400 protein-coding genes, 8 tRNA genes, 3 rRNA genes, 5 pseudogenes and 1 riboswitch (2 of these 417 cut by a window edge) are annotated in these 457,229 nt (G+C 73.1%); of the genes and pseudogenes, 276 read left to right on the plus strand and 140 right to left on the minus strand.

The genetic code is table 11. The features are described 5' to 3' along the window. Window positions 1-249, plus strand: the end of a protein-coding gene (locus AC6I72_RS24420; protein ID WP_498003324.1) for an HAD family acid phosphatase. It extends 552 nt beyond the left edge of the window; only the last 249 of its 801 coding nucleotides appear in the window; its start codon lies beyond the left edge, outside the window; its stop codon occupies window positions 247-249. 102 nt (window positions 250-351) lie between these two features. Here the strand turns inward: AC6I72_RS24420 and AC6I72_RS24425 are convergent, their stop codons facing one another. The 5 genes from AC6I72_RS24425 to AC6I72_RS24445 all read right to left on the minus strand — a co-directional run bounded on the left by AC6I72_RS24425 (window position 352) and on the right by AC6I72_RS24445 (window position 6,098). Then, the gene (locus AC6I72_RS24425; protein ID WP_498003325.1) at window positions 352-1,803 is read right to left on the minus strand and encodes a peptidoglycan D,D-transpeptidase FtsI family protein; all 1,452 of its coding nucleotides are present in this window, start codon (window positions 1,801-1,803) and stop codon (window positions 352-354) included. Between the two features lie 71 nt (window positions 1,804-1,874). Beyond that, entirely contained in the window at window positions 1,875-2,771 is an 897-nt protein-coding gene (locus AC6I72_RS24430; RefSeq protein WP_498003326.1) for a response regulator transcription factor, read from the minus strand. After that, window positions 2,768-4,036, minus strand: coding sequence for a sensor histidine kinase (locus tag AC6I72_RS24435; protein WP_498004808.1), 1,269 nt, complete (start codon window positions 4,034-4,036; stop codon window positions 2,768-2,770). Before AC6I72_RS24435 ends, AC6I72_RS24430 begins: the two co-directional genes overlap by 4 nt. A gap of 814 nt (window positions 4,037-4,850) precedes the next feature. Further along, window positions 4,851-5,321 carry a GNAT family N-acetyltransferase gene (locus AC6I72_RS24440; RefSeq protein ID WP_498003327.1) on the minus strand — a complete coding sequence of 157 codons (471 nt, stop codon included), beginning with the start codon at window positions 5,319-5,321 and terminating at the stop codon, window positions 4,851-4,853. Between the two features lie 3 nt (window positions 5,322-5,324). Continuing rightward, window positions 5,325-6,098 (minus strand): IclR family transcriptional regulator, encoded by a 774-nt coding sequence (locus tag AC6I72_RS24445; protein ID WP_037860863.1) that lies wholly within the window; start codon window positions 6,096-6,098, stop codon window positions 5,325-5,327. A gap of 207 nt (window positions 6,099-6,305) precedes the next feature. Between AC6I72_RS24445 and AC6I72_RS24450 the strand changes: the two genes are divergently transcribed. From AC6I72_RS24450 to AC6I72_RS24475, 6 genes are all read left to right on the plus strand, one after another. Next, a complete protein-coding gene (locus AC6I72_RS24450; RefSeq protein WP_498003328.1) occupies window positions 6,306-7,835 on the plus strand; it encodes an aldehyde dehydrogenase (NADP(+)) in 1,530 nt (509 codons plus the stop codon). A 159-nt stretch (window positions 7,836-7,994) separates the two neighbouring features. Beyond that, entirely contained in the window at window positions 7,995-8,615 is a 621-nt protein-coding gene (locus tag AC6I72_RS24455) for a DUF1349 domain-containing protein (RefSeq protein WP_498003329.1), read from the plus strand. Window positions 8,616-8,716: 101 nt separating this feature from the next. Beyond that, window positions 8,717-9,673 carry an IS481 family transposase gene (locus AC6I72_RS24460; protein WP_498000915.1) on the plus strand — a complete coding sequence of 319 codons (957 nt, stop codon included), beginning with the start codon at window positions 8,717-8,719 and terminating at the stop codon, window positions 9,671-9,673. A gap of 402 nt (window positions 9,674-10,075) precedes the next feature. Continuing rightward, a complete protein-coding gene (locus AC6I72_RS24465) occupies window positions 10,076-10,549 on the plus strand; it encodes a GNAT family N-acetyltransferase (RefSeq protein WP_498004809.1) in 474 nt (157 codons plus the stop codon). Between the two features lie 78 nt (window positions 10,550-10,627). Beyond that, window positions 10,628-11,350, plus strand: a complete 723-nt coding sequence (locus AC6I72_RS24470) for a DsbA family oxidoreductase (protein ID WP_498003330.1) — start codon at window positions 10,628-10,630, stop codon at window positions 11,348-11,350. A gap of 89 nt (window positions 11,351-11,439) precedes the next feature. After that, window positions 11,440-12,525, plus strand: a complete 1,086-nt coding sequence (locus AC6I72_RS24475) for an aminotransferase class V-fold PLP-dependent enzyme (RefSeq protein WP_498003331.1) — start codon at window positions 11,440-11,442, stop codon at window positions 12,523-12,525. Between the two features lie 227 nt (window positions 12,526-12,752). On the opposite strand, the gene thpD is transcribed toward AC6I72_RS24475, so the two are convergent. The 5 genes from thpD to AC6I72_RS24500 all read right to left on the minus strand — a co-directional run bounded on the left by thpD (window position 12,753) and on the right by AC6I72_RS24500 (window position 17,705). Continuing rightward, window positions 12,753-13,646 (minus strand): ectoine hydroxylase, encoded by an 894-nt coding sequence (gene thpD / locus AC6I72_RS24480; RefSeq protein ID WP_498003332.1) that lies wholly within the window; start codon window positions 13,644-13,646, stop codon window positions 12,753-12,755. Between the two features lie 7 nt (window positions 13,647-13,653). Continuing rightward, on the minus strand, window positions 13,654-14,058 hold the full coding sequence (locus tag AC6I72_RS24485) for an ectoine synthase (protein ID WP_037860869.1): 405 nt from the start codon (window positions 14,056-14,058) through the stop codon (window positions 13,654-13,656). A gap of 91 nt (window positions 14,059-14,149) precedes the next feature. Then, a complete protein-coding gene (ectB, locus tag AC6I72_RS24490; RefSeq protein ID WP_498003333.1) occupies window positions 14,150-15,421 on the minus strand; it encodes a diaminobutyrate--2-oxoglutarate transaminase in 1,272 nt (423 codons plus the stop codon). 187 nt (window positions 15,422-15,608) lie between these two features. After that, window positions 15,609-16,148 (minus strand): diaminobutyrate acetyltransferase, encoded by a 540-nt coding sequence (ectA, locus tag AC6I72_RS24495; protein ID WP_498003334.1) that lies wholly within the window; start codon window positions 16,146-16,148, stop codon window positions 15,609-15,611. 453 nt (window positions 16,149-16,601) lie between these two features. Then, complete coding sequence (locus tag AC6I72_RS24500) at window positions 16,602-17,705, minus strand: pyridoxal-phosphate-dependent aminotransferase family protein (protein WP_498003335.1); 1,104 nt, start codon at window positions 17,703-17,705, stop codon at window positions 16,602-16,604. A 135-nt stretch (window positions 17,706-17,840) separates the two neighbouring features. Here AC6I72_RS24500 and AC6I72_RS24505 point away from each other — a divergent pair, with 135 nt between their 5' ends. Beyond that, window positions 17,841-18,938, plus strand: a complete 1,098-nt coding sequence (locus tag AC6I72_RS24505) for an amidohydrolase family protein (RefSeq protein ID WP_498003336.1) — start codon at window positions 17,841-17,843, stop codon at window positions 18,936-18,938. 286 nt (window positions 18,939-19,224) lie between these two features. Continuing rightward, entirely contained in the window at window positions 19,225-20,184 is a 960-nt protein-coding gene (locus AC6I72_RS24510) for an SCO1860 family LAETG-anchored protein (RefSeq protein WP_498003337.1), read from the plus strand. Window positions 20,185-20,275: 91 nt separating this feature from the next. Here the strand turns inward: AC6I72_RS24510 and cobC are convergent, their stop codons facing one another. From cobC to cbiE (AC6I72_RS24525), 3 genes and pseudogenes are all read right to left on the minus strand, one after another. Then, window positions 20,276-21,397: an Rv2231c family histidinol phosphate aminotransferase CobC gene (gene cobC / locus AC6I72_RS24515; protein ID WP_498004810.1), complete on the minus strand. Its 1,122-nt coding sequence runs from the start codon at window positions 21,395-21,397 to the stop codon at window positions 20,276-20,278. Between the two features lie 104 nt (window positions 21,398-21,501). Further along, window positions 21,502-22,146, minus strand: a pseudogene (locus AC6I72_RS24520) (cobalamin biosynthesis protein); the annotation flags it as partial. After that, window positions 22,134-23,417, minus strand: a complete 1,284-nt coding sequence (gene cbiE, locus AC6I72_RS24525; RefSeq protein ID WP_498003338.1) for a precorrin-6y C5,15-methyltransferase (decarboxylating) subunit CbiE — start codon at window positions 23,415-23,417, stop codon at window positions 22,134-22,136. The pseudogene AC6I72_RS24520 and the gene cbiE (AC6I72_RS24525), both read right to left, overlap by 13 nt. 451 nt (window positions 23,418-23,868) lie before the next feature. Here cbiE (AC6I72_RS24525) and AC6I72_RS24530 point away from each other — a divergent pair, with 451 nt between their 5' ends. Further along, window positions 23,869-24,600, plus strand: coding sequence for a ZIP family metal transporter (locus AC6I72_RS24530; RefSeq protein ID WP_498003339.1), 732 nt, complete (start codon window positions 23,869-23,871; stop codon window positions 24,598-24,600). 293 nt (window positions 24,601-24,893) lie between these two features. Here the strand turns inward: AC6I72_RS24530 and AC6I72_RS24535 are convergent, their stop codons facing one another. The 7 genes from AC6I72_RS24535 to AC6I72_RS24565 all read right to left on the minus strand — a co-directional run bounded on the left by AC6I72_RS24535 (window position 24,894) and on the right by AC6I72_RS24565 (window position 33,539). Continuing rightward, window positions 24,894-26,288 carry a cobyrinic acid a,c-diamide synthase CobB gene (locus AC6I72_RS24535; protein WP_498004811.1) on the minus strand — a complete coding sequence of 465 codons (1,395 nt, stop codon included), beginning with the start codon at window positions 26,286-26,288 and terminating at the stop codon, window positions 24,894-24,896. 88 nt (window positions 26,289-26,376) lie between these two features. Next, the gene (gene cobO / locus AC6I72_RS24540) at window positions 26,377-26,976 is read right to left on the minus strand and encodes a cob(I)yrinic acid a,c-diamide adenosyltransferase (protein ID WP_498003340.1); all 600 of its coding nucleotides are present in this window, start codon (window positions 26,974-26,976) and stop codon (window positions 26,377-26,379) included. Next, a complete protein-coding gene (locus tag AC6I72_RS24545) occupies window positions 26,976-29,045 on the minus strand; it encodes a putative cobaltochelatase (RefSeq protein WP_498003341.1) in 2,070 nt (689 codons plus the stop codon). Before AC6I72_RS24545 ends, cobO begins: the two co-directional genes overlap by 1 nt. 49 nt (window positions 29,046-29,094) lie before the next feature. Beyond that, complete coding sequence (locus AC6I72_RS24550; RefSeq protein WP_498003342.1) at window positions 29,095-30,618, minus strand: cobyric acid synthase; 1,524 nt, start codon at window positions 30,616-30,618, stop codon at window positions 29,095-29,097. Next, window positions 30,615-31,568 carry a cobalamin biosynthesis protein gene (locus tag AC6I72_RS24555; RefSeq protein WP_498003343.1) on the minus strand — a complete coding sequence of 318 codons (954 nt, stop codon included), beginning with the start codon at window positions 31,566-31,568 and terminating at the stop codon, window positions 30,615-30,617. Before AC6I72_RS24555 ends, AC6I72_RS24550 begins: the two co-directional genes overlap by 4 nt. Before the next feature lie 99 nt (window positions 31,569-31,667). After that, window positions 31,668-31,809, minus strand: a riboswitch (cobalamin riboswitch). Window positions 31,810-32,003: 194 nt separating this feature from the next. Next, on the minus strand, window positions 32,004-32,225 hold the full coding sequence (locus AC6I72_RS24560) for a hypothetical protein (protein ID WP_037862117.1): 222 nt from the start codon (window positions 32,223-32,225) through the stop codon (window positions 32,004-32,006). Between the two features lie 42 nt (window positions 32,226-32,267). Beyond that, a complete protein-coding gene (locus tag AC6I72_RS24565) occupies window positions 32,268-33,539 on the minus strand; it encodes an inorganic phosphate transporter (RefSeq protein ID WP_498003344.1) in 1,272 nt (423 codons plus the stop codon). Window positions 33,540-33,797: 258 nt separating this feature from the next. On the opposite strand from AC6I72_RS24565, the gene AC6I72_RS24570 reads away from it, so the two are divergent. The 3 genes from AC6I72_RS24570 (at window position 33,798) to AC6I72_RS24580 (ending at window position 37,815) form a co-directional block, all read left to right on the plus strand. Further along, entirely contained in the window at window positions 33,798-34,556 is a 759-nt protein-coding gene (locus tag AC6I72_RS24570) for a class II aldolase/adducin family protein (RefSeq protein WP_498003345.1), read from the plus strand. Between the two features lie 133 nt (window positions 34,557-34,689). Continuing rightward, on the plus strand, window positions 34,690-35,817 hold the full coding sequence (locus AC6I72_RS24575) for an alpha/beta hydrolase (RefSeq protein WP_498003346.1): 1,128 nt from the start codon (window positions 34,690-34,692) through the stop codon (window positions 35,815-35,817). 552 nt (window positions 35,818-36,369) lie between these two features. Further along, a complete protein-coding gene (locus tag AC6I72_RS24580) occupies window positions 36,370-37,815 on the plus strand; it encodes a hypothetical protein (protein WP_498003347.1) in 1,446 nt (481 codons plus the stop codon). Window positions 37,816-38,021: 206 nt separating this feature from the next. Here the strand turns inward: AC6I72_RS24580 and AC6I72_RS24585 are convergent, their stop codons facing one another. Next, entirely contained in the window at window positions 38,022-38,435 is a 414-nt protein-coding gene (locus AC6I72_RS24585; protein ID WP_037862111.1) for a VOC family protein, read from the minus strand. 231 nt (window positions 38,436-38,666) lie between these two features. Between AC6I72_RS24585 and abc-f the strand changes: the two genes are divergently transcribed. From abc-f to AC6I72_RS24600, 3 genes are all read left to right on the plus strand, one after another. Beyond that, complete coding sequence (abc-f, locus tag AC6I72_RS24590) at window positions 38,667-40,265, plus strand: ribosomal protection-like ABC-F family protein (protein ID WP_037862108.1); 1,599 nt, start codon at window positions 38,667-38,669, stop codon at window positions 40,263-40,265. A 377-nt stretch (window positions 40,266-40,642) separates the two neighbouring features. Then, the gene (locus AC6I72_RS24595) at window positions 40,643-40,864 is read left to right on the plus strand and encodes a helix-turn-helix domain-containing protein (protein ID WP_037862106.1); all 222 of its coding nucleotides are present in this window, start codon (window positions 40,643-40,645) and stop codon (window positions 40,862-40,864) included. A 160-nt stretch (window positions 40,865-41,024) separates the two neighbouring features. Further along, entirely contained in the window at window positions 41,025-41,858 is an 834-nt protein-coding gene (locus AC6I72_RS24600) for an enoyl-CoA hydratase/isomerase family protein (RefSeq protein ID WP_498003348.1), read from the plus strand. 250 nt (window positions 41,859-42,108) lie between these two features. On the opposite strand, the gene AC6I72_RS24605 is transcribed toward AC6I72_RS24600, so the two are convergent. From AC6I72_RS24605 to AC6I72_RS24620, 4 genes and pseudogenes are all read right to left on the minus strand, one after another. After that, entirely contained in the window at window positions 42,109-42,864 is a 756-nt protein-coding gene (locus tag AC6I72_RS24605) for an SDR family oxidoreductase (protein ID WP_037862103.1), read from the minus strand. 4 nt (window positions 42,865-42,868) lie between these two features. Continuing rightward, window positions 42,869-43,117 (minus strand): annotated as a pseudogene (locus AC6I72_RS24610) (glycoside hydrolase family 15 protein); the annotation flags it as partial. A gap of 92 nt (window positions 43,118-43,209) precedes the next feature. After that, a complete protein-coding gene (locus tag AC6I72_RS24615; RefSeq protein WP_498003349.1) occupies window positions 43,210-44,037 on the minus strand; it encodes an SURF1 family cytochrome oxidase biogenesis protein in 828 nt (275 codons plus the stop codon). A 49-nt stretch (window positions 44,038-44,086) separates the two neighbouring features. Beyond that, complete coding sequence (locus AC6I72_RS24620) at window positions 44,087-44,320, minus strand: metallothionein (RefSeq protein ID WP_078884318.1); 234 nt, start codon at window positions 44,318-44,320, stop codon at window positions 44,087-44,089. Here AC6I72_RS24620 and AC6I72_RS24625 point away from each other — a divergent pair. Next, a complete protein-coding gene (locus tag AC6I72_RS24625) occupies window positions 44,319-44,510 on the plus strand; it encodes a hypothetical protein (RefSeq protein WP_498003350.1) in 192 nt (63 codons plus the stop codon). The genes AC6I72_RS24620 and AC6I72_RS24625 overlap by 2 nt on opposite strands. Window positions 44,511-44,670: 160 nt before the next feature. Here the strand turns inward: AC6I72_RS24625 and AC6I72_RS24630 are convergent, their stop codons facing one another. Next, window positions 44,671-45,660: a DEDDh family exonuclease gene (locus AC6I72_RS24630; protein ID WP_498003351.1), complete on the minus strand. Its 990-nt coding sequence runs from the start codon at window positions 45,658-45,660 to the stop codon at window positions 44,671-44,673. A gap of 361 nt (window positions 45,661-46,021) precedes the next feature. On the opposite strand from AC6I72_RS24630, the gene AC6I72_RS24635 reads away from it, so the two are divergent. Further along, window positions 46,022-46,732 (plus strand): VIT1/CCC1 transporter family protein, encoded by a 711-nt coding sequence (locus tag AC6I72_RS24635; RefSeq protein ID WP_498003352.1) that lies wholly within the window; start codon window positions 46,022-46,024, stop codon window positions 46,730-46,732. A gap of 168 nt (window positions 46,733-46,900) precedes the next feature. Here AC6I72_RS24635 and AC6I72_RS24640 read toward each other — a convergent pair whose 3' ends face one another. Both AC6I72_RS24640 and AC6I72_RS24645 read right to left on the minus strand, forming a co-directional pair. Then, on the minus strand, window positions 46,901-48,307 hold the full coding sequence (locus AC6I72_RS24640) for a CoA transferase (protein WP_498003353.1): 1,407 nt from the start codon (window positions 48,305-48,307) through the stop codon (window positions 46,901-46,903). A gap of 43 nt (window positions 48,308-48,350) precedes the next feature. Further along, window positions 48,351-49,883 (minus strand): S8 family peptidase, encoded by a 1,533-nt coding sequence (locus AC6I72_RS24645; RefSeq protein WP_498003354.1) that lies wholly within the window; start codon window positions 49,881-49,883, stop codon window positions 48,351-48,353. Between the two features lie 660 nt (window positions 49,884-50,543). Between AC6I72_RS24645 and AC6I72_RS24650 the strand changes: the two genes are divergently transcribed. The 3 genes from AC6I72_RS24650 to moaA all read left to right on the plus strand — a co-directional run bounded on the left by AC6I72_RS24650 (window position 50,544) and on the right by moaA (window position 53,774). Further along, entirely contained in the window at window positions 50,544-50,900 is a 357-nt protein-coding gene (locus tag AC6I72_RS24650) for a DUF485 domain-containing protein (protein WP_037862093.1), read from the plus strand. Beyond that, window positions 50,897-52,546 (plus strand): monocarboxylic acid transporter, encoded by a 1,650-nt coding sequence (locus AC6I72_RS24655; RefSeq protein WP_498003355.1) that lies wholly within the window; start codon window positions 50,897-50,899, stop codon window positions 52,544-52,546. The genes AC6I72_RS24650 and AC6I72_RS24655 overlap by 4 nt, the downstream gene beginning before the upstream one ends. A gap of 238 nt (window positions 52,547-52,784) precedes the next feature. After that, complete coding sequence (gene moaA, locus AC6I72_RS24660) at window positions 52,785-53,774, plus strand: GTP 3',8-cyclase MoaA (protein ID WP_498003356.1); 990 nt, start codon at window positions 52,785-52,787, stop codon at window positions 53,772-53,774. 38 nt (window positions 53,775-53,812) lie between these two features. Here the strand turns inward: moaA and AC6I72_RS24665 are convergent, their stop codons facing one another. Both AC6I72_RS24665 and AC6I72_RS24670 read right to left on the minus strand, forming a co-directional pair. After that, window positions 53,813-54,034: a hypothetical protein gene (locus tag AC6I72_RS24665; RefSeq protein ID WP_498003357.1), complete on the minus strand. Its 222-nt coding sequence runs from the start codon at window positions 54,032-54,034 to the stop codon at window positions 53,813-53,815. Window positions 54,035-54,257: 223 nt separating this feature from the next. Then, window positions 54,258-54,737, minus strand: coding sequence for a DUF3099 domain-containing protein (locus tag AC6I72_RS24670; RefSeq protein WP_498003358.1), 480 nt, complete (start codon window positions 54,735-54,737; stop codon window positions 54,258-54,260). Between the two features lie 303 nt (window positions 54,738-55,040). Between AC6I72_RS24670 and AC6I72_RS24675 the strand changes: the two genes are divergently transcribed. Further along, window positions 55,041-55,328, plus strand: a complete 288-nt coding sequence (locus AC6I72_RS24675) for a GlsB/YeaQ/YmgE family stress response membrane protein (RefSeq protein WP_498003359.1) — start codon at window positions 55,041-55,043, stop codon at window positions 55,326-55,328. A gap of 142 nt (window positions 55,329-55,470) precedes the next feature. Here the strand turns inward: AC6I72_RS24675 and tyrS are convergent, their stop codons facing one another. From tyrS to AC6I72_RS24690, 3 genes are all read right to left on the minus strand, one after another. Beyond that, window positions 55,471-56,739 carry a tyrosine--tRNA ligase gene (gene tyrS / locus AC6I72_RS24680; protein ID WP_498003360.1) on the minus strand — a complete coding sequence of 423 codons (1,269 nt, stop codon included), beginning with the start codon at window positions 56,737-56,739 and terminating at the stop codon, window positions 55,471-55,473. A gap of 76 nt (window positions 56,740-56,815) precedes the next feature. Next, complete coding sequence (locus AC6I72_RS24685; RefSeq protein ID WP_498003361.1) at window positions 56,816-58,210, minus strand: metallopeptidase TldD-related protein; 1,395 nt, start codon at window positions 58,208-58,210, stop codon at window positions 56,816-56,818. Then, window positions 58,207-59,703: a TldD/PmbA family protein gene (locus AC6I72_RS24690; protein ID WP_498004812.1), complete on the minus strand. Its 1,497-nt coding sequence runs from the start codon at window positions 59,701-59,703 to the stop codon at window positions 58,207-58,209. Before AC6I72_RS24690 ends, AC6I72_RS24685 begins: the two co-directional genes overlap by 4 nt. Window positions 59,704-59,965: 262 nt before the next feature. On the opposite strand from AC6I72_RS24690, the gene AC6I72_RS24695 reads away from it, so the two are divergent. Genes AC6I72_RS24695 through AC6I72_RS24705 form a run of 3 tightly spaced genes read left to right on the plus strand, consistent with a single transcriptional unit; the run spans window position 59,966 to window position 72,698 of the window. Then, window positions 59,966-65,224, plus strand: a complete 5,259-nt coding sequence (locus AC6I72_RS24695; RefSeq protein ID WP_498003362.1) for a DEAD/DEAH box helicase — start codon at window positions 59,966-59,968, stop codon at window positions 65,222-65,224. Beyond that, on the plus strand, window positions 65,221-68,244 hold the full coding sequence (locus AC6I72_RS24700; RefSeq protein WP_498003363.1) for a DUF8741 domain-containing protein: 3,024 nt from the start codon (window positions 65,221-65,223) through the stop codon (window positions 68,242-68,244). The genes AC6I72_RS24695 and AC6I72_RS24700 overlap by 4 nt, the downstream gene beginning before the upstream one ends. Continuing rightward, complete coding sequence (locus tag AC6I72_RS24705; protein WP_498003364.1) at window positions 68,241-72,698, plus strand: Eco57I restriction-modification methylase domain-containing protein; 4,458 nt, start codon at window positions 68,241-68,243, stop codon at window positions 72,696-72,698. The genes AC6I72_RS24700 and AC6I72_RS24705 overlap by 4 nt, the downstream gene beginning before the upstream one ends. Before the next feature lie 78 nt (window positions 72,699-72,776). On the opposite strand, the gene AC6I72_RS24710 is transcribed toward AC6I72_RS24705, so the two are convergent. From AC6I72_RS24710 to AC6I72_RS24725, 4 genes and pseudogenes are all read right to left on the minus strand, one after another. Beyond that, a complete protein-coding gene (locus AC6I72_RS24710) occupies window positions 72,777-72,977 on the minus strand; it encodes a DUF397 domain-containing protein (RefSeq protein WP_498003365.1) in 201 nt (66 codons plus the stop codon). Further along, window positions 72,974-73,201: a Scr1 family TA system antitoxin-like transcriptional regulator gene (locus tag AC6I72_RS24715; RefSeq protein WP_498004813.1), complete on the minus strand. Its 228-nt coding sequence runs from the start codon at window positions 73,199-73,201 to the stop codon at window positions 72,974-72,976. The genes AC6I72_RS24710 and AC6I72_RS24715 overlap by 4 nt, the downstream gene beginning before the upstream one ends. A gap of 58 nt (window positions 73,202-73,259) precedes the next feature. Continuing rightward, a protein-coding gene (locus AC6I72_RS24720; protein ID WP_498003366.1) for an IS630 family transposase occupies window positions 73,260-74,344 on the minus strand; the annotation gives its coding sequence in 2 pieces (ribosomal slippage) (window positions 73,260-73,898 and window positions 73,901-74,344; 1,083 coding nt in all). Between the two features lie 54 nt (window positions 74,345-74,398). Next, window positions 74,399-74,977 (minus strand): annotated as a pseudogene (locus AC6I72_RS24725) (Scr1 family TA system antitoxin-like transcriptional regulator); the annotation flags it as partial. Window positions 74,978-75,147: 170 nt separating this feature from the next. Here AC6I72_RS24725 and AC6I72_RS24730 point away from each other — a divergent pair. From AC6I72_RS24730 to fabI, 8 genes are all read left to right on the plus strand, one after another. Continuing rightward, on the plus strand, window positions 75,148-75,624 hold the full coding sequence (locus AC6I72_RS24730; RefSeq protein WP_498003367.1) for an ATP-binding protein: 477 nt from the start codon (window positions 75,148-75,150) through the stop codon (window positions 75,622-75,624). Window positions 75,625-75,763: 139 nt separating this feature from the next. Then, on the plus strand, window positions 75,764-76,036 hold the full coding sequence (locus AC6I72_RS24735) for a hypothetical protein (RefSeq protein ID WP_498003368.1): 273 nt from the start codon (window positions 75,764-75,766) through the stop codon (window positions 76,034-76,036). A gap of 113 nt (window positions 76,037-76,149) precedes the next feature. Next, entirely contained in the window at window positions 76,150-77,064 is a 915-nt protein-coding gene (locus tag AC6I72_RS24740) for a helix-turn-helix transcriptional regulator (protein ID WP_498003369.1), read from the plus strand. 37 nt (window positions 77,065-77,101) lie between these two features. After that, the gene (locus AC6I72_RS24745; protein ID WP_498003370.1) at window positions 77,102-79,327 is read left to right on the plus strand and encodes an McrB family protein; all 2,226 of its coding nucleotides are present in this window, start codon (window positions 77,102-77,104) and stop codon (window positions 79,325-79,327) included. Beyond that, the gene (locus tag AC6I72_RS24750; protein ID WP_498003371.1) at window positions 79,324-80,574 is read left to right on the plus strand and encodes an McrC family protein; all 1,251 of its coding nucleotides are present in this window, start codon (window positions 79,324-79,326) and stop codon (window positions 80,572-80,574) included. The genes AC6I72_RS24745 and AC6I72_RS24750 overlap by 4 nt, the downstream gene beginning before the upstream one ends. Before the next feature lie 410 nt (window positions 80,575-80,984). Beyond that, window positions 80,985-81,338 (plus strand): PIN domain-containing protein, encoded by a 354-nt coding sequence (locus AC6I72_RS24755; protein WP_498003372.1) that lies wholly within the window; start codon window positions 80,985-80,987, stop codon window positions 81,336-81,338. A 150-nt stretch (window positions 81,339-81,488) separates the two neighbouring features. After that, on the plus strand, window positions 81,489-82,193 hold the full coding sequence (gene fabG, locus AC6I72_RS24760) for a 3-oxoacyl-[acyl-carrier-protein] reductase (protein ID WP_037862077.1): 705 nt from the start codon (window positions 81,489-81,491) through the stop codon (window positions 82,191-82,193). Window positions 82,194-82,198: 5 nt separating this feature from the next. After that, window positions 82,199-82,966 (plus strand): enoyl-ACP reductase FabI, encoded by a 768-nt coding sequence (gene fabI, locus AC6I72_RS24765; RefSeq protein ID WP_037862076.1) that lies wholly within the window; start codon window positions 82,199-82,201, stop codon window positions 82,964-82,966. 314 nt (window positions 82,967-83,280) lie between these two features. On the opposite strand, the gene AC6I72_RS24770 is transcribed toward fabI, so the two are convergent. Then, window positions 83,281-83,973, minus strand: a complete 693-nt coding sequence (locus AC6I72_RS24770; protein ID WP_498003373.1) for a FadR/GntR family transcriptional regulator — start codon at window positions 83,971-83,973, stop codon at window positions 83,281-83,283. A 79-nt stretch (window positions 83,974-84,052) separates the two neighbouring features. Between AC6I72_RS24770 and AC6I72_RS24775 the strand changes: the two genes are divergently transcribed. From AC6I72_RS24775 to AC6I72_RS24790, 4 genes are all read left to right on the plus strand, one after another. After that, window positions 84,053-85,387, plus strand: coding sequence for a CynX/NimT family MFS transporter (locus tag AC6I72_RS24775; protein ID WP_498003374.1), 1,335 nt, complete (start codon window positions 84,053-84,055; stop codon window positions 85,385-85,387). A gap of 47 nt (window positions 85,388-85,434) precedes the next feature. After that, a complete protein-coding gene (locus AC6I72_RS24780) occupies window positions 85,435-85,554 on the plus strand; it encodes an SGM_5486 family transporter-associated protein (RefSeq protein ID WP_366728124.1) in 120 nt (39 codons plus the stop codon). A gap of 210 nt (window positions 85,555-85,764) precedes the next feature. Beyond that, on the plus strand, window positions 85,765-85,971 hold the full coding sequence (locus AC6I72_RS24785) for a hypothetical protein (RefSeq protein ID WP_498003375.1): 207 nt from the start codon (window positions 85,765-85,767) through the stop codon (window positions 85,969-85,971). 114 nt (window positions 85,972-86,085) lie between these two features. Continuing rightward, window positions 86,086-86,604, plus strand: a complete 519-nt coding sequence (locus tag AC6I72_RS24790) for a SixA phosphatase family protein (RefSeq protein ID WP_037862070.1) — start codon at window positions 86,086-86,088, stop codon at window positions 86,602-86,604. Between the two features lie 290 nt (window positions 86,605-86,894). On the opposite strand, the gene serB is transcribed toward AC6I72_RS24790, so the two are convergent. Continuing rightward, window positions 86,895-88,103, minus strand: coding sequence for a phosphoserine phosphatase SerB (gene serB, locus AC6I72_RS24795; RefSeq protein ID WP_498003376.1), 1,209 nt, complete (start codon window positions 88,101-88,103; stop codon window positions 86,895-86,897). Between the two features lie 496 nt (window positions 88,104-88,599). Between serB and AC6I72_RS24800 the strand changes: the two genes are divergently transcribed. Beyond that, window positions 88,600-91,128, plus strand: a complete 2,529-nt coding sequence (locus AC6I72_RS24800; RefSeq protein WP_498003377.1) for an ABC transporter ATP-binding protein/permease — start codon at window positions 88,600-88,602, stop codon at window positions 91,126-91,128. 145 nt (window positions 91,129-91,273) lie between these two features. On the opposite strand, the gene AC6I72_RS24805 is transcribed toward AC6I72_RS24800, so the two are convergent. Next, window positions 91,274-92,011: a transglycosylase SLT domain-containing protein gene (locus AC6I72_RS24805; RefSeq protein ID WP_498003378.1), complete on the minus strand. Its 738-nt coding sequence runs from the start codon at window positions 92,009-92,011 to the stop codon at window positions 91,274-91,276. A gap of 758 nt (window positions 92,012-92,769) precedes the next feature. Between AC6I72_RS24805 and AC6I72_RS24810 the strand changes: the two genes are divergently transcribed. From AC6I72_RS24810 to chpE, 3 genes are all read left to right on the plus strand, one after another. Next, on the plus strand, window positions 92,770-93,915 hold the full coding sequence (locus AC6I72_RS24810) for a GAF domain-containing sensor histidine kinase (protein ID WP_498003379.1): 1,146 nt from the start codon (window positions 92,770-92,772) through the stop codon (window positions 93,913-93,915). Continuing rightward, window positions 93,908-94,549 carry a response regulator gene (locus AC6I72_RS24815; protein WP_498003380.1) on the plus strand — a complete coding sequence of 214 codons (642 nt, stop codon included), beginning with the start codon at window positions 93,908-93,910 and terminating at the stop codon, window positions 94,547-94,549. Before AC6I72_RS24810 ends, AC6I72_RS24815 begins: the two co-directional genes overlap by 8 nt. Before the next feature lie 178 nt (window positions 94,550-94,727). Continuing rightward, window positions 94,728-94,973, plus strand: coding sequence for a chaplin ChpE (gene chpE / locus AC6I72_RS24820; protein ID WP_037862057.1), 246 nt, complete (start codon window positions 94,728-94,730; stop codon window positions 94,971-94,973). Between the two features lie 251 nt (window positions 94,974-95,224). Here chpE and AC6I72_RS24825 read toward each other — a convergent pair whose 3' ends face one another. Beyond that, complete coding sequence (locus tag AC6I72_RS24825; RefSeq protein ID WP_498003381.1) at window positions 95,225-96,013, minus strand: Rv1486c family protein; 789 nt, start codon at window positions 96,011-96,013, stop codon at window positions 95,225-95,227. 150 nt (window positions 96,014-96,163) lie between these two features. Between AC6I72_RS24825 and AC6I72_RS24830 the strand changes: the two genes are divergently transcribed. From AC6I72_RS24830 to AC6I72_RS24840, 3 genes are all read left to right on the plus strand, one after another. Next, complete coding sequence (locus tag AC6I72_RS24830) at window positions 96,164-96,961, plus strand: ABC transporter ATP-binding protein (RefSeq protein WP_037862054.1); 798 nt, start codon at window positions 96,164-96,166, stop codon at window positions 96,959-96,961. A gap of 165 nt (window positions 96,962-97,126) precedes the next feature. Beyond that, the gene (locus AC6I72_RS24835; protein WP_498003382.1) at window positions 97,127-97,558 is read left to right on the plus strand and encodes an NfeD family protein; all 432 of its coding nucleotides are present in this window, start codon (window positions 97,127-97,129) and stop codon (window positions 97,556-97,558) included. Window positions 97,559-97,687: 129 nt separating this feature from the next. After that, window positions 97,688-98,680 (plus strand): SPFH domain-containing protein, encoded by a 993-nt coding sequence (locus AC6I72_RS24840; protein WP_037862052.1) that lies wholly within the window; start codon window positions 97,688-97,690, stop codon window positions 98,678-98,680. A gap of 113 nt (window positions 98,681-98,793) precedes the next feature. Here AC6I72_RS24840 and AC6I72_RS24845 read toward each other — a convergent pair whose 3' ends face one another. The 3 genes from AC6I72_RS24845 to AC6I72_RS24855 all read right to left on the minus strand — a co-directional run bounded on the left by AC6I72_RS24845 (window position 98,794) and on the right by AC6I72_RS24855 (window position 100,838). Beyond that, complete coding sequence (locus AC6I72_RS24845; protein ID WP_366728112.1) at window positions 98,794-99,300, minus strand: HNH endonuclease; 507 nt, start codon at window positions 99,298-99,300, stop codon at window positions 98,794-98,796. A 164-nt stretch (window positions 99,301-99,464) separates the two neighbouring features. Continuing rightward, window positions 99,465-100,004: a YbhB/YbcL family Raf kinase inhibitor-like protein gene (locus tag AC6I72_RS24850; protein WP_498003383.1), complete on the minus strand. Its 540-nt coding sequence runs from the start codon at window positions 100,002-100,004 to the stop codon at window positions 99,465-99,467. A gap of 51 nt (window positions 100,005-100,055) precedes the next feature. Next, window positions 100,056-100,838 carry a sporulation protein gene (locus AC6I72_RS24855; RefSeq protein ID WP_037862047.1) on the minus strand — a complete coding sequence of 261 codons (783 nt, stop codon included), beginning with the start codon at window positions 100,836-100,838 and terminating at the stop codon, window positions 100,056-100,058. Between the two features lie 139 nt (window positions 100,839-100,977). Here AC6I72_RS24855 and AC6I72_RS24860 point away from each other — a divergent pair, with 139 nt between their 5' ends. The 6 genes from AC6I72_RS24860 to AC6I72_RS24885 all read left to right on the plus strand — a co-directional run bounded on the left by AC6I72_RS24860 (window position 100,978) and on the right by AC6I72_RS24885 (window position 109,556). Further along, window positions 100,978-101,628 (plus strand): DNA-3-methyladenine glycosylase, encoded by a 651-nt coding sequence (locus tag AC6I72_RS24860; protein WP_498003384.1) that lies wholly within the window; start codon window positions 100,978-100,980, stop codon window positions 101,626-101,628. Window positions 101,629-102,244: 616 nt separating this feature from the next. Further along, a 16S ribosomal RNA gene (locus AC6I72_RS24865) occupies window positions 102,245-103,769 on the plus strand. Between the two features lie 312 nt (window positions 103,770-104,081). Next, window positions 104,082-107,201 (plus strand): 23S ribosomal RNA (locus AC6I72_RS24870). A gap of 105 nt (window positions 107,202-107,306) precedes the next feature. Then, window positions 107,307-107,423, plus strand: a 5S ribosomal RNA gene (rrf, locus tag AC6I72_RS24875). The 16S, 23S and 5S rRNA genes sit together here, the layout of an rRNA operon. A 175-nt stretch (window positions 107,424-107,598) precedes the next feature. Next, on the plus strand, window positions 107,599-108,864 hold the full coding sequence (locus AC6I72_RS24880) for a hypothetical protein (RefSeq protein ID WP_498004880.1): 1,266 nt from the start codon (window positions 107,599-107,601) through the stop codon (window positions 108,862-108,864). Continuing rightward, window positions 108,756-109,556: a tetratricopeptide repeat protein gene (locus tag AC6I72_RS24885; protein WP_498004814.1), complete on the plus strand. Its 801-nt coding sequence runs from the start codon at window positions 108,756-108,758 to the stop codon at window positions 109,554-109,556. Before AC6I72_RS24880 ends, AC6I72_RS24885 begins: the two co-directional genes overlap by 109 nt. A 75-nt stretch (window positions 109,557-109,631) precedes the next feature. On the opposite strand, the gene AC6I72_RS24890 is transcribed toward AC6I72_RS24885, so the two are convergent. Beyond that, window positions 109,632-110,927 carry a DUF1015 domain-containing protein gene (locus AC6I72_RS24890; protein WP_498003385.1) on the minus strand — a complete coding sequence of 432 codons (1,296 nt, stop codon included), beginning with the start codon at window positions 110,925-110,927 and terminating at the stop codon, window positions 109,632-109,634. Between the two features lie 73 nt (window positions 110,928-111,000). Between AC6I72_RS24890 and AC6I72_RS24895 the strand changes: the two genes are divergently transcribed. The 4 genes from AC6I72_RS24895 to AC6I72_RS24910 all read left to right on the plus strand — a co-directional run bounded on the left by AC6I72_RS24895 (window position 111,001) and on the right by AC6I72_RS24910 (window position 115,098). Further along, window positions 111,001-112,029 (plus strand): HAD hydrolase-like protein, encoded by a 1,029-nt coding sequence (locus AC6I72_RS24895; protein ID WP_498003386.1) that lies wholly within the window; start codon window positions 111,001-111,003, stop codon window positions 112,027-112,029. Window positions 112,030-112,094: 65 nt separating this feature from the next. Then, a complete protein-coding gene (locus AC6I72_RS24900; protein ID WP_498003387.1) occupies window positions 112,095-113,138 on the plus strand; it encodes a FecCD family ABC transporter permease in 1,044 nt (347 codons plus the stop codon). Window positions 113,139-113,224: 86 nt separating this feature from the next. Next, a complete protein-coding gene (locus AC6I72_RS24905) occupies window positions 113,225-114,253 on the plus strand; it encodes a FecCD family ABC transporter permease (RefSeq protein ID WP_498004815.1) in 1,029 nt (342 codons plus the stop codon). After that, entirely contained in the window at window positions 114,250-115,098 is an 849-nt protein-coding gene (locus tag AC6I72_RS24910) for an ABC transporter ATP-binding protein (protein WP_498003388.1), read from the plus strand. Before AC6I72_RS24905 ends, AC6I72_RS24910 begins: the two co-directional genes overlap by 4 nt. Before the next feature lie 18 nt (window positions 115,099-115,116). Here AC6I72_RS24910 and AC6I72_RS24915 read toward each other — a convergent pair whose 3' ends face one another. Continuing rightward, window positions 115,117-115,464, minus strand: coding sequence for an SCP2 sterol-binding domain-containing protein (locus tag AC6I72_RS24915; RefSeq protein WP_498003389.1), 348 nt, complete (start codon window positions 115,462-115,464; stop codon window positions 115,117-115,119). Between the two features lie 42 nt (window positions 115,465-115,506). Here AC6I72_RS24915 and AC6I72_RS24920 point away from each other — a divergent pair, with 42 nt between their 5' ends. From AC6I72_RS24920 to AC6I72_RS24945, 6 genes are all read left to right on the plus strand, one after another. Beyond that, entirely contained in the window at window positions 115,507-115,851 is a 345-nt protein-coding gene (locus AC6I72_RS24920; RefSeq protein ID WP_498003390.1) for a hypothetical protein, read from the plus strand. Window positions 115,852-115,858: 7 nt separating this feature from the next. After that, on the plus strand, window positions 115,859-116,674 hold the full coding sequence (locus AC6I72_RS24925; protein WP_498003391.1) for a TlyA family RNA methyltransferase: 816 nt from the start codon (window positions 115,859-115,861) through the stop codon (window positions 116,672-116,674). Then, the gene (locus tag AC6I72_RS24930) at window positions 116,671-117,576 is read left to right on the plus strand and encodes an NAD kinase (RefSeq protein WP_498003392.1); all 906 of its coding nucleotides are present in this window, start codon (window positions 116,671-116,673) and stop codon (window positions 117,574-117,576) included. Before AC6I72_RS24925 ends, AC6I72_RS24930 begins: the two co-directional genes overlap by 4 nt. 384 nt (window positions 117,577-117,960) lie before the next feature. Then, window positions 117,961-119,688 (plus strand): DNA repair protein RecN, encoded by a 1,728-nt coding sequence (recN, locus tag AC6I72_RS24935; RefSeq protein WP_498004816.1) that lies wholly within the window; start codon window positions 117,961-117,963, stop codon window positions 119,686-119,688. A gap of 262 nt (window positions 119,689-119,950) precedes the next feature. Continuing rightward, window positions 119,951-120,709, plus strand: a complete 759-nt coding sequence (locus tag AC6I72_RS24940) for a hypothetical protein (protein ID WP_498003393.1) — start codon at window positions 119,951-119,953, stop codon at window positions 120,707-120,709. Window positions 120,710-121,627: 918 nt separating this feature from the next. Continuing rightward, complete coding sequence (locus AC6I72_RS24945; protein ID WP_498003394.1) at window positions 121,628-122,773, plus strand: glycosyltransferase family 4 protein; 1,146 nt, start codon at window positions 121,628-121,630, stop codon at window positions 122,771-122,773. Window positions 122,774-122,948: 175 nt separating this feature from the next. Here the strand turns inward: AC6I72_RS24945 and AC6I72_RS24950 are convergent, their stop codons facing one another. Beyond that, window positions 122,949-124,616: a PucR family transcriptional regulator gene (locus AC6I72_RS24950; RefSeq protein ID WP_498003395.1), complete on the minus strand. Its 1,668-nt coding sequence runs from the start codon at window positions 124,614-124,616 to the stop codon at window positions 122,949-122,951. Window positions 124,617-124,817: 201 nt separating this feature from the next. Further along, window positions 124,818-126,620 (minus strand): glycoside hydrolase family 15 protein, encoded by a 1,803-nt coding sequence (locus tag AC6I72_RS24955; RefSeq protein WP_498004817.1) that lies wholly within the window; start codon window positions 126,618-126,620, stop codon window positions 124,818-124,820. 514 nt (window positions 126,621-127,134) lie between these two features. On the opposite strand from AC6I72_RS24955, the gene pyrG reads away from it, so the two are divergent. From pyrG to AC6I72_RS25000, 9 genes are all read left to right on the plus strand, one after another. Next, window positions 127,135-128,784: a CTP synthase gene (gene pyrG / locus AC6I72_RS24960; RefSeq protein ID WP_498003396.1), complete on the plus strand. Its 1,650-nt coding sequence runs from the start codon at window positions 127,135-127,137 to the stop codon at window positions 128,782-128,784. A gap of 89 nt (window positions 128,785-128,873) precedes the next feature. Next, complete coding sequence (locus tag AC6I72_RS24965; RefSeq protein ID WP_498003397.1) at window positions 128,874-129,503, plus strand: NUDIX domain-containing protein; 630 nt, start codon at window positions 128,874-128,876, stop codon at window positions 129,501-129,503. A gap of 417 nt (window positions 129,504-129,920) precedes the next feature. After that, window positions 129,921-132,029: a tetratricopeptide repeat protein gene (locus AC6I72_RS24970; protein WP_498003398.1), complete on the plus strand. Its 2,109-nt coding sequence runs from the start codon at window positions 129,921-129,923 to the stop codon at window positions 132,027-132,029. Window positions 132,030-132,163: 134 nt separating this feature from the next. Continuing rightward, on the plus strand, window positions 132,164-133,288 hold the full coding sequence (gene ald, locus AC6I72_RS24975) for an alanine dehydrogenase (protein WP_498003399.1): 1,125 nt from the start codon (window positions 132,164-132,166) through the stop codon (window positions 133,286-133,288). 413 nt (window positions 133,289-133,701) lie between these two features. Further along, complete coding sequence (locus tag AC6I72_RS24980; RefSeq protein ID WP_498003400.1) at window positions 133,702-134,838, plus strand: ParA family protein; 1,137 nt, start codon at window positions 133,702-133,704, stop codon at window positions 134,836-134,838. Further along, a complete protein-coding gene (locus tag AC6I72_RS24985) occupies window positions 134,823-135,410 on the plus strand; it encodes a hypothetical protein (RefSeq protein ID WP_498003401.1) in 588 nt (195 codons plus the stop codon). Before AC6I72_RS24980 ends, AC6I72_RS24985 begins: the two co-directional genes overlap by 16 nt. A gap of 258 nt (window positions 135,411-135,668) precedes the next feature. Beyond that, window positions 135,669-136,922 (plus strand): segregation and condensation protein A, encoded by a 1,254-nt coding sequence (locus tag AC6I72_RS24990; protein ID WP_498003402.1) that lies wholly within the window; start codon window positions 135,669-135,671, stop codon window positions 136,920-136,922. Beyond that, entirely contained in the window at window positions 136,919-137,572 is a 654-nt protein-coding gene (gene scpB, locus AC6I72_RS24995; RefSeq protein WP_498003403.1) for an SMC-Scp complex subunit ScpB, read from the plus strand. The genes AC6I72_RS24990 and scpB overlap by 4 nt, the downstream gene beginning before the upstream one ends. Next, window positions 137,572-138,693 carry a pseudouridine synthase gene (locus tag AC6I72_RS25000; protein ID WP_498003404.1) on the plus strand — a complete coding sequence of 374 codons (1,122 nt, stop codon included), beginning with the start codon at window positions 137,572-137,574 and terminating at the stop codon, window positions 138,691-138,693. Before scpB ends, AC6I72_RS25000 begins: the two co-directional genes overlap by 1 nt. On the opposite strand, the gene AC6I72_RS25005 is transcribed toward AC6I72_RS25000, so the two are convergent. Next, window positions 138,608-139,429: a nucleotidyltransferase domain-containing protein gene (locus tag AC6I72_RS25005; protein ID WP_498003405.1), complete on the minus strand. Its 822-nt coding sequence runs from the start codon at window positions 139,427-139,429 to the stop codon at window positions 138,608-138,610. The genes AC6I72_RS25000 and AC6I72_RS25005 overlap by 86 nt on opposite strands. A gap of 22 nt (window positions 139,430-139,451) precedes the next feature. Further along, window positions 139,452-139,937: a Rieske (2Fe-2S) protein gene (locus AC6I72_RS25010; protein WP_498003406.1), complete on the minus strand. Its 486-nt coding sequence runs from the start codon at window positions 139,935-139,937 to the stop codon at window positions 139,452-139,454. Window positions 139,938-140,393: 456 nt separating this feature from the next. Between AC6I72_RS25010 and aroH the strand changes: the two genes are divergently transcribed. The 5 genes from aroH to der all read left to right on the plus strand — a co-directional run bounded on the left by aroH (window position 140,394) and on the right by der (window position 144,952). Then, window positions 140,394-140,756 (plus strand): chorismate mutase, encoded by a 363-nt coding sequence (gene aroH, locus AC6I72_RS25015; RefSeq protein ID WP_037860616.1) that lies wholly within the window; start codon window positions 140,394-140,396, stop codon window positions 140,754-140,756. Continuing rightward, entirely contained in the window at window positions 140,753-141,838 is a 1,086-nt protein-coding gene (locus tag AC6I72_RS25020) for a prephenate dehydrogenase (RefSeq protein WP_498003407.1), read from the plus strand. The genes aroH and AC6I72_RS25020 overlap by 4 nt, the downstream gene beginning before the upstream one ends. 155 nt (window positions 141,839-141,993) lie before the next feature. Continuing rightward, window positions 141,994-142,725, plus strand: coding sequence for a (d)CMP kinase (gene cmk, locus AC6I72_RS25025; RefSeq protein ID WP_366725750.1), 732 nt, complete (start codon window positions 141,994-141,996; stop codon window positions 142,723-142,725). Then, window positions 142,647-143,390 carry a lysophospholipid acyltransferase family protein gene (locus tag AC6I72_RS25030; protein ID WP_498003408.1) on the plus strand — a complete coding sequence of 248 codons (744 nt, stop codon included), beginning with the start codon at window positions 142,647-142,649 and terminating at the stop codon, window positions 143,388-143,390. Before cmk ends, AC6I72_RS25030 begins: the two co-directional genes overlap by 79 nt. Window positions 143,391-143,467: 77 nt before the next feature. Further along, complete coding sequence (gene der, locus AC6I72_RS25035) at window positions 143,468-144,952, plus strand: ribosome biogenesis GTPase Der (protein ID WP_498003409.1); 1,485 nt, start codon at window positions 143,468-143,470, stop codon at window positions 144,950-144,952. A gap of 284 nt (window positions 144,953-145,236) precedes the next feature. Here the strand turns inward: der and AC6I72_RS25040 are convergent, their stop codons facing one another. Both AC6I72_RS25040 and AC6I72_RS25045 read right to left on the minus strand, forming a co-directional pair. After that, window positions 145,237-145,608 carry a hypothetical protein gene (locus AC6I72_RS25040; RefSeq protein ID WP_498003410.1) on the minus strand — a complete coding sequence of 124 codons (372 nt, stop codon included), beginning with the start codon at window positions 145,606-145,608 and terminating at the stop codon, window positions 145,237-145,239. A gap of 46 nt (window positions 145,609-145,654) precedes the next feature. Then, window positions 145,655-146,491, minus strand: coding sequence for a DUF8842 C-terminal domain-containing protein (locus AC6I72_RS25045; protein WP_498003411.1), 837 nt, complete (start codon window positions 146,489-146,491; stop codon window positions 145,655-145,657). 658 nt (window positions 146,492-147,149) lie between these two features. On the opposite strand from AC6I72_RS25045, the gene AC6I72_RS25050 reads away from it, so the two are divergent. After that, window positions 147,150-147,365: an I78 family peptidase inhibitor gene (locus AC6I72_RS25050; protein ID WP_498003412.1), complete on the plus strand. Its 216-nt coding sequence runs from the start codon at window positions 147,150-147,152 to the stop codon at window positions 147,363-147,365. A 66-nt stretch (window positions 147,366-147,431) separates the two neighbouring features. Here the strand turns inward: AC6I72_RS25050 and AC6I72_RS25055 are convergent, their stop codons facing one another. Further along, window positions 147,432-148,466: a phosphatase PAP2 family protein gene (locus AC6I72_RS25055; protein WP_498003413.1), complete on the minus strand. Its 1,035-nt coding sequence runs from the start codon at window positions 148,464-148,466 to the stop codon at window positions 147,432-147,434. Window positions 148,467-148,756: 290 nt separating this feature from the next. After that, window positions 148,757-149,983: a putative hexosyltransferase gene (locus AC6I72_RS25060; protein WP_498003414.1), complete on the minus strand. Its 1,227-nt coding sequence runs from the start codon at window positions 149,981-149,983 to the stop codon at window positions 148,757-148,759. Window positions 149,984-150,257: 274 nt separating this feature from the next. On the opposite strand from AC6I72_RS25060, the gene AC6I72_RS25065 reads away from it, so the two are divergent. Next, window positions 150,258-151,856, plus strand: a complete 1,599-nt coding sequence (locus AC6I72_RS25065) for an MFS transporter (protein ID WP_498003415.1) — start codon at window positions 150,258-150,260, stop codon at window positions 151,854-151,856. 84 nt (window positions 151,857-151,940) lie between these two features. Continuing rightward, window positions 151,941-153,140 carry an acyl-CoA dehydrogenase family protein gene (locus AC6I72_RS25070; protein WP_498003416.1) on the plus strand — a complete coding sequence of 400 codons (1,200 nt, stop codon included), beginning with the start codon at window positions 151,941-151,943 and terminating at the stop codon, window positions 153,138-153,140. A 56-nt stretch (window positions 153,141-153,196) separates the two neighbouring features. Here the strand turns inward: AC6I72_RS25070 and AC6I72_RS25075 are convergent, their stop codons facing one another. Then, window positions 153,197-153,634, minus strand: coding sequence for a cell division protein SepF (locus AC6I72_RS25075; RefSeq protein WP_037860600.1), 438 nt, complete (start codon window positions 153,632-153,634; stop codon window positions 153,197-153,199). Window positions 153,635-153,922: 288 nt separating this feature from the next. On the opposite strand from AC6I72_RS25075, the gene AC6I72_RS25080 reads away from it, so the two are divergent. Beyond that, window positions 153,923-155,203: a DUF5685 family protein gene (locus AC6I72_RS25080; protein ID WP_498003417.1), complete on the plus strand. Its 1,281-nt coding sequence runs from the start codon at window positions 153,923-153,925 to the stop codon at window positions 155,201-155,203. A 217-nt stretch (window positions 155,204-155,420) separates the two neighbouring features. On the opposite strand, the gene AC6I72_RS25085 is transcribed toward AC6I72_RS25080, so the two are convergent. After that, a complete protein-coding gene (locus tag AC6I72_RS25085; protein WP_498003418.1) occupies window positions 155,421-156,380 on the minus strand; it encodes an ABC transporter substrate-binding protein in 960 nt (319 codons plus the stop codon). A gap of 541 nt (window positions 156,381-156,921) precedes the next feature. Here AC6I72_RS25085 and AC6I72_RS25090 point away from each other — a divergent pair. The 7 genes from AC6I72_RS25090 to AC6I72_RS25120 all read left to right on the plus strand — a co-directional run bounded on the left by AC6I72_RS25090 (window position 156,922) and on the right by AC6I72_RS25120 (window position 165,698). Beyond that, complete coding sequence (locus tag AC6I72_RS25090; protein ID WP_498003419.1) at window positions 156,922-157,788, plus strand: amino acid ABC transporter permease; 867 nt, start codon at window positions 156,922-156,924, stop codon at window positions 157,786-157,788. Then, window positions 157,785-159,704 carry an FAD/NAD(P)-binding protein gene (locus tag AC6I72_RS25095; RefSeq protein ID WP_498003420.1) on the plus strand — a complete coding sequence of 640 codons (1,920 nt, stop codon included), beginning with the start codon at window positions 157,785-157,787 and terminating at the stop codon, window positions 159,702-159,704. The genes AC6I72_RS25090 and AC6I72_RS25095 overlap by 4 nt, the downstream gene beginning before the upstream one ends. 119 nt (window positions 159,705-159,823) lie before the next feature. Next, a complete protein-coding gene (locus AC6I72_RS25100; protein ID WP_498003421.1) occupies window positions 159,824-160,585 on the plus strand; it encodes an amino acid ABC transporter ATP-binding protein in 762 nt (253 codons plus the stop codon). 73 nt (window positions 160,586-160,658) lie between these two features. After that, a complete protein-coding gene (locus AC6I72_RS25105) occupies window positions 160,659-161,720 on the plus strand; it encodes an LLM class flavin-dependent oxidoreductase (RefSeq protein ID WP_498003422.1) in 1,062 nt (353 codons plus the stop codon). A 547-nt stretch (window positions 161,721-162,267) separates the two neighbouring features. After that, window positions 162,268-163,047: a DUF1684 domain-containing protein gene (locus tag AC6I72_RS25110; RefSeq protein ID WP_498003423.1), complete on the plus strand. Its 780-nt coding sequence runs from the start codon at window positions 162,268-162,270 to the stop codon at window positions 163,045-163,047. Between the two features lie 249 nt (window positions 163,048-163,296). Then, window positions 163,297-164,199, plus strand: coding sequence for a S1 family peptidase (locus AC6I72_RS25115; protein WP_498003424.1), 903 nt, complete (start codon window positions 163,297-163,299; stop codon window positions 164,197-164,199). A 416-nt stretch (window positions 164,200-164,615) separates the two neighbouring features. Beyond that, window positions 164,616-165,698, plus strand: coding sequence for a S1 family peptidase (locus tag AC6I72_RS25120; RefSeq protein ID WP_498003425.1), 1,083 nt, complete (start codon window positions 164,616-164,618; stop codon window positions 165,696-165,698). Between the two features lie 408 nt (window positions 165,699-166,106). On the opposite strand, the pseudogene AC6I72_RS25125 reads toward AC6I72_RS25120, so the two are convergent. Beyond that, a pseudogene (locus tag AC6I72_RS25125) lies at window positions 166,107-167,138 on the minus strand (DUF3533 domain-containing protein); the annotation flags it as partial. A gap of 155 nt (window positions 167,139-167,293) precedes the next feature. Here AC6I72_RS25125 and AC6I72_RS25130 point away from each other — a divergent pair. The 3 genes from AC6I72_RS25130 to AC6I72_RS25140 all read left to right on the plus strand — a co-directional run bounded on the left by AC6I72_RS25130 (window position 167,294) and on the right by AC6I72_RS25140 (window position 173,356). Further along, complete coding sequence (locus AC6I72_RS25130; protein WP_498003426.1) at window positions 167,294-170,995, plus strand: DNA polymerase III subunit alpha; 3,702 nt, start codon at window positions 167,294-167,296, stop codon at window positions 170,993-170,995. Continuing rightward, entirely contained in the window at window positions 170,992-171,966 is a 975-nt protein-coding gene (locus AC6I72_RS25135; protein WP_498003427.1) for a DNA polymerase Y family protein, read from the plus strand. The genes AC6I72_RS25130 and AC6I72_RS25135 overlap by 4 nt, the downstream gene beginning before the upstream one ends. Window positions 171,967-172,483: 517 nt before the next feature. Next, complete coding sequence (locus tag AC6I72_RS25140; RefSeq protein ID WP_498003428.1) at window positions 172,484-173,356, plus strand: esterase/lipase family protein; 873 nt, start codon at window positions 172,484-172,486, stop codon at window positions 173,354-173,356. Between the two features lie 68 nt (window positions 173,357-173,424). On the opposite strand, the gene AC6I72_RS25145 is transcribed toward AC6I72_RS25140, so the two are convergent. Both AC6I72_RS25145 and AC6I72_RS25150 read right to left on the minus strand, forming a co-directional pair. Next, window positions 173,425-174,480, minus strand: coding sequence for a lytic polysaccharide monooxygenase auxiliary activity family 9 protein (locus tag AC6I72_RS25145; protein ID WP_498003429.1), 1,056 nt, complete (start codon window positions 174,478-174,480; stop codon window positions 173,425-173,427). Window positions 174,481-174,728: 248 nt separating this feature from the next. After that, window positions 174,729-174,866 (minus strand): hypothetical protein, encoded by a 138-nt coding sequence (locus tag AC6I72_RS25150; protein ID WP_498003430.1) that lies wholly within the window; start codon window positions 174,864-174,866, stop codon window positions 174,729-174,731. Between the two features lie 139 nt (window positions 174,867-175,005). Here AC6I72_RS25150 and AC6I72_RS25155 point away from each other — a divergent pair, with 139 nt between their 5' ends. Then, on the plus strand, window positions 175,006-175,647 hold the full coding sequence (locus tag AC6I72_RS25155; protein ID WP_498003431.1) for a class I SAM-dependent methyltransferase: 642 nt from the start codon (window positions 175,006-175,008) through the stop codon (window positions 175,645-175,647). 5 nt (window positions 175,648-175,652) lie between these two features. Here AC6I72_RS25155 and AC6I72_RS25160 read toward each other — a convergent pair whose 3' ends face one another. Both AC6I72_RS25160 and AC6I72_RS25165 read right to left on the minus strand, forming a co-directional pair. Beyond that, window positions 175,653-176,159 (minus strand): ribonuclease FAU-1 family protein, encoded by a 507-nt coding sequence (locus tag AC6I72_RS25160; protein ID WP_498003432.1) that lies wholly within the window; start codon window positions 176,157-176,159, stop codon window positions 175,653-175,655. Beyond that, window positions 176,140-177,069 carry a GNAT family N-acetyltransferase gene (locus AC6I72_RS25165; RefSeq protein WP_498003433.1) on the minus strand — a complete coding sequence of 310 codons (930 nt, stop codon included), beginning with the start codon at window positions 177,067-177,069 and terminating at the stop codon, window positions 176,140-176,142. The genes AC6I72_RS25160 and AC6I72_RS25165 overlap by 20 nt, the downstream gene beginning before the upstream one ends. 110 nt (window positions 177,070-177,179) lie before the next feature. Between AC6I72_RS25165 and AC6I72_RS25170 the strand changes: the two genes are divergently transcribed. Continuing rightward, a complete protein-coding gene (locus AC6I72_RS25170) occupies window positions 177,180-177,548 on the plus strand; it encodes a GntR family transcriptional regulator (protein WP_498003434.1) in 369 nt (122 codons plus the stop codon). Between the two features lie 197 nt (window positions 177,549-177,745). On the opposite strand, the gene AC6I72_RS25175 is transcribed toward AC6I72_RS25170, so the two are convergent. Further along, window positions 177,746-178,528, minus strand: a complete 783-nt coding sequence (locus tag AC6I72_RS25175) for a DUF72 domain-containing protein (protein WP_498003435.1) — start codon at window positions 178,526-178,528, stop codon at window positions 177,746-177,748. A gap of 65 nt (window positions 178,529-178,593) precedes the next feature. Further along, the gene (locus AC6I72_RS25180) at window positions 178,594-179,688 is read right to left on the minus strand and encodes a DUF5925 domain-containing protein (RefSeq protein WP_498003436.1); all 1,095 of its coding nucleotides are present in this window, start codon (window positions 179,686-179,688) and stop codon (window positions 178,594-178,596) included. Between the two features lie 786 nt (window positions 179,689-180,474). On the opposite strand from AC6I72_RS25180, the gene AC6I72_RS25185 reads away from it, so the two are divergent. Together AC6I72_RS25185 and AC6I72_RS25190 are read left to right on the plus strand one after the other, a co-directional pair. After that, complete coding sequence (locus AC6I72_RS25185) at window positions 180,475-181,281, plus strand: SGNH/GDSL hydrolase family protein (protein WP_498003437.1); 807 nt, start codon at window positions 180,475-180,477, stop codon at window positions 181,279-181,281. Window positions 181,282-181,675: 394 nt separating this feature from the next. Further along, window positions 181,676-181,942: a hypothetical protein gene (locus AC6I72_RS25190; RefSeq protein WP_037860555.1), complete on the plus strand. Its 267-nt coding sequence runs from the start codon at window positions 181,676-181,678 to the stop codon at window positions 181,940-181,942. Window positions 181,943-182,201: 259 nt separating this feature from the next. On the opposite strand, the gene AC6I72_RS25195 is transcribed toward AC6I72_RS25190, so the two are convergent. After that, window positions 182,202-182,984, minus strand: coding sequence for an ABC transporter permease (locus AC6I72_RS25195; RefSeq protein ID WP_498003438.1), 783 nt, complete (start codon window positions 182,982-182,984; stop codon window positions 182,202-182,204). Next, window positions 182,981-183,937, minus strand: coding sequence for an ATP-binding cassette domain-containing protein (locus AC6I72_RS25200; RefSeq protein ID WP_498003439.1), 957 nt, complete (start codon window positions 183,935-183,937; stop codon window positions 182,981-182,983). Before AC6I72_RS25200 ends, AC6I72_RS25195 begins: the two co-directional genes overlap by 4 nt. A gap of 64 nt (window positions 183,938-184,001) precedes the next feature. Here AC6I72_RS25200 and AC6I72_RS25205 point away from each other — a divergent pair, with 64 nt between their 5' ends. Further along, window positions 184,002-184,715, plus strand: a complete 714-nt coding sequence (locus AC6I72_RS25205) for a TetR/AcrR family transcriptional regulator (RefSeq protein WP_498003440.1) — start codon at window positions 184,002-184,004, stop codon at window positions 184,713-184,715. Window positions 184,716-184,919: 204 nt separating this feature from the next. Here AC6I72_RS25205 and AC6I72_RS25210 read toward each other — a convergent pair whose 3' ends face one another. From AC6I72_RS25210 to hmgA, 3 genes are read right to left on the minus strand one after another with little or no spacing between them, the layout of a single operon-like run. Further along, window positions 184,920-186,101 (minus strand): type ISP restriction/modification enzyme, encoded by a 1,182-nt coding sequence (locus tag AC6I72_RS25210; protein WP_498003441.1) that lies wholly within the window; start codon window positions 186,099-186,101, stop codon window positions 184,920-184,922. 26 nt (window positions 186,102-186,127) lie between these two features. Next, window positions 186,128-186,877: a GntR family transcriptional regulator gene (locus AC6I72_RS25215; RefSeq protein WP_366725719.1), complete on the minus strand. Its 750-nt coding sequence runs from the start codon at window positions 186,875-186,877 to the stop codon at window positions 186,128-186,130. Between the two features lie 26 nt (window positions 186,878-186,903). Then, window positions 186,904-188,220, minus strand: a complete 1,317-nt coding sequence (gene hmgA / locus AC6I72_RS25220; RefSeq protein WP_498003442.1) for a homogentisate 1,2-dioxygenase — start codon at window positions 188,218-188,220, stop codon at window positions 186,904-186,906. A gap of 150 nt (window positions 188,221-188,370) precedes the next feature. On the opposite strand from hmgA, the gene AC6I72_RS25225 reads away from it, so the two are divergent. From AC6I72_RS25225 to AC6I72_RS25255, 7 genes are all read left to right on the plus strand, one after another. Further along, the gene (locus tag AC6I72_RS25225) at window positions 188,371-189,066 is read left to right on the plus strand and encodes a hypothetical protein (protein ID WP_498003443.1); all 696 of its coding nucleotides are present in this window, start codon (window positions 188,371-188,373) and stop codon (window positions 189,064-189,066) included. Between the two features lie 271 nt (window positions 189,067-189,337). After that, window positions 189,338-189,955, plus strand: coding sequence for a TetR/AcrR family transcriptional regulator (locus tag AC6I72_RS25230; protein ID WP_498004818.1), 618 nt, complete (start codon window positions 189,338-189,340; stop codon window positions 189,953-189,955). Between the two features lie 343 nt (window positions 189,956-190,298). Continuing rightward, window positions 190,299-190,973, plus strand: coding sequence for a hypothetical protein (locus AC6I72_RS25235; RefSeq protein WP_498003444.1), 675 nt, complete (start codon window positions 190,299-190,301; stop codon window positions 190,971-190,973). Continuing rightward, window positions 190,960-191,724, plus strand: a complete 765-nt coding sequence (locus tag AC6I72_RS25240; protein WP_498003445.1) for a class F sortase — start codon at window positions 190,960-190,962, stop codon at window positions 191,722-191,724. The genes AC6I72_RS25235 and AC6I72_RS25240 overlap by 14 nt, the downstream gene beginning before the upstream one ends. A gap of 590 nt (window positions 191,725-192,314) precedes the next feature. After that, window positions 192,315-193,664, plus strand: coding sequence for an ABC transporter ATP-binding protein (locus tag AC6I72_RS25245; RefSeq protein WP_498003446.1), 1,350 nt, complete (start codon window positions 192,315-192,317; stop codon window positions 193,662-193,664). Between the two features lie 332 nt (window positions 193,665-193,996). Next, a complete protein-coding gene (locus AC6I72_RS25250) occupies window positions 193,997-195,385 on the plus strand; it encodes an aldehyde dehydrogenase family protein (protein ID WP_498003447.1) in 1,389 nt (462 codons plus the stop codon). Between the two features lie 14 nt (window positions 195,386-195,399). Further along, window positions 195,400-196,482, plus strand: a complete 1,083-nt coding sequence (locus tag AC6I72_RS25255; protein ID WP_498003448.1) for a Zn-dependent alcohol dehydrogenase — start codon at window positions 195,400-195,402, stop codon at window positions 196,480-196,482. A 79-nt stretch (window positions 196,483-196,561) separates the two neighbouring features. On the opposite strand, the gene AC6I72_RS25260 is transcribed toward AC6I72_RS25255, so the two are convergent. After that, window positions 196,562-197,269, minus strand: a complete 708-nt coding sequence (locus AC6I72_RS25260) for an ArsR/SmtB family transcription factor (RefSeq protein WP_498003449.1) — start codon at window positions 197,267-197,269, stop codon at window positions 196,562-196,564. Between the two features lie 224 nt (window positions 197,270-197,493). Beyond that, window positions 197,494-198,147 carry a TetR/AcrR family transcriptional regulator gene (locus AC6I72_RS25265; RefSeq protein WP_498003450.1) on the minus strand — a complete coding sequence of 218 codons (654 nt, stop codon included), beginning with the start codon at window positions 198,145-198,147 and terminating at the stop codon, window positions 197,494-197,496. 89 nt (window positions 198,148-198,236) lie between these two features. Between AC6I72_RS25265 and AC6I72_RS25270 the strand changes: the two genes are divergently transcribed. From AC6I72_RS25270 to AC6I72_RS25280, 3 genes are all read left to right on the plus strand, one after another. After that, window positions 198,237-199,388 (plus strand): acyl-CoA dehydrogenase family protein, encoded by a 1,152-nt coding sequence (locus tag AC6I72_RS25270; protein WP_498003451.1) that lies wholly within the window; start codon window positions 198,237-198,239, stop codon window positions 199,386-199,388. Between the two features lie 189 nt (window positions 199,389-199,577). After that, window positions 199,578-199,865: a YiaA/YiaB family inner membrane protein gene (locus tag AC6I72_RS25275; protein ID WP_366725710.1), complete on the plus strand. Its 288-nt coding sequence runs from the start codon at window positions 199,578-199,580 to the stop codon at window positions 199,863-199,865. A 157-nt stretch (window positions 199,866-200,022) separates the two neighbouring features. Beyond that, window positions 200,023-200,682 (plus strand): TetR/AcrR family transcriptional regulator, encoded by a 660-nt coding sequence (locus AC6I72_RS25280; RefSeq protein WP_498003452.1) that lies wholly within the window; start codon window positions 200,023-200,025, stop codon window positions 200,680-200,682. On the opposite strand, the gene AC6I72_RS25285 is transcribed toward AC6I72_RS25280, so the two are convergent. After that, window positions 200,673-201,134, minus strand: a complete 462-nt coding sequence (locus tag AC6I72_RS25285) for a MaoC family dehydratase (RefSeq protein WP_498004819.1) — start codon at window positions 201,132-201,134, stop codon at window positions 200,673-200,675. The two genes, AC6I72_RS25280 and AC6I72_RS25285, sit on opposite strands and share 10 nt — an antisense overlap. Before the next feature lie 116 nt (window positions 201,135-201,250). Between AC6I72_RS25285 and soxR the strand changes: the two genes are divergently transcribed. Next, window positions 201,251-201,754 (plus strand): redox-sensitive transcriptional activator SoxR, encoded by a 504-nt coding sequence (gene soxR, locus AC6I72_RS25290; RefSeq protein WP_498003453.1) that lies wholly within the window; start codon window positions 201,251-201,253, stop codon window positions 201,752-201,754. Window positions 201,755-201,855: 101 nt separating this feature from the next. Here soxR and AC6I72_RS25295 read toward each other — a convergent pair whose 3' ends face one another. From AC6I72_RS25295 to AC6I72_RS25305, 3 genes are all read right to left on the minus strand, one after another. Beyond that, on the minus strand, window positions 201,856-202,593 hold the full coding sequence (locus AC6I72_RS25295; protein ID WP_498003454.1) for a 3-keto-5-aminohexanoate cleavage protein: 738 nt from the start codon (window positions 202,591-202,593) through the stop codon (window positions 201,856-201,858). A 219-nt stretch (window positions 202,594-202,812) separates the two neighbouring features. After that, complete coding sequence (locus tag AC6I72_RS25300; protein ID WP_037859499.1) at window positions 202,813-203,418, minus strand: hypothetical protein; 606 nt, start codon at window positions 203,416-203,418, stop codon at window positions 202,813-202,815. 15 nt (window positions 203,419-203,433) lie between these two features. After that, complete coding sequence (locus AC6I72_RS25305) at window positions 203,434-203,589, minus strand: hypothetical protein (protein ID WP_498003455.1); 156 nt, start codon at window positions 203,587-203,589, stop codon at window positions 203,434-203,436. 98 nt (window positions 203,590-203,687) lie between these two features. On the opposite strand from AC6I72_RS25305, the gene AC6I72_RS25310 reads away from it, so the two are divergent. Beyond that, the gene (locus AC6I72_RS25310) at window positions 203,688-206,483 is read left to right on the plus strand and encodes a penicillin acylase family protein (RefSeq protein WP_498003456.1); all 2,796 of its coding nucleotides are present in this window, start codon (window positions 203,688-203,690) and stop codon (window positions 206,481-206,483) included. A 21-nt stretch (window positions 206,484-206,504) separates the two neighbouring features. On the opposite strand, the gene AC6I72_RS25315 is transcribed toward AC6I72_RS25310, so the two are convergent. Further along, window positions 206,505-207,809, minus strand: coding sequence for a serine-threonine protein kinase (locus AC6I72_RS25315; RefSeq protein ID WP_498003457.1), 1,305 nt, complete (start codon window positions 207,807-207,809; stop codon window positions 206,505-206,507). 161 nt (window positions 207,810-207,970) lie between these two features. Beyond that, window positions 207,971-209,218: an exo-beta-N-acetylmuramidase NamZ family protein gene (locus tag AC6I72_RS25320; protein WP_498003458.1), complete on the minus strand. Its 1,248-nt coding sequence runs from the start codon at window positions 209,216-209,218 to the stop codon at window positions 207,971-207,973. A gap of 206 nt (window positions 209,219-209,424) precedes the next feature. Between AC6I72_RS25320 and AC6I72_RS25325 the strand changes: the two genes are divergently transcribed. From AC6I72_RS25325 to AC6I72_RS25340, 4 genes are read left to right on the plus strand one after another with little or no spacing between them, the layout of a single operon-like run. After that, window positions 209,425-210,189, plus strand: coding sequence for an SDR family oxidoreductase (locus AC6I72_RS25325; protein WP_498003459.1), 765 nt, complete (start codon window positions 209,425-209,427; stop codon window positions 210,187-210,189). Beyond that, entirely contained in the window at window positions 210,186-211,859 is a 1,674-nt protein-coding gene (locus tag AC6I72_RS25330; RefSeq protein WP_498003460.1) for a class I adenylate-forming enzyme family protein, read from the plus strand. The genes AC6I72_RS25325 and AC6I72_RS25330 overlap by 4 nt, the downstream gene beginning before the upstream one ends. Before the next feature lie 25 nt (window positions 211,860-211,884). Beyond that, window positions 211,885-212,478 carry a TetR/AcrR family transcriptional regulator gene (locus tag AC6I72_RS25335; protein WP_037859671.1) on the plus strand — a complete coding sequence of 198 codons (594 nt, stop codon included), beginning with the start codon at window positions 211,885-211,887 and terminating at the stop codon, window positions 212,476-212,478. Window positions 212,479-212,524: 46 nt separating this feature from the next. Beyond that, window positions 212,525-213,454 (plus strand): NADP-dependent oxidoreductase, encoded by a 930-nt coding sequence (locus AC6I72_RS25340; RefSeq protein ID WP_498003461.1) that lies wholly within the window; start codon window positions 212,525-212,527, stop codon window positions 213,452-213,454. 92 nt (window positions 213,455-213,546) lie between these two features. Here the strand turns inward: AC6I72_RS25340 and AC6I72_RS25345 are convergent, their stop codons facing one another. The 4 genes from AC6I72_RS25345 to AC6I72_RS25360 all read right to left on the minus strand — a co-directional run bounded on the left by AC6I72_RS25345 (window position 213,547) and on the right by AC6I72_RS25360 (window position 215,837). Beyond that, window positions 213,547-213,879, minus strand: a complete 333-nt coding sequence (locus tag AC6I72_RS25345) for a DUF202 domain-containing protein (protein ID WP_498003462.1) — start codon at window positions 213,877-213,879, stop codon at window positions 213,547-213,549. Next, entirely contained in the window at window positions 213,876-214,268 is a 393-nt protein-coding gene (locus AC6I72_RS25350) for a YidH family protein (protein ID WP_498003463.1), read from the minus strand. The genes AC6I72_RS25345 and AC6I72_RS25350 overlap by 4 nt, the downstream gene beginning before the upstream one ends. 53 nt (window positions 214,269-214,321) lie before the next feature. Further along, window positions 214,322-214,837, minus strand: coding sequence for an NUDIX hydrolase (locus tag AC6I72_RS25355; RefSeq protein WP_498003464.1), 516 nt, complete (start codon window positions 214,835-214,837; stop codon window positions 214,322-214,324). 88 nt (window positions 214,838-214,925) lie between these two features. Next, window positions 214,926-215,837, minus strand: coding sequence for a DMT family transporter (locus AC6I72_RS25360; RefSeq protein ID WP_498003465.1), 912 nt, complete (start codon window positions 215,835-215,837; stop codon window positions 214,926-214,928). Window positions 215,838-216,552: 715 nt separating this feature from the next. On the opposite strand from AC6I72_RS25360, the gene AC6I72_RS25365 reads away from it, so the two are divergent. Both AC6I72_RS25365 and AC6I72_RS25370 read left to right on the plus strand, forming a co-directional pair. After that, the gene (locus AC6I72_RS25365) at window positions 216,553-217,341 is read left to right on the plus strand and encodes a molybdopterin-dependent oxidoreductase (protein ID WP_498003466.1); all 789 of its coding nucleotides are present in this window, start codon (window positions 216,553-216,555) and stop codon (window positions 217,339-217,341) included. Then, entirely contained in the window at window positions 217,325-217,951 is a 627-nt protein-coding gene (locus tag AC6I72_RS25370; RefSeq protein ID WP_498003467.1) for a cytochrome b/b6 domain-containing protein, read from the plus strand. Before AC6I72_RS25365 ends, AC6I72_RS25370 begins: the two co-directional genes overlap by 17 nt. A 107-nt stretch (window positions 217,952-218,058) precedes the next feature. Here the strand turns inward: AC6I72_RS25370 and AC6I72_RS25375 are convergent, their stop codons facing one another. From AC6I72_RS25375 to AC6I72_RS25390, 4 genes are all read right to left on the minus strand, one after another. Then, window positions 218,059-219,129 carry an L-idonate 5-dehydrogenase gene (locus AC6I72_RS25375; RefSeq protein WP_498004820.1) on the minus strand — a complete coding sequence of 357 codons (1,071 nt, stop codon included), beginning with the start codon at window positions 219,127-219,129 and terminating at the stop codon, window positions 218,059-218,061. 38 nt (window positions 219,130-219,167) lie between these two features. Further along, window positions 219,168-219,932, minus strand: coding sequence for a glucose 1-dehydrogenase (locus AC6I72_RS25380; RefSeq protein ID WP_498003468.1), 765 nt, complete (start codon window positions 219,930-219,932; stop codon window positions 219,168-219,170). A gap of 10 nt (window positions 219,933-219,942) precedes the next feature. Continuing rightward, entirely contained in the window at window positions 219,943-221,340 is a 1,398-nt protein-coding gene (locus AC6I72_RS25385) for a GntP family permease (protein ID WP_037859540.1), read from the minus strand. 75 nt (window positions 221,341-221,415) lie between these two features. Then, on the minus strand, window positions 221,416-221,961 hold the full coding sequence (locus AC6I72_RS25390; protein WP_366725766.1) for a gluconokinase: 546 nt from the start codon (window positions 221,959-221,961) through the stop codon (window positions 221,416-221,418). 143 nt (window positions 221,962-222,104) lie between these two features. Here AC6I72_RS25390 and AC6I72_RS25395 point away from each other — a divergent pair, with 143 nt between their 5' ends. Then, window positions 222,105-222,806 carry a FadR/GntR family transcriptional regulator gene (locus AC6I72_RS25395; RefSeq protein WP_366725691.1) on the plus strand — a complete coding sequence of 234 codons (702 nt, stop codon included), beginning with the start codon at window positions 222,105-222,107 and terminating at the stop codon, window positions 222,804-222,806. A 24-nt stretch (window positions 222,807-222,830) separates the two neighbouring features. On the opposite strand, the gene AC6I72_RS25400 is transcribed toward AC6I72_RS25395, so the two are convergent. After that, the gene (locus AC6I72_RS25400; protein ID WP_498003469.1) at window positions 222,831-223,202 is read right to left on the minus strand and encodes a YchJ family protein; all 372 of its coding nucleotides are present in this window, start codon (window positions 223,200-223,202) and stop codon (window positions 222,831-222,833) included. 259 nt (window positions 223,203-223,461) lie between these two features. Between AC6I72_RS25400 and AC6I72_RS25405 the strand changes: the two genes are divergently transcribed. Both AC6I72_RS25405 and AC6I72_RS25410 read left to right on the plus strand, forming a co-directional pair. Continuing rightward, window positions 223,462-223,776 (plus strand): dsRBD fold-containing protein, encoded by a 315-nt coding sequence (locus AC6I72_RS25405; protein WP_366725689.1) that lies wholly within the window; start codon window positions 223,462-223,464, stop codon window positions 223,774-223,776. 12 nt (window positions 223,777-223,788) lie between these two features. Further along, entirely contained in the window at window positions 223,789-225,081 is a 1,293-nt protein-coding gene (locus AC6I72_RS25410) for a phosphoribosyltransferase family protein (protein WP_498003470.1), read from the plus strand. Window positions 225,082-225,132: 51 nt separating this feature from the next. Here the strand turns inward: AC6I72_RS25410 and AC6I72_RS25415 are convergent. After that, a tRNA-Leu gene (locus tag AC6I72_RS25415) sits at window positions 225,133-225,217 on the minus strand. Window positions 225,218-225,433: 216 nt separating this feature from the next. On the opposite strand from AC6I72_RS25415, the gene AC6I72_RS25420 reads away from it, so the two are divergent. From AC6I72_RS25420 to AC6I72_RS25430, 3 genes are all read left to right on the plus strand, one after another. Beyond that, window positions 225,434-226,759 carry a M20/M25/M40 family metallo-hydrolase gene (locus AC6I72_RS25420; RefSeq protein ID WP_366725687.1) on the plus strand — a complete coding sequence of 442 codons (1,326 nt, stop codon included), beginning with the start codon at window positions 225,434-225,436 and terminating at the stop codon, window positions 226,757-226,759. Window positions 226,760-226,917: 158 nt separating this feature from the next. Next, the gene (gene chpH / locus AC6I72_RS25425) at window positions 226,918-227,151 is read left to right on the plus strand and encodes a chaplin ChpH (protein ID WP_018570377.1); all 234 of its coding nucleotides are present in this window, start codon (window positions 226,918-226,920) and stop codon (window positions 227,149-227,151) included. A 200-nt stretch (window positions 227,152-227,351) separates the two neighbouring features. Beyond that, a complete protein-coding gene (locus AC6I72_RS25430; protein WP_498003471.1) occupies window positions 227,352-228,221 on the plus strand; it encodes a chaplin in 870 nt (289 codons plus the stop codon). A gap of 88 nt (window positions 228,222-228,309) precedes the next feature. Here AC6I72_RS25430 and AC6I72_RS25435 read toward each other — a convergent pair whose 3' ends face one another. Beyond that, a complete protein-coding gene (locus AC6I72_RS25435) occupies window positions 228,310-228,498 on the minus strand; it encodes a DUF5703 family protein (protein ID WP_037859559.1) in 189 nt (62 codons plus the stop codon). 47 nt (window positions 228,499-228,545) lie between these two features. Here AC6I72_RS25435 and AC6I72_RS25440 point away from each other — a divergent pair, with 47 nt between their 5' ends. Further along, window positions 228,546-229,301 (plus strand): hypothetical protein, encoded by a 756-nt coding sequence (locus tag AC6I72_RS25440; protein WP_498003472.1) that lies wholly within the window; start codon window positions 228,546-228,548, stop codon window positions 229,299-229,301. 222 nt (window positions 229,302-229,523) lie between these two features. Here the strand turns inward: AC6I72_RS25440 and AC6I72_RS25445 are convergent, their stop codons facing one another. Together AC6I72_RS25445 and AC6I72_RS25450 are read right to left on the minus strand one after the other, a co-directional pair. Next, window positions 229,524-231,956, minus strand: coding sequence for a helix-hairpin-helix domain-containing protein (locus tag AC6I72_RS25445; protein ID WP_498003473.1), 2,433 nt, complete (start codon window positions 231,954-231,956; stop codon window positions 229,524-229,526). Continuing rightward, on the minus strand, window positions 231,953-232,936 hold the full coding sequence (locus tag AC6I72_RS25450; protein WP_498003474.1) for an aldo/keto reductase: 984 nt from the start codon (window positions 232,934-232,936) through the stop codon (window positions 231,953-231,955). The genes AC6I72_RS25445 and AC6I72_RS25450 overlap by 4 nt, the downstream gene beginning before the upstream one ends. Before the next feature lie 175 nt (window positions 232,937-233,111). Here AC6I72_RS25450 and AC6I72_RS25455 point away from each other — a divergent pair, with 175 nt between their 5' ends. Continuing rightward, the gene (locus AC6I72_RS25455) at window positions 233,112-234,167 is read left to right on the plus strand and encodes an LLM class F420-dependent oxidoreductase (RefSeq protein WP_498003475.1); all 1,056 of its coding nucleotides are present in this window, start codon (window positions 233,112-233,114) and stop codon (window positions 234,165-234,167) included. A 596-nt stretch (window positions 234,168-234,763) separates the two neighbouring features. Here the strand turns inward: AC6I72_RS25455 and corA are convergent. Continuing rightward, entirely contained in the window at window positions 234,764-235,765 is a 1,002-nt protein-coding gene (gene corA, locus AC6I72_RS25460; RefSeq protein WP_498003476.1) for a magnesium/cobalt transporter CorA, read from the minus strand. Window positions 235,766-235,826: 61 nt separating this feature from the next. Here corA and AC6I72_RS25465 point away from each other — a divergent pair, with 61 nt between their 5' ends. From AC6I72_RS25465 to mshC, 4 genes are all read left to right on the plus strand, one after another. Then, the gene (locus AC6I72_RS25465; protein ID WP_037859568.1) at window positions 235,827-236,513 is read left to right on the plus strand and encodes a histidine phosphatase family protein; all 687 of its coding nucleotides are present in this window, start codon (window positions 235,827-235,829) and stop codon (window positions 236,511-236,513) included. A 79-nt stretch (window positions 236,514-236,592) separates the two neighbouring features. Continuing rightward, on the plus strand, window positions 236,593-237,183 hold the full coding sequence (locus AC6I72_RS25470) for a DUF3090 domain-containing protein (RefSeq protein WP_498003477.1): 591 nt from the start codon (window positions 236,593-236,595) through the stop codon (window positions 237,181-237,183). Next, the gene (locus AC6I72_RS25475) at window positions 237,147-237,986 is read left to right on the plus strand and encodes an SCO1664 family protein (protein WP_498003478.1); all 840 of its coding nucleotides are present in this window, start codon (window positions 237,147-237,149) and stop codon (window positions 237,984-237,986) included. The genes AC6I72_RS25470 and AC6I72_RS25475 overlap by 37 nt, the downstream gene beginning before the upstream one ends. Before the next feature lie 94 nt (window positions 237,987-238,080). Beyond that, window positions 238,081-239,310 carry a cysteine--1-D-myo-inosityl 2-amino-2-deoxy-alpha-D-glucopyranoside ligase gene (gene mshC, locus AC6I72_RS25480; RefSeq protein ID WP_498003479.1) on the plus strand — a complete coding sequence of 410 codons (1,230 nt, stop codon included), beginning with the start codon at window positions 238,081-238,083 and terminating at the stop codon, window positions 239,308-239,310. Between the two features lie 120 nt (window positions 239,311-239,430). Here mshC and AC6I72_RS25485 read toward each other — a convergent pair whose 3' ends face one another. The 6 genes from AC6I72_RS25485 to AC6I72_RS25510 form a co-directional block, all read right to left on the minus strand. Beyond that, on the minus strand, window positions 239,431-240,585 hold the full coding sequence (locus AC6I72_RS25485; protein ID WP_498003480.1) for a PAC2 family protein: 1,155 nt from the start codon (window positions 240,583-240,585) through the stop codon (window positions 239,431-239,433). A 187-nt stretch (window positions 240,586-240,772) separates the two neighbouring features. Then, the gene (locus AC6I72_RS25490; RefSeq protein ID WP_498003481.1) at window positions 240,773-241,444 is read right to left on the minus strand and encodes a FadR/GntR family transcriptional regulator; all 672 of its coding nucleotides are present in this window, start codon (window positions 241,442-241,444) and stop codon (window positions 240,773-240,775) included. Window positions 241,445-241,665: 221 nt separating this feature from the next. Further along, the gene (locus AC6I72_RS25495) at window positions 241,666-243,282 is read right to left on the minus strand and encodes a glycerol-3-phosphate dehydrogenase/oxidase (RefSeq protein ID WP_498003482.1); all 1,617 of its coding nucleotides are present in this window, start codon (window positions 243,280-243,282) and stop codon (window positions 241,666-241,668) included. An 8-nt stretch (window positions 243,283-243,290) separates the two neighbouring features. Beyond that, window positions 243,291-244,829, minus strand: coding sequence for a glycerol kinase GlpK (gene glpK / locus AC6I72_RS25500; RefSeq protein WP_498003483.1), 1,539 nt, complete (start codon window positions 244,827-244,829; stop codon window positions 243,291-243,293). Window positions 244,830-244,923: 94 nt separating this feature from the next. Next, window positions 244,924-245,718 (minus strand): MIP/aquaporin family protein, encoded by a 795-nt coding sequence (locus AC6I72_RS25505; protein ID WP_498003484.1) that lies wholly within the window; start codon window positions 245,716-245,718, stop codon window positions 244,924-244,926. A gap of 588 nt (window positions 245,719-246,306) precedes the next feature. Next, on the minus strand, window positions 246,307-247,071 hold the full coding sequence (locus AC6I72_RS25510) for an IclR family transcriptional regulator (protein ID WP_498003485.1): 765 nt from the start codon (window positions 247,069-247,071) through the stop codon (window positions 246,307-246,309). Window positions 247,072-247,388: 317 nt separating this feature from the next. On the opposite strand from AC6I72_RS25510, the gene metH reads away from it, so the two are divergent. The 3 genes from metH (at window position 247,389) to AC6I72_RS25525 (ending at window position 253,840) form a co-directional block, all read left to right on the plus strand. Next, a complete protein-coding gene (gene metH, locus AC6I72_RS25515) occupies window positions 247,389-250,901 on the plus strand; it encodes a methionine synthase (RefSeq protein ID WP_498003486.1) in 3,513 nt (1,170 codons plus the stop codon). A gap of 156 nt (window positions 250,902-251,057) precedes the next feature. Continuing rightward, on the plus strand, window positions 251,058-251,774 hold the full coding sequence (locus AC6I72_RS25520; protein WP_498003487.1) for an HAD family hydrolase: 717 nt from the start codon (window positions 251,058-251,060) through the stop codon (window positions 251,772-251,774). A gap of 458 nt (window positions 251,775-252,232) precedes the next feature. After that, window positions 252,233-253,840, plus strand: a complete 1,608-nt coding sequence (locus AC6I72_RS25525) for an ABC transporter substrate-binding protein (protein WP_498003488.1) — start codon at window positions 252,233-252,235, stop codon at window positions 253,838-253,840. A 186-nt stretch (window positions 253,841-254,026) separates the two neighbouring features. On the opposite strand, the gene AC6I72_RS25530 is transcribed toward AC6I72_RS25525, so the two are convergent. After that, window positions 254,027-254,698, minus strand: a complete 672-nt coding sequence (locus AC6I72_RS25530; RefSeq protein WP_004990257.1) for a response regulator — start codon at window positions 254,696-254,698, stop codon at window positions 254,027-254,029. 22 nt (window positions 254,699-254,720) lie between these two features. Continuing rightward, window positions 254,721-255,791 (minus strand): RecB family exonuclease, encoded by a 1,071-nt coding sequence (locus AC6I72_RS25535; RefSeq protein ID WP_498003489.1) that lies wholly within the window; start codon window positions 255,789-255,791, stop codon window positions 254,721-254,723. A 175-nt stretch (window positions 255,792-255,966) separates the two neighbouring features. Here AC6I72_RS25535 and AC6I72_RS25540 point away from each other — a divergent pair, with 175 nt between their 5' ends. The 3 genes from AC6I72_RS25540 to AC6I72_RS25550 all read left to right on the plus strand — a co-directional run bounded on the left by AC6I72_RS25540 (window position 255,967) and on the right by AC6I72_RS25550 (window position 259,201). Further along, on the plus strand, window positions 255,967-257,445 hold the full coding sequence (locus tag AC6I72_RS25540; RefSeq protein ID WP_498003490.1) for a site-2 protease family protein: 1,479 nt from the start codon (window positions 255,967-255,969) through the stop codon (window positions 257,443-257,445). Between the two features lie 58 nt (window positions 257,446-257,503). Next, entirely contained in the window at window positions 257,504-258,406 is a 903-nt protein-coding gene (locus AC6I72_RS25545) for a tRNA (adenine-N1)-methyltransferase (protein ID WP_030179604.1), read from the plus strand. Between the two features lie 213 nt (window positions 258,407-258,619). Next, complete coding sequence (locus tag AC6I72_RS25550; RefSeq protein ID WP_498003491.1) at window positions 258,620-259,201, plus strand: hypothetical protein; 582 nt, start codon at window positions 258,620-258,622, stop codon at window positions 259,199-259,201. 162 nt (window positions 259,202-259,363) lie between these two features. Here the strand turns inward: AC6I72_RS25550 and AC6I72_RS25555 are convergent, their stop codons facing one another. Beyond that, window positions 259,364-259,669 (minus strand): ferredoxin, encoded by a 306-nt coding sequence (locus AC6I72_RS25555; protein WP_366725668.1) that lies wholly within the window; start codon window positions 259,667-259,669, stop codon window positions 259,364-259,366. Window positions 259,670-259,912: 243 nt separating this feature from the next. Between AC6I72_RS25555 and arc the strand changes: the two genes are divergently transcribed. From arc to prcA, 6 genes are all read left to right on the plus strand, one after another. Further along, complete coding sequence (gene arc, locus AC6I72_RS25560) at window positions 259,913-261,679, plus strand: proteasome ATPase (RefSeq protein ID WP_037859600.1); 1,767 nt, start codon at window positions 259,913-259,915, stop codon at window positions 261,677-261,679. A 234-nt stretch (window positions 261,680-261,913) separates the two neighbouring features. After that, window positions 261,914-263,425 carry a depupylase/deamidase Dop gene (gene dop / locus AC6I72_RS25565; RefSeq protein WP_498003492.1) on the plus strand — a complete coding sequence of 504 codons (1,512 nt, stop codon included), beginning with the start codon at window positions 261,914-261,916 and terminating at the stop codon, window positions 263,423-263,425. A 181-nt stretch (window positions 263,426-263,606) separates the two neighbouring features. Next, complete coding sequence (locus AC6I72_RS25570; RefSeq protein WP_498003493.1) at window positions 263,607-263,825, plus strand: ubiquitin-like protein Pup; 219 nt, start codon at window positions 263,607-263,609, stop codon at window positions 263,823-263,825. 275 nt (window positions 263,826-264,100) lie between these two features. Next, window positions 264,101-264,277, plus strand: coding sequence for an endonuclease domain-containing protein (locus tag AC6I72_RS25575; protein WP_498003494.1), 177 nt, complete (start codon window positions 264,101-264,103; stop codon window positions 264,275-264,277). After that, entirely contained in the window at window positions 264,229-265,074 is an 846-nt protein-coding gene (gene prcB / locus AC6I72_RS25580; protein WP_498003495.1) for a proteasome subunit beta, read from the plus strand. The genes AC6I72_RS25575 and prcB overlap by 49 nt, the downstream gene beginning before the upstream one ends. Window positions 265,075-265,134: 60 nt before the next feature. After that, window positions 265,135-265,902, plus strand: a complete 768-nt coding sequence (gene prcA, locus AC6I72_RS25585; RefSeq protein ID WP_498003496.1) for a proteasome subunit alpha — start codon at window positions 265,135-265,137, stop codon at window positions 265,900-265,902. Window positions 265,903-265,969: 67 nt separating this feature from the next. On the opposite strand, the gene AC6I72_RS25590 is transcribed toward prcA, so the two are convergent. Next, complete coding sequence (locus tag AC6I72_RS25590; protein WP_498003497.1) at window positions 265,970-266,986, minus strand: LacI family DNA-binding transcriptional regulator; 1,017 nt, start codon at window positions 266,984-266,986, stop codon at window positions 265,970-265,972. 144 nt (window positions 266,987-267,130) lie between these two features. On the opposite strand from AC6I72_RS25590, the gene AC6I72_RS25595 reads away from it, so the two are divergent. From AC6I72_RS25595 to AC6I72_RS25670, 16 genes are all read left to right on the plus strand, one after another. Beyond that, window positions 267,131-268,399: an MFS transporter gene (locus AC6I72_RS25595; RefSeq protein WP_498004822.1), complete on the plus strand. Its 1,269-nt coding sequence runs from the start codon at window positions 267,131-267,133 to the stop codon at window positions 268,397-268,399. Between the two features lie 9 nt (window positions 268,400-268,408). Next, a complete protein-coding gene (gene pafA / locus AC6I72_RS25600; protein WP_037859616.1) occupies window positions 268,409-269,770 on the plus strand; it encodes a Pup--protein ligase in 1,362 nt (453 codons plus the stop codon). A gap of 175 nt (window positions 269,771-269,945) precedes the next feature. Further along, window positions 269,946-270,959, plus strand: coding sequence for an FKBP-type peptidyl-prolyl cis-trans isomerase (locus AC6I72_RS25605; protein ID WP_498003498.1), 1,014 nt, complete (start codon window positions 269,946-269,948; stop codon window positions 270,957-270,959). A 60-nt stretch (window positions 270,960-271,019) separates the two neighbouring features. Next, window positions 271,020-271,391, plus strand: coding sequence for an FKBP-type peptidyl-prolyl cis-trans isomerase (locus AC6I72_RS25610; protein WP_498003499.1), 372 nt, complete (start codon window positions 271,020-271,022; stop codon window positions 271,389-271,391). Window positions 271,392-271,550: 159 nt separating this feature from the next. Continuing rightward, window positions 271,551-272,552 (plus strand): helix-turn-helix transcriptional regulator, encoded by a 1,002-nt coding sequence (locus AC6I72_RS25615; RefSeq protein WP_366725661.1) that lies wholly within the window; start codon window positions 271,551-271,553, stop codon window positions 272,550-272,552. An 18-nt stretch (window positions 272,553-272,570) separates the two neighbouring features. Beyond that, window positions 272,571-273,692, plus strand: a complete 1,122-nt coding sequence (locus AC6I72_RS25620; protein ID WP_498003500.1) for a helix-turn-helix transcriptional regulator — start codon at window positions 272,571-272,573, stop codon at window positions 273,690-273,692. Between the two features lie 29 nt (window positions 273,693-273,721). Further along, a complete protein-coding gene (locus tag AC6I72_RS25625) occupies window positions 273,722-273,982 on the plus strand; it encodes a hypothetical protein (protein ID WP_051813287.1) in 261 nt (86 codons plus the stop codon). Between the two features lie 317 nt (window positions 273,983-274,299). Continuing rightward, a complete protein-coding gene (locus AC6I72_RS25630; protein WP_498003501.1) occupies window positions 274,300-274,494 on the plus strand; it encodes a hypothetical protein in 195 nt (64 codons plus the stop codon). A 278-nt stretch (window positions 274,495-274,772) separates the two neighbouring features. Then, window positions 274,773-275,066: a Sec-independent protein translocase subunit TatA gene (gene tatA, locus AC6I72_RS25635; RefSeq protein WP_037859629.1), complete on the plus strand. Its 294-nt coding sequence runs from the start codon at window positions 274,773-274,775 to the stop codon at window positions 275,064-275,066. Window positions 275,067-275,115: 49 nt separating this feature from the next. Beyond that, window positions 275,116-276,060: a twin-arginine translocase subunit TatC gene (tatC, locus tag AC6I72_RS25640; protein ID WP_498003502.1), complete on the plus strand. Its 945-nt coding sequence runs from the start codon at window positions 275,116-275,118 to the stop codon at window positions 276,058-276,060. Between the two features lie 207 nt (window positions 276,061-276,267). Further along, window positions 276,268-279,120, plus strand: a complete 2,853-nt coding sequence (locus AC6I72_RS25645; RefSeq protein WP_498003503.1) for a DEAD/DEAH box helicase — start codon at window positions 276,268-276,270, stop codon at window positions 279,118-279,120. A 365-nt stretch (window positions 279,121-279,485) separates the two neighbouring features. Continuing rightward, on the plus strand, window positions 279,486-281,102 hold the full coding sequence (locus AC6I72_RS25650) for an ATP-binding protein (protein WP_498003504.1): 1,617 nt from the start codon (window positions 279,486-279,488) through the stop codon (window positions 281,100-281,102). Further along, window positions 281,099-281,506 carry a roadblock/LC7 domain-containing protein gene (locus AC6I72_RS25655; RefSeq protein ID WP_498003505.1) on the plus strand — a complete coding sequence of 136 codons (408 nt, stop codon included), beginning with the start codon at window positions 281,099-281,101 and terminating at the stop codon, window positions 281,504-281,506. The genes AC6I72_RS25650 and AC6I72_RS25655 overlap by 4 nt, the downstream gene beginning before the upstream one ends. Continuing rightward, window positions 281,503-281,907, plus strand: a complete 405-nt coding sequence (locus tag AC6I72_RS25660) for a DUF742 domain-containing protein (RefSeq protein ID WP_366725655.1) — start codon at window positions 281,503-281,505, stop codon at window positions 281,905-281,907. The genes AC6I72_RS25655 and AC6I72_RS25660 overlap by 4 nt, the downstream gene beginning before the upstream one ends. Next, window positions 281,888-282,508, plus strand: a complete 621-nt coding sequence (locus AC6I72_RS25665) for a GTP-binding protein (protein ID WP_498003506.1) — start codon at window positions 281,888-281,890, stop codon at window positions 282,506-282,508. The genes AC6I72_RS25660 and AC6I72_RS25665 overlap by 20 nt, the downstream gene beginning before the upstream one ends. Window positions 282,509-282,644: 136 nt before the next feature. After that, on the plus strand, window positions 282,645-284,246 hold the full coding sequence (locus AC6I72_RS25670; protein ID WP_498003507.1) for a cytochrome P450: 1,602 nt from the start codon (window positions 282,645-282,647) through the stop codon (window positions 284,244-284,246). Here AC6I72_RS25670 and AC6I72_RS25675 read toward each other — a convergent pair. Continuing rightward, window positions 284,240-285,193, minus strand: coding sequence for a pseudouridine synthase (locus tag AC6I72_RS25675; protein WP_498003508.1), 954 nt, complete (start codon window positions 285,191-285,193; stop codon window positions 284,240-284,242). The two genes, AC6I72_RS25670 and AC6I72_RS25675, sit on opposite strands and share 7 nt — an antisense overlap. Window positions 285,194-285,270: 77 nt before the next feature. Here AC6I72_RS25675 and AC6I72_RS25680 point away from each other — a divergent pair, with 77 nt between their 5' ends. Next, a complete protein-coding gene (locus AC6I72_RS25680) occupies window positions 285,271-285,855 on the plus strand; it encodes a GNAT family N-acetyltransferase (RefSeq protein WP_498003509.1) in 585 nt (194 codons plus the stop codon). A gap of 79 nt (window positions 285,856-285,934) precedes the next feature. On the opposite strand, the gene AC6I72_RS25685 is transcribed toward AC6I72_RS25680, so the two are convergent. Continuing rightward, entirely contained in the window at window positions 285,935-286,780 is an 846-nt protein-coding gene (locus tag AC6I72_RS25685; protein WP_498003510.1) for a siderophore-interacting protein, read from the minus strand. Window positions 286,781-286,857: 77 nt separating this feature from the next. Beyond that, a complete protein-coding gene (locus AC6I72_RS25690) occupies window positions 286,858-287,763 on the minus strand; it encodes a 5'-3' exonuclease (RefSeq protein ID WP_498004823.1) in 906 nt (301 codons plus the stop codon). A 190-nt stretch (window positions 287,764-287,953) separates the two neighbouring features. Between AC6I72_RS25690 and AC6I72_RS25695 the strand changes: the two genes are divergently transcribed. The 5 genes from AC6I72_RS25695 to AC6I72_RS25715 all read left to right on the plus strand — a co-directional run bounded on the left by AC6I72_RS25695 (window position 287,954) and on the right by AC6I72_RS25715 (window position 294,563). Continuing rightward, the gene (locus AC6I72_RS25695) at window positions 287,954-289,045 is read left to right on the plus strand and encodes a quaternary amine ABC transporter ATP-binding protein (protein WP_498003511.1); all 1,092 of its coding nucleotides are present in this window, start codon (window positions 287,954-287,956) and stop codon (window positions 289,043-289,045) included. Continuing rightward, window positions 289,038-291,656 carry an ABC transporter permease/substrate binding protein gene (locus tag AC6I72_RS25700; protein WP_498003512.1) on the plus strand — a complete coding sequence of 873 codons (2,619 nt, stop codon included), beginning with the start codon at window positions 289,038-289,040 and terminating at the stop codon, window positions 291,654-291,656. Before AC6I72_RS25695 ends, AC6I72_RS25700 begins: the two co-directional genes overlap by 8 nt. Window positions 291,657-292,057: 401 nt before the next feature. Then, complete coding sequence (locus tag AC6I72_RS25705; protein WP_498003513.1) at window positions 292,058-292,633, plus strand: helix-turn-helix domain-containing protein; 576 nt, start codon at window positions 292,058-292,060, stop codon at window positions 292,631-292,633. Then, window positions 292,633-293,355, plus strand: a complete 723-nt coding sequence (locus AC6I72_RS25710; protein ID WP_498003514.1) for a helical backbone metal receptor — start codon at window positions 292,633-292,635, stop codon at window positions 293,353-293,355. The genes AC6I72_RS25705 and AC6I72_RS25710 overlap by 1 nt, the downstream gene beginning before the upstream one ends. A 254-nt stretch (window positions 293,356-293,609) precedes the next feature. Beyond that, window positions 293,610-294,563, plus strand: a complete 954-nt coding sequence (locus AC6I72_RS25715; protein WP_498003515.1) for a LysR family transcriptional regulator — start codon at window positions 293,610-293,612, stop codon at window positions 294,561-294,563. A 231-nt stretch (window positions 294,564-294,794) separates the two neighbouring features. Here the strand turns inward: AC6I72_RS25715 and AC6I72_RS25720 are convergent, their stop codons facing one another. Next, window positions 294,795-295,640 carry a gamma-glutamyl-gamma-aminobutyrate hydrolase family protein gene (locus tag AC6I72_RS25720; protein WP_498003516.1) on the minus strand — a complete coding sequence of 282 codons (846 nt, stop codon included), beginning with the start codon at window positions 295,638-295,640 and terminating at the stop codon, window positions 294,795-294,797. 142 nt (window positions 295,641-295,782) lie between these two features. Continuing rightward, the gene (locus AC6I72_RS25725) at window positions 295,783-296,523 is read right to left on the minus strand and encodes a FadR/GntR family transcriptional regulator (RefSeq protein WP_498003517.1); all 741 of its coding nucleotides are present in this window, start codon (window positions 296,521-296,523) and stop codon (window positions 295,783-295,785) included. Window positions 296,524-296,675: 152 nt separating this feature from the next. On the opposite strand from AC6I72_RS25725, the gene AC6I72_RS25730 reads away from it, so the two are divergent. The 3 genes from AC6I72_RS25730 to AC6I72_RS25740 all read left to right on the plus strand — a co-directional run bounded on the left by AC6I72_RS25730 (window position 296,676) and on the right by AC6I72_RS25740 (window position 300,339). After that, entirely contained in the window at window positions 296,676-298,040 is a 1,365-nt protein-coding gene (locus AC6I72_RS25730; RefSeq protein ID WP_498003518.1) for a glutamine synthetase family protein, read from the plus strand. An 11-nt stretch (window positions 298,041-298,051) separates the two neighbouring features. After that, window positions 298,052-299,443, plus strand: coding sequence for an aldehyde dehydrogenase family protein (locus AC6I72_RS25735; RefSeq protein ID WP_498003519.1), 1,392 nt, complete (start codon window positions 298,052-298,054; stop codon window positions 299,441-299,443). A gap of 83 nt (window positions 299,444-299,526) precedes the next feature. Further along, complete coding sequence (locus AC6I72_RS25740; protein ID WP_498003520.1) at window positions 299,527-300,339, plus strand: 3-oxoacyl-ACP reductase; 813 nt, start codon at window positions 299,527-299,529, stop codon at window positions 300,337-300,339. Window positions 300,340-300,504: 165 nt separating this feature from the next. On the opposite strand, the gene AC6I72_RS25745 is transcribed toward AC6I72_RS25740, so the two are convergent. Continuing rightward, window positions 300,505-301,707 carry an amino acid deaminase/aldolase gene (locus tag AC6I72_RS25745; RefSeq protein ID WP_498003521.1) on the minus strand — a complete coding sequence of 401 codons (1,203 nt, stop codon included), beginning with the start codon at window positions 301,705-301,707 and terminating at the stop codon, window positions 300,505-300,507. A 908-nt stretch (window positions 301,708-302,615) separates the two neighbouring features. On the opposite strand from AC6I72_RS25745, the gene AC6I72_RS25750 reads away from it, so the two are divergent. Next, window positions 302,616-303,635, plus strand: a complete 1,020-nt coding sequence (locus tag AC6I72_RS25750; RefSeq protein ID WP_498003522.1) for a hypothetical protein — start codon at window positions 302,616-302,618, stop codon at window positions 303,633-303,635. Then, complete coding sequence (gene mycP, locus AC6I72_RS25755) at window positions 303,632-304,831, plus strand: type VII secretion-associated serine protease mycosin (protein ID WP_498003523.1); 1,200 nt, start codon at window positions 303,632-303,634, stop codon at window positions 304,829-304,831. Before AC6I72_RS25750 ends, mycP begins: the two co-directional genes overlap by 4 nt. Window positions 304,832-304,896: 65 nt before the next feature. On the opposite strand, the gene AC6I72_RS25760 is transcribed toward mycP, so the two are convergent. After that, window positions 304,897-305,970, minus strand: a complete 1,074-nt coding sequence (locus AC6I72_RS25760; protein ID WP_498003524.1) for a serine hydrolase — start codon at window positions 305,968-305,970, stop codon at window positions 304,897-304,899. A 106-nt stretch (window positions 305,971-306,076) separates the two neighbouring features. On the opposite strand from AC6I72_RS25760, the gene AC6I72_RS25765 reads away from it, so the two are divergent. Further along, window positions 306,077-306,814: an SseB family protein gene (locus AC6I72_RS25765; protein ID WP_498003525.1), complete on the plus strand. Its 738-nt coding sequence runs from the start codon at window positions 306,077-306,079 to the stop codon at window positions 306,812-306,814. 31 nt (window positions 306,815-306,845) lie between these two features. Here AC6I72_RS25765 and AC6I72_RS25770 read toward each other — a convergent pair whose 3' ends face one another. Then, the gene (locus tag AC6I72_RS25770) at window positions 306,846-307,202 is read right to left on the minus strand and encodes a DUF1844 domain-containing protein (RefSeq protein WP_037860203.1); all 357 of its coding nucleotides are present in this window, start codon (window positions 307,200-307,202) and stop codon (window positions 306,846-306,848) included. 349 nt (window positions 307,203-307,551) lie between these two features. Between AC6I72_RS25770 and infC the strand changes: the two genes are divergently transcribed. The 10 genes from infC (at window position 307,552) to AC6I72_RS25820 (ending at window position 318,709) form a co-directional block, all read left to right on the plus strand. Continuing rightward, the gene (gene infC, locus AC6I72_RS25775; protein ID WP_365528466.1) at window positions 307,552-308,226 is read left to right on the plus strand and encodes a translation initiation factor IF-3; all 675 of its coding nucleotides are present in this window, start codon (window positions 307,552-307,554) and stop codon (window positions 308,224-308,226) included. Between the two features lie 111 nt (window positions 308,227-308,337). Beyond that, window positions 308,338-308,532, plus strand: a complete 195-nt coding sequence (gene rpmI, locus AC6I72_RS25780) for a 50S ribosomal protein L35 (protein WP_004933563.1) — start codon at window positions 308,338-308,340, stop codon at window positions 308,530-308,532. Window positions 308,533-308,657: 125 nt separating this feature from the next. After that, window positions 308,658-309,041 carry a 50S ribosomal protein L20 gene (gene rplT, locus AC6I72_RS25785; RefSeq protein WP_006141703.1) on the plus strand — a complete coding sequence of 128 codons (384 nt, stop codon included), beginning with the start codon at window positions 308,658-308,660 and terminating at the stop codon, window positions 309,039-309,041. Window positions 309,042-309,244: 203 nt separating this feature from the next. Continuing rightward, entirely contained in the window at window positions 309,245-310,108 is an 864-nt protein-coding gene (locus AC6I72_RS25790; RefSeq protein WP_498003526.1) for a TrmH family RNA methyltransferase, read from the plus strand. A gap of 201 nt (window positions 310,109-310,309) precedes the next feature. Further along, on the plus strand, window positions 310,310-311,452 hold the full coding sequence (locus AC6I72_RS25795) for a sensor histidine kinase (protein ID WP_498003527.1): 1,143 nt from the start codon (window positions 310,310-310,312) through the stop codon (window positions 311,450-311,452). A gap of 167 nt (window positions 311,453-311,619) precedes the next feature. Beyond that, window positions 311,620-312,738, plus strand: a complete 1,119-nt coding sequence (pheS, locus tag AC6I72_RS25800; protein WP_051813318.1) for a phenylalanine--tRNA ligase subunit alpha — start codon at window positions 311,620-311,622, stop codon at window positions 312,736-312,738. Next, a complete protein-coding gene (gene pheT, locus AC6I72_RS25805; protein WP_498003528.1) occupies window positions 312,738-315,242 on the plus strand; it encodes a phenylalanine--tRNA ligase subunit beta in 2,505 nt (834 codons plus the stop codon). Before pheS ends, pheT begins: the two co-directional genes overlap by 1 nt. 152 nt (window positions 315,243-315,394) lie before the next feature. Then, a complete protein-coding gene (locus tag AC6I72_RS25810; RefSeq protein ID WP_498003529.1) occupies window positions 315,395-316,270 on the plus strand; it encodes a PP2C family protein-serine/threonine phosphatase in 876 nt (291 codons plus the stop codon). A gap of 270 nt (window positions 316,271-316,540) precedes the next feature. Further along, entirely contained in the window at window positions 316,541-317,893 is a 1,353-nt protein-coding gene (locus AC6I72_RS25815) for an NsdA family TPR-like regulatory protein (RefSeq protein ID WP_498003530.1), read from the plus strand. Between the two features lie 234 nt (window positions 317,894-318,127). Continuing rightward, window positions 318,128-318,709 carry an NUDIX hydrolase gene (locus AC6I72_RS25820; protein ID WP_498003532.1) on the plus strand — a complete coding sequence of 194 codons (582 nt, stop codon included), beginning with the start codon at window positions 318,128-318,130 and terminating at the stop codon, window positions 318,707-318,709. On the opposite strand, the gene AC6I72_RS25825 is transcribed toward AC6I72_RS25820, so the two are convergent. Both AC6I72_RS25825 and AC6I72_RS25830 read right to left on the minus strand, forming a co-directional pair. Continuing rightward, window positions 318,710-318,967: a hypothetical protein gene (locus AC6I72_RS25825; protein ID WP_498003533.1), complete on the minus strand. Its 258-nt coding sequence runs from the start codon at window positions 318,965-318,967 to the stop codon at window positions 318,710-318,712. A 183-nt stretch (window positions 318,968-319,150) separates the two neighbouring features. Continuing rightward, window positions 319,151-320,011, minus strand: a complete 861-nt coding sequence (locus tag AC6I72_RS25830) for a 3-hydroxybutyryl-CoA dehydrogenase (RefSeq protein WP_037860187.1) — start codon at window positions 320,009-320,011, stop codon at window positions 319,151-319,153. A 174-nt stretch (window positions 320,012-320,185) separates the two neighbouring features. Here AC6I72_RS25830 and AC6I72_RS25835 point away from each other — a divergent pair, with 174 nt between their 5' ends. After that, window positions 320,186-321,526, plus strand: coding sequence for a glycoside hydrolase family 10-like protein (locus tag AC6I72_RS25835; RefSeq protein ID WP_498003534.1), 1,341 nt, complete (start codon window positions 320,186-320,188; stop codon window positions 321,524-321,526). 55 nt (window positions 321,527-321,581) lie between these two features. Here the strand turns inward: AC6I72_RS25835 and AC6I72_RS25840 are convergent, their stop codons facing one another. Together AC6I72_RS25840 and AC6I72_RS25845 are read right to left on the minus strand one after the other, a co-directional pair. Beyond that, a complete protein-coding gene (locus AC6I72_RS25840) occupies window positions 321,582-321,788 on the minus strand; it encodes a DUF1918 domain-containing protein (protein ID WP_037860183.1) in 207 nt (68 codons plus the stop codon). Window positions 321,789-321,911: 123 nt separating this feature from the next. After that, entirely contained in the window at window positions 321,912-322,946 is a 1,035-nt protein-coding gene (locus tag AC6I72_RS25845) for a DMT family transporter (protein ID WP_498003535.1), read from the minus strand. Here AC6I72_RS25845 and AC6I72_RS25850 point away from each other — a divergent pair. Next, window positions 322,945-324,390 carry an aminotransferase-like domain-containing protein gene (locus AC6I72_RS25850; RefSeq protein WP_498003536.1) on the plus strand — a complete coding sequence of 482 codons (1,446 nt, stop codon included), beginning with the start codon at window positions 322,945-322,947 and terminating at the stop codon, window positions 324,388-324,390. The two genes, AC6I72_RS25845 and AC6I72_RS25850, sit on opposite strands and share 2 nt — an antisense overlap. A gap of 269 nt (window positions 324,391-324,659) precedes the next feature. After that, window positions 324,660-325,097 carry a GNAT family N-acetyltransferase gene (locus AC6I72_RS25855; protein WP_498003537.1) on the plus strand — a complete coding sequence of 146 codons (438 nt, stop codon included), beginning with the start codon at window positions 324,660-324,662 and terminating at the stop codon, window positions 325,095-325,097. A 43-nt stretch (window positions 325,098-325,140) separates the two neighbouring features. On the opposite strand, the gene AC6I72_RS25860 is transcribed toward AC6I72_RS25855, so the two are convergent. Beyond that, on the minus strand, window positions 325,141-325,593 hold the full coding sequence (locus AC6I72_RS25860) for a DUF6314 family protein (RefSeq protein ID WP_498003538.1): 453 nt from the start codon (window positions 325,591-325,593) through the stop codon (window positions 325,141-325,143). Between the two features lie 160 nt (window positions 325,594-325,753). On the opposite strand from AC6I72_RS25860, the pseudogene AC6I72_RS25865 reads away from it, so the two are divergent. Next, window positions 325,754-326,109 (plus strand): annotated as a pseudogene (locus tag AC6I72_RS25865) (alpha-L-arabinofuranosidase C-terminal domain-containing protein); the annotation flags it as partial. 20 nt (window positions 326,110-326,129) lie between these two features. On the opposite strand, the gene AC6I72_RS25870 reads toward AC6I72_RS25865, so the two are convergent. Together AC6I72_RS25870 and AC6I72_RS25875 are read right to left on the minus strand one after the other, a co-directional pair. Then, the gene (locus AC6I72_RS25870; RefSeq protein WP_366726850.1) at window positions 326,130-326,549 is read right to left on the minus strand and encodes a carboxymuconolactone decarboxylase family protein; all 420 of its coding nucleotides are present in this window, start codon (window positions 326,547-326,549) and stop codon (window positions 326,130-326,132) included. Then, window positions 326,546-326,971: a MerR family transcriptional regulator gene (locus tag AC6I72_RS25875; protein WP_498003539.1), complete on the minus strand. Its 426-nt coding sequence runs from the start codon at window positions 326,969-326,971 to the stop codon at window positions 326,546-326,548. Before AC6I72_RS25875 ends, AC6I72_RS25870 begins: the two co-directional genes overlap by 4 nt. 405 nt (window positions 326,972-327,376) lie before the next feature. Here AC6I72_RS25875 and AC6I72_RS25880 point away from each other — a divergent pair, with 405 nt between their 5' ends. Genes AC6I72_RS25880 through AC6I72_RS25915 form a run of 8 tightly spaced genes read left to right on the plus strand, consistent with a single transcriptional unit; the run spans window position 327,377 to window position 336,568 of the window. Next, on the plus strand, window positions 327,377-330,328 hold the full coding sequence (locus tag AC6I72_RS25880; protein WP_498003540.1) for a YfhO family protein: 2,952 nt from the start codon (window positions 327,377-327,379) through the stop codon (window positions 330,326-330,328). A 20-nt stretch (window positions 330,329-330,348) separates the two neighbouring features. Then, complete coding sequence (locus AC6I72_RS25885; protein WP_498003541.1) at window positions 330,349-331,299, plus strand: glycosyltransferase family 2 protein; 951 nt, start codon at window positions 330,349-330,351, stop codon at window positions 331,297-331,299. Further along, on the plus strand, window positions 331,299-331,685 hold the full coding sequence (locus AC6I72_RS25890; RefSeq protein WP_037860163.1) for a GtrA family protein: 387 nt from the start codon (window positions 331,299-331,301) through the stop codon (window positions 331,683-331,685). The genes AC6I72_RS25885 and AC6I72_RS25890 overlap by 1 nt, the downstream gene beginning before the upstream one ends. 54 nt (window positions 331,686-331,739) lie before the next feature. Next, the gene (argC, locus tag AC6I72_RS25895; protein WP_498003542.1) at window positions 331,740-332,768 is read left to right on the plus strand and encodes an N-acetyl-gamma-glutamyl-phosphate reductase; all 1,029 of its coding nucleotides are present in this window, start codon (window positions 331,740-331,742) and stop codon (window positions 332,766-332,768) included. Then, window positions 332,765-333,916 (plus strand): bifunctional glutamate N-acetyltransferase/amino-acid acetyltransferase ArgJ, encoded by a 1,152-nt coding sequence (argJ, locus tag AC6I72_RS25900; protein ID WP_498003543.1) that lies wholly within the window; start codon window positions 332,765-332,767, stop codon window positions 333,914-333,916. The genes argC and argJ overlap by 4 nt, the downstream gene beginning before the upstream one ends. Next, window positions 333,913-334,815, plus strand: coding sequence for an acetylglutamate kinase (gene argB, locus AC6I72_RS25905; protein WP_498003544.1), 903 nt, complete (start codon window positions 333,913-333,915; stop codon window positions 334,813-334,815). Before argJ ends, argB begins: the two co-directional genes overlap by 4 nt. Beyond that, window positions 334,812-335,996 carry an acetylornithine transaminase gene (locus AC6I72_RS25910; protein ID WP_498003545.1) on the plus strand — a complete coding sequence of 395 codons (1,185 nt, stop codon included), beginning with the start codon at window positions 334,812-334,814 and terminating at the stop codon, window positions 335,994-335,996. Before argB ends, AC6I72_RS25910 begins: the two co-directional genes overlap by 4 nt. A gap of 20 nt (window positions 335,997-336,016) precedes the next feature. Beyond that, window positions 336,017-336,568: an arginine repressor gene (locus AC6I72_RS25915; RefSeq protein ID WP_037860155.1), complete on the plus strand. Its 552-nt coding sequence runs from the start codon at window positions 336,017-336,019 to the stop codon at window positions 336,566-336,568. Between the two features lie 236 nt (window positions 336,569-336,804). On the opposite strand, the gene AC6I72_RS25920 is transcribed toward AC6I72_RS25915, so the two are convergent. The 3 genes from AC6I72_RS25920 to AC6I72_RS25930 are packed head-to-tail and all read right to left on the minus strand — an operon-like array spanning window position 336,805 to window position 339,410. Next, window positions 336,805-337,542, minus strand: coding sequence for an FAD:protein FMN transferase (locus tag AC6I72_RS25920; RefSeq protein WP_498004824.1), 738 nt, complete (start codon window positions 337,540-337,542; stop codon window positions 336,805-336,807). Window positions 337,543-337,582: 40 nt separating this feature from the next. Continuing rightward, complete coding sequence (locus AC6I72_RS25925; protein WP_498003546.1) at window positions 337,583-338,050, minus strand: FMN-binding protein; 468 nt, start codon at window positions 338,048-338,050, stop codon at window positions 337,583-337,585. A 7-nt stretch (window positions 338,051-338,057) separates the two neighbouring features. Then, window positions 338,058-339,410, minus strand: a complete 1,353-nt coding sequence (locus AC6I72_RS25930; RefSeq protein WP_498003547.1) for a ferredoxin reductase family protein — start codon at window positions 339,408-339,410, stop codon at window positions 338,058-338,060. Between the two features lie 151 nt (window positions 339,411-339,561). Between AC6I72_RS25930 and AC6I72_RS25935 the strand changes: the two genes are divergently transcribed. Both AC6I72_RS25935 and AC6I72_RS25940 read left to right on the plus strand, forming a co-directional pair. After that, a complete protein-coding gene (locus tag AC6I72_RS25935; RefSeq protein WP_498003548.1) occupies window positions 339,562-340,308 on the plus strand; it encodes a response regulator transcription factor in 747 nt (248 codons plus the stop codon). Next, window positions 340,305-341,948 carry a sensor histidine kinase gene (locus tag AC6I72_RS25940; protein WP_498003549.1) on the plus strand — a complete coding sequence of 548 codons (1,644 nt, stop codon included), beginning with the start codon at window positions 340,305-340,307 and terminating at the stop codon, window positions 341,946-341,948. The genes AC6I72_RS25935 and AC6I72_RS25940 overlap by 4 nt, the downstream gene beginning before the upstream one ends. 21 nt (window positions 341,949-341,969) lie before the next feature. On the opposite strand, the gene AC6I72_RS25945 is transcribed toward AC6I72_RS25940, so the two are convergent. Then, entirely contained in the window at window positions 341,970-342,557 is a 588-nt protein-coding gene (locus AC6I72_RS25945) for a pyridoxamine 5'-phosphate oxidase family protein (protein ID WP_498003550.1), read from the minus strand. A 288-nt stretch (window positions 342,558-342,845) separates the two neighbouring features. Here AC6I72_RS25945 and argH point away from each other — a divergent pair, with 288 nt between their 5' ends. The 4 genes from argH (at window position 342,846) to AC6I72_RS25965 (ending at window position 347,513) form a co-directional block, all read left to right on the plus strand. Next, on the plus strand, window positions 342,846-344,273 hold the full coding sequence (gene argH, locus AC6I72_RS25950) for an argininosuccinate lyase (RefSeq protein WP_498003551.1): 1,428 nt from the start codon (window positions 342,846-342,848) through the stop codon (window positions 344,271-344,273). 71 nt (window positions 344,274-344,344) lie between these two features. Beyond that, window positions 344,345-345,316: an aldo/keto reductase gene (locus tag AC6I72_RS25955; protein ID WP_498003552.1), complete on the plus strand. Its 972-nt coding sequence runs from the start codon at window positions 344,345-344,347 to the stop codon at window positions 345,314-345,316. A gap of 122 nt (window positions 345,317-345,438) precedes the next feature. Further along, a complete protein-coding gene (locus tag AC6I72_RS25960) occupies window positions 345,439-346,005 on the plus strand; it encodes a TetR/AcrR family transcriptional regulator (RefSeq protein WP_498003553.1) in 567 nt (188 codons plus the stop codon). Further along, window positions 346,002-347,513: an MFS transporter gene (locus AC6I72_RS25965; RefSeq protein ID WP_498003554.1), complete on the plus strand. Its 1,512-nt coding sequence runs from the start codon at window positions 346,002-346,004 to the stop codon at window positions 347,511-347,513. The genes AC6I72_RS25960 and AC6I72_RS25965 overlap by 4 nt, the downstream gene beginning before the upstream one ends. Before the next feature lie 195 nt (window positions 347,514-347,708). Here the strand turns inward: AC6I72_RS25965 and AC6I72_RS25970 are convergent, their stop codons facing one another. Further along, window positions 347,709-348,461, minus strand: coding sequence for a lysophospholipid acyltransferase family protein (locus tag AC6I72_RS25970; RefSeq protein WP_078884201.1), 753 nt, complete (start codon window positions 348,459-348,461; stop codon window positions 347,709-347,711). Between the two features lie 272 nt (window positions 348,462-348,733). Between AC6I72_RS25970 and AC6I72_RS25975 the strand changes: the two genes are divergently transcribed. The 3 genes from AC6I72_RS25975 to AC6I72_RS25985 all read left to right on the plus strand — a co-directional run bounded on the left by AC6I72_RS25975 (window position 348,734) and on the right by AC6I72_RS25985 (window position 351,118). Beyond that, on the plus strand, window positions 348,734-349,990 hold the full coding sequence (locus AC6I72_RS25975) for a glycerophosphodiester phosphodiesterase (protein WP_498003555.1): 1,257 nt from the start codon (window positions 348,734-348,736) through the stop codon (window positions 349,988-349,990). Between the two features lie 78 nt (window positions 349,991-350,068). Next, entirely contained in the window at window positions 350,069-350,575 is a 507-nt protein-coding gene (locus tag AC6I72_RS25980) for an RNA polymerase sigma factor (RefSeq protein ID WP_498003556.1), read from the plus strand. A gap of 45 nt (window positions 350,576-350,620) precedes the next feature. Next, window positions 350,621-351,118 carry a GNAT family N-acetyltransferase gene (locus AC6I72_RS25985; RefSeq protein ID WP_498004825.1) on the plus strand — a complete coding sequence of 166 codons (498 nt, stop codon included), beginning with the start codon at window positions 350,621-350,623 and terminating at the stop codon, window positions 351,116-351,118. Window positions 351,119-351,161: 43 nt separating this feature from the next. On the opposite strand, the gene AC6I72_RS25990 is transcribed toward AC6I72_RS25985, so the two are convergent. Together AC6I72_RS25990 and AC6I72_RS25995 are read right to left on the minus strand one after the other, a co-directional pair. After that, on the minus strand, window positions 351,162-351,602 hold the full coding sequence (locus AC6I72_RS25990; protein ID WP_498003558.1) for a hypothetical protein: 441 nt from the start codon (window positions 351,600-351,602) through the stop codon (window positions 351,162-351,164). Between the two features lies 1 nt (window position 351,603). Continuing rightward, on the minus strand, window positions 351,604-351,963 hold the full coding sequence (locus tag AC6I72_RS25995; protein ID WP_037860126.1) for a hypothetical protein: 360 nt from the start codon (window positions 351,961-351,963) through the stop codon (window positions 351,604-351,606). A gap of 582 nt (window positions 351,964-352,545) precedes the next feature. On the opposite strand from AC6I72_RS25995, the gene AC6I72_RS26000 reads away from it, so the two are divergent. From AC6I72_RS26000 to AC6I72_RS26035, 8 genes are all read left to right on the plus strand, one after another. Next, window positions 352,546-353,580 (plus strand): methionine ABC transporter ATP-binding protein, encoded by a 1,035-nt coding sequence (locus tag AC6I72_RS26000; protein WP_498003559.1) that lies wholly within the window; start codon window positions 352,546-352,548, stop codon window positions 353,578-353,580. Then, the gene (locus AC6I72_RS26005; protein WP_498003560.1) at window positions 353,577-354,341 is read left to right on the plus strand and encodes a methionine ABC transporter permease; all 765 of its coding nucleotides are present in this window, start codon (window positions 353,577-353,579) and stop codon (window positions 354,339-354,341) included. Before AC6I72_RS26000 ends, AC6I72_RS26005 begins: the two co-directional genes overlap by 4 nt. Window positions 354,342-354,424: 83 nt before the next feature. After that, on the plus strand, window positions 354,425-355,264 hold the full coding sequence (locus tag AC6I72_RS26010) for a MetQ/NlpA family ABC transporter substrate-binding protein (protein WP_498003561.1): 840 nt from the start codon (window positions 354,425-354,427) through the stop codon (window positions 355,262-355,264). Between the two features lie 137 nt (window positions 355,265-355,401). Next, window positions 355,402-356,040 (plus strand): GNAT family N-acetyltransferase, encoded by a 639-nt coding sequence (locus AC6I72_RS26015; protein ID WP_498003562.1) that lies wholly within the window; start codon window positions 355,402-355,404, stop codon window positions 356,038-356,040. 126 nt (window positions 356,041-356,166) lie between these two features. Beyond that, a complete protein-coding gene (gene cbiE, locus AC6I72_RS26020; protein ID WP_498003563.1) occupies window positions 356,167-357,411 on the plus strand; it encodes a precorrin-6y C5,15-methyltransferase (decarboxylating) subunit CbiE in 1,245 nt (414 codons plus the stop codon). 383 nt (window positions 357,412-357,794) lie between these two features. After that, window positions 357,795-362,033: a nicotinate-nucleotide--dimethylbenzimidazole phosphoribosyltransferase gene (gene cobT, locus AC6I72_RS26025; RefSeq protein WP_498003564.1), complete on the plus strand. Its 4,239-nt coding sequence runs from the start codon at window positions 357,795-357,797 to the stop codon at window positions 362,031-362,033. Window positions 362,034-362,227: 194 nt separating this feature from the next. Further along, window positions 362,228-363,457, plus strand: coding sequence for a uroporphyrinogen-III C-methyltransferase (gene cobA / locus AC6I72_RS26030; RefSeq protein WP_498003565.1), 1,230 nt, complete (start codon window positions 362,228-362,230; stop codon window positions 363,455-363,457). A 156-nt stretch (window positions 363,458-363,613) separates the two neighbouring features. Further along, a complete protein-coding gene (locus AC6I72_RS26035; RefSeq protein ID WP_498003566.1) occupies window positions 363,614-364,432 on the plus strand; it encodes a TrmH family RNA methyltransferase in 819 nt (272 codons plus the stop codon). Window positions 364,433-364,474: 42 nt separating this feature from the next. On the opposite strand, the gene AC6I72_RS26040 is transcribed toward AC6I72_RS26035, so the two are convergent. Next, window positions 364,475-365,977, minus strand: coding sequence for a serine/threonine-protein kinase (locus AC6I72_RS26040; RefSeq protein ID WP_498003567.1), 1,503 nt, complete (start codon window positions 365,975-365,977; stop codon window positions 364,475-364,477). A 589-nt stretch (window positions 365,978-366,566) separates the two neighbouring features. On the opposite strand from AC6I72_RS26040, the gene AC6I72_RS26045 reads away from it, so the two are divergent. The 3 genes from AC6I72_RS26045 (at window position 366,567) to AC6I72_RS26055 (ending at window position 368,346) form a co-directional block, all read left to right on the plus strand. Then, window positions 366,567-366,761, plus strand: coding sequence for a hypothetical protein (locus tag AC6I72_RS26045; protein ID WP_498003568.1), 195 nt, complete (start codon window positions 366,567-366,569; stop codon window positions 366,759-366,761). A 275-nt stretch (window positions 366,762-367,036) separates the two neighbouring features. Continuing rightward, on the plus strand, window positions 367,037-367,981 hold the full coding sequence (locus AC6I72_RS26050) for a phosphotransferase family protein (protein ID WP_498003569.1): 945 nt from the start codon (window positions 367,037-367,039) through the stop codon (window positions 367,979-367,981). Window positions 367,982-368,061: 80 nt separating this feature from the next. Beyond that, window positions 368,062-368,346, plus strand: coding sequence for a TFIIB-type zinc ribbon-containing protein (locus AC6I72_RS26055; protein ID WP_037860090.1), 285 nt, complete (start codon window positions 368,062-368,064; stop codon window positions 368,344-368,346). Window positions 368,347-368,487: 141 nt separating this feature from the next. On the opposite strand, the gene AC6I72_RS26060 is transcribed toward AC6I72_RS26055, so the two are convergent. From AC6I72_RS26060 to AC6I72_RS26080, 5 genes are all read right to left on the minus strand, one after another. Continuing rightward, a tRNA-Val gene (locus AC6I72_RS26060) sits at window positions 368,488-368,559 on the minus strand. A gap of 34 nt (window positions 368,560-368,593) precedes the next feature. Beyond that, a tRNA-Val gene (locus AC6I72_RS26065) sits at window positions 368,594-368,665 on the minus strand. Window positions 368,666-368,701: 36 nt separating this feature from the next. Continuing rightward, a tRNA-Val gene (locus AC6I72_RS26070) sits at window positions 368,702-368,773 on the minus strand. A 1-nt stretch (window position 368,774) separates the two neighbouring features. After that, a tRNA-Cys gene (locus AC6I72_RS26075) sits at window positions 368,775-368,848 on the minus strand. Window positions 368,849-368,886: 38 nt separating this feature from the next. After that, a tRNA-Gly gene (locus tag AC6I72_RS26080) sits at window positions 368,887-368,959 on the minus strand. A 177-nt stretch (window positions 368,960-369,136) separates the two neighbouring features. Between AC6I72_RS26080 and AC6I72_RS26085 the strand changes: the two genes are divergently transcribed. The 3 genes from AC6I72_RS26085 to AC6I72_RS26095 all read left to right on the plus strand — a co-directional run bounded on the left by AC6I72_RS26085 (window position 369,137) and on the right by AC6I72_RS26095 (window position 371,984). Beyond that, on the plus strand, window positions 369,137-370,201 hold the full coding sequence (locus AC6I72_RS26085) for a chorismate-binding protein (protein ID WP_498003570.1): 1,065 nt from the start codon (window positions 369,137-369,139) through the stop codon (window positions 370,199-370,201). Then, window positions 370,198-371,019: an aminotransferase class IV gene (locus AC6I72_RS26090; RefSeq protein WP_498003571.1), complete on the plus strand. Its 822-nt coding sequence runs from the start codon at window positions 370,198-370,200 to the stop codon at window positions 371,017-371,019. The genes AC6I72_RS26085 and AC6I72_RS26090 overlap by 4 nt, the downstream gene beginning before the upstream one ends. 137 nt (window positions 371,020-371,156) lie before the next feature. Beyond that, window positions 371,157-371,984, plus strand: coding sequence for a GNAT family N-acetyltransferase (locus AC6I72_RS26095; protein WP_498003572.1), 828 nt, complete (start codon window positions 371,157-371,159; stop codon window positions 371,982-371,984). A gap of 45 nt (window positions 371,985-372,029) precedes the next feature. On the opposite strand, the gene AC6I72_RS26100 is transcribed toward AC6I72_RS26095, so the two are convergent. Continuing rightward, window positions 372,030-372,560 (minus strand): DsbA family protein, encoded by a 531-nt coding sequence (locus AC6I72_RS26100; protein WP_498003573.1) that lies wholly within the window; start codon window positions 372,558-372,560, stop codon window positions 372,030-372,032. A gap of 180 nt (window positions 372,561-372,740) precedes the next feature. Between AC6I72_RS26100 and AC6I72_RS26105 the strand changes: the two genes are divergently transcribed. Both AC6I72_RS26105 and AC6I72_RS26110 read left to right on the plus strand, forming a co-directional pair. Beyond that, window positions 372,741-373,223, plus strand: coding sequence for a hypothetical protein (locus tag AC6I72_RS26105; protein WP_498003574.1), 483 nt, complete (start codon window positions 372,741-372,743; stop codon window positions 373,221-373,223). Between the two features lie 198 nt (window positions 373,224-373,421). Next, window positions 373,422-373,574: a hypothetical protein gene (locus AC6I72_RS26110; RefSeq protein ID WP_199811652.1), complete on the plus strand. Its 153-nt coding sequence runs from the start codon at window positions 373,422-373,424 to the stop codon at window positions 373,572-373,574. 67 nt (window positions 373,575-373,641) lie between these two features. On the opposite strand, the gene AC6I72_RS26115 is transcribed toward AC6I72_RS26110, so the two are convergent. Next, window positions 373,642-374,202: a CGNR zinc finger domain-containing protein gene (locus AC6I72_RS26115; protein WP_366726813.1), complete on the minus strand. Its 561-nt coding sequence runs from the start codon at window positions 374,200-374,202 to the stop codon at window positions 373,642-373,644. Window positions 374,203-374,421: 219 nt separating this feature from the next. Next, on the minus strand, window positions 374,422-374,835 hold the full coding sequence (locus tag AC6I72_RS26120; protein ID WP_004002642.1) for an SsgA family sporulation/cell division regulator: 414 nt from the start codon (window positions 374,833-374,835) through the stop codon (window positions 374,422-374,424). A 191-nt stretch (window positions 374,836-375,026) separates the two neighbouring features. Between AC6I72_RS26120 and AC6I72_RS26125 the strand changes: the two genes are divergently transcribed. The 4 genes from AC6I72_RS26125 (at window position 375,027) to AC6I72_RS26140 (ending at window position 376,822) form a co-directional block, all read left to right on the plus strand. Next, complete coding sequence (locus AC6I72_RS26125) at window positions 375,027-375,491, plus strand: TIGR02611 family protein (RefSeq protein WP_498003575.1); 465 nt, start codon at window positions 375,027-375,029, stop codon at window positions 375,489-375,491. A 145-nt stretch (window positions 375,492-375,636) separates the two neighbouring features. Further along, window positions 375,637-375,708, plus strand: a tRNA-Val gene (locus AC6I72_RS26130). 556 nt (window positions 375,709-376,264) lie between these two features. Continuing rightward, window positions 376,265-376,711 (plus strand): SRPBCC family protein, encoded by a 447-nt coding sequence (locus tag AC6I72_RS26135; RefSeq protein WP_498003576.1) that lies wholly within the window; start codon window positions 376,265-376,267, stop codon window positions 376,709-376,711. A gap of 39 nt (window positions 376,712-376,750) precedes the next feature. Next, window positions 376,751-376,822: transfer RNA gene (locus tag AC6I72_RS26140), tRNA-Val, on the plus strand. A gap of 75 nt (window positions 376,823-376,897) precedes the next feature. Here the strand turns inward: AC6I72_RS26140 and AC6I72_RS26145 are convergent. After that, complete coding sequence (locus AC6I72_RS26145; protein ID WP_037860251.1) at window positions 376,898-377,626, minus strand: 3'-5' exonuclease; 729 nt, start codon at window positions 377,624-377,626, stop codon at window positions 376,898-376,900. A gap of 258 nt (window positions 377,627-377,884) precedes the next feature. Here AC6I72_RS26145 and AC6I72_RS26150 point away from each other — a divergent pair, with 258 nt between their 5' ends. From AC6I72_RS26150 to thrS, 3 genes are all read left to right on the plus strand, one after another. Further along, window positions 377,885-378,451, plus strand: coding sequence for a DUF4365 domain-containing protein (locus AC6I72_RS26150; protein WP_498003577.1), 567 nt, complete (start codon window positions 377,885-377,887; stop codon window positions 378,449-378,451). Further along, the gene (locus AC6I72_RS26155; RefSeq protein WP_498003578.1) at window positions 378,448-379,689 is read left to right on the plus strand and encodes a hypothetical protein; all 1,242 of its coding nucleotides are present in this window, start codon (window positions 378,448-378,450) and stop codon (window positions 379,687-379,689) included. Before AC6I72_RS26150 ends, AC6I72_RS26155 begins: the two co-directional genes overlap by 4 nt. Before the next feature lie 99 nt (window positions 379,690-379,788). Next, a complete protein-coding gene (thrS, locus tag AC6I72_RS26160) occupies window positions 379,789-381,765 on the plus strand; it encodes a threonine--tRNA ligase (protein ID WP_498003579.1) in 1,977 nt (658 codons plus the stop codon). 89 nt (window positions 381,766-381,854) lie between these two features. Here the strand turns inward: thrS and AC6I72_RS26165 are convergent, their stop codons facing one another. Further along, on the minus strand, window positions 381,855-382,514 hold the full coding sequence (locus tag AC6I72_RS26165; RefSeq protein WP_498003580.1) for a potassium channel family protein: 660 nt from the start codon (window positions 382,512-382,514) through the stop codon (window positions 381,855-381,857). A 67-nt stretch (window positions 382,515-382,581) separates the two neighbouring features. Between AC6I72_RS26165 and AC6I72_RS26170 the strand changes: the two genes are divergently transcribed. Then, window positions 382,582-383,139 (plus strand): HIT family protein, encoded by a 558-nt coding sequence (locus tag AC6I72_RS26170; RefSeq protein WP_498003581.1) that lies wholly within the window; start codon window positions 382,582-382,584, stop codon window positions 383,137-383,139. A 35-nt stretch (window positions 383,140-383,174) separates the two neighbouring features. On the opposite strand, the gene AC6I72_RS26175 is transcribed toward AC6I72_RS26170, so the two are convergent. Beyond that, window positions 383,175-384,830 carry an AbeC-like domain-containing protein gene (locus AC6I72_RS26175; protein WP_498003583.1) on the minus strand — a complete coding sequence of 552 codons (1,656 nt, stop codon included), beginning with the start codon at window positions 384,828-384,830 and terminating at the stop codon, window positions 383,175-383,177. Between the two features lie 195 nt (window positions 384,831-385,025). Further along, window positions 385,026-387,224, minus strand: coding sequence for an elongation factor G-like protein EF-G2 (locus tag AC6I72_RS26180; RefSeq protein ID WP_498003584.1), 2,199 nt, complete (start codon window positions 387,222-387,224; stop codon window positions 385,026-385,028). A 227-nt stretch (window positions 387,225-387,451) separates the two neighbouring features. Here AC6I72_RS26180 and pgsA point away from each other — a divergent pair, with 227 nt between their 5' ends. The 15 genes from pgsA to relA all read left to right on the plus strand — a co-directional run bounded on the left by pgsA (window position 387,452) and on the right by relA (window position 402,901). Next, complete coding sequence (pgsA, locus tag AC6I72_RS26185; protein ID WP_037860059.1) at window positions 387,452-388,183, plus strand: phosphatidylinositol phosphate synthase; 732 nt, start codon at window positions 387,452-387,454, stop codon at window positions 388,181-388,183. After that, complete coding sequence (locus tag AC6I72_RS26190) at window positions 388,180-389,103, plus strand: phosphatidylinositol mannoside acyltransferase (RefSeq protein WP_498003585.1); 924 nt, start codon at window positions 388,180-388,182, stop codon at window positions 389,101-389,103. The genes pgsA and AC6I72_RS26190 overlap by 4 nt, the downstream gene beginning before the upstream one ends. Further along, complete coding sequence (locus AC6I72_RS26195; protein ID WP_498003586.1) at window positions 389,100-390,263, plus strand: glycosyltransferase family 4 protein; 1,164 nt, start codon at window positions 389,100-389,102, stop codon at window positions 390,261-390,263. The genes AC6I72_RS26190 and AC6I72_RS26195 overlap by 4 nt, the downstream gene beginning before the upstream one ends. A gap of 130 nt (window positions 390,264-390,393) precedes the next feature. Next, window positions 390,394-390,936, plus strand: coding sequence for a LemA family protein (locus tag AC6I72_RS26200; RefSeq protein WP_498003588.1), 543 nt, complete (start codon window positions 390,394-390,396; stop codon window positions 390,934-390,936). 198 nt (window positions 390,937-391,134) lie between these two features. Next, window positions 391,135-392,049, plus strand: a complete 915-nt coding sequence (pdxS, locus tag AC6I72_RS26205) for a pyridoxal 5'-phosphate synthase lyase subunit PdxS (protein WP_498003589.1) — start codon at window positions 391,135-391,137, stop codon at window positions 392,047-392,049. A 7-nt stretch (window positions 392,050-392,056) separates the two neighbouring features. Beyond that, window positions 392,057-392,668 (plus strand): pyridoxal 5'-phosphate synthase glutaminase subunit PdxT, encoded by a 612-nt coding sequence (gene pdxT, locus AC6I72_RS26210; RefSeq protein WP_366726799.1) that lies wholly within the window; start codon window positions 392,057-392,059, stop codon window positions 392,666-392,668. 79 nt (window positions 392,669-392,747) lie between these two features. After that, complete coding sequence (locus AC6I72_RS26215; protein WP_037860046.1) at window positions 392,748-393,500, plus strand: YebC/PmpR family DNA-binding transcriptional regulator; 753 nt, start codon at window positions 392,748-392,750, stop codon at window positions 393,498-393,500. A gap of 114 nt (window positions 393,501-393,614) precedes the next feature. Then, window positions 393,615-394,214: a crossover junction endodeoxyribonuclease RuvC gene (gene ruvC, locus AC6I72_RS26220; RefSeq protein WP_498003590.1), complete on the plus strand. Its 600-nt coding sequence runs from the start codon at window positions 393,615-393,617 to the stop codon at window positions 394,212-394,214. Further along, window positions 394,211-394,816 carry a Holliday junction branch migration protein RuvA gene (ruvA, locus tag AC6I72_RS26225; RefSeq protein ID WP_498003591.1) on the plus strand — a complete coding sequence of 202 codons (606 nt, stop codon included), beginning with the start codon at window positions 394,211-394,213 and terminating at the stop codon, window positions 394,814-394,816. Before ruvC ends, ruvA begins: the two co-directional genes overlap by 4 nt. A 24-nt stretch (window positions 394,817-394,840) precedes the next feature. Further along, window positions 394,841-395,911 (plus strand): Holliday junction branch migration DNA helicase RuvB, encoded by a 1,071-nt coding sequence (gene ruvB / locus AC6I72_RS26230; protein ID WP_498003592.1) that lies wholly within the window; start codon window positions 394,841-394,843, stop codon window positions 395,909-395,911. A 163-nt stretch (window positions 395,912-396,074) separates the two neighbouring features. Next, window positions 396,075-396,578 (plus strand): preprotein translocase subunit YajC, encoded by a 504-nt coding sequence (gene yajC, locus AC6I72_RS26235; protein ID WP_498003593.1) that lies wholly within the window; start codon window positions 396,075-396,077, stop codon window positions 396,576-396,578. 132 nt (window positions 396,579-396,710) lie between these two features. Further along, window positions 396,711-398,519, plus strand: a complete 1,809-nt coding sequence (gene secD, locus AC6I72_RS26240) for a protein translocase subunit SecD (RefSeq protein WP_498003594.1) — start codon at window positions 396,711-396,713, stop codon at window positions 398,517-398,519. 1 nt (window position 398,520) lies between these two features. After that, a complete protein-coding gene (gene secF, locus AC6I72_RS26245; protein ID WP_498003595.1) occupies window positions 398,521-399,642 on the plus strand; it encodes a protein translocase subunit SecF in 1,122 nt (373 codons plus the stop codon). After that, the gene (locus AC6I72_RS26250; RefSeq protein WP_498003596.1) at window positions 399,639-400,178 is read left to right on the plus strand and encodes an adenine phosphoribosyltransferase; all 540 of its coding nucleotides are present in this window, start codon (window positions 399,639-399,641) and stop codon (window positions 400,176-400,178) included. The genes secF and AC6I72_RS26250 overlap by 4 nt, the downstream gene beginning before the upstream one ends. A gap of 206 nt (window positions 400,179-400,384) precedes the next feature. Further along, complete coding sequence (gene relA / locus AC6I72_RS26255) at window positions 400,385-402,901, plus strand: GTP pyrophosphokinase (RefSeq protein ID WP_498003597.1); 2,517 nt, start codon at window positions 400,385-400,387, stop codon at window positions 402,899-402,901. 119 nt (window positions 402,902-403,020) lie between these two features. On the opposite strand, the gene AC6I72_RS26260 is transcribed toward relA, so the two are convergent. After that, window positions 403,021-404,250: a DUF349 domain-containing protein gene (locus AC6I72_RS26260; RefSeq protein WP_498003599.1), complete on the minus strand. Its 1,230-nt coding sequence runs from the start codon at window positions 404,248-404,250 to the stop codon at window positions 403,021-403,023. A 138-nt stretch (window positions 404,251-404,388) separates the two neighbouring features. Further along, the gene (locus AC6I72_RS26265; RefSeq protein ID WP_498003600.1) at window positions 404,389-405,216 is read right to left on the minus strand and encodes a peptidylprolyl isomerase; all 828 of its coding nucleotides are present in this window, start codon (window positions 405,214-405,216) and stop codon (window positions 404,389-404,391) included. A 179-nt stretch (window positions 405,217-405,395) separates the two neighbouring features. Between AC6I72_RS26265 and AC6I72_RS26270 the strand changes: the two genes are divergently transcribed. The 5 genes from AC6I72_RS26270 (at window position 405,396) to rpsD (ending at window position 410,971) form a co-directional block, all read left to right on the plus strand. After that, window positions 405,396-406,112 carry an MBL fold metallo-hydrolase gene (locus AC6I72_RS26270; RefSeq protein ID WP_498003601.1) on the plus strand — a complete coding sequence of 239 codons (717 nt, stop codon included), beginning with the start codon at window positions 405,396-405,398 and terminating at the stop codon, window positions 406,110-406,112. 11 nt (window positions 406,113-406,123) lie between these two features. After that, window positions 406,124-407,386 (plus strand): histidine--tRNA ligase, encoded by a 1,263-nt coding sequence (gene hisS / locus AC6I72_RS26275; protein ID WP_498003602.1) that lies wholly within the window; start codon window positions 406,124-406,126, stop codon window positions 407,384-407,386. Window positions 407,387-407,932: 546 nt separating this feature from the next. Beyond that, window positions 407,933-408,589: a vitamin K epoxide reductase family protein gene (locus tag AC6I72_RS26280; RefSeq protein ID WP_498003603.1), complete on the plus strand. Its 657-nt coding sequence runs from the start codon at window positions 407,933-407,935 to the stop codon at window positions 408,587-408,589. Between the two features lie 59 nt (window positions 408,590-408,648). Beyond that, window positions 408,649-410,058 carry a replication-associated recombination protein A gene (locus tag AC6I72_RS26285; RefSeq protein WP_498003604.1) on the plus strand — a complete coding sequence of 470 codons (1,410 nt, stop codon included), beginning with the start codon at window positions 408,649-408,651 and terminating at the stop codon, window positions 410,056-410,058. A gap of 298 nt (window positions 410,059-410,356) precedes the next feature. Further along, window positions 410,357-410,971 carry a 30S ribosomal protein S4 gene (rpsD, locus tag AC6I72_RS26290; protein ID WP_009187613.1) on the plus strand — a complete coding sequence of 205 codons (615 nt, stop codon included), beginning with the start codon at window positions 410,357-410,359 and terminating at the stop codon, window positions 410,969-410,971. A 21-nt stretch (window positions 410,972-410,992) separates the two neighbouring features. Here the strand turns inward: rpsD and AC6I72_RS26295 are convergent, their stop codons facing one another. Then, window positions 410,993-413,257 (minus strand): ATP-binding protein, encoded by a 2,265-nt coding sequence (locus tag AC6I72_RS26295; protein ID WP_498003605.1) that lies wholly within the window; start codon window positions 413,255-413,257, stop codon window positions 410,993-410,995. Between the two features lie 165 nt (window positions 413,258-413,422). On the opposite strand from AC6I72_RS26295, the gene AC6I72_RS26300 reads away from it, so the two are divergent. The 13 genes from AC6I72_RS26300 (at window position 413,423) to nusB (ending at window position 426,533) form a co-directional block, all read left to right on the plus strand. Beyond that, the gene (locus AC6I72_RS26300) at window positions 413,423-413,872 is read left to right on the plus strand and encodes a DUF948 domain-containing protein (protein WP_360965310.1); all 450 of its coding nucleotides are present in this window, start codon (window positions 413,423-413,425) and stop codon (window positions 413,870-413,872) included. Between the two features lie 9 nt (window positions 413,873-413,881). Further along, a complete protein-coding gene (locus tag AC6I72_RS26305; protein WP_498003606.1) occupies window positions 413,882-414,241 on the plus strand; it encodes a hypothetical protein in 360 nt (119 codons plus the stop codon). Continuing rightward, window positions 414,241-416,913 carry an alanine--tRNA ligase gene (gene alaS, locus AC6I72_RS26310; protein WP_498003607.1) on the plus strand — a complete coding sequence of 891 codons (2,673 nt, stop codon included), beginning with the start codon at window positions 414,241-414,243 and terminating at the stop codon, window positions 416,911-416,913. Before AC6I72_RS26305 ends, alaS begins: the two co-directional genes overlap by 1 nt. Next, the gene (gene ruvX / locus AC6I72_RS26315; protein ID WP_498003608.1) at window positions 416,913-417,377 is read left to right on the plus strand and encodes a Holliday junction resolvase RuvX; all 465 of its coding nucleotides are present in this window, start codon (window positions 416,913-416,915) and stop codon (window positions 417,375-417,377) included. The genes alaS and ruvX overlap by 1 nt, the downstream gene beginning before the upstream one ends. A gap of 120 nt (window positions 417,378-417,497) precedes the next feature. Next, entirely contained in the window at window positions 417,498-419,258 is a 1,761-nt protein-coding gene (mltG, locus tag AC6I72_RS26320; protein ID WP_498003609.1) for an endolytic transglycosylase MltG, read from the plus strand. After that, a complete protein-coding gene (locus AC6I72_RS26325; RefSeq protein ID WP_498003610.1) occupies window positions 419,258-420,085 on the plus strand; it encodes a shikimate dehydrogenase in 828 nt (275 codons plus the stop codon). Before mltG ends, AC6I72_RS26325 begins: the two co-directional genes overlap by 1 nt. A 257-nt stretch (window positions 420,086-420,342) precedes the next feature. Further along, entirely contained in the window at window positions 420,343-421,527 is a 1,185-nt protein-coding gene (aroC, locus tag AC6I72_RS26330) for a chorismate synthase (RefSeq protein ID WP_498003611.1), read from the plus strand. Continuing rightward, entirely contained in the window at window positions 421,524-422,042 is a 519-nt protein-coding gene (locus AC6I72_RS26335) for a shikimate kinase (RefSeq protein ID WP_498003612.1), read from the plus strand. The genes aroC and AC6I72_RS26335 overlap by 4 nt, the downstream gene beginning before the upstream one ends. Continuing rightward, the gene (gene aroB, locus AC6I72_RS26340) at window positions 422,039-423,130 is read left to right on the plus strand and encodes a 3-dehydroquinate synthase (protein ID WP_498003613.1); all 1,092 of its coding nucleotides are present in this window, start codon (window positions 422,039-422,041) and stop codon (window positions 423,128-423,130) included. Before AC6I72_RS26335 ends, aroB begins: the two co-directional genes overlap by 4 nt. 215 nt (window positions 423,131-423,345) lie before the next feature. Continuing rightward, window positions 423,346-424,206 (plus strand): Pro-rich N-terminal domain-containing protein, encoded by an 861-nt coding sequence (locus tag AC6I72_RS26345; RefSeq protein ID WP_498003614.1) that lies wholly within the window; start codon window positions 423,346-423,348, stop codon window positions 424,204-424,206. 158 nt (window positions 424,207-424,364) lie between these two features. Next, window positions 424,365-425,471 carry an aminopeptidase P family protein gene (locus AC6I72_RS26350; protein ID WP_498003615.1) on the plus strand — a complete coding sequence of 369 codons (1,107 nt, stop codon included), beginning with the start codon at window positions 424,365-424,367 and terminating at the stop codon, window positions 425,469-425,471. A gap of 49 nt (window positions 425,472-425,520) precedes the next feature. Then, entirely contained in the window at window positions 425,521-426,087 is a 567-nt protein-coding gene (gene efp / locus AC6I72_RS26355; protein ID WP_009187601.1) for an elongation factor P, read from the plus strand. Between the two features lie 2 nt (window positions 426,088-426,089). Further along, window positions 426,090-426,533, plus strand: coding sequence for a transcription antitermination factor NusB (gene nusB / locus AC6I72_RS26360; protein ID WP_498003617.1), 444 nt, complete (start codon window positions 426,090-426,092; stop codon window positions 426,531-426,533). Window positions 426,534-426,732: 199 nt separating this feature from the next. Here nusB and bldD read toward each other — a convergent pair whose 3' ends face one another. After that, window positions 426,733-427,236, minus strand: a complete 504-nt coding sequence (gene bldD / locus AC6I72_RS26365; protein ID WP_018570201.1) for a transcriptional regulator BldD — start codon at window positions 427,234-427,236, stop codon at window positions 426,733-426,735. A 276-nt stretch (window positions 427,237-427,512) separates the two neighbouring features. On the opposite strand from bldD, the gene pyrR reads away from it, so the two are divergent. From pyrR to AC6I72_RS26435, 14 genes are all read left to right on the plus strand, one after another. Beyond that, window positions 427,513-428,109 carry a bifunctional pyr operon transcriptional regulator/uracil phosphoribosyltransferase PyrR gene (gene pyrR, locus AC6I72_RS26370; RefSeq protein ID WP_498003618.1) on the plus strand — a complete coding sequence of 199 codons (597 nt, stop codon included), beginning with the start codon at window positions 427,513-427,515 and terminating at the stop codon, window positions 428,107-428,109. Window positions 428,110-428,209: 100 nt separating this feature from the next. After that, complete coding sequence (locus AC6I72_RS26375) at window positions 428,210-429,190, plus strand: aspartate carbamoyltransferase catalytic subunit (protein WP_037859993.1); 981 nt, start codon at window positions 428,210-428,212, stop codon at window positions 429,188-429,190. 6 nt (window positions 429,191-429,196) lie between these two features. Next, complete coding sequence (locus AC6I72_RS26380) at window positions 429,197-430,483, plus strand: dihydroorotase (protein WP_498003619.1); 1,287 nt, start codon at window positions 429,197-429,199, stop codon at window positions 430,481-430,483. Then, window positions 430,480-431,085 carry a PH-like domain-containing protein gene (locus AC6I72_RS26385; protein WP_498003620.1) on the plus strand — a complete coding sequence of 202 codons (606 nt, stop codon included), beginning with the start codon at window positions 430,480-430,482 and terminating at the stop codon, window positions 431,083-431,085. Before AC6I72_RS26380 ends, AC6I72_RS26385 begins: the two co-directional genes overlap by 4 nt. Beyond that, window positions 431,082-432,239 carry a glutamine-hydrolyzing carbamoyl-phosphate synthase small subunit gene (gene carA / locus AC6I72_RS26390; protein WP_037859987.1) on the plus strand — a complete coding sequence of 386 codons (1,158 nt, stop codon included), beginning with the start codon at window positions 431,082-431,084 and terminating at the stop codon, window positions 432,237-432,239. The genes AC6I72_RS26385 and carA overlap by 4 nt, the downstream gene beginning before the upstream one ends. Then, complete coding sequence (gene carB, locus AC6I72_RS26395; RefSeq protein WP_498003621.1) at window positions 432,232-435,540, plus strand: carbamoyl-phosphate synthase large subunit; 3,309 nt, start codon at window positions 432,232-432,234, stop codon at window positions 435,538-435,540. The genes carA and carB overlap by 8 nt, the downstream gene beginning before the upstream one ends. A gap of 150 nt (window positions 435,541-435,690) precedes the next feature. Beyond that, complete coding sequence (locus AC6I72_RS26400; protein WP_498003622.1) at window positions 435,691-436,797, plus strand: quinone-dependent dihydroorotate dehydrogenase; 1,107 nt, start codon at window positions 435,691-435,693, stop codon at window positions 436,795-436,797. Then, a complete protein-coding gene (gene pyrF / locus AC6I72_RS26405) occupies window positions 436,794-437,639 on the plus strand; it encodes an orotidine-5'-phosphate decarboxylase (protein WP_498003623.1) in 846 nt (281 codons plus the stop codon). Before AC6I72_RS26400 ends, pyrF begins: the two co-directional genes overlap by 4 nt. A gap of 266 nt (window positions 437,640-437,905) precedes the next feature. Next, on the plus strand, window positions 437,906-438,229 hold the full coding sequence (locus AC6I72_RS26410; protein WP_003977346.1) for an integration host factor: 324 nt from the start codon (window positions 437,906-437,908) through the stop codon (window positions 438,227-438,229). Between the two features lie 59 nt (window positions 438,230-438,288). Continuing rightward, a complete protein-coding gene (gmk, locus tag AC6I72_RS26415) occupies window positions 438,289-438,882 on the plus strand; it encodes a guanylate kinase (RefSeq protein WP_366728289.1) in 594 nt (197 codons plus the stop codon). A gap of 51 nt (window positions 438,883-438,933) precedes the next feature. Continuing rightward, the gene (gene rpoZ, locus AC6I72_RS26420) at window positions 438,934-439,206 is read left to right on the plus strand and encodes a DNA-directed RNA polymerase subunit omega (RefSeq protein WP_003977348.1); all 273 of its coding nucleotides are present in this window, start codon (window positions 438,934-438,936) and stop codon (window positions 439,204-439,206) included. Between the two features lie 167 nt (window positions 439,207-439,373). Beyond that, window positions 439,374-440,576, plus strand: coding sequence for a bifunctional phosphopantothenoylcysteine decarboxylase/phosphopantothenate--cysteine ligase CoaBC (gene coaBC, locus AC6I72_RS26425; protein WP_498003625.1), 1,203 nt, complete (start codon window positions 439,374-439,376; stop codon window positions 440,574-440,576). A gap of 240 nt (window positions 440,577-440,816) precedes the next feature. Then, window positions 440,817-442,025, plus strand: coding sequence for a methionine adenosyltransferase (gene metK / locus AC6I72_RS26430; protein ID WP_498003627.1), 1,209 nt, complete (start codon window positions 440,817-440,819; stop codon window positions 442,023-442,025). A gap of 146 nt (window positions 442,026-442,171) precedes the next feature. Beyond that, window positions 442,172-444,319 (plus strand): primosomal protein N', encoded by a 2,148-nt coding sequence (locus AC6I72_RS26435; protein WP_498003628.1) that lies wholly within the window; start codon window positions 442,172-442,174, stop codon window positions 444,317-444,319. A gap of 365 nt (window positions 444,320-444,684) precedes the next feature. Here the strand turns inward: AC6I72_RS26435 and AC6I72_RS26440 are convergent, their stop codons facing one another. Further along, window positions 444,685-445,239, minus strand: a complete 555-nt coding sequence (locus AC6I72_RS26440) for a hypothetical protein (protein WP_498003630.1) — start codon at window positions 445,237-445,239, stop codon at window positions 444,685-444,687. A gap of 259 nt (window positions 445,240-445,498) precedes the next feature. On the opposite strand from AC6I72_RS26440, the gene fmt reads away from it, so the two are divergent. From fmt to AC6I72_RS26495, 11 genes are all read left to right on the plus strand, one after another. Further along, window positions 445,499-446,431, plus strand: a complete 933-nt coding sequence (fmt, locus tag AC6I72_RS26445) for a methionyl-tRNA formyltransferase (protein WP_498003631.1) — start codon at window positions 445,499-445,501, stop codon at window positions 446,429-446,431. A gap of 326 nt (window positions 446,432-446,757) precedes the next feature. Further along, entirely contained in the window at window positions 446,758-448,176 is a 1,419-nt protein-coding gene (locus AC6I72_RS26450) for an RsmB/NOP family class I SAM-dependent RNA methyltransferase (RefSeq protein ID WP_498003632.1), read from the plus strand. 354 nt (window positions 448,177-448,530) lie between these two features. After that, window positions 448,531-449,217, plus strand: coding sequence for a ribulose-phosphate 3-epimerase (gene rpe / locus AC6I72_RS26455; protein ID WP_498003633.1), 687 nt, complete (start codon window positions 448,531-448,533; stop codon window positions 449,215-449,217). Window positions 449,218-449,358: 141 nt separating this feature from the next. Next, window positions 449,359-450,402, plus strand: a complete 1,044-nt coding sequence (locus AC6I72_RS26460) for a sugar-binding transcriptional regulator (RefSeq protein ID WP_498003634.1) — start codon at window positions 449,359-449,361, stop codon at window positions 450,400-450,402. A gap of 40 nt (window positions 450,403-450,442) precedes the next feature. Continuing rightward, window positions 450,443-450,898, plus strand: a complete 456-nt coding sequence (locus tag AC6I72_RS26465) for a guanyl-specific ribonuclease (protein ID WP_498003635.1) — start codon at window positions 450,443-450,445, stop codon at window positions 450,896-450,898. Further along, complete coding sequence (locus tag AC6I72_RS26470; protein WP_498003636.1) at window positions 450,895-451,224, plus strand: barstar family protein; 330 nt, start codon at window positions 450,895-450,897, stop codon at window positions 451,222-451,224. Before AC6I72_RS26465 ends, AC6I72_RS26470 begins: the two co-directional genes overlap by 4 nt. Window positions 451,225-451,356: 132 nt before the next feature. Then, window positions 451,357-452,799: a GuaB1 family IMP dehydrogenase-related protein gene (locus AC6I72_RS26475; protein WP_498004826.1), complete on the plus strand. Its 1,443-nt coding sequence runs from the start codon at window positions 451,357-451,359 to the stop codon at window positions 452,797-452,799. Between the two features lie 372 nt (window positions 452,800-453,171). Continuing rightward, window positions 453,172-454,647 (plus strand): amino acid permease, encoded by a 1,476-nt coding sequence (locus AC6I72_RS26480; RefSeq protein WP_498003637.1) that lies wholly within the window; start codon window positions 453,172-453,174, stop codon window positions 454,645-454,647. Window positions 454,648-454,683: 36 nt separating this feature from the next. Beyond that, the gene (locus tag AC6I72_RS26485) at window positions 454,684-455,136 is read left to right on the plus strand and encodes an Lrp/AsnC family transcriptional regulator (protein WP_037859947.1); all 453 of its coding nucleotides are present in this window, start codon (window positions 454,684-454,686) and stop codon (window positions 455,134-455,136) included. A 332-nt stretch (window positions 455,137-455,468) separates the two neighbouring features. Further along, complete coding sequence (locus tag AC6I72_RS26490; RefSeq protein ID WP_498003638.1) at window positions 455,469-456,257, plus strand: carbon-nitrogen hydrolase family protein; 789 nt, start codon at window positions 455,469-455,471, stop codon at window positions 456,255-456,257. A gap of 59 nt (window positions 456,258-456,316) precedes the next feature. Beyond that, window positions 456,317-457,229, plus strand: the 5' portion of a protein-coding gene (locus AC6I72_RS26495) for a flavin monoamine oxidase family protein (RefSeq protein ID WP_498003639.1). The gene runs 785 nt beyond the window's last position; the window shows 913 of its 1,698 coding nt (coding positions 1-913); the start codon lies at window positions 456,317-456,319; the stop codon falls past the right edge of the window.

Genomic DNA, 457,229 nt, shown 5'->3' on the forward strand with positions numbered 1-457,229 from the left:
GACGTCAACCTCGACGCCGGCCACATGTTCCTCAAGGACGCGGCCAACCCGCCCGCGTACCTGAGCGGCTGCGCCGCGCCGGGCGCCTGGAAGTGCACCACCGTGCAGTTCAAGTCCGGCACCCGCAAGCACATCGAGAGCCTCGGGTACGACATCGTCGCCAACTTCGGCGACCAGTACTCCGACCTCGAGGGCGGGTACGCCGACCGGACCTACAAGCTGCCCAACCCGACGTACTTCGTCGGCTAGTACTGCAACGTCACGGAGTGTCCTTGCAGTACTAGGGCGGCCCACGGGGGCGCCGCCGGGGCGCCCCCGTACGGGACCGGAGCCCCGTACGGGGCCGGAGCGTCAGTTCTCCAGCGCCGCCCGCATCATGGCGCGGGCCACCGGAGCCGCCAGACCGTTGCCGCTGACCTCCGAGCGGGCCGCGTCCGACTGCTCGACGACCACCGCGACCGCCACCTGCTTGCCGGTGGTGTCCGACGTGCCGTACGAGGTGAACCAGGCGTACGGCACCTGGCTGTTGTTCTCGCCGTGCTGCGCGGTGCCGGTCTTGCCGCCCACCGTGACGCCGTCGATCCGCGCGTTCGTGCCGGTGCCCTGCTCGACCACCGTGCGCATCGCCGACTGGAGCTGGGCGGCGGTGGCAGCACTCACGACCCGCTTGCTCTCCGGGTCGTGGTCGTAGTTCTGCACCACGTCGCCGCCCCCGTCCGTGGTGCGCGACACCATGTGCGGGGAGACGAGCGTGCCGCCGTGGGCGATGGCCGCCGACACCATGGCCATCTGGAGCGGGGTGGCGGTCACGTCGAACTGGCCGATGCCGCTCAGCGCGGTCTGCGCCTTGTCCATCCCCGACGGGTACACGCTCGGGTAGGCCCGCACGGGCACGTCCTGCGAGGTGTCGTCGAACCCGAACCTGTCCGCCATCGCCCGCACCTTGTCCTGGCCGAGGTCGACGGCCATCTTCGCGAAGACGTTGTTGCAGGAGTACTGCAGGGCGGTGCGGATCGTGGCGTTCTCGCAGGGCGCGGAGGGGTTCTCGTTCGCCAGGTCGCGGGTGGTGCCCGGCAGCCGGTACGGGTCCGGGCTGTCGGTCCGCACGTCCACCGACCGGTACAGCCCGTCCTCCAGCGCCGCCGCCGCGACCACCAGCTTGAACGTCGAGCCCGGCGGCAGCGGCTGGCGCAGCGCCCGGTTCGTCATCGGCTTGTCGGGGTCCCCGGTCAGCTTCTTCCAGGCGGCACCGTCACCGGTGCTCAGCATGGTCGGGTCGTACGACGGCGTGGAGACCACCGCGAGGATCCTCCCGGTGGCCGGGTCGATCGCCACGGCGGCGCCCTTCTTGTCGCCGAGCGCCTTGTAGGCGGCCTTCTGGACGTCCGGGTCGATCGTCGTGATCACGTCCCCGGGCGTGGCCCGCTCGCCGGTGAGGGCGTCCAGCGGGTTCTTCAGTCTGCTGTCCGAGCCGTTCAGCAGGTCCTGGTAGACGCCTTCCAGCTGGGTCGCGCCGTAGACCTGCGAGCTGTAGCCCGTGACCGCCGCGTACAGCTTGCCGTCCTCGTACGTCCGTCTGTACTGGAGGTCACCGCCCGTGGTCCGCGCGGATCCGGTGACCGCGCTGCCGCCCACGACGATGTTCCCCAGCGGCCCGCTGTACGTCTTGATCACCCCGCGCCGGTTGCCCTTGTCGTCCGCGAGGGCCGTGGCGTCGTAGAACTGCACCCAGGTCGCCCTGAGCAGCAGCGCGAACACGAGCAGCAGCGTGAAGACGGACACCCGCCTGATCGTCTTGTTCATCCGTTCATCCCAGTCATCGCGCCCAGGACGACGAACGGAACGGGGCGAATCGTTCCTGTTCCGCTGTTTTCTCATCGCATGTTCATGAACCCCGCCTCGTACGCGGCGATGACCGCCTGCGTGCGGTCCCGGGCACCGGTCTTGGCCAGGACCGCCGCCACGTGCGACTTCACGGTGGCCGGGCCGACGCCCATCCGCCGGGCGATCTCCGCGTTGGTCAGCCCCGCCGCCACCAGCCGCAGCACCTCGCCCTCCCGGCCGGTCAGCCGCGCCACCCAGGGCGCGGGTGCGCTCCGCGCGTGCTCCACGGCCAGCGCCCGCACCGCCGCGGGGAACAGCAGGGTGTCGCTGTGCGCGACCAGCCGCACCGCCCGCACCAGCGTGTCGGCGTCGGCCCGCTTGAGCAGGAAGCCGCTGGCCCCGGCGCGCAGGGCGTCGTACACGTAGGAGTCGTTCTCGAAGGTGGTGACGACGATGACGCGGGGGCGCGGGCCGGCCGGCCGGTCTGCGGGTCCCGTGCTCTCCGTGCTCTCCGTGCTCTCCGGGATCTGTGCGCTCTCCGCGGTCTGTGCGGGGCCCGCCGGTCCGGCTGTCCCCGCGGGTCCGGCTGCCTCGGCCAGGATCCGTTCGGTGGCCCGGATGCCGTCGACACCGGGCATGCGGACGTCCATCAGCACCACGTCCGGCCGCGTCTGCCGCACCACGGACACCGCCTCCGCGCCGGTCGCCGCCTCGCCGACGACCGTCAGGTCCGGCTCGGCGGCGAGGATGGCGCGCAGGGCGGTGCGGACCATGCGCTCGTCGTCGGCGACCACGATCCGCAGGGGCGGCGCGGCGGCCGGGGCGCCGGAGCCGGCGGATCCGGTGGGCGCGGCCGAGCGAGGCCAGGTGGTGGACGCGGCCGGTCCGGGGGACGCGGTGGGCCGGGCGGGGCCGACGGGGTCGGCGGGGCCGGGGGGCTTGGTCATGCGGTTCCTTCCGGTGCGTGCAGCGGCAGGCGGGCGGACAGGCGCCACAGCCCGTCGGACGGACCCGCGTGCGCGGTCCCGCCCAGCAGCGCGGCCCGGTCGGCGATGCCGCGCAGGCCGTGGCCGCCACCGGGGCGTGCCGCGCTCTCCCGCGCCGGCCCGGTGACGGGGTTCTCGACGGTGATCTCCAGGTGCCCGGCCGCGACACCGACCCGGAGCGCGACCGTGACGTTCCCGCCCGCGTGCCTGAGCGCGTTGCCCAGGCCCTCCTGGACGATGCGGTACGCCTCCCGGGAGACGACCGGCGCCAGCGCCCCGGTGTCCGCCGCCACCTGGGCCGTGACCCGCAGGCCGCCCGCCCGGGTGCGGCGCAGCAGGCCGTCGAGGTCGGCGGCGAGCGTGGGCGCCGGTGCCCTCCCCGCCGCCTCGCCGCCGCGCAGCACGCCCAGCACGGCGTCGAGTTCACCGACCGTGCGCCGCGTGGTCTCCTCGATCGCGGCCAACGCCTCGCGCACGAACTCCGGATCGGTGCCGAGCACCCGGCGGGCCGCGCTCGCCTGGAGGGTGACGGCGCTCAGCGCGTGCCCCACCGAGTCGTGCAGCTCGCGGGCGAGCCGGTTGCGGACGGCGAGGTCGGCCGCGCGCGCCTCCGCCGCCGCCAGCCGGTCCTCGGGCCCCGGCCCCAGCAGGACGGGCGCCCAGCGGGCCAGCAGGGCGCCGCAGCCCGCGGCGCAGGCGGCGAGCGCGGCCAGCGTCACGACACCGGTGACCGGCGCGAGCAGCGGCGCCCATGACCGGCCGAAGCCGCCGAGCACGGGCACCGGAGTGTCGCGCAGCCCCGGCACGAGCGGCAGCACGATCAGCACCGCACCGAACGGCGGGACCGCCAGGGACATGCCGGAGACGACCCCGCCGAGCGCCAGGTGCAGCGTGAACCAGACCGCCGTACGGCCCTTCGCCGCCCGGCTCCGGGCAGGCCCCTCGGCCAGGCGGCCGGGGTCCACCCCGCACAGCGCGCGCACCGCCGCCACCGACATGGGCCGGGTCGGCGGGAACAGCGAGGTGACCGCCGCCAGCGGCAACCCGACCGCGAACGAGGCGAGTTGCAGGGGGAGGGAGGTGAGCACCTCGGAGGAGCCGGTGACGGGGCCGACGACGACCGCGCCGACCAGGACGTACGGCATGGCGAGGGCGCCGCCCAGGATCAGGTGGACCCAGCGGCGCCGCGCCCGGCGGCCGAGCAGCGGCCGGAGGGCCTTGTTCATGTCACCTGCCCGCGTCTCGTCCAGGCCGCCCGCACCCCTGCTCCCGCGAGCGGCGCCGCTGCTCCGCCGGGCGCCCGGTGAGGAGACGGCCCCCAGGGCGGCCACCAGCGGGCCGGCGACCACCTGGCCAGCGTAGGTGAGGTTCACCAACGGCGTGGGCCGGTCGGCGAGTTCTCCCACCGAGGTCAGGGACCCGGGGGCGAACCGGCCGCCCCGGCGGACCGGCACGCCCGAACCGGTCCGGGCCGACTCTAGGTCCTGTCGTCGAATTCCCGCCTGCCTCGCGACGCCATGCACGCACTCTCGCCGCACCGGGCCCAGACCCGAGTACGTCCGGTACGAGGGTCAGGGCCCGGCACGCCGAGAGCACGCACCTGACGCCGCGAGGCCCGCCCTCCGGGCGGACGACGGGAATGTGACGACAGGACTTAGGCACAGGTACGGCGGGCGAGCCGTCACCGTGGCAGCGCACAGCGCGCGGCGGCGCCGGCCGGGGCGATGGCCCGGGGGCGTCCGGGCCCCGGTGCGTCCAGGTGTTCGGGGAGCGGGACCGCGTCATACGGCCACGCTCCCGCGCCCCGCACCCCCGGCGCCTCCCGCTGGACGACGATCCGTCTCCGCCGCACGGGGGAGACGGCCCTCCTCCCGGCCCGGGCTGACCGGGCCTGAGCTGACCGGGCCTGAGCCGGCTGGAGCTGAGCCGGCCTGGAGTGTTCCGACCTGACCGGTCCCGACCCAGCTTGCCCCGTCGGACGAAGTGCCCGGTCAGGCGCTGCACCCGGTCAGGCAGGGGCCCGGTCAGGCGAGGGTCCGGTCAGCCCTGCAAGGTCAGGACCACCTCGTCGATCTCCTCCCCGCGGGCCGGCGCGTACCCGCGGGCCGTCGCGGTCTGCCGGAAACCGCACTTCGCGAGGACCCGGCGCGAACCCGTGTTGTCCGCCGCCGCCCGTGCGTACAGCGGCCGTTCGGGGACCTCGGCCAGCAGGGCCCGCAGGGCCGCCGTGGCGATGCCCTGACCCCAGTAGGCGCGGTCCACCCAGTACGTGACCTCGCGCTCGCCCGGCTCGCCGTACACCGCCGCGCTGCCGACGACGTCCCCGTCGGCCAGGATCGTGCGCAGCACGTCCCCGCCGGCGCGTACTTTCGCCCAGTGAGCGTCGAAGGCGTCGCGGTCGGCCGGGTCCTTCGGCGTGAAGGCGGCCATCCGCAGCGACTCAGGGTCGTTCAGCTGGCGGAAGAACACGGGCAGGTCGCTGTCGTGGACCTCGCGGAGTGCGACGTGCATGGGTCAGAGCCTCCGGGTGGCGAGCGTCAGACGGTCACGGGCGTCGAAAAGCGCATCCTTCACCGTCTGTTCGTGCGCGGGCGTCAGGCGCGCCACCGGGATGGAGCAGCTGATCGCGTCCCGCGCCGGCGTCCGGTACGGGATCGCCACGCCGAAGCAGCGCAGGCCCAGCGTGTTCTCCTCGCGGTCCACGGCGAAGCCCTGTTCGCGGATCTGGTGCAGTTCCTCGATGAGCTTCTCGCGGTCGGTGATGGTGTGCTCGGTCAGCGCGGGCAGCGTCTCGGGGAGCATCTTGCGGACCTGCTCGTCCGTGTACGTGCTCAGCAGCGCCTTGCCGAGCGAGGTGGAGTGGGCGGGCAGCCGGCGCCCGACGCGGGTGAACGGGCGCAGGTAGTGCTGCGACTGGCGGGTGGCGAGGTAGACGACGTTGGTGCCGTCCAGCCGGGCGAGGTGGATCGTCTCGGTGGTGTCGTCGGAGAGCCGGTCCAGCGTGGGCCGGGCCGCCGCGACCACCTCGTCGCCGTCGATGTAGGAGGTGCCGACGAGCAGCGCGCGCACGCCGATGCCGTACCGCGTGCCGGTCGCGTCGGTCTCCACCCAGCCCAGTTCGACGAGGGTGCGCAGCAGCATGTACAGGCTGGACTTGGGGTAGCCGACGGCCTCCTGGACCGCGGCCAGGGAGTGCATCCCGGGCCGGCCGGCGAAGTACTCGAGCAATTCCACGGTCCGCACGGCGGACTTGACCTGTGCCCCGCCGCCTGTCTCGCCTGCCGACATCGCCCTTGACCCCTTCGTTCGACGAGAAATAGTCTCCTGGTGCATTCATCATCAGAGACAGCGTTCAGTATATCGAACACCTCTGGTGGGTGAGCCGAGGATGACCCACGTGGCGGCGACCGATGGCCCACGTGGTGGCAGACACGGCAAGCACGGCAGACCCGGCAAGTACAGCAAGAGCGGCAGGACGTTGTGGAGGGACCCGCGGTGGCAGCAGCACCAGTCTGGAGTGTCGATCCCCGTACCGGGAAGCAGCGCGAACAGGTTGCGGTGGAGGCCACGGCCCAGGACGTGGACGCCGCCGTCCGCGCCGCGCACGACGCGCGCGGCGCGCTCGCGGACCGCGCCGTCCGGGCGGCCTTCCTGCGCACGGCCGCCGACCGCCTGGAGGCGGCCCGGGACGGGCTCGTGGAGACGGCCGACGCGGAGTCCGCGCTGGGCCCGGCCCGGCTCACCGGGGAACTGGCCCGCACCTGCTACCAGCTGCGGGCCTTCGCGGACATCGTCGAGGAGGGCGCCTTCCTGGACGTCGTCATCGACCACCCCGACGACACGGCCACCCCGCCGATCCCCGACCTGCGCCGCTACAAGGTGCCCCTGGGGGTCGTCGCGGTCTACTCCGCCTCCAACTTCCCCTTCGCCTTCTCCGTCGCCGGCGGTGACACCGCCAGCGCGCTCGGCGCCGGGTGCCCGGTGGTCGTCAAGGCCCACCCCGACCACCCGGCCCTGTCCGAGCAGGTCGCCGAGGTGCTGCGCGGCGCCGCCGCCGAGCACGGCATCCCCGCGGGTGTGCTGGGCCTCGTGCACGGCTTCCGGGCCGGTGTCGAACTGATCGGGCACCCGCTGGTCGCCGCCGCGGGCTTCACCGGTTCCGTACGCGGCGGCCGGGCCCTGTTCGACGCGGCGGCGGCCCGCCCGGTGCCGATCCCCTTCCACGGCGAGCTGGGCTCCCTCAACCCCGTCCTCGTCACCGAGGCGGCGGCCGCGGAGCGGGCGGAGGCCATCGGAGCCGGTCTCGCCGGGTCGATGACCCTGGGCGTCGGGCAGTTCTGCGTCAAGCCGGGCCTGGTGCTCGCCCCGGCGGGGGAGGCCGGCGACCGTCTGGTGAAGTCCCTGACGGACGTCGTCGGCAGCACTGGAGAGGGTGTCCTGCTCGACCACCGCATGCGCGACAACTTCCTCGCCGGTGTGGCCGAGCGTGCCGCGCTCCCCGAGGTGGAGTCCCCCCTCGCTCCCGGCGCGGGCGGCGAGCACACGGTGAGCGCCGGCTTCCTGACGGTCCCGGCCGGGAAGCTGACCGGCGAGGGCGCCCACGACCTGCTCCTGGAGGAGTGCTTCGGGCCGGTCACCGTGGTGGCCCGCTACACCGACGAGGGCGAGGCCACGGCCGTCCTGTCCCGGCTCCCCGGCAACCTCACCGCCACGGTCCACCTCTCCGCCGAGGAGGCGGCCGGTGAGGGGCGCGGCCCGGAACTCCTCGCCGAACTGACCCCGCTCGCCGGCCGCGTCCTCGTCAACGGCTGGCCGACCGGCGTCGCCGTGGCCCCCGCCCAGCACCACGGCGGCCCCTACCCGGCGACGACCTCCACGTCCACCTCCGTGGGCGGCACCGCCATCGAGCGGTGGATGCGGCCCGTGGCCTACCAGAACGCCCCGGAGGCCCTGCTGCCGCCGGAACTGCGCGACGACAACCCGCTGGGCCTGCCGCGCCGTTACGACGGCCGCCTGGAACGCTGACGGCGGGGCCGCCGGGGACGGCACGGCTCGGGCGGACCGCCCGGGCGGCGCCGCTCCCGGCCGCCCCGGCGCCCTCGGGGCGGACCGGCGGGGCGGTGCGGGACGGTCTCGGAGCGGGCCGCCGGGAGGCGGGCCGCACGGCACTGGGAGACTGCGCCGATGGACGCCGAACTTCTCGACCTGCCCGCCCTTCCCTTCAGCCTGAGCCCCTACGGGCCCGACGGCCGGTGGACCGTCGCGGACGGGGCCCTCACCGGCCGGGCGGGCCCCCGCCAGGACCGCTTCGTGCCGCCCGCCGGTGACGCCCTGGACCCCGCCTCGGACGCGCCCCGCCTGCTCGGCGCGGCGCCCGCGGGGGACTTCCAGCTGGTCGCCCGCGTCACGGTCGGCTTCCACGCCGCCTTCGACGCGGGCGTGCTCTACGTGCACACCGGTGAACGGGCCTGGGCCAAGCTCTGCCTGGAGAACTCCCCGGACGTGCCCACCATCTGCACGGTGGTCACCCGCGGGCACTCCGACGACGCCAACTCCTTCACCGTGGACGGCGACTCGGTGTGGCTGCGGGTGAGCCGCACCGGCCGGGCGTTCGCCTTCCACGCCTCCCGCGACGGCGCGCACTGGACCTTCGTCCGCGTCTTCACCCTGGACGGCGCCGAGGCGGCGGGCGGCACCCTGGTCGGTTTCATGGCGCAGTCGCCGGTGGGGGAGGGGTGCACGGTGACCTGGGACCGCATCGAGTTCCGGCCGCGGGGCCTCACGGACCTGCGGGACGGGAGCTAGGTGTATTGATCACGAGCGTTGTTGACGCCTGTCGGGCTTGATCATGGCGAAGACCTCCGGTGTGGTGGAGCTGTCTAGGACCGCACCACACGGAGGTCTTCGTGTCCCACCGTAATGCCCGGCTGACCGTTCACGGCAGGCGGCTCCTGGTCGAGCGTGTCCTTTCCGGCCGCCCGGTAGCGCACGTCGCGGCCGAGATGGGCATCTCGCGGCCCACGGCACACAAGTGGCTGCGTCGCTGGCGGACAGAGGGCGAAGCCGGCCTGCACGACCGTTCCAGCCGACCCCACCGCACGCCGCACCGGACTCCGGCAGAGACGGAAGACCAGGTCTGCCGCCTGCGGCAAGAGCGCAAACTGGGCCCGGCCCGCATCGGCCCGATCCTGGGCCTGCCCCCCTCGACCGTCCACCGGGTCCTGTCCCGGCACGGCCTGAACCGCCTGGCCTTCCTCGACCGGCCCACCGGCCAGGTCATCCGCCGCTACGAACGCGACCGGCCGGGCGAGCTGGTCCACGTGGACGTCAAGAAACTCGGCCGCATCCCCGACGGCGGAGGCTGGCGCGTCCACGGCCGTGCCGCCTGCCCCGACCGCCGCCGCACCACCGGCTTCGACTACATCCATTCCGCAGTCGACGACCACAGCCGCCTGGCCTACAGCGAGGTCCACCCGGACGAGAAGGCCACCACCTGCGCGGCCTTCCTGACCCGGGCCGCAGCCTTCTTCGCCACCTGCGGCATCCTCCGCATCGAGCGCGTCCTGACGGACAACGCGTGGCCCTACCGCAAGAGCTTCGCCTGGCGGCAGGCGCTCGCCGACCTCGGCGCGGCCGGCAAGCTCACCCGCATCTACCGGCCGCAGACCAACGGCAAGGTCGAGCGCTTCAACCGGACCCTGCTCGACGAATGGGCCTACCTGCGGCCCTACACCAACAACGACGAACGCACCGCGGCCCTGGCAGACTTTCTGCACACCTACAACCACCACCGCTGCCACACCGCACTCGGCGGCCAGCCACCGATCAGCCGTGTGAACAACCCTGCAGGTCAATACACCTAGGTCCTGTCGTCACATTCCCGTCGTCCGCCCGGAGGGCGGGCCTCGCGGCGTCAGGTGCGTGCTCTCGGCGTGCCGGGCCCTGACCCTCGTACTGGACGTACTCGGGTCTGGGCCCGGTGCGGCGAGAGTGCGTGCATGGCGTCGCGAGGCAGGCGGGAATTCGACGACAGGGCCTAGAGCCGCCCGGTGCCGGGCCGGAGCCGCCCGCCCGGCACCGGCCCCGGCCGCGCCGGAACCGCCCCGGCCGCCGGTGCCGTCCTCCCCCTCATGATCGAAGAACACGAGACCGGGGAAAGCCGGGCCGGGGAACGCGCGGACGGGCAGCACGGGAGCGGCGGACGCGAGACCGGCGAACACGCGGACGGCGCACGCGTGAGCGGCGGGCGCGCGGACGGCGCCCTGGTGGTCCGCCCCGCCCTGCCCGCCGAGACCGAGGTCATCGCCGACCTCCACCTCCGGGCCCGTTCGACGTACTACCCGGACGGTGTCCCGCAGGCGGACTTCGACTGGCGCGAGGCCTGGCGCGCTTCCATCGAGCGCCCCGACGCGCGGGTGCTGTGTGCCGTCGAAGGGGACCGGATCGTCGGCGTCGCCTCCTTCCGCACCCCGGACGGCGCGGCCCCGGACACCGTCAAGCTGTTCCAGTTCCACGTCGACCCCGGCCGCTGGCGCTCCGGCATCGGCACGGCCCTGCACCGGGCCTGTGTGGAACGGTGGCGGGCCGAGGGCAGGCGCACGGCCGTCCTCGACGTCCACACGGACAACGCCCGCGCCCGGGCCTTCTACGCCCGCCAGGGCTGGTTCCCCGACCCCGGGAACCCGCCCGCCCCGGGGGACCACCACCTGGACCTGCGGTTCACCGTGACCGGGGAATGAACACGGCTGCTTGAACGTTCACGCACCGGCGGGGAGACCCCCCTCCGCCCCCGTACGACCTGGAGAAGAGCCGAGAGCATGCGCGTCGAGATCTGGACGGACATCGCCTGTCCCTGGTGCTATGTCGGAAAAGCCCGTTTCGACAAGGCGCTGGCCGCCTTCCCGCACCGCGACCAGGTCGAGGTGGTGCACCGGTCCTTCGAGCTGGACCCGCACCGGGCCAAGGGCGACGTCACGCCCGTGCTCACCATGCTCACCCGGAAGTACGGCATGAGCCGGGCACAGGCGCAGGCCGGTGAGGACAACCTCGGCGCCCAGGCCGCCGCCGAGGGACTGGAGTACCGCACCCGGGACCGCGACCACGGCAACACCTTCGACATGCACCGCCTGCTGCACCTGGCCAAGGAGCACGGCAGGCAGGGCGAGCTGCTGGACGCGCTGTACCGGGCGAACTTCGCCGAGGAACGGTCCGTGTTCTCCGAGGGCGACGAACGGCTCGTCGAGCTGGCCGTCACCGCCGGGCTCGACGCGGCCGCCGTCCGGGCGGTGCTCGCCGACCCGGCCGCCTACGCCGACGAGGTCCGCGCCGACGAGCAGGAGGCCGCACAGCTCGGCGCCACCGGGGTGCCCTTCTTCGTCCTCGACCGCGCCTACGGCGTCTCCGGCGCCCAGCCCGCCGAGGTGTTCGCCCAGGCCCTCACCCGGGCGTGGGGCGACCGCGCGCCGCTGACCCTGCTCCAGGAAGCGGACGGCGGCGCCGAGGCGTGCGGGCCGGACGGCTGCGCGGTCCCGAGGGACTGAGCGCGGCCGGGCCTGGACGGAAGCGCGCATCCGCCCAGGCCGGCGCCCGTGCATAAGCGTTCCTTGGGGGAACCGGGCAGGAATTCGCGATGGACTTCGACTTCGCCGGGCCGCACAGTGGTCCCATGGAGACCTTCGAGACCCTCGTCCGTGCCGAGTTCGCCCCGAAGAACACCTACCTGAACACCGCGAGCCTCGGGCTGCTGCCGGCCCGGACGGTGACGGCGCTGCGCACCGCCGTGGAGGCGGCGGCCGCCGGGCGGCCGACCGACATGTTCGCCGACGTCGAGGCGGCCCGCGCGAGTTTCGCCCGGCTGACCGGGGTCCCCGACCGCCGGGTGGCCGCCGGTGCCTCGGTCGCCGTCTACAGCGGGCTCATCGCCGCCTCGCTCCCCGAGGGCGCCGAAGTCCTCACCGCCGAGGGCGACTTCAGCTCCGTGGTGAACCCGTTCCATCTGCGCGGTGACCTGAAGGTGCGCACTGTGCCGCTGGAGGGGCTGGCCGAGGCCGTACGGCCCGGGACGGCGCTGGTCGCGGTGAGCGCCGCGCAGTCGGCGGACGGCCGGATCGCGGACCTGTCCGCCCTGCGCGCGGCGGCGCGCGAGCACGGGGCCCGCACCTACGTCGACGCCTCCCAGGCCGCCGGCTGGCTGGACCTCGACGCGGACGCCCACGACTACGTCGCCGCCGTCGCCTTCAAATGGCTGCTGTGCCCCCGGGGCGTGGCCTTCCTCGTCGTCCCCGGCGACCTCGGCGGTCTGCACCCGCTGTTCGCGGGCTGGGTGGCGGGGGAGCGGCCCTGGGACAGCTGCTACGGCCCGGTCGGTGAACTCGCCCACTCGGCACGCCGGTTCGACGAGAGCCCGGCGCTCTTCTCCTACGCGGGCGGCCGCCGCTCCCTGGAACTCGTGGAGGAGCTGGGCGTGGCCGCCGTACGGGCCCACGACCTCGCGCTGGCCGACCGGTTCCGTGCCGGGCTGCGCCGGCTGGGCCACGAGCCGGTCCCCGCGCCCGCGTCCCCGATCGTGTCCGTGCCCGGACTCGGCGACCGGCAGGGCGAGCTGAGCGCCGCGGGCATCGAACTGTCCGCCCGCGCGGGCAACCTGCGGGCCGCCTTCCACCTGTACAACACGGAAGCGGACGTGGACCGCCTGCTGGACGTCCTGGCGGGCTGAACACGGCTCGTCCCGGCCGCCCAGGTTCCGGCCGCCCAGGGACCCGCGCGCACCCGGACACCGCCGCCCAGGGACCCGCGCGTGCCCGGACACCGCCGCGCACGGGCCCGGCCGCCCACGGACACCGCCGCGCGCGGACCCAGGGTGCGCGCGGGCGCGGGAAAGGGGCCTCCCGTCCCACACGAGAAGGCCCCTTCCCGGCTCGTGGCCGGTTCACCGCCCGGCGGTCACCGCACCGGAGTGAAGTCCCGGGCCCCGATGAAGTCGGGGCGCCGGACCGGTGCCGCGAACGGCTCCACCGCCGTGTTCTCCACGCTGTTGAACACGATGAAGACGTTGCTGCGCGGGTACGGCGTGATGTTGTCGCCCGAACCGTGCATGCAGTTGCAGTCGAACCAGGTCGCCGACCCGGCCCTGCCGGTGAACAGTTTGATGCCGTGCTCGCCCGCGAGCGCGGTCAGCGCCTCGTCCGACGGCGTGCCCGCGTCCTGCATCTGCAGCGACTTCTTGTAGTTGTCCTTCGGCGTCTCCCCGGCGCAGCCCAGGAACGTCCGGTGCGAGCCGGGCATGATCATGAGCCCGCCGTTGGTGTCGAGGTTCTCGGTCAGCGCGATCGAGACGGACACCGTCCGCATGTTCGGCAGGCCGTCCTCGGCGTGCCAGGTCTCGAAGTCCGAGTGCCAGTAGAAGCCGCTGGCGCCGAAGCCCGGCTTGACGTTGATCCGGGACTGGTGGACGTACACGTCCGAGCCGAGGATCTGCCGCGCCCGGCCCACCACGCGCGGGTCGCGCACCAGGTTCGCGAACACCTCGCTGATCCGGTGCACCTCGAAGACCGAGCGGATCTCCTGGGACTTCGGCTCGACGATCGAGCGCTCGTCGGCCCGGATCGCCGGGTCGGCCACCAGCCGGTCCAGCTCCTGCCGGTAGACGGCGACCTCGTCCGCGCCGAGCAGCTCCTCGACGGCGAGGAACCCGTCGCGCTCGAACGACTCCAGGTCGGCGCGCGCGATGGGCCCCGGCGTGTCGGGGGAGCCCCAGACGACCGGGTCCTGGCGGGGGACGCTCACCTCGGTGGCGCCGCGGGTCGGGTACAGGTCCTTCACGGTGACGGTGGTCATGGGGTCCTCACACCTCCTCGGGCTCGGTGAGCAGCGGGTAGACGCCGTTCTCGTCGTGGTCCTCCCGTCCGGTCACGGGCGGGTTGAAGACACAGATGCAGTGGAAGTCCTCCTTGACCTTGAGCGTGTGCCGCTCGTGGCCGTCGAGGAGGTACATGGTGCCGGGCGTGATGTGGTACGTCTTCCCGGTCTCGCGGTCGGTCAGCTCGGCGTCGCCCCGGGTGCAGACGACGGCCTCGATGTGGTTCGCGTACCACATCGACGTCTCCGTGCCGGCGTAGAGGATCGTCTCGTGCACGGAGAAGCCGACCTTCTCCTTGGCGAGGACGATGCGCTTGCTCTCCCAGGTGCCGGACGCCGCCTTCACGTGCCGGTCGGTGCCTTCGATCTCCTTGAACGAACGGACGATCACGGTGGTACGTGCCTCCTTGCGGGGTTTCTCGGTGGTCAGGGCCTTCCGGCGCTCCGCCCCGGGGACCGTGGGGCGGAGCGCCGGAAGCCGTTCAGGCGGTCTCGCGGACCGCGCGGGCGAGGGTGCTCATGCCCTCGTCCAGTTCCTCGGGGGTGGTGGTCAGGGCCGGCAGCAGCTTGACGACCTCGCTCTCGGGACCCGAGGTCTCGATGAGCAGGCCGAGGTCGAAGGCGCGCCGGGCGACCCGTCCGGCACGGTCCTTGTCGTGGAACTCCAGGCCCCACACCAGGCCGCGGCCCCGGTACTCCTTGACGTCGGCGAGGTTCTCCTCGGTGAGGGAGACCAGCCACTGCTCGACGAGTTCGCCGCGGGCGCGGGTCTGCTTCTCCATCGCCGCGCCGTCCGTCCAGTACGCCTCCAGGGCGGCGGTGGCGGTGACGAAGGCGGGGTTGTTGCCGCGGAAGGTGCCGTTGTGCTCGCCCGGCTCCCACACGTCCAGTTCGGGCCCGAACAGGCACAGCGACATCGGCAGGCCGTAGCCGCTGATGGACTTGGAGACGGTGACGATGTCGGGGACGATCCCGGACTCCTCGAAGGAGAAGAAGGCGCCGGTGCGCCCGCAGCCCATCTGGATGTCGTCGACGATCAGCAGCATGTCCTGCCGCTCGCACAGCTCCTTGAGCGCGCGCAGCCACTCGGGCCGGGCCACGTTGATGCCGCCCTCGCCCTGCACGGTCTCCACGATCACCGCGGCGGGCTTGTTCAGGCCGGAGCCCTGGTCCTCCAGGAGCCGCTCGAACCACAGGAAGTCGGGGACCGTGCCGTCGAAGTAGTTGTCGAACGGCATGGGCGTGCCGTGCACCAGCGGGACGCCCGCGCCGGCCCGCTTGAACGCGTTGCCGGTCACCGCCAGCGAGCCCAGCGACATCCCGTGGAAGGCGTTGGTGAACGACACGATGGCCTCGCGCCCCTTCACCTTCCGCGCCAGCTTCAGCGCGGACTCCACGGCGTTGGTGCCGGTCGGGCCCGGGAACATCACCTTGTAGGGCAGGTCGCGCGGGCGCAGCACCAGGTTCTGGAAGGTCTCCAGGAAGCGGCGCTTGGCGGTGGTGGACATGTCGAGCCCGTGCGTGACGCCGTCACGCTCCAGGTAGTCGATCAACGCCCGTTTCAGCACCGGGTTGTTGTGCCCGTAGTTGAGGGAGCCGGCGCCCGCGAAGAAGTCGAGGTACTCGTGGCCGTCCTCGTCGTACATGCGGCTGCCGCGCGCCCGGTCGAAGACGGTGGGCCAGCCGCGGCAGTAGCTGCGCACCTCGGACTCCAGGGTCTCGAAGACGCTCAGGTCGGGCTGGGTGATGGTCACGACGAATCGCTCCTCGGGTGGGGGAGTGGGAGATCGGTCGGGTCGGCGGATCGGGAGTGGGGTCCGCGGGGCCCGGTGGCCCGGGGCCGGCGGGGGCTCGGACGGGAGGGGGCCCGCACGAGCGGGTGGGCTCGGAGGGTGAGCCGGGCTCGTCGGGTGATCGGGGGGCTCGGGGAGCGAGCGGCGCTCAGAGGGCGAGCGGGCCGATGCGGTGCAGGACCTCGGGGTCGTGCGGCCCGTCGGGGAAGCGGTCCGTCCCGAACAGGACCTCCCGCTCGACCCGGGCGCCGTGCCGGTCGGCGAAGGAGGCGAAGAGCCGTTCGGAGGCGGTGTTGCCCGGGGTGATGGTGGTCTCCAGGGCCGTCAGTCCGCGCTCGGCGGCGACGCGGGCGGCGAGCGCGTCCAGCAGGCGGCCGGCGAGGCCGCGGCCGCGGTGGCGGGCGTCGACCGCGACCTGCCACACGAGGAGCGTGCCGGGACGGTCGGGCCGCACGTAGCCGGTGACGAAACCGACGGCCTCGCCGTCGGCGTCGCGCGCCACGGCGGACGTGGCGGCGAAGTCGCGGCACCACAGCAGATAGCTGTAGGAGGAGTTCACGTCCAGGGTCCCGGAGTCCTTGGCGAGCCTCCACAGCGCGGCGCCGTCGGCGACGGCGGGGGGCTCGATGGACACGTCGTCCGCTCTTTCCACGCGGTCGGTTCGCAGGTCTGCTTGTGCGGCAGTCATGCGAATTGAACTTACCGAGCTGAATTGAAAAATGCATCGGCCGGTGCCCTTACGTGCAACGGCCGTATGTGTTATCGCGCGGGCGCGCAGCCGCGCGAGACGGGTGCGAGATGCCTGTTTGGCCCTGATATTACCTGTACAAAAAGGGCAGCTTTGTGGAGTGCGTCACACTGGAGTAACTCTCCGGCCGCGCTCGTGACAGCCTTGGAATTACGCCGCCGAAGGCTCGGAAAATCGCTGCGTTTAGGAATATGGAAACGGGGCAGAAGAAGACGGGAAACTACCCCTAGTGAATTCCGGGAATTACCTGTTTTGTATTCGAGTTCCGGTGAGCCCGTCGATCCGTTCCCGCGGAATGCCCGAGCGCCCGCCGCGCCGGGCGCAGCCCGCACCGCCCCCGCACGCGCCCTGCCCGCCCCCGGGGGCGCCGGGGTCCCCCTGCGCCCTCCTGGGTCACCGCCAGGCCCGGGCGGCGGCCGTGCGGGCGGCCGGGAGGTCGACGTCCGTGCCGGACGCGGTGGTCAGGGCGGAGGCCAGGGCCGTCAGGGCCGCCTCCACGGTCTCCGGGGTCGCGGCCGGCCCGTAGTGGTTGACGCGGATCATCTCCTTGGCCAGCGCGCCGCCGCCCGCGGCCAGCGGGAGGGCGGGGTCCGACTCCAGGGCGCGGGCCACCAGGTCCGAGGCCGCGACACCGGCGGGAGCGCGCAGCGTCGTCGCCACCGGCGCCGCCTCGGACGCCTTGTGCACGTACGGCTCCAGGCCCCCGCCGAGGGCCTGGACACCGGCCCGGGTCGCCGCCGCGGCGCCGCGGTGACGGGCCGTCACCGCGTCCAGGCCGGCCTCCTCGATGCGCTCCAGGCACGCCTCCAGGGCGAGCATCTCCAGCTGGGCCGGGGCGTGCAGCAGCGTGGTGCGCCCGCCGTCGATCCAGCGCTCCTTCCAGTCCAGCAGGGACAGGTAGGAGCGGCGCGGCGCCCGCGGGTTCGCCGCCATCCGGGCCCAGGCCCGCTCGCTGACGGACACCGCCGACACCCCGGCGGGACCGCCCATCGCCTTCTGCGCCCCGATCACGCACAGGTCGACGCCCCACGCGTCCGGCAGCACCGGCTCCGCACCGATGGAGGCCACCGCGTCCAGGTAGAAGAGGGCGCCCTGCTCCCGTACGGCCTCGCCGATCTCGGCGACCGGGTTGGTGTTGCCGGTCGCGGCCTCCGCGTGCACCAGCGACACGAAGTCGATCTCCGGGTGCTCGGCGAACGCCGCGCGGACCTGCTCGGCGGTCACCGCCGTGTGGAACGGCACCGACAGGTCGTACACCGTCGCGCCGCAGTCACGCAGCCAGTCGCCGAAGGTCTGCCCGTAGGGCCCGGTGATCACGTTCAGGGCCGTCGTGCCCGGACCGGCCGTCGCCCGGATCGCGCCCTCCAGCGGCAGCAGCGCCTCGCCCTGGGTGATCACGACGTCCTGCCGGGTGCCGAGCAGCCGCGCCACCCGGTCCTCGATCGAGGCGAAGCGGGCGGCGCTCAGCGGGGCGAGGTCCAGGAGGGGGTGGGTCACGGCAGTGCTCTCTTCTCGGTCACGAGGTCGGCGGAGTCGACGGAGTCGAGAGTAACCGGCGGCCCCGGCCCGGCTCCCACCGGTGACCGCCCTGCCCGGGCCGGGCCCGGCGGGCGGCCCTACTAGGGTGCGTACATGAGCGATGGCGCGGTGCTGCACGTGAAGGGACGGGTCCTCGTCGGCCCCGACGACGACCAGGTCCGTGACGGACTGTGGGTGGTGGGCGGCCGGATCTCCTACGAGCGCCCGCCCGGCGCCCGGGACGTGCGGACCGTCGAGGGCTGGGTCCTGCCCGGCCTGGTCGACGCGCACTGCCACGTCGGGCTCGACGCGCACGGCCCGGTGCCCGAGGACGTCTCCGAGAAGCAGGCGCTCACCGAGCGGGAGGCCGGGGCGCTGCTGCTGCGGGACGCGGGCTCACCGTCCGACACCCGCTGGACCGACGACCGCGAGGACCTGCCGAAGATCATCCGGGCCGGCCGCCACATCGCCCGCACCCGCCGCTACATCCGCAACTACGCCCACGAGATCGAACCCGGGGACCTGGTCCGCTACGTCGCCCGGGAGGCCCGGCGCGGCGACGGCTGGGTGAAGCTGGTCGGCGACTGGATCGACCGCGGCCTCGGCGACCTCTCCGCCTGCTGGCCCCGCGAGGCGGCCGAGGCCGCCATCGCCGAGGCGCACCGGCTGGGCGCCCGGGTGACCGCGCACTGCTTCGCGGAGGACTCCCTGCGCGACCTGGTGGAGGCGGGCATCGACTGCGTCGAGCACGCCACGGGCCTCACCGAGGACCTGATCCCGCTGTTCGCGGAGCGCGGCGTCGCCATCGTGCCCACCCTGGTCAACATCGCCACGTTCCCCGGCCTCGCGGCCGGCGGCGAGGCCAGGTTCCCGCGCTGGGCGGCCCACATGCGCCGGCTCCACGAACGCCGCTACGACACCGTCCGCGCCGCCCACGACGCCGGGATCCCGGTGTACGTCGGCACGGACGCGGGCGGCGCGCTGCCGCACGGCCTGGTGGCGGCCGAGGTCGCGGAACTGGTCACCGCGGGCATCCCGCCGCTCGAAGCCCTGTCGGCGACGGCCTGGGGCGCCCGGTCCTGGCTCGGCCGCCCCGGCCTGGAGGAGGGCGCGCCCGCCGACCTCGTGGTGTACGAGGCGGATCCGCGGGCGGACGTACGGGTGCTGGCGCAGCCGCGGCGGGTGGTGCTGAACGGCCGGATCGTCGGCTGACCGGGCCCCCGCGGAGCGGACGGGCGGCGGGTTGACGGGAGGTGACCGACACCCCGGCCGGCTCGTTGTGCACCTCGTGGCGTGCACCGGTGCGTCGAGCGGGGTGTCAATACCGGGGGCAGGAGGGGGACATGAGGGTGAAGGAAGCGAACACCCGTACCGGGTAAATCGAAAACGAGGACGGAAACCCCTCGAAGGAGTGAAGTCACCCAGGATCGCTGACCGTTCACTCTCGGTGCGTAATTCTTTCCGGGTCCCAAGCATTCCTCTCTGGGGGTCCCACACCGTGAACGGCCACACCTTCCGCATGCCCGCACGCCGCCTCGTCACCGCCGCCGCGGCCACCGCCCTGGCCGCCGGCCCGGTGACACTGGCCGGAGCGGGCTCCGCCCACGCCACCACCGGCCACGGCCGCGCCGGCGCCTCCGTCCTGCGCACCGCCCTCGACGTGTCCCTGCTCGACAAGACGGTGAACCTCCCGCTCACCCTCTCCCTCAACGAGGTCCAGGCACCGGCGAGCGCCCGGCAGACCGCGCTCAGCGCCCGCCTCGACGGCGTCGAGGGCGGCAAGCCGTTCAGCGTGCTGCGCGCGGACGTGGCCACGGCGGACGCGACGGTCTCGGCGAGCGGCGCCGAGGGCATCGTCGACCTCGCCCACGCCCGCCTCCACGTGCCCGGCCTGCCCCTGCTCTCCCTCATCGAGGTCGACCAGGTCACCGCCAGGGCGACCTGCCGGACGGGCAAGGCGCCGACGGCGACGAGCAACGTCCTGGGCGGCGTGACCGTCCTCGGCAGGAAGGTGACGCTCACCGCGGGCGGCACGACCGACGTCCGGGTCCCCGGCGTCGGAGAGGTCCGCCTCGACCTGTCCCGCCACGAGACCACGTCCCGCACGGCCGCGGCGACCGCCCTCGAACTCAGGGTCTCCGTCAACCCGTTGAAGCTCAACGTGGCCGAGGTCGAGGGCACCCTCACGCTCGCCCGGGCGACCTGCGAGTCCCCCGCGGCACCGGAGGAGTCACCGCGGCCCGCCACCACGCCCGCGACGGACCCGAAGCCCCAGGGCGCCTCCGCCACCGAGCCCGTCCATCCGGCACCGTCCGCCGCGAAGCCCACGAAGGCCGCGGACGCCGGCCTCGCGGAGACCGGAGGCAGCTCCATGACCCCGTACCTCGCGGCAGGTTCGGCGGTCCTGCTGGCCGCGGGCGGGGCGACGGTGGCGCTGACCCGGCGGCGGAAGGGCTGACCGGACGGAGGAGGGGGTGGCCTCGCGGGCCCGGTGGCGGAGGGGCTGAGGCAGTGGGGCCGAGGAGGAGGCGGACGCGCGGTGGCGGCGCTCACGGCCCCTCCGTGGCCTCCCTCTCCTCCGCGTCCCCCGTGTCCAGTGCGGCCCCCAGGGCGTCCAGGAACCCCTCCACCACCCCCCGCCCCCGTACGGCCACCCGCACCCAGTCCTCCCCGAGCCCCGGGAACGTGTCGCCGCGCCGCACCGCGTAACCCCGTTCGCGCAGCCGCCGCCGTACCCGCGCCGCTCCTTCCATCCGTACCAGGACGAACGGGCCCTCGGCAGGCCCGGCCACCCGCACCCCGCGCCCGGCGAAGGCCGCCAGGCCCGTCACCAGGTGGGCCCGGTCGGCCGCGATCCGGTGGGCCGCGTGCGCCGCCTCCGCCAGCGCGCGCGGCTCCACGCACGCCACGGCCGCCGCCAGCGCCGGCGTGGACACCGGCCACAACGGCTGGGCGCGCTCCAGCGCGGCGATGATCTCCGGGGAGGACAGCACGTACCCGATCCGCAGGCCGGCCAGCCCCCAGGTCTTGGTCAGGCTGCGCAGGACCACGAGGCCGGGCACGTCGGTCCGCCCGGCCAGCGCCTCCCGCTCGCCCGGCACCGCGTCCATGAACGCCTCGTCGACCACCAGCGTCCGGCCGGGCCGGGCCAGCGCCGCGAGCGCCGCCGCCGGGTGCAGCACCGACGTCGGGTTGGTCGGGTTGCCGACCACCACGAGGTCGGCGTCCTCGGGAACGTCCGCCGGGTCGAGCCGGAAGCCGTCCTCAGCGCGCAGCAGCACCCGGTCCACGCGGTGCCCGGCGTCGCGCAGCGCGGCCTCCGGCTCCGTGAACTGCGGGTGCACGACCACCGGCCGGCGGACCTCGAGGGCGCGTGCCAGCAGCACGAACGCCTCCGCCGCACCCGCCGTCAGCAGCACGCGGTCCACCGGCAGTCCGTGCCGGGCGGCCACCGCGGCCCGCGCGGCCCGCCCGTCCGGATAGGCGGCGAGGGAGGTGAGCGAGCCGGCGATCCGCTCCCGCAGCCAGGGGGGCGGGGCGCCGGTGCGTACGTTCACGGCGAGGTCGACCAGCGCCGAACCGTCGTCCCGTACCTCCGCGTCCCCGTGGTGCCGCAGGTCGTGCCCGCCGCCCTGCCACGGCACCCCGTGGTCCTCGATGTGCGTGCGCATGCGTGTGCCCGTCGTGAAGGGGGTGTCCGGAACGGTGTTCATGGCGGTGTCCCTGGGGGAGTTCCTGCGGGGAGTTCCTGCTGGGGGGAGGACGGCAGGGCGGCGGGGAGCCGTACGACCGCGCACGTCGCCCTCGCCGGACCCCCGCCGGCCGGGGCGGACTTCGTCTTGGGGACGAGGAGTTCACCGCCGCCGGCGAGAGCGGCGGCCTCCGCGACCGACGGGGTGCCCACGGCGGCGCGCGAGGCGTCCGACGGGTTCGGCACGGTCACGGCGGCCAGTTCCCCGGCGGAGTACGTCACCAGGGGCACTCCTAGCCGCGCGGCCGCCGCGACGACGCCGGGCTCCGCGGCCTTGGTGTCGACGGTGGCCAGCAGGGCGACGCCGCGCACGGACAGTCCCGCCTCCCGCAGCGCGCCCTCGACCACCCCCAGCACCTCCTCGGCCGCCGCTCCGGCGCAGGCGCCCACACCGACGGCGAGGGACGGCGGCCGGAGCACCACCTCCCGCTCGCCCGGCACGACCGCCCGGTCCGTCACCCGGACGGCGCAGGCCGCCTCCGTCCCTCCGGGCACGTCCGGCCGCGCGGCGAGCGCGGCCGGCGGGGCCTGGACGGGCAGCGGCCGCGGCACCTCGGCGCCGACGACGACCGGCTCACCCTCCGGCAGCGCCCGCGACCCGGCGGCCCCGTCCCCCTCCACCGGCGCCCCGAGGGCGCCGGGCCCGAGGAGACCGGTCACCGGGCACGCCCTTGCCCGGAGGCGGACGCGGACCCGGGCGGAGACGGGGGCAGGGGCGCCGGGGGCCGTACGCCCCACAGGAGGAACACCGGGCCGGCGGCCGCCGCTGCGGTCGCCTGCCCCGGCGGGGGTGCCAGCGGTGACGCCTGGAGCAGGACGCCGTCGCAGGTCAGTCCGGCGGCGGTGAGCGCCTCGCGGGCGGCCGGCACCCGGTCGGGGGAGGCGAGGGCGACGACGACGGTCCGCCGGGCCCGGCGCGCGCAGGCGCCGACGACCGCGGCCAGGTCGCCGCCCGCATCGCCGACGAACACCGCGTCCGGATCGTCGGCGAGTCCGGCCAGCGCGCCGGGCGCCACCCCGTGCACGACAGCCACGTCGACACCCTGGGCGGCGGCGTCGGCCCGCACCCGCTCCGCACCGTCCGCCGTCCGCTCGACCGCGACGGCCGCCGCGCCGAGCCGGGCGCACTCCACGGCCACCGGCCCCGACCCGGCGCCGACACCCCAGACCAGGTCGCCCAGGCGCGGCCCGAGCCGGGCCAGGGCCAGCGCCCGCACCTCGGGCCCGGCGCCGACCGGGTCGCGCGGCGCGAAGGCGTCGTCCGCCAGCGCCCAGCCCGCTCCGGACACCTCGGGCCCCGCCAGCGTCCGTACGGCACCCAGCGCACGGGCCTCGTCCAGGCACAGCACCACGCTCACCGCTGTGCCCCAGTCCCGGGCGGCGGCCTCGGCGGGCGTGACCCGTTCGACGCGCTCGTGGTCCGGGTCGCCCAGCGCCGAGGCGACGACCAGCACCCGGTCTCCGGACGGCGTCCGGGCCAGCGCGGCCCCCAGCTCGGCGGGCCCGGTGCCGGGACCGGTCAGCACGGCGACCTTCGGCCGGGCCCGGCACACGTTGACGGCCGTCCGCAGCTCCCGCCCGTGCGCGCTGACCACCACGGCGTCGTCCCAGGGCAGCCCGGCGCGCGCGAAGGCGGCGGCGACGGAGGAGACGCCCGGCCGCACGTCCAGCAGCGCGGAGCCGAACCGTTCCGCCAGCGCCCGCACGATCCCGAAGAACCCGGGGTCGCCCGAGGCGAGCACGACCACGCGCCGCCCCTGCCCGGCGTACTGCGCGATCACGTCGAGGGCGGGCGGCAGGGGCCCCAGCACGATCCGCCGGGCGCCTTCCGGCAGCCGTACGGTCTCCAGGTGCCGGCGTCCGCCCACGACCAGCTCGGCGCCGTCGAGCACCCCGCTCTCCGGCGGCGCCCCCGTACCCGTACCGACGACCGTGATCACGCGCCCGCCCCCTGCCCGTACGGGGCCCGGGGAGCGCCGCAGGCCCCGGAAGTCCCGGGAGCCTCGGGACGGACCCGGGGGCGGCCCTCCGGGGCGGTCCTGCGGGCTCCCGTGCCGGCCTCGGGGCAACCGTGGGGGCGCGCGGGGCGGCGGGCCCGGCGCGAGCGGGCGCCGGCGTGCCCGTCTTGCCCTTCGTAGGCGCCGTGCGCGCCCTGCGTCATGTACCCGTCGTGCGTCATGTACCCGTCGTGCGCCGTGTGCGCGCCGTGCGCGGCGCACGCGACGCGCGTCAGGGGGCTGGCGGCGCCTGGACCGGCACCGACGAAGGTCACCTCAGCGGTGGGGGCGTCGGCCATGGGGTCGAGTCCTCTCGTACGGAATGTCACGGTCTGTGGGGGTCGGCCAGTGGCCGGATGTGCGCGATCGGGGGTTGATCGGATAGCAAGGGCACATGGCGGTCTTCGTCGCGCTCGGCGCGTTCCTGATGACGCTGGCCGGCGGCTGGACGGCACAGCGGGTCACCGACCGCCGCCATCTGGTCCTCGGACTGGCCGGCGGCCTGATGCTCGGTGTGGTCGGTCTCGACCTCCTGCCCGAGGCACTGCACGCGGTGGACCGCGAGGTGTTCGGCGTACCGGCGGCTCTGCTGCTGTTCGTGGCCGGCTTCCTGCTGGCCCACCTGGTGGAGCGCCTGCTGGCCGCCCGGCAGGCCGCGCACGGCGGTGACGAGCACTCCCACCAGCGCGCGCCCGAGGTGGGCCTCACGGCGGCGGCCGCCATGGTGGGGCACAGCGCCATGGACGGCGTGGCGATAGGCGCCGCGTTCCAGGTCGGCGGCGGCATGGGCGCCGCCGTCGCGCTCGCGGTCATCGCCCACGACTTCGCGGACGGCTTCAACACCTTCACCCTCACCAGCCTGTACGGCAACGCCCGGCGCCGGGCGATAGCGATGCTGGTCGCGGACGCCCTGGCGCCGGTGGTGGGCGCCGCCTCGACCGCGTTCATCAGCATCCCCGAATGGTTCCTCGGTGGGTATCTCGGCCTGTTCGGCGGTGTCCTGCTCTACCTCGCCGCCGCCGAGATCCTGCCCGAGGCCCACCACGAGCACCCCGCCCGCTCGACCCTGCTGTGCACGGTCGCGGGCGCCGCGTTCATCTGGCTGGTGGTGGGCCTGGCGGCCTGAGCGCAGCCGCCCCCGGGCCCGGCACGCGGGCCCCCCGGCCCGCCGCCCGGCCCGGCCCGGCAGCGTCCCCCACCCGCCCGATGAGCGCGGCGCCCCGCCGGCACCCGCCCGCCCCCCGAACGCGGACCCCGCGGCGGCCACGGCCACGGACACGGGCCCGCCCACGGACACGGACATGGGCCCGCCCTCGGAGACGGGCCTGCTCACGGCCGGCCCGCTCATGGCCAAGGAGTCGGGCCCGCACACGGTCACGGAGGCGGGCACCGGAGTGGACGCGGCTGCCGGCCTGCCGTTCACGACGTCCGGCACCTCTCCACGAACCGGCGGGCGGCGCCGGGTGCGGCGGCCCAGTGCGTGTGCACGTAACTCGCGTGCACGTTGCCCTGCACGAACCCTTCGAGCCGCCGCTCGGGTCCGCGCAGCCCCCAGGCGGGGGCGGCCCCGGCGCCCGGTTCCACGACCGTCCGGTGGAACTCGTGCCCCCGCATCCGCTCCCCGGCGCCCGCCAGCACACTGTCGGTGACGGCCACGGCGTCCCGGTAGCCCAGCGTCAGCCGCCCGCTCATCCGCGCGGACGCCTCCAGCACCCCGCACATCGGCTTCCCGTCCAGCTCCCGGCACAGATAGAGCAGCCCGGCGCACTCGGCCGCGACCGGGCCCCCGCCGCGCGCGAGGTCGCCGACGGCCTTGCGCAGGGGTTCGTTCGCGGACAGCTCGGCGGCGTAGACCTCCGGGAAGCCGCCCCCGACGACCAGGCCGCGCGTCCCCTCGGGCAGCTCCTCGTCGCGCAGCGGATCGAACGGGACGACCTCGGCACCGGCGGCCGTCAGCAGCTCGGCGTGCTCCGCGTAGGAGAACGTGAAGGCGGACCCGCCGGCGACGGCGACGCGCACGGGCGAGCCGTGGCCGGGGCCGGCGGCTTCCGGGGCCGGGGCGGGAACGGACGGCGGGGGCGCGGCCGCCACCGCCCCGGCCGCGTCCCAGGCCGCACACGACAGCGGTCCCGCACTGCGCGCCAGCGCGACCAGTGCCTCCAGGTCGCACCCCGCCTCCACCTGCGCCCCCATCGCCGCGACCGCCTCGACCGCGGCACCGCGCCGCTCGGCGACCGGCACCAGCCCGAGGTGGCGCGAGGGGGTGTCGACCTGCGGCGCCCGGCGCAGCACCCCCAGCACCGGCACGCCCACCGTCTCCAGCGCCTGGCGCAGCAGCGCCTCGTGCCGGTCCGAGGCGACCTTGTTCAGGATCACGCCCCCGACCCGTACTTCCGGGTCCCACGAGACGAACCCGTGCACCAGCGCCGCCACCGACCGCGACTGGGACGAGGCGTCGACCACGAGCACCACCGGCGCGCGCAGCAGCTTCGCCACCTGCGCGGTGGACGCCAGCTCGCCCTGCCCCGCCGCCCCGTCGTACAGGCCCATGACCCCTTCGACGACGGCGATGTCGCACCCGCGCGCCCCGTGCAGGAACAGCGGCCCGACCAGGTCGGGACCGCACATGTACGCGTCCAGGTTGCGCCCCGCCCGCCCGGTGGCGAGCGCGTGGTACCCGGGATCGATGTAGTCCGGCCCGACCTTGTGCGGGGACACGGCGAACCCCCGGCGCGCCAGCGCGGCCATCAGCCCCGTGGCGACCGTGGTCTTGCCGCTCCCCGAGGCGGGCGCGGCGACGACGAGCCGGGGCACGCGCCCGGGGACGGAGCCCGCCCGGGCCGCGGCTGCCGGCGCGGGCGTCGCTCCGGTCGCGGGGTCCGGGGCCGGGGTCAGCACGGCGTCACCACTCGATGCCCCTCTGGCCCTTCTGGCCCGCGTCCATCGGGTGCTTGACCTTGGACATGTCGGTGACGAGGTCGGCGAAGTCGACCAGCTTCCCGGGGGCGTTGCGCCCGGTGATCACGACGTGCTGGGTGCCCGGCCGGCCGCGCAGCACCTCCACCACCTCGTCGGTGTCGATCCAGCCCCAGTGCAGCGGGTACGCGAACTCGTCGAGCACGTACAGCCGGTACGTCTCGGCGGCCAGGTCCCGCTTGACCTGCTCCCAGCCCTCCCGCGCCTTGGCCTCGTTGTCCGTCTGGTCGTCCCGCTGGACCCACGACCAGCCCTCGCCCATCTTGTTCCAGACGACGCTGCCGCCCTCGCCCGAGTCGCCGAGCACCCGCAGCGCCCGCTCCTCGCCGACCCGCCACTTCGCCGACTTGACGAACTGGAACACCCCGATCGGCCAGCCCTGGTTCCAGGCGCGCAGCGCCAGTCCGAACGCGGCGGTCGACTTGCCCTTGCCGGTGCCCGTGTGCACGACGACCAGCGCGCGGTTGCGCCGCTGACGCGTCGTCAGTCCGTCGTCCGGTACGACACTCGGCTGTCCCTGCGGCATTACGCGGCCCTCCTCGAAGTTCCCTGCACATCCCGGACGAGCCCGGCGATGCTGTCCGCGCGCAGCCCGTCCAGTGTCACCGCCGCGGCGCCCAGTTCACCGGCGAGCCGTCCGGCGAGCCCCAGCCGCACCGGTCCCGTCTCGCAGTCCACGACCACCGAGGCCGTCCCCTCGGCGGCGAACAGCCGCGCAGCGCGCTCCGCGAGGGCGACCGGTTCCGGGCCGCCGGTGGCCCGCCCGTCGGTCACCACGACCACCAGCGCCCGCCGCGCCGGGTCCCGCAGCCGCTCCACGCGCAGCACCTCGTGCGCCCGCAGCAGCCCGGCCGCCAGCGGTGTACGACCGCCCGTGGGCAGCGACTCCAGCCGGACGGCCGCCGCCTCCACGGACGACGTCGGGGGCAGCGCGACCTCCGCGGACGTCCCCCGGAACGTCACCAGACCCACCTTGTCCCGCCGCTGGTAGGCGTCCAGCAGCAGGGACAGCACGGCACCCTTCACGGCGCTCATCCGCTGCCGCGCCGCCATCGACCCGGAGGCGTCCACCACGAACAGCACGAGGTTCCCCTCGCGCCCCTCCCGGGTCGCCTGCCGCAGATCGTCCCGCCGCACCACCAGCCCTGGACCGGAGCGTCCGCGCGCCCGCTGGTGCGGGGCGGCGGCGTGCACGGTGGCCGCCAGGTGCAGCTTGGTCAGCGCGCCCCGCGGGCGCCGCGCGCCGGTGGTACGGCCGTGCTCGGTACGCGCCCGCGAGCGCCGCCCCGCGGCCCCCTCGCCGATGCCGGGCACGCTGAGCACCTTGGTACGGAACGGCTCCGCGGCCCCCACGGCGGACTGTTCGCCGGCCGCGGCCCCGGCCGGCCGCGGCCGGCCCGCGCTCTCACCCTCCCCGGGCGGCACGGCCCCATCCTCCCCGGCCTGCGCGTCGTCGCTTTGCGCGCTCCCGTCGTCGCCCTGCGGGGCGCCGCCGTCGTGGTCGGGGCCGGGCTGTCCGCCGCCCCCGCCGCCACCGTCCGGCCCGTCCGGGCCGGGGCCGGGATCGTCGTCGTCCTCGGGCTCGCCGCCGAACTGCTCCAGCGTCTCGTCGAGTCTGTCCTCGTCCAGGCCCGGCGCGTCGAACGGATTGCGCCGCCGCCGGTGCGGCAGCGCGAGCAGCGCCGCCTGCCGCACGTCCTCGGCGAGCACGTCGGTGCGCCCGGCCCACGCGGCCAGCGCGGTCGCCGTCCGCGCCATCACGATGTCGGCCCGCATGCCGTCCACCTCGAAGGCGGCGCAGGTCGCCGCGATCTGCCGCAGCGCCCCGTCCCCGAGCCGCACCCGCGGCAGCAGTTCCCGCGCGGCCGCGATCCGGGCCCGTACAGCGGCCTCCTCGTCGGCCCAGCGCGCGGCGAAGGCGGCCGGATCGTCGTCGTACGCCAGCCGCCTGCGCACCACCTCCACCCGCTGGTCCGGCTCCCGCGAGGCGGCCACCTCGACGGTCAGCCCGAACCGGTCGAGCAGCTGCGGGCGCAGCTCCCCCTCCTCGGGGTTCATCGTTCCCACCAGCAGGAACCGCGCTGCGTGCCGTACGGAGACGCCCTCGCGCTCGACGTAGGAGGCACCCATGGCCGCGGCGTCCAGCAACAGGTCGACGAGGTGGTCGTGGAGCAGGTTGACCTCGTCGACGTAGAGGATGCCCCGGTGGGCGTCGGCGAGCAGGCCCGGCTCGAACGCCTTCACGCCCTCCGCCAGCGCCCGCTCGATGTCCAGCGCACCGACCAGCCGGTCCTCCGAGGCCCCGACGGGCAGTTCGACCATCCGCGCCGGCCGGGTCTCGAACGCCCCCGGCTCGTGCGGCCCGTCCGGGCAGGCGGGGTCGGGGGAGTCAGGGTCGCACGAGAAACGGCACCCGGCGACGACGTCCACCGCGGGCAGCAGCGCCGACAGGGCCCGCACCGCCGTGGACTTCGCGGTGCCCTTCTCACCGCGTACCAGCACCCCGCCGACCGCCGGGGAGACGGCGTTCAGCAGCAGCGCCAGCCGCAGGTCGTCCTGACCCACGACGGCTGTGAACGGAAACGGGGTACTCACTTCTCCTCGCCCTCCAAGTCGCCCTCGACCTCCAGATGTGCGGCGGTGTTCACGCGGGCGCCCCCGGCGGGACGAACGGCAGGCCCTGCGGCGCGCCCGACTCGATGAGCCGCCACAACGCGTCCGTGTCCGCGTGTTCTTCGATCAGGTCGCCGAGCCGGTCGAGCTGCTCCTCGCGCAGCGCGGCGAACGACGTGCCGGGCGCGGGCACGAAACGGCGGCCCGCGGCCGAGGCCACCTCGCGCAGGAAGGCCCGCCGGAAACCGTCCGACTCCAGCGAGCCGTGCCAGTGCGTGCCCCAGACGGACCCGACCCGGCAGCCGTCCAGGAACGCCTCACCGCCGGTGACCTCGGCGACCCCGTGGTGGATCTCGTACCCCTCGACCCGCTCGCCCAGGGCCTCGCCCACGGGCCGGGCGAGGGTCTTGCCGGCGGCGAAGCGGACCCGCACCGGCAGCAGCCCCAGCCCGTCCACGTCCCCGCGGCGGCTCTCCACCTCGTCCTCGATGTGCTCGCCGAGCAGCTGGAAGCCGCCGCAGATCCCGAGCACCGGCCGTCCCTCGGCCGCCCTGCGCGCCAGCGCGCCGGCGAGGCCGCGCTCGCGCAGCCAGTCCAGCGCCCGCACCGTGCCCCGGGTGCCGGGCACCACCACCAGGTCGGCGTCGGCCAGTTCCTCGGGCCGGTCCACGAACCGCACGACGACGCCGGGTTCGGCGGCCAGCGCGTCCACGTCGGTGAAGTTGGACATCAGGGGCACCGCGCAGACGGCGACCCGGAGCACGTCCTCACCGACCGGCGGCGCGACGGCGGACTCCCGCACGGCGCCCCGCAGGGACACTCGCAGGCCGTCCTCCTCGTCGATGCCCAGCCCGTGCCGGAAGGACAGCACGCCGTAGGTGCGCCGGCCCGTGAGCCCGTGCAGCATGTCGATGCCGGGTTCCAGCAGGGAGACGTCGCCGCGGAACTTGTTGACGAGGAACCCGGCGACCAGTTCCTGGTCCTCGGGGGAGAGCAGGGCCACGGTGCCGAAGAAGGAGGCGAAGACACCGCCGCGGTCGATGTCGCCGACGACGACCACCGGCAGCCCCGCGCCGCGCGCGATCCCCATGTTGACGATGTCGGTGCGGCGCAGGTTGATCTCGGCCGGGCTGCCCGCCCCCTCGCAGATCACCGCGTCGTACGTGCTCCGCAGTTCGGTCAGGCAGTCCAGCACCGTACCGAGCAACTGCCGCTGGCGTCCGCCGTGGTAGCCGCGGGCGCTCATCTCGCCCACCGGCCTGCCCAGCAGCACGATCTGGCTGCTCTGCTCACCGCCCGGCTTGAGCAGCACCGGGTTCATCAGCGCGGTCGGCTCGATCCGGCAGGCCTGCGCCTGCATGGCCTGCGCCCGCCCGATCTCGGCGCCCTCACGGGTGACGAACGAGTTGAGGGACATGTTCTGCGCCTTGAACGGCGCGACCTTGACGCCGCGCCGCACCAGCCACCGGCAGATCCCGGCGGTGACGACGCTCTTCCCGGCGTCGGAGGTGGTTCCGGCGACGAGCAGACCGCCGCCGCGTCGAGCGCCGCTCATGACGCACGTCCCTTCGTCAGACGGTCGCACAGCAGCTTCGCGGCGGCGCAGGTGCCGAGCGCGAGCCAGCTCACGCGCCGTGAGAGCCGTACGGCCCGGTCGATGTCCCCCGCCTGGACGGCGCGCCCCCGGTCATTGAGCACCGGCCGGTGCTCCACCCGCCCCCCGTACGACAGTGTGCCGCCCAGCCGCACCCCGAGCGCCCCCGCGAACGAGGCCTCCACCGGCCCGGCGTTGGGACTCGGGTGCCGTCCGGCGTCGGCGCGCCAGGCCCGTACGGCCCCGCGCGGATCGCCGCCCGCCACGGTGGCCAGTACGGCCGTCAGCCGGGCCCCCGGCCAGCCCGCCAGGTCGTCGAGCCGGGCGGACGCCCAGCCGTAGCGCCGGTAGCGGGGCGACTTGTGCCCGACCATGGCGTCCAGGGTGTTGACGGCCCGGAAGCCGATCAGGCCCGGCACGCCCGCCAGGGCACCCCAGGCGAGCGCGCCCACCACCGCGTCGGAGGTGTTCTCGGCGACCGACTCGACGACGGCGCGGGCGATCCCGTCGGCGTCCAGGGCTTGCGGATCGCGTCCGCACAGGTGCGGCAGGAGCGCCCGGGCCGCCTCGACGTCGCCCGCCTCCAGCGCCCGCCCGATGGCGCCCGCCTCGCGGGCGAGCGAGGTGCCGCCGACCACGGCCCAGGTGGCGGCGCCGGTCAACAGGACCGAGCCGGCGGGGGAGTGGCGGACGGCGCGGGCGGCGACGGCACCCAGCGCGGCGGCGCCACCGGCGCACACGACGGTGTGCAGCGCGCCCCACCCGCGGTGGTCCCGCCACAGCACCCGCTCCACGGCGCCCGCGGCCCGCCCGAACACGGCGACCGGATGTCCGCGGCGCGGATCGCCGAGGAGCAGGTCACCGAGGAGGCCGGCGGCGGCGCCGTACGCGAAGACGCGATCGGCACCCATGGGTTCAGCCGGCCGCGGGGTCGGTCGGGCGGTCGGTGGTGGGCCTCGGTCGGCAGCCGCGCATGGCGATAGGTCCTCACTCAGGGTGTCCGCGCCCTGGTTCGACGAGACCGGCGGAGAGAGTTCCTGGCTCCCGGGGATCGTCCTCCCCGGTGACAGTGGCGGGACCGCGCCGGATTCGCACCGGCTTCCTCTGCTGCCGCCGTACATGGCCCAGGAAGTCCACCACGGTCCCGGAACACCCGTCAACTTGCCGTTGACCTGCACCGCGCCGGTGTGCCGAGGCTCATATCCCTGACGCGAGGCTGCCGCAGGGGCGCCGGAGGCGGGCCGGCGCGGCAAGAACCCCCGTGAGCGCCACGGAAGGGCTCACGGGGGTCGATGCCGAAGTCGCGGGACGCGGCCCCCGACGGGGCAGGGGCGCGTCCCTGTGCCTCAGCCCAGGATCAGGGAGATTCCGTAGGCGACGGCTGCCGCGCACAGCGCGAAGCACGCGTAGGCACCGGCGGTCGCGGCGAGGGCCGACTCGCCGCGGGTCGACGCGGCCTCCCGGCGGGACAGGCCCGCGATGCCCAGGGTGAACAGGGCCACGAGGCCGACGGTGACCACGAGGCTGACGCCGAAGACGGAGCCGATGGCTGCCCAGTCGATCTTCATCTCGATGCTGCTTTCTCGATTGCCGGGGGACGGGCGGGGGCGTCAGACCGCCGCGGCGGGCGGGGTCGCCGCGGCCGGGCTCGCGGCAGGTGCCGTCCCGAGCGCGGACGCCGGGGCCGGGATGGTGGCCGTGAGGCCGTCGGCCACCGGGGCCGCCGGCGGCGGGGCCACGGCGGCGATGGCCTGGGTCACCACACCGGCCGGCTCCTCGGCGTCGGCCCCGTTGACGTTCGTGTGGTCGACGACCTGGCGGCGGGAGATCTTCCAGATCGCGGCGCTCGCGGCCACCAGGAACACGGCGACCAGCGCGGTGCCCCAGTCGCCGAGACCGGTGACGGCCTCCGCGCCCGCGCCGACCACCGCGGCGGCCGGCAGCGTGAGCACCCAGGCGACGGCCATCCGGCCCGCCGTGGACCAGCGGACCGTGCCGCCCTTGCGGCCCAGACCCGCGCCCATCACCGAACCCGAGACGACGTGGGTGGTGGAGAGCGAGAAGCCCAGGTGGGAGGAGGCCAGGATGGCCGCGGCCGCGCTGGTCTGGGCGGCGAAGCCCTGCTGCGGCTGGAGGTCGGTCAGGCCCGTGCCCATGGTGCGGATGATGCGCCAGCCGCCGATGTAGGTGCCGAGCGCGATGGCGAGACCGGCGGAGAGGATGACCCAGGTGGGAGGGTTGGAGCCCGGTGCGACGGCGCCGCCGGCGATCAGGGCGAGGGTGATGATGCCCATCGTCTTCTGCGCGTCGTTGGTGCCGTGCGCCAGCGAGACCAGGCCCGCCGAGGCGATCTGCCCGACCCGGTGGCCCTTCTCCGCCGCCTTGCCGTCCGTCTTCCGGCCGATCGTGTACGACAGCCGGGTCGCGGCGACCGCGGCGACGCCCGCGACGACCGGCGCGGCGACCGCCGGGAGCATGACCTTGGTGACCAGGACGTCGCCGTGCACGGCGCCGACGCCGGCCGAGGCGATGGTGGCGCCGATCAGACCGCCCAGGAGGGCGTGGGAGGAGCTGGACGGGAGCCCGACCAGCCAGGTCAGCAGGTTCCAGAGGATCGCGCCGACCAGGGCGGCGAAGATGACCTCGGGACGGATGCCGGTCTCGTCGACGAGACCCTTGGAGATCGTGTTGGCGACCTCGACGGAGAGGAACGCGCCCACCAGGTTGAGCACGGCGGACATGGCCACCGCGACCTTGGGCTTGAGTGCGCCGGTGGAGATGGTGGTGGCCATCGCGTTGGCGGTGTCGTGGAAACCGTTCGTGAAATCGAACGCGAGTGCGGTAACGACCACAATCGCGAGGATCAGCGAGAAGCTTTCCATTTACCCAGGCAATCGTTCGAGCGTCATTGGCTCGTCGAACGTAGGTAACCCGGGTGAACGGAAGATGAACTGGGGCGGTCGCAGTGGTGTCCGATTCTGTGTCTTCCGCTTCCTGTGTCATCCGCGTCCTGGGTCTTCCGCCCTTCTCCGTCTTCGCCCCTTCGCCGGGGCCGACCCTCCCCTCTGCCTTCTCTCTTCCCGGGTGCCGGGTGCCGGGTGTCCGGCCCGGGGACCGCGGGAGGCTGGCAGGATCACCGCATGGCCGAACAGCAGCAGGACGCGGAGCGCGCGAGCGGCGCACGGCAGGAGCCGGCGGGGCCGGAGGGGCCGGCTGCGCGTGGGGTGCGGGAGGTGCGGGACGAGGAGGCCCGCGCGTGGCGCGAACTGGTGACCACCGCCCGCCGTACCGTCACCGACGGACTCGTCGTCGGCACCTCCGGCAACGTGTCCGTCCGGGTCGGGGACACCGTCCTGGTCACCCCCTCGGGCGTCCCGTACGACCGGCTCACACCGCGGGACGTCACCGGCGTCGGCCTCGACGGCCGGCAGGTGCTCGGCACCCTGGTCCCCACCAGCGAGCTGCCCATGCACCTCGCGGTCTACCGCACCACCGGCGCGCGTGCCGTCGTCCACACCCACGCCGTGCACGCCACGGCCGTCTCCACGCTCGTCCCCGAGCTCCCGCTGATCCACTACATGGCCGGCGCCCTCGGCGGCCCGGTGCGCGTCGCGCCCTACGCGGCCTACGGCACCGGGGAACTGGCCGCGCACGTGCTGCGCGCCCTGGACGGCCGCTCCGGCTGCCTGCTGCAGAACCACGGCACCCTCACCCACGGCGCCACCCTCGACCAGGCGTACGACCGCACCGCCCAACTGGAGTGGATGTGCCGCCTGTGGCTGACCGCGTCCTCGGTTCCCGGCCTGACCCCCTCCCTGCTCTCCCCGCAACAGCTCGCGGAGGCCGGCGAACGGCTGCGCGGCTACGGTCAGCGGCACCCGCGGACGCCGGAGGCCTGACGGCGGCCGCCCCCGGCACGGGGTCCGGCGGTCCGCAGGGGTGAAGAGCGCTGTTCCTGGAACTCGCAGGAGCATGTCACCCCGACCGTTCCTTCCGCTGGCCGGTGAACCGGCACGCCATGACACTGGACCCGTGCGCACAGTCAAAGCGACGGCCGCGGCCGTCACCGCGGCCCTCGCGGCCGGCGCGGCGAGCGTCGCCGCCGGCCGGCTCGCCAGCGACGCCGCGCTCAAGTCACCCCCGGGCCGCCCCCTGCCCACCGAGCCCCGGCTCACCGTGCACGGCACGGCCGCCGGCCAGATCACCCTCACCCGGGACCTGGCCTCGCTGCGTCCCGGCACCTACGGCCTGGCGGGGGACGGCTCCCACGCGGTCGTGGGTCCCGTGCTGCAGGGCGCCCCGCACCTGCCCGACACCGTCGTACGCCGTCTGGAACGCGTCACCCACGGCCTGCTCCACCCCCGCGACCGGGTCTGGCTCACGCCCAACCTGTACGTCGGCGACCCGCGCTCCGCCCTCGGGCTGGACCACGCCGACATCGACGTACCCGGCGAACTCGGCCCGCTGCCCGCCTGGTTCGTGCCCGCCGTCCGCGAGACCTGGGTGATCACCGTGCACGGTCTCGGCACCACCCGCGAGCACCCCCTGAACATCATGCAGTTCCTGCACCGCAGACACTTCCCGGTGCTGGACGTCGCCTATCGCGGGGACCTCGGCGCACCCCGCTCCCCGGACGGCCTGAACCACCTCGGCGAGAGCGAGTGGCGCGACCTCGACGCGGCGATCCGCTACGCCGTGGACCACGGCGCCGAGCGCGTCGTCCTGCACGGCTGGTCCACCGGCGCCACGATGGCGCTGCGCGCCGCCGTCCACTCGAAGCTGCGCGACCGGATCTCCGGACTGGTCCTCGACTCGCCCGTGCTCGACTGGGAGGCGACGCTGCGCGCCCTCGCCCGGGCCCGGCACACGCCGGGGCCCCTGCTGCCGCTCGCGGTGCGCGCCGCGCAGGGACGCACGGGCCTGTACGCCGACCGGGCCGCCGACTCCGCCGGGCCCGCGCGGCTCACGGCACCGACGCTGATCTTCCACGGCCCCGGCGACGAGGTGGCCCCCTGGCGCTTCTCCCGCCGCCTGGCCGAGCACCACCCCAACCTGGTGGCCCTCCACACGGTCCGCGACGCCCCCCACGGCGCCATGTGGAACGCCGACCCCCAAGGCTACGAAGAGGCCCTGCGCCGCTTCCTGACCCCCTTGATGTGACCTACCCGGCCGACGCACCCCCGGCCCATGCGCCGTGTCCGGCCGACGCGCGGTGCCCGGCGGAGGCGTCCTGCCCGGCTCACGCGCGGTGCCCGGGCCGACGCGCCGTGTCCGGCCGGCCCGCGGGGCCCGGTCGGGCGCCCTGCCCGACCGCCCCGCTGGACCCCGCCCACTCGCCGCGCCCTGCCCACTCGCCCTGCCGGACGGACCCGCCGCGTCCGTCCGGCCCGCACCGCCCGGAACCCGCGGCTGCCGCCCGGAACCGGCGGCCGTCGCCAGGAACCCGCGGCCGTCGCCAGGAACCCGCGACTGCCGCCCGGAACCGTTGGCTGCCGCCCGGAACCCGCGGCCGCCGACCGCAAGCGGTCCCGACCCCGCCGGGCCCGTCCCGCGCCCCTCCCGCGGCGCGGGCCCGCCGGTTCCGTTTGGTGCCGCGCAGGCCGCCTGTTTCCGGCCGGTCGGCGCCCTCCCAGGCGGCCTGCCTCGATCTTCTCCGGCGCCCCCGTGGCATTCCGTTTGGGTTTTCGGACCGTCAACCGGAAGACTGCACCCGTGACGTCCCGTATCCCGCGCGACTCCAGGCTTCGACTCGTCCGCCCACGACCCCTGGCCGCCGCCCCCCGAGCCGTGAACCAGCGGCGCTCGCAGCGCCCCGCCCCGCGCCCCCCGGAGGGCACCCCGGCACCCGCGGAACTGGCCAGAATGGCGCGCTCCGGCCTCGCCGGGGCGGCCCGCGTCGCCCGCTGGGCCGACGCCGCCCTCGGACCGGGCCGGGCCGGGGCGACCGCCGACGGCAAGGCCACCCTCTCCGCGGCCAGCGCCCGGCGGGCGGCGGACGAGCTGGGCCTGACCACCGCTCAGGTCCGGGCCGAGTGGGACACCGCCCGCCTCGCCGGACTCATCGAGGTGCACGGTGACAGCGCCCGCCCCGGCTGGCGGCTGCGCGCCTGGGACCGCGACGACAGCGCGGTGCTGCGCGGCTGGGTCGCCCTGTTCGACGCCTGGTCGCTCGCCTGCCCGGAGCCCGACGGCCAGGAGGCCGCCGCGGTCGCCGAGGTCGTCTCGGCCATGCCGCAGGTGCTCTCCTTCCTCCAGCTCTCCGCCGGCCCGGTACCCGTCGAACAGCTCCTCGACCTCCTCGGGCAGCGCGTCACCGAACTGCGCACCGAACGCTGCGAGGTGCCCTACGACCCGCAGCTCGAACCCGCCGGACCCCCGGCCCACGCCACGGGCCCGGGCGCCGCGGGGACCGAGGACGTCCCGCGGGCCTCGCCGGCCGCCCTCGCCCCGCTTCTCGACTGGGCGCTGCGCGCCCTCGCGTCCGTCGGCGCGCTCACCTACGGTGACGGGCAGGCCACCCTCACCCCGCTCGGGAGCTGGGCGGTCTGGGTCAAGCTGGAGCAGATCTGCGTCGCCGCGCAGAGCCCGGCGGGCAACATCGAGCAGGCGGCCGAGGACATGCTGCGCGGCTGCGCCCAGCTGCGCCCCAACGCCGCCCGCGCCGAGTACCGGGCCTGGCTCGCCGCACGTCCCGTGGGCAGCGCGATCACCGAGCTGCTGGGCGCGGCCCGCGGCGAGGACGCCCTGCTGCGCGGCCTCGCCTTCGAGGCGCTGCGGGTGGTCGGCGCCCCCGCCGAACCCGAGGTGCGGGCCGTGCTCGACGAGCCCGCGCTGCGCCCGTACGCCCTGCTGTGGCTGGCCGAGCACGACGGTGTCGACCCGGAGGACGCGCACGAGGTCCTCACCCGCGAGGAGGCCACGTGGCTGTGGGTGGACACCGCCGCCGCCGTCGCCGATCACGGGGAGTCCCCGATGCTCGTACGGCACCTGGAGTCGGCGCTGCAGCCCACCGTCCCCGCCCTGCTCGACGAGGTGCGGGCCGTCGGCCACCCCCGCACCGTGCAGGTGCTGGTCGCGCTCGCCGCCGCACACCCCGACCCCGCGCTGGCCAAGGCCGTCCGCAGAGCCGCCTTCCAGGTGCACAGGGGCGGCAGCTAGCCCCCTGACCCACCGCGGCACCGGCGGCCGGAGCCCCCGCCCGCCGGTCCTCGGCTCCCAGGGTCCCTGAGCCGCGGGCCCCCTGCCCCCCGGCGCCTTCGGCCCCGGGCTCTCGGCCCCTGAGCCCCCGACCCCTGAGCCCCCGACCCCTGAGCCCCCGGCCCTCGCGGGGCCTTCAGCTCTCCACGGGCCCCGGCGAGGGGTGTTCAGCCCTCCATGCGCGGCGCGTACGTGCCGAAGCTCCAGATGTTGCCCTCGGTGTCCCGGGCCATGTAGTCCCGGGAGCCGTAGTCCTGGTCCGTCGGGGGCATCAGGATTTCCGCGCCGTGGTCCACCGCCCGCTGGTGATGGCCGTCCACGTCGTCCACCACCACGTAGACCCCCACCGGCCCGGCGCCGCGCATCGCCTCGTCGAAGCGGCCGCCGTGCCCCTTGGAGCCCAGCATCACCGCGCCGTTGCCCTGCACCAGCTCGGCGTGCCGGATCAGGCCGTCCTCGCCCTCGTACACGGACAGCTCGGTGAAACCGAAGGCCTCGGTGAGCTGCCGCAGGGCCGCCTTCGCGTCCGCGTACAGCAGCGTCGGGTAGATGCTGGGGCGTCCGCCGGCCGGGTACGCCATGCCGACCACTCCTTCGTGAGCGTCCTCGCCCGGGGAACCCGGTCCGCCGCCCAGTCTGGCAGCGGGCGACGGCGACGCCCCGGTATGAGCGCCGCGCCCCTCGCAAACACCCGGGAAAACCGCTTGCGCGCCCCCGTTAGACTGTTCCGCATGGCCTTTCTCCTCGCGCATTAGACGGCGGGAACGTCCTCAGCCGCCCAACCCGCCAACGACCCGCCCTGGAGTCTGTCCGTGATCTCCGCTTCCGGCATCGAGCTGCGCGCCGGTGCCCGCATCCTCATCGAGAACGCCACCTTCCGTGTCGCCAAGGGCGACCGCATCGGCCTCGTCGGCCGCAACGGCGCGGGCAAGACGACCCTCACCAAGTGCCTCGCCGGCGAGGGCATCCCGGCCGGCGGCACCATCACCCGTTCCGGTGAGGTCGGCTACCTCCCGCAGGACCCCCGCACCGGCGACCTCGACGTGCTGGCCCGCGACCGGATCCTCTCCGCGCGCGGCCTGGACGTCCTGATCCGCAAGATGCGCGAGAACGAGCAGCGCATCGCCACCGGCAAGGGCTCCACCCGCGACAAGGCGATGAAGCAGTACGAGCGCCAGGAGACGGAGTTCCTCACCAAGGGCGGGTACGCCGCGGAGGCCGAGGCCGCCACCATCGCCGCCGCGCTCAACCTGCCCGACCGGGTGCTCGGGCAGCCCCTGCACACCCTCTCCGGCGGTCAGCGCCGCCGTATCGAGCTGGCCCGCATCCTGTTCTCCGACGCGGACACCCTGCTCCTCGACGAGCCGACCAACCACCTCGACGCGGACTCGATCATCTGGCTGCGCGACTACCTGAAGACCTACCGCGGCGGCTTCATCGTGATCTCCCACGACGTCGACCTGGTCGAGACGGTCGTCAACAAGGTGTTCTACCTGGACGCCAACCGCTCCCAGATCGACATCTACAACATGGGCTGGAAGCTCTACCAGCAGCAGCGCGAGGCCGACGAGAAGCGCCGCAAGCGGGAGCGCGCCAACGCCGAGAAGAAGGCCGCCGCCCTGCACTCGCAGGCCGACAAGATGCGCGCCAAGGCCACCAAGACCGTCGCCGCGCAGAACATGGCCCGCCGCGCCGACAAGCTGCTCTCCGGCCTGGAGGCGGTCCGCCAGTCCGACAAGGTCGCCAAGCTGCGCTTCCCCGAGCCCTCGCCCTGCGGCAAGACCCCGCTGATGGCCGAGGGCCTGTCGAAGTCGTACGGCTCGCTGGAGATCTTCACCGACGTCGACCTGGCCATCGACAAGGGGTCCCGGGTCGTCATCCTCGGCCTCAACGGCGCCGGCAAGACCACCCTGCTGCGCCTGCTCGGCGGTGTGGAGAAGCCCGACACCGGTCAGGTCGTCCCCGGCCACGGCCTCAAGCTCGGCTACTACGCGCAGGAGCACGAGACCCTGGACCCGGAGCGCACCGTCCTGGAGAACATGCGTTCGGCCGCGCCCGACATGGACCTCGTCGAGGTCCGCAAGGTGCTCGGCTCCTTCCTCTTCTCCGGCGACGACGTCGACAAGCCGGCCGGGGTCCTCTCCGGCGGTGAGAAGACCCGCCTGGCGCTGGCCACCCTGGTCGTGTCCTCGGCCAACGTCCTGCTGCTCGACGAGCCGACCAACAACCTCGACCCGGCCAGCCGCGAGGAGATCCTCGGCGCGCTGCGCACCTACAAGGGCGCCGTCGTCCTCGTCACCCACGACGAGGGCGCGGTCGAGGCGCTGCAGCCGGAGCGCATCATCCTGCTGCCCGACGGTGTCGAGGACCTGTGGGGCGCGGGCTACGCGGACCTCGTCGCCCTCGCCTGATCCCGCCGGCCGCCCCTGCTCCCGCCCTCGGCTCCGTCCCTGGCCGGGGGCTGATCAACGGCGTATGGATCATTCGGCCCATCGGTGATCCGTCATCTGCGTGAGATCTCCTCGTACCGGGGTGTGTCGTCCACGTATTTTCCGGCCGAGCCCTTATGTGCCAAGGGCTCGGCCGTCGTGCGTCTCTGACCTGGCACTTCGCGGAACAACCCGTTCGGCGGTACGGACGGCGACGTGCGGAATTCGAGATTCCGCATGTGGGGACGCACTCCTGTCGTCACAAGCCTGTCTCACGGACCTTGCCGAATGGGTGGCCATGAGGCCCCGGAGGGGTGATCATGAGGGGACCAGAGCGCACTTCCCATGAGGAGGCACGGGTGGCCGAGACTCTGAAGAAGGGCAGCCGGGTGACCGGCGCCGCGCGCGACAAGCTCGCGGCAGACCTGAAGAAGAAGTACGACGCCGGTGCGAGCATTCGGGCGTTGGCCGAGGAGACCGGCCGCTCGTATGGCTTCGTGCACCGGATGCTCAGCGAGTCGGGCGTCACGCTCCGTGGGCGTGGCGGGGCGACGCGGGGCAAGAAGACCGCGTCCGCCTGACCGACCGCGGGCGGTCCATCGGGCTTCGACGGTGGCCACCCGGTCGGTCGACCGGCCGGCTGGGTGGTTACTGTGCAGTCACTTACGGATTCCCGTACGTCCTCGTACAGCGGTACGACCGTACGGCGTCCAGGCTGACCGCACCCACCGGAGGCGCACCATGGCTTCGCCCGACACCGAGCACGACCTGGAACCAGTACGCGAACCAGTACTCGACACAGTTCTCGACAAGGACGGCGTACGGCTCACCGTGGACGACGCGGTCGCCACGGTGACGCTGACCAACCCGGCCAAGCGCAACGCGCAGAGCCCCGCCCTGTGGCGCGCGCTCGCCGAGGCCGGCCGGCTGCTGCCGGGCTCCGTCCGCGTCGTGCTGCTGCGCGCCGAGGGGAAGTCCTTCTCCGCCGGGCTGGACCGGCAGGCGTTCACGCCCGAAGGCTTCGACGGCGAACCCTCGTTCCTCGACCTCGCGCGCGGCGACGACGCCGCACTGGACGCGACCATCGCCGAGTACCAGGAGGCGTTCACCTGGTGGCGGCGCAGCGACGTCGTGTCCGTGGCCGTGGTCCAGGGCCACGCCATCGGCGCCGGCTTCCAGCTGGCGCTCGCCTGTGACCTGCGCGTCGTCGCCGACGACGTGCAGTTCGCCATGCGCGAGACCAGCCTCGGACTGGTCCCGGACCTCACCGGCACCCATCCGCTGGTGGGCCTGGTCGGCTACGCCCGCGCGCTGGAGATCTGCGTGACGGGCCGCTTCGTCACCGCCGAGGAGGCGGTCGCCTCCGGCCTGGCCAGCCTCGCCGTGCCCCGCGACCAGCTGGACGCCGCCGCGGCCGACCTGGCCTCGGCGGTCCTCGCCGCGCCCCGCAGCGCGGTCATCGAGACCAAGGCCCTGCTCCAGGGTGCGCGGGAACGTTCGTACGAGGAGCAGCGCGCCGCCGAGCGGCAGGCGCAGGCCCGCCGCCTGCGCGACCTGGCCGGCCTCGGCGAGTAGCCCCCCGGCGCCCCCGCGCCCCGCGTCCGCCGACGGAAGCCTCGCCTCCGCCGCCCGCCGCGGTCCTTGCGGACGACCACGGGAGGCAGCGGCGCACCGGGACGACGACGGCGGCCGTGATCCTCCGGGACGACGGCAGGCGGCCGGCGCACCGCGCGGGGCCGGACGGCGGCGGCCAGACGGCGGCGGACGGACGTCGGCGGGCGGTCGGGGCGGGGGCGAGGCTCCCGCCCCGGCAGCGCGTGCCCGCTCAGAAACCGTGCCGGAACCCGCCGTCCACGGGCAGCATGACGCCCGTGAGGTAGGACGCGGCGGGGGAGAGCAGGAACGCCGCGGTGCGCCCGAACTCCTCCGGCGTGCCGTACCTGCGCAGCGGGATGCGCGACTCGTTCGCGGTCCGTGTCGCCCCCGGGTCCGCCGACAGACCGTCCAGCTCGCGCACCCGGTCCGTGTCGATGCGGGCCGGCAGCAGGCCGACGACCCGGATGCCGCGCGGCCCCAGCTCGTCCGCGAGGGACTTGGCGAACCCGGCGAGCCCGGGCCGCAGACCGTTGGAGATGGTCAGCCCGGCGATCGGCTCGTGCACCGAACCGGACAGCACGAAGCCGATGACACCGCCCGCCTCCAGCTCCGCCGCCGCTGCCCGCGCCAGCCGCACCGCGCCCAGGAACACCGACTCGAACGCCGCCTGCCACTGCTCGTCCGTGTTGTCCGCGACGAAACCGGGGGGCGGCCCGCCGACGCTGACGAGCACACCGTGGAAGCCGCCGAAACGCTCGCGCGCGGCGGCGATCAGGCGCGCCGCGGCCTCGGGGTCCGCGTTGTCCACGGCCACCCCGACGGCGTTCGGGCCCAGCTCGGCCGCCGCGTCCGCCGTCCGCTGCTCGTCCCGTCCGGTGACGACCACCTTCGCCCCGTCCGCGACCAGCTCGCGGGCGGTGGCACGGCCCAGCCCGCGGGTGGCTCCGGTGACGACGTACACCCGGTCCTTCAGTCCAAGATCCATGGCCCTATCCTGCCCGGTCGCTCCCGTCCGGGGCGAGGGCGGTGTTCACCAGGCCGATGTGGCCGAACGCCTGCGGGAAGCTGCCGAGCTGCCGCCCGGTACTCCTCCGCAGGCAGCCCCACGTCGTCGATGAGGCCGGCCAGCCGGGCGACCAGCTCCCGGGCCTCCTGGACCCGGCCGGTCATGTGCAGCGCGTCGGCGAACCAGAAGGAGACACCAGGAAGCTGCCCTGACCACCCGGAAGCCCGTCGACATGAGCAGCAGGGCGGCGTCCAGCTCCCGGGACCCGTCCCGTACGACCGGTGCGGGGCCCCTGTGCCCCGGCCGCCGCGTGACGGGGGACCGCTACACCGCGGCGGGCTCCGACTCCTCGCGGGCGGCTTCCTCCGTGGCGCCGGTCCGGTCCCGCAGCTCGCGGCGGGCCAGGATCAGCCAGCCCACGGGGACGCAGGCGGCGAACAGCCACCACTGGACCGCGTACGGCAGGTTGATGTCGTCGACACCGATCCAGCTCGTGTCCTCCTTGGGCGACGGGATCAGCTCGGGGCTGCCGCCCTTCGGAGCGGGCGCGGTCAGCTCGATGTAGCCGTTGAGCACCGCCTTGGCCGTGCTGTCGCCCGAGTCCCGCAGGAGCGCGCCGACCTGCTCGCTGTTGATCAGCATGATCTGGCGGTCCGGCAGACCCTTGACGTTCTTGATGCCGCTGGCGGCCGTCGTCTGGTCCTGCATCAGGCGGCCGGTGATCGTGACGTCGCCCGCCGCCGGTGCCGGGATCTTCGGGAAGGCCGACTGCGAGGCGGGTGACGCGACCCAGCCCCGGTTGACGAGGAGGACCTTGCCGTTGTCCAGCACGAAGGGGGTCAGGACGTGGTAGCCGACCTGGTCGTCCGCGTTGGTGCGCCGGCGCACCACGAGTTCGTGCGCCGTGTCGTAGTGCCCCTTGGCGGTGACCCGGCGGTAGATGTCGTCGTGCGCGACCGATCCGCCGACCGAGGTCAGCGACTCGACGGGCACGGGCGGCGCCGCCAGCGAAGCGGCGATCACCTGGTTCAGTGCCTGCCGGTGGTCGTGGCGGTGCAACTGCCAGAAGCCCAGCCAGACCATCGTCGGGATCAGTGCGATCGCGAAGAGGGTGAGGATCACCCACTGGCGGGTCAACAGGAAGCGGTACACCCCACGACGGTACATCCCGGGCCGTGGGGCGTTTTCGGCAGGGGTGTCCTCACACACTGTCGACGATGCCGACCCTCCCCTCCGCGCGGGCGCAGTGACCGCCGCAGTACCAGTGGCCGTCGACCTCCACGCCCTGGCCGATGATCTGCACCCGGCAGTGCTCACAGATCGGTGCCATGCGGTGGATCGCGCAGGAGAAGCAGTCGAAGACGTGCACCGCGCCCTGGGCGTGCACCTCGAAGGTCATACCGTAGTCATTGCCGCACACTTCACATCTCGCCATGCGCCACAGGGTGAGCCGTGGCCGTCACGCGGGCGAGCGGGCGGCGGGCGAGTCGCCCGCCAATCACCCGTACGCCCCCTCGCACGGGCACACCCCCGGGCTGGCGGTACGCGCCTGGGGGGTGCGCGCCTGTGCGGGCGGCGCGGCCTGGGCGGGCGGTCCCGCCCGCGCGCACGCGATACGCGCCTGAACGAGCGGTACGCCTTTTCGTCTGCTCTCACCTCGCGCGCCCCGCACGCTCCCGGCGCGTCTCGGCTCCCCCGCGCGCCCCGCCGGCGCCACGCGCTCCCGCGCCTCGGGCCCACCACAGGTCTCGCGGGCGCCGTGCGCTCCCGCCCGCGCGCCGGCGCTCAGGCGCCGTCCGCGGGCTCCACGTCCCTCAGAAGCTGTCCGAACGCCGCCTCGTCCACCACCGGCGTGCCGTACTGGCGGGCCTTGGCGGCCTTGGACGTCCCCGAGTCCGGGTCGTTGGTGACGAGCAGGCTGGTCAGCCGGGACAGGCTGGTGGCGACGTGCAGGCCGGCCTCGGTCGCCCGGTCCTCCAGCAGTTCACGCTCGACGGAGGTGTCACCCGAGAAGGCGACCCGCATACCCTGTTTGAGCCGTTTGCCCGCTTCATAGCGCCCCGGGTTGGGATAGGGGCACGCGGGCCTTTTGCGGGACGGGCGCCAACTGCCCGCCCGGTAGCCGCCGTAGCCGCCGCCCGACTGCTGCCGGGGCACCGGCCGGTCCGACCACTCCGTCAGCGGACGGCACTCCAGCAGCGGCAGCCGGACGCCGCCCGCCGCCGCGGCCCGCAGGCTCGGCCGGAACGCCTCCGCCAGGACCCGCGCGTCGTCCAGCGCGTGGTGCGCCCGCTGCTGCACCACGCCGAAGTGCGCCGCCAGCGACTCCAGCTTGTGGTTGGGCAGCGGCAGGCCCAGCTCCTTGGAGAGCGCGATGGTGCACAGCCGCTGCCGCACCGGCGCCTCGCTCTTCGCGCGCGCGTACTCGCGGGCGATCATCTGCCAGTCGAAGACCGCGTTGTGCGCCACGAGCACCCGGCCGTCCAGCCGGGCCGCGAACTCGTCGGCGACCTCCGCGAACAGCGGCGCGCCTTCGAGCACCTCGCTGGTCAGTCCGTGGATCCAGACCGGCCCCGGGTCCCGCTCCGGGTTGACCAGCGTGTACCAGTGGTCCTCGACCTCGCCGCGCGCGTCCAGCCGGTAGACCGCCGCGGAGATGATGCGGTCGTCCCGGGCCAGGCCGGTGGTCTCCACGTCAACGACCGCGTATCCCTGCGGATACGCGGTCGGCCACGGTGTGGGGGAGGGCCCTGCGAGGGTTCGGTCTTCCAGCATGGTCACTGAGGATACGGGCCGTGACTGACAGCCCGGCCCCGCAGGTGTCTTCCGCCGCCCTCCGCCGTCCCCGCCCGCCGTCCGCGAGCCGGTGAGCCCGTGCCCGCCGCCGGCGGCGCCGCCTCCTCGCGCCCGGGTGCAAGCCCGCGCGCGCGAGCGGGAGTTCGCGCCGGTGACAGTGTGGAGCGGGTACGGGTGCGGCGGCGCGACGCGCGTACGGGCGTCGCGGTGCGCAGCACGTCCGGGCGTGGCGGAGCAGGAGCGGCGGACGGGGACCCGCGGCCGGCCGGGGTGGCTTCACCCGCACGGGCGCGGGGGGCGTGGCAGCCCCCGTGGCCGCGGCCGTGCGATCCTCCCTGCTGTGACCGAACCCACGCACGACGAGGCACACGGCGGGGCCCTCGGCTCCCGCCTCAACTGGCTGCGGGCCGCCGTCCTCGGGGCGAACGACGGGATCGTCTCCACCGCCGGCCTCGTCGTCGGTGTGGCCGGGGCGACGGACTCCCGGGCGGCGCTGCTCACCGCCGGGCTGGCCGGTCTGCTGGCCGGATCGATGTCGATGGCCGCGGGGGAGTACGTGTCGGTGTCCACCCAGCGGGACTCGGAGAGGGCCGCGCTGGCGCTGGAGAGGCGCGAGTTGCACGAGCAGCCGGAGGCCGAGCTGCGCGAGCTGACCGAACTGCTCCAGGAGCGCGGGCTCTCGCGCGAGGTGGCCCGGGAGGCGGCCGAACAGCTCACCGCGCGGGACGCGCTGCGGGCCCACGCGCGCGTGGAGCTGGGCATCGATCCCGACGAGCTGACCAATCCCTGGCACGCGGCCTGGGCCAGCTTCCTGGCCTTCACGGCGGGCGCGTTGCTGCCGCTGCTGGCCATCGTGCTGCCGCCCGCCCACTGGCGGCTGGCGGTCACCGTGCTGTCCGTGCTGGCCGCCCTCGCCCTCACGGGCTTCAGCAGCGCGCGGCTCGGGGCGGCGCGGCCCGGCCCGGCCGTGCTGCGCACCATGACCGGCGGGGCGCTGGCCATGGCGGTGACCTACGCGGCGGGCGCACTGCTGGGCGAGGTGGGAGCGTGACGCCCGCCCCGCCCCCCGCTCTCCGCGCGCGGGGGTGCGGGTGGGGAGCGGGGCGGGCGTCGGCACCGTGAGCAGCCCGCCCGGGCAGGCGCGCCCGCTCGGCACCCGCTCAGGCGCCGGTTCGGCACCTGGGCAGGCGCCCGCTCGCGCGCCCGCTCGCGCGCCCGCTCAGGACCAGCGCGCCTCGTCCGTCCCCCAGGGCCCCGGCGGCCGGGCCCAGTCGGTGGGGCCACCGGTGAAGGCGACGGGCGACCCGGCGTGGCGCAGTCTTCCGATCCGGCTGTCCGTTTCGCCGAGCCAGGGCCCGGGACCCTCGTAGGGCGCACCCTGCTCGCTCCGCACTCCGCCGCCCGGCCCGGCGGAGCCCGTCAGCCATGCCGCCGTGCGGGCCAGAGCCAGCCGTACGAGCCTGCTGCCGCCCTCCTGGGACTGCTCGGTCAGTGCCCGCAGCACGGCCGCCGCCAGCAGGTAGCCCGTGCCGTGGTCCAGGGCCTGCGCGGGCAGCGCGCCCGGCCGCCCGTCCGTCCCCTCGGCCGCCGCGATACCGGTGGCGACCTGGACGAGGCTGTCGAAGCCGCGCCGCCCGCCCCACGGCCCGTACCCGCCCCACGCGGACACCTGGGCCACGACCAGACCGGGCCGCCGCTCGGCCAGCGCCTCGGGGGAGAGGCCGAACCGGTCCAGGGTCCCGGGCCGGTACCCGGTGACGACCACGTCCGCATCGGCGAGCAGGCTCTCCAGGACCGCCCGGCCGGTGGTGAGGTCCAGCACGGCCGACCGCTTCCCGAAGTCCGTGTCCGCGTGCTGGTCGGCGAGTTCGGGCAGGTGCGGCGGGTCCAGCCGCAGGACGTCCGCGCCGAGCAGCGCGAGGGTGCGGGTGGCGACGGGACCGGCCAGGACCCGGGTCAGGTCCAGCACCCGCAGCCCGGCGGCCGGCAGCGTCACCGGGCCGTCGAGGGGGGCGAGCACGCGCGCGCGTGCCGTGTCGAGGCGGGTGCGCTCGACCAGCGGCCGGGCGGCCACCTCGGCCGCCTGCGGGTGCGCCGCCCACTCCTCGGGGGTGCGCAGCGCCACGGCCAGCCCGCCGGCCGCGTACACCCTCTCCTCGACGTCGAGGGCGGACCGTCCAGCGAGCGCGGACTCCACCGCGGCCACCGCCGCCGTGCCGTCCTCGCCCTCGGCCGCCCCGGGCGGCAGACCGAGGGCGGTGAGCAGCCGCGCGCGGTGGTGCGGGTAGTTGGCGTGCGTGCGCACCCAGCCGTCGGCCGTCCGCCAGAACCGCGACAGCGGCGCGAAGGAGACCGGCGCGCGCCCGTCGACGAGCAGGTGCCGTTCACTGGCGAACGCGGCCGCCAGGGCCCCGTCGTCGACGCGCACGGCGGGCGCCTGGGCCGTATCGGTCCGCCGCGCCGCCAGTTCGGCGGCGGCCAGCGAGCACGCGCCGACGCACGCGCGTGCCAGATCGCGCACGGGAAGGCGCGCGGTGAGCGCGCCTTCCCGTTCCACGAGGGTGATGCGTTCCACGAGGCCGGGGTCACCGCCCAGCGCGGACCATGCGAACGGGATGTCAGTCATGACCGCACTATGCAGCAAGGACCGCGTCCCCCGGCAGGCCGGGCTACCTGGTCACCGCGGCCAGCGCGTCCGCGGTGCCCCAGCCGTAGAAGCCGTTGCGGTTCTTCGTGCCCTCGCACACCGCGTCAACCTTGCCGTCCCCGTCGATGTCGTAGGGGTCCGTGCACGGCGTGGCGGAGGCCTCCGCGTACAGCAGCGCCTTCACCAGCGCGGCGGGGGCGTGCGGGTGCGTGGACTTGATGAGGGCGGCGACACCGGCGACGTGCGGGCTCGCCATGGACGTACCCGCCATGTAGCCCCACTTGCCGCCCGGCAGCGGACCGAGGATCAGTCCGCTCTGCGCGGGGGCGTCCGGCTTCTGGTACGCCGTCGAGTCGCCGCCCGGCGCGGCGATGTCGATGACACCGAGCCCGTAGTTGGAGAACGACGACTTGATGCCCTTGGCGCCGGTCGCCGCGACGGTGACCACGCCCGGCAGCTGGGTGGGGATGTCGTAGCACTTGCGCGGGTCGATCACCCGGTCGCCCGGAGTGGTGTCGTTCGGGGAGGACGGGTCCGTGATCGAACGGGCCGCCAGGTCGTAGTTCTCGTTGCCGGCCGCCGCGACGTTGACGGTGCCCTTGCGCTCGGCGTACTGCGAGGCCCGCCGGACGGCGTCCACCAGCGCCTTCTGGTCCGGGTCGTCGGTGCAGTTGAAGTACCACGGGTCGGTGTAGTAGCTGTTGTTGGTCACGTCGACGCCGTGGTCGGCCGCCCACACGAACCCGCACACCACGGCCTCGGCGTAGAAGAAGCCGTCCGGGTTGCCGACCTTGATGCCGGAGACCTTCACGCCCGGTGCCACACCGGTGATGCCGACGCCGTTCTTGGCGCCCGCGATCTCCCCGGCCACGTGCGTGCCGTGCGGGCTCTCGGAGGCGCTCGGCCGCCAGGCGCCGTCCGTGGTGTCCGGCTTGCCGGAGACGCAGTTGACGGAGGCCCGGCGGTCGAAGTTCGGGGCGATGTCGGGGTGCGTGTCGTCCACGCCGGTGTCGATGACGCCGACCGTGACGTTCGGGCTGCCGAGTGTCTTGAGGTGCGCCTTGTCCGCCTTGATGGCGGGCAGGTCCCACTGCAGGGGCTCCAGCGGGTCCTGCCCGGCGGCGGCCCTGGTGCCCGCGCCGGCCACCTGGGCGGCGGTGAGCGGCTGCGGGGTGCCGACGTCGGTGGTCGACTGGGCGGGCAGCGGCGCGGTGCGCGTGGCGCCGGCGGAGTCGACGCCGTGGACCTTGCGGATGGCTGTGGCGAAGCCGGGCTCGGCGGAGTGGACGACGATGACGCCGATGCGGTCGTACGAGGTCACGATGGTGCCGCCGGCCTTCCCGATCGCCTGCTTCACCTGCGCCGATATCCCGTGCCCGGGGCGGACGTTGACGACGTAGCTGAGCTGGGCGGCGTCCGCCTGTGCGGTGTGGGCGGCGGGCGCGGCCGGGGTCGCCGACGCGGTCGCGCCGGGCAGGAACGCCACGGCGGTGGCCATGGCCATTCCGAGCGGGAGGGCGAGGACGCGGCGAGCGCGCGGCTGGGACGCTGTCATGTGTCTGTGTCTCCAGAGTGTTTCGCGGTGGCATGGGTACAGCGGTTCGCGAGTGGTGCTCGAAACGGAGGATGTGGCAGGAGCCGCACGCGCGCGGACGAAGGCGCGGGCGGGCGGCGGGCCGTGTGCGCGGCCCCTCGCCGTCGCCGGCGCCGTCAGGGCCGCCGGCCGGGGCACGCCCCGCGCGCGTGCGCGCCGGTGTGACGGCCGGGTCCGGCGTTGACGGCGTGCGCGGCGGCGGACGGGCCCGCGGTACGGACCGCACGGCCGGTGCCGGGCGCCGCGGGAACCGTGCCCGCGCCGTCGCGGGACGCGCCGGCCGGCGACGGCGCGACCGGGACGTGCGGCGCGGTCCGGTGTGCGGAACGCAGACGGGCCATGGGGTCTCCACATCATCCGGGTGCGGCACCGCCCGAGCCACGGGTACGGCTCGGGCAGGTACATGACGGGTGGTGCAGGGCGAAGCTATCCCGCCGTCTCACCGGCCAGCAATGACTTGGCAATGACTTGTCCAGGCCACTTGCCGAAAGAACTCATAGGACTTGAACCGGTCCTCGCGTGGCGCCGTGGACCTTGGACAGGGAGCCCGAGCACCATCGAGCCCCCTGTCGCATCCGCATCCGTATCCGCTCACCGAGATCCGCACCCGAGGAGACAGACGTGGCCACCGAGACACCGCCACCCTCGAAGACCCAGTCCCCCCTCCCCTCCGCGCAGGAGTACTCCACGGTGGCCCAGAGCGCCGAGTTCGGTGAACTGCGCCGCTCCTACCGCTCGTTCGCCTTCCCGCTGACCCTCGCCTTCATCGCCTGGTACCTGCTCTACGTCCTGCTGTCCAACTACGCGGGCGGCTTCATGGGCACCAAGCTCTTCGGCAACATCAACGTCGCCCTCGCCCTGGGCCTCGCCCAGTTCCTCACCACGTTCCTCATCGCCTGGTGGTACGCGCGGCACGCCGCCACGAAGCTCGACCCCAAGGCCGAGGCCATCAAGTCCCGGATGGAGGGCGGAGCATGACCGCCGCGACCCACCCCGCCGCGCACACCGCGCACACCCTGCTCGCCGCGGGCGGCGCCGCGAGCGAGCACCGGACGCTGATCATCACGCTCTTCTCGGTCTTCGTCGCCGCGACCCTCGTCATCACCGTCTGGGCGGGCCGGCAGACCAAGGACGCCGCCGACTTCTACGCGGGCGGACGGCAGTTCACCGGATTCCAGAACGGCCTCGCCGTCTCCGGCGACTACATGTCCGCCGCGTCCTTCCTCGGCATCGCCGGCGCCATCGCCCTGTTCGGCTACGACGGCTTCCTGTACTCCATCGGCTTCCTGGTCGCCTGGCTGGTCGCCCTGCTCCTGGTCGCCGAACCGCTGCGCAACTCCGGCCGCTACACCATGGGCGACGTCCTGGCGTACCGCATGCGCCAGCGCCCGGTGCGCACCGCCGCCGGCGCCTCCACGATCGTCGTGTCGATCTTCTACCTGCTGGCCCAGATGGCGGGCGCGGGCGTCCTCGTCTCGCTGCTGCTCGGCATCACCAGCGACGGCGGCAAGATCGGCATCGTCGCGCTGGTCGGCGTACTCATGATCGTCTACGTCACCATCGGCGGCATGAAGGGCACCACCTGGGTGCAGATGGTCAAGGCCGTACTGCTCATGGTGGGCGCGATCCTGCTGACCTTCCTGGTGCTGCTGAAGTTCGACTTCAACGTCTCCGACCTGCTCGGCCGCGCCGCCGACAACAGCGGCAAGGGTGCCGCCTTCCTGGAGCCCGGCCTGAAGTACGGCGCGACCGGGACCACCAAGCTGGACTTCCTCTCGCTCGGCGTCGCCCTGGTGCTCGGCACCGCGGGACTGCCGCACATCCTGATCCGCTTCTACACGGTCCCGACCGCCAAGGCCGCCCGCAAGTCCGTGATCTGGGCGATCGGCCTGATCGGCGTCTTCTACCTGATGACGCTCGCGCTCGGGTTCGGCGCCGCCGCGCTCATCAAGCCGGACGAGATCGTCGCCTCCAACAAGGCGGGCAACACGGCCGCCCCGCTGCTCGCCCTGCACCTGGGCGGAGTGGACTCCAACTGGGGCGCCGTCCTGCTGGCCTCCATCTCCGCGGTCGCCTTCGCCACCATCCTCGCCGTCGTCGCGGGCCTCACCCTCGCCTCGTCGTCCTCCTTCGCCCACGACATCTACGCCAACGTGATCAAGAAGGGGCAGGCCACCGAGAAGCAGGAGATCAGGGCGGCCCGCTGGGCGACCGTCGGCATCGGCGCGGTCTCCATCGTCCTGGGCGCCCTCGCCCGCGACCTGAACGTCGCCGGACTGGTGGCGCTCGCCTTCGCGGTCGCCGCCTCCGCGAACCTGCCCACGATCCTCTACAGCCTGTTCTGGAAGCGGTTCACCACCACGGGCGCCCTCTGGTCGATCTACGGCGGCCTGGTCACCGCCGTCGGCCTGGTGCTGTTCTCGCCCGTGGTGTCGGGCAAGCCCACGTCGATGTTCCCGGACGCCGACTTCCACTGGTTCCCGCTGGAGAACCCCGGCCTCATCTCCATCCCGGTCGGCTTCCTGCTGGGCGTCGTGGGCACCCTGCTGTCCAAGGAGACACCGGACCCGGCGAAGTACGCGGAACTGGAGGTGCGGTCCCTGACCGGAACCGGGGCGCACTGACCGGCCGGAGCCCGCCGGCCCGCAGCGCACCCGCACCCGCGTGCAGCAGCGCGCACCGGGGACGCGTCCCGGGCGGCGGCCGTGCCGTGGGGATCGTAGAGACCTACGACACGGCCGCCGCCCACGTCGTGGGATCGGGACCGGTGTAGCTGTCGGTTCCGTCACGTAGGCTCGCAGGAGAAGGAACACGAGGCCGAGGACGAGTGTTCCGCTGTCAGGCGAAGAGGGAGGGGGCCACGTGCTCATCGACACCTACGGCCGGGTGGCCACCGACCTGCGGGTCTCACTGACCGACCGGTGCAACCTGCGCTGCACCTACTGCATGCCCGAGGAGGGCCTGCAGTGGCTCGCCAAGCCCGATCTGCTCACCGACGACGAGATCGTCCGGCTGATCGGCATCGCGGTCACCTCCCTCGGCATCGAGGAGGTCCGCTTCACCGGCGGGGAGCCCCTGCTGCGTCCCGGCCTGGTCGGCATCGTGGAGCGCGTCGCGGCCCTCGACCCGCGCCCCCGGATGTCCCTCACCACCAACGGCATCGGGCTCAGGCGCACGGCGGCGGCCCTCAAGGCGGCCGGCCTCGACCGGGTCAACGTCTCCCTGGACACCCTGCGCCCCGACGTCTTCAAGGCCCTCACCCGCCGGGACCGCCACAAGGACGTCCTCGACGGACTCCTGGCCGCCCGCGACGCCGGACTGACCCCGGTGAAGGTGAACACCGTCCTGATGCCCGGGCTGAACGCGGACGAGGCCCCCGACCTGCTCGCCTGGGCCGTGGAGCACGACTACGAACTGCGCTTCATCGAGCAGATGCCGCTGGACGCCCAGCACGGCTGGAAGCGCGAGGGCATGGTCACCGCGGGGGACATCCTCGCCGCGCTGCGCACCCGCTTCACGCTGACCCCCGAGGGCGTAGACGAGCGGGGCTCGGCCCCCGCCGAGCGGTGGATCGTCGACGGCGGCCCGCACCGCGTCGGCGTCATCGCCTCCGTCACCCGCCCGTTCTGCGCCGCCTGCGACCGCACCCGCCTCACCGCCGACGGCCAGATCCGCACCTGCCTGTTCGCCACCGAGGAGACCGACCTGCGGACGGCCCTGCGCTCGGGCGCACCCGACGAGGAGATCGCCCGCCTGTGGCGGCTGGCGATGTGGGGCAAGAAGGCCGGTGCGGGCCTGGACGACCCGTCGTTCGTCCAGCCCGACCGCCCGATGTCCGCGATCGGCGGCTGACGGCGGCCGGATCCGCCGGGCGCCCGGCGCGCCGGGGCTCAGGCCTCTTCGGACGCCTGCCACTCGGTCAGCAGGACCACGTCCTTGAGGAAGCCGCGCACCCCGAGGAACTGCGACAGGTGCTCCCGGTGCTCGTCGCACGCCAGCCACGTCTTGCGCCGCTCGGGCGTGTGGATCTTGGGGTTGTTCCAGGCCAGCACCCACACGGCGGCCGCACGGCAGCCCTTGGCGGAGCAGATCGGGGCGGTCTCGTCACTCACAGTTCGTCTCACAGCCACTGCACACAAGGCGACGCCGAGCAGCCACGGGGGGAGCTGCCCGGCGTCGGTCCGTCGCTCCGACGGGGGATGCGGAGCGCGTAGGAAGTATGTCACGGGTGACCCGTCGCCCGGGACCGGAACAACATGATTGATCTGAGCATTTCTTGAGGTTCGCCCCCGGCGTGCAGCGCTGCGCACCGGGCGGCCGGGCGGACACCGCCGGTCACACCCCGTCGCGGCGCTCCCGCGCGGCGCCCGCCGTACCCGTCGCCCGGTCGCCCGCCGCCTCCTCGGCGGCGGATCGCGCGAAGCCGTTCCCGGAGCCGCCGGTGCCGGTGTCCTCGCCGGCCCCCGCACCCTCGCCCGGGCCGTCACCGGTGGCGTCGTCCGTCGTCCGCGGCGCCGTGATCATCGGCTTCGTGGGCACGGTGACGAAGGTCGACGGCAGCTTCGGCGCGTTCTCCCGGCCGGCGTTGGCGATCACCACGGCGATGTACGGCAGCGCCGCGCCGAGCACCAGGGCCACGATCGCCACGTACCGCTCGACGTTCCACAGCGTCACCGCGAGGAGCACCGCCACCGTACGGATCGCCATGGAGATGACGTAACGGCGCTGACGGCCCCGGACGTCCTCCTGGAGGCCCGTGCGGGCACCGGTGATCCGGAACACCTCGACGCCGCCACCGCCATGCTGCTTCCGCATCACACTTCCACCATCCGCCCGCATCGGACACCGCCCCGGTCCGTCTCCGGCTCCCGGCCGAGGACACCGGCCCGGCCCGCACTCGCTCACCCTCCACGGTACGCCGCGCCCACCCCGCCCACGAGACCGGGTCGCCCCCACTGCCTGCGTGTCTGCCTGCGCGAACGGCGCACGCACCCCCCGTCGGGCGCGGTGCGCACGCGCTCCGCGCCCGGCGTCCGCGGCGGCGCCCGACATGCGCCGCAGGGTCGGCCCCCCGACACTGGCGGTAATGCTCACGTCGAGCCGGACGAGGAGGCAGCCATGGGCTGGTTGTGGGCGATCATCGTGGGTTTCATTCTCGGCCTGATCGCCAAGGCGGTCATTCCCGGCAAACAGCACAGCCCGCTCTGGCTGACCACCATCTTCGGCATGCTCGGCGCCATCGCGGGCAACGCCGTCGCCCGGGCGGTCGGTGTGGAGTCCACACGCGGCATCGACTGGAGCCGGCACATCTTCCAGCTCGTCGCCGCGATCATCATCGTCGCCATCGGCGACATGGCGTACATGGCGTTGTGGGGCAACCAGCACCGGCGACGCGAACGGGCGTGATTGCAGCGGCACCGGCCGCCGCGACGGCACGGACCACGCCGAGGGAACGGCACGGACCACGGCGAAGGAACGGCACGGACCACGACGAGGGGCGGCCCCGGGACCAGCGTCCCGCGACCGCCCCTCGGGTCACCGCGTCCGGTCAGCCGGCCGTGACCTCGACCGCCGCCAGGTTCTTCTTGCCCCGGCGCAGCACCAGCCACCGTCCGTGCAGCAGGTCCTCCCGGGCGGGCACGGCGTCCTCGGCGGTGACCTTGACGTTGTTCACGTAGGCACCGCCCTCCTTCACCGTGCGGCGCGCGGCCGACTTGCTGGGCGCCAGCCCGACCTCGGCGAACAGGTCGACGACCTGACCCGGCTCCGCGACCCGGACGTGCGGCACCTCGGCCAGCGCCGCGGCCAGCGTCCGCTCGTCCAGCTCCGCCAGCTCGCCCTGCCCGAACAGCGCGCGGGAGGCGGCGACCACGGCGGCGGTCTGGTCGGCGCCGTGCACCAGCGTCGTCAGCTCCTCCGCCAGTGCGCGCTGCGCGGCCCGCGCCTGCGGACGCTGCAGCGTCTGCTCCTCCAGCTCCTCCAGCTCCTCGCGGGAGCGGAAGGACAGGATGCGCAGGTACTTGGAGATGTCCCGGTCGTCCACGTTCAGCCAGAACTGGTAGAACGCGTACGGCGTCGTCATCTCCGGGTCGAGCCAGACGGCGCCGCCCTCGGTCTTGCCGAACTTGGTGCCGTCCGCCTTGGTCATCAGCGGCGTCGCCAGCGCGTGCACGCTCGCGTCCGGCTCCAGCCGGTGGATCAGGTCCAGCCCGGCGGTGAGGTTGCCCCACTGGTCGCTGCCGCCCTGCTGCAGCGTGCAGCCGTGGCGCCGGTAGAGCTGGAGGAAGTCCATGCCCTGCAGGATCTGGTAGCTGAACTCGGTGTAGCTGATGCCCTGGTCGGACTCCAGGCGCCGGGCCACGGAGTCCTTCGTCAGCATCTTGTTGACGCGGAAGTGCTTGCCGATGTCCCGCAGGAACTCGATCGCCGACAGGTTCTGCGTCCAGTCCAGGTTGTTCACCATGACCGCGGCGTTCTCGCCCTCGAAGGACAGGAACGGCTCGATCTGCCGACGCAGCTTCTCCACCCAGCCGGCCACCGTCTCCGGCGCGTTCAGCGTGCGCTCGGCCGTCGGGCGGGGGTCGCCGATCAGGCCCGTGGCACCGCCGACCAGCGCCAGCGGCCGGTGACCGGCCTGCTGGAGCCGGCGCACGGTGAGCACCTGCACCAGGTGCCCCACGTGCAACGACGGCGCGGTCGGGTCGAAGCCGCAATAGAACGTGACGGGACCGTCCGCGAGCGCCTTGCGCAAAGCGTCCTCGTCGGTGGACAGGGCGAACAGCCCACGCCACTTCAGCTCGTCGACGATGTCCGTCACGGTTCTCGTGTCTCCTAGGTGATGCAGGGATGGTGCTCAGGGGCCTCGGGCAGTCGGGTGACGGCCGACTACGAGGTTATACGCCCTGACTGACAGAGCTCATGTTGAAATCCGGGACGCGCAGCGCGGGCATCGCGGCCCGCGTGAACCAGTCGTTCCACTCCCGCGGCAGCGTCCGCTCGGTGCGCCCGGCCTCCGTCGCCCGGCCCAGCAGGTCCACCGGCGACTCGTTGAACCGGAAGTTGTTGACCTCGCCCGTCACCTCGCCGTTCTCGACCAGGTACACCCCGTCGCGGGTCAGACCCGTCAGCAGCAGCGTCGCCGGATCCACCTCACGGATGTACCACAGGCAGGTCAGCAGCAGCCCGCGCTCCGTCCCGGCGACCATCTCCTCCAGTGAGCGCTCCCCGCCGCCGTCCAGGATCAGGTTCCCGGCCGAGGGGGCCACGGGCAGCCCGGTCAGGGCCGCGCTGTGCCGGGTGGTCAGCAGGTGCGCCAGGCGCCCGCCGCCGATCCACTCGGTGGCGCGCACCGGCAGCCCGTTGTCGAACACCGACTGGTCGCCGCCGGAGGAGTGCGCGACGACGAACGGCGCGCACTGCAGGCCCGGCTCCTGCGGGTCGCTGCGCAGCGTCAGCGGCAGCTCGCTGAGCCGGTCACCGACCCGCGTGCCGCCGCCCGGCCGGGAGAACACGGTCCGCCCCTCGGCCGCGTCCCGGCCCGAGGAGGACCAGAGCTGGTAGATGAGCAGGTCCGCGACCGCGGCCGGCGGCAGCAGCGTCTCGTAGCGCCCGGCGGGCAGATCCACCCGCCGCCCGGCCCAGCCCAGCCGTACGGCCAGCTCCGCGTCCAGCGCCGTCGGGTCGACGTCCTTGAAGTCCCGCGTGGCCCGCCCCGCCCAGGCCGAGCGGGTGCGGTCCGGGCTCTTGGCGTTCAGCTCCAGGGTGCCGCTGGGCTGGTCGTGGCGCAGGCGCAGCCCGGTCGACGTGCCCACGTAGGTGGACACCAGCTCATGGCTGGCGAAGCCGTACAGCTCCCGGCCGCCGGCCCGCGCGCGGGCGAACGACTCGCCGAGGGCGGGCGCGAAGTCCGCGAACACCGCGGAGGAGGTCTCGGCGGGCGCGTCGGTGAAGTCCGGGGACGCGGGCACGCCCGTGACCAGCGGCTGCGCGTCCTCGGCGGGACCGGCCGACCGCGCGGCGGCCTCGGCGGCCCGCACCAGCGGCTCCAGCTCGTCCGCGCCCACCGCCGACCTGGACACCACACCCGAGGCGGTGCCCTCCTGGCCGTCGACGGTCGCGACGACGGTGAGCGTGCGCCCGCGCGTGACGCCGTTGGTGGTGAGCGCGTTGCCCGCCCAGCGCAGGTTCGCGGTCGAGACCTCGTCCGCGATGACGACGCACCCGTCGGCCCGGGACAGGGCGAGGGCGCGCTCGACGACCTCGTGCGGCTTGCTCGTACGCGGACTCATCGACCGGCCTCCTGGGTGGTGTTCAGGATGTTGACGCCCTTGAAGAGGGCCGAGGGGCAGCCGTGGGAGACGGCCGCGATCTGACCCGGCTGGGCCTTGCCGCAGTTGAAGGCGCCGCCGAGGACGTACGTCTGCGGCCCGCCCACGGCCGCCATCGAACCCCAGAAGTCGGTCGTGGTCGCCTGGTAGGCGACGTCCCGCAGCTGGCCGGCCAGCCGTCCGTTCTCGATCCGGAAGAACCGCTGTCCGGTAAATTGAAAATTGTACCTTTGCATATCAATGGACCATGACCGGTCCCCGACCACGTAGATGCCCCGCTCGACCCCGCCGATCAGGTCCTCCGTCGACATCCCCGCGGGATCCGGCAGCAGCGACACGTTCGCCATGCGCTGCACCGGCACGTGCCCGGGGGAGTCGGCGTAGGCGCACCCGTTGGACCGCTCGAACCCGGTCAACCGCGCGATCCTGCGGTCCAGCTGGTAGCCCACCAGCGTCCCGTCCTTCACCAGGTCCCAGGACTGCGCCTGGACCCCCTCGTCGTCGTAGCCGACGGTCGCCAGGCCGTGCTCGGCGGTGCGGTCGCCGGTGACGTTCATCAGCTCCGAGCCGTACCGCAGCTTGCCGAGCCGGTCGAAGGTGGCGAAGGACGTACCGGCGTAGGCGGCCTCGTAGCCGAGCGCCCGGTCCAGTTCGGTGGCGTGCCCGATGGACTCGTGGATGGTCAGCCACAGGTTGGACGGGTCGACGACCAGGTCGTAGACGCCCGCCTCGACGCTCGGCGCGCGCATCTTCTCCGCGAGCAGCGCGGGGATCCGCTCCAGCTCGCCGTCCCAGTCCCAGCCGGTCCCGGTCAGGTACTCCCAGCCGCGCCCCGCCGGCGGGGCCAGCGTCCGCATCGAGTCGAACTCCCCGCTGGCGCCGTCCACCGACACGGCCGTCAGCTGCGGGTGCAGCCGCACCCGCTGCTGCGTGGTCACGGTGCCCGCGGTGTCGGCGTAGAACTTGTTCTCGTGCACGGTCAGCAGCGAGGCGTCCACGTGGTCCACGCCGTCAGCCGCCAGCAGCCGCGCGCTGAAGTCGGCGAGCAGCGCCGACTTCTCCTCGCCGGGCACCGCGAAGGGGTCGATCTCGTACGACGACACCCAGGTCTTCTCGGCGTGCACGGGCTCGTCGGCCAGTTCCACCCTCTCCTCGGACCCGGCCGCGGCGATCACCTGCGCGGACAGCTTCGCCATCGCCACCGCCTGCGAGGCGACCCGGGCGGCGGCGTCCATGGTCAGATCCACCCCGGACGCGAACCCCCACGTACCGCCGTGCACGACCCGCACCGCGTACCCCAGGTCGGTGGTGTCCGAGGACCCGGCCGGCCGCGCGTCCCGCAGCCGCCAGGACGCGCTGCGCACCCGCTCGAACCGGAAGTCGGCGTGCTCGGCGCCGAGCGCCCGCGCGCGGGCCAGCGCGGCGTCGGCCAGGGCGCGCAGGGGGAGTGCCATGAAGGCTTCGTCGATGCTGTGGGGCACGGGGGAGATCCCTTCGGGCGTTTGCCTGCGGTGACCGTCGAAGGCAGTGAACCATGCCCCGCTCCTCGGGCTCACTGGAAAAGGTGGCGCCTGTGGAGGGAAACCACCGGCGGAAGGGGGGGTGGTGGGGCAGTAGGCTGTCTCAGTTGCGTGATTCCGTCCTGCAGCGGGGGCTGCTTTTGAGACGTGGCATGCGATCAAGCGGACGTATGTGATCAAGGGGGCCGACCGAGCCATGGACGTCTTCGGTGTCCATCACGACCTCATCGCCGAGTACGAGGCGTTCACCAGCTCCCTCGTCGCCGTGCGGGACCCGGACATCGACAGGCACCTTGCCGGCGAGCGCGAGCGCAAGACCCGCTGGCCCGACCCCAAGCTCGCGCTGAATCCCACCTTCCGCAGCGGGGGGACGGTCGCCTCGCTCTGCGACGACGGCCTGTTGCACTCGATGTGCCGGGAGTACTTCCGGCACAAGAAGCACCCGAACGACCCCGGCAGCCGTACCCTCTCCCTCCACCAGCATCAGCGCGAGGCCATCATCGTGGCCGACCGCGGAGACTCGTACGTACTGACCACGGGCACCGGCTCAGGCAAGAGCCTGACCTACATCGTGCCGATCGTCGACAAGGTACTGCGGAACCCGAACCCCGACGGGATCTCGGCGATCGTCGTCTATCCCATGAACGCGCTGGCCAACAGCCAGCTCCACGAGCTGGAGAAGTACCTCACGTGGGGTGTGCCCGAAAGCCGCCGCAAGGTGACCTTCGCGCGGTACACCGGCCAGGAGGATTCGGAGCAGAAACTCCAGGTCCTGCGGAACAAGCCGGACATCCTGCTCACCAACTACGTGATGCTGGAATACCTCCTCACTCGCCCCGACGAGCGCCAGGAGCTGATCGGCGCCGCCCGCGGCCTGCGTTTCCTCGCCCTCGACGAGCTGCACACCTACCGGGGCCGCCAGGGAGCCGACGTCGCCCTGCTCGTGCGCCGGCTGCGGGACGCGTGTGAAGCGCCCGGCCTCCAGTGCATCGGGACGTCGGCCACCATGGCGACCGGAGTCACCTTCGCCGAGGCCCGCGAGGACATCGCCAAGGTCGCCACACGTCTGTTCGGCACGAAGATCGAGCCGGAGCGGGTGATCGGCGAGACACTCGAGCGTTCGACCGACCCGGGCCGGGACGCGGTACCCGGAGTACACCCGCGCGCCCCCCTCGCCGACGCCGTCCGACGCGCCGCCGCAACGCCACACGAACTTCCGACCGACTTCGACAACCTGAGCCGCGACTCCCTCGCAATCTGGGTCGAGGACACCGTGGGACTGGCCGTCGAGCAGCCCAGTGGGCGGCTCGTCCGCCGCCCTCCGCTGACGATTCCCCAGGCATCCGGACTGCTGGCCGACGCGAGCGGGGAGCCCGCCGAGACGTGCCACCGTGCCATCGAGACCGTGCTGCGGGTCGGTGCGAAGGCCAGGCACCGCACGCTGGACAGGCCCCTGTTCGCGTTCCGGCTGCACCAGTTCCTGTCCAAGGGCGACACCGTCTACGTCAGCCTCGAACCACCAGGCCGCCGTCACCTCACCAGCCAGTACCAGACCCGCGTCCCCGACCACCGGGACAAGCCGCTCGTCCCCCTGCACTTCTGCCGTGACTGCGGCAAGGAGTACCTGGTGGTCACCCGCCCCGCCGAGCACGAGGGCGCGGTCTTCGAGGCACGGGAGGATCCGGATGCCCCGGCCTCCGACGGTGACGGTTTCCTCTACGTCAGCGACGACCGGCCCTGGCCCGACGCGCTCGACGAGGACGCCGTCTTCCGGCGCCTTCCGGCGAGCTGGGTCGAGACGGACGACGACGGCCGCTCCACGGTCCTCAAAGCCCGGTCCGGAGACCTTCCGCAAGAGGTGTGGGTCGGCCCGGACGGCCGGGCGACCGAGCCCGGCACGGGGCTGCGCGCCTGGTGGATCTCCGCGCCTTTCCGCTTCTGCCTGCACTGCCGCACCTCGTACGAGCAGCTGCGCCTCAAGGACCTCGCCAAGCTGGGCACCTTCTCAGCGGAGGGCCGCAGCTCCGCCGTCTCCCTGATCAGCTCCCGCGTCGTACGCTCCCTGCGAGACCAGGAAGACCTCACGAAGAGGGCACAGAAACTTCTCACGTTCGTCGACAACCGGCAGGACGCCAGTCTCCAGGCCGGCCACTTCAACGACTTCGCACTGGTCAGCCAGGTGCGGGGTGCCCTCTACCGTGCTCTCGCGGCGGCGGGGGAGCAGGGCCTGACCTACGACCGGCTTCCCCAGGCCGTGTTCGACACCCTCGCCCTCCCCATGGAGACGTACGCCAGGGTGCCGACCGCCAAGTTCCACCAGCGCGACCTTGCCCACTCGGCCCTGCGCGAGGTCCTCGCCTACCGCGTCTACGCCGACCTGGAGCGCGGCTGGCGCGTCACCATGCCCAACCTCTCCCAGACCGGCCTGCTGCGCTTCGACTACACGTCCCTCACCGAGATCGCGCACGACTCCGGCTCCTGGGAGGGCTGCCACCCCCTCCTCACCGGCGACACCGCCGCCCACCGGGAGCAGCTGGCCCGCGATCTCCTCGACGAACTCCGGCGCTCCCTCGCGGTGGAAGTGGAGTGCCTCACCCAGGAGGGCTTCGACCGGCTCGGCAGCATCAGCGAAACCCACCTCGTGGCCCCCTGGGCCCTGGCCGGACGTGAGCCGCGCGTCCGAGCCCGTCTGGCCTACGCGGGCCCGGGGCGGACGGGCGCGGCGGCCGACACCGTGCACCTCAGCGGGCTCGGCGGATACGGTCGCTACCTGCGCCGTATCGGTCAGTTCGCCGCCCTCCCCGGCCAGGCGGGCAAACGCATCCCGGTCGCCGACGCCGACGCGGTCATCCGCGACCTGATGCGGGTGCTGCGCGAATGCGGGCTCCTCGCCGTCGTCCAGGAGGAGCGTGACGGCTCCTACGGCCACCAGCTGCGCGCCTCCGCCCTGCGCTGGCTTCCCGGTGACGGCACGCGACCCGAACCGGACCCGGTGCGCAAGGTGACCGACGCGGAGGCCCACGTCCGCGTCAACCCGTACTTCCGCGACCTGTACCGCGAAGGGGCCGCCGGACTAACCGGCATAAAGGCGCACGAGCACACAGCACAGGTGGACTCCACGACCCGCCGTGCCCGTGAGGACGCCTTCCGCGAAGGTGACCTGGAGATCCTCTACTGCTCGCCGACGATGGAACTCGGCGTGGACATCGCCGAGTTGAACGCGGTTGGCATGCGCAACGTCCCCCCGACCCCCGCGAACTACGCGCAGCGCTCCGGGCGCGCCGGCCGCAGCGGCCAGCCCGCCCTCGTCACGACCTACTGCTCGACCGGCTCCCCTCATGATCAGTACTACTTCCGCCGCCCCGGCCTCATGGTGTCCGGCAGCGTCACCCCGCCCCGGCTCGACCTGGCGAACGAGGAGCTGATCCGTTCCCACGTCCACTCGATCTGGCTCGCCGAGACGGGCGTCCACCTCGGTAGCCGCCTCACCGACGTGCTCGACGCGGAGACCGCGGGAGGCGCGGGGAGCGGAGAAGCCGAGGATCGGTGGCCACTAGAACTGCTGGCGCGGGTACGTGCCGACCTGGACAGCGAAACGGCCCGGCTGCGTGCCATCGGCCGGGCCACCGAGGTCCTGGCTCCGCTCCACGACGAGCTGTCGGGCTCCTCCTGGTGGCACGAGGGCTGGGTCGAGCGCACCGTCCGCCAGGCCCTCGGCAGTCTCGACGAGGCGTGCGAGCGCTGGCGCCGCCTCTACCGCACCGCGCGCGGCGAGGTGGAACAGCAGCACCGCCGGGCCAACGACCTCTCCCTCAGCCGCCGGGACCGCGACCGCGCGGCGGGACGCCGGGCCGAGGCCGAGAACCAGCTGAAGCTGCTGCGCAACGAGGCCAACAGCGAGTCGTACAGCGACTTCTACACCTACCGCTACTTCGCCTCCGAGGGTTTCCTGCCTGGCTACTCCTTCCCCCGTCTGCCCCTGGCCGCCTACGTGCCCGGAGAGCGTTCTGCCGGGGTGTACGGACAGCGCAACGGCGCCTACATCCAGCGGCCGCGCTTCATCGCGATCGGCGAGTTCGGCCCGGGCGCGCTGATCTACCACGAGGGCAACCGCTACACCATCGACCGCGTGACCGTCCCGATGGGTGACCGCCCCGGCCAGGTGGCGACCAGTGACATCAGGCTCTGCGAGGCCTGCGGCTACTGGCACGACCGGCTCGAGGGGGCCGACCGCTGCGAGAACTGCGCCGTCCCGCTCCACCGCACCCTGCCGAAACTGATGCAGCTGACGCAGGTGCACGCGGAACCCCGCCGCCGCATCTCCTCCGACGAGGAGGAGCGCCTCAAGCGGGGCTTCCACCTGCGGACCGTGTACCGGTACGCGCCAGGTGGGGCTTACCAGGCACAGGTTCGCGGGGCGGACGGGGAGCCCCTCGCGGAGGTCGCCTACGGGGACTCGGCGAGCGTCCGCGTCCTCAACCTCGGCTACCGCAAACGCGCCGCCCAGGACCGCTCGGGGCAGGGCTTCTGGCTCGACCCGGTCAGCGGCAGATGGCTTTCGGAGAGCAAGGCCGCCCGACTGGCCCAGGAGGAGTCCGCGGAAGAGGAGTCGCTGGCGTCCTTCGACCGTGCCCAGCGCACCCTCCAGGTCATCCCCTACGCACAGGACACCAAGAACATCGCGGTGGTGCGGCTCGCCGAGCCGGTCGACGACCTCACTGCGATCTCCCTACGCTACGCGCTGGAGCGCGGCATCGAGGCGCACTTCCAACTGGAGGACTCCGAGCTGGAGAGTGAGGACCTCCCCGACGCGGAGCGGCACGGCCGGACCCTCTTCGTCGAGAGCGCCGAGGGTGGAGCGGGCGTGCTGCGCCGCTTGTACGACGATGAGAACGCCCTCGCCCTGGTGGCGAAGGAGGCCCTGCGGATCATCCACTACGACGAGGATGGCAAGGACCTGGACCGCGCCGACGGCGCGGCCGAGCGCTGCGAACTCGGCTGCTACGACTGCCTGCTGTCCTACTCCAACCAGGGCTTCCATCGGCGCATCGACCGGCACCGCGCCGCACCCTGGCTGGTGGCCCTGGCCCACTCGCGCACGAAGGACGAGTCGCGTCCGGTACGCCCCTCGCTCTCGACCGCCCCACTCGCAGGACAGGCACCGGACAGCCCCGTCGAGGCGTTCGTACGCCTGCTCGCCGACGGCGGTCACCGGCTTCCCGACGAGACGGCCACCGACGTCGCGGACGTGGTCTTCCACCTCCCCGGCGCCGAGGTCGCCGTGTTCCTGGAGTACGACGGGGCACGGCCGCTCGGAGAGCAGGACGTGTACCGCATGATGGACGACGGCTGGCTGGTGATCAGGGCCGGCGCCCGACCCGACTGGAAGGACACCGTGCGCGCATATCCGGACGTCTTCGGCATCGGCCGCGACCACAGGGGAGGCGACCGATGAGCGCCCCGGCCGGTCACGCACCCGGCACTCTCGTGAGCGCCCGGGACCGCGACTGGGTCGTCCTGCCGGGCAGCACCGAGGACCTGGTCCTCGCCCAGCCGCTGGACGGCGACCGGGAGTTCGTCGCCGCCCTCTTCCCCGACGAGGTCCACGAGCCGGGCTTCGGCCGTCCCCGGGCCCTGCCCGGCGAAGCCGGCGACTTCGCCTCTGCCTCCCTCCTGCGCACCGCCCTGCGCATCGCCTCGACGGCGGGTGCCGGACCCTTCCGGTCCCTCAACGCGGTCGCCGTCGAACCTCGCCGTTACCAGCTGGTGCCCCTGATGATGGCGCTGCGCATGGACCCCGTACGCCTCCTGATCGGCGACGACGTCGGTATCGGCAAGACCGTCGAGTCCGCACTGATCGCGAAGGAGCTCATGGAGCAGGGCTCCGCCCGCAACATGACCGTGCTCTGCTCACCCTCGCTCGCCGAGCAGTGGCAGCGGGAACTGCGCGACAAGTTCGGCATGGACCCCGAGCTGGTCCTGCCGTCCACGGCCGCACGGCTGCAGAAGGCGATCGACGACCCCGGCCGCTCGATCTTCGACCACTACCCGGTCACGGTCGTCTCCACCGACTTCATCAAGCAGGAGGAGCGCCGTGACGCCTTCCGCCGCCGCTGCCCGGACGTGCTGATCGTCGACGAGGCGCACACCTGCGTGGGCACCGGAGGCAACGAACAGCAGAAACGGTACGAACTGCTGTCCGCGCTCGCCGACCGCACCGAGCGTGACCGCCACCTCATCCTGGTCACCGCCACCCCGCACAGCGGTGACCCGCAGGCGTTCGCGAAACTCACCGGGCTCCTCGATCCGTCCCTGCGCTCCCTGGACACCACCCGGTCCGCCGACCGCGACAAGCTGGCCCGCCACTTCGTGCAGCGCCGCCGCCACGACATCAAGCGGTACGTCGGCCAGGACACGCCTTTCCCCGACGACCGGGACACCCAGGACGCCCTCTACCGGCTCGACACCGACTACGCCCGCTTCGTCGCCGACATCCTCGCCCACACCCGCCAGCAGGTGCGCGGCCCCGGCGGCGACCACCACCAGCGCATGTCCTGGTGGACCGCGCTGACCCTGCTGCGCTGCGTCCTGTCCTCGCCCGCCGCCGCAGCAGCGACCCTGCGCGCCCGCTCCCTGATCGCCGCCACCCGCACCCCGGCCGAGGCCGACCGGCTGGGACGGGCCGCCGCCTTCGAACTCACCGACGACGAGAGCGCCGAGGGCATGGACGTGGTGCCCGGTTCACTCCCGTCACTCCCGGACGAGGAAGCAGCCGCCCCCGAGCGGCCCCGCACGGGGGGCACGAGCGAGGCCAAGCTCCTCGCCGACTTCGCCGACCGTGCGGACGCCCTCGCCGGCCCCGAAACGGACGCCAAGCTTCGCATCCTCGTCGACCGGGTCAAACGGCAACTGGTCGACGGCTACGACCCGATCGTCTTCTGCCACTACATCCCGACCGCGGAGTACGTCGCCCAGCACCTCAAGGAGGAACTCGGCCGCAGCGCGAGCGTCGAGGCGGTCACCGGCACCCTGCACCCCGACGCCAGGCAGGCCCGCGTCGACGAGCTGACCGCCCGGCGCGGCCGGCACGTCCTGGTCGCCACCGACTGCCTCTCCGAGGGCGTCAATCTCCAGGAGCACTTCGGCGCCGTCATCCACTACGACCTCTCCTGGAACCCGACCCGTCACCTCCAGCGCGCGGGCCGCGTCGACCGGTTCGGGCAGCCCCGCCGCCGCGTCCGCGAGATCACCGTCTACGACACGGACACCGGCATCGACGGCCTCGTCCTGAAGGTCCTCATCCAGAAGCACAAGGACATCGCCGACCAGACCGGAGTGGCCGTCCTCGTCCCCGACCAGGGCCGGGGCGTCCTGGAGGCCCTCGCCAGCGCGCTGCTGCTACGGGGCGAACAGGCCGAGGGCCAGCTCACCCTCGACTTCGAGGACGACCCCGACTTCGGCCGGGCCCGCGAGGCCCTCCACAAGGAGTGGGAGTCGGCCGCCGAGCGCGAGTCGAAGGTCCTCACCAAGTTCGCCCACGTCGGTCTGCGCCCCGAGGAGGTGGAGGCCGAACTGGAGGCGCTGCGCCAGGCCCTGGGCGATCCAGGCGACATCGCCACGTTCACCCGCGAGTCCCTCGCCCAGCTGGGCGCCCAGCCGATCGGCGACGCCCGCGACCGGGGTTTCAAGGCCCCCGTGGACCCGCTGCCCACCGGCCTCAAGCACGCCCTCGGCTTCTACGAGGACGCCGACCAGACCACCGCGCCGGGCTCAGCGGCCAGAGCCAAGGCCAAGGGCCGTGCCAAGACTGCCGCCCGCGACCTCGTCTTCCGCGAGGACCTCCCCGTCGCCCGCGGCGAACACGCCCTCTCCCGCACCGACCCGGCCGTGCGTGCCCTCGCCCGCTACCTCCTCGACGCGGCCGTCGACACCAGCCTGCCCCCCGAGGAACGCCCGGCCCGCCGACTCGGCGTGATCCGCACCAGTGCCGTCGACCGCCGCACGGTCCTGCTGCTCGCCCGTTACCGCTTCCGCCTCACCCTGCCCGGCCGCACGGCGACCGACGAGCAGCGCGTCCTGGTCGCCGACGACGCCCAGGTCCTCGCCTGGCGCACCGGCGACGACGGCACCCGCACCTGGCTGTCCGACGAGGACACCGCCGCCCTGCTCACCGCGACCCCCGACCTCAACACCCTGCCCGCCCTGCGCGACCAGCAGGCCGCCCGGGCAGCGGCGGAACTGGACGACGAGGAGATCGAGGAGCACCTCAAGGCCCGCGGCCTGCTCCTCGCGGACCGGCTCCGCGACGCCCACCAGCGGGTCCGCGAGGCCGCCGGCCAACGCGGCCGTGAACGTGGCGCCGCCGCCGTACGCCGCATCGACGTCGAGCCGTCCGGCAAGCCGGACCTCCTCGGCGTGTACGTATACCTCAACGTCCCGGCCGCACCGCAGCCCGCCCCCGGAGGAGACCGGTGACCACCCTCGCCCCCGACCGCCTCCCCGCCTCCGCCGCCGTACGCGTCGAGGGGGGCCTGCTCTCCGCCGACCTCCTCGGCAAGATCCGCGCTGGCGACCCGGAACTGCCCGGCAGCGCCCCCGCCGACTACGGGCTCGGGCGCGGTGTGCGTATCGAGGACGCCGCCAGCCGCAAGTGGAACGCGCTGCGCGCCGCGTACACCTCCCTCCAGGAGGAGCTGAAGGAACTCGACGGCAAGGCCGACCCCACCAAGGCGACCCGCGTCTGGCTCCTCACCCTCCTTGAGGAGCTGGGCTACGGCCGCCTCGCCCCTCGGCGCGGCGGCATCAGGCTGCCCGGCCGTGAGCCATACCAGGTCAGCCACCAGTGGATGGGCCACCTTCCCGTCCACCTCCTCGGCTGGACCACCCCCCTCGACCGCTGGTCGGCGGGCAGTGCCCGCGTCCCCCAGTCGATGATGCAGGAGCTGCTCAACGCCTCCCCGGATCACCTGTGGGGCATCCTGTCCAACGGCAGGGTTCTGCGCCTCCTGCGCGACTCCACGGCCCTGGTCGGCTCCGCGTACGTCGAGTTCGACCTCGAAGCGATCTTCGGCGGCGGGGACTTCTCCGACTTCCTCCTGATGTACGCGCTGCTGCACGCCTCCCGCCTGGAACTGGTGCCCAAGCCCGAGAAGAAGCGCCGGGGCCCGGCGGCAGCGGCGACGGAGGACGAGGCGGACGCCGAAGAGGAGGAGGACGCGGACGAGGCGGGGGCCGACACTCTCGCCGGCCCCGACGAGCTTCCGCTGACCCCCGCGGACTGCCGCCTGGAGTGGTGGCGGGACTTCGCCGTCGAGACCGGCATCCGCTCCCGCAACCTCCTGCGCGACCAGGTCGCCAAGGCGCTGAACGTCCTCGGCACGGGCTTCCTCCAGAACAACCCCGCCCTGGCGGAGGCGATCACGGCCGGAGGCCGCCGCGCCCTCGACGACTTTCACCACGAACTGCTGCGCCTCGCCTACCAGCTGATCTTCCTCTTCGTCGCCGAGGACCGCGACGCCCTGCTCGCTCACCCGGGCCGCCCCGGCCGCAAGCCCACCAAGGCGGAGATCAAGGCGAACCAGGCGGCACGCGAGCGCTACACCCTGTACTTCTCCACCGCCCGCCTGCGCCGGATCGCCGCTCGCAGGAAGGGCGACCACCACACCGACCTGTGGCAGGGACTCGTCCGCGTCCTCAACGCCCTCGGCACCATCGGCGGCGAACCCACGCTGGCGCTGCCCGAACTCGGCGGCCTCTACTACCTTCCCGGGCCCGACGAGATCGACCAGGAGACCCGGTCCGCCCGCCTCCCGGGCAGCCCGGAGCCACTGCGCGCCGCGAAGCTCCCCAACGAGCGCCTGCTGGAGGCCGTACGCCTGCTCTCCCGCATCAAGGACAAGGGCCGCACCACCCGCGTCGACTACCGGCACCTGGGTGCGGAGGAGCTGGGCAGTGTCTACGAGTCCCTACTGGAACTCGTCCCGGCCCGCGAGCCGGAGAACGAGCTGTTCGAGCTCAAGGACCTCGTCGCGGGCAACAAGCGCAAGCTGACGGGTTCCTACTACACCCCGTCGTCCCTCATCGAGAAGCTCCTCGACACGGCTCTGGACCCGGTCATAGAGCGGTACGCCGCATCGGGCGTCCCGGACCACCTGCTGCGGATCAACTTCGTCGACCCCTCCTGTGGCTCCGGCCACTTCCTCGTCGCGGCGGCCCGGCGCATCGCCGTGCGGTACGCGCGGATGCAGCACGGCGAGAGCCAGCCGGCCCCCGAACTGGTCCGCGAGGCGATGGCCAAGGTCGTACGCCACTGCGTCCACGGCGTCGACATCAACCCGCTCGCCGCCGAACTGGCGAAGGTCTCGCTGTGGCTGGAGTCGCTGACCCCGGGTGAGCCCCTGGCCTACCTGGACGACCGGATCAAGACGGGCAACGCGCTGCTGGGAGCGACTCCGGCCGTCCTTGAGCGGGGCATCCCCGACGGTGCCTTCGAGAAGCTGGAGGGCGACCAGCAGCCGGTCGTCACCAGGCTGCGCCAGCAGAACGACCAGGAGCGCAAGGGTACGGAGCAGCTTCCGTTCGCCGAGCGGATCATGCGGACGAGTACGGCCGTGGTGCGGGCGGAGGCGGAGAACGTCGCGAAGATCGGCGACCACAGCCTCGCCGAGGTGCGGCAGCACGCCCGCGCGCACCGGGAGTTCGAGAAGCAGCCCGAACTGCGGCATCTGAAGCGCGTCGCGGACGTGTGGTGCGCGTCTTTCCTGTGGCCCAAGCACAAGGGCGCGCCCACGGCCATCACCACGAACGTCCTGCGCGCCGTGGAGAAGGACGTGGAGGACGGACCGCTGGCGGACGAGGGCGCGGAGGCGATGCTGCGGGACATCGTCCGCCGCAACCAGTTCTTCCACTGGCACCTGGAGTTCCCGCGCGTCTTCCGGGTGGAGGAGTCCGAAGGCGACGACGTCAACCCGGAGACCGGCTGGCAGGGCGGCTTCGACGCGGTGCTGGGCAACCCGCCGTGGGAGCGCGTCAAGATCCAGAAGAAGGAGTGGTTCGCGGCTCGCGACGAGAAGATCGCCGCGGCGGCCACGGCCAGCATCCGCGACCGCATGATCGAGAAGCTGTCGACCAGCGTGGACGAGGAGGGCCGCCCGAACGAGGGGGACCGCCAGCTGTACGCGGAGTACCAGTCCGACCAGCGGGAGTCCAAGGGCCAGGTCACCATGTACCGGAAGTCGGGCCTATTCCCGAAGACCGGCTTCGGTGACGTGAACACGTACGCCGTCTTCGCGGAGAAGGCACGCCAGCTGATCGGCCCGGAGGGGATGGCGGGGCTGGTCCTGCCTACGGGGATCGCGACGGACAAGACGACGGCGCCCTTCTTCTCGGATCTGGTGGAGAAGCGGCAGATGGTGGCCGTGCTGGACATGGAGAACGAGGAGAAGCTGTTTCCGGCGGTTCACAACCAGTACCGGTTCAGCCTCTTCACGGTGGCGGGACGTGATCTCGCCGAGCGCTATCCGGCGGTGCGGCTTGCGTTCCGGGCTCGACGGCCCGATCAGCTGGATGCGCGGGAGTTCACGCTGGATGAGGCGGGGTTCAAGCGGATCAACCCGAATACGCGGACCGCGCCGGTTTGTGAGAGTCGGAGCCATCTCCTCGCCCTGGAGGGGGTGCATGATCGAGTACCACTGTTGCGGCGGCACGTCAGTGGGGGCCCGGCAGATCCGTGGAAGCTGGGCAACGGGCCGTTCCTCCGTATGTTCGACATGGCCACAGCCTCCAAGCGGTTCCAGTCTGCCGACACACTTGTTGGCCAGGGTGGAATCTGCGACGGCACGGTCTTGGTGAGTGACGATGTGCGCTATCTGCCCCTCTACGAAGGCAAGTTTCTCCACCAGTTCGACAGCCGTTTTGCGACCTACGAGAACGCAACTCAGGCCCAAATCAACAAAGGCACCCTTCCGAGGCTCGACGGCGACGCTCATCGCGATCCCTCCGCTGTACCCCTGCCGCGTCATTGGGTTGCTGAAGGGGACGTCGAGGAACGACTGGCAGAGGACCGATCTGTTCCACGGAAGGCTTGGCGGCACGGGTGGCTGATGGGCTGGCGGGACGTGTGCCGGGCATCGGACGAACGCACAGTGATCGCAACGGTGCTGCCGAGGACGGCTGTGGGACACACCCAACCACTGCTGTTGCCGCTGTCTGTGGATGAACCGATGTATGCGTTGCTGGCCAACTTCTCTGCCTTCGTGCTGGACTTCGCCGCCCGCCAAAAGGTGCAAGGCGCGCACCTGACGTACACCTACCTGGAGCAGCTCCCAGTCCTGCCACCCGCCGCCTACGACCTCTCCACCCCTTGGACCCGAGGCGCCCCCCTCGCCGACTGGATTCGCCCCCGAGTTCTCGAACTCACTTACACCTCCTATGAAATGGCCCCCTGGGCCAAGTACCTCGGCGACGACGGCCCACCCTTCGTCTGGGACGAGAGGCGCCGATTCCTGATGCGTGCGGAGCTGGACGCCGCGTACTTCCACCTGTACGGAATCGAGCGCGCGGACGTTGACCTCGTCCTGGACAGCTTCCGGGCGTTCAAGAACAAGCAGCCCGCCGTCTTCCAGGACACGAAGGACGAGATCGTCCGCGTCTACGAGGCGATGGCCGAGGGGCGGCCCTTCACCCACCCGTCGCTCACCCCGCCACCTGCTCAGGGCCCGCGCCACCCTCCGGGCACCAGCCCGCTGACCCGAGTCATCCCGGCCGGAGGCCCGCCGAAGAGCCCGACCGCACCGGCGGCCAAGAAGAAGCGGCGGGGCAAGACGGCCCCCGACCAGCTCAGCGGGGGCCTGTTCGGCCTGGACGAGGTCGAGGGCGGCGACATCCAGCTCGACCTCCTCAACCTCTTCGGTGAGGACGAGGAGAAGTAGGACAGGCTGGCCCAGATGAACGGGCGGGCACGGAATCTGCTTCCGTGCCCGCCCGCCAGCGTCTTGTAGAACGCGAAGTCAGCCGCCCAGGGACGAGCCTGCCGCGAGTGCCGTGAGCGCCGCCCAAGCGGTCGGCGTGACGACGAGCGGACGGATGCGCTTGTCCTTCGAGTCGCGGATGTGGACCGCTTCGGGGCGCACGGCGACCTCGACGCAGTTGTCACCCTCGCCCCCGCTGTAGCTGCTCTTGAACCAGCGCAGCTGATCAGTGGTGCTCATAGCGCTCCTCGCATCTGTTTCAACAGGCTCACGGTAGCCCGGCAATCCAGGGCCTGAGCACGCAGTTTGCCATAGCGCTGGAGGAGGACACTCAAGTCGTTCGGGGCAGTGAGCAGATTGCTTGATCGCTGCCCTTCGGTATAGCCGATCCACTGGTGTGTCGGTGTCTCGGCTAGGTACATCTGCCCTTCGACACCACAGTGATCTTCTTGCCGAAGCGGCATGACCTGGATCTCCACGTTGTGCCGCTGCCCAACGTGGAGCAGATGGTCGATGACTTCGTTACTGAGCTTGTTGGCGTGGTGTCGTCAGGGTGAGGCCGGTTTCGGCGAGGCATCCGTCGATGAGGTTGCTGCGGTACTGGATCTGGCGGAGGCCAAGCCGGAGGGTGCGTATCAGGTGGTCTGGGTCGGTGAAGGCGGTGTTGGCCTGGCTGGTGCGTCGTAGCAGTGACCAGAGGCCCTCGACCGGGTTGAGGTCGGGGGCGTAGGCCGGCAGGAAGTAGCAGGTGATCCAGTCGTGAGCGTCGATGAACGCTCTCAGCCGGGCGTCCTTGTGGACGTTCAGGTTGTCCCAGACGAGCACGATGGGGGCACCGAGCTGCTGGTGGGCGGCGATGAGCAGGTCGCGGTAATCGGTCCAGGTGAAACTGCGTCTGCCGCCCCGCTTGTGATCGACGTGCCGCTTGGGCCGGTAGATCAGGCGTGAGCGTTCGCCCGGCTTGTAGCAGGCCAGGGCCGCGATGGAGAAGCGGCGCTGGGAGCGTCCCCGCACGCGGATGAGGGGTGTGTGACCGCGCTGGGCCCAGGTTCGCGTGGTGGGCGGCGTCATCGAGAAGCCGGCTTCGTCTTCGAAGCACAGCCAGGCCCCGAGCGCCGCCGCGGTGTTTCCACGTGGGGCCAGGTCTCCTTCACCCAGCCTGTGACGGCTTCTTCGTTGCGCTCCACAGCGCGGCGGGCGGGGACCTGGTGGCTGAAGCCGTGCCGGTGCAGCATCTTCGCGATGGCCGAGAGGGACATGCTCTTGTGGAACCGGCGCCCGATCAGCGTCTTGATCCGCGTCAGCGTCCAGATCTGGTCCGGCCAGCCGTGTGCGACCGGGCCCCTGGCCAGCTCCTGCTCCAGTACCGCGAACAGCTGCTCGCTCAGTTTGGGCAGCGACACCGGACCCATCGAGCGAAGACCGCCCGCGCCTGCGTCCTGCCAGGCCAGGCGCCACCGCTGAACGGAGCGCACGCTCACCCGTAAGTCCTTGGCGACCTCGGCGTTGGAGGCGCCGGCGCCGAACCGTTCGGCGGCCTCCATCCGGATCCGCTCACGAAACGCCTGCCGTTCAGGCGTCAGCCCACCACCCTGCGGATACCTCATACAACCGGCATACCGCGACGATCACACCCCGTCAGCCCCCAACGACAACACGCCAACAAACTCAGTAGCGACCGAGCTCCCTCCAACGCACCGCTCCAGGATGCCTTGCTCGATGACGAAGCTGAAGGCGGTGTTCGGCCGCGACGTCAGGAGTTCCTGCCTCTCCAGCCTCGCACATACCTGCCGCTCGATCTGCTCCTGCGAGAGTGGCGGCAGGTTGCGCTCGAACACTGCCCGCGCGTATCCCTCCGGCTGCAACAACCCCGGAATCGCCCGACACTCATACGCGTACAAGGAGATCGCCTCCTCCTCGATCCCCGCCCACTGCCGGAACCAAGACGCCAGTCCCGCCCTCCGCGTCAGACTCCGCGCCGCCGCCATAAGAACCTTCACCGCGACCGCCCCTAGCACCTCCTCCGCCCTCCCGGGCAGATCCGCCGGCGGGAACCGCTTCCCCTGCTCGATCTTGGCCACGTACGCGGCCGAGTACCGTACCCGCAGCGCGAACTCCTCCTGCGTCAGGCCGGATTCCTCGCGCAGGGCCTTGAGGACCGCGCCGAACGTCTTGAGACTGTCGGAGAGCTCCGCCTCCGTACCGTTCGCGCTGCCGCCTCCGCCGTGATCCGTCCTCATCGCCTCGTGCCTCCGTGTCCGCGTGTCCACGCCTCACCCGCTCAAGCCCGCCCGGCCCCCCCAGGGTCACGGGGAGTTACCCGCCCAGTCCAGAGTGTGCACCGATACAGCCGGGCCTGTATGGGTGTCGTCCCTGTTGGACACCGGGAAGGGGTCGGAACGCTGGCCGCATGCCAGCACCACGCGCCCAAGAGGCCGTAACCGTAAGTGTGTTCGTCCAGCGGTTCTCCGCTACCCGCCGGGGCGCCCGCCTCGCCCGCAGACTCGCCACGCACCAGCTCGACCTCTGGGACCTGCCCTACGGCAGCCCCGTCTCCGACACCGTCACCCTCGTCGTGGCCGAACTCGCCGCCAACGCGACGTTCCACGGCCGCGTCCCCGGGCGCGACTTCGAGCTGCGGCTCACGTACGACCGGTACCGGGAGCTCATCCGCGTCGAGGTGTCCGACGCCCACCCGGGGCGACCGGAGCTCTCCGCGTCGGCGGCGCAGCCCTCCGTGGACAGCGACGGCGGGAGGGGGCTGCTTCTCGTGGAGGCCGTCGCCGACCGCTGGGGCGTGGCCGGGCGGCCCGGGCCGGGGAAGACGGTGTGGGCCGAGTGCGCGGTCCGCGTCGCCCCGGACGGGCCGTGTCCCGTTCGGCCGTAGTTGACGATCATCTTCCGCAACGTCCCTTCCGGTCAGTCGAGTTGTGGTTTCGGCCAGTGTCGGTGGGGGCGGGTAGGGTTGTCGCTCCGCTCGAGTTGACGGTCAACTCTGCGACGGGTGACGGCTTGTGGAGGCGTGCGTGGTCGGACGTGAGATCGCTGCGGCGGACCATCCGAGCAAGGAGGTCCGGGCGGTTCTCAAGCGACTCGTCGGCGACGGGTGGAAGCTGGCGTCGGAGGCGCACTGGGGCACGCTGTACTGCCCGTGCCCCGAGCACTGCACGGTGATCCGCGTCGGCGGCACGCCGAAGAACCCCGGGCAGGAGGCCCGTCGAATAGCCCGCAAGGCGAAGTGGTGCCCGCTGCCTCCGGACGACCCGCGCGCGGCTCTCCGAGGTGGTGTTGTCAATTGACAACACAGTCGAGGTCGGCGAAGCTTGCGCCCGGGGGCGTTCCCTGGAGTGAGAGGCGTACGGACGGATACCAGGAAGCGCAGACCGGCATACACATGGGGGGCTGGGGCGTCATGGAGTATGAATTCAACTTCGTGGTGGACGGGATCGGGCTCGACGACGACAAGGTCGTCGGGATCGTCCACGACACGTTCGACGGAGTGCTGACCCGCCACCGGGGCCGGCATTTCCTGGACGTCTCCGAGAGCGGGGTGAACGCGATCGACGCGGCCCACCGCATCGTCGTACGGCTGCGCAGCTCCCTGCCCGATCTGCGACTGGTGCGTGTCGACCCCGATCTCGTCGGCGTCTCGGACATCGCCGAGCGCGTCGAGCGGTCGCGGCAGAACGTCCAGCAGTGGGTGAGCGGTGAGCGACGGCAGGACAAGCGGCCTTTCCCGGACCCCGAGGGGATCGCTGGACGTTCGCCGGTGTGGCGCTGGGGAGACGTGAACGCCTGGCTCGCCCAGTTCGGCGAGGGCGACGACGTGTGCCCGCCCACCCGGGAAGAGGCACTGACCATCGACTTCCTGCTGCCCAAGTGGCAGCGCACCCTGGACGACGGCCTCCCCCTGGTCCGGTTCGCCGCCGCCGACACCGGTGACGGCCGCGAAGAGGAACGCGAGACCGTCCAGCGGCTGCTGGAGGGCACGCTTACGCTGCCCGGCGCGCTGGAGTGGTTCGCGGCGTTTCCCGTGCCCAGGACGGAGCGGCGACGACTCACCGTTGTGTGCGCGGTCCTCTCCGACCGGCTGAGCAGTGTGGTGTCCCGCATCGGCCACGACGAGGTGTGGGCGGTCCTCGCCTACCGCGGCGCGGAGGACGAGCTGCGCCTGCAGCCGGTCGGCACGGCGCAGGCCCCGGGCGCGATTCCGGTCTCCGCCCTCGGCCTCGGCCGGGACGCCACGGTCGGTGACCTCCTGCTCGTCCAGACGAACGGCCCCGACGACAGCCCCGTCCCGCCGCTCACGCCGGTCGGTCTGGACTGAGTCCCGACGGCGCCGTCACCCCCGTACCCTCCGAAGAATGGACGCCGTGCCCAGCATCACGACCGTCGTCGCCCAGGCCCTGCACACCGCCGCGACCGTCCTGCGGGACACCGCGCTCCAGGACGGCATGGTCTTCGGAGAGCTGTGGGAACGGGTCCTCGCCGAGAACCCGGGGCTGAGGGACGACTGGGCTCAGGCCGTGCTCGACTCCCCGCCCGAGTCCGACTCGCGCTTCAAGAACTACGTGAACCGGAACGCGAGCAGTCTCGTCAGAGCGGGCTGGCTGTACCGGGCCCAGCGCCGCTGGCAGCTGACCGGGATCGGCGCGGACGCCCTCGACCGCTTTCCCGATCCCGTCGACTTCTCCTTGGAGGCGGGCCGGCGGTACCGGAAATGGGAGAAGCAGCAGCACGAGGTCTCCTTGGCGGTGACCGCGCTCGAACAGCTCCCCGACAGCGGGTCCTGGGTCGCGCTGGAAGAGGTTGCCGAGGAGTTCGGAGTGGACCCCGAGGTTCTGGGCGCGGTGCTGCGTGGCACGCGTCCTCCGGGCTGGTACCTGGTCATGGGACAGGACGGGCAGGCCGGACCGGGGCTGCCTCTGCTGCCCCACGAGTGCGACCAGTGGCTGACCCTGCTCCACGAGGAAGGCGTCCTCGACGTCGGCCGCAGCAGCGTGGACACCGTCCGCGCCCTGCCCGAGCGGAGGAAGCCCGTCCAAGAGGCACTGGTGGCCGCCAAGCAACCACTCGGCCTCGAAGAGAGCGCGGACGACGAGGAGACCCCCCGCCAGCTCTGGATCATCCGCGGCGTGGACGCCGCCACCGGTGTTTCCCTCATCCGGGGGCCGTGGCGCGACGACTCGATGATCACCCTCGACCCGGGCTTCTCGCCCTCGACCGCAGCTACCCGCGACCTGGAAAGCATCCGCAGAGCAGCTGAAACGGCCCTCCCGGCCACCGCCCCGGTCCGTCGCGAGGCCGTCGCCCGGGAGCTGGACGCCTTCCTCAACCGCATGCGCAAGGGGGACATCGTGCTGTCCACCGACGGCTTCGAGACCTACGTCGGCGTGGTCGGCGGTCCGGCGGCACACAGCGCTGAGCGGCTGGAACGCCCCGTCGACTGGCGCAACCTGAACAAACCCCTGGACTTCCTCAAGGACCTGCCTTCCGGGCTCTCCAGCGTGGTCCAGGACGCGAACTCCCAGATCCTTGAGGCCACCGAGTACGCCGAGACCGTCCTCGCCCTCATCGGCGACATGCCGCGCACCGCCCCGCTGCCCGCCGGCCCAGCGGTACTGCCCGACGCCACCGAAGAACTGGCCGCAGCGCTCCACATGCCCGACACGGCCTGGCTCCAGGACTGCGTCGAGCTCCTCCGCGCCACCCCGCAACTGATCTTCCACGGGCCGCCAGGCACCGGGAAGACGTACACGGCGCTCGCCCTCGCCCGTCATCTGGCCGGCGTCTCCAGCGCCACGAACGTACGCCTCGTCCAGTTCCACCCCGCCTACGCTTACGAGGACTTCTTCGAGGGCATCCGCCCGCGCCTGAACGCGGGCCAGGACGGTGACACCGGCGGCGCTCTCGCCTACGACCTCGTCCGAGGGCCGCTGCGCAAACTCGCCGACGAGGCGGAGAGGCGTCCGGCCGAGGTGTTCGTCCTGGTCATCGACGAGATCAACCGCGGCCACCTGGCCAAGATCTTCGGCGAGCTGTACTTCCTCCTGGAGTACCGCAACGAGCGCGTCCACCTGCTGTACGGCTCCGACGACGGCCGAGGCTTCCGTCTGCCGCCCAACCTCTACATCCTCGGCACCATGAACACCGTCGACCGCTCGGTGGCGTACATGGACGCCGCCATGCGCCGCCGCTTCTCCTTCATGGAACTGCACCCCGACACCCCGCCGGTGGCCGGAGCGCTGGACTCCTGGCTCCGCAGACGGGCGGAGGAGCAGGGCGAGGACCCGGACTCGTACGACGACTCCCACGCCCGCCTCCTCGACGAGATCAACCGACTCCTCGCCGACGGCAGCCCCGGTGACCGTTCCTTCCGCGTCGGCCCCTCGTACTTCATGCAGGACCTCGCCCACGCAGGTGACGGCGCCCTCGAACGGCTGTGGAGGACGCAGATCATTCCGCTCCTCACCGAGCACCATTGGGGCGACGGCACCGACGTGGAGTTTACCTACGGGCTGGACAAGCTCCGGGAGCAGATCGGCATCCTGCCGTCCACAGACGAAACCGCTGACTCCGAGGACGCGTGAACCCCCGTCGCACCCAACCACGGGACTGCCGTGACACCGCAGCGCGCATCCGGCTGGCGGAGGGCGGTGGCTGGACCGCCTGGGACCTCGTCCCCGCCCAGGTCACCACGCTCGCCGCCCACGATGGTCTCGTCCACCTGCGTCCCGAGACCGCCACACGGTGGCGCCTGAAGGCCAAAGACCGTGTGGGCTCCGTACGTCTCGGTGCCGGTGACGGGGCCCTTCAACTGACGATCACACCGAAGGTCCCGGTCGACCGCCTCCTCCACCTCGTCTCCTACGCCCCCGAACGCGTCGACTTCGATCCGCGTCCGGTCACCGCCGACGCCCGACCGGATCTGCTGCCGGCCCTCGCGCACGCCTTCGTCTCCGCCGCCGAACGCGCCCTGCTGCATGGCGTCCTGCACGACTACCGCGAGACGCACGACACGCTGCCCGTCGTCCGGGGCCGCATCCGCCACGCCGACCAGCTCCGCCGCAGACCGGGCGTTCCCGTGCCCCTGGAGGTTGCCTACGACGACCACACGCCCGACATACCGGAGAACCGTCTCCTTCTCGCAGCCGCCCGCCGCCTCCTCCGTGTGCCCGGCCTCGATCCGGCCCCGCGCTCCGCCCTCCAGCGCCTCACCGCCAGACTCGACGGAGTCCGGTTCCTGCCCGCCGGGGCACCGGCGCCCCGGTGGACACCCGGCCGACACAACGCCCGCTACGCCCACGCCCTCGTCCTCGCCGAACTTGTTCTGCGCGGCGCCTCCTACGAACTCGGCGACGGCCGCGAGATCGCCGTCGACGGAATGCTCGTGACCATGTGGCGCCTCTTCGAGGCCTACCTGGCCCGTGCGGTGGGCGAAGCCCTGCGTTTGCGTATCGGCGGCAGACCCGAGCCACAGGACCGGAACTTCTCCCTGGACGTCGCAGGCAGACACGTCCTCAAGCCCGACCTCGTGCACTACCTGCCGTCGCCGCGCGACGGGGCGATGCGCCAGGCCGTCGTCCTCGACGCCAAGTTCAAGACCAGACCACAGCGGGGGGACCTGTACCAGATGACGGCGTACTGCGTACGCCTCGGCCTCGCCGAGGGGCACCTCGTCTACGCCTCCGGCAGACCCGGCGTCGTAGTGGTGCCGGTGGGGGAGGGGCGGCTGAAGATCTGGCGGCACGTCGTCGATCTCTCCCGCCCCTGGCGGAGCCTGGCCTCGGACATCGACGCCCTCGCCGAGGCGGTCGACACCGCGCGCAGCGGCTGAGGGGGCATCGGAATGTAGGTGCCCCTGAGACGTGTACGCACAACCTGGCTGCTGTGAGGGGAGCGAGGCATGAGCACCATTTCCGTCCGAGAGTTCTCGTACAACCCCAGCGCCGTCTTCGCGCGAGTCGAGAAGGGCGAGGCCATCGGGTCACCCGGCACGGCAAGGTGATCGCCATACTGCCGCCGGCCGGCGGCCCCATGGAGCGGTACGCGCACCTGGTCGCTTAAGAAAAGATCAAGCTGACGCAGGTCGCCGCCGCCGACCGGCGCAGCATGCCTCACTACGCGGTACCGGAGGACGTCGATCCCGTGGCGCTGGTCCTGGCCGAGCGTGAAGAGGACGGCCGTTGATCTACATGGTAAGTCGGCGCTGGTCACGTGGATGGCCCGCCGTTTCATTGAGTCGAGTTGGACGCCTTCCTCCAGCAGCGGCTCACGGAGCCGCTCGCCACCAGCACGCTCGGCTTCGTGGAGTCCGCACGGCCCCTGGACCTCGTGGGGCACTTCCACAAGGCCGCGGAGAACCTGGACGCCGGGATCACCGAGATTCTGCTCACCCGGGAGGTGCGTGACGGGGCCGCCCTGCTGGTCGGGCGTTTGAGGACGTTGGACGCGACCCACGTGGCCAGCGCGCCGTCGCTTCGGGAGGACCTGACCGCGCTGGTGACGTACGACCGCGGGATGCTCGATACGGGTCGCGCCGAGGGGTTGTCCGCGCCACGCCCCCGAGCTGGCGGACTGATCATCCCGTACCGACTGTAGGAACCCGACAGGAGCCGCGATGTGCCACTGTCGGTGCCCGATTGTCACCCGTGGCGGACGGACCGATAGGTTTCCAGGTGAAGCGCCTGCCGTCCATGTGATCGGGCGGGTTTCTGGAACTGCTTGAGTCCGCTATGAAAGGGTGATCCGTTGAGCCGCTCGGTTCTCGTCACCGGAGGCAACCGGGGCATCGGCCTCGCCATCGCCCGCGCGTTCGCCGAGGCCGGCGACAAGGTCGCGATCACGTACCGGTCGGGGGAGCCGCCGGAGGGCTTCCTCGCCGTCCGCTGCGACATCACCGACCCCGAGCAGGTGGAGCAGGCCTACAAGGAGATCGAGGCCCAGCACGGCACGGTCGAGGTCCTGGTCGCCAACGCCGGCGTCACCAGGGACCAGCTCCTGATGCGCATGTCCGAGGAGGACTTCGCCTCGGTCATCGACACCAACCTCACCGGCACCTTCCGTGTCGTCAAGCGGGCCAACCGCGGCATGCTGCGCGCCAAGAAGGGCCGCGTGGTCCTGATCTCGTCGGTCGTCGGACTGCTCGGCTCCGCGGGGCAGGCCAACTACGCCGCCTCCAAGGCCGGGCTGGTCGGCTTCGCGCGCTCCCTCGCCCGTGAGCTGGGCTCGCGCAACATCACCTTCAACGTCGTCGCCCCCGGTTTCGTCGACACCGACATGACGCGGGCGCTCAATGACGAGCAGCGCGAGAACATCCTGACGCAGGTGCCGCTCGGCCGGTACGCGCAGCCGGAGGAGATCGCCGCCGCGGTGCGCTTCCTCGCCTCCGACGACGCCTCGTACATCACTGGAGCCGTCATTCCCGTTGACGGCGGACTGGGAATGGGTCACTGATCACCATGAGCGGAATCCTCGAGGGCAAGCGCGTCCTGATCACCGGTGTGCTGACGGAGGCGTCCATCGCCTTCCACGCCGCCAAGCTGGCCCAGGAGCAGGGCGCCGAGGTCATCCTGACCGCGTTCCCGCGGCCCACGCTGACCGAGCGCATCGCCAGGAAGCTGCCCAAGCCCGCCAAGGTCATCGAGCTGGACGTCACCAACGACGAGCACCTCGCCCGGCTCGCGGACCTCGTGGGCGAGGAGCTGGGCGGCCTCGACGGCGTCGTGCACTCCATCGGTTTCGCGCCGCAGGACGCGCTCGGCGGCAACTTCCTCAACACGCCGTTCGAGTCCGTGGCCACCGCCATGCACGTCTCGGCGTTCTCCCTGAAGTCGCTGACCATGGCCTGCCTGCCGCTGATGCAGAACGGCGGCTCGGTCGTCGGCCTCACCTTCGACGCGCAGTACGCCTGGCCGCAGTACGACTGGATGGGCCCGGCCAAGGCCGCCCTGGAGGCCACCAGCCGCTACATGGCGCGCGACCTGGGCAAGCAGAACATCCGCTGCAACCTCGTCTCCGCGGGCCCGCTCGGCTCCATGGCCGCCAAGTCCATCCCGGGCTTCAGCGACCTGGCCTCCGTGTGGGACAGCCGCTCCCCGCTGGAGTGGGACCTCAAGGACCCCGAGCCGGCCGGCCGCGGCATCGTCGCGCTGCTCAGCGACTGGTTCCCCAAGACCACCGGCGAGATCATCCACGTGGACGGCGGTCTGCACGCCATCGGCGCGTGAGCACCACCGCCGCCCTGGCATGAGCCCGCGGGGCCCGCATCCTCCGGGGTGCGGGCCCCGCGGGGTTCACCCGGCCGGTGCTCCGGCCCGGCCGACCGGTGCGTCCGGTGGCTTCACCCGGTACGGGGGCTCCGGGGCGCACGGCACCACCGGGCCGTCACCGCACGGAGTCGTACGCGGGCGTAATTCCTACGCGCGCGAGGGCGGTCAGCCGGCTCGTCCTGGCCGGGCGGGTGCGTCTCCACGCGCGCGGGCGGCGCCGCGGTGCCCGCGCCGTCCGGTGCCGCCCGCCGCGGCAGGGTCGCGGGCCCGGCTCACGCACGCCCGGGCGGGCTGAGCCGGGCCGGACGGCACTGGAACGGATAGCTCGCCGCCTCCGCGGCGGCGGCCTCCGCGTCGCCCACCCGGATCGCGTCGACCAGCCGGGTGTGGTCCATGTGCGCCCGGTCGGTCAGCTCCGCGCCCACGTCCGCGCGCAGCCAGTCCCGCATGACCTCGCCCAGGTCCGCGTACATCGCCGTCATGACGTCGTTGTGCGAGGCGGCCACCACCGCCAGGTGGAAGGTGGCGTCCGCCGTGACGAACGCCTCCGCGTCCCCGCTCTCCCAAGCCTCCTCCCGCCGCACGAGCAGCGCGTCGAGCTGCTTGAGGTCCTTCTCGCCGCGCCGCGTCGCCGCCAGCTTCGCCGCGGCCGACTCCAGCGTGGAACGCAGCTCGGCGACGTGCCGCGGGTCCGCGTCGGCGAACCGGCGCTGCATCACACCCGCCAGCTCACTGGTGGCCACCACGTAGGTGCCGGACCCCTGGCGGATGTCCAGCAGGCCGTTGTGGGCGAGGGCGCGGACCGCCTCGCGGACCGTGTTGCGGGCGACGCCGAGCTGCTCCACCAGTTCGGGTTCGGTCGGGATGCGGGAGCCGACCGGCCACTCGCCCGAGGAGATCTGGCTCCGCAGCGCGGCGATGACCTGCTCGGACAGGGCCGAGCGGCGCTGATGGCTCAAAGGCATGGCACACCTTCGCGAGCGGGACCGGGGAGCGGGATCCCGGGCCCTGGACGGACTGGACAGTTAATCATCCCATCATTCTATGATGGGCCTCATGGCACGTGAGGAAACAACCCGGACGACGACGTCACCGACCGAGCACCAGACCCCGGCCGCGACCGCCGCCCCCCGGGCCCCCGGGGCGGACCCCGCGCCCGGGAAACCCGCCACGCGCGCGTGGGCGACCCGCCTGGTGGTCATCGGCATCGTGCTGTCCGCGCTGAACCTCCGGCCCGCCATCACCAGCCTCGGCGCCCTCCTCGAAGAGGTCCGCGACGGGCTCGGGATGAGCGGCAGCGTGGCCGGAGTGCTCACGTCCGTGCCCCCGCTCTGCTTCGCCGTCTTCGGTGTCATGGCGCCCCGGCTCGCCCGCCGCTTCGGCCCCGCCGCCGTGGTCTGCGCGGGCATGGCCGCCATCGGCGCCGGACTGCTCGTCCGGCCCTACGCCGGTGGCACGGCCGGGTTCCTGGCCGCCAGCGCGCTCGCCCTCATGGGCATCGCCGTCAGCAACGTCCTGATGCCGGTCATCGTCAAGCGCTGGTTCCCCGACCGGGTCGGTTCCATGACCGGCCTGTACTCGATGGCGCTCGCCCTCGGCACCTCGTCCGCCGCCGCCGCGACCGTGCCGCTGACCGACGCCCTGGGCGGCGACTGGCAGCCCGGCCTGGCCGTGTGGGCGGTGCTCGCCCTGGCCGCCGTCCTCCCGTGGCTGCCGCTGGTCCGCGACCGCGACCGGGGTGCGGCCGCCGCCCCCGGCGCCGCACGGCAGGCACCGCAGGAGCAGGCGCCGGCCCTGCGGATCACCCGCAGCCGTACCGCCTGGGCGCTGGCCGTCTTCTTCGGCCTCCAGGCCACCGCCGCCTACATCACCATGGGCTGGATGGCGCAGATCTTCCGCGACGCGGGAGTCTCCGCCGGCACCGCCGGACTGCTGCTCGCCGTCACCATGGTGATGGGCGTACCGCTGGCCTTCGTCATCCCGCGCCTGGCCACCCGGCTGCCCCACCAGGGCCCCATCGTCCTCGCGCTCGGCGTCTGCGGTCTCGCCGGGTACGCCGGCCTGTACCTGGCACCGGCCGGCGGGGCCTGGGCCTGGGCGGTGCTGCTCGGCGTCTCCAACTGCGCCTTCCCGCTGGCCCTGACCATGGTCGGCATGCGGGCCCGGACCGGCGCGGGCGTGGCCCAGCTGTCGGCCTTCGCGCAGAGCACCGGTTACCTGATCTCCATCCCGGGGCCGCTCCTGGTCGGCGTCCTGAACCAGAGCAGCGGCGGCTGGGGTCTGCCCATCGCGCTCATGTGCGCGCTCATGGTCCCGCAGATGGTGGTGGGCTGGGTGGCGGGCCGCGACCGCACCGTGGAGGAGGAGGCGGCGCGCTGAGACGCCCCCGGCGCCCGCGCGCGGGGACCGGGTGCGAAACTGGGGCCATGCAGCCTGTGCTCGACCCGAACCCGAAGAACAGCCAGAAGAAGATGCTGCTGATCTTCGGCTCCTTCTTCGCCATCTTCTTGATCATCGCCATCGTCGCGACCGTGGTCTCGCCCTGACCCGCCCCCTGCGGGACCCCGGCACCCCGCCTGCCCCGCGCGCCTCCACAGGGGCCGCGGGGTAGGGCTGTCCCCCCGTCCCCTAGGGGGTACAGGTCAGGGTCGAGTGGGTGGATCACCGGATAGGCCCCGGCCCGCCGGTTCCGTACCTTCGAGATGTGACCGCGGACAGGCGGTCCGTGAAGCTCTCGGAGACCAGCGGAGGCGAGCATGCCGGTCCGTACGCACACCCGGACCCGCCCGGCGACCACGGGCGGCGTGGACATCCGGCTGCCGTGGTGGGCCCTGGCCCTGCCGGCCCTCGCCTTCGTCGCCCTGCTCGCGCTCATACTCAACCCGTCGGACGCCCACGCGGCCACCGGCGACCCCGCGGTCACCCAGCTCGTGCAGCGCGCCCAGGAACTGCTCGCCCGCTGAGCCGGCGGCCCTCCCCGTGGCCGCCGGTCCCGCTCCGTGCCGGACCCGCCACGCATGGGTCACGCCTGTCAACTCCCTGCGCCCCGTGGCCTGTTTCATGCGAAGCTGGATTCCATGAGCGTCGCAGAACCCCGCAGGATTGTCCTCTTCCGGCATGCGAAAGCCGACTGGCCACAAGTGACCGATCACGAGCGACCGCTGGCCGAGCGGGGCCGCAAGGACGCGGCGGTGGCCGGCCGCAAGTTCGCCGACGCCGGTGTCGTGTTCGACCTGGCCCTGTGCTCGACCGCCGTGCGCACCCGTGAGACCTGGAAGCTCGCCGTCCACGAGCTGCCGGAGCGGCCGAAAACCGTCTATGAGGAGCGGATCTACGACGCCTCGCCGGGCGAACTGATCGCCGTGCTCAACGAGACGCCGGACGACGTGCGCAACGCCGTCCTGATCGGCCACAACCCGGGCATCCAGGGACTGACCGAGGTGCTGTCCGGCGCGGCCGAGGGCGACGCCCGCGAGCGGCTGAGCCGCCGCGGCTTCCCGGCCGCGGCGTTCGCCGTCCTCTCCTTCGACGGCCCCTGGAAGACCCTGGAGCCGGGCGTGGCCACGCTGGTCGACTACTGGGCACCCTCGGAGTGAGCGACCGCCCCGGACCCGGGCTCAGGCCCGGACCCGGGCCGGGGGCTCGGCGGCAGGGGGGCTTGAGCAGGCCCTCGGCACAGGCCCGGCGGACGCGCGCAGGGCCTCACCGCACGGCGGAGGTGTGCAGGCCGTCGGCGGACGGCTGAGGTGCTCAGTCCCTCGGTGCACGGCGGGGCGCTCAGGCCCTCGGCGGACGGCGGAGTGCTCAGGCCCCTCGCACACACGGCGTAGGTGCGAGGGCCGTCAGCACACGGTGCAGGTGTCACACGGCGTGGGTGCGCAGACCCTCAGCGCTCCTCGTGGGCGTCCGCCGCCTCGACCTCTTCGCGGGTGACACCGAGCAGGTAGAGGACGGTGTCGAGGAAGGGCACGTTCACCGCCGTGTGCGCGGCCTCGCGGACCACCGGCTTGGCGTTGAAGGCGACGCCGAGACCCGCCGCGTTCAGCATGTCCAGATCGTTCGCACCGTCACCGATCGCCACGGTCTGCGCCAGCGGTACGCCCGCCTCGGCGGCGAACCGGCGCAGCAGCCGTGCCTTGCCGGCCCGGTCGACGATCTCGCCCGTGACCCGGCCCGTCAGCTTCCCGTCGACTATCTCCAGCGTGTTGGCCTGCGCGAAGTCCAGTCCGAGCCGGTCCTTCAGATCGTCCGTGACCTGGGTGAACCCACCCGAGACCACACCGACCTGGTAACCGAGCCGCTTCAGCGTACGGATCAGGGTCCGCGCGCCCGGCGTGAGCCGCACCTCGCTGCGCACCTTGTCCACCACCGAGGCGTCCAGCCCCGCCAGGAGCGCCACCCGGGCGTGCAGCGACTGCTCGAAGTCCAGCTCCCCGCGCATCGCGGCCGCCGTCACCTCGGCGACCTCGTCCTCGCACCCCGCGTGCGCGGCGAACAGCTCGATCACCTCGTCCTGGATGAGCGTCGAGTCCACGTCCATGACGACCAGGCGCTGCGCCCGGCGGTGCAGCCCCGCCGCGACGACCGCCACGTCGACCCCGAGGGCCGCCGCGTCGGTCGCCAGCGCGGTGCGCAGCGGTTCGGTCTCCACCCCGGACACGGCGAACTCCACGGCCGTGACCGGGTACTTGGCGAGCCGGAAGATCCGGTCGATGTTCCCGCCGGTCTTGGTGATCCGCGCCGCGATCTGGGCGGTGGCCTCGGCGGTGAGCGGATGGCCGAGCACGGTGACCAGGGAGCGCCCGAGGCCGCGCGGCCGGTTGTCGCCCCGGCCCGAGATGATCTCCGCCTGCATCCTCATCGACTCGGCCCAGCTGTGCACCGTGGCGCGCAGGTCGCCCTCCAGACCGGGGGACGGCTGGGTGACGAGCGCGCACAGCACCATCCGGCCACGGGTGACGACCTGCTCGATGTCGACCACGTCGACGGAGTAGGCCGCGAGGGTGTCGAAGAGACCGGCCGTGATGCCCGGCCTGTCCTTCCCGAAGATCTTGACGAGAAGGGTGAGGTCATCGGAACTCTGCGAAGCGCTCATGGTGATTCCACCGTATCCGGCACCCAGTGCCTTGCGCCCCCCAGGTCCGCCTGGCGGACAGCGAACAGCCGGTGACGTCCAGGTGGCCGGCGGGTACCGGACCGACCACCCCCGCGCCGGGCTCCGCCGCATCCGACCGGGCCGGTCGCCCCCCGGTCGCGCCCGGCCGCACTGGCGCGATCTCGACGGCGGGGCGCGCCTCGGCGTCCCTTCCGGCGGGCCGCGCATGCGGCGTGGGACGCGGTGACCGCGCCTACGGCACCGCGTGCCGTCGCCGCGAGGGTCCGCCATGTGTCCTCCTCGGGGCGGAATACCACTCTCCGGCCGGGTTTCGACCCCCCGGGTACCGTCCGCCGGGGGTGCGCGTTACGCACTCATGACAAGGCCCGGCTTTCGGTCAGAGGGCGGAGCCTGGAATAGTTCCCCACGATGTTCGACATCCCTAGACTCCCCGCACTACGGGGGCAATTCGGGGGACAACTCAGTGGGGCTTGGAGTGCCGGAACTCGTACTGGAAACCAATGGACGGACCTGGACGCTCGATCCGTCCAGGGCCTACACCCTCGGCCGTGATCCGCAGGGTGACATCGCATTCGACGACGCCAGGGTCTCCTGGCGCCACGCCACGGTCAGCCACAACGGCCGCAGTTGGGTGATCGAGGACCACGGCAGCACCAACGGCACGTTCGTGCGGGGGCAGCGGATCCAGCAGGTGGAGATCGGCCCCGGCTCGGCCGTTCACCTCGGCAACGCCACGGACGGCCCGTGCCTGAACCTCGCGGCCGCCGCCGCGGCCGTCGCGACACCGCAGGCCCAGCCGCAGCAGCCCTACGCCGCCCAGGGCGCGGGGGCCGGCTGGGGCGATCAGCGGGCGCCGCAGCCGGCCGTGCCGGGCGACCCGCAGGCCGGCTGGCAGCAGCAGCCGCAGGCCCAGCAGGCGCCCTCGATCCCGCAGCAGCAGGGCCCCGGTGGTGGCGCGGGGGCGCCGCCGGTGCACGGCGACCGCAGCCCGACCACGTTCCACCAGTTCTCCCTGGGCCGCGTGATGCGCATCGGCCGCGCCCTGGAGAACGACCTGGTCGTCTCCGACCTCCAGGTCTCCCGCAACCACGCCGAGTTCCACTCCATGCCCGACGGCCGCATGGAGATCCGTGACCTGGGCTCGCACAACGGCACCTACGTCAACGGTCAGCCGATCACCAAGGGCGGCTCGGCCACGCTCGGTCCCGCCGACATCGTCGGCGTCGGCCACTCGACGTTCCGGATCGTCGGCGACCGCCTGGAGGAGTTCGTCGACACCGGTGAGGTGTCCTTCTCCGCCCGGCACCTGACCGTCACGGTCGACGGCGGCAAGCAGATCCTCAAGGACGTCTCCTTCGGCGTCCCGGAGAAGTCGCTGATCGCGGTCATCGGTCCGTCCGGTTCCGGCAAGTCCACCCTGCTCAAGGCGCTCACGGGCTACCGCCCGGCCGACCAGGGCGAGGTCCTCTACGACAACCGGAACCTGTACAAGCAGTTCGCCGAGCTGCGTCAGCGCATCGGTCTGGTCCCGCAGGACGACATCCTGCACAAGGAGCTGACCGTCAAGAAGGCCCTGAAGTACGCGGCCAAGCTGCGCTTCCCCTCCGACACCACGGGCGCCGAGCGCGACGCCCGCATCGACGAGGTGCTGCGCGAGCTGAAGCTCGACATCCACAAGGACAAGAAGGTCACCTCGCTCTCCGGCGGCCAGCGCAAGCGCGTCTCGGTCGCCCTTGAGCTGCTCACCAAGCCGTCGCTGATCTTCCTGGACGAGCCGACCTCCGGCCTCGACCCGGGCATGGACCGCGATGTGATGACGCTGCTGCGCGGCCTCGCCGACGACGGCCGCACCGTCCTGGTGGTCACCCACTCGGTGGCCGAGCTGGGGATCTGCGACAAGCTCCTGGTGATGGCGCCGGGCGGCAGCGTCGCCTACTTCGGCCCGCCCGAGGAGGCGCTGAACTTCTTCGGCTACGAGAGCTGGGCCGACGTCTTCTCCGCCTTCGAGAACTACCGCGACTACGACTGGGCGGGCCGCTGGAAGGGCTCGCAGCACTACCAGATGTACGCCGCGGACATCGACGCGGTCGCCCCGCAGTCGGTGAGCATGCCGCCGCCGCAGGCCATCAAGCCGCCCAAGCCGCAGGGCTGGGGCTCGCAGCTGCTGACCCTGATCCGGCGGTACGTGTCCGTCATCGCCTCCGACAGGGGTTTCCTCGCGCTGACGGTGATCCTCCCGGCGGTGCTCGGCGCGGTCAGCCTGCTCATCGACCACGACAAGGGGCTGCTGGTCAACCCGGTCAACTCCAGGACGCACCTGCCGACCCCGAACGGCACGGCGACCACCGTCCTGCTGATCCTGGCGGTCGGCGCCTGCTTCGCGGGCGCGGCGAACTCCGTCCGCGAGCTGATCAAGGAACGGGTGATCTACGAGCGGGAGCGCGCCACCGGCCTGTCCCGGTCGGCGTACCTGATGTCCAAGGTCGTGGTGCTCGGTGTGGTCACCGTGCTGCAGGGCCTGCTGGTGGGCCTGATCGGCTTCTCCAGCCGCGAGATCCCCGGCAAGGGCCTGATCCTCGGCAACGCGACGCTGTTCGAGCTGTGCCTGCCGATCATGGCGCTGGGCTTCACCTCGATGATGTTCGGCCTGGTGATCTCCTCGCTGGTGAAGACCGCCGAGAAGACCATGCCGCTGCTGGTGATGTTCGCGATCATCCAGGTCGTCTTCACCGGATGCCTCTTCACGCTGCACGGCACGCTCGGCGTCAACGAGTTCTCGTACCTGATGCCGTCGCGCTGGGCGGTGGCCGGGGCAGGAGCCACGCTGGACTTCAACAACATCGCCCCGAACAAGGACGACCCGACCAGCACCGACCCGCTGTGGGACCACACGGTCTCGGCCTGGAGCCTCGACATGGCCGCGCTGATCGCCCTCGGTGTCGTCTGCGGCTTCCTGGTGGCGCGCTTCCTGCGCCGCCACGAGCCCGAGGTCATGCGCAAGTGACGCGCTCCGCGTGACGCGCGCCGCGGCGCGCGGGCGGTGGACACGGACCGCGCGGCGAGCGGCGGAGAGCGGCGAAGGGCGGCACCCCACACCGGGTGCCGCCCTTCCGCGTCCGCCGTCAGAGGTCCGCGCCGACCCCTCGGGGTCAGTACGCGCTGTTGACGTTGTCGATCGAGCCGTAGCGGTGGGCCGCGTAGTTGGCCGCGGCGGTGATGTTGGCGACCGGGTCGTAGATGTTCGCCGAGGTGCCGGGCACGTGGTACGTGTTGAAGGTCGGCTGGATGACCTGCAGCAGGCCCTTGGAGGGGATGCCGTTGCGGGCGTTGATGTCCCAGCCGTTCATGGCCATCGGGTTGCCCGAGGACTCCCGCATGATGTTGCGGTGCAGGCCGCTGTAGGAGCCGGGGATGTTGTGCTGCCTCATGATCGCCAGCGACTGCCGGATCCAGCCGTCGAGGTTGTTGCCGTAGCTGGTGGCGGCGGCGACCGTCTGCATCTGCGGGCGCGCGGTGGAGCGCGAGGCGGCCTTCCCGGCCTGGCGGGCGGCCTCGGCCTTGTGCCGGGCGGCGGCTTCCGCCTTGTGCTCGGCGGCGGCCTGGGCCTTGTGCTTGGCCGCGGCCTGCTTCTTGGCCTCGATGGCCTGGATCTTGACGCTGCTGCCGGCGAGCTGGTCGGTGACGCCGGCCTTGACGTCCTTGACCGGCTGCGACCCGAACTGCACCGGGGCCGCGACGGCGTCGGCGGACGTCGTGGTGTGGGCACCGCCGGGGGCGGCGGTGAAGGCGAGGGCGGCGGCACCGAGGGTGGCGGCACCGGCGACGGCGGCCTTGTGGGTGCGGGTCAGGGCACGACTATGGCGGAGCAGACGGAAGTTTGCGGGCATGGCGAAATGGACCTCTTCGAGTAGCGCGGAGGTCGCTCTCCGGACTGCGGGAGGGGGTCCTTCCCACACGAACGCCGTGGGCGGAAACCCGCGGCGTTGAGCGACGAGAGCAATTCTTAGCGGCCGCAAAATCCGAGGGCAAAGGTGTGACGTACGAAGCCAGGTAGTGGATCAGGAACCGACAAAACGGGACAGACGGGGATGTCTGTCCCGTTCACCAGGGGATCGGTCTCTCCTATGCCCCTTCGTACGTGATGTGCGCCCTATGCGCGTCCTCACACCGGCGGAACGGCTTCCTCACGTTTGGTTGCCATCGCAACGCACTGTGTGAGGGCTCTCCTCCGGAAGGACGAGGTACGCGTCGCCGCACTCCTGCCCAAGGGGGTGCCCGCCCTGCACCTCCTCATGACTGCGGGGGTCCGCCGCCCGCCCCCCTCCTCAGCACCCGCGAGGCCGGCGCCCTCGGGCGGACCGGCCGGCAGCCCGCCCACGCCCCGCACGGCGCACCCCGCACCTCCTCCTCCGGCGCCCCCCGCTCCGACGCGCCGGCCCCTTCCTCTGCCCCGCCTCGGCCCGTCCGGGACCGTCCTCCTGGTCCTGCCGCTGCGCGCGACCCGGCCGGGGCTGTCCTCCTGCCCCTTCCGCCGCCCCCGCCCCCGGCCCGGCCGGGCCCCGTCCCCAGACCTACGACCCGCGGCCCAGGAAGGGCCTCCACAGGTCCGATCCCGCTGTCGCACCCCGCCGGTACCGTGAGCAGCATGAGTCAAGGCCCCCGGTCCGGCCTCGCCGCGGTGAGTTCCGCGCTGCTGGCCATGAGCAGGCACCTGGAGGTGCGCGACGTCCTCAAGACGATCGTCGCCTCCGCCCGTGAGCTGCTCGACGCGCAGTACGCCGCGCTCGGCGTCCCCGACGACCACGGCGGCTTCGCCCAGTTCGTGGTCGACGGTGTCAGCGAGGAACAGTGGCGTGCCATCGGCCCGCTCCCGCGCCAGCACGGCATCCTCGCCGCGATGCTCCACGAGGCGCGCGCCGAGCGCCTGGCCGACGTGCGCAAGGACCCCCGCTTCGAGGGCTGGCCGGCCGCCCACCCGGAGATGTCCGACTTCCTCGGGCTGCCCATCCGTGACGGCGACGAGGTCATCGGAGCCCTCTTCCTGGCCAACAAACGCTGCGACAAACCCGAGGGCGGCTACGGCTTCACCGAGGAGGACGAGGAACTGCTCGCCATCCTCGCCCAGCACGCCGCCATCGCCCTGACCAACGCCCGCCTCTACGAGCGCAGCCGCGAACTGACCATCGCCGAGGAGCGCTCCCGTCTCGCCCACGAACTGCACGACGCGGTCAGCCAGAAGCTGTTCTCGCTGCGCCTGACCGCCCAGGCCGCCGCCGCCCTGGTCGACCGCGACCCGGTCCGCGCCAAGGGCGAGCTGCAGCAGGTGGCCGTGCTCGCCGCCGAGGCCGCCGACGAACTGCGGGCCGCCGTCGTCGAGCTGCGCCCGGCCGCCCTCGACGAGGACGGACTGGTCGCCACCCTGCGAACCCAGGTCCAGGTACTGGACCGCGCCCACAGCGCGCGCGTCACCTTCACCGCCCGCGGCTTCCGCGCGCTGCCCGCCGCCCAGGAGGAGGCCATGCTGCGCGTCGCCCAGGAGGCCTTGCACAACGCGCTGCGGCACTCCGGCGCCGGACACGTCGACGTCACCCTCGACCGCCGCGGCAAGGGCGCGGTCCTGCGCGTCGCGGACGACGGCAGGGGCTTCGACCCGAGGACGGTGCGCCGCGCGGGCCGCCACCTCGGGCTGGTCTCCATGCGGGACCGGGCCGACGGCGCCGGCGGCACGCTGACCGTGGAATCGGCGCCCGGCAAGGGCACCACGATCGAGATGGAGGCCCCTGGTGGCTGACGCAATCAAGGTGCTGGTCGTCGACGACCACCAGGTGGTCCGCCGGGGCCTGCGCACCTTCCTGGAGGTGCAGGACGACATCGAGGTCGTCGGCGAGGCGGCGGACGGCGCCGAGGGCGTCGACCGGGCCGAGGAACTGAGACCCGACGTCGTCCTCATGGACGTCAAGATGCCCGTGATGGACGGCGTCGACGCGCTGCGCCGGCTGCGCGAACTCGGCAACCGTGCGCGCGTGCTCATCGTCACCAGCTTCACCGAGCAGCGCACGGTGGTACCGGCCCTGCGCGCGGGCGCCGCCGGGTACGTCTACAAGGACGTGGACCCCGACGCGCTCGCCGGTGCCATCCGCTCGGTGCACGCCGGCCACATCCTGCTCCAGCCGGAGGTCGCCGGTGCCCTGCTGTCCCAGGAGGAGACCCACTCCGGCCAGGGCCGCGGGACCTCCCTCACCGACCGGGAGCGGGAGGTGCTGGGCCTGATAGCGGACGGCCGGTCCAACCGGGAGATCGCCCGCGCCCTCGTCCTGTCCGAGAAGACCGTCAAGACCCACGTGTCGAACATCCTGATGAAGCTCGACCTGGCGGACCGCACCCAGGCCGCGCTGTGGGCCGTACGCCATGGCGTGACCGGCTGAGACGCCCCCTCGGCACACCTGCGAGTCACCCCGCCCGGCAATACGGAGCGTTCCCTTCCGGACTGAGATTCATACCGTCGTGGGAATGTCCCCCGGATGGCGCAACCTCCGCGGCCCCCGGCCGTTCTCCAGTGCGTGCTGCGGCGACTGCCGTGGCGATCACCAGGAGGACTCAAGCGTGAAGAACCTGAAGAAGGCAGCGGCTGTGACGATGGTGGCCGGCGGGCTCGTGGCCGCCGGTGCCGGAATGGCCTCCGCCCATGACGGCGCCGCGGCCGCCGGTGCGGCCAAGGCCTCCCCGGGCGTCGTCTCGGGCAACGTCATCCAGGCCCCGATCCACATCCCGGTCAACGCCGTCGGCAACAGTGTCAACGTCATCGGCGTGCTGAACCCGGCCTTCGGCAACCTCGGCCTCAACCACTGAGACCGGCGCGTCACCACTGATGCCCACGGCCTCCCGGGTCCGCCCCGGGAGGCCGGTCGCCGTTGCGGGACCCCTGCGGCAGGGCCGCAGAGCCGGAAGGGCCGAAGGGGCCGGTGAAGGCCACACGGGCCGGCGCAGTCAGTCCGTCCCGCGTTCGAGGACGTGACCGCTCAGCCCGACAGCGGGGCGTGGGGGGAGTACAGCACACCCCCGAAGCCCGCACCCGCGCGGGAACGGACCGCCGTCCCCCCTCACCGCATCCCCTTCTCCCGCTCCTCCACCACGGAGTTGTACGCAGCCACCTGCGCCCGCCGGGCCGTCCGCTCCACCGGCCGCAGCGCGGACCCCCGCGCGGCCATCTCGGAGGCGCTCACCGCACCCCCGTGCCCGTTCCCGTACGCCAGCGACACCAGCAGTCCGACCCGCTGCGCCAGCTCGAGCACCCGCACCGCCCGCGGCGGATACCCCGGCGCCAGCACCTCCCTGCCGCGCTCGGCCCGTGCCCGGTACGCGTCGATCGCCGCCTCCGCCACCGGCCCCGACGCGGCCACGTCCAGCCGCGACAGCACCTCCGTCGCCTCCCGCAGCGCCTCGGCCAGCTCCCGCTCGGCCTCGCCCAGCGACGGCACGTCCGCGGGCGGCGCCTCCCGCACCGGCAGCACGTGCCACACCACCTCGGCGTGCACATCACCCGCGGGCCCGGCCTCGTGCACCTCGGGCACCAGCCCGAACGCGGCCCCGTGACAGATGACCGCCTCCCCGGCCTCCAGCGCCCGCGCGTTGAACTCCGGCGGACCGCTCAGCCCCAGCGGATGCCCCGGCGCCGGCAGCGCCACCCGGAGGGCACCCACCCCCAGGGAGCGCAGCCGCCCCAGCGCGAGCGTGAGCCCGACCGGCCCCGCCTCGCCGGGCAGTCCCGCCACCCGGTGGACGGCGTCCTCGCCCACCACGGCGAGCACGGCGTCATCCGGAGAGACAAGTCCGGCAAGAAGGGCATTTCCCCAAGCTGCGAGGCGTCCAGAACGCGGTTCCGAGAGCATGCGTCCACCCTAAGGACCGGACCGATGGAACAGCCCGCCCGGCCGGTGGCGTAGATTCGGTGGGGGCTGCGCCCACCAGCGCGGCGGACCGAGCCACAGGCGTACGCCAGCCGAGACCGGCGGCACACTGCAAGGGGAGACAACGCGCTCATGAGCGATGTTCTGGAGCTTCAGGACGTATCCGTGGTCCGCGAGGACCGGGCTCTGGTGGACCAGGTCTCCTGGTCGGTCAAGGAGGGCGAGCGCTGGGTCATCCTCGGCCCGAACGGCGCCGGCAAGACCACCCTCCTCAACGTCGCCTCCAGCTACCTCTACCCCAGCAAGGGCACCGCCACCATCCTCGGCGAGACCCTCGGCAAGCCCGGCACCGACGTCTTCGAACTGCGCCCCCGCATCGGCATGGCGGGCATCGCCATGGCTGAGAAGCTCCCCAAGCGCCAGACCGTCCTGCAGACCGTGCTGACCGCCGCGTACGGCATGACCGCCGGCTGGCAGGAGGAGTACGAGGACGTCGACGAGCAGCGCGCCCGCGCCTTCCTCGACCGCCTCGGCATGACCGAGTACCTCGACCGCCGCTTCGGCACCCTCTCCGAAGGCGAGCGCAAGCGCACCCTCATCGCCCGCGCCCTCATGACCGACCCCGAACTGCTGCTCCTGGACGAGCCCGCCGCCGGCCTCGACCTCGGCGGCCGCGAGGACCTCGTCCGCCGCCTCGGCCGGCTGGCCCGCGACCCGATCGCCCCCTCCATGATCATGGTGACCCACCATGTCGAGGAGATCGCGCCCGGCTTCACCCACGTCCTGATGATCAACCAGGGCAAGGTGCTCGCAGCGGGCCCCCTGGAGCTGGAGCTGACCTCCCGCAACCTCTCCCGCTGCTTCGGACTCCCGCTCGTCGTCGAGCAGGTCGGCGACCGCTGGACCGCCCAGGGCCTCCCGCTGACCTGACGTCCGCCCGCCCCGGCCCTCCGCCCGCGCCCACGCGTCACGCGCCCCCTTCCCCCAACGGCCGCCGCCCCGGCGCCGGTTGCCGACCGTCTCCCGGGACCCCCGCTCTGAGCCGCCCCCCGTGCGCCCTGTCCGCCGGCCGACCCGCGGACCTACCATGACCATGTGAACGACATCGACGCATGGGTGTGGTGGCTCGTCGGCGCGGCTGCGCTCGGAATCCCGCTCGTGGTGACCGCGATGCCGGAGTTCGGCATGCTCGCGGTCGGCGCCGTCGCCGCCGCGGTCACCGCCGGCTTCGGCCTGGGAACCGTCGTCCAGGTCATCGTCTTCCTCGCCGTCTCCGTCGCCCTCATCGCCGTCGTACGCCCCATCGCGGCCCGGCACAGCAGGCAGAGCCCGCGCCTGGCCACCGGCATCGAGGCGCTGAAAGGCCGGCAAGCCGTCGTCCTCGAACGCGTCGACGGCTCCGGCGGCCGCATCAAGCTCGCCGGGGAGATCTGGTCCGCCCGGGCACTGGACACCGACCGCGTCTACGAGGCGGGTGCCGCAGTCGACGTGGTCGACATCGAAGGAGCCACCGCCGTCGTCATGTGACCTGCACCGAACACCCCACGAGGCGGACGACGGTCTGTCAGACTCGACCAGCAAGATCTTCAACAGCCGCAAGAGCCCAATAAGATCTTCCGAAAGCGCCGAGGCGGAGAAGGGGACAGGGAGCCGTCGATGGAACCGGTCATCATCGTCCTGATCATTCTGGTGGTGTTGGTCTTCATCGCCCTGATCAAGACCATCCAGGTCATCCCGCAGGCCAGTGCGGCCATCGTGGAGCGCTTCGGGCGCTACACGCGCACGCTCAACGCGGGCCTCAACATCGTCGTCCCGTTCATCGACACCATCCGCAACCGCATCGACCTGCGCGAACAGGTCGTGCCGTTCCCCCCGCAGCCGGTGATCACCCAGGACAACCTGGTCGTCAACATCGACACCGTCATCTACTACCAGGTGACCGACGCCCGGGCCGCCACCTACGAGGTCGCCAGCTACATCCAGGCCATCGAGCAGCTCACCGTCACCACCCTGCGCAACATCATCGGCGGCATGGACCTGGAGCGCACCCTCACCTCCCGCGAGGAGATCAACGCGGCCCTGCGCGGCGTCCTCGACGAGGCCACCGGCAAGTGGGGCATCCGCGTCAACCGCGTGGAACTGAAGGCCATCGAGCCGCCCACCTCCATCCAGGACTCGATGGAGAAGCAGATGCGCGCCGACCGTGACAAGCGCGCCGCCATCCTCCAGGCCGAAGGTGTCCGCCAGTCCGAGATCCTGCGCGCCGAGGGCGAGAAGCAGTCCCAGATCCTGCGCGCCGAAGGTGAGGCCAAGGCCGCCGCGCTGCGCGCCGAGGGCGAGGCCCAGGCCGTCCGCACGGTCTTCGAGGCCATCCACGCCGGCGACCCGGACCAGAAGCTGCTCTCCTACCAGTACCTCCAGATGCTCCCCAAGATCGCCGAAGGCGACGCCAACAAGCTCTGGATCGTCCCCAGCGAGATCGGCGACGCCCTCAAGGGCCTGTCCGGAGCCATGGGCAACTTCGGCTCCCTGGGCGGCAATTCGGGCGGCGGCAACGGAGGCGGCAACGGCGGAGGCAACACCGTGCCCGCCCAGAACGACGGCAGGAACAGCCCCTCGGAACGCCGCGAGAAGCCCTTCATCGACTGACCGGGGCACCAGGGAAGCGACGTTCCCCGCCCCCCCCAGGGGGCGGGGAACCGGGCGGCCGGCCACGGACACCCCACGAGGCCGGCGCACGGCGACACTCCCGCGGCGAGGCGTCAGGCGGCCTCCCGGCCCAACCACTCGGGCAGCGCCGCGAGTTCGTCCGCACCCAGCGCGAACAGCATCGCGTCCGCCGGTGTCGGCTCGAACGGCGCCCGCAGCAACGGCATCCCCGCCTCCTCCGGAGTCCGGTCGGCCTTGCGGTGGTTGTCCTCCGCGCACGAGGCCACCGTGTTCAGCCAGGTGTCCTGCCCGCCGTGCGAGCGCGGCACCACGTGGTCCACGGTCGTCGCCCGCCGCCCGCAGTACGCGCACCGGTGCCGGTCCCGTACCAGCACGCCCCGCCTCGACCACGGCGCTTGTCTTCGGAACGGCACCCGCACGTACCGGCACAGCCGGATCACCCGGGGCGCCGGGATGTCCACCTCGGCTCCCCGCATACGCAGTTCGGGGTGGGCCTGCTCGACGACGGCCTTGTCCTGCAGCACCAGCACGACGGCTCGGTTCAGCGTCACCGTCGACAGCGGCTCGAAGCTCGCGTTCAGCACCAGCGTGTCCCGCATCCGGCCCACCTCCCGTGTGCACCTGCCCACCCCCCGGCGGGCCCGGACCAACTCTGGACGGGCGCGCCGGGATGGACAACGCAATAAAAATGCCCGCCTCCGATCACTTCCAAGACCAGAGGCGGGCAAACGTTCGGTGAACGTGGAAACGCGCGGCGGGCGGCTCAGCCCTGGGCCGGCACCTCGTACTCACCGATCAGCTGGGCCCGGCCCAGCGTGTGGAACCGCAGGTTGAAGCCGACCACGGCCGGGGAGGCGTCCGCGTCCGGCCCGAGCTTCTCCTGATCGACGGCGTACACCGTGAAGACGTACCGGTGCGGCCCGTCACCCGGCGGCGGCGCCGCGCCCCCGAAGTCCTTCGTGCCGTAGTCGTTGCGCGCGTGCACGGCACCCTCGGGCAGGCCCTCGAACTTCCCGCCGCCGGCACCCGCCGGCAGTTCCGTCACCGAGGCCGGGATGTCGAACAGCACCCAGTGCCAGAACCCGCTGCCCGTAGGGGCGTCCGGGTCGTAGCAGGTCACGGCGAAGCTCTTGGTCCCGGGCGGGAATCCCTCCCAGCGCAGCTGCGGAGAGGTGTTCCCCGCCGCCTGGACCTGGGCGTCCTTGAGCGTCGCCCCCTCCCGGACGTCGTCGCTCGTGACCGTGAACGACGGCACGGGCGGGTGGAAGTCGTGGGGGAGCGGCCGCCGCTTGAGCTCGGTCACCTCGGTACCTCCTGATCGTTCCTGTTGTCGCCCCCGAGCCTAGGACAGGTCCTAGAACCAGCTGCGCTTGCTGCCGACCTCGGCGATCCACTGGTGGAGGTACGCCGCCCAGTCGGTCTGCTGGTAGTCGTGCAGACCGACCTGGAACGAGCGGTAGGTGTCGCTGCCCTCGCTGAACAGACCGGGCTTCTTGTCCATCTCCAGCACCACGTCCATCGCGTGCTCGTCGGCCACGAAACTCAGCTCGACCTCGTTCAGACCCCGGTACTCCGAGGGCGGGTAGAACTCGATCTCCTGGTAGAACGGCAGCCGCTGCCGCGTCCCGCGGATGTGACCGCGCTCCATGTCCGCGTGCTTGAAGCGGAAGCCCAGCTGGATGAACGCGTCCAGGATCGCCTTCTGCGCCGGCATCGGGTGCACGTTGATCGGGTCGAGGTCACCGGAGTCCACCGCGCGGGCGATCGCCAGCTCCGTGGTCACCCCGATGTGCATGCCCCGCAGGGACTGCCCGTCGATCATCGTGACCGGCGTCTCCCACGGGATCTCCAGCCCGAACGGCACCGCGTGCACCGCGCCGGCCTGCAGCTCGAAGGCCCCGCCGAGCCGCACCTTGGTGAACTCGATGTCCTGCTTGTACTCCTCGTCGCCGCTCTCCACCTCGACCTTGGCCTGGAGCCCGACCGACAGCCCCTCGATCGCCTGGTTCACGGATCCGCCCTGGATCCGCACCTCGCCCTGCACGACCCCGCCCGGCACGACGTTGACCTCGTGCAGTTCGGTCTCGACGGACGCCCCGCCCGCTCCAAGGCTCGCGAGCAGCTTCCTGAACGCCATGTCTCTCCCTCTACGGTGTGGATCCCTGATCCCTACTTACGCGATCCGGCCCGGACCGGTTCCGCGTCCACACCCTGGCAAGCGGAGGGATCCTTGACCAGCCCTTGACATCCACCCGTCTGGACTACGCTCGGAAGCCATGATCGCGCCCTCGGACCGTACGCCACTGCCCAGAGACTTCTTCGACCGTCCCGTCCTCGACGTCGCCCCGGACCTCCTGGGGCGGATCCTCGTCCGGACGACCCCCGACGGTCCGATCGCGCTGCGCCTCACCGAGGTCGAGGCCTACGACGGCCCGAACGACCCGGGATCCCACGCCTACCGCGGCCGCACGGCCCGCAACGCGGTGATGTTCGGTCCTCCCGGACACGTGTACGTCTACTTCACCTACGGCATGTGGCACTGCATGAACCTGGTCTGCGGACCGGAGGGCCGGGCCAGCGGGGTCCTGCTCCGGGCCGGCGAGATCGTCGAAGGAGCCGAGTTGGCGCGCACCCGCAGGCCGGCGGCGCGCAACGACAAGGAACTGGCCAAGGGCCCGGCCCGGCTGGCCACGGCCCTGGGCGTCGACCGCGCCCTGGACGGCACCGACGCCTGCGCCGCGGGCGACACCCCGATCCGCATCCTGACCGGGGCCCCGGTCTCCTCCGGCCAGCTGCGCAACGGCCCGCGCACCGGCGTCGCCGGTGAGGGCGGCAACGGCGACGTCCACCCCTGGCGTTACTGGGTCGCCGACGACCCGACGGTCAGCCCGTACCGCGCCCACGTGCCCAAGAAGCGCCGAAGTTGACTCGTCCCCGCAAGGTGCGTAATGTATCCCGAGCCGCTGAACCGGGTACGGCGATCGCCTGCAGCCGGAGCGGCCAACCCACTCTCTAGCTACCACCCCTTCGTCGGGGTCGATTGTGGCGTGCTCGCACGTCCGAATTCGAACCCGCGGAGCCCGATTATGAATCGGACTGGGAATCGGCTAGCGTAGTGAATGTCGAAAGGCCGACGAGCGAAAGCCCGAAAGCCTGAGACGAGCCCCCCGACCGGGAATCGGATCGAAAAAGGATCTGATAGAGTCGGAACTGCCGGAAAGAGAAACGCGAAGCGAAAGCGGAGCGGGACCTGGAAAGCACCGAGGAAATCGGATCGGAAAGATCTGATAGAGTCGGAAACGCAAGACCGAAGGGAAGCGCCCGGAGGAAAGCCCGAGAGGGTGAGTACAAAGGAAGCGTCCGTTCCTTGAGAACTCAACAGCGTGCCAAAAGTCAACGCCAGATATGTTGATACCCCGTCCGTCGGAATCATCCGATGGTCGAGGTTCCTTTGAAAAAACACAGCGAGGACGCTGTGAACCGGGAGAACATTCCTTCTCCTGGTTCCGCTCTCGTGGTGTTGCACCGGATTACCGGTAAACATTCACGGAGAGTTTGATCCTGGCTCAGGACGAACGCTGGCGGCGTGCTTAACACATGCAAGTCGAACGATGAACCACTTCGGTGGGGATTAGTGGCGAACGGGTGAGTAACACGTGGGCAATCTGCCCTGCACTCTGGGACAAGCCCTGGAAACGGGGTCTAATACCGGATATGAGTCTCCAAGGCATCTTGGAGGCTGTAAAGCTCCGGCGGTGCAGGATGAGCCCGCGGCCTATCAGCTTGTTGGTGAGGTAACGGCTCACCAAGGCGACGACGGGTAGCCGGCCTGAGAGGGCGACCGGCCACACTGGGACTGAGACACGGCCCAGACTCCTACGGGAGGCAGCAGTGGGGAATATTGCACAATGGGCGAAAGCCTGATGCAGCGACGCCGCGTGAGGGATGACGGCCTTCGGGTTGTAAACCTCTTTCAGCAGGGAAGAAGCGAAAGTGACGGTACCTGCAGAAGAAGCGCCGGCTAACTACGTGCCAGCAGCCGCGGTAATACGTAGGGCGCAAGCGTTGTCCGGAATTATTGGGCGTAAAGAGCTCGTAGGCGGCTTGTCACGTCGGTTGTGAAAGCCCGGGGCTTAACCCCGGGTCTGCAGTCGATACGGGCAGGCTAGAGTTCGGTAGGGGAGATCGGAATTCCTGGTGTAGCGGTGAAATGCGCAGATATCAGGAGGAACACCGGTGGCGAAGGCGGATCTCTGGGCCGATACTGACGCTGAGGAGCGAAAGCGTGGGGAGCGAACAGGATTAGATACCCTGGTAGTCCACGCCGTAAACGGTGGGCACTAGGTGTGGGCGACATTCCACGTCGTCCGTGCCGCAGCTAACGCATTAAGTGCCCCGCCTGGGGAGTACGGCCGCAAGGCTAAAACTCAAAGGAATTGACGGGGGCCCGCACAAGCGGCGGAGCATGTGGCTTAATTCGACGCAACGCGAAGAACCTTACCAAGGCTTGACATACACCGGAAAACCCTGGAGACAGGGTCCCCCTTGTGGTCGGTGTACAGGTGGTGCATGGCTGTCGTCAGCTCGTGTCGTGAGATGTTGGGTTAAGTCCCGCAACGAGCGCAACCCTTGTCCCGTGTTGCCAGCAGGCCCTTGTGGTGCTGGGGACTCACGGGAGACCGCCGGGGTCAACTCGGAGGAAGGTGGGGACGACGTCAAGTCATCATGCCCCTTATGTCTTGGGCTGCACACGTGCTACAATGGCCGGTACAATGAGCTGCGATACCGTGAGGTGGAGCGAATCTCAAAAAGCCGGTCTCAGTTCGGATTGGGGTCTGCAACTCGACCCCATGAAGTCGGAGTCGCTAGTAATCGCAGATCAGCATTGCTGCGGTGAATACGTTCCCGGGCCTTGTACACACCGCCCGTCACGTCACGAAAGTCGGTAACACCCGAAGCCGGTGGCCCAACCCCTTGTGGGAGGGAGCTGTCGAAGGTGGGACTGGCGATTGGGACGAAGTCGTAACAAGGTAGCCGTACCGGAAGGTGCGGCTGGATCACCTCCTTTCTAAGGAGCACTTCTAGGCCGCTTCGGCGGTCCAGGGGCCAGTACATCAGCGAATGTCTGATGCTGGTTGCTCATGGGTGGAACGTTGACTACTCGGCACGGTCCAGGATGGGCCAGGCGCTAGTACTGCTCTTCGGAGTGTGGAACGCTGATCTGGACGGCTGGTCGTGTCGGGCACGCTGTTGGGTGTCTGAGGGTGCGAGCGTTGCTCGTCCTTCGGGATGCCGGCCCCAGTGCACTCGGGATGTTGTTCCCGGGGTGATGGGTGGTTGGTCGTTGTTTGAGAACTGCACAGTGGACGCGAGCATCTGTGGCCAAGTTTTTAAGGGCGCACGGTGGATGCCTTGGCACCAGGAACCGATGAAGGACGTGGGAGGCCACGATAGTCCCCGGGGAGTCGTCAACCAGGCTTTGATCCGGGGGTTTCCGAATGGGGAAACCCGGCAGTCGTCATGGGCTGTCACCCGCTGCTGAACACATAGGCAGTGTGGAGGGAACGCGGGGAAGTGAAACATCTCAGTACCCGCAGGAAGAGAAAACAACCGTGATTCCGGGAGTAGTGGCGAGCGAAACCGGATGAGGCCAAACCGTATGCGTGTGAGACCCGGCAGGGGTTGCGTATACGGGGTTGTGGGATCTCTCTTCTGTCGTCTGCCGGCGACAGGACGAGTCAGAAACCGTTGATGTAGGCGAAGGACATGCGAAAGGTCCGGCGTAGAGGGTAAGACCCCCGTAGTCGAAACGTCAGCGGCTCGTTTGAGAGACACCCAAGTAGCACGGGGCCCGAGAAATCCCGTGTGAATCTGGCGGGACCACCCGCTAAGCCTAAATATTCCCTGGTGACCGATAGCGGATAGTACCGTGAGGGAATGGTGAAAAGTACCCCGGGAGGGGAGTGAAATAGTACCTGAAACCGTGTGCCTACAAGCCGTGGGAGCGTCGGAATGTGCTTGCACATTCTCGTGACTGCGTGCCTTTTGAAGAATGAGCCTGCGAGTTTGCGGTGTGTTGCGAGGTTAACCCGGGTGGGGTAGCCGTAGCGAAAGCGAGTCCGAACAGGGCGTTTCAGTAGCACGCTCAAGACCCGAAGCGGAGTGATCTAGCCATGGGCAGGTTGAAGCGGAGGTAAGACTTCGTGGAGGACCGAACCCACCAGGGTTGAAAACCTGGGGGATGACCTGTGGTTAGGGGTGAAAGGCCAATCAAACTCCGTGATAGCTGGTTCTCCCCGAAATGCATTTAGGTGCAGCGTCGTGTGTTTCTTGCCGGAGGTAGAGCACTGGATAGGCGATGGGCCCTACCGGGTTACTGACCTTAGCCAAACTCCGAATGCCGGTAAGTGAGAGCGCGGCAGTGAGACTGTGGGGGATAAGCTCCATGGTCGAGAGGGAAACAGCCCAGAGCATCGACTAAGGCCCCTAAGCGTACGCTAAGTGGGAAAGGATGTGGAGTCGCAGAGACAACCAGGAGGTTGGCTTAGAAGCAGCCACCCTTGAAAGAGTGCGTAATAGCTCACTGGTCTAGTGATTCCGCGCCGACAATGTAGCGGGGCTCAAGCGTACCGCCGAAGTCGTGTCATTGCAGCATATACGCCCAACGGCGGCTGTGATGGGTAGGGGAGCGTCGTCTGCCGGGTGAAGCAGCACCGGAAGGTAGTTGTGGACGGTTGACGAGTGAGAATGCAGGCATGAGTAGCGATTCACACGTGAGAAACGTGTGCGCCGATTGACTAAGGGTTCCTGGGTCAAGCTGATCTGCCCAGGGTAAGTCGGGACCTAAGGCGAGGCCGACAGGCGTAGTCGATGGATAACCGGTTGATATTCCGGTACCCGCTGTGAAGCGTCAAACATCGAGCATCGTGATGCTAAGGCCGTGAAGCCGCCCTGATCTCTTCGGAGTTGAGGGGAGTGGTGGAGCCGCCGGCCCAAGCGGTTAGTAGGTGAGTGATGGGGTGACGCAGGAAGGTAGTCCATCCCGGGCGGTGGTTGTCCCGGGGTAAGGGTGTAGGCCGTGCGATAGGTAAATCCGTCGCACTTGTGGCTGAGACCTGATGCCGAGCCGATTGTGGTGAAGTGGATGATCCTATGCTGTCGAGAAAAGCCTCTAGCGAGTTTCATGGCGGCCCGTACCCTAAACCGACTCAGGTGGTCAGGTAGAGAATACCGAGGCGTTCGGGTGAACTATGGTTAAGGAACTCGGCAAAATGCCCCCGTAACTTCGGGAGAAGGGGGGCCACGCTCGGTGATCGGATTTACTCCGTGAGCTGGGGGTGGCCGCAGAGACCAGCGAGAAGCGACTGTTTACTAAAAACACAGGTCCGTGCGAAGCCGTAAGGCGATGTATACGGACTGACGCCTGCCCGGTGCTGGAACGTTAAGGGGACCGGTTAGCTCCATTTCGGTGGGGCGAAGCTGAGAACTTAAGCGCCAGTAAACGGCGGTGGTAACTATAACCATCCTAAGGTAGCGAAATTCCTTGTCGGGTAAGTTCCGACCTGCACGAATGGCGTAACGACTTCTCGACTGTCTCAACCATAGGCCCGGTGAAATTGCACTACGAGTAAAGATGCTCGTTTCGCGCAGCAGGACGGAAAGACCCCGGGACCTTTACTACAGTTTGATATTGGTGTTCGGTTCGGCTTGTGTAGGATAGCTGGGAGACTTTGAAGCATGCACGCCAGTGTGTGTGGAGTCGTCGTTGAAATACCAGTCTGGTCGTGCTGGATGTCTAACCTGGGTCCGTGATCCGGATCAGGGACAGTGTCTGATGGGTAGTTTAACTGGGGCGGTTGCCTCCTAAAGGGTAACGGAGGCGCCCAAAGGTTCCCTCAGCCTGGTTGGCAATCAGGTGTTGAGTGTAAGTGCACAAGGGAGCTTGACTGTGAGACCGACGGGTCGAGCAGGGACGAAAGTCGGGACTAGTGATCCGGCGGTGGCTTGTGGAAGCGCCGTCGCTCAACGGATAAAAGGTACCCCGGGGATAACAGGCTGATCTTCCCCAAGAGTCCATATCGACGGGATGGTTTGGCACCTCGATGTCGGCTCGTCGCATCCTGGGGCTGGAGTCGGTCCCAAGGGTTGGGCTGTTCGCCCATTAAAGCGGTACGCGAGCTGGGTTTAGAACGTCGTGAGACAGTTCGGTCCCTATCCGCTGTGCGCGTAGGAGTCTTGAGAAGGGCTGTCCCTAGTACGAGAGGACCGGGACGGACGAACCTCTGGTGTGCCAGTTGTTCTGCCAAGGGCATGGCTGGTTGGCTACGTTCGGGAGGGATAACCGCTGAAAGCATCTAAGCGGGAAGCCTGCTTCGAGATGAGGACTCCCACCCACTTGATGGGGTAAGGCTCCCAGTAGACGACTGGGTTGATAGGCCGGATCTGGAAGCACGGTAACGTGTGGAGGTGACCGGTACTAATAGGCCGAGGGCTTGTCCTCAGTTGCTCGCGTCCACTGTGTTAGTTCTGAGGCAACGAACAGTTGCCGGCTTTGAGCTGAACTCACAATTAAAGAGTGTGCTTGTTCGCTCGAAACCATGAGGGTTTCGGTGGTCATAGCGTGAGGGAAACGCCCGGTTACATTCCGAACCCGGAAGCTAAGCCTTACAGCGCCGATGGTACTGCAGGGGGGACCCTGTGGGAGAGTAGGACACCGCCGAACAATATTTGGAGGACCCCTGGTCCCAGCGTTCAGCTGGGACCAGGGGTCCTTTCGTTTTTTCACCGAACACAGCTTGCAGCGCGCCGGGTACCCGGCTGCGCGAGAATGACTTTGCGGTACAGCAGACAGGAGTCCCCGATGTCCACCAACTCTCCCGACGAGCGTCCGGAGCGCGATGAGCGCCGCCGGGACGTTGGTGACCGCGGCGAACGCGGTGACCGAGGCGGCTACCGCGGCGGCCCGCGCCGCGGCAACGACCGTGCGGGATACGGCCGTCGCGACGACGAGCGCGGCGGAGGCTACGGCGGTCGCCGCGACGACCGCCGTGGTCCCGAGCGCAGCGACCGGAACGACCGCGGTGACCGTGGTGGTTTCCGCCGGGACGATCGTCGTGATGACCGTCGTGACGATCGCAGGGACGACCGGCGCGAGGGTGACCGCGGTGGCTACGGCGCTCGCCGTGACGACCGTCGTGACGGTGACCGTGGTGGCTTCCGCCGCGAGGGCGACCGCCCCACCTATCGCCGTGACGACCGCCGTGACGACCGCCGTGACGACCGGCGTGACGACCGGCGTGACGCCCCGCGCGAGGGCCGCCGTGACGACCGTCGGGATGACCGGCGGGACGTTCGGCGGGAGGGTGACCGCGGTGGCTACGGCGCTCGCCGCGACGACCGTCGCGACGGCGATCGTGGCGGCTACGGCCGGCGCGACGACGACCGTGGTGGTTACGGCGGTCGCCGTGACGACCGCGGCGGGTACGGCGGGTACGGGCGCCGCGACGACCGCTCCGAGCGTCCCGACCGTGGTGGTTTCCGCCGGGACGATCGTCGTGATGACCGTCGTGACGATCGCAGGGACGACCGGCGCGAGGGTGACCGCGGTGGTTACGGCGCTCGCCGCGACGACCGTCGTGACGGTGACCGTGGCGGCTTCCGCCGCGAGGGCGACCGCCCCACCTATCGCCGCGACGACCGGCGCGATGACCGGCGTGACGACCGTCGCGATGACCGTAGTGGCTTCCGCCGTGACGGCGACCGCCCGTCCTACCGCCGCGACGACCGCAGGGACGACCGTCGCGACGACAGCCGCGGCGAGCGCGGGGACCGCGGTGGCTTCCGTGGACGCGACGACCGTGGTGGTCGTGGCCCCCGCCGTGACGACCGAGGCGACCGTGGTGGCCGGCCCGGCGGTTTCCGCCGTGACGGCGACCGCCCGTCCTACCGCCGTGACGACCGTCGCGACGACCGCAGGGACGACCGGCGTGACGACCGCCGGGGCGGCGGCCGGTTCCGCGACGAGCGTGACCGGGACCGCGAGCCGATCAAGCGGCTGCCGATCCCGCAGGAGGTCACCGGCGAGGAGATCGACAAGGACGTACGGCAGGAACTCCAGAGCCTGCCCAAGACGCTCGCCGAGGACGTCGCCCGCAACCTGGTGATGGTGGCCCGGCTCATCGACGAGGACCCCGAGGCCGCGTACGGCTACTCCAGGGTCGCCCTTCGGCTGGCGTCCCGCGTCGCCGCCGTACGGGAGGCGGCCGGGTTCGCCGCGTACGCCAGCCAGAAGTACAGCGAGGCGCTCGCGGAGTTCCGTGCCGCCCGCCGGATGACCGGCAACGTGGAGCTGTGGCCCGTCATGGCCGACTGCGAGCGCGGGCTCGGCCGGCCGGAGAAGGCGCTGGACATGGCCGGTGCTCCCGAGGTGCACAAGCTCGACAAGGCGGGGCAGGTGGAGATGCGCCTCGTCGCGGCCGGCGCCCGGCGCGACATGGGGCAGCTGGACGCGGCCATCGTGACGCTGCAGAGCCCCGAGCTGGCCTCCCACTCCGTCCAGCCGTGGACCGCCCGCCTGCGGTACGCCTACGCCGACGCGCTGCTCGCCGCCGGCCGTGAGGCCGAGGCGCGGGAATGGTTCGCCAAGGCCGTCGAGGCCGACCGGGACGGCAGCACCGACGCGTCGGACCGCCTGGCCGAGCTGGACGGTGTGGAGTTCACCGACGCACTCGACGAGAGCGGTGCGGACGCCGAGTCCGCGGGCGCCTCGCGGGAGAGCGGTGCGGCCGAGGACGAGGCCCCGGGCGAAGCCAAGGCCCCGGCAACGGACGAGGACGAGGGCAAGGACGAGGACTGAGTCCAGTCGCGGGAGACTAGGGGCGGGCCCCGATCGGAAGCGATCGGGGCCCGCCCCTCGTCGTATCCCCGTGTCTCACAGGTCCAGCGCCCGCAGCACCAGTCCGGACGCGGGCTTGGGCCCGAACGACGTCGACTTGCGGGGCATCGTGACGCCCTGACGTGCCAGCTCGCGCACCACGTCCTCGCGCACCGGGTGCAGCAGGACGGCGGTCCCGCCGTCGCGCTCCGCCTTGGCCACGGTGGCGGCGGTGTCGTGGATGTAGGCGATCCGGGTGGGGTCGTCCTCCGGGATGTGCCAGACGTGCTCCAGGAGCGCGGCGTGCAGGACCGTCGCGTCGAGCGTGCGCCAGGCCGCCGGCCGGTCGGCGGGGACCGTACGGGCCAGGAGGCCGGGGGCGGGGCGGTCCACGAGGTGGAAGGAGCCGTCGCCGGCCAGCAGGAAGGCGTTGCCCGCACAGGCGGCGTCCGCCAGGGTCTCCAGCGCGTCGGGCAGCCGCAGACCGTCCAGGCAGCGTACCCGGAACAGGCCGTCCAGCGCCGACAGCGCGTCCGCGACCGGGAACCCGTGCAGCAGCCGGTGGATGGCGCGGACCCGCAGGGGGTAGCGGGCGGTGTCGACGAGGAGGACGAGACCGTAGTCCCAGGCGCTGGGGGAGGGGTGTTCGGCGCGCAGGCGCCGGTAGGTCGCCCAGCGGTGGTGGCCGTCGGCGATCAGGGCCTGGTGCTGGGACAGGTCCTCCCGGATCCCGGCCAGGTCGGCGGGGTCGGTGACGGCCCACAGACGGTGGCTGAAGCCGTCCTCGGTGGTCGTGCACAGCAGCGGCGGCTGTTCGGCGGTGCGTTCGACGGCCACGGTCGTCGCGGCCGTCGAGCCGTTGCCGCGGTAGGTGAGCAGCAGCGGTTCGAGGTTGGCGCTGGTCGCGCGCATCAGGGCGGCGCGGTCGGCGACGACGTGCGGCATCACGTCCTCGTGCGGCAGCACCACGCCCTCGGCCGGGTCCGACACCCGCAGCGCGCCGATCAGGCCGCGTTGCAGCATGCCGTCGCCGTCCCGCTGCTCGTACACGTACAGGCCCGGCTCCGGGTCGGCGGTCAGGACGCCCTCCGCGAGCCAGCGGCGCAGGGTGTCGGCCGCCTGGTCGTTGCGGGCGGTGGGCGTGCCGGCCTGGGGCAGGATCAGGCGGACGATGTTGTGGGGGTCGGCGGACTGGAGGTGGTGCAGGCCGTCGGGGCGGACGACGACGTCGTACGGAGGGGATGTCACCGCGGCCAGACTGCCGACCCGGTCGGGGTCGTAGCGAAGGCCTCGGAACGGGGTGAGGTCGAGGCCGCGGCGCGGAGTTGCCGACGAGTGACCTGCTGTGTTCATCCCGGCATCGTACGTGTGTCAGTGGCATGGGGGATGATCGAGGGAAAACCGGTACCACGAGGAGCGATGCGGAATGAGCCAGGGCGTCAGGACGGGGCCCGAGGGCAGTGGGCGGCCCCTGAGCGAGGCGTACGACACGGCCCTGCTCGACCTGGACGGGGTGGTGTACGCGGGAGGTGACGCGATCGCGCACGCCGTCGACTCGCTCGCCGCCGCCCGCGCGGGCGGCATGCGGCTGGCGTACGTCACCAACAACGCCCTGCGCACCCCGGACGCGGTCGCCGGGCACCTCACCGACCTGGGGATACGGGCCGAGGCGTCGGACGTCGTCACCTCCGCGCAGGCGGTGGCCCGGCTGATCGCCGATCAGGTGCCGCCCGGGGCGCGCGTGCTGGTGATCGGCGGTGAGGGGCTGCGGGTGGCGCTGCGCGAGCGCGGCCTGGAGCCCGTGGAGTCGGCCGAGGACGCCCCGGTGGCCGTGGCCCAGGGGTACGGCGGCCCCGACATGCCGTGGGGCCGGTTCGCGGAGGCCTGCTACGCCCTGCACCGCGGGGTGCCCTGGTTCGCCTCCAACACGGATCTGACGATCCCGAGCGCCCGGGGGATCGCTCCGGGCAACGGCGCTGCCGTGGAGGTCGTCCGGATCGCGACGGGTGCTGAGCCGCAGGTGGCGGGCAAGCCGCTGCCGCCCATGCACCGCGAGACGATCCTGCGTACCGGCGCGCGGCGGCCCCTGGTGGTCGGGGACCGGCTGGACACGGACATCGAGGGCGCGTTCAACGGCGGGGTGGACTCGCTGCTCGTCCTGACCGGGGTGACCGACGGACCGCGGCTGCTGGCCGCACCGCCCGAGCACCGGCCGACGTACGTCGACGCCGATCTGCGGGGCCTGCTCACCGGGCAGCCGGAAATCACCCGGGAGGGTGACGGTTTCCGGTGCGGCGGGTGGACGGCGACGGCGGGCGGCGACGCGCTGGCGCTGAGCGGTGACGGGCGGCCGATGGACGGGCTGCGCGCGCTGTGCGCGGCGGCGTGGACGGCGGGCGGGGAGAGCGGGTGCGCGCTGGACGGCGGGAAGGCGCTGGCGAAGCTGGGACTGTGAGGCGTCCACCGGCGGGACGGTGACGCCCTGTCGAACGCTAGGCGAGGGTAGGCTAACCTAACTGCGTGTTGGTCGACAGTCCTCCCGAACAGCGCGCGGCGGCAGCCGCGGCGCCCCCGGCCCGGCGCGGCGTGCGAGCCGCCGGACTGCTCCTGTCCGCCGCGGTCCTGCTGCTCGTCGCCCTGGCGAGCATCGCGATCGGCGCGAAGGAGCTGTCCCTGGCCCAGGTCTGGCACGGCCTCTTCCAGGACTCGGGCAGCTACGGCGACGTCGTGGTAGGCGAGCGGCTCTCCCGCACCGTCCTCGGTCTGCTCGCCGGGGCCGCGCTCGGACTGGCCGGAGCCGTACTGCAGGCGCTGACCCGCAATCCGCTGGCCGACCCGGGGATCCTCGGCATCAACGCGGGGGCGTCGGCGGCCGTGGTCACCGCGATCACCTTCCTCGGCGTGACCAGCCTGCGCGGCTACGTGTGGTTCGCCTTCCTGGGCGCCGCCGCCGTGGGCGCGCTGGTGTGGTTCCTCGGCGGCAGCCGGGGCGCCACGCCCGTACGGCTCGCACTGGCCGGCACCGCGATCGGCGCCGCGCTCTACGGCTACGTCCAGGCCGTGATGATCACGGACGACGCGGCGCTGGGCCGGATGCGTTTCTGGACCGTGGGGTCCCTGGCCTCCGCCACGAACGAGACCATCGTCCAGGTGCTGCCGTTCTGCGTCGTGGGCACCGTCCTCGCGCTGCTCCTCGCCCGGCCGCTCAACGCGATGTCGATGGGCGACGACACCGCACGCGCCCTGGGCGCCCACCTCAACCGCACCCGGGCGCTGGCCATGCTCGCCGCGACCGTGCTGTGCGGGGCGGCGACGGCCGCCTGCGGGCCGATCGTCTTCGTCGGGCTCATGGTCCCGCACGTGGTGCGCTCCTTCACCGGACCCGACCTGCGCTGGATCCTGCCCTACTCCACGGTCCTGTCGCCCGTGCTGCTGCTCGGCTCCGACGTGATCGGCCGGATCGTCGCCCGGCCCGGCGAGGTCCAGGTCGGGGTCGTCACCGCGCTCATCGGCGGCCCGGTGTTCATCCTGCTCGTTCGGCGGCGGAGGACGGCCCAGCTGTGAAGACCACCCCCACCACCGGCTCCGGGCGCGTCCCCGGCCGCCCACGGACCCCCGGCACCACCGGCACTCCCGGCGGCACCCGCGCCCTGCGCGCCGTCCGTACCCCGGGCGGGCTCTCCTTCCGCCTGGAGACGCGGGCGTTCGCCGTCGTCGTCCTGCTGGTGCTCGCCGCGCTCGCCGCGAGCGTCGTGCTGATCGGCACCGGCGACTTCCCGATCCCCGCCTCCGACGTGCTCAAGACGCTGGCCGGACAGGGCGACGCGGGCCAGGAGTTCATCGTCCGGGAACTGCGGCTGCCCCGCGTCCTGGTCGGTCTGCTGGTCGGCGCCTGCCTCGGCCTGGGCGGTGCGCTCTTCCAGTCCGTCGCCCGCAACCCGCTCGGCAGCCCGGACGTGCTCGGCCTCTCCCAGGGATCGACGGCCGGTGCGCTCGTCGTGATCGTGCTCCTGTCGGGCAACGCGACCGCCGTCACCGTCGGCGCGCTCGTCGGCGGCCTGGCGACCGGGCTCGCCATCTACCTCCTCGCCTGGAAACAGGGCGTCCACGGCTACCGGCTCGTCCTGGTCGGCATCGGCGTCAACGCCGTCGCCACCGCCGTCAACGGCTACCTCATCACCAAGGCCGACTTCGTGGACGCGGCCCGCGCGGTGAACTGGCTGACCGGCTCGCTCAACGGCCGCGACTGGGCCCAGGTGTGGCCGCTGCTCGTCCTGTGCGCCGTCCTGCTCCCGCTCGTCCTCGCCAACGCCCGCGGGCTGCGGATGCTGGAGATGGGCGACGACGTCTCCTACGCCCTGGGGGTTCGCGTCGAGCGCGTCCGGCTGCTGCTGATGGGCTCGGCCGTGCTGCTCACCGCCGCCGCGACCGCCGCCGCCGGTCCTGTCGCCTTCGTGGCGCTGACCGCACCGCAGCTCGCCCGTCGCCTGACCCGCTCGCCCGGCCCGAACCTGGTCCCGTCGCTGTGCATGGGCGCCGCCCTGCTGGTCACCGCCGACTGGGCCTCGCAGCGGGCCTTCGGCGCCGACCAGCTGCCCGTGGGCGTGGTCACCGGCGTCCTCGGCGGGGCCTACCTGCTGTGGCTGCTGGTCGCCGAGCGCAGGAAGGGCCGGATATGAGCATCCGAAGCACCACCGTGAACGACCCGAGGAGCACCGTGAGCCGCCTGTCCGCCGACAACGTCACCCTGGCCTACGACCAGCGGGTCATCGCCGAGCAGTTGTCGGTGGAGATCCCCGACAACTCCTTCACCGTGATCGTCGGTCCGAACGCCTGTGGCAAGTCCACGCTGTTGCGCGCCCTGTCGAGGATGCTCAAGCCCAGCCACGGCCGGGTGCTGCTGGACGGGCAGGTCATCCAGTCGATGCCCGCCAAGCAGGTCGCCCGGACGCTCGGCCTGCTGCCCCAGTCCTCGATCGCGCCCGACGGCATCACCGTCGGCGACCTGGTGGGCCGCGGCCGCTACCCGCACCAGGGCATCCTGCGGCAGTGGTCCGCCGAGGACGAGCGGGTCGTCCAGGAGTCCATGGAGCGCACCGGCGTCACCGCGCTCGCCGAACGCTACGTCGACGAGCTGTCGGGCGGCCAGCGCCAGCGCGTGTGGATCGCCATGGCCCTCGCCCAGCAGACGCCGCTGCTGCTGCTGGACGAGCCGACGACGTACCTGGACATCCAGCACCAGATCGACGTCCTCGACCTCTGCGCCGACCTGCACGAGGAGCAGGGGCGCACCCTCGTCGCCGTGCTGCACGACCTGAACCACGCGGCCCGCTACGCCACCCACCTCGTCGCCCTGCGCGGCGGGGAGGTCATCGCGCAGGGCGCGCCGAACGAGATCGTCACCGCCGAGCTGGTGGAGGAGGTCTTCGGGCTGCGCTGCCAGGTCATCGACGACCCCGAGACGGGCACGCCGCTGGTGGTGCCGGCCGCGCGCACGGCACGCGCGCGCGTCACCGCCCGGTAGGGGACCGGCGAGGCAGGGTCACAGCAGCTTCCTGAGCCGGAACAGGTCCAGCAGGCTCGCCTCCAGCTTCACCCGGCCCGAAGCCCAGGCCGCCGCGAAGTTCAGTCCGCCGCCGACCAGCGCGACCAGGTCGTCGCCCGCCATGGCGAGCCGGATCTGGGCCTTCTCGGGCGGCGGCCCCGGCACGGTGTCCCGCACGTCGATCCGGCCGCCGGTGAGGCGGCCGGCGAAGGTGATGTCGAGATCCGTGATGTGGCAGCTCACCGAGCGGTCCAGCGCAGCCGCCTCGCGGACCTTCCCGTCCGCGTCCGCCATGCTGTCCGAGAGCTTCTCGAGTGCCGCACGGCACTCCTCGATCGTGGCCATCGCGACCGACGGTACCGCAGGGCCTCGCGGTAGCGTCGGGGCATGAGCGACTCCGTGTCCGGGGCGAAGGCCCCGGTGCAGGCGGCGGCGGTGCGGGAGCCCGCCGCGGACCCCGCCCCCGATCTCCCCGCCCGCGCCCCCGCCGCCGGCCCTTCCGGGCCCGCCCCCCTCGGCGTGCCCCGCACCCCCACCGGTGACGCCGATGTCGACGCGGCCCTGGAGCGGCTCGGTGACGCCGACCACCTCGGCACCGACGGACACCTGGAGGTGTACGAGGATGTACACCGGGGGCTGCGGGACGCGCTCAGCGCGCTCGACGGCCGCCCGGGACCTCCCGGACCCACGGCGCCGCCGGCGCCTTCACCGTCGTACCGACACAGGAGCTGAACCGAACGTGGCAGGAGTCGCACGCCGCCGTCTCGACGCGGAACTGGTCCGCCGCAAGCTGGCGCGCTCGCGCGAGCACGCCGGCCAGTTGATCGCCGCCGGACGGGTCACCGTCGGCAAGACCGTCGCGACCAAGCCCGCCACGCAGGTGGAGACCGCCGCCGCGATCGTGGTCACGGCCGACGACAGCGATCCCGACTACGTCTCGCGGGGCGGTCACAAGCTCGCCGGGGCGCTGGACGCCTTCGTCCCGCAGGGGCTGGTCGTGCGGGGGCGGCGGGCGCTGGACGCGGGCGCGTCCACCGGGGGCTTCACCGACGTGCTGCTGCGGGCGGGCGCCGCGCACGTCGTCGCCGTCGACGTCGGCTACGGCCAACTCGCCTGGACGCTCCGGCAGGACGAACGCGTCACCGTCAAGGACCGTACGAACGTACGGGAGTTGACGCTGGAGGCGATCGACGGCGAACCTGTGGACCTCGTCGTGGGAGACCTGTCCTTCATCCCGCTCGGCCTGGTGCTGCCCGCCCTGACCCGGTGCGTGACACCGGACGCCGACCTGGTGATGATGGTCAAGCCGCAGTTCGAGGTGGGGAAGGAGCGGCTCGGCAGCGGGGGTGTCGTACGGAGTCCGCAACTGCGGGCGGAGGCCGTGCGGGGCGTCGCCGGGAAGGCGTGGGAGCTGGGGCTCGGGGTGCGGGGCGTCACCGCCAGTCCGCTGCCCGGCCCGTCCGGCAACGTCGAGTACTTTCTGTGGCTGCGTGCCGGGGCGCCCGCCCTGGAACCGGCCGACGTCGACCGTGCAGTGGCGGAGGGGCCGCGTTGACAAAGAGCCATGCTCGTACCGTTTTCCTGCTGGCCCACACCGGGCGGCCGGCCGCAGTCCGCAGCGCCGAGCTGGTGGTCAAGGGGCTGCTGCACTCCGGGATCGGCGTGCGCGTCCTGGAGGCGGAGGCGTGTGACCTGCCGCTGCCGGACGAGGTGCAGCTGGTCGCCGAGGCCACGCCGCAGTCCCTGGACGGGTGCGAGCTGCTGATCGTCCTCGGCGGTGACGGCACCCTGCTGCGCGGCGCCGAGTTCGCCCGCGCCTCGGGGGTGCCGATGCTCGGCGTGAACCTCGGCCGGGTCGGGTTCCTCGCCGAGGCCGAGCGGGACGACCTGGACAAGGTGGTGGACCGGGTGGTGTCCCGGGCCTACGAGGTCGAGGAACGGATGACCGTCGACGTGGTCGTGCACCGCAACGGCGACATCGTGCACACCGACTGGGCGCTGAACGAGGCGGCCGTGCAGAAGGTGTCCGCCGAGCGGATGCTGGAGGTCGTGCTGGAGATCGACGGCCGGCCGGTGACCGGGTTCGGCTGCGACGGCATCGTGTGCGCCACGCCCACCGGGTCGACGGCGTACGCCTTCTCCGCGGGAGGTCCCGTGGTGTGGCCCGAGGTCGAGGCGCTGCTGATGGTGCCGATCAGCGCGCACGCGCTGTTCGCCAAGCCGCTGGTGACCTCACCGGACTCCGTGCTCGCGGTGGAGGTGCTGCCGCACGTGCCGCCGGGGGTCCTGTGGTGCGACGGGCGCCGCACGGTCGAGCTGCCGCCGGGGGCGCGGGTGGAGGTGCGGCGCGGCGCCGTCCCCGTACGGCTGGCCCGGCTGCACCACGCGTCGTTCACGGACCGGCTGGTGGCCAAGTTCGCGCTGCCGGTCTCGGGGTGGCGGGGGGCGCCGCACTAGGCCCGGTCGTCGCATCCCCGTCGTCGCCCGGAGGGCGGGCCTGCGGCGTCCGGTGCGGCGAGAGGGCGAGCCGGGCGTCGCGGGGCAGGCGGAATGTGACGGCAGGGCATGCCCAGCCCCTCCGGGGCTGTCGCGGGATTCTCCTGGGGTGACGGCCGGCGCAGGGGCACCCTCCGGAGGTGTGCCGGCGGCGTACCTTCCGGGCGGCCGCCGGGGCACCTCCCGGGCGGCCGCACGGGGGCGCCGTGCGCGGGTCGCGGGGCCCGAGCAGCTCCTCGCGCAGTACCCCGCGCCCTGGTGCCGGACCACTCGCGCGGGTGACAAGGGCGGGGCGGTCGCACGCGCCGCCCCGGACCTCGTAAGGTCGTGTGCGTGTTGGAGGAGATGCGGATACGGTCGCTCGGCGTGATCGACGACGCGGTCGTCGAGCTGTCACCCGGCTTCACCGCGGTCACGGGTGAGACGGGTGCGGGCAAGACCATGGTGGTCACCAGCCTGGGGCTGCTGCTGGGCGGGCGCGCGGACCCGGCGCTCGTACGGATCGGGGCCGGCAAGGCGGTCGTGGAGGGGCGCGTCGCCGTGCCGTCCGGCGCCGCGGCGGTCCTGCGGGCCGAGGAGGCGGGCGCCGAGCTGGACGACGGGGCGCTGCTGATCAGCCGTACCGTCTCCGCCGAAGGCCGCTCACGGGCCCACCTGGGCGGACGCAGCGTGCCCGTCGGGCTGCTCGCCGAGCTGGCCGACGACCTGGTGGCCGTGCACGGTCAGACGGACCAGCAGGGGCTCCTGAAACTGTCCCGGCAGCGGCAGGCCCTGGACCGGTACGCGGGCGACGCGGTCGCCGTACCGCTCACCAAGTACACGGAGGCGTACCGGCGGCTGCGGGCGGTCTCCGCGGAGCTGGAGGAGATCACCACGCGTGCGCGGGAGCGGGCCCAGGAGGCCGCCATGCTCCGCTTCGGCCTGGACGAGGTCGCCGCCGTCGAGCCGCGTGCGGGTGAGGACGCCGAGCTGGCCGAGGAGGCCGAGCGGCTCGGGCACGCCGAGGCCCTGGCGTCCGCCGCGACGGCCGCGCACGCCGCTCTCGCGGGTGACCCGGAGGACCCGGAGGGGATCGACGCCGCCACCCTCGTCGCGGGCGCCCAGCGCGCCCTGGAGGCCGTACGCGCGCACGACCCGGCGCTGGCCGCGCTCGCCGACCGGATCGGTGAGATCGGGATCCTGCTGGGCGACGTCGCCGGAGAGCTGGCCGGGTACGCCGACGACCTGGACGCCGACCCGCTGCGGCTGGCCGCCGTGGAGGAGCGGCGGGCGGCGCTGACGGCGCTGACCCGCAAGTACGGGGAGTACGACAAGGGCGTGGACGCCGTCCTCGACTGGGCCGAGCGCGGTGCCGTCCGGCTGACCGAGCTGGACGGCGACGACGAACGGATCGGCGAGCTGACCGCGGAGCGCGACGCGCTGCGCGCCGAACTGGGCGGTCTCGCCCAGGCGTTGACGGACGCCCGGACGGAGGCCGCGCAGCGGTTCGCCGCCGCCGTCACCGCCGAGCTGGCCTCGCTCGCCATGCCGCACGCGCGCGTGTCGTTCGACCTGCGGCAGACCGAGGACCCGGACGGCGTGGAGGTCGACGGGCGTACGGTCGCCTACGGCCCCTCCGGCGTCGACGAGGTCGAGCTGCTGCTCGCCCCGCACCCGGGCGCGCCGCCGCGGCCGATCGCCAAGGGCGCCTCCGGCGGTGAGCTGTCCCGCGTGATGCTCGCCGTCGAGGTCGTCTTCGCGGGCACGGACCCGGTGCCGACGTACCTCTTCGACGAGGTCGACGCCGGTGTCGGCGGCAAGGCGGCCGTGGAGATCGGGCGGCGGCTCGCGAAGCTGGCGAAGACGGCGCAGGTCGTCGTCGTCACGCACCTGCCGCAGGTGGCCGCCTTCGCCGACCGGCAGCTGCTGGTGGAGAAGACGAACGACGGGTCGGTGACCCGTTCGGGCGTGAAGGTCCTGGAGGGCGAGGACCGGGTCAGGGAACTGTCCCGGATGCTGGCGGGCCAGGAGGACTCCGAGACCGCCCGCGCCCACGCCGAGGAACTGCTGGAGACGGCCCGGGCGGACAGGTAGGCGATGGGTCGGGGGACCAGCGAACGACGGTCCGGGCGGGCAGGTGGGCGACGGGTCGAGCGGCAGGTAGGCGACGATCCGGACGGACAGGCAAACGACGGTCCGGGTGGGCGGGCAGGGGGGTCGTGGACCGGTCCGGCCGGGGGCCCGTCTCCGGTCGGTGGCGCCTTCGGCGGGACGCGAGGGGCGGGCGCAGGCCGGGGCGGACGGGCCGGTGCCGCCGTCCGTTCGCCGCGCGCCGGGCGGCGCCTGGAGTGACGGCATGATCGCACGAGCGGGCCGCACCACCGCCCTCCTCACCACGGCAGCACTCACCCGGGCGACGGTGTGGGCGCTGGGCACGCGGGCGCCCGGGGGGCGTGCGCGCTGGGAGCGGAAGAACCACGCGGGCCGGTCCGTCGGGCTGTACGCCGCCCCGGCCACCGCCCTGGCCGCCGCGGCGGGTGCGGCGCGGGTACGTCCGGCGGCCGGGTTCGCCGTGGCCGCCGCCGGTCTCTGCGGGGCGTACGACGACATCGCGGGCGCCGGTGACGAGCGGCGCGGCTTCCGCGCCCATCTGTCGGCCCTGTGCGAGGGCGAAGTCACCAGCGGCGCCGTCAAGCTGCTCGGCATCTCGGCTGCCGCGCTCGTCGCCGGGGCGCGGCTGAAGGAGCGGCCGGTGGACCGGGTGCTGGCCGGGGTGGTCATCGCCGGGGCCGCGCACTTCGTCAACCTCGTGGACGTGCGCCCCGGGCGGGCGGCCGGTGCGGTACTGGCGTTCGGCGCGCCGGGGCTGCTGCGGCGGGGCCAGGGGGCCGAGCTGGCGGCGACGGCGATGGGCGCCGCGGCGGCCGTGCTCCCCGACGACCTCGCCGAGCGCGTGATGATCGGCGACACGGGGGCGCACGCCCTGGGCGCGGCCCTGGGCACCGCGATCGTGACGGGTACCGGGCGGGTGGGGCTCACGGCGCACGCCGCCGCCGTCGTGGCCGCCGCGGTCTGGGGCGACCGGGTGACCGCGATGGCCCGCGCCGCCCGATGACGCCCGGCCCCGCCGCCCGGGACCACCACGACGGCCGGCAGCCCGACCCGGCGGACGGTCCGGCGCGGGGGCACCGTCGGACGCCGGCCCTCGGCCGGCTGACGGCGCCCGAGCGCCCGTGGCCCGGCCACTCGGGCGGCCGGGGCACGTAACCGGCTGACGATGCCCGGGCGACCGGCGGCACGGAACCGGCGGGCCGCGCCCAGACGATCGGCGGCGTCCGCTCGGCCGGCCGCGCCCAGGCGATCAGCGGCGCTCCCACACCTGACCGAGCCCCTCCCTCCCGGACCACCGCGCCGATCTCGACGGCAGGGCGCCGCGTGGCGGGAGTGTCCCCGGCAGCGTGCGCCCGCAGTGGCGCTCCCTCACCGGGCCGCGCTCCTCCCTCCCGGATCACCGCGCCGATCTCGACGGCAGCGTGCCGCGTGGCGGGAGTGTCCCCGGCAGCGTGCGCCCGCAGTGGCGCTCCTTCACTGGGCCGCACCCCTCCCACCTGGACCAACGTGCCGTTCTCGACCGCAGCGCGCCGCGTGGCGGGACGTCTCCCCGGCAGCGCGCGCCGCGGCAGCGTGCAGGCGGAGACGGCGCGTGGGCGGGGGTGCGGGGCGCCCCTCGGTGCGCCTGTACGCCCTCCCCGGGGGGCGGGCGCTCGGATGCACTCCGTCGTCCGGGCAAGTGCTCCGCCGCGCGCCGCCGTTCCCGCCGTTTCCTCACTCGTGCGGATGACGCGCGCGGGCGCGCCCGCCGCGGGCGCCGCCCGGCGCGACCGCCCGCCGGGTCCGTAACCCCCGTACGTGCTGGCATCCTTGGCGAAGAACGCGGTACGCCCGACAGGCGCGCACGGGCCGCGTCGCGCCCCCGATACCTTCTGTACGTTTCTTCGTGACCGCACCACGCCGAACCAGGAGCCCCGCCCGCGTGAGCCCCGTCAGCAGCAACGCACCGCACGGTCAGTCGCCGTTGCGCACCGTGCAGGTGGTCGGCGGCGGCAACGCGGGCAGCAGTGCGCACGTGCGTTCGCTGGCCGCGGGACTCGTGGCGCGGGGCGTGCGGGTCACGGTGTGCGCCCCCGAGGAGGCCGACCGCGCCTACGACTTCACCGGCGTCGGCGCCGACCACGTGCACGTGCCGCGCAGCAGCGATCCCGCGTCGGTGGCGGCGCTGCGGGCGGCCTGCTCACAGGCCCATCTCGTGCACGCGCACGGACTGCACGCCTCCTTCCGCGCGGTGCTGGCGCTGCGCGGGCGCCGTACGCCCCTCGTCGTCACCTGGCACAACCGCGCCCTGGAGCAGGGGGCGCGGGCCCATTTCCTGCGGCTGCTGGAGCGGCGGGTGGTGAAGGCGGCCACCGTGGTGCTGGGCACCACCTCGGACCTCGTGGACCGGGCCCGCCGCGCCGGTGCCCGTGACGCCCGCCTGGCCGCCACCGCGCTGCCCGGCCCGCCCCGCGGCGACAGCTGCCCCGACCACGACGACCCGGAAGGGCGACGCGCCAAGCTGCGGGCCGAACTCGGCGCCACCGGACGCCCGTTGCTCCTCGCCGTCGGCTCCCTCGACCGGCACCGCGGCTACGAGTACCTGCTGGACGCGGCAGGTTCCTGGCGCCGTCTCGACCCGGTGCCGCTGATCGTCGTCGCGGGGGAGGGGCCGCTGCGCGCGACGCTGCAGCGGCGGATCGAGGACGAGGAGCTGCCGGTCCGGCTCCTCGGGGTCCGCGACGACGTGCACCGGCTCCTCACGGCCGCCGATCTCGCGCTGGTGACCAGCAGTTGGGAGCCGCGCTCCGTGTTCGCCCAGGAGGCGCTGCTCGCCCGGGTGCCGCTCGTCGCCACCGCCGTCGGAGGGGTCCCCGACCTGGTGGGCGACGCGGCCGAACTCGTCCCGTACGGCGATCCGCACGCCCTCGCCGCCGCCGTCGTCCGGCTGCTCGCCGACCCCGGGCGCCGTGAACTGCTGCGGGCCAAGGGAGCGGCGCAGGCCGCGGGCTGGCCCACCGAGGACGAGACCGTCGCCCAGGTCCTCAGTGTCTACGACGAGCTGACCGAGCCGGCGAGCCCGCTCTGAAGCCGTTGGCCCGACCCGCCCTTCGGGGTGCCGACGCCCCGGCCGCCCTTCGAGGCGCGCCGCCCGCCGTTCGCCGTGCCATGCCCGCCGTCCGTGACGCCCCGGCCGTCCTTCGCGGCGCCCCGCCCGCCGTCCGCGACGCCCCGGCCGTCCTTCGCGGCGCCCCGCCCGCCGTTCACGACGCCACGTGCCGCCGGGCCCGCAGCGCCAGGCTCAACGCCAGCACCGTCTGCGGGTCGTCCAGGTCGGTGCCCAGCAACTCCCCGATCCGGGCGAGCCGGTTGTAGAGGGTCTGACGGTTCAGGTGCAGCTCGCGGGCCGTCTCCGCCTTGCGGCCCGCGTGCGCCAGATACGTCTGGAGGGTGGGGAGCAGCGGCGGCTTGGAGCGGCGGTCGTGGTCCTGCAGCGGACCGATGGCACGCTCCACGAAGGCCGCCAGGTCCGGATGGCCGCGCAGCCGCCACAGCAGCAGGTCGATGTCGAGGCGGCGCGCGTCGTACCAGGGCCGCTCCGGCAGCCCCTGCGCCGCCGTCGCCGTCTCGGCGGCGTGCCGCAGGCCCGCCGAGGCCGCCGCCCAGCCGCCCGCGACACCGACGACCACCACGGGCTGCGGGTAGCCCCGGCCCGCGGAGGCCGGGGGAGGAGCGGGGCGCCGCAGGCCGGCCCGTTCCCCGCCCGCCCGCAGCGCCGCAGCGACCCGGTCCGCGACCGCCGACCGCTCCGCCTCGGCGCGCAGCCCGACCAGCAGCAGCACCCGGCCCTCGACCGGCCGTACGCCCAGCAGGGCCGGCACACCGACCGCGGCCAGTTCCTCGGCGACCGCCCGCGCCAGCACCGCCCAGCCGCCCCCGCCGCCCGGTGCCAGGGCGTCCCCGAGCCGCATGACCACGGGCAGCAGGGGGCTGCCGCCCGGTTTGAAGCCGAGCACCCGGGCCTGCGCGGGGGCGTCCTCCGCGGCGATACGGCCCTCGGCGAGGTCGGTGAGGAAGTCGCCGCGTCCGCGCGCGGCCAGCTCCTCCTCCTGGCGGGCCTGCATCAGCACCACGGCGAGGATCCCGGCCGCCCGTTCGGCGGCCATGCGGTGCACGGGGGCGAGCGGGGCGCGCACGGGCAGCAGGACGAGCCGGGCGCGGACCGAGCCGGGACCGACGCCGCCGCCGGGCACATCCACCAGGACGGAACCGGCGGGCGGCGGGGTCTCCTTGTGCTGGCCGCGCAGTCCTTCCCAGACCTGGAGCGCGTCGGCGCCCTCCGGCCCGGCGCCCGCCGCGTACAGCAGCCGTCCCTCCGCGGTCTCCAGGAAGACCGGGTTGGAGCCGAAGTCGGCGAGGATGCCGAGCACCTGCGGCACCCCGCCGCCGCCGAGCAGCGCCTCGGTGCAGCGCCGGTGCACTTCCTCGGCGCGCTGGAGCAGGGCGTAGTGACCGTTGACGATCTCCGTGTGGATCTCTTCGGTGACCGTCACGAACGGCACCTCGCGGTGCAGCTGGACGAGCGGGAGACCGGCCGAGCGGGCGGTCTCGACGAGGGCGGCGGGCAGCCGGCTGAAGCGGGGGCCCAGCTCCACGACGAGGGCCGCGATACCGCGCTCGGCCAGGGTGCGGACGAAGGCGCGCTGGTCGGCGGGGCGGGTGCCCAGGCCGTAGCCGGTGGTCAGCAGGAGTTCACCGCCCTTGAGCAGGGAGGCGATGTTGGGGACCTCCCCGGCGTGCACCCAGCGCACGGTGCGGCCCAGCCGGTCGCCGCCGGCCACGATCTCGGGCAGGCCGCTGCGGAGGCCGGGCAGTTCGAGGGCGCGCTGCACGGTGATCCCGGCGCCCTCGGTGTCGAGTCTGCGGTCCATGAAACCGGACGCTACCTGGGGAAACGCCACCGGGACAGTGCGGGGTGGAGGCCACCGGGGACGGGGCCGGGCGAAGGCCGCCGGAACAGGGCCGGGCGGACGTCACCCGGGACAGGGCCGCGCCGACGTCACGGGGACAGGGCCGGGTGCACGGCGTCCCGGCGGCCGGGGTGGGCCGCCGGGACGCCGCCCCGGTGCGTCTCAGCCCCCGTACGCCCCGCTGGCCGTCAGACGCAGCGCCGTGTCGATCAGCGGGACGTGGCTGAAGGCCTGCGGGAAGTTGCCGACCTGGCGCTGCAGGCGGGGGTCCCACTCCTCCGCCAGCAGGCCGAGGTCGTTGCGCAGGGACAGGAGCTTCTCGAAGAGCTTGCGCGCCTCGTCGACGCGGCCGATCATCGCCAGGTCGTCGGCCATCCAGAACGAGCACGCGAGGAAGGCGCCCTCGTCGCCGGGGAGGCCGTCGACGCCCGCGTGGTCGCCGTCGGTGGGGTAGCGCAGGATGAACCCGTCCGAGGTGGACAGCTCCCGCTGGATGGCCTCGATGGTGCCGATGACCCGCTTGTCGTCCGGCGGCAGGAAGCCCATCTGCGGGATGAGCAGCAGGGAGGCGTCCAGCTCGCGCGAGCCGTAGGACTGGGTGAAGGTGTTGCGCTCCTTGTCGTAGCCCTTCTCGCAGACGTCCCGGTGGATCTCGTCGCGCAGGTCCTTCCAGCGGTCCAGCGGGCCGTCGACGTCACCGGACTCCATCAGCTTGATCGTGCGGTCCACGGCGACCCAGGCCATGACCTTGGAGTGCACGAAGTGCCGGCGCGGCCCGCGCACCTCCCAGATGCCCTCGTCCGGCTCCTGCCAGTGCTTCTCCAGGTAGCGGATCAGCTTGAGCTGGAGCAGCGAGGCGTAGTCGTTGCGGGCCAGGCCCGTCATGTGGGCCAGGTGCAGGGCCTCGGTGACCTCGCCGTAGACGTCGAGCTGGAGCTGGTGCGCGGCGCCGTTGCCGACCCGGACCGGGGCGGAGTTCTCGTAGCCGGGCAGCCAGTCCAGCTCCGCCTCGCCGAGTTCGCGCTCGCCGGCGATGCCGTACATGATCTGGAGGTTCTCCGGGTCGCCGGCGACGGCGCGCAGCAGCCACTCGCGCCAGGCGCGGGCCTCCTCGCGGTAGCCGGTGCGCAGCAGCGAGGACAGGGTGATCGCCGCGTCCCGCAGCCAGGTGTAGCGGTAGTCCCAGTTGCGTACGCCGCCGATGTCCTCCGGCAGGGAGGTGGTGGGCGCGGCGACGATGCCGCCGGTGGGGGCGTAGGTCAGGGCCTTCAGCGTGATCAGGGAGCGGATCACGGCCTCACGGTAGGGGCCGTGGTACGTGCAGTGCCCGACCCACTCGCGCCAGAAGTCCTCGGTCGCCTCCAGCGACTGCTCGGGCTCCGGCTCCGGCGGCGCCTCCTTGTGCGAGGGCTGCCAGGAGATGGTGAACGCGATCCGGTCACCGGGAGCGACCGTGAAGTCCGCGTACGTGGTCAGCGACTCGCCGTAGGTCTCCACGGATGTGTCGAACCACACGGAGTCCGGGCCCGCGACCGCCACGGTGCGGGCCTCGTTGCGGTGCACCCAGGGCACGACCCGGCCGTAGGAGAAGCGCATGCGCAGGGCGGAGCGCATCGGCACCCGGCCGGTGACGCCCTCCACGATGCGGATCAGCTGCGGGGCGCCGTCCCGCGGGGGCATGAAATCGGTCACGCGGACGGTGCCGTGCGGGGTGTCCCACTCCGATTCCAGGATCAGCGAGTCGCCGCGGTAGCCGCGCCGGTCGGCCGTGGGCGGCTCGGCACCCTCCGGGAACGCGGGGCCGAGCCGCCAGAAGCCGTGCTCCTCGGTGCCCAGCAGGCCGGCGAAGATGGCATGCGAGTCGAAGCGGGGCAGGCACAGCCAGTCGACCGTCCCGTCCCGGCAGACCAGGGCAGCGGTCTGCATGTCTCCGATGAGTGCGTAGTCTTCGATGCGCCCGGCCACGTGCAACTCCAGTCGAACGGCCACGTCACCCCGCATTCGGGGCGGTCGCTAGTGCGGTCAAGGGGGGTGTGATGCGTCGTTGAGCGGTGCAGCAGACCGCCGGTCGGCCGTGAGGCAGAACGACAACCTTTGCTCAACGAACTGACGAGCTCTCGTTGTTCCGGTGTGTACGGGCGGGGGTGGTGCCGTTTTTTCCGGCCGGGCTCGGCAGCGAGTGTCCGAGCAGGATACGACGCACGCAGATGATCCGCGTGCCGCTCCGGGCAACCAGCATGCGCCGAACGGGTGAGCCAGGGGTGAGGGATCCGTGACCGTCGCGCACCCGTGCCGACCTGTGCGCGGAGCGTGGCCGGAAGCCATCACCGTCCGGCGCTGATACCCTGGTAGCCCGTGGACCGGTGGGCTCGAAACCCCCGAACCGCAGCGACGGCACCCCAGCCGGACAACCCGGGTTCCCCGGGCCGGACCGCCGTACCGCACGACAATCCGCGACCACGGGAGCCCCCTCTTGGCCATGCCGCCCAAATCAACGACGACCAAGCACATCTTCGTCACCGGGGGTGTCGCCTCCTCGCTCGGAAAGGGCCTCACCGCCTCGAGCCTCGGCATGCTCCTCAAGGCCCGGGGCCTGCGCGTCGTGATGCAGAAGCTCGACCCGTACCTGAACGTCGACCCCGGCACGATGAACCCCTTCCAGCACGGTGAGGTCTTCGTCACCAACGACGGCGCCGAGACCGACCTGGACATCGGCCACTACGAGCGCTTCCTCGACCGCGACCTGGACGGCTCGGCCAACGTCACGACCGGCCAGGTGTACTCGACGGTGATCGCCAAGGAGCGGCGCGGCGAGTACCTCGGCGACACGGTGCAGGTCATCCCGCACATCACCAACGAGATCAAGCACCGCATCCGGCGCATGGCCACCGACGAGGTGGACGTCGTCATCACCGAGGTCGGCGGCACGGTCGGCGACATCGAGTCGCTGCCGTTCCTGGAGACCGTCCGCCAGGTCCGCCACGAGGTCGGCCGGGACAACGTCTTCGTGGTGCACATCTCGCTGCTGCCCTACATCGGTCCCTCCGGTGAGCTGAAGACCAAGCCGACCCAGCACTCGGTGGCCGCGCTGCGCAACATCGGCATCCAGCCGGACGCGATCGTGCTGCGCTGCGACCGCGAGGTCCCGACCGCGATCAAGCGGAAGATCTCGCTGATGTGCGACGTCGACGAGGACGCCGTGGTGGCCTGCCCCGACGCCCGCTCGATCTACGACATCCCGAAGGTCGTGCACACCGAGGGCCTGGACGCCTACGTCGTGCGCAAGCTCGACCTGCCCTTCCGCGACGTGGACTGGACGACCTGGGACGACCTGCTCGACCGCGTCCACAACCCCGACCACGAGATCACCCTCGCCCTGGTCGGCAAGTACATCGACCTGCCCGACGCCTACCTGTCGGTCACCGAGGCGCTGCGCGCGGGCGGCTTCGCCAACAAGGCCCGGGTGAAGATCAAGTGGGTCACCTCCGACGACTGCAAGACCCCGGCCGGCGCCAAGGCCCAGCTCTCCGACGTCGACGGCATCTGCATCCCCGGCGGCTTCGGCGACCGGGGCGTGCTCGGCAAGGTCGGCGCGATCCGCTACGCCCGCGAGAACAAGATCCCGCTGCTCGGCCTCTGCCTGGGCCTGCAGTGCATCGTGATCGAGGCCGCGCGCGGCCTCGCCGACATCTCGGACGCCAACTCCACCGAGTTCGACCCGGCCACCGCGCACCCGGTGATCTCCACCATGGCCGAGCAGATGGACATCGTCGCCGGTGAGGGCGACATGGGCGGAACCATGCGGCTGGGCATGTACCCGGCCAAGCTGGCCGAGGGTTCCATCGTGCGCGAGGTCTACGACGGCAAGGAGTACGTCGAGGAGCGCCACCGCCACCGCTACGAGGTGAACAATGCCTACCGCGCCGAACTGGAGAAGAAGGCCGGCATCGTCTTCTCCGGCACCTCCCCGGACGGCAAGCTCGTCGAGTACGTCGAGTACCCGCGCGAGGTCCACCCCTACCTGGTCGCCACCCAGGCCCACCCGGAGCTGCGCTCGCGCCCGACCCGCCCGCACCCGCTGTTCGCCGGGCTGGTGAAGGCCGCCGTGGAGCGGAAGACCGGCAAGTAACGCACCGGTTGTACGGTTGCCGGGGTGCCCGCCGCGATGGTGGGCACCCCGGTTGCGTACAGCTACGGCAAGGTGCGGGAGGACAGGGCATGACGATCAAGGACACCCCCGAGGAGTGGGAGGTCCGGGGGACCCGGACGCCGTTCACCGGGGCCAAGACCTCGATGCGGACCGACGAGGTGGTCATGCCCGACGGCTCGGTGTCCTCCCGCGACTACCAGGTCCACCCCGGCTCCGTGGCCGTCCTCGCCCTGGACGAGCAGGACCGCGTCCTGGTCATCCGGCAGTACCGCCACCCGGTGCGGCAGCGGCTGTGGGAGATCCCGGCCGGACTGCTCGACGTGCCCGGCGAGAACCCGCTGCACGCCGCCCGGCGCGAGCTGTACGAGGAGGCGCACGTCAAGGCGGAGGACTGGCGGGTGCTGACCGACGTCTACACCACGCCCGGCGGCTGCGACGAAGCCGTGCGGATCTTCCTCGCCCGTGACCTGTCCGAGGCGGAGGGCGAGCGCTTCGAGGCCGAGCACGAGGAGACGGACATGGAACTCGACCGGGTGCCGGTCGGGGACCTGGTGCGCGGTGTGCTCGCCGGCGAGCTGCACAACAACTGCCTCGTGGTGGGTGTCCTCGCGCTGGTGGCGGCACGGCAGGGCGGTGCGGGCCTGGACGCGCTGCGTCCGGCACAGGCCCCGTGGCCGGCCCGCCCCTTCGCGTCCTGAACCGGCCGCCGGCCTCCTGGACGGGCGGTCCGCTCCCTGAGCCCGCGCGCCCCGCGCCCCGCTCTGCGAGTCGGCCGCTCGCTCCCTGAGCGGGCCGTCGCCCCCCCCGAGCGGGCCGCCTGCCTCCTCGGCCGGCCGCCCGTTCTCCGAGCCGGCGCCTCGCTCCCCGGACCGGCCGCTCGCTCTCCCGGCCCGCTCGTCCCCTGAGCAGTCGCCTGGCCCCTTGCGTGGGCCACTCGGCCCCTACAGCGGGCGCGGCGGGCCGTGCTCCCGTCCGGTGTGACCATCGGCTGATCCGATTGGGCGACCTCGCGCCGCGCTCGTCCCGGAACGTCGCAGAGCGTCAACTAGGCTCTTCAAACGCCCGTACCGGAGTCCCGGCGGGTATGCGCGTGCGGTGGGACGGGAGTGTGGCCCGTGACGGATCAGGCGGTGGACGCAGGTGGCGCGAACCCGTCCGGTGACGACCGGTCGCCGGCGGCCCCCGAGCGCCACTTCCTCGGCCGTGCACGGGAGTTGAAGGAACTGCGCGCCGACATCGCGCGCGCCGGGCTCGACACCATCTCCGGCCGCAAGGCCCCCCGCGCCCGCGTCCTGCTGGTCGCCGGCAGGCCCGGATCCGGCCGCACCGCGCTCGCCGAGGAACTGGTACGGCAGGTCGCGGACCGTTACCCCGACGGCGTGCTGCGGGCCCGGCTCACCGAGCCCGACGGCACCCCCGTCCCGGTCGGCCGCACCGCGGGCGAGCTGCTCACCGCCCTCGGCCTGCCCGCCGCGCCGGGCGCCGCCGAGGACGACCTGACCGACGCCCTGCGCACCGCGCTGGCCGAGCGCCGCGTCCTGCTCCTGCTCGACGACGCGGCCGGCGCCGAGCAGGTCGACGCGCTGCTGCCGGACAACGCCGACTGCCTGCTCGTCGCCGTCGCCCAGGGCCCGCTCACCGGCATCGCCGACGTCCGCCCCTGCACCCTGGGCGGGCTCGACACCAAGTCCGCCCTCGACCTGCTCACCCAGCACATCGACCCGGTGCGCATCACCGTCGACCCGCGCGCCGCCGAGAACCTGGTCGAGGTCTGCCAGGGCCAGCCCGCCGCCCTCACCCTGGCCGGCGGCCTGCTCGCCGCCCACCCCGAGGAGACCGTCTCCGACCTCGCCAAACGGCTGCACGCCGACACCGGGGAGAGCGCCCCCCTCGCCCGCGTCCTGCACCTCGTCCACGCGGACCTGCCGAAGTCCGCCGCCCGGATGCTGCGCCTGCTCGCCCTCGCCCCGGCCGGCGACGTGGACCCGCACACCGCCTCCGCGCTCGCCGGCACCTCCCTGGACGGCGCCCGGCCCCTGCTCGACCGCTTCGCCGCCCTGGGCCTGCTGCGCCCCCTCCCCTCCCCGCTGCCCCGCTACGAGGTGCCCGGCTGCCTGCACCCGCTGCTGCTGGCCCTCGCCGAGCGCGAGGAGCGCCCCGCCGAGCTGCAACTGGCCCGGGCCCGGATGCTGGAACGGACCGTACGGCTGCTCCAGTCCTGCCGGGCGGTCACCGAGACCGACAGCCCGGAGACCCGGGAGAAGCTGAAGAACCTGCCGCCCGCCCTGCGCTTCGCCGACCCGGGGGCCGCCGGACAGTGGCTGCGGGCCCGCAGGCCCGCGCTGCTGGCCGCGGCCCGGCTCGCGGTCGCCGACGGCGAGCTGGACACCCTGGCCCGCCGCCTGATGTCCCAGCTGGTGCGGGCGATGGTCGCCCACCTGGGCACCCAGGCCGCGGCCGGTGACCTCTACGGCATCCACCGCCTGGTCCTCGACGTCGCCGAGCGGCAGCGTCTGCCCCGGGAGCAGGCCGCCGCCCTGCTGAACCTGGCCGACCTGGACGCCCGCACCGGCCGGACGGCGAAGGCGCTCGCCCGCTACCGGGCCGCGCTGGACGCCGGACGCGTGGCGAACGACCCGTACGCGACCGGCCGCGCGATGGAATCCGTAGGCGCCGCGCACCAGGAACTGGGCGACCACGACCGGGCCGCCGACTGGTTCGGCCGCGCCCTGGCCCAGCGGCTGGCGCGCGGCGAGCACGCCGACGCCGCCCGGCTCTACGGCCGGATCGCCGCCGCCCACACCTACGCCGGCCACTACGGCGAGGCGCTGCGCAACTGGCGGGCCGCCGTCGCCGCGCACCGCAGGACGGGCGATGTCGCCGCCCACGCGCGGGCGTTGAGCGAGCTGGCCCGGGTCCAGGAGTACGCGGGACGGCCCGAGGAGTGCCTGCGCACCTGCCAGGAGGCGGTCGAGTGGGCCCGCCGCGCCGAGGACGTACGACTGCAGGCCGCGCTCCAGCTGCGGCTCGGCGACACCCTGGAACGGCTGGGCGATCCGGCGGCGGCGCAGCTGCACCGGGGGGCCGCCGAACGCCTGCTCGCGGGCGGGATCCGGCCGGGCCGGACCCCCGCCACGGCCGGAGCGGAGGCCCCCGGAGCCGACACATCACAGGAACAGGACGGAAAGGCCTGCGAAATCCGCAGCACATCCGCAGAAGATTGATGCAATGAAAGGCTAGACAGCGCGAACGCCTTCATTAAACTGGCTCTGCCGCTCGTTCTCCTGCGGTGTCTCCTGGTATGCCCCCGCATGCCGGGGTACGTCTTTATTGCCCCACATTCCCTGAGTCAAGGACCGTGATCGACGTGAAGGTCGGCATCCCCCGCGAGGTCAAGAACAACGAGTTCCGGGTGGCCATCACCCCGGCCGGCGTGCACGAGCTGGTGCGAAACGGCCACCAGGTCGTCGTCGAGCGGAACGCGGGCGTCGGCTCCGCGATCCCGGACGAGGAGTACGTGACGGCCGGCGCCGAGATCCTCGGGACCGCCGACGAGGTCTGGGCCGCCGCCGACCTGCTGCTCAAGGTCAAGGAGCCGATCGCGGAGGAGTACCACCGCCTCCGCAAGGACCAGATCCTCTTCACCTACCTGCACCTGGCCGCCTCCAAGGAGTGCACGGACGCCCTCCTGGAGTCCGGCACCACGGCGATCGCCTACGAGACCGTCGAGCTGCCCAGCCGCGCGCTGCCGCTGCTCGCCCCGATGTCCGAGGTCGCGGGCCGCCTCGCCCCGCAGGTCGGCGCCTACCACCTGATGCGCGCGGCCGGCGGCCGCGGCGTGCTGCCGGGCGGCGTCCCGGGCGTGCCGGCCGGCAAGGCCGTCATCATCGGCGGCGGCGTCTCCGGCTGGAACGCCGCGCAGATCGCCATCGGCCTGGGCTTCCACGTGACCCTGCTCGACAAGGACATCAACAAGCTCAAGGAAGCCGACAAGATCTTCGGCACGAAGATCCAGACCGTCGTCTCCAACGCCTTCGAGCTGGAGAAGGCCTGCCTGGAGGCCGACCTCGTGGTCGGTGCCGTCCTCATCCCGGGCGCCAAGGCCCCGAAGCTGGTCACCAACGAGCTGGTGTCGCGGATGAAGGCCGGAAGTGTCCTTGTCGACATCGCGATCGACCAGGGCGGCTGCTTCGAAGACTCCCACCCGACCACGCACGCCGAGCCGACCTTCAAGGTCCACGAGTCGGTGTTCTACTGCGTCGCCAACATGCCCGGCGCGGTCCCCAACACCTCGACCTACGCGCTGACCAACGCGACGCTCCCGTACATCGTCGAACTCGCCAACCGCGGCTGGGTGGAGGCGCTGCGCCGCGACGCCGCGCTCGCCAAGGGTCTCAACACCCATGACGGCAAGGTGGTCTACAAGGAGGTCGCCGAGGCGCACGGCCTGGACCACGTCGAGCTGGAGACCCTGCTCGGCTGAGCCCCGGCGTCGAGGAGTCGACCAAGTCACCCGACGGAAAAAGGCGATACGTCAACTCGTGTCGTCAACGCCACGCACCCGGCCGGACCTTGCCCCACAAGGTCCGGCCGGATGTGTGTATGGTCACTTCGCCGCACACGGCCAACTCGCCTCGAACGCAACCATTCGACCGATTCACGCACCGGTGAAACCTGCTGTGCGACGGTCGTACGCCCTTGACAGAGGGATGTTTCATTGCCGACACATCGGGCCGGGTCCGGCGGATTGTGTTGCTGCGGACGCCCGACACGCCATAGAGTCGCCAACCGTCGGCATGGTGCCACGCTGACCTGTCTAGAAGTTCCCTGGTCACCAAGGAGGTAAGACGACTTGTGAATGAGTCGACATTTTCTCCCGGGGGTGGTCAACCAGGAATGCCTGCGCGGGGCCAGAGCCCCACGGGGCTCGAGGCTGTCGGCTCCGTCGCTGTGCGCACCTTCGCAGCCCACCAGGGTCACCGGTTCCCGCTGGTGACCCAGCCAGGACACCAGAGCATGGATGGCCATCACGTGAACGCCATGGCCGGCGACGGAAGTGGCGCGCCCCACAACCACTTCGCCGACTACGACGAACTGCCCGAGGGGCACTTCTACGACCCCGACGCCGAGTACGAGCCCGATCCCGAGTACGCGGCCACACTCGCGCCCGACGCTGCCCGCCAGCGCCGTGAGCGCATCGGTCCGACCGGACGCCCGCTGCCGTACTTCCCGATCCCCGGTCCGCTGACCGACCACGGTCCCGCGAAGATCATCGCGATGTGCAACCAGAAGGGCGGCGTCGGCAAGACGACGTCGACCATCAACCTGGGTGCCGCGCTCGCGGAGTACGGACGCCGGGTGCTGCTCGTGGACTTCGACCCGCAGGGCGCGCTGTCGGTGGGTCTCGGCGTCAACCCCATGGAGCTGGACCTCACCGTCTACAACCTGCTCATGGAGCGGGGCATGTCCGCGGACGAGGTCCTGCTGAAGACCGCGGTCCCCAACATGGACCTGCTGCCCAGCAACATCGACCTGTCGGCCGCCGAGGTGCAGCTCGTCTCCGAGGTCGCGCGCGAGTCCACGCTCCAGCGGGCGCTCAAGCCGCTGATGGACGACTACGACTACATCGTCATCGACTGCCAGCCCTCGCTCGGCCTGCTCACCGTGAACGCCCTGACGGCCGCACACAAGGTGATCGTGCCGCTGGAGTGCGAGTTCTTCGCGCTGCGCGGTGTCGCGCTGCTGACCGAGACGATCGAGAAGGTCCAGGAGCGCCTCAACCCCGACCTGGAGCTGGACGGCATCCTCGCCACGATGTACGACTCGCGCACCGTGCACAGCCGTGAGGTGCTGGCGCGTGTCGTCGAGGCGTTCGACGACCACGTCTACCACACGGTCATCGGGCGCACGGTCCGCTTCCCGGAGACCACGGTCGCCGGTGAGCCGATCACCACGTACGCCTCCAACTCCGTCGGTGCCGCCGCCTACCGCCAGCTCGCCAGGGAGGTGCTCGCCCGGTGTCACGCCGAGTGAGTCTGCCGGGGGCCGACGAACTGTTCCGTACGACAGGGGGGACCGCGCTCCAGGCGTCCACTCCCCGGCGCCAGCCGGGCGGCGAGGCCCGGGTGCCGGCTCCGGCGGGGGAGAGCGACGCCACGGCCGTCCCGGCGGAGGACGCGCCGCAGGCGGTGCCCGCGCAGGGCGGTGACGGCGAGGGCGCCGAACACGCGGCGGCCGACGCCGAACCGGCGGAGGCGGGCGAGTCCCGCAGCCGTGGCGCCGCGGGCGCCGGGGCGGAGCGCGGCGGGCGGCGCCAGGCGGCGCCGGAAGGTTCCGCGGCGGGCGCCGCGGGGGCGGCCCGCAAGCGCGGGAGGTCGGCGGCGCGCCGCCCCAGCGGGCGGGAACGGCATGACGAGAAGATCACGGTGTACGTCTCCGCCGAGGAACTCATGGACCTGGAGCACGCGCGCCTGGTCCTCAGAGGCGAGCACGGCCTGGCCGTGGACCGGGGCCGCATCGTGCGCGAGGCGGTCGCCGTGGTCCTGGCCGATCTGGAGTCCCGCGGGGACGCGAGCATCCTCGTCCGCCGACTGCGCGGACGGTAACGGTAGCCTGCGGAGGCTATGACCTCGAACGACGTTCCGCCCGCAGGCCCGGGCCCCGCCGCCCGCAGGCGTGCGCTGGGGAGGGGACCGGGGACGAGCGCTCCGCCGCCGGAGCCCGCCCCGCCCGCGGTGCCTGCCCCGCCGACGGCGCCCGACGCACCGCCGGCGCCCGTGGTGGATCCCGCCGGCCCGGTTCCGCCGACGCGGCGGCCTGCGCCCGAGGCGCGCCCGGAGCCCGAGGTGCGCCCGGAGCCCGAGGTGCCTGCGGAGCCGGTCGCCCCGGCCGGAGCGGGCGTCGCCCCGGCGGAACCGACCCAGCCGGCCGGTCCGCGCGGCGAGCCGGCTCCCCGCCCCGGCGGTCCCGGCAGCTCGGTGAGCGCGGACGGCGCTGCGGGCGCGGACGGGACCGGTGGCGGGCCCGGCACCGGTGGTGCCGAGAGCGCGCCCGGTACCGGAGTTGCGGAGGGAACGGACGGCACCGGTGGCACCGAAGGCACCGGCGGCGCGGACGGTGCCGGTGGTGCCGAGGGCGTGCCCGGTGCTGGTGGTACGGAGGGCGCGGACGGGGGCGCGAGCGCCGGGACGGCAGCGAGCGACGACGGTGTCTTCAAGGTCCGGCTCGCCAACTTCGAGGGGCCCTTCGACCTGCTGCTCCAGCTGATCTCCCGGCACAAGCTCGACGTCACCGAGATCGCCCTGTCGAAGGTGACCGACGAGTTCATGGCGCACCTGCGCGCCATGGGACCCGAGGGCGACCTGGACCGGACGACCGAGTTCCTGGTGGTGGCGGCCACGCTGCTCGACCTGAAGGCGGCCCGGCTGCTGCCCGCCGCCGAGGTGGAGGACGAGGCCGACCTCGCCCTCCTGGAGGCCCGGGACCTGCTCTTCGCCCGCCTGCTCCAGTACCGCGCGTACAAGCAGATCGCCGACATCTTCAACGAGCGGCTCGACGAGGAGGCCCTGCGCCACCCCCGTACCGTCGGGCTCGAACCGCACCACGCGGAGCTGCTGCCCGAGGTCGTCATCAGCATCGGCCCGGAGGGGTTCGCGCGGCTCGCGGTCAAGGCGATGCAGCCCAAGCCGAAACCGCAGGTGTACGTGGACCACATCCACGCACCGCTGGTCAGCGTGCAGGAACAGGCGGGGATCGTCGTCGCCCGGCTGCGGGAGCTGGGGGAGGCCAGCTTCCGCGCACTGGTGGAGGACACCGACGACACCCTGACCGTCGTGGCGCGGTTCCTCGCGCTGCTGGAGCTGTACCGCGAGAAGGCCGTGGCGCTTGACCAGGAGACGGCGCTCGGCGACCTGCTCGTGCGCTGGACCGGCGGGGACGGCGATGCGCGGGCCATGGTGACCGACGAGTTCGACCGGCCGCGTGAAACGCCCGCGGAACCAGGGGCGGACGACCCCGCAGCGGGCGACCCCGCGGCGGGCGGGCCGGGATCGGCCGAGCCCGGAGAAGACGAGCCCGGCGTGGGTGAGCCCCGGGGAGACGAGGAGGAGAAGGCGTGAGCGAGGAGACCACCGAACTGCCCGCGGGCCTGCGCGGCGTCGCCGGCCTCGACCTCAAGCCCGCCCTGGAGGCCGTCCTGATGGTCGTGGACGAACCCGCCACCGAGGAACTGCTGGCGAAGACGCTCCAGCGGCCCCGGCGGCAGGTCGCGGACGCGCTGCGGGAGCTGGCCGACGAGTACACCGTGCAGGGGCGCGGCTTCGAACTGCGGCGGGTCGCCGGCGGCTGGCGCTTCTACACCCGCCCCGAGTACGCCGCCGCCGTCGAGGGCTTCGTCCTGGACGGGCAGCAGGCCCGGCTCACCCAGGCCGCGCTGGAGACCCTGGCGGTGGTCGCCTACCGCCAGCCGGTCAGCCGCAGCCGGGTCTCCGCCGTCCGCGGAGTCAACTGCGACGGCGTGATGCGCACCCTCCTCCAGCGCGGACTGGTCGAGGAGGCGGGCGCGGAACCCGAAACAGGTGCGATCCTGTACAGGACGACGAACTACTTCCTGGAGCGGATGGGCCTGCGCGGTCTGGACGAGCTCCCGGAGCTGGCGCCCTTCCTCCCGGAGGCGGAGGCGATCGAGGCCGAGACCCAGGAAGCCGTACCGTCGTTCGATCCGGACGCCCCGGATTCCGAGGACGCAGACGACAAGACGGAACTTTGATGCGAAGCAGCAGCGGCAGGAACAGCAGCGGAAACAACGGCGGGAGCCGTGGTGGCAACAGCGGCGGCCGCGGCGGGAGCGGTGGCGGTCGCGGTAACCACCGCGGCGCCGGCAACTCCCGTGACGACAACCAGGGCGGCCGGCCGAAGAAGCCGCGTCCGGAGGAGCGGCGCTACGACGTCGGTCCCGGCGCCACCCAGTCCGGCCCGAAGTCCGGGCGGGGCGCCTCGGCGCGCGGCGGCGCCAAGGGCGGCCCCCGGCAGGGCCAGGGCACCGGGCGGGACCGCTCGGCGCCCGCCCGCTCCCGTGAGTACGAGACGCGCGCCGAGGAGCGCAACCGCGAGCGGTACGCGGGCAAGAAGGAGATCAAGCTGCCCAAGACCTTCCCGGGCGCCGAGCAGGAGGGCGAGCGGCTGCAGAAGGTGCTCGCCCGCGCCGGGTACGGTTCGCGGCGCGCCTGCGAGGAGCTGATCGAGCAGGCCAGGGTCGAGATCAACGGCGAGATCGTCCTGGAGCAGGGCCGCCGGGTCGACCCGGAGAAGGACGAGGTCAAGGTCGACGGCCTGACCGTGGCCACGCAGTCGTACCAGTTCTTCTCGCTGAACAAGCCCGCCGGCGTCGTCTCCACCATGGAGGACCCCGAGGGCCGGCAGTGCCTCGGCGACTACGTCACCAACCGCGAGACGCGGCTGTTCCACGTCGGCCGGCTCGACACCGAGACCGAGGGCGTCATCCTGCTCACCAACCACGGTGAGCTGGCGCACCGCCTGACCCACCCCAAGTACGGCGTGCGCAAGACCTACCTCGCGCACATCGTCGGCCCGATCCCGCGCGACCTCGGCAAGCGCCTCAAGGACGGCATCCAGCTCGAGGACGGCTACGCGCGCGCCGACCACTTTCGGGTCGTCGAGCAGACCGGCAAGAACTACCTCGTCGAGGTCACCCTGCACGAGGGCCGCAAGCACATCGTGCGGCGCATGCTCGCCGAGGCAGGCTTCCCGGTCGACAAGCTGGTCCGCACCGCGTTCGGCCCCATCACCCTGGGCGACCAGAAGTCGGGCTGGCTGCGCCGTCTGTCCAACACCGAGGTCGGCATGCTGATGAAGGAAGTCGACCTGTAGGCGGCACACCTCCGCCCGGGGCCGGGACCGTCCAGGCGGGACCGGCCGGGTGGTGGGCGAGGGCCGAGGCGTGGCGGACCCGGATCAGGAAGTCCTCCACGCGCCGCTGGTCGGGTTCCGCGGGGAGCGGGGTGCGCAGGCACGCCCGCTCGGCCTCGTCGGCCAGGCGGCCCGCCCAGGACTCCACCTCGGACCAGGAGACCTCGCCGCGCTTGACGGCCAGCAGACGGGGCCGCGCGTCGCCTACGTCGAGGGCCGGACGCCCCGTGCGCAGCAGGTCCCGGGCGCCCGCCAGCAGCCGCAGCAGGTGCATCGCGTGCTTCCAGCGCGGGGCGCCGTGCGCGCGTACGTCGGCGTCGAGCCTGCGGCGCTGGTCGCGGGCGTAACCGATGAAGGTGGCGTACACCCTGCGGGACAGGAACGCCTCGCGCAGGGCGAGCAGTTCGCGGCCGGTGCCGTCGGCGTGCTCCACGAGCGGGGAGTGCAGACACTCCAGGATGTTCGGATTGCCGCGCAGCGCCAGTGCGCAGAAGCGCTCCAGTTCCCAGCTGAACTGTTCGGGCCGGGGCCCGTCGACGTGCGTCGGAGGCTTCTCGAAGCGCCAGAAGAGCGGGGCGGGGGCGACGAAGACGCCACGGCGGTCCGTGTCGCTGCTCTCCGTCGCCAGCCCGAAAGCCCGCGAGCCCATCACACAGGCGTAGATCGTGTGGTCGCGTACCAGGTCCTCGGGCTGCATGCCCGGGAGCGTACGCGGACCGTCAGGCCAGGCGGATGGAATTTCCCTCCACCTTGATCTCCTTGGGGGCCAGCGGCCGGGCCGCCGGGCCGTGGGCCACCGAGCCGTCGGCGGCATGGAACATGCTGCCGTGGCAGGGGCAGGCGATGGTGCCGTTCTCCACCGAGGCGACGGTGCAGCCCTGGTGGGTGCAGATCGCGGAGAAGGCCTTGAACTGGCCCTTCACCGGCTGGGTGACGACGACCCCGTGCTCCTTGATGATCTTTCCGCCGCCGACCGGGACGTCACCGGTCCGCGTCAGTTCCGCGCCGGCGGCGGCCGTGCTGTGCGACGGGGACGCGGCGGCGGCCGTGGTCGGCGGGGCCGTGGACGGGGTCTGCGGTGCCGCCGAGGAGGCGTCCGCGGCGGACGAGCTGCCGCCGCCCGAATTCGAGTCGCTGCAGCCGGCGGCGAGTGCCGCGGCGGCGCCCGTTGCGAGAACCGTGCGCCGGGTCGATCCCTGAGTCATGCCGTCACTCCGAGGGGTGCCGAGGTGGGGGGAGCCGCTCCGAGCGGAGCGGAAGCATCTTCGCACCGAAGACTCCCAAGTCGAAGTAAATCGGCGTCGAGTGGTGCAAATGGTGCAGCGCTGTGCGTCTGCTCGCGGCCGGGCGCGTACCCGCCCCTTGCGCCGGCGCGTACCCGCTCCCGGGCGCCGGGGCGTACCTGCCCCCGTCCCGCGCGTACTCGCCCCCGGCCCGACGCGTTACCCGCCCCCGGCCCCGGCGCGTTACCCGCCGCGCCCCGCCTGGCCCGCCCCCGCCCCGGCCCCGGCGGGGAGCCGCCCCCGCCCCGGTGGCTTCGCCTCCCGTCTCAGCGGGCGGGCGCCGCGCGGGACCCGCCCGCCGCCTGACTAGGCTGGTCGGCCACGAGCCGGTACGCCGGCGCGCGACAACCGGTACACACGTCAGCGAGGAGCAGCGCCGTGGCGGTACGAGCGGTCCGGGGGGCCGTCCAGCTGGAACAGGACGACGCCGGTCACATGAGCGAGCAGGTCGGAGCCCTGCTGAGGGCCGTCCTGGAACGCAACGGCCTGACCCCCGACGACCTGATCAGCATCTGGTTCACGGCCACCCCCGACCTGCACAGCGACTTCCCCGCCGTCGCCGCCCGCCGGCTCGGCATCGTCGACGTACCGTTGATCTGCGCGCAGGAGCTGGACATCGAGGGCGCGATGCCCCGCGTGGTCCGTGTCCTCGCGCACATCGAGACCGACCGGCCGCGCGCCGAGATCGCCCACGTCTACCTCGGGGCGGCGGCCGCCCTGCGCAAGGACATCGCCCAGTGAGGAACGCACTCGTCATCGGCACCGGCCTGATCGGCACCTCGGCCGCCCTGGCGCTCGTCCGGCGCGGGGTGGGCGTGCACCTGGCCGACCGGGACCCCGAGCAGGTCCGTACCGCCGTCGCGCTCGGCGCCGGCACGGGCGAGGCGCCCGAAGGAGCCGTCGACCTGGCGATCGTGGCCGCCCCGCCCGCGCACGTCGCCGGGGTGCTCGCGGACGCCATGCGCCGGGGCCTGGCCCGCGGCTACCTGGACGTGGCCAGCGTCAAGGGCGGCCCGCGCCGCGAGCTGGAGGCGCTGGGCCTGGACCTCAGCGGTTACATCGGCACCCACCCCATGTCGGGCCGGGAGAAGTCCGGCCCGCTGGCCGCGACCGCCGACCTCTTCGAGGGCCGCCCCTGGGTGCTCACCCCCACCCGCGACACCGACACCGAGGTCCTCAACCTCGCCCTGGAGCTGGTCTCCCACTGCCACGCGGTCCCGGTCGTCATGGACGCCGACGCCCACGACCGCGCGGTGGCCCTCGTCTCCCACATGCCCCAGCTGGTCTCCAGCACGGTCGCCGCGCGTCTGGAGCACGCCGAGGAGGCGGCCGTGCGGCTGTGCGGGCAGGGCATCCGGGACGTCACGCGGATCGCCGCCTCCGAGCCGCAGATGTGGATCGACATCCTCTCGGCGAACCCGGGCCCGGTCGCCGACCTGCTCGCCGACGTCGCCGCCGACCTGGACGAGACGGTGCGGGCCCTGCGGGCACTGCAGTCCTCCGACGAGGCCAAGCGCATCGAGGGCGGTGCCGGTGTCGAGGACGTGCTGCGGCGGGGCAACGCCGGACGGGTCCGGGTGCCCGGCAAGCACGGCTCCGCGCCCAGGGCGTACGAGGTCGTCGCCGTGCTCATCGACGACCAGCCGGGACAGCTGGCCCGCATCTTCGCCGACGCCGGGACGGCCGGGGTCAACATCGAGGACGTCCGCATCGAGCACGCCACCGGGCAGCAGGCCGGTCTGGTGCAGCTGATGGTCGAACCGAAGGCGGTCCCCGTGCTGACGGCGGCCCTGCGGGAACGGGGCTGGGCGCTGCGGCAGTGAGGGCCGCGGGCCGCGGAGGCGGGGGCCCGGACACCGCTGCGCGGAGGCCGCACCCTCCGGCAGTCGGAGGGTGCCCGGGCAGCCAGTAACCTTGTGCGGGGGCCCCTGGGTCCCGTACACCCGCCCGCCACCCTTCACCAGGAAGGTGCCCCGCTGTGGAACACGGCGCCGCCCGGACCGCCCAGCCCGTGATTGTCGCCATCGACGGCCCCTCCGGCACGGGCAAGTCGAGCACGTCGAAGGCCGTGGCCGCGCAGCTCGGCCTGAGCTACCTGGACACCGGCGCCCAGTACCGGGCGATCACCTGGTGGATGGTGACCAACGGGATCGACATAGAAGACCCGACCGCCGTCGCCGCCGTGGCCGGCAAGCCCGTGATCGTCTCCGGCACCGACCCGGCGCACCCGACGATCACCGTCGACGGCGTGGACGTGGCCGGTCCGATCCGCACCCAGGAGGTCACCTCCAAGGTCAGCGCCGTCAGCGCCGTGCCGGAGGTGCGGACCGTCATCACCGAGCTGCAGCGCTCCCTGGCCGGCGGCGCCGAGCACGGCATCGTCGTCGAGGGCCGCGACATCGGCACGACCGTGCTGCCGGACGCCGACCTGAAGATCTTCCTCACCGCCTCGCCCGAGGCCCGTGCCGCCCGCCGCAGCGGCGAGCTGAAGAACACCGACGTGCACGCCACCCGCGAGGCCCTGATCAAGCGGGACGCGGCCGACTCCAGCCGCAGCACCTCCCCGCTGGCCAAGGCGGACGACGCGGTCGAGGTCGACACCACCGACCTCACGCTGGCCCAGGTCATCGAGTGCGTCGTCACCCTCGTCGAGGAGAAGCGGGGCGCCGGGCAGGCGCGGGCCGCCGAGGAGAAGCGGGCGGCGCTGTGAGTCTTCCGTCGGAGCGTGCGGCGGCCGTGCCGTCGGAGCGCGGTGCGGACGTCGGCCGCCGTATCGGCGTCGGGCTGATGTACGGGCTGTGGCGCCCGCGGGTGCTGGGCGCCTGGAAGGTGCCGGCGAGCGGCCCGCTGATCTTCGCCGTCAACCACTCGCACAACGTCGACGGCCCGATGGTCATGGGCGTGGCGCCCCGGCCGGTGCACTTCCTGATCAAGAAGGAAGCGTTCGTCGGCCCCCTCGGCTCCTTCCTGACCGGCATCGGCCAGCTCCAGGTGGACCGGCACAGCGCCGACCGCACGGCGATCACGCGGGCACTGGGCGTCCTGGAGCAGGGCGGCGTCCTCGGCATCTTCCCCGAGGGCACCCGCGGCGAGGGCGACTTCGCCTCGCTGCGCGCGGGCCTGGCCTACTTCGCCGTCCGCAGCGGGGCGCCGATCGTCCCGGTCGCCGTCCTGGGAAGTTCCGAGCGGCGGGGACGGTTGATGAAGGGGCTGCCTCCGCTGCGCTCGCGCGTGGACGTGGTCTTCGGCGAGCCCTTCGAGGCCGGCGACAGCAGCGGCAGGCGCACCCGGCGGGCGCTGGACACGGCCACCGAGCACATCCAGAAGCAGCTCGCCGACCACCTGGAAAACGCCAGGCGCCGCACCGGGCGCTGAGCAACACTTGAGTAGTGGATCACCGCGAACGGCTGTGTTCCACCGACCACCACGATGAACTACGAGGTACGGACTTCATGAACGACGACATCCAGCCCGACGGCTCGGCCGAGCACGAGTACGAGCACGGGGCGCTCGGTGACGCCGAGTACGCGGAGTTCATGGAGCTGGCCGCCGAAGAGGGCTTCGACCTGGAGGACGTGGAGGGCGCCATCGAGGCCGCCGGACACGGTCCGCTGCCCGTGCTCGCCGTCGTCGGCCGCCCCAATGTCGGCAAGTCGACCCTGGTGAACCGCATCATCGGCCGCCGTGAGGCGGTCGTCGAGGACAAGCCCGGCGTCACCCGCGACCGCGTCACCTACGAGGCCGAGTGGGCGGGCCGCCGCTTCAAGGTCGTCGACACCGGCGGCTGGGAGCAGGACGTCCTCGGCATCGACGCCTCCGTCGCCGCCCAGGCCGAGTACGCCATCGAGGCCGCCGACGCGGTCGTCTTCGTCGTCGACGCCAAGGTCGGCGCCACCGACACCGACGAGGCCGTCGTCCGGCTGCTGCGCAAGGCCGGCAAGCCCGTGGTGCTGTGCGCCAACAAGGTCGACGGCCCCAGCGGTGAGGCCGACGCCTCCTACCTGTGGTCCCTCGGCCTCGGTGAGCCGCACCCGGTCTCCGCGCTGCACGGCCGGGGCACCGGCGACATGCTGGACCGGGTCCTGGAGGCGCTGCCCGAGGCGCCGCGCCAGAGCTTCGGCGCCGCCGGCGTCGGCGGCCCGCGCCGCATCGCCCTGATCGGCCGCCCCAACGTGGGCAAGTCCTCCCTGCTGAACAAGGTGGCCGGCGAGGAGCGCGTCGTCGTCAACGAGCTGGCGGGCACCACCCGCGACCCGGTCGACGAGCTGATCGAACTGGGCGGCGTCACCTGGAAGTTCGTCGACACCGCCGGTATCCGCAAGCGGGTCCACCTCCAGCAGGGCGCCGACTACTACGCCTCCCTGCGCACCGCCGCCGCCGTCGAGAAGGCCGAGGTGGCCGTCATCCTGATCGACGCCTCCGAGTCCATCTCCGTGCAGGACCAGCGCATCGTCACCATGGCCGTCGAGGCGGGCCGTGCGGTCGTCCTCGCCTTCAACAAGTGGGACACCCTCGACGAGGAGCGCCGCTACTACCTGGAGCGGGAGATCGAGACCGAGCTGGGCCAGGTCGCCTGGGCCCCGCGCGTGAACGTCTCGGCCCGCACCGGACGGCACATGGAGAAGCTGGTCCCGGCGATCGAGACCGCGCTGGCCGGCTGGGAGACCCGGGTGCCCACCGGCCGCCTCAACGCCTTCCTCGGCGAGCTGGTCTCCGCCCACCCGCACCCCATCCGGGGCGGCAAGCAGCCGCGCATCCTCTTCGGCACCCAGGCGGGCACCAAGCCGCCCCGGTTCGTCCTGTTCGCCTCTGGCTTCATCGAGGCGGGCTACCGGCGCTTCATCGAGCGCCGGCTGCGCGAGGAGTTCGGTTTCGAGGGCACGCCGATCCACATCTCGGTGCGGGTGCGCGAGAAGCGCGGCGCGAAGAAGAAGTGACGCGGGCGCGCGGGTGACGCGCGCGACGTGAAAGGGCGGTCCCCGCACCGGGGACCGCCCTTTTCCTGTCCGTACGCCGTCCGGACACCGCTGGTACGCCGGCCCCGCACCTTCCGCGCGCCGCCCGCAACCGCTGCCGGGGCGCTGTCCGCGGTCGTCCGCGCGGTCCCGCAGGCGTCCGCAGGCCGCCGTTGCGCGGCCTGTACGCCTCCGTGGCCGTCCCGCGGGCGTCCGCGCGGACGTCACGCGGTCGGCAGGCCGCCCCCACGCCGGTGCCGGGGCCGTCAGGTGGCGCGGCGCGGGGCGGGCGGCAGCGCCGCCGGGACGTGCTGCATCCCGGTGCCGCTCTCCTGCCGCCCCCGCGTCCCGACGCGCTGCCACTGCGTCTGCTGCTGCCCCGTGCTGTGCCGGGTGCTGTAGGCCCCCGCGCCGTAGGCGATGTACGCGTTCGCCCCCGCGCCGAGGTTCCCGAACGCGACGAAGCCCAGGTCCTCCTCACCGCTCCGGTCGCCCGGCAGCGTCCGGTAGGACTTGACGTACTCGGCGTAGAGCGCGTCGTAGATCGGCGTGGTGGACGGGCCGGCCGGATCCTGGGCCGGCCGTGCGGACCGGATCGGCTGGTACGGCTGGCGGCGGGGAACGTCATATGCGTGCACGTATGTCCAAACGACCCCGAACCGGAAGAGATGCGGCTGTAACGGCTCAGGTCCCCGCGAGCGGCAGCGTCGCCGCGACCAGCTTCCCCTGCGCCGCCGCCTTGTCCAGCGCGTTGCGCAGCAGGTCCTCGCGCGGCTGGCGGCCGATGGACCCGACCGGCGCCGCGAACATCAGCACCTGCTGGTGCTTGTTGGCCGCCGCCCGCCAGCCCTCGGTGACCTGGAGGGGCTGGTGCGCCTGCCACCAGGCCGCCGGCCGGCCGCCCTCTGCGCCCGGCTGGAGAACGGCGTGCAGCTGCCCCATCGCCAGCAGCACCGACCAGCCGTGCAGGACGGGCGGGACGGATTCGAGGCCGGCCACGGGCGTGTAGCCCTGCTCGGTCAGGAGCGTCAGGAAGTCGTCGCCGGGGCCGGTCGTGCCAGGCCGCACGATGGGCGCGGTCGGTTCGACGACCAGCGCGGGATGCAGCTCTCCGGCGACCAGAACGAGACCGCTGGTCACGCCGAGCACGGCCGGCTCCTGGGCCCCCTGCCGGGCAGCGGCCTCCGGAGCGGCCTGCTGCGGCACGCCCTGGGCGGGCACCCCGGCGGCGCTCTGGCCGCCCGTGTCCGCGTTGATGGAGCGGACCGCGCCGCGCAGCTGCTCCTCGGTGACCTGGACCACCTGGGAGGGCAGGCAGGTGGCGTGGGCGAAGGCGAGGACGGCGGTCTCGTCCCCGACGAAGAGGACGGTGCTGGTGCGCTCCTGTTCGGAGTCGCCGGGGGTGCGGCAGGACGTGCAGTCGTAACTGCCCGGGGCGTTCTCTCCGGCGAGCAGCCGGTCGGCTTCTTCGTCGCCGATCTCGGCGCGTACGGCGTCGCTGACGTCGAGCATGCGCGGCACGGGTGGCTCCTCGGGATGCGGTGCGTGGCGGGACCGGGTGGCTCCCGGCCCATGAGCCGGGAGGGCCCCCGGCTCATGAAGAAGACAACGGACGATCTGCGGGGGAGTCACGCCCTGCGGGGCACGGAATCGTGCCTCCACCACACCCGGTCACACTGGGTCTATGTATCATCACGCACCGTCAACTCGCCGGGTGGCAGTGGATCTTGGCCGGGCAGGGGGCGGGGGGATCCGGACGCGCGGCGGGGGAGCGGAAGGCCCCTCCCGAACCAGTGGAATTCCTGTGCGGAGCCGCGCCCGCGGAGGCCCGCGCCGACGGGAAGCGGAATGCGGATCCGGGCGTGCCCCGAACCGGGTCCGGCGGCGATTTCCCCGCTCCCCGCTCCCCCTCTCCCTTCTTCCCCCCAGCTTTCCGCCGGGCATTTCCGGGGCGCGTCCCCGGCGTCGGGGAATTGCGTTCGAATGGGCGCGGAAGGGGGACGGAAGCGCTCGCGGGGGTGCCGGAGTTCGGTGTCTCCCGCCGTGGTGATCTTGTGATGCAAACGTGACAGGAGAGGCGCATATCAGCTGATGCGACTACGGAGGGAGGGGTGCGCTTCCCTCCGCGGGGGCGGCCGGGACCGCCGGCGAGGGGGTGACAGGGCCTACCGTGGGGAGCATGGCACCGATCCCCACTCCGCCCGCGGAGCCCCAGGACAGTCCCGAACGGTACGTCGGTCTGGAGGCCGGGCAGGCCGAGCGGCTGGCGCGCGAGCAGGGCTGGTCCACGGTCCGTTCGCTGCCGCCGGGCGCGATCATCACCATGGAGTACCGGGTCGGCCGGCTCAACTTCGAGGTCAGGGACGACCGGGTGGTCCGGGCCTGGAAGGGCTGAGGGCCCGGAGGGGCACAGCGGCGGGCCGGCAGCGGCAGCGCCTGCCGGGTGCGGCGTGAGCGCCGGTCAGGAGCGGGCCGCCGGGGCCGGTGTCGTGCCGTGCGGTGCCCGCTCCGAGCGCTCCGGGTGCGGCGGCCTGCGGCTGCCGGCCGGAGTGACCGGGGTGCGCTCGGCGCGGGCCGGGTGCGGCCCCGGGGCGAGGGGGGCGGGCGGGCGGGCCGCGAGGGCCGCGCCGAGCGTGCCGTGGGTCGCCGGAGCCTCCTGCGGGGCGGGGGTGCGCTGCTTGTGCACCACGGGCGTGCCCACGGGCAGGGCCGGCCCGGGCACGGGGACGGGCAGGCCGCGGCGGGAGCGCCAGCGGTCGCGCAGGTCGAAGAGGGCGTTCTCGGTGCGGGCGATCAGCGGCTCGCACCACGGCAGCGCGAGCAGGATCAGCAGTCCGGCGGCCCAGCCGAGCACCACGTCGCTGAGCCAGTGCGTCCCCAGGTAGACGGTGGTGAGGCCGACGCCGAGCGAGGTGACCGCCGACAGCGCCGACAGCCAGCGCCGCGCGGTCGGGGTGGAGGCCAGGTAGGCCAGGATGCCCCAGGTCACCACGGCGTTGGCGGTGTGGCCGCTGGGAAATATATCGCCGCCCAGGCCCATCTCGTTGGAGCCGATGACGGTCGCGTAGTGCGGGCCGAGCCGCCCCATGCCGTACTTCGCGGCGCCGACGGTGATGTTCAGCAGCAGCAGCGAGGCGGCCAGGGTGAGCAGCGGGCGCAGCGTGTGCTGCCGCCAGGAACGCCAGCCCAGCCAGGAGGCGACCATCACGGCGGTGGGGCCGCGCTGGCCCAGGACCACGTAGTAGTCGAGGAACGCGTGGATCTGCGGCCACTGCTGGTACGGCCGGAAGAACATGACCTGCCAGTCCAGCCGGACCAGCCAGGAGGTGGTCACCACGGCCCAGACGATCGCCAGGTAGAAGGCCAGGGTCGCCGAGAACAGCACCACCCGGTGCCTGCTCATTCTCGGCATGTCGATGTGCGCCGGCCGCTGTGGCTCACGGTCCAGCCTGGCGAACACCCGGTCCAGGCGGGTGAGGGTTCCTTCGGTACGCACCTAATCGACGTTACAGCGAGTGAGCGCAGTTCCCGGACGAATCACGTGGTTTGTGATGACGATGTGATGTGGGATTGCTCTCAACGGGGCCTGATTTCCCCGGATTTCGCAAATGAGGACGGCCACCGGCCTGCATTTCCTTTGATCATTCCGGCTGCCCTTATCGGCTGCTTATGAATACGTTGACGGAACGCTCCGGGGGAATTCACCGTTCGTACACGGCGCGCTCCGGGCGGGGGTGCGGGGCCGGATGAGGAATGATCTTGAGCGGCCTGCGGCCGCCCTTCCGGTCAGGGCGGTCCGGAGCCGTTGAGCCAGAACGCCCCGTAGACGGCCGAGACCAGGGCGACGGCGCCGGTCACCAGCGCCGCCCGGGAGGGGCGGAGCCGGGCGAGCGCCAGGGCGAGCGGCAGCAGCAGCGGGAAGGCGGGCAGCAGCAGGCGCGGCTTGGAGCCGAAGTAGCTCGACGCGCACAGGGCGAGCGCCGTGACGACGCCCGAGTACACCAGCAGCGCGGGCGGCTGGCCCTGCCGTACGCCGACGACGTAGAGCCGGACCACCAGCGCCACCCCGATGATCAGCCCCGCCCCGGCCAGGGCCGAGGGGAAGGAGGTCAGTTTGTCGCCGACGAAGCGCGCGAACGCGTACCCGCCGTCGAAGCCGTTGCGCCAGCCCGCCTGGACGTCGAGGTAGCCGAGGAGGCCGCCGCCGGTGCGGTGGCCGACCCACAGGACGTAGCCCGCGGCGCCGAGCGGGGCCAGCAGCATGCCGAGGAGGCGGCGGCCCGGCCCGGCGGCGGGGAGCACGGGGCGGCCGGGCGCGGCGGCGGGTGCGGTCGTCGCGGGCCGGTCGGGGGCCGGCCCCGCCGTCGCGCGCCGCTCGCGGACGAGGGAGACGACGGCCGCCGTCCACACGGCGGCGGCCACGGCGAGACCGACCGGCCGGGTCAGCCCGGCCGCCAGCGCCAGCGCGCCGGCGCTCGCCCAGCGGCCGGTCAGCACGCAGTACAGCGCCCAGGCGGCCAGCGCTGTGAACAGCGACTCGCTGTACGCCATCGACTGCACGATCCCGACCGGCAGCACCGCCCACAGCAGCACCGCGCAGACCCCGGCGCGGCGGCCGTACACGTGGTCGGCCACCGCGAAGATCCCCCAGGCCGCCGCGAGCGAGGCGAACAGGCTGACCGCGAAGCCCGCGTCGGCGTACGACAGCGGGCCCACCGCGGCCCCCAGCCGCTCCAGCCAGGGCAGCAGCGGGAAGAACGCCAGGTCGGAGTGGACGTCCCCGTTCGGCAGGCGCACCTGGTAGCCGTAGCCGCCGGCGGCGACCCTGGCGTACCAGAGGGAGTCCCAGCGCGCGGTCAGCAGCGTGTAGGCGCTCTTGCCGCGCGCCGCGCTCCACCCGGCCAGGAGCAGCAGGCCCAGGGCGCGCACGGCCGCGTACCCGTACAGGGCCGGGGCGGCCCGGCGCAGGGCTGTCCGGCGGGCTGCCACCACGCACGTCGTAAGATCGGTCACGGGCTCGATTATCGACCGGGCGGGGGAGCGGACGGACAGCCGGGCGGCCCGGCCGGACAGACGAGTGGCGTACGCCACACGGGTTCCGTCCGGAGTGTGAGAGATGGGCCACGCTTCCCGGCGGAGGACTCGCGTAGGCTGCCGTGTCACTCGCACCTCGTTGCGCGGGCCGGGGACCACCGCTCCTTCCCGGCCCAGGCCCTGTCGCGGAACGTCCCCACTCCGCGGGCCCGCCGAGGCGAGGGTTCATCTGGGAGGTACGTACATGTCCGGCATGTCCGGTACGACCGCGGCGGCCCTCGGGCAGCGCCGCCGGGCGGCCGGGGACGGTGCGGGCCGCTGGGTCGTCCTGGTCGTGCTCTGCGTCAGCCTGCTGCTGGTGGCGGTCGACGCCACCGTGCTGCACGTGGCGGTGCCCGCCGTCACCGAGGACCTCCGGCCCGGCGCGATCGAACTGCTCTGGATCGTCGACGCCTATCCCCTCGTCTGCGCCTCGCTGCTGATCCTCTTCGGCACCCTGGGCGACCGGGTGGGCCGCAGACGGATCCTGCTGCTCGGCTACGCGCTCTTCGGGGTCGCCTCGGCCGTCGCGGCCTTCGCCCACCACCCCCAGACGCTGATCCTCGCCCGCGCGCTGCTCGGCGTCGGCGGGGCGATGATCATGCCGGCCACGCTGTCGATCCTGCGCCAGGTCTTCCCCGACCGGCGCGAGCGCGCGCTGGCCATCGGCATCTGGAGCGCGGTCGCGGCGGTGGGCGCCGCGGTCGGACCGCTGATCGGCGGCTTCCTCCTCGAACACTTCTGGTGGGGGTCGGTCTTCCTCGTCAACATTCCGCTGATGCTCGTCAGCCTGCCGGTGGGGCGGCTGCTGCTGCCCGAGTCCAGGGGCGGCCGCGAGGGGCCGTGGGACGTGGCCGGGGCGCTGATGGCGGCGGCCGGCCTGTTCGGCGCCGTGTTCGGCGTGAAGCGGCTCGGCGGCGGTGAGCCGGTGCTCAGCGCGGTGACCCTGGGACCGCTGGTGCTGGGCGTGGTGCTGCTGGTGGCCTTCGTACGGCGGCAGCGGCGCCGCACGCACCCGCTGGTCGACCTCGGGATGTTCGCGCGCCCCGCCTTCAGCACGGCCGTGGGCTGCATCGTGCTGGCGATGCTGGCGCTGGTCGGCCTGGAGCTGATCGCGGCCCAGTACCTGCAACTGGTGCTCGGGCTGTCACCGCTGGGCACCGGGCTGCGGCTGCTGCCGCTGACCTTCGCGGCGATGGCGGCGGGGCTGGTGGGCGCCCGCGTCCTGCGCCGGTTCGGTCCGCGGCGCATGGTGTGCGCGGGCTTCTGCGTGACGGCGGCCGCGGTGGTGCTGCTGACCGCGATGGGCGGCGCGGACGACGCCGGGCTGCTGCTGGCCGGGTTCGTCCTGCTCGGCCTCGGCCTGGAGACGACGCTCTTCGGCGCGTACGAGTCGATGCTCAGCGAGGCCCCGGCGGACCGGGCGGGCGGGGCCGCGGCGATCGGCGAGACCTCGTACCAGCTGGGGGCGGGCATGGGCATCGCCCTGCTCGGCACGGTGATGAACGCGGCGTACGCGCCCGGGGTCGCCCGGGTGCCGGGGGTGCCGGCCGGGGCGTCGGGGCGGGCGTCGCACTCGCTGGGCGAGGCCTACGAGGTCGCCGGCCGGCTCGGCGGTCCGGCCGGCGCGGCCCTGCGGAGGGCGGCCCGGGACTCCTTCGTGCACGGGCTGCACGTGACCCTGCTGGTGAGCGCGGGGCTGCTGCTGCTCGGCGCGGCGGCCGCGCTGCGCCTGCCCCGGGTGATGCAGTGCGACGAGGCGGTGGAGCTGCCCGCGCAGCGCGAGGTCGAGCGGTCCCGCGTCTCCGCGTGATGCTGGACGCGGACCACGGCGCGTCGTAACGTCGGGCCGGAGCCATGTAACTAGCGCTGCTAGTTTACTGAGTCGGAGGTGCCCATGCCGGCGTCGTCGCCGAAACCGTCGCTGCCCCCGTTCGACCCCGTCGACCCCCTGGGGATCGACGACCTGCTGGAACCGGAGGACCTCGCCGTCCGCGCCACCGTGCGCGACTGGGCCGCCGACCGCGTACTGCCGCACATCGCCGAGTGGTACGAGACCGGGGAACTGCCCGTCGTCCGGGAACTCGCCCGGGAGCTGGGCTCCCTCGGCGCGCTCGGCATGTCCCTGACGGGCTACGGATGCGCGGGCGCCAGCGCCGTCCAGTACGGGCTCGCCTGCCTGGAGCTGGAGGCCGCCGACTCGGGCATCCGCTCCCTGGTCAGTGTGCAGGGCTCCCTCGCCATGTACGCGATCCACCGGTTCGGCAGCGAGGAGCAGAAGCGGCAGTGGCTGCCCCGCATGGCGGCGGGCGAGGCGATCGGGTGTTTCGGGCTCACCGAGCCCGACCACGGCTCCGACCCGGCCTCGATGCGCACCCACGCCAAGCGTGACGGCGGTGACTGGGTGCTCAGCGGGCGCAAGATGTGGATCACCAACGGCTCCGTCGCCGCCGTCGCCGTCGTGTGGGCACAGACCGAGGACGGCATCCGCGGCTTCGTCGTCCCCACCGACGCACCCGGCTTCTCCGCCCCCGAGATCAAGCACAAGTGGTCGCTGCGCGCCTCGGTCACCAGCGAACTCGTCCTGGACGGCGTACGGCTGCCCGCGGACGCCGTGCTGCCCGAGGTCACCGGGCTGCGCGGCCCGCTCAGCTGTCTGTCCCACGCCCGCTACGGCATCGTCTGGGGTGCCATGGGCGCGGCCCGCTCCTGTTTCCAGAGCGCCGTGGACTACGCCAAGTCGCGTGAACAGTTCGGCCGGCCCCTCGGCGGCTTCCAGCTCACCCAGGCCAAGCTCGCCGACATGGCGCTCGAACTGCACAAGGGGATCCTGCTCGCCCACCACCTGGGGCGGCGCATGGACGCCGGCCGCCTGCGTCCCGAGCAGGTCAGCTTCGGCAAGCTCAACAACGTGCGGGAGGCGATCGAGATCTGCCGCACGGCGCGCACGATCCTGGGCGCCAACGGGATCTCGCTCGAATACCCCGTGATGCGGCACGCGACCAACCTCGAGTCGGTGCTCACCTACGAGGGCACCGTCGAGATGCACCAGCTCGTGCTGGGCAAGGCGCTCACCGGGATCGACGCCTTCCGGTGAGCCGTCGGGCCTTGCGGTGAGGCCCGGGCGGGGCAGGGCCGGCGTGCGGCCCTGCCTCAGCTCTGGTTGAAGAACCCGTCCGAGCGGTGGCCGCCCGGGTCGCCGCTGACGATCTCCGTGTCGGCGGGGGAGAGCAGGAACACCCGCGTGGACACCCGGTCGATGGAGCCGCGCAGGCCGAAGACGAGCCCGGCCGCGAAGTCGACCACGCGCTTGGCGTCGGCCGCCTCCATCGCGGTGAGGTTGACGATGACGGGCACGCCCTCACGGAACAGCTCGCCGATGGCGCGGGCGTCCCGGAAGCTGTCCGGTGTCACCGTGCCGATCCGACGCCCCTTGTCCTCGGCCGTGTCCGCGGCGACCTTCACCCGGGGGTCGGTGACCCAGGCGTCGCCGGACTCGGTCCCCTCGGAATAGTCGTCGTCGTAATAGCGCTCGTCTTCGTTGTCGTCGACGAGGCCGAGCCACGCACTCGCCTTGCGTACCGATCCCATGGACGCCTCCTCTCACAGCGGTCTTTCTGCTTCTCGCATCCCTATGGTCATCCATGATGCTGACAGCGCGCCAAGTGGATAGACGCCGCACGGGGGGTTTGTGACGGTACTGGTGCACAGCGGATCCGTCGAGGGCCTTGTGCCCCAAGGGTCATGCCGTACACCGATGCTGACCGGAAGTGAAATATGATGGTCGACGGCACTCGGGTGAGCGGTGGTGCGTACGGGTGAACAGGCCCGTCGGTACGATGCGGCAGCTCAACGTCGCAGACACCACGGGGGATCGTCGTGTTCGGAATCGTCAGACCCTGCAGCCACCGGCTCGGTGAACATCTCAAGGCCCAGTGGATGGCCCACTTGTGCGGGCTCTGTCTGGCCCTGCGCGGCGACCACGGCCAGTTCGCCCGGGTCGTGACGAACTACGACGGGCTGCTCATATCGGTTCTGACGGAGGCTCAGGCCGAACAGGGCCGCAGGGGCGGCAAGGCGGGGACGGGGCGGCGCACGGCCGGACCGTGCCCGCTGCGCGGGATGCGCACCGCCTCCGTCGCCCAGGGCGAGGGCGCACGGCTCGCCGCGGCCGTCTCGCTGGTCCTCGCCTCGGCCAAGGTGCGCGACCACGTCACCGACGGCGACGGGCTGCTGGCCCGCAGGCCGGTGGCGCTCGCCGCGCGCAAGGTCGCCGACAGCTGGGGGCGCGCGGGCGCCCGCACCGGGGCCGACGTCGGCTTCGACACCGCCGTCCTCGTCGACGCGGTGGACCGGCAGGCCGGCATCGAGTCGCTGGCCGGGCCCGGCACACCGGTCCTGACCGTCACCGAACCGACCGAGACCGCGACCGCCGCGGCCTTCGCGCACACCGCGGTCCTCGCCGGCCGGCCGGGCAACGCCGGACCCCTCGCCGAGGCGGGGCGCCTGTTCGGGCGGCTCGCACACCTCCTGGACGCCGTCGAGGACCGCGACGCCGACGCCGCGTCGGGCGCCTGGAACCCGCTGACCGCGACCGGCACGCCGCTCGCCGAGGCCCGCCGGCTCGCGGACGACGCGGTGCACGGCATCCGGCTCGCCCTGAAGGAGGCCGAGTTCACGGACGGACGGCTCGCGCACCTGCTGCTCGTCCATGAACTCCCGCGATCGGTGGACCGCGCCTTCGGCACCGCCGCCTGCGGACACGCGCCGGATTCCGCGCACCCCGGACAGAGCGCCCGATCCGCTGCGCCGCACGGCGCCTTCGGGCCGCCGCAGGGGCCGTACGCCCCGCAGCACCCGCGGGCCCCGCACGACCCGGACCACCCGCACCACGGCGGCGGCAACCCCTTCGGCGGTGAGCCGCCGCGCCCCGGCAAGCGGGGCTTCCTCACGGGCTGCGCGGTCGCCGTCGGCCTGTGCTGCACCTGCAAGGCGTGCTGCGCCGACGAGTTCGAGGGCCCGTGGTCACGGCAGCGGCGCGAAGGCTGGTGCAGCAACTGCGACTGCGACTGCCCCGATTGCAGCGGCTGCGGCGACTGCTGCGACTGCTGCGGGAACTGCTGCAGTTGCGACGGCTGCGACTGCGGCTGCGACTGCTAGGGCGTGTTTCGAAAGTGGCGCTGTCCGCCCGAAGGGCGGGCTCCGCGGCGTCTGGTGCGTGTGATCGCAAGGCGGAGGGTCGTCCTCGTACTGGGCGTACGTGGACGATCCCGACAACGCGGCGAGCGCGCGTGCCAGGCGTCGCGGGGCAGGCGGGACTTTCGAAACACGCCCCAGGAAGCAGATACCGGCCCGCGGGACGGCCGCTGCCGGCGTGTCAGGACCTCAGTTCCGGCGGTGAGATGCGCGAGGTGCTGATCGCCGACGCCGTCGTGCCCCACTTGGCGAGGATCTTCGCGTACGTCCCGTCGGAGATCAGCCGGTTCACCGCGGCCCGGAAGGCCGGCGCCAGCTTCGTGCCCTTCTTGAAGGCGAAGCCGACGTCGAGGCGGTGGAACTCGTCGAGGAACTTCAGGCCCGGCTGCTGGGCGACCGCGTACCTCAGACCGTTGATCGTGGACATCACCACATCGCTGCGGCCCTGCTGGAGCGAGGACCACAGCGCGCCGGACTCGCTGTAGGTCTGCACCTTGTACGGCTTCCCGCCCGCGTCCGCGCAGCGGTGCGCGTTCTGCTCCAGCGTCGCCTCGAAGGTGGTCCCGGCGCCGGTCGCGATGTTCAGGCCGCACAGCTGGGTGAGGTCGGTGACCTTGCCCAGCTTGCTGTCCTTGCGGGCGGCGAAGCCCTGGCCGTCGTTGATGTAGGTGACGAAGTCGATGGTCCGGCGGCGCTCGTCGGTCACCCCGAAGTTGCCCGCGCCGAGGTCGTACTTGCCGCTGTCCAGGGCGGGCAGGATCGCCTCGAACGAGGCCTGCCGCGTCTTCAGCCCGATGCCCAGCACCTTGGCGACGGCCTGCGCGAAGTCGACGTCCTGGCCGGCGAGGGTCTTGCCGTCACCGAGGTAGGAGGTGCCCGGCGGCGCGCCGCCGACGGCGTAGGCGAGCGTCAGGCTCCGCACGCCCGGGGGCAGCAGGCGGGCGGCGGCCGGGTCCTCGCGGACTCCGGAGACGACGTCAGCGGTCGGGATCTCGGCGGCGGCCCTGGCGGCGCCCGCGACGGACCCGCCGGAACCGGTGCCGCCGGCACCGGAGCCGCACGCGGAGAGCAGCAGCGCCGCCGAACTGATCAGGGCGAAGGGGATGAAATGCCGTTTACGGGTGTGCGGGGACGTGCGCATGGCGTGCGGTCTCCTGGAAGGAAAGGGGTGTCAGGCGGCGCGAGGGGAGGGGCGCGTGTGAAGGCGATGACCAGGACGCGAGGACGCGAGGACGCGAACGGCGCGAAGGGGTGACGGACGTGAGGGGCACGACGGACGGGGAAGGCGCGACCGAGACGAAAGGCGCTGTGGGCGCGAAAGGTGCGACGGGCGCGAAGTACCCGAAAGGGGGAACGGGAGAACACCGCGAGCGCCCGGAAGCGTGAGGGCGCGCAGGGGGTCGGCTCAGCTCAACAAGAACAGGACCACACTCGACCGAAGTCGATGTGGGAGCGCGTGACCAGCCACTGCTGCGGATGCATGGGCCAAGTGGAACAGGCATCCGGTTTCCCGTCAACCACCTTGAGACGACCGGCTCATATGCTGGACGCCCTTGACAGCGAGGGGAAACCCGCCCGTACTCTCGGGGGAACGGCCCTGCTGAGGGGCTCGGCCGCCAGCGCCCCCGGCGCTCCCGTGTGAAGGCATCACCCGTGTTCGACCTACGTCACGGAGTCTTCGCATGTCTTCCGGCACCCTCGCCACCGCACCCGCCGAACCCGGCAGCCCCGGCACACCCGAACCGGCCGACGCCCTGCGCGTCGTGCCGCGCCGCCGGCCCGGCCAGTGGACGGCCGCCGTCGTCGTCCTCGCCCTGCTCGGACTCGCCCTGACCTCCGTCGTGCGCAACAAGGCGTTCCAATGGGACGTCGTCGCCGACTACTTCACCTCCGACTCGGTCCTGCGCGGACTCTGGCTCACCCTGTGGCTGACCGCCGTCGTCATGGCGCTCGGCTTCGCCCTCGGCACCCTGCTCGCCGTCCTGCGGCTCTCCGGCAACCCGGTGCTGCGCGCCGTCAGCCGGGGCTACGTCTGGCTGTTCCGGTCGATCCCGATCCTCGTGCAGCTGCTGCTGTGGTTCAACATCGGGGCGCTGTACCCGCACGTCCTCGGCGTGAAGACGGTCGACCTGCTCGGGCCGGTCACCGTCGCCGTCGTCGGCCTCACCCTGCACGAGGCCGCCTACGCCGCCGAGGTGGTGCGCGGCGGCATCCTCTCCGTCGACCGCGGCCAGAGCGAGGCCGCCCAGGCGCTCGGCCTGAGCCAGTGGCGGCGCCTGCGGCGGATCGTCCTCCCGCAGGCGATGCGCTCCATCGTGCCGCCCGCCGGGAACATGCTGATCGGCACCCTCAAGGGCACCTCCATCGTCAGCGTCATCGCCGTCCAGGACCTGCTGTACTCGGCCCAGCTCGTCTACCACCAGACCTACCAGGTCATCCCGCTGCTGATGGTCGCCACCCTCTGGTACACCGTCGTCACCTCGGTGCTGAGCATCGGCCAGCACTACGTGGAGAAGCACTACGCACGCGGCACGGAGCGCACCCGATGAGGTCCTCGCTCGTCATCGTCGGCGCCGGACCGCGGGCGACCGGTCTGCTCGAACGCATCGCCGCCAACGCACCCGGGCTGTACGCCGGCCAAGGCCTCGACATCCACCTCGTCGACCCGTACCCGCCCGGCGCCGGACGCGTCTGGCGCGCCGCGCAGTCACCGCTGCTGTGGATGAACTCGCACGCCGAGGACGTCACCATGTTCACCGACGAGACGGCCGACATGGCGGGGCCGGTGCGAACCGGCCCCACCCTGCACCAGTGGGCGGCCCTGCCCGGCCGCACCTTCACCGACCGCCGCGTCCAGGGCTCCTACCTGCGCTGGGTGTACGACGAGGCGGTGGCCGCGCTGCCGCCGGGCGTCACCGTCCACCACCACCGGCGGCGCGCGCTCCGGCTCGGCGGGCCGCGCGAGGGCCGCCAGCAGGTGTGGCTGGAGGGCCGCCCGCGGCCCCTGCCCGCCGACCTGGTGGTGCTCGCCCTCGGCCACCTGGACGCCGAACCCGACGTCGAACAGACCCGCCTGGCCGCCTACGCCCGCGACCACGGCCTGGTCCACCTGGCACCGGACTTCACCGCCGACAGCGACCTGTCCGCACTGCCGGCGGGCGCCCCGGTCATCGTCCGCGGCTTCGGACTCGCCTTCGTCGACCTGATGGTGCTGCTCACCGAGGGCCGCGGCGGCCGCCACGAGCAGGACACCTACCTGCCGTCGGGACGGGAACCCGTGCTGTACGTCGGATCACGGCGCGGGGTGCCGTACCACTCGAAGATCGGCTACGACCTCACCGGGGAGCGCCCGCCGCTGCCCCGCTTCCTCGGACCGGCCGAGATCCAGGCGCTGTCGGCCCGCCCCGGCGGGTTCGACTTCCGGCGCGATCTGTGGCCGCTGGCCGAGAAGGAACTCGGATTCGCCCACTACCACCGGCTGTTCGCGGCCCACCCCGAGCGGACCGCCATGGCCTGGGCGGACTTCGAGCGGGCGTACGCGGCCGCGGACCCCGCCGGGCACCGTGCCCTGGTCGCCGCCGCCGTGCCCGACCCCGCCGACCGGCTCGACCTCGCCGCCCTCGACCGCCCGCTGCACGGCGTGCGGCACGAGACGCCCGAGGACTTCCAGGAGGCGCTGCGCGGACACATCGAGGCCGACCTGCGCCGGCGCCACGACCCCGCCCACAGCGCCGACCTCGGTCTCTTCCTCGGACTGCTGTCGGTCTACGGCCAGTTGGTGCGGCTCGGCGACACCGGACCCTGGTGGCACGGCTTCTTCAGCTCCCTCGCCTCCGGGCCGCCCGGGCCCCGGCTGCGGCAGATGCTCGCCCTGTCCCGGGCGGGCGTCCTGCGGTTCGTCGGCGCCGGCATGACCGTCACCGCCGAGGACGGCGTGTTCCGGGCGTCGAGCCCGACCGTGCCCGGCGCGGTGGTCGAGGCACGGGCGCTGGTGGAGGCGCGGCTGCCCGAACCCACCGTCCGGCGCACCCGCGACGGGCTGCTGCGCGCCCTGCACGCCGAGGGAGCCGCCGAGACCCCCGACGGGCTGCTGCGGGTCGACCGCGGCGACGGCAGGATCCTGGACCGCGACGGCCGCCCGCACCCCCGGCGCTTCGCGCTCGGCCCGTTCACCGACGGCCGCACGCCCGGCGCCTTCACACGGCCGCGCACCGGCGGCCCCGCGTTCCGGCAGAACGACGCGACCGCCCGCGCGGTGCTGGGCTTCCTGAGCGGGACGGCTCCTGAACCGGGGCCCGCGGAGGTTTCCGCCCCGGCTCCTCCGGCAGCGGCTTCCGTTCCGGCTTCGGCGGCGGCTTCCGGTCCGGGCCGGGCGGAGGTTTCCGTTCCGGCTTCCGCAGCGGTTCCGGTTCCGGCGAAGACGTCCGTGCCGGCTCCGGCGCCGGTCCCGCACGCCACCGGGTGAGCCCGGCCGTCCCGCACACCACCGGGGGAGCACGGCCGCCCCGTACGCCGTCGGGTGAGCCCCGGCAACGGCCGGCCGTGCGTCCTCTTCCCGTCCCACCGCACCGAAGGAACCCCACCATGAGCGTCATGGTCGACATCAGGTCCGTCCACAAGAGCTTCGGTTCACAGGAGGTCCTCAAGGGCATCGACCTCCAGGTGAACACCGGCCAGGTCACCGTGGTCCTCGGCCCGTCCGGCTCGGGCAAGTCGACGCTGCTGCGCACCATCAACCACCTGGAGAAGGTGGACCGGGGTGCGATCAGCGTGGACGGCACCCTCGTCGGCTACCGCCGTTCCGGCGACACCCTGCACGAACTGCCCGAGCGCGAGGTCCGCGGCCAGCGCACCCGGATCGGCTTCGTCTTCCAGGACTTCCGCCTCTTCCCGCATCTGACCGTGCTGGAGAACCTCGTCGAGGCGCCCGTCGCCGTGCTGAAGCGGCCCCGCGCGAAGGCCGTGGAGTCCGCGCGGCTGCTGCTGGAACGGGTCGGTCTCGCCGGCAAGGCCGACGAGTACCCCGGCCGGCTCTCCGGCGGCCAGCAGCAGCGGGTCGCCATCGCCCGCGCGCTCGCCCTGGAGCCCCGCCTGCTGCTCTTCGACGAACCCACCTCGGCGCTCGACCCGGAACTGGTCGGCGAAGTCCTCGACGTCATCAAGGACCTGGCCCGGCAGGGCACGACCATGATCGTCGTGACCCACGAGATCGCCTTCGCGCGGGAGGTCGCCGACACGGTGGTGTTCATGGACGCCGGCCGGATCGTCGAGCAGGGGCCGCCGGGCGAGGTGCTCGACCGGCCGCGGCACGAACGGACCCGCGCCTTCCTCTCCAAGGTCCTGTGACCGGCGCCCCGCCGGGACGGCGACCGCCACCGGCCTTCCCCCGCCCGGCCCGTGACGGAGAGGAGTCCGCGCGATGACCGCACCGCCGCCCGGTCCGAGGCTGTACCTGGCCGCCGCACTCGACCGGCAGCCGGCGCACGACGCCGCGTCCCGCGGGGAGCCCTGCGGGGAAGCCTTCTCGGAACCCTTCGTGGAGTCCGCACGCCTCGCCGAGAGCGGGGGCCTGGACTTCGTGACGCTCGACGACGGCTCGGCGCGCCCCGGACCGGACGCGTTCGCCGTGCTGTCCCGGGTGGCGGCCGCCACCCGCCGCGTGGGCCTGGTGCCCGCCGTCCCGAGCACGCACGCCGGACCGCGCGCCGTCCCCGCCGCCGTGGCGGCCCTCGACCGGATCAGCCAGGGCCGGGCCGGGTGGCGGATCACGTCCCCGGCCGGCCCGGCCGCGGACGGGGGCAGCGACGGGGCGGCCGACGGGGCCGCGTGCCTGGGGGGCCGTCCGGACCGCGGTTCCCCGGCCGCGCCGCGGTCCCCGCAGGGGCACCCCGTCCGGGTGGCCGCCGCCACCGAGGACGCCGCGCGCGGCACGGCCGCACACCGCGCCGACGTGGTGCTGGTGAGCGCGACGCACCCGGAACAGGCCGCGGCCGTACGGGACCGGCTGCACGAGGAGGCCGCCCGGTGCGGCCGCGACCCGGGCACCCTGCGGGTCCTGGCGGACCTCGCCGTCGACCTCGGCGACGGCGAGTACGCGGCGGAACGGGCCTGGGAGTTCCCCCGCTCAGGGCACGGCCGGGGAGCCGGGAGAGGCGGAGGCGTCCGGCGGACCGCCCGGGGCCCGCTGTACCGGGGCGGCCCCGTCGACCTCGCCGAACTGATCGCCTCCTGGCACCGCGAGGGCGCCGTCGACGGCTTCCACCTCGTGCCGTCCGACCCGCGCCGCGACCTGGAGCGGCTGGTCAACGGCACCGTGACGCTGCTTCAGCACCGCGGGCTGTTCCGCACCTTCTACCCGGGCACCACGCTGCGCGAGCACCTGGACCTGACCTGGCCCGCCGCCGGCCGCCCCGGCCGGTCCTCCGGTCGCAGGGCCGAACGGCCGGCCGGCCGGCGGGCCGGGGCGGGAGGTGCGGCGTGACCGCCTCGTCGCCGGCGTCCGTCGCGCGGGGCCGCCGGCACCCCGTCTCCCCTGGGCCCTGTCGTCACATTCCCGGCTGCATCGCGACGCCATGCACGCACTCTCGCCGCACCGGGCCCGGACCCGAGTACGTCCAGTACGAGGGTCAGGGCCCGGCACGCCGAGAGCACGCACCTGACGCCGCGAGGCCCGCCCTCCGGGCGGACGACGGGAATGTGACGACAGGACCTAGCCCGGCGGCGGCCGGCCGTGTCCGCCCCGGGGCCATCCGGTCGTCGTCCGGGCGGGGGATTCGGCCGGGCGCCGGGGCCGCGGGCCCTTTCCCGCGGCGGCCGCCGCGCCCGTCCAGGGGCTGGCTCTCGCCCCTGTCGCCCGGGCCGGGGGCTCCTGCGGCCCGCCGCCCCCCCAGCTCCCCCCGGCGCCCCGCGCCCCCGTGTCCGTACGCCAGGACGCCGGCGCCGGCCTCGTTCTCCCGTATCCGCTCCAGGGCGCCACGCCGCGCCCCCCTCGGTTTGGCCGCACGGCCGCACATGGAAGGGTTGATCACATGACGGACGCATCCGACCGGTGGAAGCAGTGGCACGAGGACCGCACCGCGACGGTGTCGGCACCCTACGGGCCGCTCGCGCTGACCGGCACCCACTGGCTGGAGGACCACCCGGAGGGTCTGCTGCCGGGCGTTCCCGGCAGGTGGGCGGCCGACGGCGACGCGGTCGTGCTCACCGCCGCCGAGGCGGACGGACTGACCGTCGACGGCCGGCCCCTCGCCGGAGAGGTGCGGCTCGGCGCCGACACGGCGTCGGCGGCGGACGCGCGGGTCGCGCTGGGCGAACGCCGGCTGGTCGTGCTGCTGCGCGAAGGGGCCTGGGGCGTACGGGACTTCGACCCGGCGTCCGAGGCCCGCCGGGCGTTCCGTGGTATCGCGGCCGGCGCGTACGACCCGCGCTGGTCGGTACCGGGGCGCTTCACCCCGTACGGGGAGAGCCGCACCGTGCGCGTGCCGAACGCGGACGGACGCGAGCGCGGTCTGGCTCTCGCCGGGGAACTGGCGTTCACGCTCCAGGGCCGGGACCTGACACTCCAGGCGGCCCGGCAGCCGGACGGCGGCCTGTGGGCGGTGTTCGCCGACACCACCAGCGGGGACAGCAGCTTCCGCTTCCGTTTCCTGCACCCGGAGGCTCCGGACGCCGAGGGCCGCACCACAGTCGACTTCAACCGTGCCGTGCTGCCGCCGTGCGCGTTCGCCGACCACTTCATCTGCCCGTTCCCGCCGCCGGGCAACACCCTGGACCTCGCGATACCCGCGGGGGAGCGCACCCTGCGCTGAGCCCCCGGCGCCCGGCCGCCGACCCCTGACCCACCGTCAAATCACCCGGACCGCACACAGTCCACTCGAACCGCACACAGTCGCACGGCCGAAAGGCACTCTTGCGCCGACCGGCCGTTCGGCCGAATACTCCCCCACAGCGCTTGTCAGGGGCACAACGTGTCTGGAACCCGGACTCCCCCCTGGCTCTGCGCCTCACGGGCCCCGACCCCACGCGGGCCCCCGACTTCCTTTGTGGAGGAACGAAAAGTGAGGATCAAGCGCACTTCCCCCCGCACCGCCATCACGAGACAGACCCGGCTGGTCGCCCTTGCCGCCGGGCTCGTGGCCACTGCGGCGTTCGCGGTCCCCAGCGCGCACGCGGCCGACACCAGCACCTTCAGCGCCGCCCAGCTCACCAAGGCGAGCGACTCGGTGCTCAAGGCGGACGTCCCGGGCACCGCGTGGGCCGTCGACAGCAAGACCAACCGGGTCGTCGTCACCGTGGACAGCACGGTCTCGCAGGCCGACATCAACAGGATCAAACAGCAGGCCGGGACCGACTCCGGGGCCCTGACGATCAAGCACACCCCGGGCAGGTTCAACAAGCTGATCTCCGGCGGCGACGCCATCTACGCGAGCAGCTGGCGCTGCTCGCTGGGCTTCAACGTCCAGGACTCCAGCGGCAACTACTACTTCCTGACCGCCGGTCACTGCACCGACGGCGCGGGCACCTGGTGGTCGAACTCCTCGCACAGCACCACGCTCGGCACCACCGCCGGCTCCTCCTTCCCCGGCAACGACTACGGCATCGTGCGCTACACCAACAGCTCGGTGACCAAGTCGGGTGCCGTGGGCAGCCAGGACATCACCAGCGCCGCGACGCCGTCCGTGGGCACGACCGTCTACCGCCGCGGCTCCACGACCGGCACGCACAGCGGCCGTGTCACCGCCCTCAACGCGACGGTCAACTACGGCAGCGGCGACATCGTCTCCGGTCTGATCCAGACCACCGTCTGCGCCGAGCCCGGCGACTCCGGCGGTCCGCTGTACGGCGGCAGCACGGCCTACGGCCTGACCTCCGGCGGCAGCGGCGACTGCACCTCCGGCGGCACGACGTTCTTCCAGCCGGTCACCGAGGCCCTGAGCGCGTACGGGGTCCACGTCTACTGACCCGGCCCTCCTCCGGCGCGGTCCCGGTCCGGCCGCGTCCGCGGTGGGCGAGCCCCCGCACACGACCCGTGTGCGGGGGCTCGTGCTTGCGCAGGGCGGGGGCAACTGCCCGGACCGGCCAGGGGGTCGAAAACCGGACAGGAGTAGACCTCACGGAGTGCCGACGGATTACCCGCTCGTAGTATTTGCTGAGCGAACGGGAGCGGTGCGACCTCGGGCGCCCAAGCAGGAGGGGGCGCACACCCGTTGCCGTACGCGCGTCCAGAACTCGACCTTGTGTGCTCCCTGCGGGCCTCGGAATAGTAGGCGCCGGTTCCCCTTCAGCTCTCGGCTTCGCGCGAGCAGGGGACACCCATCCTTCGGCCCTGCGAGGTCCCCACAACCTCCTGGGCCGTCCCCCCACAGGAGGACGTCAGTTGAAGCACCGACGCGCACCCCGGCGCCGGACGACCGTGGCGGCCGCGGGCATCGCCGCACTCGTCGTCACGGGAGTCACTTTCCAGAATGCGAACGCCGGCGAGCCCGGCTCGGCCCCCACGGCCCGCACGCTGTCCGCCCCGGCGGCCGGAAAACTCGCCTCGGCCCTGCTCGGGGACCTCGGCACCGGCAGCACGGCCGGCGCGTACTACGACGCCGGGTCGGGCCACCTCGTCGTCAACGTGCTCGACCGGGCCGCCGCGCGCACGGTCGAGCGGGCGGGAGCGAGGGCCAGAGTCGTCGGGAACTCCCTCGCCGAACTGGACGGCGCCCGTGCCCGGCTCGCGAAGGACGCGGCCATACCCGGGACCTCGTGGGCGACCGACCCGGTCACCGACAAGGTCGTGGTCACCGCCGACAGAACGGTCTCCGGGGCCGCGTGGGTCAAGCTCTCCGAGGTCGTCCGGGGTCTGGGAGGCAAGGCCGAACTCAAGCGTTCCAAGGGGGAGTTCAAGCCCTTCGTCGCGGGCGGTGACGCCATCACCGGCTCGGGCGGGCGCTGCTCGCTCGGCTTCAACGTGGTCAAGGACGGGCAGCCGTACTTCCTGACCGCGGGCCACTGCACCGAGGCCATCTCCACCTGGTCGGACGCCGACGGCACCGTGATCGGCAGCAACGAGCGCTCCAGCTTCCCCGGGGACGACTTCGGTCTGGTGAAGTACACCGCGTCCGTCGGCCACCCGAGCGCGGTCGATCTCTACGACGGATCCACGCAGCCGATCACCGGGGCGGGCGAGGCGACCGTCGGCGAGAAGGTGACCCGCAGCGGCTCGACGACCCACGTGCACACCGGCACGGTCACCGCTCTGAACGCCACCGTGAACTACTCCGAGGGCACCGTCGAAGGGCTCGTCCAGACCGATGTGTGCGCCGAGCCCGGCGACAGCGGCGGCTCGCTGTTCGACGGCGGCACCGCGCTCGGCCTGACCTCCGGCGGCAGCGGCGACTGCACCTCCGGCGGCGAGACCTTCTTCCAGCCGGTCACCGAGGCGCTGTCGGCGACCGGCACCACGATCGGCTGACCGGCAGGCCCCACGGCCCCCCACGGGACCGGTCCCCGGCACCCCCGCGGGACCGGCGGGAGCCCCGTCCTCGCCCACGCGCGGGCGGGGCTCTCACGTGTGGGTGCCGGTGTTCGTCCCCGGACCCGGACCGGGACCGGTGCCGCTGCCGGGGTCCGGGCCTGTGGAGGTGCCGGTGCCGGGGGCCGGGTCGGTGAAGGTGTCGTCGGGGGGTGGCGCGGGCGCGGTGCGGGCGGTGCCGCCCGCCTGCGCGGCGGTGCCGTGCGTGCCCGCCTGCGCGGCGGTGCCATGTGCGCCCGTCTGCGCGGCGGTGCCGGGCCCGGCCGTCCCGGCGGCGTCCGCCGTGTGCGGGTCGTCCTTCCACTCCGTTCCCACGGCACGCTCCGCCGCGTCTCCCGCACCCTGCGCCGCACCCGCGCGCCTGCGCCGCTGCCCGGAGGCCAGCAGGGTGATCACCACCCCCGCGGCCGCCCACGCCGCCAGTACCAGCAGCGCGGACGTCAGGGCGTTGCCGTGGAAGTACGCGATCGAGCGGGCCGACCAGGTTCCCGCGCCCGGCGGCAGAGCGGGCCCGATCGCCTTCCAGAACGGCGGCAGCAGCGGCAGCGGGAAGGCACCGCCCGCGCTCGGGTTGCCCGCGATCACCACCAGCAGGATCGCCAGGCCGATGCCGACGATGCCGAAGATCCCCTGGAGGGCGAGGGTGGCGGCGCCCACGGCGAAGGTCACCAGCGCCCCCAGTCCCCACAGGGCCGTGACGCCGCCCGGCAGTGCGCCCAGGACCGGCCCCACGACGACCGCGCCGCCGAGTCCGCCGACGGCCGCGACGAGCGCCATGGCACCCAGCCGGATCGCCGCACGCCGCGGGTCGGCGGGCCGGGCCCCCGCGCTGACGGCGAGGATCGAGGCGCACAGGTAGCCGCCGACGGACCAGCCCACGACCAGGTAGAAGGACGACAGGCCGTTGAAGTCGCCGGCGGAGGCCGGGGCCACGTCCACCGTCCGCACGGTCCGCTGCCGGCTCTGCTCCGCGGAACCGACGATCCGCTCCAGGGAGGTGGCGAGGACGGTGCCGCCGCCGGAGGCGACCAGGAGGGTGTCGGCGGTGCCGGCCGGGGAGACGACCAGGGCGCCGTCGACGTCCCGGTTCAGGATCTGCCGGCGGGCCGCCGCCTCGTCCGCCACCGCGTGCGGGTCCAGGGGGGAGCCGGGCAGCCGCCGCAGCCTGGCCACCGTCTGCCCGGCCGCTGCCGGGGGTGCCGCGACGGCGAAGGGCACGTCCTTGGGTTCCGGGTGGTGCAGCGCGCCCACGTAGGAGGCGATGAACAGCAGCTGCAGCGCCACCACGCCGATGACGAGCAGCGTGGCCCGAGGGGTGACGGCGTCCTTGACCTCCTGGAGGAAGGGGTGCGGGTGCCGGCGGGCGTGCGGGTGGGTCATGTCCTCACGCTGCGTGGCGGCGGGCGTTTGCGCAGGTGGGACGCGCCCGAACGGATGTCGCACACACGTTCGGAAATTGGTTTATGGTGGGGGGAGAGTAGTGAACTGATGTTCGAGAGCCTGTTCGTGCGGGCTCACGAGTGCGGGAGGTGCGTGTGCCGGGCTTCACGCATCTGCACACCGTCTCCGGGTTCTCCCTGCGCTACGGCGCCTCGCACCCGGAGCGGCTGGCCGAGCGCGCCGCCGAGCGGGGCATGGACGCGCTCGCCCTCACCGACCGCGACACCCTCGCCGGTACCGTCCGCTTCGCCAAGGCCTGCGCGGCGGCGGGCATCCGCCCGCTGTTCGGCACGGAACTGGCGGTGGCCGAACCCGAGCGCGTCCGCCCGGCCCGCCCCCGCGCGCACCCCGGCGCCTTCACGGCGCGGGGCGCTGGCGCCGAGCGGGGCGGCGGTCTTGTACGGGGTGACGGGTCCGTACGGGACGGAGGGCTCGTACGCGACGGCGGCCCCGGGCTGCCGCAGCGGCGCCGTACGCCGGTGCGCGGCGGTGCCTTCATCGACGAGTCGACCCCGCGCGTCACCTTCCTCGCCCGGGACGGCGCCCGCGGCTGGGCCGGCCTGTGCCGCCTGGTCACCGCCGCCCACACCCGTCCCGGCACCCCGGTCCTGCCCTGGCCCGACAACCACGCCGAGGGCCTGACCGTGCTGCTCGGCCCCGACTCCGACGTCGGCCGGGCGCTGGCCGCGGGCCGCCCCGACCGGGCCGCGCGCCTCCTCGTCCCCTGGCGCGAGGTCTACGGCGACGCCCTGCGCCTGGAGGCCGTCTGGCACGGCCGCACGGGCACCGGCCCCGGCTCCCTGCGGCTGGCCGCCCGCACCGTCGGCTTCGCCGCCGAGCAGCGGATCCGGCCCGTGCTCAGCAACGCCGTCCGCTACGCGGACCCCGGGCAGGGCCCGGTCGCCGACGTCCTGGACGCGGCCCGCCGGCTGGTCCCCGTCGGTGCCACCAGGGAACTGGACTCGGGTGAGGCCTGGCTGAAGGACCCCGGCGCGATGCTGCACGCGGCCGAGCGGATCGTCGAGGCCGCGGGCTTCCGGCGCGACACGGCCCACCGGCTGCTGGAGCAGACGCGGGCCACGGCAGCCGAGTGCCTGGTCGACCCGGAGGACGACCTCGGCATGGGCACCGTCCACTTCCCCGAGCCGCACCTGGTCGGAGCCGACCGCCGCACCGCCCAGCGCACGCTGGCCTCCCGGGCGGCGGCCGCCATGGTGCTGCGCGGCTACGCCGGCCGGCGCGCGTACTGGGAGCGGATGCACGAAGAGCTGGACGTCATCGCCCACCACGGCTTCGCCTCCTACTTCCTCACCGTCGCCCAAGTGGTCGACGACGTACGGAAGACGGGCATCAGGGTCGCCGCGCGCGGCTCCGGCGCGGGCTCCCTCGTCAACCACCTGCTCGGCATCGCCCACGCCGACCCGGTCGAGCACGGGCTGCTGATGGAGCGCTTCCTGTCCAGGCGGCGGTTCGTCCTGCCCGACATCGACATCGACGTGGAGTCCGCGCGCCGGCTGGAGGTCTACCGGCAGATCATCGGCCGGTTCGGCACCGAGCGGGTGGCGACCGTCGCCATGCCGGAGACGTACCGCGTCCGGCATGCGATCCGGGACGTGGGCGCGGCCCTGTCCATGGACCCCGCCGAGATCGACCGCGTCGCCAAGTCCTTCCCGCACATCCGCGCCCGCGACGCCCGCGCGGCCCTGGCGGAACTGCCCGAGCTGAGGGCGCTGGCGGGGGAGAAGGAGAAGTACGGCAGGCTGTGGGAGCTGGTCGAGGCCCTGGACGCCCTGCCGCGCGGGGTCGCCATGCACCCGTGCGGTGTGCTGCTGTCGGACGCCTCCCTGCTCGCCCGTACGCCGGTCGTGCCGACCAGCGGCGAGGGCCTGCCCATGTCCCAGTTCGACAAGGACGACGTGGAGGACCTCGGGCTGCTCAAACTGGACGTGCTGGGTGTGCGGATGCAGTCGGCGATGGCGCACGCGGTCGCGGAGGTGGAGCGGGCGACGGGGGAGCGGGTCGACCTGGACGCCGTGCCGCAGGGCGACCCGGCGACGTACCGGCTCATCCGATCCGCCGAGACGCTGGGCTGCTTCCAGATCGAGTCCCCGGGCCAGCGCGACCTGGTGGGGCGGCTCCAGCCGGCCACCTTCCACGATCTCGTGGTCGACATCTCGCTCTTCCGGCCCGGTCCGGTCGCCGCCGACATGGTGCGGCCGTTCATCGAGGCGCGGCACGGGCGGGCGCCCGCCCGCTACCCGCACCCCGACCTGGCGGAGCCGTTGCGGGAGACGTACGGGGTCGTCGTCTTCCACGAGCAGATCATCCACATCGTGCACCTCATGACCGGCTGCGGGCGCGACGAGGCGGACCGGGTGCGGCGCGGGCTGTCCGACCCGGAGTCGCAGGGCCGGATCAGGGTGTGGTTCGCGCAGCACGCGGCGGCGAAGGGGTACGACGCAGAAACGATTCAGCGAACCTGGGAGATCGTCGAGGCGTTCGGGTCGTACGGCTTCTGCAAGGCGCACGCGGTGGCCTTCGCGGTGCCGACGTACCAGTCGGCGTGGCTGAAGGCCCATCACCCGGCCGCCTTCTACGCCGGGTTGCTCACCCACGACCCCGGGATGTACCCGAAGCGGCTGCTGCTGGCGGACGCGCGGCGGCGCGGGGTGCCGATCCTGCCGCTGGACGTGAACCGGTCGGGAGTCGCCCACCGTATCGAACTGGTGTCTGAGTCGAAGGGACCCGGGAGACCCCCGGGGCCCGGGACGTGGGGGCTGCGGCTGGCGCTGTCCGACGTGCACGGCATCAGCGAGGCCGAGGCGGCGCGGATCGCGGACGGGCAGCCGTACGCCTCCCTGCTCGACTTCTGGGAACGGGCCCGGCCGAGCCGTCCGGTCGCCGCCCGGCTCGCCCAGGTGGGCGCGCTCGACGCGTTCGGTGCCAACCGCCGCGACCTGCAACTGCACCTGACCGAGCTGCACCGCGGCGCCCGGCGCGCGGGCGGGGGCCAACTGCCCCTGTCCGGCGGCCGGCAGACCGCCGCGGCCGGGCTGCCCGACCTGTCCGAGGCCGAGAAGCTCAGCGCCGAACTGGGCGTGCTGTCCATGGACGCCTCGCGCAACCTCATGGACGACCACCGGACGTTCCTCGACGAACTGGGCGTGGTCTCCGCGCGCCGGCTGCGCACGGCACGGCACGGCGAGACGGTGCTGGTCGCGGGCGCCAAGGCCGCCACCCAGACTCCGCCGGTCCGGTCCGGCAAGCGGGTCATCTTCACCACGCTGGACGACGGCACCGGCCTGGTCGACCTCGCCTTCTTCGACGACTCCCACGACGCCTGCGCGCACACCGTCTTCCACTCCTGGCTGCTGCTGGTGCGCGGAGTGGTGCAGCGGCGCGGCCCGCACAGCCTCAGCGTGGTGGGCGCCGCCGCCTGGAACCTCGCCGAACTGGCCGGACTGCGCGCCGAGGGCGGCCTGGACCAGGTGGCGGCCCGGCTGGCCGGCCCCGGCGGCCCGGCGGAGGGCGGCCCGGCGGGCGGCGCCCCGGAAGACGGTGACGGCAGAGCGCCAGGCGGCGGTGACGGTACGCGGCGGGCCCGGCTCGCCGGCTCGGACGGGCGGCCCGCGCCCGCCGGGTCCGCGGCGCCGGACCCGCTGGAGGCCGCCCGCGACCGCCGTATCCGGATGTCCACCGGTTACGAGATGAACCCATGGGCGGATCTGCGCCCGGCGGGCGAAGGGCCCGCGAGCGGAAGGAAGTTGTGGCACCAGAGTCCAGGGAGCGCGGGATGACCATTCTCTGCGTACGTTTCCAGCTGCCTCCGATGTACGAGGCGGCCCTGCCCGGGCTGCTCGGGCTGCTGGAGGAGTTCACCCCGGTGGTCGAGGCGCTGCCGCCCGACGGGGCGCTGGCCGATCTGCGGGGCGCCGAACGCTACTTCGGGCGCGACGCGGTCGAGCTGGCGTCGGTGATCCGGGTCCGCGCGCTGGCGCGGTTCGGCGTGGACTGCGTGATCGGCGCCGGGCCGGGCCCGATGCTGGCCCGCGTGGCCCTGCGTGCCGCACGGCCGGGACTGACCTGCGCGGTCCCCGCCGAACCGGCCGCCGTCGCGGAGTTCCTCGCCGGTCTGCCCGTCACCGCGCTGCCTGGCGTCGGCGCGGCGACCGCCCGCACCCTGGGCGAGTACGGCCTGGACACCCTGGGTCTGGTCGCCGCCGCACCCCTGTCGACGCTCCAGCGGCTGATCGGCGCGAAGGCGGGCCGCGACCTGCGCGAGAGGGCGAGCGGCGTGGACCGCGGCCGGGTCGTCCCCAACGCCGTCTCCAGGTCCCTGGCCGCGGAACGCCTCTTCGACCGCGACGAACTCGACCCCGGCCGGCACCGCGCCGCGCTGCTGTCGGCCGCCGGGGACCTGGGCGCCCGGCTGCGCGCCCTCGACAAGGTGTGCCGCACCCTGACCCTCACCGTGCGCCACGCCGACCGCTCCGCGATCGTCCGCACGCGCACGCTGGCGGAACCCACCGCCCACTCGGCGACGCTGACCGGGGCCGCCTACGGCCTCTACGAGACCCTGGGGCTCCAGCGCGCCCGGGTCCGCGCGCTCGCCCTGCGCGCCGAGGGCCTGGCCCCCGCCGAACAGGCCTCCCACCAGCTCACCTTCGACCCCGCCGACGAGAAGCTCCGCCGTATCGAGGAGGTCGCGGACCGCGCGCGGGCCAGGTTCGGGCCCCGGGCGGTGATCCCGGGGACGCTGGCCGCGTGAGGGGCGGGGGGCGGTCACGCCGGCCCACGGCGGGGTGAGCACGGTGCCGTCCGCCAGGTGGCTCGCGTCCCCCGCGCAAGGGGTACGCCGTGCGCCGCCCCCGCTCCGGGGACGCGCGCCCGGCCGGTCGTGCTGACCGCTGGGGGCCGGGCCCGCACCCCCGCCGCCGAGGGCCGGCCGCGGAGGCCGTGCCGCCGAGGGCCGGCCGCGGAGGAGCCGGCCCGGAGGCCGTGCGGGGGCGGTCCGGGGCGCCGGTGAGGACGTTGGTGCGCGCCCTGGGGAGCGGCCGTCGCGCATCGCGCCGCACGGCCCCGTTCGCCCCGCTTGGTGACAGGGAGTCAGGTCCCGTGCGATGCGCGGACATTGGCCGTTCGCACGCCCACGAGAATTCTTTACTGACGCGTAACTTCCCCCTTGGCCTACTCGTCCGTAACTTGACGAGTGAACAGCATCCCGTGATCCGGATCACAGCGCTCAGTGCCGTCGCACTCCCCTCGAGCCGCAAGGAGATCACACGATGCTGCCCTTCAGGCGCGCCCTGAGACACCTCGCCGCCCTGCTGCTGGCCGCGGCCGTCGCCACCGTCCCCGCCGCCACGGCCCACGCCGCGTCCGGCACCGCCGCCGCCCCGAGCACCGGCTGGAACGACTACGCCTGCAAGCCCTCGGCCGCCCACCCCCGCCCCGTCGTCCTGGTCCACGGCACCTTCGGCAACTCCGTCGACAACTGGCTCACCCTCGCCCCGTACCTGGAGAGCCGCGGGTACTGCGTCTTCTCCCTCGGCTACGGGCAGCTGCCCGGCGTCCCGGTCTTCAACGGCCTGGGGCCCATCGACAAGTCGGCCGGGCAGCTGTCCGCCTTCGTCGACAAGGTGCTCGCCGCCACCGGCGCCGCCAAGGCCGACCTCGTCGGCCACTCGCAGGGCGGCATGATGCCCCGCTACTACCTGAAGTTCCTCGGCGGCGCGGCCAAGGTGAACGCCCTCGTCGGTGTCGCGCCCGACAGCCACGGCACCACCCTCAGCGGCCTCACCCACCTGCTGCCGTACTTCCCCGGCGCGAGCGACCTGCTCTCCGAGGCCACCCCCGGCCTCGCCGACCAGATCGCCGGGTCCGCCTTCCTCACCCGGCTCAACGCGGGCGGCGACACCGTGCCCGGCGTGCACTACACGGTGATCGCCACCCAGTACGACGAGGTGGCCACCCCCTGGCGGACCCAGTACCTCACCGGCTCCGACGTCCGCAACGTCCTGCTGCAGGACCTCTGCCCGCTCGACCTGTCCGAGCACGTGGCCATCGGCACGATCGACCGCATCGCCTTCCACGAGGTGGCCAACGCGCTCGACCCCGCCCACGCCACCGCCACCACCTGCGCGTCCGCGGTCAGCTGACACGTCGCGCACGCCGGGGCCCGTCCGGCGGAGGCCGCCGGACGGGCCCCGGTACGCGCGCCCGCGCCTCAGCGGCCGTGCCGGCCGGCGGCGCGCCGCCGCACGGAGAGGAACAGCGCCGCGGAGCCGGCCGCCAGCGCGGCCGCGCCGCCGGCCACCGCGTACAGGGCGGTGCTCCCGCCGCCGGTCTCGGCGAGGCTGCGGCCCCCGCCCGCGATCTGGCTGCGGGGACCCGCGTCCGCCCCGGCGGCCGTACCGGACCGCGGGGTGGCCCCCGGGGCGCCCTGGGCGGTGCCCCCGGTGGCGGGCGCGGCGTTCGGCGTGGCCTCGGCGCCGGTACCGGTGTTCCCGTGGTCGTGGTGGTCGTGCCGGACCGTCGATCTGCCGGCGCCGTCCTCGATCTGCCGTTCGGTCGGCGCGGAGGCCGACGGCGCCGGGGCGGAGCCACCCGGCGCCGCCGCGCCGCTCCCGCCCCCGGGGAAGGTGACGTCCGAGCAGGAGTAGAACGCCTCGGGGCTGTCCGAGCGCTGCCACACCGCGTACAGCAACTGCTTGCCGGTGCGCTGGGGCAGCGTGCCGGAGAAGGTGTAGAAGCCGCCCGAGGCCACCGGGTCGGTGACCGTGGCCACCGGGTGCGCGAGGTCCAGGTCCGCCCAGGCGGGCGGCTTCGCCGGGTCGTGGCCGGGCTTGGTGATGTACACGGTGAACGTGCCCTTGTGCTGGGCGGTCACGCGGTACTTGAAGGTGTACGCCCCGCTGCGCACGGCGGTCGCGGGCCAGTCGGCGCGGGGCAGGTCGAGGCCCTTGAACGCGGGGTCGTTCGCGCTGCACAGCTTGCCGTCCGGGATCCGGGCCTGGTGCCGGCCGTTCACGTCGCCGATCCGGACGCCGTTCCAGTCGTACAGGGCCTGGGTGCCGCCGGCGGCGACCGCCGCCCTGCAGGCCGCCGACCTCGGGCTCTCCGGGCCCTCGGCGTAGCACTGGAACACCCGGCTGACCGGCCCGCCCATCGTGCCGTGCGCGGACGCGGGCGCGGCGGCGAGCGCGGTCAGGGCGAGCGGCGCCAGAGCGAGGGCGGCGAGCGGGGCGGACTTGCGGCCGGGGCGTGCGGGGCGTGCGGGCATGGAGGAACTCCTCGCGACGGTCGTTTCTGACGGTGCCGACACCGGGACGGATCCCGTGGGGTGGGTCAGAAACTAGCCCCGGAGAACGGGGCGGCCGCCCGTCGAGGACGGTGCGGGGAGAACCTTATGGCCGCGTTAAGGGAGCGCTGAGGCTGCGCTCAGACAGGGGGTGCGGCAGGGGTGCGCGCGGGCTGCCGCGGGGGCGGGCGCAAGGGGGGTTCCGGCGCGTCCGGGACCTCTGCGGGCGGTCATCCCTCCGGCCACCAGGTGCGCGCGATGTCCTTGCGGACCTCGGGCCGGCCGGCGGGACGCTCATCGGGCTCCTCGTGGATCCGGCGGGATTCCGTCTTCCTCGTCAGGGGCTTCTGCACTGTCACACGGCGCATCGGGGCCTCCTTCGACGTCTACCGGGTTCCGTGTTCTCACGGAGGTAGACCTTTCGGGCGAGACTTGCTCATCGGTGCTGGTCTGTCTGTGGCGGCTGTCACGATCCGGGTGTCAGTGGTGGGTGTCACTCTTGGGGCCATGAGTGCACACACGACGACCGATGGTGACGCGGCCGGCCGGAGCCCGGCTCCAGCGGCGGTGGACTGGGACGCGCAGGCGCCCGTCTTCGACGACGAACCCGATCACGGGCTGCGCGATCCGCAGGTGCGTGCCGCCTGGGCGCGGCGGCTGCGCGACTGGCTGCCGGAGCACCCCGCCGACCTCCTCGACCTCGGCTGCGGCACCGGCAGCCTCTCGCTCCTCGCGGCCGAACAGGGACACCGGGTCACCGGCGTCGACAGCTCCCCGGCCATGGTGGCCCTGGCCCGCGCGAAGCTCGCAGGCCGGGACGCCGCCTTCCTCGTCGGTGACGCGGCGAGCCCGCCGGTGGACCGGGGGCGCTTCGACACCGTCCTGGTCCGCCACGTGCTGTGGGCGCTGCCGGATCCCGCCGGTGCCCTGCGGCACTGGCGGGAGCTGCTGCGGCCCGCCGGGCGGCTGGTCCTCGTCGAGGGCGTCTGGGGCACGGTCACGCCCGTCGGCATACCCACCGAGCGGCTTCTCACTCTCCTCACGCCCCTCGTGGACCACACTCGTGTCGAACACCTGTCGGATGACGCCCGGCTCTGGGGCAAGGCGGTGACCGACGAGCGGTACGCCGTGGTGGCGACGGTGGCGTGACCGGCTCAGGCCAGCAGCGCGGTGAAGCCGGAGCCGCCCTCGCGGGCCAGCGACTCCAGTTCGCCGAGGGCCGCCACAGCCGCGCCGGCCGCCGCCGGATCGCGCTGCGCCAGGCCGCTCGCCGCGAACTCGTCCTCGTCCAGGCGGCGTACGTCCGTGCCGTCGGCGGAGCGCCACAGGTCCAGGTCCAGGTCCTCCACGACCAGGTCCGTGCCCGTGAGCACGGCGGGGCGGGTGATGTCGCAGTACCAGCCCTTCAGCCGCCCGCCGCCGTCGCGAACCTCCTTCACCGCGTACCACCGGTCCCGCCAGTAGTACTCGGTGAAGACGTCGCCCGGCTCGAAGCGCACGAAGCCGAAGTCGCGTACGCCCGCGCCCGCCCAGGGCGCGCGCACCACGATCCGCACCCCGTCGTCCGCGACGGGCACGGCCGGGTAACGGATCTTCGTCCGGCCGCCCTTGACGAGGACGACGTCCACCGTGCCGGGCGGCTCAGGCGAGTTCACGGACATACCGCACCTCCGCCGCGCAGACCTCGTACCCGAACCACCTGTTGATCGCGATCATCGGCCCGTTGCCGGTGTCGTTCCCGGTGAACGCCTCCGTGATGCCGGCCGCGCGGGCGCGGTGCAGCGAGTCGTTCTTGGCGAGCTTGGCCAGGCCCCGGCCGCGGAAGGCGCGGGCGGTGCCGGTCATGCCGGTGCTGTAGCGGGTCCCGCCGTCCGTGTAGGCCAGGGTGAACGCCGCCGGACGGCCCTCGACCACGGCGACGGACGTCAGCTCGCGGTTCAGCAGCGGGTTCCGCCAGGTCTCCTCCAGCCAGGCCTCGTAGTCCGTCAACTCCGCGGCCACGTCGCTCGGTTCGTCGCCCACCGTCTCCGCGTCCAGGTCGAACAGCGGACGCGGGTCATCCGCGTAGTCCGACCCCCGGCGCAGCTCCACCCCGGGCGGCGGGTCCTGGAGCGGCGGGAGGTGGCCCGCCGCCAGGTCGAGGCGGAGGAAGTGGGCGGAGCGGCTGCTGCGGTAGCCGTGCCGCTCGGCGAAGGCGCGGTTGCCGGGCGCGTCCAGCACCCAGGAGTGCAGCCGCACCGCGCCGTGGGCGGCCAGGTACTCCTCGGCGGTGCGCACGAGCAGGGAGCCCGCACCGCGTCCGGTGTGCTCGGGGTGCACGTACACGTTGATGTTGCCCTGGCCGGGTTCCGGGCTCTCGTGGGCGAAGTGCACCTGGGCCGTGCCGATCACCTCGCCGTCCGCCACGGCTATCAGCGGACGGTAACGGGCGTCGGGGTGCATGCGGGTGAGGGTGTGGGTGAGGGACTCGGGGGTGAACAGGACGAAGGGCAGCGCCAGCCGGCGCACGCGGGCGAAGCCCTCCAGGTCGGCGGGCGCGTCGGGGCGCAGGTCACGGACGATCACGGTCATGGGCGCGCACGCTACGGGGCGGCCCCGGCCGCCCGCCTCCCATTTTCCGCCGGCCGCCCCGGCACCCGGCCGGTCCGCCGCTCAGTGCGCCGGTGCGCGACAATCACCCCGTGACCTTGAGGATCCATGTCGACGACGGCGCACCGCCCTACGAGCAGGTGCGGGCCCAGATCTCCGAACAGGCGCGGTCGGGGGCGCTGCCGGTGGGATACCGGCTGCCGACGGTGCGCGGGCTCGCCGAGACGCTCGGACTGGCGGCGAACACGGTCGCCAAGGCGTACCGCGCGCTGGAGGCGGACGGGGTGATCGAGACGCGGGGGCGCAACGGCACGTTCGTGGCCGCCGCGGACTCGGCCTCGGCCCGCGAGGCGGCCGCCGCCGCCCAGGCCTACGCGGAGCGGGTGCGGCGGCTGGGCCTGGACGAGGACACGGCGCACGCGGCCGTACGGGACGCCCTGCGGGCGGCGTACGGGAACTAGGGCACGCCCGCCGGAGTCCGGGAGGCAGGAAGCAGTAGGCCCCGCCCGGCCGGCGTCTGGGAAGCAGGCCCCCCGACGGGGTACGGGAAGCAGGAAGTGGGACGCCTCGCCCGGCCGGAGTCTGGTAACTAGGCCCCGCCTGCCGGCCGGGGCGTGCGCCGCCGGACGTGCGCGCTCCCGCCGACGTGCGCGCCCCGTCAGGGGTGCCGCGCGGGCGCCCGCTCCGGCGTGCGTGTCACCGTCAGGCCCGCGCGCCGGGCCACGTGCGCGAACACCACCGCGTCCCGCACCGCCGCCCCCGTCGGGTCGTTGTTGAAGTACGCGTACACGTCGGTGTCCCGGCCGGCCGGCCAGCCCGTGGCGACGCGGTCCGCCCAGCTCTCCAGGGACCTGCGGCCGTAGTGCGGCCACGCCCGGGCGCGGCCCTGGTGGAAACGGACGTAGCCCCACCCGGCCGTCACCCACAGCGGGGTGACCGGGCGGCCGAGGACGTCGGCCCAGCACAGGGCGGCGCCCCGCAGCTCCAGCACCGTCCGCACCGGCGGCGTCCACCACGACTCGTGCCGCGGCTCCACCGCCACCCGGGTGCCCGGCGGGAAGCACGCGAGGCAGGCGTCCAGCAGGCCGGGATCGGCGCGCAGCGTGGGCGGCAGCTGGAGCAGCACCGGGCCGAGCCGGTCGCCGAGGCCCGAGGCGTGGGCCATCAGCCGGTGCACCGGCTCCTCGGGGTCCTTGAGGCGCTTGACGTGGGACAGGAAGCGGCTCGCCTTGACCGCGACGACGAAGCCGGGCGGCAGCCGCTCCCGCCACGCCTCGAAGGTCTCCCGCGACGGCAGCCGGTAGAAGGCGTTGTTGACCTCCACCGTGGCGAACGCGGCGGCGTACTCCTCCAGCCACCGGCGCACCGGGCACCCCTGCGGGTACAGCACGCCCCGCCAGTCCTTGTACTGCCACCCCGACGTCCCGACGAACAGGGTCATACGCCCATGAAAACACCCCGGCCCACGCGGCACAGGCCGAGGGCTGCCGGCCGGGCACCGGCGTCCTACAGGTACAGCCCCGCGTCGGCGCCCTCCCGCGGCTCCGGGAGCGCCGTCGGGGAGGTGCCCCGGCGCAGCGCGTACAGCTCGGCCAGGGTCGCCCCCTCGCGGCCCACGCCCTCCTCCGTGCCCAGCCAGTCCACCGCCTCCCGGCGGGTCAGCCGGCCCACCTCGATGCGGGCCAGGCAGCGGCCCGGCCGGACCACGGCGGGGTGCAGCCGCTCCAGGTCCTCGTTGGTCGTCACCCCGACCAGCACGTTGCGGCCCTGGCCGAGCAGGCCGTCCGTGAGGTTCAGCAGGCGCGAGAGGGCCTGGCCCGCCGTGTGCTTGGCCTCGCCGCGGATCAGTTCGTCGCAGTCCTCCAGCAGGAGCAGCCGCCAGCGGCCCCTGCCCGCCGAGTCCTCCTCACCGATGGCGATGTCCATCAGGTAGCCGACGTCCGAGAACAGCCGCTCGGGGTCGAGGACGCAGTCCACCTGGCACCAGTCCCGCCAGGAGCGGGCCAGCGTCCGCAGCGCGGAGGTCTTGCCGGTGCCCGGCGGCCCGTGCAGCAGCAGGAGGCGGCCCGCGATGTCCTGGGGGCCGGTCTTCATCAGGCGGTCCATCGCGTCCGCGACCGGCGCCGTGTAGTTGGCCCGGATCTCGTCCCAGGTGCCCGCGGCGATCTGCCGGGTGGTGCGGTGCGGGCCGCGCCGCGGGGAGACGTACCAGAAGCCCATCGTCACGTTCTCCGGCTGCGGCTCGGGTTCGTCCGCCGCGCCGTCCGTGGCCTGGTCCAGGATCCGCTGGGCCAGGCCGGCGTCGGTCGCGGTGACCGTGACGTCCGCCCCGCGGTTCCAGCGGGAGACCAGCAGGGTCCAGCCGTCGCCCTCCGCGAGGGTGGCGCTGCGGTCGTCGTCGCGGGCCACCCGCAGCACCCGGGCGCCGTCCGGGAGCAGCGTGGCGCCGGACCGGACCCGTTCGATGTTGACCGCGTGCGAGAACGGCTGCTCGCCCGTCGCGAAGCGGCCGAGGAACAGCGCGTCGACGACGTCGGACGGCGAGTCGGAGTCGTCGACGTTGAGCCGGATCGGCAGAGCGTCGTGTGGGTTCGCAGACATGCCGCCATGATCTGTCACCGGACCGCCCCGCGCACCCCGTTTCCCGGCCGTACGTCGCGTGTCGGCCGCTTCGCCCGGCCGGACGCGCCCGGACCCCGCTCCGGCCGCATGCGCCCGGCGCGCTCCGCCTCGGGCACTGCACCGCATCGCGCCGTGCCCGTACAGGAGCGCGCCGGGCCCGGCGCCCCGCCCCCGACCGTTGACGCGTACTCACTCACCCCTGCGGCACGGCCGGTTCCCGCGACGGCAGCAGTTGTCGCACTCCTTCCGGCCCCGGCCCCGGCCCCGCCCGGCCCCGGCCCGGGACCGAGGAGGGGGATGCCGTCCGCGGCGGCCTGCCTCGGCCGATGGGCAGGGCCCCGCGAACGGGTCGGAGCGGGTGCCGGACAGACGGGTCGCCAGCTGGACGGGCCACGCGTGCGGCAAGCGGTAGCCAGCGCCCGGTCCGCCGGTTCGGCACCGGCTTGCGGACCGTCAGGGAGGGCTCCGGCAGGGTCGGGGCGCGCACGGCGGGGACGTACCTCACCCCCGTCCGCGTCGCGTCCCGGCCCCCGCTCCTCCCCGGCGCCCAGCCGTGCGGGGTCCGTCAACGCGACGAAGCCGCCCGTACGGGTTCTTGTCATCCTCTGACGGAGTGTTCGAGGAGGGCGTCGGCCGTACGCCGGGTGCGCCCCTGCGCCCCCTGATTTCCCGGGAGTTCATGAACTTTCTTGGCATGGACACTTCCAGTTGACGCGCGTAGCTGCTACCACGGATGCGGCAGAGAAGCTGCTAAAGGGAGGTTCCATGAGACGTTCCCGAATTGCCGCACGCGTCGGCTCACTTCTGCTCACCGTCGGTCTCGTCCTCACCGGGACGGCCGCGGCGCAGGCAGCGCAGCCGGCCGCCACCGGGGGCTATGTGGCCCTCGGCGACTCCTACTCCTCCGGGGTGGGCGCCGGCAGTTACATCAGCTCCAGCGGCGACTGCGACCGCAGCACCAAGGCGTACCCCTACCTCTGGAACGCCGCCCACGCCCCCTCGTCGTTCGCCTTCACCGCCTGCTCGGGCGCCAGGACCGACGACGTCCTCGCCAACCAGCTCGGCCCGCTCAATTCCGGCACGTCCCTCGTCTCCATCACCATCGGCGGCAACGACGCCGGGTTCTCCGACGTCATGACGACCTGTGTGCTCCAGTCCGACAGCACCTGCCTCTCCCGCATCGCCACCGCCAAGGCCTACGTCGACTCGACGCTGCCCGGCAAGCTCGACAACCTGTACTCGGTGATCCGCGGCAAGGCGCCCTCCGCTCACGTCGTCGTGATCGGCTACCCCCGCTTCTACCTGCTCGGCCAGACCTGCCTCGGCCTGTCGGAGGCCAAGCGGTCGGCCATCAACGGCGCGGCCGACTACATCGACGCGGCCATCGCCAAGGTCGCCGCGAACCACGGCTTCACCTTCGGCGACGTCCGCACCACCTTCGGCGGTCACGAGATCTGCTCCGGCAGCTCCTGGCTGCACAGCGTCAACTGGCTCGACATCGGCGAGTCCTACCACCCGACGGCGACCGGCCACTCGAGCGGTTACCTGCCGGTGCTCAACAGCGCCGCCTGACACCGGCTGCCCGACCGGCCGTCCCACCGCCCGACGCCGCACCGGCACCGCGACGTGAGATCGCCCACGTTCCGGCGGCGGTGAGGAGAACGGCGCGACGCCCGCCTCCCCGTCCGGGGGCGGGCGTTCGTGCCGCCGGGGACACGCCCTCGGCGGACCGTGCTGCCGCCCCGGTGCCGCATCACTCGCCGTGACCGCGCGGCGGTGCCCGCGGGCGCCGCGACCCGTCTGCCAGCCGTTGTCCAACTCGCCGCGGAATCGGGCGCATTCGGAGAGTAGTCGTCAACCCCCTTGCGCAGAAGGTGAATCCTGCGACCGTGATACACGCATGCCCGTGGGGGGCGATAGGGTTACCCTGCCCGGGCCGGGTGGACTCGTACGGGTGGGGAGTGACATGGAGCAGATAACAGTGCGCAGCAGGGCGAGGGTCCCTGCGATCACCTGCGGAAGCAGCGCGACCAGCTCGCGCCTCGACCGCCATCTCGCGGTGCTGGGCGGTCCTGCCGTCCCGCAGCGAGAGGCAGCCGAGGCGACGTTGCTGATGCGTGAACTCACCGCGCGTGGCGCGCACGACCGCACGGGCAGGGGTGCGCGGATGCGCCGGGTGTCGCTGTTCGCGCCCCTGCGCCGGCTGCGCCGCTCGCTGTTCGGCGGGCACTAGCGGCACCGCCGTCCCCGGCCTCTCCGGCACCTCCGGAGGGCGCCGTGGACGTTCCTGGACCTGCGTCCGCTCGGGGCACGGGTCCGGGACCGGATCACCACACCGTCCCGTACCGCGCCGCGGTCCCGCCGTCCGCCATCCCCACGGCCCGCGGCGCCCGTTGGGCGTGCCACCGCCGGCGTCCGGACCGGCCTTCGGGCCGGCGCCCGGACCCGCCCCCGCGCACCGGCCCGCCGGGGTCCGCACTCCACCCCCTCCGTCAGCCCCCGGCGCGCGCGTACCGCCGTACCGCCAGGGGCGCGCACACGGCGAGCAGCACCGCGCACCAGGCCAGCGTCCCGGCGACCGGGTGGGCCGTCGGCCAGGCGGCGTGCTGGGGCACCGCGGCATTCCCGAAGAGGTCGCGCAAGGCCGTGGTCACCGCGCTGATCGGGTTCCACTCGGCCAGGGTGCGCAGCCAGGGGGTCAGGTCGCCGGTGGGGATGTAGGCGTTGGACAGCAGCGGCAGGACGAAGGTCGAGGCGCCGAGCTGACCGGCCGCCTCCTCGCTCCGCGTGAGCAGCCCCAGCAGGATCCCGGCCCAGGTGCACGCGAACCGGAAGAGCAGCAGCAGTCCCACGGCGCCCGCCGCCCCCGCCGCGCCGCCCTCGATCCGCCAGCCGACGGCCAGCCCGACCAGCAGCAGCGGCACCGTGCCCGCCGCGGTGACGACGAGGTCGGCCACCGCCTGCCCGAGCGGCACGGCCGCCCGGCTCACCGGCATGGCGCGGAACCGGTCCATCACCCCCCGGTGGGTGTCCTGCGCGGCCTGGAACATCCCCGTCATGATCCCGCCGGCCGCCGTCGCCGCCAGGAGCCCCGGCACGAGGAAGGCACGGTACTCCCGGCCGGGCATCGCCAGCGCACTGCCGAAGACGTAGCCGAAGAACAGCAGCATGTTGATGGGCATGATCTGGGTGAGGACCGCCAGGCCCGGGTTGTTGCGGACCCGGCGCAGCTGCCGGCCCACCATCGCCGTGCCGTCGTACGTGAGCGTGCTCATGCCGCGATCTCCTCGCTGTCGGGGGCGGCTCCGGTCAGCCGGAGGAAGACGTCGTCCAGGGTGGGCGGCCGCAGGCTCGCGTCGAGCAGCGGCACTCCCGCCGCGTCCAGTTCGCGCACCAGGCGGGGCAGGGTGAGGGTCGGGTCGGTGGCGACCGCGCCGACGGCGCCCCGCTCGTGGTCGAACACCGGCTCGGTGCCGGTGAGCCGGTCCAGGACGGCCGCCGCCCGCGTCATCTCGTCCGGGTGGGCGACGACGACCTCGGCGTGCGTGCCGATCAGGGCCTTGAGCTGGGCCGGTGATCCGGTCTGCGTGATGCGGCCCCGGTCCACCAGGGCGATGTCGTCGGCCAGCCGGTCGGCCTCCTCCAGGTACTGGGTGGTCAGCACCACCGTCGTGCCCTGCTGCTTCAGCTCGCGCACGGCGTCCCAGATGCGGTTGCGGCTGGCCGGGTCGAGGCCGGTGGTCGGCTCGTCCAGGAACAGGACGGCGGGCGGACGCAGCAGGCTGGCCGCGAGGTCGAGGCGGCGGCGCATCCCGCCCGAGTAGGTCGACGCGGTCCGGTCGGCGGCCTCCGTGAGACCGAACCGCTCCAGCAGTTCGTCCGTGCGCGCCGCCGCGCCGGCGACGCGGTGCAGCCGGGCGAACAGCCGCAGGTTCTGCCGCCCGGTGAGGTCCGCGTCCACGGACGTGTCCTGCCCGGTCACCCCGATCCGGCGGCGCACGGCGGCCGGGTCGCGCACCAGGTCGCACCCGGCCACGAGGGCCGAGCCGGCGTCCGGTCGCAGCAGCGTGGTCAGCAGCCGCACGGCCGTCGTCTTGCCGGCGCCGTTCGGCCCGAGCACGCCGCAGACCGTGCCCTCCGCCACCGCCAGGTCCAGGCCGCGCACGGCACGGACGTCCCCGAAACGCTTCTGAAGACCTTCACTAAGTACGGCGTACGTAGTTGTCATGCGTCGACCATAGCGCACTACGTACGGTGTACGTAACTAGGATGAGGGGGCGAGGTGATGATCCATGGCTGGCCGACCGGCCCGACCCGAAGTGATCTGGTCCCGTCCCGAACGGGCGGGACGGGGACCGCGGCCCGCCTACACACGCGCCGACATCGCGGCGGCGGCCGTACGGCTGGCCGACGAGGGCGGTCTGGAGGCGGTCTCGATGCGGCACGTCGCGGCCGAACTGGGCTGCGGCACCATGTCGCTGTACAACTACGTCCCCCGCAAGGAGGACCTGTACGAGCTGATGGTGGACGCCGTCAGCGGCGAGCACGAGGTGTGGGAGCCCAGCGGCGACTGGCGCGCCGACATGCTCCGCGTGGGCCACCAGTCCCGGGACCTCATGCGCCGCCACACCTGGCTGCCGCGCCTGATGTCGGGCGTCTACGGCTTCAGCCCCAACGTCCTGCGCTACCTGGAGCACTGCCTGGGCTGCCTGGACCCCCTGGAGGCGTCCTACGGCACCAAGATGGAGCTGGTCGCCATGGTCAACGCCGTGGTGACCATGTACGTCTCCAACGAACTGGCCGTCGCCGAACGCGCCCGCTCCCTGCCCTGGTCCGAGGAGCAGGAGACGGCGGTGCGGATCGCCTACCTGGGCGGCCAGATCGCCACCGGCGCCTATCCGAGGCTGGCGGCCTCCTTCGCGGAGGACGCCGGGCCCATCGACCTGGAGGCGGTGTTCGAACGGGCCCTGGGGCGCGTCCTGGACGGCTTCGCGCCGCGCGGCTGAGGCACGCGCCGCCGGCGCGCCGCACGGGTGGGGCAGGACGCACGTACGGCTCGGGCACACCCGGCGGACGCGCACGGCGTGAACGCACGGAAGGTGTGAAGGCGCGGGAGGCGTAGAGGCGCGGGAGGCACCGGGGGACCGGCAGGCCCGGTCCGGAGGCGGTCCGTGAGGCGGTCCGTGTCGCCGGCCCCGCGGGGCCTGCCGTCAGATCAGGGTGAACTGGCCCCCGGGGCCCTCTTCCGCGAGGCCGAGGACCGAGGCCGGCCGGCGGGCCGCCTCCGGGACCGGCAGCACCCCCGCAGCCCGCAGATCGGCGGCCGTGACGGCGTCCCCCACCTCCGGCGCCGCCGTCTCCCCGCCGGCCCGCACTTCGCCCAGCAGCGCCAGCACGGTGATGAGTTCCAGCAGCTCCGAGGTCCACGTCTGCGGCCAGGCGGCCGGGCGGAGCGCCGACAGGGTGCCCGGTTCGCCCTGCGCCGTGCGGGCCGTGAACCACTGCTCCAGGACCCGTACCGAGCCGACCGTGAAGTCCCAGGCCGCCGCGGGCACGGGCGAGATGCGGCCCCCGTCGAGGTGGAGGGTCTCCTCGTCCCGGTCGTAGTGGAGGGCGAGCGGGCGGGCCGGCAGGGGCGCGCGGACGTACGGGCGGCGGCCGCCGGGCAGCCTGGGCCGCTCACCGTCGCGGCGCATCAGCCACAGCGCCCTGCGCCCCGCCTCGACGCCCCGCGCCCACCGCCCGGGGTCCGCGGTGAGCGGGACGGCGAGGCCGCCCGGGCCCGGCCGGGCGGCCGCCAGCGCCCAGGCGAGCACGTCGACCGGGTCGGGCCGGTGCCCGAGACGGGCCGCCAGGTACTCCGGCAGACCGGGCGCCAGGTTCGGCTCCCGCGCCCCCGGGCGGCGGTACAGCGGGCGGATCCGGCCCGGCCGCGGGAACGGCGGCAGCGACGTCGCCAGCAGCGCCGGCTCCCCGGCGCCCGCGGCCGCGCCCGTCTCCACCGCGAAGATCTGCCGGTCGTCCGCCACCCGCCACAGCTCGGGCCGGGCCGCGTCGATCAGCCGGTTGTCCGGCAGGAGCCACTGCTCGTCGAAGGGGGCCATCAGCACCCGGACCGGCTCCGGACACGGCCCCGAGGCCCGTACCAGCGGCTCGGTGCCGCCGGACCGGCCGGGCAGCTGCCCCACCGCGGTGTACGGCGTGCGCGAGCGGGTCGGCTCGAACAGGGCCTCCCGGCCGGGCCCCGCCGCCTTCAGCAGGGCGTCCCAGCGGGCCTTGAGACTCGCCGGGTCCGGGGCCGCGGGCCATGCCCGGCCCAGCCGCGGCGGTGCGACGGACCACGGCATGAGGTCCGCCAGCAGCGGGGCGTCGTCGTGCGTCACGCCGGGCATCGTACGACGCGGCGACGGCGGGCAGGTCACGTTGCGTCGAGCGTCACCGTGAAGGAGAAACGGTCCCCGCGGTAGTGGATGACCACCACGTCCAGCGGCCTGCCCGCACCGTCGTAGGTGATCCCCGTGTAGTGCAGGATCGGGCTGAGCAGCGGCACTTCCAGCAGCCGCGCCGTCTCCGGGTCGGCCAGCCGCGCCTGCACGGTGTCCGTGATCCGGCTGATGTCGGCGCCCACCACGTCCCGCAGCACCTTGGTCATCGGCCAGCGCACCAGGTCCTGCGGCGCTATCCGCTCGGCCAGCTCCGGACGGACGTAGTTGCGGGCGTGGTTGGTGGGCTCGCCCGTCTTCTCGTCGCTGCGCAGCCGGTGGTAGGCCGCCACCTCCTCCAGGTCCGGGAAGAACTCGGCGAGTTCGCCGGTCACCGGTGCCGGGCCGTGGTCCAGCAGCTCGGTCGTCATGCCGGACTGCTGGGCCACGATCGCGTCCACCGAGCCGAGCAGCCGCACCGGGGCGCCCCGGTGGGCGGCCGGCGCGATGAACGTGCCGCGCCGCCGGTGCCGGGTGATCAGCCCCTCGTCCTCCAGCTCCTTCAGCGCCTGCCGCATGGTCAGCACGCTCACGCCGTAGTGCCCGGCCAGCTGTTCCTCGGTGGGCAGGCGCAGCGGGTCCCGGGGTGAGCGGCCGAGGATGGAGGCGCGCAGCGACTGGGACACCTGGTACCACAGCGGCAGCTTGCGGTTCAGGACGATCGAATCCGGAGCAAAGGAGGTCACGGCCTATCCGTACCGGTCGGACCCGCTCAGTGCAACGGCCTGAAGTGCTTCTCCAGACCCTGCCAGACGTCGTCGTAGCGCTGCTGGAGGTGGTCCGCCCGGGCCGCGTGCGGGGTGAGCGTGACCGGCCAGCGCGTCTCGAACATGAACGCCAGCCCGTCGTCGATCTTCTGCGGCGCCAGCTCGGCCGTGCTCGCCCGCTCGAAGGTCTCCCGGTCCGGCCCGTGCGCCGACATCATGTTGTGCAGCGAGCCGCCGCCCGGCACGAAACCCTCCGCCTTGGCGTCGTAGGCGCCCTCGATCAGGCCCATGTACTCGCTCATCACGTTCCGGTGGAAGTACGGCGGCCGGAAGGTGTCCTCGCCCACCAGCCAGCGCGGCGCGAAGACGACGAAGTCCACGCCGGCCAGGCCCGGGGTGTCGCTCGGCGAGGTCAGCACCGTGAAGACCGACGGGTCCGGGTGGTCGTAGGAGATCGTCCCGATGACGTTGAAGCGGCGCAGGTCGTAGACGTACGGCACATGGTTGCCGTGCCAGGCGACGACGTCGAGCGGGGAGTGGCCGTAGGTGGCCGACCAGAGGTTGCCGCAGAACTTGTTCACCACCTCCACCGGCCCCTCCACGTCCTCGTAGGCGGCGACCGGCGCGCGGAAGTCCCGGGCGTTGGCGAGGCCGTTGGCGCCGATCGGTCCGAGGTCGGGGAGGCGGAAGGGGGCGCCGTAGTTCTCGCAGACGTAGCCGCGGGCGCTCGCGTCCAGCAGCTCGACGCGGAAGCGCACCCCGCGCGGGATCAGCGCCACATGGCCCGGCTCGGCCTGCAGCAGGCCGAACTCGGTGCGCAGCAGCAGGCCGCCGCGCTCCGGCACGATCAGCAGCTCGCCGTCCGCGTCGCTGAAGACGCGCTCCATCGAGGAGTTGGCGTGATACAGATGCACCGCCATGCCGGTGCGCTGGGCGACGTCGCCGTTGCCGCCGAGGGTCCACAGGCCCGCGAGGAAGTCCGTGCCCCGCCCCGGCTCCGGCAGCGGGTTCCAGCGCAGCCGGTTCGGGTCGGGCACCGTCTGCGTGAAGGGCGCCGTGCGCAGCGTGCCGTTGCCGGTGCGGGCGAACGCCGGGTGGGCCGCCGAGGGGCGGATGCGGTACAGCCACGAGCGGCGGTTGTGCGCCCTGGGCTCGGTGAACGCCGTACCGCTGAGCTGTTCCGCGTACAGCCCGAGGGGGGCGCGCTGGGGCGAGTTGCGGCCTTCGGGCAGGGCGCCCGCAATGGCCTGCGAGCTGTGCTCGTTGCCGAATCCGGAGAGGTACTCCAGTGCCTCGGCGGTCTTGCGTGCGTCCCCGCTCATGATCGCTCCCTTGCAACCCGATTCCTATGGATCACCGTAGGATTGCGTTTTCGCGCGCGCAAGAGGGCCACGGGCCCTCCTTGCGGCGGACGGCCGGAACCCGACCTGAGAGGGATCCGGCCATCGGACCGCTGTTCTACTCTCCGGTGCATGACGTCGTGGACGCGCCGGCCTCTCGCCGCGCTCGCGGTCTGTGCCCTGCTGCTCGCCGGATCGGCGGGGTGCGGCGCGGGCGGCGCGCGGGGGAGCGGGGAAGGGAAATCGGCAGGCCCGGTGGGCAGGATCACCGGCCACACCGACGAGGAGGGGCGGGCCTTCCGTGAGGTGGACAGGAAGGACGCACCGGAGATCGGCGTCGAGGTGCGGCCGGACGCCGCCGGCAGCTGGGACGTGCGGCTGACCGTCCGCCGCTTCCGCTTCTCCCCGGCCGGCGCCGCGGCACGCCCCGCCGCCGGGCGCGGGCTCGCCCGGCTGCTGGTCGACGGCCGTCCCGTGGGCCGTCTGCGCGCCCCCGAGTACCGCCTCTCCGCCCGCCTGGTCCCGCGCGGCACCCACCACGTCACGGCCCGGCTGTACGCCGACGACGACACGGTGTGGGCGGTGTCCGGCAAACCGGTGCAGAGCACGGCGGACATCACGGCGTCCGACCCGCACGCCACGGAGGGCGCCACGCCGGGGGACGGCGCCACGCCGGGGAAGGGCGCGACGCGGGGGACGGCGCTACGGGGGAGGACGGCGCTGCGGGGCAGGGCGCTACGGCGGGGGACAGGGCTGCGGCGGGGGGTGGTGCGGCGCCCGGGAGCGGCGCTGTGTCGCGGGATGGTGCTTCGTTCGGGGGCGGGGTGACGCGGGCAGGGGGTGCGGCGCCCGCAGGGGGTGAGGCGGCGGGTGGGGCGACGCCCGCAGCGGGTGAGGCGGCAGTGGCCGGCGGGACGACGCGGGCGGGTGGTACGACGCGCGCAAGGGGTGAGGCGGCAGCGGCGGGTGGAGCGTCCCCGGCGGGCGGCGGTGCGGTGGCGGAGGTGGGCGTGGCGTGTGCCGTTCGTGCGCCGGGGGCACCGGCGGTCCTGGCGCGTGCATCCGGGCGCGCTTCACCCGGCTGCCGCGGACAGGCATGATGAGGCCCGTGCCCCATGCGACCCCGCTCCGCCGCGCGCCCGTGCAGCGGCGCAGCGCCGAACGGCTGACCAGGATCCTCGACGCCTGCGCCGATCTCCTCGACGAGGTCGGTTACGACGCGCTGAGCACGCGCGCCGTCGCCCTGCGCGCAGGCGTGCCCATCGGCTCGGTCTACCGGTTCTTCGGCAACAAGCGCGCGATGGCCGACGCGCTGGCCCACCGCAACCTGGAGCGCTACACCGAACGCGTACGGGAACGCCTGAAGGAGACGGCGGACGGCGGCTGGCGCTCCGCCCTGGACGCCGTGCTCGACGAGTACCTGGCGATGAAGCGCACCGCCCCCGGCTTCTCGCTCGTCGACTTCGGCAACCAGATACCGCTCGGCGCCCGTCACGCCGAGCCCAACCACCGCCTCGCCGACCTCCTCACCCAGCTGCTGGCCGGTCACCTGCGCCAGGAACCCGGCGACGATCTGCGCCGCACGTTCCTGATAGCCGTGGAGACCGCCGACACCCTCGTCCAGCTCGCCTTCCGGGTCGATCCCGGCGGCGACGAGAAGATCATCGGCGAGATGCGGGAGCTGCTGCGGGCGTACCTGGGCCGGGTGCTGGACTGAGCGGACCCCGCGTGCCGGAGCCGGGCGCGTGCCGTGCACGGTGCCTGCGCCGTACGCCGGGCGCGTGCCCCGCACCCGGCATGTGCCGTGCGCCGGACCTGCGCCGCACGCCGGGCGTGCGCTCCTGCGCTGTACGCCGGCCGTGTGCCGCGCACGGTGGCCGCGCGCCGTGAACGCCGGGCGTGTGCCACGTACGGCGGACGTGTCCGGCGCTCCGTTGCGCCGGACGGATGACAGTGGGCGGCGCGTCGGGGCGAGGTGCGGTGAACCCGGTGGGTGATGTGAAAGAGAGTCAGGTGAAAGAGCGATTTGTATGAAAATCGTCTGACTCGGAGGAACGCGCATGCCCACCCTGACACTCCCACGCACCCTCGGCTCCCGCGTCCGTGCCGCCGCGGCCCTGACGGCCCTGACCGCGGCGGGTGCCACGTGGCTGGCAGCGCCCGTCGCCGTGGCCCAGGGGGAGGCCGGCGACATCAAGATCCACCGGGTGGGCGTGCCCTTCGGCGTCTCCAAGGACGACCCGGTCACCTGCCGGTTCTACCTGGACGCCGTCAACTTCGACGTCCTGCCGACCATCGGCTACACCATCCAGGCCATGCCCCCGCTGCCCACCAGCGCCACCGTGACCGGCACCATCGCGCTGGCCGCCGGTGCCGGACACACCGACCCGCTCGGGCTGGCCGACGGGCAGTACAAGCTCATGTGGACCGTCGCGGGCGTCCCCAAGGAGAAGATCTTCCACGTCAACTGCCGTGAGGACAGCGGGCGCAAGGAAGGCGCGCAGGGGCCCGGAGACCAGATCGAGGACCACGAGCGTGACGGCAACGACCAGCACGGCGGACCTGCGGCCAAGGACCCGCAGGGCCCCAAGGGCGGCGTGCACGCGGGCGGCGGCGGCCTGGCCTCGGCCGCCGCGTTCACCCCGGTGGCCGGGGCCGCGGCCGTCGGTCTCGTCGTCGTCGGCGGGGTCGCGTACCTCCGGCTGAACCGCCGGCGCACCGATGGTGCCGCGTAGGCGCGGACGCAGGCCCTGGCGGCGCAGGCGCGCCTACCGCCTCGCCAGGACGGCCGTGCTGACGGCCGTCCTGGTGACGGTGGGGATGCGGTGCGAGGGGCACCGCGACCACGGCGCGCCGCAGCGGGCGGCCGGACCGCGCACCGCCGCCACGGCCACCGCGGGGACGGACGCGGCGCAGGAGGCGGAGGGCGACGGTCCGGACGGCGGCGGTTCCGGCGGCGCGGGCGCGGAGGGCGAGCGGTCCGGCCCCCGGGACGGTACGGCCCCCGCCGCACCCCCGCCCCGGCCGCTGCCCCGCTCCCCGGCGGCCTCCCTGCGCATCCCGTCCCTCGGTATCGACGCGCCCGTCACCGGGATCGGCCTCGACGCCGGCCGGCAGCTCCAGACGCCGCCGGTCGACAAGCCCAAGCTGGTCGGCTGGTACCGGGGCGGTCCCACGCCGGGGGAGTCCGGCACCGCCCTCGCGGTCGGGCACCGCGACACCAGGACCGGCCCCGCCGTCTTCGCCGCGCTCGGCCAGCTCCCGCCGGGCCGCCGCATCGAGGTGCGGCGCGCGGACGGCCGTACCGCCGTCTACACCGTGGACAAGGTGCGGGTCTTCGACAAGGCCCGCTTCCCGGACAAGGAGGTGTACGGACCCGCCCGCAGACCCGAACTGCACGTCATCACCTGCGGCGGCCTCTACACCCGCCGGACCGGCTACTCCAGCAACGTGGTCGTCTTCGCCCACCTGACGTCGACGAAGTGAACCGCACCCCGGGCGGGGCGCCGGCCCCAGCGGCCCGCCCCGCGCGGGCACCGGCCCGAGAGCCGGACCCCTGGCCGTCCGGTCCGATCCCGGACCCGGCCACCGGGCCGGGCCCCTGGCTGTCCGTTCCGTGCCCCGGCCTCCGGGCGGGTGCCCGTCCGTTCCGTGCCCCGGCTCCCGGGCGGCTTCACGCTTGTCCGGGGTCCCAGCTTCCGGGCCGGTTCCCGCTCGTCCGGGATCCCCGCTACCGGCCCGAGCCGCCCGCCCAGCCCCGCCCGCGCCCCGGCCGCCCTGTCCCGCCCCGCGCACCGGCCGCCGGCCCCACCCCCAGCGGCCCGTCCCGGACCCCGTCGCCGCCCTCCGCCTCTGGACACCGACCCGCCCCTTCCTCCCCGGCCGCCCTGAATCCGAGCGTCCGCTTTCGTCCCTGTTCTCACCTGATGGACGAAAGCGTGCGAGATCGTGCCCGGTGTCTTCCCCGGGCCCGTGCATTCCGTTAACTTCCGTGACTCACACGCCCCGTACGACCCGCACGCGGCGTCCGACGCGCCGGGCCCCGGCGCCCCGGTGAGTCCCCGAAGGCATGCCTCATGACACGCGCCATCTCCCTGCACGACGTGAGCAAGACCTACACCAGCAAGGCCGCCCGGGTGGTGGACCGGCTGTCGCTGGACATCGCGCCCGGCGAGTTCCTCGTCCTGCTCGGCCCCTCCGGCTGCGGCAAGTCCACCCTGCTGAGGATGATCGCCGGCCTGGAGGACATCACCGAGGGGCTGCTGCTGCTCGACGGCGAGTACGCCAACGACCTGCCGCCCGCCGGACGGGACATGGCGATGGTCTTCCAGAACTTCGCGCTCTACCCGAACATGACCAGCCGCGACAACATCGGCTTCCCGCTGCGCATGGAGTCGCCCGGCGCCGACCACGGCCCCCGCATCGGCAGCACCGCCCGGATGCTGGGCATCGAGGACCTCCTCGACCGCTTCCCCGGCCAGCTCTCCGGCGGCGAGCGCCAGCGCGTCGCCATGGGCCGTGCCATCGCCCGCCACCCCACCGCCTTCCTGATGGACGAGCCGCTGTCCAACCTCGACGCCAAGCTCCGCAACCACCTGCGAGCCGAGATCGCCCAGCTCACCAGGGAACTGGGCGTCACCACCGTCTACGTCACCCACGACCAGTCGGAGGCCATGTCGCTCGGCGACCGGGTCGCCGTGCTGCGCGGGGGAGTGCTGCAACAGGCCGACACGCCGCGCGCCGTCTACGCCCTGCCCCGCAACGTGTTCGTCGCCGCCTTCGTCGGCACCCCGCGCATCAACCTGCTGCGCGGCCTGGTCCGCGCCCCGCTCGGCGGCGCCATGACCATCAGCCTGGGCAAGCAGTTCCTGCGGCTGCCCGAACCCCTCTCCCGCGACCACCAGTTGCTGCGCGTGCAGCAGGGGCGCGAGGTGATCGTGGGACTGCGCTCGGAGGCCGTGCGCATCGCGAACCCGGCCGCCGCCCGGCCCGGTGAGGTACCGCTGACCGGGCTGGTGGAACACTTCGAGTTCCAGGGACACGAGGTGCTCGTCCACTTCGACACCGGCTCCCGCCCGGCCGTCGTACCGGAGCTGGAGGCGCCGCGCCCCACCGGCCGGCCGGACCGGCGCCGCCGCCGCGACGGCACCGTGCTGGAACGCCTGCGCGGGCGGGCCGGGGCGCTGCGCGCGGGACCCGTGGTGGTGCTCGACCGCCCCGAGGAGGCCGGTGCCGCACCCGAACCCGCCCCCGCCGCCGAGCCCCGCCTCCCCGGTGACCTGGTCGTGCGCACCACCCCGGACATCCGGCTCCGCCACGGCATGCAGGTGCCGCTCCTCGTCGACCTCGCCCACCTCTTCGTCTTCGACCAGCACGGCGAACGGGTCTGCCCGGCCCCGGAGCACCTCCCGGACCTGGAGGAGTGAACCGCCGGACCAGGAGGCTGGGCGGACGGCCGGGCCCCGGGGGACGTCCGGGCGGACGCGAGGGCGTACGGGCGGACCGGGAGGAGGGGAAACGGCCGGTTCCAGGGGACGTCCGGGCGGTCCGGGGGGAGCGGACGGCCGGATCCAGGGGGGCGTACGGCCGGACGCGGAGGGGGCGGACGGGTGGACGCCGGGCCCGGGTGAACGGGCGGACACCGGGCGGGGCGCGAGCGCGTCCCTGGCGCCGCAAAACTATCGGCGCTAGTTTATGGGGCTGTCGAGGTCGTGACGCGCGACGGAGCGCGACGACGCCCCCGCCCCGGAGGAACACGATGAAGGCACACGACGGCATGTACATCGACGGCGCCTGGCGCCCCGCCCCGGACCGGGACGTCATCGAGGTGGTGAACCCCGCCGACGAACAGGTGTTCGCCACCGTGCCCGCCGGCACCGCCGAGGACGTCGACGCCGCCGTGCGCGCCGCCCGCGCCGCCTTCCCCGGCTGGGCGGCGACACCGCCCGCCGAGCGGGCCGCGCGCCTGGCCGCCCTGCGGGACGTACTGGCGGCCCGCAAGGACGAGATCGCCGAGACCGTCACCGCGGAACTGGGCTCACCCCTGCCGTTCTCCCAGGCCGTCCACGCGGGCCTGCCGATCGCGGTCGCCGCGTCCTACGCCGACCTCGCGGCGACGTACGCCTTCGAGGAGCGGGTCGGCAACTCCACCGTCCTGCACGAGCCGGCCGGCGTGGTCGGCGCCATCACGCCCTGGAACTACCCGCTGCACCAGATCGTCGCCAAGGCGGCCCCCGCGCTCGCCGCCGGCTGCACCGTGGTGCTGAAGCCGGCCGAGGACACCCCGCTCACCGCCCAGCTCTTCGCCGAGGCCGTCGACGAGGCCGGGATCCCGGCCGGGGTCTTCAACCTGGTCACCGGCCTCGGCCCGGTCGCCGGGCAGGCGCTCGCCGAGCACCCCGGCGTCGACCTGGTCTCCTTCACCGGCTCCACGGCGGTGGGCCGGCGGATCGGCGCGACGGCCGGCGCCGCCGTCAAGCGGGTCGCCCTGGAACTGGGCGGCAAGTCCGCCAACGTCATCCTGCCCAGCGCCGACCTGGCCAAGGCGGTGAACGTCGGCGTCGCCAACGTCATGTCCAACTCCGGTCAGACGTGCAGCGCCTGGACCCGCATGCTGGTCCACCGCGACCACTACGACGAGGCGGTCGAACTGGCCGCCACGGCCGCCGCCAAGTACGGCGACCGCATCGGCCCCCTCGTCAGCGCCGAGCAGCTCGCCCGGGTGCGCGGATACATCGAGCAGGGCGTCGCCGAGGGCGCGCGCCTGGTCGCCGGCGGGCCCGGATCCCCGCGCGAGCGGGGCTACTACGTCAGCCCGACCGTCTTCGCCGACGTCACCCCGGACATGACCATCGCCCAGGAGGAGATCTTCGGGCCGGTCCTGACGGTCCTGCGCTACGACGACGAGGACGACGCGCTGCGCATCGCCAACGGCACGGTCTACGGCCTCGCCGGCGCCGTCTGGGCGGGCGAGGAGGCCGAGGCGGTCGCCTTCGCCCGCCGGATGGACACCGGCCAGGTCGACATCAACGGCGGCCGGTTCAACCCGCTGGCCCCCTTCGGCGGCTACAAGTCCTCCGGCGTCGGCCGCGAACTCGGCGCGCACGGACTCACCGAATACCTCCAGACCAAGTCCCTCCAGTTCTAAGGGAGTCACGCGTCATGGCCGTACGTGCCGCCGTCCTGCCCGCCATCGGCTCACCGCTGGAGATCACCCGGATCGAACTGCCCGAACCAGGCCCCGGCCAGGTGCGCCTGCGGCTGGCCGCCGCCGGGGTCTGCCACTCCGACCTCTCCCTGACCGACGGCACCATGCGGGTCCCCGTCCCCGCCGTCCTCGGCCACGAGGGCGCGGGCACCGTGCTCGCCGTCGGCGACGGCGTCACCCACGTCGCCCCGGGCGATGCCGTGGTCCTCAACTGGGCACCCTCCTGCGGCACCTGCCACGCCTGCTCGCTCGGCGAGGTCTGGCTGTGCGCCGACGCGCTGACCGGCGCCGCCGGCGTCCACGCCCGCACCGCCGACGGCACCGACCTGCACCCCGGCCTGAACGTCGCCGCGTTCGCCGAGGAGACGGTCGTCGCCGCCTCCTGCGTCCTGCCCCTGCCCGACGGCGTCCCGCTCACCGACGCCGCCCTCCTCGGCTGCGCCGTCCTCACCGGCTACGGCGCCGTCCACCACTCGGCCCGGGTGCGGGCCGGGGAGACGGTGGCCGTCTTCGGCGCGGGCGGCGTCGGACTCGCCACCCTCCAGGCCGCCCGGATCGCGGGTGCCGCGCAGATCATCGCCGTTGACGTGAGCCCCGGGAAGGAGGAACTGGCGCGCCGCGCGGGCGCCACCGACTACGTCGTCGCCTCGGAGAACACCCCGCGCGAGATCCGCGCCCTCACCGGCAGGCAGGGCGTCGACGTCTCCGTGGAGTGCGTGGGCCGCGCCGTCTCCATCCGCGCCGCCTGGGAGTCCACCCGCCGCGGCGGCCGGACCACCGTCGTCGGCATCGGCGGCAAGGACCAGCAGGTCACCTTCAACGCCCTGGAGATCTTCCACTGGGGCCGCACCCTGAGCGGCTGTGTCTACGGCAACTGCGACCCGGCCGAGGACCTGCCCGTGCTCGCCGGACACGTCCGCGCCGGGCGCCTGGACCTGGACGCGCTGGTGACCGAGCGGATCGCCCTGGACGGCATCCCGGCCGCCTTCGAGAACATGCGGGCCGGCAAGGGCGGCCGGGCGCTGGTGGTGTTCTGAGCCCGGCCGGGGTGGCCGCGCCCGCGACACCGCCGCCCTGCCCGGGCACGGCACGCCGCCTGTCGCCGCGGCCGGGAACTCAGCACAGCGCGGCCCGTCCGATGCCGAGCAGCTCGGCCAGCGCGTGTTCGCCGGCCGGGGTGACCTTCACCGCCCGCTCCGAGCCGATGCGCACGCACCAGCCGTTGTCCAGGGCGTGCCGGCACAGGGCGGCCCCGGCGATCCCGGCCAGGTGGGGGCGCCGTTCCGTCCAGTCGAGGCAGGCCCGCGCGAGCGGACGCCGGCCCCGGCGGTCCAGGGCGATGCCCGCCGCGCCGAACCAGTCCAGCCCCGCGTCCGTGAGCGCGAACCCGGTGTCCTGGCGCAGCAGTCCGCGCCCGGTCAGCGCGTCCGTGACCGCGATGCCGAGCCGCCCGGCGAGATGGTCGTAGCAGGTGCGGCCCCGGGCCATCGCGGAGCCGGCACCGGCCTCCCGCAGGGTGCGCGGCCGGCGCGCCGCCGGGGCGACCTGCGCGGCCAGGTCCTCGATCAGTTGCGCCACCCGCGCGTCGGCGAGCCGGACATAGCGGTGACGGCCCTGCCGCTCCTCGGCGAGCAGACCGCCCGCGACGAGCTTGCCCAGGTGTTCGCTGAGCGTCGAGGCGGCCACGCCCGCGTGCCGGGCCAGCTCACCGGCCGTCCACGCCCGTCCGTCGAGCAGCGCCAGCAGACAGGCGGCCCGGGTCTCGTCGGCGATCAGCCCGGCGAGCGCGGCCAGACCGGGCGCCTGGGGGTCCTTCGAGGTCATGTGTCCCAGCATGCGGCACGGACGGTTCGGCAGCCGCCGAACGGTGGGCGCGCACGCCTGTTCCCGGCCGGTCCACGGCCCCTGCCCGTCCTCTGCGCGTCCTCCGGGCCCTGCGCGTCCTCCGGGCCCTGCGCGTCCTCCGGGCCCTGCGCGTCCTGCCCGGTCCACGCCTCCCGCCCGGCCTTCGCGTGGTGCCCGCCCCGCGCGGCCTTCGCGTCCTGCTCCTACTGTCCGGCCTCGGCGTCCGCCGCGTCCCGCGCGTACTGCTGCGCCAGCCCGTCCAGGAGCGCCGCGAGGCCCGTCTCGAAGGCCCGCTCGTCGATCTTCTCCTGCTGCTCGGCGAGCAGGTGGGCCTGGCCCAGGTGCGGGTAGTCGGCGGGGTCGTAGGCACCGGCGTCGTCCACGAAGCCGCCGGCGAAGGAGCCGAGCGCGGAGCCCATGACGAAGTACCGCATGAGCGCGCCGATGGAGGTGGCCTGCGCGGGCGGCCAGCCCGCGTCGACCATCGCGCCGTACACGGCGTCCGCCAGGTGCAGCGCGGCCGGCCGGCGGCCGGGGCCGCGGGCCAGGACCGGGACGATGTTCGGGTGGGCGCGCAGCGCGGCCCGGTAGGAGACGGCCCAGTCGTGCAGCGCGGTCCGCCAGTCGCGGCCGTCCTCGAACATCGACAGGTCGACCTGGGCGCTCACCGAGTCCGCGACCGCCTCCAGGATCTCGTCCTTGGTGCGGAAGTGGTTGTAGAGGGAGGGACCGCTGACGCCCAGTTCGGCCGCGAGCCGGCGGGTGGAGACGGCCGCCAGGCCCTCCGCGTCCACGAGGTCCCGCGCCGTCGTGACAATGCGGTCGGTGCTCAGGAGGGGCTTGCGCGGTCGGGCCATGGCGCACATAGTAGGGCTGCGCCGTAAAACTAGCAGTGGTAATTTAAATGTACGGCTTTCAAGATCCGTCATCTGTGGGGTGATCCGTCATGAACCTCGGCCTCAGCGAGGAGCAGACCGCGGTGCGGCAGCTCGCCCGGGACTTCGTCGAGCGGGAGATCACCCCCCACGTCGTGGCCTGGGACCGCGCCGAGGAAGTGGACCGGTCCATCGTGAAGAAGCTCGGCGAGGTCGGCTTCCTCGGGCTGACCGTCGACGAGGAGTACGGGGGCAGCGGCGGCGACCACCTCTCCTACTGCCTGGTGACCGAGGAACTGGGCCGCGGCGACTCCTCCGTGCGCGGGATCGTCTCCGTCTCGCTCGGCCTGGTCGCCAAGACCGTCGCCGCCTGGGGCGACGAGGAGCAGAAGCGGCGCTGGCTGCCGGGCCTGACCTCCGGCGCGTACGTCGGCTGCTTCGGCCTGACCGAGCCCGGCACCGGGTCCGACGCGGGCAGCCTCACGACCCGGGCGGTGCGCGACGGCGACGACTTCGTCGTCAACGGCAGCAAGATGTTCATCACCAACGGCACCTGGGCCGACGTCGTCCTGCTCTTCGCCCGCTCCACCGACGCCCCCGGCCACAAGGGCGTGACCGCCTTCCTGGTGCCCACCGACACCCCGGGCCTGACCCGCCGCACCATCCACGGCAAGCTGGGACTGCGCGGCCAGGCCACCGCCGAACTGGTCCTCCAGGACGTGCGCGTGCCGGCCTCCGCGATGCTGGGCCCGGAGGGCAAGGGTTTCTCCGTCGCCATGTCGGCGCTGGCCAAGGGCCGGATGTCGGTGGCGGCGGGCTGCGTCGGCATAGCCCAGGCCGCCCTGGACGCGGCCGTCCGGCACGCCGGCGAGCGCGAGCAGTTCGGCAGGTCCATCGCACATCACCAGCTCGTCCAGGAGCTGATCAGCGACATCGCCGTCGACGTGGACGCCGCCCGGCTGCTGACCTGGCGGGTCGCGGACCTGGTCGACCGCGGGCAGCCGTTCGCCGTCGAGTCCTCCAAGGCCAAGCTCTTCGCCTCGGAGGCCGCCGTGCGCGCCGCCAACAACGCCCTCCAGGTCTTCGGCGGCTACGGCTACATCGACGAGTACCCGGTGGGCAAACTGCTGCGCGACGCCCGCGTGATGACCCTCTACGAGGGCACGAGCCAGATCCAGAAGCTCGTCATCGGACGGGCGCTGACGGGCGTCTCGGCCTTCTGAGGCCGGTCGGGGGCGGGTAGCGGGCGAGTGGGCCGGCCGGGCCGGTCGGCCCGGGGGGCCGGTGGACGCGGGAGCGCGGCGGTGGGCCGGGCGGACCGGGGCGGGCGGCGCGTGTCTGAGTACGTGGTGTACGTGGACTGAGTATCCCGGCGGATGTGGCGGGGGCCACACCCGCCGATGCTGAACCGCATGAGTGACACACCGGTCAAGCAGCAGAGCACGGCCGCCTTCTACGGGCAGGCCGTCGCCTCGTTCGCCGTCGCCATGACGGCCACCGCCATCGGCATCTTCCGGCTGGACGCCGATGCCTGGGTCCGGTCCTTCCTCGGCATCGCCGTCCTCTACCTCGTCACCTCCGCGTTCACGCTCGCCAAGGTGATCCGCGACCGCCAGGAGGCCGGGCAGATCGTCAGCCGGGTCGACCAGGCCCGCCTGGAGAAGCTGCTCGCCGAGCACGACCCCTTCGAGAAGATCTGACCCCGCACCCCGCAGCCTGCCCGCCCCTTCGCTCGGACCGCGCGCCTCGCCCGTCCCGCGCCCCGGGCGTACGACCCCGCCGACCGGGGATGCTAAGCGCCCGCTCAGCTTCGGCGGTATGGTGGACCCCCGGACGCAGAGAGGGGTCGAACGAGCGATGAGTACGGCGGAGGAGACGGCCGGCCAGGACGCGCAGCCGTGGGCCGAGGTCACCCCTGACGCGGCCCGGCGGCTGCTCGTGGCGGCCGTGGAGGCCTTCGCCGAGCGCGGCTACCACGCGACGACGACCCGCGACATCGCAGGCCGCGCCGGCATGAGCCCCGCCGCGCTCTACATCCACTACAAGACCAAGGAAGAGCTGCTCCATCGCATCAGCCGGATCGGCCACGAGAAGGCGCTGGAGATCCTGCGCACCGCGGCCCGGCGCGAGGGCAGCGCGACCGAGCGGCTCGCCGACGCCGTCAGCTCCTTCGTCCGCTGGCACGCGCGCGGGCGCACCACCGCGCGCGTCGTCCAGTACGAACTCGACTCCCTCGGCCCGGACGCCCGCGCCGAGATCGTCGCGCTGCGCCGCCTGGTCGACGCCGAGGTGCGCGCGGTCATCGAGGAGGGCGTGGCCGCGGGCGAGTTCGACGTCCCCGACGTGCGCGGCACGACGCTGGCCGTGCTCTCCCTGTGCATCGACGTCGCCCGCTGGTTCAACGTGGAGGGCCCCCGCACCCCGGAAGAGGTCGGCGCGCTCTACGCCGGCCTCGTCCTGCGCATGGTCGGGGCCCGGACGGACACCGCGCGCGGGCAGGATGCCGCTCAGAGGTAGTAGCGGGACACCGACTCCGCCACGCACACGGGCTTGTCGCCGCCCTCGCGCTCCACGGTGAAGGCGACGGTCACCTGCACCCCGCCGCTGACGTCGTCCACGCCCGTGATCGTGGCGGTGGACCGCAGCCGCGAGCCGACCGGGACGGGGGCGGGGAAGCGGACCTTGTTCGTGCCGTAGTTGACGCCCATCTTCACGCCCTCCACGCGGATCAGCTGCGGCCCGAACAGCGGGAGCAGCGACAGCGTCAGATAGCCGTGCGCGATCGTCGTGCCGAACGGGCCCGCGGCGGCCTTCTCCGGATCCACGTGGATCCACTGGTGGTCGCCGGTCGCCTCCGCGAACAGGTCGATCCGCTTCTGGTCGATCTCCAGCCAGTCGGTGTACCCCAGCTGCTCGCCCACCGCCGCCTTCAGCTCGTCGGCGGAGGTGAAGATCCTCGGCTCTGCCATGTGCCCGGCCTCCCGCATCGCGCGTACGTCCATGTCTAAGCAACTGCTTAGCATGCTCGGTGCCCCGGGTCCCTGTCAACGCGGCCGGGCCCGGCGGGGTCGGTAGGCTCTGGGGAGTGCCCCAGATTCCCGAGAAGATCCACGAGCTGACCGTGGGCCAGATGTCCGCCCGCAGCGGAGCGGCCGTCTCCGCCCTCCACTTCTACGAGGCCAAGGGCTTGATCAGCAGCCGGCGCACCACCGGCAACCAGCGCCGGTACAGCCGGGACGCGCTGCGGCGGGTCGCCTTCGTACGGGCCGCGCAGCGCGTCGGCATCCCGCTGGCCACGATCCGTGAGGCACTCGCCGAACTCCCCGAGGAGCGCACCCCCACCCGCGAGGACTGGGCCCGTCTCTCCGCGGCCTGGCGCGCGGAACTGGACGAGCGCATCAAGCAGCTCAACCGGCTGCGCGACCACCTGACCGACTGCATCGGCTGCGGCTGTCTCTCCCTGGACACCTGCGTCCTGTCCAACCCGGACGACGTCTTCGGTGAACAGCGCGCCGGCTCGCGTCTGATGGTGGAGCGCGGCGGCGGGCGCGGCGGCGACACCGCGTCCGCCCGGAGCACCCGGGCCTGACCGCCGCCGTCCGAGCCCGAGCGGCGGATGCGCCGGGCGGAGGCGGGCGCCGGCCGCCCTTCCCGCACCGTCCCGCGGGCGTGGCGAGAAGGACCGCCAGCCTACGGCTGTTGCCTACGGCTCCGGCCGCCGTGTCCGTGCAGGCGCAGGCCTTCCGCGACCAACTCGGCGTTCGAGCAGGCCCGTCGCCCGTCCGGCAGGACCAGCGTGTCCGCCAGACCGGCCCGGGCCGCCAGGCCCAGCCGGCCGGCCAGGCGCAGGACCGGCCAGGCACCGCCCTCCCTGCCGTGCAGCAGGACCGGGCGGCCGTGCGCCGCGCCGACGGCCGTCAGCAGAGCGCGGGCCGACGCCTCGGCGGTCGCGGCGGACGGGTCCGCCACCTCCGCCAGGACGCGCCGCACCCGGGGACCGAGCGGCGAGACGGCGAACCGGTCCGGGCCGTCCGTGCCCGACCGCAGACCGGCCTCCACGCCGACGCCCAGGGCGAGCAGGACGACGGCCAGTTCCTCCGCGTCCGGTGCGTGCCAGTCGACGCGGGCGAAGTCGGGCAGCACCGCCCACTCCCGCACGCGCGCCGCGCGGGTCGGCGCCCCAGGCTCCGTCCGGGCCCCGGTGGCCACTCCGACCGGCACGGACACCCGGGCCCGGACCGCCTCGACCGCGGGCGCCACCACGCGCGGCGACAGGCTCTCCCGCCCGCAGGGCGTGCGCGGCCGGACGACGACCTCGGTGGCGCCGGCCGCGACGGCCCGCGCCGCGGACTCGGCGAGCGCCCGCGGGGTGAGCGGCACCGCCGTGCCGTCCGCGGCCGTCCGGGCTCCGTTGAGACATGCCTGCATGGCGGGACAGTGCCCCGCCCCGCACCGGGACACTCCTCGGCCGCGGACGGGCCGCGTGCCCCTGGCCTCGCAGGGGCCGCCCGCCCCGGTCCAGAGGATGAGGCATCCCCGGTGCAGCCCGGCACGCCCCGCCACATCTCGGACCGACGCGGCACGCGCCCGGCGCGCCCCCGCCCCTGCTCGGGCCGAGTGCTCAGGCCGCGTGGGCGAGCCGTCCGCTCAGGCCGACACCAGCAGCCGCTGCCCGCGCCGGGCGGACGCCAGTGCCTCGGGGGTGAGGACGGGGCGCGGGACCAGGATGCCGCAGTCCGCGCAGACCGGGCCGGCGGACGGCTCGTGGTCCAGGCCGTAGCGCCACACCAGCCGCTCGCCGCCGCACACCGGGCACTCCGCGCCGGGCGCGCGCTCCAGCGCGGCGATCAGCCGGCGCAGTACCTCGGCCAGGGGCCGGCGCGGGTGGACCCGCGGGTCGTCGCACCACGCGACCCCGAAGCCGCCCCAGGTGAGCCGGTGCCAGTCGTCCACGCTGCCCGGGCGGCGCAGCCCGTCGTGCTTCTCCTTCCTGCGGCGCCCGGCGAACTCCGACTCGTAGTCGAGCCACACCGAGCGCGCCTCCTCCAGCTCCTCCAGCGCGGCCACGAGCCGCACCGGGTCGGGAGACCTGTCCTCGGGGCCGAACCCGGCCCGGGAGCACAGGTGGTCCCAGGTCGCCCGGTGCCCGTAAGGGGCGAACCGCTCAAGGCACTTGCGCAGTGAGTAGCGCCGCAGCGCCAGATCGCACCGCGGATCCCTCACCTGTCTCGCCAGACTCCGGAAACCGGCCATCGCCCTGCACCTCCGTCACACCTGCACCTGCACCTGTAGCTGTACGTGGGGAACTCCGGCGTCGTCCTGCACCAGCGCACTGCCGACGTCGTCAGATAGACGTGCCGGCCCGCGATTCGGCTCCATCCGGTTTCCGGTATCCGTCATGGATTCGCCCCGCGCGACCGTCATGTCCCTCCCTCGGACTCCAAAAAGTGACGCGTGCTCATCTTCCAACTCGGGGATACCGCCGGTAACGTCCCGCTCCACCCCCGTCGGGAGGAGCAGTCATGCCACGGCGCACCCCACACAGCGCGCTCGACAGAGTGAGAACTCCCCACAGATTCCCCGGGTTCCTGAAGACCGCATCCGTATGCGTCCTCGTTGCCGGTCTTTTGTCACCCTTTTCCCAAGCGGTCGCGGCGGACGCGGCGCCGAAGGCCGCGGCGGCCGACGACTACTGCGGCGGCCGGTGCTCGGACATCCTGCCGCCGGGCGAGAACGGCAACGCCACCCTCGCCCAGATCCTCCTCAACCAGGGCTTCGGCACCCAGCCCGCCCACGCCGAGGACCAGCTCGGCCCCTACGCGAACCTGGCCAAGGGCTACCCCGCCCTGACCGACGACACGATCAACACCTTCTTCAACGACGCCTCGTTCGGCGTCCGGGCCGACCAGGTCGCCTCCACCGAGAAGCCCGCGGGCCGCGGCGACGTCACGATCGTCCGGGACAAGAAGACCGGCGTGCCGCACATCACGGGCACCACCCGCTACGGCACCGAGTTCGGCGCCGGGTACGCCGCAGCCGAGGACCGGCTGTGGCTCATGGACGTCTTCCGGCACGTCGGCCGCGGCCAGTTGACCTCCTTCGCGGGCGGCGCACCCGCCAACCAGGGCCTGGAGCAGCAGTTCTACCGCAACGCGCCCTACACCGAGGCCGACCTCCAGGCCCAGATCGACAGCGCCGTGGCGAAGAACGGCGCGCGCGGGCAGCAGGCCCTCGCGGACGTGAACGCCTACCTCGCGGGCATCAACGCCTACATCGACGCCGCCGACCCCGGACGCTACTTCCCCGGCGAGTACGTCCTGACCGGCCACAAGGACGCGATCACCAACGCCGGCACCATCGACCACTTCAAGGTCACCGACCTGGTCGCGCTGGCCTCGGTGGTCGGCTCGCTGTTCGGCGCCGGCGGGGGCGGCGAGGTGAACAACGCCCTCTCCCTGATGGCCGCCCAGGCCAAGTACGGCGTCGAGGAGGGCACCCGGGTCTGGGAGTCCTTCCGCGAGCGCAACGACCCCGAGGCCGTCCTCACCCTCCACGACGGCCAGAGCTTCCCGTACGCCACCAGGCCCGGGTCCCCGAAGGGCGAGGCCCTGCCCGACGCGGGCTCGGTCACCGAGGAACCCCTCCTGTACGACCGCACGGGCAGCGCCACCGCCCGCTCGGCGGCCACCGCGGCCGCCACGGCCGCGAAGACCGCCCTCTCCTCGGCCCGGCGGGGCATGTCCAACGCCCTCGTCGTCGGCGGCGAGCACACCGCCGGCGGCCATCCCGTCGCCGTCTTCGGCCCGCAGACCGGCTACTTCGCGCCCCAGCTCCTGCTGCTCCAGGAGATCCAGGGCCCCGGCATCAGCGCCCGCGGCGCCTCCTTCGCGGGCCTGAGCATGTACGTCGAACTCGGGCGCGGCCAGGACTACTCGTGGAGCGCCACGACCTCCGGCCAGGACATCATCGACACCTACGCCGTCGAGCTGTGCCAGGACGACCACCACTACCTCTACCACGGCACCTGCACGGCCATGGACCAGGTCCAGCAGGCCAACGCCTGGAAGCCGACCGTGGCCGACGGCACCAAGGCCGGCTCCTACACGATGCGGGTGTGGCGCACCAAGTACGGCCCGGTCCAGTACCGCGCCACCGTCGGCGGCAAGAAGGTCGCCTACACCACCCTGCGCTCCTCCTACCTGCACGAGGCCGACTCGATCATCGGCTTCCAGATGCTCAACGACCCCGGCTTCGTCCAGGGCCCGCAGGACTTCCAGAAGGCCGCGCAGCACATCAACTTCACCTTCAACTGGTTCTACGCCGACTCCGCGCACACCGCCTACTACAACAGCGGTGACAACCCGGTGCGGGCCGACGGCGTCGACGCCGAGTTCCCGGTCTGGGCACGGCAGCCGTACGAGTGGCGCGGCTGGGACCCGGCGGCCAACACCGCCGACTACACCGCGCCCGCCGCGCACCCCAACTCGGTCGACCAGGACTACTACATCTCCTGGAACAACAAGCAGGCCGAGGACTACGCTGCGGCGCCCTGGGGCGAGGGCTCGGTGCACCGCGGCAACCTGCTGGAGGACCGGGTGAAGAAGCTCGTCGCCTCCGGCGGGGTGACCAGGGCCTCGCTCACCCGGGCGATGGCGGACGCGGCCGTCGCCGACCTGCGCGCCGAGGACGTGCTGCCGAAACTGCTCAAGGTGCTCGACAGCTCACCGGTCACCGACCCCGCGACAGCGGCGGCCGTGGACAAGCTGCGGGCCTGGGTGGCCGCGGGCGCCCACCGCACCGAGACCTCGGCCGGTTCCAAGAAGTACGCCGACGCCGACGCGATCCGCATCCTGGACGCCTGGTGGCCGCTGCTGGTCAAGGCCGAGTTCGAACCGGGCCTCGGCAGCGACCTGTTCACCGCCTTCGGCGCGAACCTGCCCGTCGACGAGTCCCCGTCGGCCGGACACGGCCCGACCGGCTCGCACGCCGGCAGCGCCTTCCAGTACGGCTGGTGGAGCTATGTCGACAAGGACATCCGGGCGGTGCTCGGTGAGCAGGTGCGGGGGCCGCTGGCGGACAAGTACTGCGGCGCCGGCAGCCTCACCGCCTGCCACGACACCCTGGCCGCCACGCTCAAACAGGCCGCGGGCCTGACCGCGGCCCAGGTCTACCCCGGCGACGACCAGTGCTCGGCTGGCGACCAGTGGTGCGCCGACTCGATCGTCCAGCGCCCGCTGGGCGGCATCAAGCACGGCAGCATCAGCTGGCAGAACCGGCCCACCTTCCAGCAGGTGGTGGAGTACACCTCCCACCGGTGACGTCCGGGTGCCGGCGGCGGGTCACACGATGCGGCCCGCCGCCAGCACCAGCCGCGCCAGCTCCGGGTGCACGATGTCGCTGTGCGCACCGGCGGGCGGCCCGCCGCGCCGGACCACCGCGGCCGCGTCCACGTTCACGCAGCCGGACGCCGGCAGCGGCCCCCTCAGCGCCTCGGCGAGGGTGCACGCGCGCGTGCCCGGCACGGCCTGCACCCCGTCGTGCCCCATCGCACCCCAGCGGGGGCCGAGCAGTGCGCCGATGTCCACGCCCAGCACCGACCGGTCGTCGTCGGCCATCCGCGAGGCCAGCGGATAGAACGTGCCGAGCGCCGTGTCGAAGCGCGAGGCGCAGCACACCAGAGGGCCGTCCACCCGGTGCTCCTGCCCTTGCAGGACGCCTCCCGCGCGCGGGTCGCCGGGCAGCCGGGCGGCGAACGCGTAGTGCGAGAAGGCCCCCTGGAGCAGGGTCACGGACTTCACCGTCCGCACCCCCGCGGGCAGCCCGCGCAGCGCGAACGACACCAGCCGCCCGCCGAAGCTGTGCCCGACCAGATGGACCCGCAGACCGGGAGCCGCGTCGGCGAGCCGGCCGACCGCCGGTCCCAGCCCGCGCTCGCCGACGGTGCCCGCGCGCCGCTTCATCGTGTAGTACGTCGCCTGCCGCAGCAGTTCCTTGGCGCCCTTCCACGGGTTCGGCAGCGAGAACGACTCCTGCCCCGCCCCGGCCGCCGCCTGCGCGAACTCGGCGCAGACGTCCGCCGCCGGGCGCGTGAGGATGCCGGGCTCGCGCTCCGGCACGCCCTCCGCCACCGTGTCCGCCGTGAAGTGCGCCTGCGGCCCCGGCGGCACCACCTCCACCAGCAGCCGCACCAGCCGCCCGAACTCCTCCAGGGCGGCGGCCTCGCGCGGCTGCTGGTCCAGCATCCGCGTGAGCCGGTCCACCACGGTGGCCCGCCCCGGGAAGGTCTCCACGAGGGCGTGCCGGGTGTCCTTGTCGAGCGCGGGACCGGGCACCAGAGCGGCGGCGGTGGAGCGCGGGAAGTCGGGGATCGGCTCGTCGCAGAACCGCATCGACGGCCAGATCACGCCCACGTACCCGATCCGCGCGGCCGGCGCGAGCCCCGGGACCGGGGCGAAGAACCGGTGGTACAGACGCGTGGCGCCGGAACGGTCGTCGTTCCAGCCGTGCGCGAAGACGATCAGGTCGCGCACGCCGCCGGCGCGGACCCCGGCGAGCAGCCGGTCCCGTTCCGGGACGTCCACGTCCCCGTCGGCGTCGAAGGTCAGCTCCCAGTACGGAGCGACACCCGTGTCCGTGTCCGCCATGGCCGGACCCCCTCGTCCCCCGAAACGGTGCGATGTGTGGTGCATCGTCCTGCGATCGGGGGACGTTGGCCATACGTCAGGACACTCCCGTAAGGAGTAATTCCGGACGTCCTGTGGTGACGGCGCGAGCGTGCCTCACCGGGACCCGGGGCGGGCGTGGCTCACCGGTACAGGAGGTAGTGCCGGCGGGTCCTGCGGAACGCGGCCAGCTCCTCGCGCCAGCCGCCCGCCACCTCGTCGGTGTCCGCGCCCGCGTCGATCATGGTGCGCACCCGCGTGGAACCGGTGAGCTTGTCGATCCAGTCGTCCGGCCGCCAGGCGAAGCCGCTCCAGACCCGCTTGGCGGTCACCAGCAGTGCGATCCCGGTCCGTACCGGGTCGTAGGCGGCCCGGTCGTGGACGTGGATCTGCACCCCGCCGGCCGTCCTGCCCTGGAACTTGGAGAAGGTGGGCGCGAAGTACGCCTCCCGGAAGCGCACCCCCGGCAGCCCGAGGGCGTTCGCCGCGTCCGCCCAGCGTCCGTCGATCCCCTCCGCGCCCAGCAGTTCGAAGGGGCGGGTGGTGCCACGGCCCTCGGAGAGGTTCGTGCCCTCGAACATGCAGGTGCCGGAGTAGACGAGGGCCGTGTCGGGGGTCGGCATGTTCGGGCTCGGCGGCACCCAGGGCAGCCCGGAGGCGTCGTAGAAGTCCGACCGCTGCCAGCCGGTCATCAGGACGGTCTCCAGCGGCACCGGCCGGCTCAGGAACTCCCCGTTGAACAGCCGCGCCAGCTCGGCGACCGTCATGCCGTGCGCCTGCGCGACCGGCCGCCGCCCGACGAAGGTCGCGAACTCCTCGTGCAGCACCGGGCCCAGCGCCTCCCGGCCGGTCACCGGGTTGGGACGGTCGAGCACCACGAACCGCTTCCCGGCGAGCGCGGCGGCCTCCATGCAGTCGTACAGGGTCCAGATGTACGTGTAGAAGCGGGCGCCGGCGTCCTGGATGTCGAAGACGACGGTGTCCACGCCGGAGGCGGTGAAGACGTCGGCGAGGGGCTGCCCGCTCTTGAGGTACGTGTCGTACACCGGCAGTCCGGTGGCCGGGTCGTCGTAGCGGCCCTCGGAGCCGCCCGCCTGCGCGGTGCCGCGGAAACCGTGCTCCGGGCCGAAGACGGCGACCAGGTCCACCCGGCGGTCGGCGTGCATCACGTCCACGATGTGCCGCACGTCGCGGGTGATGCCGGTCGGGTTGGTGACGATGCCGGCCCGCTGTCCGTCGAGCACCGCGTAGCCGTCGGCCGCCAGCCGCTCGAACCCGGTCCGCAGCGGCCGGGCGCGGACCTGCGGGGCCGCCTCGGCCTGAGCGGCCGGCCCGGCCGACGCCGCGACCGCGGCCGTGCCGGCGAGCAGACTCCGTCTGGACAGCTTCATGCGGCGACCTCCGTGATCAGGGCGGGTGTCATGGTCACGCACGCTAGCGCGCGCCCTCGGCCGCTGGGAACGAACCTGCGGGAGTGCCCGAGGTCTACACCACTGGTGCCGCCCCCGCGCGGTGCCGTGCCACCTCTTCCCGCATCACATACCGACCGGTTAGTGTGGCGCGGCAGAGCAGGAGCGTGCCGCGTCGAAGGAGACCGATGGTGCAAGCCGTTCAGGGTGCGGGAGTGGTCGTCACCGGAGCCGGGAGCGGCATCGGGGCCGCGCTGGCCCGCCGGTTCGCCGCCGAGGGGGCCAGAGTCGTCGTCAACGACCTCGACGCCGCCCGGGCCGCGGCCGTCGCCGAGGAGACCGGCGGCATCGCCCTTCCGGGAGACGCCTCGGCGGTCGTCGACGACGCCCGTGACGCGCTCGGCGGCACCGTCGACGTCTACTGCGCCAACGCGGGGGTCGGATCACCCGGCTCGGAGGCGGCGGGCGAGGAGGTCTGGGCACGCGCCTGGGACGTCAACGTCATGGCCCACGTCCGCGCCGCCGAGGCCCTGCTCCCGGCCTGGCTGGAACGCGGCCGGGGCCGGTTCGTCTCCACCGTCTCCGCCGCCGGCCTGCTCACCATGATCGGCGCCGCCCCCTACAGCGTCACCAAGCACGGCGCGTACGCCTTCGCCGAGTGGCTGTCGCTCACCTACGGCCACCGCGGGATCAAGGTGCACGCCATCTGCCCGCAGGGCGTGCGCACCGACATGCTGGCCGCCACCGGCAGCGCGGGCGACCTGATGCTCAAGCCCACCGCCATCGAACCGCGGGACGTCGCCGACGCCCTGTTCAAGGGCATCGCCGAGGACCGCTTCCTGATCCTGCCGCACCCCGAGGTCGCCGGCTTCTACCGCAACCGCGCGGACGACCCCGACCGGTGGGTGGCCCACATGAACCGCATCCAGCGCACCTGGGAGGAGAACCGGTGACCGCCACCCCCGCCTCCCGGTACGCGGCCAAGCCCTGGCTGCCCCTCCTCGACGAGGCCCAGCGCGCCCCCGTCGACCCCGCCGATTCCCTGGTGCACGCCCTGCGCCGGTCCGCCGCCGAGGCCCCCGACCGCACCTTCCTCGCCTACTTCGACGCCCGCCTCACCTACCGCGAGACCGACGCGCTGAGCGACTCGGTGGCCGGTCACCTCGCCGCGCGCGGCCTGCGCCCCGGCGACCGGGTGGCCGTCGTCCTGCAGAACTCCCCGCACTTCGTGCTCGCCGTCCTCGGCGCCTGGAAGGCGGGCGCGACCGTCGTCCCGGTCAACCCCATGTACAAGTCCGCCGAACTGGCGCACGTCCTGGAGGACGGCGAGGTGAGCGCGCTCGTCTGCTCCGACCGGGCCTGGGAGTCCTACCTGCGCGCCACGGCCGCCGGCTCGCCCGTACGGATCGTGCTCACCGCCTGCGAACGGGACCTCCAGAGCCGCGACGACCCCCGCGTGCTCGCCTTCGAACGGCTGCCGCGGGCCGCGGACGCCGACGACCTGACGGCCGTGGCCCGCGCCGGCCACCCGGCCCCCGCCGTGCCCGGCCCGGCACCCGCCGACACCGCGCTGATCAGCTACACCTCCGGCACCAGCGGCACCCCCAAGGGCGCCACCAACACGCACGGCAACATCATGTACAACGCCGAGCGGCAGCGCACCGGCCTGGGCCTGCCCGAGGGACCTGTCTACTTTGCGCTGGCGCCGCTGTTCCACATCACCGGCATGGTCTGCCAGTTCGGCGCCTGCCTGAACAGCGCGGGCACCCTGGTGCTGGCGTACCGCTTCGAGCCCTCCGTCGTCCTGGAGGCGTTCGCCGAGCACCGCCCGCACTACACCGTCGGCCCGTCCACCGCCTTCATGGCGCTGGCCGCCCACCCGGCCGTCACCCCGGACCACTTCTCCTCCTTCCACGTCATCTCCTCGGGCGGCGCGCCCCTGCCGCCCGCGCTGGTGGAGAAGTTCCGCTCCCGCTTCGGCCCCTACATCCGCAACGGCTACGGACTCACCGAGTGCACCGCGCCCTGCGCCTCCGTGCCCCCGGGCCGCGAAGCCCCCGTCGACCCGGTCTCCGGGACGCTCGCGGTGGGCGTGCCCGGCCCCGACACGGTCGTACGGATCCTCGACGACAGCGGCGCCGAGGTGCCCTTCGGCGAGCAGGGCGAGATCGTCGTACAGGGCCCGCAGGTCGTGCCCGGCTACTGGCGCCGCCCCGACGCCACCACCGAGACCTTCCCCGGCGGGGAGCTGCGCACCGGCGACATCGGGTTCATGGACGAACAGGGCTGGCTGTACGTCGTCGACCGCAAGAAGGACATGATCAACGCGTCCGGCTTCAAGGTGTGGCCGCGGGAGGTCGAGGACGTCCTCTACACCCATCCGGCGGTGCGCGAGGCGGCCGTCGTCGGCGTCCCCGACGGCTACCGCGGGGAGACCGTGAAGGCCTACATCAGCCTGCGCCCCGACGCCGAGGCGGACCCGGACGCGCTCGCCGCGTACTGCAAGGAGAGACTGGCCGCCTACAAGTATCCGCGGCAGGTGGAGATCCTGCCGGAGCTGCCGAAGACGGCGAGTGGGAAGATCCTCCGGCGGGAACTGCGTTCCCGCGACGACACCCGGTAGGACCCAGGAAAGGCAGGTGGCGGCAGTGCCCAGGACGACGGAATCAGCCGGGACCCCCGTGCCCCAGCGGCTGCTGGCCGCCGCCACCCGGCTCTTCGCCGACCAGGGCTACGACCGCACCTCGGTCCAGGAGATCGTCGAGGCGGCCGGGGTCACCAAGGGCGCGCTGTACCACTACTTCGGCTCCAAGGACGACCTCCTGCACGAGGTGTACGCACGCATGCTGCGCCTCCAGCAGGAGCGGCTGGAGGCCTTCGCCGACGCCGACGAACCCGTCGAGAAGCGGGTGCGGGACGCCGCCGCCGACGTCGTCGTCACCACGATCGACAACCTCGACGACGCGATGATCTTCTTCCGGTCCATGCACCACCTCAGCCCGGAGAAGAACAAGCAGGTGCGCGCCGAGCGCCGGCGCTATCACGAACGCTTCCGCGCGCTCATCGAAGAGGGCCAGGACAAGGGCGTCTTCACCAGGGCCACCCCCGCCGACCTGGTCGTCGACTACCACTTCGGCTCCGTCCACCACCTGTCCACCTGGTACCGCCCCGACGGCCCCCTCACCCCTCAGCAGGTCGCCGACCACCTGGCCGACCTGCTGCTGAGGGCACTGCGCCCCTGAGCGCGCCGGGTTGCGCGAGCGGCGCGCAGCCCGGAGGGTCGGTGCCATGAAGGCCATCAGCTACAGCCGGTACGGCGGACCCGAGGTGCTCGAGCACGGGGAGGTCCGCGATCCCAAGGTCGGCCCGGACTCGGTGCTGGTGAAGGTGCGGGCGGCCGCCGTGAACCCGGTCGACTGGAAGTGCCGCGAGGGCCACCTGGACGCCCTGCTCGACCCGGTCTTCCCGGTGGTCCCGGGCTGGGACCTCGCCGGGACGGTGGTGCGCCCCGGTGCCGCGGTCACCGAGTTCGCGGCCGGCGACGAGGTCATCGGCTACGTTCGCGAGGACTTCCTCTCCCGCGGCACCCTGGCCGAGTACGTCGCCGCCCCGGTGCGCACCCTGGCCCGCAAGCCGCGCGCCCTCTCCTTCGAGGAGGCCGCCGGTCTGCCGCTGGCCGGACTCACCGCCTACCAGGTGCTCGTCAAGACCCTCCGGGTCGCCCGCGGCGAGACCGTCCTCGTGCACGCCGCCGCGGGCGGGGTCGGCTCGTTCGCCGTCCAGCTCGCCCGCCACCTGGGCGCCCGAGTGATCGGCACCGCGAGTGAACGCAACCACGACTACGTGCGCTCCCTGGGCGGCGAGCCGGTCACCTACGGCGACGGACTGGCCGAGCGGGTGCGCGGGCTCGCGCCCGAGGGCGTCACCGCCGTGTTCGACACGGTCGGCGGCGAGACCACCAGGACCTCCGCCCACCTGCTCGCGCCCGAGGGCCGGCTGGCCTCCATCGCCGACCCCGAGGTGGTCTCCTACGGCGGCCGCTACTGCTTCGTCCGTCCCGACGCCGAGGACCTGGCCCGCCTGTCCGAGCTGGCCGACCAGGGCGTGCTGCGCGTGCACGTGGCGGAGACGTTCCCGCTGGAGCGGGCGGCACAGGCGCAGCGGCGCAGCCAGGAGGGCCGCACCCGCGGGAAGATCGTCGTGACCGTGGGGTCCTGAGAGGACAGGGCGCAGGAGGCCGGGGCGTCAGGAGGCCGCAGCGCGGAGGCGGGCTGCCCGGGGCCGCCTGGGCGGGAATTTGACGACAGGGCCTAGAAGACCAGCACCGCCGCGCACAGGGCCAGGGCCACCGTGCACAGCACCGCGGTCGTGGCGAGCCGGGCGGTGAGGGCCGGCGGGGCCGCGGTGCGCGCCAGGCGGCGGATGCGGAACTGGGCCAGCAGCAGGAACGCCAGCCAGAGCAGGCAGCACAGGGCGCAGACGAGGACGCCGGCGGGGGAGACGCCGCCGTGCAGGGCCGTCTTCACCGCGAGCACCGCCGCCACCGTGCTCGACAGCGTCGTACGCCGCCACGCGAGCCGCGTGCGCTCCGGCTGGAGCCCGGGATCGCGCACCGGACCGGCCGCCCCGCCCTGCGTGCTCACCCCGCCCGTCCCGCCAGGACCACCACGAGCATCGCCACGGCCACGACCGCCACGACGATGCCCAGCAGCGCCGGGAAACGGGAGGCGGGCAGGTCCTCGCCGCGGCGCATCGCCCGCTCGCAGCGCACCCAGTGGTTGACCGCGCGCAGCGAGCACAGCACGCCCGCCGCGAGCAGGGCGAGCGCCAGCCCGACGCGCCAGGCCCGCCCCAGGTGCGGCAGGAACTGGTCCACCGCGAACCCCCCGCCGATCAGCGCGAGCGCCGTGCGCAGCCAGGCCAGGAACGTCCGCTCGTTGGCCAGCGAGAAGCGGTAGTCCGGAGTGGAGCCCTCCTCCCTGACCTCCTCGGGCGCGAACCACAGGCGGACGTTCCGTACGAAGTCGATCACGAGGGGACCCTATCCGGGCGCGGGCCGGCCGGCCCCGGAGAGCCGCGTCACCCTCACCGGCCCGACCGGTGAGCCATGAGCCGCTCGTGGGCGGCGAGCCCGTCGGGCACCCACTCCCACTCGCGCAGCCGCCGCCGGACCTCGTCCTCGGTCAGGAAGCCGTGCCAGGCGACCTCCTCGGCCTGCGGGCGCACCGGCAGCTCGCAGCGGACCTGGTACACGGCCGACCACCAGCTGTGTCCCGCGCCGTCCTCGTACAGGAACTTGAACAGGTACTCGGGGCGGGGAAGCCCTGTCACGCCCAGCTCCTCCTCGGCCTCGCGCAGCGCCGCGTCGTCGTAGCTCTCCCCGGCTCCGACGACCCCGCCCACGAACAGGTCGTACAGGGAGGGGAAGACCAGCTTGGTCGCCGTACGCCGGTGCACGAAGAGCCGCCCCTGGGCGTCCCGGGCCTCGACGAAGACACAGCGGTGCCGCAGCCCGCCGGCGTACACCTCCCCGCGGGGAGCCCGGCCGACGACACGGTCGTCGGCGTCGACGATGTCGAGGATCTCGTCCGCAGCGCTCATGCCCCCATCCAAGCAGGCGGGCAACGGTGCGGGGCAGCCGGCCGCGAGGAGGCGGGCCAGCGGGTTCCGGTGCGGCGGCCGGCGCGGGTCAGCGAGGCTGCAGTTTCCGTTTCTGCTCGGGCACCGAGACGCCGCAGGGCATCGCCGGGTGCAGGCCGAGCAGGACGATGCCCGCCACGATCGCGGCCAGGCCCGTGGCCTCCCAGGTCAGCGCGCCGACGTCGGTGCGCAGCCGGTCGCCGAGGAAGCCGACGCCGCAGGCGATCCCGGCCAGCGGCTCGGCCGCGGTGAGCGCGGGCAGCGACATGCGCAGCGGGGCCGTCTCGAAGGCGCTCTGCACCAGGATCAGCCCGGTCACCCCGATCACCAGCAGACTGTACGGCTGCCAGCTGGTGAACAGCTCCGCCCAGCCGCCCGCCGAGAACCGCTGCCCGCTCACCCGGGTCAGCGCGTCCTGCACCCCGTACAGCAGCCCGGCGGCCACCGCGAGCAGCACCGGCCCCCAGCTGAGCCGGGACCGCTTGGCGTAGGTGGTCAGCAGCAGCGCCACGCCGACCATGGTCCCGATGATCAGCCAGTGCCGCAGCGGGTCGGTGACCGCGCTGCCCGCCCGCGGCTGGCCCGCCAGGATGAATGCCGTCACGCCCCCGGCCAGCAGCGCGAGACCCAGCCAGCCCTGGCGGCCCAGCGGCTGCCGGGTCTGTCTGCGCGACAGCGCCAGCGCGAACAGCAGGTTCGTGGCGAGCAGCGGCTCCACCAGGGAGATCTCGCCCCGGCCCAGGGCCATCGCGCCCAGCACCATGCCGACGACCATCAGCCCGATCCCGCCCAGCCAGCGCGGCACCCTGACCAGGTCGAGCAGCAGCCGCGGTGAGAGGAAGTCGCTGAGCGGAGCCCGCTGGGCCGCGTTCTGCTGGAGTACGAAACCGAAGCCCAGGCAGCAGGCGGCACTCACGGCGAGAATCAGAACCAGAACCGACACGCTGCGTACCTCGATCATCCGGCCGGGCCACGGGGTGCGTAATGGCCGACTGTAGCGTCCTGGAGCGCTGCTCGCTGGGGCCAGTACCCGGATCCGCGCAGTCGACTCGGCCACGACGCCCTGCGCGTCAGGGCGATGGCACGGCAGTACGCCCATGGTGGGCCGCCCCGCAGAACCCCGCCATGGCGTACGCCACACGGGTGAACCGCCCGCCTCCGTCCGCCTGCTACCGGGCCGCCCGCGCCATGCTCCACAACTGCCGCAAGGGACACGGCGGTTGACGCGTATGACACGACGGCGGCCCTTGAGGCCGTGTGCCGGCTGAGGGTTCGCTGTCCGTGAGCCGTGAGCCGTGAGCCGTGAGCCGTGAGCCGTGAGCCGTGAGCCGTGAGCCGTGAGCCGTGAGCCGTGAGCCGTGAGCCGTGAGCCGTGAGCCGTGAGCCGTGAGCCGCGGGCCGGTCGCTGCGCGCCCGCACCGGTGACGGCGGGGGCCGCCGCGGGCACCGTGTCACCGTCCTCGCCCGGCTGGGCCCATCGCGCCTCCAGACGGTCGCCGTGCACACGGCAGGCCGTCGGCGTCCCGGCCGGCGACGGCCCCGGGCCGGCCCAGAAGAAGCCGGCCGTGGGCAGAAGCCCGCCGGAGGCAGCACCGGCCGGAGGCAGAAGATGACGGAAGTCTGACGTGCACCCGCGAACCCTGGCCCGCGAGGGCCCCGGGTGCTCGAATGAAGACGTGAACCCCGAACCGTCCGAGGAGCGGAGCCGCCGCCCCGCAGGCCCGCCCGAGGAACAGAGCCGCACCGCCGCTGCGGCGGAGGAACACGGCCGTCCCGTCGGCCGCCGCGTCTTCCTCGCCACCCTGGGCCTGGGCGCCCTCGGCGTGGCCGCCGCGCCCACCCTGCAACGCGGTCTGGAGGGTGTCCTCGGCGCCGCCTCCGGCAAGGACCCCACCGGCCTGACCGGTCTGCTGCCCAACGGCGGCGGCTTCCGCTACTACTCGGTCGCCGCCTCCGTCCCGCGCGAGGACGCCACCGACTACCGGCTGAGGGTCGACGGCCTGGTCGACCACCCGGCGACGTACACCCTCGCCGATCTCCGCGCCCTGCCGCAGACCCGCATGGTCCGCGACGTCCAGTGCGTCACCGGCTGGCGGGTGCCCGGCACGCCCTTCGAAGGCGTACGGCTCTCCCGGCTCCTGGCGGCCGCCGGGGTCCGCCGCACGGCGCGGGCCGTCCGGTTCACCTGCTTCGACGGCACCTACACCGAGAGCCTGACCCTCGGCCAGGCCCGCCGTCCCGACGTGCTGGTGGCCCTGCGCATGCAGGACAAGGACCTCGGCCACGACCACGGCGGCCCGGTGCGCCTCTACGTCGCCCCGATGTACTTCTACAAGTCCGCCAAGTGGCTCTCCGGCATCACCGTCACCGACGAGGTGCGTCCCGGCTACTGGGAGGACCGGGGGTACGACGTCGACGCCTGGGTCGGCCGTTCGAACGGACGCAGTGATGACCCCACGAGCTGAGACCGCGGCACCGCCCGTCCGGGACGTCCGCCGCTTCGGCCCCGTCCAGCGGTGGGTGCACCGCACCACGGCCGCGCTGATGGGCGTGTGCGTGCTGACGGCCGCCTTCCTGTACATCCCGCAGCTCGCGGTGCTCGTCGGCCGCCGCGAACTGGTCGTCCGCGTCCACGAGTGCGCGGGCCTCGCGCTGCCGGTGCCGGTCCTGCTGGGGCTGGCCTCCCGCGCCCTCCGCACCGACCTGCGCTTCCTCAACCGCTTCGGCCCGCACGACAAGGTGTGGCTGCGTGCCGCCCTGCGCCGCGACCGGCGGCCCGCCGCGCGCCCCGCGGGCAAGTTCAACGCCGGTCAGAAGGTCTACGCGGCCTGGATCGCGGGGGCCGCCGTGGTCATGCTCGGTACCGGTCTGATGATGTGGTTCACCCACCTCACCCCGCTGAGGTGGCGCACCGGAGCCACCTTCGTCCACGACTGGCTGGCCCTGACCGTCGGCGTGGTGCTGGCCGGCCACATCGGCATGGCCCTCGGCGACCCGGAGGCCCGCCGCGGTCTGCGCACCGGCATGGTCAGCCGCACCTGGGCGGACCACGAACACCCGCTGTGGAAACCGTGAGGGAGGCGGGGCCGCCGGAATCACCGGGCCGCCCGGGCACTGCGGCCGCCGAGGTCACCGTGACCGACGAGGTCCCGTGACCGCCGAGGACACCTTGGCCGACGACGTCACCGCGAGCTGACGTCCCTTTCGCGGCCCCCCGGGTCCGCTCGAGGGTCCCCGAAGTCCAGCAGCACCTTGCACGACCGCGCGCGGTCCGCCGCCAGCGCGAACGCCGCCTCGGCGTCGGCCACCGGAACCACCGCGCTGACCAGCTCGTCGAAGACGGGACCGGCGGCCAGCAGCCGCAGCGCCCCGTCGAACTCCGTATCGAAGCGGAACGCCCCGCGCAGCTCGATCTCCCGGCTGACGACGAGGTTCCCGGCGAACGGCGACCGCCCGGCCGGCAGCATCCCCAGCTGGACGACCACCCCGCCGCGCCGCACCAGGCGCAGGCACGTGTCGAGCCCGGCCGCCACGCCGGAGGCCTCCACGGCCACGTCGGCTTCGGACGGCCACCCGGGGTCCGCCGGGTCGTCGGCCCGTACGACCGTGTCGGCGCCGGCGGCCGAGGCGTACCGCAGGGCGCGCGGCAGCAGGTCGGTGACGGTCACGCGGGCCGCGCCCGCCGCCCGCGCCGCCGCGACGACCAGGCAGCCGATCGGTCCCGCTCCGGCCACCAGCAGGTGCCGGCCCGTCACGTCCCCGGCCCGGCGCAGCGCGTGCAGCGCCACCGAGAGCGGTTCGGCGAGGGCGGCCCGGCGCAGGCCGAGACCCGCCGGGAGCGGCCGCACCTGCGCGGCCGGGACGGCCACGCGTGCCGCGAAGCCGCCCTGGACGTGCGGGAACCGGGCCGCACTGCCCAGGTAGCGGGTGTCCCGGCAGACGTTGCGCCGCCCGTCCGCGCACTCCGGACAGGTTCCGCACGGGGTCGCCGGGTGCACCGCGACCGCCGTGCCCGGGGCCGGGCCGCCGGCTCCGGGACCGTAGGAGACGACCGTGCCGGCCACCTCGTGCCCGAGCACCATCGGCTCCCTCAGCCGGAAGTCGCCCACGGCGCCGTGGCGCCAGTAGTGCAGGTCGGAGCCGCACACCCCGCCGTAGCGGACGGCGACCAGTGCCTGCCCGGGACCGGGCTCGGGCACCGGCAGCTCCTCTACCCGCAGGTCACCCTGACCGTGGATCACACAGCCGAGCATCCGGGACCGCCCTTCCGGCTGCACGCTCGTCATGCCGCCTACAGCACACTCGTCATGCCGCCGTCGACGTACAGCACCTGCCCGGAGACGAAGTCCGCGGCCGGGGAGGCGAGGAACAGCACCCCGCCCACCAGGTCCTCGGTACGGCCCCAGCGGCCGGCCGGGGTGCGGCGGCGCACCCACGCGCTGAACTCCTCGTCTCGGACGAGGGGTTCGGTCAGCTCGGTCTCGATGTAGCCGGGCCCGACTGCGTTGACCTGCACGCCGTACGGCCCCCAGTCTGCGCACATGCCCTTGGTGAGCATCTTCAGCGCGCCCTTGGTGGCCGCGTAGGGCGCGATGCCGGGGCGGACCACCTCGCTCTGCAGCGAGCAGATGTTGATGATCTTGCCGTGGCCGCGCCCGGTCATCCGCCGGGCGGCCTCCCGCCCGACGAGGAAGGCGCTGGTGAGGTTGGTGTCCAGGATCCGGTGCCAGTCCGCGTCCGTGAACTCCAGGAGCGGGGCGCGCAGTTGCATGCCCGCGTTGTTGACCAGGATGTCGAGCGGGCCCACCCGCTCCTCGACGTCCGCGATCCCGGCGGCCACCGAGGCGCCGTCGGTCACGTCGAACGCCGCCGTGTGCACCCGGTCGCCGGGCAGGGCGGCGGCCGCCTTCGCGAGCGTGCCGCCGTCCCGGCCGTTGAGCACGACCGTGCAGCCGGCCTCGGCCAGGCCGCGGGCCAGGGCCAGTCCGATGCCCCGCGAGGAGCCGGTGACCAGGGCGGTGCGGCCGGCGATGTCGAAGAGGGGGTGAGCCGTCATCGCCGTGCCCCTACAGGATCAGGGAGAGGACGAGGACCAGGGCGCCCGCCACCACGGAGAGGATCGTCTCCATCAGCGACCAGGTCTTGACCGTCTGGCCGACGTCCAGCCCGAAGTACTCCTTCACCAGCCAGAAGCCGGCGTCGTTGACGTGGCTGAAGAAGAGCGAACCGGCGCCGATCGCCAGCACCAGCAGGGCGGCGTGGGTGGTCGACATGTCGGCCGCCAGCGGCGCGACCAGACCGGCCGCCGAGACGGTCGCCACGGTCGCCGAACCGGTCGCGAGCCGGATCACCACCGCGATCAGCCAGGCCAGCAGCACCGCCGGGATCGACCAGCTCTTGGAGATGTCCAGGATCATCTGGCCCACCCCGCAGTCGATCAGCGTCTGCTTGAAGCCGCCGCCCGCGCCGACGATGAGCATGACGCCCGCGATGGGCATCAGGCCCTTCTCGACGGTGGAGTTGACGCGCTCCTTGGTGAACCCGGCCGGCCGGCCCAGCGTGAAGATGCCGACGATCACGGCGGCGAGCAGCGCGATCAGCGGCGAGCCGATCACGTCGAAGACCCGCTGGGTCATGTTCGCCGGGTCGTCCACGACGATGTCGACCAGGGCCTTGACCAGCATCAGCACGACTGGCAGCAGCACCGTGGCCAGCGTGGCGCCGAAGCCCGGCCGCCGCTCCAGCTGCTCCGAGGCGCGCTCCGGGAGCATGCGGTCCGGGGCGGGGACGTCCACCCAGCGGGCCGCGACCTTGGAGAACAGCGGACCGGCGATGATCACGGTCGGGATCGCGACGACTATGCCCAGCGCCAGCGTCACGCCCAGGTTGGCCTTGACCGCGTCGATCGCGACCAGCGGGCCGGGGTGCGGCGGGATCAGACCGTGCATCACGGACAGACCGGCCAGTGCCGGGATGCCGATCCGCATCAGGGAGTAGTTGCCGCGCTTGGCCACCATCAGGACCACCGGGATCAGCAGCACGATGCCGACCTCGAAGAACAGCGGCAGACCGATCACGGAGGCGATCAGCACCATCGCCCACGGCATCGCCCGGCCCCCGGCCTTCGCCAGGATCGTGTCGACGACCTGGTCCGCGCCGCCCGAGTCGGCGAGCAGTTTGCCGAGGATCGCACCCAGCGCGATCAGCACGCCCACGCCGGCGACCGTCGAACCGAGGCCGCTGGTGAAGCTGGTGATCGCCTTGTCCAGCGGCGCGCCGGCGACCGCGCCGAGCACGAGGGACCCGATGGTCAGCGACAGGAAGGCGTGCAGCTTGAACTTGGTGATGAGCAGGACGATGACGGCGATGCCCGCCAGGACGGCGATTCCCAGCTGGGCGTGTCCGGCCGAGGTGATCGGCGGGGGCGCGTCCGCTGCCAGCATCTCGACGCTGAGTCTGGTCACGGGGAGTTCCCTTGGTGGTGAAGAGGGACGGTGGGTTTCAGAGGTGGCGCGGCCGGCGGCCGTGGGGGAGCGGCGTCACCGGGGGGACGGCTCGGCCGGGGCGGACCGCGCGGTGCTGTCGAGGTCGTCCAGCGCGGCCACGGCGCGCGCGGTGATCTCCTCCGGCGAGCCGGAGACGTCCACCGCGACGCCCCGCTCGTCCGCCTGGAGCGGCTGGAGCGTGGCGAACTGGGAGTCCAGCAGCGCGGTCGGCATGAAGTGACCCTGACGGTGCGTCATCCGGTCCTCGATGAGCTGCCGGGAGCCCGTCAGATGGACGAAGACGATCCCGGGGGCCGCCGCCCTGAGCCGGTCGCGGTACGACCGCTTCAGCGCCGAGCTGCTCACCACCCCGCCGAGCCCCGCCCGCCCGTGCGCCCAGCCGCCGATGGCATCGAGCCAGGGCCACCGGTCGTCGTCGTCGAGCGGGATTCCGGCCGACATCTTGTCGATGTTGGCCTGCGGGTGGAAGTCGTCGCCCTCGGCGTACGGGACGCCGAGCCGGGCCGCGAGCAGGGGACCGATCGTGGTCTTGCCCGTGCCGGCGACGCCCATCACCACGACGACGTGGGGGGTGCGCATCACTGCCTCGCTGTCTTCCTCGACATGGGACGCCGACATCCGGCGTCCGCCACACTGAAACCCATTAGGTACGACGAATTCAAGAGACTGTGACGTATAAGTCTGACTTTTTGATTCCGTGACCCGCCCCGTACGCTGAGTGCATGAGCACACCGGGCCGGGGGCTGCACGGCCGCGTACTGGACACCCTCGGCCCCGCCATCACCGCGGGCGAGTACCCGCCGGGCAGCGTCCTGCGCACCGACGAACTGGCACAGCGTTTCGACGTCTCACGCTCCGTGATGCGCGAGGCGGTCCGCGTCCTGGAATCCATGCACCTGGTCGAGTCGCGCCGCCGCGTGGGCGTGACCGTCCTGCCCCAGAACCAGTGGAACGTCTACGACCCCCAGGTCATCCGCTGGCGTCTGGCGGGCGCCGACCGGCCGCGTCAGCTGCGCTCGCTGACCGTGCTGCGCTCGGCGGTCGAACCCGTGGCGGCCGGGCTGGCCGCCCGGCACGCGGGCCCCGAGCAGTGCGCCGAACTCACCGAGTGCGCCCTCGGCATGGTCGCCAACTCACGCGGCCACCGCCTGGAGCAGTACCTCTTCCACGACATGGCCTTCCACCGCGTGATCCTCACCGCGTCGGGCAACGAGATGTTCGCGCGCCTGGGCGACGTGGTCGCCGAGGTACTGGCGGGCCGCACCCACCACGAGGTCATGTTCGAGGACCCCGACCCGGCCGCCGTCACCCTCCACGTCCAGGTCGCCGAGGCCGTCCGCGAGCGCGACGCCGAACGCGCCGAACGGCTGACCCGCGAGATCACCGTCGGCGCGCTGCAGGAACTGGACATCCTGGCGCCGTAGAGCGGCGGGCCCCGCGGTGAGGCCCTACGACAGGAAGTCGCCGTCCACGTACACCCACGCCCCGTCCACCCGCTCGAAACGGCTGCGCTCGTGCAGCGAGCCGCCCCGGTAGGACGCCCGGAACGTCACGGTGCCGGTGGTGTGGAAGGCGGAACCGTCCGTCGTCCCCAGGATCTCCAGCCCCGTCCAGCGCATCGCCGGGTCCAGGTCCAGCCGCGCCGGCCGCGTCCGCGGGTGCCACGTGCGCAGCAGGTACCCCGTGTCCTGCCGGACGAAGGCGCTGTACCGCGACCGCATCAGCGCCTCGGCGCTCGGGGCGGCGGCGCCGGCGTGGTAGCGGCCGCAGCACTTCTCGTACGGCCCGGTCAGCCCGCACGGGCAGGAACGCGTGGTCATGGCGCCCATTGTGCCCGCGCCCGCCGGCCCGGGCGCACACCGCCCACCGCGCACAGAGCCCGCCGGCCCCCGGCGCACACCGGCCCCCGGCCCACACCCCGGCGGCCGCCCGTCCGCCCCGGCGCACACCGGCGTGCGCTGCGGCGGGCCGCCCGCCGGGACGACCGCGCGGCACGCCCGTGTCCGAGGCACAGTGGAAGGGGTGCGGAGAGGCGGAGAGTCCACCGTCCCGGCGAGCGGAGCTGAGGAGGGACCGACGATGACGCGACCCGTCGACATCAGCCGGCCTGCGTCCGTCAAGGAGTGGCGGCTGAACCTGTACCTGTCCGAACACGACCCGGACACCACGGCCCGGATCGTCCTGGACACCGGTGACAACGTCGTGGAGACCTGCGCGGAGGCCCGCCGCAGTCCCTACGACTCGGCCGTGCCCGACATAGGCGACGAACTGGCCGCGGGCCGTGCCCTGATCGCGCTCGGCCGCGAACTGCTGCGCGCCGCCGCGGGCGACATCGAGGCGGTCGGAGCGCCGGAGGCGACCTCGTCCGCCCCGCTCTGGTCCGCCGGGGAGTGAAGGAGCCGCACGGTGCTCTTCACGGACCGTGACGAAGCGGGCAGGCGGCTCGGCGCCCGCCTGGCGCACCTCGCCGGCCCGGACGTCGTCGTGCTCGGACTGCCCCGCGGGGGCGTGCCGGTCGCGGCCGCCGTCGCGGCGGCGCTCGGCGCGCCGCTGGACCTGTGCCTGGTACGGAAACTCGGCGTGCCCTCCCAGCCGGAGCTGGCCATGGGCGCGATCGGCGAGGACGGCGTGCGGGTCGTCGACGACGCGGTCGTGCGCGGGGCGCACGTGCGGCCCGGCGCCCTGGAGCGCGTCGAGGAACGCGAGCGGCGGGAACTGGCCCGGCGCGCCGCGCGCTACCGGGGCGACCGCCCGCCGGTCGTCGTCGCCGGACGGACCGTCGTGCTCGTCGACGACGGCGTGGCCACGGGTTCCACCGCGCGCGCCGCCTGCCGGACGGTACGGGCCAGGGGAGCGGCGCGCACCGTGCTCGCGGTGCCGGTCGCACCGCCGGACTGGACCCGGCGGCTGGCGGGTGAGGCGGACGAACTGGTCAGCCTGGCGACCCCCGTCGGATTCTTCGCCGTCGGCCAGTTCTACGCCGACTTCGGGCAGCTCGACGACGAGGACGTGGTCGCCTGCCTGCGGCGCGCGCCCTCGGCCGGACGCCGCGGACCCGCCGACCGCGAGGTGGAGGTGACGGCAGGCCCGGTCCGGCTGGGCGGGCGGCTGACCGTCCCCGCGGACGCCGCCGGGATCGTCGTCTTCGCGCACGGCAGCGGCAGCGGGCGGCACAGCCCGCGCAACCTGTACGTCGCCACCGGACTGAACCGGGCCGGCCTCGCCACCCTGCTGTTCGACCTGCTCACCGAGGAGGAGGCGGGAGACCGGGCCAACGTGTTCGACACCCGCCTGCTGGCCGCGCGCCTGGCCGACGCCACCGGCTGGCTGCGGGCCCGGCCCGAGGCCCGCGACCTCGCCGTCGGCTACTTCGGCGCCAGCACCGGCGCCGCCGCGGCGCTGCGGGCCGCCGCGGAACCGGGCGCCCGTGTCGCCGCCGTCGTCTCCCGCGGCGGGCGGCTCGACCTGGCGGGGCCCGCCCTGGCCGCGGTGACCGCGCCCACGCTGCTCGTCGTCGGCGGCGCCGACCCCACCGTCCTGGACCTCAACCGCCAGGCTCAGTCCATGCTGACCTGCGAGAACCGGCTCTCCGTCGTGCCAGGCGCGACCCACCTCTTCGGCGAGCCCGGCGCCCTGGAGGCGGTGACGGACCTGGCCCGCGACTGGTTCACGGACCACATGGCGGCCACGCACGTGTGACGAGCACGACGAGAGAACGGCGCCGACCGTGGTCGACGCCGTTCTCCGAAGTGTCCGAGGGGGGACTTGAACCCCCACGCCCGATAAAGGGCACTAGCACCTCAAGCTAGCGCGTCTGCCATTCCGCCACCCGGACAAGGTGTCTGTCGTGCGGGGTTTCCCTCGCGGCGACCACGTAAACATTACCAGGCTTTCCGGCGTGCCCGATCACCCCCGGCCCGCCCCCGGACCCCGCGTGAACGGAGTGTGACGGGCCGGGACCACTCTTGGGGCGGAGCCGGGGAGAGAGGGAGGATGAGCGGACCACCGGCACACGAGGTGGCCCACCAGCACATCAGCGGGAGGAAGCAGCGTGAGCGAGACGGACACGGCCAGGGGCGTCACCGGCGAGGACGAGGTCGTGGACCTCTGCCGTGAGCTGATCCAGATCGACACCAGCAACTACGGCGACCACTCGGGTCCGGGCGAGCGCAAGGCCGCCGAGTACGTCGCCGAGAAGCTCGCCGAGGTGGGCCTGGAACCGAAGATCTTCGAGTCGCACCCGGGCCGCGCCTCCACCGTGGCCCGCATCGAGGGCGAGGACCCGTCACGGCCCGCGCTGCTGATCCACGGCCACACCGACGTCGTACCGGCCAACGCCGACGACTGGACCCACCACCCCTTCTCGGGCGAGGTCGCCGACGGCTGCGTGTGGGGCCGCGGGGCCGTCGACATGAAGGACATGGACGCGATGACGCTGGCCGTCGTGCGCGACCGGCTGCGCAGCGGGCGCAGGCCCCCGCGGGACATCGTGCTCGCCTTCCTCGCCGACGAGGAGGCGGGCGGCACCTACGGGGCCCGGCACCTCGTCGACCACCACCCCGACCTGTTCGAGGGTGTCACCGAGGCGATCAGCGAGGTCGGCGGTTTCTCCTTCACGGTCAGCGAGCAGCGGCGGCTCTACCTGATCCAGACGGCCGAGAAGGGCATGCACTGGATGAAGCTGACCGTGGCCGGCACGGCGGGCCACGGTTCGATGGTCCACCGGGACAACGCGATCACCGAGCTGTCGGAGGCCGTCGCGCGCCTCGGGCGCCACAAGTTCCCGGTGCGGGTGACCAAGACCACCCGGGCCTTCCTCGACGAACTCGGCGACGCGCTCGGCACCGAGCTGGACCCGGAGGACATGGAGGGCACGATCGCCAGGCTCGGCGGCATCGCCAAGCTGATCGGCGCGACCCTGAGCAACACCGCCAACCCCACCCAGCTGGGCGCCGGTTACAAGGTGAACGTCATCCCGGGCGAGGCCACGGCGCACGTGGACGGCCGCTTCCTGCCCGGTTTCGAGGAGGAGTTCCTCGCCGACCTGGACCGGATCCTCGGCCCCAAGGTCAGGCGCGAGGACGTGCACGCCGACAAGGCCGTCGAGACGACGTTCGACGGGAACCTGGTCGCCGCCATGCAGTCGGCGCTGCTGGCGGAGGACCCGGCCGCGAAGGCGATCCCGTACATGCTCTCCGGCGGCACCGACGCCAAGTCCTTCGACGACCTGGGCATCCGGGGCTTCGGCTTCGCGCCGCTGAAGCTGCCGCCGGAGCTGGACTTCGCCGGCATGTTCCACGGCGTCGACGAGCGGGTGCCGGTGGACGGCCTGAAGTTCGGGGTGCGGGTGCTGGACCGCTTCATCGACGCCTCCTGACCCCGGTCAGCTCCGGCTTGACCGCGGTAATCGGCAGCGTGTGCGGAAACAACTGAGAAGGGTGAATGCGACGATAAGCTCGTAGCTCCATTACTCCCTCCTCGTTACAGGTAATGCGATCAGCAACACGGGATCGCTTTTGCCAACTAGGAGGAATAATGATCAAGAAGGTCGTCGCTGCCGCGGTTGCCACCGGTGGGCTGGTCCTCGCGGGCGCGGGCCTGGCCGCCGCCGACTCCGGAGCCCAGGGTGCCGCCGTGCAGTCCCCGGGCGTCGTCTCCGGCAACGTCATCCAGGTGCCCGTGCACGTGCCGGTGAACGTCTGCGGCAACACGATCTCGGTGATCGGGCTGCTGAACCCCGCCTTCGGCAACACCTGCGTCAACAAGTGACGTTGTGCCCCGCCCCGTGAGGGTCTGACTTCATCAACTCCGTGGGGGGTCTGAACCCGTCGGCCCCGGAGCGCGCGCCATGCGCTCCGGGGCCGGCCGGTTTTTCGCGCGCGGCCGTGCAGGCGACGGTGCAATTCCCGCCGTTCTCGGGACGCGCGTTCCGGAAGGTTCGAAAAGGTCGAAGGCAGGGATTCAGCAAGATGCGACAGGTCACCCGCAAGGGCCTGATGACCGTGGCGGCAGCCACCGGCGTGATCGCCGCGGCGAGCGGTGCCGCGTACGCCGACGCGGGCGCCGTGGGCGCCGCGGCCGGCTCGCCGGGCGTGCTGTCCGGCAACACCGTCCAGGTGCCGGTGCACGTGCCCGTGAACGTCTGCGGCAACACCGTCGACGTGGTCGGGGTGCTCAACCCGGCGATGGGCAACAAGTGCGGCAACGCCGGTGCCTCCGAGGGACACGGTCACGGGGGGAAGGGCCACGGCGGGAAGGGGCACGGCGGGAAGGGGCACGGTGGCTCCGGCGGCGGCGCGCAGGCCGGCGGGCACACCGGGGGATCGCCGGGCGTCGGTTCGGGCAACACCGTGCAGGTGCCGGTGGACGTGCCCGTGAACGTCTGCGGCAACACCGTCGACGTGGTCGGGGTGCTCAACCCGGCGATGGGCAACGAGTGCGGCAACACGGGCGGGCACCACACGCCTCCGGGCGGCGGCCACGGCAACCCGCCCGGTCACCCGGGCCACCCCGGTACGCCCGGTCACCCGGGCCACCCCGGTCATCCGGGTCACCCCGGCAACCCGGGCCACCCCGGCAACCCGGGTACGCCCGGCCACCCGGGCGCTCCGGGCACTCCCGGGCATCCCGGGACGCCCGCCACGCCGCCCTCGACCCGGACACCCGGCGGAGCGGTGCACGTCAACCACCCCGGTACGCAGACCGTCACCGCTCCCCGCGGCAGCGGGCAGCTCGCCCACACCGGCAGCGAGCTGCCCATGGGCCTCGTCCTGCCCGTCGGTGCGGGCGCGCTGCTGGCGGGCGCGGTGCTGTACCGCAGGGCGCGTGCCTCGGCCTGATCGGCACCCGCCGCACGGAGGCATGACGAAGCGGGCCCCGCCGACGCGGGGCCCGCTGGGTCCGGTGGCCGCCGGGCCCGGGCTCAGCTCACCATGTGGCACGCACCTGGCGGATGATCCGCCGGCGCAACCGCACCCTGCGGCTGCCGTCCCGCAGCAGGCTCAGGCGGTACAACTCCCAGTGTCCGTACTCGGCATGGTCCGTCAGCAGACGCGTCGTCTCCTTGCGGGACACCCCGCGCGGGACGAACACGTCGACAAATTCGTATTCCGGCATCGCATCTATTGTGCGGGCTGGGGCCCGGTACGGATAGCGTCTGCACTATGTCTGATGCTGCGCAGCCCACCGCTGCCGAGGTACGCGCCGCCGCCGAGGCGGTCAAGACCGCGCTCGACCGTCACCTGGCGGCGGTCGAACGCAGGTCGGGGGACGACGACCCGGCCGTCTACGAGGCGTTCAACCAGCTGGCCGCGGCCGCGGAGGCGTACGACGAGCTGCTCTACGACCACTACGACGAGGTCACGCCCTTCGAGATCCCCGGCGACGACGCGCTGCCGCCGTACACGGGCCCCGAGGAGCCGAACGCGATCAGTGTGCTGATCCGCCGCGACTACGCCGTGGCCGAGCCGCAGCGGCTGCTGGCCCAGGCCGAGCGCGTGGAGGCCGCGGACGCCGGGACCGGCACGGGCATCGGCGCGGGCACCTCCGACACGGTGCACGGGGCGCTCGGCGTGCTGTTCGGCGAGTTCGAACCCGACGAGATCGCCTCCCGGCACAAGGAGTTCGGCCTGGAGGAGGGCGACTCGACCCTGTGGGTCACGGCCGCGGACGAGCCCGCCGATCCGGGCGACTGGCTGGAAGCGCCGTTCGAACAGGTCGACCCGGAGCGCGTGGTCTGCCGCTTCGACGTCAGTGCGGTCTTCGACGACGAGGACGAAGAGCTGGACGAGGACCTGGCGGACGACGAGGACGCCGACGCCGAGGACCTCGAGTCCGACCTCGACGACGACGATCTCGGCTCCGGCCTCGACGAGCAGGACGACGAGGACCTCGAACCCCTGGACACGACGGACCGCTGAGCCCGGCCGGCCCCTGCGCCGGCGGTGGCGCCGGTGGCCGTGCCGGTGCCTGGGGCGGGTCCGGTGCGGGCTGTTGAGCCCGGCCGCCTCTGCGCCGGCGCCGGCGGTACCGGGACTGTTGCGGCCCCACCCGGATCGCTGAGCCCGCCGCCACACCCCCCTGCCCCGGCACCGGATCCGTTCCGGTGCCGGTCCTGCTCGGTGCCGGCGCCGGGTGCGGGCCTACGCCTCGGCCCGCGTCTGCGGGGCCAGCAGGACGGGCAGCCGGGTGGTGCGCGGCCGGGCCGGGACCTCGGCCACGGCCCTGGGGAGCGCCTGCTCGGCACCGTGCACCACGGAGAGGTGACGGCTCGCCCGGCCGAACGCGGTGTAGACCCACGGCCTGCTGAGCGCCTGCGCGGCGTCCCCGGGAAGGACCACGACCGCCGCGGGCCACCGGCCGCCCACGGACTGGTGCGCGGTCAGCGCCCACCCGTGCCGTACGCAGCCCTCCACCCGCTCCCTGGGCACGATCACGGGCTCGCCCGCGCACGACAGGTGCAGCCCGTCGGCGTCGGCCTTCACCACCTGACCGGGCAGCGTCCGGCCGGGTGCGGGGGAGTAGGCCACCCGGTCTCCCGGGTCGAAGCCGCCGAAGCGGCCGGGGCCCGGATTCAGCCTTTCCTTGAGCGCCGCGTTGAGTGCGCGGGTGCCCGCCGCGCCGCCGTGTCCCGGCGTGATCACCACGGTCTGCTCCGCCGGGACACCGATCGCCCGCGGCACCGAGTCCGCGACGAGCTGCACCGTGCGGTGCACCGCCTCGCCGGCGTCCCGTACCGGAACGATCACGACTTCCTTGCCGGGCGCCTCCACCTGGTTCAGCTCACCGACGCCGATCCCGGAGACCAGCTCGCCCAGCGGACCGGGGTCCGGCACCCGGGAGGCGACGCGCGGGCAGACCCCTGCCGCCAGCAGGTCCGCGAAGACCCGCCCGGGGCCCACGGACCACAGCACCGCGGGATCCCCGGCGAGCACCAGCCGGGCACCGTCCGGCAGCGACTCCACGACCAGGGCCGCCGTCTCGACGTCGAGCTGGGGGGCGTCGAGGACGACGAGGAGATCCAGGTCTAGGGCGCCGTCCGCGTCCCGGCCCGGCCCCTCGGCGCCGGACAGCAGCCCGGCCACCGTGGCGACGGCGTGACCGTCCTCCCCGGCCTGTTCGAAGGCGGTGAAGGCGTCCCGGCCGAGCGGGCTGTGCGTGGCGGCCCAGGCGCGCAGCCCGAGGCCGTGGGCCGCCCGGAGCAGCAGGGCCGCCTCGGACCGGGATGCCTCCCCGCCCGTGTGCAGCACCAGGCCGTGGCCCGCGACCGCGCGGATCAGCTCGGCCGTGGAACCCCGGGCCTGAGCGGCCGCCTGCTCCCAGCTCTGCGCAGGGGCGTCCTCCTTCGGCACGGAGTTGACGAGCCGGGCCAGGCCGTCGGCCAGGCTTTCCTCGGCGAGCGCGTACCGCTCCAGGCCGACCAGGATCCGCACCGGGCGTTCCTCGCCGGTCTCGCCGTCCTCCGTGACGCCCTCCTCGCCGACGGCCGGGGCAGCCGGTGCCCCCGGCTCCTCCAGGGCGTCCTGGAACACCAGTGCCTCGCCTTCCGCGAGCGCGTCCTGCAGGGCACCGTCCGGATCGGGGACGCCGCGCTGGGCGAGGGCGGCGGTGAGCGCCGGCGCGTCGAGGGCGGTGTGCCCGGCGAGCGCCGCCTGCTCCAGGAGCCAGACGGTGAAGGCCCGGCCGCGCCGCTCGTCGGCGGGCCCGCACTCCGCCCCGAGCAGCGCCCGAGCGAAGCCGTCCGCCTGCTCCGGACGTACGCCCGGGACGCGGAGCAGCTGCCAGGGGTCGGCCCGCAGCCGGTCCTCCGCACTCTCACCGAGGGCCGACGCGACCGCGAGGGCCAGTGTCCGCGGGGCGCCGCCCTCGGCCAGTACCCGGCCCACGGCCTCGACGGCCCCGGCGGCGGGAGCCGGCGACGCGGGGGCCGCTTCGGCCGGCCCGGGGACCGGCCGTCGTGCCGGTTCGGGAGCGGGCCTGCGCCGCACGGTTTCCGGCTCGGGCTCGGCGAAGACCGCGGCCGTGGGTTTCTCACCGCTCTCCACGGCCCGCACCGCGGCGAGCAGGTCGGCCGCCCGGCCGCTGAGCTTGGTCCCGCTCTCGATCGGCGCCGTCTTCTCCGCCTTCCGCCGCGCGATGCGCTCCCGCTCGACCCGCTGCGCGGCGAGTTCCGCCTCGGCCTCGGACAGCCGGCCTTCGCCGTCGGAGCCGCCCTGCTCCCCGGCCCCCGGCCCGTCCTCGTCACCGCCCGCGCCGGCTCCGTCGCCGCCTTCGGCACTTTCAGTTCCGCCCGCACCCGAGTCCGTGCCCGCGTCCGCCGGATCGGCGCCACCGTCACCCGTGCCGGCCGCGTCCGCCCCACCGTCGCCGGAGTCGGCCCCGGACCCCGCGTCCCCTGATCCCTCGGTGCCGGGCTCCTCGGTGCCGGCCCCGTCGGCGTCGGCCCCCGCCGTGCCGGGCCCGTCCGCGCCGGACGCCTCGGTACCGGCCGGGTCCGGGCCGGTGCCCCGCGGGTCCGGGACGGCTTCCGGGGTCCCCGGCCCGGTGTTCTCCGTGGTCTCCGGCTCCGTGCTCACAGCGTGCTCCAGTCGTGATCGGGATAGCGGTGCACGGGCGCCGACACGTCGTCGAGCGCCCGGCAGATCTCGTCAGGAAGACTAAGGGTCTCCACTGACAACGCCGCCGTGAGCTGCTGTGCCGTGCGCGCGCCGATGACCGGGGCGGTCACGCCGGGCCGGTCCCGGACCCAGGCGAGCGCGACCTGGAGCGGGGTCACCGCCAGCCCGTCCGCCGCCGTGGTCACCGCGTCGACGATGCGGCTGGCGGTGTCGTCGAGGTACGGCTCGACGAACGGCGCCAGATGGTCCGAGGCGCCCCGTGAGTCCGTCGGCAGCCCGTCGCGGTACTTGCCGGTCAGGACTCCTCTGCCCAGGGGAGAGGAGGGGAGTATGCCGATGCCCAGGTCGAGGGCGGCGGGCAGCACCTCGCGCTCGACGCCCCGCTGCAGCAGCGAGTACTCCATCTGCGTGCAGGCCAGCCGGGTCCGGGTGCCCGGCGCCGCCAGCTGCCAGGTGGCCGCCTTGGCCAGCTGCCAGCCGCAGAAGTTGGAGACCCCGGCATAGCGGACCCGGCCGCTGCTCACGGCCAGGTCGAGGGCCTGGAGGGTCTCCTCCAGCGGCGTGCACGGGTCGTACGCGTGCACGTGCCACACGTCGATGTAGTCCGTGCCGAGGCGGGTGAGCGAGGCGTCCAGGGCCGCCAGCAGATGGCCGCGGGAGCCGTCGACACGGCGGTCGGGGTCCGGCACGCTGCCGGCCTTCGTCGACACGATCAGGTCGTGGCGCGGAACGAGCCCTTCCATGAGCCGCCCGAGCAGGTACTCGGCCTCTCCGTCGCCGTACACGTCGGCCGTGTCGACGAGGGTGCCGCCCGCCTCCCAGAACGCCTTCAGCATGTCCGCGGCGTCGTGCTCGTCGGTGTCCCGGCCCCAGGTGAGGGTGCCGAGGCCGATGCGGGACACGCGCAGGCCCGTACGGCCGAGATGCCTCTGCTCCATGAACGCCGAGATTACTGGCCACGGATGCCGCGTGGGTGACCTGTGGACAACCCGCCGCCGGCACTGCCGGCAGCCGACGAGTCCGCCGTCACACCGGCCGCGACCTGCCGCATTCCCCGGCCCCGCGCTAGGGTCTCCCGCACAGGCACGTTACTCATCGGTAAGGGGATTGGGCATGCGGCTCGGGATCAACCTCGGCTACTGGGGTGCCGGCATGGACGCGGACAACCTGGCCGTCGCGCAGGAGGCGGACCGCCTCGGCTACGCCGTGTGCTGGGCGGCCGAGGCCTACGGCTCGGACGCGGCCACCGTCCTCACCTGGGTCGCGGCGCAGACCGAGCGCATCGATGTCGGCTCGGCCATCTTCCAGATCCCCGCCCGCCAGCCGGCGATGACGGCGATGACCGCGGCCACGCTCGACTCGCTGTCCGGCGGCCGGTTCCGCCTCGGCCTCGGCGTCTCGGGCCCGCAGGTCTCCGAGGGCTGGTACGGCGTCAAGTTCGACAAGCCGCTCGCCCGCACCCGCGAGTACGTCGAGATCGTCCGCAGGGCCATGACCCGCGAACGGCTGACCTACGACGGCGAGCACTGGACGCTGCCGCTGCCCGGCGGCCCCGGCAAGCCGATCAAGCTGACCGTGCACCCGCAGCGCGAGCACATCCCGCTCTACATCGCCGCCATCGGCCCGAAGAACCTGGAGCAGACCGGCGAGATCGCCGACGGCGCCCTGCTCATCTTCCCCTCGGCCGACCACCTGGAGGAGACGGCGGTCCGCCATCTGCGGGCCGGACGGGAGAAGGCCGGACTGCCGATGGACGGCTTCGACGTCTGCCCGACGGTCCCCCTCGCGCTCGGCGAGGACAAGGACGTACCCGCGCTCGCCGACACCTTCCGCCCCTACACGGCGCTCTACGTCGGCGGCATGGGCAGCCGCAAGCAGAACTTCTACAACCAGCTCGCCCGGCGCATGGGCTACGAGAGCGCGGCGGCCGAGATCCAGGACAAGTACCTGTCCGGTGACAAGCAGGGCGCCGCCGCCGCCGTACCGCAGGAGCTGATCGACCGGACCACGCTGCTCGGCTCCGTCGAGCGGATCGCGGACCGGATGAAGGCCTACGCGGCGGCCGGTGTGACCACGTTGACCCTCGCCCCGGCGGGATTCACCCTGGACGAGCGCCTGGCCTCGCTCCGGGCCGGCACCGAGGCCCTGGAGCGCGCCGGACTGGCGTGAGCTCTCTGCGGCCGTGGTGGGGGCTCGGGGGATCTTCCCCGCCACGGCCGTCACGGTGGACAACGTCCCGGCGCCCCCCGGGTTACGCCCCGCGCGCCGGTTGTCCGCCGCTCGTCCGGCGCAGTGCGCCCCCGCCCGCGCCGCACCACCCCCGCACCCGCACTTGACCCGTCCCCTGCGACGGTCCGGCGGGACAGCGGTCTCCGCGGCCCGCCGCCCGGCTTTCTCGCGGTCATGGCCCGGACGGCCCGCGTCCTCGGCTGGTCGCGGGCCCCTCGGCGCTCCCGGCGGCGGGTGCCGGTGCCGTCCACGGCTGCGAGCGGTGCGCCGGACGGTGACCCTGCCGGTGCCCGGCAGCGCGACGCGCTGGGCGGCTCCCCGACCCCGGAGCCCGAAACTCCCGGCCCCGGCACCCACGGGCCCGGCACCCCCGCCGGCGAAGACGGTGCCCAGGCCGCGCACGATGGCCTGGCCCGCCTGCGAGTCCTCCTGGGAGAGCCGGCCTGAGCCCGCCCGGGCGCACCCCAGTGTGCGCCTGAGTCACTGCCGCGGCCCCCTCGGTCAGCGCGCCCCGCGAGCGCGCCCGCAGCGTGCCCTCACAGCCACTCCCGCCGCTTGAACTGCCGGTACAGCAGCACCTCCAGGGCGGCCATCACCGCGATCACCGCCGGATAGGACCACAGCCAGTGCAGCTCGGGCATGTGGTCGAAGTTCATGCCGTAGATGCCGGCGATCATCGTCGGGATCGCGGCCATGGCCGCCCACGCCGAGATCTTCCGCATGTCGTCGTTCTGCTGGACGCTGGTCTGCGCCAGATGCGCGGAGAGGATGTCCGAGACCAGGCGGTCCAGGCCCTCCACGGACTCGTTCACCCGGGTCAGGTGGTCGCTGACGTCCCGGAAGAAGGGGTGCGCCGAGTCGTCCACGAACGGCACGGTCGCGGTGAACGCGCCCACCCCCGTGCCGCCCAGCCGGGACATCGGCACGGCCAGCGGACCCGTCGCACGCCGGAACTCGGTGATCTGCCGCTTGAAGTTGTAGATGCGGGAGGCGGTGTTCCGCGAGCCGCCCCGGTCGGGGGAGAAGACCTCCGCCTCCAGCTCCTCCAGGTCCGTCTGCAGTTCGGTCGCCACGTCCAGATAGTGGTCGACGACCGTGTCGGCGATGGCGTACAGCACCGCCGTCGGGCCCTTGCCGAGCATCTCCGGCTCCTGCTCCAGCCGGTGCCGTACGGTCGCGAGACCGTCGCCCTCGCCGTGACGGACGGTCACCACGAACGAGTCACCCAGGAAGATCATGATCTCGCCGGTCGAGACGGCGTCGCTCTGCGGCTCGTACACCACCGGCTTCAGCACCACGAACAGCGAGTCGTCGTAGACCTCCAGCTTGGGCCGCTGGTGCGCCTTCAGAGCGTCCTCGACCGCCAGCGCGTGCAGCGCGAACTCCTGGCTGACCAGGTCGAACTCCTGCGCGCTCGGCTCGTGCAGCCCCACCCACACGAACCCGCCGGCCGCCCGTGCCTCGGCCAGGGCGTCGGAGAAGTCCTCCGGGCCCTCCGTCCGGTGCCCGCCGCGGTAGATGCCACAGTCCACGATCACGGAGCGTGTTCTCCCTTCGCCCGGCCGACGCCGGGGCCGCGTATACCCCTACCCTGGCCGCATGCCCACGCTGATCCTCGTCAGGCACGGACGTTCGACCGCCAACACCGCGGGACTGCTCGCCGGCTGGACACCCGGTGTCGCCCTCGACGAACGCGGTACCGAGCAGGCCGCCGCGCTGCCCGGCCGGCTCGGCGGGCTGCCGATCGCCGAGGTGGTCACCAGCCCGCTGCAACGCTGCCAGGAGACCGTACAGCCGCTCCTGGAGGCCCGGCCCGGCCTGAGCGCGCACACCGACGAGCGGATCGGGGAGTGCCACTACGGCGACTGGTCCGGCCGCAAACTCGCCGAACTCAAGGACGAGCCGCTGATGGAGGTCGTCCAGGCGCACCCGTCCGCCGCGGCCTTCCCCGGCGGCGAATCCCTGCGCGCGATGCAGACCCGCGCCGCCGAGGCGGTGCGCGAGTGGAACGCGCGCGTGGAACGCGACCACGGCCCCGACGCCGTGTACCTGATGTGCTCCCACGGCGACATCATCAAGTCCCTCGTGGCGGAGGCACTGGGCCTGCACCTCGACCTCTTCCAGCGGATCTCCGTGGAGCCCTGCTCCGTCACCGCGATCCGCTACACCCGGCTGCGGCCCTTCCTGGTGCGCCTCGGCGACACCGGCGACCTCACGTCCCTGGCGCCCCGCGAGGAGCCCGCGGGCGGCGACGCACCGGTCGGGGGCGGCGCGGGCGCACCGTGATCGTCGGCCGCAGTAGGGTGAAGCGGTCGCCGTCGACCTCAAGATTCCGTCGTTTTCCCGATCCCCATGGAGACAGGACGTGTCCCGTCAGGTGTTCCTCTACGACCTCCCGGACCGTTTCGTGGCCGGCACGGTCGGGCTGCCCGGGCGCCGTACGTTCTTCCTCCAGGCCACCGCCGGCTCCCGGGTGACCAGTGTGGCCCTGGAGAAGACCCAGGTGGCCGCGCTCGCCGAACGCATGGACGAACTGCTCGACGAAGTGGTGCGCCGCAGCGGCGGCAACGCGGCCGTGCCCGCGGTCGCCCCCACCGAGATCACCGACACCGGCCCGCTGGACACCCCCGTCGAGGAGGAGTTCCGGGTCGGCACCATGGCCCTGGCCTGGGACGGCGAGGACCAGCGCATGATCGTCGAGGCCCAGGCCCTCGTCGAACTCGACGCCGAGTCCGAGGAGGACCTCGCCGAGGCCGAGGAGCGGCTGCTCCAGGACGAGGAGAACGGACCCCCGATGCTGCGGGTCCGGCTCACCGGCGCGCAGGCGAGGGCCTTCGCCAAGCGCGCCCTCGACGTCGTCAACGCCGGGCGGCCGCCGTGCCCGCTGTGCAGCCTCCCGCTCGACCCGGAAGGACACGTATGCCCGCGCCAGAACGGATACCGCCGCGGGGCGTGACGCCCGAGCAGGCGCCCGCCGAGCTGCTCGCCCGGGGCGAGCTGACCGTGCGCGGCCGCATCCGTGAGGCCTCCAACGCGGTGCTCCTGTGCACGGTCGCCCACGACGGCCGCCAGGCGTCCTGCGTCTACAAGCCGGTCGCCGGGGAACGCCCGCTGTGGGACTTCCCCGACGGCACCCTGGCAGGCCGCGAGGTCGCCGCCTACGAGGTCTCCGAGGCGACCGGCTGGGGCCTGGTCCCGCCGACCGTGCTGCGCGACGGCCCCTACGGCGAGGGCATGGTCCAGCTGTGGATCGACGCGGCCCCCGAAGGCCCCGGCACCGAACTCCTCGCCCTGCTGGACGCCGAGGAGCCGGGACCCGGCTGGAAGGCGATCGGCTTCGCGGAGGTCGGCGAGGACCGCACCGCGCTGCTCGTGCACGCCGACGACGAGCGGCTGCGCCGGCTGGCCGTCCTGGACGCGGTCCTCAACAACGCCGACCGCAAGGGCGGCCACCTGCTGCCCGCAGCGGACGGCCGGCTCTACGGCATCGACCACGGCGTCACCTTCAACGCCGAGAACAAGCTGCGCACCCTGCTGTGGGGCTGGGCCGGCGAGCCCCTGCCCCAGGAAGCCCTGTGCGTCCTGAAGGGCCTCAAGGACGCCCTGGCCGACGGCGCGGGTCTCGCGGCCCGGCTGGCCGCCCTGCTCACCCCGGCGGAGATCGACGCCACCCGCGCGCGGGTGGACGCCCTCCTCGGCACCGGCGTCCATCCGGAACCGACCGGGGAGTGGCCGGCGATCCCCTGGCCGCCGGTGTAGGAAGCACACCCCTCGCGTTCCGGCAAGAACGCCTTCCCGGCCAACTGCGAGATCCGGTTCGTGGACGGGACCGCGGTCCGGTTACGCTCATGACATGCATGCCTGGCCCGCTTCCGAGGTCCCCGCCCTGCCTGGTCAGGGCCGCGACCTGAGGATCCACGACACCGCGACCGGGGGCCCGGTGACCCTCGCCCCCGGTCCCGTCGCCCGTATCTACGTCTGCGGCATCACGCCGTACGACGCCACCCACATGGGGCACGCGGCGACCTACAACGCGTTCGACCTCGTACAGCGCGTGTGGCTCGACACCAAGCGGCAGGTCCACTACGTCCAGAACGTGACCGACGTCGACGATCCGCTGCTGGAGCGGGCGCAGCGCGACGACGTCGACTGGGTGAAGCTGGCCGAGCAGGAGACGGCCCTGTTCCGCGAGGACATGACCGCCCTGCGGATGCTGCCGCCCCGGCACTACATAGGTGCCGTGGAGGCGATACCCGGCATCGTCCCGCTGGTCGAACGCCTGCGCGACATCGGTGCCGCCTACGAACTGGACGGCGACGTCTACTTCTCCGTCGAGTCCGACCCCCACTTCGGCGGCGTCTCGCACCTCGACGCCGCCGCGATGCGGCTGCTGTCCGCCGAGCGCGGCGGCGACCCCGACCGCCCCGGCAAGAAGAACCCGCTGGACCCGATGCTGTGGATGGCGGCCCGGGACGGCGAACCGAGCTGGGACGGCGGCTCCCTGGGCCGTGGCCGGCCCGGCTGGCACATCGAGTGCGTGGCCATCGCCCTGGACCACCTCGGCATGGGCTTCGACGTCCAGGGCGGCGGCTCCGACCTCGCCTTCCCGCACCACGAGATGGGCGCCTCGCACGCCCAGGTGCTCACCGGCGAGTTCCCCATGGCCAAGGCGTACGTCCACGCCGGCATGGTCGCGCTGAACGGCGAGAAGATGTCCAAGTCCAAGGGGAACCTGGTCTTCGTGTCGCGGCTGCGGCGCGACGGCGTCGACCCCGCGGCCATCCGGCTCGCCCTGCTCGCCCACCACTACCGCTCCGACTGGGAGTGGACCGACCAGGTGCTCCAGGACGCCGTCGCACGCCTGGGCCGCTGGCGCGCGGCCGTCTCCCGGCCCGACGGACCGTCCGCCGAGGCCCTGGTGGAGGAGATCCGCGACGCCCTCGCCGACGACCTGGACGCCCCGGCCGCGCTCGCCGCCGTGGACCGGTGGGCCGCGCTCCAGCAGGAGCGGGGCGGCACGGACACCGGCGCGCCCGGCCTCGTCTCGCGCGCCGTGGACGCCCTGCTCGGCGTGGCCGTCTGACCCGTACGCCGACGTCCGGACCCCGTACGGACATCAGGGGCGGTGCGCGATCCGCGCACCGCCCCTGATCCGTTCACCACGCCCGGTCACCTCGCCGGCCCACTCGGCCGGTCCGCCGGGTCACTCCTGCGTGTCGGCGCCCGAGCCGTCGTTCCCGTCCGGGCCCTGGTCGCCGCCCGCGGCCCGGCCCCCGCCCCCGTCGCGGTCGTCGTCCGCGGCCCGGCCCTCGCCCGCCTCGCGGTCGTCGTCCCCGTCGCGGGCGCGGTCCCCGTCCTTGTCCCCGGCGCCGTCCTTGCCGCGCTCCTCCTCACCGGCGCCGGACTCCGCCTCGGGCCTCGGCGGCCTCGGCGGCCGGGTGCGCCCGCCGGGGCCGTCCCGCAGGAACCCGGCCTCGCTGCCGTCCGCCGTCGCGTGGCCCCCGGACGAGGGGCCGCCACCGTCCCGGCGGCGCAGATACCGTTCGAACTCGCGGGCGATCGCCTCGCCCGACGCCTCCGGCAGCTCGGCGGTGTCCCGGGCCTCCTCCAGCGTCTGGACGTACTCGGCGACCTCGGTGTCCTCGGCGGCGAGCTGGTCCACCCCCACCTGCCAGGCGCGCGCGTCCTCCGGCAGCTCGCCCAGCGGGATGCGCAGGTCGAGCAGGTCCTCCAGGCGGTTGAGCAGCGCCAGCGTGGCCTTCGGGTTGGGCGGCTGCGACACGTAGTGCGGGACCGCGGCCCACAGGGAGACCGCCGGGACCCCGGCGTGCGTGCAGGCCTCCTGGAGGACGCCCACGATGCCCGTCGGACCCTCGTACTTGGTCTCCTCCAGGTCCATCCGGCGGGCCAGGTCCGCGTCGGAGGTCGTCCCGCTGATCGGGACCGGACGCGTGTGCGGGGTGTCACCGAGCAGGGCGCCCAGGATGACCACCAGCTCCACGCCCAGTTCATGGGCGAAACCCAGCAGTTCGTTGCAGAACGAGCGCCAGCGCATGGACGGTTCGATCCCGCGCACCAGGACCAGGTCGCGCGGTTTGTCCCCGCCGATGCGGACCACCGACAGTCGCGTCGTCGGCCAAGTGATCTTTCGCACACCGCCGTCCATGAAGACGGTGGGGCGGTTCACCTGGAAGTCGTAGTAGTCCTCGGCGTCCAGCGCCGCGAACACCTCGCCCTTCCACTCCTTCTCCAGATGCGCGACCGCGGTGGAGGCGGCGTCGCCGGCATCGTTCCAGCCCTCGAACGCGGCCACCATGACCGGGTCGATCAGCTCGGGAACCCCCTCGAGCTCGATCACCCAGCGCCTCCTTCCGACGTGCCCTCGCTTGACCCACCAACCTTACGGCGTGCGGCGGGGGCGCCCGCGACCCCCTTGCACGGGGGAGTGAACGCATCACTGCCCCGTCCGGGGCGGCCGGACACCCATGATCGTCGGCGCGGACCGCCCCGCCCGCGCCGCCCGCACCTGCGACGGCCCGCCGCAGTCACAGCGTCGAGCGCAGCCACTGCTCGACGCTCGCGATGTGCACCGTCGCCCAGGAACGCGCCGCCTCCGCGTCCCGGTCGCGCAGCGCGCCGAGGATCGCCCGGTGCTCGCGCAGGGTGCGGCCCACGGCGTCCTCCTGGGTCAGACCGCGCCAGATCCGGGCCCGCGTGGTGGGTCCGGACAGTCCGTCGAGCAGCGAGCACAGCACCGAGTTGCCCGAACTGCCCACGATGCCCCGGTGGAACTCCAGGTCGGCGGCGACCAGCTCCTCCACCGAGGGGCTGCCGCCGAGCGCGTCCAACTGAGCGTCCAGCGCGATCAGTTGCTGCTCGCTGATGCGTGAGGCGGCCAGCGCGGTCGCGGCCGGCTCCAGGATGCGGCGCACCGCCAGGAACTCCAGCACCGTGTCGTCGCGGTGGAAGTCGACGACGAAACTCAGCGCCTCCAGCAGGAGTTGGGGATCCAGGCTGGTGACGTACGTGCCGTCGCCCTGCCGCACGTCCAGGATCCGCATCAGCGACAGCGCGCGCACCGCCTCCCGCAGGGAGTTGCGGGACAGGCCCAGATCGGCGGCGAGTTCGCTCTCCTTGGGCAGCCGGTCACCGGGCCGCAGCGCGCCGGAGACGATCATCCCCTTGATCTTCTCGATCGCCTCGTCGGTCACTGCCATGCTCGGCCTCCCGCCCCTCGTGCATGGGATGTGTCGGCGGCCATTATGCGACCCGGCTGCCCCACCACGACGCGGGCGGCGGCACGACCCGTGCCCCGCCCGGGAGACCTACGGCCCGGGCCCGCCCCGCCCCGCGGAGGGACCCGGACCGCCCCGCCTTGGGGCACGGCCGGCCCGGCGTCCCCCCGGTGGACGCGGGGCCGGCCGGCCCGCCGCACCGCCTACTTCTTGTCGAGCACGTCCTGGACCTTCGCCCGGACCTCGTCCGTGGCCAGGCCGCGGATCGTCAGCGTCGTGCGGCGGCGCAGCACGTCGTCCGGGGTCTCGGCCCACTCGTGGTCGCGGGCCCACACGACCTGCGCCCAGATCTCCGGCGCGTCCGGGTGGACCCGCTCGCCCAGCTCCGGGTTCTCGTTGGCCAGCCGGGCGATGTCCAGGGCCAGCGAGCCGTAGTGCGTGGCCAGGTGCCGGGCCGTGTCGGCGGCCATGCGCGGGCCGGGCGCGGGACGGTCCACCAGCAGGCGGTGCGCGACCGCGCGCGGGTTGGCGATGCCCGGCAGCGGAAGCTTCTTCGGCAGCGCCGAGATCGGCTCGAAGTCGTCGCCCAGCGGGTGGCCCGGCAGCGCCTCCAGCTTCTTCATGACGGTGCGCCCGATGTGCCGGAACGTCGTCCACTTGCCGCCCGCGACGGACAGCATGCCGCCCTTGCCCTCGGTGACCACGGTCTCGCGCTTGGCCTTGGCGGTGTCGCCGGGACCGCCCGGCAGCACCCGCAGGCCCGCGAAGGCGTACGTGATCAGGTCGCGGTCGAGCTGCTGGTCGCGGATGGAGAACGCGGCCTCGTCGAGTATCTGGGCGACGTCCTTGTCGTTGACCGCGACGTCGGCCGGGTCGCCCTCGTACTCCTCGTCGGTGGTGCCGAGCAGCAGCATGTCCTCCCAGGGGAGGGCGAAGGTGATGCGGTACTTGTCGATGGGGGTCGCCAGCGCGGCCTTCCACGGCGCGGTGCGCTTGAGGACCAGGTGGGCGCCCTTGGACAGGCGGATGGACGGCGCCGCGTTCGGGTCCTCCATCTTGCGCAGGTGGTCGACCCAGGGGCCGGTCGCGTTCAGCACCAGCCGGGCGTCCGCCCCGAACTCGTCGCCGGAGAGCCGGTCGCGCAGCTCCGCGCCGGTCACCCGGCCCTTGGTGAAGCGCAGGCCCGTGACCTCGGCGTGGTTGAGGACCACCGCGCCCGCCTCGACGGCCGCGCGGACCGTCATCAGGGCCATGCGCGCGTCGTTCATCTGGTCGTCGCCGTACACGGCCACGGCCTTGAGGTTCTCGGTGCGCAGCTCGGGCACGTCCTGCGCGGCCTTCGCCGGGCTGAGCAGGTGGCCCACGCCGTCACCGAACGCGGAGAGCGCGGAGTAGGCGAACACGCCCGCCCCGAGCTTCGCCGCGCCGTGCGGCCCGCCCTTGTACACGGGGAGGTAGAAGGTGAGCGGGTTCGCCAGGTGGGGGGCCACCTGGCGGGAGACCGCACGGCGCTCGAAGTGGTTCTCCGCCACCAGCTTCACCGCACCGGTCTGCAGGTAGCGCAGACCCCCGTGGAGCAGCTTGGAGGAGGCGGAGGAGGTGGCGCCGGCCCAGTCGCCGGCGTCGACCAGGGCCACCCTGAGACCGGACTGCGCGGCGTGCCAGGCGGTGGAGATGCCCAGGATGCCGCCGCCGATCACGAGGAGGTCGTACGTCGCCTTGGAGAGCTGCTCCCGGGTCTCGGCCCGGCTCGGGTTGGAGCCGGAGGCCGGGTGCGTCCCCAGGGCAGGCACGGACTGCAGGGTGGACTGACTGGTCATTGCGGTTCTTACTCCTCGTCCTCGAGCCAGCCCATGGTCCGCTCGACGGCCTTGAGCCAGTTCTTGTACTCACGGTCGCGGGTGTCCGCGTCCATGCGGGGGGTCCATTCGGCGGCCCGGCGCCAGTTCTGGCGCAGGTCGTCGGTGGAGGCCCAGAAGCCGACGGCGAGACCGGCGGCGTAGGCGGCGCCGAGGCAGGTGGTCTCGGCGACCATCGGGCGCACCACGGGGGCGTCCAGGAAGTCCGAGAGCGTCTGCATCAGCAGGTTGTTGGAGGTCATGCCACCGTCGACCTTCAGCGCCGTCAGCTCGACACCGGAGTCCTTGGTCATGGCGTCCGCGATCTCCCGCGTCTGCCAGGCCGTGGCCTCCAGGACGGCGCGTGCGAGGTGTGCCTTGGTGACGTACCGGGTGAGGCCGGCGATCACGCCGCGGGCGTCGGAGCGCCAGTACGGGGCGAACAGACCGGAGAAGGCCGGTACGAAGTACGCCCCGCCATTGTCCTCCACCGACAGCGCCAGCGTCTCGATCTCGGCGGCGGTGGAGATCAGGCCCATCTGGTCGCGCATCCACTGCACCAGGGAACCGGTGACGGCGATCGAGCCCTCCAGGGCGTAGACCGGCTTCTGGTCGCCGATCTGGTAGCCGACCGTGGTCAGCAGGCCGCTGTAGGAGTTGATGATCTTGTCACCGGTGTTCATCACCATGAAGGTGCCGGTGCCGTACGTCGACTTGGTCTCGCCCTCGGCGAAACAGGTCTGGCCGAACAGGGCCGCCTGCTGGTCGCCGAGTGCGGAGGCGACCGGGATGCCGCCGAGCAGGTCGCCCAGCCGGCCGCCCTTGATCTCGCCGTAGACCTCGGCGGAGGAGCGGATCTCGGGCAGGATCCGGGTCGGCACGCCGATGGACTCGGCGATCCGCTCGTCCCACTCCATGGTGTGCAGGTTCATCAGGAGGGTGCGGGAGGCGTTGGTGACGTCGGTGACGTGCTGTCCGCCCTCGACACCGCCGGTCAGGTTCCAGATGACCCAGGTGTCCATGGTGCCGAAGAGGATGTCGCCCGCCTCGGCGCGCTCGCGCAGGCCCTCGACGTTGTCGAGCAGCCAGCGGGCCTTGGGGCCGGCGAAGTAGGAGGCCAGCGGCAGGCCGGTCTCGCGGCGGAAGCGGTCCTGGCCGACGTTGCGGCCCAGCTCGCGGCAGAGGGCGTCGGTGCGGGTGTCCTGCCAGACGATGGCGTTGTGGACGGGCTCACCGGTGTTCTTGTCCCACAGCACGGTGGTCTCGCGCTGGTTGGTGATGCCGATGGCCTTGATGTCGTCGCGGGTGATGCCGGCCTTCTCGATGGCGCCGGCGACGACCTCCTGGACGTTGGTCCAGATCTCGGCGGCGTCGTGCTCGACCCAGCCGGGCTTGGGGAAGATCTGCTCGTGTTCCTTCTGGTCGACGGAGACGATCCGGCCGTCCCGGTCGAAGACGATGCAGCGGGACGAGGTCGTGCCCTGGTCGATGGCGGCGATGAACGGTCCGGCGGTGTGGGCGTCGGTCACTGTCTGCTCCTGGGATCCGTGGTCAGTGGGGCTGCGCGTACGGCGCGCGGTGCGGCTCGGCGCTCGCCGCGGGCAGCGGCGAGCGCGCCGGTCGTCAGGCGAAGGCGACGTTGTAGACGCCCGCGGCGATGGCCGCGCCGATCAGCGGGCCGACCACCGGGATCCACGCGTAGCTCCAGTCCGAGCCGCCCTTGTTGGGCAGCGGGAGCAGGGCGTGCACGATGCGGGGGCCGAGGTCACGGACCGGGTTGATCGCGTAGCCCGTGGGGCCGCCGAGCGAGAGGCCGATGGAGACGACCACGAAGCCGGTGATGAGGGCGCCGATGACGCCGAGGCCGTTGCCCTTGTCGTTCAGGCCCTGCGTGAGGATCGCGATGATCAGCACGAACGTGCCGATGATCTCCGTGACGAGGTTCTGCACCACGTTGCGGATCTCCGGACCGGTGGAGAAGACACCGAGCACGGGGCCGGCGCCCTTCTCCTGCGCCTCGACCGCCTTGGCGTCGGTGGTCTGGGCGCCGGGTCCGCCGACGATCTCCTTGTCGGTCAGGTGCGCCTGGAACTGGCCGTAGTAGGCGCCCCAGACGAGCACCGCACCGATCATGGCGCCGAGCAGCTGGCCGGCGAGGTAGGTCGGCACGTTCGTCCACGAGCCGTCCTTGATGGCGATGGCGAGCGTCACGGCGGGGTTGAGGTGGGCACCGGAGAGCGGGCCCGATATGTACGCGGCCGTCATGACCGCGAAGCCCCACCCGAAGGCGATGGCGAGCCAGCCGGCGTTGCGGGCCTTGGAGGCCTTCAGGGTGACGGCGGCACAGACGCCGCCGCCGAGCAGGATGAGTATGGCGGTACCGATGGTCTCGCCGATGAAGATGTCGGAGCTGGACACCCGCGACTCCTTTGTCCTTCGTCCAGGGGTGGCTGAACCCCGGGTCCCTCCGGGGGTCTGGTGCCCTCGGGATGAGAGCGATGCCGGCCCTTGGCGCTGTCACACTCTAACGCGTTTTTCCGCAAGGTGTTCGACAATGCCGACCGATGGACGCGAGTCTCACCTCGTCATCACATGGGCGTCAAGAGTTCTGTTGCGCAAAGCACGATCGTTACTGAACGTCCCACGCGGCACGGCACGGAACACCCTGCTCCGCAGGCGCGTGCGGAAGGCGGCGCAGGACGCCGGAGGTGGTGCGGGGGCGGCGGACGGCGGGCGGGTCGCGGGGACGGCCGGGAGCCGGTCGAAGGCCGCCGCGGGGCGGCCGCCGCGGCGGGGCGGGCCGCGGGAGGAGGTGTCGAGGGCGCGCGGAGGGGCGGCGCGGTTGAGGGCGCGCGGAAGGCGGCGCGGGTGCGTGGAGGGGTGCGGCGCGAACGCGTGGAAGGGGTCGTGCGGGTACGCGAAGGGCCGGCACGCGCGTGCGTGCCGGCCCGGTGGGTCACGGGGCGCCGGAGGGACGGGGGAGTGCGGGAAGGCGCCGTACGGTGCTCAGAACCGCCCGGCGCCCAGGTCCCGGGAGACCGCGCGGGCGCAGTCGCGCACCGCGGCTATCAGCTCCTGGCGCAGGTCGCCCTCCCGGCACAGCCGCTCCACGGCGCCGGTGATGCCGACCGCGCCGACCGGCATCCGCCGCCGGTCGTGGATGGGGGCGGCGATGGACGCCACGCCCTCCCAGGTCTCCTCCACGTCGGCCGCCCAGCCCCGCGCGCGCGTGAGGTCGAGGAGCTGTTCGAAGCCCTCGGCGGCGCACACCGTCCGGTCCGTGAACGCCTTGCGCTCACTCTCCAGCGCCTCGCTGTGCGCGACCGGGTCGTACGCGGACAGGACCTTGCCCAGAGCCGTGGAGTGCAGCGGCTGCATGGCGCCGATCTCCAGCACCTGCCGGCTGTCGTCGGGCCGGAAGACGTGGTGCACGATGAGGACGCCCTGCTGGTGCAGCACGCCCAGGTGGACGCTCTCCCCGCTGGAGCGGGCCAGGTCGTCGGCCCAGACCAGGGCCCGCGCCCGCAGTTCGTGCACGTCGAGATAGGTGGTGCCCAGGCGCAGCAGTTCCGCGCCGAGCTGGTAGCGGCCCGAGGCGTCGTCCTGCTCCACGAACCCCTCCTGCTGGAGGGTGCGGAGTATGCCGTGGGCGGTGCCCTTGGCGAGGCCCAGCGACGAGGCGATGTCCGACAGGCCGAGCCGCCGCTCGCCGCCCGCGAGCAGCCGCAGCATCGCGGCCGCCCGTTCGAGCGACTGGATGTTCCGTGCCATCGCCGTGCTGCCCTCCGTCCCCTTCGACCGTCGGCGTGCGACTCACTGCCACCGTTCGGCAATGCCGAACACTACCGGTCCATGTCGACTCTCCGCTAATGGCCGGTCCACGCCTGTTACACAACCGGCCACCTCGCCCGGTCACGGTGACACGCTCGTCCGGCCGTCGTCCGGGTGGTGGACGCCCCTGACCTCCCCGCGCCGGTCCCGGCTACTCTTGCGGCGTGCGCCCTCCTCGGGAAGCCCCGGGCCCATCGCCCGCGACCGCCGGGGAAGACGCAAAGCCGACAGCCGTCGCACCTTCAGGGAGCCCCTTCATGGCCTCGTTGCCGCCGACCCCTTCCGCCGACAGCCGGACCCGCGTGTCCGCCCTCCGCGAGGCGCTCGCCACCCGTGTGGTGGTCGCCGACGGAGCGATGGGCACCATGCTCCAGGCCCAGGAGCCCTCGCTGGACGACTTCCAGCAGCTGGAGGGCTGCAACGAGGTCCTGAACGTCACCCGCCCGGACATCGTCCGCTCGGTCCACTCGGCGTACTTCGACGCCGGGGTGGACTGCGTGGAGACCAACACGTTCGGCGCCAACCTGACCGCCCTCGGCGAGTACGACATCCCCGAGCGCGTCGCCGAGCTGTCCGAGGCGGGCGCCCGTATCGCCCGCGAGACGGCGGACGACTTCACCGCCCGCGACGGCCGGCAGCGCTGGGTCCTCGGCTCCATGGGACCGGGCACCAAGCTGCCCACCCTCGGCCACACCACGTTCACCGCCATCCGCGACGCCTACCAGCAGAGCGCCGAAGGACTGCTCGCGGGCGGCGCCGACGCCCTGCTCGTGGAGACCACGCAGGACCTGCTGCAGACCAAGGCCTCCGTGATCGCCGCCCGCCGCGCCATGGAGAGGGCCGGCCACGACGTCCCGCTCGTCGTGTCGGTGACCGTCGAGACGACCGGCACCATGCTGCTGGGCTCGGAGATCGGCGCGGCGCTGACCGCGCTGGAGCCGCTCGGTATCGACATGATCGGCCTGAACTGCGCGACCGGTCCGGCCGAGATGAGCGAGCACCTGCGCTACCTCTCCCGCCACGCCCGCGTCCCCCTGTCCTGCATGCCGAACGCCGGCCTGCCCGTGCTGACGAAGGACGGCGCGCACTACCCGCTGACCGCGCCGGAGCTGGCGGACGCGCAGGAGCACTTCGTCCGCGACTACGGCCTGTCCCTCATCGGCGGCTGCTGCGGCACCACCCCCGAGCACCTGCGCCAGGTCGTCGAGCGCGTGCGCGGCCTGACCCCGCCCCCGCGCGACCCGCGCCCCGAACCGGGTGCCGCTTCCCTGTACCAGACGGTGCCTTTCCGGCAGGACACCTCGTACCTGGCCATCGGTGAGCGCACCAACGCCAACGGGTCCAAGAAGTTCCGCGAGGCGATGCTGGAGGGCCGCTGGGACGACTGCGTGGAGATGGCCCGCGAGCAGATCCGCGAGGGCGCGCACATGCTCGACCTGTGCGTGGACTACGTCGGCCGGGACGGCGTGGCCGACATGGCCGAACTGGCCGGCCGTTTCGCGACCGCCTCCACCCTGCCGATCGTGCTGGACTCCACCGAGGTGGACGTCCTGGAGGCCGGGCTGGAGAAGCTGGGCGGCCGCGCGGTGATCAACTCGGTGAACTACGAGGACGGCGCGGGCCCCGGCTCGCGGTTCGCCCGGGTCGCCGAGCTGGCCCGCGAGCACGGCGCCGCGCTCGTCGCGCTGACCATCGACGAGCACGGCCAGGCACGTACGCCGGAGAAGAAGGTGGAGATCGCCGAACGGCTGATCGAGGACCTCACCGGCAACTGGGGCATCCGCGAGGAGGACATCCTCGTGGACTGCCTGACCTTCACCGTCTGCACCGGCCAGGAGGAGTCCCGCAAGGACGGTGTGGCCACCATCGAGGGCATCCGGGAGCTGAAGCGCCGCCGTCCCAAGGTGCAGACCACGCTCGGCCTGTCCAACATCTCCTTCGGGCTGAACCCGGCCGCGCGGATCCTGCTGAACTCCGTCTTCCTGGACGAGTGCGTGAAGGCGGGCCTGGACTCGGCGATCGTGCACGCCTCCAAGATCCTGCCGATCGCCCGGTTCGACGAGGAGCAGGTCACCACCGCCCTCGACCTGATCTACGACCGGCGCCGCGAGGGCTACGACCCGCTGCAGAAGCTCATGCAGCTGTTCGAGGGCGCCACCGCGAAGTCCCTGAAGGCGGGCAAGGCCGAGGAACTGGCCGCGCTCCCGCTGGACGAGCGTCTCAAGCGGCGGATCATCGACGGCGAGAAGAACGGCCTCGAAGCCGACCTCGACGAGGCCCTGGAGTCCCGCAAGGCACTCGACATCGTCAACGACACCCTGCTGGACGGCATGAAGGTGGTGGGCGAGCTGTTCGGCTCCGGCCAGATGCAGCTGCCCTTCGTCCTGCAGTCCGCCGAGGTCATGAAGGTCGCGGTGGCCCACCTGGAGCCGCACATGGAGAAGACCGACGAGGCCGGCAAGGGCACCATCGTGCTCGCCACCGTGCGCGGCGACGTCCACGACATCGGCAAGAACCTCGTCGACATCATCCTGTCCAACAACGGCTACAACGTCGTCAACCTCGGCATCAAGCAGCCCGTCTCGGCCATCCTGGAAGCCGCCGACGAGCACAAGGCCGACGTCATCGGCATGTCCGGGCTCCTGGTCAAGTCCACGGTGATCATGAAGGAGAACCTGGAGGAGCTGAACGCCCGCGGCCTCGCCGCCACCTACCCCGTCATCCTCGGCGGCGCCGCGCTGACCCGCGCCTACGTCGAACAGGACCTGCACGACGTCTACCACGGCGAGGTCCGCTACGCCCGCGACGCCTTCGAGGGACTGCGCCTGATGGACGCCCTGATCGGCGTCAAGCGGGGCGTGCCTGGGGCCGCGCTGCCCGAGCTGCGGCAGCGCCGGGTGCGGGCCGCCACCGTCGAGGTCGAGGAACGCCCGCAGGAGGGCCACGTCCGCTCCGACGTGGCCACCGACAACCCTGTGCCCGAGCCGCCGTTCTGGGGCACCCGGGTCAGCAAGGGCATCCAGCTCAAGGAGTACGCGTCCTGGCTGGACGAGGACGCCCTGTTCAAGGGCCAGTGGGGGCTGAGGCAGGCCCGCACCGGCGACGGGCCCACCTACGAGGAGCTGGTGGAGCGTGAGGGCAGGCCCCGGCTGCGCGGCCTGCTCGACCGGCTCCAGACGGAGAACCTGCTGGAGGCGGCCGTCGTGCACGGCTACTTCCCGTGCGTCTCCAAGGACGACGACCTGATCGTCCTGGACGAGCAGGGCAACGAACGCACCCGGTTCACCTTCCCGCGCCAGCGCCGCGGCCGCCGGCTGTGCCTGGCCGACTTCTTCCGCCCCGAGGAGTCCGGGCAGACCGACGTGGTCGGCTTCCAGGTGGTCACGGTCGGCTCGCGGATCGGCGAGGAGACCGCCCGCCTGTTCGCCTCCGACTCCTACCGCGACTACCTGGAGCTGCACGGCCTGTCCGTGCAGCTGGCCGAGGCACTGGCCGAGTACTGGCACGCCCGGGTCCGCTCCGAGCTGGGCTTCGCCGGCGAGGACCCGGACGCCATGGCGGACATGTTCGCGCTGAAGTACCGGGGCGCCCGCTTCTCCCTGGGCTACGGTGCCTGCCCCGACCTGGAGGACCGCGCCAAGATCGCGGATCTCCTGCGGCCCGAGCGGATCGGCGTGCACCTCTCCGAGGAGTTCCAGCTGCACCCGGAACAGTCCACCGACGCCATCGTGATCCACCACCCCGAGGCGAAGTACTTCAACGCCCGCTGACACGTCCCGCGCGTTCCCGCCCCCGAGAATGCCGGGGGCGGGAACGGATGTGCCGAACGAGGCGTTCGTCCCGTTCACGACGTACACTGGTCGGTCCACTGCAGGCCGGTTCCCGCGCGGGAACCGGCCTGATCGTCCCTCAAGGAGGTACGCCGGATGACCAGTACGGTCCCCGCCCTCGGCACCGCAACGGCCGAAGGCTCAGCCCTGCAGGCCGTGCTCCTCGACATGGACGGCACCCTGGTGGACACCGAGGGCTTCTGGTGGGACGTGGAGGTCGAGGTCTTCGCCGCCCTGGGACACACCCTCGACGAGGCCTGGAGACATGTCGTCGTCGGCGGCCCCATGACCCGCAGCGCCGGTTTCCTCATCGAGGCCACCGGCGCCGCCATCACCCTCGCCGAGCTGTCGGTGCTGCTCAACGAGGGCTTCGAGGACCGCATCGACCGTGCCCTGCCGCTGATGCCGGGCGCCGCACGGCTGCTGGCCGAACTCTCCGCGCACGAGATCCCCACCGCGCTGGTCTCCGCCTCCCACCGGCGCATCATCGACCGCGTCCTGGCCTCGCTCGGCCCCCACCATTTCGCCCTCTCGGTCGCCGGTGACGAGGTGGCGCGCACCAAGCCCCACCCCGACCCCTATCTGCTGGCGGCCTCCCGGCTGGGCGCGGACCCGGCGCGGTGCGCGGTCGTCGAGGACACCGCGACCGGGGTCGCGGCGGCGGAGGCGGCCGGCTGCCGGGTCATCGCCGTGCCCTCCATCGCCCCCATCGCCCCGGCAGCCCGGCGCACCGTCGTCTCCTCGCTCGAAGAGGTCGACCTGCCGTTCCTGCAGTCGCTGATGACCTACCCGGCTCCGCCGACCGCCGGGTAGCGGTGCGGGTCGCCGGGCCGCGTGCAGGCGCCGGGGAGAATTGCCCCGGTCCGTGATGGCGTACGGGATAATCCCGATGACGGCCGTGCGAATGAATTCGAATCCTGCCGGATGGCTGAATTCCGGTACCCGCCACCCGAGTTGGCAATGTGACGTTCGCCACAGAATTCAATGTCGACAGAGAGATAAGGACATGCAGCTCACCCCCGGTCCGGGGTGAGCCGGGCGCCTTTGTGTCCTGATTGATGAAACGCTGCACGAATCCTTCCAGTGGCGCGTTTTCGGACCGTCCGCGCCCGGTTCCACTGCGTGATGGCGGCCCGGCTCCCACGGCAGCGAGCCGCCCGACGGGCGCGGACTAGTCTCGTCGCGAGAACATCGTCCTTACCCCGTGATCGGCCGCACCACCCCCCTGCATGCCGGGTACACGGACATGACAGCTCTGGAGAAACTCGAGCATGAACCGCAAGACTTTGGTGTTGCCGGCCCTGGTCGGCCTGCTCGCGCCCGCGCTCGCCGCATGCGGTGGTTCCGACAGCGGGAGCAAGAGCGGCGACGCCATCGTCGTCGGCACCACGGACCGGTTCACCGCCACCAAGCTGGCCCCCGCTCCGCTGGACCCGGCGTACGCCTACGACATCGGCCCCTGGAACCTGCTGCGCCAGACCGTGCAGACGCTGATGATCACGCCCAAGGGCGAGGGGCAGCCGGTCCCCGAGGCCGCCGAGAAGTGCGGTTTCACCGACAGCGGCAACGAGCGCTACGCCTGCACGCTGCGCGAGGGCCTCAAGTTCGCCAACGGCGACCCCGTCACCGCCGCCGACGTGAAGTTCTCCATCGACCGCGCCCGCACCATCAAGGCGGACACCGGCGTCTTCGCCCTGCTGTCCACCGTCGACACGGTGGAGACCCAGGGCGACCGCGAGGTCATCTTCCACCTCAACACCGCCGACGCCACCTTCCCGTTCAAGCTGTCGACGCCGGTCGCGGGCATCGTCAACCCCAAGGACTACGACAAGAACAAGCTGCGCGACGGCTTCAGCGTCGACGGATCCGGCCCGTACACCATGAAGGCCGACGTCAAGAACAACGAACTCGTCGACGCCGTCTTCACCAAGAACCCCCACTACCAGGGGACGTTGAAGGTCAGCAACGACAAGGTGGAGGTGCGGACCTTCCCCGACGCCGACGCCATGGGCGCCGCCATCGACAAGGGTGACATCGACGTCATGACCCGCGCGATGTCGCCGGAGCAGATCCGCAAGCTCTCCAACTCCTCCGGAGACGGCAAGGTCGACCTGGTCGAGATGCCCGGTCTGGAAATCCGCTACCTGGCCTTCAACACCGACGCCCCGAGCGTGAAGAGCAAGGCCGTACGGCAGGCGATGGCCCAGGTCGTCAACCGCAGCGACCTCGTCGCGAAGGTCTACGGAACCCAGGCCGAGGCGCTGTACTCGATGGTCCCGGCGACCATCACCGGCCACTCCAACTCGTTCTTCAACAAGTACGGCGACCCCAGCGTCAGCAAGGCCAAGTCGCTGCTGGACAAGGCCGGCGTCACGGCCCCGGTCAAGTTCACGATGCACTACACGACCGACCACTACGGCCCGGCCACCAAGAAGGAGTTCGAGGTGCTCCAGCAGCAGCTCAACTCCAGCGGACTGTTCGACGTCAGCATCGAGGGCACCCCGTGGAAGGTCTTCCACCCGACGATGCAGAAGCGTCAGTACGACGTCTTCGGCATGGGCTGGTTCCCCGACTTCCCGGACGCCGACAGCTTCATCGCGCCGTTCCTCGACGCCGACAACACGCTGAACACGCCGTACGTCAGCAACGACATCCGCAAGAACCTGCTCCCCGAGTCCCGCCGCCAGGCCGACCGGCTCACCGCCTCCTCGAGCCTGACCGGTATTCAGAACGTCGTCGCCAAGGACGTCCCGCTGCTGCCGCTGTGGCAGGGCAAGCAGTACGTCGCCGCCCGCGACGACATCACGGGCGCCGCCTACGTCATCAACTCCTCCGCCACGCTGCAGCTGTGGGAACTGGGACGCGGCGTCAGCAGCTGACCCCCGGCCGGGCCACTCGGCCACCGCCGAAGCAGACATGAGGAAGGCGCCCCTCTCCGGAAGTCCGGAGGGGGGCGCCCTCTCATGTACAAGCGGTCGCCCGCATCGGGGGCCGGCAGTCACCGGCGGCCCACTGCGGCCGGTTCCGGCCGCCGCCGGCACTCCGGCGTCGCCGGCGCCGCGCCGTCACTGCGCGCCGGGCCGCACCAGACCGCTCTCGTAGGCGTACACCGCCGCCTGCACGCGGTCGCGCAGCCCCAGCTTGGTCAGTACGTGCCCCACGTGCGTCTTGACCGTCGTCTCGCTGACGAACAGATCCGCGGCGATCTCCGCGTTCGACAGCCCGCGCGCCACCAGCTTCAGCACCTCCACCTCACGCTCGGTGAGGGTGTGCAGCGTGTCCGGGACCGGCTCGTCACCGGAGGGCAGATGCGTGGCGTACTTGTCCAGCAGCCTGCGCGTGATGCTCGGCGCCAGCATCGCCTCACCGGCCGCCACCACGCGGATCGCCTGCACCAGCTCGTTGGCCGGGGCGTCCTTCAGCAGGAAGCCGCTCGCGCCCGCGCGCAGCGCCTCCACCACGTACTCGTCGAGATCGAAGGTGGTCAGCACCAGTACCTTCGCCGGGCCGTCGCGCTCCGGGCCGGTGATCTGCCGAGTGGCCTCCACCCCGTCCATCCGCGGCATGCGAATGTCCATCAGCACCACGTCGGGCTGCAGGGCACGCACCTGGTCCAGGGCCTGCAGACCGTCTCCGGCCTCGCCCACGACCGCGATGTCCTGCTCCGCCTCCAGGATCATCCGGAACCCGGTGCGCAGCAGTGGCTGGTCGTCGACCAGTAGGACGCGGATGGCCACGTAAGTCTCCTTCGCTGGGACCCTAGTCCCGGCCCATTGTGCCCTGTACCTGCACGGGTACCGGCGGCTCGGTCCGGGTCACGGGCAGCGGGTACGGCGGGGGAGTGCCCCCGAACTCCGGGCAGTGCGCCCGGTGGTCGCACCAGCCGCACAGCTTCGTGGGCCGCGGACGCCAGTCACCCGTCTCCGTGGCCAGCCGGATCGCCTCCCACAGCGCCAGCAGCTTGCGCTCCATCCGCTCCAGATCCGCCATGACCGGGTCGTACGTCAGCACGTCGCCGCTGCCCAGGTACACCAGCTGCAGCCGCCGGGGCACCACCCGTTTCAGCCGCCACACCACCAGGGCGTAGAACTTCATCTGGAACAGCGCGCCCTCGGCGTACTCGGGCCGGGGTGCCTTGCCCGTCTTGTAGTCGACGATGCGCACCTCACCGGTGGGCGCCACGTCCACCCGGTCGATGATGCCGCGCAGTCTGAGCCCGGACTCCAGCTCCGCCTCGACGAACAGCTCCCGCTCGGCCGGCTCCAGCCGTGCCGGGTCCTCCAGCGTGAACCAGCGCTCCACCAGCCGCTCCGCCTCCGTCAGCCAGCGCGCCAGCCGCTCGCCGTCCACGTCGTCGGCGAACAGCTCCACCAGCTCCGGGCGCGCCGTGCGCAGCCGGTCCCACTGCCCCGGGATCAGGGCCTTGGCGCGGGGTGCGGTCCGCTCGCCCGCCGGGGCGTCGAAGAGCCGCTCCAGCACGGCGTGCACCAGCGTGCCCCGGGTGGCGGCCTCGCTCGGCTTCTCCGGCAGCCGGTCGATCACCCGGAAGCGGTACAGCAACGGGCACTGCATGAAGTCCCCGGCGCGCGACGGCGACAACGAGGAGGGCGGTGCCGCGGCCCGCACGGTGACGGCCGCGCCCTCGGCCGAGCCTTCCGTGACGACCGGGGCGGCCGGCGCGGCGGCGCTCACCGCGACGACAGGGGCCGCTGCCGGCACGACCGGGGCCTCCGCCGCCGGCACCGGGGCTGCCGCCGCACCCACGGCGGCCGGCCCCTCGGTGCCCTCCGCGCCGTCCGCCGCTCCGTCCTGCGTGCTCGTCGTCTCCATGCACAGAACCCTACGGCCCGCCACTGACAGTGACCCCCTCCTGCCCCGGTGAAGTGCACCGCAGCGGGTACGACACTGGGGTGCCGGGCGGAACCGTTCGCCACGGCCGCATACCATCGACCCGAGACCTTCCGGCCACCAGGCCGGGAGGCGGCGCTTCGAACGAGGGGACACCGTGGACGTGAGCGGCGGGAGCGGGCAGCCGCGTTCCGGCAACGACGAGCCGACCGAGCCCGCCACGGGCCCCGCGGCCCCGGCGCCCCACGACAGCACCGCCCGCCCGCTGAACGACCCGCGGCCTTCCGCCGCGCACCAGGCCCCGGACCCGCGGGACCCGGACCACGACAGTGCCCCCGGCCGCGGCGACGGCACCCGGCCCGACGGCCCCCGCCCCACCGCGCACGGCACTCCCCCCGACACCCACCCCGACCGCGCCCTGGCCGCCTCCGGCCACGGACACGGTCAGCCGCCCCCGCCACCGCCTCCGCCCCGGCGGCCCCGCGGCCCCGGCGGCGGACTGCTCATGGGCCGCCCCTTCGGCGTCCCCGTGTACGTCGCACCCAGCTGGTTCCTGGTCGCCGCCCTGATCACCTGGGTCTTCGGCGGCCAGCTCGACCGCGTCCTGCCCGAGCTGGGGGCCGCCCGCTACCTGGTCTCCCTCTTCTTCGCGGTCGCCTTCTACGGCTCCGTACTCGTCCACGAGCTGGCCCACACCGTGGCCGCCCTGCGCTTCAAGCTCCCGGTGCGCCGCATCCAGCTCCAGTTCCTGGGCGGGGTCTCCGAGATCGAGAAGGAGGCCGAGACCCCCGGCCGCGAGTTCGTCCTCGCCTTCGTCGGGCCGCTGCTCTCCCTGGTCCTGTCCGGCGTCTTCTACCTCGCCCTCCAGCCCGTCGAACGCGGCACGGTCCCCGGAGTCCTGCTGGCCTCCCTGATGATCTCCAACCTCATCGTCGCCGCGTTCAACCTGCTGCCCGGCCTGCCCCTCGACGGCGGCCGCATGCTGCGCGCCGTCGTCTGGAAGATCACCGGCCGCCCCATGAGCGGCACCGTCGCCGCGGCCTGGGTCGGCCGCGCCCTGGCCGTCTCCGTCCTCATCGGCCTGCCGCTGCTCAGCCAGTCCGGAGCGCTCGGCACCACCGCCGAGGACAGCGTCGGCATGGGCACCGTCACCGACGCCCTGCTCGCCGCGATCGTCGCCGCGATCATCTGGACCGGCGCCGGCAACAGCCTGCGCATGGCCCGGCTGCGCGAACACCTCCCCGAACTGCGCGCCCGCACCCTCACCCGCCGCGCCGTCCCGGTGGAGACCACCACCTCCCTCGCCGAGGCCCTGCGCCGGGCCAACGCCGCCGGGGCCCGTGCCCTGGTGGTCGTCGACGGCCACGGCGAGCCCCTCTCCCTGGTACGCGAGTCCGCCATCGCGGGCGTGCCCGAACACCGCCGCCCCTGGGTCGCCGCCAGCGCACTCGCCCAGGACCTCACCGAGGGCATGCGGGTCTCCGCCGAGCTGGCCGGCGAGGACCTCCTGGACGTCCTGCGCGCCACACCCGCCACCGAGTACCTCGTCGTGGAGGACACCGGCGAGATCTACGGCGTGCTGTCGGCCGCCGACGTCGAGCGCGCCTTCGTGAAGGCCATGGCCCGGCCCAGCTGAGCACCGCTTCCCCGAAGCGGTGGTCGGCGGCCCTCCCGGGGGCCGGTAGGCTGGTCACATGTCCGAACCGACCGGTGCCGCCCGCCGCCGCGGGCCCTTCAAGGTCGGGGACCAGGTACAGCTGACCGACCCCAAGGGCCGCCACTACACGTTCACGCTCGAGGCCGGGAAGAACTTCCACACCCACAAGGGTTCCTTCCCGCACGACGAACTGATCGGCGCACCCGAGGGCAGCGTTGTCCGCACCACCGGCAACGTGGCCTACCTCGCGCTGCGTCCCCTGCTCCCCGACTACGTCCTGTCCATGCCCCGAGGGGCGGCCGTCGTCTACCCCAAGGACGCGGGACAGATCCTCGCCTTCGCCGACATCTTCCCCGGCGCCCGCGTCGTCGAGGCCGGCGTCGGCTCCGGCTCGCTCAGCAGCTTCCTGCTGCGCGCCATCGGCGACCAGGGCATGCTGCACAGCTACGAGCGCCGCGCCGATTTCGCCGAGATCGCCCAGGCCAACGTCGAGCGCTACTTCGGCGGCCCGCACCCCGCCTGGCAGCTCACCGTCGGCGACCTCCAGGACAACCTGTCCGACACGGACGTCGACCGGGTCATCCTCGACATGCTCGCCCCCTGGGAATGCCTGGAGGCCGTCTCCAAGGCCCTCGTCCCCGGCGGCATCCTGTGCTGCTACGTCGCCACCACCACCCAGCTCGCGCGGACCGTCGAGTCCATCCGCGAGATCGGCTGCTTCAACGAGCCGACCGCCTGGGAGACGATGATCCGCAACTGGCACATCGAGGGCCTGGCCGTCCGGCCCGACCACCGCATGATCGGTCACACCGGGTTCCTGCTCACCGCCCGCCGCCTCGCCGACGGCGTCGAGCCGCCCATGCGCCGCCGCCGCCCCGCCAAGGGCGCCTACGGCGAGGACTACGAGGGGCCCAACGCCGACGGAGGCACCGGCCGCTGACCCGGCCCGGGCCCCACCCGCAACGAACAGGCGCCGTGGCGCAGTTCCCGGCCCCCGCCGGGAACTGCGCCACGGCGCTCACACGTTGAGCGCGCACCGGAAACACGCGGTCAGCGGCCCGGGCGAGTACCCACCCCACCGTTCCCCCGCACTGTGACGTGTGGCACGATGCTGGCCACCCCACCGGCACAGCCCTCACGGGAGACACTCCTAGTGCAGCACTCCGCCGTCCCGGACCTGGCACACACCCACACCCGCCCCATCCACTGGGTCGCCACCGCCGCGGCCGTCGCCGGCGTGGTCGCCCTCTCCTCGGCCGTCCAGCCGGGCTCCGCCACCGCCGCCCAGCACACCGGCCCCGGCACTCGGACCCAGAGCGCCCCCCTGACCACCGCGCCCCCCACCACCGGCGTGGCCTTCCCGATCCGGTGCGGGCCGCTGAAGGCGGTGGTCGCCAAGAAGGCCGCCGGAGACCTGGACCACGACGGCCGCCCCGAGACCGTCGCCGTCGTGCACTGCGACGCCTCCATGGGCACCCCGCCCGACGCCGTCTACGTCCTCACCCGCGCCGAAGGCACCCCCGCGCCCCGCGTCGTGGCCACCCTCGTCGACCCCGAGGACCGGTACACCGTCACGGACTTCGCCGTACGCGCGGGAGAGGTCAGCGCCACCCTGCTCGGCTACTCCTCGCCCGACGTGCCGAATTGCTGCCCCGACCTCAAGGACAGCGTGAAGTGGCAGTGGGAGAACGGCGCGTTCGTACGCTCCGGGCCGGACCGGACCCGCAGCGTCTGAGCCGGCGGCGCCGGTGCGGCCTCCGGGCGCGCGGCGCCCGGCCCGAGGCCGACGGGCCGCCGACCCCCGCAGGTGTGACGAATCAGACAGCGGCCACGGCACGGAACCGGCCGGCGACCACGCCGGGGAGCGCGTCGGCGACCACGGACGGCGACCGCACCGTCACTCGGCGTCCGGCCCGTACACCTCGACCCTGTCCGAAACCCGGCGCACGTGGATGCACTCGCCGGGACACTCCTTCGCCGAGTCCACCACGTCCGTGAGGAGCGGGAGCGGCACGGGCGTTGCCGCTCCCGGGGCCTGGAGCAGTTCGTCCTGCGGGCCCTTCACGTAGGCCAGACCGTCGATGTCCAGCTCGAAGACCTCCGGCGCGTACTGCGCGCAGATGCCGTCACCGGTGCACAGGTCCTGGTCGATCCAGACCTCCAGTTCCTCGCCACCGTCCGCGGTCCGCTGCTGCACGCTCATCTCTCCTGCCGTTTCACGTCGGACCGGGCGGGAATCAGGCCAGCTCCGACGGGTGTTGAACGTCTCGACCCTACCTCCGTCGGCTTTCCAATCTTGTTCGGTGGGTATTCCCCTGGCGTGAGGGAGAGCGCAAGGGTGAAGATCGGACACACCCCGACAGTCTTTGTGATCTAGGGGTTTCAATCGACACCCACCCAGGTAGGGTCTGGAAGCGTCCAGCTCCCCTTGGAGGAGGTGAGGACCGTGGCAGCCCACGACGACGACATGAACCGCGGCATCCGCCCGGGACGAGGGTCCGACGACCCGGCCGGGCAGATCGCCTACCTTGAGCAGGAGATCGCCGTCCTGCGACGCAAGCTCGCCGACTCTCCGCGGCACACGAGGATTCTCGAAGAGCGGATCGTCGAGCTGCAGACCAATCTGGCCGGCGTGTCCGCGCAGAACGAACGGCTCGCGAACACGCTCCGCGAGGCCCGAGACCAGATCGTGGCCCTCAAGGAAGAGGTCGACCGGCTCGCCCAGCCGCCCGCCGGCTTCGGCGTCTTCCTGCAGTCCAACGAGGACGGCACCGCAGACATCTTCACCGGCGGCCGCAAGCTGCGGGTGAACGTCAGCCCCAGCGTCGACCTCGACGAGCTGCGGCGCGGCCAGGAAGTGATGCTCAACGAAGCACTCAACGTGGTCGACGCCATGGAGTTCGAGCGCGTCGGCGACATCGTCACCCTCAAGGAGATCCTCGAGGACGGCGAGCGCGCCCTCGTCCTCGGGCACACCGACGAGGAACGGGTGGTGCGGCTCGCCGAGCCGCTGCTGGACGTCACCATCCGTCCCGGCGACGCCCTGCTGCTCGAACCCAGGTCCGGCTACGTCTACGAGGTCGTGCCCAAGAGCGAGGTCGAGGAACTCGTCCTCGAAGAGGTCCCCGACATCGGCTACGAGCAGATCGGCGGCCTCGGCAACCAGATCGAGATGATCCGCGACGCGGTCGAGCTGCCCTACCTGTACCCGGACCTGTTCAAGGAGCACGAACTGCGCCCGCCCAAGGGTGTGCTGCTCTACGGGCCGCCCGGATGCGGCAAGACGCTCATCGCCAAGGCCGTCGCCAACTCGCTGGCCAAGAAGGTCGCCGAGGTCACCGGCCAGGCCGCGGGCAAGAGCTTCTTCCTCAACATCAAGGGCCCCGAGCTGCTGAACAAGTACGTCGGCGAGACCGAGCGGCAGATCCGCCTGGTCTTCCAGCGCGCCCGGGAGAAGGCCAGCGAGGGCACCCCCGTCATCGTCTTCTTCGACGAGATGGAGTCCCTCTTCCGCACCCGCGGCTCCGGGGTCAGCTCGGACGTGGAGAACACCATCGTCCCGCAGCTGCTCGCCGAGATCGACGGTGTGGAAGGCCTGCAGAACGTGGTGGTGATCGGTGCCTCGAACCGCGAGGACATGATCGACCCCGCCATCCTGCGGCCCGGTCGGCTCGACGTGAAGATCAAGATCGAGCGTCCCGACGCCGAGGCGGCCAAGGACATCTTCGCGAAGTACCTCACCGAGCGCCTCCCGCTGCACGGCGACGACCTCTCGGAGCACGGCGGCGACAAGGGCGCCACGGTCGGAGCCATGATCCAGACCGCGGTCGAGCAGATGTACGCCGAATCCGAGGAGAACCGCTTCCTGGAGGTCACCTACGCCAATGGCGACAAGGAAGTCCTCTACTTCAAGGACTTCAATTCCGGCGCCATGATCGAGAACATCGTGGGCCGCGCCAAGAAAATGGCGATCAAGGACTTCCTGGAGAAGAACCAGAAGGGCCTCCGCGTCTCCCACCTGCTCCAGGCGTGCGTGGACGAGTTCAAGGAGAACGAGGACCTGCCGAACACCACCAACCCGGACGACTGGGCCCGGATCTCCGGAAAGAAGGGCGAGCGGATCGTGTACATCCGCACCCTGATCACCGGAAAGCAGGGCGCGGACACCGGACGCTCCATCGACACGGTGGCGAACACCGGTCAGTACCTGTAAAAGCAGGGCGGCTGTGGGTGCCCTCACGGGGTACCCGCAGCCGACTGCTTTCCGGGGTCACCGCATGGAGCAGCCAATGACGCAAATGATCTCCCCACCAGCGCAAAGGCGTTCTAGGCTCTTTCGTACCGCCGGGTCGCGCAGTGCGGGGACGGGCACCGCACAGGCACCCGAGCACCAGCGGTACTTGAGCGCCGCCCTCGACCGAGGGCGCCGCCGGGCAAGGAGGGCCGCATGACCGTACGGCGAGTGATGGGCATCGAGACGGAGTACGGGATCTCCGTCCCCGGTCACCCCAACGCCAATGCCATGCTCACCTCGTCCCAGATCGTCAACGCCTACGCGGCGGCGATGCACCGGGCCCGCCGGGCCCGCTGGGACTTCGAGGAGGAGAACCCGCTGCGGGACGCCCGCGGCTTCGACCTCGCCCGCGAGGCCGCCGACTCCACCCAGCTCACCGACGAGGACATCGGCCTGGCCAACGTGATCCTCACCAACGGAGCACGGCTCTACGTGGACCACGCCCACCCCGAGTACAGCGCTCCCGAGGTCACCAACCCGCGCGACGCCGTCCTGTGGGACAAGGCGGGCGAACGGATCATGGCCGAGGCCGCCGAGCGGGCCGCCCAGCTGCCCGGGGCCCAGCCGATCCACCTCTACAAGAACAACACCGACAACAAGGGCGCCTCCTACGGCACGCACGAGAACTACCTGATGCGGCGGGAAACCGCTTTCTCCGACATCGTGCGCCACCTCACGCCCTTCTTCGTCTCCCGTCAGGTCGTCACCGGCGCCGGCCGCGTCGGCATCGGCCAGGACGGTCACGAGCACGGCTTCCAGCTCAGCCAGCGCGCGGACTACTTCGAGGTCGAGGTGGGCCTGGAGACGACGCTGAAGCGCCCGATCATCAACACCCGCGACGAGCCGCACGCCGACGCCGAGAAGTACCGCCGGCTGCACGTGATCATCGGCGACGCCAACCTCTCCGAGATCTCCACGTACCTCAAGCTGGGCACGACCTCTCTGGTCCTGTCCATGATCGAGGACGGCTTCATCGCCGTCGACCTGGCCGTCGACCAGCCCGTCCGCACCCTGCACCAGGTCTCGCACGACCCGTCACTCAAACGGCTCATCACCCTGCGCAGCGGCCGGACACTCACCGCGGTGCAGCTCCAGATGGAGTACTTCGAGCTGTCGCGCAAGTACGTCGAAGAACGCTTCGGCGCCGACGCCGACGAGCAGACCAAAGACGTCCTGGCCCGCTGGGAGGACACCCTCAACCGTCTGGAGAACGACCCGATGAGCCTGGCCGGCGAGCTGGACTGGGTCGCCAAGCGGGAGCTGATGGAGGGCTACCGGCGCCGCGACGGACTCGACTGGGACGCCGCCCGCCTGCACCTCGTGGACCTCCAGTACGCCGACGTACGCCCCGAGAAGGGCCTGTACAACCGCCTGGTGGCCCGCGGGCGCATGAAGCGGCTGCTGGACGAGTCCGAGGTGGACCGGGCCCGCAGGAAGCCGCCGGAGGACACCCGCGCGTACTTCCGGGGCCGCTGCCTGGAGCAGTACGCCGACGACGTCGCCGCGGCCTCCTGGGACTCGGTCATCTTCGACCTGCCCGGCCGCGACTCCTTGCAGCGCGTCCCAACCCTGGAACCGCTTCGCGGAACGCGTAATCACGTCAAGGCGCTGCTGGACCGCTGCCGCACGGCCGAGGACCTGGTCAGGGTCCTGTCCGGGGGCTGAGCGGGTACCCGGTCCGGGCGGCGGGGGCAGGGTGGAAATCCCCCTGTCCGGGAATCATCGAGGTGGCCCCCGGACGTTGCGGAAACTGCGGGGCCGATGTCGGACCCGGCTTGTAGGGTCTGATCATCACCGATCGGCGGTAATGCCGACCATGTCGGGCGAACTGAGCGGGGTGAGGGTTATGGCAACGAAGGACACCGGCGGCGGCCAGCAGAAGGCCACGCGCGCGACCGAAGAGGTCGAGGAGCAGGCGCAGGACGCGCAGGCCGCAGAGGACCTCAAGGAACGCCACGACGAACTGAGCGAGAAGGTGGACGACATCCTGGACGACATCGACGACGTGCTCGAGTCCAACGCCGAGGACTTCGTCCGGTCCTTCGTCCAGAAGGGCGGGCAGTAGGCCGCCGTTCCCTTCGTTCCGAAGGTGTGCGGAGCTTAGGGGTGGGTCGGTCAGGGGGGTGGAGCGCTGTGCGCGGCCGGCGGGACCGGTCCGCGCGCAGCCTTCGCGTCCCGGCACCCGGCCCCGGGCGCTCCGCCGGAGCCGCCCGGCGCCGGGCGGGCCGGCTCTCGCCGGACCGGGTGCGCGCAGGGCTCTGCGGAGCCGGGAGAAACGAGGAGCCGGGCGCCGCTCGCGCCGGTGCCCCGCCGTTCCTGCCGCCGGCTTCGCCGGAGCATGTGGATCACTGCCATGGGACGGGTAGGGTCCGTGGCGTACTGTGCTCCAGCTGCAACGCCGCACTGGGGCAGTTCAAGGATCGGCCCGATGTCATGAGGCGGGCTGCTGCTTATGTGGAAGGAATCGCGTGGAAGCCAACACTCGTAGCACCGGGCGTCTACCAGCTGCCTTCCTGACGCCTGGGTCCTCGTCCTTCATGGACTTCCTCTCCGAGCACCAGCCCGAGCTGCTGCCCGGCAAGCGGCAGCTGCCGCCCGCGCAGGGGGTGCTGGAGGCGCCGCACGGCACGACGATCGTGGCCGTGACCTTCCGGGGGGGCGTCGTGCTGGCCGGTGACCGGCGGGCGACGATGGGCAACGTCATCGCGCAGCGGGACATCGAGAAGGTGTTCCCCGCGGACGAGTACTCGGCCGTCGGCATCGCCGGCACGGCCGGCCTGGCCGTGGAGATGGTCAAGCTGTTCCAGCTGGAGCTGGAGCACTTCGAGAAGGTCGAAGGCGCGCAGCTGTCGCTGGAGGGCAAGGCGAACCGGCTGTCGACCATGATCCGTTCCAACCTCGGCATGGCGATGCAGGGTCTGGCCGTGGTGCCGCTCTTCGCGGGGTACGACGTGGACCGCGACAAGGGCCGCATCTTCTCCTACGACGTGACCGGCGGCCGCAGCGAGGAGCACGGCTACGCGGCGACGGGCTCCGGCTCCGTCTTCGCGCGCGGCGCCATGAAGAAGCTCTTCCGTGCCGACCTGACCGAGGCCGAGGCGACCACACTGGTGGTGCAGGCCCTCTACGACGCGGCAGACGACGACTCGGCGACCGGCGGTCCCGACGTCGCCCGCCGGATCTATCCGATCGTCACCGTGATCACCGATGACGGCTTCCGCCGGCTCACCGACGACGAGTCCTCCGAGATCGCACGCTCGGTTCTGCAGCGGCGGCTGGAGCAGCCGGACGGCCCGAGGGCCGCGCTGCTGTAGCGGCGGCCGGTTCTTGCCCAGGGTGATCGAGTGACCTCTACAGAAAGGGACGGATAACCGGTGTCGACGCCGTTCTATGTCTCACCTCAGCAGGCGATGGCCGACCGGGCGGAGTACGCCCGCAAGGGCATCGCCCGTGGCCGCAGCCTGGTGGTGCTGCAGTACGCCGACGGAATCGTGTTCGTCGGTGAGAATCCGTCCCGCGCGCTGCACAAGTTCAGCGAGATCTACGACCGGATCGGGTTCGCCGCGGCCGGCAAGTACAACGAGTACGAGAACCTGCGCATCGGCGGCGTCCGCTACGCCGACCTGCGCGGTTACACCTACGACCGGGACGACGTGACCGCGCGCGGTCTGGCCAACGTCTACGCCCAGACGCTGGGCACGATCTTCTCCAGTGCGGCGGAGAAGCCGTACGAGGTGGAGCTGGTGGTCGCCGAGGTGGGGGAGACCCCCGAGGGCGACCAGATCTACCGCCTGCCGCACGACGGGTCGATCGTGGACGAGCACGGCTCGGTCGCGGTCGGTGGCAACGCGGAGCAGATCAGCGGCTATCTGGACCAGCGCCACCGGGACGGGATGACGCTGGCCGAGGCCCTGAAGCTGGCGGTGCAGGCGCTGTCCCGGGACACCAACGGCAGCGAGCGGGAGATCCCCGCCGAGCGCCTGGAGGTCGCGGTGCTGGACCGCACGCGGCCGCAGCAGCGCAAGTTCAAGCGGATCGTGGGGCCGCAGCTGGCCCGGCTGCTGCGGGGCGGCAGCGCCGACGTCTCCCAGGACGACGACGAGCCGGAGGAGTCCTCCGGGTCCGACGAGACCGGGAAGTAGCCCATCGCGGGTGTTCCGGGTGCCCCGGCCGGCGTCTCCTCGACGTCGCGGCCGGGGCACCGGCGTCTCAGGAGGCCCGGGGCGCCGCCGTGGAGCCCCGGACCACCAGTTCCACCGGGATGTCGCCGGCGTCCGGCACACGGCCCTCCAGGACGGCCAGGAGGGCGTGCATGCCGCGTTCGCCGAAGAGTTCCGCGTCCAGGCGCACGGTGGTCAGCTCGGGGTCGATGGCAGTGGCCAGGGCGAGGTCGTCCAGACCGGTGACGGAGAGGTCGTCGGGGACGCGCAGTCCGAGCCGGCGCAGTCCCTTGTAGGCGCCCGCGGCCAGCTTGTCGTCGTCGCAGACCAGGGCGGTGGGCCGGGGGCCCGGTGCGCCGAGCGCGGCTTCGGTGGCGGCGCGGGCGTCCTCGATGGAGATCGGGGCGCGGGCGGTGCGCAGAGCGGTGCCCGGGACGGCGCCCAGACGCGCGGCCAGTTCCCGGGCTCGTACCTCGAAGGTCCAGGAGGGCACGTCGGCCGCGAGGTGGAGGAAGCGCCGGTGGCCGAGGCCGAGCAGGTGGTCGGCGACCTGGCGCACGCCGTCGGCGATGTCGAGGTTGACCGTGGCGGCGCCGAGGCTGCCGGCGGGGTCGCTGTCGAGCATGACGAGCGGGAGCTGGTCGCCGCGGATGGCGGTGAGGGCGTCGGCGGCCATGGAGGAGGCGAGGACGCCGTCGAGGGCGGCCTGGGCGGAGGCGAAGGGGTTCCTGGCGGGGCCGATGCCCTCGGGGGAGGGGTACAGGACGACGCCGAAGCCGTGGTCGGCGGCCACCCGGGCGGCGCCGGTGTAGACGCCGGCGAAGAACTCCGTGGTCAGGGCGGGGACGACGAGCAGGACGGTGCGGGTGTGGCCGAGGCGCAGGTTGCGGGCGGCGAGATTGGGCCGGTAGCCCAGGTCATGGGCGGCCTGCCGGACGCGCTGTGCGGTGGTCTCGGCGACCCGGCCGCGCCACTTGTCGCCGAGGACGAGGGAGACGGCCGCCTGGGAGACCCCGGCGGCCTGGGCGACGTCGCGGCTGGTGGGCCGGGTGCTTCCTCGTGCCACCGTGGTGCTGCCCCTCTTCTTCCGGCCGTGGGTGCTCCCGCGGCCGTTCGCGGTCGTCTGGACTGGTGAACAGCGCACATGGTACGTATGGCCACGCACGTTATACGTAACACTCATGCTGTACTCATGCCTGGAGGGCGCGCGATGGCCGCGGGATTCGCCGGATACCTGGAGATACTCAGGGCGCGGCACGCCGCCCGGCTGCTGGCGGGCACGCTCGTGGGCCGGCTGCCGAACGCGACCGCGGCGATCGCGATCGTGCTGTTCGTCCGCGCCGAGGGCGGCACGTACAGCCTCGCCGGCGTGCTGGCGGCGGTGTACGGGGTCGCCAACGCCGTGGGCCAGCCGGTGCTCGGGCGCCTGGTGGACCTGTACGGGCAGCCGCGCGTCCAGCTGCCCGCGGCGCTGGCGGCCGCCCTGGCGATGACCCTGTTCGCCTTCACCGGCACCGAGCCGCCGGTGCTCGCCTGGGCGGCGGTGGCCGCGGCCGGGCTCTGCACGCCGCCGCTGGAGGGCGGCCTGCGTGCCCTGTGGCCCACGGTCCTGCGCGGGCAGGAGCGGGTGCACACGGCGTACGCGATGGACGCGGTGGCCCAGGAAGTCATGTTCACCGTCGGACCGTTGCTGGTGACGCTGTGCGTGTCGCTGTGGTCGGCCCGGGCCGCCCTGGTGGTGCTGAACGCCGTCGGGGTGCTGGGCGCCCTGTCGGTGGTCGTCTCGCCGCCGTCCCGGGCGTGGCGTTCGGCGCCGCGCGAGGCGCACTGGCTGGGGGCCCTGCGCTCGCCGGGCCTGCTGGCCATGCTGGGGGCGTTCCTGTTCGTCGGGGTCGCGCTGGGGTCCATCACCGTGGCGGCGGTGTCCTACGCGGACGGTCACGGCGGTGACGCGGTGTACGGCTGGCTGATGGCGGCGCTGGGCCTGGGGGCGCTGGCCGGCGGGGCCGTCTACGGGGCGCGGCAGTGGCCGGGTGAGCCGGAGCGGCGACTGCGTGTGCTGGTGGCGCTTCTGGCGGTGTGTTACCTGCCGCTGACACTGATGCCGGGGGTGGTCGCGATGGTGCTGCTGACGGCGGTGTCCGGGGTGTTCCTGGCGCCGTGCATCGCCTGCGCATTCATCATCGTGGACCGGCACGCGCCGAGCGGGACGGTGACGGAGGCGTTCTCCTGGCTGGTGACGATGTTCACGGTGGGTGCGTCGGTGGGTACGGGGGTCGCGGGCCCGGTGGTCGAGGCGGGCGGCGCGCTGTGGGGTTTCGCGGTGCCGGCCGTGGCCGGGGCGGTGTCGCTGCTGGTGCTGCTGGCCACCGGATCGGTCCTCGCAGTTCCCGCCGGGCGGGCGGTCGTTGCGGCTTCATCGGAAAATGATCCAAATCGTGCTGTCGAACCCCGTTTCAGCTCGGGGGATCGGGCGTAATGTTCAGTCATGGACCGCCGCATTTTCGGGCTGGAGAACGAGTACGGCGTCACGTGCACGTTCAGGGGACAGCGCCGCCTGTCGCCTGACGAGGTGGCGCGGTACCTCTTCCGCCGTGTCGTGTCATGGGGCCGCAGCAGCAATGTGTTTCTGCGAAACGGCGCCCGGCTCTATCTCGACGTGGGGTCACATCCGGAATACGCGACACCCGAGTGTGACAATGTGACCGAACTGGTCACCCACGACAAGGCCGGCGAGCGCATTCTCGAGGGACTCCTGGTAGACGCGGAACGACGCCTGCACGAGGAGGGAATCGCGGGCGACGTCTACCTCTTCAAGAACAACACGGACTCGGCGGGCAACTCCTACGGCTGTCACGAGAACTATCTGGTGGCACGGCACGGGGAGTTCTCACGGCTCGCGGACATCCTCATTCCGTTCCTGGTCACCCGGCAGCTGCTGTGCGGCGCGGGAAAGGTCCTGCAGACGCCGCGCGGGGCCGTGTACTGCGTGAGCCAGCGGGCCGAGCACATCTGGGAGGGCGTCTCCTCGGCGACGACCCGCTCCCGGCCGATCATCAACACGCGCGACGAGCCGCACGCGGACGCGGAGCGCTACCGCCGGCTGCACGTCATCGTGGGCGACTCGAACATGTCCGAGACGACGATGCTGCTGAAGGTCGGCGCCACCGACCTCGTGCTGCGCATGATCGAGGCGGGCACGGTGATGCGGGACCTGACCCTGGAGAACCCGATCCGGGCGATCCGCGAGGTCAGCCACGACATCACGGGCCGCCGCAAGGTGCGCCTGGCCAGCGGCCGGGAGGCGTCCGCGCTGGAGGTGCAGCGCGAGTACTACGAGAAGGCCGTGGACTTCTGCGAGCGCCGCGGCATCCGCACCGGCACCGTGGAGCAGGTGCTGGAGCTGTGGGGCCGCACGCTGGACGCGATCGAGAGCGAGGATCTCGACCGGATCGGCACCGAGATCGACTGGGTGATGAAGTACAAGCTCATCGAGCGGTACCGGGCCAAGCACAACATGACCATGTCGCATCCGCGGGTCGCCCAGATAGACCTCGCGTACCACGACATCCACCGCCGCCGCGGCCTGTACTACCTGCTGGAGAAGAAGGGCCAAGCCACCCGCATCTGCAACGACTTGAAGATCTTCGAGGGCAAGTCGGTGCCCCCGCAGACCACTCGGGCGCGGCTGCGCGGCGACTTCATCCGGCGGGCGCAGGAACAGCGCCGTGACTTCACGGTCGACTGGGTGCACCTGAAGCTCAACGACCAGGCACAGCGCACGGTGTTGTGCAAGGACCCGTTCCGTTCGGTGGACGACAGGGTGGAGAAGCTGATCGCCGGAATGTGATCCGCGGGGGAGCGGGGCGCGTTCCGAGCGATTCCCCGTTCCCCGGTTCGCTCGCGCGGGGGGCAACCCCGCCGGAACGCCACACGGGCGCCGTACGTTTCACGTACGGCGCCCTTCTCGCCCCGTAGAGTTGCGCGCACGCCATCCACAAGATCGACCGATTACGAGGCCCACCGTGCGCCGACGCTCTCTGCTCCTTTCCGCCCCCGCGGGACTGGTCACCCTGGCCGCCTGCGGCAACGACAAGTCCGGCTCGGGCAGTGCCGGTGACACCTCCTCGAAGTCTCCGTCGCCCACCGCCCCGGCGACGTCCGCCGCGCCGCCGCCGAAGATCGTCTCCGGGCCGCTGCCGGCGATCACGGCGGGCACGAAGTTCGGTGAGAAGCCGACCGTCGCCAAGGGCACCGGCACCCCGTCCAAGGACCTGGCGGTGAAGACCGTCATCGCCGGCGGCGGCCGTACGGTGGCGGAGAACGACTACGTCCAGGCCCACTACCTCGGCCAGGTCTGGGACACGGCGAAGGTCTTCGACAACTCCTACGACCGCAAGACGCCCCTGCTCATCCAGCTCGCCCAGGGCACGATCATCGACGGCTGGCGCTATGCGCTGGCCGGGAAGAAGGTCGGCAGCAGGGTGGAGTTCTCGGTGCCCCCCACCTGGGGCTACGGCACGCAGGGCAACGCGCAGGCGGGCATCAAGGGCACCGACACGCTGGTCTTCGTGGTCGATGTGCAGGACGCCTTCAACTCCAAGAGTTCGGCCAAGGGCAGGACGGCCGGACCGAACGACGCAAACCTGCCGAAGGTGGGCACCAACACCGACGGCGCGGCCCCCTCCGTCGACGTCCCGAAGACGGCGGCGCCCAAGAAGCTGGTCGCGGAGTACGTCATCGAGGGGGACGGCCCGGTGGTCAAGGCGGAGAGCACCGTGCTGGTGCAGTACAAGGGCGTGCTGTGGGACGGCGGCAAGGAGTTCGACTCGACGTACAAGAGGAACCAGCTGACGTCGTTCTCGCTGCAGCAGGTCGTCAAGGGCTGGGCGCAGGGGCTGACCGGCAAGAAGGTCGGCAGCCGCGTCCTGATCGTCATCCCGCCGTCCCTGGGCTACGGCGACAACCCGCCGCCGGACAGCGGCATCAAGAAGGACTCCACGCTCGTGTTCTCCGTGGACATCCTGGCCGCGATGTGAGCCGCCCGGGATGTAAGACTGTGGATGTTGCCTTTTCGCAGACAAGCAGGAGCTAGAGACGTGAGCATCGACAAGCCCGAGATCGACTTCCCGGGCGGCGAGCCCCCGGCGGACCTGGAGATCAAGGACATCTGGGAGGGCGACGGCGAGGTGGCGACGGCGGGCCAGACCGTCACCGTCCACTACGTGGGTGTCGCCTTCAGCACCGGCGAGGAGTTCGACGCCAGCTGGAACCGGGGCACTCCCTTCCGCTTCCCGCTCGGCGGTGGCCGGGTCATCAAGGGCTGGGACCAGGGCGTGCAGGGCATGAAGGTCGGCGGCCGCCGCCAGCTGACCATCCCGGCCCACCTCGCCTACGGCAACCAGAGCCCGACCCCGGCGATCAAGCCCGGCGAGACGCTGATCTTCGTCGTCGACCTGCTCGGGGTCTGACCGCAGCCGCGCGGATCGTCCGGGGGACCGGGGGATCCGCGCGGTCTCCGGTCACCTGGGGCCCATGCCCGACCGGGCGTGGGCCCTCCGCTTTTGCCACCGTGCCGCGGGGCGGTACGGTCGTCGGCAGTAAGCACCAGAGGAAGGTGACGGGCGTCGATGGCCATTGCCAAGGCGGAGCGGCTGATGAACCTCGCGCTGTGCCTGCTCGGGACACGGCGGCCGCTCAGCAAGCGCGAGCTGCGCGAGTCCATCGAGGCGTACGTGGAGGCCTTCGGGCCGGGCCGGGGCACGGCTCCCGGGCCGGACAGGAGCGCGCCGGCGTCCGACGACTCCTTCAACCGCATGTTCGAGCGCGACAAGGACGACCTGCGCGAGCTGGGGCTGGTCATCGAGACCGTGGAGAGCCTGGACGGAGAGGTCGGCTACCTCGCCCGCCGGGACAGCAACCGGCTGCCGCCCATCACCCTGGACGCCGAGGAGGCCGCCGCCCTGGGCCTGGCCGCCAAGGTCTGGCAGCAGGCCCGGCTCGCCGGGGCCGCCAGCGGCGCCCTGCAGAAACTGCGCGCGGCCGGTCTGCCCGAGGACGTCGACCCGTACGAGGCGCACAGCGCCCTGGAGCCGCGCATCCCGGTGCACGAGGCCGCCTTCGAACCGCTGATGCTGGCCTGCCGCGACCGCCGTCCGGTGCTCTTCGACTACCGCAAGGCCAGCGCCGCCCGCCCCGAGCCCCGGCACGTGGAGCCGTGGGCGCTGGAGTGCTGGCGCGGCCACTGGTACCTGGCAGGCTTCGACCGCGACCGCGGCGCCGAGCGGGTCTTCCGGCTGTCCCGGATCACCGGCAAGGTGCGCTCGCGCGGCGCCCGCTTCACCGCTCCCGTGCCGGACGTCGTCACCGTCCGGGAGACCGTCGCGAGCTGGGCCGGCGAGATCGCCGACCGCTCGGCGCGGATCCGGCTGCGCTCGGGGTCGGGCTACCCCCTTCGGGCGAAGGCCACCGCCGTCCGGGAACTGGGCGACGGCTGGGACGAGTTGGACATCCCGTACGGACACGGGCTGGACGCCTGGCTGGTGGAGTTCGGACCGGACGTGGTGGTCCTGGAACCCGCCGAACTGCGGGCGGACGTGGTGGACCGGCTGCGTGCCGTGGCCAAGGGCTGAGGGGGATCGAGGAACACCGTGGCAGGCAAACCGGTCAGGCCCGCGAACGCCATCGACCAGACCCGGCGGATGCTCTCCCTCGTGACCTATCTGAGGGAGCGGCCCGGCGCCCGGATCGAGGACGTGGCGCGCGCCTTCGGCATCAGCGAGGACGAGCTGGTCTCCGACCTCGACGTGCTGCCCATGTGCGGCACCAGCTTCCGCGGCGGCGACCTGCTCGACATCGACACCGACGGTGAGCGGATCTGGTGGCACAACCCCGCCGCGCTCGGCGCGGACGCCGCCGAGCCGCTCAGGCTCGCCGCCGACGAGGCGACCGCCCTGCTCGTCGCCGCCCGCGCGGTGGCCACCCTGCCGGGCCTGCGCGAAAGCGACCGGCAGGCGCTGCTGCGGGCGACCGCCAAGGTGGAGACCGCGGCCGGCGAGGCGGCCGGCGCCAGCTCCCGCCTGTCGGTGACCTTCGAGTCCGAGGGCGGCGTCTTCGCCGACGTCGACCGGGCCATCTCCGAGCGGCGCCGCCTGTGGATCCGCTACTACTCGCCCGCGCGCGACGAGGTCACCGAGCGCGAGATCGACCCCATCCGCCTGGTCAGCGTCGGGCACACGTACGTGGAGGCCTGGTGCCGCCGCTCCGAGGCGCGCCGCACCTTCCGCCTCGACCGGGTCGCCGAGATCAAGATCCTCGACGAGCCGTCCGCGCCCCCGGAGATAGAGCTGCGCGACCTGTCCGAGGCGCTGGTGCAGCCCGCCGCGGAGGACCCCGAGGTCGTCGTCGAGGTCGGCCCCGGCGGCCGCTGGGTGGCCGAGTACTACCCGCACGACAGCGCCGAGGAGCTGCCCGACGGCGGGCTGCGCATCACGCTGCGCACCCCCGACCCGGCCTCGCTCAGGCGTCTGGCGCTGCGCCTGGGCCAGGACGGCAGGATCGTCGCACCGGGAGCCTTGGCCGACAGCGCCCGGCAGGCGGCCCGGGAGGCCCTCGCGGCGTACGACGGCACCGAGGCGGCGCCCGGCGCGGGCGGCGGCCGGGGCACCGGCGGGGGAGCCCCGGCCGGTGACCGCGACGGGGCCGGGCCCACCGCGCCCGGCGGCCCGTCCGGCCCGGTGTGGGCCTACGGCAGGCAGGAGCAGGCGCTGTGAGCGAGTCGACGCCGCCCGCCGGGGCGGGCATGTCGGTGGCGGCGGCCTTCGCCGGGATGCGCAACGTGTCTCCCGCGGTGTTCCGCGCGTGCTGCCCCGACTGCCGGGCCCGTTTCGAACTCGCCGCGAGCGCGCTGCGGCTGGTGGTCGGCGCCAGCAGCCGTACCACCTTCTACTCGTTCACCTGCCCCGAGTGCGGTGTCTCGGCCCGCAAGCCGGCCGGGGAACGCATCGTCGAACTGCTCACCAGCGGCGGCGTCAGGGCCCTGCGGCTGCACAGCGCCGTCTGAGGCCCGTGCGGGGCACGCCGGGCGGTTCCGGCGCGGTCCGGGCTCGGACAGGTCCGCGTGCGGCTCGTGCCGCTGCCCGGTGAAGGTTCGCCCCCGGAAAGCGGGCGGTCCGTCAGCCGTCGGCGGGCGAGCGGCCCGGCCCCGCGGTGCGCCGGCCCCGCACCAGGTCGCACGCCCGTCCGTCCGTGCCGGACAGTGCTCGAACGGTCCTGCGGCGGCCGGCGGTGCCCGGCGCCGGGACCGTTGCGGGTGCGACGACCGGCCGCCGGCCGCGAGCCCGGACGGAACCGCTTTGCGGACCGTCTAGGCTCAGGGTCATGGTGTGGGCGATGTTCGCGGTAGCTGCGGGATTTCTGGGACTCGCCGTCCTCGGTGTGCTGGGGATCCGGGTCTTCCTCGAGGCGCAACGCCTCGGCAGGCAGGTCTCGGACTCGGCGCGGCGTATCAACAGGGCGGCCGAGGACCTGGAGCGGGCCGCCGTGAGCGCGGCGCGGGCGGCCGACCCCCGGTGAGCGTTCCCGGGAACCCGTGCGCGGTCCCGGGAACTTCCGTGAGGTTCTGAACGTCACGTGGGGTGGAGTGCTGTGGCCTGTACCCAATGCTCTTGCGGCTGGGTACGCTCTACGCGCGGTCCGAAGAACGAGGCGCGGTCCGCACGGCACGAGTACACGTGGGGATGGTCCCGAGTTCATCCCCGGGCGATACGATCGCTGTCAGCACGATGGTCAGACCCCTGTCCGTCCGGTCGGTCAGGACCCGCCGCCCCGCCTCAGTGAGAAGGTGAAGACAGATGTTCCGCAACGCACTCGAGCCGTGGCACCTGGTGCTGTTGATTCTCGTGATCGTCCTCGTGTTCGGCTCGAAGAAGCTTCCGGACATGGCGCGCTCGCTCGGCAAGTCGGCGCGCATCCTCAAGAGCGAGGCCAAGGCGATGAAGGGCGACGGCAAGGCGTCCTCCACGTCGGCCCAGCCGGCCGAGGAGGAGCAGTCCGCGCAGGCTCAGCGCACCATCCAGGCGGCCCCCGGTGATGTGACCAGCTCCCGCCCGGTCGCCGAGCCGACGGACACGACGACCCAGCGCTGACGCGAGGACCGGGACCTCTCCGGTCCACTGCACGAGATGAGGATGTGGGTTGCTCAAGCCGGCCCAGAAGAAGGAGAGGGATCCCGAGGGGCGCATGCCGCTCGCGGACCACTTGCGTGAGCTGCGCAACCGGCTCGCGAAGGGTGTCCTCGCGATCCTCGTCGTGACGGTGGTGGCGGCCTTCTACTACAAGGACATCACCAACTTCATCACGAAGCCGGTGCTGGACTCCATCGGGTGCCCGCAGACCTTCGGGCAACTGGCGAAGGCCAAGGACAACCACTGCGCGCACCTCACGGTCAGCGGTCTGCTGGCGCCCTTCACCCTGGCCCTGAAAGTCGCGCTGACGACGGGCATCGTGCTGGCCGCGCCGGTGTGGCTCTACCAGCTGTGGGCCTTCGTCGCGCCGGGCCTGCACCGGCACGAGAAGAAGTACGCCTACTCCTTCGTGGCGTTCGGCTTCCCGCTCTTCCTGGCCGGCGGCTACCTCGCCTACAACGTGCTGCCGACGACGGCGAAGTTCCTGATCGACCTGACGCCCAGCGGCGCGGAGAACCTGCTGCCCCTGGACGACCTGCTCGACCTGAGCATCCGCATGGTCGTCGTCTTCGGCCTCGCCTTCGAGATGCCGCTGCTGCTGATCATGCTCAACATCACCGGCGTGCTGTCCGGGCGGCGCATGCTCGGGTGGTGGCGCGGCATGATCGTCGGTATCGCCGCCTTCGCCGCCGTGGCCACGCCCAGCCCCGACCCGGGGACGATGCTGTCCCTGGCGGCGCCGATCTGGGGTCTGTTCTTCGTCGCCGTGGGATTCGCCCTGTTCAACGACCGCCGCAAGCTCCGGCGCACGGCGGGGGGCCCGTCCGACGACGAGGCCTCCGACCTCGACCTCACCCCCGAGGACATCGGCGAGGTCGAGCCCGTTCCCGCCCCCCGGGCCCTGCCCGAGCAGTCCGGCACCGAGCGGGTCAACGGCTACGACGACGTGACCTGATCCACCCCGCGCACCTGGCCGGCCGCCCGCCCCGCGAGCGGCCGGCCTGCGCGCGTCCGGGGCTGTGCACGTCGGGCCGCCTGCGTCCGGGGCGGCGTCGCCCCCCGCTCTCCGGGTGCCCATCCGCTCTCCGGGTGCCCTTCCGCTCCCGGGTCGGTCACCGGCCGCCGGGCCGCGGGAACCCCCGCTGCCGGGCCGATCGGGATAATGATCGTCCTGTTGTCAGTGCGGCCCGGTACGCTCGAAAGCACGATGACTCAGGACCTCTCACCGGCCGAGCGGTACGCGGCAGCGCGCAGGCGAGCTGCCGAGCAGGCCACCGCACTCGCGGGTTTCCGCGAGATGTACGACTTCGGCCTCGACCCGTTCCAGATCGAGGCCTGCCGGGCCCTTGAGGCCGGCAAGGGCGTGCTGGTCGCCGCGCCCACCGGCTCCGGCAAGACGATCGTGGGCGAGTTCGCCGTCCACCTCGCCCTCCAGCAGGGCAAGAAGTGCTTCTACACGACGCCCATCAAGGCGCTGTCCAACCAGAAGTACTCCGACCTGTGCCGCCGCTACGGCAGCGGCAAGGTCGGCCTCCTCACCGGCGACAACAGCCTCAACTCCGACGCCCCGGTGGTCGTGATGACCACCGAGGTGCTGCGGAACATGCTGTACGCGGGCTCCCAGACCCTGCGCGGCCTCGGCTACGTGGTCATGGACGAGGTGCACTACCTCTCCGACCGCTTCCGCGGCGCCGTCTGGGAGGAAGTGATCATCCACCTGCCCGAGTCGGTGACCCTGGTGTCACTGTCGGCGACCGTGTCCAACGCCGAGGAGTTCGGCGACTGGCTGGACACGGTCCGGGGTGACACCGAGGTGATCGTCTCCGAGCACCGCCCCGTCCCGCTCTTCCAGCACGTGCTGGCCGGCCGCCGGATGTACGACCTCTTCGAGGAGGGCGAGGGCCACAAGAAGGCCGTCAACCCCGACCTCACGCGGATGGCCCGCATGGAGGCCAGCCGCCCGTCGTACCAGGACCGCAGACGCGGCCGGAACATGCGCGAGGCCGACCGCGAGCGCGAGCGCCGCCAGCGCTCCCGGATCTGGACGCCGAGCCGTCCGGAGGTCATCGAGCGGCTGGACGCCGAGGGCCTGCTGCCGGCCATCACGTTCATCTTCAGCCGCGCCGCCTGCGAGGCCGCCGTCCAGCAGTGCCTGTACGCGGGCCTGAGACTGAACGACGAGGAGGCGCGTGAGCGGGTGCGCGCCCTCGTCGAGGAGCGCACCGCCGCGATCCCGCGCGAGGACCTGCACGTCCTCGGGTACTACGAGTGGCTGGAGGGCCTGGAGCGCGGCATCGCCGCCCACCACGCCGGCATGCTCCCGACCTTCAAGGAGGTCGTCGAGGAACTCTTCGTGCGCGGCCTGGTCAAGGCGGTCTTCGCCACCGAGACCCTCGCCCTGGGCATCAACATGCCCGCCCGCTCGGTGGTCCTGGAGAAGCTCGTCAAGTGGAACGGCGAGCAGCACGCCGACATCACCCCCGGCGAGTACACGCAGCTGACCGGCCGGGCCGGCCGCCGCGGCATCGACGTCGAGGGGCACGCGGTGGTGCTGTGGCAGCGAGCCATGAACCCCGAGCACCTCGCGGGCCTAGCGGGCACCCGCACCTATCCGCTGCGCTCCAGCTTCCGGCCGTCGTACAACATGGCGGTCAACCTGGTCGAGCAGTTCGGCCGGCACCGCTCCCGGGAGCTGCTGGAGACCTCCTTCGCGCAGTTCCAGGCCGACAAGTCGGTCGTCGGCATCTCCCGGCAGGTGCAGCGCAACGAGGAGGGTCTGTCGGGCTACAAGGAGTCGATGACCTGCCACCTCGGGGACTTCACGGAGTACGCGCGGCTGCGCCGCGAGCTGAAGGACCGGGAGAACGAACTGGCCCGGCAGGGCGCCGTCCAGCGGCGGGCCGAGGCCGCCGTCGCCCTGGAGAAGCTCAAGCCCGGCGACGTCATCCACGTGCCCACCGGCAAGTTCGCGGGCCTCGCCCTGGTCCTGGACCCGGGCCTGCCTGCCGGCCGGACGGGCGGGCACCGCGGATTCGATCACCAGGACGGTCCGCGCCCGCTCGTGCTGACCGCCGAGCGGCAGGTCAAGCGGCTGGCGGCCATCGACTTCCCGGTCCCCGTGGAGCCGCTGGAGCGGATGCGGATCCCGAAGTCCTTCAACCCGCGCTCCCCGCAGTCCCGGCGCGACCTGGCCTCCGCGCTGCGCACCAAGGCCGGGCACATCCCGCCCGACCGGCACCGCAAGCGGCGCTCTCAGGCGGTCGACGACCGGGAGATCGCGCGGCTGCGCGCCGAGCTGCGCGCCCACCCCTGCCACGGCTGCAACGACCGTGAGGACCACGCCCGCTGGGCCGAGCGCTACCACCGGCTGCTGCGCGACACCAAGCAGCTGGAGCACCGCATCGAGGGCCGTACGAACACGATCGCGCGCACCTTCGACCGGATCGTCGCCCTCCTCACCGAGCTGGACTACCTGCGCGGCGACGAGGTGACCGAGCACGGCAAGCGGCTGGCCCGGCTGTACGGCGAACTCGACCTGCTGGCCAGCGAATGCCTGCGCGAGCGCGTCTGGGAGGGCCTGGGGCCGGCCGAACTCGCCGCGTGCGTCTCGGCCCTGGTCTACGAGGCCCGCGTCGGTGACGACGCCATGGCGCCCAAGCTGCCCTCGGGCAAGGCGAAGGCCGCGCTCGGGGAGATGGTGCGCATCTGGGGCCGGCTCGACGCCCTGGAGGAGGAGTTCCGCATCAGCCAGACGGAGGGCGTCGGCCAGCGCGAGCCCGACCTGGGCTTCGCCTGGGCCGCGTACATGTGGGCCTCCGGCAAGGGCCTGGACGAGGTGCTGCGGGAGGCGGAGATGCCGGCCGGTGACTTCGTGCGCTGGTGCAAGCAGGTCATCGACGTCCTCGGCCAGATCTCGGCGGCGGCCCCGCCGGAGAACTCCACCGTGGCGAAGAACGCGCGCAAGGCGGTCGACGGCCTGCTGAGGGGAGTGGTCGCCTACTCGTCGGTCGGGTGACGTCCGCCCTGCCGGGGCAGGGGGCGTGACGGTGTGCGGTCGATCCGCGCACGGTCACGCCCCCTTGGCGTTCTCTCACCCGTCCCGGTGAGGGGTTTTCGCATGTCCGTACGCCGTGACGGTCGGTGTTCGAGTGGTCGCCCGGCGTGCGAAACGGCCGAGGGTACTCCTGTCCCCGGCCCTGTTTCAGGTGCTTGCCGAATATGACACGCCGATGATCCGGTCGGACTAAGCTCCCCCGCAACGCACCGAGTTGAGATGTATTCGTGCGTTTGTTCCCAGATACCTCAAAGGTCCGACTGTTCCATGACGTACCCCACTGGAAGCTGCCCCGAACCCCAGCCGATTCGTCACAGAGGGCTTACATGGTGAGTGTCCAATCGCCTCCTGACGGCCGCGAACTTCCTTACGCACGCGTGCTGTTGCTGCCGGTCGTACTGATGGCGGCGGCCACCGTAGCCGCCGTCGCCCTGGTGACGGACCCGGCCCGCCTCGCCGTCGGCTGCTGCGGCGCCGTCGCCACCCTGCTCGTGCTCCTCACCGGCGCCGAAGCGGTGCGCCGCGGCCGCACCATCCGCGAGCAGCGGGCGGAACACGCCCGGCACACCGAATACCTCCAGCAGCGCATCGCCGGCCACGACGAGCAGATCTCCTACCTCGCCTCGGAGATCCTCCCGGCTGCCGTCGACCACCTGCGCGCCAGCCACACCCCGCGCGAGGTCATGCGCGACCTGATCGACGGGGACCCGGAGTGGTGCCGGATCTCCGAACCGCAGCGCGCGGTGGTCCGCATGATCCTCAAGATCGTGGACCAGGAGGAGTCGATGCGCGACTCCACGCAGCGCTCCTTCGTCAGCATCGCCCGCCGTGTCCAGGCGATCGTGCACCAGCAGGCCAAGGAACTGCGGGAGATGGAGGAGGACCACGGCCGCAGCCCGGAGGTCTTCGACGACCTGCTGCGCATCGACCACGGCACCGCGCTCATCGGCCGCCTCGCCGACTCCGTCTCCGTCCTCGGCGGCGGCCGCCCCGGCCGCCAGTGGCCCAACCCGGTCACCCTGTACAGCGTGCTGCGCGGCGCCATGTCCCGGATCCTGGAGTACCGCCGGATCGAGCTGCACTCCATCGCCAAGGTCAACATCAAGGGCACCGACGTCGAGCCGGTCATCCACGCCGCGGCCGAACTCCTCGACAACGCCACCCGCTACTCGCCGCCCCAGACCAAGGTGCACGTCACCGCCGTCGAGGTGCAGTCCGGCGTCGCCATCGAGATCGAGGACGGCGGCGTCAGCCTCAACGAGGAGTCCCGCGCCCGGATCGAGAAGATGGTCGAGGCCGCCAAGGCCGGGGTCGACCTCCAGGAACTGGGCGAGAGCCCCCGCCTGGGCCTCGCCGTCGTGGGCCGCCTGTGCACGGCGTACAAGATGCAGGTCTCGCTGCGGGCCTCCGCGTACGGCGGGGTGCGCGCCGTCCTCGTCGTGCCCAGCGACATGATGACCACCGACCCCGCACCGGGCCTCGCCCACGGCATCGGCGCCACGTCCATCCCGCGGCCCGGCGAGGACGCGGTGGAGGGCCCCGAGCGCGCCCCCAAGAAGCGCCGCCCCACCAGCCCGCGCATCCCCGCCTCCGTGCCGATGGAGGACGAGGTCCCCGAGGTGACGGAGTGGACCCCGAACGGCCTGCCGCAGCGCCGCAGCCGGGTCAAGATCCCGCTCAGCCGGCGCATCGCGGAACAGGTCGCCGCCGACCGCGCCGAGCAGGAGGGCGGCTCCGTGTGGAGCACGCCCCGCCCCGCCGCCCCCGGACCCGCCGAGAAGGAACCCGAACCGGGCCTGTGGGTCGAGGCGTTCTGGGACGGCCTGAAGAAGGACAACCCCGGCCCGGACCCGACCGCCTTCACCCAGGACCCGACCGCATTCCTGCACCTGATCGAGAAGCCGGCCCGGGACGGGGCCGACGACGAGGGGGACCTCAAGTGATCCAGCAGCGCGCCAACTTCGACTGGATGCTCAAGGAGCTGAACGACGGCGTACCGGGCATCGAGATGATCGTGGTGCTCTCGGCCGACGGCCTGCGCATCGCCCGCTACGGCGGCGACCCGGACGCGGCCGACCGGGTCGCGGCGGCCTGCGCGGGCCTGCAGAGCCTGGCGAGCGCGGTCGCCGTCGAGATCCCCGACAGCGACGGCCGGATGAAGCTGGTGGTCATCGAGATCGACGGCGGCTACTTCTACCTGATGTCCGCCGGGGCCAACGCCTACCTCGCGGTGCTCGCCGACATCCGCACCGAACCCGGCATGATGAGCGCCCGCATGCGCGACCTCGTGGTGCGCATCGGCGCCCATCTGACCAGTCCGCCCCGGCGGGGTGGGCAGCCCGTATGACACCTCCGCGACGCCAGAGGCGCTTCCCCGCGCACGAGCCGCCGCCCCCGAAGCCCGCCAAGCAGGGCGAGGAGAAGAACCCGGAGCGGCTGTACGTCGTCGCCGGGGCCGGTGAGGACGGCGCCCGTGCCGCCCTCGACCTGGTCACCCTCGTGGTGGCGCGCGCCGAACCGCCGCCGTCCGCCACCCCCGAGCAGGCGGCCCTGCTGCGGCTGTGCACCGCCCCGCTGTCCGTGGCCGAGCTGTCGGCCTACCTCAACCTGCCGTTCAGCGCGATGACGGTCCTGATCACCGAGCTGCTGACGGCCGAACTGGTACAGGCGCGCGCCCCGATCGTGCGCCAGGCGGTCCCCGACCGTTCCCTCCTCGAAGCGGTGATGCATGGACTTCAACGGCTCTGACACGCTCCCCGGCCCGCGCACCGGGGATCATCTTCCGCACACGGCGCAGGCCGCGGTGAAGATCGTCATCGTCGGCGGCTTCGGGGTCGGCAAGACGACGATGGTCGGCTCGGTCAGTGAGATCAGGCCGCTGACCACCGAGGAGACCATGACCCAGGCCGGTATCGGGGTCGACGACGACTACGGCTCCGACTCCAAGACGGCCACCACCGTGGCGATGGACTTCGGCCGCATCAGCATCACCGACCAGCTGGTGCTGTACCTCTTCGGCACCCCCGGCCAGGAGCGCTTCTGGTTCCTGTGGAACGGGCTGTTCGAGGGGGCGCTCGGCGCGGTCGTCCTCGTCGACACCCGCCGCCTGGAGGTGAGCTTCGACGTCATGGGGCGGCTGGAGGAGCGCGGCGTGCCCTTCGTGGTGGCCATCAACTCCTTCCCGGACGCCCCCCGGTACCCCGTCGCCGAGCTGCGCGCCGCGCTCGACCTGTCCGACGACATCCCGATGGTCGAGTGCGACGTACGGCGCCGGGCCTCCAGCCGGGACGTGCTGATGACGCTCATGCGCTTCCTGCACTCCCTCGCCATGACCGGCTCCCGCACCTGAGCGGGCACCGCGCCCGAACCGGCCGGCTCCGCCGCCCCTCCGCTCGCCCCTTCACTCCTTCTCCTTCACTCCTTCTCCTCCACTCCGCCTCCTCCCTTCATCCCCTTCCGTCCTTTCCGCTCCGAAAGCGACCGCTGTGACGCCTGAACACCAGCCCCTGACCGGTCCGGACGACCGCACCCCCGCTCCGCCTCCCGGCTGCCCCGCGCACGGCATCGGCGCCGGCGGGCTGCACCGGCTCCACGAGGCGCCGGACCTCGGCGACCTCTACGAGCAACTGCGCGAGCAGTACGGCCCGGTGGCGCCCGTACTGCTGCACGACGACGTCCCCATGTGGGTGGTCCTCGGCCACGCCGAGAACCTGCACATGGTGCGCACGCCGTCGCAGTTCACCCGGGACAGCCGTATCTGGACACCGCTCAAGGAGGGCATGGTCAAGCCCGACCACCCCCTCATGCCCCACATCGCCTGGCAGCCCATCTGCTCGCACGCCGAGGGTGCCGAGCACAAGCGGCTGCGCGGCGCGGTCACCGCCGCCATGGCCACCATCGACCACCGCGGACTGCGCCGCCACATCGGCCGCGCCACCCAGCGCCTGGTCAACCGCTTCTGCGAGACCGGCCGCGCCGAACTCGTCGACCAGTTCGCCGAGCACCTGCCGATGGCGGTGATGTGCGAGGTCCTCGGCATGCCCGAGGAGTACGACGACCGGCTCGTGCAGTGCGCCCGCGACATGCTCAAGGGCACCGACACCGCGATCGCCAGCAACGAGTACATCATGGGCTGTCTGCGGCGGCTCGCCGCCCGCCGCCGCGCGCAGGCCCAGGACGACTTCACCAGCCACCTCATCGCCGACCCGGCGGGCCTGAACGACGACGAGGTCGAGCAGCACCTGCGGCTCGTGCTCATCGCCGCCTACGAGGCCACCGCGAACCTCCTGGCCAACACCATCCGCCGGGTGCTCACCGACCCCGGCTTCCGCGCCCAGCTCAACGGCGGCCAGATGACGGTGCCGGAAGCGGTCGAGCAGTCCCTGTGGGACGAGCCGCCCTTCAGCACCATCTTCGCCTACTTCGCCAAGCAGGACACGGAGCTGGGCGGCCGGCGCATCCGCCGCGGCGACGGCCTGCTGCTCGGCATCGCGCCGGGCAACGTCGACCCCCGGGTCCGGCCCGACCTGGACGCGGACATGCAGGGAAACCGTTCCCACCTGGCCTTCAGCGGCGGCCCGCACGAGTGTCCGGGCCAGGACATCGGCCGTGCCATCGCCGACGTGGGCGTCGACAACCTGCTGATGCGGCTGCCGGACATCCAGCTGGACTGCGCCGAGGAGGAGCTGCGCTGGACCGAGTCGATCGCCTCGCAGCACCTGGTCGAGCTGCCGGTGCGGTTCACACCGCGGCCGCAGCAGGACGTGCGGGCCCAGCCGAGCCACACCCCCATGCCGGTGCCGCAGCCCCGCGTCGCCTGGGAGATCACCACGGCACGGCCCACCCCGGAGCCGGTCCCGGACCCGTCCCCCGAGCCGGTCCCGGCGCAGGCCACGGCCGGTGGGGCGCCCCGGGCCTCCGCCGTCCCGCCGGCCCGCACGCGGACCGCGGTGGCCGGCGCCGCGCCCGCCCCGGCGCCGTCCGCACCGCCGGCGACGGCACCGGTGGCCGCTGCCGGCGCTGGCCCGGAGCGGGACCGTCCGCGCGGGGCCTGGCAGCGCTTCCTGCGGTGGTGGCGCGGCTACTGACCCGCCCACTGCGGGTACGACGCCCAGGCCCCCAGCACCCGTCCGCTGCGGAACCGGTGCTCCGCCCCGGTGACCGGGTCGGTGAACTCCAGCTCCCGCGCCAGCAGTTGCAGCGGGCGCCGGAAGTCACCGGCCGGGCCGGGGCCGGTCACCACCGGGTAGAGCGGATCGCCGAGGATCGGCACGCCCAGCGCGGACATGTGCACCCGAAGCTGGTGCGTCTGACCGGTGGCGGGGGTGAGCCGGTAGCGGGCGAGGCCGTCCGCACGGTGCTCGACCGCTTCCACGCGCGTGACCGCGTTCGGCTCGCCGGGCACCTCGCGGGCGGCGAGCACCCCGCGTTCCTTCACGATCCGGCTGCGCACGGTCCGGGGCAGGGCGAGCGCGGGGTCGTACGGCGCCACGGCCTCGTACACCTTGCGCACCAGACGGTCGCGGAAGAGCGTCTGGTAGGCGCCGCGCTCCTCGGGGCGCACCGTGAACAGCACCAGTCCCGCGGTGAGCCGGTCCAGGCGGTGGGCGGCGCCCAGCGTGGGGATGTCCAGCTCGCGGCGGAGCCGGGCCAGCGCGGTCTCGGTGACGTGGGTGCCGCGCGGGGTGGTGGCGAGGAAGTGCGGCTTGTCCGCGACGACCAGGTGATCGTCGCGGTGGACCACCTCCAGCGGGAAGGGCACCGCCGCCTCCTCGGGCAGCTCCCGGTGGAACCAGACGAACATCCCGGGCTCGTACGGTGCGTCGGGTGCCACCGGCCGTCCGTCGGCGGCGACGATCCGTCCTTCGTCGAACATCTCCGCGACCGCTCCCGGCGCCGCCCCCGACAGCCGTTCCACCAGGTGCTCGCGCACGGTCGCCCACGTCCCCCCGGCGGGCAGCCGCACCCGCACCGGGTCCACGCCCCGCAGCTGGGGCAGCGGTGCGGGTGGTGCGGTGCGGGCTCGGCGTCTCATCCGTCGAAGCCTACGAGCCGCCGCACCCGGTGGAAAACCGCTGGGCCGGCCCGCCCGGGCCCGGCAGGATGCGCGGTATGCCTGACCTCACCGCTCCCGTCCTGCCGGCCGGCACCTTCTCCGGTGCGCCGCAGCCCACCGTCCCCGCCGCCGGCGGACTGCTCCTGCGGCCCTTCACGCCCGAGGACGCGCCCGCGGTGCACGCCGTCTTCCAGGACCCGGCCATGCACCGCTGGCACCTGCGCTCCGCCGGCTCGGAGGAGGAGGTGGCCGGCTGGATCGCGCAGTGGCACGCGGCCTGGGAGGCGGACCGGGAGGCCCAGTGGGCGGTGGCCGAAGGGAACGGCACCGGTCGCCTGGTGGGCCGGGTCGCGCTGCGCGAGGTGCGCCTCGCGGACGGGGCGGCCGAGGTGGCGTACTGGACGGCCCCGGACGCCCGGGGCAGGGGAGTGGCCGCCCGTGCCACCGCCGCTCTCGCCCGCTGGGCCCTGGAGGAGACCGGCTTCCACCGCCTGGAACTGCTGCACGCCGTGGCCAACGGGGCGTCCTGCCGGGTCGCCGCCCGGACCGGCTTCGTCCTGGAGGGCACCAAGCGGCGCTCGGGTCTGCACGCGGACGGCTGGCACGACATGCATCTGCACGCCCGGGTGGCGGGCGACTGAGCGCGGGGCGTACCCGCCGCGGGACAAGGGCGGCGGCCGCGTGCGCGGATGCCGCCGCCCCTCGGGGGGTGCCGTCGGCTCAGGCGGCGCTCGCCGCGCCCTCCTGCTCGGCCTCGATCCGGGCGTTCCACTCGCGCTTGGAGGCCTGCCAGCCGTCCTCGTTGTGGCCGAGGCGCCAGTAGCCGGAGATCGACAGGTCCTCGCGCGGGATCGCGTGCTCCACGCGCAGCAGCCGCCTCAGTTCCTTCACGAAGCCGGCCTCGCCGTGCACGAACGCGTGTACCCGGCCCTCGGGGAAGTCCAGCGCCCGTACGGCCTCCACCAGGGCCGCGCCGACGGGCCGCTCGCCGCGGTGCAGCCAGACGACCTCCACGTCGGAGTCGATCTTCTGCTCCTCCTCGGGCCCCGAGACCTCCACGAAGGCGTGGGCGGTGGTGCCCGGGGGCAGCGCCTCCAGGGACCGGGCGATGGCAGGCAGGGCGCTCTCGTCACCGGCCAGCAGGTGCCAGTCGGCGCTCGGGTCGGGGGCGTAGGCGCCGCCGGGGCCCATGAAGCGCACGGTCTCGCCGGGCCGCACCAGCAGCGACCAGGGGCCGGCCAGGCCCTCGTCGCCGTGGACCACGAAGTCCAGCGTCAGCTCCAGGCGCTCGGGGTCCCAGGCGCGCACGGTGTAGGTACGGGTCACCGGCCACTGCCCGGGCGGGAACTCCTCCCGGATCCGCTGCATCTCGAAGGGTTCGGGGTAGGTGACGCCCGCGGCCGGGAACAGCAGCTTCACATAGTGGTCCGTGCACGTGTCGGCCGAGAAGCCGGCGAGTTCCTCGCCGCCGAGCACCACACGCTGCATGTGCGGGGTGAGCCGTTCGGTGCGGATCACCCGGGCGGTGTGGGTCCTCCGCGGCTTGCGCGCCGGACGTTCTGCCATGACGGCCTCCCAGTTCCCTTGCTTAGGCTTACCTAAGCTAGCACCTTCCCTCCGGTGGCACCTCCCTCCCGGCCGCTTCACGCCGCCAGCGTGCCGAGCAGACGCTGCAGGGAGCCGCCCAGGCCCCAGCGGGCGGCCAGTTCCTCCAGGGCCGCCGGGTCGCGGGGGGTGCGCGGCAGGGCGGTGCCGACGTCCGGCAGGGGGACGTCCCGGGCGACCTGTACGACCTTCGGCGCCACCGCGAGGTAGGGCCGTGCCTCGTCGAGGCGCCGCCGCTGCGACGGGGTGAGCTTCGCCTTCGGGTCGTCGACGGCGGCCATGATCCCGGCCAGATCACCGAAGTCGGCGAGCAGCCTGGCCGCCGTCTTCTCCCCGATGCCGGGCACGCCCGGCAGCCCGTCGCTCGGGTCGCCGCGCAGCAGCGCCAGGTCCGCGTACCCGCTGCCGCCGACCCCGTACTTCTCGCGCAGCAGCGCCTCGTCGGTGCTCTGCAGGGTCCCGACGCCCTTGACCGGGTACAGCACGCGCACCCCGCGGGCGTCGTCCACCAGCTGGTACAGGTCGCGGTCGCCGGTGACGATGTCGACCGGGCCGGTGGCGCGGGCCGTGAACGTGCCGATCACGTCGTCCGCCTCGTACTCCGGGACGCCGACGCGGGCGATGCCGACGGCGTCCAGCACCGCCTCGATGACGGGGACCTGCGGGGAGAGGGTGTCCGGCACCTCTTCCTCGTCGGGGCCGCCCGGGTGTTCCCCGGCGACGCGGTGCGCCTTGTAGGAGGGGATCAGCTCCACCCGCCAGTGCGGGCGCCAGTCCGCGTCCATGCAGGCCACCAGGTGCTCGGGCCGGTGGTCCCTGACCAGGCGGTCGATGAAGTCGAGCAGTCCGCGCACGGCGTTCACCGGCGTGCCGTCCGGGGCCCTGACCGACTCCGGGACCCCGAAGTAGGCGCGGAAGTACAGGGAGGCGGTGTCGAGGAGCATCAGTCGTCCGGTCACGTCTCGCATCATGCCGTACGCCTCTGACAGTCACCGGCCGGGATGTGAGGCGGGTCACTTTTCTGTTTGCCCTGCATGCGCTTGGGCAGGCGCGCGCCCGAGCGAAGGTAGTTGCGTTATTCAACTGTTACTGATCCTTCGCACCTGTCCCTGTCCCCTATGACGAGAGGTGCGCGTGGCATCCAGGCTTGAGGCCCAACACCTGTACAAGGTGTTCGGCAGACGACCCGACGAGGCAGTGGAGAAACTCCGGCAGGATGCCGACCGCGACGAACTGCGTGCGAGCGGCACCACCGCCGCCGTGATCGACGCCTCCTTCACCGTGGACCCCGGACAGATCTTCGTGGTGATGGGACTGTCCGGTTCCGGAAAGTCCACACTCCTGCGGATGCTCAACGGGCTGCTGGAGCCCACCGCCGGGCAGGTGTGCTTCGACGGCCAGGACCTGACCGCGCTCACCGACCGCGAGCTGCGCGAGGTCCGCTCGAAGAAGATCAGCATGGTCTTCCAGCACTTCGCGCTCTTCCCGCACCGCAGCGTCCGCGACAACGCCGCCTACGGCCTGGAAGTGCAGGGCGTGCCCCGCGCCGAGCGCGGTCGCCGCGCCGACGAGGCGCTCGCCCTGTGCGGCCTGGCCGGCTGGGAGAACTCCTGGCCCGACGAGCTGTCCGGCGGCATGCAGCAGCGCGTCGGCCTCGCCCGCGCGCTCGCCACCGACGCCGACCTGCTGCTGATGGACGAGTCCTTCAGCGCCCTGGACCCGCTGATCCGCCGCGACATGCAGGACCAGCTGCTCCAGCTGCAGAAGACGCTGAAGAAGACCATCGTCTTCATCACTCACGACCTCAACGAGGCCATGCGCCTGGGCGACCGCATCGCCGTCATGCGCGACGGCCGGATCGTGCAGAACGGCACCGCCGAGGACATCCTGCTGCGCCCGGAGGGCGACTACGTCGCCTCCTTCATCCAGGACGTCGACCGCTCCCGCGTCCTGACCGCGGAGGCCGTCATGGACCGCCAGGTGCGCGGCGACGAGGCCGACTGCGACTGCGAGACGGCCGCACCGGACACCCCGTTCACCGAGCTGTGCGCCATCAGCGCCCGGCTGCCCCACCCGGTCGCCGTGCTGAACGAGCACCGCGACCTCGTGGGCGTGGTCCCCCGGCAGCGGCTCGTCGGCTTCCTCGGCGACGAACGCGACACCACGCCCGTGACCTGCGACGCACCGCGCGACAAGGGCGGCAGGAAGGCGGTGGCCCGTGCCTAGGATCCCGCTCGGCGACTGGGTCAACTCCGCGGTCGACTGGCTGCTCGACCACGTGTCCTGGCTCTTCGACTTCTTCAAGACCGTCTTCACCGGCGCCTACGACGGCATCGACGCCGTCCTCCAGGCGCCCCAGCCGCTGCTGCTCGCCGGCATCTTCGCCGTGCTCGCCTTCTGGCTGCGCGGCACCCTCGCCGGTGTCCTCACCTTCGTCGGATTCGCCTTCATCGACTCCCTCGAACTGTGGGACGACGCGATGGTCACCCTGGCGCTCGTCCTGGTCGCGACGATCATCGCGCTGGTGATCTCCGTGCCGGTCGGTGTCTGGGCGGCGCGCTCGGACCGGGTCAGCGCCGTGGTACGGCCGTTCCTGGACTTCATGCAGACGCTGCCCGCGATGATCTACCTCATCCCGGCCATCCTGTTCTTCGGCACCGGCGGCCCCGCGGGCATCGTCGCCACCCTGATCTTCGCACTCGCCCCCGGCGTGCGCATGACGGAGCTGGGCATCCGCCAGGTCGACAAGGAGCTGGTGGAGGCCGCCGAGGCGTTCGGCACCACCCCCCGCAGCACCCTGCTGCGCGTCCAGCTGCCGCTCGCCCTGCCCACCGTGATGGCCGGTGTCAACCAGGTGATCATGCTCGGCCTGTCCATGGCCGCGATCGCCGGCATGGTCGGCACCGGTGGCCTCGGCGGCGACGTCAACGAGGCCATCGGCCAGCTCGACGTCGGCCTCGGCTCCGAGGCCGGTGTCGCCATCGTGATCCTCGCGATCTACCTGGACCGCATGACCAGCGCCCTGGGCACCCAGGTCTCGCCGCTCGGCCGCCGGGCCGCCGCCCGGGCGCGGTCCCTGCAGGGCCTGAAGATCTGGTCCTACCGGCCGAGCCCGCAGATCGCCGTGGTCGGCGTGGTCGTCCTCGCGCTCGTCGCCGGCGGCATGGGCCTCTTCGGCGGTGGCGGCGGCAGCGCCACGGCCGCCGCCGACGGACAGAACGTCGGTAAGGGCAAGAAGCTCACCCTCGGCTACATCCCCTGGGACGAGGGCGTCGCCTCCACCTTCCTGTGGAAGGAGATCCTCGAACAGCGCGGCTACGACGTGCAGGCCAAGCAGTTCGACGCCGGACCGCTCTACACCTCCCTCGCGCAGGGCAGCGTCGACTTCGAGACGGACTCCTGGCTGCCCACGACCCACGCCCAGTACTGGAAGAAGTACGGCAAGCAGCTCGACGACCTCGGCTCCTGGTACGGGCCCACGTCGCTGGAGCTGAGCGTCCCGTCGTACATGAAGGGCATCGACTCGCTGGACGACCTCAAGGGCAAGGCCTCCCTGTTCGGCGGGAAGATCACCGGCATCGAGTCCAGCGCGGGCGAGATGGCCCTGCTCAAGAGCAAGGTCCTCAAGGACTACGGCCTGGACAAGGAGTACAAGGTCGTCGACAGCTCCACGCCGGCCATGCTGGCCGAGCTGAAGCGGGCCTACGCCAAGAAGGAACCGGTCGTCGTCACCCTGTGGTCGCCGCACTGGGCGTACAACGACTACGGCCTGAAGAAGCTGAAGGACCCCAAGGGCGCCTGGGGCAAGGGCGACGGCGTGCACACGCTGGCCCGCAAGGGCTTCACGGCCGCCAACCCCGTCGTCGGCGACTGGCTGAAGAACTTCAAGCTGGACGAGAAGCAGCTCACCAGCCTGGAGGCCGAGATCAACAAGGCCGGCAAGGGCCGTCAGCAGGACGCCGTGCGCACCTGGCTCAAGGCCAACCCCGGCCTCGTCGACAAGCTGGCCCCGGTGCCCGGCGGCTCCGGATCCGCCCCGGCCGAGGCGAAGCGGCCCCTGAACGTCGCCTGGTTCCCCTGGGACGAGGACGTCGCCGTCACCCACCTGTGGAAGCACGTCCTGGAAGACCGCGGCTACAAGCTGAACCTGAAGCAGATGGACGTCGGCCCCGTCTACACCGGCCTGGCCGGCGGAGACATCGACCTCAACTTCGACGCCTGGCTGCCCTACGCCCAGAAGAACTACTGGGACAAGAGCAAGGACAAGCTCAAGGACCTCGGGACCTGGTACCAGCCGACCTCCCTGGAGATCGCCGTCCCCTCCTACGTCAAGGACGTCAAGTCCCTCGAAGACCTCAAGGGCAAGTCGTCGCTGTTCGGCGGGAAGATCATCGGCATCGAACCGGGCACCGGCGAGATGAACCTCCTCAAGAGCAAGGTCCTGCCGGGCTACGGCCTGGACAAGGAGTACAAGGTCGTCGACGGCTCCACGCCCGCGATGCTCGCCGAGCTGAAGCGCGCCTACGCCAAGAAGCAGCCCGTCGCCGTCGTGCTGTGGTCGCCGCACTGGGCGTACAGCCGCTACGGCCTCACCAAGCTGAAGGACGACAAGAAGCTCTTCGGCGAGGGCAACACCGTCCGCACCATCTCCAGCGAGAAGTTCCCCGGGCAGTACCCGCAGCTCACCGAGTGGATCAAGAACTTCAGGATGAGCGAGGAGGAGCTGGGCAGCCTGGAGAGCGAGATCAACGCGCGCGGCAAGGCGCACGAGGACGAGGCGGTCGACGCCTGGATCAAGCAGCACCCGGACGTCGTCCGGCGGATGGCCCCGCAGTGAACCGGCGGCCGACCCGGTAGCGGCCCGCGGGCCGCCTCCGGGTGACCCGGCGCACGACGACCCCGCGGCCACCGCCGCCGCACACCGCCCGAGGGGCGGGCCCCCGCACGGTCCTGACGCCGTGCGGGGGCCCGCCCCTCGGGCCGTCCCAACGGCAGGAATCCGGCCAACCACGCACAGTCACCCCGCCGTCCCGCCCGAACCCGTACCGTGGGCTTGAGCACGGCCGGTCCGCCGCGGCGGACCGTGAAGCCGCCGGTGCGCTCACCGCACGGGGAAGTGACGGCGGCAGGAAACGGTTTGCCGGACATGCGTAGGGTGCAGAGAACCCATCGGGGCGCACGCGCCCCGGCACGGGACCACGGGCAGCGGACCGACGAGCGAAGGAGGGAGCCGGAGCGATGGGCGACCACAAAGAACAGCCCCTTCGGGTGGGCGCGGCCGTGCGACGGCGGCGCCGGGCGCTGAACCTCACCCTCGCCGTCGTGGCCGGGCGCAGCGGCCTGTCGGTGCCCTTCCTGAGCCAGATCGAGAACGACCGGGCCCGCCCCAGCAGAAGCTCCCTGGAGAAGGTGGCCGACGCGCTGCGCACCACCGCCGTGGAACTGCTGGCCGCGGCCGACCCCGCGTGCAGCGTCGACGTGGTGCGCGCCGAAATCCCCGAGACGGCCGGACCGCAGGCCGTACCGCGGGTACGCGCCCTGGTGCGCGGCCACCACCAGCTGCACGCCTCCGAGTTCACCGGCGACCACGACGCGGGCCGCGAGTTCCAGCACCGCAACGACGAACTGATGTACGTCGCCGACGGCGCGGTCGAGATCGAGGCGGAGGGCCGCGCCTACCGGCTCGTCCGCGGCGACACCATGTACCTGACCGGCGGGGTGCGCCACCGCTGGCGGGCCACCGTGCCGGAGACCCGGGTGATCGTGGTCGCGGTGGCCGAGCACATCGAGGCCGTCCAGGACCGCACGCGCTGATGACCCGGGTCGTCTCCCTGGTCCCCTCGCTCACCGAGGCCGTCGCCGTGACCCTGCCCGGCGCCCTGGCCGGCGCCACCGACTGGTGCGCCCGCCCGGCCGGCCTGGACGTGGTGCGCGTCGGCGGCACCAAGAACCCGAGGACCGGCGAGATCGCCGCCCTCGCCCCCGACCTGGTGATCGCCAACGAGGAGGAGAACCGCGCGGCCGACCTCGACGCGCTGCGCGCGGCGGGCGTCGGGGTGCTGGTCACCGAGGTGCGGGACGTGCCGCAGGCCTTCCGGGAGCTGGCACGGGTCCTGGCGGCCTGCGGGGCCGCGGCCCGGCCGCGCTGGCTGGACGAGGCGGAGGCCGCCTGGTCGGCGCTGCCCGTGCCCGAACGCCGTACGACCGCCGTCGTCCCCGTGTGGCGGCGGCCCTGGACGGTGCTGGGCCGGGACACCTTCGCCGGGGACGTCCTGGCCCGCCTCGGCGTCGACCACCTGTACGCCCGCCATGCCGAGCGGTACCCGCGCGTCCCGGTGGAGGAACTGCGGGCGGCGGCCCCGGACGTCGTCGTCCTGCCGGACGAGCCGTACCGCTTCACCGCCGCCGACGGTCCGGAGGCCTTCGCGGGCCTGCCCTGCGCACTGGTCAGCGGACGGCATCTGACCTGGTACGGGCCCTCCCTGGCCGAGGCTCCCCGGGTGCTGGGCGAGGCGCTGCGAGCGGCGCACCGCTGACCGGCCCGCGCCCGGCGCGCACGGCCGCGGCGGTCCGGCCGGTGAGCGGCCCGGCGTCCCGGGCCGGCGGAGCGTGGCGCAGAGGGGGAGCGGGCCGAGGGCGGACATGACGTGAGGTCCGCGCGGGGTCCCCGTCCCGGGCCGGCGGGAGCGTGGCGCAGGCGGGAGGCGGGGCGCGGCGGACAGGACGCGAGGCCCGCGTGGGCTCCTGCCCCGGCCGGGGGTTTGTTCCCCTTGAGGCATAAGCTGGGCTTATGAGGAGGTCGGAGGTGGAAGCAGCCAACGGCGGGGGGCGGCCGCCCGGGGCGGCGCCGCTGGCCCACCGGGTGCCGGACCTGGGCGCCCTCGAACTGCTGCTGGCGGTGGCGCGGCTGGGCAGCCTGGGCGGGGCCGCCCGTGACCTGGGCATCACCCAGCCGGCGGCGAGCAGCCGGATCCGCTCCATGGAACGGCAGCTGGGGCTGGCGCTGGTGGACCGCTCGCCGCGCGGCTCACGGCTGACCGACGCGGGCGCACTGGTCACCGACTGGGCGCGGCGGGTCGTCGAGGCCGCCGAGGCCTTCGACGCGGGCGCGCAGGCGCTGCGGGACCGGCGGGACTCGCGGCTGCGGGTGGCGGCGAGCATGACCATCGCCGAGTACCTGCTGCCCGGCTGGCTGATCGCGCTGCGCACGCGGCGCCCGGACACCGCCGTCTCGCTGCTCGCCGGGAACTCGGCGATGGTCGCCGAGCGGCTGCTGACGGGCGAGGCGGACCTCGGCTTCGTGGAGGGACTGTCGGTCCCCGCCGGGCTGGACTCCGTGGTGATCGCCCACGACCGCCTGATCGTGGTGACCGCCCCCGCCCACCCGTGGGCCAGCAGACGGCGCCCGCTGGAGGCGGCGGAACTGGCGGCGACCCCGCTGATCCTTCGGGAGACCGGCTCCGGGACCCGGCAGGTCCTGGACGCGGCGCTGGGCGGCCTGGCCCGGCCGCTGATCGAGCTGTCCTCGACGACGGCGGTGAAGGCGGCGGCGGTCAGCGGGGCGGGCCCGGCGGTGCTGAGCGAACTCGCCGTGGGCGACGAACTGTCCCTGCGCCGCCTGGTCACCGTGCCGGTCGAGGGTGTCGCCCTGCGGCGCGACCTGCGCGCCGTCTGGCCCACGGGCCACCGCCCCACGGGCCCGGCCCGGGACCTGCTGTCCCTGACCCGTTCGGAGACGGGCTGAGACGGACGGATCACACGGACGCGGTCGGGGGCCCGTCCGCGGTCCCGGCCGTTCGCGCGGTGCTGCCCGCGTGCGCGTGCATGTGGTGCGTGTGGTCCCGGCCGTTCGCGCCGTACTGCCCGCGTGAGCGGTTCGGTGCGGTCGCGGCCGCTCGCGCGGTCCCGGCCGCGTGCGCGGTGCATGCGGTGCGCGCGTTCCCGGCCGTTCGCGCGGTGTGGTCCGGTGGACGGTTCAGGCCGTTCGCCCAGGCCCGGCCGGGTGCGCGGTCGCCGCCTCGACCAGGGCCCGCATCACCCGTACGTCCTCGCCCATCTCGGGGTGCCACTGCACCCCGAGGACCCAGTGGGCGGCGGGCGGGGGCTCGACCGCCTCGACCGTGCCGTCCGGCGCGTGCGCCGAGGCGAGGAGACCGGTGCCGAGGCGGTCGACGGCCTGGTGGTGGTAGGCGGGGACGGACGCCGTCTCCGGGACGGCCGCCGCGTACCGGGTGCCGGGCACCGGAGTGACCGGGTGGGTGCCGAAGACCCCGACCGTCCCGGCGTGCCCGTCCAGGTGCTGGACCAGGGTGCCGCCCAGCGCGACGTTCAGCAGCTGCATGCCCCGGCAGATGCCGAGCAGCGGCACCCGGGCGGCCAGCGCGGCCTCGATCAGGGCGAGTTCCCAGGCGTCCCGGGCCCGGGCGGGCGGTCCCGTACGCGGGTCCGGCTCGGCTCCGTAGCGCACCGGTTCCACGTCCGGGCCGCCCGCGATGACCAGCCCGTCCAGCCGGGCCACGGTCGCCGCCGCCCGCCGCGGCGCGTCCGGCGGCAGCAGCGCGGCGAGCCCGCCCGCCCGCTGCACCAGCCGCGGGTAACCGGCGGGCAGCAACGCCGCCTCCAGCTCCCACACGCCCCACCGTGCCCCGGGCTCCAGATAGGTGCTGACGCCGATCAGCGGCCGCCCCGGGCCGGCCACGCTCGCCGTGTCCACGGTGTCCACGGTGTCCACGGTGTCCACGGTGTCCACGGTGTCCGCCGTGTCCGTCATGCCTGTCGCGCCCGTCGAGTCGGTCGCGTCCGTCGTCTCCGCCGCGGCCATCCGGCCTCCCGGTCCTCGCTCGCAATGGTGTACGCCGACACCTCTTCGGGTGCCGCTTCAGGCTGCCCGTCGCGCGGCTCTCGCGCTGCTCTTCGCACGGTTCTCGACGCAGCTCGTCACGGGGATCTCCACGGGGCGCCCTTCACGTCAGGAAACCCCGCAGCAGCGCCGCCGTCCCCGCGCAGTGCTCGCGCATCGTCTCCCGCGCGCCGTCCGCGTCCCCCTCCAGCACCGCCGCCACCAGCGCGGCGTGCTGCCGCTGCGAGTGCTCCAGGTTGCGCACCAGCAGGGGTATGCAGTCGAGCAGGTCGTTCACTGCGGCCCGGACCGCCGCGTACTGCCCGGTCAGCGTGGGGGAGCCGCACGACTCGGCGAGGGTCAGGTGCAGCAGCGTGTCGCGGCGCCGGTAGTCCGCGGGCGGCGCGTCGCGCGTGTGCTCCAGCGCCTCGCGCAGCCGCCGCGCCTGCCCGTCCGTCAGCCCCTGCGCCGCGCACAGGCCGGCCGCCCCCACCTCCAGCACCTCGCGGAAGCGCAGGACGTCGTCGACGTCGACCCCGGCGAGCCGGCGCCGCAGCTCGTCCCCGCCGCCTCCGTCCGCGCGCGGGCGCACGAACGTACCGCCGTAGCGCCCCCGCCGTGCCTCCACGAGACCCTGGTCCTGGAGCACCTTCAGCACCTCACGCAGCGTCACCCGGCTGATCCCCAGCCGCTGGGCCAGCTCGCGCTCGGCGGGCAGCCGCTCACCCGCCGGGACCAGGCCGAGCCGCACCACCTGGAGGATCTGCTCCAGCGCCTCCTCGAAGCCGTTGCCCGCGCGCACCGGCCGCAGCACCGCCGCGAGCCGGTCCCCGGCCGCCCCGGCCGGCCCCGTGTCCTGAGCCATCCGGCCGCGCCCCCTTCCCAGACAATGGTTCGCGGTCATACCTTATGGCTCCCGGCACCGGCCGACGAGGCCGGGCACGGACGCCGGGCCGACACGCCGAGCACGCCGAGCACGTACGCCGAGGACGCCGACGCAGCCGAGGAGGCTCGCCCGTGGCAGACCGCACACCCCCGCTCACCGTCGAGGAACTGCGGGCAGGCGTCGCGAGCGGAGAGATCGACACCGTCGTCCTGGCCTTCCCCGACATGCAGGGACGGCTCCAGGGCAAGCGCTTCGCCGCCCGCTTCTTCCTCGACGAGGTCCTGCGGCACGGCACCGAGGGCTGTTCCTACCTCCTCGCCGTCGACACCGACATGAACACCGTCGACGGCTACGCCATGTCCTCCTGGGACCGCGGCTACGGCGACTTCGCCATGCGCCCCGACCTCAGCACCCTGCGCCGCCTGCCCTGGCACCCGGGCACCGCCCTGGCCGTCGCCGACCTCGCCTGGAACGACGGCTCCCCGGTGGTGGCGGCACCCCGGCAGATCCTGCGCCACCAGCTCGCCCGCCTCGCCGAACACGGCTGGACGGCCCAGGTCGGCACCGAGCTGGAGTTCATCGTCTTCCAGGACACCTACGAGCAGGCCTGGGACACCGGCTACCGCGGGCTCACCCCGGCCAACCGGTACAACATCGACTACTCGATCCTCGGCACCGGCCGTGTCGAGCCCCTGCTGCGCCGCCTGCGCAACGACATGGCCGGCGCCGGCCTCACCGTCGAGTCGGCCAAGGGCGAGTGCAACCCCGGCCAGCACGAGATCGCCTTCCGCTACGACGAGGCCCTCGTCACCTGCGACCAGCACGCCGTCTACAAGACCGGCGCGAAGGAGATCGCCTCCCAGGAGGGCGTCTCGCTCACCTTCATGGCCAAGTACAACGAACGGGAGGGCAACTCCTGCCACATCCACCTCTCGCTCACCGACGCCGACGGCACCAACGTCATGGCCGGTGACCGGCCGGGGGAGATGTCCGAGGTCATGCGGTACTTCCTGGCCGGACAGCTCGCCGCGCTGCGCGACTTCTCGCTGCTCCACGCGCCGGGCATCAACTCCTACAAGCGGTTCCAGCCCGGTTCCTTCGCCCCGACCGCCGTCGCCTGGGGCCACGACAACCGCACCTGCGCGCTGCGCGTCGTCGGCCACGGCCGCTCCCTGCGCTTCGAGAACCGGCTGCCCGGCGGCGACGTCAACCCGTACCTGGCCGTCGCCGGACTGGTCGCGGCCGGGCTGTACGGCGTCGAGCAGCGCCTGCCCCTGCCCGAGCCGTGCCCGGGCAACGCGTACACCGCCGGCCACGAGCACGTCCCCACGACCCTGCGCGAGGCCGCCGAGCTGTGGGAGAACAGCCCGATCGCCAAGGCCGCCTTCGGCGACGAGGTCGTCGCGCACTACCGCAACATGGCGCGCGTCGAGCTCGACGCGTTCGACGCCGCGGTCACCGACTGGGAGCTGCGCCGCTCCTTCGAACGCATGTGAGAGGCCCCGCCGTGCCGAACGAGCCCGAGCCCGGGGACGAGCACGAACTGCTCGTCCTGAACCCCGCCACCGAAGAGACCGTGGCCACCGTGCCCGCCGCCGACGAGGCCGACGTCGACCGCGCCGTCACCCGCGCGGCCCGGGCCCAGCAGGCCTGGGCCGCCGCCGCCCCCGCCGACCGGGCCCGGCTGCTGCGCCGCTTCGCCGACGTCGTCGACAGCCACCTCGAGGAACTGGCCCAGCTGGAGGTCCGCGAGGCCGGCCATCTCGTCGGCGACGCCCGCTGGGAGGCCGGCAACGCCCGCGACCTGCTGCTGTACGCGGCCGGCGGCGCCGAACGGCTGCTCGGCCGGCAGATCCCGGCCCCCGGCGGCTGGGACGTCACCTTCCTCGAACCGCTCGGTGTCGTCGGCGTCATCGCCCCGTGGAACTTCCCCATGCCGATCGCCGCCTGGGGCTCCTTCCCGGCCCTCGCCGCCGGCAACGCGGTCCTCCTCAAACCCGCCGAGACCACCCCGCTCACCGCGCTGCGCCTGGCCGAGCTGGGTCTTCAGGCCGGCCTGCCCGAGCACCTCTTCCAGGTACTGCCGGGCCACGGCCGCACCGCGGGCCGCGCTCTGACCGACCACCCCGGCGTCGCGAAGATCGTCTTCACCGGCTCCACCCGGACCGGCCGCGAGATCATGGAACGCTGCGCCCGGCACCTCAAGCCGGTCACCCTCGAACTGGGCGGCAAGAGCCCGAACATCGTCTTCGCGGACGCCGACCTCAAGGCCGCCGCCGACCCGTTCTCCTTCCTGGACAACGCCGGCCAGGACTGCTGCGCCCGCACCCGCGTCCTCGTCCAGGAATCCGTGTACGACGAGGTCGAGGCGCTGCTCGCCGAGGCACTGGCCGCCGTCGTGGTCGGCGACCCGGCCGACGAGAAGACCCGTATGGGCCCGCTGATCTCCCGCCGGCAACGCGACCGCGTACGGTCCTACGTCCGCCCGGAGGCACCGGCCCTGCGCGGCACCGCGCCCGACGGGCCCGGTTTCTGGTTCCCGCCGACCGTGCTCACCGGGGAGCGCCCGGACTCCGCCGCCGCCCGCGAGGAGATCTTCGGGCCCGTGGCCGTCCTGCTGCCCTTCACCGACGAACAGGACGCGGTCCGCCTCGCCAACGACACGCCCTACGGCCTGTCCGGCTCCGTGTGGACCCGGGACGTGGGCCGCGCCCTGCGCGTCACCCAGGCCGTCCGGGCCGGGAACCTGTCCGTCAACTCGCACGCCAGCGTCCGCTACTGGACCCCGTTCGGCGGGGCCAAGCAGTCCGGGATCGGCCGCGAACTCGGTCCCGACGCCCTGACCGCCTTCACCGAGACCAAGAACGTCTTCATCAGCACGGAGGGGGCCGCCCAGTGACCGGAGAGACAGGGGCCGGAGGAGAGACGCCGACCGCGGAGACGGCGACCCGGGCCACGGCGACCGAAGGGACAGCGGCTGACATGACAGCCACCGCACGGACCGGGCCCGACGGGGCGCCCGCGGCCGTCTGCCGCCGCCTGGTGGGCCGGACCGCCGTCGTCACCGGCGCAGGCAGCGGCATCGGCCTGGCCGCCGCCCGACGCCTCGCCGCGGAGGGCGCGCACGTCGTCTGCGGCGACATCGACGAGAGGAGCGGCAAGGCGGCGGCCGAGGAGACCGGCGGCCTGTTCGTCCGGACCGACGTCACCGATCCCGGCCAGGTCGAGGCGCTGTTCCGGGCCGCGTACGACACCTACGGCAGCGTCGACGTGGCCTTCAACAACGCCGGAATCTCGCCGCCCGACGACGACTCCATCCTGGAGACCGGCCTGGAGGCCTGGAAACGCGTCCAGGACGTCAACCTCACCTCCGTCTACCTGTGCTGCAAGGCCGCCCTGCCCTACATGCGGCGCCAGGGCCGCGGCTCCATCATCAACACCGCCTCCTTCGTGGCCCGCATGGGCGCGGCCACCTCCCAGATCTCCTACACCGCGTCCAAGGGCGGCGTGCTGGCCATGTCCCGCGAACTGGGCGTGCAGTTCGCCCGCGAGGGCATCCGCGTCAACGCCCTGTGCCCGGGCCCGGTCAACACCCCGCTGCTCCAGGAGCTGTTCGCGAAGGACCCCGAGCGCGCGGCGCGCCGTCTCGTCCACATCCCCCTCGGGCGCTTCGCGGAGGCCGAGGAGATCGCCGCCGCCGTCGCCTTCCTCGCCAGCGACGACTCCTCCTTCGTCAACGCCACCGACTTCCTGGTGGACGGCGGCATCTCGGGGGCGTACGTCACCCCGCTGTAGGCACCCCTGGGGCCGCCCGGCGATCCGTCCTGAGTGCCCGGACGGCCATGCTCCCACCGGGGCCGGCAGCGGCACCGGCCCGGCCGGGGCAGGCCGACCGGTCGGGCCGGGTGGTGAGGGTCAGCGGTCGGGCCGGGCGGTGAGCGCCGCCGGTCCGGCCGGGCGTCAGAGGAAGGTACGGCCCTCGCCCCGGTACGTCGGCACGGTCGCCGTCACCCGGTCGCCCTCGACGAGGTGCAGCGCGTCGAACCGCTCGCACAGCTCACCGGCCTTGGCGTGCCGGAACCACACCTTGTCCCCGATCAGCAGGTCGTCGGCGGGCGGGCCGAGCAGCGGGGTCTGCACCTCGCCGGGCCCCTCCTGCGGGTCGTACCGCAGGCCCTCGGGCAGGTACGGCACCGGGAGCCGGTCCTGACCGGCCACGCCGGAGGCCGGATAGCCGCCGCCCAGCACCGTGACGACCCCCACTCCCGGCCGCCGTACGACGGGCTGCGCGAACAGCGCGGCCGGACGGCCCCGGAAGGACGTGTAGTTGTCGAACAGACGCGGGACGTACAGCCCCGACCCCGCGGCGATCTCGGTCACCGCCGCCTCCGCCGCGGTGTGCTGGACACTGCCGGTGCCGCCGCCGTTCACGAACTCCAGCTCCGGTGCCACGGCCCGGACCGCCCGCACCACCGCGGCCCGCCGCTCGGCCAGTTCCCGCCGCGCCGCCGCCTGCATCAGCCGGATCGCCCGCGACCGCACCGGCCGCCCGGCCACCGCGTCACCCACGCCCGCGACATGCCCCTCGTACGCCATGATCCCGACGAGCCGGAACCCCGGCCGCCGGGCCACCGTACGGGCCATCTCGGCGACCTGGGCGGGGGAGTACAGCGGGGAACGGCGCGCGCCGACCCGGATCCGCCCGCCCAACAGCTTCAACGACGTGTCCAGCTCCAGGCAGACGCGCACCACTTCGCCCCCGCCGTCGCGGGCGGCGTCGATGAGGTCGAGCTGAGCCGGGTCGTCGACCATCACCGTGACGGCGGCGGCCAGCTTGGGATCGGCGGCCAGTTCGGCGTAGCCGGCGCGGTCGGCGGACGGGTAGGCCAGCAGGACGTCGTCGAACCCGGAACGGGCCAGCCACAGCGATTCGGCGAGCGTGAAGGACATGAGGCCCGCGAAACCGTCCTTCGCCAGGGCCCGTTCGAGCAGCGCCCGGCAGCGCACGGACTTGCTGGCGACCCGGACCGGCTTGCCTGCGGCCCGGCGCAGGAGGTCGTCGGCGTTGGCGTCGAAGGCCTCCAGGTCGACGATCGCGACGGGGGCGTCGAGATGGGCGGTGGCCCGGTCGTAACGGGCCCGGTCTGCGGCGCGTGCGGTCATGGACGCAGCCTGCCAGACAGGATTACCGCGGGGTAGGGGGACGTTCCGGGCAGATGCCTCCGCCCGCCCGGACCGGTTCCCGCCGGCGCGCGCTCAGCCCGTAGAGTGACGCGCACGTACGGCGCGACGGCGGCACGTTCCCGGCCGTTGGCCCGGGCCGGGATGGCCCCTCGTGCGTACGGGTATGCGTGTCCGGTGACGACGAGTCGGCGCCGGGCCGGGCGGCGAGAACGAAGGCCGAGCGCGAGGGCACGGCCCGGGCACGGCGAAACGGGGGGTGCATGAGTACGGACGCGCGCCACGCTCCGATACCCCCGCGCCCCGCGAGACCACCCCGCCCGCCGCACCCCCCTGCCCACCCCGGCGAGCCCCGCCCACCGGCGGACGGCGCCCGCGCGACGGGCGCACCACCGGCGCACGGCGCGGGCCGGCCCGCCGCGGACGCGGCCCCGCGCCGCACCCCGGCCGCCCCACCCGGCGCCACGACGGCGCCCGGCCCTTCGGCGTCCGGCCGTTCCCTGACCGGCCCGTCGGCGTCCGGCTTTCCGGCGCCCGGCTTTTCCCCGTCCTCTCGTTCGACGTTCGGCCCTTCAGCGTCCGGCCCTTCCCCGTCCGGCTTTCCGGCGTCCGGCCCTTCCGCGTCCGGCCCTTCGGCGTCCGGCTTTCCGGCGCCCGGCCCTTCCCCGTCCCGTCCCGCGGCGTCCGGCCGTCCGGTCATGGCCGGGACCGGAGGCGAGCGCGACAGCCGTACGTCCCCGGCGTTCCCGCCCCCGCTGAGGCGCCCCGCGGAACCGGCCGCGCCGCCCCCGCCCCCCGCCTCGGCCCGTTTCCCCGACGCGCCGCCCCGCACGGGCCGGGCCAGACCGGCGGCCTGGGCGCCCGGAGAACCCGCACGTCCCGTGGCCCCCGTGCCCTCCGTGCCCCCCGCGCGTCCTTCTCGTGACCGTGACCGTGACCGTGACCGTGACCGTGACCGTGACCGTGACCGGAACCGCGACGCGTACCCGGCCGCCCCCGCCCGCCCCGCCCCGCAGTCCGGCGCGGCGCCGGCCTGGAGCGCGTCCGGCGCCTACGCGGCGGCCGGGGGCCGTCCCGGTGCCGCGGCGCGGCCCTTCGTGTCCTTCGGCGCGCCCGAGGGGTACGACGAACACGGGCGGGGACGCGCCCTCGGCGTGCGGGTACGGCCCCGGACCGCCGTCGCCGCCGCCTGCGTGGTCCTCGGGCTCGGACTCATCGGCGGCGCCGTCACCGGCAGCCGGCTCACCGGGGAGGCGGGCGACAGCGCCACCGCCGGGTCCTTCGCCACGGCCGGCACCCTGTGGCACAGCACCCCGGTCGACCAGCTCTTCCCGCCCACGGTCGAGGGCCGGGGCGCAGGGCCGGGCGGAGCCGACCGCACCTGGACCCGGGTCGCCGTCGCACCCGACAGCGGTTGCGCGGACGCCTTCGACCCGCTGCTGCGCGAGACCCTCGCGCCGGTCGGCTGCGCCCGCCTGCTGCGCGCCAACTACACGGACGCCACCCAGAGCTTCGTCACCACGGTCGGCCTGCTCTTCACCACGGCCGACGCGCCCGCCATGAGTTCCCTGGCCGCCCGGTTCAGGAACGAGGGGCTCGGCAGGCGCACGGACCTCATGCCCCGCCCGTACGCGGCCGGGGGCACCGTCGCCGCCGCCTTCGGCGTCGGGCAGCGCGCCTCCTGGACCGTCTCCGTGCTGACCGAGGCCCCCGTGGTCGTCTACGCCGTCTCCGGCTGGGCCGACGGCCGCACCGTCGACACCCCGCAGTCCGCCGCCGACGCGACGAAGGCCGGCGCCGCCACGGCCGTCGCCCAGGCGGGGCTCGGCAACGAGGCCCAGGGCCTGGCCGACCGCATCGAACGGGGTTTCCGCAAGACCGCCGGCTCCGCCACGGAGAAGCCCTCGTGAAAACCCCCGCCGAACCCGCCCTCACGCGCCGCGGCGGCGTCCTCGGCCTGCTCCTCGCCGCCGCGCTCGCCCTCGTACCGGCCACCGCCGCGCACGCCGACGGCATCCGCGCCCAGCAGTGGGCCCTGGACGCCCTGCACCTCCAGCAGGCCTGGCGGCTCACCAAGGGCAAGGGCGTCACCGTCGCAGTCCTCGACACCGGTGTCGAGACCGACCACCCCGACCTCGCGGGCAACGTGCTGCCCGCGAAGGACCTGATCGGCTTCGGCGCGCGGCGCGGCGACGACACCTGGGCGCGGCACGGCACCGCCATGGCCGGCATCATCGCCGGTCACGGCCATGGCAGCGGCGGCGCCGACGGCGTCATGGGCGTCGCCCCCGAGGCGAAGATCCTGCCCGTGCGGGTGATCCTGGAGGACGGTGACAAGGCCCGCGCCCGCGCCCGCACCAGCCGCGGCGGCGCGCTCGCCGAAGGCATCCGCTGGGCGGCCGATCACGGCGCCGACGTCATCAACCTCTCCCTCGGCGACGACTCCGACTCCGCGCACCCCGAGCCCGCCGAGGACGAGGCCGTCCAGTACGCGCTGAAGAAGGGCACCGTCGTCGTCGCCTCGGCGGGCAACGGCGGCGACAAGGGCGACCACGTCTCCTACCCGGCCGCCTACCCGGGCGTGATCGCGGTGACCGCCGTCGACCGCTACGGCACCCGCGCCGCCTTCTCCACCCGCCGCTGGTACGCCACGGTCAGCGCGCCCGGCGTGGACGTCGTCATCGCCGAGCCGGACCACGCGTACTACAAGGGCTGGGGGACGAGCGCGGCCTCCGCCTTCGTCTCGGGCGTCGTCGCGCTCGTCGAGGCCGCGCACCCCGGCCTGACGCCCGCGCAGATCAAGAAGCTCCTGGAGGACACCGCACGCGACGCCCCCGTCGGCGGACGGGACGACTCCCGCGGCTTCGGCATGATCGATCCGGTGGCCGCCCTCGAGGCCGCCGGCCGGCTGAAGCCCGCGGGACTGCGCGCGACGGCGTACGGCGAGCGGTACTTCGGCGCCGGCCCCGACACCGCGGATCCGGACGACGACGCGGACTGGGCGGGCCCCCTGGCCGGCAGCGCCGGCGGCGTGCTGCTGGTGGTCGCCGCCGTCCTGTGGCGCGGCCGGCGCCGGCGCGTCGACCCCCGCGGCTTCCAGCCGTAGGCACCCGGGGCCGAGGCGTGCGGCGGCCCCCTGCGCCACGGCCCGCCCCTTCAGCGCCGCCGCGCTCAGCCGGCCCCGGAGACGGACGAGCCGGAGACGGAGGGCGGGGCGGCGACGGACGCGGAAGGCGGGGCGGAGGCCGTCGGCGCCGTGAAGACCGACACCGCCGCCCGTGCCGACTCCTCCACCAGCGAAATGCCGGTCTCCTTCGTCGCGTTGCCGTGCGAGAGGGCCGCCACGAGGTAGTCGTCACCGCCGGACGTCACCCGGCCGATGCTGTTGACGACCCACAGGCCGGTCGTGCCGCGCGGCAGCCAGCCGTTCTTGAGGGCCCACGCGGAGCCGTCGGCGGCGGCGGACACACCCCAGTCCTGGTCGTCCGCGATCCGCCCCATCAGCTCCTGGAGGTACGCACGCGAGGCCGCGCTCAGCAGCGAACCGTCCCCGAACACCTGCCTGAGCAGGGTGAGCTGATCGGCGGAGGTGGTCCGGGTCAGGCCCCACAGCGGGCCGTCGCCGCCGGCCGTCGCCGTCAGGCCGAACCGGCGGTTCGCCGCGTCCAGTCCGCCGGCCCCGCCGATGCTCCGCCACAGCGCCGACGCGGAGTCGTTGTCGCTGTTCTCGATCATGGCGGTGGCGTACGCACGCTCCTGCGCGGTCAGCCGCCGCCCCGCGTCCTGCGCCCGGAGCAGCAGGGCCGCCAGGATGTCGACCTTGACGATGCTCGCCGTCTCGAACGTCCCGTCGCCGTACCCGGCGACCTGGCCGGAGTCCAGGTCGAGGACGGTCACCGACACGGCGGCGCCCTCGGCCACCGCCACCGACCGCATCGCCACGGCCAGCAGCGCCGCCCGGTCCGCCACCGGCTCCGTCACCGTCCCCACCCCCGCTCCGCCACCGGACGCCGAAGCCGGCGCCGACGCCGACACCGACGACGGTGCCGGCGCCGTCGGTGACGATACGGTGCCCGGCCCGGAGGAGCCCGTGCGGGACGTCAACCGGGCGGCGCCCGCGGCCGTGCCGCCCGCGAGGACGGCGCAGACGAGCGCGGTGCGCAGCAGGCGCCCGCGCCGGGAGGGACGCGCGCGGCGGCGGCGGGCGCGGCGGCGGCGCCGGGAGCCGGGGGAGGGGGTCTTCATGGCCGCGATGCTCGTGGCGGCGGCTGTGGGTGCCGTGGGACCCGCGTGAGACGGGGGTCAGGGGACCCTGAGAAAACGGTGAACGGCCCCGGATAGGGTCGGGACCGTGGCGAACAAGAACATCCCCGACCCCGGTTTCTCCGACGACGACGGCTCCGCCGACCCGGCGCTGAGCGCGGCGCTCGCCGCCTGGGCCGAGGACCGCACCGCCGTGGACCCGGTGCTGGGCGCGCTCAAGGGCGCCCGGCTGCTCGTGCCCGTCGTCGCCGTGCTCGGTGAGGTGGAGGAGGACGAGAACGGCCTGCGCCGGGAGAAGACGAGCGACATGGCCGTGCCGATCCTGAAGGCCGGTCACCGCACCGCGCTGCCCGCCTTCACCTCGACCGCCTCCCTGGCGCTGTGGGACCCGGCGGCCCGCCCGGTCGCCGTGCCCCTGCACCAGGCGCTGGAGGCCGCCGCGCACGAGCAGGCGGACACGGTCGTGCTGGACCTGGCCGGGCCGGTCCCCTTCGAGCTGACCGGGTCCGCGCTGCGCGCGCTGGCCGAGGGCCGTACGACCGCGGACCCGCTGGCCGACCCGGCGGTCGTGGCGGCCGTACGGGAGGCGGTGGCCGCCGAGCCGGCCGTGCTGAGCGCCTGCCTGGGCCCGGGGCAGGCCGACGGCACCCTCGCCCTCGTCCTCGACCCGGCCGCCACCGGGGCCCCGGCCGACACCGCCCGTGCCGTCGCCGCTCGCCTGGCGGCCAGCGACACACTGAGGGCCCGCCTGGTGCGCGGCCTCGACCTGGCACTGCTGCCGGCCGGGGCGACGCCGCCGGGCGAGCCCTTGTACGTGCGCGGATGAGTCCCGTCCGTGCGCGGACGGGACTCCCGGGTCAGCCGTAGACCGGGCCCGTGTACTTCTCGCCCGGGCCCTGGCCCGGCTCGTCCGGGACGAGCGACGCCTCGCGGAAGGCCAGCTGCAGCGACTTCAGTCCGTCGCGCAGCGGCGCCGCGTGGAAGGAGCTGATCTCGGTCGCGCTCGCGTCCAGCAGCCCGGCGAGCGCGGTCACGAGCTTGCGGGCCTCGTCCAGGTCCTTGTAGGTGTCGCCCTCCTCGGTCAGTCCCAGCTTCACGGCGGCGGCGCTCATCAGGTTGACGGCGACCGTCACGATCACCTCGACCGCGGGGACCTCCGCGATGTCGCGGGTCATGGCGTCGAAGTCGGGGGTCTCAGGAGGGGTCTCACTCATGCCCCACACGATAGGCGGTCCCGCCGGCCGGGCTCTGGTTAGCCCTTGTCAAGCGTTCCTGCTAATCTGGTGGGCGACCGGTCGGAGACGTGTGCCCCAGGGCCAACGGTTCCGGCCCACAAGTGGAGGCTTCGAACTCCCACCTGACCGCCTTCCGGGCGGCGGGTCACCGGTCAGGCGGTCCCGTCCCAGCGGCGGCGACCCGCCCGAAACGTGCGCCCCGCGGCCATCGCGGCGGTCGCTCCGGTAGTTCGAGGAGCCCCGCCTGTGATCGTCCGGGGCATTTTTGCTGCTTCGGCGCGGTTAGGTCTATCGAACACAGACGTACGCGGCTGTCCGCCAGACCGCCGTGTGGTGCTACCGAGGAGGATCCATCAGCGCCGAGCCCCGCATCAACGACCGGATTCGCGTTCCCGAGGTGCGACTTGTCGGTCCCAGTGGCGAGCAGGTGGGCATCGTCCCCCTGGCCAAGGCACTGGAGCTTGCGCAGGAGTACGACCTGGACCTGGTCGAGGTCGCGGCGAACGCCCGTCCGCCCGTGTGCAAGCTCATGGACTACGGGAAGTTCAAGTACGAGTCGGCCATGAAGGCCCGTGAGGCGCGCAAGAACCAGGCGCACACGGTCATCAAGGAGATGAAGCTCCGGCCGAAGATCGACCCGCACGACTATGACACCAAGAAGGGTCACGTCGTCCGGTTCCTCAAGCAGGGCGACAAGGTCAAGATCACGATCATGTTCCGCGGTCGCGAGCAGTCCCGGCCGGAGCTGGGCTACCGGCTGCTGCAGCGCCTCGCGGAGGACGTCCAGGACCTCGGTTTCGTCGAGTCGAACCCGAAGCAGGACGGCCGCAACATGATCATGGTTCTCGGTCCGCACAAGAAGAAGACCGAGGCGATGGCCGAGGCCCGCCAGGCGCAGGAGGCCCGCAAGGCCGACGCGAAGGCCAACCCGGGCCGTTCGCAGAACGCCGCGGACATCGAGGCGCCTGCCGAGGAGCCGGCCGAGGAGCACGCCGAGGCGTGACCCCCCGGGACCCCGCGTCCCAGGATGTAACCGAAACAAGAGCGACGCTCCACCGTGCCCGGTTCTCGCGACCGGGCACCGGAGCGCCACCGACGAGGAGAGAACGGCGCTATGCCGAAGAACAAGTCGCACAGCGGTGCCAGCAAGCGCTTCAAGGTCACCGGCTCCGGCAAGGTGCTCCGTGAGCGCGCCGGCAAGCGCCACCTGCTCGAGCACAAGTCGTCCCGCGTGACGCGTCGCCTCACCGGCAACGCCGAGATGGCCCCGGGCGACGCCGCGAAGATCAAGAAGCTTCTCGGCAAGTGACGCCGCGGCGCCCGGCCGGCTGATCTCGTACCGGCCGACCCCGCGCGCCGTCCGTCAGGACCGGGACCCAATCGTTTCCGGGCCGTGTGAGCACACCCACGGCCCCGCTACAAGGAGTCAAACAAGTGGCACGCGTCAAGCGGGCAGTCAACGCCCACAAGAAGCGCCGGGCGATCCTCGAGCAGGCCTCCGGCTACCGCGGTCAGCGCTCGCGCCTGTACCGCAAGGCCAAGGAGCAGGTCACCCACTCGCTGGTCTACAACTACAACGACCGCAAGAAGCGCAAGGGTGACTTCCGTCAGCTGTGGATCCAGCGCATCAACGCCGCTGCCCGCGCCAACGGCATCACCTACAACCGCTTCATCCAGGGTCTGAAGGCCGCCAACGTCGAGGTCGACCGCAAGATCCTGGCCGAGCTGGCCGTCAACGACGCCAACGCGTTCGCCGCGCTGGTCGAGGTCGCGCAGAAGGCTCTGCCGAGCGACGTCAACGCGCCGAAGGCCGCGTGACGCCACGCCGGCCATGACCCGGTGTCGCAGGACCCGCAAGCTTTCGAGGCTTGCGGGTCCTGCTGTTGGGGGCCCGCGGCCGTCGTCCGGCCGCGGGCCCGCCGCGGTCGCCCGCGCCCACGCGGCGCAGCCGCCCGCCGCAACCGCCCCGCGCCCCTGACGGGCGTGTACGCCGCCGCACGAAGTTCTCCGAAGGTAAGAGGATGCCCGCCGCCACCCCTGAGCTGATCTCCCCCCGTTCCGCCCGTGTGGCCGCCGCCCGGCGGCTTGCCAAGCGGAACTTCCGGGGGAAGGACCGGCTGTTCCTCGCCGAGGGGCCCCAGGCCGTGCGGGAGGCCGCCGCGCACCGGACACCGGACGGCGACGCCGCACTCGTGGAACTCTTCGCCACCGTGGAGGCCGCCGAGCGCTACGCCGACATCGTGGGCGAGGCCCGCGCCGCAGGTGCCCGGATCCACCTCGCCGCCGACGAGGTGATCGCCGACATCTCCACCACCGTCACCCCGCAGGGCCTGGTCGGGACCTGCCGGTTCCTCGACACCCCGTTCGAGGAGGTCCTCGCCGCCCGCCCCCGCCTGGTCGCGGTCCTCGCGCACGTACGCGACCCGGGCAACGCCGGTACGGTGCTGCGCTGCGCCGACGCCGCCGGGGCCGACGCCGTGATCCTCACCGACGCCTCCGTCGACCTGTACAACCCGAAGGCGGTACGGGCCTCCGTGGGGTCGCTCTTCCACCTGCCGGTCGCCGTCGGTGTCCCCGTCGAACAGGCGGTCGCCGGCCTCAAGGAGAGCGGGGTGCGCGTGCTGGCCGCCGACGGCGCGGGCGCGGACGACCTCGACGACGAACTGGACCGCGGCACCATGGGCGGCCCCACCGCCTGGGTATTCGGCAACGAGGCCTGGGGCCTGCCCGAGGAGACCCGGGACCTGGCCGACGCCGTGGTCCGCGTCCCCCTCCACGGGAAAGCCGAGAGCCTGAACCTCGCCACCGCCGCCGCCGTGTGCCTGTACGCGTCGGCCCGCGCGCAGCGCGCCCGCGGAGGATGCCGCTCCGGTACCGCCGGCTAGCGCTGCGGCCGGGGAGGTTCGCCGGGAAGCTCGCGGCGTCCGGGGAGGGGGAGACCGGAGACCTGCCCCGCTGCCCGGACGGCGCCGCAGGTGCCCCCGTCGCCGGCGCCCGCTCCCCGATCCGGCCTCGTCCGAACGGAAGACCCTAGTAGGGTGACCAGCTCGGGGGCCTGCTGCACCGTCGGGAAGGTGGGGTACGGGATGAGTGTCGGCACGAGTGGGGCGGTACCGGGCACACGCGGCGCGCCCCGGGCATCCGCGCCGCCGGCCGCCGCCGAGGTGGCCGGCGGCGCCGTCGACCCCGACGACCTGCCCGACGGGCTGGTGATCGCCGACGAGCACGGCCGGGTCGTCCGCTTCAACACCGCCGCCGCCCGCATCACCGCCGTCCCCGCCGACCGGGCCCTCGGGCAGTACCTGGAGAAGGCCCTGCCGCTGGAGGACCTGGAGGGCCGCCGCTGGTGGCAGCTCACCGATCCCTACGGCGGCCTCGCCATCCGCGTGGCCCAGCCCGAACGCAACCTCCTGCTGCCCGGCGGCCGGGAGGTCCTGGTGTCCGCCCGGTACGTGCGCGACCGTCCCACCGGGCCCGTCCGCCGCGTGGTCGTCTGCCTGCGGGACACCGAGGCGCGGCGCCGCACCGAACGCAGCCACGCCGAGCTGATCGCCACCGTCGCCCACGAGCTGCGCTCGCCGCTGACCTCCGTCAAGGGCTTCACCGCCACCCTGCTCGCCAAGTGGGAGCGGTTCACCGACGACCAGAAACGGCTGATGCTGGAGACCGTCGACGCCGACGCCGACCGCGTCACCCGGCTCATCGCCGAACTGCTCGACATCTCCCGCATCGACTCCGGCCGCCTGGAGGTGCGCCGCCAGCTCGTCGACATGGGGGCCGCGGTCGGCCGGCACGTCCAGGCCTACGTCGCCGCGGGCCAGCCCGCCGACCGGTTCCTGGTCCGCCTGGAACAGCCGCTGCCCGACCTGTGGGCCGACCCGGACAAGATCGACCAGGTGCTCAGCAACCTGATCGAAAATGCCGTGCGGCACGGCGAGGGAACCGTCACCATCGACGTCACGCCCGCGGCGTCCCCCCGGGAAGGGGAGGACGCCGGTACGTCGGTCACGGTGAGCGACGAGGGGCCCGGCATCCCGGAGGAGTCCATGAACCGCGTCTTCACCCGCTTCTGGCGGGGCAGCAAGCGCGGCGGCACCGGCCTCGGGCTCTACATCGTCAAGGGCATCGTGGAGGCCCACGGCGGCACCATCACGGTCGGACGCGCCGTCGGCGGCGGCGCGCGGTTCCGATTTACGCTGCCCGTGGGCACCCCGGCGCACCTGCTCTGAGCACCGGCCGGGCCCCACGGGCGCATCCGCTTTCCCCAGCCCCGTTAGACTCGGCCTTTGGCACCTTTGCGTCCCAGAAACGGAGACGATTCGTCCACGAGTCGCAGACGGGGACCGTCAGCCTGGCCCCAGCGGTAGCTGGGGGACAATCGGAAGCACGGGAAGAGATGTCGGCACCGAATAAGTCGTACGACCCTGTCGAGGTCGAGGCGTTGAAACCGGAAGAGATCGAGCGCATGCGGGACGAGGCGCTCGCCGCCTTCGCCGCCGCGGACTCCCTCGACGCGCTCCACGAGGCCAAGGTCGCCCACACCGGCCCGGCCTCCCCTCTGTCGCTCGCCAACCGCGAGATCGGCGCCCTGCCCCCGCACGCCAAGGCGGACGCGGGCAAGCGCGTCGGCATGGCCCGCGGCGCCGTGAACAAGGCCCTCGCGGCCCGGCAGGGCGAGCTGGAGGCCGAGCGCGACGCCCGCGTCCTGGTCGAGGAGGCCGTGGACGTCACGCTGCCCCACGACCGCGTACCGGCCGGCGCCCGGCACCCGCTGACCACGCTCTCGGAGCGTATCGAGGACATCTTCGTCGCCATGGGCTACGAGGTCGCCGAGGGCCCCGAGGTCGAGGCCGAGTGGTTCAACTTCGACGCCCTGAACATCGGCCCCGACCACCCGGCGCGCAGCGAGCACGACACGTTCTTCGTGCGGGGCGACGACGGGGCCGACTCCGGTCTCGTCCTGCGCACCCACACCTCGCCCGTGCAGATCCGCTCCCTGCTCGGCCGTGAGCTGCCGGTCTACGTGATCTGCCCCGGCCGGGTCTACCGCACCGACGAGCTGGACGCCACGCACACCCCGGTCTTCCACCAGGTCGAGCTGCTGGCCGTGGACGAGGGCCTGACCATGGCGGACCTCAAGGGCACCCTCGACCACATGGTGCAGTCGCTGTTCGGCGAGGGCATGAAGACCCGGCTGCGGCCGAACTTCTTCCCGTTCACCGAGCCCAGCGCCGAGATGGACATGGTCTGCTACGTCTGCCGCGGCGAGTCCGTCGGCAACCCCGACCGTCCCTGCCGCACCTGCTCCAGCGAGGGCTGGATCGAGCTGGGCGGCTGCGGCATGGTCAACCCGCGGGTGCTGACCGCCTGCGGCGTCGACCCGGAGAAGTACAGCGGCTTCGCCTTCGGGTTCGGCATCGAGCGGATGCTGATGTTCCGCCACAACGTCGAAGACATGCGAGACATGGTCGAGGGTGACGTCCGGTTCACCCGGCCGTTCGGGATGGAGATCTGATGCGGGTCCCGCTTTCTTGGCTGCGGGAGTACGTCGACCTGCCGGCGACGGAGACCGGGCGCGACGTCCAGGCCAAGCTCATTCCGGCGGGCCTCGAGGTCGAGACCGTCGAACAGCTCGGCGCCGACCTCAAGGGGCCGCTCGTCGTCGGCCAGGTGCTCACCATCGAGGAGCTGGAGGGCTTCAAGAAGCCGATCCGGTTCTGCACCGTCGACGTCGGCCGGGCCAACGGCACCGGTGAGCCGCAGGAGATCGTCTGCGGTGCCCGCAACTTCTCCGTCGGCGACAAGGTCGTCGTGGTCCTGCCCGGCGCCACCCTGCCCGGCGGCTTCTCGATCAGCGCCCGCAAGACCTACGGGCGGGTCTCGCACGGCATGATCTGCTCGGCCGACGAGCTGGGCATGGGCGACGACGGCACGCACGGCATCATCGTGCTGCCGCCCGAGCACGAGGTCGGCACCGACGCCATCGAGCTGCTCCAGCTCGTCGACGAGGTCCTGGACATCGCGGTCACCCCCGACCGCGGCTACTGCCTGTCGATCCGCGGTGTCGCCCGCGAGGCCGCCATCGCCTACGGCCGCCCGCTGCTCGACCCGGCCCTGCTGGACGTCCCGGCGCCGAACGCCTTCGGGCACCCGGTGAAGATCGCCGACCCGTTCGGCTGCGACCGCTTCACCGCCCGCACGGTGACCGGCCTCGACCCCGAGGCACGCTCCCCGATCTGGCTCCAGCGCCGCCTGCAGAAGGCCGGCATGCGCCCGATCTCGCTCGCGGTGGACATCACCAACTACGTGATGCTGGAGCTGGGCCAGCCGCTGCACGCCTACGACCGCTCCCGCGTCCAGGGCACCATCGGCGTGCGCCGGGCCGAGCGCGGCGAGCAGCTCACCACCCTCGACGGGGTCACCCGCACACTGTCCGCCGAGGACCTGGTCATCACCGACGACCGCGGCCCGATCGGCCTGGCGGGCGTCATGGGCGGCGCCAACACCGAGATCGACGACACCGAGGGCACCACCACCGAGGTCGTCATCGAGGCCGCCCACTTCGACCCGGTCGCCGTCGCGCGCACCGCCCGCCGGCACAAGCTGTCCTCCGAGGCCTCCCGCCGCTTCGAGCGGGGCGTCGACCCGCAGGCCGCCTCCGCCGCCGCGCAGCGCACCGTCGACCTGCTGGTCCTGCTCGCCGGCGGCACCGCCGAGGCGGGCGTCACCGAGGTCGTCGCGCCCTCCGCGCCGCGCACCATCACCATCCCGGCCGACCACCCCGACAAGGTCGCGGGCGTCACGTACGGCCGGGAGACCGTCGTACGGCGGCTCCAGCAGGTGGGCTGCGACGTGTACGGGCAGGACGAGCTGATCGTCACCGTGCCGTCCTGGCGGCCCGACCTGACCGACCCGAACGACCTGGCCGAAGAGGTCATCCGCCTGGAGGGGTACGAGAACCTGCCCTCCACGCTGCCGCGGCCGCTGCCCGGCCGCGGTCTGACCGCCCGCCAGCGGCTGCACCGCCGCGTCGGCCGTGCCCTGGCGGGCGCCGGGTACGTCGAGGCGCCGAACTACCCGTTCCTCGGCGAGGCCGTCCTCGACCAGCTCGGTCTGGACGCCGGCGACCCGCGCCGCACCCGGGTCACCCTGCTCAACCCGCTCTCCGACGAGGAGCCCTCGCTGCGGACGACGCTGCTGCCGGGCCTGCTCGGCGCGCTGCGCCGCAACGACGGACGCGGCAGCCACGACCTGGCGCTGTTCGAGACCGGCCTCGTCTTCCGGCCCACCGGCCAGGAGGAGACCGCGGTCCGGCTGCCCGCCGACCGCAGGCCCACCGACGAGCAGCTCGCCGCCCTCGACGCCGCGCTGCCGCGCCAGCCCCGCCGGGCCGCCGTGGTGCTCGCCGGCGCCCGGGAGCAGGCCGGCTGGTGGGGCAAGGGCCGCCCGGCCGACTGGGCGGACGCGATCGAGGCGGCCCGGACCGTGGCCCGCGAGGCCGGTGCGGAGCTGAGCGTCCGCGCCGACCGGCACGCCCCCTGGCACCCCGGCCGGTGCGCCGCGCTGTACGCCGAGGTGGACGGTGCCGAGACCCTCGTCGGCCACGCCGGTGAGCTGCACCCGCGCGTGGTCAAGGCCATGCACCTGCCGGAGCGCACCTGCGCGATGGAGATCGACCTCGACCTGCTCCAGCGGGCCGGGGACGGCATCGCCCGGGCGCCGCGGATCTCCGCGTTCCCGGTCGCCACGCAGGACGTCGCCCTCGTCGTCGACAAGCCGGTCCCGGCCGCCGACGTGGAGGCCGCGCTGCGCGAGGGCGCCGGTGAACTCCTGGAGTCCATCCGCCTGTTCGACGTCTACGAGAACGCCGAGCAGCTCGGCGACGGCCGCAAGTCGCTGGCGTACGCGCTGCGCTTCCGCGCCGCCGACCGCACGCTGACGGTGGACGAGGCGTCCGCCGCCCGCGACGCGGCGGTGGCCCTGGCCGCCGAGCGGACCGGAGCGGAGCTGCGCAGCTAGCGCAGGAGAGTGCGGCCGGAACGGGAGACCGTGGTCACTCGTTCGGGTGGCGGGGCCGATGATCCGGCCCCGCCCCTGCGCACGATCGACAGAATCGGACCGGCCCCTCGGGGCCGGTCCGCGCTGTCAGCGCCTCTTGGGGGGCCATGGTCATGATCCGCATCAGGGCTGGGGCTCCCCGCGGAGTACGGCAGGGCGCCGTGTTCCTGGCCGTGGGCACCTGCACCGGCCTCTTCCTGCACGCCCGGCGGACCATGCTGCGCGAGCTGCGGCAGGCCCGCGCGGTCGCGGGCGCCGCGCAGAGCGTGCTGCTGCGGCCCTTGCCGCCCCGCGTCGCCGGACTGGACGTGGCGGCGGCCCAGCTGTCCGCCGACCGGGGCGCGGCGGTCGGCGGCGACCTGTACGAGGTGCTCGCCACCGAGCACGGCGTACGGCTCGTCATGGGTGATGTGCGCGGCCACGGCCTCGCCGCACTCGGTACCGTCGCCACCGTGCTCGGCAGTTTCCGCGAGGCCGCCCACGACGAGGCCGATCTCGCCGGTGTGCTGCGGCGCCTGGACCGGGCCCTCGCCCGCAGACCGCACGTCCGGGACGACCCGGACCACCCGGCCGCCGAGGACTTCGTCACCGTCCTCGTGGTGCAGGTCGCCGCCGACGGCACCCTGCACGCCCTCAACTGCGGGCACCCGTGGCCGTACCGGCTGAGCGGCAAGGCCGTGGAGCCCGTCTCCCGCTCGGTGCCGCTGCCGCCGCTCGGCCTCTTCCCGCTGCCCTCCCGCCTGCCCGTCGCCGAACTCGGCCGTCTGCTGCCCGGCGAGAGCCTGGTCCTCCACACGGACGGCGTGGCGGACGCCCGGGACGCCCGGGGCCGGTTCTTCCCGCTGCGGGCCGTGCTCGCGGAGGCGAGCGGCCCCGGCCCGCTCGCCGCGCAGTCGCTGCTGCGGGCCGTCCTCACCCGACTCCTGGGGCACACCGGTCACCGGCCCGCGGACGACGCGGCGGTCCTCGTCGTCCGACGCTGCCCGTGAGGCGCTCGCGCTCACCCCGCCGTCCGGTCGCCGCCCGCTCCGCCATGGAGTGTCGGCAGACGGCGGAGCGGGCGGCGCGGGAGCGGACCGCCGCACTGTACGAGGGGGAGCCGGCGGTCCGGCCGGCCTCTTGGAGGAGGCATCTCAGTCAACCGGCCGCCCACGCTGCGCGACAGCGCGCGCACGGTGCGGATGCGGGCACTCGGTTCACACCCCGTGTGAACCGGCCCGCACTACGCTGTCCGCACCGAGCCACCCGGGGGGCCCGACATGCAGCCCAACACACTGCTCGACGCGATCCTGGACGAGGCGGGCATCTCGCACGCCGGTCTGGCCGCGCACGTCAACCAGGCGGGCCGGGCACGCGGCCTCGCCCTGCGCTACGAACACACCGCCGTCGCACGGTGGTTGAAGGGCCAGCGGCCACGCGGCCAGGTGCCCGACCTGATCTGCGAGGTGCTGGCCGGCCGCCTGCACCGGCCCGTCACCCTCGACGACATCGGCCTGGGCGTGCCCGGTGAGCCGTCCGCCCCGCACGGCACCTCCCTGTCCGGCTTCGTCGAACGGGCCACCGCCCTGTGGCGCTCCGACGAGCAGCAGCGCCCGCACGTCCTGGGCGCGCCCGCCGTGACCGGCACCCCGGCGGTGATGCCGGTGTGGGAGTGGGAGAACCCGCCCGAGGACGCGGACGTCTCCCGGGGCGGCCGGCACCGGGTCACCCCGGCCGACATCGAGATGCTGCGCGCGGCCCGTACGCACTACGAGCAGATGTACCGCAAGGCCGGCGGGGTGGCGACCCGCGGCCGCGTCGTGGGCTTCCTCAACACCGAGGCGGCCCCGCTGCTGCGCGGCGGCTACACCGACGCCACCGGACGCCAACTGCACCGGGCCACCGGCGGGCTGGTGGCGGTCGCGGGCATCTGCGCGTACGACTCCGACGCGCACGGGCTCGCCCAGCGCTACTTCCACCAGGCGCTGCGGCTCGCCAAGGCGAGCGGGGACCGGGGGCTGGGGGCGTACGTGATAGCGCTGCTGGTCAACCAGTCGCTGTTCATGCGGGAGTTCCGGCAGGCCGTCGCCTTCGCCGAGGCGGCGCTGCGCGCCGCCGGCCGGCACATCACCCCCGCGCTGGCCTCCGACCTGTTCGCGATGCAGGCGAAGGCGTACGCCCACCTCGGCGACGGCACGAGCGCGCTGTCCTGCATCCGGCGCGCCGAGCAGGCCGCCGAACGCATCCGGCGCGGACACGAGCCCGACGAGACCGGCTACGTCCAGCCCGGTCTGGTCAACGTCCAGGTGGCGGAGGCGCTGCTCAGCCTCGGCGAGCTGGCGGCGGCCGAGGAGCACGCCGCGGCGGCGGTGGACACCCCCGCGCACGACCGCGGCCGGGTGCACCGGCTGGCCATGCTCAGCACCGTCGAGCTGCGCCGGGGCAACGTGGACAAGGCCGTGGCCACGGCGGTGCGGATGACCGAGCAGGCCCGCGGGATGGAGTCGCAGCGGCTGCGGGACAGACTGCGGGCGGTGCGCGAGCACCTGGTGCGCAGCGGCTGCGCGGGTACGGCCGAGGCGGCCGAACTCATCGACGGGGCGCTGCGCGTACCGCTGTTCACGACCCGTTGACCCCCGCACCCGCCACCTGCCCCCCACACCCGCCACCGACCTCCGCGCCCGAGACCCGGCCCCCGCGCCCGCAGGCTGCCTCACGCGCACCGGAGCGGGCCCCGGCCCACAGCGTCCGCCCCCCGTCGGCCGCTCTGCGCCCGCCGCTGCGCCGTGCGCGGCTCGCCGTGCGCCTGCCTCATGGACCGCCCCGGCTGCGATATTGCCACTGACCCGACGGAAGGTGGCAGAACCGTGCAGTGGACGAAACAGAGCGAACAAACTGTGTACGCGAACCGCTGGTTCACCGTCAATCTCGCGGATGTGGCGCTGCCGGACGGCCGGCACCTCGACCACTTCCTCATACGGCTGCGGCCCGTGGCCGCGGCCACGGTGGTGAACGACGCCAACGAGGTCCTGCTCCTGTGGCGCCACCGTTTCATCACCGACAGCTGGGGCTGGGAACTGGCCGCGGGCGTCGTCGAGGACGGCGAGGACATCGCGCACGCGGCGGCCCGGGAACTGGAGGAGGAGACCGGCTGGCGGCCGGGACGGCTGCACCACCTCATGAGCGTGGAGCCGTCCAACGGCCTCACCGACGCCCGGCACCACATCTACTGGTCGGACGAGGGCGAGTACGTCGGACACCCCGTGGACGACTTCGAGTCGGACCGCCGGGAATGGGTCCCCCTCAAGCTCGTGCCCGACATGGTCGCCCGCGGTGAGGTCCCGGCCGCCAACATGGCGGCGGCCCTGCTGCTCCTGCACCATCTCCGGCTCGGGCAGGACACCCCGCCCGCGCCCCCGGGCGGGCGGGACTTCCGCGACAGGCCCTAGCTAGCGGCCCAGTGCCTGCCACACGGCCAGGACGAGGGCGCCCACGGCCGCGAGCGCCGAGACGGCGGGCAGCGGCCAGCGGGAGTGCTCGACGGTGACGAGCCGTGCGCTCAGCTCGTCGAGTTCCTTCGCGGTCTCCTCGGTCCGGTGGTTCAGCAGGGCCAGTCCGCCCTCCACGCGGGCGTAGGCCACGTCCAGACGGCGTCGTAACTCTGCGAGTTCTCCGGGAACAGCGGGATGCTCGGGATCGGCGGTCACAGATCCGCTCCTTTCCGTAGTCGTCTCACATCCCTTGCATGTGCATGAGGAGTCAACTCGCCTGGTGGGCGTGGGGGGAGAGTGTGCGAACGGCATATGCGAGTCCGGTACGCACACGCCGTGTGAACGCCGCGGGCCCGGCACCGTCCAGGTGCCGGGCCCGCGGGGCGTCGCGCTGCGTGGTCAGCCGTAGGTGTAGAAGCCCGAGCCGCTCTTGCGGCCCAGCCGGCCGGCGTCGACCATGCGCTGGAGCAGCGGGGGAGCGGCGTACAGCGGCTCCTTGTACTCCTCGTACATCGAGTACGCGACCGAGGCGACCGTGTCCAGGCCGATCAGGTCGGACAGCTTCAGCGGGCCCATCGGGTGGGCGCAGCCCAGCTCCATGCCGTTGTCGATGTCCTCGCGGCTGGCGATGCCCGACTCGAACATCCGGATCGCCGAGAGCAGGTAGGGGATCAGCAGCGCGTTGACCACGAAGCCGGAGCGGTCCTGGGCGCGGATGGCGTGCTTGCCGAGCACCTTCTCGGTGAACAGCTGCGCCCGGCTCAGGGTGCCCTCGGAGGTGGTCAGCGCCGGGATCAGCTCGACCAGCTGCTGCACAGGGGCCGGGTTGAAGAAGTGGATGCCGATCACCTGGTCGGGGCGCGCGGTGGCGACGGCCAGCTTGACCAGCGGGATCGAGGAGGTGTTGGACGCCAGGATCGCGTCCGGCCGGGTCACCACCTGGTCGAGGACCTGGAAGATCTCCGTCTTGACCTGCTCGTTCTCCACCACGGCCTCGATCACCAGGTCGCGGTCGGCGAACTCGCCGAGGTCGGTGGTGAAGGTGAGCCGCGCCTGGGTGGCGTCCCGCTCCTCCTCGGTGATCTTGCCGCGCTCGGCCGCCTTGGCCAGGGAGTTGAACAGCCGGGTGCGGCCGATCTCCAGGGCCTCGCCGGTGGTCTCGGCGACCTTCACGTCCAGGCCGGCCCGGGCGCACACCTCGGCGATGCCCGCGCCCATCTGGCCGCAGCCCACCACTCCGACGCGTTCGATGTCGGTCACATCGTCCCTTTCGCTGCTGATCTACGGCTGTGGCAGGCGGCCCATGTGTGCGGTGCCTGCTCCGATCGAGCACGTTACCCCCGTCGTGACGCCGATCGCCCGGCCGGGTCGTGCATGCTGGCCCGGTGCACGATCCGTGACGGCGCGGATCCACGGCGTACTGGGGGTGCCCGCATGGGCCGAGTGACACGACGGGCGTTCACGGTGGCGGCCCTGTCGACCCTTGCGGTGGCACCGGGCGCCTCGGCGGCGCCCCAGCCCCCCGGCGCCCTTGCCGGGACGCGCGGCCGGGGGCCCCATGGCGGCGGGGCGCCCGGTGACGGCGCGGGCGAGGCCGGTGCACACGGGGACGGTGCGGGTGCCGGCGGCGCGAGCGGTGACGGCGCCGCGACCGAGATGCGCGGCATGTGGCTGGCGACCGTGGCCAACCGCGACTGGCCCTCGCGGACCGGGCTGAGCGTGGCCCGCCAGCGCGGCGAACTGACCGCGCTGCTCGACGCGGCGGTGCGCCGCCGCCTCAACACGGTGTTCTTCCAGGCGCGGCCCGCCGCCGACGCGCTGTGGCCCTCGCCCTACGAGCCCTGGTCGCAGTTCCTCACCGGCACCCAGGGCAAGGACCCCGGCTGGGACCCGCTGGGCACCGCCGTCGAGGAGGCGCACGCCCGCGGGCTCCGGCTGCACGCGTGGTTCAACCCCTACCGCGTCGCCCTGCACGACGATCCGTCCCGGCTCGCCGCCTCGCACCCCGCCCGCAAGCACCCCGGCTGGGTGGTGCCGTACGGCGGGAAGCTCTACTACAACCCGGGGCTGCCCGAGGTCCGCGCCTTCGTGCAGGAGGCGATGCTCGACGCGGTGCGCAGGTACCCGGTCGACGGTGTCCACTTCGACGACTACTTCTACCCGTACCCGGTGGCCGGCCACTCCTTCGGCGACGACGCGGCCTTCGCCCGCCACGGCGGCGGCTTCACGGGGCGGGCCGCCTGGCGGCGGGACAACATCGACCGCCTGGTCCGGGAGACGGCGGCGGGCATCGCGCGGGTCCGGCCCGGCACCGGGTTCGGCATCAGCCCGTTCGGTGTGTGGCGCAACGCCTCGACCGACTCGCGCGGCTCGGACACCAGGGCGGGCGCCCAGTCCTACGACGACCTGTACGCGGACACCCGCACCTGGGTCCGCAAGGGCTGGATCGACTACATCGTCCCCCAGCTGTACTGGAACATCGGCCTGAGCGCCGCCGACTACGCGAAGCTGGTGCCCTGGTGGGCCGAGGTGGCGCGCGGCAGCCGCACCCGCCTCTACCTCGGGGAGGCGCTCTACAAGGCCGGTGACGCGAGCCAGGGCAAGGCGTGGCGGGACCCGGACGAGCTGTCCCGGCACCTCACGCTGGCGAAGAAGTACCCGCAGGTGCGCGGGCACGTCTTCTTCGCGGCCAAGGAGGTCGCGGCGGACCCGGCGGGCGCGATGGCACGCGTGGTCGCCGGCCACTACCGGCAGCCGGCGCGCCCCCCGCGCTGATCGTCCGGTACCCGCGGTACCCGGCACCGGCTGCGGAACCGGGTGCCGCGCCGGATCACCGGGGCTGTTGCCGTTCTTCCTGGTGATGACGGACCTGGCAGTCGGGGCCGGGTGACATCACGGCCTCGTGCCCGTCCGGGAAACGAACACGGTAGGGCGGGTTGCCCTCCGTACCCATCACTTCGACCACTTCACTGACCTGGTCGTGCTGGCCGACCACCCGGCCGTGCTGCACGAGCTTGTCGCCTTTGGCTGCGCGCATCTGCGGGGCCTCCTCACCATGCGGGGGAGCAGCGGTCCTCGGTTCCCGAGTCTACGGCGCGGAGCGCGGCCGGAACCGGCGTGCGGCCGGAACCGGGTGTGCGGTCGGCGCCGGTGAGGCCGGTCAGCCGCGCGTCCGCTGGGTGACGGCGATGCAGACGAGCACGGCGGCGGCCGTCAGCGGGGCGGCCGGCGTCAGGCGCTCGCCGAGCAGCAGCACCGACCACACCAGTGTGAGCAGCGGCTGGGCCAGCTGCAACTGGCTGGCCCTGGGGATGCCCACCGCCGCCATGCCCCGGTACCACAGGACCAGCCCGAGGAACTGCGAGCCGACCGCCAGCCACAGCAGCCCGGCCAGGCCGTGGACGCCGAGGTGCACCGGCTCGTACGCCAGCGCGACCGCCGTGAGCGGGACCGCGACGGGCAGGCACAGCACCAGCGCCCAGCCGATGACCTGCCAGCCCGGCATGAGGCGGGCCAGCCGGCCGCCCTCGGTGTAGCCGGCCGCGCACACCAGCAGCGCGGCGAACAGGAAGCCGTCGGCGGCGGTCAGCGCGCCGCCGCTCTGCTGCACGGTGAAGGCGACCACGGCCGCCGCGCCCGCCAGGGCCGCCGCCCAGAACGTCCGCGACGGGCGTGCGCCGACCCGCAGCGCCGACAGCAGCGCCGTGGTGAGGGGGAGCAGACCGACCACGACCGCGGCGTGCGCGGTGGTCGAGGTGCGCAGGGCCAGCGTGGTGAGCAGCGGGAAGCCCAGGACCACCCCGGCGCCGACGACCGCGAGCGAGGGCCAGTGGCGGCGCGCGGGCGGGGGCACGCGCAGCGCCAGCAGGCAGCCGCCCGCGACGGCGGCGGCGAGCACGCTGCGCACGGCCACCAGCGACCAGGGCCCGAAGCCCCGCAGGCCCCACGCGGTGGCGGGAAAGGTGAGGGAGAAGGCGAGGACACCGGCGGCGGCCTGGAGGAGCCCGGACCGCGTCCGGCCGGACACCGCGGCGGGCCCGTCAGCTCCCGCGGGTCCGTCAGCTCCCGCGGGTCCGTCCGGAGCCGGTGCCCGCAGTGTCGGCCCCGGAGCCTTCCCGAGTCCGTCCGGAGTTCCGGGCGCGGGATGGTCGGCCGCTATCGGCTTTCGCGCAGTAGCGCTACTCTGTGCTTCCATGCATGAGCGTAGCAGTGTGGGGGATTTGACCGAAGAGCTTCGGAGGGAGGTGGAGCGCTACACTCCCGGTGGAAAGCTCCCGTCCAGTCGGGCCCTGGTCGGGCGGTACCGGGTGAGCCCGGTGACCGTCTCCCGCGCCCTGGCGCACCTGGTGGCCGAGGGGCTCGTCGTCACGCGTCCCGGCGCCGGCGCCTTCCGGGCCGCGCCGCCGGCCTCCGCCCCCGCGTCCGGCGACACCTCCTGGCAGGCGGTCGCGCTCAGCGCGGACGGAGCCGCCGACCTCGTACCGCGCACGGTCGACGCCTCCGGTGTCACCGTCTCGCTCGCCGCGCCGCCGCCCGGAGTGGTCGAGTTCAGCGGCGGCTATCTGCACCCCTCGCTCCAGCCCGAGCGGGCCATGGCCGCCGCGCTCTCCCGCGCGGGCCGCCGTCCCGGCGCCTGGGGCAGGCCGCCGCTGGACGGGCTCCCCGAGCTGCGCGCGTGGTTCGCGCGGAGCATCGGCGGCCCCGGCGGGACGGTCACCGCCGCCGAGGTGCTGATCGCGGCGGGCGGTCAGTCGGCGCTCACCACGGCGCTGCGCGCGCTCGCCCCGCCCGGCGCCCCGGTGCTGGTCGAGTCACCGACCTACCCGGGGATGCTGGCCATCGCCCGCTCCGCCGGGCTGCGGCCGGTCCCGGTACCGGTCGACGCCGACGGGGTGCGGCCGGAGCTGCTGGCCGACGCGTTCCGGGCGAGCGGCGCGCGGGTCTTCGTCTGCCAGCCGCTGTTCCAGAACCCCACGGGTGCCGTGCTCGCCCCGGGCCGGCGGGCCGAGGTGGTGCGGATCGCCCGGGAGGCCGGCGCGTTCGTGGTCGAGGACGACTTCGTGCGCCGGCTCGTGCACGAGGACGCGGGCCCCCTGCCGCCGCCGCTGGCCGCCGACGACCCGGACGGCGTCGTCGTGCACGTCGGTTCCCTGACCAAGGCGACCTCGCCCAGCTTCCGGGTGAGCGCGCTGGCCGCCCGCGGGCCGGCCCTGCAGCGGCTGCGCGCGATCCAGGTCGTCGACACCTTCTTCGTGCCCAGGCCGTTGCAGGAGGCGGCCCTGGAACTCGTCGGGTCGCCCGCCTGGCCGCGTCATCTGCGCGCCCTGGCCGCCGAGTTGAAGGCCCGCAGGGACACCATGACGAGTGCGCTGCGGCTGCACCTGCCCGAACTGGCCCTCCCGCACGTCCCGTCCGGCGGCTACCACCTGTGGGTCCGCCTGCCGGACGGCACGGACGAGGCCGTCTTCACGGCCGCCGCCCTGCGCGCGGGTGTCGCGCTGACCCCGGGCCGCCCGTACTTCAGCGCCGAACCCCCGGCCGCGCACGCCCGGCTGAGCTTCGCCGCGGTCGGCGGCACCGCGGAGATCACGGAAGGCGTGCGCCGCCTGCGCACAGCCTGCGCCGAGTCCCTTCCCTGACGACCGTCCCGGCGCGCACGCCCCCCCGGGGCCCGGCCCGGCGTGCCCGGCCCCGCGGGTGGCCCCCACGGTGGCCCCACGGTGGGCCGTCACGGACCCGGTCCGGCGCGCTCGGCCGGGCGTCCCCGGCCCCCACCCGGCTCGACGCGCCCGGTTGGACACGCCTGGCTCGACGCGCCCGGCCCGCGGCGACGGCGGATGCGTCGGCGGCGGATCCGACGGCGGGAAACCCGGTCGACACGGACCGTCCCGGCTGGCAGCCTCCCGGCATGGACGACACCCCGCGCCTGGCCGACGGCTACGAGATCTCCACCGACCCCGCCCGCATCGACGCCGCGCGCGTGCACCACTGGCTCTCGACGGACGCCTACTGGGCGCACGGCCGGGCGCGGGAGAAGCAGGACCGGGCCATCGACGGGTCGCTCAACTTCGGGGTGTTCGACACCGCCGGCGGCGAACAGGTCGCGTACGCCCGGGTGATCACCGACCTGACGACCTTCGCATGGCTGTGCGACGTCTACGTCGACCGGGCGGTCCGCGGCAAGGGCATCGGCACCGCGCTCGTCGCCGCCGTCCGCGAACACCTGCGGCCCCACGGACTGCGCCGGATCCTGCTGGCCACCCACGACGCGCACGGCGTCTACCAGAAGCTGGGCTTCCGGCCGCTGGAGCGCCCCGGGCAGTGGATGGCGCTCGTCTTCGAGTGAGACGGGGGCTCCGGCGGGGCGGGGCCCCTGACGGGCGACGGGCTCAGCTCTCGCGCGGGCAGCGCGTGTAGTCGGTGGTGAGCACCAGGTCCTTCGCCGGGCCGCCCACCCGCCACACGGTCCGCCAGTGGTCGGCGTCCCGGACGGTGAACTCGCCGCGGTAGAGGTCCGCCGAGCAGGGGTGGTCGGCGATGTGCCGGCCCGAGGTCAGGTCCAGGTCGTGGAAGGGCCGCCCGTCCGTGAACCGCACGTCCGCCCCGCCCGGCGAGGTCCCCGGCAGGAACCGCAGGGTGCGCTCGGCGGGGCGGGCCACGCCCCGCCAGACGAACGTGCCCGACTCGTGGTGCAGCAGCCCGCCGCCGTCCAGCGGACCGAAGTCGGTCACGCCGGTGAAGACGCCCTCGTCGCCGCTCGCCAGATCCCGCACCGACCGTTCGGCCCGCCACCGCCCGGCCAGGTAGGCCAGCGTGTCCGGGACCGGCCAGTACTCGCCCATCGTGTTCCGCCCTCCGCTCGCGTTCCGCCGGGTCCGGGGCCCGGCCGGTCCGGCCCGCACCGGCCCGCCGTCCGCCCGGTGTCGACATGGACCTCGCCGGCCCCATGGACGGGCTCTCGCCCCCTGCCTATCTTGCCGTTCGAACGACTGAGCGGGCTGGAAGGTGCGCGGCCGCCAGGTGACCCTCCTCCTCGACGGCGAGGAGTGGGCACCTTCACCGACGACAGGCCGGCCGAGCCGTTCCGCCAGGTCGTCACCCGCGACGCGGCCACCGGCGAGCTGATCGTCAAGGTCGTCAACGCGCGCTCCTCTGCGGCCCGTACGGCGATCGACCTCGGCGGGGCGTAGGTCGCGTCCCGGGCGAAGGTCGCCACCCCGGCCGCCGCGCCCGACGCCGTGAACACCGAGACCTCGGCGGCCGTCGTGCCCCGCACGTCCGCCTTCACCGGGGCCGCCGGCCGGTTCCCGTCCACCTTCCCGCCCGACTCCGTCACGTTCCTCGGAATCAGGCAGAAGCAGGCGGCCGGGCCGTGCCCCTACGCCGTGGGCTGCTGTCCGAGCGGCAGCAGCCCACGCTCGGCGAAGACCTTCTTGGCCACGAAGGTGGCGTTCAGGGCCTTCGGGAAACCGCAGTACCCGGCCGCGTGCAGCATCGCCTCGACGATCTGCTCGGGCGTCAGACCGACGTTGAGGGCCGCGTTCACGTGCACCTCCAGCTGGGGCTCGCAGCCGCCGAGCGCGGTCAGCATCCCCAGGGTCACCAGCTGGCGGTCGCGCGGGACGAGCTGGGGGCGCGCGTAGATCTCGCCGAAGCCCCAGGAGACGACCTGGTGCCCCAGCTCGGGGCTGATGTCGGCGAGCGAGTCGATGACCCGCTGCCCCGCCTCGCCGTCCACGCTCCGCAGGACCTCCAGGCCGCGGGCGAAGCGCTCTTCACGGGTGGTGCTCTCGCTCATGTCGGGTCGTCCGTCCCCGTCCGCTGCTCGTGCAGCAGTCGTTCGTAGTGATCGATCTTGTCGTCCAGCGCGCCCGCGCTGCGGCGCAGCGCCCGCATCCGCGCGGCCAGCTCGGCCCGGTGCTCACGCAGCATCGTCAGCCGGTCACCGACCGTCGCCTCGCCCTGGGCCCGCAGCCGGGCGAAGCGCTGCATGTCGGCGATCGGCATGCCCGTCTCGCGCAGCCGCAGCAGGAACTCCAGCCAGGCCAGGTCCGCCGCCTCGTAGCGCCGCTGGTTGCCGGTGGTGCGGCCGACCCGTTCGATCAGGCCGGCCCGCTCGTAGTAGCGCAGGGTGTCGTGCGTGAGGCCGGTGCGCTCGGCGACCTGGGCGATGGTCAGAGTCGTTCCCCGGCCTCGCAGGAGGGGCTGTCCGCTGGTCATGGGAAGACCGTAGAACCTGGAGCGCGCTCCAGGTCAAGGGCGGCCCCCGGACACCTCCCGCGCGGGCTCCGGCCCCGCGAGCCGCACGCCCCCCCGTGAGTCGCCGTGAGTCGCCCCGCGGGCCGCCGCCCGCCCCGGGGGCCCGTGGCGTCACCGTCCCGACACCCGGCGGCAATTCAATTAACCGCCGGATCATTTACGCGACGGTTCGAGTTTCCCTGACGGAAACAGGGTGCCGGAGAATACTGCTGCGCATTCGAATTCGCGGCACCGATTCTGGGCGACGGCAACGGCCAACGGGAACTCCGGCCGTCCAGGCCGGCGAATCAGCAACGCGCGGGGAGTGATCTCCCCTCCCCCCGACGAGACGCCGTACGTCCCGAATTCCCTGGGAGCCTGCCGAGAATGGATCGCCCAAGCCTGCCGAGGACCGTTTTCGGAGCCGCGCGGCGACGAGCGGACGGGGGCGCCGGCGCCCCGGACGGCGGCCCGCCGGCCCCGCCGTGGTGGCGGCGGCCGGGACAGTCGGCCGCCCTGCTGGCCGCGCTGATCACCGCCACCGCCTTCTGCGCCGCCGACGCCGTGGCCGGCAGCTACCCCTTCGGCCCCCGCACCCGCAGCGTCAACGACCTGGGCAACCAGTACGTGCCCTTCCACGCCCACCTGTGGGACCTGCTCCACGGGCGCGCTGACGGCGGACTCCTCGTCAACTGGCAGTCCGGCTACGGATCCAGCTTCCTGCCCGACCTCGGGACCTACCTCAGCAGCCCCTTCGCCCTGCTGGTCGCACTCTTCCCGCGGGACGAGATCGACCTCGCGGTCTACGTCGTGACCGTACTGAAGACCGCGTCGGCCGGCGCCGCCATGGCCTGGCTGCTGCTGCGCCTGCGCCCCGGCCGCTGGTGGGCGGCGGGACTGCTCGGCTCCGCCTACGCCCTGTGCGGATGGTCCCTCGCGGACGCCTCGTACAACCCCATGTGGCTGGACGGCCTCGTCGCGCTGCCCCTGCTGTGCCTGGTCGGCGAATGGGCGCTCACCGGACGGCGCCCGCTGCTGGGCGTGGTGATCGTGGCGCTCGCCTGGACCGCCAACTTCTACACCGCCTACATGGCCACGCTCGGCGCCGCACTGGTGCTGCTGCTGCGGCTCTGGCTGGGCCGTCTGCCGCGCCGGCGCGCCCTGGCCGCCGCCGGGCGGGCCACGGTCACCGTCGTCCTCGGCGTCGGACTGGCCGCACCGCTGGTGACGGTGGTCTACCTCGGTACCAAGCACGCCTATCCGGGCCGGGTCACGCACTTCACGCCGGTGCCCGCCGAGGACCTGCTGGCCCGCCTGCTGCCCACCACGTACGGCTTCGGCAGCCCCGCCCTCTTCGTGGGCACCACGGCCCTGCTGCTCGCCCTCGCGCTGCCCTTCCACCGGGGAGCCCCGAAACGGGTGCGCGCCGGATGGCCCCTGCTGGTGGCCGCAGTGACGCTGTCCCTGCAGTGGACCCCGACCCACCTGGCCTGGCACGCCTTCGCCACCCCGAACGGCAGCCCGTACCGCCAGGCCTTCGTGCTGTGCGCGCTGCTGGTGACCGCCGCCTGGTACGCCCTCTCGTACGGCACCCCGGGCCCGCGCGCGCTCGGCGCGGCGGGCGCCCTGCTCGCCGTGATCGCCGCCGCCGCGAGCGGCAGCGGCCTGGTGCGCTCCTTCGCCTGGCCGGTGCTGATCCTGGCCGCGGCGGCCGCCGTCGGCGGCCTGCTCCTCCTCGGCCGCGCGGAGCGCGGGGAGACGGGGGAGACCGGGGAGCCGAGGCTGGATGCGGCGTCCGTGGCCGCCCCCGGGGAACCGGTCCGGCCGGCGGGCGAGGACGCGCGGCCCGCTGCCGACGACGCGCGGCCGTCCCCCGGTGCCGGGAGTCCGCCGGCCGCCGGCGCGCACCCGGCCGGTGTTCCGCGCCCTCGGCCCGCCCTCGCCACCCGGCGCCGTGCCGGTCTGCTCGGTCTCGCGGCCGTGCTGCTCGTCGCGGCCCAGCTGGGCGAGGCCACCGCTACCTCCGCCGTGGCGACCCGGCTGCGCCTGGCCCACCTGGACGACTACGCGCCCTGGGGAGAACGGCAGCAGCGGCAGGCGGACGCCGTGGCGCGGGCCGAGGACTGGCCCCGCTACCGCACCGACCCGGGCCGTGAGCAGACCGTGGGCAACGACCCGATGATGGTGGGCGGCCAGGGCGCCCAGTACTACAGCAGTCTCACCGCCGACGTCCTCAGCCGCATGCTCACCGCCCTGGGCGACGGCTGGACCTCCCGCGGCCGGAACCTGCAGAGCCTGGACAACGCCGTCACGGACGCGGTCTTCTCCGTGGGCGCCCGCGTGCACTCCCCGCCGGACCAGCACCAGCACTGGAACCCGCGCGACCGCAGCCCGCTGACCGTGTCCCGCCAGGACGTGCCCGCGCTGGTGACCGTACGCCCGTCCGGCGCCGCCGCGGCCGGCACGGCCGGTGTGTCCGCTCTCGGACCGTCGCCGTACCGCAACCAGGAACTGGTGCTCGGCGCCCGTGTCTACACCGTGCCGTCCCTCACCGTGCGCACCTGGGGCGGGGAGCGGCCGGAGCGCGACGGCGACGCGGCCCGTCCCGGCCTGCGCATCGGCACCGCCCGCCGCACCGCCGGGGAGAGCCCCGCGCGCAAGCCGTCGATCACCGCCCGGTGCCCGGCCGGCAGCGAGGTCTACCTGTGGGCGCCGCACTTCTCCGGCACCGCCCGCCTGACCGCCGCCCCGGCGGGCGGCACCGGGGCGGGCGCCGCCTACGGCCCGACCGGGCGGTTCACCTCCGACGCCGCAAAGATCGCCGCCATGCAGCGGCTCGGCCGGGTCCCGGCCTCCGGGCGGCTGCGGATCGAGCTGGCTCCGACCAGGGCCGGGACCGTCCCGGACGGCGCCGTCGGCTGCCTGGACACCGCCCGGCTGCACACCGCCGTCGAGCACCTCAAGGCCACCGGCGCGAGCGAGGTGACCGTCTCGGACGGCACGCTGCACGCCCGCCTCCCGGCCGGCAGCACCGGCACCGCCGTCGTCGCCGCGCCCCGGATCGCCGGCTGGCGGTGTGCGGCGGGCGGCGGCCCCGAGACCCCGGCCGAGCAGTACTACGGCCTGATCGCCGTCCCCCTGGACGGCTCCGCGACCAGCGTCACCTGCACCTTCCACCCGCCGGGCCTGCGCCTGGGCACCGCCGCCGGCGGTGCCTCGCTCCTGGTCCTGGCCCTGCTCGGCGTCCTCGGCGCCGTCCGCCGCCGGCGGTCCGCCGACCGCTCCGCCCCGCACCGCACACCCACACGCCCGCGCGAGCGCACGCCCAGCGCTCTCTGACCGCGCCCCCGGGGAGAACCATGCTCATCTCGATCGTCGCCCCCTGCTACAACGAGGAAGACGTCATCGAACGCTTCCACGAAGCCGTCCAGAAGGTCGCCGAGGACCTGCTGCCGCTCGGCCACGACATGGAGTTCGTGTACGTCGACGACGGCAGCCGCGACCGGACGCTCACGCTGCTCCAGTCACTGGCCGCCGCCGACGCGCGGGTGCGGTACGTTTCCTTCAGCCGCAACTTCGGCAAGGAGGCCGCCCTGCTCGCCGGCCTGCGCCACGCCTCGGGGGACTCCGTGGTCGTCATGGACGCCGACCTCCAGCACCCGCCGGAGCTGATCCGGCGCATGGTCGAGCTGCGCGAGAAGGGCTACGACCAGGTGCTGGCCCGCCGCAGCCGCGATGGCGACCGCCTCACCCGTACCCTCACCGCCCGCCTGTACTACCGCCTCGTCAACCGCTTGGTCGACGTGGAACTCAAGGACGGCGTGGGCGACTTCCGGCTGCTGTCGCGGCGGGTGGTCGACGCGGTGCTGGCGCTGACCGAGTACAACCGCTTCTCCAAGGGCCTGTTCGCCTGGGTGGGCTTCCCCACCACCACCTTCGAGTACGAGAACGCCGTCCGCGAGCACGGCAGCAGCTCCTGGACCCTGAAGTCCCTGCTCAACTACGGTCTCGACGGACTGCTCTCGTTCAACAACCGGCCGCTGCGCGCCGCCCTCCACCTGGGCATGTGGCTGCTGCTGTGCGCCGGGGTGTACACGGCGTGGATCGTGGGGGCCGCACTCGTCAACGGCGTGCAGACCCCCGGTTATGTCACGATCATCACGGCCGTCACCGCGCTCGCCGGCGTGCAGATGGTCATGCTCGGCGTGATCGGGGAGTACACCGGCCGGATCTACTACGAAGTGAAGGGACGCCCGCACTTCCTGGTGAAGGAGAGCAATGTGGAGCGAACGAAGGATCTCATTCCCTGATGCGTAACCCGATGACGAGGCAGATCGTCACCTTCGCCGTGGTCGGCGTTCTCAACACGGCGACGTACTACGTTCTTTACCTGTTGTTCCTCACGCGTTTGCCGTATCTCCTCGCGCATGTGCTCGCCTTCTTCCTCAGCATGATCGGCTCTTTCTTCCTGAACGCGCGTTTCACCTACCGGACCCGGCCGACCTGGCGGAAATTCCTGCTGTTCCCGCTGACCAACGCGGCCAATTTCCTGATCACCACGGCGGGTGTCTACCTCATCGTCGACGTGCTGCACGCGGGGAGCCGGTTCGCGCCGCTGCTCGCGTCCGCGGCGGCGATCCCGGTGACCTTCGTCGTCTCCCGCTGGATCATGCTGCCCAAGGCGGACCTCGCCTAGGATTGCATAAACGTGCATCCATACGTATAGTCATGCCATCGAGGAGGAGGGCTCATGGCTGTACGTGTGGCGATCGCCGGTGCCAGCGGATACGCGGGCGGAGAGGCGCTGCGTCTGCTGCTGGCGCACCCCGAGGTCGAGATCGGTGCCCTGACCGGCAACTCCAACGCCGGTCAGCGGCTCGGCGCGCTCCAGCCGCACCTGCTGCCGCTGGCCGGCCGGGTGCTCGCCGAGACCACGCCGGAGGTGCTCGCCGGGCACGACGTCGTCTTCCTCGCGCTGCCGCACGGCCAGTCCGCGGCCGTCGCCGAACAGCTCGGCCCCGATGTCCTCGTCATCGACATGGGCGCCGACTTCCGGCTGAAGGACCCGGCCGACTGGGAGCGGTTCTACGGCTCCCCGCACGCCGGCACCTGGCCCTACGGCCTGCCCGAACTTCCGGGTGGCCGCGCCGCGCTGGAGGGGTCCAAGCGCATCGCGGTGCCCGGTTGCTACCCGACCGCCGTCTCCCTCGCCCTGGTCCCCGCCTACGCGGCCGCGCTCGTCGAGAACGAGGCGGTGGTCGTCGCCGCCTCCGGCACCTCCGGCGCGGGCAAGGCGGCCAAGCCGCACCTGCTGGGCTCCGAGGTCATGGGCTCCATGTCCCCGTACGGCGTCGGCGGCGGCCACCGGCACACCCCCGAGATGATGCAGAACCTCCGCGCGGCGGCGGGCGAGCCGGTCACCGTCTCCTTCACGCCCACCCTCGCGCCGATGCCCCGCGGCATCCTCGCCACCTGCAGCGCCAGGGCCCGCGCGGGCGTCGGTGCCGAGGCCGTCCGCGCCGCCTACGAGAAGGCGTACGCCGACGAACCCTTCGTCCACCTGCTGCCCGAGGGGCAGTGGCCCGCCACCGCCGCCGTGTACGGCTCCAACGCCGTCCAGCTCCAGGTGGCGTACGACCCCGCCGCGCACCGCGTCATCGTGATCAGCGCCATCGACAACCTGACCAAGGGCACCGCGGGCGGTGCCGTGCAGAGCATGAACATCGCCCTCGGACTCGACGAGACCACCGGGCTTACGACGATCGGAGTCGCACCGTGAGCGTCACGGCAGCCAAGGGATTCCAGGCGGCGGGCATCGCCGCCGGGATCAAGGAGAACGGCAACCCCGACCTGGCCCTCGTGGTCAACACCGGGCCCCGCCGCGCCGCCGCCGGCGTCTTCACCTCCAACCGCGTCAAGGCCGCCCCGGTGCAGTGGTCCGAGCAGGTCCTGAAGACCGGCCGGGTCTCCGCCGTCGTCCTCAACTCCGGCGGCGCCAACGCCTGCACCGGCCCCAAGGGCTTCCAGGACACCCACGCCACCGCCGAGAAGGCCGCCGAGGTGCTCGGGGTCGGCGCCGTCGAGGTCGCCGTCTGCTCCACCGGCCTGATCGGCGTGCTGCTGCCGATGGACAAGCTGCTGCCGGGCGTCGAGACGGCCGCGGCGGCCCTGAGCGAGCACGGCGGGGAGAAGGCCGCCATCGCCATCAAGACCACCGACACCGTCCACAAGACGTCTGTCGTCACCGGGGACGGCTGGACCGTCGGCGGCATGGCCAAGGGAGCGGGCATGCTCGCCCCGGGCCTGGCCACCATGCTCGTCGTCCTCACCACGGACGCCGACCTGGAGGCCGACGCCCTGGACGAGGCGCTGCGCGCGGCCACCAGGGTCACCTTCGACCGCGTCGACTCCGACGGCTGCATGTCCACCAACGACACCGTGCTGCTGCTCGCCTCGGGTGCCTCCGGGGTGACGCCCGGCCAGGAGGAGTTCGCCGAGGCCGTACGGCAGGTCTGCGCCGACCTCGGCCGCCAGCTCATCGGGGACGCCGAGGGCGCCAGCAAGGACATCCAGGTCGAGGTGGTGGGCGCGGCGACCGAGGCCGACGCCGTCGAGGTGGGCCGCTCCATCGCCCGCAACAACCTCCTCAAGTGCGCCATCCACGGCGAGGACCCCAACTGGGGCCGCGTCCTGTCCGCGATCGGCACCACCGGGGCCGCCTTCGAGCCGGACCGGCTGAACGTCGCCATCAACGGCGTCTGGGTCTGCAAGAACGGCTCGGTCGGCGAGGACCGCGAGAAGGTCGACATGCGCTACCGCGAGGTGCACATCGTCGCCGACCTCGCCGCCGGCTCCGAGACCGCCACGATCTGGACCAACGACCTCACCGCCGACTACGTCCACGAGAACAGCGCGTACTCCTCATGACCACGACGCGGAAACACACGGCACTGCCCAAGGCCAAGATCCTCATCGAGGCCCTGCCCTGGCTCACCCGCCACCACGGCAGGACCGTCGTCATCAAGTTCGGCGGCAACGCCATGATCGACGAGGACCTGAAGGCCGCCTTCGCCCAGGACGTCGTCTTCCTGCGGCACGCCGGACTCAAGCCGGTCGTCGTGCACGGCGGCGGCCCGCAGATCAGCGCCGCCCTCGACAGGCACGGCATCGTCAGCGAGTTCAAGGCGGGCCTGCGCGTCACCACCGAGGAGGCCATGGACGTCGTACGGATGGTGCTGGCCGGGCAGGTACAGCGCGAACTGGTCGGGCTGCTCAACCAGCACGGCCCGCTCGCCGTCGGCCTCACCGGCGAGGACGCGCACACCATCACCGCCACCAAGCACACCCCCGAGATCGACGGCGAGCCGGTCGACATCGGGCGCGTCGGCGAGATCACCGCGATCGACACCGGCGCGATCGAGGCCCTGCTCGCCGACGGCCGCATCCCGGTCGTCTCCTCGATCGCCCGCTCCCAGGACGACGGACATGTCTACAACGTCAATGCTGATACGGCGGCTGCGGCACTCGCTGCGGCACTGGGCGCCGAGACCCTCATGGTCCTCACCGACGTCGAGGGCCTCTACGAGGACTGGCCGAACTCCGACGAGGTGATCAGCCGCCTCACCGCGAGCCAGCTGGAGAAGCTGCTGCCGGACCTGTCCTCGGGCATGGTGCCGAAGATGCAGGGCTGCCTGCACGCCGTGCGCGGCGGGGTGAACACCGCCCGCGTCATCGACGGCCGGGTCCAGCACTCGATCCTGCTGGAGATCTTCACCGACGAAGGCATCGGCACGATGGTCGTGCCGGACGAAGAGGGGGAGTCGTGAGCAACGCGGAGCTGACCGCCCGGTGGCAGGGCGCGCTGATGAACAACTACGGCACACCGCGCCTGCCCCTGGTCCGCGGCGAGGGCACGAGGCTCTGGGACGCCGACGGCAGGCAGTACCTCGACTTCGTCGGCGGCATCGCGGTCAACGCCCTCGGCCACGCCCACCCGGCGGTCGTCGAGGCCGTCAGCCGGCAGATCGCCTCCCTGGGCCACGTCTCCAACCTGTTCGTCGCCGAACCGCCGGTCGCCCTCGCCGAGCGGCTGCTCCAGCACTTCGGCCGCGACGGCAGGGTGTTCTTCTGCAACTCCGGCGCCGAGGCCAACGAGGGCGCCTTCAAGATCGGACGGCTCACCGGGCGCACCCACATGGTCGCCACGCAGGGCGGCTTCCACGGCCGCACCATCGGCGCCCTGGCCCTCACCGGCCAGCCCGGCAAGCAGGAGCCCTTCCGGCCGCTGCCCGGTGACGTCACGCACGTGCCGTACGGCGACGCGCAGGCGCTGGCCGCCGCCGTCACCGAGGACACCGCCCTGGTCGTCATCGAGCCGATCCAGGGCGAGAACGGCGTCGTCGTACCGCCCGCCGGCTATCTGAAGGCGGCCCGCGCCATCACCGCCGCGACCGGCGCGCTGCTCGTCCTGGACGAGGTGCAGACCGGCATCGGCCGCACCGGGCACTGGTTCGAGTACCAGGCCCACGACGGCGTCCTGCCCGACGTCGTCACCCTCGCCAAGGGCCTCGGCGGCGGCCTTCCGCTGGGCGCGACGGTCGCGTTCGGCCGCGCCGCCGACCTGCTGAAGCCCGGCCAGCACGGCACCACCTTCGGCGGCAACCCGGTCGCCTGCGCCGCCGGACTCGCCGTGCTGGACACCGTCGCGGGCGAGGGGCTGCTGGAGAACGTCAAGCGGCAGGGTGAACGGCTGCGCGAGGGGATCGAGGCACTGGGCCACCCGCTGGTCGACCACGTCCGGGGCGCGGGGCTGCTCCTGGGTATCGTGCTCACCGGGCCGCACGCGCCACAGGTGCAACAGGCGGCCCAGGAGGCCGGCTTCCTCGTGAACGCGCCCGCTCCCGACGTCGTCCGGCTGATGCCGCCGCTGAACCTCGGCGACGACGACGTGGACGCGTTCCTCGGGGCACTGCCGGGCGTCCTGGACGTGGCCGACGGGGAGGGATGATCCGCAGAAATGGGACGACGATGAGTCAGGCACAGGACCACGAGCACAGTGACGGCTCAGCCGCCGGGCCCGCCCTGCCGCAGACCCGCACCGCACGCCACCGCAGGATCGTGGACATCCTCAACCGGCAACCGGTGCGCTCGCAGAGCCAGTTGGCCAAGCTGCTGGCGGACGACGGGCTGAGTGTCACCCAGGCGACGCTCTCCCGCGACCTCGACGAGCTGAACGCCGTCAAGATCCGCAACAACGAGGGCGACCTCATCTACGCGGTCCCCAGCGAGGGCGGCTTCCGCACGCCCCGCGCACCGCTGGGCGAGTCCGCCAAGGAGGAGCGGATGCGGCGGCTCTCGCAGGAGCTGCTGATCTCGGCGGAGGCGTCGGCGAACCTCGTGGTGCTGCGCACCCCGCCGGGCGCCGCGCAGTTCCTGGCCTCGGCCATCGACCAGGCCGAGCTGCACGACATCCTCGGCACCATCGCCGGCGACGACACCCTGCTCCTGATCAGCCGGGACCCGAGCGGCGGCCAGGCCCTCGCCGACCACCTGCTGAGACTGGCGCAGAACGGGCACTGACCCGCACCCCACCGGCTCGGACGCGCCCGACCCGCCGACGGGCGGTCGCCGCGGCCGCGAGCCCGTCGGCTGAGGCGGTGCGAGGCGGTCGGCTCGGCCGGCTGAGGCGGCGCGGCAGGCTCGTCGGCCGAGGCGGGGCGGGGCGGCAGGCTCGATCGGGCTGAGGCCGGCAGGCCTGGCCGGCTGAGCGGGCCGGGGCCGGCAGGCTCGTCGGCCGAGGCGGGGCGCGGGTCCGGTCAGCCCAGGTGGGCCGCCAGGCCGCTCGTGGACCGTGCCGCACCGTCCGCCGTGATCATCAGCGCCTCCACCCCGGGGAGCGACTCCAGCCAGGCCAGTCCCGCCCGCGCACCCCTCGCGAACGCGGCCGTGGCCCAGCAGTCCGCCCACGTCAGCTCCGGGGCCACCACCGTGACCGCCACCAGGTCGGTCACCGCGGGCCTGCCCGTGCGCGGGTCGGTGATGTGGGCGCCGCGCTCGGCCGTGCCGGAGGTGGCCACGGCCAGCCCCGCCCTCCCGGCCGACGAGACCACCGCGGCCAGGGCCCCCGGACGCAGCGGGTCCGACACACCGACCCGCCACGGCCGCTGCGGTCCGGGGGCGCCCAGCACCTGCACGTCCCCGCCGCCGTTCACGCTGACCGCGTCCGCTCCCGCCGCCGCGATCCGCCGCGCCGCCCGCTCGGCCGCCCAGCCCTTGACGATGCCCGTCGGGTCGAGGGACCCCCCGTGGCGCAGACTGAACCAGCCCTCGCTGACCCGCTCCGCCTCGGCGCCCAGCGCGAGCACCTCGGCGACCTCGGGAGCGCACTCCCGCTCGGTGATCTCGCCGCGCGCCAGCCGGGAGACCTGGCTGTCCGCGCGGTAGGTGCTGAACCGTTCGTCGGCCCGGTGCAACGAGGCCACCGCCGCGGCCAGCGCCGCCCGCACGGCGCCGCTCTCCCCGCCGCGGACGTCGAAGGAGAAGACCGTCCCCATGACCTCCTCGGCGTGCCGCACGACGGCCCGGGCCGCGCCCTCAGCCACCGGCCCGGTCCAGCGCGGACTGGAGCGAGCGCCGGTAGCCGTCACTGGTGTACGTGGCCCCGGAGACCGCGTCGATGTCCGCGCTCTGCGCGGTCAGCGCCTCCCTGCGCAGGGCGGGCAGGGCGTAGCTGTTGATCTCCTGGTCGCGGGGGTTGTCCGTGGGGTAGGCGACCGCGGTCACCTCCGTGATCCGGCCGCTGTCGACCGTGATCCGCACCTGGACGGGACCCCAGCGGGTCTGCACGCTCTCACCGGTCACGGTCCTGGTGCCGGTGGACCCGCCGGTGGACCCGCCGGCGGCACCGCTGCCGCCCGACTCGGCCGGCGCCGGCGCGGGCGCCGCGACGATCGTCGCGGGCGTGTGCGGCTTGAGGGACAGCAGCATCACGAGACCGGAGACGGTCGCGGCGCTCGCCAGCACGATCCGGCGCAGCGGACGGTTCTTCCTCAACGGGTGCACGGCTGCCTCACAGTTCGAACGACTCGTGGTGGATACGCCGGTCCGGCACCCCGGCGGCCCGCAGCGCCGCGTACACGTCCTGGGCGAAGGCGTGCGGACCGCACAGGTACACGTCGTGCCCGGCCAGGCCGGGGACGGCTTCGCGCAGCGACGCGGCCGTGAGGGCGGGGCGCCGGCCCTCCGCGTCGTTGAGCGCGTACAGCACCCGGGCGCCGCGCCAGCGCGCGACGGCCTCCAGCTCGGCGCCCAGGGCCAGGTCCTCGGCGGTACGGGCCCGGTACAGCAGGGTGACCTCGCCGGGCAGCGTCTCGAACAGCGCCCGCAGCGGGGTGATGCCGACCCCGGCCGCGATCAGCAGCGAACGGGGCGATGTCTGCCGCTCGGCGGTCAGCGCGCCGTACGGGCCCTCCGCCCACACCCGGGTGCCCGGCCGCAGCAGCGGCACGGCCGCGCTGTGGTCGCCGAGCGCCTTGACGGTGATGCGCAGCAGACCGGGGCGGGGCGGCGCGGACAGGGAGTAGGGCGTCGACGTCCGGCCCATGCCCTCGGCCAGGAACCGCCAGCGGAAGAACTGGCCGGGCCGGGCGCCGAGTTCGTCCAGGTGCCGGCCCCGGACGACCACCGAGTACACGCCGGGCGCCTCCCGGTGCACCGACTCGACCCGCATCCGGTGCCGCAGGTTGAGCCGTACCGGGACCAGCACGCGGAACCACAGCACCAGCGCGCTCACGCCCCCGTACAGCGTGTACCAGGCGGCGGTGGCGGAGGTCCTGCCGTTGAACTGCTCGCCCAGCGCGAGCTGGTGCCAGAAGGCGAGGAAGACGGCGGCGTAGGTGAGCAGGTGGGTGTAGTACCAGAACTCGTGGCTGGTCCGGCGGCGCACCGCACGCGCCGAGGTGACACCGGCGGCGAAGAGGATCACCGTGCCCGCGGTGGCCATCAGCATGTCGGGGTAGTCCAGGACTACGGTGACCGCCTCGTGCAGCACCGAGGCGCGGTCCTGGGCGGCGTACCCGGCCAGGATCAGCACGACGTGCACGGCCAGCAGGCACACCGTGTACCGGCCCGCCCGGGCGTGCCAGCGGGACACCCGGTCGGAACCGACGCGGCGTTCCAGCAGCGGCACCCGGGCCATCAGCCCGACGAGCACCGCGCACGAGTAGCCGCACAGCAGCCCCGTGATCCGTCCGGCGCCGGTCAGCCAGCCCGCCGCGCCCACGACGGAGGCCGTGTCCGACCACCACAGGGCGAGCACCGCGGCGGCCCCGGCCCACAGCAGCGCGGACACGGCGCCCGCCGGTGAGCGCCGGGGGACCGGCGGCACGGGCGGTGCCGCCCGCCGTTCGTACACCGTGGTCATGGCCGTCCGTCCTTTCACCGGTCCAAAACGCCACTGTGCGGGCCGAACCTCTGAGGGGGCTCTGAAACGGGGCCCGGGCCGGCCCTTCACAGAGAACTCAGAGGCGCCCGCCGTCTCGCCCGCGCGGGCCGTCGGCGATGCTGGAAGGGCCATGGACACACCCCGCCCGGCCGCCTCCGGCCTCCCCGCGCTCACCCGGCCCGACGGCACGCCCGTCCGCGTCCTCGTCGTCGACGACGACCCGGATCTCGCCGAGGTGCTCTGCGGAGCCCTGCGCTACCAGGGCTGGGAGGTGCGCGGCGCCGGGGACGGGGCCGCCGCGGTGGCCGGTGCGCGCGCCCTGCGGCCGGACGCCGTGGTGCTCGACGTGATGCTCCCGGACACCGACGGCTTCTCGGTGCTGCGGGAACTGCGCGCCGTGCGGCCGGACGTCTGTGTGCTCTTCCTCACCGCCCGGGACGCGGTGGAGGACCGCGTCGCGGGCATCACCGCAGGCGGTGACGACTACGTCACCAAACCGTTCAGCCTGGAGGAGGTGGTGGCGCGGCTGCGCGGGCTGCTGCGCCGGGCCGGCATGGCCCGGCAGCAGGCGGACGGCCCGCGGCTGACCGTGGGCGACCTGGTCATGGACGAGGACGCCCGCGAGGTCACCCGGGCCGGGGAACTGATCGAGCTGTCCCCGACCGAGTACGAACTGCTCCGCCTCCTGATGCACAACCCGCGCCGGGTGCTCAGCAAGCCGCAGATCCTCGACCGGGTGTGGTCCTACGACTTCGGCGGCCAGGCCCATGTGGTCGAGCTGTACATCTCCTACCTGCGCAAGAAGGTGGACGCGGGCCGCGAGCCGATGATCCACACGGTGCGCGGCGCCGGGTACGTCCTGAAGCCGGCGCCGTGAGCGCCCGCGCGCGGGCCGCCGCTTCCGGGCCGGCACGGCGTCTGCCGTGGCCGCGGACGCTGCGGGCCCGGCTGACCGCCGGCCTGGTCGTGCTGCTCGCGGTGAGCTGCGCGGCCGTCGGGGTGGCGGCGGTGCTGGAACTGGACGGCTTCCTCACCGGCCGGCTCGACGAGCAGCTGCGGCAGACCGGCGCGGGTTTCGCCGAGAGCCTGGAACACGGGACTTACGGGTCCAAGGGGTCCAAGGGGTCCGAGGGCACCGGGGCGGCCGGAGGCGCCGAGGGGGCCTACGGAGCCGGTGCCGAGGGGGCCGTCAAGCCGTCCGACCACGACGGCGACGAGCACGGTGACACCCGCCGTCAGGCCGCCGCGACCTTCGGCGCGCGGCTCGTCGCCGGCCGGATCACCAACGCGGCGGTGGTCCCCTCCCGCTCCCATCCGGGCTTCGACGTCACCCTCACCGCCGCCGACCGGGCCGCCCTGGCGGCCCTGCCGACGGACCGCACCGGCCGCACGGCGCACCTGTCGGCGCTCGGCGACTACCGGCTGGCGGCCTGCCCGGGACGCGACGGGGACGTCCTGGTCACCGGCCTGCCCATGGAGCCGGTGCGGGCCGCGGTCCACCGGCTGGAACTGGTCGCCGGGGGCGTCTTCGGACTCGGGCTCGCCGCCGCGGGCGTCGCGGGCGCCCTGTGGGTGCGCTGGTCGCTGCGGCCGCTGAGCCGGGTGGCGGCCACCGCCACCCGCGTCAGCGAGCTCCCGCTGGCCAGCGGCGAGGTGGCGCTGCCGCAGCGCACCGGCGACATCGATCCGCGCAGCGAGGTGGGCCGGGTCTGGGCGGCCTTCGACCGCATGCTGCACCATGTCGAGGACGCGCTGACCAAGCGGCACGCGAGCGAGGAACGGCTGCGCGGCTTCGCCGCCGACGCCAGCCACGAGCTGCGCACACCGGTCGCCTCGGTGCGCGGTCACGCGGAGCTGGCGCTGCTGCACCCGGGGCCGGTGCCGCCCGAGGTCACCCGCGCCCTGGAGCGCATCGCCGCGGAGTCCGCGCGGATGGGCGAACTGGTCGACGAGATGCTGCTGCTGGCCCGGCTGGACGCCGGCCGCCCCCTGGAGCGCCGTCCGGTCGACCTGACCCGCCTGGTCCTGGACGCCGTCACGGACGCGCGGGCGGCGGGCCCGGGGCACCACTGGGCGCTGGAGCTGCCCGAGGACCCGGTGACGGTGACCGGCGACGCCCACCGGCTCCACCAGGTGCTGGCCAACCTGCTGGCCAACGCGCGGCTGCACACCCCCGCGGGCACGAAGGTGACGGTCTCCCTGGAGGGGGTCCGCGAGGCCGGCGGCAACGGCGTGGTCCTGCGCGTCCACGACGACGGTCCCGGCGTCCCCGAGGAGGTCCGGCCGGGCGTCTTCGAACGCTTCACCCGCGCCGACCGCCGGCGCGCGGGTACGTCCGGCGGTGCCGGGGCGGGCCTGGGTCTGTCGATCGTGGCCGCGGTGGCCGAGGCGCACGGCGGCACGGTGGGCCTGGAGAGCCGCCCGGGCGCGACGGCGTTCACGGTGCGGCTGCCCGCCGGCGAGGACGGCGCCGTGGACGACCGGCGCACGGCCGAGGGGGACGGCGTCGCCGGATGACCCCCCGCCGGGGCGGCCGGTTCAGACCGGGGACGGCGGCAGGGGCAGCGGCAGCCCCGGCAGCCCGTCCAGACTGGTCGCGACGTGCTCCTTCTTGGTGAAGTACTCGCTCAGCGAGGCGTCGTCCTCCCGGGCGAAGCGCCTGCCGTGCAGGTCGCGGTCCTCCTCGTACGCCATGAAGGGCACCGCGTAGCCGCAGGTGTCGCGGATCAGCGAGGCGTGCACGACCACGACCGCGCGCAGTCCGTGCGTCGCCGGGTCGATGTCGGGGAACCGGGCGAGCAGTTCGGGGAACCGCGGGTCGTCGCGGAAGACCGGTTCGCCCCGGCCGTGGACGCGGACGATGTTGGGCGGCCCCTGGAAGGCGCACCACATCAGGGTGATGCGGCCGTTCTCCCGCAGGTGCGCGATGGTCTCCGCGGTGGACCCGGCGAAGTCCAGGTAGGCCACGGTGTGCTCGTCGAGCACCGCGAGGCAGCCCTTGAGTCCCTTGGGGGAGAGGTTGACCGTGCCCTCGCCGGAGAGCGGCGCGGTCGCGGTGAAGAAGAGGGGCTGCTCCTCGATGAAGGTACGGAGCCTGCCGTCTATGCGCTCATACGTCTTTCCCATGTCCACCGATTATCCGCGAAACTCGTTCGCCTGTCTAAGGAATTGCGGCTCCGGCGCGCCCCGGCCCGGCAGCGCGCCCCGGCCCCGGCAGCGCGCCCCGGCCCCGGCGGCGCGTCGCCGGGCTGGGGTGTGGCGCCGGGCCGCGGCTCGATTGACGATCCATGCATAGTTCTGCATACTCATGCATGCCAGCCCGCCGCGCGGCGCGCGCCGCGTGCACGGCACGGCCCGGCGCGGACCCGGCACGAGTACGGTTCGTACACCCACACCTCCCTAGGAGCTAAGCGAGTGAGCAGCAACAGCGGTGACGTACGGCTCTGGGGCGGCCGTTTCGCCGACGGACCCGCCGAGGCCCTGGCGAAACTGTCCGCGTCCGTCCACTTCGACTGGCGGCTCGCGCCCTACGACATCGCCGGATCGCGCGCCCACGCGCGCGTGCTGCACACGGCCGGTCTGCTCAGCGAGGACGAGCTGACCGGCATGACCGCCGGACTCGACCGGCTCGAGGCCGACGTGGCGGACGGCTCCTTCACCGGCACCCTCGCCGACGAGGACGTCCACACCGCCCTGGAGCGCGGCCTGCTGGAGCGCGTCGGCCCCGACCTCGGCGGCAAGCTGCGCGCCGGCCGGTCCCGCAACGACCAGGTCGCCACCCTCTTCCGCATGTACCTGCGCGACCACGCCCGGATCATCGGCGGTCTGATCGCCGACCTCCAGGACGCGCTGGTCTCCCTCGCCGAGGCGCACCCGGACGTGGCGATGCCCGGCCGCACCCACCTCCAGCACGCCCAGCCGGTCCTCTTCGCCCACCACGTCCTCGCCCACGTGCAGGCTCTGTCCCGGGACGCCGAGCGGCTGCGCCAGTGGGACGAGCGGACCGCCGTGTCGCCCTACGGCTCGGGCGCCCTCGCCGGCTCCTCGCTGGGCCTCGACCCGGAGGCGGTCGCCCGCGACCTGGGCTTCGAGCGCGGCAGCGTCGGCAACTCCATCGACGGCACCGCCTCGCGCGACTTCGTCGCCGAGTTCGTCTTCATCACCGCGATGATCGGCGTCAACGTCTCCCGCATCGCCGAGGAGATCATCATCTGGAACACGAAGGAGTTCTCCTTCGTGACGCTGCACGACGCCTTCTCCACCGGCTCGTCGATCATGCCGCAGAAGAAGAACCCCGACATCGCCGAGCTGGCGCGCGGCAAGTCGGGCCGCCTCATCGGCAACCTGACGGGCCTGATGGCCACGCTGAAGGCCCTGCCGCTGGCGTACAACCGCGACCTGCAGGAGGACAAGGAGCCGGTCTTCGACTCCTGCGACCAGCTCGAACTCCTGCTGCCCGCCTTCACCGGCATGATGGCCACCCTCACCGTCCACCGCGAGCGCATGGAGGAACTGGCACCGGCCGGCTTCTCCCTGGCCACCGACGTCGCCGAGTGGCTGGTCAAGCAGGGCGTGCCGTTCCGGGTGGCGCACGAGGTGGCCGGCGAGTGCGTCAAGACCGCCGAGGCCGAGGGCAAGGAGCTGGACGAACTGACCGACGAGCAGTTCGCGAAGATCTCCGCCCACCTGACGCCCGAGGTGCGCACGGTGCTCAACGTGCCCGGCGCCCTCGCCTCCCGCAGCGGGCGCGGCGGCACCGCCCCCAGCGCGGTCGCCGTCCAGCTCGCCGAGGTCAAGGCCGACCTGGCCGCCCAGCACGCATGGGCGAACGCCGGGAAGTAGCGGGTGAGTGACGCGTGGGGCGTCGCGGGTACGTTGGTCGCAGCACGGAGCCGACCGGAACGGAGCCCGCGATGCCTTTCGCGCGACTGGCCGCAGCCACCACCCCCACCTGTCACCTCGGCCTCGGCCTCGCCGCCGTCGGGCGCCCCGGGTACATCAACCTCGGCCGTGACCGCGACCTCGGTGCCGACCGCTCCGTCGACGCCCTGCGCGCCCGTACCCACGAACTCCTGGACGCCGCCTACGCCCAGGGCGTGCGCTATGTCGACGCCGCCCGCTCCTACGGCCGCTCGGAGGAGTTCCTCGCCGACTGGCTGCGCGCCCGTCCGCAGGCCGGCGACGTGGTCGTCGGCAGCAAGTGGGGGTACACCTACACGGCCGACTGGCGCACCGACGCCGAGCGGCACGAGGTCAAGGACCACGGCCTCGCCACTTACGAGCGGCAGCGCGCGGAGAGCGCCGCACTGCTGGGCGACCGCATCGACCTCTACCAGATCCACTCGGTGACGCCGGACAGCCCGGCCCTGACCGACAAGGAACTGCACGCCCGCCTCGCCGAGGCCGCCGCGTCGGGCACGACCGTCGGCTTCTCCACCAGCGGCCCCGCCCAGGCCGACGCGATCCGGGCCGCCCTGGCCGTGACCGTCGACGGCGAGCCCCTCTTCCGTACGGTCCAGTCGACGTACAACGCCCTGGAGACCTCCGCCGGACCCGCCCTCGCCGAGGCCCATGACGCCGGGCTCACCGTGATCGTCAAGGAGGGCATGGCCAACGGGCGGCTGGCCGGCCCGCAGGCACCCGAGGCGCTGCGTGAGGTGGCCCGGCAGACCGGCTACGGCTGCGACGCGGTGGCCCTCGCCCTGGTCCTGCGCCGGCCGTGGGCGGGCGTCGTCCTCTCCGGCGCGGCCACCCTCGACCAGCTCGCCTCCAACCTGCACGCCCCGGCCGTGGACCTCGACGAGGAGCAGGCGGCCCGCCTCGACGCCCTGGCCGAGGAGCCGCGCGCCTACTGGGACCGGCGCGCCCGGCTGCCCTGGCACTGAGCCCCGCCGCCCCCGCGCCCCTCTCTCCCTCCCGGCCCGCCTCGCTCCTGTGCACGGCGGGCCGCTGAGACGCGTACGCCGCTGGTGAGACATGAATGTCTCAATCGGTGTATGGTTGTCTCATGGCTGTCGATCGTGACCACGTGCTGCGCACCGCCGCGGCCCTGCTGACCCGCAAGTCCACCGCGACGATGGACGAGGTCGCCCGGGCGGCCGGGATCAGCCGCGCCACGCTGCACCGGCACTTCGCCGGGCGGGACGCGCTCGTGCGTGCGCTGGAGGCGCTCGGCATCCAGGAGTGCGAGGCCGCGCTCGACGCGGCCAGGACCCACGAGGGCCCGGCGCGTGAGGCCGTGCACCGGCTGGTGCGCGAGACGGAGTCCGCGGCCGGTCTGCTGGCCTTCCTCTACTCCGAGAACCAGCTGTTCGAGGGCGAGGAGCAGAACGCGGGCTGGGCGCGGATCGACGAACGGATCGAGGCCCTGTTCCGGCGCGGCCAGCGCAGCGGTGAGTTCCGCATCGACCTCACCCCCGCCTGGCTCACCGAGGCGCTGTACGGCCTGATGGCCTCCGGCGCCTGGGCCGTGGCCGAGGGCCGGGTGGCCCCCAAGGACTACACCTACATGATCGTGGAGCTGCTGCTCGGCGGCGCCCTGCGTACGGACGAACCACGGAGAGAGGAACCATGACCAGCACCCTGCAGCCGGCCGCGGCGGCGGAGACGGAGAAGCGCCCGGGCCGCTGGCTCGCGCTCGGCGTCCTCGTCCTGGCCGTGCTGCTGGTGGCCGTCGACGCGACCGTCCTCGGTCTCGCGACCCCCTACATCAGTGAGGACCTCGAGCCCTCCGGCACCCAGCTGCTCTGGATAGGCGACGTCTACTCGTTCGTCATCGCCGGTCTGCTCGTCTCCATGGGCAGCCTCGGTGACCGCATCGGCCGCAAGCGCATCCTGCTCGGCGGTGCCACCGCGTTCGGCCTGATCTCCGTGCTCAACGCCTACGCGGCCACGCCGGAGATGATGATCCTGGCCCGGGCGCTGCTCGGTGTCGCCGGTGCCACCCTGATGCCGGCCACGCTCGCCCTCATCCGCAACCTCTTCCACGACCCGCGCGAGCGCAGCCTCGCCGTCGGCGTCTGGGGCGCGGCCGCCTCCGCCGGCATGGCCGTGGGGCCCATCGTCGGCGGGTTCCTGCTCGAACACTTCTGGTGGGGCTCGGTCTTCCTGATCAACCTGCCCGTGATGGCCGTGCTCGTCCTGGTCGGCGTCCGCCTGCTGCCCGAGTCCCGCAACCCCCACCCGGGCCCGTGGGACCTCGCCAGCGTCCTGCTGTCCCTGGTCGGCATGATCGCCACCGTGTACGCGGTCAAGGAGGCCGCAGCGCACGGGTTCACCTGGGCGGTCCTCGGCACGGGCCTGCTCGGCGTGGCCGCGCTGTACGGCTTCGTCCGCCGCCAGCTCACGATGCCCGTGCCGCTGCTGGACATGCGGCTCTTCCGCAGCCGCGGCTTCAGCGGTGCCGTCCTCGCCGACCTGCTGACCGTGCTCGGCATGTCCGGACTGGTCTTCTTCCTGTCCCAGTACCTGCAACTGGTGCAGGGCAGGCGGCCGTTCGAGGCGGGCCTGGCCGAGCTGCCGGCCGCCGTGGGTGCCGTGGTGGCGGGTCTGGTGGCCGGCCGCGCGGCCCGTCGGTTCTCGGTGCGGGTGGTGGTCTCCGGCGGACTCGCCGCGGTGGGCCTGGCCCTGGCGGCGCTGACGGCGCTCAGCGGTGCCACCGGCTACCCGCTGCTCGGCTCGGCCCTGCTGGTGGTCGGCGTCGGCGCCGGCCTCTCCTTCACGGTGACCGCCGACGTGATCCTCTCCAGCGTGCCCAAGGACCAGGCGGGCGCCGCCTCCGCGGTCTCGGAGACGGCGTACGAACTCGGCGCGGCCCTGGGCATCGCCCTGCTCGGCTCCATCGTCACCGCCGCCTACCGGGGCTTCAGCGGCCCGAGCGGCACACCGGCGCGGGCCCACGAGTCCCTGGGCGGTGCGGTGGAGGCGGCGGCCGGCCTGCCGGCCCCCACAGCCGAGTCCCTGCTCTCCGCGGCCCGCGAAGCCTTCGTCCACGGCCTTCACCTGGCCTCGGGCGCCGGCGCGGCGGTCCTCCTGGCGGCAGCGGCGGCGGCCTGGGTGCTGCTGAAGCACGAGAAGCTCTGAAGCCGGAGGCCCGGGAACCCCGGGGAGGCGGCGCCCCGCACGGGTGCCGTGTCCGTGAGCGGCTGACGCCGCGCGGACGCGATCAACCACCGCGGTGCCGCACCCGGCGGAGCCCAGCAACCCCCGCGGCGCCCGGTCACCCGCGGCTCACGCGGGCGTAGGCCCGCGGCGCCCGGCCGCCCGTGCGCCGCGGGCCTACGCCGCCTTCGCCTTGGTGGCGTACATGTCCACGTACTCCTGCCCCGACAGCCGCATGACCTCGGTCATCACCGAGTCCGTCACCGCCCGCAGCACGTACCGGTCGCGGTCCATGCCCTCGTAGCGGGAGAACTCCATCGGCTCGCCGAAGCGCACGGTGACCTTGCCCGGACGGGGCAGCCCCGCCCCGCCCGGCTGCAGCTTGTCCGTGCCGATCATGGCGAACGGAACGACCGGCGCGCCCGTCATCAGCGTCAGCCGGGCGATGCCGGTGCGGCCCCGGTACAGCCGGCCGTCGGGGGAGCGGGTGCCCTCGGGATAGATGCCGAAGATCCTGTTCTCCTCCAGGATCCGGCGCCCGGTCATCAGCGCCGCGACCCCGCCCCGGCCGCCGTCGCGGTCGACGGGGATCATGCCGACACCGGTGAAGAACCAGGCCATCAGACGGCCCTTGAAGCCCTTCCCGGTGACGTACTCGTCCTTGCCGATGAAGAACACCTGACGGTCGCAGACCAGCGGGAGGATCATCGAGTCGATGAACGTCAGGTGGTTGCCGGCCAGGATGACCGGACCGTCGCCGGGAATGCGCTCCGCGCCCTCCACCTGTGGGCGGAACATCAGGCGCATGATCGGACCGAGCACTGCCTTGATGAGCGCGAAGCGGGACAACGGGCCCTCCGGTGTCAAGGGATTCTCTATGAAGTCTGTGCAGGTGAGGACGATACTCGCGGCGCGGCCCCGAATGCACATCGGGCTCACCACCTCTTACGTACTGTTGACGTACGTTTACCTGCGCGGGAGCCCCGTCACGCCCCGGTGAACGGCACGCAACGGTGTGACGGAGGTTACGGGGCGTCACCCGCCCGTGCCGGCCCGTCCCCTCCCGTCACTCCCGTCCGTCCCTCCCGCCCCGCCGGCGCGTCATCCGGCGTCACCCCCGTGTTCCGTCCGGGGCCTCCCGGCCGTCACCCCGGCCCCCCTACGATCGGCGCGCACCGACGACACGAGACCAGGAGGCGGACATGGGGACGCAGGAGCCGCAGCGGCAGGGGCAGGCGCGGGAGTCCGGCGGAAGCACGGCCCGGACCGGGCGCCGGACGCTGCTCGGGGCCGCGGTGCTCGGCGCCGGGGGAGCGGTCCTCGGAGCACCCGGCACGGCCGGCGCCGCACAGGCGGGGCCCGCGCAGGCCCCGGCCGCGCCCACCGCGGCCGGGCACGGCGGGACCGGCCGGCCCGGCGGTCTCGGGAGCCTGCCCGTGCCGACGGTCATCGGCCACCGCGGCGCCAGCGGATACCGGCCCGAGCACACCTTCGGCTCCTACGAGCTGGCCCTCGACCTCGGCGCGCACGTCGTCGAGGCCGGAGACCTGGTGTCCACCCGGGACGGCCACCTCGTGTGCCGGCACGAGCCGGAGATCGGCGGCACCACGGACGTCGCCGACCACCCCGAGTTCGCCGGCCGCCGGACCACCAAGGTCCTCGACGGGGTGCCCACCACCGGCTGGTTCACGGAGGACTTCACGCTCGCCGAGCTGAAGACGCTGCGCGCCGTCGAACGCATCCCGGCCAACCGCCCGCACAACACCCTCTACGACGGCCGCTGGGAGATCCCCACCTTCGAAGAGGTCCTGAAGTGGCAGGACGAGCAGACCCGCCGCCGCGGCCGGCAGGTGTGGATCTACCCCGAGACCAAGCACCCCACCTACTTCCGCAAGCTGGGCCTCGGCCTGGAGGAGCGGGTGGCGAAGCTGCTGCGCAGGCACGGCAAGGACCGCAGGAACTCGCCGGTGATCCTCCAGTCCTTCGAGCCCACCAGCATCCAGCGGCTGCGCCGGCTCGTGGACAACCCCCTGGCCGTGCTCCTGTCCGGCGCCGACAGCCGCCCGTACGACTTCGTCGAGGCCGGCGACCCGCGCACGGTGGCCGACCTCATCACCCCCAAGGGCCTGAAGGAGATCGCCTCCTACGCGCAGGGCATCGGCCCGACCGTGGACCTGGTCATCCCCAAGGAGGCGGACGGCAACCTCGGCAGGCCCAGCACGCTCGTGCGGGACGCGCACGCGGCGGGGCTGGTCCTGCACCCGTACACCATGCGCAACGAGAACCCGTTCCTGCCGCCGAAGTTCCGCAAGGGCACCGCCAAGGACGCCTACGGTGACGCCTTCGGCCTCTTCCAGGCGTACTTCGCCACCGGCATCGACGGCATCTTCACCGACAACGCCGACACCGGCCTGCTCGCCCGGGAGGACTTCCTCAGCCGCCGGTCCGTCAACCGCTGAACCCGTCCCGCCCCCCGTCGGTGTGAACCGCGGACCGCCCCGGCAACCTCGTGCCGGGGCGGTCGCGTCGTGCCGCATATGACACCCGACATGCTCACCGCCCTGCGCCCGCTGCTCGCCGCGGAGGCCTGTGCCGAGGCACATGCCGCCGGAACGGAACCGGGCGACCTGGAACAGGCGGTCTGGCTGCGGCTGCTGGAGCGCCTGGAGACGGACGGGCCGCCGCACGACCCCCAGGGCTGGCTGCGCAGGGCCGTCCGCTCCGAGGCGCGCCGGACCCGACGCACCGTCACCATCGAGCGTCCGTACGGCCTCGAACCCGCCGACGACAGCGAGCGCGGACCCGAGTCCATGGCGCTGGCCGCCGCGCGGGGGCGCGCCCTGCGCGACGCGGTGGGCCGGCTGCCGGGCCGCTGCCCCCGGCTGCTGGAGGCCCTGCTGTCGCCGAGGGACCTCACCTACCGGGAGATCGCCGGGGAGTTGGGTATCTCACAGGGCAGCCTCGGCCCGGAACGTTCCAGATGTCTGGGATGTCTACGGCGTTTGCTCGCACCGGAGGTTGCGGCGCGCGAAGCCCGGGGATAGGAGTGGGGGACGACAGGTGATCAGGTGAGCGGGAGGCGTGCGCACATGGGCATGAGCGTGACCATCTCGGCGGCGACCGAGCAGGACGCGGAGCAGATCTTCAAGCTTCAGTACCTGTGCTTCCAGAGTGAGGCGGCGCTGTACGGCAACTACCGCATCGACCCGCTCGTGCAGAGCCTCGACTCCCTCCGTCAGGAGGTCGCCGCCGACTGCGTCTTCGTGGCCCGGCTCGGCGACGAGGTGGTGGGCTCGGTGCGCGGCAGCACGACCGAGGAGGGCGCGGCCGCCATCGGCAAACTCTGCGTCCACCCCCGCCTCCAGGGCCACGGCATCGGCGCCCGGCTGCTGCGCGCGGTCGAGGCGGCCCTGGCCGAGGAGCGCGGCGCCACCCGCTTCCGCCTGCACACCGGCCACCGCAGCGAGGGCAACCTGCGCCTGTACCGCCGCGTCGGCTACCAGACGGTGGGCACCTTCGACAGCCCCGACGGCGTCCCGATGATCCTCCTGGAGAAGCCGGCCGGCACGTACGTGGCGACCGCCTAGCCAGGGTCTTTCTTCGGATCAGACCCCGGGTCCCGGCGGCGGCTCAGGCGGCCGCCGGTCCCTGCCCGCGGGCCTTGCGCAGCCAGTACAGCGCGGACAGCGGGAGCAGTACGGGGATGAAGACGTACCCCATGCCGTAGTCGGACCACACGGTCGCGTCAGGGAAGGCGGACGGTTCGACGAGCGTCCAGGTCCCGACCGTCAGCACGCCCACCAGCTCGGCGGCGCAGCACACCAGGGCGGCCCGGCGGGCCTTCTCCCCGCCGCGCACCAGCGAGTAGGTGATGAAGCCGTAGACCACGCCCGCCGCCGCCGAGAGCGAGTAGGCGAGCGGGGCCCGGCCGAAGTCGGTCGCGATCTGGTAGACGGAGCGGGAGACCGCGCCGACCACCATCACGCCGTACAGCCAGACGAGCAGGATGCCCGGCCCGCTGATGAGCCGGGCCTTCGCCGCCTTGGCCGGCTTCTGGCCGACAGTGGCCATCTCAGCCTCCCCAGATGTCGTAGAGCCGCACTTCGAGCACGGCGAGGACGACCCCGCCGGCCGCGACCGTCACCGAACCCCAGCGCGTGCGCTCCGCCAGCGACATGAAGGCGGCCGCCGGGACGCACGCGAAGGCGCCCAGCAGGTACGCCACGAAGATCGTCGCCCCCTGGTCCGGCTTCTCGCCCCGCGCGAGCTGCACGATCCCGATCACCAGCTGGACCAGGGCCAGCACGGTGACCACGGCCATCCCGATGAAGTGCCAGTCCTTCGTCGGCTGGTCACGGTAGGCGGCCCAGCCGCACCAGGCGGCGAGCAGCAACGCGGCGACGCCGGTCACCAGCGTCAGGGCATCAAGCATGCCTGTGACCCTATTACGGGGCGAAGACCCCACCGCGCCCGCCCCGGCGCCGGCGCCCGACGCTCCGGGGTGCGGCCGTGGCATTGGCCACAGCCCGGCCCGCGACCGGCTCCGGGTGCCCCCGCGGGCGGACCACCGCCGGACCTGTCGCCGCTGGTCAGCGGCGTGGGCGAGGCCCTGCCCGGCCACCGCCCGGGGGCGTCCCAAGAACGTCCACGATGCGGACAGCGGTGCCGTGTCAGCACCATGGGTCTGGTTTACTGATCGCATGACCACGACGAGCTGCCGCATCCCTGCGACCGAGGCGACGATGACGCCCGGTGCTCGTTGTATGTGTCCTGTGCGTCGAATGTGCGCCTTCTAGAGGGCCCCTGCACCACCTGAGCCTCGCGCCCCGAAGCGAGTGCCCGCTCATGTCCGCGCCCGCGTCCGGCCCGTCCGCCGCAGGCGACTGAGCCCGTGCCCCCCGCGCGCGTCCCTTCCTTCCGCTCCCGGACGTGCCGCGTTCCGGCCGCACCCGACCATGAACGCCGTGCCCGGCGCCCACGACGCGCCGCGCACTCGACAGTGACGGAAACCCACGTGATCACCACATCGGGCCTCACCAAGGTCTACCGCTCGCGCGGACGCGAGGTCACCGCCCTCGACGGCGTCGACCTGCACGTCCGCGAAGGCGAGGTGTACGGCGTCATCGGCCAGTCCGGTGCCGGCAAGTCCTCGCTGATCCGCTGCATCAACCTGCTGGAGCGGCCCACCTCGGGCACGGTCACCGTCGCCGGGCAGGACCTCACCGCCCTCGCCGGGCGCGGCCCGCGGGCCGGCCGGGAGCTGCGGCAGGCGCGCAGCCGGATCGGCATGGTCTTCCAGCACTTCAACCTGCTGTCCACGCGCACCGTCCGGGACAACGTCGAACTGCCCCTGGAGATCCTCGGCACGTCAGGGAAGGAACGTTCCCGCAGGGCGCTCGAACTGCTCGACCTGGTCGGCCTCGCCGACAAGGCAGGCGCCTACCCCGCCCAGCTCTCCGGCGGCCAGAAGCAGCGCGTCGGCATCGCCCGCGCCCTGGCCGGCGACCCCAAGGTGCTCCTGTCCGACGAGGCCACCAGCGCGCTCGACCCGGAGACCACCCGCTCCATCCTCCAGCTGCTGCGCGACCTCAACCGGCAGCTCGGCCTGACCGTCCTGCTCATCACGCACGAGATGGACGTCGTCAAGTCGATCTGCGACTCCGCCGCGCTCATGGAGCGGGGCCGGATCGTCGAGTCCGGCACCGTGAGCGAGCTGCTCGCCACGCCGGGCTCCCAGCTGGCCTCGGCGCTGTTCCCGGTGGGCGGCGAGGCCGGCGGCGAGGACCGCACCGTCCTGGACGTCACCTTCCACGGCGAGGCCGCCACCCAGCCCGTCATCTCCCAGCTGTCCCGCACCTACAACATCGACATATCGATCCTCGGCGCGGCCATCGACACCGTCGGCGGCCTCCAGGTCGGCCGGATGCGCATCGAACTGCCCGGCCGCTACGAGGACAACGTCGTACCCGTCGGCTTCCTGCGCGAGCAGGGCCTGCAGATCGACGTCGTCGGCCAGGACGACCCGCTGGTGAAGGAAGGCGCACGATGAGCTGGTCCGAGATGCACCCGCTGCTGTCCCAGGCCTGTTGGGACACCCTCTACATGGTCGGCTGGTCCACGCTGATCGCCGTCGTCGGCGGACTGCCGCTCGGCGTCCTGCTGGTCCTCACCGACCGGGGTGGCCTGCTCCAGAACGTCCTCGCCAACAAGGTCATCGGCCAGACGGTCAACATCGCCCGCTCCATGCCGTTCATCATCCTCATGGTCGCCCTGATGAACTTCACCCGCTGGGTGACCGGGACCACCATCGGCCGTGAGGCCGCCATCGTGCCGCTCGCCATCGGCGCCATCCCGTTCTTCGCCCGGCTGGTCGAGACCTCCGTGCGCGAGGTGGACGGCGGCCTCGTCGAGGCCGTGCAGTCCATGGGCGGCAACACCTGGACGGTCGTGCGCAAGGTCCTCGTGCCCGAGGCCCTGCCGTCCCTGATCGCCGGCACCACCACGACCGTCGTCGCCCTCATCGGCTACTCCGCGATGGCCGGCACGGTCGGCGCGGGCGGCCTCGGCGACATCGCCATCCGCTACGGCTACCAGCGCTTCGAGACCCAGCTGATGTGGATCACCGTGGCGATCCTCGCCGTGGTCATCTCGGTCATCCAGTTCGCCGGCGACTTCACCGCCCGTTCCCTGCACCGGCGCGGCGGCCGCTCCGGACCGGCGCCCAGGCTGCGGCTGCTCAGGGCCGGCGCGGCCGGCGGCGCCGGGAAAGGCGGCGATCCCGCCACGGCCGACGTGAGCAAGGCGGCCTGACCCGGCGCCGGGTCCCGCCCCGTCCGTACCAGACTCCCCGTTCCCCCCTACGGGGTCGCACCACCCAAGGAAAGGCACTTTTCGTGCGTAACACCGCCAAGATCACCTCTGCCGTGCTGGCCGCCGGAGCCCTCACCTTCGGGCTCACCGCGTGCGGCGGCTCGGACTCCGGCTCCGGCAAGAGCGACGCGAACGCCACGCTGACCGTCGCCGCCACCCCCACCCCGCAGGGCGAGATCCTCTCCTACGTCAAGGACCACCTGGCGCAGAAGGCCGGCCTCAAGCTGGAGGTCAAGGAGTTCACCGACTACGTGACCCCCAACACGGCCGTCCAGCAGGGCCAGGTCGACGCCAACTACTTCCAGCACAAGCCCTACCTGGACGACTTCAACAAGAAGAACGGCACCGACATCGTGCCGGTCCCCGGCGGCACCGTGCACCTGGAGCCGCTCGGCGTCTACTCCAAGAGCGTCAAGAAGCTCACGGACCTCGGGCAGGGCGCCACCGTCGCCCTCCCCAACGACACCACCAACGAGGCCCGGGCGCTCAAGCTGCTGGAGACCAACGGCCTGCTCAAGCTGAAGGCCGGCGCCGGCTACGAGGCCACCCCCAAGGACGTCACCGACAACCCCAAGGGCCTGAAGTTCAAGGAGCTGGAGGCGGCCCAGCTGCCGCGCTCGCTCGGCGACGTCGACGCCGCGGTGATCAACGGCAACTACGCCCTGGAGGCCAAGCTCAGCCCGGCCAAGGACGCGCTCGCCGCCGAGTCCGCCAAGGGCAACCCGTACGCCAACTTCCTCGCCGTGAAGAAGGGCAACGAGAGCGACCCGCGCGTGAAGAAGCTCGCCAAGCTGCTCACCTCGCCCGAGGTCAAGAAGTTCATCGAGGACAAGTACGACGGAGCCGTCGTCCCGGCGTTCTGATCCGCCCGGCGCCGCCGCACCCGGGGTCCGCTTCCGCACGGGGGGCGGACCCCGTGGTGCGACGCGGTGCGCGGATGCTGCATGCTGGACAGTTCAGCAGGCCCTGACGGTATTTCCGAAGGTTACGGAGCGGCGCCATGACTAGCACCTTCCCCAACATCTCCATCAGCACGGAGCGGTTGGTGCTGCGCCCCCTCGACGAGGACGACGTCCCCGCGCTGGCCGCGATGATGAACGACGAACAGGTCGCGGCCTGGACCGACGTCCCCCAGCCCTTCACCGAGGAGGCCGCCCTGCGCTGGATCGGCGGCCACGCCCCCGCCGAACGCACCGCGGGCCGCGGCCTCGACCTCGCGGTCACCGAGTTCCTCACCCAGCGCCTGGTCGGCATCGTCCAGCTGAGCAAGACCAACTGGCACGTCCGCGCCACCGAACTGTCCTACATCATCGCCCCCTGGGCCCGCGGCGAGGGATACGCCTCCGAGGCCGCCCTGGCCACCGCCCAGTGGCTGTTCGGCGACCAGGAGTTCGAACGCATCGAACTGCGTACCGCCGCCGGCAACACCGCCTCCCAGCAGGTCGCCCAGAAGATCGGCTGCATCAGCGAGGGCGTGCTCCGCAACGCCTGCATAGCCCACGTGCGCACCGAGGACGGCACCTGGACCGACGTGCGCACCGACTTCATCGTGTGGAGCCTGCTCCCGGAGGACCTGGACGGCGCCGAGGAGGAACTCGCCGACTCCGGCGGTTACCGCTCGTTCCCCGACTGGAACTGACCGGACGCGGCGCCGCCGCACCGCCGCCCCACCGCGCGCCCCGCGGTTCCACCAGGTAATCTCACGGAGCCCGCACTCGGGCGTCGCCCCTGACGACCTGCATCATCCCCCTGGAGACTGACAACGATGGCCGACCGGGTCACGGTGATCGGCTGGGACGGTTCGCCGCTGACCGACGCGGCGCGCGGCGCCCTCGGCGCCGCCACCCTCGTGGCGGGCGCGGCGCACCACCTCGCGCTGCCCGAGGTGCCCCCCGGCGCCGAGCGCATCCGCCTCGGCAGCGTCGCCCTCGCCGCCCGCCGCATCGCCGGCCACCGCGGCACCGCCGTCGTCCTCGCCGACGGGGACCCCGGCTTCTTCGGTGTCGTACGGACCCTGCGCGCACCCGAGTTCGGCCTGGAGGTCGAGGTCGTCCCCGCCGTCTCGTCGGTCGCCGCCGCCTTCGCCCGCGCCGGAATGCCCTGGGACGACGCACAGGTGGTCGTCGCCCACAAACGCACCCTGCGCCGCGCCGTGAACGTCTGCCGCGCCCACACCAAGGTCGCCGTACTGACCGCGCCCGGCGCCGGCCCCGCGGAACTGGGCCTGCTCCTCGACGGGGTCCACCGCACCTTCGTCATCTGCGAGGAACTCGGCACCGCGCGCGAACAGGTCACCGTCGTCACCTCCGACAAGGCCGCCGACCACACCTGGCGCGACCCGAACGTCGTCATCGTCATCGGCGGCAACGGCGGGCGGACCCCCGCCGGCCCGGGCGGCGCCTTCGGCGAGAGCGGCGGCTGGATCGCCGGGCACGACCCGGCCGACGGGCCGCGCGGCTGGACCCGGCCCGCCGACGCCTACGACGGACCGCTGGGCGAAGGGGAGACCGACCTCCTGCGGACCGCCCAACTCGCCCGGCTGGGACCGCGCGTCGGCGACCTCGTCTGGGACATCGGATGCGGCGGCGGCGCCTTCGCCACCGAGGCCGCCCGCGGCGGCGCCGCCGTCATCGCCGTCGACCGCGACCCGCGGGCCTGCGCCCGCACCGAGACCGCCGCGCGCCGCTTCGGCGTCCAGGTGCAGGTGGTGCACGGCATCGCCCCGCACGTCCTGGAGGACCTGCCCGAACCGGACGTCGTCCGGGTCGGCGGCGGGGGAGCGGCCGTCGTCGAAGCGGTCGCCGACCGGCGCCCGCAGCGCATCGTCGCCCACGCCGCGACCCGCGACGCCGCCGAACGCGTCGGCCGGGGCCTCACCGAGCACGGCTACCGCGTCGAGTGCGCCCTGCTCCAGTCCGTCCAACTCGACACCCGGGCCTGGACGGAGACCGAGCGGAGCGTCGCGTTCCTGCTCAGCGGGGAAATGCCGCCGAGCGGAGCGACGCGCTGACGGCAGGCCGGCGCGGCCCCGCGGACCGCGCCCCGTGATCGGGTTGTCGTACCGCGCGCGGTAGGCTGGCCGATCGTTGTACCGCACTGGGAGGTTCCGGACTTCGTTCGTCAATGTCCGGAAAACCCGCCCGTTTTGCGGTGGGTGTGGTACGGCAGAACCGGAGGACGCGCAACGTGGCGCAGTCCACAGCGGACCGTGACGGATGACGCTGTCGCGGCGCGCGGACGACCGCGACAATGCCACTCAATGGCTTTGTCGCCTTTTTTGGGCGGGTCGCTCGTGCCGCTGGGCACGGACGCTCGTTCTTCACTGGGGGCGGTCGGTGCGCCGTTCCCGGTGAGCTGGTCGTAGGAGCACTAACCGATGGGCGAGGGGTACGCATGACCGACACCGGCCAGGTCCCGGGCGAGGGGCTGCCGGAGAGCGCAGGCATGGTGGAACAGCCGGGCGTCCCCGCGCACGGCGCGTACACCTACCTCTCCGAGTCTCCCGCCGAGGACGAAGACCTCCTGCTGCCGGGCTCCCAGGGCGCCTGGGGCAACGAAGTGCCGCCGCCCGCCCCGGAGCCGGTCGTCGAGGCCGTCCACCAGCCGGGCCCGCACGAGACGGGCGGCCGCGACAGCGGCTCCGTCGATCTGAGCGGCGTCCTGCACCCCGACCCGACCGGGGCGCCGCCCGCGACGCCTCCGCGCCGGCCGCTGCACCTCGGTCCGCCCACCCCCGACGCCTCCGCCAGCCCGGTGCGCTCGCTGGCCGACCGCGGCCCGGCCGACGCGCCGGTACGGCAGCCCGGACCGGCCGCCACGGCCGCGGGGGCCGAGCACCCCGACGCCCAGCAGGCGGGCGTGCCGCAGCCGCTCGGGGCGCCGCAGGGCGCGGCTCCCTGGGGCGCGCAGGACGTGCGAGCCACGCACGCGCCGGTGGCCGCGCCCGCGGCTCCGCAGGCGGACGCGCGGGCCACGGCTGCGGAAACGGTTGTTCCGGATGCCGGGCCGATCCCGGATGCCGGGCCGGTCACGGAGGCCGAGCCGGTCGGTGCGGCCCAGGCCGCCGTCGCCCGGCTCGCGGCCCAGGCGGGGGCAGTGGCTCCCGAGACTCCCGCTGCGGCGCACGCCCCCCAGCCCGCGCACGAGGACGCGCAGGCGCCGGAAGGCGCGGAGGCCGCGGGGAACGCGGAGAGTGCGGAGGGTCCCGCGGTGGTCGTGGCGGCTCCGGGCACGGCTTCCGGGAGCGGTTCCGCGCCCGGTGAGGTGACCGACGCCGTGGACCCGGCGGCCGGGCAGGCACCCGAAGGGGCCGACGCCGTCGCCGCCGAGCAGGGGCCCGAGGGCGCCCCCGAGGCCGTACCGGCCGGTGACTCCGGCGAGGCCGCCCCCGGCGGGGAGGCGGAGGGAGTCTCCCCGGCGGCCGAGGCCACGCCCGTCCTTCCCGCGCCCGCATCCATGCCGGTGTCCACGCCGGAGGCTCCCGCCCCGCAGACGGCGTCCGCTGCCCAGACGGGCCAGGCGGACCCCGCGGACCAGGCCGCGGAGGCCACCCCCGTTCCGGACCCGGCGGCGCCCGCTGCGGGCGAGGCCGCCGAGGCCGAGGCGTCCGCGGAGAGCGGGCCCACGAGCGAGGCCGCCCAGGCCCCGGAGAACGTCCAGGACCCGCAGGCCGCCCAGGCCCCGGAGAACGTCCAGGACCCGCAGGCCGCCCAGGCCCCCGGGACGGACGGTCCCGCCGACGCCGTACAGCCGGCCGGCGCCGACGAGCAGGCCACCCTCGCGCAGGCCGCTGTCGCGGAGGAGACCGCCGCCCCCGCCGAGGAGACCCCCGGCGATCAGCCCATCGCCGAGGAGCCTGCCGCCGAGGAGGCTGCCGCGCTCCAGCAGAGCGCCCCCGCCGAGGAGGCCGCCCCCCGGAGCGTCCCCGTCGAGCAGGCCCCCGCGCCTCAGCAGACCGTCGCGGACCCGCAGGCACCGCAGGGCTCCCCGCCCGTTCCGGCGACCCCGCAGGACGCCGCCCAGCCGCAGCCGCAGGGCCCCGGGGCCCCCGAGACAGCCGAGCCGGCGGCTTCCCTCCCCGAGGCACCCGCCCAGGGTGAGGCCCCGACCGTTGGCGTACCGGCCGCCCAGCAGGAAGAGTCCGTGTCGATCCCCGTACCGCCCCTCGCCGGGCAGGCCGCCCCGACGGCCGGACCCGGCGCTCCGGACCCCGCCCAGGCCGCCGAGGCCCCCGCGGCGCCGGAAGCCCCCGGCGCACCGGCCGCCGGCGTGCCCGGGGCCCCCGCCCCGGCCGAGGCCCCGCACACGCCTGCGGCTCCGGAGACCGCGGACGCCTCCACGGCCCCGGGGACGCAGGCCGCCCCCGAGGCGCACGAGGCCGGCCCGGCCCCTGCCGAAGCCGCGGACCCGGCCGGGGCCACCGCCCCCGCCGAAGTCCCGCTCGGCGCCCCGGCGTCCGCCTCCCAACCGGCACCGGCCCGGCCCGCCGAGACGCCCGAAGCGCCCCGGCTCGCCGGGACCCCGGAAGCGCCCACGCCCGCCGGCCCGACCGCCGTCCCGGCGGCCGACGCGCCGGTCGGCGAGTTCGTACCGGTCGACGGAACGGTGCCGACCACCCCGCACCTGTCGCCGACCCCGCCGCACCCGATCGTCGTGCCGCAGCACCGGCCCGGGACCCAGCAGCCGCAGCCCGCCGCCGAGGCCGCCCAGCCGCCCCAGGAGCCCGTGGCCGCCGTCCCCGCGCCCCGCGCGGGGGACGCGGTCCCCGCCGCCGACGAGCCGGACCCCGACGTGGTCCAGCGGGCGGAGGACCTGGAGACCCGTGGCGCCGGCCAGGAGGACTCCGGGGAGGAGCCGCGGGAGGAGGACGCGTCCGCCGCCGAGGCACCGCGGCCGGTGGGTCCGGCCGCGCCCGGCTACGACGAGGCCGAGCGCGAGGCCGTGCTGAAGGTGATGCGCGAGCGCCGCGACATCCGCAACGGTTTCCGCGGCGACCCCATCCCGCACGAGGTGCTGCTGCGCGTCCTGGAGGCCGCGCACCACGCACCGTCGGTCGGCCACTCCCAGCCCTGGGACTTCGTCGTCATCCGCTCCGCCGACACCCGCCGGGCGATGCACGAACTGGCCATGCGGCAGCGCGACGCCTACGCCAAGTCGCTGCCGAAGGGCCGCGCCAAGCAGTTCAGGGAACTGAAGATCGAGGCCATCCTCGACACCCCGGTGAACATCGTCGTCACCGCCGACCCCACGCGCGGCGGCCGGCACACCCTCGGCCGGCACACCCAGCCGCAGATGGCGCCGTACTCCGCGGCGCTCGCCGTCGAGAACCTGTGGCTCGCCGCCCGCGCCGAAGGGCTCGGCGTCGGCTGGGTCAGCTTCTTCGACGAGCGGGAGATGGTCCGCGCCCTCGGCCTGCCCGAGCACCTGGAGGTCATCGCCTACCTGTGCGTCGGGTACGTCGACGAGTTCCCGGACGAGCCCGAGCTGATGCAGGCCGGGTGGTCCAAGCGCCGCCCGCTGTCCTGGGTGGTGCACGAGGAGACGTACGGCCGGCGCGCCCTGCCCGGCGAGGACCCGCACGACCTGCTCGCCGAGACCGTCGCCCAGATCCGCCCGCTGGACGCCAAGGCGCTCGGCGAGGCCTGGGAGCGGCAGAAGCGCATGACCAAGCCGGCCGGTGCGCTGGGCATGCTGGAGATCATCTCCGCGCAGCTGTCAGGCCTGTCCCGGCAGTGCCCGCCGCCGATCCCGGAGCCCGCGGCCGTCGCGATCTTCGCCGGGGACCACGGGGTGCACGCCCAGGGCGTCACCCCCTGGCCGCAGGAGGTCACCGCCCAGATGGTGGCCAACTTCCTCGGCGGGGGAGCGGTCTGCAACGCCTTCGCGAGCCAGGTGGGCGCCGAGGTCTGCGTCGTCGACGTGGGCGTCGCCGCCGACCTCCCGGCCACCCCGGGCCTGCTGCCCCGCAAGATCCGCGGCGGCACGTCCGACATGACCACCGGGCCCGCGATGACCCGCGAGGAGGCCAGGAAGGCCATCGAGGTCGGCATCGAGACCGCCCGCGACCTGGTGGCGGCCGGCAACAAGGCCCTGCTCACCGGCGAGATGGGCATCGCCAACACCACCGCCTCCGCGGCCCTCATCTCCGTCTACACCGGCGCCGACCCCGCCGAGGTCACCGGCCGGGGCACCGGCATCAACGACGAGACACTGGCCCGCAAGACCGAGGTGGTCCGGCGCGCCCTCGAAGTGCACCGGCCGGACCCGGCCGACCCCATCGGCGTGCTCGCCGCGATCGGCGGGTTCGAGCACGCGGCCATGGTCGGCCTGCTGCTCGGCGGCGCCTCGCTGCGCACGCCGGTGATCCTCGACGGCGTCAGCGCCGGTGCCGCCGCGCTGGTGGCCCGCGCGATCGCCCCGGAGGTCCTGGCCGCCTGCATCGCCGGCCACCGCAGCGCCGAACCCGGCCACGTCGCCGCCCTCAACAAGCTGGGCCTGCGCCCGCTGGTCGACCTCGACCTGCGCCTGGGCGAGGGCACCGGCGCGCTGCTCGCCCTGCCGCTGGTGCAGAGCACGGCCCGCGCGATGCACGAGGTGGCGACGTTCGACTCGGCGGGCGTCACCGAGAAGTGACCCGGTATGCCGGGACCGGGCGGGTACGCACCCCCTGCGCACCCCCCGGCCCCGGCATACGCTGAACCCACGTCTAAGATCCGCACGTCAGGGCTGCTCCGGAGCCGTAGCGCCCCACCCCGTACCGCTTCGACTTCTTCCACCCCGTCGCTCGGCGCACCGCCGCGACCGCCCGGACGAGGAGCCCCACCACCATGGCCGAACACCCCGTCTACCCCCTCGGTCTCCGCCTGACCGGCCGTCGTGTGGTCGTCCTCGGCGGCGGCCAGGTCGCCCAGCGCCGCCTCCCCGCGCTCATCGCGGCCGGCGCGGACATCGTCCTCGTCTCGCCCGGGGCGACGGCCTCCGTGGAGGCCATGGCGGACGCCGGTGAGATCGCCTGGCAGCGGCGGCCCTACCAGGACGGTGACCTCGCGGACGCCTGGTACGCGCTGATCGCCACCAGCGACCACGACGCCAACACCCGGGCCTCCGCCGAGGGCGAGCGCCGGCGCGTGTGGTGCGTGCGCGCCGACGACGCCGAGGCGGCGACCGCCTGGACCCCGGCCACCGGCCACAGCGCGGGCGTCACCGTCGCCGTGCTCAGCGAGCACGCGAGCGACCGCGACCCCCGCCACACCGCCGCCGTCCGCGACGCGGTCGTCGAGGGCCTGCGCGACGGCACCCTGGGCGCCCCCCACCACCGCGCGCGCACCCCCGGCGTCGCCCTGGTCGGCGGCGGACCCGGCGACCCGGACCTGATCACGGTCCGGGGCCGCCGCCTGCTCGCCGAGGCGGACGTCGTCATCGCCGACCGGCTCGGCCCGCGCGACCTGCTCGCCGAACTCCCGCCGCACGTCGAGGTGATCGACGCCGCGAAGATCCCCTACGGCCGTTTCATGGCCCAGGAGGCCATCAACAACGCGCTCGTCGAGCACGCCAAGCAGGGCAAGGCGGTGGTGCGGCTCAAGGGCGGCGACCCCTACGTCTTCGGCCGGGGCATGGAGGAGGTCCAGGCGCTCGCCGAGGCCGGCATCCCGTGCACCGTGGTGCCCGGCATCTCCAGCTCCATCTCCGTGCCGAGCGCGGCGGGCATCCCGGTCACCCACCGCGGGGTCGCCCACGAGTTCACGGTGGTCAGCGGCCATGTGGCCCCCGACGACGAGCGGTCGCTGGTCGACTGGCCCAGCCTGGCGAAGCTGACCGGCACGCTCGTGATCCTCATGGGCGTCGACAAGATAGGCCGGATCGCACAGACGCTGGTGGCCCACGGCAAGGCACCGGACACCCCGGTCGCCCTGGTCCAGGAGGGCACGACGGCCGCCCAGCGCCGCGTCGACGCCACCCTCGCGACCGTCGCCGAGACCGTGCGCGCCCAGGACGTGAAGCCGCCGGCCGTCATCGTCGTCGGCCCGGTCGTCGCCGTGGGGCCCCGCCCGGCCTGACCAGGGCCGCCGGCGGACGGCGTCACAGCGGACGGCACGGCCCGCATCACCCACGGCCCCCGTCACCGCGGGCAGGGCAGCCCGAGCAGGACCTTCCCCGCACCAGGACAATCCCCCCAGCGGGACAACACCGCACCAGGACAAGGCAGTTTCCCCGTGGCCGATCTCATCACCGTCGAGGACCCCGACGACCCGCGTCTGCGCGACTACACGGACCTGACCGACGTGGAACTGCGCCGCAGGCGCGAACCCGCCGAGGGCCTGTTCATCGCCGAGGGGGAGAAGGTCATCCGCCGGGCCCGCGACGCCGGGTACGAGATGCGCTCCATGCTGCTGTCCGCCAAGTGGGCCGACGTCATGCGCGACGTCCTCGACACCCTCGACGCGCCGGTCTACGTGGTCGCCCCCGGACTCGCCGAACAGGTCACCGGGTACCACGTGCACCGCGGCGCCCTCGCCTCCATGCGGCGCAAGCCGCTGCCCACCGCGGCCGGCCTGCTGGGCGGCGCCCGCCGGGTCGCGGTCATGGAGGCGGTCAACGACCACACCAACATCGGCGCGATCTTCCGCTCCGCGGCCGCCCTCGGCATGGACGCGGTCCTTCTCTCACCGGACTGCGCCGACCCGCTCTACCGCAGGAGCGTCAAGGTCTCCATGGGCGCGGTCTTCTCCGTGCCGTACGCCCGCCTCGACACCTGGCCGCAGGGTCTGGAGGCGGTCCGCGGGGCGGGCTTCACCCTGCTCGCCCTCACACCCGACGAGAAGGCCAGGACCCTGGACGAGGCCGCCCCGCACCGGATGGACCGGGTGGCGCTGATGCTCGGCGCGGAGGGCGACGGCCTGTCCCGCCGGGCGCTCGACGCGGCCGACGCGTGGGTGCGCATCCCCATGTCCCACGGCGTCGACTCCCTCAACGTCGGGGCCGCCGCGGCGGTCGCCTTCTACGCCGTCGCCACCGGCCGCCCGGGGGTGTGACCGCGCCGGGCCGGCCGGAGGACGGAAGGTTCTCCCGGGCGGTCAGAGCCCGGATGCCGGGACATGCCCCTGGGCGTGCTCCCGGACGTGCTCCTGGCCCACCCGTACGCCGCTCCCGTCGCCGCCGAGCCCCCGCGAGGGGCCCTGGCAGCCCTGCGCCGCCGCGATACCGAGCGCCACGAGCAGCGTCACCACCACGAACACGAACAGCCGCTGCCGCAGCAGCCTCGGGTTGGCGGGCCGCAGACCGGTGGAGGTCCCGCGGGGCCGTTGCCGTCCCGCGGCGCCGCGCGGGGCGGACCGGCCGCCGTCCGTGCGCGAACCGTTCCGGGAGGCCGGGATCGGCCGCCCGCCGCCCGCGCGGGAGGACGCACCGGTCGCACGCGGCGCGCCACCGTCCCGGGGAGTGCCACCGGCGCGCGAGGGCGCACCGCCCCGTGCGGACGGGGCGCTGCCGCGCGGGGCGGGCGTGCGCGGAGTGCCCTGGGGAGGGGCCTGCGGCCGCCGCCGGCCGCGCGGTTCGGAGTGGCCGACGCGCTGCTGTTCGGCGCCGCGCCGCTGCTCGGGGTAGGGGGCGCGCTGCGGTTCGGGACGGGCGGCGCGCTGCCGGCCCGGGGACGTGGCCCGCTGCTCCTCCGGGTAGGTGTCGGCCATCCGGCCGGTCGGCCGGTCCGCCTCGGCGGCGCGCGGCGCCGGCGGCCGCAGCTCGCCCAGGCCCTGCGCCTCGCGGGCGGCGATCTCCTTCAGGCGGAGCGAGAGCTGCAGCGTGCTGGGCCGGTCCTCGGGATCCTTGGCCAGGCAGGCGCGCACCAGCGGGCCCAGCGCGTCCGGCACCCCGCGCAGCTGGGGCTCCTCGTGCACCACGCGGTACAGCATCACCTCCGAGCTGCCGTGCCCGAACGGCGAGTCGCCCGTCGAGGCGTACGCGAGCGTCGCCCCCAGCGAGAACACGTCGGTGGCCGGGGTGACGGCGGCGCCGCGCACCTGCTCCGGGGCGAGGAAGCCGGGAGAGCCCACCGCCGTGCCGACGTGGGTGAGGGTGGAGGCGCCGGTCGCCCAGGCGATGCCGAAGTCGATGATCCGCGGCCCCTTGGGGGACAGCAGGATGTTGGACGGTTTGAGGTCCCGGTGCACCACCCCGGCCTCGTGGACCGCGACCAGCCCCTCGGACAGGGCGGCCCCGATGGCGGCGGCCTCCGCCGCGCCCAGCGCCCCCTCGTCGGCGACCTTGTCGTGCAGGGAGGGGCCGGGCACGTACTGCGTGGCGAACCACGGACGGTCCGCCTCCAGGTCCGCGGCCACCAGGCGTGCCGTGCAGCCGCCCCGGATCCGCCGGGCCGCCGAGACCTCGCGCGCGAACCGGGAGCGGAACTCCTGGTCCTCCGCCAGATCCGGCCGGATGACCTTCAGCGCGACGCGCTGGCCCTTGCGGTCGGAGCCCAGGTAGACCACGCCCATCCCGCCCGCGCCGAGCCGTCGGTGAAGCCTGAACGAGCCGACGACGCGCGGGTCCTCGCGCCTCAGGCGCATCATCGCCATGTTCATCCCCGCTGCCCGGTCCCTGTGACGAGCCACAGCTTACGTTTCCGGGGCCGCTCACGCGCAGAGGCCGCGCCCTCTCGACCCGATCGATTGTCAGTGCCGTGCGCGAGAGTTGAGCGGGGGTCAGCGGATCCGCCGGCGGACCGGGCGGTTCCGGTACAAGATCCCAACCGGCTGTGACACAAGGGGGATTGGGTGCCGGGGGGACCGTCGCGGACGCAGGGCGCGGGCGGTGCGGAACAGGGGGCCGGGGTGGCGGAAGGCGGCGGGAAGGACGGACGGCGAGCGGGGCGGGACAGCACCCGGCCGCCGGGCGGAAGTGAGCGATGTCACCGGCCGTGTCCGGAAAAGCCGGGCAGTTGGGGCACCCCTTCAGGGATGACCCCGAGACGCCGCAGGACGTCTCCACCCAGGGGAGTACGCCCCGGCCCGCGGCTCATCCTCCGGGAGGCCCGGCAATCGGTACGAGGGCATGACGCCCGGCATCCGCCGCGCGCCTACATTTGAGGTCAAGCGGCGGGTGCAGCACTCGTCCCCCGAGGTCAGACACCCGCCGCTGCCGACGACAACCGAAACGGTCAGGAGAGGGACCATGGCCCACACGGCACCGCGGACACTGCTCCGCGCGCAGGGACGCCCCGTGCGCCCCCGCCGCACGGGCCGTCGCCACCCCTTGGTGGCGACCGTGATGGCCCTTCCCCTGGCGGCCCTGCTCCTGCTCGTCTTCGACGGCTGGGAGACAGTGGCCACACAAGCGTCGTCCGTGGGCGTGATGCTGGGGCGCTGAGCGGCGCCCCAGGCCCGGAAGAGCGGTCCGGGCGGGGACATCCACCCATGAAACCCCGTGGGGACGGGGGTGCGGCGGACGGCAGGATGCCGGCGCAGCTGGGGAGCTGCGCCGGCATCGCCGTGTCCGGACCCGCCTGCTCAGGCCCCACCGGACCGGCCCCACCGAGGGCCCCGGCCACCAGCCCCGCCCCACCCGATTCCCCCGCCCGCCGCACCCCGTACGCTCGTACGCCCGCCGCGACGACGCCGTACGTACCACGCCAGGGGGAGCCCGTGACCGCCGCCGATGCCCTGCCGCTGCCTGAGCTGACCGCGCGGGTCACGGCGGTGGCCCACCCGGACGCGACCGGCTGCCGCTGCGCCACCACCGTCCTGGCCGACCGCCCCGACGCCACCGTCGTCCTCCACTCGGGCACCGTCGGCAAGGTCCACGCGCCCGGCACGGATCCCGTCGCCCTCGCCCGCCGCCTGGCCACGGCCGCCGCTCTCCCCGGCGTCCTGCTGCCCCCGTTCAGCCCGGTAGCGGCCACGCTCCACGACCGTCTCGTCACCTTCTGGCCGTACGGCACGCCCGTGGACCCCGCCACCCCCGAGGCAGCCCCCTGGGAAGCCGCGGCCACGCTCCTCGCCAGGCTCCACCGCGGTCCGGTGCCTCCCGGTCTGCCGCCCATGCGCGGTCCGCTCAAGGCCGCCCGGGCCGTCACCCGGCTCCGCGCCGAGGCGCCCGGCCACCCGGCGGCCCGCCCGGTGCTGAGCGCCTGGGCCACGCTGCCCGCCTGGGCGCGCGCCGAGGCCCCCCAGCCCGGTGCGCGGACCGTCTGCCACGGCGACCTGCACCTGGGCCAGCTCGTGCGCCACCCGGCCTCCGACGGTCCGTGGCTGCTGATCGACATCGACGACCTGGGCACCGGCACACCCGCCTGGGACCTGGCCCGCCCCGCCGCCTGGTTCGCCTGCGGACTGCTGCCGCCCGGCGACTGGAGCCGGTTCCTGGCCGCCTACCGGGCGGCGGGCGGCCCGGCCGTCCCGGCGGACGGCGACCCGTGGGCCGCGCTGGAGACCGCCGCCCGCGCCCTGACCGTGCAGACCGCCGCACGGGCCGTCGCGAAGGCGGCCGCGGCCGGGCGCACGCTGGACGAGGTCGAACAGGCCGTGGTGGACGCCTGCGCCCGAATGACCCCTGTCCCCGCGCAGTTGTCCGGTGAGCTGCCGACGTAGGGTGCAACCGACCGCGGCCGGACGGAGTCTGTCCAGGCGGTACCCGAAGCAGGACCCACCGGTGAGGAGTTGAGCCGAGCATGCAGTGTCCGAAGTGCCACGCGCCGATGCACACCTACAACCGCAACGGCATCCAGATCGAGCAGTGCAGCGGCTGCCGCGGCATCTTCCTCGACTACGGCGAGCTGGAGGCGCTGACCCGGCTGGAGGCCCAGTGGTCGCAGCCCGCGCCGCCCCCGCCCGCCCCGCAGGCCTACCCCGCGCCGCCCGCCCCCGCGTGGGGCGCACCGCACGGCGGTCACCACGGGCACTACGGCCACGGCCACCGGCACAAGAGCTTCGGTCACATGCTCTTCTCCAGCTGAGGCCCGGCGCGGTGCACCGGGCACGAGGCACCGCGCTCGGTGCACCGGGCGGCACCCCGGTGGCGTCCGGCCCGGAGCACCGGGCGCGCCGACACGAAGAAGCCCCCGGCCGTACGAGACGGCCGGGGGCTTTCCGAGGTGTGGACGATACTGGGATTGAACCAGTGACCTCTTCCGTGTCAGGGAAGCGCTCTCCCGCTGAGCTAATCGTCCGCAGACCCGTGACCCGAAGGTCACAGACTGTGCGTGCGCGATACTGGGATTGAACCAGTGACCTCTTCCGTGTCAGGGAAGCGCTCTCCCGCTGAGCTAATCGCGCGGGTCCGGATCACACCGTACGGGACGGCGGATCCAGTGGACGATACTGGGATTGAACCAGTGACCTCTTCCGTGTCAGGGAAGCGCTCTCCCGCTGAGCTAATCGTCCTTGGAGGTGGAGACGGGATTTGAACCCGTGTAGACGGCTTTGCAGGCCGTTGCCTCGCCTCTCGGCCACTCCACCAGGAGTGCAGGGGACCGGGAGTCCCCTTCGTTCCTGCGAGCGGACGACGAGGCTCGAACTCGCGACCTCAACCTTGGCAAGGTTGCGCTCTACCAACTGAGCTACGTCCGCCTGTCGGTTCGGTCCGCTTGCGCGTCCCGGCGACGTGTTGAACTCTAGCGGATTCCCGGGCCAGCACAAAAACGCGTTTGCGCAGCGTGCTGCGGTACGTCGTCACGAGGACCTGGTCAGGGCCCCGGCAGGACACGCCAGGGCCACCCGCCGGACACCGGCCCTAGACTCGGACCCGTGCTCGACCTGCCCCCTCTCGCCCGTTTCGGCGACCGTGTCGCCACCGGCCTGGCGGACGTCACCGACGATCCCGCGGCCCTGGACTCCACCGGCTTCTGGGCCGTCGCAGCCGACTACGAGGGGCGGCTGACCTGCGCCCGCTTCCGCGACGTACGGCACGAGCCCGTCCCCGCCCCGGCGCCCGGCGGATGGCGCGGACCGGGCCCCGGTGACTGGACGTCCTCCCTCGACCGCGCCGCGTACACCGCGGGCGTGCGCCGCATCCGCGAGCACATCGCGGCCGGCGAGGTCTACCAGGTGAACCTCTGCCGCGTGCTGTCCGCGCCGGTGGCCGCCGACGCCGACGTGGACGCGCTGAGCGCCGTCCTGGCCCGCGGCAACCCGGCACCGTACGCGGGAACGATCCGCCTGCCCGAGCACGGCGTGGAGATCGCCACCGCCTCCCCGGAACTGTTCCTGCGCCGACAGGCGCGGACGGTGGAGTCCGGGCCCATCAAGGGCACGGCCCGCACCGAGGCGGAGCTCCTCGGCAAGGACCACGCCGAGAACCTGATGATCGTGGACCTGGTCCGCAACGACCTCGGGCGCGTGTGCACCACCGGCAGCGTGACCGTCCCCGACCTGTGCGCGGTGGAGAAGCACCCCGGCCTGGTCCACCTCGTCTCCTCGGTCCGCGGTGAGCTGCGCCCCGGCGCCGGCTGGCCCGACCTGTTCGCCGCCGCCTTCCCGGCCGGCTCGATCACCGGCGCCCCCAAGTCGAGCGCCCGGCGGATCATCGACGCCCTGGAGACCGCTCCCCGCGGCCCCTACTGCGGCGGCCTCGGCTGGGTCGACGCCGACCGGGGCACGGGCGAGCTGGCCGTCGGCATCCGCACGTTCTGGATCGACCGGCCCGACCGGGCCCCCGGCGCGCCCGCCGTGCTGCGCTTCGGCGCCGGAGCCGGCATCACGTGGGACTCCGACCCGGACGGCGAGTGGCAGGAGACCGAACTGAAGGCGGCCCGGCTGCTCGCGGTAGCGTCGGGGACGTACGAGCACGGCGGAGAGGACCTGCACGCATGAAGATCTGGCTCGACGGCGGGCTGCGGGACACCGAGTCCGCGCGCGTCTCCGTCCTCGACCACGGGCTGACCGTGGGCGACGGCGTCTTCGAGACGGTGAAGGCGGCCGACGGGAAGCCGTTCGCGCTCACCCGTCACCTGGACCGGCTGACCCGGTCGGCGCGCGGCCTCGGCCTGCCCGACCCCGACCACGACGAGGTGCGCCGCGCCTGCGCCGCCGTCCTGGCGGCCGACCCGGTCCCGCTCGGCCGTCTGCGCATCACCTACACCGGCGGCGACGGCCCCCTCGGCTCCGACCGGGGCGAGCACGGCACGACCCTCGTCGTCGCGCTGGGCGAGACCACCCGCCGCCCCGACTCCACCTCCGTCGTCACGGTCCCCTGGACCCGCAACGAACGCGGCGCGCTCACCGGTCTGAAGACCACCTCCTACGCGGAGAACGTCGTCGCCCTCGCCCGCGCCCGCGAACACGGCGCCTCCGAGGCGCTGTTCGCCAACACGGCCGGACGGCTCTGCGAGGGCACCGGCTCCAACGTCTTCGTCGTCCTCGACGGCGAGATCCACACCCCGCCGCTCGCCTCCGGCTGCCTGGCGGGCATCACCCGCGCGCTCGCGATCGAGTGGACCGGCGCCCGGGAGACCGACCTGCCGCTGGACGTCCTGGAGCGGGCCGACGAGGTCTTCCTCACCTCCACCCTGCGCGACGTCCAGGCCGTGCACCGCGTCGACGAGCGCACGCTGCCCGGAGCGGAGGGCCCGGTCACGGCGAAGGCCATGCGGATCTTCGCCGAACGCTCCGGCGACGACCTGGACCCGTAGGCGGCGGCGAGCGGTCCGCACGGGCCGGACGTCCGGCCCCGGTACCGGTCCGGCGTCCGGTCCTGCACCGGCCCGGCGGGCCCGGCCGCGGAAAAAGGGGCTGACGCGAGCGGTCGCGGCGGGTAGAACTCCCCCTGATGACCACCACACTGCGGCCCACCGAGCCGATCCAGCAGAACGCCGACGGGACCCGTTCGCGCCGCTACCAGGTCTGCGTGAACAGCCGGCCCGTCGGCGTGACCCACCTGTCGACCCACCCCGTCTTCGGACCGGCCGTCGCCCGGATCCTCGAACTGCGCATCGACGCACCCGACCGCGGGCGGGGCCGCGGCACGGTGGCCGCGCTGGCCGCGGAGGAGGTGGCGCGCGGCTGGGGCTGCCGGCGCATGGAGATCAGCGTGCCCGCCACCGCCGAGGACGCCGCGCTCCGGTGGGTGACGGCCCTCGGCTACGTCCAGCGCAACCGCGGCATGGAGAAACAACTCGGCGCGAGCGCGCCCGAACTTCCCGCGGGAAGCCGGGGCAGACCGATGACGCAGGACGAGTACGGGCCCTGGCTCGACCACGGCAAGGCCACCTACACGCAGACCTGGATCGACCGCGGCGTGCCCGCCGACGAGGCGCACGCCAAGTCGGAGACCGATCACGCGAGGCTGCTCCCGCAGGGTCCGGCGACCCCCGGCGTGCTGCTCAGCGTCCTGGAGCACGAGGGCACCCCGGTCGGCACCCTGTGGCTCTCGATCGACGAGGACAGGGCCTTCGTCTACGACGTCGAGGCCGACGCGCGCTTCCGCGGCCGGGGCCACGGCCGGTCCCTGATGCTGCTCGCCGAGGCGCAGGCGGTGGCCGCCGGCAAACGCGTCGTGGGCCTCAACGTCTTCGCGGGCAACACCCCCGCGGAGCGCCTGTACGACTCCCTCGGCTACCGCCCGGTCCTTTACGCCCTCTACAAGGAGCTGCCGTAAGGAACTGCTGTCGGGAACTGCGGTGGGACCGCCGCAGGGGAACCGTCAGTCTCCCGCCGGGCCGGACTCCGCCAGCAGGCCGTCGACGATCTCCTCGATCCGCTCGCGCAGACCCTCCTGGCTCTTGCCGCCGTCCAGACGCTCGCCGCCCACGACGTACGTCGGCGTGCCCGTCACCCCGATCGCCTTGCCCTCGGCCTGGTCGGCGTCCACGACCAGGATGTGCCGGCCGTCGATGAGCGCGGTGTCGAACTCCTCGGCGTCCAGGCCCAGTTCGCGGGCCACCTCGACGAGCAGCGGTTCCCCCTTGCGCCCCAGCTCCTCGGCCCGGGCGAGCACCGCCTCCACGTACGGCCACAGCCGGCCCTGCTCGGCGGCCTCCTCCGCGGCCTGCGCGGCAGCGAAGGCGTGCTGGTGCTTGTCCAGCGGGAAGTGCCGCAGCCGCAGCTCCAGCCGGTCGCCGTAGCGGTCGCGCAGGGCGCGCAGGTCGGCCAGCGCGCTGCGGCAGTCCGGGCACTGCAGTTCGCACCAGACCTCGAGAACCGGGACCATGCGTGCGGAGGAGGAGTCGTTCATGGCTCCAGTCTTCCAGGCCCGCCGCGCAGGACCCAATCACCGCCCGCAACGGCACCTGGGAAGGAGGCGACCCGGAGATGTCCCTGATCTCCCGCCCGGACATCGCCTCCCGGCCCCCGGAAGGGGCAGGATGGAAGGGACGAACCGCCCCGACCGCCGAGCGCCCGCATGGAGGACCGGATGATTGCCGAGACCGTCTGTTCCGCCGTCTCCGCGGCCGGCCTGGGCATCGCCGCGGTCACCGCCTACCGCAGGCGGTTCCTCGCGGCGGCCCGCATCGCCGCCTACTCCCTGGTCCCGGTCGCCCTGGTGATGACCGGGATCGTCGGCTGGCTGACCGCCACCGCCTTCAGCCCGACCGCCTGGGCCGGCTTCGGTCTGCTCGGCTGTGCCTGGGTCCTCTTCGCGACCACCCGCGCGGTCGAGCGCCGCCGGGGCGGCACGCGCAAGGAGCGCCGGGCGGCGGCCCGTGCCGAGGCCCAGGACGCGGTGGCTCCGGCGGCCCCGGCCCCCTCCCTCGGCGCCGCCGGCCGGCCCGCAGGCCCCACCGCCCGCCCGTCCGCCACTCCTGCCGGGCGCCCCGCCTCGCGTCCCGCGTCCGCGCCCCGCGCCGAGGAGGACTTCAGCGACATCGAGGCGATCCTCAAGAAGCACGGCATATGACCTGGCATGTGAGCGGCGCGTGAGAGCGGTCCGGGGCGCGTGCGGCAGGGCGGTCCGAGGGCGCCTTCCGTAAGTGGTCCCGGAAACGATCAGGCCCGCACCCCATCCGAAGCGAAGATCACGGAAACCGCGGCGTCCCGGACATTTCGTGCGTGTTGATCGCGCCGTGGGTGCCGGCTGCGTCATCATCGCCGCGAGATGGTGGACACGACCCAGAGCGAGGCCGCGCCGCAGAAGGACAAGCCGCGCGGGTGCCTCTTCGCCCTTTCCCAGCCGCCGCTGATGATCTTCCTTGCGGTGATCGGGAGTCTGCTGCTCATGGCTGCGTTGCACGACCTGCTGTTGCTGTGAGCCGTACGCGTGGCTCCTCGGCGTCACCCGCCGGGGACCACGACATGGCGGAGAGAGCCCTCGCAGATCAGCCCGCCGCTTCCTTGCGCCGCGCCCGGTACGCGGCCACGTGCAGCCGGTTGCCGCAGGTCCGGCTGTCGCAGTAGCGCCGCGAGCGGTTGCGGGAGAGGTCGACGAAGGCCCGCCGGCAGTCGGGCGCCTCGCAGCGCCGCAGCCGTTCCTGCTCGCCGGCCACCACGAAGAACGCCAGCGCCATGCCGCAGTCCGCCGCCAGGTGGTCGGCGACCGACGCGCCGGGCGCGAAGTAGTGCACGTGCCAGTCGTACCCGTCGTGGTCCGTCAGCCGCGGAGTGGTACCCGCCGCGGCCACCAGCTCGTTGATCATTCCCGCGGCCGTACGGGAGTCGGGGGCCGAGAAAATGCCGGCGAAACGGCCGCGGATCCGGCGGACCGCCGAGAGATCGAACTCCGAGAGGAGCCCGACATCGCTCATGTCGTGTTTTCGCACGAAGTCCGCGAGCCCCGCGACATCGGCCAGCCCGTCCGGCGCCGCGTCGTCCTCCGGTGCGGTGTTCACCAGATCCACCACGGTGTCGAGCGCACACCGGGTGTCGTGGGTGATCAGCACGTTTCGCTCCCTGGCCTGGGGATCGGGCACACGCCCGCCGATGCAGGCCGATGGTAGTGGCTGTGGTGCCGCCGCAGGCGCGGGCGCACGGGAGCGCACCGGTGTCGGCCCCCGACGGGGAGACCGGCACCGGTGCGCTCTGTGTGCGGTTGTCCTGGCCCGAGCCGTCTCCCCGAGTGGACGGCAACGGGCAGCTCGAAGGGCCTCGACGGCCTACCGCTAACTCTCCGCGAGGATGTGCGACAGCTCCTGATCCAGATCGAAGTGCCGGTGTTCCGTGCCCGGGGGCACGGCAGCGTCCGTCCGCTTCAGGAAGGACTCCAGGGCCCGCGCAGGGGCCTCGAGCAGGGCCTCGCCCTCCGGAGAGCTCAGGGCGATGCACACGACGCCCTGACCATGACTGCGCGACGGCCAGACTCGGACGTCGCCGGTTCCCGTGGGACGGTGAAGCCCCTCGGCGAGGAGGTCGCGGGCGAACACCCACTCGACGGTCTCCTCGGCTCCGGTGTGGAAGGTGGCGTGCACGGCGTAGGGGTCGGCCGTGTCGTACCGCAGGCCTGCGGGGACAGGCAGGGAGGACTCGCTCGACACAACGAGGCGCAGGTGCAGCTCGCAGCTGACCGTGGTGTTCATAAGCGCCAGGGCCTTTCGCTCAGTGTGCGCTCGGGGATTCGCACGTCGGCGAAATCGACATGCCACCTACGGTGCCGTTGTAAACCCCTCTGAGTGTTTTGCCTGTCTTTACGTAACTCTTCCGGCGGAGAACCCGTTCGGGCGGTACGGCCATTCCGGTGACAGGTTTCTCTCCGGTAGGGTTCAGCCACATGAATACGGGGAGTGACCGGCCGGGCGAGGTTGCCGGAGCGTCGGACGGAGCGAAGATGGAGGCGGAGGCGGACCACGGGCGGGACCGGCGCGGCCTCGGGTCACGTGCACCGGAATTCATCCGGTCACGCCGCGTGCTCCACGTGAGCTGGCAGGTCGGTGTCTTCGTCGTCGGCCTGGCGGTCGTGGTGACCGGCGTCATCCTGCTCCCGCTGCCCGGCCCCGGCTGGGTGGTGATCTTCGGCGGCATGGCCATCTGGGCGACCGAGTTCGTCTGGGCCCAGCTGGTGCTGCGCTGGACCAAGCGCAAGGTCACCGAGGCGGCCCAGCGGGCGCTCGACCCGAAGGTGCGCCGCCGCAACATCATCCTGACGGTGATCGGGCTCGTGATCATCGGCGTGCTGGCCGGCGTCTACCTCTGGAAGTTCGGTCTCGTCATGCCCTGGAGCATCAAGAACCAGTGACCGGCTCCGACCGGCCCCTGGCCGGGGCCGAGGGGTGCGCGCGTCCGGCGCGTGCCGCCGCCGCCCCGGCCGGACCGGCCCGCCCTCCTCGCGCCCCCGTGGTGCCGGGCACACCCTGACATGCGGTAATGTTCTTCCTGCGCCCGGGCGATTAGCTCAGTGGGAGAGCGCTTCGTTCACACCGAAGAGGTCACTGGTTCGAACCCAGTATCGCCCACCCGGAACGGCGGCCCGTCTGCGATCACGCAGGCGGGCCGCCGTCGTCTGCGCCCGCACCCGCCTCACACCCCTGCCCGCACCGCGCCGCGGCGGTGGCCTCAGCCGGTCCCGGCCCCGCCTCCGCAGGCCCGGCCTTCTGCCCGGCCTGGCTTTCGCCGGCTCCGGCCGGCCGCCCTCACTGAGGGGCGGGGGTGGTGCGGGATGCGCGCGGCGAACCCCGGCCCCGCGGTCGCTCGGTGACGGCCCGTTACTTCAGAGGGAGTCAGGGAGCACGCCGAGAGGGCCGCGCGGAGCCGGTGCTGCTTCATTGCCGCCTTCGAGAAGAAGTATCCGAAGATCGGTGAAGACGGACTTTCGGGACCGTCTCTTTTCCCGCGAGAAGTGCCGCGCACGGACCTCCCGCGGAAATCCCCGGCGGTTACCGCGCGGTTTTTCCAATACCCCGTCACTTTTCATCGCCGCGTACGGCCGCGTACGCCGCGTCACGCCGGGCAGGGCGGGTGAGGCAAGGAAGAGGCCGTGCGGCGCGGTGGCGGCGGGGCAGACTGAGGCGCATGGACTGGACCCACTACCGCTTCCGCAGCCTGTGGCCCGTGCCCGCACCGCCCGCCGCCGTGTACGGCGCGCTGGAGCGGGTCGAGGACTACCCCCGGTGGTGGCGCCAGGTGCGGGAGGTCCGGCGGACCGACGCGACCACCGGCGTCATCCGGATCCGCTCCCTCCTTCCGTACGACCTGATCTTCACCGCCCGCGAGGTGCGCCGCGATCCGGCGGCCGGGGTCCTGGAGGTGGCGATGAGCGGGGACGTGGACGGCTGGGCGCGCTGGACCCTGACCGCGCTGGGCACCGGCACCCTGGCCCGCTACGACCAGGTCGTCGACGTGAACAAGCCGCTGCTGCGGCGGTTCGCCGTGCCGGGCAGGCCGGTCTTCCGGCTCAACCACCGCCTCATGATGCGCTCCGGACGGCGCTCACTGGCCGCGCACCTCGGAGCGGTTTGAAGGAAGGCCGCGGCGCCCTGTATTGTTCAGTGCGTTCCCGGGCGATTAGCTCAGTGGGAGAGCGCTTCGTTCACACCGAAGAGGTCACTGGTTCGAACCCAGTATCGCCCACCGGGAAAGGCCGGTCCGCATCGTCGGACCGGCCTTCTTCATGTCACCGCGGGCGACTGCGGCCGCGGTGGTTCTTCAGGCCGCCGCGGGCAGCTGGGGCCGCAGCGGCCAGGACGGGTCCACCGTCTCCTCCGCGCCGGTGCGCGCGAACCACGCCTGCAGCCCGCGCGCCTGGGCCGCGTGCCAGCCGGTCTGCAAGGTGTGCAGCTCGGTGGGGGACAGGCGCTCCAGGCGGGCCGCGAAGCGGCGGCCGAGCGCCCGGACCACCTCCATCGCGGCCAGCGCGTCCGCCGCCGCGTCGTGCGCGTCCGCGAGCGTGACCTCGTAGTGCGCGCACAGATCGGTGAGGGTGCGCCGGCCCTTGCGGTAGCGGTCCAGGTGCTTGTCCAGCACCCGCGGATCCAGCACGCACAGCGGCGACGCCTCCAGCCGGCGGCCCAGCGAGGAGGCGCGGTGCCGCCGCAACTCCCGGTCCAGCAGCGTCAGATCGAACGGGGCGTTCATCACCACGAGCGGGCGGCCCAGGGCGGCCTGTTCCGCCAGTTCCTCGGCTATCTCGTGCATCACCGGGGCCGGCCAGCGCCCGTTGCGGTGCAGATGGTCCTCCGTCAGCCCGTGCACCGCCGTCGCGGCCTCGGGCACCGGCACCCCGGGATTCACCAGCCAGCGCCTGGTGCGCGGGCGGGCGCCCGGGGCGTCCTGGACGACGACGGCGGCCGACACGATGCGGTCGGTCTCGACGTCGACGCCCGTGGTCTCCGTGTCGAAGGCGGCCAGCGGCCCCTCGTACCAGCAGCACGTCATGTCGACCACAACTCCTCGCTCCACCAAGGCGGCTGACGTGCCGTCCGCCGCCCGATCCGGTGATACCCGGGCCGTTTGCGCCGTACGCCGGAAGGAGACAACAGGAGTACGGGTCTTTGCAGTTCACGGCCCGCTCCCGGGACCGGGGCCGCGCGCTCCGCCGGTCCGCCCGGCACGTCCCGCATGTCATTCGGCGCGCACTCGGCGGTCCACCCGGCGACCGCTCCGTAATTCCCTCGGTCCGGAAGGCTGTCGGTCATGGTGATGGCGCAGCCCGAGCGGGGCGGGCTGCTGCCCGACCGCGCGGGCAGCAGGCGCGGCACACTCGCCACCACCGCCTGCATGGAGACACTGCAGGTGGGTTATCTGCACGCGGTCGCCGCCGCGGCCGGCTGCTCGCTGTCGCAGCCCTTCCCGGACAACGGCATCGACTGGCACGTCAGCCACAGCGCCCCCGGTCACACCGTCGACGACGAGGTGACCATCAAGGTGCAGCTGAAGTGCACCTACCAGATCCCGCCCCACCCGCCGGGCCCGTACTTCTCCTTCACCCTGGACAACGCCCACCTGGTGAAGCTCGCCCGCACCCCGGTCTCGGTCCACAAGATCCTGGTCGTGATGATCGTGCCGCGCTCCCAGGACCAGTGGCTGCGCGCGGGACACGACCGGCTCGATCTCAGGCACTGCTGCTACTGGGTCAACCTCGCCGGCCACCCCGTCACCGGCCGGCACCGGACCACCGTGCGCATACCGACCTCGCGCATCTTCGACGACCGGGCCCTGTGCGAGATCATGACGCGGGTCGGGACGGGAGGCAGACCGTGACGCACCGCCCCCTCGACGAGCCGCGGCGCCCGGCGCAGCCGCACCCCGTCGGCACCCCCCTGGACCGCACCCCCCGCCCCGCCGACGTCGACCCGGCCGTGCTCGCCGCGCTGCTGCACCGGCACGGCTGGCAGCGCCGCGGCGGCGCCGCCGGGCACTACGGCCGCTGGACCCCGCCCGGGCCGGGCGCCGCCGCCACGAGCCTGCTGGTGCCCGTCAGCCGTGCCTTCCCCGACAGCGACGACCTGCTCGGCGAGGCGCTGGACGCCCTGACCCGCAGCCGGACGCCGTCCGCACGCGCCGTGCTGGCCGCGCTCGCCGTACCCAGCGACGAGATCCACTGGTGGCGGGACGTGCCCGGAGGCCCTGCGGGGACCGCGCCCTGGACCGTCGAGGAGCGGCTGCGCTCCGCCGCCCGGCAGACCCTGCTCGCCGCCGCGCTCGCCACCCGCGCGCGGACCGGCTACCACGGCGCACGGCACCGCCGCCCGGCCGCCGCCTGCCTCGGCCACGTCCTGGTCGGGTCCGCGGCCGGCGGCGCCGGCCTCACCGCGCTGGTGCCGGTCGACCCCGCCCGGCCGCTCGCCGTACGGCTCCACCAGGCCGTCTACGCCGTCCGCGAGGCCATCGACTACCGGCGGGCCACCGGCGCCATGGACGCCTTCGACGGCGCGGTGCGGGCCGGTGCCAGCCGCGAGCTGACCGAGGCGCTGGTCGCGCTGGTGCGCGGCGCCGAGGGCGCGCGGATCGCGGTCGACTGGGCACCGGCCGCCGGCGTCCCGGCGGACTGCGCCGCCACCGAGGCCGTCGAGTTCTCTCCCGGCGACCTGCCCGTCCTGCGCGACGCCGGGGCCCGCTACCTGCGCGCCGAGCCGTCCGTGCCCGTGCGCGTCACCGGTGCGGTGGTCAGGATGCGCAGGACCCAGCCGCACGGCGAGGGCACCGTGCGGCTGCGGGTGCTCTCCGGAGCCGAGGTGCCCTACGTCCGCGTGACCCTGGACGAGGAGGACTACCGCACCGCAGGCCACGCCCACCTCGTGGGCCTGCCGGTGCGGGTGCGCGGACGGCTGGAGAGCAGGGGCGGCTTCCGCCGGATCACCGGCGCGTGCGAGGTCGTCCCCGTGCGGGTGGACGACGAGGAACGGGACCGGCTGATGAAGTCGCTGAAGGAGGAGCCGGAGGACACCGACTTCTTCGGGGCCCCGGGCCCCGGGCCGGAGCGCGCCCCGGGCGCCTGAGAAAGAACCGTTTCGCGGAGGGCACCCCTGTCTCGGTACCATCCCAGTGCGCGCGCTCCCGGTATGGCGCCGCACCCCACCTGCAGTCAGGAGAGACCGGTGTCAGACGTCCGTGTGATCATCCAACGCGATTCCGAGCGGGAAGAGCGCACGGTGACGACGGGCACCACGGCCGCCGACCTCTTCGCCGGCGAGCGCTCCGTCGTCGCCGCGCGCGTGGGCGGCGAGCTGAAGGACCTGGCGTACGAGGTGCAGGACGGCGAGACCGTCGAGGGCGTGGAGATCTCCTCCGAGGACGGTCTGAACATCCTGCGCCACTCCACCGCGCACGTCATGGCCCAGGCCGTGCAGGAGATCTTCCCCGAGGCCAAGCTGGGCATCGGCCCGCCGGTGCGGGACGGCTTCTACTACGACTTCGACGTCGAGCGGCCGTTCACGCCCGAGGATCTCAAGGCCATCGAGAAGAAGATGCAGGAGATCCAGAAGCGCGGCCAGAAGTTCGCCCGCCGCGTCGTCACCGACGAGGCCGCCCGCGAGGAACTGGCCGACGAGCCGTACAAGCTGGAGCTGATCGGCCTCAAGGGCTCCGCCTCGCACGACGACGGCGCGGACGTCGAGGTCGGCGCCGGTGAGCTGACGATCTACGACAACCTGGACGCCAAGACCGGCGAGCTGTGCTGGAAGGACCTCTGCCGCGGTCCCCACCTGCCCTCCACCCGGCTGATCCCGGCGTTCAAGCTGATGCGCAACGCCGCCGCCTACTGGCGCGGCAGCGAGAAGAACCCGATGCTCCAGCGCATCTACGGCACCGCCTGGCCGTCCAAGGACGAGCTGAAGCAGTACCTCGACTTCCTCGCCGAGGCCGAGAAGCGCGACCACCGCAAACTGGGCAACGAGCTGGACCTGTTCTCCATCTCCGACCAGATCGGCTCCGGTCTCGCCGTCTTCCACCCCAAGGGCGGCACCATCCGCCGGGTCATGGAGGACTACTCGCGCCGCCGCCACGAGGAGGAGGGCTACGAGTTCGTCTACACCCCGCACGCGACGAAGGGGAAGCTCTTCGAGACCTCGGGCCACCTGGACTGGTACGCCGACGGCATGTACCCGCCCATGCAGCTCGACGAGGGCGTGGACTACTACCTGAAGCCCATGAACTGCCCGATGCACAACCTGATCTTCGACGCACGCGGCCGCTCCTACCGCGAACTGCCGCTGCGCCTGTTCGAGTTCGGGACCGTGTACCGGTACGAGAAGTCGGGCGTCGTGCACGGCCTGACCCGCTCGCGCGGCTTCACCCAGGACGACGCGCACATCTACTGCACGCGTGAGCAGATGGCCGAGGAGCTCGACAAGACCCTCACCTTCGTGCTCAACCTGCTGCGCGACTACGGCCTGACCGACTTCTACCTGGAGCTGTCCACCAAGGACCCGGAGAAGTTCGTCGGTTCGGACGAGGCCTGGGAGGAGGCCACCGAGACCCTGCGCCAGGTCGGCGAGAAGCAGGGACTCGAACTGGTCCCGGACCCGGGCGGCGCCGCCTTCTACGGCCCGAAGATCTCCGTCCAGGTCAAGGACGCGATCGGCCGGACCTGGCAGATGTCGACGGTCCAGCTCGACTTCAACCTGCCCGAGCGCTTCAACCTGGAGTACACGGCCGCCGACGGCTCCAAGCAGCGCCCGGTCATGATCCACCGCGCGCTCTTCGGCTCCATCGAACGCTTCTTCGCCGTGCTCCTGGAGCACTACGCGGGCGCGTTCCCGGCGTGGCTGGCGCCGGTGCAGGCGCTCGGCATCCCGATCGGCGACGGGCACGTGGAGTACCTGGAGAAGTTCGCCGCCGCGGCGAAGAAGAAGGGCCTGCGCGTCGAGGTCGACTCGTCCTCCGACCGCATGCAGAAGAAGATCCGCAACGCCCAGAAGCAGAAGGTGCCCTTCATGGTCATCGCGGGCGACGAGGACATGGCGAACAACGCCGTCTCCTTCCGCTACCGCGACGGCTCCCAGGAGAACGGCATCCCCTTCGAGGACGCCATCGCGAAGATCGTGAAGGTCGTCGAGGAGCGGGCGCAGGTCTGATCCGGCACCGGTGACCGGGCGTCCGTGACCGGACCCCTGTGAACCGGCGCCGGCACCGGGGAACCGGCCCGCGAAGGCCTCCGGGAAGCTCAGCTCCCCGGGGGCCTTCGCTCCTCGCCCGGCTGCGCGAAGCGCTGCATCAGCCAGGACGAGAACGACCCGGTCACCGCGCCCAGCAGCGCCAGCCCGCAGCCCATCAGGACGACCGCCACCAGCCGGCCCGCCGGGGTCACCGGCGTCACGTCCCCGTAGCCGACGGTGGCCAGCGTGGAGCACGTCCACCACACCGAGTCGCCGAAGGTGCGGATCGTGGCGTGCGGGGCACGGTGCTCCAGGCCGTACACGGTCAGGGATCCGGCCAGGCCGAGCAGCAGCGCCGACAGGCCGGCGTACAGCATCACCCGTGCCTGCAACGGCCACCGCGGACCCCCGCGCCGGCGCTGCACGGCGTCGTAGACCCGCAGGATCCGCACCGGCCGCAGCAGCGGCAGCAGGACGACCAGCGTGTCCAGCCAGTGCCGGCGCACGAAGCGCACGCCCTGGCCGCTCAGCCGCCAGCGCACCCCGTAGTCGACGGCGAAGACGGCCCAGCTCGCGGCCAGCACCGCCCAGCAGCCGCCGGCCAGTGCCCCGGGCAGGCCCTGGCCGAGGATCAGCACCGCGTACGAGGCGAGGTAGAGCAGGGAGGCCACCGCGAGCGGGGCGTCCACCCGCCGCTCCCAGCGGGTCACAGGGCTGTCGTCGTCCACCGGCCAAGCTTGGCCGCACATCCTGTTCCGGGCGCCCCGCCGACACGCCGTGAACCGCCGAAGCCATATGCTGCCTTGCATGACGAGTGAGCCGGAGCAGCAGATCGGAGTGGGGACGCAGGACGCGTTCCAGCGTCTGTGGACGCCCCACCGGATGGCCTACATCCAGGGCGAGAACAAGCCGACCGGTCCAGGGGCGCAGGACGGCTGCCCCTTCTGCGCCATCCCGGCCAAGTCCGACGAGGACGGCCTGATCGTCCGGCGCGGCGAGCAGGTGTACGCGGTGCTCAACCTGTACCCGTACAACGGCGGCCACCTGATGACCGTGCCCTACCGGCACGTCGCCGACTACACCGACCTCACCGAGGCGGAGACCGCCGAGCTGGGGGAGCTGACCAAGCAGGCCATGCGGGCCCTGCGCACCGCCTCCGGCGCCCACGGCTTCAACATCGGCATGAACCAGGGCTCGGTGGCCGGCGCGGGTATCGCCGCCCACCTCCACCAGCACATCGTGCCCCGCTGGGGCGGCGACACCAACTTCATGCCGGTGGTCGGCCACACCCGTGTCCTGCCGCAGCTGCTCGCCGACACCCGCAAGATGCTGGCGGAGGCCTGGCCGGCGTAGCCGCCGGCCCCGGCCCCGCCGCCTCCTCGGGCCGCCTACGCGTCGTACAGGTCGGCCTTCTTGGGCGACACGTCCTGGACGGCGCCGCTGAGCACCGAGGAGCGGTTGCCGAACTTCTCCACGTCCACGCCGTTGTCCCGCAGGACCTTCAGCGCCGCCGCGTGGACCACCCGCAGCACGGGGGTGGCGGCGCGCAGGGCGTCGTCGGCCATGAAACGGTGGCGCCAGGGCTGGTCGGCCCAGGCGTGCCGCAGGCCGAACGGTTCGGGGAGGACCAGGCTGCCGCCGAGCCAGTTCAGCAGCGGCGGGTACCAGGTCAGGGGGGCGCGGGCGGCGAGCCGTACCACCTCGTCGGTGTCGACCAGGGGCAGCTTCACCTTGCGGGTCTCCCAGAACCGGAGCGCCTTCTGCACCTCCTTCTCCTTGGCGGCGGGCTTGCCGTTGAAGAGCGGGTTGACCGGGCCGAGGGCATGGCCGGTGACCTCGATGCGCAGGGTGTTGTGCAGCACCGTGACGGTGATCATCATGGTGATCACCAGGTGGCCGTCCCACAGGGTCCACTGCACCCCGAGGTAGTGGCGGTCGCCGCTGCCGAACTGCTGCTTGTTGCAGATGTCCTGCACGGCGTGGCTGCGCACGGTGTACGCGTCGACGTCCGCGCCGCCGGGCCGGGCGACCTCCTTGGCGTTCTCCCCGATCGGCGTGACGATCCAGTGCGTGATCGTCGGCTTGGGGAAGCCGCCGGTGTTGATGGAGGTGCGCTCCAGCATGCCCAGGCCGCCCTGGATGGCGGTGATCACGTCCCAGCTGCGGAACGGGTGGAACTCCTTGCCCGGGTCGGCCGACACCAGGTCCTCGGCCAGCTGCCAGCTGCCCCAGCGGGTGCCCATGCCGAGGATGCCCTTGGGGCCGGCGTAGAAGACGGAGTTGGAGCGCTGCTCGGCGCTGAGCCGGGCGAGTTCCTTGCGGACCTGCTCGGCGGCGTCCCCCGGGTTGCCGGGGACCGCCTCGGGGATCTTGGCGCCGACCCCGCCGCCGGAGAGCAGGCCCTCCCAGCGGTCCCGCAGGTCCCGCGCGGTGCGCTCACAGATCCGCTTGGCCCAGAACCAGCCGACGACCGGCATGACCACGGCCGCGCGCGCGTACCACGCCCAGAAGCCGTGGAAGGGCATCTTGACCAGGAAGAGCACGGCGAGCGCGCCCATGGCGACCAGCAGGGTGGTGGCGAGCATCCCGGCGCGCTTGTCCTCCCGCCTGCTCATCGTGGTGCGCAGCACGAACACCAGCAGCCACACCAGGAAGCCGGGCAGGAACAGCAGCCCGCACAGCACCGTCACCGCCGAGAGCCAGTTGTCGCGCTCGCGGCGGATGCGGTGGGCCGCCAGGCAGTGTTCCACGACGACCTGGGGTTCCAGACCGAAGGACTGGATCAGCGGCTTGCGGCCGGCGCCCAGCATCCGGTCGATCACCGCGCGGGAGAACGCCTCGCCCAGGCGCGGGCGGAGGATCCTCGCCCACGGGCGGGGCGGCTTGACCGTGGACTGGTGCCACTCGTTGTCGGCTTCCTTGATCTTGTCCACTTCGTCGTCACGGTAGGCGGCGGCGGCCAGCGCGAAAGTCGCCGCCGTCTGCCCCGCCGCACCCGACAGGGGAACCTGAGCCCCTGGACTGAAATCGAATCCGTCCGTCACCGCCGCCCCCACTGCCGCCGCCTCTGCACCTGCGGCCTTCCCGACTTCCCTGCCCCGCACACCTGTTGATCAGGTCATCAGCGTATCGGCACCCGCCGGCACGCGGAGGTGGACGGCCGAAGCCGCCCACCTGTGCGCAGCGAAACGTCCCGTACGCCCTTACGCGGCCGCTCCGTTGTGCGCCCGGCGCATCGACTAGGAGGCCTCGCGCTCCTGTTGGCGCAGCCGGTCGGCGACCTGCGGCGGCATCGGTTCGTGCCGCGCGTAGCGGCGGTCGAAGCGGGCGGTGCCGTGCGACAGGGACCGCAGGTCGATCGCGTACCGGCCGATCTCGATCTCGGGCACCTCGGCCCGCACCAGCGTGCGCCCGCCGGTGACCTGCTCGGTGCCCAGCACCCGGCCGCGCCGCCCCGACAGGTCGCTCATCACGGCGCCCACGTAGTCGTCGCCGACCAGGACGCTCACCTCGGCCACCGGTTCGAGCAGATGGATCCTCGCGTCGGCCGCGGCCTCCCGCAGCGCCAGCGCGCCCGCCGTCTGGAACGCGGCGTCGGAGGAGTCCACCGAGTGCGCCTTGCCGTCCAGCAGTGTGACCCGGACGTCGATCAGGGGGTGGCCGGCCGCCACCCCCTTGGCCGCCTGTGCCCGTACGCCCTTCTCCACGGACGGGATGAACTGGCGCGGGACGGCCCCGCCGACGACCTTGTCCACGAACTCGATGCCCGAGCCGCCCGGCAGCGGCTCCACCTCGATCTCGCAGATCGCGTACTGCCCGTGCCCGCCGGACTGCTTGACGTGCCGGCCCCGGCCGGCGGCCCGGCTCGCGAAGGTCTCCCGCAGGGAGACGCGGTGCGGGACGACGTCGACCTGGACGCCGTAGCGGCTGCGCAGCCGCTCCAGGGCGACGTCCGCGTGGGCCTCGCCCAGGCACCACAGCACCACCTGGTGGGTGTCCTGGTTCTGCTCCAGGCGCATCGTCGGGTCCTCGGCGACCAGCCGGGCCAGGCCCTGGGAGAGCTTGTCCTCGTCGGCCTTGCTGTGCGCCTGGATGGCGAGCGGCAGCAGCGGGTCGGGCATCTCCCACGGGGCCATCAGCAGCGGGTCGTCCTTGGCGGAGAGCGTGTCGCCGGTCTCGGCCCGGGTCAGCTTGGCCACGGAGACCAGATCGCCGGCGACCGCGTGTGTCACCGGCCGCTGCTGCTTGCCGAACGGCGTCGCCAGGGCGCCGATCCGCTCGTCCACGTCGTGGTCCTCGTGGCCGCGGTCGGTCAGCCCGTGCCCGGAGACGTGCACCGTCTCCTCGGGGCGCAGGGTGCCGGAGAAGACGCGCACCAGGGAGACCCGGCCGACGTACGGGTCGGAGGAGGTCTTCACGACCTCCGCGGCCAGCGGGCCGTCCGGGGCGCACGGCAGCGGCTCGCGCGGGCGGCCGTCGACCGTGGTCACCGCGGGCGCCTCGCGCTCCAGGGGCGTCGGGAAGCCGCGGACGATCAGCTCCAGCAGTTCCACCGTGCCGATGCCCTGCCGGGCGCCCTCGGCGGCGGGCGCGGCGGCCAGGACGGGGAAGAAGACCCCGCGCGCGACGGCCCGTTCGAGATCCTTGATCAGGGTCTCCACGTCGACCTGTTCCCCGCCGAGGTAGCGGTCCATGAGGGTCTCGTCCTCGCTCTCGGAGATGATCCCCTCGATGAGCCGGCCGCGCGCCTCGTCCATCCGCGGCAGCTCGTCCTCGCCCGGCTCGGACTCCTTGCGCTCCCCGGTCGAGTAGTCGAACAGCTTCTGCGTCAGCAGTCCGACCAGGCCGGTGACCGGCGCGTGTCCGTCGGGGCCCTCGGGGCCGTGCAGCGGCAGATACAGGGGCAGCACCGCGTCGGGGTCGTCCGCGCCGAACGCCTCGGCGCACACCCGGGTCATCTCCTCGAAGTCCGCGCGGGCGGCCTCCAGGTGGGTGATCACGATGGCCCGCGGCATGCCCACGGCCGCGCACTCCTCCCACACCATTCGGGTCGAGCCGTCCACGCCGTCGGAGGCGGAGACGACGAAGAGCGCCGCGTCCGCGGCCCGCAGGCCGGCCCGCAGCTCCCCGACGAAGTCCGCGTAGCCGGGTGTGTCCAGCAGGTTGATCTTGATGCCGTCCCATTCGACGGGCACCAGGGAGAGCTGCACCGAGCGCTGCTGCCGGTGCTCGATGTCGTCGTAGTCCGAGACACAGCCGCCGTCCTCGACGCGGCCGGCCCGGTTCACCGCTCCCGCGGTCAGCGCGAGAGCTTCCACCAGGGTCGTCTTGCCCGCTCCGGAGTGGCCGACCAGCACCACGTTCCGTAGGGACGCGGGCCGGTCGGCCGCCATAGCCCTGCCGGCGGCTCCGGGATGTGTGTGCGCCTTGTCGCCCATGATCCTGCCTCCCGTGCACGGTGAGGTCACTGTGGGCGCGGACACGCGGCACCGCGTCACCGGCGGCTCCTGCGACGCCCGCGGTCATTCGAGCTTTGCACTCCCGTCATGCCGCGTCCATACGAAGGACCCGATCCCGCCTCCCGCGGGTGCCCGGCGTCCGGCGGCAGGCGCCCGGCGGGGGCCCTCGGGTGCCCGGACGCCGCCCACGCGCGCGCGTGGCTACGATGGGCCAGCCGGTGGCCAGCAGGGGCCGCCCGGCGACAGCGACCCTCGGGAAGGCCATGCTGAACAAGTACGCGCGTGCATTCTTCACGCGTGTCCTCACACCGTTCGCCGCGTTTCTCATCCGCCGGGGCGTGAGCCCCGACACGGTCACGCTCCTGGGCACCGCCGGGGTGATCGCGGGCGCGCTGGTCTTCTACCCCCGGGGCGAGTTCTTCTGGGGCACGGTCGTGATCACGCTCTTCGTCTTCTCCGACCTCGTCGACGGCAACATGGCCCGCCAGCTCGGCCGCTCCAGCCGCTGGGGCGCCTTCCTGGACTCCACCCTGGACCGGGTGGCCGACGGCGCCATCTTCGGCGGCTTCGCCCTCTGGTACGCCGGGCAGGGCGACGACAACACGCTGTGCGCGGTGTCGATCTTCTGCCTGGCCAGCGGCCAGGTGGTGTCGTACACCAAGGCGCGCGGCGAGTCGATCGGGCTGCCGGTCGCCGTCAACGGCCTGGTCGAGCGCGCCGAGCGGCTGGTGATCTCCCTGGTCGCGGCCGGTTTCGCGGGTCTGCACAAGTTCGGCGTGCCCGGCATCCAGTACCTGCTCCCGGTGGCGCTGTGGATCGTCGCGGCCGGCAGCCTGGTCACCCTGGTGCAGCGCGTCGTCACCGTGCGCCGCGAGTCGGCCGAGGCGGACGCCGAGGCCGCCCGGCAGGAGAACCAGGGGAGCGGGGCGTCGGCATGAGCGCCCGCGAGCGGCTCGCCGATTCCCTGTACGGCCTGGGCTGGAGCACCGTCAAGAAGCTGCCCGAACCCGCCGCCGTCCGGCTCGGCCGCGGCATCGCCGACCTCGCCTGGAAGCGGCGCGGCAAGGGCGTCCTGCGGCTGGAGGCCAACTACGCGCGCGTGGTGCCCGACGCGTCCCCCGAGCGGCTCGCGGAGCTGTCCCGCGCGGGCATGCGCTCCTACCTGCGCTACTGGATGGAGTCCTTCCGGCTGCCCGCCTGGAGCCCGCAGCGGGTGCGCGGCGGCTTCGCCCCCAAGGACGTGCACCACCTGACCGACGGCCTCGCCTCCGGACGGGGTGTCGTCCTCGCGCTGCCGCACCTGGCCAACTGGGACCTGGCGGGCGCCTGGGTCACCACCGAACTGAACACGCCCTTCACCACGGTCGCCGAACGCCTCAAGCCCGAGACGCTCTACGACCGCTTCGTCGCCTACCGCGAGGGCCTCGGCATGGAGGTCCTGCCGCACAGCGGCGGCTCCGCCTTCGGCACGCTCGCCCGGCGGCTGCGCGAGGGCGGCCTGGTCTGCCTCGTCGCCGACCGCGACCTGTCCTCCTCCGGCGTCGAGGTCGAGTTCTTCAGTGAGACGGCCCGCATGCCCGCGGGACCCGCCCTGCTCGCCCAGCAGACCGGGGCCCTGCTGCTGCCCGTCACCCTCTGGTACGACGACTCACCCGTCATGCGCGGCCGCGTCCATCCCCCGATCGAGGTACCCGGGACAGGTACCCGGCCCGAGAAGACGTCCGTCATGACACAGGCGCTGGCCGATGCCTTCGCCTCGGGGATCGCCGAGCATCCGGAGGACTGGCACATGCTGCAGCGCTTGTGGCTCGCGGACCTGGAACCGCGCCGTGCACAGACGCGGGGGGAGGCGGCGTGAGGATCGGCATCGTCTGCCCGTACTCCTGGGACGTCCCCGGGGGCGTGCAGTTCCACATCCGTGACCTCGCCGAGTACTTCGTCCGCCTCGGCCACGAGGTGTCCGTCCTCGCCCCCGCCGACGACGACACCCCGCTGCCGCCCTACGTCGTCTCGGCCGGGCGCGCGGTCCCGGTGCCGTACAACGGGTCGGTGGCCCGGCTGAACTTCGGCTTCCTCTCGGCGGCCCGGGTGCGGCGCTGGCTGCACGAGGGCCGCTTCGACGTGATCCACATCCACGAACCGACCTCGCCGTCCCTGGGCCTGCTGACCTGCTGGGCGGCGCAGGGGCCGATCGTGGCGACGTTCCACACCTCCAACCCGCGCTCCAGGGCGATGGTCGCCGCGTACGCCATCCTCCAGGCCGCCCTGGAGAAGATCAGCGCCCGCATCGCCGTGAGCGAGTACGCCCGGCGCACCCTCGTCGAACACCTGGGCGGGGACGCCGTCGTCATCCCCAACGGCGTCGACGTCGACTTCTTCGCCCGCGCCGAACCCCGGCCCGAGTGGCAGGGGGAGACGATCGGCTTCATGGGCCGCATCGACGAGCCCCGCAAGGGCCTGCCGGTGCTGATGCGGGCCCTGCCGAAGATCTTCGCCGCCCACCCGGGGGCCCGGCTGCTGGTGGCCGGCCGGGGCGACGAGGAGGAGGCCGTGGCGAGCCTGCCGCGCGAGCTGCACGCGCGCGTGCAGTTCCTCGGCATGATCAGCGACGAGGACAAGGCGCGCTTCCTGCGCAGCGTCGACCTCTACGTGGCACCCAACACCGGCGGGGAGAGCTTCGGCATCATCCTCGTCGAGGCGATGTCCGCCGGTGCGCCGGTGCTCGCCTCCGACCTCGACGCCTTCGCGCAGGTCCTCGACCAGGGCAAGGCCGGCGAGCTGTTCGCCAACGAGGACGCGGACGCCTTGGCCGACGCGGCCGTGCGCCTGCTCGCCGACCCGGCCCGCCGGTCCGGACTCCGCGAGCGCGGCAGGGCGCACGTCCGGCGCTTCGACTGGTCCACGGTCGGTGCGGACATCCTCTCCGTCTACGAGACGGTCACCGCCGGTGCCGCAGCGGTGGCCGCCGACGACCGCGCCACGGGCCTGCGGGCCCGACTGGGACTGGCCCGGGACTGACCGGGGCTGATTTGAGGCCGGCCGGGGGCCCGACTCGGCCAGGGGACCCAGGCGCGGGGCGGCGCAGGGGCGGCGGCGGGGTGCGGGCTGAGGGCGGTGGCTCCCCGCCCTCCCGGTAGCCTTGCCGCCCGTGACCGCAACGCTCATCTGGATCCTTGCCGCGCTCGTCGTCGTCGGGCTGTACCTGAGCTGGACGGCGGGGCGGCTGGACCGGCTGCACGCCCGGATCGACGCCGCCCGGGCCGCGCTCGACGCCCAGTTGCTGCGCCGCGCCTCCGTCGCCCAGGAACTGGCCACCTCCGGAGTGCTCGACCCGGCCGCCTCGATCGTGCTCTACGAGGCCGCGCACGCCGCCCGGCAGTCCGAGGAGGAGCACCGCGAGGTCGCCGAGAGCGAGCTGAGCCAGGCGCTGCGGGCGGTGTTCGCCGAGACGCAGCAGGTGGAGGCGGTCCGCGCGGTGCCCGGCGGCGAGGCGGCGGCGCGTGAGCTGGCCGAGGCGGTGCGCCGGGTCCCGATGGCCCGCCGCTTCCACAACGACGCCGTGGGCGCGGCCCGCAGACTGCGCGAACACCGCAAGGTGCGCTGGTTCCGCCTCGCCGGGCACGCCCCGTTCCCGCTGGCCTTCGAGATGGACGACGAACCGCCGCAGGCGCTGGTGGAACGCGTCGCCTAGCGACCCGCCCGCCCGCACCGCCCGGCCCGCCCGGACCACCTGGCGCGCCCGCCCGCACGGCCCGCCCGCCCGGCCCGCCCCGAAGGGCAGCGGCGAAAAGGATCCACCCGCTCACCATTGGCCCTTGCCGTGGACTGGTCCACTCGCGTTTCCTCTGGGGTGCATCAACCCCCTCTTTCCACCCGAGTGAGGTCACCCGTGTCCACCACGATTCCCGATTCCGCCCAGACTCCCGAGACCGGCACCGCACGCGTCAAGCGCGGCATGGCCGAGCAGCTCAAGGGCGGCGTGATCATGGACGTCGTCACGCCGGAGCAGGCGAAGATCGCCGAGGACGCGGGCGCCGTCGCCGTCATGGCCCTGGAGCGGGTCCCGGCCGACATCCGCAAGGACGGCGGCGTGGCCCGCATGTCCGACCCGGACATGATCGAGGGCATCATCGAGGCCGTCTCCATCCCGGTCATGGCCAAGTCCCGCATCGGCCACTTCGTCGAGGCGCAGGTCCTGCAGTCGCTCGGCGTGGACTACATCGACGAGTCCGAGGTCCTGACCCCGGCCGACGAGGTCAACCACTCCGACAAGTGGGCCTTCACCACCCCCTTCGTCTGCGGTGCCACCAACCTCGGCGAGGCCCTGCGCCGCATCGCCGAGGGCGCCGCGATGATCCGCTCCAAGGGCGAGGCCGGCACCGGCAACGTCGTCGAGGCGGTGCGCCACCTGCGTCAGATCAAGGGCGAGATCGCCAAGCTGCGCGGCTGCGACAACAACGAGCTGTACGCCGCCGCCAAGGAGCTGCGCGCCCCCTACGAGCTGGTCAAGGAGGTCGCCGAGCTGGGCAAGCTCCCGGTCGTGCTGTTCTCCGCCGGCGGTGTGGCCACCCCGGCCGACGCCGCGCTGATGCGCCAGCTCGGCGCCGAGGGCGTCTTCGTCGGCTCCGGCATCTTCAAGTCCGGTGACCCGGCCAAGCGCGCCGCCGCCATCGTGAAGGCCACCACCTTCTACGACGACCCGAAGATCATCGCGGACGCGTCCCGGAACCTGGGCGAGGCCATGGTCGGCATCAACTGCGACACCCTCCCCGAGGCCGAGCGCTACGCCAACCGCGGCTGGTAACCACCCCATGAGCAGCGAAGCCCCTGTCATCGGCGTCCTGGCCCTCCAGGGCGACGTACGGGAGCACCTCATCGCCCTGGCCGCGGCCGACGCCGTGGCCAGGCCGGTCAGGCGCCCCGAAGAACTCGCCGAGGTCGACGGCCTGGTCCTGCCCGGCGGCGAGTCCACCACCATCTCCAAGCTGGCCATCCTCTTCGGCGTGATGGAACCCCTCCGCGCGCGCGTGCGCGCCGGCATGCCGGTCTACGGGACCTGCGCGGGCATGATCATGCTGGCCGACAAGATCCTCGACCCGCGCTCGGGCCAGGAGACCGTCGGCGGCATCGACATGATCGTGCGCCGCAACGCCTTCGGACGGCAGAACGAGTCCTTCGAGGCCGCCGTGGACGTCCGGGGCGTGGAGGGCGATCCTGTGGAGGGCGTTTTCATCCGCGCTCCCTGGGTCGAGTCCGTCGGCGCTGCGACCGAGGTGCTCGCCGAGCACGGCGGCCACATCGTCGCGGTCCGCCAGGGCAACGCGCTGGCCACGTCGTTCCACCCGGAGCTGACCGGCGACCACCGCGTGCACGCCCTGTTCGTCGACATGGTGCGCGCGATGCGGGCGGCGGAGTCCTTGTAGGATCTCCGGGGGTACCTCCCGGCTGCTTCAGGCCCGGGGGCGTTCGTACAGGATGGGTTTACGCGAAGGAGACAGGCAGATGTCCGGCCACTCTAAATGGGCCACGACGAAGCACAAGAAGGCCGTCATCGATGCCAAGCGCGGCAAGCTCTTCGCGAAGCTGATCAAGAACATCGAGGTCGCCGCGCGCATGGGCGGAGTCGACCTGGACGGCAACCCGACGCTCTACGACGCCGTGCAGAAGGCCAAGAAGCAGTCGGTCCCGAACAAGAACATCGACTCCGCGATCAAGCGCGGTGGCGGTCTCGAGGCCGGCGGCGCCGACTACGAGACGATCATGTACGAGGGCTACGGGCCGAACGGTGTCGCGGTGCTCATCGAGTGCCTCACCGACAACCGCAACCGCGCCGCCTCGGACGTCCGCGTCGCCATGACCCGCAACGGCGGTTCCATGGCCGACCCGGGCTCGGTGTCGTACCTGTTCAACCGCAAGGGCGTCGTGATCGTCCCCAAGGGCGAGCTGACCGAGGACGACGTCCTGGCGGCCGTCCTGGACGCGGGCGCCGAGGAGGTCAACGACCTCGGCGAGACCTTCGAGGTCCTCAGCGAGGCCACCGACCTGGTCGCGGTCCGCACCGCCCTCCAGGACGCCGGCATCGACTACGACTCCGCCGACGCCAACTTCGTCCCGACCATGCAGGTCGAGCTGGACGAGGAGGGCGCCAAGAAGATCTTCAAGCTGATCGACGCGCTGGAGGACAGCGACGACGTGCAGAACGTCTTCGCCAACTTCGACGTGAGCGACGAGGTCATGGAGAAGGTCGACGCCTGACACCCCGCACGCACGGCGGTCCCGGCGGGCCGGAGGGACACGTCCCCCGGCCCGCCGCCGTTGTCAGTGGCACCCGATAGCCTGCGCGGACAGGAGATCGAAGGGAAAGATCGCGTGCGCGTACTGGGGGTGGACCCGGGGCTGACCCGCTGCGGGGTCGGTGTCGTGGAGGGCGTCGCGGGCCGGCCGCTGACCATGGTCGGTGTCGGGGTCGTCCGCACACCCGCGGACGCCGACCTCGGCCACCGCCTGGTCGCCGTCGAGCAGGGCATCGAGCAGTGGCTCGACGAGCACCGTCCCGAGTACGTGGCGGTGGAGCGCGTCTTCAGCCAGCACAACGTGCGTACGGTCATGGGCACCGCCCAGGCCAGCGCCGTCGCCATCCTGTGCGCCTCGCGCCGCGGCATCCCGGTCGCCCTGCACACCCCCAGCGAGGTCAAGGCCGCCGTCACCGGCAGCGGGCGGGCCGACAAGGCCCAGGTGGGTGCCATGGTCACCCGCCTGCTGCGGCTCGCCGCGCCCCCCAGGCCCGCCGACGCCGCGGACGCGCTCGCCCTCGCCATCTGCCACATCTGGCGCGCCCCCGCGCAGAACCGGCTCCAACGGGCCGTCGCCCTGCACACCGCCGCGCCACCGAGGACGGCCGCTCCCCGGTCCCCGGCGCCACCCCCGTCCCGGAACACAGCCCCGCACTCGAAAGGCAGCACGGCATGATCGCCTTCGTCAGCGGCACGGTCGCCGCCCTCGCCCCCGACGCCGCGGTGATCGAGGTCGGCGGCGTCGGGATGGCCGTCCAGTGCACCCCGAACACCCTGTCCACGCTCCGCACCGGACAGCCCGCCAAGCTGCACACCTCCCTCGTGGTGCGCGAGGACTCGCTGACCCTGTACGGCTTCGCGGACGACGACGAGCGCCAGGTCTTCGAACTGCTCCAGACCGCCAGCGGCGTCGGCCCCCGCCTCGCCCAGGCCATGCTCGCCGTGCACACGCCCGACGCCCTGCGCCGCGCCGTCGCCACCGGCGACGAGAAGGCCCTCACGGCCGTCCCCGGCATCGGCAGGAAGGGCGCCCAGAAGCTGCTCCTGGAGCTGAAGGACCGCCTCGGCGAACCGGTCGGCGCCCCCGCGGTCGGCGCACCCGTCACCCAGGGCTGGCGCGACCAGCTGCACGCCGCGCTGATCGGCCTCGGCTACGCCACCCGGGAGGCCGACGAGGCCGTCACCGCCGTGGCCCCGCAGGCCGAGGCCGCCGGCGGCACCCCCCAGGTGGGCCCCCTGCTCAAGGCCGCCCTGCAGACCCTGAACCGAGCCCGCTGACCGAGACCGTCGTAAGGCACACACATGAACTGGGACGACACGGCCGACACCGCCGCCGGCGAGCGGCTGGTGGGCCCCGCCGCCGACCGCGAGGACCAGGCCGTCGAGGCCGCCCTGCGCCCCAAGGACCTCGGCGAGTTCATCGGCCAGGAGAAGGTCCGCGAGCAGCTCGACCTGGTGCTGAGGGCCGCCCGCGCGCGCGGCGCCACCGCCGACCACGTCCTGCTCTCCGGCGCCCCCGGCCTCGGCAAGACCACCCTGTCGATGATCATCGCGGCCGAGATGGGCGCCCCCATCCGCATCACCTCGGGCCCCGCCATCCAGCACGCGGGCGACCTCGCCGCCATCCTGTCCTCGCTCCAGGAGGGCGAGGTCCTCTTCCTCGACGAGATCCACCGCATGTCCCGGCCCGCCGAGGAGATGCTGTACATGGCGATGGAGGACTTCCGGGTCGACGTCATCGTCGGCAAGGGCCCCGGCGCCACCGCCATCCCGCTGGAGCTGCCGCCGTTCACCCTGGTCGGCGCCACCACCCGCGCGGGACTGCTGCCGCCCCCGCTGCGCGACCGCTTCGGCTTCACCGCCCACATGGAGTTCTACGAGCCCGCCGAGCTGGAGCGCGTCGTGCACCGTTCGGCGAGCCTGCTCGACGTGGAGATCGGGACCGAGGGCGCCGCCGAGATCGCCGGCCGCTCCCGCGGCACCCCCCGCATCGCCAACCGCCTGCTGCGCCGCGTACGGGACTACGCGCAGGTCAAGGCCGACGGCGTCATCACCCGCGAGATCGCCGCGGCGGCCCTCGCCGTCTACGAGGTCGACACCCGCGGCCTGGACCGGCTGGACCGGGCGGTCCTGCAGGCGCTGCTGAAGCTGTTCGGCGGCGGCCCCGTCGGCCTGTCGACGCTGGCGGTCGCGGTGGGGGAGGAGCGCGAGACCGTCGAGGAGGTCGCCGAGCCCTTCCTCGTCCGCGAGGGCCTGCTCGCCCGCACCCCGCGCGGCCGGGTGGCCACCCCCGCGGCATGGGCGCACCTCGGCCTCACCCCGCCCGGCGCGCCGGGCCGGGGAAACGGACAACAAGACCTGTTCGGGGCGTGACGGCGATCCATTGGCCCGGGGAGGAACCCAGGTGCCATGCTGAGCGTTGTTCCCTGCGCGCGGACTCCCTTAGACTCCGCCGATGCCGCCCTTGCCGGCAGCATGCACACCCCCAACCATCAGGCCGCTCCCCATCGCGGTCGTGTGAAGGAAGTTCCGACCCGTGAGTCTCGTGACCCTCCTCCCGTTCATCGTGCTCATCGGGGCCATGTTCCTGATGACCCGGTCGGCCAAGCGCAAGCAGCAGCAGGCCGCCACCATGCGGAACCAGATGCAGCCCGGTAGCGGAATCCGCACCATCGGCGGCATGTACGCGACGGTCAAGGAGGTCAACGACGACACGGTCCTCCTCGACGCCGGACCGGGCGTGGAGCTCCTCTTCGCCAAGAACGCGATCGCGACCGTCCTGTCCGACGACGAGTACAACCGCATCGTCCACGGCATCGAGCACGACCTGAAGTCCGACGCCGACATCGTCCCCGACGACGCCTCCTCCCTCACCGAGACCGACGAGCCCGCCGCCGACGCTTCCGCCGCCTCCGACGACAAGCCCATCGACCTCGGCAAGAAGGACACGGCCGAGGCGGAGGAGCCCGCCGACGCCCCCACCGAGGCGAAGACGGACGCAGAGCCGAAGAAGACCGACGGCGACTCCGAGGCGAAGTAGTCACCACCCAGGGCGCGCGGTACAGCCCGCGCGCCCTGGGACGTGTTCACTTCGCGCGGGATCCCGACACCATGTCATGGCCGCCGACCGGGCCCACCCGGCGCGGAGCGGCCCGAGAGGGAGTACGAGAAGGTGGCAGCACCTAAGAAGGGCCGGAGCGCGAGCGCCCAGAGCAAGCCATGGCGCTCGCTGGCCCTCATCCTGATCGCCATCGTGGCGCTCACCGGAGGCATGTTCGCCTCGGGGCACACCACCCCGCGCCTCGGCATCGACCTGGCCGGCGGTACGAGCATCACCCTGCGGGCGGTCCCCGAGCGCGGTCAGGAATCCGCGATCAACAAGACCAACATGGACACCGCGGTCGACATCATGAACCGCCGTGTCAACGGTCTCGGTGTCTCGGAGGCCGAGGTCCAGACCCAGGGCGATCGCAACATCATCGTCAACATCCCCAAGGGCACGAACTCCAAGCAGGCCCGCGAGCAGGTCGGCACCACCGCGAAGCTGTACTTCCGTCCGGTGCTCGCCACCGAGGTCTCCGGCGCCGCCCCTCCGGCCAGCCCGACGCCGACCCCCTCCTCCAGCGCCTCCGGCAAGGCCGGTGACAAGGCCACGGACAAGACCGGCGGCAAGGACAAGGCCACCTCCGGCTCCGCCAGCCCGTCCTCGACCGCGTCCCCGCAGGGCCGCGCCGTCACCGACGGCCTGAAGACCGACGCCACCCCGTCCACCGGCGCCACGGGCAGCGCGGACCCGAAGAAGTCCTCCCCCCCGAAGGGCTCCGCCTCCCCTTCGGCGAGCGGCGGCACCTCCGGCGACGCCAACGCCAAGCTCCAGGCCCAGTACGCCGCCCTCGACTGCTCCAAGGACGCGGCCCGCGCCACCGCCGGCAAGGGCGTCAAGCCCACCGAGCCGACCGTCGCCTGCGGCAAGGACTCGCAGGGCCAGTGGGCCAAGTACCTCCTCGGCCCGGCCGCCGTGGACGGCACCGACGTCAAGAAGGCCCAGGCCGTCTTCAACACGCAGAACGCGTCGGGCTGGACCGTCACCATGGAGTTCACCTCCAAGGGCGCCAAGAAGTTCGCGGACATCACCGGCCAGCTGGCCAAGAACCAGACGCCGCAGAACGAGTTCGCCATCGTGCTGGACGGCAACGTCGTCTCCAACCCGTACGTCCAGCAGGCGCTGACCGGCGGCAACGCGGAGATCTCGGGCCGCTTCACGCAGACCGAGGCCGAGGGCCTGTCCAACATGCTGTCCTACGGTGCGCTGCCGCTGACCTTCAAGGAGGACAGCGTCACCACCGTCACCGCCGCGCTCGGCGGCGACCAGCTGCACGCGGGCCTCATCGCGGGCGCCATCGGCCTCGCCCTGGTCGTCCTCTACCTGCTGATCTTCTACCGCGGCCTGTCGGTCATCGCGATCCCCTCGCTGCTGGTCTCGGCGATCCTCACCTACGTGATCATGGCCCTGCTCGGCCCGGCCATCGGCTTCGCGCTGAACCTCCCGGCCGTCTGCGGTGCCATCGTCGCGATCGGCATCACGGCGGACTCGTTCATCGTGTTCTTCGAACGCATCCGGGACGAGATCCGCGAGGGCCGCTCGCTGAGGCCCGCCGTGGAGCGTGCCTGGCCGCGCGCCCGCCGCACCATCCTCGTCTCCGACTTCGTGTCCTTCCTCGCCGCCGCGGTGCTCTTCATCGTCACCGTCGGCAAGGTGCAGGGCTTCGCGTTCACCCTCGGGCTCACCACCCTGCTCGACGTGGTCGTCGTGTTCCTGTTCACCAAGCCGCTCATGACGATCCTCGCCCGCAGGAAGTTCTTCGCGAACGGCCACAAGTGGTCCGGCCTCGACCCCAAGGCCCTGGGTGCGAAGGCGCCGCTGCGCCGCACCCGCCGCCCCAACCGTCCCACCGGCCCCGTCGACCCGAAGGAGGCGTGAGATGTCGAAGATCGGCAGCCTCGGCGTCCGACTCCACCGTGGCGAGGTCGGCTACGACTTCGTCAAGAACCGCAAGATCTGGTACGGCATCTCCATCCTGATCACCATCACGGCCATCCTCGGCCTGGCGGTGCGCGGCCTGAACATGGGCATCGAGTTCCAGGGCGGAGCGGTCTTCACCACCCCCAAGCACATGAGCGCCTCGGTCAGCCAGGCCGAGACGTACGCGGAGGACGCCTCCGGGCACGACGCGATCGTCCAGAAGCTCGGTGACGGCAGCCTGCGCATCCAGATCGCCGGCATCGACACCGGCAAGTCCGACGAGATCAAGGACGCGCTCTCCAAGGACCTGAAGGTCAACTCCGAGCAGATCAACGCCGACCTGGTCGGCCCCAGCTGGGGTGAGCAGATCGCCAACAAGGCCTGGGAGGGCCTGGCGATCTTCATGGTGCTGGTCGTGATCTACCTGGCGATCGCCTTCGAGTGGCGCATGGCGGTGGCCGCGCTGGTCGCCCTCGTCCACGACATCACGATCACCACCGGCATCTACGCCCTCGTCGGCTTCGAGGTCACGCCCGGTACGGTGATCGGTCTGCTGACGATCCTCGGTTACTCGCTCTACGACACGGTCGTCGTCTTCGACAGCCTCAAGGAGCAGACGAAGGACATCACCAAGCAGAGCCGCTGGACCTACAGCGACCTCGCCAACCGCTCCATCAACGGCACGCTGATGCGGTCCATCAACACCACCGTGGTCGCGCTGCTGCCGGTGGCGGGCCTGCTGTTCATCGGTGGTGGCGCGCTCGGCGCGGGCATGCTCAACGACATCTCGCTGTCGCTGTTCGTCGGTCTGGCCGCCGGCGCGTACTCCTCGATCTTCATCGCCACGCCGCTCGTCGCCGACCTCAAGGAGCGCGAGCCGCAGATGAAGGCTCTCAGGAAGCGCGTACTGGCCAAGCGGGCGCAGGCCGGCACCGAGGGCGCCCCGGTGGCGGACGCGTCCGACGACGCCACGGACTTCGACGACGAGCCCGAGGACGCCGCACCCGCCGTGGTCGGCCCCCGCGACCAGTCCGCGTCCCGCAGCCGCGGCCGCGGCCGGCCCTCGGGGAAGCGCCGATGACCGACATCAGGGAACTGCTGCTCAGCCGCATCCGTGACGTGGCCGACTACCCCGAGCCCGGGGTGATGTTCAAGGACATCACCCCGCTCCTGGCGGACCCGGCGGCCTTCTCGGCGCTGACCGAGGCGCTCGCGGAGATCGGCACCCGGCAGGGCGCCACCAAGGTCGTCGGCCTGGAGGCCCGCGGCTTCATCCTCGGCGCCCCGGTCGCGCTCCGCGCCGGCCTCGGCTTCATCCCCGTGCGCAAGGCGGGCAAGCTGCCCGGAGCGACCCTGCGCCAGGCCTACGACCTGGAGTACGGCTCGGCCGAGATCGAGGTGCACGCCGAGGACCTGAGCGCGGGCGACCGGGTCCTGGTCGTCGACGACGTCCTCGCCACCGGCGGCACTGCCGAGGCCTCCGTCCAGCTCATCCGCAGCGCGGGCGCCGAGGTCGCCGGCGTGGCGGTCCTGATGGAACTGGGCTTCCTCGGCGGCCGAACCCGCCTGGAGGACGTCCTGGCCGGAGCCCCGCTGGAAGCGCTGCTGCGGGTCTGACCACCTTGTACACCCCCTCCCGCGGCGCCGCCACGGCGCCGCGGGACACCGGTGGAGACGGGCCCGGAGGAATCCGGTGCCCGTCTCGTGCGTTCCTCCAGTGAACGGCCCCCGCACGGGCTGGAGGCGATCCGCAGGCCCGGGATCGCTACCATGGGATCTCCGGAGCCTGACCGGGGGACCCGGATCGCGCACGAGGAGTCCTCTTGCCAGACGAGGCCCAGCCACTGACCGCCGCCAAGCCCGAGTCCGCCTCGGCAGCCGCGGCGAAGCCCGCGCCGAACGCGAAGAACGCGAAGAACGACACGCGCGGGCCGGTCGAGCGCGCCCAGTCCGCGCCCGTGGAGAAGAGCGCCGAGTCCGTGCGTCCCAAGCCCGCCCCCGTGCGCCCGGCCGCCGGCCAGAGCGCCCGCTCCGGCTCCTCCAACCGCGTCCGCGCCCGCCTCGCCCGGCTCGGTGTCCAGCGCGCCAACCCGTACAACCCGGTGCTGGAGCCGCTGCTGCGGATAGTGCGCAGCAACGACCCGAAGATCGAGACGGCCACGCTGCGCCAGATCGAGCGCGCCTACCAGGTCGCCGAGCGCTGGCACCGCGGCCAGAAGCGCAAGAGCGGCGACCCGTACATCACGCACCCGCTGGCCGTCACCACCATCCTCGCCGAGCTGGGCATGGACCCGGCCACGCTGATGGCCGGCCTGCTGCACGACACGGTCGAGGACACCGAGTACGGCCTGGAGGACCTGCGCCGCGACTTCGGCGACGTCGTCACCCTGCTCGTCGACGGCGTCACCAAGCTGGACAAGGTCAAGTTCGGCGAGGCCGCGCAGGCCGAGACCGTGCGCAAGATGGTCGTCGCCATGGCCAAGGACCCCCGCGTCCTGGTCATCAAGCTCGCCGACCGCCTGCACAACATGCGCACCATGCGCTACCTCAAGCGCGAGAAGCAGGAGAAGAAGGCGCGCGAGACCCTGGAGATCTACGCGCCGCTCGCCCACCGCCTGGGCATGAACACCATCAAGTGGGAACTGGAGGACCTCGCCTTCGCGATCCTCTACCCCAAGATGTACGACGAGATCGTCCGCCTGGTCGCCGAGCGCGCCCCCAAGCGCGACGAGTACCTCGCGATCGTCACCGACGAGGTCCAGTCGGACCTGCGCGCCGCCCGCATCAAGGCGACCGTCACCGGCCGCCCCAAGCACTACTACAGCGTCTACCAGAAGATGATCGTCCGCGGCCGTGACTTCGCGGAGATCTACGACCTGGTCGGTATCCGTGTCCTGGTCGACACGGTCCGCGACTGCTACGCCGCCCTCGGCACCGTGCACGCGCGATGGAACCCGGTCCCCGGCCGGTTCAAGGACTACATCGCGATGCCCAAGTTCAACATGTACCAGTCGCTGCACACCACGGTCATCGGCCCCAACGGCAAGCCCGTCGAGCTGCAGATCCGCACCTTCGACATGCACCGCCGCGCCGAGTACGGCATCGCCGCGCACTGGAAGTACAAGCAGGAGGCCGTCGCGGGTGCCTCCAAGGTCCGTACGGACGCGCCCAAGTCCACCGGCAAGGCCGGCAAGGACGCCGCCATCAACGACATGGCGTGGCTGCGGCAGCTCCTGGACTGGCAGAAGGAGACCGAGGACCCCAGCGAGTTCCTGGAGTCGCTGCGCTTCGACCTCTCCCGCAACGAGGTCTTCGTCTTCACGCCCAAGGGCGACGTCATAGCGCTCCCGGCCGGTGCCACCCCGGTGGACTTCGCCTACGCCGTGCACACCGAAGTCGGCCACCGCACCATAGGAGCCCGCGTCAACGGCCGCCTGGTGCCGCTGGAGTCCACCCTGGACAACGGCGACCTGGTGGAGGTCTTCACCTCCAAGGCGGCGGGCGCAGGCCCCTCCCGCGACTGGCTCGGTTTCGTCAAGTCCCCCCGTGCCCGCAACAAGATCCGGGCCTGGTTCTCCAAGGAGCGCCGCGACGAGGCGATCGAGCAGGGCAAGGACGCCATCGTCCGCGCCATGCGCAAGCAGAACCTGCCGATCCAGCGCATCCTGACCGGCGACTCGCTCGTCACGCTCGCGCACGAGATGCGCTACTCGGACATCTCCGCGCTGTACGCGGCGATCGGCGAGGGGCACGTCTCGGCGCAGAACATCGTGCAGAAGCTCGTCCAGGCCCTCGGCGGCGAGGAGGCCGCCACCGAGGAGATCGACGAGAGCATGCCGCCCGCGCGCGGGCGCGGCCGCAAGCGCCGCTCCAGCGCCGACCCGGGCGTCGTCGTCAAGGGCGTCGACGACGTGTGGGTCAAGCTGGCCCGCTGCTGCACGCCCGTCCCCGGCGACCCGATCATCGGTTTCGTCACGCGCGGCAGCGGCGTGTCGGTGCACCGCAGCGACTGCGTCAACGTCGAGTCACTGTCCCGGGAGCCCGAGCGCATCCTGGACGTCGAGTGGGCGCCCACCCAGTCCTCGGTCTTCCTGGTCGCCATCCAGGTCGAGGCCCTGGACCGCTCCCGGCTGCTCTCGGACGTCACCCGCGTCCTGTCCGACCAGCACGTCAACATCCTCTCCGCGGCCGTCCAGACCTCCCGCGACCGGGTCGCCACCTCCCGCTTCACCTTCGAGATGGGCGACCCCAAGCACCTGGGCCACGTGCTGCGCGCCGTGCGCGGCGTGGAGGGCGTCTACGACGTGTACCGCGTCACCTCGGCCCGCAGCAGGGCGTAGGTCCCACAGCACGGCGAGAGGGCCCCGTACGGCGCGTACGGGGCCCTCTCGGCCGGTCTCTCCTGCCGCGGCAGGCCGGTGTCTCCTGCCGCGGCCGGTCGTGCCTCCCGCCGGGGCTGTCAGCCGCCGAACTCCTGGAGGCCCTTCAGAGCCTGGTCCAGAAGTGCCTGGCGGCCCTCCAGCTCCCGCGCGAGCTTGTCGGCCCTGGCGGTGTTGCCCTGGGCACGCGCCTGCTCGATCTGGCCGCGCAGCTTGTCCACGGCGGCCTGGAGCTGACCGGTCAGACCCTCGGCACGCGCGCGTGCCTCCGGGTTCGTCCGGCGCCACTCGCTCTCCTCGGCCTCCTGCAGGGCACGCTCGACCGTGTGCATCCGGCCCTCGACCCGGGGGCGGGCGTCCCGCGGCACATGGCCGATGGCCTCCCAGCGCTCGTTGATCGAGCGGAAGGCGGCCCGGGCGGCCTTCAGGTCCGCGACCGGCAGCAGCTTCTCGGCCTCCTCGGCCAGTTCCTCCTTCAGCTTCAAATTCTCCGCCTGCTCGGCATCCCGCTCGGCGAACACCGAGCCGCGGGCGGCGAAGAACACGTCCTGGGCACCGCGGAAGCGGTTCCACAGGTCGTCCTCGTGCTCGCGCTGCGCGCGGCCGGCGGCCTTCCACTCGGCCATCAGCTCGCGGTAACGCGCCGCCGTCGCACCCCAGTCCGTCGAGTCCGACAGGGCCTCGGCCTCGGCGACCAGCCGCTCCTTGGTCTTGCGGGCCTCCTCGCGCTGCGCGTCCAGCTGCGCGAAGTGCGCCTTGCGCCGCTTGGAGAACGCCGACCGGGCGTGCGAGAAGCGGTGCCACAGCTCGTCGTCGGACTTGCGGTCCAGGCGCGGCAGCCCCTTCCAGGTGTCCACCAGCGCCCGCAGCCGCTCACCGGCCACCCGCCACTGGTCGGACCCGGCCAGCTCCTCCGCCTCGGTGACCAGGGCCTCCTTGGCGTGCCGTGCCTCGTCCGCCTGCCGGGCGCGCTGCGCCTTGCGCTCCTCGCGCCGCGACTCGACGGTCGCGACCAGCTGGTCCAGGCGGGTGCGCAGCGCGGCCAGGTCACCGACCGCGTGGTGCGCGTCCACCTGCTCCCGGAGGTGGTCGATCGCGGCCTGCGCGTCCTTCGCCGACAGATCGGTGGTCCGCACACGCTTCTCGAGGAGGCCGATCTCGACCACCAGTCCCTCGTACTTGCGCTCGAAGTAGGCCAGTGCCTCCTCGGGGGAGCCGGCCTGCCAGGAGCCGACGACCTGCTCGCCGTCGGCCGTACGCACGTACACGGTCCCCGTCTCGTCGACGCGGCCCCACGGGTCGCTGCTCACAGCGCCTCCTCCACATGATGCCTGCGAGGGGCATTCGAGGCTCCCCCGGGCATCGTCCACAGTTTCGTCACGGCCAACATAGGCGACCGGCAGGTGGCCTGTCCGCATCCAGCGCGACCGAAATTACGCAGTTGACGGTCAGGATTTCGTGACCGTCGCCTTGTTGATCACGACCGTCGCGTTGGGCGCCCCGTCGCCGGCGCCCGTGTTCTCACCGGCGGCGGCGATCTTCTTCAGCACCGTCATCCCGGACTCGGAAATCGTACCGAACGGTGTGTAGTTGGGCGGCAGCTGGCTGTTCTGGTAGACCAGGAAGAACTGGCTGCCCCCGCTGTGCTTCTGCCCGGTGTTCGCCATCGCGACCGTGCCCGCCGGGTAGACGTTGCCCTTGAGGCTCGTGTCCTTGAGGTTCTCGTCCGGGATCGTGTAGCCGGGGCCGCCGGTGCCCGTGCCGGTCGGGTCGCCGCACTGCAGCACGTAGATGCCGTTCGTGGTCAGCCGGTGGCACTTGGTGTGGTCGAAGAAGCCCTTCCCGGCCAGGTGGTCGAACGAGTTCACCGTGTGCGGGGCGGCGGACGCCTTCAGCGCCACGTCTATGTCGCCGCACGTCGTCGCGAGCTTCATCGTGTACTTCGCCGACGTGTCGATCGACATCGCCGGCTCCTTCTTCCAGCTCAGCTTCTTCACCGAACCCGCGGCGGGCTTCGCGCAGGGGTCGGGCATCTTCGACGGGGCCGACGCGCTGGGGGAGACGTCCGCGCTCGCCTTGGCCTTGTCGTCCTTCTTGTCGCTCTTGAGGGCCCCGGTCGTGTACAGCGTCACACCACCGATGACGACCACGCCGAGCACCGACGCGATCACCGCGTTGCGCGTGCGCGCCTTGTGCCGCGCGGCGGTGCGCCGCTGCTGCTGCCGCAAGAACTTCTCCCGGGCGAGCTGACGCCGCCGCTGCTCCTGGCTGACCACCGGGTTCTCTCCTCATGCGTCTCGTGTGTCGACCGGCACCGGCGCGACCGGTGGACCGGGCGCCCGTGTGTGCCCCGTACCGTATATGGGTTCGCTGAGGATCCGGCAGCGCCGGTAGTCTCTGACCACAGGCGCAGTCACCCGATGCCCGCCCGTACCGACACAAACGAAGGACGAACGTGCTCATTGCCGGGTTCCCCGCCGGGGCCTGGGGGACGAACTGCTACCTCGTCGCCCCCGCCGCCGGTGAGGAGTGCGTGATCATCGACCCCGGCCACCAGGCCGCCCAGGGCGTCGAGGAAGCACTCAGGAAGCACCGTCTCAAGCCCGTCGCCGTCGTCCTCACCCACGGCCACATCGACCACGTGGCGTCGGTCGTCCCGGTCTGCGGCGCGCACGGCGTCCCGGCCTGGATCCACCCGGCCGACCGGTACATGATGAGCGACCCCGAGAAGGCCCTCGGCCGTTCCGTCGGGGCGCCGCTGATGGGCGAGCTGACCGTCGGCGAGCCCGACGACGTCGAGGAACTGACCGACGGCGCGAAGCTGGAGCTGGCCGGTCTGGAGTTCTCCGTCGCGCACGCGCCCGGCCATACCAAGGGGTCGGTGACCTTCCAGATGCCCGAGGCCGCGGACGTCCCGTCGGTCCTCTTCTCCGGGGATCTGCTCTTCGCCGGCTCCATCGGACGCACCGACCTGCCCGGCGGTGACATGGACGAGATGCTCGGATCGCTGGCCCGCGTGTGCCTGCCGCTCGACGACTCGACCGTGGTGCTGTCCGGGCACGGCCCCCAGACGACCATCGGCCAGGAGCGCGCCGGCAACCCGTACCTGCGGCAGCTGGCCGCGGACCGCCGTGTACACGGCGCCGGTGAGGCTCCCCGACGAGGAATGTGACGAGAGACTTCGTGAGCACCTTCAAGGCCCCCAAGGGCACGTACGACCTGATCCCGCCCGACTCCGCGACGTACCTGGCGGTCCGCGAGGCCATCGCCGCCCCGCTGCGCAACTCCGGCTACGGCTACGTGGAGACCCCCGGCTTCGAGAACGTCGAGCTGTTCGCCCGCGGTGTCGGCGAGTCCACGGACATCGTGACCAAGGAGATGTACGCCTTCGAGACCAAGGGCGGCGACCGGCTCGCGCTGCGCCCCGAGGGCACCGCGTCCGTGCTGCGCGCCGCCCTGGAGGCCAGCCTCCACAAGGCGGGCAACCTCCCCGTCAAGCTCTGGTACTCCGGCTCGTACTACCGCTACGAGCGCCCGCAGAAGGGCCGCTACCGGCACTTCTCCCAGGTCGGCGCGGAGGCCATCGGCGCCGAGGACCCCGCCCTCGACGCCGAGCTGATCATCCTCGCGGACCAGGCGTACCGCTCGCTGGGGCTGAGCGACTTCCGCATCCTGCTCAACAGCCTGGGCGACAAGGAGTGCCGCCCCGTCTACCGGGCCGCGCTGCAGGACTTCCTGCGCGGCCTGGAACTGGACGAGGACACCCGCCGCCGGATCGAGATCAACCCGCTGCGGGTCCTGGACGACAAGCGCGAGTCGGTGCAGGAGCAGCTGACCGGCGCCCCCCTGCTGCGGGACTACCTGTGCGACGCCTGCAAGGCGTACCACGAGGAGGTCCGCGACCTGATCCGTGCGGCGGGCGTCTCCTTCGAGGACGACCCCAAGCTGGTGCGCGGCCTGGACTACTACACGCGCACCACCTTCGAGTTCGTCCACGACGGCCTCGGTTCGCAGTCCGCGGTCGGCGGCGGCGGCCGCTACGACGGCCTGTCCGAGATGATCGGCGGCCCCGCGCTGCCCTCGGTCGGCTGGGCGCTCGGCGTGGACCGCACGGTCCTGGCCCTCCAGGCGGAGGGCATCGAGCTCGATCTCCCCGCCGCGACCAGCGTGTTCGCGGTGCCGCTCGGCGAGGAGGCGCGCCGGGTGCTGTTCGCGAAGGTCACCGAACTGCGCAAGGTGGGCATCGCGGCCGACTTCTCCTACGGCCACAAGGGCCTCAAGGGCGCGATGAAGAACGCCAACCGCAGCGGCGCCCGCTACACGCTCGTGGCCGGCGAGCGCGACCTCGCCGAGGGTGTCGTCCAGCTCAAGGACATGGAGTCCGGCGAGCAGTCGGCGATCGGCGTCAACGAGATCGTGGCCGAACTGGAGGCGCGGCTCGGCTGAGTCCGGGGCGGGTGTGCGCCGGGCACCCGGCGCACACCCGCCGGGGACCGCCCCGATTCCGGCACCCGGGCCGAGTCCGGCGCGAGGACTGCGCGCAGGCCCTGGCAGAGCCACTCGTCAACCCGGCGGGCGCGGATTCGTCCTGCCGGACGATGCCGACGCGTGAGCACCACGCGCGCGTGCCGCTCGCCGGGCCCGTCTCCGGCACCGAGACCTCTCCCGTCGCCCGCGCGCGGGGTTGCCCGGGGGATCTTCGGTGTGGTGCTCCTGCCCGCCCCGTCGGGCCCGAACAGGCCGAAGACCTCGCCCTTCCCGATGCCCACGTGATGCCGTCGGCGGCGGTGACGTCCTCCTGGCGCTTGCGGAGCCCCCGTACGGGCACCGCGAGTTCGTTCGACGTCACGCGCGCAGCGTCGCCCGGAACGGGCCCTCCCGGTACCTGTGCGCGCCCTTCCTTATGTTGATCGAACGGTGCGCACACGCGCGCGTGCGGCACAATGGCCGTGCCCGAAGAAGGTCCAACTCTCAAGTGACGGAATCGGCGTGATGAGCAAGACGACAGTCAAGGACGTCTCCACGGAGCCCGGACCGGAACCCGCGGCCACCGGACCGCGGACGGTGGGCGGCAGCCGTGCCTTCGCGCTGCTGCTGGTGATCACCGGCGCGGCCGGGCTGCTCGCCGCCTGGGTCATCACGATCGACAAGCAGAAGATCCTCGAAGGCAAGCTGTCCGGCAAGACCTTCACGCCGAGCTGCAGCCTCAACCCGATCGTGTCCTGCGGCAGCGTCATGGAGAGCAAGCAGGCCGCCGTCTTCGGGTTCCCCAACCCCATGCTCGGCCTGGTCTGCTACGGCATCGTCATCTGCGTCGGCATGAGCCTGCTCGCCCGCGCCCGCTTCCCCCGCTGGTACTGGCTGACGTTCAACTTCGGCACGCTCTTCGGTGTCTGCTTCGTCACCTGGCTGCAGTTCGAGTCCCTGTACCGGATCAACGCGCTGTGCCTGTGGTGCTCGCTGGCCTGGGTGGCCACGCTCACCGCCTTCTGGTACACGACGTCCTTCAACATCCGCAACGGCTTCCTGCCCGCCCCGCGCCCGGTGAAGAACTTCCTCGCCGAGTTCACCTGGGTCGTCCCGGTCACGCACACCGGCGTCATCGCCATGCTGATCCTGACCCGCTGGGGCAGCAGCCTCTGGGCCTGAGCAGCCCGCGGGTCCCGGGGCCCGGCCGCGTTGTCAGTGGCGTGCCATAGGGTTTCAGCGTGGAGCCCGACCTGTTCACCGCCGCAGCAGAAGAACGCCAGGAGAAGGACCCGGCCGCCAGCCCCCTCGCGGTCCGGATGCGCCCGCGCACCCTCGACGAGGTGGTGGGCCAGCAGCACCTGCTCAAGCCCGGCTCGCCGCTGCGCCGGCTCGTGGGCGAGGGCGCGGACCACGGGGGCGGGGCCGCGGGTCCCTCCGGCACGGGTGGTGGCGGGAGACGCGGGGGACCGGCGGGACCCTCGTCGGTGATCCTGTGGGGCCCGCCCGGCACCGGCAAGACCACCCTCGCCTACGTCGTCTCCAAGGCCACCGACAAGCGCTTCGTGGAGCTGTCGGCGATCACGGCGGGCGTCAAGGAGGTCCGCGCGGTCATCGACGGCGCCCGCCGCGCCTCCGGCGGGTACGGCCGGGAGACCGTCCTCTTCCTCGACGAGATCCACCGCTTCAGCAAGGCCCAGCAGGACTCCCTGCTCCCGGCGGTCGAGAACCGCTGGGTGACACTGATCGCCGCCACCACCGAGAACCCGTACTTCTCGGTGATCTCCCCCCTGCTCTCCCGCTCCCTGCTGCTCACCCTCGAACCCCTCACCGACGAGGACGTGCGCGGCCTGCTGCGCCGCGCCCTCACCGACGAGCGCGGCCTGAAGTCCGCCGTCGCCCTGCCCACGGACACCGAGGAGCACCTGCTGCGCATCGCCGGCGGCGACGCGCGCCGCGCGCTGACCGCCCTGGAGGCCGCCGCCGGGGCCGCCCTGGACAAGGGCGAGGCGGAGATCGGCCTGACCACGCTGGAGGAGACCGTCGACCGGGCCGCGGTCAAGTACGACCGCGACGGCGACCAGCACTACGACGTGGCCAGCGCCCTGATCAAGTCCATCCGCGGCTCCGACGTCGACGCCGCGCTGCACTACCTGGCCCGGATGATCGAGGCCGGCGAGGACCCCCGGTTCATCGCCCGCCGCCTGATGATCTCCGCCAGCGAGGACATCGGCCTCGCCGATCCGGCCGCGCTGCCCATCGCCGTCGCCGCCGCCCAGGCCGTCGCCATGATCGGCTTCCCCGAGGCCGCCCTCACCCTCAGCCACGCCACCATCGCGCTCGCCCTCGCCCCCAAGTCCAACTCCGCGACCACCGCGATCGGCGCCGCTCTGGAGGACGTGCGCAAGGGACTGGCCGGGTCCGTGCCGCCCCACCTGCGGGACGGCCACTACAAGGGCGCCGCCAAGCTCGGCCACGCCCAGGGCTACGTCTACCCGCACGACCTGCCCGAGGGCATCGCAGCCCAGCAGTACGCGCCGGACGCCCTCAAGGACCGCGAGTACTACAGCCCGAGCCGGCACGGCGCCGAGGCCCGGTACGCGGACGCGGTGGAATGGACCCGCACGCACCTCGGTCGGAAGCGGTCCTGAGCACCCTGTAGACTGCCCGGAGCGCTGAGTCCCGTGCCGTCAGAGCGGGACAGTCAGCCGGAGACCCGGTTCCCCGCGAACCGGCTCCAGGAGCGTCGCGCACCGTCGAACGGTGTCGCGGGCAGCCCACCACCACCCGGGGTTCCGGGACGGTCGGTGGGCCACTCGCGTGCTGCACGTATGTGCCCAGACCAGGGAAGCGGCTGCCCGACCGGTCCCTCGCGGACCAGCGGGTTCTCCCGGCTGCGGATGCGACCTCCGTAACCCTGACAAGCCGAGAACTACGAAATGAGAGACAGTGGCGAACCAGTCCCGCCCCAAGGTCAAGAAGTCGCGTGCCCTCGGTATCGCGCTGACCCCGAAGGCCGTCAAGTACTTCGAGGCCCGCCCCTACCCGCCGGGTGAGCACGGTCGCGGCCGCAAGCAGAACTCGGACTACAAGGTCCGTCTGCTCGAGAAGCAGCGTCTGCGCGCGCAGTACGACGTGTCCGAGCGCCAGCTCGTCCGCGCCTACGAGCGTGCCTCCAAGGTCCAGGGCAAGACCGGTGAGGCCCTGATCGTCGAGCTGGAGCGCCGCCTCGACGCGCTGGTCCTGCGTTCGGGCATCGCCCGCACGATCTACCAGGCCCGCCAGATGGTCGTCCACGGCCACATCCAGGTCAACGGCCAGAAGGTCGACAAGCCCTCCTTCCGCGTCCGCCCCGACGACGTCGTGCAGGTCCGCGACCGCTCCAAGGAGAAGACGCTCTTCACGATCGCCCGTGAGGGCGGCTTCGCCCCCGAGGGCGAGACCCCGCGCTACCTCCAGGTGAACCTCAAGGCCCTGGCGTTCCGCCTGGACCGCGAGCCGAACCGCAAGGAGATCCCGGTGATCTGCGACGAGCAGCTCGTCGTCGAGTACTACGCCCGCTGATCACCAGCAGGCCGTAGCACCTCAGCCCGCCGTCTCCCCACCCTTCCGGGTGGGCGAGGCGGCGGGCTCGCGCATGTCCGCCGCCCTGCCGCGCGCCTGCCCGCGCTGTTCCGGCAGCGCCCGCAGCGTCCGCCTCCCGGCCCGCCCCAGGGCCCGGGCCACGGCCGCCTCCCGGCCCAGAGCGGCCCCCTCGCGCACGCACTCCTCGTAACGCTCGTCGCCCAGCCGTTCGCGGGCCCGCGCCCGGCACAGCTCGTGCGGCGCGTTGTAGTACGCCGACCCGAACAGCCGCAGCCCCACCGACGCCCACATCACGCCCGCCGCGCCCTGCAGCACCGCCGCCTCCTCGGCGTCGCCCTCGCTCACCGTCACCAGCGCGAGCAGCTCCACCGCCAGCACCGAACCGAGCAGGTCGTGGAAGCCGTGCGCGTCGGTGAGACAGTCGGCGAGCAGGTCCCGGGCGTACCCCGCGTTCCCCTCGTGCCAGGCCGCGTACGCCAGCACGTACAGCGCGTAGGCCCGCGACCAGCGCTCCCCGTGGTCGTCGCAGATCCGGCGGACGTCCTCGCACAGCCGGACCGCGTCCGGCAGATCGCCCTGGAAGGCCCGGGTCATCGCCAGCTCGACCTGGCCCATCAGCACCGTGCTGTTCAGCTCACCGATCTCCCGGTAGCGCTCCAGCGCCGAGCGCAGCAGCTTCTCCGCACGCTCCACGTCGTCCGTGACCAGGGCCAGGCAGCCCGCGCGGTGCTCCGCGTACGCCAGCGCCGTCGCGCTCGCCGAGGTACGGGCCGCCTCGCGGCACTCCTGGAGCGCCGCCAGCGCGGGCACCGTGTCGCCCTGCAGGATCGCCACGTACGCCAGCACCCACAGCGCCTTCAGCCGGGACTGCTCGTGGCCGCCGTCCAGCGCGACGGCGCGCTCCAGCCAGTGCCGGCCCTCCGAGAGCCGGCCGCACCCCGCCCAGCAGAACCACAGGCAGCCCGCGAGGTACTGCCCCAGATGCGCCTCGCCCGGGCCGGTCGTGCAGTACTCCAGGGCGCTGCGCAGATTCGGCAGCTCCGTCTCGATCCGCGCCGCCACCTCCGCCTGCCGGGGCGAGAACCACTCCAGCTCGCACCAGGTGGCCAGACCGACGTACCAGTCGCGGTGGCGCCGCCGCAGCCGGTCGGCGTCCCCGGTGGCGGCCAGCCAGTCGGCGCCGTAGGCACGGACCGTCTCCAGCATCCGGAAGCGCACCCCCGCCGCCGTCTCCTCGCGCGCCACCACGGACTGCGCGAGCAGCTCGCCCAGCACGTCCAGGACGTCGCCGGCGGCCAGCCCGCCGCCGCTGCACACGTACTCGACCGCCTCCAGGTCGAACGCCCCGGTGAACACCGACAGCCGCGCCCACAGCAGCCGTTCCGCCGGCGTGCACAGCTCGTGGCTCCAGCCGATCGCGGTGCGCAGCGTCCGGTGCCGGGGCAGGACGTCGCGCGGCCCGCCGGTCAGCAGCCCGAACCGGTCGTCGAGCCGCTCCAGCAGCCGGGCGGGCGACAGCGTCCGCAGCCGCCCGGCGGCCAGCTCGACCGCCAGCGGCAGCCCCTCGAGACGCCGGCACAGCTCCCGTACCGCGGGATCCCCGCCGCGGACGGACACACCGTGCTGGGCGGCCCGCGTCACGAGCAGCCGGACCGCCTCCTCCTCGGCGGGCGGGGCCAGCGGGAACAGGTGCTCGCCCGCCACGCCGAGCGGGCGGCGCCCCACGGCGAGCACCCGCACCTGGGGCACCCGCCGCAGCAGTTCGGCCACCAGGCCGGCACAGGCCTCGGCCAGGTGCTCGACGCCGTCCAGCACCAGCAGCAGCCGGTCGCCGGCCGTGCACGCCCCGCCCGGCCCGGCGAGGCCGAGCACCCGGGGGAGGGCGAGCAGCGTCTCGCGGGGCGTGCGCAGTGTGTGGTCGGTGAGCCCGAGGGCCTCCACCACGGCGTGGTCGACGAACTCCGGGTCCCGCAGCGGCGCCAGGTCCACCCGGGCCCAGATCGCCCTGCGCGCCGCGGCCGGGCGGTCGCCGGGCCCGTCGTCCCCCGCCGTCCACCGCGCCGCCGCACGGGCCGCCGCCCGTGCCGCCAGCCGCGACTTGCCGACCCCGCCGGCCCCCGTCACCGTGACCAGCCGGGCGCCGTCCAGTGCCCGCGCGAGCGCGCCGAGTTCGGCCGAGCGCCCCACGAACGCGTCGGGCTCGGCGGGCGCGCCGGCGGCCGTGCCGCATCCGTGGAGCGGCGGGTCCGGCGTCGGATCAGGCATGGCGTCTCGCATGGAACACGGAGGGTACTGAAACGTAATCACTCCGTACAATCGCCCGGACGGACTCCCCGCGCCGCGCGCGGTAATCCGGTACGGAGCCCCATCCGTGGCGCGATAGGCTCGGTGCACGACTTTCTCGATGTTCAGGCACGTTTCAGGGAGCGGGTGCGCACAGTGTCCGGTGGTGAGGTGGCCGGGATCCTGGTGGCCGTGTTCTGGGCGATCCTGGTCTCCTTCCTCGCCGTCGCGCTGGCGAGGGTGGCCCAGACGCTCAAGGCGACCACCAAGCTCGTGGCGGACGTGACCGACCAGGCGGTTCCGCTGCTGGCCGACGCCTCGCAGGCGGTGCGCTCCGCGCAGACCCAGATCGACCGCGTCGACGCGATCGCCTCCGACGTCCAGGAGGTCACGTCGAACGCGTCCGCGCTGTCGACCACCGTGGCCTCCACCTTCGGCGGCCCGCTGGTCAAGGTCGCCGCCTTCGGCTACGGCGTGCGCCGCGCGCTCGGCGGCCGCAAGGAGGACGTGCCCGCCAAGGCGTCGAGGCGTACGGTGATCGTGGGCCGCACCGTCCCGGCCGCCCGGCGGGGGAAGCGGAACAACCGGGAGAAGTAAGGACTAGCGATGTTCCGCCGTACGTTCTGGTTCAGCACAGGTGTCGCCGCCGGTGTGTGGGCCACCACCAAGGTCAACCGCAAGCTCAGGCAGCTGACCCCCGAGAGCGTCGCCGCGAGCGCGGCGAACAAGGCCCTGGAGACCGGTCACCGGATCAAGGACCGCGCGGTGGGTTTCGCGCTCGACGTCCGCGACAACATGGCGCGGCGGGAGGCCGAACTCGGCGAGGCGCTCGGCATCAACGCCCCCGTCGACCGTGAACTCCCCGCCCCCCGGCGGCTCGCCGCCATCGAGAACCACAACAGCCCGAAGTACGTCGAGGGATCGACGTACCCGACGTACTCGTACAACCGGAATGAGGACCACTGATGGAGTCGGCTGAGATCCGCCGCCGCTGGCTGAGCTTCTTCGAGGAGCGCGGGCACACCGTCGTCCCTTCGGCGTCGCTCATCGCGGACGACCCGACTCTGCTCCTCGTCCCGGCCGGCATGGTGCCCTTCAAGCCCTACTTCCTGGGCGAGGTCAAGCCGCCCTTCCAGCGCGCCACCAGCGTGCAGAAGTGCGTGCGCACGCCGGACATCGAAGAGGTCGGCAAGACCACCCGGCACGGCACGTTCTTCCAGATGTGCGGCAACTTCTCCTTCGGCGACTACTTCAAGGAAGGCGCCATCACGTACGCCTGGGAGCTGCTCACCACGCCCCAGGACAAGGGCGGTTACGGCCTCGACCCCGAGCGTCTGTGGATCACCGTCTACAAGGACGACGACGAGGCCGAGCGCATCTGGCACGAGGTCGTCGGCGTGCCCAAGGAGCGCATCCAGCGCCTGGGCATGAAGGACAACTACTGGTCCATGGGCGTGCCCGGCCCGTGCGGCCCCTGCTCCGAGATCAACTACGACCGCGGCCCCGAGTTCGGCGCCGAGGGCGGCCCCGCCGTCAACGACGAGCGGTACGTGGAGATCTGGAACCTCGTCTTCATGCAGTACGAGCGCGGCGAGGGCATCGGCAAGGACAACTTCGAGATCCTCGGCGAGCTGCCGAGCAAGAACATCGACACGGGCCTCGGCCTGGAGCGCCTCGCCATGATTCTGCAGGGCGTGCAGAACATGTACGAGATCGACACCTCCATGGCCGTCATCGACAGGGCCACCGAACTGACCGGCGTGGCCTACGGCGACGCCCACGCCTCGGACGTCTCGCTGCGCGTGGTCACCGACCACATGCGCACCTCGGTGATGCTCATCGGCGACGGCGTGACCCCCGGCAACGAGGGCCGCGGCTACGTGCTGCGCCGCATCATGCGCCGCGCCATCCGCAACATGCGCCTGCTCGGTGCCACCGGCCCGGTCGTCAGGGACCTGATCGACACCGTCATCGAGATGATGGGACAGCAGTACCCGGAGCTGGTCACCGACCGCGAGCGCATCGAGAAGGTCGCCGTCGCCGAGGAGAACGCCTTCCTGAAGACGCTGAAGGCCGGCACCAACATCCTCGACACCGCCGTCACCGAGACCAAGCAGTCCGGTGGCACGGTCCTCTCCGGCGACAAGGCGTTCCTGCTCCACGACACCTGGGGCTTCCCGATCGACCTCACCCTGGAGATGGCCGCCGAGCAGGGCCTGGCCGTGGACGAGGACGGCTTCCGCCGCCTGATGAAGGAGCAGCGGGAGCGGGCCAAGGCCGACGCCCAGGCCAAGAAGACCGGCCACGCGGACATGGGCGCCTACCGCGAGATCGCCGACCTGGCCGGTGAGACCGACTTCATCGGCTACACCGACACCGTGGGCGAGTCCACGATCGTCGGCATCCTCGTCGACGGCGTCTCCTCCCCGGCCGCCTCCGAGGGCGACGAGGTCGAGATCGTCCTGGACCGCACCCCGTTCTACGCCGAGGGCGGCGGCCAGATCGGCGACACCGGCCGCATCAAGGTCGACTCCGGTGCCGTCATCGAGGTCCGCGACTGCCAGAAGCCGGTCCCGGGCGTCTACGTCCACAAGGGTGTCGTCCAGGTCGGCGAGGTCACCGTGGGCGCCAAGGCCCAGGCCGCCATCGACGTCCGCCGCCGCAAGGCCATCGCCCGCGCCCACTCGGCCACCCACCTGACCCACCAGGCGCTGCGTGACGCGCTGGGCCCGACGGCCGCCCAGGCCGGTTCGGAGAACCAGCCCGGCCGCTTCCGCTTCGACTTCGGTTCCCCCGCCGCCGTCCCGACGGCCGTGATGACCGACGTCGAGCAGAAGATCAACGAGGTGCTCGCCCGCGACCTCGACGTGCACGCCGAGGTCATGGGCATCGACGACGCCAAGAAGCAGGGGGCCATCGCCGAGTTCGGCGAGAAGTACGGCGAGCGGGTCCGTGTGGTCACCATCGGCGACTTCTCCAAGGAGCTGTGCGGCGGCACGCACGTGCACAACACCGCCCAGCTCGGCCTGGTGAAGCTGCTCGGTGAGTCGTCCATCGGCTCGGGCGTGCGCCGTATCGAGGCCCTCGTCGGCGTCGACGCCTACAACTTCCTCGCCCGCGAGCACACGGTCGTCGCCCAGCTCCAGGAGCTGGTCAAGGGCCGCCCGGAGGAACTGCCGGAGAAGGTCTCCGCCATGCTCGGCAAGCTGAAGGACGCCGAGAAGGAGATCGAGCGGTTCCGCGCCGAGAAGGTCCTGCAGGCCGCCGCCGGGCTCGCCGAGTCCGCCAAGGACGTGCGCGGTGTCGCCGTGGTGACCGGCCAGGTCCCCGACGGCACGACCCCGGACGACCTGCGCAAGCTGGTCCTCGACGTGCGCGGGCGCATCCAGGGCGGCCGGGCCGCCGTCGTCGCCCTCTTCACGGTGAACAACGGCAAGCCGCTCACGGTCATCGCCACCAACGAGGCCGCCCGCGAACGCGGCCTGAAGGCCGGTGACCTGGTCCGTACCGCCGCCAAGACGCTCGGCGGCGGCGGTGGCGGCAAGCCGGACGTCGCCCAGGGCGGCGGCCAGAACCCGGCCGCGGTCGGTGACGCCGTCGACGCCGTCGAGCGTCTCGTGGCGGAAACGGCCAAGTGATGCGACGCGGCCGGCGCCTGGCGATCGACGTCGGGGACGCCCGGATCGGGGTCGCCTCGTGCGACCCCGATGGGATCCTCGCCACACCGGTGGAGACGGTTCCCGGCCGGGACGTCCCGGCGGCCCACCGCCGGCTGCGGCAGCTCGTCGAGGAGTACGAGCCGATCGAGGTCGTCGTCGGTCTCCCCCGCTCCCTCAAGGGGGGCGAGGGGCCGGCCGCCGTCAAGGTCCGCGCTTTCGCGGGGGAGTTGGCCAAGGGCATCGCCCCGGTGCCGGTCCGTCTGGTGGACGAGCGGATGACGACGGTGACGGCGAGTCAGGGGCTGCGGGCCTCCGGGGTGAAGTCCAAGAAGGGACGCTCCGTGATCGACCAGGCCGCGGCCGTCATCATTCTGCAGCAGGCCCTGGAATCCGAACGGGTGTCAGGGGCAGCACCCGGAGAGGGCGTCGAAGTGGTCATCTGATCGCGATACGGTAACGTTCCGCGCGATGCGACGGTCTTCGAACAGCCGCCGCACAGCAAGAGGCGGAACGGACGCGGATGTCACACAACGTGACCACCGTCTCGCGGCGCTAGGGGATCGATGACTGAGTATGGCCGGGGCCCAGGCTCCGAACCGTGGCATCCCGAGGACCCGTTGTACGGGGACGGCGGATGGGGAGGACAGCAGGCCCCCGCGGACCCGCAGTCCTCCTACGGCGGCCTGCAGCACCACCCGCAGCCGCAGCAGTACCAGCAGCACCCCCAGCACCACCAGCAGCAGTACGGCGGCTGGAGCCAGGAGCCCCAGCCCGGCCACGACGGCCCGTACCAGCAGCACTACGGCGAGCAGGGCACCGGGCAGTCCCCGCACTACGGTGAGCAGGGCGGCCACCCGTACGGCGACCAGCAGCAGGGCCGTCCCGGGGAGCAGTACGGGCAGGCGGCCTGGGACGGCACCGGCGCACACGCGCAGCCGCCCTACGGCGGCGACCCCGCGGACCCGTACGGCGGGCAGTCCCTGGCCTACGGCCCGGACCAGCCCGATCTCTACGGCACCCCCGAGGCCTATCCGCCGCCGCAGCCGCCGAACCGCCGCGGTCCCGAGCCGGAGCAGCGCCCCGACTGGGACCCGGAGTCCGGGCCCGCCCAGGAGGACGACTCCTTCTTCGCGGGCGGCGGCGACGACGGCGAGGATCCTGACGCGGACGCACCGGTGACGGGCCGGGGCCGCGGCGACCGCAAGGGACGCGGCGGCAAGGGCCGTACGGGCAAGGCCGGCCGGAAAAGACGCAACGGCTGTGCCTGCCTGGTCGTCGTCATGGTGTTCGGCGGCGGCGTCGCCGGGGTCGGCTACTACGGCTACCACTTCTACCAAAATCGTTTCGGCGCGGCGCCGGACTTCGAGGGCAGCGGCAACGGCGAGCAGGTCACCGTCGTGATCCCCAAGGGCGCCGGCGGATACGTGATCGGGCAGGAGCTGAAGAAGGCGGGCGTCGTCGAGAGCGTCGACGCGTTCGTCTCCGCGCAGGCGGCGAACCCGAACGGCAAGCAGCTCCAGGACGGCGTCTACACGCTCCAGAAGCACATGTCGGCGGCGAGCGCCGTGCAGCTGATGCTCAGCCCGAAGAGCCGCAGCAACCTGATCATCGCCGAGGGCTCGCGCAACACGGCCGTCTACACGCTGATCGACAAGCGCCTCGGGGTGCCCGAGGGCACCACGGCGAACACCGCGAAGAAGGACTACAAGAAGCTGGGCCTGCCCGAATGGGCACTGAACCACCCCGGCCTCAAGGACCCGCTCGAAGGCTTCCTCTACCCCTCCAGCTACGCCGTGGCCAAGGGGCAGAAGCCCGAGGACGTCCTCAAGGACATGGTCGCCCGGGCCACCGAGACCTACGCGCAGCTCGGCCTCGCCAAGAAGGCCGAGAGCCTCGGACTCGACGGCCCCTGGCAACTGCTCACCGTGGCGAGCCTCGCGCAGGCCGAGGGCACGAGCCACGACGACTTCCGCAAGATGGCCGAGGTCGTCTACAACCGCCTCAAGCCCGGCAACGCGCAGACCAACGGCAAGCTGGAGTTCGACTCCACGTACAACTACGTGAAGAACCAGAGCAAGATCGACCTCAGCATCGCCGAGCTGCGCAGGTACGCCAACCCGTACAACACGTACTACGCCACCGGTCTGCCCCCCGGGCCCATCGACAACCCGGGTGAGGAGGCGCTCAAGGGCGCCCTCGACCCGACGGACGACGGCTGGTACTACTTCATCTCGATGGACGGCAGGACCAGCAAGTTCACCAAGACCCTCGCCGAGCACGAGAAACTGGTCGACGAGTGGAACCTCTCCAAGAAGAAGCAGTGATGACGCCAACCCGCCGGGCGGCCGTGCTCGGTTCGCCGATCGCCCACTCCCTGTCCCCGGTGCTGCACCGCGCGGCCTACGCGGAGCTGGGGCTCACCCACTGGTCCTACGACCGGTTCGAGGTCGACGAGGCCGCCCTGCCGGGCTTCCTCGACGGGCTGGGGCCCGAGTGGGCGGGGCTCTCGCTGACCATGCCGCTGAAACGGGCCGTCATCCCGCTGCTCGACGAGGTCAGCGAGACGGCGGCCGCCGTGGAGGCGGTCAACACGGTCGTCGTCACCGAGGACGGCCGGCGCACCGGCGACAACACCGACATCCCGGGCATGGTCGCCGCGCTGCGCGAGCACGGCATCGAACAGGTCGACTCGGCGGCGGTCCTCGGTGCCGGAGCCACCGCGTCCTCCGCCCTGGCCGCGCTCGCCCGTGTCTGCACCGGCGAGGTCGTCGCCTACGTCCGCAGCGACGCCCGCGCGGCGGAGATGCGCGGGTGGGGCGAACGGCTGGGCGTCGAGGTCCGTACGGCGCCCTGGTCACAGGCCGGGCAGGCCCTGACGGCCCCCCTCGTGATCGCCACCACCCCGGCCGGCACGACCGACGCGCTCGCCGGCGCCGTACCGGAGCGCCCCACCGCGCTCTTCGACGTCCTCTACGACCCCTGGCCGACCACGCTCGCCGCCCGCTGGTCCCTGGCCGGCGGCGCCGTCGTCAGCGGCCTCGACCTCCTCGTCCACCAGGCGGTCCTCCAGGTCGAGCGGATGACCGGCCGCGCCCCGGCCCCCCTGGACGTCATGCGCCGCGCCGGGGAGAAGGCCCTCGCGGACCGCTGACGGCCCCGCCGGGCGGAGCCGGACCCGCGCGATGCCCCCTCGCCGCCCCACCGGGAACCCGCCTTCCCCGGCGGGCGGCGGCCCCTTCCGCGTGCGCGCGGGGCGGCCGCGCGCGGGACGGGTGCCGTCCGCGGCGTCCGCCTGCTGGACCGGCGGCCGGACACGGGGCCCGGACGTGGGAGGATCGGAGGTGGCGGGCCAGGGCCGCGCACCCGGTCGCGCCGTCGCAGTTCCAGGCGCGAGCATGAGGAGCATCGTTGAGCAGGTTGCGTTGGCTGACCGCGGGGGAGTCCCACGGACCCGCACTTGTCGCGACGCTGGAGGGCCTTCCCGCCGGCGTGCCCGTCACCACGGACATGGTGGCGGACCACCTCGCGCGACGGCGCCTGGGGTACGGGCGCGGCGCACGGATGAAGTTCGAGCGGGACGAGGTCACCTTCCTCGGCGGGGTCCGGCACGGACTCACCCTCGGCTCCCCCGTGGCGGTCATGGTGGGCAACACCGAGTGGCCCAAGTGGGACAAGGTCATGGCGGCCGACCCGGTGGACCCGGCGGAGCTGGCCGAGCTGGCGCGCAACGCGCCGCTGACCCGCCCGCGCCCCGGCCACGCCGACTTGGCCGGCATGCAGAAGTACGGCTTCGACGAGGCGCGCCCGATCCTGGAGCGGGCCTCCGCCCGGGAGACCGCCGCCCGTGTGGCGCTGGGCGCGGTGGCGCGGTCGTACCTGAAGGAGACGGCGGGCATCGAGATCGTCTCCCACGTGGTGGAGCTGGCGTCGGCGAAGGCCCCCTACGGGGTGTACCCGACCCCGGCCGACGTGGAGAAGCTCGACGCGGACCCGGTGCGCTGCCTGGACACGGACGCCTCGAAGGCGATGGTCGCCGAGATCGACCAGGCCCACAAGGACGGCGACACGCTCGGCGGTGTCGTGGAGGTGCTGGCCTACGGCGTACCGGTGGGCCTGGGCTCGCACGTGCACTGGGACCGGCGCCTGGACGCCCGGCTCGCCGCCGCCCTCATGGGCATCCAGGCGATCAAGGGCGTCGAGGTCGGTGACGGCTTCGACCTCGCGCGGGTGCCCGGCTCGAAGGCGCACGACGAGATCCTGACCACCGCCGACGGCATCAGGCGGGCCACCGGCCGCTCCGGCGGCACCGAGGGCGGCCTCACCACGGGCGAGCTGCTGCGGGTGCGCGCCGCGATGAAGCCGATCGCCACCGTGCCCCGCGCCCTGCGGACGGTCGACGTGGCCACCGGTGAGGCGGCGCAGGCCCACCACCAGCGTTCCGACGTGTGCGCGGTGCCGGCGGCCGGGATCGTCGCCGAGGCCATGGTGGCCCTCGTCCTCGCCGACGCCGTCGCCGAGAAGTTCGGCGGCGACAGCGTGACCGAGACCCGCCGCAACGTGCGGTCCTACCTCGACAACCTGGCGATCCGATGAGCGGCGCGCCGGCCGTCGTCCTCGTGGGACCGATGGGCGTCGGCAAGTCGACGGTCGGACAGCTGCTGGCCGACCGCCTCGGCGTGGCCTACCGGGACACCGACGACGACATCGTGACCGAACAGGGCCGCACCATCGCGGAGATCTTCGTCGACGACGGGGAGAGCGCCTTCCGCGCGCTGGAGAAGCGGGCCGTGCGCCGGGCCGTCGCCGAGCACGAGGGCGTCCTCGCGCTGGGCGGCGGTGCGGTCCTCGACGCGGACACGCGCGCGCTGCTCGCCGGCCTGCCCGTCGTCTACCTCTCGATGGACGTCGAGGAGGCCGTCCGGCGCACCGGCCTGAACGTGGCCCGCCCGCTGCTCGCCGTCAACCCGCGCAAGCAGTGGCGCGAGCTGATGCAGGGCCGCCGGCACCTGTACGAGGAGGTCGCCACGGCGGTGGTCGCCACCGACGGCCGGACCCCCGAAGAGGTCACCCGATCCGTCCTGGACGCTGTGGAGTTGAAGGAAGCATGAGCGAGGCAGTGACACGGATCCACATCGCCGGCACCGCCGGCACCGAGCCCTACGACGTGCTGGTCGGCCGTCAGCTCCTGGGCGAGCTGGCCGGGCTGATCGGGGACCGGGCCCGGCGGGTCGCCGTCATCCACCCCGAGGCGCTCGCCGAGACGGGTGACGCGCTCCGTGCCGACCTGGCCGGGCAGGGCTACGAGGCCGTCGCCATCCAGGTGCCGAACGCGGAGGAGGCCAAGACCGCCGAGGTCGCCGCCTACTGCTGGAAGGCGCTCGGCCAGTCGAACTTCACCCGCTCCGACGTCGTCGTCGGCGTGGGCGGCGGCGCCACCACCGACCTGGCCGGGTTCGTCGCCGCGACCTGGCTGCGCGGCGTGCGCTGGGTCGCCGTGCCCACCACCGTGCTCGCCATGGTGGACGCGGCCGTCGGCGGCAAGACCGGCATCAACACCGCCGAGGGCAAGAACCTGGTGGGCGCCTTCCACCCGCCCGCGGGCGTGCTGTGCGACCTGGCCGCGCTCGACTCCCTCCCGGTCCACGACTACGTCTCCGGTCTCGCGGAGGTCATCAAGGCCGGCTTCATCGCCGACCCGGTGATCCTCGACCTCGTCGAGTCCGACCCCGAGGCCGCCCGTACTCCGGCCGGGCCGCACACCGCCGAGCTGATCGAGCGCTCCATCCGCGTCAAGGCCGACGTCGTCTCCGCGGACCTGAAGGAGTCGGGTCTGAGGGAGATCCTCAACTACGGCCACACCCTCGGCCACGCCATCGAGAAGAACGAGCGGTACAAGTGGCGGCACGGCGCCGCCGTCGCCGTCGGCATGCACTTCGCCGCCGAACTGGGCCGTCTGGCGGGCCGGCTGGACGACGCGACGGCCGACCGCCACCGCACCGTCCTGGAGTCGGTGGGCCTGCCGCTGCACTACCGCCACGACCAGTGGCCCAAGTTGCTGGAGACCATGAAGGTCGACAAGAAGTCCCGCGGCAACCTGCTGCGTTTCATCGTGCTCGACGGTCTCGCCAAGCCCACCGTTCTGGAGGGCCCGGACCCGGCCGTGCTGCTCGCCGCGTACGGCGAGGTGGGGCAGTAGGAGCAACGCGAACACGAGGGGCGCGGGCTCCTCTTGTGTTCGCGGCCCCGAGTCCCGCTGAGCGCGATCCGTCCGATCCGCCTTGCGCCGGCGGGCACTTCGGGCCGGACCCGGCCGTTCACCACAGGGCGGCCGGGGACGGTACCGTTCGGTAGGGCGCGGGTTCGGGCCCGCCGCCAGCGACCATTGCCTTGTACGAGACGGAGTGGCACCGGATGCAGCACGCAGTGGGTTCTCCGCTGCCGCCGCCCCACCAGCCGGGGCACGGACCGGCCGCCGGCTGGTCACCGGCCGCACATCACCCGGGTCAGCACCCGGCCCCGGGCCCCGTGCCGCCCCCGCCGCCCCCGCCGGGCCACCCGGCAGCCCCGGCCGCGCAGCACCCCCCGGTGCCGCCGGCGCAGGCGTCCGCGCCGCCCGTCGCCCCGCCGGACGTGTCCGGCCACGTCCGGCTGCCGCCCGGTGGTCCGGTCGCCATGCCGGCCGCACCGCCCGCCCAGGTGTTGCCCGACCCGACCACCACCACGCTCGCCGTCCTGCTGATCGGACCCGCGGGCGCGGGCAAGACCAGCGTCGCCAAGCACTGGGCCGAGCACCGCCGGGTGCCCACCGCGCACATCAGCCTCGACGATGTCCGCGAGTGGGTCCGCTCCGGCTTCGCCGACCCGCAGTCCGGGTGGAACGACCACTCCGAGGCGCAGTACCGCCTCGCCCGCCGCACCTGCGGCTTCGCCGCGCGCAACTTCCTGGCCAACGGCATCTCGTGCATCCTGGACGACGCCGTTTTCCCGGACCGCCCGGTCGTCGGCCTCGGCGGCTGGAAGCGGCACGTGGGCCCGGGGCTGCTCCCCGTGGTCCTGCTGCCCGGACTGGACATCGTCCTGGAGCGCAACGCCGAGCGCACGGGGAACCGCCGCCTGACCGACGAGGAGGTCGCCCGTATCCACGGCCGCATGGCCGGCTGGTACGGGTCGGGCCTGCCCATCATCGACAACTCCCAGCTCGACATACCGACCACGGCCCGTGTCCTGGACGAGGTCCTCTCCCGGGCCATCGCCAGCCCCCCGACCTGGTGACCCCCGGGCACGGCGAGCGGCCGTGAGGCGCGTGCGGGGCGGTCCCGGCCCGCGGCGAGGCGCTCCCCGGCCGCCGGACGCCGGTGGGTGAGGGCCCCCGCCGCCCACTCGGCCTCTCCCGAGCGGCACGGCACGGGCACAGCTCTTACGCTCGGTTCATGTCAGAGGTGTACGCGGCCCGCCGGACCCGGCTACGGGAGCGCTGCAACGCGGGCGGCAGCGCGGCGGCGCTGGTGACTCGTCCCGCCAATGTGCGGTACCTCGCGGGAGCAGCCCCGCACGGTGCCGTCCTGCTCCTCGGAAAGCGCGAGGACCTGCTGGTGTGCCCGAGCGCACCGGACGACCGGCCCGGTGAAGGGCGTCCCGACGAGACGCTGGGGGTGCACATCCTGCCCCGGCCCGGCGGCGACGCGGCCGTGGCCGCGGCCGACCTGGCGCGCTCCCAGGGCGCCGACTCCCTGGCGATCGAGGAGCACCACGTCACCGTGGCCCGCCACCGGGCGCTCACCTCGGTCGCCCCGCAGCTGCGCATCGGCGAGCTGGGCAGCGCGGTGGAACAGCTCAGGGTCGTCAAGGACGAGGAGGAGATCTCCTGCCTGCGGATCGGCGCCGAGATCGCCGACCAGGCCCTGGGCGAACTGCTGGAGTCCATCCTCGTCGGCCGCACCGAGCGCCACCTCGCGCTGGAGCTGGAGCGGCGCCTGGTCGACCACGGCGCCGACGGCCCCGCCTTCCCGACCTCGGTGGCCACCGGCCCGAACTCCGGCCGCCGCGGGCACCGGCCGACCGACCGGCGGGTCGAGGAGGGCGACTTCCTCTCCGTGTGCCTGGGCGCCGCATACCGCGGCTACCGCTGCGAGATCGGCCGGACGTTCGTGATCGGCACCTCCCCGGCGGACTGGCAGATCCAGCTGTACGACCTGGTCTTCGCAGCCCAGCGGGCCGGCCGGGAGGCGCTGACGCCCGGCGCCGCCTACCGCGACGTGGACCGCGCCGCACGGCAGGTGCTGGACTCCGCCGGGTACACCGAGGGCCTGCAGCTCCTCACGGGACACGGGGTCGGACTCGAAATCGACGAGGACCCTCAGCTGGCCCCCGCGGCCATGGGTAAACTGGACGCTTGCGTGCCGGTCACCGTCGAACCGGGGGTCCACCTCCCGGGCCGGGGCGGTGTCCGGATCGATGACACGCTCGTCGTACGCCCCGAGGCGGACGGCGGACCCGAGCTACTCACCATCACGACCAAGGAGCTGCTCGCGCTGTAGGAGTGCGTGCGCCGGGGTCGTCCACGTCAGTCCAGGAGATTCCGCAACCGTGGCTTCCACGAACGACCTCAAGAACGGCCTGGTGCTCAAGCTCGAAGGCGGCCAGCTCTGGTCCGTCGTCGAGTTCCAGCACGTCAAGCCCGGCAAGGGCCCGGCCTTCGTGCGCACCAAGCTCAAGAACGTGCTCTCCGGCAAGGTCGTCGACAAGACCTTCAACGCCGGTGTCAAGGTCGAGACGGCCACCGTCGACAAGCGCGACATGCAGTTCTCGTACATGGACGGCGAGTACTTCGTCTTCATGGACATGGAGACCTACGACCAGCTGATGGTCGACCGCAAGGCCGTCGGCGACGCCGCCAACTTCCTGATCGAGGGCTTCACCGCCACCGTCGCCCAGCACGAGGGCGAGGTGCTCTTCGTCGAGCTGCCCGCCGCCGTCGAGCTGACCGTGCAGGAGACCGAGCCGGGCGTCCAGGGCGACCGCTCCACCGGTGGCACCAAGCCCGCCACCCTGGAGACCGGCCACCAGATCCAGGTCCCGCTCTTCATCACCACCGGTGAGAAGATCAAGGTCGACACCCGTACGAGCGACTACCTCGGCCGGGTGAACAGCTAACCGTGGCTGCCCGCAACACGGCCCGCAAGCGCGCCTTCCAGATCCTCTTCGAAGGTGACCAGCGCGACGCCGACGTCCTCACCGTCCTCGCGGACTGGGTCCGGCTCTCCCGGTCCGACACCCGGCAGCCCCCGGTCAGCGAGTACACGATGCAGCTGGTCGAGGGCTACGCCGAGCACGCGCGGCGCATCGACGAGCTGATCTCGCAGTACGCGGTGGGCTGGACGCTGGACCGGATGCCGGTCGTCGACCGCAACATCCTGCGGCTCGGCGCGTACGAGCTGATCTGGGTCGAGGAGACCCCGGACGCCGTCGTCCTGGACGAGATGGTGCAGCTGGCCAAGGAGTTCTCCACGGACGAGTCGCCCTCGTTCGTCAACGGTCTGCTCGGCCGGCTGAAGGAACTCAAGCCCTCGCTGCGCCGTGGCGTGAACGACGAGGCGTAGGAAGAGCCACAGACACGCCGCAGGGCCCGCAGCTCGGATGCTGCGGGCCCTGCGGCGTGTGGGCGGGCGCCGGGAGCCACCGGGGCCGCACAGGCCCGCAGGAAGCCGTCAGAAAGCCGCCGGGGTGGCCGGAACCGACTGGTTCCGGCCACCCCGGCGGCACGTTTCTGCTGGGTCCGGCGTCGCTGCCGGAGCTGGGTCAGGCCTCCTCGTGGGACGCCACCGCGCGGCGCGCGTCCGCGTCCAGGACGCCCCAGCTGATCAGCTGCTCGGTGAGGACCGAGGGCGACTGGTCGTAGATCACGGCGAGGGTGCGCAGGTCGTCCTGGCGGATCGAGAGCACCTTGCCGTTGTAGTCACCGCGCTGGGACTGGATGGTCGCCGCGTACCGCTGCAGCGGGCCCGCCTTCTCGGCCGGCACGGTGGCCAGCCGCTCCAGGTCCAGGACCAGCTTCGGCGGGGGCTCGGCGGCACCGCCGGGGGTGGTGCCGGGCAGCAGCTCCTGCACCGGGACCCCGTAGAAGTCCGCCAGCTCGGCGAGGCGCTGCACGGTCACGGCACGGTCGCCGCGCTCGTACGAACCGACCACGACCGCCTTCCAGCGGCCCTGGCTCTTCTCCTCGACACCGTGGAGGGAAAGGCCCTGCTGGGTGCGGATCGCCCGGAGCTTGGCCCCGAGCTGTTTGGCGTATTCGCTGGACATATGGCTCCCCGGACACTGTGTCGACGCGGCCTGGCTCGGCTGCCACGCCGGGCGGCTGGTAACTCACTGTGAGGTTACGCAGCGTTACTCTGCCGCGTCAAGCCGAATGGTCCACACCGCCTCTTCCGTGCTAACGGCACCCGGTTGCGCCGAACGGGTGACGCGCGGGGGCGAGGGGGTGTACGGAGCGGTCCGCGGCACCTGCTACCGTGGATGGCGCAAATCCGACGTCCTTTAAGGTCCGTCCCGTGAGGCGGAGAAGGAGGTCCGTTTCGTATGGACAAGCAGGACACCCACGCCGGTGCGCAGGCGTCCGATGCGCGGCCCGTTCTCGAGGGCCCCGACATCGCCCGCGTACTGACCCGCATCGCCCACGAGATCGTCGAACGCGCCAAGGGCGCCGACGACGTGGTGCTCCTCGGCATTCCGACCCGCGGCGTCTTCCTCGCCCAGCGGCTCGCCGCCAAGCTCGAACAGATCACCGAGCGCAAGGTCCCGGTCGGCTCACTCGACATCACCATGTACCGCGACGACCTGCGCATGCACCCGCCGCGTGCGCTGGCCCGCACCGAGATCCCCGGGGACGGCATCGACGGCCGTCTCGTCGTCCTCGTCGACGACGTGCTCTTCTCGGGCCGCACCATCCGCGCCGCCCTCGACGCGCTGAACGACATCGGCCGCCCGCGCGCGGTGCAGCTCGCCGTCCTCGTCGACCGGGGCCACCGCGAACTGCCCATCCGCGCGGACTACGTCGGCAAGAACCTCCCCACGTCGCTGCGGGAGACGGTCAAGGTCCAGCTCGCCGAGGAGGACGGTCGCGACACCGTGCTGCTCGGCGCCAAGCCGGCCGCCCCGGGCGAGCAGCAGCCGTAGCACCGCGCGCGGACGCACACGCCGTACGTCCCGCGCGCGTGCCCGCACGCGCTCCTGTGCCCGAATTCTCCTGAATGAACTGCCTTACGGAGCCTGACAGATGCAGCGTCATCTCATCTCGGCCGCCGACCTCACCCGCGACGACGCCGTCCTGATCCTCGACACCGCCGAGGAGATGGCCCGGGTCGCCGACCGGCCGATCAAGAAACTGCCGACCCTGCGCGGCCGCACGGTGGTCAACCTCTTCTTCGAGGACTCCACCCGCACCCGGATCTCCTTCGAGGCCGCCGAGAAGCGCCTGTCCGCGGACGTCATCAACTTCACCGCCAAGGGGTCGAGCGTCTCCAAGGGCGAGTCCCTGAAGGACACCGCCCAGACGCTGGAGGCCATGGGCGTCGACGCCGTGGTCATCCGGCACGGCGCCTCCGGCGCCCCCTACCGCCTGGCCAACTCGGGCTGGATCGACGCCGCCGTCATCAACGCCGGGGACGGCACGCACCAGCACCCGACCCAGGCCCTGCTCGACGCGTTCACCATGCGCCGCCGCCTCACCGGACGCGACGCCGGCCTCGGCCAGGACCTGGCGGGCCGGCGCATCACGATCGTCGGTGACGTGCTGCACAGCCGCGTCGCCCGCTCCAACGTCGACCTGCTGCACACCCTCGGCGCCGACGTCACCCTCGTCGCCCCGCCCACCCTGCTGCCGGTCGGCGTCGAGTCCTGGCCCTGCGAGGTCTCCTACGACCTCGACGCCACGCTGCCCAAGTCGGACGCGGTGATGATGCTGCGAGTGCAGCGCGAACGCATGAACGCCGCCTTCTTCCCCACCGAGCGCGAGTACTCCCGGCGCTACGGCCTCGACGGCGACCGCATGGCCAAGATGCCCGAGCACGCGATCGTGATGCACCCCGGCCCGATGGTCCGCGGCATGGAGATCACCGCCGGGGTCGCCGACTCCGGGCGCTGCACCGCCGTGGAACAGGTCGCCAACGGCGTCTCCATCCGCATGGCCGTGCTCTACCTGCTGCTCGGAGGCAACGAGCCCGCCGTCACCCACACCCGCACCACCGAGGAGAAGTAAGACAAGATGAGCAAGATCCTGATCCGTGGTGCGAAGGTGCTCGGCGGCGAGCCGCAGGACGTGCTGATCGACGGCGGGACCATCGCGGAGGTCGGGTCCGGCCTGTCCGCCGAGGGCGCGGAGGTCGTCGAGGCCGCCGGCAAGGTCCTCCTGCCGGGCCTGGTCGACCTGCACACCCACCTGCGCGAGCCGGGCCGCGAGGACTCCGAGACCGTCCTGACCGGCACCCGCGCCGCCGCGAGCGGCGGCTACACCGCCGTGTTCGCCATGGCCAACACCTTCCCCGTCGCGGACACCGCGGGCGTGGTCGAGCAGGTCTGGCGGCTCGGCCGCGAGCACGGCTACTGCGACGTGCAGCCCATCGGCGCCGTCACCGTCGGCCTGGAGGGCAGGAAGCTCGCCGAGCTGGGCGCCATGCACGAGTCGGCCGCCGGCGTCACCGTCTTCTCCGACGACGGCAAGTGCGTCGACGACGCGGTGATCATGCGCCGGGCCCTGGAGTACGTGAAGGCGTTCGGGGGTGTCGTCGCCCAGCACGCGCAGGAGCCGCGCCTCACCGAGGGCGCCCAGATGAACGAGGGCGTCGTCTCCGCCGAGCTGGGCCTGGGCGGCTGGCCGGCCGTCGCCGAGGAGTCGGTCATCGCCCGGGACGTGCTCCTCGCCGAGCACGTCGGCTCCCGCGTCCACATCTGCCACCTGTCGACCGCCGGCAGCGTCGAGATCGTCCGCTGGGCCAAGTCCCGCGGCATCGACGTGACCGCCGAGGTCACCCCGCACCACCTGCTCCTCACCGACGAGCTGGTGCGCACCTACAACCCCGTCTACAAGGTCAACCCGCCGCTGCGCACCGAGCGCGACGTGCTGGCCCTGCGCGAGGCGCTCGCCGACGGCACGATCGACATCGTCGCCACCGACCACGCCCCGCACCCGCACGAGGACAAGGACTGCGAGTGGGCCGCCGCCGCCATGGGCATGGTCGGCCTGGAGACGGCCCTGTCGGTGGTCCAGGAGACCATGGTCGACACCGGACTGCTGGACTGGGCGGCCGTCGCCGACCGCATGTCCTTCGCGCCGGCCCGCATCGGGCGGGCCGCCGGCCACGGCCGTCCCGTCTCGGCAGGCGAGCCCGCCAACCTCACACTCGTCGACACGGAATACCGTGGGCAGGTGGACCCCGCGGGCTTCGCCTCGCGCAGCCGTAACACCCCGTACGAGGGACGTGAGCTGCCGGGCCGTGTCACCCACACGTGGCTCCGGGGCAAGGCCACGCTCGTCGACGGGAAGCTCACGTGACACCTGCAACACTGCTCGCAGCCGGGCTCGGAACCCGTCTCGCCGCCGGGGAGAAGTCCGCGACGGTCACCGACTGGGGCGGCCGCATCGGCTGGCTGGTCGGCCTCGTCCTCTTCGTCGCCCTCGTCTACTGGCTGATGCGCGAGGGCTGGAAGTGGCGCGGCACCCTCCAGAGCGACCTGCCCGAGCTGCCCGCCGCGCCGCAGGAGCCCGGCGCGGCGAGACTGACGATGACCGGCCGCTACCACGGCTCCACCACAGCCGGTCAGTGGCTGGACCGCATCGTGGCGCACGGCCTGGGCACCCGCAGCCGGGCCGAGCTGACCCTGACGGACGCGGGACTGGACGTCGTACGCCCCGGCGCGCACGACTTCTTCGTCCCGGCGGCACAGCTGCGCGGGGCCCGGCTCGACAAGGGCATCGCCGGCAAGGTCCTCACCGAGGGCGGCCTGCTGGTGGTGACCTGGGAGCACGGAGGCAAGCTGCTCGACTCGGGGTTCCGCTCCGACACGGCGGCCGAGCACACCGAGTGGGTCGCCGCCCTCAACTCCATGACCGAAACCAAGCTCGAAACGAACACCACGGAAGGCGTCGAACGATGACCACCTCCATCCAGGGGAACGCCTCGCGCAGGCAGAGGGCGCTTCCCGCCGTACTCGTCCTGGAGGACGGCCGGGTCTTCCGGGGCCGCGCCTACGGCGCCGTGGGGGAGACGTTCGGCGAGGCCGTGTTCTCCACCGGCATGACCGGCTACCAGGAGACCCTCACCGACCCGTCGTACCACCGGCAGGTCGTCGTCATGACCGCCCCGCACGTCGGCAACACCGGCGTCAACGACGAGGACCCCGAGTCCCAGCGCATCTGGGTGGCCGGCTACGTCGTCCGCGACCCCGCGCGGGTGCCCTCCAACTGGCGCTCCCGCCGCTCCCTGGACGAGGAGCTGGCCGCGCAGGGCGTCGTCGGCATCAGCGGCATCGACACCCGCGCGCTCACCCGCCACCTGCGCGAGCGCGGCGCCATGCGCGTCGGCATCTTCAGCGGCGACGCCGTCCAGGACGACGCCGCGCTGCTGGCCCGCGTCCAGGAGGCCCCCGAGATGGTCGGCGCCGACCTGTCCGCCGAGGTCGCCACCAAGGAGGCGTACGTCGTCCCCGCGATCGGTGAGAAGAAGTTCACCGTCGCCGCCGTCGACCTCGGCATCAAGGGCATGACCCCGCACCGCATGGCCGAACGCGGCATCGAGGTGCACGTCCTGCCCGCCACCGCCACCCTGGAGGACGTCTACGCGGTCCGGCCCGACGGCGTCTTCTTCTCCAACGGCCCCGGCGACCCCGCCACCGCCGACCACCCCGTCTCCGTGATGCGGGGCGTCCTGGAGCGCGGCACGCCGCTGTTCGGCATCTGCTTCGGCAACCAGATCCTCGGCCGCGCCCTCGGCTTCGGCACCTACAAGCTGAAGTACGGCCACCGGGGCATCAACCAGCCGGTGCAGGACCGTACGACCGGCAAGGTCGAGGTCACCGCGCACAACCACGGCTTCGCCGTGGACGCCCCGGCCGACCAGGTCTCCGACACCCCCTTCGGCCGCGCCGAGGTCTCCCACGTCTGCCTGAACGACAACGTGGTGGAGGGCCTCCAGCTCCTCGACAAGCCGGCCTTCAGCGTCCAGTACCACCCCGAAGCGGCGGCCGGTCCGCACGACGCCGCCTACCTGTTCGACCGCTTCGTTTCCCTGATGGAGGGCCAGCGTGCCTAAGCGCACCGATATCCAGTCCGTCCTGGTCATCGGCTCCGGCCCGATCGTCATCGGCCAGGCCGCCGAGTTCGACTACTCCGGCACCCAGGCGTGCCGCGTCCTGAAGGCCGAGGGCCTGCGGGTCGTCCTGGTGAACTCCAACCCGGCGACGATCATGACCGACCCGGAGATCGCCGACGCCACCTACGTCGAGCCGATCACCCCCGAGTTCGTCGAGAAGATCATCGCCAAGGAGCGCCCCGACGCCCTGCTGCCCACCCTGGGCGGCCAGACGGCCCTGAACACCGCCATCTCGCTGCACGAGAACGGCGTCCTGGAGAAGTACGGCGTCGAGCTGATCGGCGCCAACGTCGAGGCCATCCACAAGGGTGAGGACCGCGACCAGTTCAAGGAGGTCGTGGAGGAGGTCCGCCGCAAGATCGGGCACGGCGAGTCCGCCCGCTCGGTCATCTGCCACACCATGGACGACGTCCTCGCCGGCGTCGAGGAGCTGGGCGGCTACCCGGTCGTCGTGCGCCCCTCCTTCACCATGGGCGGCGCCGGCTCCGGCTTCGCCCACGACGAGGAGGAACTGCGCCGCATCGCGGGCACCGGCCTCACGCTCTCCCCGACCACCGAGGTCCTCCTGGAGGAGTCCATCCTCGGCTGGAAGGAGTACGAGCTGGAGCTGATGCGCGACAAGAACGACAACGTCGTGGTCGTCTGCTCCATCGAGAACTTCGACCCGATGGGCGTGCACACCGGTGACTCGATCACCGTCGCCCCGGCGATGACGCTCACCGACCGCGAGTACCAGGTCCTGCGCGACATGGGCATCGCGATCATCCGCGAGGTCGGCGTCGACACCGGCGGCTGCAACATCCAGTTCGCGATCAACCCGGTCGACGGCCGCGTGATCGTCATCGAGATGAACCCGCGCGTGTCCCGCTCCTCCGCGCTCGCGTCCAAGGCCACCGGCTTCCCGATCGCGAAGATCGCCGCCAAGCTCGCCGTCGGTTACACCCTCGACGAGATCCCCAACGACATCACGCAGGAGACCCCGGCCTCCTTCGAGCCGACCCTCGACTACGTGGTCGTCAAGGCTCCGCGGTTCGCCTTCGAGAAGTTCCCGAGCGCGGACTCCACCCTCACCACCACCATGAAGTCGGTCGGCGAGGCCATGGCCATCGGCCGCAACTTCACCGAGGCGTTCCAGAAGGCGCTGCGCTCCCTGGAGAAGAAGGGCAGCCAGTTCACCTTCGTCGGCGAGCCCGGTGACAAGCAGGCGCTCCTGGAGCAGTCCGTCCGGCCCACCGACGGCCGCATCAACACGGTCATGCAGGCCGTCCGGGCCGGCGCCACGCCGGAGGAGATCTTCGAGTACACGAAGATCGACCCCTGGTTCGTCGACCAGCTCTTCCTGATCAAGGAGACTGCCGACGAGCTGGCCGAGGCCCCCGAGCTGACCGCCGAGCTGCTCGCCGAGGCCAAGCGGCACGGCTTCTCCGACCAGCAGATCGCGGAGATCCGCGGGCTGCGCGAGGACGTCGTCCGCGAGGTGCGTCACGCGCTCGGCATCCGCCCGGTCTACAAGACGGTCGACACCTGCGCGGCCGAGTTCGCCGCGAGGACCCCGTACTTCTACTCGTCCTACGACGAGGAGACCGAGGTCGCGCCGCGCGAGAAGCCCGCCGTGATCATCCTGGGCTCCGGCCCCAACCGCATCGGCCAGGGCATCGAGTTCGACTACTCCTGCGTCCACGCCTCCTTCGCGCTGAGCGACGCCGGGTACGAGACCGTGATGGTCAACTGCAACCCGGAGACCGTCTCCACCGACTACGACACCTCCGACCGGCTGTACTTCGAGCCGCTCACCCTGGAGGACGTCCTGGAGATCGTCCACGCCGAACAGCAGGCCGGACCGGTCGCCGGTGTGGTCGTCCAGCTCGGCGGCCAGACCCCCCTCGGCCTGTCCCAGGCGCTCAAGGACAACGGCGTGCCGGTCGTCGGCACCTCGCCCGAGGCCATCCACGCGGCCGAGGACCGGGGCGCCTTCGGCCAGGTCCTCGCGGAGGCCGGCCTGCCCGCCCCCAAGCACGGCACCGCCACCACGTTCGCCCAGGCCAAGACCATCGCCGACGAGATCGGCTACCCGGTCCTGGTGCGCCCGTCCTACGTCCTGGGCGGCCGCGGCATGGAGATCGTCTACGACGAGGCCCGCCTGGAGGCGTACATCGCCGAGTCGACCGAGATCAGCCCCTCCCGGCCGGTCCTCGTCGACCGCTTCCTCGACGACGCCATAGAGATCGACGTCGACGCCCTCTACGACGGCGAGGAGCTGTACCTGGGCGGCGTCATGGAGCACATCGAGGAGGCCGGCATCCACTCCGGCGACTCGGCGTGCGCGCTGCCGCCGATCACGCTGGGCGGTTTCGACATCAAGCGGCTGCGCGCCTCCACCGAGGCCATCGCCAAGGGTGTCGGGGTGCGCGGCCTGATCAACATCCAGTTCGCGCTGGCCGGTGACATCCTCTACGTCCTGGAGGCCAACCCGCGCGCCTCCCGCACCGTGCCCTTCACCTCGAAGGCGACCGCGGTGCCGCTGGCGAAGGCCGCCGCCCGAATCTCGCTGGGCGCCACCATCGCCCAGCTGCGCGAGGAGGGCCTGCTGCCCAGGAACGGTGACGGCGGCACCATTCCGCTCGACGCGCCGATCTCCGTCAAGGAGGCCGTCATGCCGTGGTCGCGCTTCCGCGACATCCACGGCCGCGGCGTCGACACCGTCCTCGGCCCGGAGATGCGCTCCACCGGCGAGGTCATGGGCATCGACTCCGTCTTCGGCACGGCCTACGCCAAGTCGCAGGCGGGCGCCTACGGGCCGCTGCCCACCAAGGGCCGCGCCTTCATCTCGGTCGCCAACCGGGACAAGCGCTCGATGATCTTCCCGGCCCGTGAGCTGGTCGCCCACGGTTTCGAACTGCTCGCCACCTCCGGCACCGCCGAGGTCCTCAAGCGCAACGGCATCAACGCCACGCTGGTGCGCAAGCAGTCCGAGGGCACCGGCCCCAACGGCGAGAAGACCATCGTCCAGCTCATCCACGACGGCGAGGTCGACCTCATCGTCAACACCCCGTACGGCACCGGTGGCCGCCTGGACGGCTACGAGATCCGTACGGCGGCCGTGGCGCGGTCCGTGCCCTGCCTGACGACCGTCCAGGCGCTCGCCGCCGCCGTCCAGGGCATCGACGCCCTCAACCGCGGCGACGTGGGCGTGCGGTCGCTCCAGGAACACGCCGAGTTCCTGACCGCGGCCCGCGACTAGCGGCCGCACCGAGGGGGACACCGGAAACGGTGTCCCCCTCTTCATGAGGACCCGTCCCTGCACGAGGACCCGGTCCCCCTACGAGCACCCCGGTCCCGCCACGAGGACCCCTGGTCGCCGCCTTGAACACCCCCGAAGGACTTCGCCACGATGTACAAGATCTTCTTCCGCCTGGTCTTCCGGCGCATGGACCCGGAACAGGCCCACCACCTCGCCTTCCGCTGGATCCGCCTGGCCGCGCGCGTCCCGGTGCTGCGCACCTTCGTCGCCGCCGTCCTGGCACCCCGCTACAAGGAACTGCGCACCGAGGCACTGGGGCTGCGCATGCACGGCCCCTTCGGGCTCGCCGCGGGCTTCGACAAGAACGCCGTCGCCATTGATGGCATGTCCATGCTCGGGTTCGACCATGTCGAGATCGGCACGGTCACCGGGGAGCCGCAGCCCGGCAACCCCAGGAAGCGGCTGTTCCGCCTCGTCGAGGACCGCGCGCTCATCAACCGCATGGGCTTCAACAACGACGGCTCGCTGGCCGTGGCGGCCCGCCTGGCCTCCCGCACGCCCGTGTTCAGGACCGTGGTCGGCGTCAACATCGGCAAGACCAAGGTCGTCCCCGAGCGGGAGGCGGCCGCCGACTACGTGAAGTCCGCCGAGCGCCTCGCCCCCCACGCCGACTACCTGGTCGTCAACGTCTCCTCGCCCAACACCCCCGGACTGCGCAACCTCCAGGCGACCGAGGCCCTGCGCCCGCTGCTGAGCGCGGTGCGCGAGGCCGCCGACCGGGCGGTGCCCGCCCGCCGCGTGCCGCTGCTGGTCAAGATCGCGCCGGACCTCGCCGACGAGGACGTGGACGCCGTCGCCGACCTCGCCGTGGAACTCGGCCTGGACGGCATCATCGCCACGAACACCACCATCGCGCGCGAGGGGCTCGGTCTGCGCGCGCGGCCGGCCCTGGTGAAGGAGACCGGCGGCCTGTCCGGCGCGCCCCTGAAGGGACGCTCCCTGGAGGTCCTGCGCCGCCTCTACGCGCGCGTGGGCGACCGCATCACCCTGGTCGGCGTCGGCGGCATCGAGAACGCCGAGGACGCCTGGCAGCGCATCCTGGCCGGCGCCACGCTGGTCCAGGGCTACAGCGCCTTCATCTACGAGGGGCCCTTCTGGGGCCGCGCCATCCACAAGGGCCTCGCCGCGCGCCTGCGCACCAGCCCGTACGCCACCCTCGCCGACGCGGTCGGCGCCGACGTGAGGAAGTCCGCATGAGCCCTCTGGAGCCCTTCGGCGCACGCCTGCGCCGCGCGATGGACGAGCGCGGCCCGCTGTGCGTGGGCATCGACCCGCACGCCTCCCTGCTCGCCGAGTGGGGCCTGAACGACGACGTGGCCGGTCTGGAGCGGTTCAGCCGCACCGTCGTGGAGGCGGTCGCCGGCCGGGTCGCCGTCCTCAAGCCGCAGAGCGCCTTCTTCGAGCGGTTCGGCTCGCGGGGCGTCGCCGTCCTGGAGACGGCGGTCCAGGAGGCGCGGGCGGCCGGGGCGCTCGTCCTCATGGACGCCAAGCGCGGCGACATCGGCTCGACCATGGCGGCCTACGCCGAGTCGTTCCTGCACAAGGACGCGCCGCTGTTCTCGGACGCGCTGACCGTCTCGCCCTACCTCGGCTACGGGTCGCTGAAGCCCGCGGTCGACCTGGCGCGGGAGAGCGGCGCCGGCCTGTTCGTCCTCGCGCTGACCTCCAACCCGGAGGGCGGCGAGGTGCAGCACGCGGTGCGGCCCGACGGCCGGAACGTGGGCGCCACCATGCTCGCCCATCTGGCGCGGGAGAACGCCGCAGACGGCCCGATGGGCTCCTTCGGCGCGGTGGTCGGCGCCACGCTCGGTGACCTGTCGTCGTACGACCTGGAGATCAACGGGCCGCTCCTGGCGCCCGGGATCGGGGCGCAGGGGGCGACGCCGGCCGATCTGCCCGCGGTCTTCGGTCCGGCGGTGCGCAACGTGGTGCCGAACGTCAGCCGCGGTGTTCTGCGTCACGGTCCCGACGTGGTCGCGCTGCGTGACGCGGCGGACCGTTTCGCGCGGGAGATCCGGGCGGCGGTGCGGGCGGGCTGAGCCCCGGACGAACGGTCGGACGGTGCCCCGAGTCCGGCCGCGGGTCTGGATACATTCTCAAATCCGGGGCAATATGTCCTAAATGCCCGGCCTCACTGAGGCTGACCAGGACTTTTCCGCTGTTCTCGCTGACTCTGGCGCCCTCGACCGCTAGTCTCCGTCGAGAGTCATCGGGCGAGCGTGTTGCTCGTGGCTCCCCAGGTGTGGGGCGACTAGGTTCCTCACCGGTCCGTATCCGACAGTTCGACATCCGAGGTGACGTAGGCGTGGCTCTTCCGCCCCTTACCCCTGAACAGCGCGCAGCCGCGCTCGAAAAGGCCGCCGCGGCTCGCCGGGAGCGGGCCGAGGTCAAGAATCGACTCAAGCACTCCGGCGCCTCCCTGCACGAGGTCATCAAGCAGGGCCAGGAGAACGACGTCATCGGCAAGATGAAGGTGTCCGCCCTTCTTGAGTCCCTGCCGGGCGTGGGCAAGGTCCGCGCCAAGCAGATCATGGAGCGACTCGGCATCTCCGAGAGCCGTCGTGTGCGCGGCCTCGGCTCCAACCAGATCGCTTCCCTGGAGCGTGAGTTCGGCAGCACCGGTTCCTGACGTCCCGGGCCCCGGGGCGGGCGTCCCGGGCACCGCCGGATTGCTGGAATAATCGCTGCATGGCTGTAACACCCCGGGGGACGACCCCCGTACCCCCGGACGCTCGTCCGCGGCTGACCGTGCTCTCCGGCCCCTCCGGGGTCGGCAAGAGCACGGTCGTCGCTCATATGCGCAAGGAACACCCCGAGGTCTGGCTCTCGGTGTCGGCGACGACCCGCAAGCCCCGCCCCGGCGAGCAGCACGGCGTCCACTACTTCTTCGTCACCGACGAGGAGATGGACAAGCTGATCGCCAACGGCGAGCTGCTGGAGTGGGCCGAGTTCGCCGGCAACCGCTACGGCACGCCGCGCGCCGCCGTGCTGGAGCACCTGGAGGCGGGTGTGCCGGTCCTCCTGGAGATCGACCTCCAGGGCGCCCGGCAGGTCCGCGAGTCCATGCCCGAGGGACGCCTGGTGTTCCTGGCCCCGCCCTCCTGGGAGGAGCTGGTGCGCAGGCTCACCGGCCGGGGCACCGAGCCGCCCGAGGTGATCGAACGCCGGCTCCGGGCCGCGAAGGTCGAGCTGGCGGCCGAGCCCGAGTTCGACGAGACCCTGGTCAACACCTCCGTCGAGGACGTGGCGCGCGAGCTGCTAGCCTTGATGGACGTCGTGTGATCGTCACCGATCATCCGGACTGATTCTTTCCCATCCATCGGAAGGTAGAGCGTGTCCTCTTCCATCTCCGCGCCCGAGGGCATCATCAACCCGCCGATCGACGAGCTCCTCGAGGCCACCGACTCGAAGTACAGCCTCGTGATCTACGCGGCCAAGCGGGCCCGCCAGATCAACGCGTACTACTCGCAGCTCGGCGAGGGCCTCCTCGAGTACGTCGGTCCGCTCGTCGACACCCACGTCCACGAGAAGCCGCTCTCCATCGCCCTGCGGGAGATCAACGCCGGTCTGCTGACGTCCGAGGCCATCGAAGGCCCGGCGCAGTAACCGCCGACGATACGGCGCAGTGCGGCGCAGGCATGATGCGACAAGTCGTATCAACCGACCGCAAGTAGCTTTTTCCACAGGCCCGGCAGCGCGACTGCCGGGCCTGTGGTGTGTCATAGGAGGCGTGCGCCGCACCGGGCGCACCGGGGCCGAGCCAGGGAGAGACGGTGGACAAGCCGAAGGTCGTGCTGGGGGTCAGCGGCGGCATCGCCGCGTACAAGGCCTGTGAACTGTTGCGCCGGTTCACCGAGTCCGGGCACGAGGTGCGCGTCGTCCCCACCGCCTCCGCCCTCCACTTCGTCGGCGCCGCCACCTGGTCCGCCCTGTCCGGCAACCCCGTCGCCACCGAGGTCTGGGACGACGTCCACGAGGTGCCCCACGTCCGCATCGGCCAGCACGCCGACCTGGTCGTCGTCGCCCCGGCCACCGTCGACACGCTCGCCAGGGCCGCCCACGGCCTCGCCGACGACCTGCTGACCAACACGCTGCTCACCGCCCGCTGCCCCGTCGTCTTCGCCCCCGCCATGCACACGGAGATGTGGGAGCACCCCGCCACCCAGGAGAACGTGGCGACGCTGCGCCGGCGCGGCGCCCTCGTCATCGAGCCGGCCGTCGGCCGCCTCACCGGCGTCGACACCGGCAAGGGGCGGCTGCCCGACCCGGCGGAGATCTTCGAGGTCTGCCGCCGCGTCCTCGCCCGGGGCGCCGGCGCCCCCGACCTCGCCGGCCGGCACGTCGTCGTCAGCGCGGGCGGCACCCGCGAGCCGCTCGACCCCGTCCGCTTCCTCGGCAACCGCTCGTCCGGCAAGCAGGGCTACGCGCTGGCGCGCACCGCCGCGGCCCGGGGCGCCCGGGTCACCCTGGTCGCCGCCCACACCGAGCTGCCGGACCCGGCGGGCGTCGACCTCGTCCGGGTCTCGACCGCCGTACAGCTGCGCGAGGCGGTGCTGAAGGCGGCCGCGGACGCCGACGCGGTGGTGATGGCGGCCGCCGTCGCCGACTTCCGCCCCGCGGTCTACGCCGCCGGGAAGATCAAGAAGAAGGACGACCAGGAGCCCGAGCCCGTCGCACTGGTGCGCAATCCGGACATCCTCGCGGAGATATCGGCCGACCGGGCGCGGGCCGGGCAGGTGATCGTCGGCTTCGCCGCCGAGACCGACGACGTCCTCGCCAACGGCCGCAGGAAGCTGGCGCGCAAGGGCTGCGACCTCCTCGTGGTGAACGAGGTGGGGGAGCGCAGGACCTTCGGCTCCGAGGAGAACGAGGCGGTGGTGCTGGCCGCCGACGGCGGCGAGACGCCGGTCCCGTACGGGCCGAAGGAGGCCCTGGCCGAGACGGTGTGGGACCTGGTCGTCTCCCGGCTGGGCTGATCGTCCCCGCCGCCTCGCACGCCACTCGAACACCGCACACCCTCACCCGGCGGCCCTGTTCAATCTCCGCGGGCATTGGGCAGAATGCCCGTGCCGCAGGTCACAGGGCTCCCGAGTGGCGAGACAGGTGGGCCGGTGGCCGAGTGCGACCGATAAACTGTCCACGGACGACGCCGGGCGCAGCCCCCCGTGCCGTCCGCCAATGATCAGCCAGCAGCCGCTGCAACCCCAGGGAGCGTTGTGTCCCGTCGCCTGTTCACTTCGGAGTCCGTGACCGAGGGTCACCCCGACAAGATCGCTGACCAGATCAGCGACACCATCCTCGACGCGCTCCTGCGGGAGGACCCCTCCTCGCGGGTCGCCGTCGAGACGCTGATCACCACCGGCCTGGTGCACGTGGCCGGCGAGGTCACCACCAAGACCTACGCGGACATCGCGACCCTGGTCCGCAACAAGATCCTCGAGATCGGGTACGACTCCTCCAAGAAGGGCTTCGACGGCGCCTCCTGCGGCGTGTCGGTGTCGATCGGCGCGCAGTCCCCGGACATCGCGCAGGGCGTCGACGCGGCCTACGAGGCCCGCGTCGAGGGCGACGAGGACGAACTGGACCGCCAGGGCGCCGGTGACCAGGGCCTGATGTTCGGCTACGCCTCCGACGAGACGCCGACGCTGATGCCGCTGCCGATCTTCCTCGCGCACCGCCTGTCCAAGCGCCTCTCGGACGTCCGCAAGAACGGCACGATCCCCTACCTGCGCCCCGACGGCAAGACGCAGGTCACCATCGAGTACGACGGTGACAAGGCCGTCCGCCTGGACACGGTCGTCGTCTCCTCGCAGCACGCCTCCGACATCGACCTGGAGTCGCTGCTCGCCCCCGACATCCGCGAGTTCGTCGTCGAGCCGGAGCTGAAGTCGCTCCTGGAGGACGGCATCAAGCTGGACACCGAGGGCTACCGCCTGCTGGTCAACCCCACCGGCCGTTTCGAGATCGGCGGCCCGATGGGCGACGCCGGCCTGACCGGCCGCAAGATCATCATCGACACCTACGGCGGCATGGCCCGCCACGGCGGCGGCGCCTTCTCCGGCAAGGACCCGTCCAAGGTGGACCGCTCCGCCGCGTACGCGATGCGCTGGGTCGCGAAGAACGTGGTGGCCGCGGGCCTCGCCTCCCGCTGCGAGGTGCAGGTCGCGTACGCCATCGGCAAGGCCGAGCCCGTCGGTCTGTTCGTGGAGACCTTCGGCACCCACAAGGTCGAGCCCGAGAAGATCGAGAAGGCGATCGACGAGGTCTTCGACCTCCGTCCGGCCGCGATCATCCGCGACCTCGACCTGCTGCGTCCGATCTACTCGCAGACCGCCGCCTACGGCCACTTCGGCCGTGAGCTGCCGGACTTCACCTGGGAGCGCACCGACCGCGTGGACGCGCTGCGCGAGGCCGTGGGCCTGTAACGGGCCGCGGACACGGAGCGACGGCTCCCGGGACCTGATCGTGGTCCCGGGAGCCGTCGTCGTCCCGCGGGCGCGGCTCCCGGCGGCGTCCGGAGCCGCAGCGGTGGTCAGGCCCGTTGTCAGTGCCGTTTGGTAAAAATGCAAGCGTGAGCAGCGAGAACGGGCCGGGGGACGGCGGGGCCGAGGGTGCGCCGCCCGAGCAGCTTGCGCTCATCCGGGAGACCGTGCGCAAGGCCAAGGAGCCCCGGGCCAAGCCCCGGACCTGGCGCGGGGCGGCCCTCGCCCCGCACCTGCCCGTCGCACGCGTGCTCGTCGACAAGGGCGTGCTCCACCTCGACCGCTCCTTCGACTACGCCGTGCCCGCCGAGCTGGACGCCGACGCGCAGCCCGGGGTCCGGGTGCGGGTGCGCTTCGGCGCCGGACGGCACCGGGTGCGCGAGGGCCGGCGCGAGGGCGGCGGCCTCATCGACGGGTTCCTCGTCGAACGGCGCGCCGAGTCCGACTACTCCGGGCCGCTGGCCGCGCTCGCGCAGGTCGTCTCCCCGGAGCCCGTCCTGAGCGAGGAACTGCTGGCGCTGGTCCGAGCCGTCGCCGACCGCTACGCGGGCAGCGTGGCCGACGTGCTCCAGCTCGCCGTCCCACCGCGCAGCGCGCGCGCCGAACAGCGGCCCTCGCCCGCCCCGCTGCCGCCGCCCAAGGCCCCGGAGCCGGGCTCCTGGACCCGTTACGGGCACGGGGCCGCCTTCATCGAGTTGCTGGCCGCAGGCGGCGCCCCCCGGGCCGTGTGGAACGCCCTGCCCGGGCCGCAGTGGAGCGAGGAGACGGCGCGGGCCGTGGCCGCGACGCTCGCCTCCGGGCGCGGCGCTCTCGTCGTCGTCCCCGACGGCCGGATCGCCGCCCGGCTCGACGCCGCGCTGACCGCGCTCCTGGGCGAGGGGCGGCACGCGCTGCTCACCGCCGACGCGGGGCCCGAGAAGCGCTACCGGCAGTGGCTCGCGGTGAGCAGGGGCTCGGTACGGGCCGTGGTCGGCACCCGCGCGGCCATGTTCGCGCCGGTCCGCGACCTCGGGCTGGTCGCCCTGTGGGACGACGGGGACGACAGCCACAGCGAGCAGCACGCGCCGCAGCCGCACGCGCGCGAGGTGCTGCTGCTGCGCGCCGCGCAGAACCGGTGCGCCTTCCTGCTCGGTGGCTGGAGCTGCACCGTGGAGGCGGCCCAGCTCGTCGAGACCGGCTGGGCACGGCCCCTGGTCGCCGCGCGGGACCAGGTGAGGCGGGCCGCGCCCCTCGTGCGTACGGTGGGCGACGGCGACCTCGCGCGGGACGAGGCCGCGCGGGCCGCCCGGCTGCCCTCGCTCGCCTGGCAGGCGGCCAGGGAGGGGCTGCGGCACGGCCCCGTCCTGGTCCAGGTCCCCCGGCGCGGGTACGCACCCCGGATGGCCTGTGCGCAGTGCCGGGCGCCGGCCCGCTGCCGGCACTGCGCCGGTCCGCTGGAGGGCCAGGACGCGGGCATCCTGCGCTGCGGCTGGTGCGGGCGGGAGGAGTCCGGCTGGCACTGCCCGGAGTGCGGTGCGTTCCGGTTGCGGGCCCAGGTGGTCGGGGCCCGGCGCACCGCGGAGGAACTGGGGCGGGCCTTCCCCGCCGTACCGGTGCGCACGTCGGGCCGCGAACACGTGCTCGACACGGTGCCGGGCACGCCCGCCCTGGTGGTGAGCACACCGGGGGCCGAGCCGGTCGCCGAGGGCGGCTACGCGGCGGCCCTCCTGCTGGACGGCTGGGCCATGCTGGGCCGCCCCGACCTGCGGGCCGGCGAGGACGCCCTGCGCCGCTGGATCGGCGCGGCGGCCCTGGTGCGGCCGCAGGAGGCGGGCGGCACGGTGGTCGTCGTGGCCGAGCCGACCCTGCGCCCCGTGCAGGCGCTGGTGCGCTGGGATCCCGTGGGGCACGCGCTGCGGGAGTTGTCCGAGCGGGCCGAGCTGGGCTTCCCGCCGGTGTCCCGGATGGCGGCCGTGACGGGCCCCGGGGCGGCGGTCGCGGACTTCCTGCACGCGGTCGAGCTGCCGCGCGACGCCGAGATCCTCGGGCCCGTGCCGGTGCCGGACACCCCGGCCGGCCGCCCCCGGCGGCCCGGCGCGCCGCCGCCCGGCGAGCACTGGGAGCGGGCGCTGGTCCGCGTGCCGCCCGGCAGCGGCTCCGCCCTCGCCGCGGCCCTGAAGGCCGCACAGGCGGCCCGGACGGCCCGGGGGAGCGGCGAGGCGGTGTGGGTGCGGATCGATCCGCCGGACATCGGGTGACGGACCGGGCCCCGGATGCCGGGGGCCCGCTTCCGTGGCGAGGCGCGCTTCCGCTCCGGGGTCTGCTTCGCTGCGAGGACCCTTCCCGCTGCCAGGGTGCTTCCTCGGCGGGGTCCGCCCTCGTCACGAGGCCCCTTCCCGCTGCGAGGGCCCCTTCCTTGGCGGGCCCCGCCTCCGTCACGGGGACCCCTTCCCCAGCGAGAACCTCTCCCGCCGCCGAGGCTCGCCCCCGTTACGAGCCCTGCTGCGAGGGCTCCTTCCCGCGGTGAGGTCCGCTTCCGTGGCGAGGGCCTGCTTCTGCCGCGAGGGTCTCGACCCGGGCCCGTGGGTTCCCACCGGGGCGGGGCCGCGCCGGGGGCGGTGCGTCAGCCGTTGCGCGGGCCCGGGAAGGCCGTCGGCCTGACGTCCTCGCGCAGCGACGGGCTGCCGGCCGTCGGCTGGGTCGGCATCGACCGGGCAGCCGGGACCGTGGGCACCGCGGGCGCCGCGGCCAGGCCGGGGCCCAGGGCGACCGGCCGGGTGCCCGGCGTCTCCGGCGCATGCTCGGCCTCGGCGGCAGCCGCCTGCGCGGCGGCGCGGCGCGCACCGTAACGCCGGTGCACCGCCTGCTTGGTGACGCCGAGCGCCGAGCCCACCGCGTCCCACGAGAAGCCGAGCGAGCGGTCGAAGTCGACGGCGGCCGTGACCAGGGTCTCGACACTGTCCCGCAGCTCCTGCGCGAGGCGGACCGTCGGGGCGGGGGCCCGTCCGTAGACGACGAAGCCCGTGGAGGGGCCGGAGCGGCGCGGGCGGTAGACGTTGCCCAACTGGGCGGTGAGCGTGCGCAGTGCGTCCACCTGCCGGCGGACCCGCTCGATGTCCCGCACCAGCAAGTGCAGGCTGGCCCGGGCCTGGGCGTCGTGGGTTGCGTGGTCGGCCATGAACAAGCCTCTCGAACCGGCGTTGAAAGGAACGGGCCGTACGAGCGGCCCTTTTGGTCAACTCTCACTTGACCAACGCGTTTTCCGCCCGCTGGTCACGCTGTGGGGGCGTAAGGGCATATGCGTACGCCCCCCGTGGAGCGGCTGTGCGCTGCGTTCCCCGCCTCCGGCCGCTTCCCGCCCACCGCCTTACGGGGTCATAGACTTGTGGGCCGCGTACCCACCCCGAACATCCTGACCGAGAGGCCCGCACCCGCTCATGAAGCTCGTCTTCGCCGGTACCCCCGAGGTCGCCGTTCCCGCCCTGGACGCCCTGCTCGCCTCCGGGCGGCACGAGGTCGCGGCCGTCGTCACCCGCCCCGACGCACCGGCCGGCCGGGGGCGCAGGCTGATCGCGAGCCCGGTCGCCGAACGCGCCGAGGAGGCCGGGATCGAGGTGCTCAAGCCGGCCAGGCCGCGCGACCCCGACTTCCAGGAGCGGCTCAAGGAGATCGCCCCTGACTGCTGCCCCGTCGTCGCCTACGGTGCCCTGCTGCCCAGGACCGCCCTGGACATCCCCGCGCACGGCTGGGTCAACCTGCACTTCTCGCTCCTGCCCGCGTGGCGCGGTGCCGCGCCGGTGCAGCACAGCCTCATGGCCGGTGACGAGATCACCGGCGCCTCCACGTTCCTCATCGAGGAGGGGCTGGACTCCGGTCCGGTCTACGGCACCGTCACGGAGGCGATCCGTCCCACCGACACCAGCGGTGACCTGCTCACCCGGCTCGCGCTCGCCGGGGCGGGGCTGCTCGCGGCGACCATGGACGGCATCGAGGACGGCACCCTGAAGGCCGTACCGCAGCCGTCGGAGGGCGTGACCCTCGCGCCCAAGATCACGGTCGAGGACGCCCGGGTCGACTGGAGCGCCCCCGCCCTGCGCGTGGACCGGGTGGTCCGCGGGTGCACGCCGGCGCCCGGCGCCTGGACCACGTTCCGCGGCGAACGCCTCAAGCTGATCCAGGTGGCCCCCGTGCCCCGGCGCACCGACCTCGCGCCCGGCGCGCTCGCCGTCGGCAAGAACGACGTCCACGTCGGCACGGGTTCGTACGCGGTCGAGCTGCTGTGGGTGCAGGCCCAGGGGAAGAAGCCGATGCGCGCGGCGGACTGGGCGCGGGGCGTGCGCATCGCCGAGGGCGAGACCCTGGGCGGCTGACCGGCGCCGTGCGCCTCCGGCGCGGTCGACGCAGTCGGTCGGCGGCGGAGCCGTTCGGCCCGCGGGAAGGGAGCGACGCCCGCCGGGCCGGGACCGGCAGACGGGGGCAGCGACGCCCGCCGGGCCGGGACCGGCAGACGGGGGAGGGCGCGGCGGCCGGGACGGCGGTGCGGTGGTCGTCCGGCAGGTCAGGGACGGGGGAGGGCCGGTCGGGCGCCGGGCCGGGCCGTAGGCTGGGTGCACAGCGCACCCGGGCCCGCGCACCCGCGCCCGGCCCCGCCCCACGCGTCCGTGCGCGGCGCCCCAGACATCCGGAGCACCTTTTCGTGAGCGACACCCCCCGTCGGCCCCGCAAGCCCGCCAAGCCGTACCGCCGGCCCCAGAAGGACCCCGTCCGCATCCTCGCCTTCGACGCGCTGCGCGCCGTGGACGAACGCGACGCGTACGCCAACCTCGTGCTGCCGCCCCTGCTGCGCAAGGCCCGGGAGAAGGGCGACTTCGACGGGCGGGACGCGGCGCTCGCCACCGAGCTGGTCTACGGCACCCTGCGCCGGCAGGGCACGTACGACGCGATCATCGCCGCGTGCGTGGACCGGCCGCTCAGGGAGGTGGACCCGCCCGTCCTGGACGTGCTCGCCCTGGGCGCCCACCAGCTCCTCGGCACGCGTATCCCGAGCCACGCCGCGGTCTCCGCCACCGTCGAGCTGGCCCGGGTCGTGCTCGGTGACGGGCGCGCCAAGTTCGTCAACGCGGTGCTGCGCAAGGTCGCCCAGCACGACCTCGACGGCTGGCTGGAGAAGGTCGCGCCGCCCTACGACGAGGACCCCGAGGACCACCTCGCCGTCGTCCACTCCCACCCGCGCTGGGTCGTGTCCGCCCTGTGGGACTCGCTCGGCGGCGGACGCGCCGGCATCGAGGACCTCCTGGAGGCCGACAACGAGCGGCCCGAGGTGACCCTCGTGGCCCGGCCGGGGCGCGCCACCACCGAGGAACTGCTGCGGGAGGAGGCCGCGGTGCCGGGCCGCTGGTCGCCGTACGCCGTCCGGCTCACCGAGGGCGGCGAGCCGGGCGCGGTGGACGCCGTCCGGGAGGGGCGCGCGGGCGTACAGGACGAGGGCAGCCAGCTCGTCGCCCTGGCCCTGGCCGCCGCGCCCGTCGACGGCCCCGACAGCAAGTGGCTGGACGGCTGCGCGGGGCCCGGCGGCAAGGCCGCCCTGCTCGCCGCGCTCGCCGCCGAGCGCGGCGCCGTGCTGCTGGCCTCGGAGAAGCAGCCGCACCGGGCCGGACTGGTCGCGAAGGCGCTCGCCGGGAACCCCGGGCCGTACCAGGTGATCGCCGCCGACGGGACGCGCCCCGCCTGGCGGCCGGGCAGCTTCGACCGCGTCCTCGTCGACGTGCCGTGCACCGGCCTCGGCGCCCTGCGCCGCCGCCCCGAGGCCCGCTGGCGGCGCCGCCCGGAGGACCTCGACGGCTTCGCGCCGCTCCAGCGCGGCCTGCTCCGGACCGCCCTGGAGTCGGTCCGTGTCGGCGGTGTCGTCGGCTACGCCACCTGCTCGCCCCACCTCGCCGAGACCCGTGCGGTCGTCGCCGACCTGCTCAAGCAGTTCCCGGCGACGGAACTGATCGACGCGAGGCCGCTGCTGCCCGGCGTCCCCGCCCTGGGCGAGGGCCCCGACATCCAGCTGTGGCCGCACCTGCACGGCACGGACGCGATGTACCTGGCCCTGATCCGCCGCACCGGCTGAATCGCCACCGGGGCAGCCGCCCCCGAAGCGTCGGGACTTGCCGGGGTGCCCCCGGGGCCGGCCCGTCCCTGATGCGCGGAACGTGCAGGGACACATCCGGGGCCGCCCCGCCCCGGATGTGCCGGGTCGGCCCGGCCGCCACCGGAACGGCCCCCGCCCCTGACCTGCGACGCCTGCCGGGGCGCCGCCGGGGCGGCTCCCGCGCCGGCGCGGGGAACAGCGCCCCCGGCCCCGCGGTCCGGCCTACGACCCGCAACCGGAGCGCACACCGGCTCCGGCACCCGGGGGGCCGCCCCCACGGCCCCCGGCGGCCCGCCGTTCCGGCCGGGCGCCGCGGCATGGCAGGCTTGGGGCATGGCCGTGCAGATCAACCCCAGCATCCTGTCCGCCGACTTCGCGCGCCTCGCCGAGGAGGCGAAGGCGGTCGAAGGGGCCGACTGGCTCCACGTCGACGTGATGGACAACCACTTCGTCCCGAACCTCACCCTCGGCGTGCCGGTCGTGGAGTCCCTGGCGCGGGCGACGGACACCCCGCTGGACTGCCACCTGATGATCGAGGACCCGGACCGGTGGGCCCCGCAGTACGTCGAGGCGGGCGCCTCCTCGGTGACCTTCCACGTCGAGGCCGCCGCCGCGCCCGTGCGCCTGGCCCGCGAGATCCGCGCCAAGGGCGCCCGCGCCTCGATGGCGCTGAAGCCCGCCACGCCCATCGAGCCGTACGAGGACCTGCTCCCCGAGCTGGACATGCTCCTGATCATGACGGTGGAGCCCGGCTTCGGCGGGCAGGCGTTCCTCGACATCATGCTGCCCAAGATCCGCCGCACCAGGGAGCTGATCGGCAAGCACGGCCTGCAGCTGTGGCTCCAGGTCGACGGCGGCGTCTCGGCCTCGACGATCGAGCGGTGCGCGGACGCCGGCGCCGACGTCTTCGTCGCGGGCTCCGCGGTCTACGGCGCCGACGACCCGTCCGAGGCGGTCCGCGCCCTGCGCGCACAGGCGCAGACGGCCACATCCCAGGCATCCTGGGCGTGCGGCCACTGAGTATCGGGGCATCCCGGGCGGCCGGTACGCGCGGTCGGGGCGTCCCGGACGTGCAACCACTGGGCATCAGGTACGTGAACGGCTCTCATCAGGGCTGATCAACAGCGCCGGATCTGCAAGGATGAACGGCGAATCCAGAGTGTGAACAGCAGTGAGGAGAACGCCGTGTCGGGTATGTCGGCGGGCCGGTCAGCAGTGCGGATGGGACCCGCTGAGCTGGTGCAGGCGGCGGCCATGGCCCGCCGCTTCTACCTCGAGGGCAAGTCCAAGATCCAGATCGCCGAGGAGTTCGGCGTGAGCCGGTTCAAGGTGGCCCGGGTCCTGGAGACCGCTCTCGAACGGGATCTCGTACGGATCGAGATCCGTGTGCCGGCCGAGCTGGACGCCGAGCGCTCCGACGCGCTCCGCGCCCGCTACGGTCTGCGGCACGCCGTCGTGGTCGAGTCCCCGGCCGAGGCGGAGGAGACGCCCGACCCGGAGAACCTCGGCGAGGTCGCCGCCGACCTGCTCGGCGAACTCGTCGACGAGGGCGACGTCCTGGGCCTGGCGTGGGGCCGTTCCACCATCCACATGGCTGCGGCCCTGGACCGGCTGCCCCCGTGCACGGTGGTGCAGCTGACGGGCGTGTACGACGCGGGGACCTCCGAGCGCGGCTCGGTGGAGGCCGTCCGCCGCGCCGCCCAGGTCTCCGGTGGCGACGCGCACCCCATCTACGCGCCGATGCTGCTGCCGGACGCGGCCACCGCGGCGGCGCTGCGCAACCAGACCGGGATCGCCCGCGCCTTCGAGTACTTCGACAAGGTCACCGTCGCCTGCGTCTCCATCGGTTCGTGGGAGCCGGGCATCTCCACGGTGCACGACATGCTCAGCGACGAGGAGCGCGCCCACTACGCCTCGCTCGGCGTCGCCGCCGAGATGGCCGCGCACCTCTTCGACGCCGAGGGCCGCCGGATCGGCCGCGACCTGGGGGAGCGGTGCATCACGGTCAAGGCCGACCAGCTCCGCCGTATCCCCGAGGTCGTCGCCATCGCCGGCGGCCAGCGCAAGGCGGCCGCGATCGACGCGGTGCTGCGTTCGGGGCTGGTCACCAGTCTCGTCACGGACACCTCGGCCGCCGACTACCTGATGACGGCCGGACCGTCCCCCAAGTCCGCGCTGCACCGGACGGACCCGGACGGGGCCTGACGGCGGGCCGCCGGCGGACGGCCGTGGGAGCATCGTCGCCATGCTGCTGCGGTCCGTCCCCCGTGCGCTCGCGGGTCTCCTCGTCTGCCTCGCCGTCCTGCTGGCGGGCTGTTCCGCCGGGGGCCCGGCCCCGGGCGGTTCCGCCACGGGGGGCGCGGCCTCCCCTCACGCCCGGTCCTCCGCGTCGCCCGGCGCCGCCACGCCCGGCTGGGCGCGGGGCATGGCCACCGTGCGGGAGTCCCGGCTGCCGGCCGAGGCCCGCCGCACCCTGGCCCTCATCGACCGGGGCGGCCCCTTCCCGTACTCCCGGGACGGCGTCGTCTTCGGCAACTTCGAGAAGCGGCTGCCGGCCCACGCGCGCGGCTACTACCACGAGTACACGGTCAGGACCCCCGGCTCGCGCGACCGGGGCGCCCGGCGTCTCGTCACCGGCCGGGACGGCGAGATCTACTACACCGACGACCACTACGACTCGTTCCGGGCGGTGCTGAGATGAGCGAAGACCTGACCGGCCGGCTCGTGGCCGTCCTGGACCTCGACGGGGTCACGGACAAGGCCGGCCTGATGGACCGGGCCGCGCGGGCCCTGGCGCTGCCCGACTGGTTCGGCCGCAACTGGGACGCGCTGGCCGATTCCCTCGCCGACCCCTCCGTGTGGCCGCAGGAGGCGGCGGAGCGCGGCCTGCTGCTCGTCGTGCGGGGCTGGCACGCGTACGCCGAGGGCCGCCCCGAGGAGTGGCGCACGGCCGAGGACGTGTTCGCCGAGGCGGCGGACCGCACCCCCGCACTGGCCGTGGCCCTGAACCTTGGAGGTTCCTCCTAAACCCCCTCTGACCAGCCTGGATGTTGCGACAGGGCATGACCGGCCGTCCGGCATGGGAGAATGAAGTACGTGCTCTTTCCCCCTGGCTGACCTGTCCGGGGGCCACCTCTGATCGACTGGGATGTGCAGCACGTGCGTTTCCTCAACGACATCCAGCCCGCGTACGACCTGACGTACGACGACGTCTTCATGGTGCCGAGCCGCAGCGCGGTCGGCTCGCGTCAGGGCGTGGACCTCAGCTCCCCGGACGGCACGGGCACCACCATCCCGCTCGTCGTCGCCAACATGACCGCGATCGCCGGCCGCCGCATGGCCGAGACCGTGGCCCGGCGCGGCGGCCTGGTGGTCATCCCGCAGGACATCCCGATCGACGTCGTCACCGAGGTCGTCTCCTGGGTCAAGGGCCGCCACCACGTCCTGGACACCCCGATCGTGCTGGCCCCGCACCAGACGGTCGCCGACGCCCTGTCCCTGCTGCCCAAGCGCGCGCACAACGCCGGTGTGGTCGTCGACGAGGACCACCGGCCCGTCGGCGTGGTCACCGACCGGGACCTGACCGGCGTGGACCGCTTCACCCAGCTCGAGGTCGTCATGAGCCGGGACCTGGTGCTGCTGGACGCGGACATCGACCCGCGCGAGGCCTTCAACCGGCTCGACGCGGCCAACCGCCGCTACGCGCCCGCCGTGGACAAGGACGGCCGCCTCGCCGGCATCCTCACCCGCAAGGGCGCCCTGCGCGCCACGCTCTACACCCCGGCCACCGACGCGCAGGGCAGGCTCCGTGTCGCCGCCGCCGTCGGCATCAACGGCGACGTGGCGGGCAAGGCCGAGCAGCTCCTCGGCGCGGGCGTCGACACCCTCGTCATCGACACGGCCCACGGCCACCAGGAGTCGATGATCAGCGCGATCAAGCTGGTCCGCGACCTCGACCCGCGGGTGCCGATCGTGGCCGGCAACATCGTCTCCGCCGAGGGCGTCAAGGACCTGATCGAGGCGGGCGCCGACATCATCAAGGTCGGTGTGGGCCCCGGCGCCATGTGCACCACCCGGATGATGACCGGCGTGGGCCGGCCGCAGTTCTCCGCCGTGCTGGAGTGCGCGGCCGAGGCGCGCAAGTACGGCAAGCACGTGTGGGCCGACGGTGGCGTCCGTCACCCCCGCGACGTGGCGATGGCGCTCGCCGCCGGGGCGTCCAACGTGATGATCGGCTCCTGGTTCGCGGGCACGTACGAGTCGCCGGGCGACCTCCAGCAGGACGCGAACGGCCGCCTGTACAAGGAGTCCTTCGGCATGGCCTCTGCCCGCGCGGTGCGCAACCGCACCTCGGAGGAGTCGTCCTACGACCGGGCCCGCAAGGCGCTGTTCGAGGAGGGCATCTCCACCTCCCGGATGTTCCTCGACCCGGCCCGCCCGGGCGTCGAGGACCTCATCGACTCGATCATCGCCGGTGTCCGCTCCTCCTGCACCTACGCCGGTGCCGGGTCCCTGGAGGAGTTCGCCGAGAAGGCGATCGTCGGCATCCAGAGCGCGGCCGGCTACGCCGAGGGCAAGCCGCTGCACGCCAGCTGGAGCTGACCGCCGCCGCTCCCCCCGGCCGGCTGCCCCGCCGCCCGGAGCGGAGCGGCCCCCTTCCGTACGGCCCCTGCCGTCCCGCTGCCGGGACGGCGGGGGCCGTCGGCGTCCCTGGCGGCCACGGCACAACGGGACACTCCCACCCGTCCCGTACGCAACGGTCGAAAGCCCCCGCGCAACGAACACCCGCGCAGGGCCCCGGAACGCAACGATCATGCGGAGAGACGCAAGGTTGCTGCATTACGCTTGTGAAGCGCAGCCTCATAGGGTCTGCGCTGTACATGGCGTGGCAGGGACCCCGCTCGGTGGGTCCCCACGGGACGTGGTGCCACCGGTCCCCGCCGCTCGAAGAACCGCAGCGACAAGGAGCCGCGCGTGCTCGACCAAGGCGCACCGCCCAACCGCACCCTCACCGTCCCCTCGTCCTTCGGTGCGCGCCTGATGCGTCGCAAGCCCGTGGAACGCCTGGTCGCGGAGGGCGGCCAGGGTGAGGGAGGCAGTCTCAGGCGTTCCCTGGGGCTGTGGCAGCTCACCATGATCAGCATCGGTGCCACCCTGGGCACCGGCATCTTCGTCGTCCTGGGCGAGGCGGTCCCCAAGGCCGGGCCCGCCGTCACGCTCTCCTTCGTGATCGCCGGTCTGACGGCACTCTTCTCCGCCCTGTCCTACGCGGAACTGGCCGGCACCATCCCGGTCTCCGGGTCCTCTTACTCGTACGCATACGCAACGATGGGCGAGCTGATCGCCTGGGTCTGCGGCTGGTGCCTGGTCCTGGAGTACGGCGTGTCGGTGGCCGCCGTCGCCGTCGGCTGGGGCGAGTACCTCAACGAGCTGCTCAAGGGCACGATCGGCGTGACCATACCCGCGGCCCTGTCGGCCCCGCCCGGCGACGGCGGCGTCTTCAACCTGCCCGCCCTGATCGTCGTCCTGCTGGCGATGACCTTCCTGCTCGGCGGCGCCAAGGAGTCGGCGCGCGCCAACACGATCATGGTGTGCGTGAAGATCGCCGCCCTGATCCTGTTCTGCGCGATCGGCGTCCAGGGCTTCCGCTCCGGCAACTACTCCCACTTCATGCCGCTCGGCATGGGCGGTGTCAGCGCGGCGGGCGCGACGCTGTTCTTCTCCTACATCGGCTTCGACGCGGCCTCCACCGCCGGTGAGGAGGCGAAGAACGCGCAGCGCGACCTGCCGCGCGCGATCATGCTCTCCCTGGTGATCGTCACCGCGCTGTACGTCCTGGTCGCCGCCGTCGCCGTGGGTGCCAAGCCCTGGCGGCAGTTCAACGACTCGGAGGCCGCCCTCGCCCAGATCATGCGCGAGGTCACCGGCCAGAGCTTCTGGGGCACCCTGCTGGCCTTCTGCGCGGTCATCGCCATCGCCAGCGTCGTGCTGACCGTCCTCTACGGCCAGACCCGCATCCTGTTCGCGATGTCCCGCGACGGTCTGGTGCCCAAGGCGTTCTCCCGGGTCCACCCCAAGTCGGGCGCGCCCCGGGTGAACACCGTCATCGTGTCCCTGTTCTGCGGTGTGCTGGCCGCCGCCATCCCGCTCGGGCAGCTCGCGGACGCCACCAGCATCGGCACCCTCTTCGCCTTCGCCCTGGTCAACGTGGCCGTCGTGGTGCTGCGCCGGACCCGCCCGGCCATGCGCCGCACCTTCCGGGTGCCGCTGTCGCCGGTGCTGCCCGCGATCGGCTTCGTGCTGTGCGTGTGGATGATGGGCAGCCTGTCCACCGTCACCTGGGTGGTCTTCGGGATCTGGATGGCCGTCGGGCTCGTGATCTACTTCCTGTACGGCCACCGCCGTTCCCGTCTCGCGGCCGGTCCGGCCCCCGCGACGGCCGCCCAGTAGTCCCGAGCCCGACCCCGAAGAAGTGACCCACGCCCCGTGCTGAACGATCTCGACGAACGCATCGTGCACGCCCTCGCCGAGGACGCCCGCCGCTCCTACGCGGACATCGGGCAGCTGATCGGCCTGTCCGCGCCCGCCGTCAAGCGGCGGGTGGACCGGCTGCGCGCCACCGGTGCCATCACCGGCTTCACCGTCCGCGTCGACCCCGCGGCGCTCGGCTGGCACACCGAGGGCTACGTGGAGATCCACTGCCGGCGCAACACCTCGCCGGAGACGATCCAGCGCGGTCTCGAGCGCTACCAGGAGGTCGTGTCCGCGTCCACCGTCACCGGTGACGCGGACGCGATCGCCCAGGTCTTCGCCGCGGACATGCGGCACTTCGAGCGCGTCCTGGAACGCATCGCGGGCGAGCCGTTCGTGGAGCGGACCAAGTCGGTCCTGGTCCTCTCCCCCCTCCTGCGCCGCTACTCCTCCGGCTCCCCCACGTAAGCACCCGCGCCCCGGGAGCCGACCGCCGCCCCTGCGACCCGTGCGAGGTCCAGGGGCGGCGTGGTGTGCGCGTGGGGCGGGGCGGGGGAGGGGCGGCCGGCCGGGCCCGGACCGGACCGGCGGTGGACCCGTGTGGCGGGAGCCCGCCGCCCGCCGGGGCCGGGCGGCGGGCGGACCGCCGTCGCCACCGCACACGCAACGAATCGCCGCCCGGCCCCGCCCGCACGCAACGAACACCGCGCCGCCGCGCAACGGCTCCCGCTTGTCGGCCCGTACCCCCGCCCGTACCGTCTAACCGACCCCCGAATCCCCCTGACCGGCAAGGATCCCGCATGCGCACCGCCCTGCTCCAGAGCTCCGGCCGCCCCGGCTCCGTCGCCGAGAACCTGAAGGTCCTCGACGCCGCCGCGGGCCGCGCCGCCGCTGCCGGGGCGCGCCTGCTGGTCACGCCGGAGATGTTCCTGACCGGATACGCGATCGGCGACGGCATCGGCCGCCTCGCCGAGCCAGCCGACGGCGACTTCGCGGACGCCGTCGCCGACCTCGCCGGCCGGCACGGCCTGGCGGTCGCCTACGGCTACCCGGAACGGGACGGGGACGCCGTGTTCAACTCCGCCCAGCTGGTCTCCGCCGACGGCACGCGGCTGGCGAACTACCGCAAGACCCACCTCTTCGGCTGCTTCGAACGCGACCACTTCACCCCGGGCGAGCAGCCCGTCGTCCAGGCCGAGCTGGGCGGCCTGACCGTCGGCCTGATGATCTGCTACGACGTCGAGTTCCCGGAGAACGTCCGCGCCCACGCCCTCGCCGGCACCGACCTCCTGCTCGTGCCGACCGCGCAGATGCACCCGTACCAGTTCGTCGCCGAGTCGGTCGTGCCGGTGCGCGCCTTCGAGAACCAGATGTACGTCGCGTACGTCAACCGGGTCGGCCGGGAGGGCGAGTTCGAGTTCGTCGGCCTCTCCGTCCTCGCCGGCCCCGACGGAGTCGCCCGCACCCGCGCCGGCCGCGACGAGGACCTCGTCGTCGCGGACGCCGACCCCGGCTTCCTCGCCCGCTCCCGGGAGTCGAACCCGTACCTGCTGGACCGCCGCCCCGGCCTCTACGGGTCCCTGGGCTGAGACCGGCCCCGGCCCCGACCTCCCCCGATCGTTCTTCACGCGCAAGGAGTCCGTACCCCATGACGTCCACCGTGCCCAACGCCGTCGAGCACGCAGACGAGCAGCAGCCGCCGATCACCATGTTCGGCCCGGACTTCCCGTACGCGTACGACGACTTCCTCGCCCACCCGGCGGGCCTCGGCCAGATACCCGCGACCGAGCACGGCAGCGAGGTCGCGGTCATCGGCGGCGGCCTGTCGGGCATCGTGGCCGCCTACGAGCTGATGAAGATGGGCCTCAAGCCCGTCGTCTACGAGGCGGACCGGATCGGCGGCCGGCTGCGCACCGTCGGTTTCGACGGCTGCGACCCGGACCTCACCGCCGAGATGGGCGCGATGCGCTTCCCGCCGTCCTCCACGGCGCTCCAGCACTACATCGACCTGGTCGGTCTGACCACCCGCCCCTTCCCGAACCCGCTCGCCGAGGCGACCCCGTCGACCGTCGTCGACCTCAAGGGCGAGTCGCACTACGCCGAGACGATCGACGACCTGCCGCAGGTCTACCGGGACGTCGCCCAGGCCTGGAACAAGTGCCTGGAGGAGGGCGCCGACTTCTCCGACATGAACCGCGCCCTGCGCGAGCGGGACGTGCCCCGCATCCGCGCGATCTGGTCGAGACTCGTCGAGAAGCTCGACAACCAGACGTTCTACGGCTTCCTGTGCGACTCCGAGGCGTTCAAGTCCTTCCGGCACCGGGAGATCTTCGGCCAGGTCGGCTTCGGCACCGGCGGCTGGGACACCGACTTCCCCAACTCCATCCTGGAGATCCTGCGCGTCGTCTACACCGAGGCCGACGACCACCACCGCGGCATCGTCGGCGGCTCGCAGCAGCTGCCGCTCAGGCTGTGGGAGCGCGAGCCGGAGAAGATCGTCCACTGGCCGTACGGCACCTCGCTGAAGACGCTGCACCCGGGCGGCGAGCCGCGCCCGGCCG

This window comes from Streptomyces sp. Xyl84, assembly GCF_059731885.1.

What these genes read in the sequence shown, in the direction of transcription:
- AC6I72_RS24425 (WP_498003325.1), bottom strand. Translation starts at nt 1,803, where the DNA reads ATGAACAAGACGATCAGGCGGGTGTCCGTCTTCACGCTGCTGCTCGTG.
- AC6I72_RS24430 (WP_498003326.1), bottom strand. Translation starts at nt 2,771, where the DNA reads ATGACCAAGCCCCCCGGCCCCGCCGACCCCGTCGGCCCCGCCCGGCCC.
- AC6I72_RS24435 (WP_498004808.1), bottom strand. Translation starts at nt 4,036, where the DNA reads ATGAACAAGGCCCTCCGGCCGCTGCTCGGCCGCCGGGCGCGGCGCCGC.
- AC6I72_RS24440 (WP_498003327.1), bottom strand. Translation starts at nt 5,321, where the DNA reads ATGCACGTCGCACTCCGCGAGGTCCACGACAGCGACCTGCCCGTGTTC.
- AC6I72_RS24445 (WP_037860863.1), bottom strand. Translation starts at nt 6,098, where the DNA reads ATGTCGGCAGGCGAGACAGGCGGCGGGGCACAGGTCAAGTCCGCCGTG.
- AC6I72_RS24455 (WP_498003329.1), top strand. Translation starts at nt 7,995, where the DNA reads ATGGACGCCGAACTTCTCGACCTGCCCGCCCTTCCCTTCAGCCTGAGC.
- AC6I72_RS24470 (WP_498003330.1), top strand. Translation starts at nt 10,628, where the DNA reads ATGCGCGTCGAGATCTGGACGGACATCGCCTGTCCCTGGTGCTATGTC.
- AC6I72_RS24475 (WP_498003331.1), top strand. Translation starts at nt 11,440, where the DNA reads ATGGACTTCGACTTCGCCGGGCCGCACAGTGGTCCCATGGAGACCTTC.
- thpD (WP_498003332.1), bottom strand. Translation starts at nt 13,646, where the DNA reads ATGACCACCGTCACCGTGAAGGACCTGTACCCGACCCGCGGCGCCACC.
- ectA (WP_498003334.1), bottom strand. Translation starts at nt 16,148, where the DNA reads ATGACTGCCGCACAAGCAGACCTGCGAACCGACCGCGTGGAAAGAGCG.
- AC6I72_RS24505 (WP_498003336.1), top strand. Translation starts at nt 17,841, where the DNA reads ATGAGCGATGGCGCGGTGCTGCACGTGAAGGGACGGGTCCTCGTCGGC.
- cobC (WP_498004810.1), bottom strand. Translation starts at nt 21,397, where the DNA reads ATGCGCACGCACATCGAGGACCACGGGGTGCCGTGGCAGGGCGGCGGG.
- AC6I72_RS24530 (WP_498003339.1), top strand. Translation starts at nt 23,869, where the DNA reads ATGGCGGTCTTCGTCGCGCTCGGCGCGTTCCTGATGACGCTGGCCGGC.
- cobO (WP_498003340.1), bottom strand. Translation starts at nt 26,976, where the DNA reads ATGCCGCAGGGACAGCCGAGTGTCGTACCGGACGACGGACTGACGACG.
- AC6I72_RS24550 (WP_498003342.1), bottom strand. Translation starts at nt 30,618, where the DNA reads ATGAGCGGCGCTCGACGCGGCGGCGGTCTGCTCGTCGCCGGAACCACC.
- AC6I72_RS24555 (WP_498003343.1), bottom strand. Translation starts at nt 31,568, where the DNA reads ATGGGTGCCGATCGCGTCTTCGCGTACGGCGCCGCCGCCGGCCTCCTC.
- AC6I72_RS24560 (WP_037862117.1), bottom strand. Translation starts at nt 32,225, where the DNA reads ATGAAGATCGACTGGGCAGCCATCGGCTCCGTCTTCGGCGTCAGCCTC.
- AC6I72_RS24565 (WP_498003344.1), bottom strand. Translation starts at nt 33,539, where the DNA reads ATGGAAAGCTTCTCGCTGATCCTCGCGATTGTGGTCGTTACCGCACTC.
- AC6I72_RS24570 (WP_498003345.1), top strand. Translation starts at nt 33,798, where the DNA reads ATGGCCGAACAGCAGCAGGACGCGGAGCGCGCGAGCGGCGCACGGCAG.
- AC6I72_RS24585 (WP_037862111.1), bottom strand. Translation starts at nt 38,435, where the DNA reads ATGGCGTACCCGGCCGGCGGACGCCCCAGCATCTACCCGACGCTGCTG.
- AC6I72_RS24600 (WP_498003348.1), top strand. Translation starts at nt 41,025, where the DNA reads ATGGCTTCGCCCGACACCGAGCACGACCTGGAACCAGTACGCGAACCA.
- AC6I72_RS24605 (WP_037862103.1), bottom strand. Translation starts at nt 42,864, where the DNA reads ATGGATCTTGGACTGAAGGACCGGGTGTACGTCGTCACCGGAGCCACC.
- AC6I72_RS24625 (WP_498003350.1), top strand. Translation starts at nt 44,319, where the DNA reads ATGCGCCACAGGGTGAGCCGTGGCCGTCACGCGGGCGAGCGGGCGGCG.
- AC6I72_RS24620 (WP_078884318.1), bottom strand. Translation starts at nt 44,320, where the DNA reads ATGGCGAGATGTGAAGTGTGCGGCAATGACTACGGTATGACCTTCGAG.
- AC6I72_RS24630 (WP_498003351.1), bottom strand. Translation starts at nt 45,660, where the DNA reads ATGCTGGAAGACCGAACCCTCGCAGGGCCCTCCCCCACACCGTGGCCG.
- AC6I72_RS24640 (WP_498003353.1), bottom strand. Translation starts at nt 48,307, where the DNA reads ATGACTGACATCCCGTTCGCATGGTCCGCGCTGGGCGGTGACCCCGGC.
- AC6I72_RS24645 (WP_498003354.1), bottom strand. Translation starts at nt 49,883, where the DNA reads ATGACAGCGTCCCAGCCGCGCGCTCGCCGCGTCCTCGCCCTCCCGCTC.
- AC6I72_RS24655 (WP_498003355.1), top strand. Translation starts at nt 50,897, where the DNA reads ATGACCGCCGCGACCCACCCCGCCGCGCACACCGCGCACACCCTGCTC.
- AC6I72_RS24670 (WP_498003358.1), bottom strand. Translation starts at nt 54,737, where the DNA reads ATGCGGAAGCAGCATGGCGGTGGCGGCGTCGAGGTGTTCCGGATCACC.
- AC6I72_RS24675 (WP_498003359.1), top strand. Translation starts at nt 55,041, where the DNA reads ATGGGCTGGTTGTGGGCGATCATCGTGGGTTTCATTCTCGGCCTGATC.
- AC6I72_RS24685 (WP_498003361.1), bottom strand. Translation starts at nt 58,210, where the DNA reads ATGAGTCCGCGTACGAGCAAGCCGCACGAGGTCGTCGAGCGCGCCCTC.
- AC6I72_RS24690 (WP_498004812.1), bottom strand. Translation starts at nt 59,703, where the DNA reads ATGGCACTCCCCCTGCGCGCCCTGGCCGACGCCGCGCTGGCCCGCGCG.
- AC6I72_RS24695 (WP_498003362.1), top strand. Translation starts at nt 59,966, where the DNA reads ATGGACGTCTTCGGTGTCCATCACGACCTCATCGCCGAGTACGAGGCG.
- AC6I72_RS24700 (WP_498003363.1), top strand. Translation starts at nt 65,221, where the DNA reads ATGAGCGCCCCGGCCGGTCACGCACCCGGCACTCTCGTGAGCGCCCGG.
- AC6I72_RS24710 (WP_498003365.1), bottom strand. Translation starts at nt 72,977, where the DNA reads ATGAGCACCACTGATCAGCTGCGCTGGTTCAAGAGCAGCTACAGCGGG.
- AC6I72_RS24715 (WP_498004813.1), bottom strand. Translation starts at nt 73,201, where the DNA reads ATGCCGCTTCGGCAAGAAGATCACTGTGGTGTCGAAGGGCAGATGTAC.
- AC6I72_RS24730 (WP_498003367.1), top strand. Translation starts at nt 75,148, where the DNA reads ATGCCAGCACCACGCGCCCAAGAGGCCGTAACCGTAAGTGTGTTCGTC.
- AC6I72_RS24740 (WP_498003369.1), top strand. Translation starts at nt 76,150, where the DNA reads ATGGAGTATGAATTCAACTTCGTGGTGGACGGGATCGGGCTCGACGAC.
- AC6I72_RS24745 (WP_498003370.1), top strand. Translation starts at nt 77,102, where the DNA reads ATGGACGCCGTGCCCAGCATCACGACCGTCGTCGCCCAGGCCCTGCAC.
- fabI (WP_037862076.1), top strand. Translation starts at nt 82,199, where the DNA reads ATGAGCGGAATCCTCGAGGGCAAGCGCGTCCTGATCACCGGTGTGCTG.
- AC6I72_RS24770 (WP_498003373.1), bottom strand. Translation starts at nt 83,973, where the DNA reads ATGCCTTTGAGCCATCAGCGCCGCTCGGCCCTGTCCGAGCAGGTCATC.
- AC6I72_RS24775 (WP_498003374.1), top strand. Translation starts at nt 84,053, where the DNA reads ATGATGGGCCTCATGGCACGTGAGGAAACAACCCGGACGACGACGTCA.
- AC6I72_RS24780 (WP_366728124.1), top strand. Translation starts at nt 85,435, where the DNA reads ATGCAGCCTGTGCTCGACCCGAACCCGAAGAACAGCCAGAAGAAGATG.
- AC6I72_RS24785 (WP_498003375.1), top strand. Translation starts at nt 85,765, where the DNA reads ATGCCGGTCCGTACGCACACCCGGACCCGCCCGGCGACCACGGGCGGC.
- AC6I72_RS24790 (WP_037862070.1), top strand. Translation starts at nt 86,086, where the DNA reads ATGAGCGTCGCAGAACCCCGCAGGATTGTCCTCTTCCGGCATGCGAAA.
- serB (WP_498003376.1), bottom strand. Translation starts at nt 88,103, where the DNA reads ATGAGCGCTTCGCAGAGTTCCGATGACCTCACCCTTCTCGTCAAGATC.
- AC6I72_RS24805 (WP_498003378.1), bottom strand. Translation starts at nt 92,011, where the DNA reads ATGCCCGCAAACTTCCGTCTGCTCCGCCATAGTCGTGCCCTGACCCGC.
- AC6I72_RS24810 (WP_498003379.1), top strand. Translation starts at nt 92,770, where the DNA reads ATGAGTCAAGGCCCCCGGTCCGGCCTCGCCGCGGTGAGTTCCGCGCTG.
- AC6I72_RS24825 (WP_498003381.1), bottom strand. Translation starts at nt 96,013, where the DNA reads ATGCTCTCGGAACCGCGTTCTGGACGCCTCGCAGCTTGGGGAAATGCC.
- AC6I72_RS24830 (WP_037862054.1), top strand. Translation starts at nt 96,164, where the DNA reads ATGAGCGATGTTCTGGAGCTTCAGGACGTATCCGTGGTCCGCGAGGAC.
- AC6I72_RS24840 (WP_037862052.1), top strand. Translation starts at nt 97,688, where the DNA reads ATGGAACCGGTCATCATCGTCCTGATCATTCTGGTGGTGTTGGTCTTC.
- AC6I72_RS24845 (WP_366728112.1), bottom strand. Translation starts at nt 99,300, where the DNA reads ATGCGGGACACGCTGGTGCTGAACGCGAGCTTCGAGCCGCTGTCGACG.
- AC6I72_RS24855 (WP_037862047.1), bottom strand. Translation starts at nt 100,838, where the DNA reads ATGGCGTTCAGGAAGCTGCTCGCGAGCCTTGGAGCGGGCGGGGCGTCC.
- AC6I72_RS24860 (WP_498003384.1), top strand. Translation starts at nt 100,978, where the DNA reads ATGATCGCGCCCTCGGACCGTACGCCACTGCCCAGAGACTTCTTCGAC.
- AC6I72_RS24880 (WP_498004880.1), top strand. Translation starts at nt 107,599, where the DNA reads ATGAGCGCCGCCGGGACGTTGGTGACCGCGGCGAACGCGGTGACCGAG.
- AC6I72_RS24890 (WP_498003385.1), bottom strand. Translation starts at nt 110,927, where the DNA reads ATGAACACAGCAGGTCACTCGTCGGCAACTCCGCGCCGCGGCCTCGAC.
- AC6I72_RS24895 (WP_498003386.1), top strand. Translation starts at nt 111,001, where the DNA reads ATGAGCCAGGGCGTCAGGACGGGGCCCGAGGGCAGTGGGCGGCCCCTG.
- AC6I72_RS24910 (WP_498003388.1), top strand. Translation starts at nt 114,250, where the DNA reads ATGAGCATCCGAAGCACCACCGTGAACGACCCGAGGAGCACCGTGAGC.
- AC6I72_RS24915 (WP_498003389.1), bottom strand. Translation starts at nt 115,464, where the DNA reads ATGGCCACGATCGAGGAGTGCCGTGCGGCACTCGAGAAGCTCTCGGAC.
- AC6I72_RS24920 (WP_498003390.1), top strand. Translation starts at nt 115,507, where the DNA reads ATGAGCGACTCCGTGTCCGGGGCGAAGGCCCCGGTGCAGGCGGCGGCG.
- recN (WP_498004816.1), top strand. Translation starts at nt 117,961, where the DNA reads ATGCGGATACGGTCGCTCGGCGTGATCGACGACGCGGTCGTCGAGCTG.
- AC6I72_RS24940 (WP_498003393.1), top strand. Translation starts at nt 119,951, where the DNA reads ATGATCGCACGAGCGGGCCGCACCACCGCCCTCCTCACCACGGCAGCA.
- AC6I72_RS24950 (WP_498003395.1), bottom strand. Translation starts at nt 124,616, where the DNA reads ATGGACCGCAGACTCGACACCGAGGGCGCCGGGATCACCGTGCAGCGC.
- pyrG (WP_498003396.1), top strand. Translation starts at nt 127,135, where the DNA reads ATGCCGCCCAAATCAACGACGACCAAGCACATCTTCGTCACCGGGGGT.
- AC6I72_RS24965 (WP_498003397.1), top strand. Translation starts at nt 128,874, where the DNA reads ATGACGATCAAGGACACCCCCGAGGAGTGGGAGGTCCGGGGGACCCGG.
- AC6I72_RS24980 (WP_498003400.1), top strand. Translation starts at nt 133,702, where the DNA reads ATGCCTGCGCGGGGCCAGAGCCCCACGGGGCTCGAGGCTGTCGGCTCC.
- AC6I72_RS25000 (WP_498003404.1), top strand. Translation starts at nt 137,572, where the DNA reads ATGCGAAGCAGCAGCGGCAGGAACAGCAGCGGAAACAACGGCGGGAGC.
- AC6I72_RS25005 (WP_498003405.1), bottom strand. Translation starts at nt 139,429, where the DNA reads ATGCAGCCCGAGGACCTGGTACGCGACCACACGATCTACGCCTGTGTG.
- AC6I72_RS25010 (WP_498003406.1), bottom strand. Translation starts at nt 139,937, where the DNA reads ATGACTCAGGGATCGACCCGGCGCACGGTTCTCGCAACGGGCGCCGCC.
- der (WP_498003409.1), top strand. Translation starts at nt 143,468, where the DNA reads ATGAACGACGACATCCAGCCCGACGGCTCGGCCGAGCACGAGTACGAG.
- AC6I72_RS25050 (WP_498003412.1), top strand. Translation starts at nt 147,150, where the DNA reads ATGGCACCGATCCCCACTCCGCCCGCGGAGCCCCAGGACAGTCCCGAA.
- AC6I72_RS25065 (WP_498003415.1), top strand. Translation starts at nt 150,258, where the DNA reads ATGTCCGGTACGACCGCGGCGGCCCTCGGGCAGCGCCGCCGGGCGGCC.
- AC6I72_RS25070 (WP_498003416.1), top strand. Translation starts at nt 151,941, where the DNA reads ATGCCGGCGTCGTCGCCGAAACCGTCGCTGCCCCCGTTCGACCCCGTC.
- AC6I72_RS25075 (WP_037860600.1), bottom strand. Translation starts at nt 153,634, where the DNA reads ATGGGATCGGTACGCAAGGCGAGTGCGTGGCTCGGCCTCGTCGACGAC.
- AC6I72_RS25085 (WP_498003418.1), bottom strand. Translation starts at nt 156,380, where the DNA reads ATGCGCACGTCCCCGCACACCCGTAAACGGCATTTCATCCCCTTCGCC.
- AC6I72_RS25090 (WP_498003419.1), top strand. Translation starts at nt 156,922, where the DNA reads ATGTCTTCCGGCACCCTCGCCACCGCACCCGCCGAACCCGGCAGCCCC.
- AC6I72_RS25095 (WP_498003420.1), top strand. Translation starts at nt 157,785, where the DNA reads ATGAGGTCCTCGCTCGTCATCGTCGGCGCCGGACCGCGGGCGACCGGT.
- AC6I72_RS25100 (WP_498003421.1), top strand. Translation starts at nt 159,824, where the DNA reads ATGAGCGTCATGGTCGACATCAGGTCCGTCCACAAGAGCTTCGGTTCA.
- AC6I72_RS25105 (WP_498003422.1), top strand. Translation starts at nt 160,659, where the DNA reads ATGACCGCACCGCCGCCCGGTCCGAGGCTGTACCTGGCCGCCGCACTC.
- AC6I72_RS25110 (WP_498003423.1), top strand. Translation starts at nt 162,268, where the DNA reads ATGACGGACGCATCCGACCGGTGGAAGCAGTGGCACGAGGACCGCACC.
- AC6I72_RS25135 (WP_498003427.1), top strand. Translation starts at nt 170,992, where the DNA reads ATGACCATTCTCTGCGTACGTTTCCAGCTGCCTCCGATGTACGAGGCG.
- AC6I72_RS25140 (WP_498003428.1), top strand. Translation starts at nt 172,484, where the DNA reads ATGCTGCCCTTCAGGCGCGCCCTGAGACACCTCGCCGCCCTGCTGCTG.
- AC6I72_RS25145 (WP_498003429.1), bottom strand. Translation starts at nt 174,480, where the DNA reads ATGCCCGCACGCCCCGCACGCCCCGGCCGCAAGTCCGCCCCGCTCGCC.
- AC6I72_RS25150 (WP_498003430.1), bottom strand. Translation starts at nt 174,866, where the DNA reads ATGCGCCGTGTGACAGTGCAGAAGCCCCTGACGAGGAAGACGGAATCC.
- AC6I72_RS25155 (WP_498003431.1), top strand. Translation starts at nt 175,006, where the DNA reads ATGAGTGCACACACGACGACCGATGGTGACGCGGCCGGCCGGAGCCCG.
- AC6I72_RS25160 (WP_498003432.1), bottom strand. Translation starts at nt 176,159, where the DNA reads ATGTCCGTGAACTCGCCTGAGCCGCCCGGCACGGTGGACGTCGTCCTC.
- AC6I72_RS25165 (WP_498003433.1), bottom strand. Translation starts at nt 177,069, where the DNA reads ATGACCGTGATCGTCCGTGACCTGCGCCCCGACGCGCCCGCCGACCTG.
- AC6I72_RS25175 (WP_498003435.1), bottom strand. Translation starts at nt 178,528, where the DNA reads ATGACCCTGTTCGTCGGGACGTCGGGGTGGCAGTACAAGGACTGGCGG.
- AC6I72_RS25180 (WP_498003436.1), bottom strand. Translation starts at nt 179,688, where the DNA reads ATGTCTGCGAACCCACACGACGCTCTGCCGATCCGGCTCAACGTCGAC.
- AC6I72_RS25185 (WP_498003437.1), top strand. Translation starts at nt 180,475, where the DNA reads ATGAGACGTTCCCGAATTGCCGCACGCGTCGGCTCACTTCTGCTCACC.
- AC6I72_RS25190 (WP_037860555.1), top strand. Translation starts at nt 181,676, where the DNA reads ATGGAGCAGATAACAGTGCGCAGCAGGGCGAGGGTCCCTGCGATCACC.
- AC6I72_RS25195 (WP_498003438.1), bottom strand. Translation starts at nt 182,984, where the DNA reads ATGAGCACGCTCACGTACGACGGCACGGCGATGGTGGGCCGGCAGCTG.
- AC6I72_RS25200 (WP_498003439.1), bottom strand. Translation starts at nt 183,937, where the DNA reads ATGACAACTACGTACGCCGTACTTAGTGAAGGTCTTCAGAAGCGTTTC.
- AC6I72_RS25205 (WP_498003440.1), top strand. Translation starts at nt 184,002, where the DNA reads ATGGCTGGCCGACCGGCCCGACCCGAAGTGATCTGGTCCCGTCCCGAA.
- AC6I72_RS25210 (WP_498003441.1), bottom strand. Translation starts at nt 186,101, where the DNA reads ATGCCCGGCGTGACGCACGACGACGCCCCGCTGCTGGCGGACCTCATG.
- hmgA (WP_498003442.1), bottom strand. Translation starts at nt 188,220, where the DNA reads ATGAGCGGGGACGCACGCAAGACCGCCGAGGCACTGGAGTACCTCTCC.
- AC6I72_RS25225 (WP_498003443.1), top strand. Translation starts at nt 188,371, where the DNA reads ATGACGTCGTGGACGCGCCGGCCTCTCGCCGCGCTCGCGGTCTGTGCC.
- AC6I72_RS25230 (WP_498004818.1), top strand. Translation starts at nt 189,338, where the DNA reads ATGAGGCCCGTGCCCCATGCGACCCCGCTCCGCCGCGCGCCCGTGCAG.
- AC6I72_RS25235 (WP_498003444.1), top strand. Translation starts at nt 190,299, where the DNA reads ATGCCCACCCTGACACTCCCACGCACCCTCGGCTCCCGCGTCCGTGCC.
- AC6I72_RS25240 (WP_498003445.1), top strand. Translation starts at nt 190,960, where the DNA reads ATGGTGCCGCGTAGGCGCGGACGCAGGCCCTGGCGGCGCAGGCGCGCC.
- AC6I72_RS25245 (WP_498003446.1), top strand. Translation starts at nt 192,315, where the DNA reads ATGACACGCGCCATCTCCCTGCACGACGTGAGCAAGACCTACACCAGC.
- AC6I72_RS25250 (WP_498003447.1), top strand. Translation starts at nt 193,997, where the DNA reads ATGAAGGCACACGACGGCATGTACATCGACGGCGCCTGGCGCCCCGCC.
- AC6I72_RS25255 (WP_498003448.1), top strand. Translation starts at nt 195,400, where the DNA reads ATGGCCGTACGTGCCGCCGTCCTGCCCGCCATCGGCTCACCGCTGGAG.
- AC6I72_RS25260 (WP_498003449.1), bottom strand. Translation starts at nt 197,269, where the DNA reads ATGACCTCGAAGGACCCCCAGGCGCCCGGTCTGGCCGCGCTCGCCGGG.
- AC6I72_RS25265 (WP_498003450.1), bottom strand. Translation starts at nt 198,147, where the DNA reads ATGGCCCGACCGCGCAAGCCCCTCCTGAGCACCGACCGCATTGTCACG.
- AC6I72_RS25270 (WP_498003451.1), top strand. Translation starts at nt 198,237, where the DNA reads ATGAACCTCGGCCTCAGCGAGGAGCAGACCGCGGTGCGGCAGCTCGCC.
- AC6I72_RS25275 (WP_366725710.1), top strand. Translation starts at nt 199,578, where the DNA reads ATGAGTGACACACCGGTCAAGCAGCAGAGCACGGCCGCCTTCTACGGG.
- AC6I72_RS25280 (WP_498003452.1), top strand. Translation starts at nt 200,023, where the DNA reads ATGAGTACGGCGGAGGAGACGGCCGGCCAGGACGCGCAGCCGTGGGCC.
- AC6I72_RS25285 (WP_498004819.1), bottom strand. Translation starts at nt 201,134, where the DNA reads ATGGCAGAGCCGAGGATCTTCACCTCCGCCGACGAGCTGAAGGCGGCG.
- AC6I72_RS25295 (WP_498003454.1), bottom strand. Translation starts at nt 202,593, where the DNA reads ATGCAGGCATGTCTCAACGGAGCCCGGACGGCCGCGGACGGCACGGCG.
- AC6I72_RS25300 (WP_037859499.1), bottom strand. Translation starts at nt 203,418, where the DNA reads ATGGCCGGTTTCCGGAGTCTGGCGAGACAGGTGAGGGATCCGCGGTGC.
- AC6I72_RS25305 (WP_498003455.1), bottom strand. Translation starts at nt 203,589, where the DNA reads ATGACGGTCGCGCGGGGCGAATCCATGACGGATACCGGAAACCGGATG.
- AC6I72_RS25310 (WP_498003456.1), top strand. Translation starts at nt 203,688, where the DNA reads ATGCCACGGCGCACCCCACACAGCGCGCTCGACAGAGTGAGAACTCCC.
- AC6I72_RS25315 (WP_498003457.1), bottom strand. Translation starts at nt 207,809, where the DNA reads ATGGCGGACACGGACACGGGTGTCGCTCCGTACTGGGAGCTGACCTTC.
- AC6I72_RS25320 (WP_498003458.1), bottom strand. Translation starts at nt 209,218, where the DNA reads ATGAAGCTGTCCAGACGGAGTCTGCTCGCCGGCACGGCCGCGGTCGCG.
- AC6I72_RS25325 (WP_498003459.1), top strand. Translation starts at nt 209,425, where the DNA reads ATGGTGCAAGCCGTTCAGGGTGCGGGAGTGGTCGTCACCGGAGCCGGG.
- AC6I72_RS25340 (WP_498003461.1), top strand. Translation starts at nt 212,525, where the DNA reads ATGAAGGCCATCAGCTACAGCCGGTACGGCGGACCCGAGGTGCTCGAG.
- AC6I72_RS25355 (WP_498003464.1), bottom strand. Translation starts at nt 214,837, where the DNA reads ATGAGCGCTGCGGACGAGATCCTCGACATCGTCGACGCCGACGACCGT.
- AC6I72_RS25360 (WP_498003465.1), bottom strand. Translation starts at nt 215,837, where the DNA reads ATGATCGAGGTACGCAGCGTGTCGGTTCTGGTTCTGATTCTCGCCGTG.
- AC6I72_RS25370 (WP_498003467.1), top strand. Translation starts at nt 217,325, where the DNA reads ATGACCCCACGAGCTGAGACCGCGGCACCGCCCGTCCGGGACGTCCGC.
- AC6I72_RS25375 (WP_498004820.1), bottom strand. Translation starts at nt 219,129, where the DNA reads ATGCTCGGCTGTGTGATCCACGGTCAGGGTGACCTGCGGGTAGAGGAG.
- AC6I72_RS25380 (WP_498003468.1), bottom strand. Translation starts at nt 219,932, where the DNA reads ATGACGGCTCACCCCCTCTTCGACATCGCCGGCCGCACCGCCCTGGTC.
- AC6I72_RS25390 (WP_366725766.1), bottom strand. Translation starts at nt 221,961, where the DNA reads ATGCGCACCCCCCACGTCGTCGTGGTGATGGGCGTCGCCGGCACGGGC.
- AC6I72_RS25395 (WP_366725691.1), top strand. Translation starts at nt 222,105, where the DNA reads ATGAGCACACCGGGCCGGGGGCTGCACGGCCGCGTACTGGACACCCTC.
- AC6I72_RS25400 (WP_498003469.1), bottom strand. Translation starts at nt 223,202, where the DNA reads ATGACCACGCGTTCCTGCCCGTGCGGGCTGACCGGGCCGTACGAGAAG.
- AC6I72_RS25405 (WP_366725689.1), top strand. Translation starts at nt 223,462, where the DNA reads ATGACGCGACCCGTCGACATCAGCCGGCCTGCGTCCGTCAAGGAGTGG.
- chpH (WP_018570377.1), top strand. Translation starts at nt 226,918, where the DNA reads ATGATCAAGAAGGTCGTCGCTGCCGCGGTTGCCACCGGTGGGCTGGTC.
- AC6I72_RS25430 (WP_498003471.1), top strand. Translation starts at nt 227,352, where the DNA reads ATGCGACAGGTCACCCGCAAGGGCCTGATGACCGTGGCGGCAGCCACC.
- AC6I72_RS25435 (WP_037859559.1), bottom strand. Translation starts at nt 228,498, where the DNA reads ATGCCGGAATACGAATTTGTCGACGTGTTCGTCCCGCGCGGGGTGTCC.
- AC6I72_RS25440 (WP_498003472.1), top strand. Translation starts at nt 228,546, where the DNA reads ATGTCTGATGCTGCGCAGCCCACCGCTGCCGAGGTACGCGCCGCCGCC.
- AC6I72_RS25450 (WP_498003474.1), bottom strand. Translation starts at nt 232,936, where the DNA reads ATGGAGCAGAGGCATCTCGGCCGTACGGGCCTGCGCGTGTCCCGCATC.
- AC6I72_RS25455 (WP_498003475.1), top strand. Translation starts at nt 233,112, where the DNA reads ATGCGGCTCGGGATCAACCTCGGCTACTGGGGTGCCGGCATGGACGCG.
- AC6I72_RS25465 (WP_037859568.1), top strand. Translation starts at nt 235,827, where the DNA reads ATGCCCACGCTGATCCTCGTCAGGCACGGACGTTCGACCGCCAACACC.
- AC6I72_RS25475 (WP_498003478.1), top strand. Translation starts at nt 237,147, where the DNA reads ATGCCCGCGCCAGAACGGATACCGCCGCGGGGCGTGACGCCCGAGCAG.
- mshC (WP_498003479.1), top strand. Translation starts at nt 238,081, where the DNA reads ATGCATGCCTGGCCCGCTTCCGAGGTCCCCGCCCTGCCTGGTCAGGGC.
- AC6I72_RS25490 (WP_498003481.1), bottom strand. Translation starts at nt 241,444, where the DNA reads ATGGCAGTGACCGACGAGGCGATCGAGAAGATCAAGGGGATGATCGTC.
- AC6I72_RS25495 (WP_498003482.1), bottom strand. Translation starts at nt 243,282, where the DNA reads ATGACCAGTCAGTCCACCCTGCAGTCCGTGCCTGCCCTGGGGACGCAC.
- AC6I72_RS25510 (WP_498003485.1), bottom strand. Translation starts at nt 247,071, where the DNA reads ATGGCACGGAACATCCAGTCGCTCGAACGGGCGGCCGCGATGCTGCGG.
- metH (WP_498003486.1), top strand. Translation starts at nt 247,389, where the DNA reads ATGGCCTCGTTGCCGCCGACCCCTTCCGCCGACAGCCGGACCCGCGTG.
- AC6I72_RS25520 (WP_498003487.1), top strand. Translation starts at nt 251,058, where the DNA reads ATGACCAGTACGGTCCCCGCCCTCGGCACCGCAACGGCCGAAGGCTCA.
- AC6I72_RS25525 (WP_498003488.1), top strand. Translation starts at nt 252,233, where the DNA reads ATGAACCGCAAGACTTTGGTGTTGCCGGCCCTGGTCGGCCTGCTCGCG.
- AC6I72_RS25535 (WP_498003489.1), bottom strand. Translation starts at nt 255,791, where the DNA reads ATGGAGACGACGAGCACGCAGGACGGAGCGGCGGACGGCGCGGAGGGC.
- AC6I72_RS25545 (WP_030179604.1), top strand. Translation starts at nt 257,504, where the DNA reads ATGTCCGAACCGACCGGTGCCGCCCGCCGCCGCGGGCCCTTCAAGGTC.
- AC6I72_RS25555 (WP_366725668.1), bottom strand. Translation starts at nt 259,669, where the DNA reads ATGAGCGTGCAGCAGCGGACCGCGGACGGTGGCGAGGAACTGGAGGTC.
- dop (WP_498003492.1), top strand. Translation starts at nt 261,914, where the DNA reads ATGACCGTACGGCGAGTGATGGGCATCGAGACGGAGTACGGGATCTCC.
- AC6I72_RS25570 (WP_498003493.1), top strand. Translation starts at nt 263,607, where the DNA reads ATGGCAACGAAGGACACCGGCGGCGGCCAGCAGAAGGCCACGCGCGCG.
- AC6I72_RS25595 (WP_498004822.1), top strand. Translation starts at nt 267,131, where the DNA reads ATGGCCGCGGGATTCGCCGGATACCTGGAGATACTCAGGGCGCGGCAC.
- pafA (WP_037859616.1), top strand. Translation starts at nt 268,409, where the DNA reads ATGGACCGCCGCATTTTCGGGCTGGAGAACGAGTACGGCGTCACGTGC.
- AC6I72_RS25615 (WP_366725661.1), top strand. Translation starts at nt 271,551, where the DNA reads ATGGCCATTGCCAAGGCGGAGCGGCTGATGAACCTCGCGCTGTGCCTG.
- AC6I72_RS25625 (WP_051813287.1), top strand. Translation starts at nt 273,722, where the DNA reads ATGTCGGTGGCGGCGGCCTTCGCCGGGATGCGCAACGTGTCTCCCGCG.
- AC6I72_RS25630 (WP_498003501.1), top strand. Translation starts at nt 274,300, where the DNA reads ATGGTGTGGGCGATGTTCGCGGTAGCTGCGGGATTTCTGGGACTCGCC.
- tatA (WP_037859629.1), top strand. Translation starts at nt 274,773, where the DNA reads ATGTTCCGCAACGCACTCGAGCCGTGGCACCTGGTGCTGTTGATTCTC.
- AC6I72_RS25645 (WP_498003503.1), top strand. Translation starts at nt 276,268, where the DNA reads ATGATCGTCCTGTTGTCAGTGCGGCCCGGTACGCTCGAAAGCACGATG.
- AC6I72_RS25650 (WP_498003504.1), top strand. Translation starts at nt 279,486, where the DNA reads ATGGTGAGTGTCCAATCGCCTCCTGACGGCCGCGAACTTCCTTACGCA.
- AC6I72_RS25660 (WP_366725655.1), top strand. Translation starts at nt 281,503, where the DNA reads ATGACACCTCCGCGACGCCAGAGGCGCTTCCCCGCGCACGAGCCGCCG.
- AC6I72_RS25665 (WP_498003506.1), top strand. Translation starts at nt 281,888, where the DNA reads ATGGACTTCAACGGCTCTGACACGCTCCCCGGCCCGCGCACCGGGGAT.
- AC6I72_RS25675 (WP_498003508.1), bottom strand. Translation starts at nt 285,193, where the DNA reads ATGAGACGCCGAGCCCGCACCGCACCACCCGCACCGCTGCCCCAGCTG.
- AC6I72_RS25680 (WP_498003509.1), top strand. Translation starts at nt 285,271, where the DNA reads ATGCCTGACCTCACCGCTCCCGTCCTGCCGGCCGGCACCTTCTCCGGT.
- AC6I72_RS25685 (WP_498003510.1), bottom strand. Translation starts at nt 286,780, where the DNA reads ATGGCAGAACGTCCGGCGCGCAAGCCGCGGAGGACCCACACCGCCCGG.
- AC6I72_RS25690 (WP_498004823.1), bottom strand. Translation starts at nt 287,763, where the DNA reads ATGCTCCTCGACACCGCCTCCCTGTACTTCCGCGCCTACTTCGGGGTC.
- AC6I72_RS25705 (WP_498003513.1), top strand. Translation starts at nt 292,058, where the DNA reads ATGGGCGACCACAAAGAACAGCCCCTTCGGGTGGGCGCGGCCGTGCGA.
- AC6I72_RS25710 (WP_498003514.1), top strand. Translation starts at nt 292,633, where the DNA reads ATGACCCGGGTCGTCTCCCTGGTCCCCTCGCTCACCGAGGCCGTCGCC.
- AC6I72_RS25715 (WP_498003515.1), top strand. Translation starts at nt 293,610, where the DNA reads ATGAGGAGGTCGGAGGTGGAAGCAGCCAACGGCGGGGGGCGGCCGCCC.
- AC6I72_RS25720 (WP_498003516.1), bottom strand. Translation starts at nt 295,640, where the DNA reads ATGGCCGCGGCGGAGACGACGGACGCGACCGACTCGACGGGCGCGACA.
- AC6I72_RS25725 (WP_498003517.1), bottom strand. Translation starts at nt 296,523, where the DNA reads ATGGCTCAGGACACGGGGCCGGCCGGGGCGGCCGGGGACCGGCTCGCG.
- AC6I72_RS25740 (WP_498003520.1), top strand. Translation starts at nt 299,527, where the DNA reads ATGACAGCCACCGCACGGACCGGGCCCGACGGGGCGCCCGCGGCCGTC.
- AC6I72_RS25745 (WP_498003521.1), bottom strand. Translation starts at nt 301,707, where the DNA reads ATGACCGCACGCGCCGCAGACCGGGCCCGTTACGACCGGGCCACCGCC.
- AC6I72_RS25760 (WP_498003524.1), bottom strand. Translation starts at nt 305,970, where the DNA reads ATGAAGACCCCCTCCCCCGGCTCCCGGCGCCGCCGCCGCGCCCGCCGC.
- AC6I72_RS25770 (WP_037860203.1), bottom strand. Translation starts at nt 307,202, where the DNA reads ATGAGTGAGACCCCTCCTGAGACCCCCGACTTCGACGCCATGACCCGC.
- rpmI (WP_004933563.1), top strand. Translation starts at nt 308,338, where the DNA reads ATGCCGAAGAACAAGTCGCACAGCGGTGCCAGCAAGCGCTTCAAGGTC.
- AC6I72_RS25790 (WP_498003526.1), top strand. Translation starts at nt 309,245, where the DNA reads ATGCCCGCCGCCACCCCTGAGCTGATCTCCCCCCGTTCCGCCCGTGTG.
- AC6I72_RS25795 (WP_498003527.1), top strand. Translation starts at nt 310,310, where the DNA reads ATGAGTGTCGGCACGAGTGGGGCGGTACCGGGCACACGCGGCGCGCCC.
- pheS (WP_051813318.1), top strand. Translation starts at nt 311,620, where the DNA reads ATGTCGGCACCGAATAAGTCGTACGACCCTGTCGAGGTCGAGGCGTTG.
- pheT (WP_498003528.1), top strand. Translation starts at nt 312,738, where the DNA reads ATGCGGGTCCCGCTTTCTTGGCTGCGGGAGTACGTCGACCTGCCGGCG.
- AC6I72_RS25810 (WP_498003529.1), top strand. Translation starts at nt 315,395, where the DNA reads ATGATCCGCATCAGGGCTGGGGCTCCCCGCGGAGTACGGCAGGGCGCC.
- AC6I72_RS25815 (WP_498003530.1), top strand. Translation starts at nt 316,541, where the DNA reads ATGCAGCCCAACACACTGCTCGACGCGATCCTGGACGAGGCGGGCATC.
- AC6I72_RS25835 (WP_498003534.1), top strand. Translation starts at nt 320,186, where the DNA reads ATGGGCCGAGTGACACGACGGGCGTTCACGGTGGCGGCCCTGTCGACC.
- AC6I72_RS25840 (WP_037860183.1), bottom strand. Translation starts at nt 321,788, where the DNA reads ATGCGCGCAGCCAAAGGCGACAAGCTCGTGCAGCACGGCCGGGTGGTC.
- AC6I72_RS25850 (WP_498003536.1), top strand. Translation starts at nt 322,945, where the DNA reads ATGCATGAGCGTAGCAGTGTGGGGGATTTGACCGAAGAGCTTCGGAGG.
- AC6I72_RS25845 (WP_498003535.1), bottom strand. Translation starts at nt 322,946, where the DNA reads ATGGAAGCACAGAGTAGCGCTACTGCGCGAAAGCCGATAGCGGCCGAC.
- AC6I72_RS25855 (WP_498003537.1), top strand. Translation starts at nt 324,660, where the DNA reads ATGGACGACACCCCGCGCCTGGCCGACGGCTACGAGATCTCCACCGAC.
- AC6I72_RS25860 (WP_498003538.1), bottom strand. Translation starts at nt 325,593, where the DNA reads ATGGGCGAGTACTGGCCGGTCCCGGACACGCTGGCCTACCTGGCCGGG.
- AC6I72_RS25870 (WP_366726850.1), bottom strand. Translation starts at nt 326,549, where the DNA reads ATGAGCGAGAGCACCACCCGTGAAGAGCGCTTCGCCCGCGGCCTGGAG.
- AC6I72_RS25875 (WP_498003539.1), bottom strand. Translation starts at nt 326,971, where the DNA reads ATGACCAGCGGACAGCCCCTCCTGCGAGGCCGGGGAACGACTCTGACC.
- AC6I72_RS25880 (WP_498003540.1), top strand. Translation starts at nt 327,377, where the DNA reads ATGGATCGCCCAAGCCTGCCGAGGACCGTTTTCGGAGCCGCGCGGCGA.
- AC6I72_RS25885 (WP_498003541.1), top strand. Translation starts at nt 330,349, where the DNA reads ATGCTCATCTCGATCGTCGCCCCCTGCTACAACGAGGAAGACGTCATC.
- AC6I72_RS25890 (WP_037860163.1), top strand. Translation starts at nt 331,299, where the DNA reads ATGCGTAACCCGATGACGAGGCAGATCGTCACCTTCGCCGTGGTCGGC.
- argC (WP_498003542.1), top strand. Translation starts at nt 331,740, where the DNA reads ATGGCTGTACGTGTGGCGATCGCCGGTGCCAGCGGATACGCGGGCGGA.
- argB (WP_498003544.1), top strand. Translation starts at nt 333,913, where the DNA reads ATGACCACGACGCGGAAACACACGGCACTGCCCAAGGCCAAGATCCTC.
- AC6I72_RS25915 (WP_037860155.1), top strand. Translation starts at nt 336,017, where the DNA reads ATGAGTCAGGCACAGGACCACGAGCACAGTGACGGCTCAGCCGCCGGG.
- AC6I72_RS25920 (WP_498004824.1), bottom strand. Translation starts at nt 337,542, where the DNA reads ATGGGGACGGTCTTCTCCTTCGACGTCCGCGGCGGGGAGAGCGGCGCC.
- AC6I72_RS25930 (WP_498003547.1), bottom strand. Translation starts at nt 339,410, where the DNA reads ATGACCACGGTGTACGAACGGCGGGCGGCACCGCCCGTGCCGCCGGTC.
- AC6I72_RS25935 (WP_498003548.1), top strand. Translation starts at nt 339,562, where the DNA reads ATGGACACACCCCGCCCGGCCGCCTCCGGCCTCCCCGCGCTCACCCGG.
- AC6I72_RS25945 (WP_498003550.1), bottom strand. Translation starts at nt 342,557, where the DNA reads ATGGGAAAGACGTATGAGCGCATAGACGGCAGGCTCCGTACCTTCATC.
- AC6I72_RS25955 (WP_498003552.1), top strand. Translation starts at nt 344,345, where the DNA reads ATGCCTTTCGCGCGACTGGCCGCAGCCACCACCCCCACCTGTCACCTC.
- AC6I72_RS25960 (WP_498003553.1), top strand. Translation starts at nt 345,439, where the DNA reads ATGGCTGTCGATCGTGACCACGTGCTGCGCACCGCCGCGGCCCTGCTG.
- AC6I72_RS25965 (WP_498003554.1), top strand. Translation starts at nt 346,002, where the DNA reads ATGACCAGCACCCTGCAGCCGGCCGCGGCGGCGGAGACGGAGAAGCGC.
- AC6I72_RS25970 (WP_078884201.1), bottom strand. Translation starts at nt 348,461, where the DNA reads ATGTGCATTCGGGGCCGCGCCGCGAGTATCGTCCTCACCTGCACAGAC.
- AC6I72_RS25975 (WP_498003555.1), top strand. Translation starts at nt 348,734, where the DNA reads ATGGGGACGCAGGAGCCGCAGCGGCAGGGGCAGGCGCGGGAGTCCGGC.
- AC6I72_RS25980 (WP_498003556.1), top strand. Translation starts at nt 350,069, where the DNA reads ATGACACCCGACATGCTCACCGCCCTGCGCCCGCTGCTCGCCGCGGAG.
- AC6I72_RS25985 (WP_498004825.1), top strand. Translation starts at nt 350,621, where the DNA reads ATGGGCATGAGCGTGACCATCTCGGCGGCGACCGAGCAGGACGCGGAG.
- AC6I72_RS25990 (WP_498003558.1), bottom strand. Translation starts at nt 351,602, where the DNA reads ATGGCCACTGTCGGCCAGAAGCCGGCCAAGGCGGCGAAGGCCCGGCTC.
- AC6I72_RS25995 (WP_037860126.1), bottom strand. Translation starts at nt 351,963, where the DNA reads ATGCTTGATGCCCTGACGCTGGTGACCGGCGTCGCCGCGTTGCTGCTC.
- AC6I72_RS26005 (WP_498003560.1), top strand. Translation starts at nt 353,577, where the DNA reads ATGAGCTGGTCCGAGATGCACCCGCTGCTGTCCCAGGCCTGTTGGGAC.
- AC6I72_RS26015 (WP_498003562.1), top strand. Translation starts at nt 355,402, where the DNA reads ATGACTAGCACCTTCCCCAACATCTCCATCAGCACGGAGCGGTTGGTG.
- cbiE (WP_498003563.1), top strand. Translation starts at nt 356,167, where the DNA reads ATGGCCGACCGGGTCACGGTGATCGGCTGGGACGGTTCGCCGCTGACC.
- cobT (WP_498003564.1), top strand. Translation starts at nt 357,795, where the DNA reads ATGACCGACACCGGCCAGGTCCCGGGCGAGGGGCTGCCGGAGAGCGCA.
- cobA (WP_498003565.1), top strand. Translation starts at nt 362,228, where the DNA reads ATGGCCGAACACCCCGTCTACCCCCTCGGTCTCCGCCTGACCGGCCGT.
- AC6I72_RS26040 (WP_498003567.1), bottom strand. Translation starts at nt 365,977, where the DNA reads ATGAACATGGCGATGATGCGCCTGAGGCGCGAGGACCCGCGCGTCGTC.
- AC6I72_RS26045 (WP_498003568.1), top strand. Translation starts at nt 366,567, where the DNA reads ATGGCCCACACGGCACCGCGGACACTGCTCCGCGCGCAGGGACGCCCC.
- AC6I72_RS26055 (WP_037860090.1), top strand. Translation starts at nt 368,062, where the DNA reads ATGCAGTGTCCGAAGTGCCACGCGCCGATGCACACCTACAACCGCAAC.
- AC6I72_RS26090 (WP_498003571.1), top strand. Translation starts at nt 370,198, where the DNA reads ATGAAGATCTGGCTCGACGGCGGGCTGCGGGACACCGAGTCCGCGCGC.
- AC6I72_RS26095 (WP_498003572.1), top strand. Translation starts at nt 371,157, where the DNA reads ATGACCACCACACTGCGGCCCACCGAGCCGATCCAGCAGAACGCCGAC.
- AC6I72_RS26100 (WP_498003573.1), bottom strand. Translation starts at nt 372,560, where the DNA reads ATGAACGACTCCTCCTCCGCACGCATGGTCCCGGTTCTCGAGGTCTGG.
- AC6I72_RS26105 (WP_498003574.1), top strand. Translation starts at nt 372,741, where the DNA reads ATGATTGCCGAGACCGTCTGTTCCGCCGTCTCCGCGGCCGGCCTGGGC.
- AC6I72_RS26110 (WP_199811652.1), top strand. Translation starts at nt 373,422, where the DNA reads ATGGTGGACACGACCCAGAGCGAGGCCGCGCCGCAGAAGGACAAGCCG.
- AC6I72_RS26120 (WP_004002642.1), bottom strand. Translation starts at nt 374,835, where the DNA reads ATGAACACCACGGTCAGCTGCGAGCTGCACCTGCGCCTCGTTGTGTCG.
- AC6I72_RS26125 (WP_498003575.1), top strand. Translation starts at nt 375,027, where the DNA reads ATGAATACGGGGAGTGACCGGCCGGGCGAGGTTGCCGGAGCGTCGGAC.
- AC6I72_RS26135 (WP_498003576.1), top strand. Translation starts at nt 376,265, where the DNA reads ATGGACTGGACCCACTACCGCTTCCGCAGCCTGTGGCCCGTGCCCGCA.
- AC6I72_RS26145 (WP_037860251.1), bottom strand. Translation starts at nt 377,626, where the DNA reads ATGACGTGCTGCTGGTACGAGGGGCCGCTGGCCGCCTTCGACACGGAG.
- AC6I72_RS26150 (WP_498003577.1), top strand. Translation starts at nt 377,885, where the DNA reads ATGGTGATGGCGCAGCCCGAGCGGGGCGGGCTGCTGCCCGACCGCGCG.
- AC6I72_RS26170 (WP_498003581.1), top strand. Translation starts at nt 382,582, where the DNA reads ATGCTGCCTTGCATGACGAGTGAGCCGGAGCAGCAGATCGGAGTGGGG.
- AC6I72_RS26180 (WP_498003584.1), bottom strand. Translation starts at nt 387,224, where the DNA reads ATGGGCGACAAGGCGCACACACATCCCGGAGCCGCCGGCAGGGCTATG.
- pgsA (WP_037860059.1), top strand. Translation starts at nt 387,452, where the DNA reads ATGGGCCAGCCGGTGGCCAGCAGGGGCCGCCCGGCGACAGCGACCCTC.
- AC6I72_RS26190 (WP_498003585.1), top strand. Translation starts at nt 388,180, where the DNA reads ATGAGCGCCCGCGAGCGGCTCGCCGATTCCCTGTACGGCCTGGGCTGG.
- pdxT (WP_366726799.1), top strand. Translation starts at nt 392,057, where the DNA reads ATGAGCAGCGAAGCCCCTGTCATCGGCGTCCTGGCCCTCCAGGGCGAC.
- AC6I72_RS26215 (WP_037860046.1), top strand. Translation starts at nt 392,748, where the DNA reads ATGTCCGGCCACTCTAAATGGGCCACGACGAAGCACAAGAAGGCCGTC.
- ruvA (WP_498003591.1), top strand. Translation starts at nt 394,211, where the DNA reads ATGATCGCCTTCGTCAGCGGCACGGTCGCCGCCCTCGCCCCCGACGCC.
- ruvB (WP_498003592.1), top strand. Translation starts at nt 394,841, where the DNA reads ATGAACTGGGACGACACGGCCGACACCGCCGCCGGCGAGCGGCTGGTG.
- secF (WP_498003595.1), top strand. Translation starts at nt 398,521, where the DNA reads ATGTCGAAGATCGGCAGCCTCGGCGTCCGACTCCACCGTGGCGAGGTC.
- AC6I72_RS26250 (WP_498003596.1), top strand. Translation starts at nt 399,639, where the DNA reads ATGACCGACATCAGGGAACTGCTGCTCAGCCGCATCCGTGACGTGGCC.
- AC6I72_RS26280 (WP_498003603.1), top strand. Translation starts at nt 407,933, where the DNA reads ATGAGCAAGACGACAGTCAAGGACGTCTCCACGGAGCCCGGACCGGAA.
- AC6I72_RS26295 (WP_498003605.1), bottom strand. Translation starts at nt 413,257, where the DNA reads ATGCCTGATCCGACGCCGGACCCGCCGCTCCACGGATGCGGCACGGCC.
- AC6I72_RS26305 (WP_498003606.1), top strand. Translation starts at nt 413,882, where the DNA reads ATGTTCCGCCGTACGTTCTGGTTCAGCACAGGTGTCGCCGCCGGTGTG.
- alaS (WP_498003607.1), top strand. Translation starts at nt 414,241, where the DNA reads ATGGAGTCGGCTGAGATCCGCCGCCGCTGGCTGAGCTTCTTCGAGGAG.
- ruvX (WP_498003608.1), top strand. Translation starts at nt 416,913, where the DNA reads ATGCGACGCGGCCGGCGCCTGGCGATCGACGTCGGGGACGCCCGGATC.
- mltG (WP_498003609.1), top strand. Translation starts at nt 417,498, where the DNA reads ATGACTGAGTATGGCCGGGGCCCAGGCTCCGAACCGTGGCATCCCGAG.
- AC6I72_RS26325 (WP_498003610.1), top strand. Translation starts at nt 419,258, where the DNA reads ATGACGCCAACCCGCCGGGCGGCCGTGCTCGGTTCGCCGATCGCCCAC.
- AC6I72_RS26335 (WP_498003612.1), top strand. Translation starts at nt 421,524, where the DNA reads ATGAGCGGCGCGCCGGCCGTCGTCCTCGTGGGACCGATGGGCGTCGGC.
- aroB (WP_498003613.1), top strand. Translation starts at nt 422,039, where the DNA reads ATGAGCGAGGCAGTGACACGGATCCACATCGCCGGCACCGCCGGCACC.
- AC6I72_RS26345 (WP_498003614.1), top strand. Translation starts at nt 423,346, where the DNA reads ATGCAGCACGCAGTGGGTTCTCCGCTGCCGCCGCCCCACCAGCCGGGG.
- AC6I72_RS26350 (WP_498003615.1), top strand. Translation starts at nt 424,365, where the DNA reads ATGTCAGAGGTGTACGCGGCCCGCCGGACCCGGCTACGGGAGCGCTGC.
- bldD (WP_018570201.1), bottom strand. Translation starts at nt 427,236, where the DNA reads ATGTCCAGCGAATACGCCAAACAGCTCGGGGCCAAGCTCCGGGCGATC.
- pyrR (WP_498003618.1), top strand. Translation starts at nt 427,513, where the DNA reads ATGGACAAGCAGGACACCCACGCCGGTGCGCAGGCGTCCGATGCGCGG.
- AC6I72_RS26375 (WP_037859993.1), top strand. Translation starts at nt 428,210, where the DNA reads ATGCAGCGTCATCTCATCTCGGCCGCCGACCTCACCCGCGACGACGCC.
- AC6I72_RS26380 (WP_498003619.1), top strand. Translation starts at nt 429,197, where the DNA reads ATGAGCAAGATCCTGATCCGTGGTGCGAAGGTGCTCGGCGGCGAGCCG.
- carA (WP_037859987.1), top strand. Translation starts at nt 431,082, where the DNA reads ATGACCACCTCCATCCAGGGGAACGCCTCGCGCAGGCAGAGGGCGCTT.
- AC6I72_RS26400 (WP_498003622.1), top strand. Translation starts at nt 435,691, where the DNA reads ATGTACAAGATCTTCTTCCGCCTGGTCTTCCGGCGCATGGACCCGGAA.
- pyrF (WP_498003623.1), top strand. Translation starts at nt 436,794, where the DNA reads ATGAGCCCTCTGGAGCCCTTCGGCGCACGCCTGCGCCGCGCGATGGAC.
- gmk (WP_366728289.1), top strand. Translation starts at nt 438,289, where the DNA reads ATGGCTGTAACACCCCGGGGGACGACCCCCGTACCCCCGGACGCTCGT.
- AC6I72_RS26440 (WP_498003630.1), bottom strand. Translation starts at nt 445,239, where the DNA reads ATGGCCGACCACGCAACCCACGACGCCCAGGCCCGGGCCAGCCTGCAC.
- fmt (WP_498003631.1), top strand. Translation starts at nt 445,499, where the DNA reads ATGAAGCTCGTCTTCGCCGGTACCCCCGAGGTCGCCGTTCCCGCCCTG.
- rpe (WP_498003633.1), top strand. Translation starts at nt 448,531, where the DNA reads ATGGCCGTGCAGATCAACCCCAGCATCCTGTCCGCCGACTTCGCGCGC.
- AC6I72_RS26465 (WP_498003635.1), top strand. Translation starts at nt 450,443, where the DNA reads ATGCTGCTGCGGTCCGTCCCCCGTGCGCTCGCGGGTCTCCTCGTCTGC.
- AC6I72_RS26470 (WP_498003636.1), top strand. Translation starts at nt 450,895, where the DNA reads ATGAGCGAAGACCTGACCGGCCGGCTCGTGGCCGTCCTGGACCTCGAC.
- AC6I72_RS26490 (WP_498003638.1), top strand. Translation starts at nt 455,469, where the DNA reads ATGCGCACCGCCCTGCTCCAGAGCTCCGGCCGCCCCGGCTCCGTCGCC.